The organism is Litoreibacter roseus, assembly GCF_009811795.1.
GTDB lineage: Bacteria > Pseudomonadota > Alphaproteobacteria > Rhodobacterales > Rhodobacteraceae > Litoreibacter > Litoreibacter roseus.
Window position 1 is genome coordinate 682654 of record NZ_BLJE01000001.1, and the last position, 455516, is coordinate 1138169.

448 protein-coding genes, 2 tRNA genes and 3 pseudogenes (2 of these 453 only partly in view) are annotated in these 455516 nt (G+C 57.9%); 244 read left to right on the top strand and 209 right to left on the bottom strand.

The window, feature by feature from the left end; all coding sequences use genetic code 11:
• The 4 genes from KIN_RS03415 to KIN_RS03430 all read right to left on the bottom strand — a co-directional run.
• Positions 1-238, bottom strand: partial view of a beta-ketoacyl-ACP synthase III gene (locus KIN_RS03415; RefSeq protein ID WP_174239097.1) — the 5' portion only. The gene continues 731 nt to the left of window position 1, outside the view; the window shows 238 of its 969 coding nt (coding positions 1-238); its start codon is at positions 236-238; its stop codon lies off the left edge, out of view.
• A complete protein-coding gene (plsX, locus tag KIN_RS03420; protein ID WP_279285219.1) occupies positions 238-1329 on the bottom strand; it encodes a phosphate acyltransferase PlsX in 1092 nt (363 codons plus the stop codon). Before plsX ends, KIN_RS03415 begins: the two co-directional genes overlap by 1 nt.
• A 49-nt stretch (positions 1330-1378) precedes the next feature.
• Entirely contained in the window at positions 1379-1585 is a 207-nt protein-coding gene (gene rpmF, locus KIN_RS03425; protein ID WP_159804543.1) for a 50S ribosomal protein L32, read from the bottom strand.
• A gap of 168 nt (positions 1586-1753) precedes the next feature.
• Positions 1754-2284 carry a YceD family protein gene (locus KIN_RS03430; RefSeq protein ID WP_159804544.1) on the bottom strand — a complete coding sequence of 177 codons (531 nt, stop codon included), beginning with the start codon at positions 2282-2284 and terminating at the stop codon, positions 1754-1756.
• Between the two features lie 90 nt (positions 2285-2374).
• Between KIN_RS03430 and KIN_RS03435 the strand changes: the two genes are divergently transcribed.
• The gene (locus KIN_RS03435; RefSeq protein WP_243144799.1) at positions 2375-2851 is read left to right on the top strand and encodes an outer membrane protein assembly factor BamE; all 477 of its coding nucleotides are present in this window, start codon (positions 2375-2377) and stop codon (positions 2849-2851) included.
• A gap of 18 nt (positions 2852-2869) precedes the next feature.
• Here KIN_RS03435 and msrB read toward each other — a convergent pair whose 3' ends face one another.
• Positions 2870-3262 carry a peptide-methionine (R)-S-oxide reductase MsrB gene (msrB, locus tag KIN_RS03440; protein ID WP_159804545.1) on the bottom strand — a complete coding sequence of 131 codons (393 nt, stop codon included), beginning with the start codon at positions 3260-3262 and terminating at the stop codon, positions 2870-2872.
• Between the two features lie 127 nt (positions 3263-3389).
• Between msrB and KIN_RS03445 the strand changes: the two genes are divergently transcribed.
• The 4 genes from KIN_RS03445 (at position 3390) to KIN_RS03460 (ending at position 7695) form a co-directional block, all read left to right on the top strand.
• Positions 3390-4121, top strand: a complete 732-nt coding sequence (locus KIN_RS03445; RefSeq protein ID WP_159804546.1) for a GNAT family N-acetyltransferase — start codon at positions 3390-3392, stop codon at positions 4119-4121.
• 51 nt (positions 4122-4172) lie between these two features.
• Positions 4173-5978: an ABC-F family ATP-binding cassette domain-containing protein gene (locus KIN_RS03450; protein WP_159804547.1), complete on the top strand. Its 1806-nt coding sequence runs from the start codon at positions 4173-4175 to the stop codon at positions 5976-5978.
• A gap of 2 nt (positions 5979-5980) precedes the next feature.
• A complete protein-coding gene (locus KIN_RS03455) occupies positions 5981-6967 on the top strand; it encodes an Ldh family oxidoreductase (RefSeq protein ID WP_159804548.1) in 987 nt (328 codons plus the stop codon).
• A gap of 77 nt (positions 6968-7044) precedes the next feature.
• Positions 7045-7695 (top strand): DUF3047 domain-containing protein, encoded by a 651-nt coding sequence (locus KIN_RS03460; protein WP_159804549.1) that lies wholly within the window; start codon positions 7045-7047, stop codon positions 7693-7695.
• On the opposite strand, the gene KIN_RS03465 is transcribed toward KIN_RS03460, so the two are convergent.
• The 6 genes from KIN_RS03465 to KIN_RS03490 form a co-directional block, all read right to left on the bottom strand.
• On the bottom strand, positions 7696-8145 hold the full coding sequence (locus KIN_RS03465) for a DMT family transporter (RefSeq protein ID WP_159804550.1): 450 nt from the start codon (positions 8143-8145) through the stop codon (positions 7696-7698).
• Between the two features lie 124 nt (positions 8146-8269).
• Positions 8270-8887 carry a class I SAM-dependent methyltransferase gene (locus KIN_RS03470; protein WP_159804551.1) on the bottom strand — a complete coding sequence of 206 codons (618 nt, stop codon included), beginning with the start codon at positions 8885-8887 and terminating at the stop codon, positions 8270-8272.
• Complete coding sequence (pssA, locus tag KIN_RS03475; protein ID WP_159804552.1) at positions 8887-9678, bottom strand: CDP-diacylglycerol--serine O-phosphatidyltransferase; 792 nt, start codon at positions 9676-9678, stop codon at positions 8887-8889. The genes KIN_RS03470 and pssA overlap by 1 nt, the downstream gene beginning before the upstream one ends.
• A gap of 3 nt (positions 9679-9681) precedes the next feature.
• The gene (locus KIN_RS03480) at positions 9682-10374 is read right to left on the bottom strand and encodes a phosphatidylserine decarboxylase (RefSeq protein ID WP_159804553.1); all 693 of its coding nucleotides are present in this window, start codon (positions 10372-10374) and stop codon (positions 9682-9684) included.
• Between the two features lie 82 nt (positions 10375-10456).
• On the bottom strand, positions 10457-11197 hold the full coding sequence (locus tag KIN_RS03485) for an SDR family NAD(P)-dependent oxidoreductase (protein WP_159804554.1): 741 nt from the start codon (positions 11195-11197) through the stop codon (positions 10457-10459).
• Between the two features lie 93 nt (positions 11198-11290).
• Positions 11291-11689 carry a GFA family protein gene (locus KIN_RS03490; RefSeq protein WP_159804555.1) on the bottom strand — a complete coding sequence of 133 codons (399 nt, stop codon included), beginning with the start codon at positions 11687-11689 and terminating at the stop codon, positions 11291-11293.
• A 244-nt stretch (positions 11690-11933) separates the two neighbouring features.
• Between KIN_RS03490 and KIN_RS03495 the strand changes: the two genes are divergently transcribed.
• Entirely contained in the window at positions 11934-12269 is a 336-nt protein-coding gene (locus KIN_RS03495; protein WP_159804556.1) for a protein tyrosine phosphatase family protein, read from the top strand.
• Between the two features lie 57 nt (positions 12270-12326).
• Here the strand turns inward: KIN_RS03495 and KIN_RS03500 are convergent, their stop codons facing one another.
• Positions 12327-13529, bottom strand: a complete 1203-nt coding sequence (locus KIN_RS03500; RefSeq protein ID WP_159804557.1) for a pyridoxal phosphate-dependent aminotransferase — start codon at positions 13527-13529, stop codon at positions 12327-12329.
• Between the two features lie 113 nt (positions 13530-13642).
• On the opposite strand from KIN_RS03500, the gene KIN_RS03505 reads away from it, so the two are divergent.
• The 3 genes from KIN_RS03505 (at position 13643) to KIN_RS03515 (ending at position 14888) form a co-directional block, all read left to right on the top strand.
• Positions 13643-14038, top strand: a complete 396-nt coding sequence (locus KIN_RS03505; protein ID WP_159804558.1) for a helix-turn-helix domain-containing protein — start codon at positions 13643-13645, stop codon at positions 14036-14038.
• Entirely contained in the window at positions 14038-14298 is a 261-nt protein-coding gene (locus tag KIN_RS03510; RefSeq protein WP_159804559.1) for a succinate dehydrogenase assembly factor 2, read from the top strand. The genes KIN_RS03505 and KIN_RS03510 overlap by 1 nt, the downstream gene beginning before the upstream one ends.
• 92 nt (positions 14299-14390) lie before the next feature.
• Entirely contained in the window at positions 14391-14888 is a 498-nt protein-coding gene (locus tag KIN_RS03515; RefSeq protein ID WP_174239089.1) for a MarR family winged helix-turn-helix transcriptional regulator, read from the top strand.
• 72 nt (positions 14889-14960) lie between these two features.
• Here KIN_RS03515 and ccmD read toward each other — a convergent pair whose 3' ends face one another.
• From ccmD to ccmA, 4 genes are all read right to left on the bottom strand, one after another.
• Positions 14961-15218, bottom strand: coding sequence for a heme exporter protein CcmD (gene ccmD, locus KIN_RS22650; RefSeq protein ID WP_373281634.1), 258 nt, complete (start codon positions 15216-15218; stop codon positions 14961-14963).
• 30 nt (positions 15219-15248) lie between these two features.
• On the bottom strand, positions 15249-15977 hold the full coding sequence (locus KIN_RS03525; RefSeq protein ID WP_159804560.1) for a heme ABC transporter permease: 729 nt from the start codon (positions 15975-15977) through the stop codon (positions 15249-15251).
• An 85-nt stretch (positions 15978-16062) separates the two neighbouring features.
• Positions 16063-16719 (bottom strand): heme exporter protein CcmB, encoded by a 657-nt coding sequence (gene ccmB, locus KIN_RS03530; protein ID WP_159804561.1) that lies wholly within the window; start codon positions 16717-16719, stop codon positions 16063-16065.
• Positions 16716-17342: a heme ABC exporter ATP-binding protein CcmA gene (gene ccmA / locus KIN_RS03535; RefSeq protein ID WP_159804562.1), complete on the bottom strand. Its 627-nt coding sequence runs from the start codon at positions 17340-17342 to the stop codon at positions 16716-16718. Before ccmA ends, ccmB begins: the two co-directional genes overlap by 4 nt.
• A gap of 174 nt (positions 17343-17516) precedes the next feature.
• Here ccmA and acnA point away from each other — a divergent pair, with 174 nt between their 5' ends.
• The 3 genes from acnA (at position 17517) to KIN_RS03550 (ending at position 21728) form a co-directional block, all read left to right on the top strand.
• On the top strand, positions 17517-20288 hold the full coding sequence (acnA, locus tag KIN_RS03540) for an aconitate hydratase AcnA (protein ID WP_159804563.1): 2772 nt from the start codon (positions 17517-17519) through the stop codon (positions 20286-20288).
• A 201-nt stretch (positions 20289-20489) separates the two neighbouring features.
• Entirely contained in the window at positions 20490-20936 is a 447-nt protein-coding gene (locus tag KIN_RS03545; RefSeq protein ID WP_159804564.1) for a methyltransferase family protein, read from the top strand.
• 81 nt (positions 20937-21017) lie between these two features.
• Entirely contained in the window at positions 21018-21728 is a 711-nt protein-coding gene (locus tag KIN_RS03550) for a DUF1223 domain-containing protein (protein WP_243144802.1), read from the top strand.
• 3 nt (positions 21729-21731) lie between these two features.
• Here the strand turns inward: KIN_RS03550 and KIN_RS03555 are convergent, their stop codons facing one another.
• Genes KIN_RS03555 through KIN_RS03580 form a run of 6 tightly spaced genes read right to left on the bottom strand, consistent with a single transcriptional unit; the run spans position 21732 to position 25217 of the window.
• Positions 21732-22628 (bottom strand): lysophospholipid acyltransferase family protein, encoded by an 897-nt coding sequence (locus KIN_RS03555; protein WP_159805338.1) that lies wholly within the window; start codon positions 22626-22628, stop codon positions 21732-21734.
• A gap of 21 nt (positions 22629-22649) precedes the next feature.
• Positions 22650-23510 (bottom strand): DMT family transporter, encoded by an 861-nt coding sequence (locus tag KIN_RS03560; protein WP_159804565.1) that lies wholly within the window; start codon positions 23508-23510, stop codon positions 22650-22652.
• Between the two features lie 22 nt (positions 23511-23532).
• Complete coding sequence (nthA, locus tag KIN_RS03565) at positions 23533-24171, bottom strand: nitrile hydratase subunit alpha (protein WP_159804566.1); 639 nt, start codon at positions 24169-24171, stop codon at positions 23533-23535.
• A 3-nt stretch (positions 24172-24174) separates the two neighbouring features.
• Complete coding sequence (locus tag KIN_RS22655; protein ID WP_159804567.1) at positions 24175-24450, bottom strand: SH3-like domain-containing protein; 276 nt, start codon at positions 24448-24450, stop codon at positions 24175-24177.
• Positions 24447-24779: a ScnB-like protein gene (locus KIN_RS22660; protein WP_373281635.1), complete on the bottom strand. Its 333-nt coding sequence runs from the start codon at positions 24777-24779 to the stop codon at positions 24447-24449. The genes KIN_RS22655 and KIN_RS22660 overlap by 4 nt, the downstream gene beginning before the upstream one ends.
• A 9-nt stretch (positions 24780-24788) precedes the next feature.
• A complete protein-coding gene (locus KIN_RS03580; RefSeq protein ID WP_159804568.1) occupies positions 24789-25217 on the bottom strand; it encodes a protein tyrosine phosphatase family protein in 429 nt (142 codons plus the stop codon).
• Between the two features lie 293 nt (positions 25218-25510).
• Here KIN_RS03580 and KIN_RS03585 point away from each other — a divergent pair, with 293 nt between their 5' ends.
• The gene (locus tag KIN_RS03585; protein ID WP_159804569.1) at positions 25511-25687 is read left to right on the top strand and encodes a hypothetical protein; all 177 of its coding nucleotides are present in this window, start codon (positions 25511-25513) and stop codon (positions 25685-25687) included.
• A gap of 23 nt (positions 25688-25710) precedes the next feature.
• Here KIN_RS03585 and KIN_RS03590 read toward each other — a convergent pair whose 3' ends face one another.
• On the bottom strand, positions 25711-26934 hold the full coding sequence (locus KIN_RS03590) for an acyl-CoA dehydrogenase family protein (RefSeq protein WP_159805342.1): 1224 nt from the start codon (positions 26932-26934) through the stop codon (positions 25711-25713).
• Positions 26935-27024: 90 nt separating this feature from the next.
• Here KIN_RS03590 and KIN_RS03595 point away from each other — a divergent pair, with 90 nt between their 5' ends.
• The 8 genes from KIN_RS03595 to KIN_RS03630 all read left to right on the top strand — a co-directional run bounded on the left by KIN_RS03595 (position 27025) and on the right by KIN_RS03630 (position 36637).
• A complete protein-coding gene (locus tag KIN_RS03595; protein WP_159804570.1) occupies positions 27025-28053 on the top strand; it encodes a phosphotransferase in 1029 nt (342 codons plus the stop codon).
• A complete protein-coding gene (locus KIN_RS03600) occupies positions 28050-29813 on the top strand; it encodes an enoyl-CoA hydratase-related protein (RefSeq protein ID WP_159804571.1) in 1764 nt (587 codons plus the stop codon). Before KIN_RS03595 ends, KIN_RS03600 begins: the two co-directional genes overlap by 4 nt.
• A 136-nt stretch (positions 29814-29949) precedes the next feature.
• The gene (locus KIN_RS03605; RefSeq protein WP_159804572.1) at positions 29950-31206 is read left to right on the top strand and encodes an ABC transporter substrate-binding protein; all 1257 of its coding nucleotides are present in this window, start codon (positions 29950-29952) and stop codon (positions 31204-31206) included.
• 64 nt (positions 31207-31270) lie between these two features.
• Positions 31271-32296, top strand: coding sequence for a carbohydrate ABC transporter permease (locus tag KIN_RS03610; RefSeq protein WP_159804573.1), 1026 nt, complete (start codon positions 31271-31273; stop codon positions 32294-32296).
• 3 nt (positions 32297-32299) lie between these two features.
• Positions 32300-33181, top strand: coding sequence for a carbohydrate ABC transporter permease (locus KIN_RS03615; protein WP_159804574.1), 882 nt, complete (start codon positions 32300-32302; stop codon positions 33179-33181).
• A gap of 4 nt (positions 33182-33185) precedes the next feature.
• Positions 33186-34232 (top strand): ABC transporter ATP-binding protein, encoded by a 1047-nt coding sequence (locus KIN_RS03620; RefSeq protein WP_159804575.1) that lies wholly within the window; start codon positions 33186-33188, stop codon positions 34230-34232.
• Positions 34233-34310: 78 nt separating this feature from the next.
• Entirely contained in the window at positions 34311-35339 is a 1029-nt protein-coding gene (locus tag KIN_RS03625; protein WP_159804576.1) for a calcium-binding protein, read from the top strand.
• Positions 35340-35410: 71 nt separating this feature from the next.
• On the top strand, positions 35411-36637 hold the full coding sequence (locus tag KIN_RS03630; protein WP_159804577.1) for a urate hydroxylase PuuD: 1227 nt from the start codon (positions 35411-35413) through the stop codon (positions 36635-36637).
• Here the strand turns inward: KIN_RS03630 and KIN_RS03635 are convergent.
• The 4 genes from KIN_RS03635 to KIN_RS03650 are packed head-to-tail and all read right to left on the bottom strand — an operon-like array spanning position 36634 to position 40031.
• Entirely contained in the window at positions 36634-37461 is an 828-nt protein-coding gene (locus tag KIN_RS03635) for a metal ABC transporter permease (RefSeq protein ID WP_279285220.1), read from the bottom strand. The genes KIN_RS03630 and KIN_RS03635 overlap by 4 nt on opposite strands.
• Entirely contained in the window at positions 37454-38308 is an 855-nt protein-coding gene (locus KIN_RS03640) for a metal ABC transporter permease (RefSeq protein WP_159804578.1), read from the bottom strand. The genes KIN_RS03635 and KIN_RS03640 overlap by 8 nt, the downstream gene beginning before the upstream one ends.
• Complete coding sequence (locus KIN_RS03645) at positions 38305-39153, bottom strand: manganese/iron ABC transporter ATP-binding protein (protein WP_159804579.1); 849 nt, start codon at positions 39151-39153, stop codon at positions 38305-38307. The genes KIN_RS03640 and KIN_RS03645 overlap by 4 nt, the downstream gene beginning before the upstream one ends.
• Positions 39150-40031: a metal ABC transporter substrate-binding protein gene (locus KIN_RS03650; protein WP_159804580.1), complete on the bottom strand. Its 882-nt coding sequence runs from the start codon at positions 40029-40031 to the stop codon at positions 39150-39152. Before KIN_RS03650 ends, KIN_RS03645 begins: the two co-directional genes overlap by 4 nt.
• Positions 40032-40201: 170 nt before the next feature.
• Between KIN_RS03650 and KIN_RS03655 the strand changes: the two genes are divergently transcribed.
• On the top strand, positions 40202-40900 hold the full coding sequence (locus KIN_RS03655; RefSeq protein WP_159804581.1) for a fumarylacetoacetate hydrolase family protein: 699 nt from the start codon (positions 40202-40204) through the stop codon (positions 40898-40900).
• 57 nt (positions 40901-40957) lie between these two features.
• Here KIN_RS03655 and KIN_RS03660 read toward each other — a convergent pair whose 3' ends face one another.
• From KIN_RS03660 to KIN_RS03670, 3 genes are all read right to left on the bottom strand, one after another.
• On the bottom strand, positions 40958-42730 hold the full coding sequence (locus tag KIN_RS03660) for a peroxidase family protein (protein WP_159804582.1): 1773 nt from the start codon (positions 42728-42730) through the stop codon (positions 40958-40960).
• A 283-nt stretch (positions 42731-43013) separates the two neighbouring features.
• Positions 43014-45149 (bottom strand): S8/S53 family peptidase, encoded by a 2136-nt coding sequence (locus tag KIN_RS03665; protein WP_159804583.1) that lies wholly within the window; start codon positions 45147-45149, stop codon positions 43014-43016.
• Between the two features lie 14 nt (positions 45150-45163).
• Positions 45164-46327 carry a phosphatase PAP2 family protein gene (locus KIN_RS03670; RefSeq protein ID WP_159804584.1) on the bottom strand — a complete coding sequence of 388 codons (1164 nt, stop codon included), beginning with the start codon at positions 46325-46327 and terminating at the stop codon, positions 45164-45166.
• A gap of 237 nt (positions 46328-46564) precedes the next feature.
• Here KIN_RS03670 and KIN_RS03675 point away from each other — a divergent pair, with 237 nt between their 5' ends.
• The 3 genes from KIN_RS03675 (at position 46565) to KIN_RS03685 (ending at position 50625) form a co-directional block, all read left to right on the top strand.
• A complete protein-coding gene (locus KIN_RS03675; protein WP_159804585.1) occupies positions 46565-48250 on the top strand; it encodes a hypothetical protein in 1686 nt (561 codons plus the stop codon).
• A 114-nt stretch (positions 48251-48364) separates the two neighbouring features.
• Complete coding sequence (locus tag KIN_RS03680) at positions 48365-49783, top strand: hypothetical protein (RefSeq protein ID WP_159804586.1); 1419 nt, start codon at positions 48365-48367, stop codon at positions 49781-49783.
• On the top strand, positions 49780-50625 hold the full coding sequence (locus KIN_RS03685; RefSeq protein ID WP_159804587.1) for a hypothetical protein: 846 nt from the start codon (positions 49780-49782) through the stop codon (positions 50623-50625). Before KIN_RS03680 ends, KIN_RS03685 begins: the two co-directional genes overlap by 4 nt.
• Here KIN_RS03685 and KIN_RS03690 read toward each other — a convergent pair.
• Positions 50622-51467, bottom strand: coding sequence for an amidohydrolase family protein (locus KIN_RS03690; RefSeq protein WP_159804588.1), 846 nt, complete (start codon positions 51465-51467; stop codon positions 50622-50624). The two genes, KIN_RS03685 and KIN_RS03690, sit on opposite strands and share 4 nt — an antisense overlap.
• Positions 51464-52492: an aldo/keto reductase gene (locus KIN_RS03695; protein ID WP_159804589.1), complete on the bottom strand. Its 1029-nt coding sequence runs from the start codon at positions 52490-52492 to the stop codon at positions 51464-51466. The genes KIN_RS03690 and KIN_RS03695 overlap by 4 nt, the downstream gene beginning before the upstream one ends.
• Positions 52493-52591: 99 nt before the next feature.
• Between KIN_RS03695 and KIN_RS03700 the strand changes: the two genes are divergently transcribed.
• Genes KIN_RS03700 through KIN_RS03710 form a run of 3 tightly spaced genes read left to right on the top strand, consistent with a single transcriptional unit; the run spans position 52592 to position 55982 of the window.
• The gene (locus tag KIN_RS03700) at positions 52592-53398 is read left to right on the top strand and encodes a BtpA/SgcQ family protein (RefSeq protein WP_159804590.1); all 807 of its coding nucleotides are present in this window, start codon (positions 52592-52594) and stop codon (positions 53396-53398) included.
• On the top strand, positions 53395-54489 hold the full coding sequence (locus KIN_RS03705; RefSeq protein ID WP_159804591.1) for a M20/M25/M40 family metallo-hydrolase: 1095 nt from the start codon (positions 53395-53397) through the stop codon (positions 54487-54489). Before KIN_RS03700 ends, KIN_RS03705 begins: the two co-directional genes overlap by 4 nt.
• A complete protein-coding gene (locus KIN_RS03710) occupies positions 54486-55982 on the top strand; it encodes an FGGY-family carbohydrate kinase (RefSeq protein ID WP_159804592.1) in 1497 nt (498 codons plus the stop codon). The genes KIN_RS03705 and KIN_RS03710 overlap by 4 nt, the downstream gene beginning before the upstream one ends.
• Before the next feature lie 13 nt (positions 55983-55995).
• Here KIN_RS03710 and KIN_RS03715 read toward each other — a convergent pair whose 3' ends face one another.
• Together KIN_RS03715 and dddP are read right to left on the bottom strand one after the other, a co-directional pair.
• Entirely contained in the window at positions 55996-56550 is a 555-nt protein-coding gene (locus KIN_RS03715; protein WP_207710108.1) for a histidine phosphatase family protein, read from the bottom strand.
• Positions 56551-56585: 35 nt separating this feature from the next.
• Positions 56586-57929 (bottom strand): dimethylsulfonioproprionate lyase DddP, encoded by a 1344-nt coding sequence (gene dddP, locus KIN_RS03720; protein WP_159804593.1) that lies wholly within the window; start codon positions 57927-57929, stop codon positions 56586-56588.
• 86 nt (positions 57930-58015) lie between these two features.
• On the opposite strand from dddP, the gene KIN_RS03725 reads away from it, so the two are divergent.
• The 6 genes from KIN_RS03725 (at position 58016) to KIN_RS03750 (ending at position 61403) form a co-directional block, all read left to right on the top strand.
• Entirely contained in the window at positions 58016-58819 is an 804-nt protein-coding gene (locus tag KIN_RS03725) for a heme-dependent oxidative N-demethylase family protein (protein WP_159804594.1), read from the top strand.
• Positions 58816-60015 carry a class I SAM-dependent methyltransferase gene (locus KIN_RS03730; RefSeq protein ID WP_159804595.1) on the top strand — a complete coding sequence of 400 codons (1200 nt, stop codon included), beginning with the start codon at positions 58816-58818 and terminating at the stop codon, positions 60013-60015. The genes KIN_RS03725 and KIN_RS03730 overlap by 4 nt, the downstream gene beginning before the upstream one ends.
• Before the next feature lie 75 nt (positions 60016-60090).
• Positions 60091-60516 carry an HU family DNA-binding protein gene (locus KIN_RS03735; RefSeq protein WP_159804596.1) on the top strand — a complete coding sequence of 142 codons (426 nt, stop codon included), beginning with the start codon at positions 60091-60093 and terminating at the stop codon, positions 60514-60516.
• Positions 60517-60565: 49 nt separating this feature from the next.
• Positions 60566-60640 (top strand) — tRNA-Val (locus KIN_RS03740).
• A 57-nt stretch (positions 60641-60697) separates the two neighbouring features.
• The gene (locus KIN_RS03745) at positions 60698-61273 is read left to right on the top strand and encodes a histidine phosphatase family protein (protein WP_159804597.1); all 576 of its coding nucleotides are present in this window, start codon (positions 60698-60700) and stop codon (positions 61271-61273) included.
• A 54-nt stretch (positions 61274-61327) separates the two neighbouring features.
• Positions 61328-61403 (top strand) — tRNA-Val (locus KIN_RS03750).
• A gap of 55 nt (positions 61404-61458) precedes the next feature.
• Here the strand turns inward: KIN_RS03750 and KIN_RS03755 are convergent.
• From KIN_RS03755 to KIN_RS03775, 5 genes are all read right to left on the bottom strand, one after another.
• The gene (locus KIN_RS03755; protein ID WP_159804598.1) at positions 61459-63108 is read right to left on the bottom strand and encodes a methyl-accepting chemotaxis protein; all 1650 of its coding nucleotides are present in this window, start codon (positions 63106-63108) and stop codon (positions 61459-61461) included.
• 22 nt (positions 63109-63130) lie between these two features.
• Positions 63131-63490: a hypothetical protein gene (locus KIN_RS03760; protein WP_159804599.1), complete on the bottom strand. Its 360-nt coding sequence runs from the start codon at positions 63488-63490 to the stop codon at positions 63131-63133.
• A 167-nt stretch (positions 63491-63657) separates the two neighbouring features.
• On the bottom strand, positions 63658-65238 hold the full coding sequence (locus tag KIN_RS03765; protein ID WP_159804600.1) for an ABC transporter substrate-binding protein: 1581 nt from the start codon (positions 65236-65238) through the stop codon (positions 63658-63660).
• Between the two features lie 176 nt (positions 65239-65414).
• Entirely contained in the window at positions 65415-66692 is a 1278-nt protein-coding gene (eno, locus tag KIN_RS03770) for a phosphopyruvate hydratase (RefSeq protein ID WP_159804601.1), read from the bottom strand.
• A gap of 92 nt (positions 66693-66784) precedes the next feature.
• The gene (locus tag KIN_RS03775; protein ID WP_159804602.1) at positions 66785-67192 is read right to left on the bottom strand and encodes a Fur family transcriptional regulator; all 408 of its coding nucleotides are present in this window, start codon (positions 67190-67192) and stop codon (positions 66785-66787) included.
• A gap of 289 nt (positions 67193-67481) precedes the next feature.
• Between KIN_RS03775 and KIN_RS03780 the strand changes: the two genes are divergently transcribed.
• Positions 67482-68789, top strand: coding sequence for a DEAD/DEAH box helicase (locus KIN_RS03780; RefSeq protein ID WP_159804603.1), 1308 nt, complete (start codon positions 67482-67484; stop codon positions 68787-68789).
• A gap of 55 nt (positions 68790-68844) precedes the next feature.
• Here KIN_RS03780 and KIN_RS03785 read toward each other — a convergent pair whose 3' ends face one another.
• Both KIN_RS03785 and KIN_RS03790 read right to left on the bottom strand, forming a co-directional pair.
• Positions 68845-69543 (bottom strand): tellurite resistance TerB family protein, encoded by a 699-nt coding sequence (locus KIN_RS03785; RefSeq protein WP_159804604.1) that lies wholly within the window; start codon positions 69541-69543, stop codon positions 68845-68847.
• A gap of 43 nt (positions 69544-69586) precedes the next feature.
• Entirely contained in the window at positions 69587-70834 is a 1248-nt protein-coding gene (locus tag KIN_RS03790; protein ID WP_159804605.1) for a cation:proton antiporter, read from the bottom strand.
• Positions 70835-70918: 84 nt separating this feature from the next.
• Here KIN_RS03790 and KIN_RS03795 point away from each other — a divergent pair, with 84 nt between their 5' ends.
• Positions 70919-71821: a DMT family transporter gene (locus KIN_RS03795; RefSeq protein ID WP_159805348.1), complete on the top strand. Its 903-nt coding sequence runs from the start codon at positions 70919-70921 to the stop codon at positions 71819-71821.
• Here the strand turns inward: KIN_RS03795 and KIN_RS03800 are convergent.
• The 3 genes from KIN_RS03800 to KIN_RS03810 are packed head-to-tail and all read right to left on the bottom strand — an operon-like array spanning position 71800 to position 75465.
• A complete protein-coding gene (locus KIN_RS03800) occupies positions 71800-73212 on the bottom strand; it encodes a protein adenylyltransferase SelO (RefSeq protein WP_159804606.1) in 1413 nt (470 codons plus the stop codon). The genes KIN_RS03795 and KIN_RS03800 overlap by 22 nt on opposite strands.
• 10 nt (positions 73213-73222) lie before the next feature.
• Entirely contained in the window at positions 73223-74161 is a 939-nt protein-coding gene (locus KIN_RS03805; RefSeq protein ID WP_159804607.1) for a nucleoside hydrolase, read from the bottom strand.
• Complete coding sequence (locus KIN_RS03810) at positions 74158-75465, bottom strand: HlyC/CorC family transporter (RefSeq protein ID WP_159804608.1); 1308 nt, start codon at positions 75463-75465, stop codon at positions 74158-74160. The genes KIN_RS03805 and KIN_RS03810 overlap by 4 nt, the downstream gene beginning before the upstream one ends.
• A gap of 76 nt (positions 75466-75541) precedes the next feature.
• Here KIN_RS03810 and KIN_RS03815 point away from each other — a divergent pair, with 76 nt between their 5' ends.
• A complete protein-coding gene (locus KIN_RS03815) occupies positions 75542-76342 on the top strand; it encodes a metallophosphoesterase family protein (RefSeq protein ID WP_159804609.1) in 801 nt (266 codons plus the stop codon).
• A gap of 2 nt (positions 76343-76344) precedes the next feature.
• Here the strand turns inward: KIN_RS03815 and KIN_RS03820 are convergent, their stop codons facing one another.
• Positions 76345-77283: a site-specific tyrosine recombinase XerD gene (locus tag KIN_RS03820; protein ID WP_159804610.1), complete on the bottom strand. Its 939-nt coding sequence runs from the start codon at positions 77281-77283 to the stop codon at positions 76345-76347.
• A 3-nt stretch (positions 77284-77286) separates the two neighbouring features.
• The gene (locus tag KIN_RS03825; RefSeq protein ID WP_159804611.1) at positions 77287-78861 is read right to left on the bottom strand and encodes a hypothetical protein; all 1575 of its coding nucleotides are present in this window, start codon (positions 78859-78861) and stop codon (positions 77287-77289) included.
• A 249-nt stretch (positions 78862-79110) separates the two neighbouring features.
• On the opposite strand from KIN_RS03825, the gene KIN_RS03830 reads away from it, so the two are divergent.
• Together KIN_RS03830 and aroB are read left to right on the top strand one after the other, a co-directional pair.
• The gene (locus KIN_RS03830) at positions 79111-79668 is read left to right on the top strand and encodes a shikimate kinase (protein WP_159804612.1); all 558 of its coding nucleotides are present in this window, start codon (positions 79111-79113) and stop codon (positions 79666-79668) included.
• Positions 79665-80783 carry a 3-dehydroquinate synthase gene (gene aroB / locus KIN_RS03835; RefSeq protein ID WP_159804613.1) on the top strand — a complete coding sequence of 373 codons (1119 nt, stop codon included), beginning with the start codon at positions 79665-79667 and terminating at the stop codon, positions 80781-80783. The genes KIN_RS03830 and aroB overlap by 4 nt, the downstream gene beginning before the upstream one ends.
• 16 nt (positions 80784-80799) lie before the next feature.
• On the opposite strand, the gene ssb is transcribed toward aroB, so the two are convergent.
• Positions 80800-81297 carry a single-stranded DNA-binding protein gene (ssb, locus tag KIN_RS03840; RefSeq protein ID WP_159804614.1) on the bottom strand — a complete coding sequence of 166 codons (498 nt, stop codon included), beginning with the start codon at positions 81295-81297 and terminating at the stop codon, positions 80800-80802.
• Between the two features lie 151 nt (positions 81298-81448).
• Between ssb and KIN_RS03845 the strand changes: the two genes are divergently transcribed.
• On the top strand, positions 81449-82048 hold the full coding sequence (locus tag KIN_RS03845; protein WP_159804615.1) for a lytic transglycosylase domain-containing protein: 600 nt from the start codon (positions 81449-81451) through the stop codon (positions 82046-82048).
• Here the strand turns inward: KIN_RS03845 and KIN_RS03850 are convergent.
• Positions 82045-82836, bottom strand: a complete 792-nt coding sequence (locus KIN_RS03850; protein ID WP_159804616.1) for an enoyl-CoA hydratase — start codon at positions 82834-82836, stop codon at positions 82045-82047. The two genes, KIN_RS03845 and KIN_RS03850, sit on opposite strands and share 4 nt — an antisense overlap.
• Positions 82837-82894: 58 nt before the next feature.
• Between KIN_RS03850 and KIN_RS03855 the strand changes: the two genes are divergently transcribed.
• Positions 82895-83326, top strand: coding sequence for a PaaI family thioesterase (locus KIN_RS03855; protein ID WP_159804617.1), 432 nt, complete (start codon positions 82895-82897; stop codon positions 83324-83326).
• A 48-nt stretch (positions 83327-83374) separates the two neighbouring features.
• Here KIN_RS03855 and KIN_RS03860 read toward each other — a convergent pair whose 3' ends face one another.
• A complete protein-coding gene (locus KIN_RS03860; protein ID WP_159804618.1) occupies positions 83375-83608 on the bottom strand; it encodes a DUF1127 domain-containing protein in 234 nt (77 codons plus the stop codon).
• Positions 83609-83704: 96 nt separating this feature from the next.
• On the opposite strand from KIN_RS03860, the gene KIN_RS03865 reads away from it, so the two are divergent.
• The 4 genes from KIN_RS03865 (at position 83705) to KIN_RS03880 (ending at position 87443) form a co-directional block, all read left to right on the top strand.
• On the top strand, positions 83705-85075 hold the full coding sequence (locus KIN_RS03865) for an aminotransferase-like domain-containing protein (protein WP_159804619.1): 1371 nt from the start codon (positions 83705-83707) through the stop codon (positions 85073-85075).
• 144 nt (positions 85076-85219) lie between these two features.
• The gene (gene rplM / locus KIN_RS03870; protein WP_159804620.1) at positions 85220-85681 is read left to right on the top strand and encodes a 50S ribosomal protein L13; all 462 of its coding nucleotides are present in this window, start codon (positions 85220-85222) and stop codon (positions 85679-85681) included.
• A 2-nt stretch (positions 85682-85683) separates the two neighbouring features.
• On the top strand, positions 85684-86193 hold the full coding sequence (gene rpsI / locus KIN_RS03875) for a 30S ribosomal protein S9 (RefSeq protein WP_159804621.1): 510 nt from the start codon (positions 85684-85686) through the stop codon (positions 86191-86193).
• A gap of 245 nt (positions 86194-86438) precedes the next feature.
• The gene (locus KIN_RS03880) at positions 86439-87443 is read left to right on the top strand and encodes a Hint domain-containing protein (RefSeq protein WP_159804622.1); all 1005 of its coding nucleotides are present in this window, start codon (positions 86439-86441) and stop codon (positions 87441-87443) included.
• Here the strand turns inward: KIN_RS03880 and KIN_RS03885 are convergent.
• From KIN_RS03885 to KIN_RS03920, 8 genes are all read right to left on the bottom strand, one after another.
• On the bottom strand, positions 87440-88057 hold the full coding sequence (locus KIN_RS03885; protein WP_159804623.1) for a TetR/AcrR family transcriptional regulator: 618 nt from the start codon (positions 88055-88057) through the stop codon (positions 87440-87442). The genes KIN_RS03880 and KIN_RS03885 overlap by 4 nt on opposite strands.
• Positions 88050-88919, bottom strand: coding sequence for a polyphosphate kinase 2 (ppk2, locus tag KIN_RS03890; protein ID WP_159804624.1), 870 nt, complete (start codon positions 88917-88919; stop codon positions 88050-88052). Before ppk2 ends, KIN_RS03885 begins: the two co-directional genes overlap by 8 nt.
• Before the next feature lie 67 nt (positions 88920-88986).
• Positions 88987-89937, bottom strand: coding sequence for an alpha/beta fold hydrolase (locus KIN_RS03895; protein WP_159804625.1), 951 nt, complete (start codon positions 89935-89937; stop codon positions 88987-88989).
• Between the two features lies 1 nt (position 89938).
• Positions 89939-90853 (bottom strand): homoserine O-succinyltransferase, encoded by a 915-nt coding sequence (locus KIN_RS03900; RefSeq protein WP_159804626.1) that lies wholly within the window; start codon positions 90851-90853, stop codon positions 89939-89941.
• A gap of 42 nt (positions 90854-90895) precedes the next feature.
• A complete protein-coding gene (locus KIN_RS03905; protein ID WP_159805350.1) occupies positions 90896-91756 on the bottom strand; it encodes an ATPase in 861 nt (286 codons plus the stop codon).
• 57 nt (positions 91757-91813) lie between these two features.
• Positions 91814-92731, bottom strand: a complete 918-nt coding sequence (locus KIN_RS03910; RefSeq protein ID WP_159805352.1) for a DMT family transporter — start codon at positions 92729-92731, stop codon at positions 91814-91816.
• A gap of 116 nt (positions 92732-92847) precedes the next feature.
• Positions 92848-94011 carry an OmpP1/FadL family transporter gene (locus KIN_RS03915; RefSeq protein WP_159804627.1) on the bottom strand — a complete coding sequence of 388 codons (1164 nt, stop codon included), beginning with the start codon at positions 94009-94011 and terminating at the stop codon, positions 92848-92850.
• Positions 94012-94163: 152 nt separating this feature from the next.
• Positions 94164-95042 (bottom strand): DMT family transporter, encoded by an 879-nt coding sequence (locus tag KIN_RS03920; protein WP_159804628.1) that lies wholly within the window; start codon positions 95040-95042, stop codon positions 94164-94166.
• A 60-nt stretch (positions 95043-95102) separates the two neighbouring features.
• On the opposite strand from KIN_RS03920, the gene KIN_RS03925 reads away from it, so the two are divergent.
• Positions 95103-95720, top strand: a complete 618-nt coding sequence (locus tag KIN_RS03925) for a neutral zinc metallopeptidase (RefSeq protein ID WP_159804629.1) — start codon at positions 95103-95105, stop codon at positions 95718-95720.
• Positions 95721-96345: 625 nt separating this feature from the next.
• On the opposite strand, the gene KIN_RS03930 is transcribed toward KIN_RS03925, so the two are convergent.
• Positions 96346-96711, bottom strand: a complete 366-nt coding sequence (locus KIN_RS03930; RefSeq protein WP_159804630.1) for a Rid family hydrolase — start codon at positions 96709-96711, stop codon at positions 96346-96348.
• 330 nt (positions 96712-97041) lie between these two features.
• On the opposite strand from KIN_RS03930, the gene KIN_RS03935 reads away from it, so the two are divergent.
• Positions 97042-97671, top strand: a complete 630-nt coding sequence (locus KIN_RS03935; RefSeq protein ID WP_159804631.1) for a LysE family translocator — start codon at positions 97042-97044, stop codon at positions 97669-97671.
• A 131-nt stretch (positions 97672-97802) separates the two neighbouring features.
• Here the strand turns inward: KIN_RS03935 and guaA are convergent, their stop codons facing one another.
• Positions 97803-99377 (bottom strand): glutamine-hydrolyzing GMP synthase, encoded by a 1575-nt coding sequence (gene guaA, locus KIN_RS03940; protein WP_159804632.1) that lies wholly within the window; start codon positions 99375-99377, stop codon positions 97803-97805.
• A 184-nt stretch (positions 99378-99561) separates the two neighbouring features.
• On the opposite strand from guaA, the gene KIN_RS03945 reads away from it, so the two are divergent.
• Positions 99562-101103 (top strand): trimethylamine methyltransferase family protein, encoded by a 1542-nt coding sequence (locus KIN_RS03945; RefSeq protein WP_159804633.1) that lies wholly within the window; start codon positions 99562-99564, stop codon positions 101101-101103.
• Between the two features lie 8 nt (positions 101104-101111).
• Here the strand turns inward: KIN_RS03945 and KIN_RS03950 are convergent, their stop codons facing one another.
• A complete protein-coding gene (locus tag KIN_RS03950; protein WP_159804634.1) occupies positions 101112-101405 on the bottom strand; it encodes a DUF6477 family protein in 294 nt (97 codons plus the stop codon).
• 205 nt (positions 101406-101610) lie between these two features.
• On the opposite strand from KIN_RS03950, the gene KIN_RS03955 reads away from it, so the two are divergent.
• From KIN_RS03955 to lipA, 5 genes are all read left to right on the top strand, one after another.
• Positions 101611-102744, top strand: a complete 1134-nt coding sequence (locus KIN_RS03955; protein ID WP_159804635.1) for a DUF6456 domain-containing protein — start codon at positions 101611-101613, stop codon at positions 102742-102744.
• 3 nt (positions 102745-102747) lie between these two features.
• Positions 102748-104160 carry a PAS domain-containing protein gene (locus KIN_RS03960; protein WP_159804636.1) on the top strand — a complete coding sequence of 471 codons (1413 nt, stop codon included), beginning with the start codon at positions 102748-102750 and terminating at the stop codon, positions 104158-104160.
• Positions 104161-104177: 17 nt separating this feature from the next.
• On the top strand, positions 104178-104675 hold the full coding sequence (locus KIN_RS03965) for a response regulator (RefSeq protein WP_159804637.1): 498 nt from the start codon (positions 104178-104180) through the stop codon (positions 104673-104675).
• Between the two features lie 237 nt (positions 104676-104912).
• Positions 104913-105713 (top strand): CAP domain-containing protein, encoded by an 801-nt coding sequence (locus tag KIN_RS03970; protein WP_159804638.1) that lies wholly within the window; start codon positions 104913-104915, stop codon positions 105711-105713.
• Between the two features lie 97 nt (positions 105714-105810).
• On the top strand, positions 105811-106767 hold the full coding sequence (gene lipA, locus KIN_RS03975; protein WP_159804639.1) for a lipoyl synthase: 957 nt from the start codon (positions 105811-105813) through the stop codon (positions 106765-106767).
• A 3-nt stretch (positions 106768-106770) separates the two neighbouring features.
• Here the strand turns inward: lipA and KIN_RS03980 are convergent, their stop codons facing one another.
• From KIN_RS03980 to KIN_RS03990, 3 genes are all read right to left on the bottom strand, one after another.
• Positions 106771-107694: a carbohydrate ABC transporter permease gene (locus KIN_RS03980; RefSeq protein ID WP_174239090.1), complete on the bottom strand. Its 924-nt coding sequence runs from the start codon at positions 107692-107694 to the stop codon at positions 106771-106773.
• Positions 107691-108797 (bottom strand): carbohydrate ABC transporter permease, encoded by a 1107-nt coding sequence (locus KIN_RS03985; protein ID WP_159804640.1) that lies wholly within the window; start codon positions 108795-108797, stop codon positions 107691-107693. The genes KIN_RS03980 and KIN_RS03985 overlap by 4 nt, the downstream gene beginning before the upstream one ends.
• A gap of 118 nt (positions 108798-108915) precedes the next feature.
• Positions 108916-109869, bottom strand: coding sequence for a DMT family transporter (locus KIN_RS03990; RefSeq protein ID WP_159804641.1), 954 nt, complete (start codon positions 109867-109869; stop codon positions 108916-108918).
• 136 nt (positions 109870-110005) lie between these two features.
• Here KIN_RS03990 and KIN_RS03995 point away from each other — a divergent pair, with 136 nt between their 5' ends.
• Positions 110006-114100 (top strand): ankyrin repeat domain-containing protein, encoded by a 4095-nt coding sequence (locus KIN_RS03995; RefSeq protein WP_159804642.1) that lies wholly within the window; start codon positions 110006-110008, stop codon positions 114098-114100.
• Between the two features lie 36 nt (positions 114101-114136).
• Here KIN_RS03995 and KIN_RS04000 read toward each other — a convergent pair whose 3' ends face one another.
• Together KIN_RS04000 and KIN_RS04005 are read right to left on the bottom strand one after the other, a co-directional pair.
• Positions 114137-114874, bottom strand: a complete 738-nt coding sequence (locus KIN_RS04000; RefSeq protein WP_159804643.1) for a hypothetical protein — start codon at positions 114872-114874, stop codon at positions 114137-114139.
• A gap of 157 nt (positions 114875-115031) precedes the next feature.
• The gene (locus KIN_RS04005; protein ID WP_159804644.1) at positions 115032-116690 is read right to left on the bottom strand and encodes an extracellular solute-binding protein; all 1659 of its coding nucleotides are present in this window, start codon (positions 116688-116690) and stop codon (positions 115032-115034) included.
• A 231-nt stretch (positions 116691-116921) separates the two neighbouring features.
• Here KIN_RS04005 and KIN_RS04010 point away from each other — a divergent pair, with 231 nt between their 5' ends.
• Genes KIN_RS04010 through KIN_RS04020 form a run of 3 tightly spaced genes read left to right on the top strand, consistent with a single transcriptional unit; the run spans position 116922 to position 119362 of the window.
• Entirely contained in the window at positions 116922-118001 is a 1080-nt protein-coding gene (locus tag KIN_RS04010) for an ABC transporter ATP-binding protein (protein WP_159804645.1), read from the top strand.
• Complete coding sequence (locus tag KIN_RS04015; protein ID WP_159804646.1) at positions 117994-118437, top strand: RbsD/FucU family protein; 444 nt, start codon at positions 117994-117996, stop codon at positions 118435-118437. Before KIN_RS04010 ends, KIN_RS04015 begins: the two co-directional genes overlap by 8 nt.
• Before the next feature lie 16 nt (positions 118438-118453).
• The gene (locus KIN_RS04020) at positions 118454-119362 is read left to right on the top strand and encodes a ribokinase (protein WP_159804647.1); all 909 of its coding nucleotides are present in this window, start codon (positions 118454-118456) and stop codon (positions 119360-119362) included.
• Positions 119363-119386: 24 nt separating this feature from the next.
• Here the strand turns inward: KIN_RS04020 and KIN_RS04025 are convergent, their stop codons facing one another.
• Positions 119387-119572: a CYTH domain-containing protein gene (locus tag KIN_RS04025; RefSeq protein WP_159804648.1), complete on the bottom strand. Its 186-nt coding sequence runs from the start codon at positions 119570-119572 to the stop codon at positions 119387-119389.
• A 25-nt stretch (positions 119573-119597) separates the two neighbouring features.
• Positions 119598-120179 (bottom strand): hypothetical protein, encoded by a 582-nt coding sequence (locus tag KIN_RS04030; RefSeq protein ID WP_159804649.1) that lies wholly within the window; start codon positions 120177-120179, stop codon positions 119598-119600.
• Positions 120180-120253: 74 nt separating this feature from the next.
• On the opposite strand from KIN_RS04030, the gene KIN_RS04035 reads away from it, so the two are divergent.
• Entirely contained in the window at positions 120254-120796 is a 543-nt protein-coding gene (locus KIN_RS04035; RefSeq protein ID WP_159804650.1) for a hypothetical protein, read from the top strand.
• 1 nt (position 120797) lies between these two features.
• A complete protein-coding gene (locus tag KIN_RS04040; protein WP_159804651.1) occupies positions 120798-121007 on the top strand; it encodes a helix-turn-helix domain-containing protein in 210 nt (69 codons plus the stop codon).
• A gap of 204 nt (positions 121008-121211) precedes the next feature.
• Here KIN_RS04040 and KIN_RS04045 read toward each other — a convergent pair whose 3' ends face one another.
• Complete coding sequence (locus KIN_RS04045; RefSeq protein ID WP_159804652.1) at positions 121212-121664, bottom strand: VOC family protein; 453 nt, start codon at positions 121662-121664, stop codon at positions 121212-121214.
• 79 nt (positions 121665-121743) lie between these two features.
• Here KIN_RS04045 and KIN_RS04050 point away from each other — a divergent pair, with 79 nt between their 5' ends.
• The 20 genes from KIN_RS04050 to hypE all read left to right on the top strand — a co-directional run bounded on the left by KIN_RS04050 (position 121744) and on the right by hypE (position 141132).
• On the top strand, positions 121744-123078 hold the full coding sequence (locus KIN_RS04050) for a sensor histidine kinase (protein WP_159804653.1): 1335 nt from the start codon (positions 121744-121746) through the stop codon (positions 123076-123078).
• A complete protein-coding gene (locus tag KIN_RS04055) occupies positions 123075-124067 on the top strand; it encodes an NADH-quinone oxidoreductase subunit B family protein (protein ID WP_159804654.1) in 993 nt (330 codons plus the stop codon). The genes KIN_RS04050 and KIN_RS04055 overlap by 4 nt, the downstream gene beginning before the upstream one ends.
• A complete protein-coding gene (locus tag KIN_RS04060) occupies positions 124064-125497 on the top strand; it encodes a nickel-dependent hydrogenase large subunit (RefSeq protein WP_159804655.1) in 1434 nt (477 codons plus the stop codon). Before KIN_RS04055 ends, KIN_RS04060 begins: the two co-directional genes overlap by 4 nt.
• Entirely contained in the window at positions 125482-127743 is a 2262-nt protein-coding gene (gene hypF / locus KIN_RS04065) for a carbamoyltransferase HypF (protein WP_243144803.1), read from the top strand. The genes KIN_RS04060 and hypF overlap by 16 nt, the downstream gene beginning before the upstream one ends.
• A 223-nt stretch (positions 127744-127966) precedes the next feature.
• Positions 127967-129070 carry a hydrogenase small subunit gene (locus KIN_RS04070; protein WP_159804656.1) on the top strand — a complete coding sequence of 368 codons (1104 nt, stop codon included), beginning with the start codon at positions 127967-127969 and terminating at the stop codon, positions 129068-129070.
• A 2-nt stretch (positions 129071-129072) separates the two neighbouring features.
• Entirely contained in the window at positions 129073-130866 is a 1794-nt protein-coding gene (locus tag KIN_RS04075; RefSeq protein WP_159804657.1) for a nickel-dependent hydrogenase large subunit, read from the top strand.
• 13 nt (positions 130867-130879) lie between these two features.
• A complete protein-coding gene (locus KIN_RS04080) occupies positions 130880-131053 on the top strand; it encodes a hypothetical protein (RefSeq protein ID WP_159804658.1) in 174 nt (57 codons plus the stop codon).
• Positions 131054-131082: 29 nt separating this feature from the next.
• The gene (gene cybH / locus KIN_RS04085) at positions 131083-131835 is read left to right on the top strand and encodes a Ni/Fe-hydrogenase, b-type cytochrome subunit (RefSeq protein ID WP_159805358.1); all 753 of its coding nucleotides are present in this window, start codon (positions 131083-131085) and stop codon (positions 131833-131835) included.
• 274 nt (positions 131836-132109) lie between these two features.
• Positions 132110-132718: a HyaD/HybD family hydrogenase maturation endopeptidase gene (locus KIN_RS04090; RefSeq protein WP_159804659.1), complete on the top strand. Its 609-nt coding sequence runs from the start codon at positions 132110-132112 to the stop codon at positions 132716-132718.
• Between the two features lie 5 nt (positions 132719-132723).
• Positions 132724-133044 (top strand): HypC/HybG/HupF family hydrogenase formation chaperone, encoded by a 321-nt coding sequence (locus tag KIN_RS04095; protein WP_159804660.1) that lies wholly within the window; start codon positions 132724-132726, stop codon positions 133042-133044.
• 10 nt (positions 133045-133054) lie between these two features.
• Positions 133055-133438 carry a thioredoxin domain-containing protein gene (locus KIN_RS04100; RefSeq protein WP_159804661.1) on the top strand — a complete coding sequence of 128 codons (384 nt, stop codon included), beginning with the start codon at positions 133055-133057 and terminating at the stop codon, positions 133436-133438.
• Between the two features lie 11 nt (positions 133439-133449).
• Positions 133450-134295: a hydrogenase expression/formation protein gene (locus tag KIN_RS04105; RefSeq protein ID WP_159804662.1), complete on the top strand. Its 846-nt coding sequence runs from the start codon at positions 133450-133452 to the stop codon at positions 134293-134295.
• Positions 134292-135074 (top strand): [NiFe]-hydrogenase assembly chaperone HybE, encoded by a 783-nt coding sequence (gene hybE / locus KIN_RS04110; protein WP_159804663.1) that lies wholly within the window; start codon positions 134292-134294, stop codon positions 135072-135074. The genes KIN_RS04105 and hybE overlap by 4 nt, the downstream gene beginning before the upstream one ends.
• Before the next feature lie 3 nt (positions 135075-135077).
• Positions 135078-135989: a hydrogenase expression/formation protein HupK gene (locus tag KIN_RS04115; RefSeq protein WP_159804664.1), complete on the top strand. Its 912-nt coding sequence runs from the start codon at positions 135078-135080 to the stop codon at positions 135987-135989.
• A complete protein-coding gene (gene hypA, locus KIN_RS04120; RefSeq protein ID WP_159804665.1) occupies positions 135982-136323 on the top strand; it encodes a hydrogenase maturation nickel metallochaperone HypA in 342 nt (113 codons plus the stop codon). Before KIN_RS04115 ends, hypA begins: the two co-directional genes overlap by 8 nt.
• On the top strand, positions 136324-137157 hold the full coding sequence (hypB, locus tag KIN_RS04125; protein ID WP_159804666.1) for a hydrogenase nickel incorporation protein HypB: 834 nt from the start codon (positions 136324-136326) through the stop codon (positions 137155-137157).
• Complete coding sequence (locus KIN_RS04130) at positions 137154-138629, top strand: sigma-54-dependent transcriptional regulator (protein WP_159804667.1); 1476 nt, start codon at positions 137154-137156, stop codon at positions 138627-138629. Before hypB ends, KIN_RS04130 begins: the two co-directional genes overlap by 4 nt.
• Positions 138630-138632: 3 nt before the next feature.
• Positions 138633-138938, top strand: a complete 306-nt coding sequence (locus KIN_RS04135; RefSeq protein ID WP_159804668.1) for a HypC/HybG/HupF family hydrogenase formation chaperone — start codon at positions 138633-138635, stop codon at positions 138936-138938.
• Positions 138935-140080 (top strand): hydrogenase formation protein HypD, encoded by a 1146-nt coding sequence (gene hypD, locus KIN_RS04140; RefSeq protein ID WP_159804669.1) that lies wholly within the window; start codon positions 138935-138937, stop codon positions 140078-140080. The genes KIN_RS04135 and hypD overlap by 4 nt, the downstream gene beginning before the upstream one ends.
• Complete coding sequence (gene hypE / locus KIN_RS04145; protein WP_159804670.1) at positions 140077-141132, top strand: hydrogenase expression/formation protein HypE; 1056 nt, start codon at positions 140077-140079, stop codon at positions 141130-141132. Before hypD ends, hypE begins: the two co-directional genes overlap by 4 nt.
• A 7-nt stretch (positions 141133-141139) precedes the next feature.
• On the opposite strand, the gene KIN_RS04150 is transcribed toward hypE, so the two are convergent.
• Both KIN_RS04150 and KIN_RS04155 read right to left on the bottom strand, forming a co-directional pair.
• Positions 141140-141829: a GntR family transcriptional regulator gene (locus tag KIN_RS04150; RefSeq protein ID WP_159804671.1), complete on the bottom strand. Its 690-nt coding sequence runs from the start codon at positions 141827-141829 to the stop codon at positions 141140-141142.
• Positions 141830-141838: 9 nt separating this feature from the next.
• Positions 141839-144736, bottom strand: a complete 2898-nt coding sequence (locus KIN_RS04155) for an FAD-binding and (Fe-S)-binding domain-containing protein (protein ID WP_159804672.1) — start codon at positions 144734-144736, stop codon at positions 141839-141841.
• A 153-nt stretch (positions 144737-144889) separates the two neighbouring features.
• On the opposite strand from KIN_RS04155, the gene KIN_RS04160 reads away from it, so the two are divergent.
• From KIN_RS04160 to KIN_RS04190, 7 genes are all read left to right on the top strand, one after another.
• Entirely contained in the window at positions 144890-146047 is a 1158-nt protein-coding gene (locus KIN_RS04160) for a pyridoxal-phosphate-dependent aminotransferase family protein (protein ID WP_159804673.1), read from the top strand.
• A gap of 73 nt (positions 146048-146120) precedes the next feature.
• On the top strand, positions 146121-147101 hold the full coding sequence (locus KIN_RS04165; protein ID WP_159804674.1) for a TRAP transporter substrate-binding protein: 981 nt from the start codon (positions 146121-146123) through the stop codon (positions 147099-147101).
• A gap of 121 nt (positions 147102-147222) precedes the next feature.
• Positions 147223-147789 carry a TRAP transporter small permease gene (locus KIN_RS04170; RefSeq protein WP_159804675.1) on the top strand — a complete coding sequence of 189 codons (567 nt, stop codon included), beginning with the start codon at positions 147223-147225 and terminating at the stop codon, positions 147787-147789.
• Entirely contained in the window at positions 147789-149069 is a 1281-nt protein-coding gene (locus tag KIN_RS04175) for a TRAP transporter large permease (RefSeq protein ID WP_159804676.1), read from the top strand. The genes KIN_RS04170 and KIN_RS04175 overlap by 1 nt, the downstream gene beginning before the upstream one ends.
• Positions 149066-149851 (top strand): enoyl-CoA hydratase/isomerase family protein, encoded by a 786-nt coding sequence (locus KIN_RS04180; RefSeq protein WP_159804677.1) that lies wholly within the window; start codon positions 149066-149068, stop codon positions 149849-149851. The genes KIN_RS04175 and KIN_RS04180 overlap by 4 nt, the downstream gene beginning before the upstream one ends.
• Positions 149848-151053 carry a CaiB/BaiF CoA transferase family protein gene (locus tag KIN_RS04185; protein WP_243144804.1) on the top strand — a complete coding sequence of 402 codons (1206 nt, stop codon included), beginning with the start codon at positions 149848-149850 and terminating at the stop codon, positions 151051-151053. The genes KIN_RS04180 and KIN_RS04185 overlap by 4 nt, the downstream gene beginning before the upstream one ends.
• Before the next feature lie 84 nt (positions 151054-151137).
• On the top strand, positions 151138-151563 hold the full coding sequence (locus KIN_RS04190) for a GlcG/HbpS family heme-binding protein (RefSeq protein ID WP_159804678.1): 426 nt from the start codon (positions 151138-151140) through the stop codon (positions 151561-151563).
• Between the two features lie 179 nt (positions 151564-151742).
• On the opposite strand, the gene KIN_RS04195 is transcribed toward KIN_RS04190, so the two are convergent.
• The 3 genes from KIN_RS04195 to KIN_RS04205 all read right to left on the bottom strand — a co-directional run bounded on the left by KIN_RS04195 (position 151743) and on the right by KIN_RS04205 (position 156870).
• Positions 151743-152354, bottom strand: coding sequence for an ankyrin repeat domain-containing protein (locus tag KIN_RS04195; RefSeq protein WP_159804679.1), 612 nt, complete (start codon positions 152352-152354; stop codon positions 151743-151745).
• Positions 152355-152654: 300 nt separating this feature from the next.
• On the bottom strand, positions 152655-155777 hold the full coding sequence (locus KIN_RS04200) for an efflux RND transporter permease subunit (protein ID WP_159804680.1): 3123 nt from the start codon (positions 155775-155777) through the stop codon (positions 152655-152657).
• A gap of 4 nt (positions 155778-155781) precedes the next feature.
• Complete coding sequence (locus KIN_RS04205; protein WP_159804681.1) at positions 155782-156870, bottom strand: efflux RND transporter periplasmic adaptor subunit; 1089 nt, start codon at positions 156868-156870, stop codon at positions 155782-155784.
• 87 nt (positions 156871-156957) lie between these two features.
• Here KIN_RS04205 and KIN_RS04210 point away from each other — a divergent pair, with 87 nt between their 5' ends.
• Positions 156958-157581, top strand: a complete 624-nt coding sequence (locus KIN_RS04210) for a TetR/AcrR family transcriptional regulator (protein WP_159804682.1) — start codon at positions 156958-156960, stop codon at positions 157579-157581.
• A gap of 56 nt (positions 157582-157637) precedes the next feature.
• Here the strand turns inward: KIN_RS04210 and KIN_RS04215 are convergent, their stop codons facing one another.
• The gene (locus tag KIN_RS04215) at positions 157638-159857 is read right to left on the bottom strand and encodes a cadherin domain-containing protein (protein ID WP_159804683.1); all 2220 of its coding nucleotides are present in this window, start codon (positions 159855-159857) and stop codon (positions 157638-157640) included.
• 215 nt (positions 159858-160072) lie between these two features.
• On the opposite strand from KIN_RS04215, the gene KIN_RS04220 reads away from it, so the two are divergent.
• From KIN_RS04220 to KIN_RS04230, 3 genes are read left to right on the top strand one after another with little or no spacing between them, the layout of a single operon-like run.
• Positions 160073-161743, top strand: coding sequence for an ABC transporter transmembrane domain-containing protein (locus KIN_RS04220; RefSeq protein WP_159804684.1), 1671 nt, complete (start codon positions 160073-160075; stop codon positions 161741-161743).
• Positions 161740-163893, top strand: coding sequence for a peptidase domain-containing ABC transporter (locus tag KIN_RS04225; RefSeq protein ID WP_159804685.1), 2154 nt, complete (start codon positions 161740-161742; stop codon positions 163891-163893). Before KIN_RS04220 ends, KIN_RS04225 begins: the two co-directional genes overlap by 4 nt.
• The gene (locus KIN_RS04230) at positions 163893-165212 is read left to right on the top strand and encodes an HlyD family type I secretion periplasmic adaptor subunit (RefSeq protein WP_159804686.1); all 1320 of its coding nucleotides are present in this window, start codon (positions 163893-163895) and stop codon (positions 165210-165212) included. The genes KIN_RS04225 and KIN_RS04230 overlap by 1 nt, the downstream gene beginning before the upstream one ends.
• Before the next feature lie 9 nt (positions 165213-165221).
• On the opposite strand, the gene KIN_RS04235 is transcribed toward KIN_RS04230, so the two are convergent.
• The 6 genes from KIN_RS04235 to KIN_RS04260 all read right to left on the bottom strand — a co-directional run bounded on the left by KIN_RS04235 (position 165222) and on the right by KIN_RS04260 (position 171257).
• A complete protein-coding gene (locus KIN_RS04235; protein WP_159804687.1) occupies positions 165222-166292 on the bottom strand; it encodes a type 2 periplasmic-binding domain-containing protein in 1071 nt (356 codons plus the stop codon).
• A gap of 211 nt (positions 166293-166503) precedes the next feature.
• On the bottom strand, positions 166504-167145 hold the full coding sequence (locus KIN_RS04240) for an aspartate/glutamate racemase family protein (protein ID WP_159804688.1): 642 nt from the start codon (positions 167143-167145) through the stop codon (positions 166504-166506).
• Positions 167146-167149: 4 nt separating this feature from the next.
• Positions 167150-167989 (bottom strand): ABC transporter permease, encoded by an 840-nt coding sequence (locus KIN_RS04245; protein WP_159804689.1) that lies wholly within the window; start codon positions 167987-167989, stop codon positions 167150-167152.
• Positions 167989-168903, bottom strand: a complete 915-nt coding sequence (locus KIN_RS04250) for an ABC transporter permease (protein WP_159804690.1) — start codon at positions 168901-168903, stop codon at positions 167989-167991. Before KIN_RS04250 ends, KIN_RS04245 begins: the two co-directional genes overlap by 1 nt.
• A 64-nt stretch (positions 168904-168967) precedes the next feature.
• A complete protein-coding gene (locus KIN_RS04255) occupies positions 168968-170233 on the bottom strand; it encodes an ABC transporter substrate-binding protein (protein WP_159805362.1) in 1266 nt (421 codons plus the stop codon).
• A 40-nt stretch (positions 170234-170273) separates the two neighbouring features.
• Positions 170274-171257, bottom strand: a complete 984-nt coding sequence (locus tag KIN_RS04260; RefSeq protein WP_159804691.1) for an ABC transporter ATP-binding protein — start codon at positions 171255-171257, stop codon at positions 170274-170276.
• A 285-nt stretch (positions 171258-171542) separates the two neighbouring features.
• On the opposite strand from KIN_RS04260, the gene KIN_RS04265 reads away from it, so the two are divergent.
• From KIN_RS04265 to KIN_RS04275, 3 genes are all read left to right on the top strand, one after another.
• Positions 171543-172190 (top strand): GntR family transcriptional regulator, encoded by a 648-nt coding sequence (locus KIN_RS04265; protein WP_373281646.1) that lies wholly within the window; start codon positions 171543-171545, stop codon positions 172188-172190.
• The gene (locus KIN_RS04270; RefSeq protein ID WP_243144806.1) at positions 172187-173014 is read left to right on the top strand and encodes a GNAT family N-acetyltransferase; all 828 of its coding nucleotides are present in this window, start codon (positions 172187-172189) and stop codon (positions 173012-173014) included. Before KIN_RS04265 ends, KIN_RS04270 begins: the two co-directional genes overlap by 4 nt.
• 445 nt (positions 173015-173459) lie before the next feature.
• Entirely contained in the window at positions 173460-174356 is an 897-nt protein-coding gene (locus KIN_RS04275) for a hypothetical protein (RefSeq protein ID WP_159804692.1), read from the top strand.
• Between the two features lie 121 nt (positions 174357-174477).
• On the opposite strand, the gene KIN_RS04280 is transcribed toward KIN_RS04275, so the two are convergent.
• Positions 174478-175257, bottom strand: coding sequence for an anti-sigma factor family protein (locus KIN_RS04280; protein ID WP_159804693.1), 780 nt, complete (start codon positions 175255-175257; stop codon positions 174478-174480).
• Positions 175254-175874: an RNA polymerase sigma factor gene (locus tag KIN_RS04285; RefSeq protein WP_243144807.1), complete on the bottom strand. Its 621-nt coding sequence runs from the start codon at positions 175872-175874 to the stop codon at positions 175254-175256. The genes KIN_RS04280 and KIN_RS04285 overlap by 4 nt, the downstream gene beginning before the upstream one ends.
• A 166-nt stretch (positions 175875-176040) precedes the next feature.
• Between KIN_RS04285 and KIN_RS04290 the strand changes: the two genes are divergently transcribed.
• Positions 176041-176418 carry a COG4315 family predicted lipoprotein gene (locus KIN_RS04290; RefSeq protein WP_159804694.1) on the top strand — a complete coding sequence of 126 codons (378 nt, stop codon included), beginning with the start codon at positions 176041-176043 and terminating at the stop codon, positions 176416-176418.
• Positions 176419-176661: 243 nt separating this feature from the next.
• Here KIN_RS04290 and KIN_RS04295 read toward each other — a convergent pair whose 3' ends face one another.
• On the bottom strand, positions 176662-177624 hold the full coding sequence (locus KIN_RS04295; protein WP_159804695.1) for a GlxA family transcriptional regulator: 963 nt from the start codon (positions 177622-177624) through the stop codon (positions 176662-176664).
• Positions 177625-177707: 83 nt separating this feature from the next.
• Here KIN_RS04295 and KIN_RS04300 point away from each other — a divergent pair, with 83 nt between their 5' ends.
• From KIN_RS04300 to KIN_RS04330, 7 genes are all read left to right on the top strand, one after another.
• Positions 177708-178892, top strand: coding sequence for an MFS transporter (locus KIN_RS04300; RefSeq protein ID WP_159804696.1), 1185 nt, complete (start codon positions 177708-177710; stop codon positions 178890-178892).
• A 49-nt stretch (positions 178893-178941) separates the two neighbouring features.
• Entirely contained in the window at positions 178942-179514 is a 573-nt protein-coding gene (locus KIN_RS04305; RefSeq protein WP_159804697.1) for a helix-turn-helix domain-containing protein, read from the top strand.
• A gap of 91 nt (positions 179515-179605) precedes the next feature.
• On the top strand, positions 179606-180766 hold the full coding sequence (locus tag KIN_RS04310; RefSeq protein ID WP_159804698.1) for an MFS transporter: 1161 nt from the start codon (positions 179606-179608) through the stop codon (positions 180764-180766).
• Between the two features lie 84 nt (positions 180767-180850).
• Positions 180851-183286 (top strand): GcvT family protein, encoded by a 2436-nt coding sequence (locus tag KIN_RS04315; protein ID WP_159804699.1) that lies wholly within the window; start codon positions 180851-180853, stop codon positions 183284-183286.
• A gap of 884 nt (positions 183287-184170) precedes the next feature.
• Complete coding sequence (locus tag KIN_RS04320; protein WP_159804700.1) at positions 184171-186021, top strand: sensor domain-containing protein; 1851 nt, start codon at positions 184171-184173, stop codon at positions 186019-186021.
• Positions 186022-187020: 999 nt separating this feature from the next.
• A complete protein-coding gene (locus KIN_RS04325; protein ID WP_243144808.1) occupies positions 187021-187809 on the top strand; it encodes a hypothetical protein in 789 nt (262 codons plus the stop codon).
• Between the two features lie 64 nt (positions 187810-187873).
• On the top strand, positions 187874-189022 hold the full coding sequence (locus KIN_RS04330) for an MFS transporter (protein WP_159804701.1): 1149 nt from the start codon (positions 187874-187876) through the stop codon (positions 189020-189022).
• Positions 189023-189474: 452 nt separating this feature from the next.
• Here the strand turns inward: KIN_RS04330 and KIN_RS04335 are convergent, their stop codons facing one another.
• From KIN_RS04335 to KIN_RS04390, 11 genes and pseudogenes are all read right to left on the bottom strand, one after another.
• Positions 189475-189984 (bottom strand): DUF3299 domain-containing protein, encoded by a 510-nt coding sequence (locus KIN_RS04335; RefSeq protein ID WP_373281636.1) that lies wholly within the window; start codon positions 189982-189984, stop codon positions 189475-189477.
• Positions 189978-190478 (bottom strand): DUF3299 domain-containing protein, encoded by a 501-nt coding sequence (locus tag KIN_RS04340; protein WP_159804702.1) that lies wholly within the window; start codon positions 190476-190478, stop codon positions 189978-189980. The genes KIN_RS04335 and KIN_RS04340 overlap by 7 nt, the downstream gene beginning before the upstream one ends.
• Positions 190479-190500: 22 nt before the next feature.
• Positions 190501-191751 carry an ABC transporter permease gene (locus KIN_RS04345; RefSeq protein ID WP_159804703.1) on the bottom strand — a complete coding sequence of 417 codons (1251 nt, stop codon included), beginning with the start codon at positions 191749-191751 and terminating at the stop codon, positions 190501-190503.
• Positions 191748-192443: an ABC transporter ATP-binding protein gene (locus tag KIN_RS04350; RefSeq protein WP_159804704.1), complete on the bottom strand. Its 696-nt coding sequence runs from the start codon at positions 192441-192443 to the stop codon at positions 191748-191750. The genes KIN_RS04345 and KIN_RS04350 overlap by 4 nt, the downstream gene beginning before the upstream one ends.
• A complete protein-coding gene (gene zrgA / locus KIN_RS04355) occupies positions 192443-193078 on the bottom strand; it encodes a zinc uptake protein ZrgA (protein WP_159804705.1) in 636 nt (211 codons plus the stop codon). Before zrgA ends, KIN_RS04350 begins: the two co-directional genes overlap by 1 nt.
• Before the next feature lie 31 nt (positions 193079-193109).
• Complete coding sequence (locus KIN_RS04360; protein ID WP_159804706.1) at positions 193110-193496, bottom strand: Fur family transcriptional regulator; 387 nt, start codon at positions 193494-193496, stop codon at positions 193110-193112.
• Between the two features lie 455 nt (positions 193497-193951).
• Complete coding sequence (locus tag KIN_RS04365; RefSeq protein WP_159804707.1) at positions 193952-194170, bottom strand: hypothetical protein; 219 nt, start codon at positions 194168-194170, stop codon at positions 193952-193954.
• Positions 194171-194536: 366 nt separating this feature from the next.
• Positions 194537-195057, bottom strand: a pseudogene (locus tag KIN_RS22380) (transposase); the annotation flags it as partial.
• A gap of 137 nt (positions 195058-195194) precedes the next feature.
• Positions 195195-196604 carry a type IV pili methyl-accepting chemotaxis transducer N-terminal domain-containing protein gene (locus KIN_RS04380; RefSeq protein WP_159804710.1) on the bottom strand — a complete coding sequence of 470 codons (1410 nt, stop codon included), beginning with the start codon at positions 196602-196604 and terminating at the stop codon, positions 195195-195197.
• A gap of 215 nt (positions 196605-196819) precedes the next feature.
• Positions 196820-198400, bottom strand: coding sequence for a phosphate ABC transporter substrate-binding/OmpA family protein (locus KIN_RS04385; protein ID WP_159804711.1), 1581 nt, complete (start codon positions 198398-198400; stop codon positions 196820-196822).
• A gap of 491 nt (positions 198401-198891) precedes the next feature.
• Positions 198892-199725, bottom strand: coding sequence for an AraC family transcriptional regulator (locus tag KIN_RS04390; RefSeq protein ID WP_159804712.1), 834 nt, complete (start codon positions 199723-199725; stop codon positions 198892-198894).
• 307 nt (positions 199726-200032) lie between these two features.
• On the opposite strand from KIN_RS04390, the gene KIN_RS04395 reads away from it, so the two are divergent.
• Positions 200033-201169, top strand: a complete 1137-nt coding sequence (locus tag KIN_RS04395; RefSeq protein ID WP_159804713.1) for an aldo/keto reductase — start codon at positions 200033-200035, stop codon at positions 201167-201169.
• A 327-nt stretch (positions 201170-201496) separates the two neighbouring features.
• Here KIN_RS04395 and KIN_RS04400 read toward each other — a convergent pair whose 3' ends face one another.
• The gene (locus tag KIN_RS04400; RefSeq protein WP_159804714.1) at positions 201497-202081 is read right to left on the bottom strand and encodes an MFS transporter; all 585 of its coding nucleotides are present in this window, start codon (positions 202079-202081) and stop codon (positions 201497-201499) included.
• A gap of 66 nt (positions 202082-202147) precedes the next feature.
• Between KIN_RS04400 and KIN_RS22665 the strand changes: the two genes are divergently transcribed.
• Positions 202148-202342: a LysR family transcriptional regulator gene (locus KIN_RS22665; protein WP_159804715.1), complete on the top strand. Its 195-nt coding sequence runs from the start codon at positions 202148-202150 to the stop codon at positions 202340-202342.
• Complete coding sequence (locus KIN_RS04410; protein ID WP_174239085.1) at positions 202293-202754, top strand: hypothetical protein; 462 nt, start codon at positions 202293-202295, stop codon at positions 202752-202754. The genes KIN_RS22665 and KIN_RS04410 overlap by 50 nt, the downstream gene beginning before the upstream one ends.
• Positions 202755-202929: 175 nt before the next feature.
• Here the strand turns inward: KIN_RS04410 and KIN_RS04415 are convergent, their stop codons facing one another.
• Entirely contained in the window at positions 202930-203166 is a 237-nt protein-coding gene (locus KIN_RS04415) for a hypothetical protein (protein ID WP_159804717.1), read from the bottom strand.
• A gap of 126 nt (positions 203167-203292) precedes the next feature.
• On the opposite strand from KIN_RS04415, the gene KIN_RS04420 reads away from it, so the two are divergent.
• On the top strand, positions 203293-203484 hold the full coding sequence (locus tag KIN_RS04420; RefSeq protein WP_159804718.1) for a hypothetical protein: 192 nt from the start codon (positions 203293-203295) through the stop codon (positions 203482-203484).
• 53 nt (positions 203485-203537) lie between these two features.
• Here KIN_RS04420 and KIN_RS04425 read toward each other — a convergent pair whose 3' ends face one another.
• The gene (locus KIN_RS04425; protein ID WP_159804719.1) at positions 203538-204431 is read right to left on the bottom strand and encodes a LysR family transcriptional regulator; all 894 of its coding nucleotides are present in this window, start codon (positions 204429-204431) and stop codon (positions 203538-203540) included.
• Between the two features lie 126 nt (positions 204432-204557).
• Between KIN_RS04425 and KIN_RS04430 the strand changes: the two genes are divergently transcribed.
• From KIN_RS04430 to KIN_RS04445, 4 genes are all read left to right on the top strand, one after another.
• Positions 204558-205172 (top strand): FMN-dependent NADH-azoreductase, encoded by a 615-nt coding sequence (locus tag KIN_RS04430; RefSeq protein WP_159804720.1) that lies wholly within the window; start codon positions 204558-204560, stop codon positions 205170-205172.
• A 1152-nt stretch (positions 205173-206324) separates the two neighbouring features.
• The gene (locus KIN_RS04435) at positions 206325-206828 is read left to right on the top strand and encodes a 2Fe-2S iron-sulfur cluster-binding protein (RefSeq protein WP_159804721.1); all 504 of its coding nucleotides are present in this window, start codon (positions 206325-206327) and stop codon (positions 206826-206828) included.
• On the top strand, positions 206825-207811 hold the full coding sequence (locus KIN_RS04440; RefSeq protein WP_159804722.1) for an FAD binding domain-containing protein: 987 nt from the start codon (positions 206825-206827) through the stop codon (positions 207809-207811). The genes KIN_RS04435 and KIN_RS04440 overlap by 4 nt, the downstream gene beginning before the upstream one ends.
• Complete coding sequence (locus KIN_RS04445) at positions 207808-210162, top strand: xanthine dehydrogenase family protein molybdopterin-binding subunit (protein WP_159804723.1); 2355 nt, start codon at positions 207808-207810, stop codon at positions 210160-210162. The genes KIN_RS04440 and KIN_RS04445 overlap by 4 nt, the downstream gene beginning before the upstream one ends.
• On the opposite strand, the gene KIN_RS04450 is transcribed toward KIN_RS04445, so the two are convergent.
• The gene (locus KIN_RS04450; RefSeq protein ID WP_159805370.1) at positions 210154-211080 is read right to left on the bottom strand and encodes an AraC family transcriptional regulator; all 927 of its coding nucleotides are present in this window, start codon (positions 211078-211080) and stop codon (positions 210154-210156) included. The genes KIN_RS04445 and KIN_RS04450 overlap by 9 nt on opposite strands.
• A gap of 223 nt (positions 211081-211303) precedes the next feature.
• Between KIN_RS04450 and KIN_RS04455 the strand changes: the two genes are divergently transcribed.
• The 13 genes from KIN_RS04455 (at position 211304) to gabT (ending at position 222718) form a co-directional block, all read left to right on the top strand.
• Entirely contained in the window at positions 211304-212125 is an 822-nt protein-coding gene (locus KIN_RS04455) for an NAD(P)H-binding protein (RefSeq protein WP_159804724.1), read from the top strand.
• A 31-nt stretch (positions 212126-212156) separates the two neighbouring features.
• Entirely contained in the window at positions 212157-212291 is a 135-nt protein-coding gene (locus tag KIN_RS22540) for a hypothetical protein (protein ID WP_279285221.1), read from the top strand.
• Between the two features lie 249 nt (positions 212292-212540).
• A complete protein-coding gene (locus KIN_RS04460; RefSeq protein WP_159804725.1) occupies positions 212541-212762 on the top strand; it encodes a hypothetical protein in 222 nt (73 codons plus the stop codon).
• Between the two features lie 126 nt (positions 212763-212888).
• Entirely contained in the window at positions 212889-213293 is a 405-nt protein-coding gene (locus KIN_RS04465) for a type 1 glutamine amidotransferase family protein (RefSeq protein WP_159804726.1), read from the top strand.
• Positions 213294-213550: 257 nt separating this feature from the next.
• Positions 213551-214369, top strand: a complete 819-nt coding sequence (locus KIN_RS04470) for a PAS domain-containing protein (RefSeq protein ID WP_159804727.1) — start codon at positions 213551-213553, stop codon at positions 214367-214369.
• Complete coding sequence (locus KIN_RS04475; RefSeq protein WP_159804728.1) at positions 214362-215636, top strand: sigma 54-interacting transcriptional regulator; 1275 nt, start codon at positions 214362-214364, stop codon at positions 215634-215636. Before KIN_RS04470 ends, KIN_RS04475 begins: the two co-directional genes overlap by 8 nt.
• 32 nt (positions 215637-215668) lie before the next feature.
• Positions 215669-216721, top strand: a complete 1053-nt coding sequence (locus tag KIN_RS04480) for an ABC transporter substrate-binding protein (protein WP_159804729.1) — start codon at positions 215669-215671, stop codon at positions 216719-216721.
• Positions 216722-216779: 58 nt separating this feature from the next.
• The gene (locus tag KIN_RS04485; RefSeq protein ID WP_159804730.1) at positions 216780-217853 is read left to right on the top strand and encodes an ABC transporter ATP-binding protein; all 1074 of its coding nucleotides are present in this window, start codon (positions 216780-216782) and stop codon (positions 217851-217853) included.
• Positions 217850-218725: an ABC transporter permease gene (locus tag KIN_RS04490; RefSeq protein ID WP_243144810.1), complete on the top strand. Its 876-nt coding sequence runs from the start codon at positions 217850-217852 to the stop codon at positions 218723-218725. The genes KIN_RS04485 and KIN_RS04490 overlap by 4 nt, the downstream gene beginning before the upstream one ends.
• Positions 218726-218814: 89 nt before the next feature.
• Complete coding sequence (locus KIN_RS04495) at positions 218815-219570, top strand: ABC transporter permease (RefSeq protein ID WP_243144811.1); 756 nt, start codon at positions 218815-218817, stop codon at positions 219568-219570.
• Between the two features lie 24 nt (positions 219571-219594).
• Positions 219595-221085, top strand: a complete 1491-nt coding sequence (locus KIN_RS04500; protein ID WP_159804732.1) for an aldehyde dehydrogenase family protein — start codon at positions 219595-219597, stop codon at positions 221083-221085.
• Position 221086: 1 nt separating this feature from the next.
• Positions 221087-221413 carry a DMT family transporter gene (locus KIN_RS04505; RefSeq protein WP_159804733.1) on the top strand — a complete coding sequence of 109 codons (327 nt, stop codon included), beginning with the start codon at positions 221087-221089 and terminating at the stop codon, positions 221411-221413.
• Between the two features lie 15 nt (positions 221414-221428).
• Complete coding sequence (gene gabT / locus KIN_RS04510) at positions 221429-222718, top strand: 4-aminobutyrate--2-oxoglutarate transaminase (RefSeq protein WP_159804734.1); 1290 nt, start codon at positions 221429-221431, stop codon at positions 222716-222718.
• A gap of 57 nt (positions 222719-222775) precedes the next feature.
• Here gabT and KIN_RS04515 read toward each other — a convergent pair whose 3' ends face one another.
• Positions 222776-223675 carry a LysR substrate-binding domain-containing protein gene (locus KIN_RS04515; RefSeq protein WP_159804735.1) on the bottom strand — a complete coding sequence of 300 codons (900 nt, stop codon included), beginning with the start codon at positions 223673-223675 and terminating at the stop codon, positions 222776-222778.
• Positions 223676-223767: 92 nt separating this feature from the next.
• Between KIN_RS04515 and KIN_RS04520 the strand changes: the two genes are divergently transcribed.
• The gene (locus tag KIN_RS04520; protein ID WP_159804736.1) at positions 223768-224976 is read left to right on the top strand and encodes an acyl-CoA dehydrogenase; all 1209 of its coding nucleotides are present in this window, start codon (positions 223768-223770) and stop codon (positions 224974-224976) included.
• Positions 224977-225106: 130 nt separating this feature from the next.
• On the opposite strand, the gene KIN_RS04525 is transcribed toward KIN_RS04520, so the two are convergent.
• Complete coding sequence (locus KIN_RS04525) at positions 225107-225424, bottom strand: hypothetical protein (protein WP_159804737.1); 318 nt, start codon at positions 225422-225424, stop codon at positions 225107-225109.
• Positions 225425-225544: 120 nt separating this feature from the next.
• Positions 225545-226375 carry a class A beta-lactamase gene (gene bla, locus KIN_RS04530; protein ID WP_159804738.1) on the bottom strand — a complete coding sequence of 277 codons (831 nt, stop codon included), beginning with the start codon at positions 226373-226375 and terminating at the stop codon, positions 225545-225547.
• A 147-nt stretch (positions 226376-226522) separates the two neighbouring features.
• Between bla and KIN_RS04535 the strand changes: the two are divergent.
• Positions 226523-226882, top strand: a pseudogene (locus KIN_RS04535) (helix-turn-helix domain-containing protein); the annotation flags it as partial.
• Positions 226883-226986: 104 nt separating this feature from the next.
• Here KIN_RS04535 and KIN_RS04540 read toward each other — a convergent pair.
• Together KIN_RS04540 and KIN_RS04545 are read right to left on the bottom strand one after the other, a co-directional pair.
• Complete coding sequence (locus KIN_RS04540) at positions 226987-227439, bottom strand: hypothetical protein (RefSeq protein ID WP_159804739.1); 453 nt, start codon at positions 227437-227439, stop codon at positions 226987-226989.
• Positions 227440-227533: 94 nt separating this feature from the next.
• Positions 227534-228361, bottom strand: coding sequence for a helix-turn-helix domain-containing protein (locus tag KIN_RS04545; protein ID WP_159804740.1), 828 nt, complete (start codon positions 228359-228361; stop codon positions 227534-227536).
• Between the two features lie 133 nt (positions 228362-228494).
• Between KIN_RS04545 and KIN_RS04550 the strand changes: the two genes are divergently transcribed.
• The gene (locus KIN_RS04550; RefSeq protein WP_159804741.1) at positions 228495-229178 is read left to right on the top strand and encodes an alpha/beta fold hydrolase; all 684 of its coding nucleotides are present in this window, start codon (positions 228495-228497) and stop codon (positions 229176-229178) included.
• 931 nt (positions 229179-230109) lie between these two features.
• On the opposite strand, the gene KIN_RS04560 is transcribed toward KIN_RS04550, so the two are convergent.
• Positions 230110-230874 (bottom strand): copper chaperone PCu(A)C domain-containing protein, encoded by a 765-nt coding sequence (locus tag KIN_RS04560; RefSeq protein WP_159804743.1) that lies wholly within the window; start codon positions 230872-230874, stop codon positions 230110-230112.
• 29 nt (positions 230875-230903) lie between these two features.
• On the opposite strand from KIN_RS04560, the gene KIN_RS04565 reads away from it, so the two are divergent.
• The 6 genes from KIN_RS04565 to KIN_RS04590 all read left to right on the top strand — a co-directional run bounded on the left by KIN_RS04565 (position 230904) and on the right by KIN_RS04590 (position 237040).
• Positions 230904-232328 (top strand): hypothetical protein, encoded by a 1425-nt coding sequence (locus KIN_RS04565; protein WP_159804744.1) that lies wholly within the window; start codon positions 230904-230906, stop codon positions 232326-232328.
• 93 nt (positions 232329-232421) lie between these two features.
• Positions 232422-233723: an ABC transporter substrate-binding protein gene (locus KIN_RS04570; protein ID WP_159804745.1), complete on the top strand. Its 1302-nt coding sequence runs from the start codon at positions 232422-232424 to the stop codon at positions 233721-233723.
• A 42-nt stretch (positions 233724-233765) separates the two neighbouring features.
• Positions 233766-234692 (top strand): branched-chain amino acid ABC transporter permease, encoded by a 927-nt coding sequence (locus KIN_RS04575; protein WP_159804746.1) that lies wholly within the window; start codon positions 233766-233768, stop codon positions 234690-234692.
• The gene (locus tag KIN_RS04580) at positions 234689-235633 is read left to right on the top strand and encodes a branched-chain amino acid ABC transporter permease (RefSeq protein WP_159804747.1); all 945 of its coding nucleotides are present in this window, start codon (positions 234689-234691) and stop codon (positions 235631-235633) included. Before KIN_RS04575 ends, KIN_RS04580 begins: the two co-directional genes overlap by 4 nt.
• The gene (locus KIN_RS04585) at positions 235621-236352 is read left to right on the top strand and encodes an ABC transporter ATP-binding protein (protein ID WP_159804748.1); all 732 of its coding nucleotides are present in this window, start codon (positions 235621-235623) and stop codon (positions 236350-236352) included. Before KIN_RS04580 ends, KIN_RS04585 begins: the two co-directional genes overlap by 13 nt.
• Positions 236345-237040 carry an ABC transporter ATP-binding protein gene (locus tag KIN_RS04590; RefSeq protein WP_159804749.1) on the top strand — a complete coding sequence of 232 codons (696 nt, stop codon included), beginning with the start codon at positions 236345-236347 and terminating at the stop codon, positions 237038-237040. Before KIN_RS04585 ends, KIN_RS04590 begins: the two co-directional genes overlap by 8 nt.
• A gap of 217 nt (positions 237041-237257) precedes the next feature.
• On the opposite strand, the pseudogene KIN_RS22385 reads toward KIN_RS04590, so the two are convergent.
• The 3 genes and pseudogenes from KIN_RS22385 to KIN_RS04605 all read right to left on the bottom strand — a co-directional run.
• A pseudogene (locus KIN_RS22385) lies at positions 237258-237638 on the bottom strand (acyl-CoA dehydrogenase family protein); the annotation flags it as partial.
• A gap of 23 nt (positions 237639-237661) precedes the next feature.
• Positions 237662-238471, bottom strand: coding sequence for a ferredoxin--NADP reductase (locus tag KIN_RS04600; RefSeq protein ID WP_159804750.1), 810 nt, complete (start codon positions 238469-238471; stop codon positions 237662-237664).
• A gap of 15 nt (positions 238472-238486) precedes the next feature.
• Positions 238487-238813, bottom strand: coding sequence for a ferredoxin family protein (locus KIN_RS04605; protein ID WP_174239101.1), 327 nt, complete (start codon positions 238811-238813; stop codon positions 238487-238489).
• Positions 238814-238961: 148 nt separating this feature from the next.
• Between KIN_RS04605 and KIN_RS04610 the strand changes: the two genes are divergently transcribed.
• Positions 238962-240125: an amidohydrolase family protein gene (locus KIN_RS04610; RefSeq protein WP_159804752.1), complete on the top strand. Its 1164-nt coding sequence runs from the start codon at positions 238962-238964 to the stop codon at positions 240123-240125.
• A 211-nt stretch (positions 240126-240336) separates the two neighbouring features.
• Here KIN_RS04610 and KIN_RS04615 read toward each other — a convergent pair whose 3' ends face one another.
• The 14 genes from KIN_RS04615 to KIN_RS04680 all read right to left on the bottom strand — a co-directional run bounded on the left by KIN_RS04615 (position 240337) and on the right by KIN_RS04680 (position 256035).
• On the bottom strand, positions 240337-240783 hold the full coding sequence (locus tag KIN_RS04615; protein ID WP_159804753.1) for a MarR family winged helix-turn-helix transcriptional regulator: 447 nt from the start codon (positions 240781-240783) through the stop codon (positions 240337-240339).
• A gap of 54 nt (positions 240784-240837) precedes the next feature.
• On the bottom strand, positions 240838-241422 hold the full coding sequence (locus KIN_RS04620) for an amino acid synthesis family protein (RefSeq protein ID WP_159804754.1): 585 nt from the start codon (positions 241420-241422) through the stop codon (positions 240838-240840).
• Positions 241419-242000 carry an amino acid synthesis family protein gene (locus tag KIN_RS04625; RefSeq protein WP_159804755.1) on the bottom strand — a complete coding sequence of 194 codons (582 nt, stop codon included), beginning with the start codon at positions 241998-242000 and terminating at the stop codon, positions 241419-241421. The genes KIN_RS04620 and KIN_RS04625 overlap by 4 nt, the downstream gene beginning before the upstream one ends.
• Positions 241993-242856: a UPF0280 family protein gene (locus tag KIN_RS04630; RefSeq protein WP_159804756.1), complete on the bottom strand. Its 864-nt coding sequence runs from the start codon at positions 242854-242856 to the stop codon at positions 241993-241995. Before KIN_RS04630 ends, KIN_RS04625 begins: the two co-directional genes overlap by 8 nt.
• Before the next feature lie 5 nt (positions 242857-242861).
• Positions 242862-244346, bottom strand: a complete 1485-nt coding sequence (locus KIN_RS04635; protein WP_159804757.1) for a 6-hydroxynicotinate reductase — start codon at positions 244344-244346, stop codon at positions 242862-242864.
• On the bottom strand, positions 244343-247078 hold the full coding sequence (locus KIN_RS04640; RefSeq protein WP_159804758.1) for a molybdopterin-dependent oxidoreductase: 2736 nt from the start codon (positions 247076-247078) through the stop codon (positions 244343-244345). The genes KIN_RS04635 and KIN_RS04640 overlap by 4 nt, the downstream gene beginning before the upstream one ends.
• Positions 247075-247905: an FAD binding domain-containing protein gene (locus KIN_RS04645; RefSeq protein ID WP_159804759.1), complete on the bottom strand. Its 831-nt coding sequence runs from the start codon at positions 247903-247905 to the stop codon at positions 247075-247077. Before KIN_RS04645 ends, KIN_RS04640 begins: the two co-directional genes overlap by 4 nt.
• 372 nt (positions 247906-248277) lie before the next feature.
• Positions 248278-249765: a M81 family metallopeptidase gene (locus tag KIN_RS04650; protein ID WP_159804760.1), complete on the bottom strand. Its 1488-nt coding sequence runs from the start codon at positions 249763-249765 to the stop codon at positions 248278-248280.
• 17 nt (positions 249766-249782) lie between these two features.
• Positions 249783-250736, bottom strand: coding sequence for an ABC transporter ATP-binding protein (locus KIN_RS04655; protein WP_159804761.1), 954 nt, complete (start codon positions 250734-250736; stop codon positions 249783-249785).
• Positions 250720-251682, bottom strand: coding sequence for an ABC transporter ATP-binding protein (locus KIN_RS04660; RefSeq protein ID WP_159804762.1), 963 nt, complete (start codon positions 251680-251682; stop codon positions 250720-250722). Before KIN_RS04660 ends, KIN_RS04655 begins: the two co-directional genes overlap by 17 nt.
• Before the next feature lie 2 nt (positions 251683-251684).
• Positions 251685-252566 carry an ABC transporter permease gene (locus tag KIN_RS04665; protein ID WP_243144812.1) on the bottom strand — a complete coding sequence of 294 codons (882 nt, stop codon included), beginning with the start codon at positions 252564-252566 and terminating at the stop codon, positions 251685-251687.
• Positions 252563-253492, bottom strand: coding sequence for an ABC transporter permease (locus KIN_RS04670; protein WP_159804763.1), 930 nt, complete (start codon positions 253490-253492; stop codon positions 252563-252565). Before KIN_RS04670 ends, KIN_RS04665 begins: the two co-directional genes overlap by 4 nt.
• A gap of 33 nt (positions 253493-253525) precedes the next feature.
• Positions 253526-255106 (bottom strand): ABC transporter substrate-binding protein, encoded by a 1581-nt coding sequence (locus tag KIN_RS04675; RefSeq protein ID WP_159804764.1) that lies wholly within the window; start codon positions 255104-255106, stop codon positions 253526-253528.
• A 35-nt stretch (positions 255107-255141) separates the two neighbouring features.
• Positions 255142-256035, bottom strand: a complete 894-nt coding sequence (locus KIN_RS04680; protein WP_159804765.1) for a MurR/RpiR family transcriptional regulator — start codon at positions 256033-256035, stop codon at positions 255142-255144.
• A gap of 147 nt (positions 256036-256182) precedes the next feature.
• Between KIN_RS04680 and KIN_RS04685 the strand changes: the two genes are divergently transcribed.
• Positions 256183-257304 carry an NAD(P)/FAD-dependent oxidoreductase gene (locus KIN_RS04685; RefSeq protein WP_159804766.1) on the top strand — a complete coding sequence of 374 codons (1122 nt, stop codon included), beginning with the start codon at positions 256183-256185 and terminating at the stop codon, positions 257302-257304.
• 461 nt (positions 257305-257765) lie between these two features.
• On the opposite strand, the gene KIN_RS04690 is transcribed toward KIN_RS04685, so the two are convergent.
• Positions 257766-258455, bottom strand: a complete 690-nt coding sequence (locus KIN_RS04690) for a deiodinase-like protein (protein WP_159804767.1) — start codon at positions 258453-258455, stop codon at positions 257766-257768.
• A 31-nt stretch (positions 258456-258486) separates the two neighbouring features.
• Positions 258487-258963, bottom strand: a complete 477-nt coding sequence (locus KIN_RS04695; protein ID WP_159804768.1) for a hypothetical protein — start codon at positions 258961-258963, stop codon at positions 258487-258489.
• Positions 258964-259082: 119 nt separating this feature from the next.
• Between KIN_RS04695 and KIN_RS04700 the strand changes: the two genes are divergently transcribed.
• Complete coding sequence (locus KIN_RS04700) at positions 259083-259664, top strand: TetR/AcrR family transcriptional regulator (RefSeq protein WP_159804769.1); 582 nt, start codon at positions 259083-259085, stop codon at positions 259662-259664.
• Positions 259665-260219: 555 nt separating this feature from the next.
• Here KIN_RS04700 and KIN_RS04705 read toward each other — a convergent pair.
• The 9 genes from KIN_RS04705 to KIN_RS04745 form a co-directional block, all read right to left on the bottom strand.
• Entirely contained in the window at positions 260220-260549 is a 330-nt protein-coding gene (locus KIN_RS04705; RefSeq protein WP_159804770.1) for a cupin domain-containing protein, read from the bottom strand.
• Complete coding sequence (locus tag KIN_RS04710) at positions 260542-261210, bottom strand: cysteine hydrolase family protein (protein WP_159804771.1); 669 nt, start codon at positions 261208-261210, stop codon at positions 260542-260544. The genes KIN_RS04705 and KIN_RS04710 overlap by 8 nt, the downstream gene beginning before the upstream one ends.
• Positions 261210-262727 (bottom strand): ABC transporter ATP-binding protein, encoded by a 1518-nt coding sequence (locus KIN_RS04715; protein WP_159804772.1) that lies wholly within the window; start codon positions 262725-262727, stop codon positions 261210-261212. The genes KIN_RS04710 and KIN_RS04715 overlap by 1 nt, the downstream gene beginning before the upstream one ends.
• Positions 262724-263398 (bottom strand): biuret amidohydrolase, encoded by a 675-nt coding sequence (gene biuH / locus KIN_RS04720; protein ID WP_159804773.1) that lies wholly within the window; start codon positions 263396-263398, stop codon positions 262724-262726. Before biuH ends, KIN_RS04715 begins: the two co-directional genes overlap by 4 nt.
• Complete coding sequence (locus KIN_RS04725; RefSeq protein ID WP_159804774.1) at positions 263395-264408, bottom strand: formamidase; 1014 nt, start codon at positions 264406-264408, stop codon at positions 263395-263397. The genes biuH and KIN_RS04725 overlap by 4 nt, the downstream gene beginning before the upstream one ends.
• Positions 264409-264419: 11 nt before the next feature.
• Entirely contained in the window at positions 264420-265343 is a 924-nt protein-coding gene (locus tag KIN_RS04730) for an ABC transporter permease (RefSeq protein ID WP_207710110.1), read from the bottom strand.
• Complete coding sequence (locus KIN_RS04735; protein WP_159804775.1) at positions 265343-266446, bottom strand: ABC transporter permease; 1104 nt, start codon at positions 266444-266446, stop codon at positions 265343-265345. The genes KIN_RS04730 and KIN_RS04735 overlap by 1 nt, the downstream gene beginning before the upstream one ends.
• A gap of 15 nt (positions 266447-266461) precedes the next feature.
• Positions 266462-267577: a BMP family ABC transporter substrate-binding protein gene (locus tag KIN_RS04740; RefSeq protein WP_159804776.1), complete on the bottom strand. Its 1116-nt coding sequence runs from the start codon at positions 267575-267577 to the stop codon at positions 266462-266464.
• Between the two features lie 154 nt (positions 267578-267731).
• A complete protein-coding gene (locus tag KIN_RS04745) occupies positions 267732-268634 on the bottom strand; it encodes a LysR family transcriptional regulator (protein WP_159804777.1) in 903 nt (300 codons plus the stop codon).
• A gap of 125 nt (positions 268635-268759) precedes the next feature.
• On the opposite strand from KIN_RS04745, the gene KIN_RS04750 reads away from it, so the two are divergent.
• Genes KIN_RS04750 through KIN_RS04775 form a run of 6 tightly spaced genes read left to right on the top strand, consistent with a single transcriptional unit; the run spans position 268760 to position 276207 of the window.
• The gene (locus KIN_RS04750) at positions 268760-270367 is read left to right on the top strand and encodes an ABC transporter substrate-binding protein (protein WP_159804778.1); all 1608 of its coding nucleotides are present in this window, start codon (positions 268760-268762) and stop codon (positions 270365-270367) included.
• Positions 270368-270369: 2 nt separating this feature from the next.
• Entirely contained in the window at positions 270370-271404 is a 1035-nt protein-coding gene (locus KIN_RS04755) for an ABC transporter permease (protein WP_159804779.1), read from the top strand.
• Positions 271401-272279: an ABC transporter permease gene (locus KIN_RS04760; protein ID WP_159804780.1), complete on the top strand. Its 879-nt coding sequence runs from the start codon at positions 271401-271403 to the stop codon at positions 272277-272279. Before KIN_RS04755 ends, KIN_RS04760 begins: the two co-directional genes overlap by 4 nt.
• A gap of 52 nt (positions 272280-272331) precedes the next feature.
• Positions 272332-273972, top strand: coding sequence for a dipeptide ABC transporter ATP-binding protein (locus KIN_RS04765; protein WP_243144813.1), 1641 nt, complete (start codon positions 272332-272334; stop codon positions 273970-273972).
• Entirely contained in the window at positions 273932-275737 is a 1806-nt protein-coding gene (gene atzF, locus KIN_RS04770) for an allophanate hydrolase (RefSeq protein ID WP_159804782.1), read from the top strand. The genes KIN_RS04765 and atzF overlap by 41 nt, the downstream gene beginning before the upstream one ends.
• Positions 275734-276207 (top strand): RidA family protein, encoded by a 474-nt coding sequence (locus tag KIN_RS04775; protein WP_159804783.1) that lies wholly within the window; start codon positions 275734-275736, stop codon positions 276205-276207. The genes atzF and KIN_RS04775 overlap by 4 nt, the downstream gene beginning before the upstream one ends.
• Here the strand turns inward: KIN_RS04775 and KIN_RS04780 are convergent.
• The 4 genes from KIN_RS04780 to KIN_RS22550 are packed head-to-tail and all read right to left on the bottom strand — an operon-like array spanning position 276204 to position 278635.
• Positions 276204-277385: an amidase gene (locus tag KIN_RS04780; RefSeq protein ID WP_159804784.1), complete on the bottom strand. Its 1182-nt coding sequence runs from the start codon at positions 277383-277385 to the stop codon at positions 276204-276206. The two genes, KIN_RS04775 and KIN_RS04780, sit on opposite strands and share 4 nt — an antisense overlap.
• Positions 277382-278005: a nitrile hydratase subunit alpha gene (locus tag KIN_RS04785; protein WP_159804785.1), complete on the bottom strand. Its 624-nt coding sequence runs from the start codon at positions 278003-278005 to the stop codon at positions 277382-277384. The genes KIN_RS04780 and KIN_RS04785 overlap by 4 nt, the downstream gene beginning before the upstream one ends.
• Entirely contained in the window at positions 277995-278297 is a 303-nt protein-coding gene (locus KIN_RS22545; protein WP_159804786.1) for an SH3-like domain-containing protein, read from the bottom strand. The genes KIN_RS04785 and KIN_RS22545 overlap by 11 nt, the downstream gene beginning before the upstream one ends.
• Positions 278294-278635, bottom strand: a complete 342-nt coding sequence (locus KIN_RS22550; protein WP_159804787.1) for an SH3-like domain-containing protein — start codon at positions 278633-278635, stop codon at positions 278294-278296. The genes KIN_RS22545 and KIN_RS22550 overlap by 4 nt, the downstream gene beginning before the upstream one ends.
• A 660-nt stretch (positions 278636-279295) precedes the next feature.
• On the opposite strand from KIN_RS22550, the gene dusA reads away from it, so the two are divergent.
• On the top strand, positions 279296-280309 hold the full coding sequence (dusA, locus tag KIN_RS04800; RefSeq protein WP_159804788.1) for a tRNA dihydrouridine(20/20a) synthase DusA: 1014 nt from the start codon (positions 279296-279298) through the stop codon (positions 280307-280309).
• Positions 280306-281085 (top strand): hypothetical protein, encoded by a 780-nt coding sequence (locus tag KIN_RS04805; RefSeq protein WP_243144814.1) that lies wholly within the window; start codon positions 280306-280308, stop codon positions 281083-281085. Before dusA ends, KIN_RS04805 begins: the two co-directional genes overlap by 4 nt.
• A 6-nt stretch (positions 281086-281091) precedes the next feature.
• Here KIN_RS04805 and KIN_RS04810 read toward each other — a convergent pair whose 3' ends face one another.
• Together KIN_RS04810 and ruvX are read right to left on the bottom strand one after the other, a co-directional pair.
• Positions 281092-281328, bottom strand: a complete 237-nt coding sequence (locus tag KIN_RS04810; protein ID WP_159804789.1) for a DUF1289 domain-containing protein — start codon at positions 281326-281328, stop codon at positions 281092-281094.
• Positions 281318-281785 carry a Holliday junction resolvase RuvX gene (gene ruvX, locus KIN_RS04815; RefSeq protein ID WP_159804790.1) on the bottom strand — a complete coding sequence of 156 codons (468 nt, stop codon included), beginning with the start codon at positions 281783-281785 and terminating at the stop codon, positions 281318-281320. The genes KIN_RS04810 and ruvX overlap by 11 nt, the downstream gene beginning before the upstream one ends.
• 217 nt (positions 281786-282002) lie before the next feature.
• Here ruvX and KIN_RS04820 point away from each other — a divergent pair, with 217 nt between their 5' ends.
• Entirely contained in the window at positions 282003-283247 is a 1245-nt protein-coding gene (locus KIN_RS04820; RefSeq protein WP_159804791.1) for a sarcosine oxidase subunit beta family protein, read from the top strand.
• 109 nt (positions 283248-283356) lie between these two features.
• On the top strand, positions 283357-283506 hold the full coding sequence (locus KIN_RS04825) for a hypothetical protein (protein WP_159804792.1): 150 nt from the start codon (positions 283357-283359) through the stop codon (positions 283504-283506).
• 5 nt (positions 283507-283511) lie between these two features.
• Here KIN_RS04825 and KIN_RS04830 read toward each other — a convergent pair whose 3' ends face one another.
• Positions 283512-283709: a hypothetical protein gene (locus tag KIN_RS04830; protein ID WP_159804793.1), complete on the bottom strand. Its 198-nt coding sequence runs from the start codon at positions 283707-283709 to the stop codon at positions 283512-283514.
• A gap of 34 nt (positions 283710-283743) precedes the next feature.
• Here KIN_RS04830 and KIN_RS04835 point away from each other — a divergent pair, with 34 nt between their 5' ends.
• The 15 genes from KIN_RS04835 (at position 283744) to mdoH (ending at position 300019) form a co-directional block, all read left to right on the top strand.
• Positions 283744-283959: a hypothetical protein gene (locus tag KIN_RS04835; protein WP_159804794.1), complete on the top strand. Its 216-nt coding sequence runs from the start codon at positions 283744-283746 to the stop codon at positions 283957-283959.
• 84 nt (positions 283960-284043) lie between these two features.
• Complete coding sequence (locus tag KIN_RS04840; protein WP_159804795.1) at positions 284044-284388, top strand: sarcosine oxidase subunit delta; 345 nt, start codon at positions 284044-284046, stop codon at positions 284386-284388.
• Positions 284385-287396: a sarcosine oxidase subunit alpha family protein gene (locus KIN_RS04845; RefSeq protein WP_159804796.1), complete on the top strand. Its 3012-nt coding sequence runs from the start codon at positions 284385-284387 to the stop codon at positions 287394-287396. Before KIN_RS04840 ends, KIN_RS04845 begins: the two co-directional genes overlap by 4 nt.
• Positions 287389-287946, top strand: coding sequence for a sarcosine oxidase subunit gamma (locus tag KIN_RS04850; RefSeq protein ID WP_243144815.1), 558 nt, complete (start codon positions 287389-287391; stop codon positions 287944-287946). The genes KIN_RS04845 and KIN_RS04850 overlap by 8 nt, the downstream gene beginning before the upstream one ends.
• A 143-nt stretch (positions 287947-288089) precedes the next feature.
• A complete protein-coding gene (locus tag KIN_RS04855; protein ID WP_159804798.1) occupies positions 288090-288689 on the top strand; it encodes a superoxide dismutase in 600 nt (199 codons plus the stop codon).
• 139 nt (positions 288690-288828) lie between these two features.
• Entirely contained in the window at positions 288829-289032 is a 204-nt protein-coding gene (locus KIN_RS04860; RefSeq protein WP_159804799.1) for a hypothetical protein, read from the top strand.
• Entirely contained in the window at positions 289029-289481 is a 453-nt protein-coding gene (locus KIN_RS04865) for a host attachment family protein (RefSeq protein WP_159804800.1), read from the top strand. Before KIN_RS04860 ends, KIN_RS04865 begins: the two co-directional genes overlap by 4 nt.
• A gap of 50 nt (positions 289482-289531) precedes the next feature.
• Entirely contained in the window at positions 289532-290377 is an 846-nt protein-coding gene (locus tag KIN_RS04870) for a metallophosphoesterase (protein WP_159804801.1), read from the top strand.
• 83 nt (positions 290378-290460) lie between these two features.
• Positions 290461-290943, top strand: a complete 483-nt coding sequence (locus KIN_RS04875) for a DUF302 domain-containing protein (protein WP_159804802.1) — start codon at positions 290461-290463, stop codon at positions 290941-290943.
• Positions 290944-290988: 45 nt separating this feature from the next.
• Positions 290989-292590, top strand: a complete 1602-nt coding sequence (locus tag KIN_RS04880) for a thiamine pyrophosphate-binding protein (protein WP_159804803.1) — start codon at positions 290989-290991, stop codon at positions 292588-292590.
• Positions 292591-293790 carry a CaiB/BaiF CoA transferase family protein gene (locus tag KIN_RS04885; RefSeq protein ID WP_159804804.1) on the top strand — a complete coding sequence of 400 codons (1200 nt, stop codon included), beginning with the start codon at positions 292591-292593 and terminating at the stop codon, positions 293788-293790.
• A 180-nt stretch (positions 293791-293970) separates the two neighbouring features.
• Entirely contained in the window at positions 293971-295344 is a 1374-nt protein-coding gene (locus KIN_RS04890) for a tetratricopeptide repeat protein (protein WP_159804805.1), read from the top strand.
• 27 nt (positions 295345-295371) lie between these two features.
• Positions 295372-296613, top strand: coding sequence for an OpgC family protein (locus tag KIN_RS04895; protein ID WP_159804806.1), 1242 nt, complete (start codon positions 295372-295374; stop codon positions 296611-296613).
• On the top strand, positions 296610-298130 hold the full coding sequence (locus tag KIN_RS04900; RefSeq protein WP_159804807.1) for an OpgD/OpgG family glucan biosynthesis protein: 1521 nt from the start codon (positions 296610-296612) through the stop codon (positions 298128-298130). Before KIN_RS04895 ends, KIN_RS04900 begins: the two co-directional genes overlap by 4 nt.
• Positions 298127-300019, top strand: a complete 1893-nt coding sequence (mdoH, locus tag KIN_RS04905) for a glucans biosynthesis glucosyltransferase MdoH (RefSeq protein WP_243144816.1) — start codon at positions 298127-298129, stop codon at positions 300017-300019. The genes KIN_RS04900 and mdoH overlap by 4 nt, the downstream gene beginning before the upstream one ends.
• A gap of 1 nt (position 300020) precedes the next feature.
• Here the strand turns inward: mdoH and KIN_RS04910 are convergent, their stop codons facing one another.
• The 6 genes from KIN_RS04910 to KIN_RS04935 form a co-directional block, all read right to left on the bottom strand.
• Positions 300021-300833, bottom strand: a complete 813-nt coding sequence (locus KIN_RS04910) for a CE1 family esterase (RefSeq protein WP_159804808.1) — start codon at positions 300831-300833, stop codon at positions 300021-300023.
• The gene (locus KIN_RS04915; RefSeq protein WP_159804809.1) at positions 300830-301300 is read right to left on the bottom strand and encodes a rhodanese-like domain-containing protein; all 471 of its coding nucleotides are present in this window, start codon (positions 301298-301300) and stop codon (positions 300830-300832) included. The genes KIN_RS04910 and KIN_RS04915 overlap by 4 nt, the downstream gene beginning before the upstream one ends.
• A gap of 2 nt (positions 301301-301302) precedes the next feature.
• Positions 301303-301866, bottom strand: a complete 564-nt coding sequence (locus KIN_RS04920) for an SCO family protein (RefSeq protein ID WP_159804810.1) — start codon at positions 301864-301866, stop codon at positions 301303-301305.
• Positions 301863-302423 carry a hypothetical protein gene (locus tag KIN_RS04925; protein ID WP_159804811.1) on the bottom strand — a complete coding sequence of 187 codons (561 nt, stop codon included), beginning with the start codon at positions 302421-302423 and terminating at the stop codon, positions 301863-301865. The genes KIN_RS04920 and KIN_RS04925 overlap by 4 nt, the downstream gene beginning before the upstream one ends.
• 10 nt (positions 302424-302433) lie before the next feature.
• Complete coding sequence (locus tag KIN_RS04930; protein ID WP_159804812.1) at positions 302434-302895, bottom strand: hypothetical protein; 462 nt, start codon at positions 302893-302895, stop codon at positions 302434-302436.
• A gap of 88 nt (positions 302896-302983) precedes the next feature.
• Entirely contained in the window at positions 302984-303541 is a 558-nt protein-coding gene (locus tag KIN_RS04935) for an LOG family protein (RefSeq protein ID WP_159804813.1), read from the bottom strand.
• A gap of 78 nt (positions 303542-303619) precedes the next feature.
• Between KIN_RS04935 and KIN_RS04940 the strand changes: the two genes are divergently transcribed.
• Positions 303620-304936 carry a LysM peptidoglycan-binding domain-containing protein gene (locus tag KIN_RS04940; RefSeq protein ID WP_159804814.1) on the top strand — a complete coding sequence of 439 codons (1317 nt, stop codon included), beginning with the start codon at positions 303620-303622 and terminating at the stop codon, positions 304934-304936.
• A gap of 87 nt (positions 304937-305023) precedes the next feature.
• Positions 305024-306856: an ABCB family ABC transporter ATP-binding protein/permease gene (locus tag KIN_RS04945; RefSeq protein ID WP_159804815.1), complete on the top strand. Its 1833-nt coding sequence runs from the start codon at positions 305024-305026 to the stop codon at positions 306854-306856.
• Between the two features lie 193 nt (positions 306857-307049).
• On the opposite strand, the gene KIN_RS04950 is transcribed toward KIN_RS04945, so the two are convergent.
• Positions 307050-307709, bottom strand: coding sequence for an SDR family NAD(P)-dependent oxidoreductase (locus KIN_RS04950; RefSeq protein ID WP_159804816.1), 660 nt, complete (start codon positions 307707-307709; stop codon positions 307050-307052).
• A gap of 125 nt (positions 307710-307834) precedes the next feature.
• On the opposite strand from KIN_RS04950, the gene KIN_RS04955 reads away from it, so the two are divergent.
• A complete protein-coding gene (locus KIN_RS04955; protein WP_159804817.1) occupies positions 307835-308413 on the top strand; it encodes a biotin transporter BioY in 579 nt (192 codons plus the stop codon).
• A gap of 3 nt (positions 308414-308416) precedes the next feature.
• On the opposite strand, the gene KIN_RS04960 is transcribed toward KIN_RS04955, so the two are convergent.
• Together KIN_RS04960 and KIN_RS04965 are read right to left on the bottom strand one after the other, a co-directional pair.
• Complete coding sequence (locus tag KIN_RS04960) at positions 308417-309427, bottom strand: serine hydrolase domain-containing protein (RefSeq protein WP_159804818.1); 1011 nt, start codon at positions 309425-309427, stop codon at positions 308417-308419.
• Between the two features lie 103 nt (positions 309428-309530).
• Positions 309531-310139, bottom strand: a complete 609-nt coding sequence (locus KIN_RS04965; RefSeq protein WP_159804819.1) for a TetR/AcrR family transcriptional regulator — start codon at positions 310137-310139, stop codon at positions 309531-309533.
• 88 nt (positions 310140-310227) lie between these two features.
• On the opposite strand from KIN_RS04965, the gene KIN_RS04970 reads away from it, so the two are divergent.
• Positions 310228-311370, top strand: coding sequence for an efflux RND transporter periplasmic adaptor subunit (locus KIN_RS04970; RefSeq protein ID WP_243144817.1), 1143 nt, complete (start codon positions 310228-310230; stop codon positions 311368-311370).
• Between the two features lies 1 nt (position 311371).
• A complete protein-coding gene (locus KIN_RS04975) occupies positions 311372-314527 on the top strand; it encodes an efflux RND transporter permease subunit (RefSeq protein WP_159804820.1) in 3156 nt (1051 codons plus the stop codon).
• A gap of 234 nt (positions 314528-314761) precedes the next feature.
• On the opposite strand, the gene KIN_RS04980 is transcribed toward KIN_RS04975, so the two are convergent.
• The 4 genes from KIN_RS04980 to KIN_RS04995 all read right to left on the bottom strand — a co-directional run bounded on the left by KIN_RS04980 (position 314762) and on the right by KIN_RS04995 (position 320301).
• Complete coding sequence (locus KIN_RS04980) at positions 314762-317380, bottom strand: methyl-accepting chemotaxis protein (RefSeq protein ID WP_159804821.1); 2619 nt, start codon at positions 317378-317380, stop codon at positions 314762-314764.
• Positions 317381-317471: 91 nt separating this feature from the next.
• Positions 317472-318626 carry an ABC transporter substrate-binding protein gene (locus tag KIN_RS04985; RefSeq protein WP_159804822.1) on the bottom strand — a complete coding sequence of 385 codons (1155 nt, stop codon included), beginning with the start codon at positions 318624-318626 and terminating at the stop codon, positions 317472-317474.
• A gap of 77 nt (positions 318627-318703) precedes the next feature.
• Positions 318704-319516: a hypothetical protein gene (locus KIN_RS04990; RefSeq protein ID WP_159804823.1), complete on the bottom strand. Its 813-nt coding sequence runs from the start codon at positions 319514-319516 to the stop codon at positions 318704-318706.
• Entirely contained in the window at positions 319513-320301 is a 789-nt protein-coding gene (locus tag KIN_RS04995; RefSeq protein WP_159804824.1) for a sulfotransferase family 2 domain-containing protein, read from the bottom strand. Before KIN_RS04995 ends, KIN_RS04990 begins: the two co-directional genes overlap by 4 nt.
• A 397-nt stretch (positions 320302-320698) precedes the next feature.
• Between KIN_RS04995 and KIN_RS05000 the strand changes: the two genes are divergently transcribed.
• The 9 genes from KIN_RS05000 (at position 320699) to KIN_RS05040 (ending at position 331422) form a co-directional block, all read left to right on the top strand.
• Entirely contained in the window at positions 320699-322558 is a 1860-nt protein-coding gene (locus tag KIN_RS05000; RefSeq protein ID WP_159804825.1) for a hypothetical protein, read from the top strand.
• 145 nt (positions 322559-322703) lie between these two features.
• The gene (locus tag KIN_RS05005) at positions 322704-323543 is read left to right on the top strand and encodes a formate/nitrite transporter family protein (RefSeq protein WP_373281647.1); all 840 of its coding nucleotides are present in this window, start codon (positions 322704-322706) and stop codon (positions 323541-323543) included.
• Positions 323540-324439, top strand: coding sequence for a YihY/virulence factor BrkB family protein (locus KIN_RS05010; RefSeq protein WP_159804827.1), 900 nt, complete (start codon positions 323540-323542; stop codon positions 324437-324439). Before KIN_RS05005 ends, KIN_RS05010 begins: the two co-directional genes overlap by 4 nt.
• 72 nt (positions 324440-324511) lie before the next feature.
• Positions 324512-325192 carry a D-lyxose/D-mannose family sugar isomerase gene (locus KIN_RS05015; RefSeq protein WP_159804828.1) on the top strand — a complete coding sequence of 227 codons (681 nt, stop codon included), beginning with the start codon at positions 324512-324514 and terminating at the stop codon, positions 325190-325192.
• Positions 325193-325322: 130 nt separating this feature from the next.
• Complete coding sequence (locus KIN_RS05020; protein ID WP_159804829.1) at positions 325323-326675, top strand: ABC transporter substrate-binding protein; 1353 nt, start codon at positions 325323-325325, stop codon at positions 326673-326675.
• Between the two features lie 58 nt (positions 326676-326733).
• Positions 326734-327966 (top strand): carbohydrate ABC transporter permease, encoded by a 1233-nt coding sequence (locus KIN_RS05025; RefSeq protein WP_159804830.1) that lies wholly within the window; start codon positions 326734-326736, stop codon positions 327964-327966.
• Positions 327963-329171 carry a carbohydrate ABC transporter permease gene (locus KIN_RS05030; RefSeq protein WP_159804831.1) on the top strand — a complete coding sequence of 403 codons (1209 nt, stop codon included), beginning with the start codon at positions 327963-327965 and terminating at the stop codon, positions 329169-329171. Before KIN_RS05025 ends, KIN_RS05030 begins: the two co-directional genes overlap by 4 nt.
• Positions 329168-330400 (top strand): MGH1-like glycoside hydrolase domain-containing protein, encoded by a 1233-nt coding sequence (locus tag KIN_RS05035; RefSeq protein ID WP_159804832.1) that lies wholly within the window; start codon positions 329168-329170, stop codon positions 330398-330400. Before KIN_RS05030 ends, KIN_RS05035 begins: the two co-directional genes overlap by 4 nt.
• The gene (locus tag KIN_RS05040; protein ID WP_159804833.1) at positions 330400-331422 is read left to right on the top strand and encodes an ABC transporter ATP-binding protein; all 1023 of its coding nucleotides are present in this window, start codon (positions 330400-330402) and stop codon (positions 331420-331422) included. Before KIN_RS05035 ends, KIN_RS05040 begins: the two co-directional genes overlap by 1 nt.
• A 1-nt stretch (position 331423) precedes the next feature.
• Here the strand turns inward: KIN_RS05040 and KIN_RS05045 are convergent, their stop codons facing one another.
• Positions 331424-332437 (bottom strand): Gfo/Idh/MocA family protein, encoded by a 1014-nt coding sequence (locus KIN_RS05045; protein WP_243144818.1) that lies wholly within the window; start codon positions 332435-332437, stop codon positions 331424-331426.
• Positions 332434-333501, bottom strand: a complete 1068-nt coding sequence (locus KIN_RS05050) for an isocitrate/isopropylmalate dehydrogenase family protein (RefSeq protein ID WP_159804835.1) — start codon at positions 333499-333501, stop codon at positions 332434-332436. The genes KIN_RS05045 and KIN_RS05050 overlap by 4 nt, the downstream gene beginning before the upstream one ends.
• A 75-nt stretch (positions 333502-333576) precedes the next feature.
• On the opposite strand from KIN_RS05050, the gene KIN_RS05055 reads away from it, so the two are divergent.
• The 8 genes from KIN_RS05055 (at position 333577) to KIN_RS05085 (ending at position 339765) form a co-directional block, all read left to right on the top strand.
• Positions 333577-333867 carry a putative quinol monooxygenase gene (locus tag KIN_RS05055; protein WP_159804836.1) on the top strand — a complete coding sequence of 97 codons (291 nt, stop codon included), beginning with the start codon at positions 333577-333579 and terminating at the stop codon, positions 333865-333867.
• Positions 333864-334664 (top strand): N-acyl homoserine lactonase family protein, encoded by an 801-nt coding sequence (locus KIN_RS05060; RefSeq protein WP_159804837.1) that lies wholly within the window; start codon positions 333864-333866, stop codon positions 334662-334664. Before KIN_RS05055 ends, KIN_RS05060 begins: the two co-directional genes overlap by 4 nt.
• A 75-nt stretch (positions 334665-334739) precedes the next feature.
• Positions 334740-336077, top strand: a complete 1338-nt coding sequence (locus tag KIN_RS05065) for an NAD(P)-dependent oxidoreductase (RefSeq protein WP_159804838.1) — start codon at positions 334740-334742, stop codon at positions 336075-336077.
• A 1-nt stretch (position 336078) separates the two neighbouring features.
• Positions 336079-336183, top strand: coding sequence for a DNA-formamidopyrimidine glycosylase family protein (locus KIN_RS22670; protein WP_373281638.1), 105 nt, complete (start codon positions 336079-336081; stop codon positions 336181-336183).
• A complete protein-coding gene (locus KIN_RS05070) occupies positions 336171-336866 on the top strand; it encodes a DNA-formamidopyrimidine glycosylase family protein (RefSeq protein WP_207710111.1) in 696 nt (231 codons plus the stop codon). The genes KIN_RS22670 and KIN_RS05070 overlap by 13 nt, the downstream gene beginning before the upstream one ends.
• Before the next feature lie 57 nt (positions 336867-336923).
• Positions 336924-338228 carry an NAD-dependent dihydropyrimidine dehydrogenase subunit PreA gene (preA, locus tag KIN_RS05075; RefSeq protein WP_159804839.1) on the top strand — a complete coding sequence of 435 codons (1305 nt, stop codon included), beginning with the start codon at positions 336924-336926 and terminating at the stop codon, positions 338226-338228.
• Positions 338229-338350: 122 nt separating this feature from the next.
• The gene (locus KIN_RS05080; protein WP_159804840.1) at positions 338351-339394 is read left to right on the top strand and encodes a sensor histidine kinase; all 1044 of its coding nucleotides are present in this window, start codon (positions 338351-338353) and stop codon (positions 339392-339394) included.
• Positions 339391-339765 (top strand): response regulator, encoded by a 375-nt coding sequence (locus KIN_RS05085; RefSeq protein WP_159804841.1) that lies wholly within the window; start codon positions 339391-339393, stop codon positions 339763-339765. The genes KIN_RS05080 and KIN_RS05085 overlap by 4 nt, the downstream gene beginning before the upstream one ends.
• A gap of 10 nt (positions 339766-339775) precedes the next feature.
• Here the strand turns inward: KIN_RS05085 and KIN_RS05090 are convergent, their stop codons facing one another.
• Positions 339776-340387 (bottom strand): TetR family transcriptional regulator C-terminal domain-containing protein, encoded by a 612-nt coding sequence (locus tag KIN_RS05090; protein ID WP_159804842.1) that lies wholly within the window; start codon positions 340385-340387, stop codon positions 339776-339778.
• Between the two features lie 161 nt (positions 340388-340548).
• Between KIN_RS05090 and KIN_RS05095 the strand changes: the two genes are divergently transcribed.
• From KIN_RS05095 to KIN_RS05140, 10 genes are all read left to right on the top strand, one after another.
• Complete coding sequence (locus KIN_RS05095; RefSeq protein ID WP_159804843.1) at positions 340549-341826, top strand: Zn-dependent hydrolase; 1278 nt, start codon at positions 340549-340551, stop codon at positions 341824-341826.
• Positions 341823-342515, top strand: coding sequence for a putative periplasmic lipoprotein (locus tag KIN_RS05100; protein ID WP_159804844.1), 693 nt, complete (start codon positions 341823-341825; stop codon positions 342513-342515). The genes KIN_RS05095 and KIN_RS05100 overlap by 4 nt, the downstream gene beginning before the upstream one ends.
• 12 nt (positions 342516-342527) lie before the next feature.
• Complete coding sequence (gene hydA, locus KIN_RS05105; protein WP_159804845.1) at positions 342528-343991, top strand: dihydropyrimidinase; 1464 nt, start codon at positions 342528-342530, stop codon at positions 343989-343991.
• Between the two features lie 7 nt (positions 343992-343998).
• Entirely contained in the window at positions 343999-344148 is a 150-nt protein-coding gene (locus KIN_RS05110; protein ID WP_159804846.1) for a hypothetical protein, read from the top strand.
• Complete coding sequence (locus tag KIN_RS05115) at positions 344145-344933, top strand: ABC transporter ATP-binding protein (protein WP_159804847.1); 789 nt, start codon at positions 344145-344147, stop codon at positions 344931-344933. The genes KIN_RS05110 and KIN_RS05115 overlap by 4 nt, the downstream gene beginning before the upstream one ends.
• Positions 344926-345351 (top strand): GNAT family N-acetyltransferase, encoded by a 426-nt coding sequence (locus tag KIN_RS05120; protein WP_159804848.1) that lies wholly within the window; start codon positions 344926-344928, stop codon positions 345349-345351. Before KIN_RS05115 ends, KIN_RS05120 begins: the two co-directional genes overlap by 8 nt.
• Complete coding sequence (locus KIN_RS05125; protein ID WP_159805386.1) at positions 345348-346265, top strand: ABC transporter permease; 918 nt, start codon at positions 345348-345350, stop codon at positions 346263-346265. Before KIN_RS05120 ends, KIN_RS05125 begins: the two co-directional genes overlap by 4 nt.
• Entirely contained in the window at positions 346262-347107 is an 846-nt protein-coding gene (locus KIN_RS05130) for an ABC transporter permease (RefSeq protein ID WP_159804849.1), read from the top strand. The genes KIN_RS05125 and KIN_RS05130 overlap by 4 nt, the downstream gene beginning before the upstream one ends.
• 24 nt (positions 347108-347131) lie before the next feature.
• Positions 347132-348112, top strand: coding sequence for an ABC transporter substrate-binding protein (locus KIN_RS05135; protein WP_159804850.1), 981 nt, complete (start codon positions 347132-347134; stop codon positions 348110-348112).
• 872 nt (positions 348113-348984) lie between these two features.
• Positions 348985-349665, top strand: a complete 681-nt coding sequence (locus KIN_RS05140; RefSeq protein ID WP_159804851.1) for a VPLPA-CTERM sorting domain-containing protein — start codon at positions 348985-348987, stop codon at positions 349663-349665.
• Between the two features lie 85 nt (positions 349666-349750).
• Here the strand turns inward: KIN_RS05140 and KIN_RS05145 are convergent, their stop codons facing one another.
• The 5 genes from KIN_RS05145 to hisD are packed head-to-tail and all read right to left on the bottom strand — an operon-like array spanning position 349751 to position 354614.
• Complete coding sequence (locus tag KIN_RS05145; RefSeq protein ID WP_159804852.1) at positions 349751-350719, bottom strand: cupin domain-containing protein; 969 nt, start codon at positions 350717-350719, stop codon at positions 349751-349753.
• A complete protein-coding gene (locus KIN_RS05150; protein ID WP_207710112.1) occupies positions 350709-351251 on the bottom strand; it encodes a DUF6653 family protein in 543 nt (180 codons plus the stop codon). The genes KIN_RS05145 and KIN_RS05150 overlap by 11 nt, the downstream gene beginning before the upstream one ends.
• Before the next feature lie 25 nt (positions 351252-351276).
• Positions 351277-352242, bottom strand: a complete 966-nt coding sequence (locus KIN_RS05155; RefSeq protein ID WP_159804853.1) for a nuclear transport factor 2 family protein — start codon at positions 352240-352242, stop codon at positions 351277-351279.
• Positions 352242-353261: a LacI family DNA-binding transcriptional regulator gene (locus tag KIN_RS05160; protein ID WP_159804854.1), complete on the bottom strand. Its 1020-nt coding sequence runs from the start codon at positions 353259-353261 to the stop codon at positions 352242-352244. The genes KIN_RS05155 and KIN_RS05160 overlap by 1 nt, the downstream gene beginning before the upstream one ends.
• A 24-nt stretch (positions 353262-353285) precedes the next feature.
• Entirely contained in the window at positions 353286-354614 is a 1329-nt protein-coding gene (hisD, locus tag KIN_RS05165) for a histidinol dehydrogenase (RefSeq protein WP_159804855.1), read from the bottom strand.
• 174 nt (positions 354615-354788) lie between these two features.
• Here hisD and KIN_RS05170 point away from each other — a divergent pair, with 174 nt between their 5' ends.
• The 4 genes from KIN_RS05170 to ccmI are packed head-to-tail and all read left to right on the top strand — an operon-like array spanning position 354789 to position 358927.
• Positions 354789-356786: a heme lyase CcmF/NrfE family subunit gene (locus tag KIN_RS05170; protein WP_159804856.1), complete on the top strand. Its 1998-nt coding sequence runs from the start codon at positions 354789-354791 to the stop codon at positions 356784-356786.
• A gap of 1 nt (position 356787) precedes the next feature.
• Positions 356788-357336 carry a DsbE family thiol:disulfide interchange protein gene (locus KIN_RS05175; protein WP_159804857.1) on the top strand — a complete coding sequence of 183 codons (549 nt, stop codon included), beginning with the start codon at positions 356788-356790 and terminating at the stop codon, positions 357334-357336.
• Entirely contained in the window at positions 357333-357785 is a 453-nt protein-coding gene (locus KIN_RS05180; protein ID WP_159804858.1) for a cytochrome c-type biogenesis protein, read from the top strand. The genes KIN_RS05175 and KIN_RS05180 overlap by 4 nt, the downstream gene beginning before the upstream one ends.
• Positions 357785-358927 carry a c-type cytochrome biogenesis protein CcmI gene (gene ccmI, locus KIN_RS05185; RefSeq protein WP_159804859.1) on the top strand — a complete coding sequence of 381 codons (1143 nt, stop codon included), beginning with the start codon at positions 357785-357787 and terminating at the stop codon, positions 358925-358927. The genes KIN_RS05180 and ccmI overlap by 1 nt, the downstream gene beginning before the upstream one ends.
• 7 nt (positions 358928-358934) lie before the next feature.
• Here the strand turns inward: ccmI and KIN_RS05190 are convergent, their stop codons facing one another.
• Positions 358935-360971 carry a protein-disulfide reductase DsbD family protein gene (locus tag KIN_RS05190; RefSeq protein ID WP_159804860.1) on the bottom strand — a complete coding sequence of 679 codons (2037 nt, stop codon included), beginning with the start codon at positions 360969-360971 and terminating at the stop codon, positions 358935-358937.
• 148 nt (positions 360972-361119) lie between these two features.
• Between KIN_RS05190 and KIN_RS05195 the strand changes: the two genes are divergently transcribed.
• Together KIN_RS05195 and KIN_RS05200 are read left to right on the top strand one after the other, a co-directional pair.
• A complete protein-coding gene (locus tag KIN_RS05195) occupies positions 361120-361842 on the top strand; it encodes a DsbA family protein (protein ID WP_159804861.1) in 723 nt (240 codons plus the stop codon).
• Positions 361842-362822: a type I glyceraldehyde-3-phosphate dehydrogenase gene (locus tag KIN_RS05200; protein WP_159804862.1), complete on the top strand. Its 981-nt coding sequence runs from the start codon at positions 361842-361844 to the stop codon at positions 362820-362822. The genes KIN_RS05195 and KIN_RS05200 overlap by 1 nt, the downstream gene beginning before the upstream one ends.
• A gap of 100 nt (positions 362823-362922) precedes the next feature.
• Here KIN_RS05200 and KIN_RS05205 read toward each other — a convergent pair whose 3' ends face one another.
• Positions 362923-363513 (bottom strand): exopolysaccharide biosynthesis protein, encoded by a 591-nt coding sequence (locus KIN_RS05205; protein ID WP_159804863.1) that lies wholly within the window; start codon positions 363511-363513, stop codon positions 362923-362925.
• Between the two features lie 15 nt (positions 363514-363528).
• A complete protein-coding gene (locus tag KIN_RS05210) occupies positions 363529-363858 on the bottom strand; it encodes a hypothetical protein (RefSeq protein WP_159804864.1) in 330 nt (109 codons plus the stop codon).
• Here KIN_RS05210 and KIN_RS05215 point away from each other — a divergent pair.
• Positions 363857-364021, top strand: coding sequence for a hypothetical protein (locus KIN_RS05215; RefSeq protein WP_159804865.1), 165 nt, complete (start codon positions 363857-363859; stop codon positions 364019-364021). The two genes, KIN_RS05210 and KIN_RS05215, sit on opposite strands and share 2 nt — an antisense overlap.
• A gap of 35 nt (positions 364022-364056) precedes the next feature.
• On the opposite strand, the gene KIN_RS05220 is transcribed toward KIN_RS05215, so the two are convergent.
• The 5 genes from KIN_RS05220 to puuE all read right to left on the bottom strand — a co-directional run bounded on the left by KIN_RS05220 (position 364057) and on the right by puuE (position 369705).
• On the bottom strand, positions 364057-365427 hold the full coding sequence (locus KIN_RS05220; RefSeq protein ID WP_159804866.1) for a phosphohexomutase domain-containing protein: 1371 nt from the start codon (positions 365425-365427) through the stop codon (positions 364057-364059).
• A gap of 116 nt (positions 365428-365543) precedes the next feature.
• A complete protein-coding gene (locus KIN_RS05225; RefSeq protein WP_159804867.1) occupies positions 365544-366971 on the bottom strand; it encodes a uracil-xanthine permease family protein in 1428 nt (475 codons plus the stop codon).
• Between the two features lie 27 nt (positions 366972-366998).
• Positions 366999-367487, bottom strand: a complete 489-nt coding sequence (locus KIN_RS05230) for an ureidoglycolate lyase (RefSeq protein ID WP_159804868.1) — start codon at positions 367485-367487, stop codon at positions 366999-367001.
• Entirely contained in the window at positions 367484-368299 is an 816-nt protein-coding gene (locus KIN_RS05235) for a bifunctional allantoicase/(S)-ureidoglycine aminohydrolase (RefSeq protein WP_159804869.1), read from the bottom strand. Before KIN_RS05235 ends, KIN_RS05230 begins: the two co-directional genes overlap by 4 nt.
• Positions 368296-369705, bottom strand: coding sequence for an allantoinase PuuE (puuE, locus tag KIN_RS05240; protein ID WP_243144819.1), 1410 nt, complete (start codon positions 369703-369705; stop codon positions 368296-368298). Before puuE ends, KIN_RS05235 begins: the two co-directional genes overlap by 4 nt.
• A 116-nt stretch (positions 369706-369821) precedes the next feature.
• Between puuE and uraH the strand changes: the two genes are divergently transcribed.
• A complete protein-coding gene (gene uraH / locus KIN_RS05245; RefSeq protein WP_159804870.1) occupies positions 369822-370172 on the top strand; it encodes a hydroxyisourate hydrolase in 351 nt (116 codons plus the stop codon).
• Positions 370173-370181: 9 nt separating this feature from the next.
• Here uraH and KIN_RS05250 read toward each other — a convergent pair whose 3' ends face one another.
• The 5 genes from KIN_RS05250 to KIN_RS05270 all read right to left on the bottom strand — a co-directional run bounded on the left by KIN_RS05250 (position 370182) and on the right by KIN_RS05270 (position 373841).
• Positions 370182-370766, bottom strand: coding sequence for a CvpA family protein (locus KIN_RS05250; protein ID WP_159804871.1), 585 nt, complete (start codon positions 370764-370766; stop codon positions 370182-370184).
• Between the two features lie 21 nt (positions 370767-370787).
• Positions 370788-372152, bottom strand: a complete 1365-nt coding sequence (radA, locus tag KIN_RS05255) for a DNA repair protein RadA (protein WP_159804872.1) — start codon at positions 372150-372152, stop codon at positions 370788-370790.
• A gap of 16 nt (positions 372153-372168) precedes the next feature.
• The gene (locus tag KIN_RS05260) at positions 372169-372483 is read right to left on the bottom strand and encodes a hypothetical protein (RefSeq protein ID WP_159804873.1); all 315 of its coding nucleotides are present in this window, start codon (positions 372481-372483) and stop codon (positions 372169-372171) included.
• The gene (locus tag KIN_RS05265) at positions 372480-372908 is read right to left on the bottom strand and encodes a paraquat-inducible protein A (RefSeq protein ID WP_159804874.1); all 429 of its coding nucleotides are present in this window, start codon (positions 372906-372908) and stop codon (positions 372480-372482) included. The genes KIN_RS05260 and KIN_RS05265 overlap by 4 nt, the downstream gene beginning before the upstream one ends.
• Before the next feature lie 279 nt (positions 372909-373187).
• The gene (locus KIN_RS05270) at positions 373188-373841 is read right to left on the bottom strand and encodes an imm11 family protein (RefSeq protein WP_159804875.1); all 654 of its coding nucleotides are present in this window, start codon (positions 373839-373841) and stop codon (positions 373188-373190) included.
• 341 nt (positions 373842-374182) lie between these two features.
• On the opposite strand from KIN_RS05270, the gene KIN_RS05275 reads away from it, so the two are divergent.
• Complete coding sequence (locus KIN_RS05275) at positions 374183-374962, top strand: transglutaminase-like domain-containing protein (protein ID WP_159804876.1); 780 nt, start codon at positions 374183-374185, stop codon at positions 374960-374962.
• Here KIN_RS05275 and KIN_RS05280 read toward each other — a convergent pair.
• From KIN_RS05280 to KIN_RS05300, 5 genes are read right to left on the bottom strand one after another with little or no spacing between them, the layout of a single operon-like run.
• Complete coding sequence (locus tag KIN_RS05280) at positions 374959-375705, bottom strand: ABC transporter ATP-binding protein (RefSeq protein ID WP_159804877.1); 747 nt, start codon at positions 375703-375705, stop codon at positions 374959-374961. The genes KIN_RS05275 and KIN_RS05280 overlap by 4 nt on opposite strands.
• Positions 375702-376487 carry an MlaE family ABC transporter permease gene (locus tag KIN_RS05285; protein WP_159804878.1) on the bottom strand — a complete coding sequence of 262 codons (786 nt, stop codon included), beginning with the start codon at positions 376485-376487 and terminating at the stop codon, positions 375702-375704. Before KIN_RS05285 ends, KIN_RS05280 begins: the two co-directional genes overlap by 4 nt.
• Positions 376484-377503, bottom strand: a complete 1020-nt coding sequence (alr, locus tag KIN_RS05290) for an alanine racemase (RefSeq protein WP_159804879.1) — start codon at positions 377501-377503, stop codon at positions 376484-376486. The genes KIN_RS05285 and alr overlap by 4 nt, the downstream gene beginning before the upstream one ends.
• Before the next feature lie 47 nt (positions 377504-377550).
• Complete coding sequence (locus KIN_RS05295) at positions 377551-381099, bottom strand: efflux RND transporter permease subunit (RefSeq protein ID WP_159804880.1); 3549 nt, start codon at positions 381097-381099, stop codon at positions 377551-377553.
• Positions 381099-382343 (bottom strand): efflux RND transporter periplasmic adaptor subunit, encoded by a 1245-nt coding sequence (locus KIN_RS05300; protein WP_159804881.1) that lies wholly within the window; start codon positions 382341-382343, stop codon positions 381099-381101. The genes KIN_RS05295 and KIN_RS05300 overlap by 1 nt, the downstream gene beginning before the upstream one ends.
• Positions 382344-382601: 258 nt before the next feature.
• On the opposite strand from KIN_RS05300, the gene KIN_RS05305 reads away from it, so the two are divergent.
• Genes KIN_RS05305 through der form a run of 3 tightly spaced genes read left to right on the top strand, consistent with a single transcriptional unit; the run spans position 382602 to position 386137 of the window.
• Complete coding sequence (locus KIN_RS05305) at positions 382602-383246, top strand: tetratricopeptide repeat protein (RefSeq protein WP_159804882.1); 645 nt, start codon at positions 382602-382604, stop codon at positions 383244-383246.
• Positions 383247-383300: 54 nt separating this feature from the next.
• Entirely contained in the window at positions 383301-384629 is a 1329-nt protein-coding gene (locus KIN_RS05310) for an outer membrane protein assembly factor BamB family protein (protein WP_159804883.1), read from the top strand.
• A 50-nt stretch (positions 384630-384679) separates the two neighbouring features.
• Positions 384680-386137 carry a ribosome biogenesis GTPase Der gene (gene der, locus KIN_RS05315; protein ID WP_159804884.1) on the top strand — a complete coding sequence of 486 codons (1458 nt, stop codon included), beginning with the start codon at positions 384680-384682 and terminating at the stop codon, positions 386135-386137.
• Between the two features lie 58 nt (positions 386138-386195).
• Here the strand turns inward: der and KIN_RS05320 are convergent, their stop codons facing one another.
• The 3 genes from KIN_RS05320 to pyrC all read right to left on the bottom strand — a co-directional run bounded on the left by KIN_RS05320 (position 386196) and on the right by pyrC (position 389690).
• Entirely contained in the window at positions 386196-387683 is a 1488-nt protein-coding gene (locus KIN_RS05320) for a replicative DNA helicase (protein ID WP_159805390.1), read from the bottom strand.
• Between the two features lie 268 nt (positions 387684-387951).
• Positions 387952-388629 carry an orotate phosphoribosyltransferase gene (locus tag KIN_RS05325; protein WP_159804885.1) on the bottom strand — a complete coding sequence of 226 codons (678 nt, stop codon included), beginning with the start codon at positions 388627-388629 and terminating at the stop codon, positions 387952-387954.
• A 23-nt stretch (positions 388630-388652) separates the two neighbouring features.
• Entirely contained in the window at positions 388653-389690 is a 1038-nt protein-coding gene (pyrC, locus tag KIN_RS05330) for a dihydroorotase (protein ID WP_159804886.1), read from the bottom strand.
• A gap of 187 nt (positions 389691-389877) precedes the next feature.
• Between pyrC and KIN_RS05335 the strand changes: the two genes are divergently transcribed.
• From KIN_RS05335 to ureG, 11 genes are all read left to right on the top strand, one after another.
• On the top strand, positions 389878-390687 hold the full coding sequence (locus KIN_RS05335; RefSeq protein WP_159804887.1) for an urease accessory protein UreD: 810 nt from the start codon (positions 389878-389880) through the stop codon (positions 390685-390687).
• 7 nt (positions 390688-390694) lie between these two features.
• Positions 390695-390997 carry an urease subunit gamma gene (locus KIN_RS05340; protein WP_159804888.1) on the top strand — a complete coding sequence of 101 codons (303 nt, stop codon included), beginning with the start codon at positions 390695-390697 and terminating at the stop codon, positions 390995-390997.
• Between the two features lie 22 nt (positions 390998-391019).
• On the top strand, positions 391020-391832 hold the full coding sequence (locus KIN_RS05345; protein ID WP_159804889.1) for a cyclase family protein: 813 nt from the start codon (positions 391020-391022) through the stop codon (positions 391830-391832).
• A gap of 3 nt (positions 391833-391835) precedes the next feature.
• Entirely contained in the window at positions 391836-392141 is a 306-nt protein-coding gene (locus tag KIN_RS05350; protein ID WP_159804890.1) for an urease subunit beta, read from the top strand.
• Positions 392141-392455: an antifreeze protein gene (locus tag KIN_RS05355; RefSeq protein WP_174239092.1), complete on the top strand. Its 315-nt coding sequence runs from the start codon at positions 392141-392143 to the stop codon at positions 392453-392455. Before KIN_RS05350 ends, KIN_RS05355 begins: the two co-directional genes overlap by 1 nt.
• Before the next feature lie 3 nt (positions 392456-392458).
• Positions 392459-394150: an urease subunit alpha gene (gene ureC, locus KIN_RS05360; RefSeq protein ID WP_159804891.1), complete on the top strand. Its 1692-nt coding sequence runs from the start codon at positions 392459-392461 to the stop codon at positions 394148-394150.
• A gap of 22 nt (positions 394151-394172) precedes the next feature.
• A complete protein-coding gene (locus KIN_RS05365) occupies positions 394173-394460 on the top strand; it encodes a DUF4156 domain-containing protein (RefSeq protein WP_159804892.1) in 288 nt (95 codons plus the stop codon).
• A 143-nt stretch (positions 394461-394603) separates the two neighbouring features.
• A complete protein-coding gene (locus KIN_RS05370) occupies positions 394604-394822 on the top strand; it encodes a DUF1127 domain-containing protein (RefSeq protein ID WP_159804893.1) in 219 nt (72 codons plus the stop codon).
• Positions 394823-394838: 16 nt separating this feature from the next.
• Complete coding sequence (locus KIN_RS05375) at positions 394839-395291, top strand: urease accessory protein UreE (protein WP_159804894.1); 453 nt, start codon at positions 394839-394841, stop codon at positions 395289-395291.
• Positions 395278-395904: an urease accessory protein UreF gene (locus KIN_RS05380; RefSeq protein ID WP_159804895.1), complete on the top strand. Its 627-nt coding sequence runs from the start codon at positions 395278-395280 to the stop codon at positions 395902-395904. Before KIN_RS05375 ends, KIN_RS05380 begins: the two co-directional genes overlap by 14 nt.
• Complete coding sequence (ureG, locus tag KIN_RS05385) at positions 395901-396521, top strand: urease accessory protein UreG (protein WP_159804896.1); 621 nt, start codon at positions 395901-395903, stop codon at positions 396519-396521. The genes KIN_RS05380 and ureG overlap by 4 nt, the downstream gene beginning before the upstream one ends.
• On the opposite strand, the gene KIN_RS22280 is transcribed toward ureG, so the two are convergent.
• Complete coding sequence (locus tag KIN_RS22280; protein WP_207710113.1) at positions 396513-398315, bottom strand: alpha/beta fold hydrolase; 1803 nt, start codon at positions 398313-398315, stop codon at positions 396513-396515. The two genes, ureG and KIN_RS22280, sit on opposite strands and share 9 nt — an antisense overlap.
• A 147-nt stretch (positions 398316-398462) precedes the next feature.
• On the opposite strand from KIN_RS22280, the gene KIN_RS05395 reads away from it, so the two are divergent.
• On the top strand, positions 398463-399491 hold the full coding sequence (locus KIN_RS05395) for a glycosyltransferase family 2 protein (protein ID WP_159804897.1): 1029 nt from the start codon (positions 398463-398465) through the stop codon (positions 399489-399491).
• Positions 399481-401733, top strand: a complete 2253-nt coding sequence (locus KIN_RS05400; protein ID WP_159804898.1) for a glycosyltransferase family 2 protein — start codon at positions 399481-399483, stop codon at positions 401731-401733. The genes KIN_RS05395 and KIN_RS05400 overlap by 11 nt, the downstream gene beginning before the upstream one ends.
• A gap of 38 nt (positions 401734-401771) precedes the next feature.
• Here the strand turns inward: KIN_RS05400 and KIN_RS05405 are convergent, their stop codons facing one another.
• Complete coding sequence (locus KIN_RS05405) at positions 401772-402992, bottom strand: acyl-CoA dehydrogenase (RefSeq protein WP_159804899.1); 1221 nt, start codon at positions 402990-402992, stop codon at positions 401772-401774.
• Between the two features lie 118 nt (positions 402993-403110).
• On the opposite strand from KIN_RS05405, the gene KIN_RS05410 reads away from it, so the two are divergent.
• From KIN_RS05410 to KIN_RS05430, 5 genes are all read left to right on the top strand, one after another.
• Positions 403111-404022 (top strand): AAA family ATPase, encoded by a 912-nt coding sequence (locus tag KIN_RS05410; protein WP_159804900.1) that lies wholly within the window; start codon positions 403111-403113, stop codon positions 404020-404022.
• A 3-nt stretch (positions 404023-404025) separates the two neighbouring features.
• Positions 404026-405279 carry a vWA domain-containing protein gene (locus tag KIN_RS05415; RefSeq protein WP_159804901.1) on the top strand — a complete coding sequence of 418 codons (1254 nt, stop codon included), beginning with the start codon at positions 404026-404028 and terminating at the stop codon, positions 405277-405279.
• Positions 405280-405362: 83 nt separating this feature from the next.
• On the top strand, positions 405363-405827 hold the full coding sequence (locus KIN_RS05420) for a DUF1203 domain-containing protein (protein ID WP_159804902.1): 465 nt from the start codon (positions 405363-405365) through the stop codon (positions 405825-405827).
• The gene (locus tag KIN_RS05425; RefSeq protein ID WP_159804903.1) at positions 405817-406782 is read left to right on the top strand and encodes an XdhC family protein; all 966 of its coding nucleotides are present in this window, start codon (positions 405817-405819) and stop codon (positions 406780-406782) included. The genes KIN_RS05420 and KIN_RS05425 overlap by 11 nt, the downstream gene beginning before the upstream one ends.
• Complete coding sequence (locus tag KIN_RS05430; RefSeq protein ID WP_159804904.1) at positions 406782-407789, top strand: molybdopterin-binding protein; 1008 nt, start codon at positions 406782-406784, stop codon at positions 407787-407789. The genes KIN_RS05425 and KIN_RS05430 overlap by 1 nt, the downstream gene beginning before the upstream one ends.
• Positions 407790-407835: 46 nt before the next feature.
• Here KIN_RS05430 and infC read toward each other — a convergent pair whose 3' ends face one another.
• Complete coding sequence (gene infC, locus KIN_RS05435; RefSeq protein WP_159804905.1) at positions 407836-408447, bottom strand: translation initiation factor IF-3; 612 nt, start codon at positions 408445-408447, stop codon at positions 407836-407838.
• 130 nt (positions 408448-408577) lie between these two features.
• On the opposite strand from infC, the gene KIN_RS05440 reads away from it, so the two are divergent.
• Positions 408578-409636, top strand: a complete 1059-nt coding sequence (locus KIN_RS05440) for a hypothetical protein (protein ID WP_159804906.1) — start codon at positions 408578-408580, stop codon at positions 409634-409636.
• Between the two features lie 43 nt (positions 409637-409679).
• On the opposite strand, the gene KIN_RS05445 is transcribed toward KIN_RS05440, so the two are convergent.
• Genes KIN_RS05445 through cysG form a run of 6 tightly spaced genes read right to left on the bottom strand, consistent with a single transcriptional unit; the run spans position 409680 to position 415092 of the window.
• Positions 409680-410516, bottom strand: a complete 837-nt coding sequence (locus KIN_RS05445) for a ferredoxin--NADP reductase (RefSeq protein WP_159804907.1) — start codon at positions 410514-410516, stop codon at positions 409680-409682.
• Positions 410517-410576: 60 nt separating this feature from the next.
• Positions 410577-410996 carry a DUF934 domain-containing protein gene (locus KIN_RS05450; RefSeq protein WP_159804908.1) on the bottom strand — a complete coding sequence of 140 codons (420 nt, stop codon included), beginning with the start codon at positions 410994-410996 and terminating at the stop codon, positions 410577-410579.
• Between the two features lie 3 nt (positions 410997-410999).
• Positions 411000-411746 (bottom strand): phosphoadenylyl-sulfate reductase, encoded by a 747-nt coding sequence (locus KIN_RS05455; RefSeq protein ID WP_159804909.1) that lies wholly within the window; start codon positions 411744-411746, stop codon positions 411000-411002.
• Complete coding sequence (locus KIN_RS05460; protein WP_159804910.1) at positions 411736-413400, bottom strand: nitrite/sulfite reductase; 1665 nt, start codon at positions 413398-413400, stop codon at positions 411736-411738. Before KIN_RS05460 ends, KIN_RS05455 begins: the two co-directional genes overlap by 11 nt.
• A 1-nt stretch (position 413401) precedes the next feature.
• On the bottom strand, positions 413402-413704 hold the full coding sequence (locus KIN_RS05465; RefSeq protein ID WP_159804911.1) for a DUF2849 domain-containing protein: 303 nt from the start codon (positions 413702-413704) through the stop codon (positions 413402-413404).
• Positions 413701-415092 (bottom strand): siroheme synthase CysG, encoded by a 1392-nt coding sequence (gene cysG, locus KIN_RS05470; RefSeq protein WP_159804912.1) that lies wholly within the window; start codon positions 415090-415092, stop codon positions 413701-413703. The genes KIN_RS05465 and cysG overlap by 4 nt, the downstream gene beginning before the upstream one ends.
• Before the next feature lie 135 nt (positions 415093-415227).
• On the opposite strand from cysG, the gene KIN_RS05475 reads away from it, so the two are divergent.
• Positions 415228-415689: an Lrp/AsnC family transcriptional regulator gene (locus KIN_RS05475; RefSeq protein ID WP_159804913.1), complete on the top strand. Its 462-nt coding sequence runs from the start codon at positions 415228-415230 to the stop codon at positions 415687-415689.
• Here the strand turns inward: KIN_RS05475 and KIN_RS05480 are convergent.
• The gene (locus KIN_RS05480) at positions 415686-416435 is read right to left on the bottom strand and encodes a DsbA family protein (protein ID WP_159804914.1); all 750 of its coding nucleotides are present in this window, start codon (positions 416433-416435) and stop codon (positions 415686-415688) included. The genes KIN_RS05475 and KIN_RS05480 overlap by 4 nt on opposite strands.
• Complete coding sequence (locus KIN_RS05485) at positions 416435-417814, bottom strand: M20/M25/M40 family metallo-hydrolase (protein ID WP_159804915.1); 1380 nt, start codon at positions 417812-417814, stop codon at positions 416435-416437. Before KIN_RS05485 ends, KIN_RS05480 begins: the two co-directional genes overlap by 1 nt.
• Positions 417815-418011: 197 nt before the next feature.
• Here KIN_RS05485 and KIN_RS05490 point away from each other — a divergent pair, with 197 nt between their 5' ends.
• From KIN_RS05490 to KIN_RS05525, 8 genes are all read left to right on the top strand, one after another.
• On the top strand, positions 418012-418515 hold the full coding sequence (locus KIN_RS05490; protein WP_159804916.1) for a 5-aminolevulic acid synthase: 504 nt from the start codon (positions 418012-418014) through the stop codon (positions 418513-418515).
• Between the two features lie 135 nt (positions 418516-418650).
• Positions 418651-419874 carry a 5-aminolevulinate synthase gene (gene hemA / locus KIN_RS05495; protein ID WP_159804917.1) on the top strand — a complete coding sequence of 408 codons (1224 nt, stop codon included), beginning with the start codon at positions 418651-418653 and terminating at the stop codon, positions 419872-419874.
• A gap of 119 nt (positions 419875-419993) precedes the next feature.
• On the top strand, positions 419994-421262 hold the full coding sequence (locus KIN_RS05500) for a helix-turn-helix domain-containing protein (RefSeq protein WP_159805394.1): 1269 nt from the start codon (positions 419994-419996) through the stop codon (positions 421260-421262).
• Positions 421263-421339: 77 nt separating this feature from the next.
• Positions 421340-422464, top strand: a complete 1125-nt coding sequence (gene ispG, locus KIN_RS05505; protein ID WP_159804918.1) for a flavodoxin-dependent (E)-4-hydroxy-3-methylbut-2-enyl-diphosphate synthase — start codon at positions 421340-421342, stop codon at positions 422462-422464.
• A 20-nt stretch (positions 422465-422484) separates the two neighbouring features.
• On the top strand, positions 422485-422937 hold the full coding sequence (locus KIN_RS05510; protein ID WP_159804919.1) for a DUF1499 domain-containing protein: 453 nt from the start codon (positions 422485-422487) through the stop codon (positions 422935-422937).
• 289 nt (positions 422938-423226) lie between these two features.
• The gene (gene prfA, locus KIN_RS05515) at positions 423227-424279 is read left to right on the top strand and encodes a peptide chain release factor 1 (protein WP_159805396.1); all 1053 of its coding nucleotides are present in this window, start codon (positions 423227-423229) and stop codon (positions 424277-424279) included.
• Positions 424280-424281: 2 nt separating this feature from the next.
• A complete protein-coding gene (gene prmC / locus KIN_RS05520) occupies positions 424282-425115 on the top strand; it encodes a peptide chain release factor N(5)-glutamine methyltransferase (protein ID WP_159804920.1) in 834 nt (277 codons plus the stop codon).
• A 179-nt stretch (positions 425116-425294) separates the two neighbouring features.
• Positions 425295-425960 carry a DUF4167 domain-containing protein gene (locus tag KIN_RS05525; RefSeq protein ID WP_159804921.1) on the top strand — a complete coding sequence of 222 codons (666 nt, stop codon included), beginning with the start codon at positions 425295-425297 and terminating at the stop codon, positions 425958-425960.
• A gap of 7 nt (positions 425961-425967) precedes the next feature.
• Here the strand turns inward: KIN_RS05525 and rsmA are convergent, their stop codons facing one another.
• The 6 genes from rsmA to lptF are packed head-to-tail and all read right to left on the bottom strand — an operon-like array spanning position 425968 to position 433425.
• Positions 425968-426810 (bottom strand): 16S rRNA (adenine(1518)-N(6)/adenine(1519)-N(6))-dimethyltransferase RsmA, encoded by an 843-nt coding sequence (gene rsmA / locus KIN_RS05530; protein ID WP_159804922.1) that lies wholly within the window; start codon positions 426808-426810, stop codon positions 425968-425970.
• Positions 426811-426814: 4 nt separating this feature from the next.
• Positions 426815-427768, bottom strand: a complete 954-nt coding sequence (gene pdxA / locus KIN_RS05535; RefSeq protein ID WP_159804923.1) for a 4-hydroxythreonine-4-phosphate dehydrogenase PdxA — start codon at positions 427766-427768, stop codon at positions 426815-426817.
• Positions 427765-429060 (bottom strand): peptidylprolyl isomerase, encoded by a 1296-nt coding sequence (locus KIN_RS05540; RefSeq protein WP_159804924.1) that lies wholly within the window; start codon positions 429058-429060, stop codon positions 427765-427767. The genes pdxA and KIN_RS05540 overlap by 4 nt, the downstream gene beginning before the upstream one ends.
• 8 nt (positions 429061-429068) lie before the next feature.
• A complete protein-coding gene (locus tag KIN_RS05545; protein WP_159804925.1) occupies positions 429069-431213 on the bottom strand; it encodes an LPS-assembly protein LptD in 2145 nt (714 codons plus the stop codon).
• A complete protein-coding gene (lptG, locus tag KIN_RS05550; protein ID WP_159804926.1) occupies positions 431213-432307 on the bottom strand; it encodes an LPS export ABC transporter permease LptG in 1095 nt (364 codons plus the stop codon). The genes KIN_RS05545 and lptG overlap by 1 nt, the downstream gene beginning before the upstream one ends.
• Complete coding sequence (gene lptF / locus KIN_RS05555; protein ID WP_159804927.1) at positions 432304-433425, bottom strand: LPS export ABC transporter permease LptF; 1122 nt, start codon at positions 433423-433425, stop codon at positions 432304-432306. The genes lptG and lptF overlap by 4 nt, the downstream gene beginning before the upstream one ends.
• Before the next feature lie 127 nt (positions 433426-433552).
• Between lptF and KIN_RS05560 the strand changes: the two genes are divergently transcribed.
• On the top strand, positions 433553-435028 hold the full coding sequence (locus tag KIN_RS05560) for a leucyl aminopeptidase (RefSeq protein WP_159804928.1): 1476 nt from the start codon (positions 433553-433555) through the stop codon (positions 435026-435028).
• Entirely contained in the window at positions 435021-435482 is a 462-nt protein-coding gene (locus KIN_RS05565; protein WP_159804929.1) for a DNA polymerase III subunit chi, read from the top strand. The genes KIN_RS05560 and KIN_RS05565 overlap by 8 nt, the downstream gene beginning before the upstream one ends.
• On the opposite strand, the gene KIN_RS05570 is transcribed toward KIN_RS05565, so the two are convergent.
• The 3 genes from KIN_RS05570 to KIN_RS05580 are packed head-to-tail and all read right to left on the bottom strand — an operon-like array spanning position 435483 to position 438551.
• Complete coding sequence (locus KIN_RS05570) at positions 435483-436064, bottom strand: retropepsin-like aspartic protease family protein (RefSeq protein ID WP_159804930.1); 582 nt, start codon at positions 436062-436064, stop codon at positions 435483-435485.
• On the bottom strand, positions 436061-436681 hold the full coding sequence (locus KIN_RS05575) for a MarC family protein (RefSeq protein WP_159804931.1): 621 nt from the start codon (positions 436679-436681) through the stop codon (positions 436061-436063). The genes KIN_RS05570 and KIN_RS05575 overlap by 4 nt, the downstream gene beginning before the upstream one ends.
• Before the next feature lie 28 nt (positions 436682-436709).
• Complete coding sequence (locus tag KIN_RS05580; RefSeq protein WP_159804932.1) at positions 436710-438551, bottom strand: ABC-F family ATP-binding cassette domain-containing protein; 1842 nt, start codon at positions 438549-438551, stop codon at positions 436710-436712.
• A gap of 254 nt (positions 438552-438805) precedes the next feature.
• Here KIN_RS05580 and ndk point away from each other — a divergent pair, with 254 nt between their 5' ends.
• The gene (ndk, locus tag KIN_RS05585; RefSeq protein ID WP_159804933.1) at positions 438806-439228 is read left to right on the top strand and encodes a nucleoside-diphosphate kinase; all 423 of its coding nucleotides are present in this window, start codon (positions 438806-438808) and stop codon (positions 439226-439228) included.
• On the opposite strand, the gene KIN_RS05590 is transcribed toward ndk, so the two are convergent.
• The 4 genes from KIN_RS05590 to KIN_RS05605 form a co-directional block, all read right to left on the bottom strand.
• Positions 439225-439629 carry a DUF4112 domain-containing protein gene (locus KIN_RS05590; protein ID WP_159804934.1) on the bottom strand — a complete coding sequence of 135 codons (405 nt, stop codon included), beginning with the start codon at positions 439627-439629 and terminating at the stop codon, positions 439225-439227. The genes ndk and KIN_RS05590 overlap by 4 nt on opposite strands.
• A gap of 93 nt (positions 439630-439722) precedes the next feature.
• Entirely contained in the window at positions 439723-440475 is a 753-nt protein-coding gene (locus tag KIN_RS05595; protein WP_159804935.1) for a helix-turn-helix transcriptional regulator, read from the bottom strand.
• 4 nt (positions 440476-440479) lie between these two features.
• The gene (locus tag KIN_RS05600) at positions 440480-440782 is read right to left on the bottom strand and encodes a putative quinol monooxygenase (protein WP_159804936.1); all 303 of its coding nucleotides are present in this window, start codon (positions 440780-440782) and stop codon (positions 440480-440482) included.
• Between the two features lie 8 nt (positions 440783-440790).
• Positions 440791-441387: a class I SAM-dependent methyltransferase gene (locus tag KIN_RS05605; RefSeq protein WP_159804937.1), complete on the bottom strand. Its 597-nt coding sequence runs from the start codon at positions 441385-441387 to the stop codon at positions 440791-440793.
• A 215-nt stretch (positions 441388-441602) separates the two neighbouring features.
• Between KIN_RS05605 and KIN_RS05610 the strand changes: the two genes are divergently transcribed.
• From KIN_RS05610 to KIN_RS05645, 8 genes are read left to right on the top strand one after another with little or no spacing between them, the layout of a single operon-like run.
• On the top strand, positions 441603-442595 hold the full coding sequence (locus KIN_RS05610) for an ABC transporter ATP-binding protein (RefSeq protein WP_159804938.1): 993 nt from the start codon (positions 441603-441605) through the stop codon (positions 442593-442595).
• Complete coding sequence (locus KIN_RS05615; protein WP_159804939.1) at positions 442592-443701, top strand: ABC transporter ATP-binding protein; 1110 nt, start codon at positions 442592-442594, stop codon at positions 443699-443701. Before KIN_RS05610 ends, KIN_RS05615 begins: the two co-directional genes overlap by 4 nt.
• Entirely contained in the window at positions 443698-445203 is a 1506-nt protein-coding gene (locus KIN_RS05620) for an ABC transporter substrate-binding protein (RefSeq protein ID WP_159804940.1), read from the top strand. The genes KIN_RS05615 and KIN_RS05620 overlap by 4 nt, the downstream gene beginning before the upstream one ends.
• A 53-nt stretch (positions 445204-445256) precedes the next feature.
• Positions 445257-446201, top strand: coding sequence for an ABC transporter permease (locus KIN_RS05625; RefSeq protein WP_159804941.1), 945 nt, complete (start codon positions 445257-445259; stop codon positions 446199-446201).
• Entirely contained in the window at positions 446201-447070 is an 870-nt protein-coding gene (locus tag KIN_RS05630; protein ID WP_159804942.1) for an ABC transporter permease, read from the top strand. The genes KIN_RS05625 and KIN_RS05630 overlap by 1 nt, the downstream gene beginning before the upstream one ends.
• Before the next feature lie 10 nt (positions 447071-447080).
• Complete coding sequence (locus tag KIN_RS05635; protein ID WP_243144821.1) at positions 447081-448868, top strand: gamma-glutamyltransferase family protein; 1788 nt, start codon at positions 447081-447083, stop codon at positions 448866-448868.
• The gene (locus KIN_RS05640) at positions 448865-449611 is read left to right on the top strand and encodes a DUF1028 domain-containing protein (protein ID WP_159804944.1); all 747 of its coding nucleotides are present in this window, start codon (positions 448865-448867) and stop codon (positions 449609-449611) included. Before KIN_RS05635 ends, KIN_RS05640 begins: the two co-directional genes overlap by 4 nt.
• Positions 449595-450278, top strand: coding sequence for a FadR/GntR family transcriptional regulator (locus KIN_RS05645; protein WP_159804945.1), 684 nt, complete (start codon positions 449595-449597; stop codon positions 450276-450278). Before KIN_RS05640 ends, KIN_RS05645 begins: the two co-directional genes overlap by 17 nt.
• 144 nt (positions 450279-450422) lie before the next feature.
• On the opposite strand, the gene KIN_RS05650 is transcribed toward KIN_RS05645, so the two are convergent.
• From KIN_RS05650 to KIN_RS05665, 4 genes are all read right to left on the bottom strand, one after another.
• On the bottom strand, positions 450423-450752 hold the full coding sequence (locus tag KIN_RS05650; RefSeq protein WP_159804946.1) for a TfoX/Sxy family protein: 330 nt from the start codon (positions 450750-450752) through the stop codon (positions 450423-450425).
• 63 nt (positions 450753-450815) lie between these two features.
• Complete coding sequence (locus KIN_RS05655; RefSeq protein WP_159804947.1) at positions 450816-450956, bottom strand: hypothetical protein; 141 nt, start codon at positions 450954-450956, stop codon at positions 450816-450818.
• Between the two features lie 124 nt (positions 450957-451080).
• A complete protein-coding gene (locus KIN_RS05660; protein ID WP_159804948.1) occupies positions 451081-452322 on the bottom strand; it encodes a sigma-54-dependent transcriptional regulator in 1242 nt (413 codons plus the stop codon).
• On the bottom strand, positions 452322-454055 hold the full coding sequence (locus KIN_RS05665; protein WP_159804949.1) for a sensor histidine kinase: 1734 nt from the start codon (positions 454053-454055) through the stop codon (positions 452322-452324). The genes KIN_RS05660 and KIN_RS05665 overlap by 1 nt, the downstream gene beginning before the upstream one ends.
• Positions 454056-454337: 282 nt before the next feature.
• Here KIN_RS05665 and KIN_RS05670 point away from each other — a divergent pair, with 282 nt between their 5' ends.
• Positions 454338-455324, top strand: a complete 987-nt coding sequence (locus KIN_RS05670; RefSeq protein WP_279285223.1) for a DctP family TRAP transporter solute-binding subunit — start codon at positions 454338-454340, stop codon at positions 455322-455324.
• A gap of 82 nt (positions 455325-455406) precedes the next feature.
• A protein-coding gene (locus KIN_RS05675) for a TRAP transporter small permease (protein WP_159804951.1) crosses the window boundary here: on the top strand, positions 455407-455516 show its 5' portion. Its footprint extends 553 nt past the window's final position; 110 of the gene's 663 nt are visible here — the first part of the coding sequence; it begins with the start codon at positions 455407-455409; its stop codon lies beyond the right edge, outside the window.

The window sequence follows — 455516 nt, forward strand, 5'->3', positions numbered from 1 at the left end:
CAACGATAATCGCGTCGACATCTCCGGCCGAGATACCCGCGTTTTCCAGCGCCGCACGTCCGGCATGGACGGCCAAGTCAGAGGTTTTTTCGCCTTCGGCCGCAAAATGGCGACGTTCAATGCCTGAGCGCGCCCGGATCCATTCGTCCGATGTGTCGACCCATTTTTCGAATTCCGAGTTTTCGACGACGCGCGCGGGCAGATAGTGCCCCGTGCCTTTTAAGGCGGCTCTGCGTATCATGTGGTTTTTAGGTCCCCGATCTCGCCGTCGTCCCCTGCGACGATTTCGTCAGTCTGACTTGCGTTTGTGGCTGATGCAACCCGAGCGGCGAGTTTCGCGCCAAAGCCCGTTTCGGCCAGTTTGAACGCCAATTTGATGGCAGCAGAAACACCTGTCGCATCGGCCGAACCGTGGGACTTCACGACCGTGCCATTTAGGCCAAGAAACACGCCTCCATTGACCCGGCGGGGGTCAATCCGCTTCTTGAGACGTCTCAGCGATGTATAGGCCAAGAGCGACGCAATTCGGGAAAGGGGTGAATACTTGAAAGCTTCCCGGAGCGCTTCGGAGATGAGGTTGGCAGTGCCTTCGGCGGTTTTCAGCGCGACGTTGCCGGTAAACCCGTCGGTCACGATCACATCCACGCGGTCGGATGGGATGTCGCCGCCTTCAACAAACCCGACAAATTCGAATTCGTTGTCCTCCGCTGCGTCGGCAATGATGTCATAGGCCACCTTAAGCTCCGCACGTCCCTTATGTTCTTCGGTTCCTACGTTCAAAAGTCCGATCCGAGGGCGTGCGAGGCCGAAGCCGTTGCGGGCGTAGGACATGCCCATAAGCGCGTATTGCAGAAGGTCATCTTGATCGGCACGAATGTCGGCGCCGACGTCAAGCATCAGGTTGAAGCCACCGGGATTGCGCGAAGGCCAAAGGCAGGCGATCGCCGGACGGTTCACGCCTTCGATCTTGCGCAGGCGGATCATCGAAACGGCCATGAGCGCCCCGGTGTTTCCGCAGCTGACACAGACTTCCGCCTCACCGTTTCGGACGCTTTCAATGGCCGACCACATCGAGGTGCCCTTGCCATGGCGCATGACGTGACTTGGCTTGGCTTCCATCGACACGACGTCTTCCGCGTCGCGAATTTCGACCAGATCCTGAAGCTTACGCTTGTTCACAAGCGGCTTCAGTTCGTTTTTCGGCCCGTGGAGGATGAACCGGATATCAGGATTTTTTTCCGCAGATTTTGCCATACCCGCAACAACAACGGCGGGTCCGCTGTCGCCGCCCATCGCGTCTATGGATAAAACTGTTCGGGATGTGCCCACATTGCCGCCTGTTTTTGTCGCTGCTTATGTTTTGCAGCGCAGCCTAGGCTTATGCGTCCACGTCGTCCAGATCGAGCTCGTCGGCTTGGGCCACGACCTCACGGTCTGCATAGTGACCGCAGGCGCCGCACACATGGTGGGGGCGCTTCAGCTCACCGCAATTGGAACATTCATTGGGGTTCGCCGCCACAAGGGCGTCGTGGGACCGGCGATTGTTCCGGCGCGAACGGGTCACTTTATTCTGCTGGACAGCCATGTCTCAACCTCAGGTCTCTGATGGGGGCAGGGCCCCGGTTTTGTTCAATATCGTATGACGTTCAGCGGGCTCTACTGCCAATGCGGCGCGGCGTCCAGACTGATCTGTCGAAGAAGCGCGGAAAATACGCGGATTCGTCGGATTGGCAAGGGAAATCTGGTGCGCGGTCTAGTTCTTGTTTTCCAGCTGCTTTTTAAGGTCCGCCAGGCCAGCAAAGGGTTTGGTATCTTCGTCTGTCAGGGCGTCGGTTCCGGGTTCTGTGAATACCGCTTCGCCAAGATCTGCGCCCTCTGCGCGTGGATAAAGCGGCAGGGCCAGCGCCAATGCCTCTTGCGCGACCTGCGCCACGTCGATTTCGGTGCCCAATGGTTCGGTTCGGTCATCTTCCGGCATCTCGACCTCGGTGTCTTCAGGCTCAATCCAGTCCTGAACGAAAAACCGCTCTACCTCATCTTCGATACGGGTCGTCACCGGTTCCAGCGTAACCACACAGGATTGCACGACCGTGGCGCCCAAACGTCCTTTCAGGTGCCAGTCCGCCTTGCCTGTCGCAGATATCGAGCCCTGAAAGCTCAGCTTACGAACACCGGATATCTTCAATGCAAGGGCCAGATTTGTCAGTGCGGTTTTATCGGGGCGGTATTCAAAGGATGTGGGTGTGGACTGGCTGAGTTTCGAGACACGAAAACGGGCGTTCATGGTTTGCTGTCCTTCACGGCTATCTTTCTTGAACCTGGGAACGTCCTTCTGTAAGCCTTCGCAGACGTTAAGAGCAAGTGAGAGCGGAGTATGGTCTCAGTGACAAGTCGGAAGAGCAAACGCCTGTTTGCAGGTATGTGCTTTTCGATGGCGCTCTTTGCGAGTGGGTGTTCGGAGGTCATTCGCAACCACGGCTATGCCCCCAGTGAAGTGGAATTGCAGGACATCGTCGTGGGTGCCGACACGCGCGGCACCGTCGAAGATGTGGTTGGCAGACCCTCCACATCGGGCGTCTTGCAGGCTGGGGCGTGGTATTATGTTGGATCGACGATCCGGCATTACGGCTACAGGGCACCGAGAGAGATCGACCGTCAGGTCGTCGCGATCACCTTTTCCGAGGACGATACGGTGCAGAACATCGAACGGTTCGGCCTGGAACGTGGACAGGTCGTCACCTTGTCGCGCCGGGTCACCGAGACATCCGTGCGTGATTTCAACATTATCCAACAGCTCTTGCGGAACTTCGGCCGGATCGATCTGGGCGAGATCGTGGACGGCGATCAGTAGCGGGACGTAGCGTGCGCGTCAGTCTTCTGGCTCGAACTCAAGTGCGACACCGTTGATGCAATAACGCAGCCCGGTCGGTTGTGGCCCGTCTGGGAACACGTGGCCCAGATGCCCGTCACACCGGTTGCAATGCACCTCCGTGCGGCGCATGAGCCAGCTGTTGTCTTGTTTCTCGCCCACCATTTCGCCATCAACGGGGGCGTAAAACGACGGCCAGCCCGTGCCGCTGTCAAACTTGGTTTTGGCATCAAAGAGCGGCGCGCCGCAGCCCTTGCAGCGATACATCCCGTCGGCTTTGGGGAAATCATCATGGGTGAAGGCGCGCTCGGTTCCGTGTTTGCGCAGAACCTTGTATTCCATGTCTGACAGCTGCTCTTTCCATTCAGTCTCGCTTTTGATGACTTTTTCCATCGTGCCTGCCTTTCCAATTTCTTTACGGTGTCATGCGGCTGTGACACTCTCTGCGCAACGGGCGCAAAAGCCTATCTAGGGTGAGGGCGCGTTTCGTCCAAGGGCGGTTTATGGGGAGGATGCTGGAATGAAACTGCTCAACAAGGGACGCTATGACGCCCGGTTCGCCGAGACGGATGACGATTTATCTGCCGCACAAACGCTCCGCACATTGGCTTTTCGGGCGGCGGGCGTTCCCGATGCGGATGCCTATGATGCCGATTGCAAGCATGTTCTGATTACGGATCATAAATCTGGCACGCTTGTGTGTTGCTTCCGCCTTATGCCGATCCAGAATGGACAAGCCATTCACCGCAGCTATTCCGCGCAGTATTACGAGTTGTCCGGATTGTCCGATTTTGATGGACCCATGGTAGAGATGGGCCGCTTCTGCATTCACCCTGACTGGGCTGATCCCGACATCCTACGCGTGGCGTGGGGCGCAATGACTCGGTTCGTTGATGAGAACGGGGTTGAGATGCTGTTCGGATGCTCGTCCTTCAAAGGCACGTCAGAGCAGGACTATCTGGATGCGTTTTCCCTCCTTCGTGACCGCCATCTTGCGCCCAAGCGCTGGTTGCCCCGCGTGAAGGCACCACGAATATTTTCGTTTGGGGGCAAATCAGGACGCAAGCCGGACCTGAAGGCCGCGATGAAAGTCATGCCACCTCTGTTGCGCAGCTATCTGGCGATGGGGGGCTGGGTCAGCGACCATGCGGTGGTCGACGATGATCTGGGCACGCTCCATGTCTTTACGGGTCTTGAGATCAGAGCGATCCCGCCCGCACGCGCCCGCTTGCTTCGGACTGTCGCGGGCTAGTGCCCATGTCAGTCGGTTGACGCCGCCGGGGCTTGCCCTTAGCTGGCAGGCATGGCGCGTGCTCCCCTTTTACAGCTTTCCGATATCTCGCTGACCTTTGGCGGCGATCCGGTGTTTTCCGACCTTTCTTTGGTGGTTCAGCCGGGTGACCGCGTCGCTCTGGTCGGCCGCAATGGATCCGGTAAATCGACGCTGATGAAAGTCATGGGCGGCTTGGTCGAGGTGGACACCGGCGCGCGCGTTCTGGCACCGGGCACCGTGACCGGATACATGCAACAGGATCCTGATCTGACCGGGTTTGCGACGCTTGGTGACTATGCACTGTCCGAGATGGACCCGTCGGAGCAGTACAGACTTGAGAGCGCCGCCGAAGGGTTGAAGTTGAACCTTGAAGCGCCGGTGACGACTGCATCGGGTGGAGAGCGCAGACGCGCCGCCTTGGCGAAGCTGCTGGCGGAAGCGCCGGAGCTTATGCTTTTAGACGAGCCGACCAACCATCTTGATATCGAAGCGATTGCATGGCTGGAGGCAGAACTGTCCCACACCCGCGCTGCCTACATCCTGATCAGCCACGACCGTGCGTTTCTGCGGGCGTTGACTCGCGCGACCCTTTGGATCGACCGTGGTGCCGTGCGCCGTCAGGAGAAAGGGTTTGAGGCCTTCGAGGCGTGGCGCGACAAGATCTGGGAGGAAGAAGATCAGGCCCGCCACAAGCTGAACCGCAAGATCAAGGCAGAGGCCCGTTGGGCGGTTGAAGGCATCAGTGCCCGGCGCAAGCGCAATATGGGCAGGGTGCGCGCCTTGGGCGAACTGCGTGCCGAGCGTGCCAGCCAGATCACGCGCACCGGCACGGCAGCCATGGCGTTCGAAGGCGGCCCGAAAAGCGGCAAGCAGGTCATTGTGGCGGACGATATCTCCAAGACTTTTGATGACACTACGATCGTCCAGAATTTTTCGCTGAAGGTCGCGCGCGGGGACAGGGTTGCGTTCGTCGGGCCGAACGGGGCTGGGAAGACGACGCTGCTGAACATGCTCATTGGTCAGACGCCGCCAGATACGGGGCAGGTCACGCTCGGCACGAACCTGATCCCGGCGATCTTTGACCAGAACCGGGCTGCATTGAACCCGGACGATACGTTGTGGGCTTCGCTGACGGAAGATCCGGCCACGCGGGTGAAAGGTCAGTCCGACTACATCATGGTGCGCGGCACCCCGAAACATGTCGTTGGGTATTTGAAGGATTTCCTGTTCGATGAACGGCAGGCCCGCGCGCCTGTCCGGTCGCTGTCAGGCGGGGAAAAGGCGCGTCTGCTGCTGGCGCGCATCATGGCCCGTGAAAGCAACCTTTTGATCCTTGATGAGCCCACCAACGATCTGGACATTGAAACGCTGGATCTCTTGCAGGAATTGATCGGCGACTATGACGGGACCGTTCTTCTGGTCAGCCACGATCGTGATTTTCTGGACCGTGTCGCAACAACAACCGTCGCGCTGAAGGATGGGCGCGCCACAGTTTACGCTGGCGGTTGGTCCGATTATCAGGCGCAGCAAGGGCAAAGCGACGCCATCGCTGAGCCTGCTCAAATAAAGGCAAAGCTCGAAACGAGCGCCCCAAGGGGAAAGCCCAAGGCTGGTCTGAGCTTCACAGAAGAACATCGCCTGAAGGCGCTGCCCGGCGAGATTGAGCGCCTTGAGGCTGAGATTGCAAAACTGACAGAATTTCTGTCTGATCCGGATCTCTTCAGCCAGTCACCTGCCAAATTTGAAAAGGCGAGTGCCGCTTTGGTGGAACGTCAGTCGGCCCTGAGTGCCGCGGAAGAGGAATGGTTGACCCTCGAGGAAAAAGCGGAGGCATAGGCATGGCATCGATTGGTTTGGACGAGATCGAGAGTACGACGAGAAAGGCCTTGGTCGGACACAGCGCTGCGGACTGGATCGCCTCAGAAGTTGCCCGTGCGGTGCGCCGGGCCGAGGAAACGGGCAATGTCATCTGCGGGCTTTACTACGTGGAAAGCTACTGCCTCCAGCTTGCTTCGGGCCGGGTGAACGGGACCGTGGAGCCAGAGATCACACGTCCGCGACCCGCGTCTGTCAAATCGGATGCGAAATACGGATTTGCACAGGCCGCCTTCGCCAAAGCGTTGCCCGAAGCGGTCGCGGCGGCCAGGGAGAACGGTACAGCCACTCTCGCTGTCGCTCACGCGCACACATGCACCTCGCTGGGATACTTCACAGAGCAGATCGCGGCTGAAGGGCTGATCGGCATCGGTTTTACAAACGCTTCGCCGGTGGTTGCGCCTCCGGGCGGCAACACTGCGGTGATCGGCACGAACCCGATTGCGATGACGGTGCCGGGCCCGGATGGTCCCCGCATGCATTTCGACTTTTCGACGTCCGCTGTCGCTTTGGGTAAGATCACAATGGCGAAGGCTGCGGGCGAGGCGATCCCGGAAGGTTGGGCTGTTGATGCCGAAGGACGACCGACGACCGATCCTGAAGCGGCGCTTGCCGGTGCGCTGGTCTCGGCAGGTGGTTACAAGGGGTGGGGCTTTGGTCTGATGGCAGAGCTTTTGGCCGCTGGGATGACTGGCTCGGTGAACTCGCTTGATGTTTCGGGTTTGAAACTGGCAGACGGGCCGCCCCACGGGCTTGGTCAGTTCTACTTTTTGCTGGATCCGGGCACCTATACGGACGCGTTCGATGATCGGTTTGATCGGGTTGCGTCTGCGGTAGCCACCCAGCCCGGCGCCCGCCTTCCCGGTGCCGCGCGCCCTGAAGCCAACGTGGTGCAGGTGCCTGACGCATTATGGGAAAAGATCACAAAGCTAGCGCGGACACACGCCTAGCGCCCACGCGCTTGTGTCTCGACATGGACGGTCGCGGCGCTACTTCTATTTCATTCTGAAGGCGGAGAGTTAACAGTATGTTTTTGAGGATATTTGCGACGTGCATTGCGACAGCTTCCTTAACCATTGGGGCAGCGTCCGCTTCCACAGTCAGCTTCGCGGGCTGGAAGGAGCAGCGGTTTTCTTTGTTCTCAAGCAACGACTACCGCTTCGGTCAGCGCAGTCTGGGCGTAGTTTCTGATGGGTCCGTTTCGTTGGCCTATACCCGTCTTCCCATGTCTGTTTGGCAGGCACAAACAGCCCAATGGAAATGGATGGTCGACCGAAGCGTGCCGCCGACGGACCTCGCCCGGGAAGGAGGCGACGACCGGAACCTTGCGCTTTACTTTGTCTTTTTGCCCGAGGATGTTGTGGACGATTTCGGACCGCAGGCACCCGTCCGCAAGCTTCTCCAAAGCGATGATGTGCGTGTGTTGATCTACGTGTGGGGCGGAAATGCCTCGCGCGGTGCGTTTCTCGAAAGTCCCTACTTAGGCAATCGGGGCCGCACAATTGTGCGCCGCGCGGCATCCCCTGGTTCGTTCGATGAAGCCGTTGATCTCAAAACTGATTTCCGACGCGCGTTTGGGACCGATCCGGGCGCCTTGGTCGGTTTGGCAGTCTCCGCTGACAGCGATGATACCGACACAAAGATCGTCGGTGAGATATCTGAACTTCGCCTGCAGTAACTAGCTGCGACCGGCCACCTGCGTGAGGAACACGCCTGCGGCCATCGTTGCGATGCCCATCGCCCTTATCCATGTCAGCGCCGATTGCTGGGCGCCGAACAGACCGAAATGGTCGATCGCGGCGGCAGAGATCAGCTGGCCCAGAAGTACGAAAAACACGGCATTTCCCACACCGAAATGCGGCGCAATCCATGTGATGGATAGAACGTAGAACGCGATTAGCACACCTGCAAACAGTAGATGGCACGGCGCAGCTGTAACGAGGACTACGGGTTTGATGCCTGTGATCAGTGAGACCGCGAGCGCGCTGAAGAAAGCGACGCCAAAGAGAACGACCGAGGCAGCGGCCGGTGCCCCGATGGTTCGCCCTAGCTGTGCATTGAGCGCTGCAAGCATGGGAATGCCGATCCCGGCGATCAGCATGGTCAGGGCATAGCTCGAGTTGGACATGATGGCTCCGAAACGTAGTTCTGCGCCGACTGAACCATCTGTCCGTCCGCGGCGCAACGGTGCGGATATCGTAGCGCTCGAGACGGAGTTTGAGGAGCTCGGGCTAATTTCTAACCGCGATGGCCTAAGCTTCTTTCTCGAAGATCAGCAGTGTCATCATGCCGACCGGAGGCAGGGTGCGTTTGTCGGTCAGCTTCAAACTGGGTTCCTGCAAAACCGTCTCGATCCTGAAATCCGAATGCCAGCCGATGAGGTTGGCGAATGGCGCTGTGATCCGCTCGGCCAGTGAAAGAACACCTGTATCCCGCGCGAAGTGATTGGTGATCACTACTTTTCCGCCTGGTTTGCAGACACGGGCCATCTCTGCCACGACACGCTCGGGTTCCGGTACGACGGAAACGATATGCATGGCTGCGACCGTGTCAAAATGATTGTCGGGGAATTTAAGCGCGCGGGCATCCATCTCCTCCAATGCCTTAACGTGGGTCAGACCTTTCTCGTCTACTTTGACGCGCGCCTTTCCCAACATTTCCGCACTTGCGTCAATGCCAACGACTTCTTTGTCCGAAGTGTAATCCTCCAAAGAGAGACCAGTTCCGACGCCGACTTCCAATATACTTGGACCCTGAGTGTTGATGTACTTTACCGCGCGCCGACGCCCGATACCCGTGATCGCCCCGAAGGTTTTGTCGTAGACCGGCGCCCATCGCGCATATGATTTCTGAACGGCTTGAATATCCATCACATATCTCCGTGTTGCTGGGAGTGCTGTTTTTTGCTGCGCCAGGCCAGAAAGAGGCCAACGATATAAATCAGGTCGAACAGAACGAGCGTTGCCCAGATATACGTCAGAAGCGCCCAGGAACCGAAGACCATGCCGAGCAGGAAGAACTTTATGTTACTGCGAGAGATGGTCACGTTCTTGATCGAGTATGTGGGCAGGCGACTGATCATCAGAAGCGCCACGCAGATCGTATGCAGAATGATCACTTCTGGCATCAGGATCGGGTTGTCCGACAGGGCGAATGACAAGAACATCGGGAACATCACCAAAAGCGCTCCGGCGGGGGCGGGGACACCAACGAAAAAAGTGTTCTGTCCATCCTCGGAATCCGATTTATGGCCTACATTAAATCGGGCCAATCGGATCGCGCAGCTGACGGAGAAACTCAAAACGGCGATCCATCCGGGGCCGCTCATATCCTGTAGCGCCCAGATGTAGATCATGAGCACAGGGGCCACGCCGAAGTTCACAAAATCGGCCAAGGAATCAAGCTCCGCGCCGAGTGTACTTTCGCTTTTGAGTAGACGCGCCAGTTTGCCGTCCAATGCATCCAGCACGCAGGCCACAAGGATCAATTTGACTGCTGTTTCGAAATTGCCCTGAACTGCGAACCGAATGGCCGTGAGGCCTGCGCAGATAGCCAAGATTGTCAGAAGGTTGGGTAACAGCTGAATAAGGGGCAGGTCAGCCCGCGCGCCTGAACCGCCCCGAGCCTTGGGATCGTCCGGATCGGGGGTGTCACCGCGCATCGGTCATTCCGTCTGACCGGTCCGGCGCGCCTCGTCCGAGGCAAGATCGGCCAAAACCGTTTCACCCGCGACCATCGTCTGTCCCACGCTAACATGCGGGGCGACGCCGTCGGGCAGATAGACGTCAAGACGGGAGCCGAAGCGGATCAGGCCAAACCGCTCGCCGGCGCGCAGCTGATTGCCTTTTTTGACGAAGCAGACAATGCGGCGCGCCACCAGGCCAGCGATTTGAACAACGACAATCTGTTGACCAGCTGCGGTCTCGATGCACAGGCTGTTGCGTTCGTTGTCAGCGCTCGCCTTATCGAGCGATGCATTAACGAAGGTGCCCGGATGGTATGCGATCGCCGCGATCTTGCCCGCAATGGGCGCGCGGTTCACGTGGCAATTGAACACATTCATGAAAACGCTGACGCGTGTCAGCGGTGCGTCGGCCATACCCAGTTCCTTCGGTGGAACGGCGGGCTCTATCAGGGAGACGATTCCATCCGCAGGACTGACGATTAGACCGTCGCGCTGCGGTGTCGTTCGCTTGGGGTCGCGAAAGAAGTAGTAACACCAGACGGTCAAACCAACACCGATCCAGCCGAGGATGGATGAGATCCAGAACAGACCTGCCGTGACCACTGCAAAGATGGCGACAAACTTGATCCCTTCCGGGTGCATCGGCTTCAGGAATGTCCCGAGCATTGTCATGGTCAAAGCCGCTTTCTGTATAGGAGTGCGTCTTCGTATCGCGGAATGTTAAGGCGGTTCAAGCAGGTAGCTTAATCAATGCCTAGTAGGTCGCGCGACCGCCGGACAGATCGAAGACTGCACCCGTGGTGAAGGCATTTTCGGCGCATACGGCCCATGCGATCATGTTCGCAGCCTCCGCGACCTCCAAGAATCGTCCCCGTGGAATTTTCGAGAGCATGTACTCGATATGCGCCGCACTCATCTGATCGAAGATCGGGGTGCGTGCGGCAGCCGGTGTCACGCAGTTGATCGCGATGTCCTTGTCGGCGTTCTCTTTTCCGGCAGATTTGGTGAACCCGATGACGCCCGCCTTCGACGCAGAGTATGCGCAGGCGTTGGGATTGCCTTCCTTGCCCGCGATCGATGCGATGTTCAGGATACGTCCGTAGTTTCGGTCCCGCATACCGGGGATAACTGCTTTGTTGGTATTGTAAGTGCCTGTGAGGTTGACCGCGATGATCTGGTGCCAAGCTGCATCATCGTAGTCCTGTATTGGCATGTTCGGCCCTGCGATCCCCGCTGAATTCACCAGAATATCGACAGGCCCCAGGGCGCTTTCGGTCACAGCAAGGGCTTCTCTGACCGATGCCGCATCGCTGACATCACAAATCGTTGCAAAGCCGCCCAGCCTGTTCATTGCGTCTGTGTTTTGCTCGGCGTTCATATCCCACGACGCCACTTGCGCCCGCGCGCGCGCCAGCCGGTCTGCAACGGCCAATCCAATCCCCTGCGCGCCGCCGGTGATGACAGCTGTTTTTCCGGTAAAGTCCTGCTTGGTCATGCCAATCCTCCCCTTTGCTGACCGTGCAGTGATTGAGGCGAGGGGGCAAGCATCCGGTGCTGGTCCGGAACAGGCCAGCTCAGCCTCATGCACTCATGACCGGGTCGGATGACCTTGGAACTGTTGTGCTGCGTCGCAAATTTCGTACCAGGAGGGTTTCTCAGCGACAAACTCATGAAACTGGTTTCGAACCTCGAACGCGTCATCAAGCGCGTTTGCCGAAATTGGAAAGGTGTCGTCATCCGATAGAATTTCGCCCAGCGAGGTGCCGCAGATCTGGCAGAAGCACCGGCTGTATAGGTAAGGGGCCGCGGGTTGGAAGGTTGTAAGCTTTTCCTTGCCTTGGACCCATTCCAGATCGCTCTTCTTGATGAACACGATTGCGCTTGCGCCGACTTTCCGGCAGCGAGAGCAATGACAGGTGCCCATCATCGACGGTTCAGCCAACACTCTAAATTTCACCGCTCCACAGCAACAACTCCCTTGAATCATGTGTCAAACCCTCCTCTGATAATGCTTCGAAGCACTAGAACAATAAGTGAACATTTGGGGCGACACAACACGTTCGATCTCCCATCCAGCCAATGGCGATCTCTTCGTTGAGGGAGATCAATGTCTATTTCTGCGGTCGGACTAGGCTTGGTGGCAGCCGCAGTCTGATCAGAACGGACGGTGGCATCTGGGTCCTGAGGGCTCCGCTTGGACCCGTGAACCCCCTTAACGGCGGAGACCGCGCATGAAACTGAACAAACTGTCGGATATTTTCAGCACGACGGGACAGATCTCCAGCAGCGATTTTCCCGTGATCCGCGCTTTGGGATTTCGGTCGGTCATCTGCAACCGCCCGGATGGGGAAGATATCGCCCAGCAACTATTTAAAGAGATTGAGCCGTTCGCCGCCAACGCCGGATTGGAGATCGCGTATGTTCCGATCTCTCGAACCGGTGCCGATGATGACACACTGCGTCGCTTTCAGGCTGCGTTTGACCGGCTGCCAAAACCCGTGCTCGCGTTTTCCGGGACGGGATCGCGATGTCAGGACATTTACAAAAAAATCGCAGCTGGGACGTAGCGCACCCAGGACCTGGCTGACCTTCCGGCCATCAAGCCCCGGATTTATTCACGGTGTTCAGTTTAAACCCGCGCAGAATTTCTGGATGCGCGTGCAAGCTTCCTTAAGCGCCTCATCCGACGTCGCATAGCTGACGCGGAAGTTGGGGCTAAGACCGAAAGCAGCGCCAAAAACCACTGCCACGCCTTCCTCTTCCAAGAGGGCCGTTGCGAAGGTCTCGTCATCTTCAATCTTCGCGCCCCCCGCTGAGGTCTTTCCGATGCAGCCCGCGATGGAAGGGTAGACGTAAAACGCCCCTTCGGGTTTCGGACAACTGATCCCGTCGGCTGCATTCAGCATCTCGACCACCAGATCACGACGACGCACAAACATCTCATTGTTCGGTGCGATGAAGTCCTGCGTCCCGTTCAAAGCCTCGACCGCGGCCCATTGGCTAATGGAGCAGGGGTTCGACGTGGATTGAGACTGAACCTTTCGCATCGCCGCGATCAGCTTTTCTGGTCCTGCCGCGTAGCCGATCCGCCAGCCGGTCATGGAATAGGCTTTGGACACGCCATTTACGGTCAGTGTCCGGTCATAAAGCGCCGGTTCGATCTGGGCAGGCGTTGTGAATTCGAAACCGTCATAGGCCAGGTGCTCGTACATATCGTCGGTCATCACCCAGACATGAGGATGACGCATCAGAACGTCGGTCAGCTCTTTCAATTCTTCCTTCGAATACCCTGCGCCGGTCGGGTTCGATGGCGAGTTGAAGATCAGCCACTTTGTTTTGTCCGTGATTGCGTCTTCCAACTGGTCCGCGGTCAGTTTGAAATTCGTCTGGAGCGAGGCTTCCGCAATCACCGGTGTGCCGCCCGCAAGAAGAACCATGTCCGGATAGCTCACCCAGTAGGGCGCCGGGATCACAACCTCGTCGCCCTCGTTCAGAGTCGCCATCAGTGCGTTATAAAGTATCTGCTTGCCGCCAGAGGCCACGCTGACCTGCGATGTTGTGTAGTCCAGCCCGTTGTCGCGCTTGAACTTGGCGCAGATCGCCTCCTTCAACTCGGGAATGCCGTCGGGCGCCGTGTACTTGGTTTTACCGGCATCAATCGCGGCTTTTGCGGCCGCCTTGATGTTATCGGGCGTATCGAAGTCCGGCTCGCCCGCACCCAGGCCTATGACGTCCTTGCCCGCGCGCTTCAACTCTGCAGCTTTTTGCGTTACCGCGATGGTCGGCGACGGTTTTACGCGATCGAGTGTCTTTGACAGAAACGACATGGGCCATACCTTTGTGTGCTGTTAAGCCGTGCAAAGATGTCTTATTTGTTGGACGTCAGGCGCACAAGGCCGGTTGGGCCGCAAACACTTGGAAACGATCAGAAGGTTTCAGCATGGAAGATTTTCAAGACGGATCGTATTTTGGCAATGAAGCGGCAACGTTCGGTGACAGGGTGGTCGCTGCGCGCGAGGCCGTGGGATTGGGCCAGCAGGATCTCGCTAAGAAGCTGGGTGTGAAACTCAAGACGGTCCGGGGCTGGGAAGATGATCTGTCAGAGCCGCGCGCCAACAAGCTGCAGATGATGGCGGGGCTGATGAATGTCTCGATTGTCTGGCTTTTGACGGGGGAGGGGGACGGCCTGCCCGATCCTGAAGCCGAAGCGAATATGCCCGCCGATGTGAAAGAGCTTCTTTTGGAATTACGCCGCACGCGGGCCGAATTTGCACGGATGACAGATCATTTAGGTGGTTTGGAAAAACGCCTGAGCAAACTTCTGGCGACCGCATAATGGGCGAGACGCGCGAAATTCGCCTTAAGCGCCTGCGCCTACGATCTTGGCGACGCGGGATCAAGGAGATGGATCTGATCCTTGGTGGGTTCGCGAATGCAGGGCTGTCGGGATTGACCGACGCGGAACTCGAACTTTACGATCAGATGCTCGAAGAAAATGACCACGATTTATATCAATGGGCCTCAGGTCAGTCCGCGACACCCGCCGCCTACGATGATTTGATGCGTCGGATCGTGCGCGAAACAACGGCAATTTGAAAAAAACAACAGAAGCACACCCAACTTAACTCAATATTTGGGAATCTGGTGCCAATGTCCCGCCAAGAGCAGTGAATGGCGGAGAACACTTCATGAGTAAATACGAACGGATGGCCAACCCGTCAGCACGGGATTTTATGTCTGGTTATCTGGAGAGTTTGGCGTTGGTCGAACGGCTCCACCGCCTTTTGTTGGATGTAATCAAGGATGAGTTCGAAAGACTTGGTGTCCTTGATATCAACGCCGTTCAAGCGCTGCTCCTGTTCAATATCGGTGACAACGAAGTCACCGCGGGTGAGTTGAAGTCGCGTGGCTATTATCAGGGTTCCAACGTTTCTTATAATCTCAAGAAGCTGGTTGAGATGGGATATATGCATCATCAGCGGTGTGAGATTGACCGGCGATCGGTGCGGGTTCGCCTGACCGAAAAGGGCCGTGAAATCCGCGATCAGGTGTCCGATCTGTTCTCGCGTCATGCGGGCGGCCTTGAGGAAAAGGGTGTCATCGGGATGAACGGCATTGACGAGATCAACGCAGCACTCCGCCGGATGGAACGCTATTGGGCCGACCAGATCCGCTATATCTACTGATCTAATTCCCATCGGATATCGCTGGTGATCTGAGATTGACGAGTTTTCGAGCAGACTGTCTGTAAAGGCAGGTTACTGGGGGGCGACCGCATCGTTGGCAGAACCTGCCGCAGCGGTCGTCTTCTTTTTTGCAGCGGTTTCGTGTTCGGCGGTCTTGTTGCCGGCCTGTGTTCTGGCATAGGCGGTCTCGGCATCTGCCAATTGCCGTTGGACCAAACGCGCGCGCCAGAGGGACAGCGCGACAAGGATCACGACCAAAGCAATCGAGGCTGCATAGGAACTGAGAACAGTCCCGGCATACTTCCCCAGATCCGGCATGAGGCTAGACATCTCTGGGCGGCCTTAAATCTGAGATAAATGTCATGCGGTTTGCTCCCGACGTAACAGTGCCTTCAGACGCCGGGCCCTTATCTCTGTCCGCGTGCGCAACAGCACAAGTGCGAGAAACAACAGGACAAAGCCCGCGATGCTGACAAGCAGGGGGTGATAGAAAACGTCCGCCACATTCTTTTCCTTGTCCAAAGACAGGGACGCGCCCTGATGCAGACCTTGGTTCCAGAAGTTCACAGCATAGCGGCTGAGCAACGCAAAAACCGACCCAACAAGACAGAGGACAGAGGTCAGATCGGCTGCTGTATCCGGATCTTCGATCGCCTCCCATAAGGCCATGTAGCCGAGATAAAACAGAAAAAGGATCAGAAACGATGTCAGACGCGGATCCCATGCCCAATAGGTGCCCCAGAGCGGCTCCCCCCAAATAGCCCCTGTTGCCAGAGCTATTAGTGTCATCGTCACGCCAACGGGCGCTGCCGCCTTGGCCGCAAGGGCCGAGACATGGTGACGTCGAACAAGCCAGACCAGCGAGGCAACCAGCATCATCAGCCACGCGTTGATGGCCATCAGCGCTGACGGGACGTGCAGATAGATGATTTTAACGGTTGAGCCCTGACGGAAATCATCCGGCGTGAAGAAAAAGCCCCAGACCAATCCGACACACAGGCAGACCACTGCAGACACAGTGACATACGGAAGAAGCCAGCCCGACGTCTCCATGAATTTCTTGGGATTTGCGTATTTCCAAATCGACATGGCGAAAACCTAAGGGACCGCTACGCCGGGGGCAATGGGCTCAGACGTAAGACCACGGTCTTTTGTTCGCGACACCTTCTTCCGCCTAGCGCAGGTTGATGCGGACAGCCGCCGCCGTTGCAAAAGGCAGGATCGCCAGAGCGCCTGCGGTGATGCCGCCCAGAAACAAAAGCGGCGTTGCCGTTGCCAAACCGTCCGCCCCCCTGCGCACCACTTCTGCCCCGAAGATTAGGGTTGGGATATACAACGGCAGGACGAGAATGGACAACAGCAACCCGCCGCGTTTCAGGCCGACGGTCAACGCAGCGCCGAAGGCCCCGATCAGCGACAACGCAGGTGTCCCGATTGCCAGTGTCAGAACCAGCCAGAAAACTGCGCTGGTGGGCAGGCTCAGGAGCAATCCCAAAATCGGCGCCGCGAGTGTCAGCGGCAGCCCGGTCGTCAGCCAATGGGCGGCGGCTTTTGCCAAAGCCAGCGTTTCGAGCGGCAAGGGTGAAGTTGCCAAAAGATCCAGAGATCCGTCTTCGAAATCGAGCTGAAAAATCCGATCCAAAGACAAAAGACACGACAACAGGGCGCCCACCCAGAGGATGCCGGGCGCGATGCGGCTGAGCAGCTCTGACTGCGGGCCAACGCCAAATGGCACAAGAACCACGATGATCAGGAAAAATGCCAGCCCCAGACCGAAACCGCCGCCACCTTTAACAGCAAGGGCCAGATCACGCTGGAGAACTGGAATCACGACAGTGCCTCATCAAGAAACGGATCATGCTCCGTGCCATCCGCAGAGGCGGTGAACTGGCTGATGTCCAAGACGCGGGCCGTGTCGAGACCAAGATCGATATGGGTTGCGATCAGCGCCACACCACCGCCCGCCATATGCGCGCGCACCGCATCCGCAAACCGGCCGACGTTCTGCGCATCTAGGGACACCGTCGGTTCATCAAGACACCAGATCGGGCGGTTCGTCAAAGTAAGCCGGGCCAATGCCAGACGGCGTTTCTGACCAGCAGACAGGTACTGGGCAGGGCGGTCCACAAGATCGTGCAAACGAAACGCGTCCGCTGCCGGTGCGATGTCACCACTGCCGTAAACTCGCGCCCAGAACCGGAGATTTTCGCCCGCGGTCAATTGCGCCTTCAGCCCATCCGCGTGCGCGGCATAGGCTACATCATCTGTATCATGTGTCAGGGTGCCACCCGCGGGTGGTGTTAGACCTGCAAGGCAACGCAGCAGGGTGGTCTTTCCGGCCCCGTTTGGACCTCGGAGAATCAGGGCTTGGCCGTCTGGAACATCGAAATCCACGCCCTCCAGGATGCGCGTGCTCCCACGCTCACAGGCAAGATTTGAAACAGAAATCCCCATTTGACCCGCTTACCGCAAAGCACCTGAGCCGAAAAGGCGCAGTTATGACAAAATCAGTATGCAATTGCATACAATTATTGTCGCAGAAGGCGTTTCGGCCCTTGATCGGCCATGAACTATGGGGCATGACGCCTGCAATAGCCGAGATTCATATCCTGTATTTGGAGGGCCCTCATGCCAATCGTCGTCGGACAAGACACCTCAAAAACCCGCAAATCTCTGAAAGTTGGCGACAAAAGTTACGCCTACTATTCGATCAAGGCCGCCGAAGAGGCTGGCTTGGGCGACTTCTCCAAACTGCCTGCAGCGCTCAAGGTCGTGCTGGAAAACATGCTGCGCTTCGAAGACGGCAAGACGGTCTCAACCGATGACATTAAAGCTTTTTCCGAGTGGCAGGAGAACGGCGGTAAGAACCCACGCGAGATCGCATATCGCCCCGCTCGCGTGCTGATGCAGGACTTTACCGGCGTGCCCGCAGTGGTCGATCTGGCTGCGATGCGTGACGGTCTGGTGGCGCTTGGGGGCGACGCCGAAAAGATCAACCCACTGAACCCGGTCGACCTCGTCATCGACCACTCAGTCATGATTGACGAGTTTGGTAACCCCCGCGCATTCCAGATGAACGTGGACCGCGAGTATGAGCGCAATATGGAGCGCTATACCTTTCTGAAATGGGGTCAGTCTGCCTTCAACAATTTCCGCGTGGTCCCACCCGGAACTGGCATCTGTCACCAGGTAAACCTTGAGTACTTGGCGAAAACTGTTTGGTCGGACGAAGATCAGAATGGCGAGGTCGTTGCCTATCCTGATACGCTCGTGGGCACAGACAGCCATACGACGATGGTCAATGGTGCCGCTGTCCTTGGCTGGGGTGTCGGCGGGATCGAGGCTGAGGCGGCCATGCTGGGTCAGCCAATCTCGATGCTGATCCCTGAAGTTATCGGCTTCAAACTGACCGGCGCGATGATGGAAGGGACGACCGGGACCGATTTGGTTCTGAAGGTCGTCGAAATGCTGCGCGAGAAGGGTGTTGTCGGCAAATTCGTAGAGTTCTACGGCGAAGGTCTCGACACGTTGCCGCTCGCGGATCGTGCGACAATCGGCAACATGGCCCCGGAATACGGTGCGACGTGTGGGTTCTTCCCCATTGACGACGAAACGCTGCGCTATCTGACGACCACCGGTCGCGATCACGAGACGATTGCGCTGGTCGAAGCCTATGCAAAGGAAAATGGTTTCTGGCGTGACGCGGATTATGCGCCGACCTACACGGATACTCTTGAGTTGGATATGGGCACCATCGTGCCTGCGATTTCCGGCCCAAAACGGCCGCAAGACTATATCGCGCTCGATAAGGCGGCAGAGACGTTCCACGCCTATATCAAAGGCCAGCGACCAGAGCCTTCGGCAAATGCGAACGCCAAGCAGGACTGGACGGGCGAGGGCGGTCAGCCCGCACCACACAGTATTCCGGGTGATATCGGTCATCACAACGCTGCTGAAGTTGAAGGTGAAGATTACAAGCTGCATGACGGGTCCATCGTGATTGCGTCAATCACGTCCTGCACGAATACGTCGAATCCCTACGTTATGATCGGTGCGGGTCTGGTTGCACGGAAAGCCCGCGAAAAAGGGCTCAACCGCAAGCCATGGGTGAAGACATCGCTCGCACCCGGCTCGCAAGTGGTGTCCGCCTATCTGGAGGCGGCGGAATTGCAGGAAGACTTGGATGCTATTGGGTTCAACCTCGTGGGGTATGGCTGCACGACCTGCATTGGGAACTCTGGCCCGATTCAGAAGGAACTTTCGGACGCCATCAACAAAGGCGATCTGATTGCGACGTCAGTTTTGTCAGGCAACCGGAACTTCGAGGGTCGGATCAGCCCCGACGTGCGCGCGAACTACTTGGCGTCGCCTCCGCTGGTTGTGGCTTATGCGTTGGCAGGTGACATGAATGTCGACATTACGAAGGAGCCGCTGGGACAGGATCAGGATGGGAATGACGTCTTCCTGAAAGACATTTGGCCTTCCCAGAAAGAGATCGCGGAACTGGTCGAGCAGACCGTGACGCGCGAAGCCTTCCAGTCGAAATATGCCGATGTCTTCAAGGGCGATGACAAATGGCAAGGCGTGGAGACCACAGACAGTCTGACCTATGACTGGCCATCAACCTCGACCTACGTTCAAAACCCGCCCTACTTCCAAGACATGGGAAAAGAGGCCGGAACGATCTCGGACGTGAAAGACGCTAAAGTTCTGGCTGTTCTCGGCGATATGATCACGACGGACCACATCTCTCCAGCTGGGTCGTTCAAGGAGTCCACACCTGCGGGCAAGTATCTGACAGAGCGTCAGGTCGCGCCGCGCGAGTTCAACTCCTACGGGGCGCGGCGTGGCAATCACGAGGTGATGATGCGCGGCACATTCGCCAATATCCGCATCCGCAACGAGATGCTGGACGGTGTCGAAGGTGGCTACACGAAAGGCCCCGACGGTTCGCAAATGTCGATCTTCGACGCAGCGATGGCTTATCAAAAGGACAGCACACCGCTGGTCATCTTCGGGGGCGAGCAATACGGCGCCGGATCGTCACGAGACTGGGCGGCGAAAGGCACAGCGCTTCTGGGTGTGAAGGCCGTAATTGCCGAGAATTTTGAGCGTATCCATCGCTCCAACCTCGTGGGCATGGGCGTGATCCCGTTCGAATTTACGGGCGGAGATACCCGCAAGTCGTTGGGTTTGACCGGTGAAGAAACCGTTTCGATCTCCGGGCTGGAGGGTGATCTCAAGCCGTTGAGCGAAGTGCCTTGCACAATCACCATGGCGGATGGCAGCGTGAAAGAGATCACGCTGAAATGCCGGATCGATACGGCGATCGAGAAAGAGTATGTCGAGAATGGCGGTGTGCTGCACTATGTTTTGCGCAACCTCGCCAAGGCGGCTTGATCCTGTCACATTGAGCGGCTGACGCCGCCCTAGCTTTGAGCCCGCCCCTAGTCGGGGCGGGCAATTGCCGTCTCTTGTTGCGATTGGGAAATCTTGCAAACGCGCTTTGCGTTGAGGTTGTTGTGTACCTTCGGCGAGAGTATTTGAGCCAGAAAGAAGGGCCGTTTTGACAAGTCGGGCGCAGCGCTGTTTGATGGTGATATGAAGGGTTTTCCTGACCTCCCGCCGCTTTGGCTTTTGCTGTTTTTGGCACTCAACTGGGCGATTGCCAAAGCCATCCCCGGTAACCCCGGCAGCCGTTTTCTGGATACATTGAGTTGGGGTTTGATCGGGATAGGTCTTCTGCTTATCGGATGGTCGGCCTTGTGGTTCTGGCGGCGCAAAACGACGATTGAGCCACACCACACACCGGATGCGCTGATCGTCGAGGGACCCTACAAGGTTTCCCGCAACCCGATTTATCTTGCCTTTGTCATTATTCTAATCGGCGCGGTAATTGGTCGTGGGCAACCTTTGAACCTTGTCCTTGTTCCGTTCTTTTTTGGCGTTCTCAGCCGAAGGTTCGTGCTGCCGGAGGAAGCCGCGCTGCGTGCGGCTTTTGGGGATGAGGCCACGCTTTATTTTGAGCGCACACGGCGCTGGTTATGACAATTCATCGCAAAGGGTTGATTGGAAGCGGTTGCGCTGATGGCTTAGCTGTCGTCCAATGAGATGCCGGGGATATGAGTTATGCGTGCGATGAAGCGGGTTTTGGCAGCTGCCGTACTGGGCACTTCAATTGGATCTGGGATGGTTGGTGCAGCCATAGCTGATCCCGTATTGGTCGAATTGTTCACGTCACAAGGATGCTCTTCCTGTCCCCCTGCTGATGAGATTTTGGGTCAGTTGACGGACCGGGATGATGTCGTCGCCTTGTCGCTGCATGTGGACTATTGGGACTATCTTGGATGGAAAGACCCCTTTGCCTCGCCGGCTTTTTCGGAGCGCCAGCGCGCTTATGCGCGCGCGGCAGAGAAAACTATGATCTATACACCACAGATGGTCGTGGGAGGTCGAGATCACGTCGTTGGCACAAAGGCGATGAAGCTGGCCGCAGATATCCAGCGTCATGCGGAACTACCCGATCGGGTTCAGCTTGAGGTCGGGCGCACCGGAGACACACTCAAGATCAAGGCCGACATGCTGGTCGATATCAACAGCGACGTGATGGTTTATCTCGTCCGCTATGATCCGAAGAAGACGACAAAGATTATCAAGGGCGAGAACTCGGGCAAAACGCTTGACTACCACAATGTCGTCACTGACTGGACGGCGCTTGGGCGGTGGACGCCGAGCGCACCTTTGACTGAAGAGGTCAAGATCAGCGGCGACAACCCCGCGGTCGTGATCCTTCAGGAAGGCATGTCCGGTCCGATCCTGTCCGTGGCCCGGATTGACTGAGCCTTAGCCAGTGCGCTTTCGGATTTTGCGATCCGGTTTCCAGCGGCGGTGGATCCAGAACCATTGATCCATGTGCCGGCGCACCTGTTTTTCAAGTGAGGTGGTGAGTGCTTGAGTGATATCCTCTGCGCTTCCCTCCGGGATTGGGGCTTCGCAAACCACCTCGAAGTCCAATCCGTTGGGCTGTCTTATTCCGTAAATCGGGACCACCAAAGCGTTGTATTTTAGCGCAAGTTCGGCGGCCGAAAGCGCAGTGGGCGCGGGTTGCCCGAAGAAGTCCATCGGAACACCGTCGCGCATGTACTGGTCGATCAGGATGCCGACCATACCCCCATCCCTTAGAAACCGGATCAAGCCTGACAGCCCTTTCCGCCCGCGGGGGAACACCGGCGTTCCGATCTGCTCCATCGCGGCGACGTAATGCGGATTGAAATAGAGATTGTTCATTTCGCGGTAGAGACCGCCAACGCGAAAGCCGCGTGCGATCAGGGCGGCCCGCGGCACGTCGTAGTTTCCGAAATGTGCTGTCACCAGGAGGACCGGGCGGCCCTCGTCCCGTGCAGTCTCCAGAGTTGCGACGCCCGGACCGGTCAGCGGCGCATCAGAGAAGCGTGCCGTGAAGTCCGTGCCCGAATAGATCTCGATCAGGGTTCTACCCGCGTTGTTGGGGACTTGGCGCACAAGTCGGTCGACCTCCGCTTTGGGAAGATCGGGCATCACATGGGCCAGATTTTCACGAATGCGTTTGTCATAGCCCGCCAAGGGCGACACGATGCGCGAGACGATCCAGCCTGCGAGTGGGATGCGCCACCGATATGGTAGGGCCAAAGCCGCCGCAATGAGCGCGCGGATCACCAGATTGGAGGCGAACTCCGCAGGGCCTTTTCGGACGGAGGTGATGTTGCCAAGAGCCATGTGGTGTCATGCACTTTTTCGGGTTTCGCGACGCCACACATAAAGTCCGGCGGCCACGATCACAAGCGCGCCGATGAGCGTGGCGGTATCCGGCAAATCGCCGAATATCGTGATCTGGAAGATGACGGCCCAAAGAAACGAGCAGTAGAAAAATGGGGCGAGGATCCCGGCTTCGGTCAAGCTGAGCGCCCGGATCAGGAACAGCTGACCTGCCGCACCAAAGGCGCCGATGCCAATGAGGAACGGGATGTCGGATCGCTCAAGCGGCACCCATGTGAACGGCATCGCAACGGTCAGCACGACGGTCGCAAAAAGCGCTGAGTAGAAAAGCGACGTCCAGACATCCTCATCCGCGCCTACGAAACGAGTGGTGAGGGCGTAGCCTGCATAGCAAAGTGTTCCGATCAGCGGCAGGAAAGACCACGGCGTAAAGGCTTCGGTTCCGGGTCTTATGATGATGAGTGCGCCACACAGACCGATGAGCACGGCAATCAATCGAGCCGGGCCAAACCGTTCTCCAAGAAAAATAGCGCCGCCTAAGGTAAGCCAGAGCGGGGACAATTGTGAGATTGCGATGCTTTCCGCCAGATCCAATCGCAGGTAGGCCGCGAAAAAGAAAACAGAAGCAGCAAAGAGGAAAACCGACCGGACGGCTTGCAGTCGCGGATACTTCGTTTTCAGGACCTGCCGCGCGCGGGGGGTGATCAGGGCGGTGACGATCACCATTTGAACTGCGTAGCGCGCCCAGAGCGTTTGGGTGATGTGAACGCGGCTGGCCAAAAGCTTCGCCATCAGATCCATACCCGTGAACATCAGCCCGGCAAGAAGGAAGATGGCGATCCCGCGGGCCGTGGGGCTTTGGATCATGCGTTGCTCGCTCGCAAGAGGCTCATGCGGGGGATTTGGGAAGACCCACGCCAATCATGCTGTCACGGGTCACAAGTGCGGCGAGTGCGTCGCTGTCCATGCTGTCCGTCCCTTTAGGGCGCGCGGGCAGGACGATGTAGCGCATGTCGGCCGTACTGTCGTGAACCCGAAGCGTTGTGTTTTCCGGCAGATCAAGGCCGAACTCCGACAGAACTTTGCGGGGTTCTTTTACCGCCCGTGATCTATATTCCCGCGTTTTGTACCAATCCGGCGGAAGGCCAAGAAGGTTGCGCGGATAGCACGAGCAAAGCGTACAGACGATCAAGTTATGAGTGTCCTCGGTGTTTTCCACCGCGACAAGATGCATCGGACCGATGTCGAATCCCATCTCACGGGCAGCGTCAGAGCCGTTGGCCAGAAGCCGTGCCTTGAATTCCGGGTCGCTCCACGCACGCGCAACGACCCTAGCGCCATTGGCCGGGGTCCGGGCGTCCATTGCGTCGATCTGTGCGGACACTTCAGCGGCGCTGACCTCTCCTTTTTCGATCATAAGCTCGCGGACGGCGATTTCCATCGTCTGCCAATAGCTGAGCGGACCGTCATTGTCTTGGCGATAGGGGTGACCTGAGGGGGAAAGGTGGTCGTGGTGATCATGGGGCATGGCTCAGGCCTCCTCAAGCCAATGGGCATAAACCTCGGCGTCGAGCGTATCTTCGGGCCGTTCAGCGTCGCTGCCCCAGATTTCTGCCATTGAGAAACGCACGCGGTAGAGCTCACGCTTGGGGGCGGGCAGGGCGTATGCCCGTTGCTCCGGATTTTCGAACGGACCAAGTGCGCGTTCAATTATGCCGGTACGCCCGCGCAGGTAATTTGGTGTTCTGATATGTCCCGGCGGGGACCACGCGCGGATGCGTACACGGGTGCCAGGTGTAAGGTTCATTGCGCGGCTCCGTAGGTTTCGCCCCGCGCTTCGACCTCGGCCATTTTCGAGCCAAGTTCTTCCAGTGAATACACACCTGCTTCGATCAGGTTCTGGTTGATCGCAGCGATCCAGCGCTCGTAATAGGTCATCTTCTCGAACGCGTCTTCGCCCATATCTTCAAGGGCCCGGCGGAGGCCATCGACAGTAAAATGTCCCCGGGCGGCCCCGAGGATCATCAGCGCGTCCACACGCTTTTCCCAGAGGGCGAAATCATGGCTGTCCATCGGAATGGACCCTGCCGGATCACCTCCCATATCGTGCCAACGATGATCTGGTGTTTTGCTCATGGCGCCACGCTAGGGCGCGGGCTGACGCTGCGCAAGAGTGTCAATCTGGCTGCGCAGTTGCTCCAGCGGATAGCCCGCGTCCGTCAACGCCTTGATGATGTCGTCCGTCGGTTGCTTGCCTGCCTGCGCCAAGGCCCATAACACCGCGGACCGCGTACCGGACGCACAATAGGCGAGCACTTTGCCTGTCATCGCCTGCCCCTGCACTTCGATATGATCAAGCGTCATCTGGTTCATGGACACCGGGTTGTCGGTAAACCCCATGCCTGCGCCCACGACCGCATCGCGGATCACATCGGGTCGTTCGTCGGGCGCGCTCTCTCGTGGCGGTCTGTTGCAGATCACATGGGTGAAGCCAGCGTCCGCCAGCAGGGCAACGTCTGCGACGGTGATTTGCGGGGCAACGGCGAAATCGGGGCTGAGCGGGCGGATATCCATGGAAATCTGATACGACGGCTGGCGGGCAGGGTCCAGAGAGCTGCTGGGCGTCGCAAATGTTTCACAAAATTACATGTTGACGGCGGGGTTTCTCCGACGCGAGGCCGTTAACCTTTGTTTGTTTGCGTTTTCACCAACTGTCTATACTTTGGTCGTTGTGCGGATTTTCGCTCAATTTAGGGGTAACCCACACCAAGACCCATATTTCAGAAGTTAAATTGATTTAAATTAAAGTTCCGAGTTCCCATCTTTGTAACACTGATTTTGACCTTAGAGCCTGGGAGGACAGTAGAGTGACACAATCGCTTTTGGCACATGAACTGACAGAGATTCTTGAGAAGATGATGATGGACCCGGCCAACTTGGCAGGCAAAAGCCTGTATGGGACACCCGAGAAAGAGGGCGAGAAAGAACAGGCGACAAAGTACGCGTCGGATGACGAAGACTTTTTCGACAACATGCCCGTCTAGAAGCGATCCAAGACTGTTTTAATCTAGACTTTTTCCTGCGTGTATTTCCTCAACTCCGCCCGGGCGACCTGACGTCGGTGCACGGCGTCCGGTCCATCTGCAAGCCGTAGCGTCCGTAAATGGGCCCACTGTCGCGCAAGCGGCGTGTCCTGTGAAATACCCATCGCGCCAAACATCTGAACCGCCTGATCGGTGATCGCGAGAGCGATACGCGGCGCTTCCACCTTGATCTGGGAAATCCAGGGCGCAGCAGCGCGGGGATCACCCTGATCCATCATCCAAGCAGCCTTCAGGCAGAGCAGCCGCGCCTGTTCGATCTGCATCCGCGCGTCAGCGACATAATCATAGTTTGCCCCAAGTTGGGCCAGCGGTTTGCCGAAGGCCGTCCGCTGCAAGGACCGCTTACACATCAGTTCCAGCGCACGTTCTGCCATGCCGATGGCTCGCATGCAGTGGTGGATCCGGCCGGGGCCAAGTCTGCCCTGAGCAATTTCAAAACCACGACCTTCCCCCAGCAACATATTTTCTACGGGCACGCGCACATCTGCGAACTGGATATGCATATGGCCGTGGGGGGCTTCGTCGTCGCCGTAAACCTCCATCGCGCGCAGCTTTTCAATCCCGGGCGTCTCTGCATCAACGACGATCATCGAATGCTGGCTGTGGCGTGGCCCGTCTTCGGCAGTTCGCACCATGATGATATAGACCGCGCATCGAGGATCGCCCGCGCCGGTGGCCCACCACTTCTCGCCATTGAGTACATAGCTGTCCCCGTCGCGAATACACGAGAGCGAAATGTTTGTCGCATCGGACGACGCCACATCGGGTTCAGTCATGAGGTAGGCCGAGCGGATCTGACCTTCCATCAATGGGGTGAGCCATCTGGATTTCATTTTGTCGGTGCCGTAGCGTGTGAACACCTCCATGTTGCCGGTGTCGGGTGCGTTGCAGTTGAAAACCTCTGGCGCGAGATGAGCTTTGCCCATTTCCTCGGCCAGATAGGCGTACTCGACTGTTGTCAGTCCCGGACCACATTCTTCGGTCAACCAGAGGTTCCAAAGGCCTTGTGATCTCGCCTTGGACTTCAGCATTTCCAAAATCTCTGTCTGGCGCGGACTGAATTGCCATCGATCGCCGTTCGATACCTCGGAAAAGTATTCGTGTTCCACAGGTGCGATGTCGTCGCGCACCATCTGTGAAACCTGATCGCGCAAGGCCGCCGCTCTGTCGCTCAATCCCAGATCCATCATCGCAGCGTTCCTCTTTCATGGTTGCAACGAACTTCCGGTGCCGGTGGGTTCTTGTCAATCGGCGTGACTTGCCTAAACTCCGGCACCATGGGGGATTTTTCAGATATCACGGTCGAGACCATCGGGCCTTATCTTGCGCAGCACCTGCCCGAGATCGGTGCGCTTCAGGCTATTGAAAAGTTTTCCGACGGGCAGTCGAACCCGACCTACAAACTGACCTGCGGCAACGGTGTTTACGTGCTGCGGTCCAAGCCGCCCGGTATCCTGCTGAAATCCGCCCATCAGGTCGAGAGGGAATACCGCGTGATGGCGGCTTTGGCCGATACGCCCGTTCCTGTTCCGCACATGCTCCACCTAGTTACCGATAAAACCTCGCCCATCGGGCGGGCCTTCTTCGTGATGGGTTATCTTGAAGGGCGGATCTTTTTTGATCCGGCGCTTCCGGATTGCAGGACGGCTGAGCGGAGCGCGATTTATCTTGCGATGGCGAGGACCTTGGCAAAGCTTCATGAGGTCGACCCGGCGGCAGTTGGCCTGGCGGATTACGGTCGACCGGGAAATTATTTCCAGCGCCAGACCGAGCGCTGGACGGGCCAGTATGCGGCGTCCAGAGTTACCCAAAACGCTGCAATGGACGCGCTGTCAACGTGGCTGCTGGACAATATCCCGGCGGATGATGGGCAAGCGACACTCGTCCATGGCGACTACCGACTGGATAACATGATCTTCGCATCCGACAGGGCAGAGGTTCTGGCGGTGCTTGATTGGGAACTGTCGACGCTCGGTCATCCGTTCGCCGATCTGGCCTATCAATGCATGCAGTGGCAGTTGCCGAACCAAGGCGGAATGCGGGGGCTGGCGGGCGTCGATCGCGTTGCGCTCGGCATCCCAACCGAGGACACGTATATCGACCTCTACTGCGCCGAGCGGGGGATCGCCCGTCCGGATGGCTGGCCGTTCTACTTGGCCTTCAGCTATTTCCGGTTGGCCGCGATCCTTGAAGGTGTGGTGCGCCGCGCCCATGACGGCAATGCCTCAAATCCGCAGACAGCAAAAGCCTATGCCGCCGCCATTCCTATTCTAGCGGGACAAGCCATGGCCCTGATCAACGCATGACAGACAAAGTCACGCAAACCCGCATTGGGGCGCAGGCCGTCTTGCGCATCGACAACCCGCCAGTCAACACGTTGACCGCAGAGGTGCGGCGCGAACTGCTGGATGCGTTCGACGAAGCCGTCGCGGCGGCGGATGTTACGGCGATTGTTATTGCGGCGAGCGGGCAGACCTTTCCCGTCGGGCGCGATATCTACGATCTTGACCGCCCGGCCTCGCCCCCTGACTTGCGTCTTCTGTGCGAGCGCATCGAAGCGTCACCCAAGCCCGTGGTTGTCGCCCTTCACGGCACTGTTCTGGGCGGTGGATTGGAACTTGCAGTTGCAGCACACCACCGGATCGCGCGGGTCGGAACACAGCTTGGTTGCCCTGAAATTAGCCTCGGCCTTCCACCCTGCGCCGGTGGAACGCAGCGGATCCCTCGCCTGATCGGCGCGGACGGCGCGCTTGATCTGATGCTCTCCGGGCGGATGATTGATGCCGCGCAAGCACTCAAGCTGGGCCTTGTTGATGAAGTTACTGATCTGGACCTTGAGCAGGCAGCGATCGACTACGCCTCGGTCTGTGGGGTGCGGCGCACGTCCGACCAGCGCATCCGGATGGAGGATGGCGCGCATTTCCTTCAGTCGGTGGAAGCACACCGTGCCAAGAGTGGTAGTTTCGTCGCCGTCAAGATTGTCGATTGCGTCGAGGCCGCGCTGCTTTTGCCGATGGAAGCGGGCCTGACCCTTGAGGCGGAGGCCTTTGCCGAATGCGCGGCGTCCGACGTCGCGGTTGCCTTGCGTCATATTTTCTTTGCAGAGGAAGCTGCAGCACAGGTTGTCGCAAAAGACGTGCAGCCCGTGCGACATCTCGGGCTTGTAGGCGGTGCTGATGTTGCAATCCTTGCGCTGAACTCCGGTTTAACGGTCACGCTGGTGTCGCCCGACCGTGCCGAGGTGGAGGACGCACTGGATCATGTCGGCGCGCATTTTGAAGTGGCCGTCGCCAGCGGAATGCCGGAGGTTCAGGCCGTTAACGCCCTCTCGCGCCTTAGCTGCATGACCGAATTTGCCGCGTTGGCGGAATGTGATCTGGTCTTGGATCAGAGCGGCGACACCCCTGATCCTTGGTGGGAGCTGGACGGCGACCTGCCAGATGTACTTGCGCGAGAGAACATCTTTTCAATGCGCCTGCAATTTCCCGCGCGGGGCGCAAAGCTGGCAGAGATCACCACCCATTCGGATACTCAGCCGGAAACTGTCGCGAAGGTGATGCAAACTGGGCGGCAGATGGGGCGCGTTCCGCTCTGTGTAGACATGACAGAAGGAGGCTTGATCGAAACACTCGTCTCCCGGATGGAGGTGTTGATGGGACATCTGGCCCCCGTCGCGAGCAGTGACATTCTGAGTGCTGCGCTTAGCGATGTAGGGCTTCCCGCGGCGGCTTTCACAGTTCCAACCGCGCCGCTTGAGGATGAGCGCTTGCCCGTCGCCGCGGTGCGCGAACGACTGGAATGCTGGCTGATCAACGAAGCCGCCTACCTGATCAGTGCCGGTGCCGTCACGCAGCCCACCGATGTTGATGTCGCACTTGTTCATGGTCTGGGGTATGCCCGCACCCGCGGTGGGCCGATCCTGCAAGCCGATCGCATTACCCCGTTCGAGGTCGTCCAGCGTATAAAGCGGTTTGCCTTGGAAGATGGCAGCCATTGGCATGCCGCAGACCTGCTTCAAAGGCTGGCAAATGAACGTCAAAAATTCCGCGATCTGAAAAAGACATAGACCTTGCAAAGCCGGTTCAGCCTTGCGAGAGTTTCATTTATCGGTTGCGAATACGTATTCACACCCCAAAAACGCCCTTGAAATGAGGCGCATAGTTTTCCGGTCAGCTTGGCCGAGTACTCAGGGAGACGATCAAATGAAACATCTCAGGACCGCTTTCTTGTCGGCCACGGCTGTGGCGACATTGAGCACAACCGCTTTCGCCGAGGCCCATGCCACATGCGATATCGCCGAGGGCCGTGTGTCCATCGTGGGCAACGAATTCCCTGCGATCCAGACGATCGGCAAAGGCGCACAGGCTTGTGCGAACGACGCCGTCGAGATCAAAACAAATCTCACCGCAGACCATCAGAAGATCAACGTTGCGGGCATGACGGGGAACCCAGCGGAATATACTTCGGCGATCGTGGCGAACTCTTCCATCGTGGCGCTGATGAACGAAGATGTGATCCGGCCACTGGATGATCTGGTGGCAGAGTATGGGCAGGACTTACGGCCAAACCAGCTTGTCACAGTCGGCGGCAAGGTCATGGCGGTCGCGTTCATGGCGAATGCACAGCATCTTGTCTATCGCTCCGATATTTTGGAACAGATCGGTGTCGACGCACCAACGTCCTACGAAGAGATGCTGGAAGCGGCCAAGATGATCCGCGATCAGGGTATCCTCGAAAATCCAATTGGCGGGCCGTACAAAGCCGGTTGGAATCTCGCGCAGGAATTCAACAACATGTATATCGGCTATGGTGGCCAGTTCTTCAAAGACGGCTCTGCCGAAGTTTCTGTCAATAACGAGCAAGGTGTCGCCGCGCTTGAGATGATGAAGGCGCTCTCTGAATACATGAACCCGGATTTTCTGACCCATGACAGCAACCTGACATCGGCTGAATGGAAGGCCGGGAACGTTGCGATGATGCATATGTGGGGCAGCCGCGTGGAACCGCTGCGCGAGACGGAAGGGTCTAATGCGGACGTTTCCGAGAACACAGCGATTGCGGGTCCTCTGACCGTTGGTGGCGGCTCTGTACCGGCCACAACGCTCTGGTGGGACGGCTGGACCGTCGCCAAGAACATTTCTGACACGGACGCGGAAGCCACATTCAAAGCGCTGAAGGCAGCGATCGATCCGTCGATCCTTAGTGACGAAGAGGTGTCACGCCAAGCGGTCTGGTTGCTTGAAGGCTACGAGCCAACACCAGCGGCTGAAGGCGTATTCGCTGCAGCCTCCGCCGATGCCGTGCCATATCCGATGCTCCCCTATCAGGGTCTTCTTCACACGGCGCTGGGTGCCGAGTTGTCGGACTTCATGCAAGGCAAGGAAACCGCTGAGCAGGCACTGGCGGATGTCGAAGCGGCCTACACCGCTGCGGCAAAGGAAGCGGGCTACCTGCAGTAAGCAGACACGGGGAAGGGGGCGGGTGCCCCCTTTCTTCTTTTCTCCATAGTCTGGATGCATCGCGATGAAGCACCGCACGTTCTTCTGGTTTTTCCTGCCCAGCGGGCTGGCGATGTTTCTCTTTATCTTTTTACCGATCATCTCGGTTGTCAGCCAATCCGTTCACACGCCCCATGATGCTGTTCTGATCACGGTCGAAAATTGTGGGCCCTTTGGCTGCAAGGAAGAAACCACCGTCGACAACGAGGCCACGGAAGCCCTGCGCGCAGCACAGCCCTTGGGCAAGTTCGTGGGCCTTCAGATCTATCTTGATCGAGGTCATCTGGCCGTCAACGAGGTTGCCGCTGCGTGGCGCAATGCCGACAGCATGGGCGCGTTTTTCGACCGGGTCGGTAATCTTCCTTTCTACCGCGCGATGGCTTTCACGCTGACCTACACGCTCACGGTCACGCCCCTTCTGATCATTCTGGGTTTCATGATCGCGTTAGGGGTGAACGTCTTGAATAAGAAGATCAAAGGTCTCGTAATCTTCTTTTCGCTTCTACCGATGATCGTGACGCCATTGATCGGCTCTTTGATCCTGTTCTGGATGATCGACAGTCGCGGGGTGGTGGGCTCTGCAATCCAGTGGATGATGAATGATCCGACCTTGTCCCTCAAAGCCTCCACCGGGCTGACATGGATTACGTTGATTGTTTATGGCGTCTGGCACTCTGCGCCATTCGCCTTTGTCGTGTTCTATGCGGGGTTACAGACCTTGCCGCAGGATACGCTTGAGTCCGCCGTGATCGACGGCGCGAGCCGCTGGCAACAAACCCGCTACGTGGTGATCCCCCACCTGATGCCGCTAGTGACATTCGTGGCGCTGATCCAATTGATGGACAATTTCAGGGTGTTTGAGCCCATCGTGGGCTTCAATGCTGAGGCGCACGCCACCTCGCTCAGTTGGATCATTTTCAATGATCTGAGCGGTGAGACCCGGCTTTTGTCGTCTGCGGCTACCACCTCGGTGCTGACCATTTTGGGCGTGGCAATCCTGCTGTCGCCGGTGCTTGTGCGCACGTGGCGCGACTTCAACGGAAAGGCCTGAGCGATGTCCTCAACCGCCCGTCGTATGCCCACAAGCCTACGTATTCTGACCACTGGTTTCATTGCGATCTGGCTTGTCCTTGCGGCGTTTCCATTCCTCTGGACCCTGTGGGGGTCGTTCAAGGTTGAGCTTGATTTCTTCTCGATCTCGGACTGGACCGACGCGCTGACCGGGCCGCGCACCGAAGCGATCTATGACAGACCGTTTACTGGTGCCGGCTATGAAGGCGCGTGGGTCCAAGAAGAGTTCTGGCGTGCGGTTCTCAACACATCGATTGTGTGCTTTTTCGTTGTGTGTACATCGCTGACCTTCGGCACGCTTGGGGGCTACGCGCTCTCTCGGTCGGGTTACCGCTACACCTTCTGGCTTTTGATCGCCGCACTGATCTTCCGCGCGATGCCGCCGATCACTCTGGTTTCAGGCTACCTGCAACCGTTCTTCGCCTGGAACCTTTGGGGGATACTACCGACCACAATTATCGTGCTGGTGGCCATCAACCAGCCATTCACCCTGTGGATGCTGCATTCGTTCTTCATGAAGATCCCGAAGGATCTGGACGAGAGCGCCAAGGTTGATGGCTGTACGCAGTTTCAGGCGTTTCGGTACGTAATCATTCCGGTGATGTGGCCGGGGGTGATCACAACTGGTTTGTTTTCGTTTCTTTTAGCCTATAACGACTTCGCCGTCACCGCGATGCTGCTGTCGAAAGAAAACCAGACGATGGTCCCAAAGATCGCCAGCTTCCTTGGCACCACGCAGGTCGAAGGGAATGTGATGTTCGCCGTGGCGGCCGTTGTGTCTGCCACCGCACCGCTTTTCGTGTTGGTGCTGTTCTTCCAACGTCAAATCGTCAGCGGCCTGACCGCCGGCGCTGTGAAAGGCTGATCCAATGGCCGAGATCGTACTCAAAAACGTCAACAAGCGCTGGGGTAATTTTGTCGGTGTGAAGGACTTCGATCTGACCATTCCAGATCGGGAGTTTCTGGTGCTGCTCGGCCCTTCGGGTTGCGGCAAGACGACCACGATGCGAATGATCGCAGGGCTGGAGGACCCCACCGAAGGCGAGATCTGGATCGGGGACCGGATGGTCAACAACGTTGATCCAAAAGACCGCGATATCTCCATGGTGTTCCAGTCCTACGGGCTCTACCCGAACATGAATGTCTATGAGAATATCCGCTTTCCATTGAAGGTTCGCAAAGTGCCTGAGGCCGAGCACAAGGAACGTGTGATGCGCGCCTCCGCCATGGTGGAACTGGACGATTTCCTGCACCGCAAACCGGCGGCCTTGTCGGGTGGACAACGTCAGCGCGTCGCCTTGGCGCGCGCCATTGTTCGTGAGCCGAATGTCTTTCTCATGGACGAGCCGTTGTCCAATCTGGACGCGAAATTGCGGGTGTCGACCCGCGCGCAGATCAAGAACCTGAGCCATGAGTTGAAGGTCACGACGATCTACGTCACCCATGACCAGATCGAAGCTATGACACTGGCTGACCGTGTTGTGGTGATGGAAAAAGGTATCGTGCAACAGGTCGGCACGCCCACAGATATCTACGACAACCCGGCCAACACCTTTGTGGCCAGCTTTATCGGAAATCCCGCCATGAACCTGATGGAAGGGGAACTGAAAGACGGTGTGTTCACCGGTAAGAACGTCACCATCCCGGGCCTGACCGGTTCGAACGGCCCTGTGACGCTCGGCTTTCGGGCAGAAGACGCATCGATTGCCACCAGCACGGGCCAAATCGACGCCCCGGTCTATTCCATGGAGCTTCTGGGCGATGCGACGATGGTCACCGTCAAGGCAGGTGGCGCGCTGGTCGCGGTGAAGGCCGATAAAGAGTATCGCTCCGAAATTGGTGCGCCCGTTTCAATTGCCGTGCCCGCCGAAATATGCCACCTTTTTGATGTCGCAACCGGTCAACGCCTGACCTGATCTATTTGACGCGACTGTTTTTTAACCAGTGATTGTCGGGGCGGCTTAGGTCTGTCTCGAGACAAAGGAGTTGTGAGTATGCTTTTGATTGGCGGCGAATTTAAGGACATTTTGACAGGCGATTTTGGCGATGACGTTCTAATCGGTCTAGCAGGTGATGACCGGCTTTTGGGTCGTGGCGGGCGCGACACATTGATGGGCGGAAAAGGCAACGACGCGCTATTTGGTGAAGACGGCGATGACGCACTTTGGGGCGAGGCCGGCGATGATCGTATGTGGGGTGGTTCTGGAAACGATGAGCTCAACGGCGGCAGCGGTAACGACTACCTTGATGGCGGTAAAGGGGACGACAAGATCACGGCTGGCGTCGGTGACGATGAAGTTGTCGGCGGGGAAGGTATGGATACGCTGCAGCTTTCCGTGTTGAATGGCTACGGCTACACCGTCGATTTGGAGGCCGGGACCGGATCTCACATCAAGAATGTAACCTATGGTCCATCAGGCAGCATTGTGGTCGGGCCAGGATGGCATTTTGAGGATACCATTCCCAACTACACGTATGACACCCTGACAGTCAGTGAGATCGAGAATATCGAGGGCACGGACTACAATGATATTCTGCTCGGTGACAGTGGCTCGAATTTCATTTACAGCGGCGACGGGGATGATGTGATCGACGGAAGGGACGGCGACGATTATCTGCAGTCTTTTAGCGGGACGAACACGATGATCGGGGGTGCTGGTGATGACACGCTCTATATCGCCAATGGCGCGCGGGCCGAAATGACGGGCGGTGAAGGTGCGGATGAATTTGAATTTATTCTAATTGAGTCCGGTGACGGGGGGCAAGTTGGGATTATAACTGATTTCTCTTCCGCAGAGGGCGATAGGATTACAATCCTCGGAAACGACCGGCTCTACTTTCAGGAGGATGATATGGTGACGCCCGGTGGCGGACACGAGGTTCGACTGATCCAGCAAGAGGGGTCAGGCAGAGCACGCGTCGAGATTGAGGGCAACGGTTTCAGTTCTGGCGATTGGTGGATCGACGTCATTCTTGCCAATCCCGGTGAAATCTTGACCACCGACGATTTCTTCATCTTCTGATCAGCGCTTTTCATGTTTTCCCGGTGATGCGCGCGCGCTAGTCTCCCCCGGCTGAGTGTCGGGAGAGGCCCATGTACGATCTTGCCATCCTTTGGGATTGGTTCGCCTTCGCGGTGCGCTGGCTGCACGTCATCACGGCCATCGCGTGGATCGGCTCGTCCTTCTATTTCATCGCGCTGGATCTCGGCCTGAACCGCAACATCTCCGGCCCTGCCGACGGGGAAGAATGGCAAGTCCACGGAGGCGGGTTCTACCATATCCAGAAATATCTGGTGGCCCCCGCCGAGATGCCAGAGCACCTGACGTGGTTCAAATGGGAGAGCTATTCGACCTGGCTTTCGGGCTTTGCGATGCTGGCAGTAGTTTATTGGGCCGGGGCGGAATTCTATCTGATAGACCCTAACGTGGCAGACCTGTCCCTGTGGCAGGCCATTGCGATTTCGGCGGGGTCTCTGGCCGTTGGCTGGCTGATCTATGATGCACTCTGCAAGTCATCATTGGGCAATCAGCCGACAGTTTTGATGCTGTTGCTTTTTGCACTTTTGATCGCAATGTCATGGGGCTACACGCAGATCTTCACGGGCCGTGCAGCTCTTCTGCATTTAGGCGCGTTTACCGCGACGATCATGACGGCCAACGTCTTCTTCATCATCATGCCAAACCAGCGGATCGTGGTCGCCGACTTGAAAGCAGGGCGCAAGCCTGATCCGAAATACGGCAAAATCGCCAAGCTACGCTCGACGCATAACAACTATCTGACGCTTCCGGTGATCTTCCTCATGCTGTCAAACCACTACCCTTTGGCGTTCGCGACGGAATATAACTGGATCATCGCGTCGCTCGTTTTTCTGATGGGCGTTACGATCCGCCATTACTTCAATTCCATGCATGCGCGCCAAGGCCGTCCGGACTGGACATGGGCGCTCACGGTGATCCTGTTCATCGGCATCGCATGGCTCAGCACCGCCGGGTTTTCGGAAGATGAAGAGGCAATGGGACCCGCCGCGCAAGCCTTCGCAGAGGCTGAGCAGTTCGCGGAGGTCCAGGATATCGTGCTTGGCCGGTGTTCTATGTGCCACGCGAAGGAACCGGTGTGGGCGGGTATCCGGTGGGCACCAAAGGGGGTTCATCTGGAAACCCCGCCGCAGATCGCGGGCGCTGCGCGGCAGATTTATCTACAGTCGGGGGTAAGCCACGCGATGCCCCCTGCAAACCTCAGCTATATGGAGCCGGAGGAACGCGCCCTGATCCGCGCTTGGTACCAAGCTGCCGCGCCTTTGCGGCTGGCGCTGGACTAGACGCTCTGGCCACGCGGCGCGCGCAAAACACTCCGCAGGAAGGCCGCAATAAAGAGCAGGGTCATCACCATTACGATGGTTGGGGCGGGGGCGCTATCGATGAAGAAGCTGGCGTAAACTCCTGCAAAGGAAGAAAAAATCGTGACGCCAACTGCTGTCACCAGCATGATCCCAAAGCGTCGTGTGATCAGGAATGCGATGGCGCCCGGTCCGACCAGAAAAGCGATAGCAAGGATGATGCCGACCGCTTTCAGTGCGGCCACCACCGTCAATGACACCGCAGCCAGAAGCCCGAAATGAAGCCACCGGACATTCAAACCCGTGGCGCGCGCTTGCTGTTCATCAAACGCGTGAAGCAACAGGTCACGCCAGAAGAAGACCAGGCCAAGTGCCGTCAATACGGCGATGATCCCCGTGGTCCAGAGATCGACAGGACCAACGCCCAGCATGTTGCCGAAAAGGATATGATCGAGATGCACATCGCTTTCGATCTTGGTGTAAAGCACGATGCCCAAGCCGAACATGCCGGAGAACACGACACCCATTACCGTGTCGCGTTTTACTCGCGTGTTCTCGTCGATCCACCCGGTGAGCAGCGCGCAGATCATGCCCGCGAAGAACGCCCCGAAAATCAACGGCAGCCCGGCGATGTAGGCAAGAACCACGCCCGGCAGCACCGCGTGGGAGATCGCGTCGCCCATCAGCGACCACCCTTTGAGCACCAGAAAGCACGACAAAAGCGCCGAGGGGACCGCGAGCAGGCAGGTGATCAGAAACGCGTTTTGCATGAATGGGAACTGAAATGGCAGAAACATCTCATCCATGGTGAAGCGCCTTCGCGGCACGTGCGCGGGCTGCCCGCATGCCGTGTTTCGGGGCAAAAAAGAACGCCGTGAGGAAGACACTTGTCTGGAGACATACGATGACACCACCCGTCGCACCGTCGAGGAAATAGCTGATATAGGCGCCCAGAAAAGAGGTCATGGCACCGATGAAAACGGCAATGACCAGCAGGCGCTGGAAGCGGTCGGTCAGCAGATATGCCGTGGCGCCAGGGGTCACGACCATCGCGATCACAAGAAACGCGCCCACAGTCTGTAAGGCCGCGACGGTTGATGCGCTCAGCAATGTGAAAAACAGGATTTTCAGCAGATCAGGTCTGAGACCGATGGACCGGGCGTGGCTTTCATCGAAGAACGTCACCATCAGATCTTTCCACTTTAGCAGCAGGATCGTGAGAGACACCAGCCCGATCAGCGCCAATTGCAGAATGTCAGACGGAGAGATCGCCAAAATATTGCCAAGGATGATCGTCTGAATGTTCACCGATGTGGGTGACAGCGAGACCATAAAGAGGCCCAGCCCGAAGAAGCTGGTGAAGATCAAACCGATGATGGCGTCCTCTTTCAGCCCGGTCCTTTGGTTCAGAAACAGCATCGCGCCCCCGGCCAACCCGCCTGCAAAAAAAGCGCCAAGCGCAAAAGGCAGGCCCAGCATGTAGGCCCCTGCGACGCCCGGAACGATGGAATGAGACAAGGCATCCCCGATCAGGGACCAGCCCTTCAGCATCAGGTAGCAGGATAGAAACGCGCAGACCGACCCGACTAGCGCCGATACCCACATGGCGTTGAGCATGTAGGTGTAGGTGAAGGGCTCCCATAGGGCGCTCATTTTTCTTTATCCTCATAAATGACGAAGGGGCGTTCATCGTCCGAGATGACTGTCAGTTCACGTCCATCATCATCGTCATGCAACTCGTCCCCGCCCATTACGAAGTGCCGCAGAACGCCACCGAAGGCCAGTTCGAGGTTCTTGCGGGTGAAGATTTCTTCGGTTGGCCCGTAGGCCAGAACTGTGCCTTTAATCAGGATGGTGCGGTCGCAAAACTCAGGCACGGACCCGAGGTTGTGTGTGGAGACCAGCATCACCCTGCCTTCGTCTCGCATATCGCGAAGCAGGGCGATAATCTCATCCTCCGTCTGTACGTCGACACCGGTGAATGGCTCATCCAGAAGGATCACTCGGCTGTCCTGCGCCAAGGCGCGCGCAAGAAAGACGCGCTTTTTCTGTCCGCCGGACAGTTCCCCAATTTGCCGGTGTCGGTAAGGATCCATCCCAACCCGTTTAAGCGCGAATTCGACCGCCTTGTGGTCGGCTGCGCGGGGAATGCGCAGGAAGCCCATATGCCCGTAGCGGCCCATCATTACGACGTCTTCGACCAGAACCGGGAATGACCAATCCACCTCCTCGGCCTGGGGCACATAGGCGACCGTGTTGGCGCGCAGGGCGTCCCTGACAGTGCCACCAAGGATGCTGATATCGCCGGAAGCTGCTGGAATAAAGCCCATCAAGGCTTTGAAAAGTGTGGATTTTCCGGATCCGTTCACCCCCACCAACGCGGCAATCGTCCCGGTGGGGAGTTCGAAGCTTGCATCGCGTAAGGCGGTGTGACCGTTTCGATAGGTAACCGTGATGTTTCGGGCCGAAATCCCTGTGGGGGCCTGATCGAAACTCACTCGCTCAACCCGTTCACGATCGTCTCACTCGTCACCCGAAGCAGGTCGAGATAAGTCGGCACCGGGCCATCAGGGCCGCTGAGGCTGTCCACGTAGAGCACGCCGCCGTAGCGCGCACCGGTCTCTCGTGCGATCTGCTCTGCCGGTGCCGCAGACACAGTGCTTTCGGAAAAGATCACGGGGATATCGTTGGCCCGTACGGTGTCAATTACAGTGCGCACCTGCTTTGGTGTGCCTTGTGCGTCGGCGTTAATGGGCCAGAGGTAGAGCTCTTTCAGATTGAAATCTCGGGCCAGGTAGGAAAAGGCCCCTTCAGACGTCACCAGCCAGCGGCGATCTTCCGGAATTGTGTTCAACGCTTCGCGAAGCGGCGCGATAGTCTCAATGATCTCCTGTTTGTAGTTCTCGCCATTCGACTGATAAATCGCTGCGTTTTCGGGGTCATGCTCGGCAAATGCTGCAACGATATTATCCACGTAAATCAGCGCACTATCGAGCGACATCCATGCATGCGGATTGGGTTTGCCTTCATAGGGTCCCTGCGAGATGCCCATAGGCTCTACCCCGTCGGTCACGACCGCAGAGGGGACGTCGCGGAGATTGCGAAAAAACTGTTCGAACCACAGTTCCAAATTGAGACCGTTCCATAGCACCAAATCGGCATCTTGCGCGCGCAGGATATCGCGGGGCGTGGGTTCGTAATTGTGGATCTCGGCGCCCGGCTTGGTGATGCTCTCAACCACCGCCACATCGCCTGCCACGTTGCGTGCCATATCTGCGATCACTGTGAACGTCGTGACTGCCTTAAAGCGGTCCTGTGCAGCGGCTGGCATCGCAAGTGTGAGGACTAACAGACAAAAGACAAATGTGCTGCGCATGGAGAGTGGTCCTTTAGCGAATGCTATAGAATAGTTCTAAGTTGCAATATGCGAATGGCTTGCAACAAGTCAAGCTAGTTGCGAATTATTCTCAATAATGTGTTGGTGGAACGTAATGTACTTCCGCCAGTTGAAGCGCTAGTTTTTTGAGCGAGGACTTGGGGGTGTATATGCAGTATGTTTTTGAGCCGCCGGTGCAGCCGAGCGTTGCAGTGCGCGGACAGGTGGCCCGGTTTCCCGTACGCCGCATTTTTTGTGTCGGGCGAAACTATGCCGCACATATCCGGGAGATGGGCAATGATGAGCGTGATCCGCCGTTCTATTTCACCAAGCCCAATGACGCGATTGCCGAGAGCGAATCGACACTGCCCTACCCACCTGAGACCCAAGATCTGCATCACGAGGTGGAGCTTGTTTTGGCCCTCGGAGGAGGCGGTGAAAATCTGAACGTGGCGCAAGCCCGGGAGCGGATATGGGGCGCGTGTGTCGGGATCGACCTGACGCGCCGCGATTTGCAGACCGAAGCGAAGTCCGCCGGGCACCCTTGGGATATGGCCAAGGGGTTCGACAACTCTGCACCGTTGGGCGCGATTGTTCCTTTATCGGAAATCGACACATTGGATCGCGGGCCGATCTGGCTCGAGGTCAATGGCGAGCCGCGGCAGGATGGGGATCTGTCCGAGATGATCTGGAGTGTGGAGGAATGCGTGGCTCACCTGTCAAAGTTCGTGACCCTACAGCCGGGCGATCTGATCATGACGGGAACACCATCGGGCGTCGGACCTGTCGGAATGGGGGACAAGCTGGTCGCGGGTATCGGCGATTTGCCAGAAGTCGATATTACGCTCGCCGCGCAAGCTTCTGCATAAAAAGGAAAATCCGGGGGTCTTCACCCCCGGATCCTGCTGGAAACCGCCAACCAAATGTCAAAGCAGTCGGGTGGCTTCCATCATTTTGGCCACACTATCGATCACGACGCCATCGGGTTTGACGCCGTCATTCGGGTGCCAGTCGCCGGGGCGGGCGGTGGCGTTCCAATAGCTCTGGGGATCATTGGCTATCAGACCCATCAATGTGTCAGCCACGATCCGACTGCCGAGCGGGCCAAGCTGACCATTCTTGCCCAACTCCTCGGCTTCTTTGAGGATGTAGAACCACAAGGGTGTGTGCTCTACGAAGTTGCCGGTTCGGATCGCATCTCCGGTTGTGCCGGAGGTTAACTGCGCTTCACTCAACTCTGGGAGGGAGATGCTGTATGTGTCACGCAATTTCTGAAGGCAGGCCTGCGCAGAGGGCAGGTTCAGCCTGAGACCGCGCCGCAAATTGCGGCTGGCGAGATGTGCCATGCGGCCATTGATGCCTGGATTTTCGTTAACCATCGCGCCGAGGGGGATGGCGATGTTCGTATCGATGCGCCGCGCCGACCTGTCAGGCGCGTCAGCCGTGGGCGGATGGACAAACCGGTCCCACTCGATAGGCCAGTGATCTGGCAGGCTGGGGGCGCCGCGCATGCCACCGTTGCCCGTGAACTGAAAGAGCAAGGGAAAGTCGGCCTGATCAAGGACGGGATCACCGTGGGGGCGACCGAAGAACCTGTTCCAGTCGTAAGCATCGCGCACCATGGTGTGACCAAATCGGAAACCCGCTACGGAAAACTCCAGCGGCAGCGGCAGCAGCGATGGGTCACTGGGCCGGTTCTTGTCGAGGAAGTCATTATAGACGCGGGGCCCAGCCTCCATCACATCGACCAATGTATCGGCGTCACAGATCGCCGGAAGATACGCATTCGCGACAAGCCATTGGTAGTGCCAGCTTGTCATTTTCCGCCCCCAGTTGAACAGGGCGTCGGCGTCGCCATTGGGCGCGTCGGGATGCTCATGAGCGTGATCAATGATCCGGTTGTGCAGGCGGATGACGGCAAGGTGGAACTGAGCCACCGCAAGGTTCTCATCGTTTCGCATGTCGCCGATGATCGCCCGCTGCAAATTGAGACTGTCATCTTCCTTGATGAACATTTTACGCAGATCATCGGGCAGGGCGCGCAAATCGGCCTCGGACAGCGGTGAGCCGTTGCCCTCGATCAGTCGACTGACACGCAGAAGGTCGCGCGCTTCATCGTCGGGATCCGCCGGAAAAGGAACTGTGCCGATGGGGCCAGGGCTGACCTTGCCTGCCCACAACTTGGAACGATCCGCAGGAAATCGCAGCGCTTCATCCAGCTTCTTGGCAAGCGGGCCTTGAACAGGACCACCCCCATGAACGCTGTCGAGGTTAAGCGTGCCAGCCCGCAGATTCTGAAGCTTCTTGCTGACCTCACCGCGTGCAACGGGTGTCACAACCTGCGTGTCGATGATTGAGAAGCCGGTCTCGCGATCCGTGTTCGCCGTGATGTCATGGTCGATGAACTGACCGAAATACGTAAAAACGGGAGGAATCGAAGAGTTTTCGATCTCGTCCTGAGGTGCTTGAACCATCGCATCTGCCAAGTCGTCCAGATGCCGGGTGGTGTCTGCGCTGACAGGGATGCCGTCGCCGTCCGGAAAGAAGTACGCAAACCGGCCAAATTCCGGTTCGGTAGGATAGTCTTCGGGGCAGGAGTACCCGCAGGCATAGGAGACTGACATTCCCTTGCCTGCGGGGTAGGTATGTGCGTCCCCGTCGGGGACGGCTGTGGTGCCATGACCAGGTAAAAGTAACATCTGAAATCTTTCTCGTTAAAACAATCACGTGCTACAAAAGTGGACTTCAAAAGGTGATCTTTACAAAAACGCTGCCAGAAAACTAAAACAAGGCAACTCGTTACTACAGTTACTAAGATACCGGATTTGTTGAAAAAATCGATATCGTTAACGTGAAATTACCGTCAAAAAGACACCAATTTGACAGGAAAAATTGACGTCAGGGCAAGAAATGAAAAACCCGGCGCGATGGCCGGGTTTTTCAGAGGGTCTTTTGCGAATCCGAGGGTCTTCGTGACGTGTCTCAAGAGCCGTAATCGACCCGCTTCAATCTGTCATCAGTCAGCGCCTCAAAGCGTCCGTCGCCTGACTTCCAAGGGGCAACGCCACCTTCATACGGCCTGTTTGGCGTTGCCTCCGCCGCAGCCGCAGCGGCCAGCATGTTGGCCTGACTTCCCAAGGTCGACATCGGGTTGCGTTGGACATGCCATGTTGCAAGATCCCGCGCGACCCATCTGGTTCCGAAAGCAGTCGCAAAGCTGGTGCCTTGCATGATGACCGCCGATGACGACCTCGCACCTGCCGCCATCTGGCCCGTATGAGCTGGACTGTCATCCGCAGGGAATGATGCGGTGGGCGAAGTTCTGTTGGTCGCGTTGGCTCCGGGTTTGCCAGTCGAGGAATAGGGGGCTGGCCGTCCGTCAGTTTTGCGATGACCCGCAACGACGATGGCCTGTTCGAACGTCGCAATCGCGTTCAGGGTACCTTTCCGTTGGACTGGTCCAAACGCGCCCGCAGGCTCCAGATCGGTGGGCCCGCCGGGGCCCACTGGAAACGCATAGGTGTCGCGTAGCGATCCGTCGTGCTCCATCCGTTCGTAATGCGGATGATCGAAGTTCGACAATAACCCGGTCGTGGAACTGGGCCGGGGCGATTGATCCGATTGAACGTAACAGAAAGCCGATTGATCACCGGGCCAATGAGCCGCCTTGCGCACCCGGATGGTCCAAAGTCCCGCAGGAGCCGCTATCGCAGGACCGGTGTAGCGGAGTGATGGTGCCCCGCAGATGACGTATCTGACTCGCCAAACCGGAACGGGTCCGCCGGGTCGCTGCTGCGTGTTGCCTTCCAGCCGACAATAGATGCGGCAATAGTCCGAGAAGGGCAGAAAGCTGTCGGGAAAACCCGGTCCGATGGGAAGTTCGCGCCCGTCGGGCGCCGTCAGGCCAATCTCGAGCGGGAGACCGGGGGTTAGTACCGATGGATCTTCGATGATATCAGACCAGACCTCAACATAGTTGGAAGATTGATCCTCCGGCAATGTCCGCCAGGGCAGCTCCAAAACAGGACTATCATCTGTTAGCGTTTCTTCGGCATGCCCTTCTTTCAGGTTGTCGTTACCCGCAGGCAAAACAATACGAACAGGGGCTTTCGCGTCTTCAGCCCGCTGCTTGGTGATCCGTGTGATGTATTCCTCTATGATCATGGTGCCGTCTTTGGGGCCAGCTTGCAGGCCATAGGAAAGATTGATCACCACGGGATAGCCGCGCACAGTTTCGGTGGAGCCATAGGCTTTTTCCCAGATCGCGTCCGCCATATCCACGATCCGCTGAATGGCGAAGACAACAAAGTATTCGAGAAAGCTGCCGGAAGATCCGATTGTTGCCCGCGCAGGCAGGTTCACCGCGATAATCGGCTGTTTTGCCAAGTCATCCGCATTGATATCGGTGCGGTGGATGTCCTCGCCCGCGGCGAGGTCCAGCACATGTGTGCCGTGACTGACCCGAAGATCGATGTCCCGTTGACCAAGCGCGTCGTCATAGTTGCTGACGTGAGCCTCGCGATAAAACGCGGTTTCATCCAGCCAGCCATCCGGAGTGCGATGCTGTGCCAAAAGGCTGTTCAAAGCCGTCTGCTGCAACTCTTCCCCAAACGGTAGATGCACCTGACCGTTGAAGGGGGCAGTTTGCTGCCAAGATGACAGGATGCGCGTTTTTTTCCCGTCTTTTTGCATGAAGCGTTCATGTCCTAGAGCAATCGCTTCGTCGATGATGCCCACGATCACGCTGTCCTTGGGGGGCGCGTCGTCGATGCCATCAGCGTCTGCCCACCCGGTCGTTGAGTCGAAATCGGGGTTGTCCGCGAAATCAGGAACAGGAATTGCTTCCCGATCCTGCTCATCTGTGCCGAAATTACCCATGATGGCCAACGTCGCCCGTCCGCTTCTTACCGGTGCACTGGCACCCTTCTGCGGCGCACGTTTGACTGTGTCAGGCACGGTCGCGCGCTGTTCGATTTGAACGTCGCGTGCGTCGTCCGGCAAAACCTTGCGCTGAACGGCGAGCCCGTCCACACGGTCACGGTTCTTGCCTTCATTCAACAACCACCACGACAGATAGGGTGTGAACCGCTCAGCATTAGGATCTTCTTCCCATTCCATATCCAAATCCCGTCCTAGCTTGGCCACTCGGCGGCGGCTTCTTTCCATAGGCGGCTGAGCACTGCTTTTGATGACGTATCGAATGCTTTCAGGGCATCTGCATATTGCGCGTCCGCCATCCAATCGAGACTGAAGTCATCCGTCGGATACATCCCAGTGTCACCCGCTTGTGCGGGGTCCAGAACATCGACCTGTTGGCCGTTTACAGGCGCCACGTGGGTCTGCAGGTTCTCATTTACCTCGAAGGTATAGCTGCTGAAATCATTGCCAAGCGATGCATTGCAGAGCGCCAGCACCACGTTCCCGATGAAGCAGCCCATCTGCGCGCCAGCGGCGCTGTCGACGGGGAAATGAACACCTGCAACCGTGCGATTGGCGGCGATCCGCTGCGCAAGCCGGAAGGGCATGGCTTTATCGGCAATGCCCTTCGCCGTGCTCGTGCCGAAGATCAGACGGTTCATCACGGTCGCCAGAATAAACGCCTCTGTTGCGTGGCCCGATGGAAACGTGGAATGATCCGGCGTTTGGATCATTGGCTGAACCTGAGGCGAGAAATCGATGGGGCGGGGCGCACGGCAGTAGTGCTTGATCTGCATCTCCAGCCGGATCGCCAGCCGCTGGACCGCGTTCAGCAATTCCAACGTCTTCCGTCTGCGCGATGCGTTGAGGAACCCGATAGATCCATAGAACGACAAGAGATCCCCGGTCTGGACATTGATTTCTGCGATCCGGTCGCTGCGCAAGTCGGCATACGCCCGTAAAAACGGAAGTTGGAATTTCAGGAAATCATTGCTTGGGCGAACGATCTTGAAGCTTTTCGTGCCCACGCGCAGGGTCGCTGATCCGTTCGAGCCGGTAATTCGAAACGGCGCTGACAACTCGGCGTCAAAGATGATCGCGCGGGTTCCAGCCTGCAAATAGCGCAGGTCGGTGTCAGTGGTTCCGATCTGTGGCGGCGTTAGTGCCGGTGGGGAGTAGGGCGGATTCCATGGTCCGACAATTGCGTCGTGGGTCATCACCAAAGCGCTGTTCATCAGTGGCGAGTCTCCACCTCCGGCGTGGGCCGTTCCCTGACCTTGCCCCTGTCCTTGTCCCTGACCTTGCCCTTGTCCCTGTCCTTGGCCCTGACCTTGCCCTTGGCCCTGACCCTGGCCTTGTCCCTGACCTTGTGCTGGCATGTGTGTGTCCCCTCTAAAGACTGGTTAACGTGACGCCTTACGAGGCCGTTGAAATTAACCTTGCGTCAACGGAGTTTGCGCCGTCAAACGGGGTTTTTGCGCAATTTTTATGATGATCAGCCGGTTTTTTTGACATTAACCGCTGTTGCGTGAGGACCTGATTTATGTTCGGGTAAGCAGAACAGCGCCGATTGATTAACGATTTTAACAGCGTTCAACGCTTGCAAAGAGATGTACATGCAGGCCGACACCGACATATTACGCATCATTCTTGGGGGTCGGTTCCGTCTGGAACTTTCATCCGGGGCTGACGTGACCCCAACAAGCGCCAAGGCCCAGGGTCTGCTGGCTCTTTTGGCGAGCGCACCGGGTCATGAACGCACCCGCCTCTGGCTGCAGGAAAAACTGTGGAGCGACCGGGCGCGTGAGCAGGCAGCAGCAAGTCTCCGGCAAGAATTAAGAAACCTGCGTATCGGTCTGGGGGATAACAAGAAAATCCTGATCCAGAACCGTATGGTTATCTCCCTTGATACGGAATTTTGCGGGATCGAGGATGATCTTTCTCCGGGACAGGAATTTCTCGAAGGTATCGACATTCGTGATGCGGCGTTCAACGACTGGCTGACGGCAGAACGACACCACCGCCATCTGGTAGAAGCAACGGGCGGCGCAGCACGCCTTGCCAACGTTCCCGGAACGGCGGCTGCATCGGGTTTGATCCGCCCTGATCCGGCCTATCCCGGACGCGTTCCAGCCGGACTTCTGCGCCGCGCGATTGTGTTCGAAACTTTCGCGAAGCCAGGCGATCCGTTGCACGTTTTGGAAACGGCATTCGTCAGTTTCACCGCGTTGGGACTGTCAGAAACCATGTCCGTCGACGTGTTTCAGGGGCGCACGCCGAGCACGCCACCCGACGCTATTCAGATCAATGTGCAAAGCTTCCTGACGGGGCCGGACAAGACGGGTATGAAAGTCAGTGCTGAGGACGGCGCGCGTCACCAACTGATCTGGTCAGGGATAGAGACAGTGCCAAATTTTGGCGCAGTGCCGGTGGACCATCCAGACATTTTGCGGCTGTCCAATCAGTTGATCGAAGCGCTGGCAGATGCGCTCTTGCTCAAGACGGAGGGCATTCCGGACTATATGGATGCCAGCCTCATGGGGCGAATGGCGCTGCGGAAGATCTTTTCGATGCAGGCCGAGCAACTTGACGAAGCCGACAAACTGCTCGAGACGGCATTCGAGCTCGACCCGCGGGGTATTTTCGCAGCATGGCGCGCCCAGCTACGCGTCATTCAACATGTCGAACGCTTTGACGACGATGCGGATCGTCTCATCGCTGAGGCGGAAGACCATTGCTACACAGCACTTGAGGTTGAGCCGTCAAACTCGATGGTGTTGGCTGCGGTCGCCAAATCCCGGTTGGTTCTGAACGATAACGTGATGGCCTGCCATGAGTTGGCCACGAAGAGCGTTGCACTAAACCCATCAAACCCGTTCGCGTGGGATATTCTGTCGACCGCCAAGCTTTATGCCGGGGACCACGAGAAAGCGCACGCGCTCGCGTTCAAGGCGCAACAGCTTGGCGTGCGTTCGCCACACAGCTTCTGGTGGGACATGGGTCGTTGCGTCACTGCCGCTTTGACGGGCAGGGCCGAGGAGGCGTTGCGTCTTGCAGAGGTGTCCCATGCGCTGTCGCCTCATTTCAGGCCGCCACTGCGATATCTTACGGCGCTCTACGCGGCCCAAGGTCAGATGGAAAAGGCGATTTATGTCGCGCGCAAGTTGAAGCAGCTTGAGCCTGACTTTTCGCTGGAACGTATGGCACAGGACGCGAAGTATCCCGTTTCGCCTCTTCGCAAGAGTGGCCTTCTGGACAAGGAACGCCTGTCTGACATCAGCGGCGACGAGAACGTAACCTAGGCGTCGCGGCGCGGTCCATTTCCCAACGTTCGCACCACTTATGCCGTATTTCGGTCATGTTCGAACGCCAGAATCATTCAAGTTTCCAATGAATTTACATTGTGGACCGGGGTGATGGGCAACAGGCAAGACGATTTTCAAGCGAGACTTGAGCGTATTCAGGCGGCGTCACGCGCGCGCTTTGATGAAGAATATGGCGTGGCACAGAATCCGGTCGTATCCGGGCGCAGGCCCGAGCCGTTGCCAAGCCGTGCGCCGCGTCGTCGCGGCTTTGGGGTGTTTGGCGTCTTATCTTTTATGTTTGTCATTCTGCTTCTGATTGGCGGTGCCGGCACCTATGTCATTGCCGATCGGGCGATCAGCCGTGCCAGCGAGGGGGAAAATCTGGCTGGCATGAGCCTGACAGAACTTGTGTTGGAAGAAGCGCGCGGACTTCTCGATGGTGGTTTTTCGGGCGTCTTAAACGGCGAGGCTGCTTTTTTTTCACAATCACAGCGCGAAACCGGACCACCTCAGCGGCCTTGGCCGGACGCTGCCAGTTTGCGGGTCCAGACCGACCAGGGCACAATCTTAAAATCGCCCGCTGTCGCCACGCGGGATAATCGCGATATCCGTGCGATTGAGCTGGCACGCGGATTTGTCAGAACCACCCCAGCCCATGAGCCCGGCAACGTGATTCCTTTCGAGTTCAATACGGAGTGTACCCTGCGCAGCCCGCGGGCCGGTGAAAATGTTGTCAATGTGCGCTTGGCCTCTGCGGGGATGGAGACTCAACTGCAGGCCTTCAGCAAAGCGGCGCTGGCAGATGTTCTGGGCGACCGACTGAAATCCGTCACCCGGAAACAGCGAGAGTACAACGCAGACACCGAGATCAAAGGGGAGGTGCGGGCCGTAGATGTATTCATCACAGACACGTCTGCACCCCAATACGTGATCTTTCAAACCATTGGCCCCGGCGTGATCTGGAATGTGCATCTGGCCGATGGCGTCACTCTGGCCCATGTCGCCATGATCGGCGCTGAGGCATCTGGGTTTGCAGGTGCTCAGGAGAAAACGACCTTCGAAGCCCTGCGCGTCGGCGACTTTGTTGGGGGCCATAGTTTTGGCGCGGATGATCGTGATCGGGAGTGTATGATCCGGCCGTGGCGCGAACCGCAGGCCCATTGGGGCAATGTGAAGAAAGCGGTCAAAAATAACCTGCTCTACGAAAATCAGGTCCACAGCTACACCACAGGCCACGCAGCCTATGATCGCTGGATGACGTCCGCTATCGGATATAGCGCTGATCACAACCTGATCACCGCGAAGGAAGCGAGCCATATCCTGATTGGCCCGATGCCCGAAACGCGCCTGACATATGAAAGTCTGCAGAGCCGTGACATCGTGATGTCGGCTTACGACTATTTGTTCTTCGGACCAGCGGATGCACGTGCCGCCGCGACCACGCGCATCCATGACGAGGTCATAAACGCTGCGATAGGCGGCGATCCTGATCAGATCCTAGGCCCGGTGATGGAGGTTCTGTCTCAGTGATCAAGTGGAAGCTCGCCGTTTTTGCTGTGGGGCTTTTGCTGGCCTCACCCCTATTGTTGCTCAACGTCTGGGGTATCAAGACCTCCATGTGGGCCATAGATGCCACCCGTGCAAACGAAGCGGCGTTGGCAGGGGAAGCCCCGAAACCTGTCGGAAAAATGCCGGTATCGCCCTTTCAGTGGATCCGCGACAATGCGCGGGTGCGTGCAGAATTCGATCAGACCGCTGTGAACTGGCGGCGTTCGGTTTATGTCAGCGACAGCGTTGCGGTGGAAGACTTGCTGACACCCGGTGAGGCTAGTCCAGACCCGGCGTTTGCGCCACTCTACGCGGAGGCGCGCGCCGCGCGGCATTTGATCGGACATTGCGAGGACGTGCTCGCCAAGCTAGGCACTAAATGCGCGGTTAGCGAGGCGTCTGCCAATGCTGCGCGTGACGGCTCATACACAATCTCGGCTCGCCTGTCATATGCGCCGTCCTATGACTTGGGGACGCCGGAAAAGATGCCCGGCGGTGGTCTGGTGACTGCCAGCACAAGACTGGGTGAGAACGTGAGCGACGATGAACTTCCATTAAATTCGGCCGAAGCGCGCCGGGGCTTCATGGATCAGGCCTTGGCAATCTGCGAAAGTATCAGAACCCGTCACGGCACCTGCATTATAAACTCGATTTCCATAACTCGCGTGGTGAAACGGCAACGCCGTGCGGATGTGGAGGCAGGCCTTCCACCGCCGCCGGTTCGATTGCGCGCAACGGCACAGTTCACCATCTACGCCAAGGAAAACCGTGAAACCCAAAAAGCCTTCCGCGAAGAACTGACCGCGCTGGCCGCTGCGACTTAGGTCAGCCCGTAAAACCGCGCCGCAGTGCCACCAAAGATTTGAGCCTGATCCTCGGCGGAAAGATGGCTCACGAAATCTTCGGCCATCCCGCGCCAGTCATCGTATTCGGCCTGCAATCGACACACCGGCCAGTCCGAGCCCCACATGATCCGATCCGCACCAAAAGCGTCGATCACATGGGCGGCGAACGGCTGGATGTCTTCAGAGCTCCACCCGTCATCCGCCTCGGTAACAAGCGCTGAAAACTTACAAACACCGGAGGTTTCGTTCGCAAGGCGGGTAATGCCTGCGGCCCAGTCCGTCATCGCGTCCAGCCCAGCCATTTGATCCCTGATTTGCGGTTTCATGCAGTGGTCGTAGACGATGCGCAGTTTTGGATACCGGATGGCAATTGTCAGAAAATTCGCGAGGTGCCGGGGAAAACCAAGAGCGTCGAAGGTGAGGTCCAGATCAATCAGGGCATCATACGCCCATTGGACATCATCTCGCAGCATCCAGTCCACATCTGGAATGTCTTGGATCATCGGTCGAACGCCCAGGAACTTCGGATGCTGGGACAGGCGTTCCAGATGGCGGCGATGATCTCTGTTCTCGAAATCGATCCAGCCCACAACGCCCAGAATACTGGGGGTCGCGTCCGCAAGGCCCAGCATGTACTCGGTTTCCTCCACGGTGGCGGCCGCTTGAACGACAACCGTTCCATCAATACCGTGCTTGCCAAGCGCAGGGGCGAGGTCGTCAGGTCCGTAGGGTCGGTTGAGCGTCGAATTTTCCTTCGGCATCCAGTCATAGTCGCCGCGTGCCGGGTTCCAGTAGTGCTGATGGGCGTCGATCCGGATCATGTCGGTGCGTCCTCCCGCATGAAACCTTGGGTCTTGAGATCATCCCAGAGTGCGGCAGGAATTTCTGCGTTGGCGGCTTTGAGATTGCTTTCCATCTCCTGAACGCCCTGACCGCCCGGAATGACCGAGACGGTTGTCGGATGCAGCAGCGGGAACTGAAATGCAGCGTCGATCATATCGACATCGTGATCTGCACAAATCGCCTCAATCCGGGCCACCCGGTTCATAATCTCGGGCGGCGCCGGGTCGTAGTTGTAATAGGCGCCCTCGACAGCGCCGGTCGCGAGAATACCCGAATTGTAAGGGCCGCCCGTGACAATCCCGATCCCGCGCGCGTGGCAGAGTGGTAAAAAACTGTCCAGCGCGCCTTGTTCCAGAAGGGTATAACGCCCGGCCAGAAGGAAGAGGTCGAAATCACCGCGCTCGGCCAAGGTCTGGCAAACCTCCCATTCATTGATGCCACCGCCTATGCCCGCGACTGTGCCTTCGTCGCGCAGTTTGATCATCGCGTCATAGCCACCCTTATCGAAGAACTCGGCGACTCTTGCATCTGACGCCCCCTGCGACCCGTGTGTGAAAACGCAGAGATCGTGAACGTAGAGGATGTCGATCCGGTGCACGCCAAGCCTCGCCAGTGAAAACTCGACCGATCGCATAACGCCGTCATAGCTATAGTCGAACACTTCCTGGCGGGGCGGCACCTCAAACCATTTGCCGAATCCGCTTCGCTCGTCAGGGGGGCAAGGTTGCATCAGTCGACCGACCTTCGAGGACAGAACGTAGTCATCGCGCGGCTTATCTCGGAGAAATGAATTCAGCCGTGTTTCCGCCAATCCCAAACCGTAGAGGGGCGCGGTGTCATAATATCGAACGCCCCCCGCCCATGCGGCGTCCAGCGTCGCGCGAGCCTCTTCATCACTGATCGCTTTATAGAGGTTACCCAATGGCGCTGTACCGAACCCAAGTTCCGTGAACGTCAGCCCGCCGGTGCCCCGTCGGTCCCATGTCCGTGTCTTCAACCCCATGGATTTCCCCCCCCCCCATTTATCTGCCCAAACACGATAACGGAGTTTCCCTTTGCGTAAACAGGGTTTGGCGTCTTAGGGTTCAGATCGGGGGGATTGATGCGCAACCAGTTCAAAGAAATACTCAGCACATCTAAACCTGTGATCGGCATGGTTCATCTTGGTGCATTGCCCGGTGCGCCGCTCTATGATCAAGCCGGTGGTTTGGAGCGGCTTGTTGCAGATGCCCGGGCTGATCTCACCGCACTGCAGGGCGCAGGTTTCGACGCGGTTATGTTCGGTAACGAAAATGACCGCCCGTACCAGTTCAAGGTGGATACCGCCTCGACCGCCGCGATGGCTTACGTGATCGGGCAACTCAAATCAGTGATTGACGTGCCATTCGGAGTGAATGTTCTGTGGGATCCGATGGCCACTGTCGCTCTGGGGGCCACCACAGGCGCGCAGTTTGTGCGTGAGATATTCACCGGGCAGTACGCATCTGACATGGGTGCATGGACGCCCGATGCGGGTGCAGCGATGCGCTATCGCAATCGTTTGGGGCGGGCTGATATGGCGATGCTTTACAACGTATCGGCTGAGTTTGCGCATTCGTTGGACGCCCGTTCTTTACCGGATCGGGCACGCAGTACAGTCTTTTCATCTATTCCCGACGCCGTTCTGGTCTCGGGTCAAATCACCGGCGAGGCAGCCACGCTGTCCGATTTGGAAGCTGTCAAAGCCGTCTTGCCGCACACGCCGGTTCTGGCAAATACAGGCGTTACCCATGATAGCGTTGCGGATGTTTTGGCCGTCGCAGATGGCTGTATCATTGGCTCAGCCCTCAAGGTCGACGGGGATACGTGGAACGCAGTCGACCCCGACCGTGCGCAGGCGTTCATGGACCGCGTGAGGACGCTGCGATGATGCGCGATCTGCTTATGTTGCTGATGCAGATCCCGGGGCTGTCCGGAAATGAAGATCGCGTGCGACAGGCAATTTCCAAGACGCTCGCTGATCTATGTGTTGAGAGCCGAAGCGATCGGCTTGGCAACCTGGTCGCCACCTTTGAGGGTGATCCGGGTGCTCCATCGGTGATGCTGTTCACGCACATGGATCAACTGGGGTTTGTCGTTCGAAAGGTAGAGCCGGACGGTTTTCTGCGGTTGGAGCGTTTGGGCGGCGTTCCGGAACGGGCGCTTGCATCGCAGGCTGTGCTGATTTGCGTCGGGCAAGGACGCGATGTGCCGGGGGTCATCGCGAACAAGAGCCATCACGCGACCCCGCCGGGCGAGAAGTATCATGTTGTCCCATACCGAGAACTCTATGTCGACGCGGGCTTTGCGTCCGCAGAGGAGGTCGCGGAAGCCGGAATCCAGATCGGGACCCCGGTTGTCTATCGCCCTCAGAGCTTTGCATTGGGGCCGCACCGTGTTGCAGGCACCAGCGTGGATGATCGTGCAGGATGCGCCGTTTTGCTTGGTCTTGCCGCTGATCTTGCTGCACGAAAAAGTGGTCCGACGGTGCATCTGGCGTTCACGGTTCAGGAAGAATTCAACCTGCGAGGCGCGTTGCCCTTGGCCCAGGATCTGAAACCTGACATCGCTATTCAAATCGACCTGATGTTGGCGAGCGATACGCCAGACAGCAAAGAGTTGGGTGACATGTACCTTGGGGCAGGGCCGGGGATGAGCCTCTATTCCTTTCATGGGCGCGGCACTTTGAACGGTGTCCTGCCGCATCCTGCCTTGGTCCGACTTTTCGAGGCTAGTGCTGAAGCGCAGGGATTGACGCTTCAACGCAGCGCGCAAACGGGTGTGTTGACGGATCTGTCCTATGTTCAGCATGTTGGCGCCGGTGTTGCGAGCATTGATCTGGGGTTTCCGATGCGGTTTTCCCACTCCAGTCTTGAGGTGTGCGATCTGCGCGATCTGGACGCGCTTGTGATGCTGCTTGGTGAAGGCGTGTCTCGGATTGGCCCGGATTTTTCGCTAAACAGGGATGAGGGGCAGGCGTGAGCTATACACTCGGGATTGATATCGGCACATATGAGACCAAGGGCGTTCTTGTCGATCACGAGGGTCGCGTTGTCGCTCAGGCGGCGCGCGGTCATAAGATGCTGGTCCCGCAACCGGGCTGGGCCGAACACAGACCAGAGGAAGATTGGTGGGAAGATTTTGTCCACGTTTGCAAGGCGTTGCTATCCGAAAGTGATGTCGATCCGCAGAACATAAAAGCCGTCGGATGTAGCGCGATCGGACCATGTATGCTGCCCGTCGACGATGAAGGCGCGCCGCTGATGAACGCCGTGCTCTATGGCGTCGACGGTCGTGCCGAGGTCGAGGTTCGGGATCTGACTGATCGGATCGGCGAGGACGTCTTGGTGAAGCGCTGCGGCAACGCCCTGACATCGCAATCAGTCGGTCCGAAGATCCTATGGCTCAAGCGGCAGCGGCCAGATATTTACAGGAAGACGGCACAAATCTTTACCTCAACCAGCTTTCTGGTTCGACGTCTGACCGACCAGAACGTCATCGATCACTACACGGCCGCAAACTTCACGCCGCTTTACGATATTGCGGCGCAGAACTGGACCGATGATCTTGCTGACGACATTATCGACCTGGAAAAGCTGCCCCACTTGATGTGGTCTGATGAAATTGCCGGGCACATCACCGCGCAAGCGGCGCAGGCAACCGGTCTCGCCGAAGGAACGCCTGTTACCGCCGGAACTATAGATGCGGCGGCAGAGGCGCTGTCGGTCGGCGTCGATCAACCGGGCGATATGATGATGATGTATGGCTCGACCATTTTCATGATCCTCAGAACCGCGCAGCACGTGAGTGACGCGCGACTCTGGTCCGCGCCATGGCTCTTTCGGGGAGAATTCGCGGCCATGGCAGGCCTTGCGACAAGTGGGACGCTGACCCACTGGTTCCGGGACCAGATAGCGCGCGACCTTGATGCGGCAGAGGCGTTCCCGCTGCTTGCCGCTGAAGCAGGCGCCTCGAAACCGGGCGCAAACGGTCTACTATTCCTCCCCTATTTCTCAGGAGAACGGACGCCAATCCACGACACGCATGCCAAAGGCGCAGTCTTTGGACTAAATCTGACCCATACGCGCGGGGATATGTACCGGGCGGTGATCGAAGGTATCGCTTACGGCACGCGGCACGTAACCGAAACGTTTGCTGATCTAGGGCAGCAGGCGACGCGACTGCTGGCTGTGGGTGGCGGGACGAAGAACACGCTTTGGCTCCAATCAACCTCAGATGTCACCGGGATTGACCAGACAGTGTGCCAAGTGACAACCGGTGCAAGCTACGGGGACGCATTTCTTGCGGCTTTGGCCATCGGCGCAGTTCAGCGGTCGGATCTGAGCCAATGGAACCCCGCTGTCCAAGACGTGCACGCAGCGCACTATCCAATTTACGACAAGCAATACGCCCTATTTCGCAAGCTCTACGAGCAAACCAAGGATATCGCAGCCGAGCTTAGCGCACCCGCCTGATCCCGAACCGCACTCATAGCGTGCTGATCGCTGTCATCTCTTCCGCCATGCGCCATCCATGTCTGACTTTCATATCGGGCAGGGTCATCTGCCAGATGCAACCGCCGCGCTTCTGGTCGTAGACGCGACTGATCGGAAGCTCGGCATAATGGCAATAAAGCAGCGTTCCGACCGCGCCATGGCCGATGCAAAGAATGTCGCCCTTGGGCGCTTTTGCGATGACGTCTACGGCAGCTTTAACGATGCGGTCTTGCGCATCCACTGCCCGTTCCCATCCTCTGACGGACATATCCGGCTCTGCGAAAAACGCATCGGCCATTGCCTCGAACTCAGCGCCGGGTAGAAATCCGGTGGCGCTGCGATCATTTTCGCCCATGTCTGCGCGGGCCGTTGACTCGATGCCCAACCGTTCGCACAGAATGTCGCCGGCCATTTGCGCCTTCCGTTCGGTGCTGGTGTAGATATGCCCAACGTAATTCAGCCAGGGGGCCCGGGACAGCGATACCATGCGGTGCTGGCCCATGTCTGATAGCGGCCAATCCGGGGCCGGAACATCGTCATCAATCACGACTTCCGGATGGCTCAGGTAGATGAAATGTCTGATCAGAAATCTTTCGTAAGCTGAAAATCATGGGGATACCGGGTCAGGTTCTCGTAACCGTCTTCAGTAATCAACACCTGATCTTCCAGCTTGATCGAAAAGTCACCCCCAACTTCGCCAACCAACGCTTCGACGCAGAGTACCATGCCGGGCTCTGCAACCGTGTCAAATGCACCGGGCACCATGTGATCCGGATAGGCGATTATGGGCCATTCATCACACAGACCGACGCCGTGCATAAGACAACCATACTTCTGAGCTTGATATTTATCCGGCAAGACATGCGTGTTTCGACTGAGATCTTCAAACCGCACACCGGGTCGCAGCATCTGCATGTTGGTCTCAATATGCTCTACCGCAGTCTTATAGGCCTCAATCATATCAGGCCGCGGCGGTCGGTCGCCGATCCACCACGTGCGGGAGATATCGACGCAGATCCCATATGCGCCGACGAGATCTGTATCGAAGGCCAGAATTTCATTCGCTTGCGTAATACGTGGACCACATTCCTGAAACCATGGATTGGTGCGGGGACCGGAGGTCAGCAACCGGGTTTCGATCCATTCTCCGCCGCGCTTGATATTGTCGGCATGGAGCACCGCCCAGATATCATCTTCGGTCGTGACGCCGTCGCCCATATGAGTTCGCGCGAAGTCTTCCATTGCAGAGATAGACGCTTCGCACGCGTGGGAGGCGCAGCGCATTGCGCGGATCTCATCTGGTCCCTTCACAGACCGTGCGCGTTCCGTCACGGCCTCACCGTCCATCACCTCAAGGCCGAGGTTTTCGAGTGCTCGCAAGCCATGGACCATGATCTTGTCGACGGCGAGACGCCTGTTATGTCCGGCATGCGCGCTTAGAACATCGGCAACCTCGGCCGCGAAGGTGCTGGCGGCCGCCTCTGACTTGTCACCGGTCGCGAAGTAATACATCGAGGCGCCGGATCTCTGTTCGCGGACCAAAGGATTGAATTCGCTCAGAAACGGCGAGTTCTTGTAGTCCCAGATCACCATGTAGCCATCCGCACACAACAGCACTGCGCGAAATGGGTTGTGTGTGTTCCAAAGCTGCATATTTGTGCTGTCGGTCGCGTAGCGGATGTTCAGTGGATCGAACATCAAAAGGCCACCATAGTCCCGCGCCGTGATCTGATCTATCAGTCGGGTCCAGCGAAAGGTCCGCATCCGCAAAAGATCGGGCAGTTCCAGCCCTGCGTCCGCCCATTCCTCGTAGGCCAGCATTGTGGGCCCGATTTCCATGCGGTCATTGCGGTTGAGGTTTCCGTCGCCGAGATGATCGCCCGCATTTGGGTCGATCTTTCGGTCATCGCGATGATGCAGGTTCATGCTGTCATCCTCCCTGAGGTAAAGATGGAAGCCGGTTTCTGCCCATGCTAGGCAAAATACGTCACTCCGCATGTCGATTTAAGAGCATGAATACCGCCATCTGTCAGAAATCCTTACCTTTCGCGCCGTGGATGCAGGCTGTGTCGCGCCGGTTGCCCGGGGTTCAGCCCGTGTCGCTGGAAGAATGGCTTCAGGTTGATGATGCGTATTCCGCGCAAATGACATACCGGGCGCGGCTTGTTTCCGGCAAAGGACAACAGGTGTTGCGCTGCGATCCAGCGTGTCGCGACGCCGCCTGCGAACTGTTGGGAATGGTTCTGACGCACATCCCACGCCTGGGTTTTGAGTTTGTTGGGGATGGGTCAGTCCTCCGCCCCGACGGTGTGAGTGTCCAACTCGATAACGCGCGCCCGCTTTGGACCCTGTCGCAATTGGTTCAGGAAGACTTTCTCATCCTGCAAAAAGAAGGGGACCGTCACGTGCTGCGGGGCGCGTTGCTGTGTTTCCCTGCCAGTTGGGCGCTGGACCAAAAATTCGGACATGGACTAACGGAGATCCACACGCCGGTTGAGGAATACGACGACAACATCGCGCGACGGGTTGAGCGACTGTTTCACGCGGCGCGGGCGGGGCAACCCTTGATGCGGGCCAATGCGCTGCGGTATCGCGACCCTGACCTCTACCATCCTCGGCGTGGCTCCGACACAGACCGAAGCGCGGGGACCTATATTCGGTCTGAGCGCCAGACAATCCTCCGGTTGCCGGAAACCGGTGCTGTCGTGTTCTCGATACATACATATCTGGTGCGGGAGGCGGACCTTAGCCCTGACCAGACCGCCGGTCTTTTGCGCCATCCGATTGAGATGCCCGCGGGCGAGATGACCCCTTGACTGACCAAGATGCCCATGAGCCGCTACCATTCCCGGACCGTGATCCGGCAGATGAACCCGCGCGTTTGCAGGTTACGTCGCCGTCCCATCCGCTTGAGGTTGACCACTTCCTCTTTAAAGGGCGCCGGGACTGGTCACAGGGTGTCCGCATTTTGGTCGCCGGTGGCGGCACCGGGGACGCACTGATCCAGATGGCGCAAGTGCTTACAACGGCGGGAAAACCCTATGAGATCATCTATCTTGATACCGCGATCAACGCCCGCGCGATCGCGGAGGCGCGTGCCGCAGCGCGCGGGCTGACGGGGGTCCGGTTTGAAACAGGGTCCCTTCTTGACGCCGCGCGGTTCGATCTTTTCGACTACATCGATTGCGCCGGCGTTTTGCACCACCTTGCCGATCCGCAGGCTGGCATAGACGCCCTCGCAGGGGCTTTGGCATCCGGTGGGGGAATTGGACTTTCGGTCGCTGCGCCGTTCGGGCGCGAGGGGGTTTTAGCCCTTCAGAAGGCCTTCGCCGAGACTATCCCGCAAGGCGACCCCGTGAAGCGTCTTGCCGCCGCGCGGGCGGTTTTCGCCCGTATTCCTCAACGCCATGCCGTCCTGAGTAATCCGCATCTTCGGGCTCAGATTGCCACGGATGCGGGCTTCTATGATCTGTTGCTCAAAGGTCCAGACCAGCCTTTTGCAATGGATCAGCTGATGGAAGCATTGACGGCAGCGGGACTGGCCGCGACGGGATTGCCGCAAGCACATCTGTACGATCTCGCCCGGTTTTTCCCTGAAGACCTTGAGGACATATCCCCGGTCGCTGCGATGGCGCTGGCGGAGAAATTGGATGGTACAATCAGATCGCATGCGCTTTATGCCACCCATGCAGGCTTGGCAGAGGGCCGGGTTGCGCAGGGGCTTGATGCAGCCGATGTACCACATCTGCGCGGTGCGTCCGGCCTCAACCTCGCAAAAATGGTGGCAGCGAAGGGCGCACTTTCCATAGCGTTGAGCGGTGCGCGAACGGTTCTTCCCGTGCCTGCATCCGCAGCGCCGATCCTTGCAGGCATCACCGGCCACAAGACACTGGGGCAGTTGCGGGAAGCGGTTGGGTTGGACACCGTCAGCTGGGGCCCGCTCTGGTCTACGCTGCACCGCGATCTCACACGCTTTGGTCTTCTGCGCTATTCGCGCCTGTTGGTATCTTGATCGCTGGCTGATAAACAACTGGCTCGACTGCACGGCCTTTGCTAGCGTGCTCCAATTTGAGGAGGAGAGCACCCGATGGCCCAAACACCAAAAAAGACCGCTGCGAAAGCAGCTCCACGTCGATCTACGACGCGGGCGACGGCAAAGAAACCTGAAGCGGCGGCTAAGCCCCGCGAGGTCAAGAAAACTGTCGTGAGTACGAAAAACGTTGCGGTCCACTCAGCGGAAGGGGCCTCGGTTCAAAATGCGCCAGATCGCGCCTCCAGTGGAATTGAGGTGCGCAAGGGCGATCTGGTCGATCGAATGATGGCGGCGAGCGGGATGAAAAAAGGCGAAGCCCGCCGCGCATTGGAGGCAAGCCTTGCGGTCTTGGGCGCTGCTCTGCGCGAGGGCCATGACATCAACGCGGCCCCCCTTGGGAAAATAAAGATTACCCGTCAAAAAGAGACCCAAAACGGGCGGTTGGCAATCTGTCGTGTCAAACTCAAGAAAGCAGACTGACCGTCTGCAGCTTGCGTTGCAGGTGTGGGCGCAGTACACGCGATCTCTCGGGTGATTAGCTCAGTGGTAGAGCGCTTCGTTCACATCGAAGATGTCAGGAGTTCAAATCTCTTATCACCCACCAGTTTTTTCCAAGGGCGCCCTGATCGCGGGCGCCTTTACATGTTGAAGGTGCGCGCAGATGTCCAATTATCCTGAGATCTACGTGCTTCGTCACGGCGAGACGGAGTGGAACGCGGAAAGCCGGATGCAGGGTCGGTTGGATTCACCGCTCACAGAAAAGGGAATTGCTCAAGCGCGACGGCAGGGCAGGCTTCTGGCCGGCTTTGACTGGTCGGGGTTCGATGTCTGGTGCAGCCCTCAGGGTCGGGCCTTTCAAACTGCCGCCATTGCGCTTGTGGGGCATGTCGAGATGCTACGCACAGACGATAGATTGTGCGAGATAGACGTGGGCGACTGGCAGGGGTGCTTGCGAAAAGACCTACCGCTGGTTGAGCCACAACCGATGACACAGTCCTTGCCGGTTGAGCTTTACAAAAACGCGCCCAACGGTGAGGGGTTCGCCAGATTGCGCGCGCGCTGCACTGCATTTTTGGACGATTTGGCGCGCCCAGCTGTGATCGTGACCCATGGTATAACGTCCAGGATGCTGCGCACGGTGCATCTTGGATTACAGGATAACGCCGTTGCTGATCTACCGGGCGGGCAGGGGGTGGTTCACCATGTCAAAGATGGCGCGCAAAAAATACTGAAATAGCGTACTTGGCCCCTTGCGAACCGGTCTAGTCTTCCGGTATGAACGCCGCCGGAAGGGCGATTAGCTCAGTTGGTAGAGCGCTTCGTTTACACCGAAGATGTCGGGAGTTCGAGCCTCTCATCGCCCACCATTCCCTTAAATTTCAGCGAAACATCTGCTGAGGCTGCAATCGCTGCTTTTGCTGGCTAGGATGCTCGACGTAGCTTGCCACTGGCTGATGCATCGTTGGTATCAGTTGCCTGCTGTGGTTGAGACCTGAAAATCTGCAAAACGTCCTGCAGCTTGTTTGCGCATGTTTGTAGCCGCCGCGATTTTTGGGAATACTCTTCTGCAGACGTCGCCGTTTGTTGCGTGATCTGGTCGATGCTCGATACCGTGGATGACGCGCCCTGTACACTTCCAGATTGTTCCTCGCTGGTTTTAGCGATTTGCCCGGTCATGTCCGCGACCTCGGCGATTGACGATACGATATCCGTCAATGCGACCCCAACCTTGTTTACGAGCTTAACCCCGTCGGCGACCTCGTTGGAGCTGCGGTCAATGAGCTCGCGAATGTCCTTGGCCGACTCTGTGGATCGTTGCGCCAACGCCCGGACCTCTTGGGCCACGACAGCGAAGCCAAGACCGGCTTCGCCCGCGCGGGCGGCCTCAACGGAGGCATTCAGCGCAAGCAGATTGGTCTGCGATGAAATCTGATCGATCACCGCGACGATCTGAGAGATTTGTCCGGCACTTTCTGTCAGTCGCGACATCGCACCGGTCGCATTTTCTACGATTTCTTGGCTTGCCTGGGCCTTTTGAGAGGTGGCAGAGGCCAGACGGGCCATGCGACCTGCGGAGGTGACATTCACTTTTACGGACGCAGCCATGTCAACCATCATCGCCGCGGTTTCTTCTACCGATGCAGCTTGTTGGGCCGTCTGGCTGGAAAGTCGTTCCGAGCCTGCGGAAATCTCAGCGGACTCGTTTGAAATCTCGGTGCTTGCGGCGTCAATCTCGGAAACGATGTGGCGGAGTTCGGTTATTGTGGCATTCACGTCGGTCTGCAGGCTCGCAAATGCACCTTTGTAGTCCCCGGCCACGGCTGTGGTCAGGTCGCCGTGGGATATGTTCGACATGACACGACTGGTTTCCGAGATGCCGGTATCTACGGTTTGGATGAGTTCGTTGATCCCGTCGGCAATACGCTGGAGTCGCTTTTCAGCAAAACTTTCTTCAACCCGGCACGAGAAGTCACCTGCAACGCCTGCCCGCACAACGTGACCAAGCGACGAATTGAGCATGTCGACCATGTCTTCGCGCGCGGCCGCGTTCGCCTCGGCCTCAAGGGTGATCGAGCTTAGAACGAGGCTCGCAAAACCAAGGGCCGCGGTACTTATGAAGAGGATGACCGCATGCATGATAGCCCGGCTAATGTCCGCGCCGCCCGGATAAACCAGTTCTGGTAGGACAAAATTCAGGACGACATGGTGAAGTGCGACGGTGGCCGCCCCCGCAATAATTGCGCGGGGATCGACGAGTAGGATCAGGATACCCATTGTCGCGAAGAAATGCATATGTGCGTCGACCTGCCAGGGGTGCCCCGCCAACGCGCTGACGAAAACTGCGACCTGTGCTTGAGCAATAATGCCGAAGATAGCCCTGTTCGTTGAGGATCTCTCAATTCCGCGCAAGATATAGAGACCTACCGCCGCAAAGATTGTCGCAACGATGCCAATCCTGAGCGTCTCGCCATCGGTCGTAATGCTCGCACACAGGGCTGCGAGTGTGTTCAGTATCATGAGGCCAGCGAGCCAAGGGCGACCGTTCAGTCGGAATTGCGTCAGTTTTTGCATAAGATGTCCGCGCTTTCCGTGGTCATGTTTCTGTTCGACACAACACGGCGCTCAGGGAGCCGTCGAGAACAAGGATCGCGCCCTCCCGCCTGAGCCGCGAGATGAACCCGTCATCTTCGCCAATCGCAATGAACATTCCACGGATGCCGCCAAACGCGACGACAGCACCGCCAGCCTGAGACACGCGATCATACATCTCGGACGTCTCAAACCATGGCGGAAACAGGACACCAACACTTTCCCCTTGCTTCGGTGAAAATGCCATCGCGCAGGATACAAACAAAGACAGCATCAGAACGGCGATGCACGGCCACAGCGAGAACCGGTCGGAGGTATCTCGCGCAGGATTTTTGGCGTGTGGGTCCGTGAAGAGGCGTATCATGCCGATGGCCTAGCACGGGAAAGTAAACCAACTTTTTACGCATTCGAGAATAGTGGGAAGCGCCCAGGCACTGATTTCAAACATTTTAGAAACTAGCTTCTGAGCAAATCTCCCACAAAAAAAACCGGGCGCGGGGCCCGGTTTTCTAGTCCGTTTGTCAAACGATATCAGTTCATTTCGAAGTACTTGAACTTCGGATCATCCTCTGGGCTGACCTCGATGCCAACTGCGTCGGTCATACCCCAGTTCAGCACCTGGTGGTGGATCGGCAGATAAAGCGTTTCCGACTGCACAGTGTCCCAGATCTCTGCGATCGTCGCATCCCGCGCCTCGAGGTCCGTCTCGGAGGCAAGGCTCACAATCTTCGCATCGATATCGGCATCGGAAAATCCGGTGCCGTTCCAGGACCCGCGCTCTTCACCCCGGGTGTGGACCAAGAAATTGAAGACGTATTCGCTGTCATAGGTCGGGACGCCCCAGCCCAGCATATAGAAATCCGTTTGACCGTTGGTGATCAGCGGGAAGTGCTGCGCCTTTGGCTTTGCATCGAGGTTCACGGTGATGCCGATCTGACCAAACATGCCGACTGCTGCCTGGCAGATGCCTTCATCGTTGACATAGCGATCATTCGGGCAGTCCAGTTGGATCGAGAAGCCATCGCCGTAGCCGGCTTCTTCCATCAGCGCTTTCGCTGCTGCGATGTCGCCTTCCGGAACTGTATCGAGGGCTTCGGTCCAGCCGTTGACGAAGGGTGGTGCGATCATGCCAGCGGGCAGGGACTGCTCACGCATCACGACTTTTTTGATGGCGTCCCGGTTGATTGCCATGTTCATCGCCTGACGGACTTTCGCGTCAGCCAAAGGGTTCTTGCCCGAGACATTGTCACGTTCCAGATCATCGGCACCGGAGTTCATGCCGAAGAAGATCACCCGGTTTTGAGGGGCGGTTTTCACGGTCAAACCGTCTGTACCATCAACGCGCACCAAATCCTGAACCGGAACGTCCTGAATGAAGTCCACCTCGCCTGACAGAAGCGCAGCGACGCGGGTCGAGGCGTTCTGGATCGGGGTGTATTCGATACGGGTCACATCCAGGGGGAAGTCACCTGCGCCCCAGTAGTCGGCGTTTTGCTCAAGGACTGTCTTCACATCCGGCTCACGGCTGACCACCTTGTAGGGACCTGTGCCCATGGCATTTGTCGCCGCAAATGTGGTTTCGCCGTTGTTGATGTCCTGAACGTTCACCACGTTGTTTGCTTCGGCCCAGCCTTTGTCCATCATGAACAGGTTTGTGAAGTTGTTGGGCAGGATCGGGTTCGGCCCGTCTGTGACGAATTCGACCGTTGTGTCATCAACCGCCCGCACTTCAACGATGGAGGTCAAAAGTTCTTTCATCGCAGAGGTCTCGGACTTTGCCCGCTCAAACGAGAACACAACGTCCTCGGCGGTAAAATCAGCGCCATCATGGAATTTGACACCTTCGCGCAGATTGAACACCCAGACGTTCGGGTCGCCTTCCTTCACGGCCCAATCGGTCGCAAGCGCTGCTTCGAACTTTCCGGTCATATCGCGGATCAGAAGTGGTTCGTAGATCTGGTGGGCCAACGTGTGGGTTGGACCTTCGTTTTGCGCATGGGGGTCGAGTGTCAGGCTGTCGCCCGCACGCGCCCATCGCAGAGTTTCAGCTGACGCCGACAGAGCCGTTGTTGCCAACAGCACTGTGCCCAGCACGGCAAGTTTTTTTGTCATGGTAAAATATCCCCGTTGGAGTGGATCATGGCGCATATGCAATCATGAGCGACGGGGGGGTGCAAGGCGATTTGCAGGAACTTCAACAGTACCCTCCGCCAGCCTGAAATCATTGAGGGATCAGGTGGCAGAGGCGTATTTTTTTCGCGTCTTGCGGCGTGTTTTTGTGCGGTGTGTCAGACCTTCAAAATGCTGCGGCCGGCATATTCAGCCGTCTCGCCAAGGCCTTCTTCGATGCGGATCAGTTGATTGTACTTCGCCAGCCGGTCAGACCGCGCCAGTGAGCCTGTTTTGATCTGGCCGCAATTGGTCGCGACAGCGAGATCGGCGATCGTGGCATCTTCTGTTTCGCCCGAGCGGTGGGACATCACACAAGTCATCCGCGCGCGGTGCGCCATGTCTACGGCCTTCAGGGTCTCTGTCAGCGTTCCGATTTGATTGACCTTCACAAGCAGAGAGTTCGCCGCCTTCTTTTCGATACCTTCTGCCAACCGCACAGGGTTCGTCACAAAGAGGTCGTCGCCCACCAATTGAATTTTCTCACCAAGCGCGGCGGTCAAGGCCACCCAGCCATCCCAATCGTCCTCGGAACATCCATCCTCGATGGAAATGATCGGATAATCGCTGACCAGCGCCTCAAGATAAGCGACGTTTTCTTCCGGGCTGAGTGTCTTGTCTTCCCCGGCGAAGACGTAGTTCCCGTCTTTGAAGTACTCAGTCGCGGCGCAATCTAGCGCGAGATGAATATCATCCCCCGGCTTGTAGCCCGCCTTCTCGATGGATTTCAGAATGAAATCAAGCGCATCCCGGGTGGAGCTCAGGTTGGGTGCGAAGCCACCTTCGTCGCCGATGCCCGTGCTCAGACCAGCCGCCGAAAGCTCTTTCTTCAAAGTGTGGAAGACTTCCGAGCCCATGCGCACGGCGTCGCGGATCGTCTCAGCCGCAACCGGCATGATCATGAATTCCTGAATGTCGATGGGGTTATCCGCGTGCTCACCACCATTGATGATGTTCATCATCGGAACCGGCAGAACGCGTGCTGATGTGCCGCCGACATAGCGATAAAGCGGTTGCGTGGTGAACTCAGCCGCAGCTTTTGCCACGGCCATCGACACGCCGAGGATGGCGTTCGCACCAAGGCGGCTTTTGTTATCAGTACCGTCCATTTCGATCATCAGTGCGTCTACGCCGGTCTGATCTATAGCGTCCTCGCCCAGCAGGCCCTCGGCGATGTCGCCGTTCACAGCGGCGACCGCCTCCAGCACGCCTTTCCCCATATAGCGGGTCTTGTCTCCGTCGCGCTTTTCGACGGCTTCATATGCTCCGGTTGACGCGCCCGAGGGTACGGCCGCGCGGCCCATGGTGCCGTCTTCGAGGATCACATCGACCTCGACTGTTGGATTGCCGCGGCTGTCAAGAATTTCGCGGGCGTGGACGTCGATGATCGTGGACATGGGGCAGGTGCCTTTCGCTGGGTCAAGCAGAGGATTGGCGGATGTATAGCAGCCTGCCACGACGTGACAAGCAAGGTGGCGCTAACGGCGTTTCAGTCGGCCTTTACGCCATAAAGTTCAAGACGATGGCCTTTGAGGCGATATCCCAAACGCTGGGCGATCTTTTCCTGCAGTGCTTCAATTTCGGGGTCGACGAACTCGATCACCTCACCTGTCTGCATGTCGATCAGATGATCGTGGTGATCGCGCTCTGCATCTTCATAGCGCGCGCGGCCGTCGCCAAACTCGTGGCGTTCCAGCAGGCCTGCTTCCTCGAACAGTTTCACGGTTCGGTAGACCGTCGCGATGGAGATGCCAGGATCGATCTCGCTGGCGCGCGCGTGCAATTCTTCCACATCAGGGTGGTCCGAGGCCGCCTCCAGCACCGAAGCGATGACCCGTCGTTGGCCTGTCATACGCAGACCCTTTGCGGCGGAACGTGAGATGATCGTTTCTGGCATGACAAGACCCTCCGGCGGTTGGTTTAAGCAATTGACGACTTTGTCTCCACCCGAAAATTCGTCGCTACATCTACGCTAACCCCTTGACTTGTGAGGGGCAGAGGCGCATCTGCCAGCCATAGTGATGGCACGGCGTGCCGCGTGGGCCTGCGCTTGGGGCTTTGCACCGCCATCACGAACGTTCCCGATTTTCACGCGAAAGGGTCCGGCAGGGGATACGCCTCTGCGCCCGTTAACGCGACCGACCCCCAAATGAGGGGCCGCTCCCCATGTCTTGAAAGGACATGAATTGAATAAGTTTGAAGCACTTGGCCTGTCCAAGAAACTGGCCGACAAGCTGGCCGAGAATGGCCTTGTTGACCCGACGCCCATTCAAGATGAGGCGATTCCGATCGTCTTGAGTGGCCGCGATGTGATGGGGCTGGCCCAGACTGGCACCGGCAAAACGGCGGCCTTCGGCCTACCCATCATTCACCGACTGATAAAGATCGGTGAAAAACCTGCCCCCAAGACGGTTCGGGCGCTGATCCTTGCGCCGACCCGAGAGTTGGCAAAACAGATCTGCGAAGCGCTCGTGATGTTTCAGGGCGGTGGCCATCTGAAGATCAACATGGTCGTCGGTGGGCTTTCGATGCACGCTCAGAAGAAGCGGTTGGAGCGGGGGACAGACATTCTTGTCGCAACACCCGGTCGGTTGATTGACCTGTTGGAGCAGAAGGCGCTGACGTTGAGCGACGCCGAGTATCTGGTGCTGGATGAGGCCGATCAGATGCTGGATATGGGCTTCATTCATGCCCTGCGTCAGATCGCGAAACTGCTGCCGGAAAAACGCCAGACGCTGCTATTTTCGGCCACGATGCCGAAGCTGATGGAAGAATTGGCCGCGACCTATCTGGATCATCCGCGTAAGGTACAGGTCTCGCCTCCCGGCAAAGCCGCCGACAAGATCACCCAATCGGTGCATTTCATCGCCAAAGCAGAGAAGCCCGGGTTGCTGATCGAATATCTCGACAAACATCGTGACGAGTTGGCCCTGGTGTTCGCCCGCACAAAACACGGGGCTGAGCGGTTGATGAAACAGCTGTCGAATGCTGGTTTCGCTGCGGGCTCGATCCACGGCAACAAATCGCAGAACCAAAGGGATCGCGCGCTGGCGGCCTTCAAGGAAGGCAAACTGCGGATCTTGGTCGCCACCGATGTGGCCGCCCGGGGCATCGATATCCCCGACGTGGCGTATGTTTACAACTTCGACCTACCGAACGTGGCTGAGAACTATGTGCACCGCATCGGCCGCACGGCGCGTGCAGGCAAGGATGGCGAAGCTGTCGCCTTCTGCGCGCCGGATGAGATGGGCGAGTTGCGCGCCATCGAGAAGGTGATGAAGATCTCCATCCAAGTAGCGGGTGGCCGCCCATGGTCCGTTGAGGAAGAAGAGCCGAAACCGAAGCGCGGGGGTGGTGGAAACCGGGGCGGGGGTGGGCGCCGTAGGTTCGGTGGCGCACCGAAAGCAGAGGGCGAGAAATCCGGCGGTCAGGGGCAGCGTAGACGCCGCAAGCCGAATAACCGAGGTCGCGGGAAAGGTCCAAAAGCTGCATAATGAAAAAGCCCCGGTCATTGTGAGTGACCGGGGTTTTTCACGTGTCGCGTGAAATTCAGCTATAGAGCCGCTGAACCCCGAAGCTGTCATGTATTTCGTTGACCGTTGCTTGGCCGATGCCAAGGGCCGTGGCCAACTCGTGGAGATATTTTGCCTCCGCCGGATGGTCTGGCTCAATCGCCATGACGGACATGGAATACACTTGGGTTTCCATGCCATTCGGTGTCTCCGACGCGATTTTGTTGGCGTCCACATCCTCTTGCATCGCCGCGCGCACGAACTCCATATCCTCTGCGGTCGCGTCATCGCCAATCGTGGCCATGAGCGTTTCCTTCTCGTTGGCGTCGATCTTTCCATCAGACCGAGCTGCCATGATCATGGCGCGGATCATTAGGCCGGCAGTTTCCTCCTGCGGCGGCTCTTCGGGCGGATTGTCTTGGCTCAAAAGTTCTTCAAGGGAAGAGCCCGCCGGCTGGCCGTTCTTTGCTGCGGCAAGGCCACCGAGCAGACCGCCAATGCCACCCAGTCCACCGGCAGCTGCGCCACCGCCCGAGCCGCTGCTGAGCTGGCCCAAAAGACCGCCCAAACCGCCAGACTGGGCGCTGCCGACCTGAGCGGTGCCTTGACCCTGCGCCGCCCCACCTTTCAGGCCGTCCATCATTTTGCCGATGCCGCCCGATTGCTGGACCTTCTGCAATCCTTTAGCGACGGCAAAACCGACAGCAACTTTCGTGACCATTTTCATAAGTGACATTTAGGTTCTCCAAGGCTCGGTTCAGATACGGTTCATTAACTCTCTACATCAGTTCAGGTTCACGCCCGAGCCGCTTGGCCAGCGGCGCAACGGTCAGTCCCTGTACAATGATCGAGAAGATCACCACGACATATGTGGCGGTGAGGATGCCCGCTTTCCAGTCGCTTTCGGGCAAAGACAGGGCCAAAGCGACAGAAATTCCGCCTTTGAGGCCGCCCCAAGTCATGATCGGAATCACGCCCGCCGAAAATTCGCGGAATGGTTTGAGCAGCAGCACGGGTACGGCAACGGCGGCCAGCCGGGCCAACAGCGCCAGACCGATGGACAGAACGCCCGCGATAACGGCATCGATCGAGAACGCGACGGCAAACACCTCGAACCCGATCATCAGGAAAAGGACCGCGTTCAGGATTTCATCGATCAAGGTCCAAAACGCGTGGACATAGTCCTGCGTTTTGTCTGACATCGCATGCTGGGTGCCGATGTCGCCAATCAAGAGACCCGCACAAACTGCCATGATCGGGGCGGAGACATGCAGGTAGACTGCCAACTCATATCCACCAAAGGCCAAGGCCAGCGTAATCAGCACCTCGAGCGAATAATCGTTGATACGCTTGAGCACCTTGAAGGTCAGATAGCCAAGCCCCAATCCAAGGGCCGCGCCGCCGACGGCTTCCTGAAAGAACAAGGTGACAGCGCCGCTAAGGCCCGACCCGTGATCGTCGCCGCTGGGAAACGCGATGCCGACCAGCACGAGAAAGACCACATATCCGACGCCATCGTTAAACAGGCTTTCGCCCGCGATTTTGGTTTCCATGGATTTCTTAAGGTTCGCCTCACGCAAAACCCCCAGAACGGCGACGGGGTCGGTGGGCGAGATGAGTGCGCCGAACACCAAGGCCACCAACAACGGCGTGCCGGTGATCCAACTGAACCCGACGCCTGCAATGGCGGTCGACAGACCGACACCCATGGTGGCCATCAGAACGACCAGCCGCCATTGGTCTTTCAGATCCGACAGCTTCACATGCAGCGCGCCCGCGAACAGCAGAAGCCCGAGCATGCCTTCCAACAGTGCTTCAGAAAAATCGATGCCAGTGACCACCGTTCGAACCTGATCGGCCATGCCAAGCCCCGGCATAAGCAGGTCGAGCCCCATGACACCCACGGATGCCAGAAGCGCCACGATCAGGATGCCAATGGCGGATGGCAGTTTGAGAAAGAAGTAATTCAGTGCCCCGAAGGCCGCTGCCATAACGATGAGCAGCGATGTGATCTGTAGAAATGTCATGCCTGTCCCTTGGCTTTTTCGCGACATTACCCGATGCATGGACGCTTAACAGCGGAAAAACTACGGACGGGCGAGGGCGGTGTGATGGGGCGAAAAGAGCAGATCGACAGCTTCGGCGTGATCTCCCTTGTCGGGTTTTCGCTGTTACTGGCGTTCAATCAGGTGGTCATCAAAGTCACCAATGGGGGTTTTCAGCCCGTTTTCTTTGCTGGAATGCGCTCTGTGGGTGCGGTGATCTGTCTTTTGATCTGGATGCGGTGGCGAAAGATACCGCTGTCCGTGCCGCGCCGGACCCTACCTGCGGCGCTCCTGATCGGGGTTATCTTTGCGATCGAGTTCATCTTCATGTTCACGGCGCTGGATTTAACGACGGTCAGCAGATCGTCGGTCCTCTTCTATTCCATGCCTGTGTGGCTGGCTTTGGCCGGGCATGTCTTGCTGCCCGGTGAACGTTTGACACCAATTAAATCCCTTGGGCTCCTGCTTGCCATGCTCGGTGTTGCGATCGCCCTTATGAACCGCGACGACGGGCAGGCAAACCTCGTCGGTGATCTCTGCGCCCTTGCGGCAGCGATGTCGTGGGCGGGGATTGCGCTGTGCGCTCGCGCGACCTCCCTCAAGGAGATGCGGGCGGAGGTGCAATTGTTCTGGCAGGTGCTTGTCTCGGCCCCGATCCTGTTGGCTGTCTCGGTTTTCTTTGGCCCTTTTCTACGAGATCCGACGCTGATCCACTATGCGGGCGCCGCGTTTCAGATCGTAATCGTGGTCAGCATCGGATTTATTTTCTGGCTATGGCTGCTGTCAATCTATCCCGCCTCGTCTGTGGCCAGCTTCTCATTTCTGTCCCCGGTGTTTGGCGTTTTTCTGGGGTGGGCGCTTTTGGACGAGCCCTTCAGCGAGGGTCTGGTTCTGGCACTGTTTTTTGTCGTCGCTGGCCTTGTCCTGATCAACAGGCCGTCCCGCGGTCAGGTGCCGCAGAAGGTCTGACGCACCTCCTCTTCTGGCGCAGGCGGGCGCATTAAATCGGAATGTTCTGGCTGATCGTCGAAAGGCCGCGAAAGCACATCCATCAGCCTTTTGAATGGGCCAAGATCACTGGCAACAGCGGCCGCGATCATTGCGTCAATCTGGTGATTGCGCGGGATGAACGCAGGATTCGCCGCCTTCATCAAGGCCGAGGCATTCGGTGCTTTTCGCGCAGTCCATGCCGCGCGCCAAGCGGCGAAGCCTTCGCCGGCGGGCACGACATCTTCTGCCAGCGCGCGGAACGTGTTGGTGAAATCCGCGCCGGTCTCTGCCATCAAGCGCAGGAAGGTTTGGACCAGTTCAATATCGCCTTCCGCCTCGCCTGCGATGCCAAGTTTGGGCAGAAATATTGACAGCCATGATTGCGTGTACGCCGGGCCAAAGCCGTGCAGCACCTCCTGCGCCGCTTCGATGGATTTGTTTGTATCGTCCCCCATCAATGGCAGCAGCGAAGAGGCCAGTTGCGCGAGGTTCCAGACCAGAATTTCCGGCTGCGCCTGATAGGCGTAGCGGCCAAACTGGTCGATGGAAGAGAACACCTTGGCCGGATCGTAGGTGTCCATGAACGCACATGGGCCGTAATCAATTGTAATCCCGCCGACATGTGTGTTGTCGGTGTTCATGACGCCGTGGATGAAGCCCAAGCCCATCCACCGTGCCACCAGATACGCCTGGGCCTTGACGACATGAGCCAAAAACCCGAGGGCGTCGTCGGGTGCCAAGTCGGGATTGTGTCGCTGACTGGCAAATGCCAGAAGCGTCGCTAGACCATCGACGTCCTTCTGCGATGCGAAGTATTGGAAGGTGCCGACGCGAATATGGGACGGTGCCACGCGTGTCAGGATAGCGCCCGGGAAAGCCCGCTCGCGCAGAACTGTCTCGCCGGTTTCAACGGCGGCAAGCGCGCGGGTTGTCCGAACGCCAAGCGCATGCATCGCTTCGCTAATCACGTATTCCCGCAACACCGGTCCGAGCCAGGCCCGCCCGTCGCCCATACGCGAATAGGGCGTCGGTCCGGATCCCTTGAGTTGGATGTCCCACAGCGTTCCGTCTGGGCCGCGCACTTCCCCAAGGAGGTTGGCGCGTCCATCGCCTAGACGTGAGGACCAGCCGCCAAACTGATGACCGGCGTAGACCTGAGCCAAAGGCGCGCTGCCAGCCGGCATCTGGTTTCCCGCTAACATCGCAAGACCGTCCTCGGATTTCAGCCAATTGGGATCGAGGCCCATCTCGACGGCAAGCGGCTCGTTCACAGCTAAGAGAGATGGGTCTGCGACAGGGACCGGGTCGAGGCGCGTATAAAAACGCTCTGGCAGGGTAACATAGTGGTTGTCGAAAACCGGAGTTATCATCTGCAGCGTCTCACAGCGTTTGCAACCTCTCGGTCAGCAGAGTGAAGAAACCATCCGCATCGACATCGCCAATGAATAATGCGTTGGCGGGTTTGTCTGTGACGCCCCACCAGTCGGCGACCGTCATTCCCAGGGTCAGTTCCGAGGTTGTTTCGATCTCCACGTTCACCCTACGGCCTGAAAAGAGCTCCGGCTTCAGCAGATACGCAATCACACACGGATCATGAAGCGGCGCACCTTCAGAGCCGTATTTTTCCTTGTCGAACCGCTCAAAGAAATCAGTCCACTCCGCGACCATACGGCCGACCTCGGTTCCCATGCTCCGAAATGCGTCGACCCGCGTGCGGGTCGTGAGCGCCTTGTGGGTCACGTCGAGGGGCAAAACGACAAGCGGCACGCCCGCTTCAAACACGATCTTCGCGGCATCTGGGTCCACGTAGATGTTAAACTCTGCCGCGGGTGTGATGTTGCCGACCTCAAAGTAAGCGCCGCCCATCAAGACGATCTCCTTCACACGGTCTACGATGTCGGGCGCCTGTTGAAAGGCCGTCGCGATGTTTGTGAGCGGGCCAAGCGGACAGAGCGTGACCGTGCCCGTGTCTTCTGATCTGAACGTGTCGATTATGAAATCGACAGCATGGCGATCCTGCAGCTGCATAATCGGATCTGGCAGCTGCGGCCCATCCAGACCTGTCTTTCCATGAACGTGCTCCGCCGTGACCAATTTCCGCGTCAAAGGGGCGGAACAGCCCGCGAAAACAGGGATATCCGTGCGCTTTGCCAGTTCACACACAATCAAGGCATTCTTCGATGTTAAAGGCAGGGGCACGTTGCCGGCAACTGCCGTCAGGCCCAAAACCTCAAGCTCGGGCGATCCCAACGCAAGCAGGATCGCGACCGCATCATCTTGGCCGGGATCCGTGTCTATAATGATTTTGCGTGCACTCATAAAGGACGTACCTTCAACTCTGTCAGACGGTTTTGGGACTTTGAGACCACCTCGAACCGGAATCCGTGGAATGAGAAAACCTGACCCACATCGGGAATGCTTTGTGCTTCATGGATGACGAGCCCCGCGACCGTGTTGGCTTCTTCATCTGGCAGAGACCACTCCGCCTGTCTGTTGAGATCGCGGATCGTCATTGCGCCATCGACGAGGAAGCTTCCGTCCTCTGAGGCGTTCAGAGTTGGCTCTTCCCCATCGTCGAACTCGTCCGTGATCTCACCGACGATTTCCTCAAGAATATCTTCAAGCGTGATCAGTCCCTGCAGCGCGCCGTATTCGTCCACCACAAGCGCGAAGTGGGTGTGCCGTTTCAGGAATTGTTTCATCTGATCGTCGAGGGTTGTCGTTTCGGGCACGAAGTAAGGTTCCCGCACCACGTCCATGACATTGAATTTCGACAAATCACCGGTGATCCCGTCCGGACCACGCACCATCTCGTCCACAGCGCGCAGCAGGTCTTTTGCATGGGCAATACCAACGATGTTTTCCTGCTCGCCGCGATAGACCGGAAGGCGGGTGTAGGCGGATTCTAGGCATTGCGTGAGGATATCTTCCGGAGCGTCATCCACATTGATCATTTCGATCTCCGAGCGGTGGAGCATGATTTCTTCCACGTCGCGGTCTGCTAGATCGAGCGCACCCAGTAGCCTGTCGCGCTGATCCTTTTCAACGACCCCTTCCTGATGGCCTAGCGCCAGCGCCCCGGCGATTTCTTCGTGAACGGACAGGATGTGAATGTCCGGATCGGTCTCAACCCCGAAAAGCTTCAGGATGCCGCGCACCAGAACGCGTACGGCATTCACCACCGGGGCAAAAACCAGAACAACAACCGAGATCACGCCGGACACTTTCGCGGCGGCGGTTTCGGAATTGGTGATCGCATAGGTCTTGGGCAGAACCTCGGCGAAGATCAGAACCAGAAGTGTCATCACCAGCGTGGCGAGCGCGACGCCGCTTTCTCCGAAGGCCCGCGTGAAGATGGCTGTGGCCAGCGATGCGGCGAGAATGTTGACCAGATTGTTCCCCAACAGCACCGAGCCGATTAGCCGCTCGTTGTCTTCGGTGATCTTCAAGGCGCGTTCCGCGCCCGGCGACCCCTTGTCGGCCTGCGACCGGAGTTTTCCGCGGGACGCCGCAGTCAATGCCGTCTCAGAGCCAGAGAAAAAAGCCGAAAGCACCAGCAATCCGATGATGGCGGCTGAGGTCATCCAAAACGCATAGTCGAGCACGGGGGCTGCGGTCTCCATCTTTTCGTCCGTCTTTTTATTGGTTACCCAGTGGTTATGGGGGGCGGCACCTCTGGCTTCAAGCGAAAGCGATGGGATGAGCAAGCGCATTAAGGATATCGGAACGTTGGACGGCGACGTGTTGCTCTTTGGTGGGGCCTATTCGAACCTTCAGGCAACCGAGGCGCTGGTGGGGGAAGCAGAGCGGCGCGGGATTAGTTCAACGAACATAATCTGCACCGGTGATCTGGTGGCCTATTGCGCGGACCCGACGTCAGTTTGTGATCTACTGGTGGACCGCGTTCATTGTGTCGCCGGAAACTGTGAGCGCCAGATTGCGGAGGGCGCGTCCGATTGCGGCTGCGGGTTTTCTGAGGGCACAGCCTGTGATCTGGCATCCCGGGGATGGTATCCTTATGCGTCACAGCGTCTGGACGGGTATCTGGACAGCTTTCGCGATCTGCCAGATGCGGTCACTTTCATGTACCAGGACGCACGCTATGTCGTAATCCACGGCGGTTTTAACGACATTTCCAGATTCATTTGGCCGTCAGATGCGGAAGGCGTCTTCGAGCGGGAAATCTCCGCCATCGAGCGGGAGACGGGCCCAATTAACGCTGTCGTCGCTGGCCATTCCGGCCTCGCTTTTCAGCGTCAAATCGGATCGCGGCTGTGGATCAATGCAGGTGTCATCGGTATGCCGCCCCATGACGGACGCCCACAGACCCGCTATGCAGTATTGTCGCCCGACGGGGTCCGGTTTCACGCTCTGACATACGATTACGAGGCAGCGGCGCAAGCGTTGATCAACGCGGGCCTCACGCAGGGCTACGAAAAGGCGCTTGTCTCGGGATACTGGCCCGCAGAAGACATCTTGCCGCGGGAACTGCGGCGGTAGGTTTACGGCGCGTTCAGCGGATGATGATTGTGGACCAGATCCTTCAAGCGCTCGTCCAGAACATGAGTATAGATTTCGGTTGTTGAAATATCCGCGTGGCCCAGCAGGGTTTGTATCGCGCGCAGGTCTGCACCGTTGGCAAGCAAATGCGTTGCAAAGGCATGCCGCAATGTATGAGGCGTGACATTATTCGGCGTGATCCCACCGGCGATGGCAAGTTCCTTGATAAGCGCATAGAAGCGGTGCCGTGTTAGATGCCCGGCCTGTCCCCGAGAGGGAAACAAGAACTTGGAAGGATTAGCCCCCTTGGAGATACGTATCCTGTCCTCTTCGTCGCGAATTATGATCCATGCGGCCAGCGCGTCCCGCGCCGCAGGGGCCAACGGCACCAACCGCTCTTTATTGCCCTTACCTCGAACCAGAAGCATCTGCGGATCACCTCGCGCGGCAGCAACGGGCAGTGTCACCAACTCACTCACCCGCATGCCCGTCGCATAGAGCAACTCCATCAAACAGGTGTTTCGGACACGGTCACTCTGGCTGCGTCCGGTTGTCTGGGCTGCACCAAGCAGTTTGTCCACGTCCTCGACGCTTAGCGTCTTCGGGAGGGATTTCGCCCGACCCGGCCCTTTGATCTGAAGCGCAGGATTGTCTGTGCGCCACCCTTCTTCGTAGGCAAACCTGTAGAGTTGCTTGACCGACGACAGGCGCCGCGCGCGGGTGGCCCGCGACAGTCCGTCCGTCTCGCATTGAATGAGGTATCGCTCGATGCAGGGCTGATCGACGGCCGTGAAATCCAATTTACGTTTAGACAGCCAGCCCGAGAAGTCGATCAGGTCGCGGCCATAGGCAAGGCATGTGTTTTCAGAGGCGCCAAGTTCGGCTGACTGCGCGTCCAGAAAGACAGAAACCCACCGGTCCATATGGGCGGGGGCCGACATGCCTTAGCTGACGTCCCGGGTCAGAAGCACATGAAGCGCCATTTTGCGGGCAGTGTCTTCAAACCCAAGAGAGCGTAGCAGCCCGATCCCGTATTCCAAAGATTTCGGGTCAGTGCCGGTTCCGTCCTGCATCATGGCGATGGCCCGTAAGACTGCTTCACCAAGTTTGCCCTCTTCCACCAGATCTGCGAACTCAAGCGGGACCCCGTCTGTGTTGAACGCGGCCGCGATACTGGCCTCTAGCGGATCAGCGATGGGGGCGTTCGTTTGAACATCGCCCAATGCGACCCCGTACCAAATCGGGTTTGATTGCCGAAGCGGCGTCGCGATGGCTGTTTTCTCGTAGGCATTGCTGAGCAGGAGCATTGGCAAGGCCGCATCCGCCGCGCGGTTTTTGAGTCGCGCTTGGATCAGCGCTGGCGCAAACATTCGCGCAAGCGCGGGCTCAAGATCAGCGGTGCGCATGATGTCACGAGCTGTCGCAACGCTTTGGACGATTTCATCGTCGGTTCCCGATGACAAGGCACGGTCCAGTGCCTGTACCGCAGCGACGCGGTCCCAGACACCGCCCGACGCTGCTGCGCGACGCTCGGAATAGATGGCCAGCAACTGAGACGGTGCGATCGCGCCCAGGCGGCTCAGACGTTCGGCGGCCCGAAGCCTTGCTTTCCAGCCTTGGGTTTCGCTCAGCGAGGCAAAGTCAAAGGCGCGGGGCAGGGTGCCCTGCGCCAAAGGTTCCCCGATTGCGCTGTGCAGAAAGAACGAGAGCGGCGTGACGCGGTCCGGTGCGGGCAGGAATGCCTGGCCGTCTGCCAATTCGGGGTCGAGAAAGCGGGCCAGAAGATCGGCTTCGGAGGTCGAGATAACTTTCAGCGTTTCGGCAGCCATCAGTGTCGCAACCGCCGTAGACCAATCGCCGCCACGGGCAAGGCAAAACACCCGGGCCGGGATAGTTGGTGCGATCTCGGGGATTCCCAGCATCTGACGACACGCCTGATCTTCTTGGCCGGACAGCAGACTGACATCAAACCAACGCCGGAACAGACGCGGGTCGGTTGGGCCTGCCCGTTCGAGCAATGCGCGCGCTTCGTTTAGCGCACCCGTTGCAAGCAGACGGTCGACGCGCGCAAGAAACAACTTGGCGTCCCGGGTGCTGTCGACGGGCGGCGCAAGCTCTGCGAGCAGGATCTGGCGTAAGAGATCTGCAAGCGGCGGCGGCAGGTCAGCCCGAAGATCCGCGATCAGCCGTGCGAGTTCCGCTGAACTGCTATTGCCCCAGAAATCATCCGGCAGACCCGTAACGGAACGTGGAAGCAGGCCGACAGCATCTGCATTGGTTTGTCCAAGAGGAACCGTGTTTATCCGGGCGGGTGTCGCCGAGGTTGCCGTCACTGCCCGCGTTTGATCCGGCAACTCGCGCGGTCCAAGACGTGCCGGAATTGCAATTGTGTCCGACAGCCAGCCGATAGCCGACAGCGGCGGTCCCTCGGCCGTTGCTTGAGCAAAAGCTGGTCCAGACAGCAAGAACGCTGCCAGTCCAAAGGTTCGGCCCAGCAGTCGGGAAGTGTTAGTCAACATCAAACTCTACCGGTTGGTTTATCTCAACCTGATTGGGGGCGAGATCACCAAAGTAGGCATAGCCCACGATTGCTGAAAATCCTGTTACGAGGAGAAAGACCATAATTTTAAAGAACCGCACCATACTGCCTGCCCGTTTTTTTGATCGTGTTTTTCCCCGCCACCGTAACGGGTTTAATCTATTTTATATATGGTATTCTCGGCGACTTCACGCCATTGCTTTCAGGAATTTTCTGACTGAGCGAGACGATGCCCACCACGCCCGACACATTGCAGAAGCCTGTTGTTCTTGTCGGCATGATGGGGGCAGGGAAAACCGCGATCGGCACGGCGCTGGCCAAGCTGCTTGATGTCGAGCTGATTGACAGCGATGAGGCACTTGTTTCGGCTGCGAACATGTCGATTGCCGAGATTTTCGCCCGCGACGGGGAGGCGTTCTTTCGTAAACGCGAAAGCGAGGTGCTGGACCGCCTTTTGTCTGGCGCGCCTTGTATTCTGTCGACGGGGGGCGGTGCGTGGCTCAGCCCGGTCAATCGCCAGATGATCCAAGACCGTGGGACGGCGGTTTGGCTGAAGGCTGACCTGGCGCTGCTCTGGTCACGGGTGCGCCACAAAACCACGCGCCCTTTGCTGCAAACTGACGACCCTTACGGCACGTTGAAAGAGATTTTCGAGGCGCGGCAGGATATCTATGCGCTGGCAGATCTGGTGGTGGAAGCGCAGGCCTCCTACTCAATCCAGCAAATGGCGGATGCCGTCCTGAACTGCCTGAAAGAGGCGCGTGTGGTCACGGAGAAGGCGATATGACAGAGCAGGTTCACGTAAAACTCGCCGAGCGGTCCTACACCATAGAAATCGGTACCGGGCTTGTGGCCGCCGCTGGGTCTTATATCGCGCCGCTTCTGTCGCGGCCTCGGGTGGCCGTTGTCAGCGACGAGACGGTCGCAGCGCTACATCTCAAGGCTTTGGAAAACGGTCTGTCTGTTGCCGGGATCGAGATGGTGTCGCTTGTGCTGCCCGCCGGGGAAAGTACGAAAAGCTGGGATAACCTCACCAAGGTGACTGAATGGCTGCTCGATCAACGGATAGAGCGCGGGGACATCGCAATTGCGTTCGGTGGTGGCGTGATCGGTGATCTGGTCGGGTTCGCGTCCGCGATCATGCGGCGAGGCATCCGGTTTGTGCAAATGCCCACATCGCTTCTGGCGCAGGTGGACAGTTCGGTCGGTGGCAAAACCGGGATCAACACGCGGCATGGGAAAAATCTTGTGGGCGCGTTTCACCAGCCCAGCCTTGTTCTGGCGGATGTTGATTTGCTGTCCACGCTCACGCCGCGCGATTTTCTGGCGGGCTACGGCGAAGTGGTGAAATACGGCCTTCTGGGCGACAGCGCATTTTTCGAATGGCTGGAGGAAAACGGACTAGCGCTTGCGGCGGGCGATGTACAACTTCGGACCGAGGCCATTCGCAAGTCCTGTCAGATGAAAGCTGATATTGTCGCTCGCGATGAGACCGAGCAGGGGGATCGCGCGCTTCTGAATTTAGGTCATACGTTCTGTCACGCATTGGAGGCCGCGACAGGTTATTCCGATAGGCTTCTTCACGGGGAGGGCGTGGCGATCGGGTGCGCGCTTGCTTTCGAGACGTCTGCGCGGTCGGGTCTATGTGCCCAGGAAGATCCAAGTCGGGTGCGTCAGCACCTCAAGGACATGGGTATGAAAACCGATCTTAGCGACATTGACGGGCCGCTGCCCCCGGCGCCGGATCTGCTGGATCTGATGGGGCAGGACAAAAAAGTGGTTGATGGTACGTTGCGCTTTATCATGGCGCGGGGCATCGGCGAGGCCTTTGTCACCGATGCTGTTGATTTAAATGTGGTAAAAGCGGTTCTGAGCGACGCATTGTCGGACCGTTCATCATAACGGGTCTGGTTGCGTCCTAGAACGGGATTTCGTCGTCGATATCGCTGGAAGATCCGCCGCCCGACGGCCCACTGTCATAGCCGCCACCTGACGGACCGCTGTCGTAGCCGCCGGCGTCGCCGCCGTAGCCACCACCTCCGCCCATGCCGCCACCGCCTTCACCTCGGCCGTCAAGCATCGTAAGTGTGGATGTGTAAGGACGCAGAACGACCTCGGTCGAGTAGCGATCCTGACCGGACTGATCCTGCCATTTGCGGGTTTCAAGCTGGCCTTCGATATACACCTTGGACCCCTTCTTCAGGTATTGCTCTGCCACACGCGCCAAAGGTTCGGAGAAGATTGCGACCGAGTGCCATTCTGTCCGCTCGCGCCGCTCGCCGGTGTTGCGGTCTTTCCAGTTTTCAGATGTCGCTATGCGCAGATTGCAGACCTTACCACCGTTCTGAAACGTGCGGACTTCTGGATCGCGCCCCAGATTGCCGATAATGATGACTTTGTTTACCGAACCGGCCATGGCTGAACTCTCCCGAATCTTTTCTTGTCTGCTTTGCTGTTATGCGTCCGTGGTTAATAGAAGGCAAACACGTCTGGGGGAACGCAGAACTCTGGTCATAGGTCTCAAATTCAGTATAGTCCTGTCCAAACGCGCAGGGGTGATTTTGGGTATGCGGTCTTTGGCATTGGGTGTGGCGCTGAGCGCACTTGGTTTAATGATGCCGACATCAGGTATCACGGAAGGTCTGAAAGGGGCTGGGTCCACCAGTTCCCGGGCGAATATCTTCGCAAGTCAGGCTCGGCTCTTGGATGGCCGTCTTTCCTCGCAATACAAGGCGTCAGGCAAGCTGCGCCCGAAGCTTGACAGCAGTGCGCCTGCGTCTGTCCCAAGATACACGGGCAGCTACCGCGGGGCCTACCTTGCGACGGCCAAAGCGAAGGCGCGGAAATACGGCATCCCTGAGGATTTGTTCCTTCGATTGGTTCAGCAGGAAAGCGGGTGGAAGCCGAATGCACGGTCTCACAAAGGGGCACTCGGTCTGGCCCAGCTGATGCCTGCAACGGCACGCAATCTTGGCGTAGATCCTACAGATCCCGAGCAAAACCTCGAAGGTGGTGCGCGTTATCTCAAGCAGATGTACCGCGAGTTCGGCAGCTGGCGTCTGGCGCTGGCAGCCTATAATGCAGGCCCCGGCGCGGTGAAGCGCCATGGGGGCATTCCACCTTACCGCGAAACAAAGAATTACGTGCGAGTGATCCTCGGCAGCTAGTCTTTCCAATCGGGCGGGCGCTTTTCAAGAAAAGCCGCGATGCCCTCTTCCGTGTCACGAAACCCCATGTTTTCCGTCATGACTGCGCTCGCGTAGCTGTAGGCCTCTTCAACCGACATCTCAGCTTGCTCATAAAACGCGCGTTTGCCGATCCGAACTGCAGCACCCAACTTTGTCGCCAAGTGTTCGGCCAAAGCGCGGGTTTCCTCCGCCAGGGCGTCTGGCTTGGCGATGCGGTTGATCAGCCCCATCTCGCGGGCGCGGGTTGCTTCGATGAACTCGCCGGTTGTCAGCATCTCGAACGCCTGCTTGCGGGGAATGTTGCGGCTGAGCGCGACCATCGGGGTCGAGCAGAAAAGACCGATATTGACACCATTGACCCCGAAGCGCGTGCCCTCTGCTGCGACTGCCAAATCGCAAGAAGCGACAAGCTGGCACCCTGCCGCCGTTGCGATGCCATGCACCTGCGCTATGACGGGTTGCGGCATCTTCTGGATCGTCAGCATCATTCTCGCGCATGTGTCAAAGAGCGATGTGAACGCAGCCTTGCCACCATCCTCGGATTGCCGCGCGGCAGTCATTTCCTTCAGATCGTGGCCGGCACAAAACGCCTTCCCCGCGCCGCTTAGGATCACGGCTTTGACGGATGTGTCCTGTGAGATTGCGTCGAAGCTGTTTTGAAGCGCGCCAAGCATGGCATTAGACAGCGCGTTCAGCTTGGCGGGCGCATTCATCGTCAGATGAGCGACCCCATCGGCATCCTCGCGTATCAGAAGTTCGTCGGTCATCTTGTCATTTCCTCCCACTTTGACAAAGAGTACCGGGGGGAACCGGCAGGGGGAAGACATGGAACTGAAAATGAATATCGCGGAGCTTCAGGCCTTTCTGGACGACGCTTTCCCGCAGGTTGCTGGCGATTTCGAATTTGTTTCCATCGCGCCAAAAGAAGTGGTCATGGCCTTGTCAGCGAGCGAAAAACATCTGCGTCCGGGCGGGACGGTTTCTGGCCCGTCAATGTTCGCACTTGCCGATGTTTCCGCCTATTTCGCCATCCTGTCGATGATCGGACCGGTTGGACTGGCCGTTACGACAAATTGCGCCATTGATTTCATGCGCAAACCCGGGCCCGGGCGATTGCTCTGCCGGATGCAGCTGTTGAAACTGGGTCGTGTTTTGGCGGTTTGTGAAGGGCGGTTGTTCTCGGAAGGGACGGAGGACGTCCCCGTCGCACGGGCCTCCCTGACATACTCGATCCCGCCATCCGACAAATCTACATAAAAAAGGCCGGGCAGAGTGCCCGGCCAGTGAAGAGGTTTCGGATTGCGCTCAAAGGCGCCAAAACGGTTTGTCGGCCTCGGACATCGCCTGATCTCGCGTAAGGCCGATATCCTTTAGCTCATGATCTGTCAGACCTTTTAGCGTATGTCGGGTTCGGCAGGCCTCATCCCATTTCATCAGCACATACGCGACGGCCACCGCCGCGCGGGGCAGCAGGGCAAGTGTATTGCGCGCTGACAAGGCAGAGAGTTGGGCGTGATGCGACAGTGATAACAGTGCCATGGGACTGGTCTCCAGAATTGTATTGATACAATGTAGCGAATTGACTACATTTGTGTGATACAAATTTACATTGTACCGGTCCAACGAAAGATTGTTATGAATACAATTTGGTTTCCTGACCTGACGAACACGTCTGTGCCGAAGTACCAGATCATTGTGGATGCGATCCGTTCGGGCATCTCGAATGGTCAGTTGGAGGAGGGCGAAAAACTGCCCCCGGTGCGCGAGGTCGCCTGGCATCTGGGTATCACGCCGGGCACAGTCGCGCGGGCCTTCTCGCAACTGGTCGATGCGGGGGTGCTTGAGGCAACCGTGGGTCGCGGTACGTTCGTCGCCAAACAGCGGGCCGTTGCGCAGGTGCAGGACTGGCCCGAGGTTGTAAGCCTGAAGTCCCCGAAACTGCCGGATGTGGGTCAGATCGAGGCGGTTCGGTCCGCGCTGCGCAAGATATCTCACATGCAGGACGGGCTCTTGATGGGGTATCCGAATGCCAAGACCGACTTGCCTGCGCGTGAAGCCGTGTTGGAGTGGAGCGCCGGAAAGCTATTGGGCCGCACTACGCCCGATGATGTAGTGCTGACCTATGGTGGCCAGAATGCGATCACGCTCATCCTGCAAACCGTGCTCAAGGGGGCGGCGCCAGTGGTTTTGGCGGAAGATTTGACCTATGCAGGGTTTCGACATGCAGCCCGCCTGCAGCGGGCCAAAATAGTCGGGCTGGCCTCGGACGAGTACGGCGTGCGGCCGGGTGCACTGGATGCGGCCTGTCGTGCCCATGATGCCCAGATTTTCTGTACCAGTCCCGAGGTGCACAACCCGACGGCGCACCGGACGGGCCTTGAGCGGCGCAAAGCACTTGCGGATGTTGCGCAGCATCATGGGGTCCAGATACTGGAGGATGATTGCTATGCGCTGCGCGACAGCGATCTTCCCAGCTACCGGGCCTTGTTGCCGCGCCAGACGTGGTATGTGTCCTCCATCTCGAAGTTGCTGACCCCGTCCTTACGGCTGGGATATGCGATCGCGCCATCCCCACGGGCTGCCGAGTTGCGGCGGACGGCGCAATATTCTTTTTTTGGCATCGCAACGCCCTTGACCGAACTGACGGCCGAATTGCTGTCCAGCCCGAACATCGCCGATCTGAACCGCGCAATGCAGGATCAGATCGCGGCTTTGGTGCAGGTCGCGGTGAATGGGCTTGGATCCTACGATCTGCGGTGGCGGCCAGACGTTCCATTTCTCTGGTTGTCTCTTCCAAACGGATGGCGTGCCGGGTCCTTTTGCAGCGCTGCTGAGCGGGCCGGTGTCTTGATCCGCAGCGCTGATGATTTCACCCTGATGGAAGACCGCGCGCCCCACGCTGTACGTATTGCCGTGAATGGGCAGGTCGATATCAAGTGTTTCGAAGCTGCCATCGGTCGGTTAAGAGGCCTTTTGGACAAGCCACCCTCGGAAATTGAAGTTTAAAATGGGGTATTATTATACCTTATTTTCAACCCTCTGATTTTAAATAATTTTTTGAAGTTCAGTGGTGTTGACCCGCGCTTGAAAATCCTTAGAACACGTCCATCCCACGGAGCAGGGGCTCCACGGAAGTTTTGAGGACCTGAAATGAAAACCTATACCGCTACACCCGGCGATATTGACAAGAAATGGATCCTGATCGACGCCGAGGGCGTGGTTCTGGGCCGTCTTGCCTCTATCGTTGCGATGCGCCTGCGCGGCAAGCACAAGCCATCCTTCACGCCCCACATGGATATGGGCGACAACGTTATTATTGTGAACGCTGAAAAGATCCAGCTGACCGGTAACAAGCGCAACAAGCCGAACTACTGGCACACCGGCCATCCGGGCGGGATCAAGTCGCGCACAAATCAGGAAATTCTGGAAAGCGCGCATCCAGAGCGTGTAGTCATGCAGGCGGTCAAGCGCATGCTGCCCGGTGGTCCATTGAGCCGTCAGCAAATGACAAACCTTCGCGTATATGCCGGTGGCGAACACCCGCATGAGGCGCAATCCCCCGAAGTTCTGGATGTCGCATCCAAGAACAAGAAAAACACGCGGAGCGCATAAGAATGGCTGACGAAATCAAATCCCTCGACGAGTTGAATACCGTCGCTGAAGGCGTTGTCGCCGCTGACACGTCTGCCGCGCAATCCGTCTCCGACGCGATCACCCGCGAACCACAGCGTGACGATCTCGGCCGCTCTTACGCGACCGGGAAACGGAAAGATGCAGTGGCACGGGTCTGGATCAAGCCCGGCTCTGGTAAGGTCGTGGTAAACGGCAAAGAGCAGAACGTTTACTTTGCCCGTCCCGTTTTGCAGATGATCCTGCGCCAGCCGTTCACGGTGTCTGGCACAGAAGACCAGTTCGATGTGTTTGCGACCGTCAAAGGCGGTGGTCTCTCCGGTCAGGCTGGTGCAGTGAAGCACGGCATTTCAAAAGCGCTGCAGCTTTATGACCCCAGCCTGCGCGGTGCGCTGAAAGCGGCCGGGTTCCTGACACGCGACAGCCGCGTTGTGGAGCGGAAGAAATACGGTAAGGCCAAAGCACGTAAGAGCTTCCAGTTCTCCAAGCGTTGATTTCTACCACAACGTAGATATTCAGTGGGTCGCCCCGTGGGGCGGCCTTTTTTTGTGAGCTATTCATCTAGATCAGCAGGTTTTAGCAGGAAAAGATCCGGCGTTCGGCTCGTTTTCGCGACTTCGCTGATCGTCTCGTCTTTTCTGACCCTCCGGCGGCCGTCCTTAACCTTATCTTAAGATCTTCGCAGGCTTTTGTTTACCAAGCCCACAGGGCTGAAACAGTTCGAGTGTGGGGGCGCGCGATGCCGAATTTCTTCATATGGTCAAACTCTGATTTGGGCATAGGCAGCCTGAGTAATGCCGTTAACGGCGGAAATTTTCTCGTCGGGGCCGGAGAGCCATCTGTCGCGCGGGTCAGCGATGACGAGGGAAACTTTGACGACGATCGCAGCAACAACGGTCAGGTGCAGGATCCTAACCTGAACCAGTTTCTTACAGAAAATCTGGTGGTGGACGGCGCGACGCTCGGTACGACGGGGGAGACGATCTACAACGCCGCGGAGTCGCGTATCATCAACAACACCACCGGAGAGATCGGTCGTCTTCTTTATGTGACTGTCGGCGGGACAAGTGGGAATGACTTTGTCGGCTATGCCCTGACGATACCGGTCAGCGAAGGCGACGTAATCTCAATCTCCAACTTCAGTGTTGTCGCGACACAGCCTTACTCGACCATGGTTGCCTGTTTTGCACGCGGCACGCTCATTGAAACGACAGACGGGCATGTCGCTGTTGAGGCTTTGTTCGCAGGTCAAGAGGTAATGACCCAAGATCGCGGCCCGCAACCGATCAGGTGGGTCGGATCAACACGTGTGGCAGCTGAAGGGGACCATGCGCCAATTGTGATCGGCAAGGGGATGTTCCAGAATACAAGGGATCTGGTTGTCTCCCCTCAGCATCGCATTCTTCTGCGCGGCTGGCAGGCAGAACTTCTCTTCGGTGAGACAGAAATCCTTGTCGCAGCAAAACATCTGACGACATCGGACAGGGTCTACGTACGGTCTGGCGGTGAGATCGAGTATTTCCACATTCTGTTTGATCAGCATGAGATCATCTATGCCGAATGCGCCGCGTGTGAGAGCTTCCATCCGGGTGCTGTGACGTTGGGCGGTCTCGACACCGACCAGCGTGAAGAGCTCTACGGCTTGTTCCCTGATCTGCGGTTCTGGCCCGATAGCTTCGGCCAGTCCGCCCGGCTGTCGGTCAAAGGGCAGGAAGCCGCCACACTTGGCGATCTGGCACACTAGCTGTCGGGACGGATCAAGCCCAACCCCCTAAGATAGATACCAATACCTGTTTCCAACAAGTCCTCTGGTGGAAATGGGGCCTGCGCGCCTGGATTACCCCGCGCAAACAGCTCCACGACACCGTGGCTCATGGCCCAGATATGGCTGGAGAACATCGTGGCAGGCGGGCGTTTGTCTTCTGGAATGTGCATGCTGAGCTCTGTCGCAGCCTTTTCGAGCACGCCCCGAGATCGCGCCGCGGCAGCCGCAAGATCTGGATTGACCTGCATGCTGAGCCCGCTTTCAAACATCGCCATGTAATGCCCCGGAAACTTCCGTGCGAAGGCCAGATAGGCCCGACCCGTCGCCTCGAAAGCAGCCAATGCAGTGGGCTTGCCATCTGCGTAGGCGTGTTCCATCAGATCGCCGAAAATGCGATGCCCTTGAAGTGCCGCCTCTGCGATCAGGGCTTCGCGGCCGTCAAAATGCCTGTAAACGGCGGCAGGTGTCACATCTGCGCGCTTGGCCGCCTCGGCGACAGTGAATCCCGTCGGTCCTTTTTCTTCAATCAGTTTCAGCGCGGACTCAACAAGCGCCTGTTTGAGATTGCCATGATGATAGCCGCGTTTAGGCATCCCAGATCGCAGGGCTCCCGCATATTGTCGGATCGGGTTCGATGGCGACATCGTCGTTGCGCTTGTCATAATCGAACATTTGCAACACATGCCGGATTGCGGCGATGCGCGCGCGCCGCTTGTCGTCTGATCTGACGATGGTCCATGGGGCATGATCCGAATGGGTCATGTGAAGTGTTTCGCCGATCGCGTCTGTGTAGGCGTCCCAGCGGTTCAGACCTTCCACGTCGATCCAGCTGAGTTTCCATTGTTTGAGGGGGTCACGCTCCCGCGACATGATGCGGCGCAACTGCTCCGCGCGCCCGACATTGAGCCAGAACTTGACTAGCACGATGTCGTCCTGCGTGAGCATCCGTTCATACTCAGGAGCCTGCCGGAAGAAGAGCGTTCGCTCCTCATCCGTGCAGAAATCGAACACCTTCTCAACAACGCCGCGGTTGTACCAACTGCGGTCAAAAATCGTGATCTGCCCGGAGCTTGGCATATGGGCGGTATAGCGCTGGAAGTACCACTGACCTTTTTCGTGATCGGTCGGCTTTGAAAGAGCAACCGTACGGGCCACCCGCGGGGCGAGGTTTTCGCGCAACCTGCGGATTGTGCCACCTTTGCCCGCGGCGTCGCGGCCTTCGAACACGAGGCATAGACGTTTGCCATTTTCTGTCAGGTAGCGCTGAAGTTTGACCAGTTCAATTTGCAGCAGCGCTATCGTGTTGTCATACGCGTCACGCTTCATCCGAACGTCGTAAGGATAGGTGTCGGATAAGACCTCTTTCTTGGAGGCCTTTGCAATGCTTTCCCGAATGTGATCCGGCGCCTTCGTTTTGTAGAAATCAGTTATTGCGCCGTCAAAGGGCAGAGACATATGGCGATCCTTCGGCGTGGTCGAACGAGACTGTCGTCGGGTGTGTTCGCCACTATGGCCCGTTTGCCTAGAGCAGACCAGCGCGTTTTGCCGCCCGCCGGATTGCTTCGACCACCTGCGCTTCTTCAGCGTGATGCGGCATATGCCCTGTCCCCTCCAGCACGGTCAGTCGCGCGCCTTTGACCTGCGTCGATAAGGGATCAGCGTGAACATCAAAAGGAACGGTGCTGTCAGCGGTGCCATGAATGATTTCCAGCGGGACATCAATCTGATCATACTGACCAACTTGCGCTTTCACATCACCCAACAACCTGTTGATTTGCTGGACATTCGCGCGAAGCTGCGTGGGGCGGGTCGCGAGATCCACGCCGATATGGTCGATGTATCCGGGCGGTACCGGGTCGGGTTCAAAAACACCTTCCAAGGTGCCTTCCACCCGGTTGCGGGTTGCGAAAACAGATATGATTGGAATGAGAACGTTTTGTCCGAGCCATGTCCCATTCACACGGTACCATGCGTCCAACTCCCCTGGCCAAGGATTTGATACGGCCGAGATCGCTACGACACCCGCCACGTCGTCCGGATGGCGCAGGGTGTAGTTCAAGGCCAAGGCGCCGCCAAAGCTTTGTCCGGCCACAATTGCATTCGATACATTCAGCATCTCTGCTGCGCTGTGCAGAAGGTCCGCCTGTTCCGCAAGGCTTTCCCCGTCGCCGGCACGCGCATCAATGCGCTCGGTAAGGCCGTGTCCCGGCCTGTCGAACACAACCACCCGGAAATCGTCTTTAAGTTTATCGACCATCGAAAAGGTGAAATCGCGATGGCTGCCGCCGGCCCCGTGAAAGAGGATCAGGTCCGGGCCGCTGCCCTCGACCACCGCATGAACCTGAGTACCATTTACGTCCAAAATCTGACCTCTCTCACCTTCGGAAAATGCGGTATCCTGAGACCCGACAGCCGCACTGCATGCCGCAAGCGCTGTGATCAAAAAACCTGGCAAGAGGTAAGAACGTACCATTCTACTGACCAATCTTATCCATATCGAAATTCGTCGTTTGATAGATCTGGTTGACCCAGTTGCCATATAGAAGATGTGCATGCGATCGCCAGCGGTTGAGCGGTGTTTTCGAGGGATCATCATCGGGATAGTAATTTAAGGGCACGTTAATCGGCTCACCAGCCCCATGGTCACGGTCGAACTCTTCTTTCAACGTGCCGCTTTCGTATTCGAAATGATTGAAGATATAGAGCGCGCGCCGCTTGGCATCTTCAACCAGGCATGGCCCGACCTCTTGGCTGCCCAGAAGGGTTGTCAGACCTGCTCCGTCAATTTCGTCTTGCCGCATCTCTGTCCAGCGGCTGACCGGGATCACGCAGTCATCGGAAAACCCGTTGAGATAAGGCGAGGCTGGCGTAAGGTTGGCGTGGCGGAAACAGCCGAATGCCTTCGCATCCAGCATATGTTTGTCGACGCCGTGGAAGTGGTTGATCATAGCCATTCCGCCCCAACACACGCCGAAGGTTGAATGCACATTCGTCTGGGTCCAGTCCATTACCTCGACAAGCTCGTCCCAATAGGTGACGTCGGTAAAGGGCAGATGCTCAATGGGGGCGCCCGTGATGATCAGTCCGTCGAACTTCTCGGTCTTCACCTCCTGAAACGGGCGATAAAATTCCGCCATATGGGCGGCAGCGGTGTTCTTGGTCTGATGTTCGGACATACGGATGAGGTGCAAATCAATCTGCAACGGCGTGGCCCCGATCAATCGGGCAAACTGATTTTCCGTCTGGATCTTCTTGGGCATCAGATTGAGAAGCCCGATTTTCAAGGGGCGAATATCCTGACGAGCAGCCTGACCTTCATCCATGACCATAACGCCTTCATCCTTGAGCACTTGATAGGCTGGAAGGGAGGCTGGAAGGGTGATGGGCATGGTCTTTCGTCCTTGTTGCGAAAGGCCTAGGTAGCCAGCCGGTCAGCCGTTGCCAAGGGCCTGCACGATCAACTGGTCGAGATCGGCGGCGCTTCGGGTTTCAGCAAGAGCTGCGGCGGGCACCGAAATCCCCCAGTTTTTTGCCATGGCGGCGTAGCGGGGCTGCCTGTGAGCCAAGGCGCGCGCGTAGGTCCAGCGGATGAAACTGTCGGGATCGACCTCCCGCTCTGACAGGTTGTTTTCTGTCAGATAAGTCGTCCAAGAGGTCTCCAAAAACTCAGGCGCGTAGCACATCGGCTTTGGTGCCTTATCGAAGCGCCGGACCAGTTCGGCCGTATGGTCTGAGCTGCCTTCGATCCACACCATCAGATGCGTCGCCGCAAGTTGCTTCAAAACGGGGTCGTCTGGATTCTCAGGATCGACGACCTCGCAAATAGATCCGCCGCTGTCGCACACGAAATGATCGTACCCGTAAAGCCTGTTGGCGCGGTCCATGAAATGCGCTGTATCTATCAGGGCGGCCACCTCTGCCCCGTGATGAAGGGCCTGACGCCGCTGGTACTCCGCAAAGCTGAGGCCACCTTTATCGGGATCTCCCGGCTTGCCCAGATACGTTGAAAGGGGGGCTAAGTTGTCGAATGTAATGTTTGAGGCGATGTAAATGCTGTCGGTGCGCAAAAGTTCTGCGAGAAACGGATCCTGCATCGCATGGGCTTTGAAGTTGTCCACGATATGCTCGCCCATGTACCGCGTGCCGATCCGGTAATCGACCGAGTAGTGAAACCACTCACCACTGTCGCGCAGCATGTTGGCTATATGGGTTTTTCCCAAACCTGACATGCCGAAAAACAGCACGCGCTTGGCCGTAGCAGCGCGCCAGGCGTCAGCGGATGGATAGAGCAGTGAAGTGTGGCGCATAAGAACGGTCCTTTGGCCCGATCTTTAGCCGCGAGCTGGAGGTCAGGCCAGTGGGCGTCGACGCATCAGGTGGAAGATGCGACCATCCAGCACCATCAGCCCTGCCACGAGCAATGCGAAACCGAAATAGGCCTGCGGCTGAAGTTCTTCGCCCAATACGATCGCACCCAGAAGGATGGCAATAGGGGCGACCAAAAGTGTACAGATCATCAGATTTCCGCTGCCTGCAACTGAGAGTATGCGGTAGTAGAGGAGGTAGGCGACGGCCGTTGCGATGATGGAGTAATACCCGATTGCACCCCAAGCCTTGACGCTGAGTGAGAAGTCCGGCGGGCCGTCAATGAAAACGGAAAGCGGGATCAAAACAAGCGTTGATCCTGTCAACATCCCAGCAGCCGCCACCTGCGGTGCCAGGTCGCTGAGGGTCTTGCGTGCCCATGCGCCGGCGAAAGCATAGGACAGCGTCCCGGCCAGAACGGCCAGTTGTGCGGTAGAACGGATGTCAAACTGCGCGAGGTTTTCCAGGCCGATTGCCGTCGCCACCCCCAGAAAGCCCAAGACAACCCCGAGTATTCGGCGCGGGGTGATCCGTTCGTCGGCAAACACCGCAGCTGCAACGATCACCCCAAAAATCGCAGTGGCTGCATTCAGGATAGAAGTGAGACCGGTCTCGATATGAAGCTGTCCCCACGCCATCAGTGAAAACGGAATCGCATTGTTTAAGAGACCCATCACCAGAAACGCGGTCCAGATGCGTGCGGTTCTTGGAACGGTCATCTTGCGGATCAGGACATACGCCCAAAGAACCAGCATTGCCCAGAAGACCCTGTGCGCAACGGCCGTCAGGACCGGAACTTCGTCCAACGCAAACCGGATTGACAGGAAGGAGCCGCCCCATATGACCGACAGAAGAAGAAGCTCCGCCCAAGCCCGCGTGCTGAGTGTTTTCTGATCTACCATTCGTGTGGGCATATCGCAGGTCAATGGACCTCACGACCCGAAATGTGCGCAATGCCAATAAAAAAACGCCCCGCCCCAAGGGGCAGGACGCTTCGCTGCATGTTCAGTTGAGTGACTTAGAACCGGAAGCCGACGCGAACGCCGACCGATACGGCGCTGTTGTCTTCGAAGACAGCGCGTTCAACATCAGGTGTACCAGTTTCTGGCCGTGCGTCACCCAGAGCGGTATAGCGAATGCCGCCGCTGATCACCATTGCGTCCTGTTCGTAACGGGCACCAAGCGTGATCGACTGAGAGCCATTGCGCGGTGCCAGCGGCGAGACGAGGTCATCGTCACCCTTGCTGGACCAACCCACAGCAATCGAACCGGACCAGTTTTCATTAAACCGGCGCGCGACACCGAGGGACACGTCCGTGCTGTCCTCAATTGTTGTCAGGCTTGTGTTTTCGATTGTTGGCTCAACCGCGGCGTCGAAGAAAATCGGCGAGACGACCGTGTCTTCGTAGCTGGCATAGCGCACGTTACCGAAGAGCAGGGTGTCTGGTGCGATACCGGACTGGAAGTCCAGGTTGATGCTTTCTGGCGCTTCCACTTCGGTTTCACTGCGTGCGGCGAGCGTCGGGTTGATCAGGTTCACACCGATACCGTTGATGGTCTCCGTCGTGCGCAGGTCATGGGTGATCTTGGAGTTATACGTCAGTGCAACGCGCAGTGCGATGTCAGGACGCTCGTAAGCACCACCGATCAGATAACCAAAGGCGCCGTCGCTTTCGAATGCACCATTGTAGCCGTTGAGACCACCATAGGCGGCGCCAGACAGCGTCACGTTCGCCGAAATCTCTTGGTAGCGCAGACCACCATGGACCGACCAATTGTCGTCGAATTTGTAGCGCGCGATACCAGTTACGGCATAGCTGTCAACGATGGCTTCCGTGCCACCGAGTGCTGTGGTGTTGTCACCCGGGTAGGTCACGTCGGAGCCATAGGGCTCGTCAATGATCAGAGCGAAAGACGTTTTGTCCGTGAACTGGTACTTCAATCCGAAACCAGCTGTTGTGAAGTTGCTACCGGTGTTGCCGATGGACTCACCGAATGCAGAGCTGAACGGCGATGTGTCTGTGCCATCAACCGACGGATCTGTGAAGCCGAAGCTAAGCTCGACGTAATTGCCGCGTTCAAACAGAATATTGATATTTTGCGAGGAGCGATCCAACCCACCAGCCGATGCGAGCGACGTTGTGGCGGCCAGGATAGCAGCTGTGCCTGTCAAAAATTTCATGGTTTCCCTCCCGAAACGCTTTTTTTCTTAGTGCGAACTGCTTTATCCGAACAGCATAGACCTGCGTCAATTTGTGACCCAGCGTCATGTTATCCACAGACCTTGATTTTCTGCCTGCAGGTCCCATGCGTGGCGAAAATCGCACAATTCTGTTAACGAACGGGGGATTTCCGTCGAGTCTCGGCGGCGATGTTGAGGTAATTCGCGCTGAAAATGATGACTGCGCCAAGGATGACCCAAGGGTCCAGTGCCTCTGAGTAAGCCAATGCGCCGATGACAGCGATCACCGGCAACCGGGCGAAATCCATTGGCATGACGACGGCAGCAGGTGCTAGGGTCAATGCAGTGGTCAGGCAAAAATGAGCACACAGGCCGGCGAATGCCACAAGCACAACCCAAGGCCAGATCACGACTGAAGGCCAGAAGATGTCCCCGTCCCACCCGGCCATGACCAGACCGAAGACCGATTGCATCACGGTGAGCCAGAAGAGGATATTGGTTATCGAATGGCTACGGGTCAGCAGTTTTGTGAACAGGGCGGACCCCGCAAAACCGACGGCTGCCAATGCCGCCAGCGCAATGCCAGGTTCGATATTGCTGATGTCAGGCCGCGCTGCGATCAGAATGCCAATGAAGCCCAGTACCGCCACGAGAATTCTCAGACGTGTCAGCTTCTCGTTCAGAACGAACGGAGCCAGCAACGCCACCCAAATAGGCGACGTGAACTCCAAAGCGACGACTTGTGCGAGCGGGATCATGGTGATTGCCGCGAACCAACAGTTCTGACCTGTGAAATGTGCGACGTTGCGCAGCGCATGAGTTTTCAGGTCACGCATCTGGATGCTGCCCAACGTTCCAAAAAGCCGTGCTGCGATCAAAACGATGCAGATCCCGATAAGCGAACGATACAGCATCAACTCAAACGTATCGAGTTCAGACGAAATTGCCCGCCCGGCAATTGCCATCGCAGTGAACGAAACAATTGCGCCAAGCATCCAAAGAGCGGCTTGCAGAGGCGTGCTGGCGGGCATGGTGGGACTTTCCGGTGCGTGTCCTCTGTCCTTGAGCCGAAACCCGGGTAAGATCAAGCGATGCGGATGAAATGGTGTCCTGTGCTGATCGCCTTGGCCGTCGCACCTGCGGTGGCGGAGGATGGTTTAACGTCTCTCGAAGATGCGGCACACGCGGCCTTTTCAGAGATGCCATCTGTCGTTCTGGTTGATCAAATTGCGGGGCAGTGTGGTGCAGATGAACGTGTAAATCCGCATGCAGCCTATTGCACGACCAGGAACATCATCTTCGCGCGGGACATCACAGGTGCTGCGCAGACCTATCGTGTGGCACATCTGTTTGGCCATGCCGTTCAGGTTCAACACGGTATTGCCGACGTTGCGTTGCGTGAAATTAGGACACGCCCGGAAAAGGAGCTGGAACTGCGCGGCCTTGTGGCACGGCAGGTGGATTGCATCGCGGGTCTTCTCTCGGCGAAAGCAGACCTGCCCTGGACGCCGTTGACGGATCTGTTCGAGGAAGAACCGTTCACCGGCAGTCACTGGGGGCGCGATCCTCTGCGCATCGGACCTACGGTCTCAATCGGTCTCGCCGAAAGAGCTGATTGGTATGCACGCGGATATGCCGCCGATGAAATCAGCGTTTGCGCAGTTGGCGGGTTCGGGGCGGCGCTTCTGTTCAAGGCATACCGAGGGTGATTAGGCGCTCTTTGCCCCTTTTTTGTCGGTGTTTCTTGATTTCGGTAGCTCTCTCAAAAGTCGGAGTGGACCCGATCCGAGAACAAGTACGTTGCTTGAAGCGTCACATCGTTATGTGCCTTTTGCCACGTATGTCGGCGAAGTTACGGAAGTCGACCGCCAGTGCTTGACCAACGGCCGCTGCAGCATTGCCGCCCATCTCTTGGCCTTCACTAAATAAATCCGCGCAACGACCGGTGTGTCATCAGCGCCCTTATCCTAAGGCCCAGATAACGAAGAAATCCTTGACCTAAAGCGTTACCGTGCTGCGCTTAGAGTCAGGATGCATAGGCAAACATGCAATTTTCCCTGATCGTATGGACCCGCTGTCTTAGCCCTTTAAACTGTGCCACTATTTATCTGCCGCAGGACGGGTGATTGATGGCTCGGAAGCGGTACTCGGATTAAGATGTGCTGAAGTTATTGCGCAAGATTGATATGCATTTGCATGATGGTTTGGATGTCGTGATCGTGCGCGGCAAGGCAAGGATTTCGGACAAGACATATACTATTGGAGTAAGAAGTTTGGCGGCATGGGGCGGCCTCAGTCGTCAGAGATGAGAGCGCTTCAAAAAGAGAACAACCATTATTCGCCAAGAGACCGCAGTACTTTTGCAGTGACGACGATTTCGATAAGACAACCCTTATCCAGATCTACACCGACACAGGCGCGTTGGGGCCAGTTCTTTTCTGGGCCGATCCAGTCGATCCAGATCGCATCCATTTCCGACTTCTGTGTGATGTTGTTAAGATAGACTGTTGCCTGAAGCAGTCCGGGCTTGCCGCTGCCTGCCTTTTCGAGGATCCGTCTGAGTTCGTCGAGCGCATTCTTTGTTTGTGCAAGTATACCGTCGGCATTTTGCGGGTCAGTTGCGACAGCGTAAACAAGCCCGTTCGACACGACAGCTTCACACCGTCCCAAACCTTCATACGGAAACCTCGTTATAGTCACGATCGCATCTCCCCTTTCACCAACCGCAGAACATCATAGCGCGTTTTTGACTAGGACATGAATTTGCAAAACATGATGTCGGACAGCTGGGCAAACAGCAATACAAACGACGTATCCAAGTCGATGCGGCACTTCTCATGAACATATTTTTTAGCTAGCTATGTTTTGCCACTCACTGACACGATACGGGGCGGGTTATTGGTCGAACACGTGGTTCAGCACCCTATCCTTCAACGGCTTCTGTGCGGCCGCGGAGGTCGACCTCAAAGCCTGTATTGACAACATTCTGCAGGTGCGAAAGCTTGATGAGGAAATCACATGGAGCTCTCAATGCTTCTAGACGTCAACCTTCCGCTTATTCTTCTTGCCGCGCTTGTCGCGTCGGCAAGTCCCGGACCAGCAACTCTGGCCCTCGCAGGAACCTCAATGGCATCAGGACGAACGTCTGGACTGGCGCTTGCTTCGGGTATCACGACCGGATCTCTGATATGGTCCATCGCGGCGGCACTTGGTCTTGGAGCGTTGATGCTTGCGAACGCCTGGGTCTTTGAGGTGATCCGCTACTTCGGGGCTGCTTACTTAATGTTTCTGGCCTACAAGGCCGCACGTTCAGCGATGTCGGACAAGGAATTGGCAGCTAGGCCGCTGCTCGGCGGCAGGCGCACACTCTATGCGAAAGGCTTGACTCTCCATTTGACGAACCCAAAGGCGATCTTGTTTTTTGGATCATTGTACTCACTCGGTTTACCGCCTGGGACCAGCGTTCAGGATCTAGGCCTCGTCATTCTTGCAGTTGGGTTTCAGAGCTTTGCAATCTTCCACGGCTATGCTTTGCTGTTCTCGTCAACAGGTATGACCCGTCTCTATTTCAAATTGCGACGCTGGTTCGAGGGTGCTTTTGCGATCGGTTTTGGAGCCGCAAGTTTCAAAATTCTAACTGCGAAGGTTCAGGCCCCGTAGGCGAACCTTTTTCTGGCTAAGCTAAATTCCAGCAGTCACATTTATAAGGCTTGCCGAACATCGTTACTGAAGGCCGGGTACACTGTGGCACTCGTCCTTTCTGTTGAAGAGATACGTCGATGCGTTGAATATCATTCCCATTCGATCGTGCCGGGCGGCTTTGAGGTGATGTCGTAGGTCACGCGATTGATGCCCGGCACTTCGTTGATGATACGGGTGGCTGTCTCCCCCAAAAACTCATGGCTGAACGGGAAATAGTCAGCAGTCATGCCATCAACGGACGTTACCGCCCTTAGCGCGCAGGCATAGTCATATGTCCGTCCATCACCCATGACGCCCACTGTGCGGACGGGCAGGATTGCAACAAATGCCTGCCAGATCTCGTCATACAATCCATGCTTGCGGATCTGATCGATATAGACCGCATCGGCCTCACGCAGAATATCGAGTTTAGCGCGCGTAATCTCGCCAGGACAGCGGATCGCGAGACCGGGACCGGGGAAGGGATGACGTCCGATGAAGCTGTCAGGCAGGCCAAGTTCGCGCCCCAGAGCACGCACCTCGTCTTTGAAAAGCTCGCGCAGGGGTTCTACGAGCTGCATGTTCATCCGGTCTGGCAAGCCGCCTACATTGTGATGGGACTTGATCGTGACCGACGGCCCGCCGGAGAAGCTGACGGATTCGATGACATCGGGGTAGAGCGTTCCCTGCGCCAGAAAATCTGCACCTCCAATTTCCTTCGCGTGCTTTTCGAAGACCTCGATGAACAGCCCCCCGATGATTTTCCGCTTGGTTTCGGGATCACTGACCCCGTCAAGTTTTCCAAGAAAGAGATCTGACTCGTCTGCGTGAATAAGCGGCAAATTGTAATGTTCGCGGAACATGCCCACCACTTCGGCGGATTCGTTTTTGCGCATCAGGCCGTGATCGACGTAAACGCAAGTCAACTGATTGCCGATGGCCTCATGAATGAGGACCGCCGCAACGGAACTGTCCACACCGCCTGAAAGCGCGCAGATGACCTTGCCGTCACCGACCTGATCACGGATCGCTTGAATGGCTTGCTCCCGGTAAGCGCCCATTGTCCAGTCGCCCGTAAAGCCCGCGAGTTTGACGAAATTCTCGTAGAGAGTCTTGCCGTTCGGGGTGTGATGTACTTCCGGATGGAACTGAACGGCGAAAAACCGGCGCGGTAGGTCGGCGGTGATGGCAAAGGGCGCGTTGGGTGAGGTGCCATAGACCTCAAAACCCGGCGCAATCTCGGCCACATGGTCTCCGTGGGACATCCAGACCTGTTCGCGCCCGTCCAGAAACCATCCAGCCAGAAGATCTGTGGTGGTGTCCTGAGGCTCTACGTAGGCGCGGCCGAACTCGGCTGTTCCATGTCCGCGCGTTACCTTTCCGCCCAGCATTTGCATCATGACTTGCTGACCATAGCAGATGCCCAGGATCGGAACGCCGAGGGCAAACACGCTTTCTGGCGGCCGGGGGGAGTTCTCGTCAATAACTGACGCCGGACCCCCGGAAAAAATCACGGCCTTGGGATCAAAATCCTTCAGAAAGCTGTCAGTGACGTTCTGGAACGGATGGATTTCGCAATAGACATTTAACTCTCGCAAACGACGTGCGATCAACTGGGTGACTTGGCTGCCAAAATCAATAATCAGAAGGCGTTCGTGAGAGGCGGGCGCGATATGATCTGTCATGGCCACGCATTAGGGCTAAGCTGCGATGCGTGCAAGAGCCCTCAGCGTATCGGTCTCACAGCTTTCCTATTTTTCCACTCTTCACAGAGTAAATGTCGCTTTCCCGACCGAGATGACGGATTTTGTTGGGGGTGGCGGGCGCTCGGGCCGTAAATGTAGTGAAACCTAGCGGAGAGGGCGGGACATGGCCGACACGATTGCACCAAAACGACGCGCGCGAGGCGGTGGCGGTGCTGCGCGGCGCGCAGAACGCACCGCGGTCCGGATCGAGTGTGCGAAATACATTGAGCGCAATATTCCGAATTTCGAGGTTCTAAATGAAGAGGCCCTACAAATAATCGAAGCCAACGCCGAGACTGTGCTCGAAGAAATCGGCGTGGCGTTTGTCGATAATCCAGTTGCGTTAGACCGCTGGCGCGATGCGGGCGCTGAGGTCACAGGCGAACGGGTTCGGATCCCCAAAGGTTTGGCGCGGAAACTTTGCGCAACCGCGCCTAAATCGTTCACGCAACAAGCCCGTAACCCAGACCGGTCCGTCGAGATTGGTGGCCCAAATTTGGTGATTGCACCAGTCTACGGCCCGCCTTTTGTACGGGATGTGCAAGGTGGCCGCCGCTATGCGACCATGGACGACTTCAACAAGTTCGTGAAATTGGGCTACATGTCGAAATGGCTGCACCATTCCGGTGGGACGGTCTGCGAGCCGACGGACGTTCCAGTGAACAAACGCCATCTCGATATGCTCTACGCGCATATGAGTCTGAGCGATAAGCCTTACATGGGATCGGTAACCGAGCCATCTCGCGCGCAAGACTCGGTTGATATGTCAGACATCCTCTTTGGCGGTCTTGAAGACCGTACGGTGATGACGTCTCTCATTAACATTAACTCCCCGTTGACATTCGACGCCACGATGATGGGCGCGCTGGAGGTGTATGCCGCCGCGAATCAAGCCTGCATTGTTTCGCCGTTTATTGTCGGGGGTGCGATGGCGCCGGTTTCTGTCGCCGGTACACTGACTCAGGTTCTGGCTGAGGTTCTTGCAGGATGCGCGTACTCTCAATTGATCCGTCCCGGCGCCCCGGTCATCTTCGGCGCTTTTGTGACATCAATTGACATGAATTCTGGCGCGCCGACTTTTGGAACGCCGGAGGCCGCACATATCACCTACGGCGCGGGGCAGCTGGCGCGCCGTCTTGGGCTGCCCTACCGCTCTGCCGGATCATTTTGCGGATCGAAACTGCCGGATGCACAGGCAGGCTACGAAACCGCCAACTCACTGAACACGGGGCTCATGGCGGGCGTGAACTTTATGCTTCATGGGTGCGGCTGGCTTGAGGGCGGGCTTGTCGCGTCATTCGAGAAATTTGTAATGGACGCAGATCAATTGGGCGTCCTTCACAAGCTTGCCCGAGGCGTCGACGTGGACGAGGAAGCACAAGCTCTTGATGCCATTCGGGAAGTTGGACCGGGCGGTCACTATCTGGGATGCGCGCACACTCAGGCGAATTTTAAGGATGCGTTCTGGCGGTCAGATGTTTTGGACTACAAACCGTTTGAGACCTGGTCTGACGAGGGCGGGCGCGACACGCAGATTATCGCCGCGGCCCGAGTCGAGAAGTTGCTGCAGGACTATATGCAACCTGCCCTTGATCCTGCGATCAACGAAGCTTTGCAGGCGTTCGTCCGGCAGCGGAAAGAAGCGGCGCCGGACGCGTTTGCTTGAGGCGCCTCTCAGGCGCTGCGGCGAGCTTCCGACATAAGGCGAAGCTCTGCCATCAGGGCAACCAGCACCTCAATATGGCGGGCGATTGAATAGGTCGCGCAGCCGTCTTTTCTGGTGATCTCGAAGCTTTCTTCCTTTTCAACAAGGGACTTGATCAACGCGCGGGATCCGGGGGCCGCATTACGGCCTGCGATGCGACGTAGATCACGGGTTCTGTTGTAGTCGGACAGTCCGTGACGGGCCGCGCGGACAAGCAAGCGAGGGCGTTTCAAAGTGTTCAGCGCGGCGTTCAGGTCAGTCATGTTTCAGGTCTCCAGCATCAGTTTCGACCATCAACATATCGGTGGATTCTTGCTGTTGCCGCGGACCTTGGGTCACCGAACGGCAGCTAAGAGACTGTTTATACTTTAGAAACAATTTTTCTAAAAATACTTCGTTATTAACCATCTCGAAAGCAATGCAACCCCAAGTTGTGCAGGCTGCTTCAGACGATGGGGATCGTGTGACATGAATTTTTGCCAAAGTGATTTTTGCCAGTTTGATTTACCTGATTGGGTTCCGGAGGTGGTGCGTCGGTATTTGCGACACACCAAGGCGGGGCTCTCACTGCGTGACGTGGCCCGCCAAGAGGGTTGCCACCCCTCGACGGTTTTGCGTCAGATCCGCCGGCTCGAAGGCCAGCGGGATGATCCCTTGTTTGACGACGCACTTGAGCGCCTTGGACAGCTGTTCTGGCCCTCTTCTCAAATTGATTGCCACAAAGGATCCGACTCAATGAATGCGCATACATTTCCTCCTATCCTATCTGACGAAGAAGCTCTGGCACGCGAGGCGCGCCGCATCCTCCGTCGTCTCAGTGAAACAGGGGCAGTGCTGGCGCTGGCAGCGGATATGGACAAAGCAGTTGTGCTGCGGTCGCACTCAGACGCAGCGCCCACACGCACGGCGGTCGTTGAGCGCGACGTCGCGCAGGCTTTCGTTGTAAAAGACTGGATCAGCTGCACCCGGTCGGGTCGGGTGGCAAGCTACCAGATTACAGCGGCTGGACGCGCGGCCCTGAAACGTTTCCTGGCTGAGGAAGAAAAGAAGCGTCGTGATCGGGCTGGCTTTGCTGAAGCCCCGGGCGTTTTCACGGCCCAGCATATGGAATTCGGCGAGCGTGACATTCTCGATGAGAAGGGCAAGCGCCAACGCATTAGATGCAACATCGCAGAGAGCCCGCTCGCCATGCTGGCGCGCCGCAAGGGATCAGACGGAAAGCCGTTTCTGGATGTCGATCTCGTTCAAGCGGGCGAGCGGTTCCGCGAGGATTTCGAACTGGCGCAAATGGGTCCGCGGGTTGCGCAAAACTGGGATCGTTTTCTCACAAGCGGTGATCGGGGTGGTTTTGCGTCTGATGGTGGTTTGGGGCAGGGCCCGCGCGCCGCACGTGAACGTATTCTGTCTGCGCTCGACGATCTGGGACCGGGTCTTGGCGATATCATCATGCGCTGCTGCTGTTTTCTTGAAGGGCTCGAGGCCGCAGAAAAGCGCATGGGATGGTCTGCTCGATCGGGCAAGATTGTTCTACGTATTGCGCTGCAGCGTCTCCACCGGCATTATCGCGAGAAGCACGGTATGCAAAACGCAATGATCGGATGAATTTTGGCCGACGCCCCAGATGCCGCTGACACAAAACGACATTACCTGGAGGTCGAGTTTGAAACGTTGCTGAGTGATCCTCAGACGTTTCAGTTTCTCGATCAAGGCGCCGTGGATGGGTTCTGGTACTGGGACCTTGAAAATCCCGAGCACGAATGGATGAGCCCGGGGTTTTGGCGGGCACTTGGATTTGATCCTGAGAAACGGAAACATCTGGCTTCCGAATGGCAGGATTTGATTTACCCGGAAGACGGCGCAGCGGCGCTCAAGAATTTTGAGCGTCACTGCGCTGATCCCTCGTACCCCTACGATCAGTTGGTGCGCTACAAAACCAGTGACGGCGGTACCGTGACGATCCGATGTCGCGGGAAGGCGATGCGGGAAAACGGTGTCCCGAAACGTATGCTGGGCGCGCATACAATCGTCCATGACACCCGGTCCCACGCGTTGGACCGGCAACTCAGTCAGTTGGTTGATATGTCGGGGGATGCAATTCTAGCCTGGAGCTTGCAAAAGGGTGTTGTGCGCTGGAACCGCGGCGCCACTCAACTCTACAAGACCGAAGAGGCCGAGGCGCTTGGGCGCAATCCGAATGAGCTGACCCAAGCAGAATTCGGCGAAGACTGGGCCACTGTCCAAGCGCAAGTCATGGCGGGGCAGGAGTGGGTCGGCGATGTCCAGCGGATCTCAAAAGACGGGGGGCTCGTTATCACTTCAACGCGGATCCATCGGGTCCATGTCGGAACTGATGAAACGCTGTTCTTCCAGATTGATCGCGACATCACCGCACGTCACATGGCGGACATGAAAGAGCGGCAGCTTACGCGCGAATTGCATCATCGTGTAAAAAACCTCTTTTCGGTCATCCAAAGCCTCGTCCGGATGAGCGCGCAGTACGAAAATGACGCCCCAGCGCTGGCTGCGAAAATACGCAACAGGATCAAAGCGCTTGCCATTTCCCATGTGACCGGCATGGAAAAGGATGCGGAAACCAACCTTGATTTGCGCCGTATGGTCGACGCCATCACAAGACCTCACAGACCTCATGAAACCGCTCTGTCGCTGTCCGGCCCGACCGTGACCGTTCCCAAACGCGCAGCCACGCCACTAGGGATGATCCTGCACGAACTGGCCATCAACGCTTTAGAGCATGGCGCTTGGTCAGAGGAGGACGGGCGCACAGATGTGTCTTGGCAATTGTTGGAAAACGGGACTGAGCCTCAACACCTCGAATTCGTTTGGAAAGAGCAAAGAGGCGACGGCAGTGCCCGCGCAGAACAAGGAAATGTTGACCGATTTGGAACGAAATTGATGACAATCTCGGTTGCACAGCTTAACGGAAGACTGGAGCGGGAGTGGCGCGACGGCGCACTTTCACTTCGGCTCGACTTTTCAATTGAGGAGGTCGCTGCGTAAAAGCGATCATTTGTATTATGACAGACCACTCTTCGAGAGACTACGTTTCAGAAAATTGCAATGGAACGATTCCGGTTTGTTTTTCTGACGCACACAATATTGATGGTCACCGATACAATCCCGAACGGTTTGACGAGGATCTGAGTGATCGCCTGTCAGGTCGGTCGGTTTTGGTTGTCGAAGATGAGGCACTGGTTGCCTATGAGCTGGAACTCGAACTTGTGGATTGCCGTGCAATTCCAGTGGGGCCGGCCACGACCGTTTCCGTCGCCATGGAACTGGCTGAGACGAAAGAGATAGACGCCGCAATTTTGGACATCGATCTGAATGGCCGGGACGTCTATCCACTCGCCGACAAGCTTCGGGCGCGTGGGGTTCCATTTGTGTTTCACACAGGCCACGGCACGCTGATTGATCTTGAAGATACTTATCCGGGCATCCCTGTGTGTATCAAACCATGCGGTGCGGACGACGTTCTGGGAAGTCTCGCCAGCGTCATGCGACGCTCTCAGTAGCGCTAGACACCAGAACCTCCTAGGTTCGGCCATTCCTCAGTCACTCATCCATTAACCATAGTAGACGCTGGAGAACGCTTTCTGCGGCTTGGGTCCGCGCGATGCTGCCGGTCCGAAGCCGGCTATTGCGCATCCTTTTGCTGGCATGTGCTTCGCCGAGATACCGGGGTTCGCAGGTCATCCCCTGTCCTCTAGGCAGCGCCTCACGTTTCATACCACAAACCTCTGAGAGGCAATATGTCGACAGCAGACGAATACGAACGCCAAATGCTCGAGTTGATCAACGAAGAGCGGGCCGAAGCGGGTGTCGATCCGCTTCAGCTTGAGCGGGATTTGAACACCTCGAGCGAGGATCACAGTCAGTGGATGCTCGACGAGGACGTGTTTTCCCACACCGGCCAGGGAGGATCGAGCGCAGGTGACCGGATCCAAGAAGCCGACTTCGAATTGTCAGGCAGCTGGTCCTGGGGCGAGAATATCGCATGGCAAAGCGAGCGCGGCGCGGAAGGTATCTCTGATGATGTGGAAGATCTGCACGAGGCCCTCATGGACAGCCCCGACCACCGTGAAAACATCCTGAACCCCGATTTCGACTATATCGGACTTGGCATCGAAACCGGCGAATTTGACGGCTACGACGCGGTGATGGTGACCCAAAACTTCGGATCGACGGATGCGGATGTTGATTTGGACACGGCGACCGATCCGGTATCGGAGGACGCGTCGCCCGTGCTTGTGGCCGACACACCACCGGCGGCGGACCCAGCCTCGCCACCTTTGGTAGAAACCCCGCCGGAGCAGGAAGATCCGCCCGCCGACCAACCCATGACCTTTGCCGACTTGCTTGAACTGCTTGGATTTACCGTCACGACCACCGAAACCGATTTTGTATTTGAGCCTATTGAACCTGATGACTTAGTTGCGGACGTCGATGTGCAGCCGAATTCTTCGTCCGACCTGGACCGCGACTTACCGGACACGGTCGATGTGCCGTTTGAGGATTTCTTCTTTCAGGATTTCTTCGACTTCGCCGCATAATTCATCCCAACGGCGCGGATGTAACGCCGTGCCGTTGGACTTTTGCGCGAAGGCTGCCTAGGTAAAGACAACGCGAACTGAACAGCGATGTTGTCCCATGCCACGCGATCTCAAAATTCCAAGCCAGCGCCATCCTGAAAAGGCGGCAAAACCGGATAAGGCGCAGCCGAAAAAGCCGAATTGGATCCGGGTAAAAGCTCCTGTCGGTGAGGGCTACAAAGCGACCCGCGATATCATGCGCGAGCATAAGCTGGTGACCGTCTGCGAAGAGGCGGGATGTCCGAATGTGGGAGAGTGCTGGAATCAGGGCCACGCGACCATGATGATCATGGGCGAGGTTTGTACCCGCGCCTGCACCTTCTGCAATATCGCGACGGGCAAGCCACCCGAAGCGCTGGATGTGTTCGAGCCCGGGCGCGTCGCGGATGCAGTTTCAAAGCTTGGCCTGAACCACGTGGTCATCACCAGCGTTGACCGCGATGACATCGAAGACGGCGGGGCGGAGCATTTCGCACAGACCATCCGCGCGATCCGCCGGAAATCCCCCAATACGACCATCGAAATTCTCACGCCTGATTTTATCAGAGCGGACCCTTCGGTGCTGGAGGCGGTCGTTGCTGCAAAACCGGATGTGTTCAATCACAACCTCGAAACGGTGCCGGGGCTTTATCCCGAGGTGCGGCCAGGTGCGCGATACTTCCATTCCCTGCGTCTGCTTCAACGGGTCAAGGAACTTGACCCAACGATGTTCACCAAGTCCGGCATCATGGTTGGGCTGGGCGAAGACCGTCAATCGGTCATTCAGGTCATGGAAGACATGCGCGCCGCTGATATCGATTTCCTGACAATCGGACAGTACCTGCAGCCTACGCCAAAACACCATGCAGTGGATCGCTTCGTTACCCCGGAGGAGTTCGCGAGCTATGAGAAAGCAGCTTACGGCAAAGGTTTTCTGATGGTGTCCGCAACGCCGCTCACGCGGTCGAGCTATCATGCAGGCGACGATTTCGCGAAACTGCAAGCGGCACGGATTGCAAAGCTGGCGAAGGCCTGAGGCTTACTTCACTGCACCTGCAGCCATGCCCTTGATGATATACTTCTCAAGAAAAACGGCCACCACGATAAGCGGCAGAATCGCCGCTGTAGACAGGGCGGCCATGGACCACCAGTTGATCCCTTGCGAACCGGTTTGGGAGGCGACCATCACAGGCAAGGTCTTGGCGTCCGTCGAGGTCAGGAGCGCCGCGAAGAAGTATTCATTCCAGCATAACACCAGCGAGAGGATGAAGGCCGCGACCATGCCGGGCAGAGCAATGGGCAGAACGATCTGCATGAACGCACCCCAGATGCCCAAACCGTCGACCAGTGCGGCTTCCTCCAACTCGACCGGGATGCCTTGGAACTGGTCCCGCATGATCCAAATGACGATCGGCAGGACCATCAAGGTATAGAGCAAAATCAAACCGATCCGCGTGTCCAGCAGTGCCATCGATTTGTAGAGTACCAAAAAGGGCAGGGCGAGGACAACGGGTGGCAAAATCATCTGGCTGAGGAAAAAGAACGAGATGTCCGAATTCCGCATGAAGCCGAACCGATAGCTGAACCGGGACAGGCCATAGGCGGCAAGGCTGCCCAGAACAACCGCAAGCGCGGATGCGCTGATGGCGACTATGGCGCTGTTCCAGAAGCGTTTCAGAAACTCTTCCCGGACTGTCGAAGTTTCGCCGATCAGATCGGGGGACAGTCCCAAGCTTTCCCAGCCCCGCCACTTTGGCGTGTAGTCCACCCACGGCACCATGTTGCCCTGCATAACGTCGGGCGCCAGTTTGAACGATGTGGTGAGTGTCCAGTAAATCGGGAAGATACAGATGACGGACCATAGGATCAGCGCGCCATAAATTGCGATGCGACTGCTCCACCACTTAAACTGGGGGGCTGTGGTGGCGTCTGTGTCTTTGAAAATTTCAGTCGTGGCGGTCATGCGGGCCGCTCCATGAAACGGGACACGGCTTTCAACAGCACCGTGATGAATAGGATGATGAGCACAAGATAGACCATGGCAAGAAGGGTCCCATAGCCCACATTGGATCGGTCGCGGTACTCTCGGAAGATGAAGCTGGTAACGCTGTCCGTTGCACCGCCGGGACCGCCGGAGGTGACGTTGATGATGATATCAGCGAGTTTCAGTTTGAAGATGATGCGGATCACAATCGCGGTGACCGAGACCGGAAGCATCAGGGGGAATATCACTTCCTTGAAGCTTTGCCACCCGGTTGCGCCATCGACCTTTGACGCCTCGATCACTTCTTTGGGTAGGGCCTGCAAACCGGCCAGCAGCATGATCATCATAAAGGGGATAAAGGTCCATGCATCCATCGCCATTATCATGAAACGCGCCATCTCTGGCGTGCCGAAAAAGCTGGGGCTGTCCCAGCCAAGCTCCCGCGCAAGCCGGGCGAGCGGACCGAACCGGACCTCCATCATCGACTTGCCGATCATCCACGACACGGCCACGGGCGACAACATCAGCGGCAGCAGAAACACCACGCGGAAGAACTTGCGTGCGCGGATCTGAGCGTTGAGCAAAAGGGCCAGCCCAAAGGCGATGACGTACTCCACGCTGACAGCCAGTACGTAATACACCATATTTTTCAAGGCGTTCCAGTAGAAGCTGTCGTTCCACATTTGCCGCATATTGTCCCAACCGTTGGGCTGTGCGCCGTCTTGGGAGGCAAGGTTCCAGTCGGTGAATGAGATGTAAAGACCGAAGAGCAGCGGGAATACGACGAGGCTGACGACGAACAGCACGGCCGGTAGAACGAAGAGCGTCCGCTTGCCCGCCTCGCCCCGTGTGATCACCTGCGCGGCACAAAGTGCGGTCGCCCAGACGAGGTAGGCGTAAAGGACAGGGCGCCATGTTTCGAACCCAAGCGCGATCCGCCCCCCTTCGTGTGCCGCTTGCAACAAGGCAAGCACGGCGAAAAGGCCCGCCGAGATCCAGACCATCAGTCGGCCCACCTGCTTGCGGCTGGCAGAAATGTGGTCGGATGTGACGGTATGGAGAAGATCGCCCTCGGTGCTCATTCCGCGACGTTAACCACGGTTCGCGAACCTGTTAAGCCCCGAATTTCGCCAATCGGATTATCGTCGGACTTCTATCGGACCTGCGTCGGACTTTTTGGATCTTTGCGCCCGCGCTGTTTCAGCGTGCTGTTTGGGCGGTCCTAGCAGACTGCTTCGGGGAGGGCGCTGCCACCAGCAGTCCTGCGCAAGTGATGAGAATCATTCCCAGAATGGTCAACGGTCCCGGCGTCTCGGAAAAAAACAGATAGCCCCATAGGGCGGCTGAGATGAGGTATGCATAGTCGAAGGTGCCGATGATGGCGGGTGGGGCGATTTGATAGGCCCGCGCGACGCCCATGAAATAGAGCGCAGACAGAATCCCCAAGCCAGCCATAAGGCCCCATGTCGTCGGCGTCATTCCGGACCATCCGCCCAGAACGAACGGGAAGATGTCTTGAACTGCGGTTGGCAGGCCCAGGACGATCAGACCGAGCGTCGCGATAAGGCCGGTGATCAGAAATGCGCTATGCAGAGACAGGGCCAGAACCATCGGTGTCTCGTCCTGACATTTACTTCGGGTCAGGACCATCGAGAGGGAATAGAGCGCGGCTGCCAGAAGAGGCAGGAGCGTGATCCATGAAAACGCCTCGGTGCCCGGTCTCAGGATCGCAACAACGCCGACGAACCCCAAGGCGACCCCGGCCCATCTGAGCGCGCCGACGGGTTCTTTGATCAGCTCTGCAGACATGAGGGCTGTGAGGATCGGGTTGGTGTAGATCGCAACCGCAGCTACCGACAAATCGAGAACCGAGAGCGATGTATAGAAGGCGATCCAGGACAGCACCAAAAGCCCGCTGCGCAAAACGACCCATATCGGTGCATGCATCGCGAACCGGCGCCCGGTGACGCGCAGTGCTCCGATGAGAACGGGAATTGCAATCAGCGAACGGCAGACGAAAATTTGCCAGACACTTAGATCAGTGCTCACGTGTTTGATGACCGCATCCGCGAAGGCCATTGTCAGAACCGACGCCAAGATGATCACGATGCCTTGCCCCGTTCGATCCGACCGGCCTTGCGCGCGCTGCGTCATCTTTCCCGTCTCCGCGTTCTTGATGGCATACCTGCCCAGTTCAGTAGTCCACGGGTTTTGTTAAGTGCAACCCGGCTTGAGCAGGGCCGGGTCATGCTGTCTAAAGGTTAACGTGCCATCTTAAAGAGAGAGCCCCATGTTCCGTTTAAGCATACTAGCCGCTGCCTGCATTGTGTCCGCAGGCGTTGCCAATGCGCAGGACTGTGCGGATCTGGCGGGGTTCCGATCCATTCTGCGGATGGATGTGGGGCAGGTCGACCAGTGCCTTGCGCTGGGCGCTGATCCAAATGCGCTGACCGGCAGGGATGACGAGGCACTGATCCACAGGGCCGCAGGTCACCCGGATCCAGCTGTAATGGCGGCGGTCGTTGCTGCGGGCGGCGATCCAAACCGGGTGGACGGGGCAGGTAATACGCCGATCCACTGGGCCGCATCGCGCAACCAGAACCCCGAGATGATCGCGCGCCTTGTTGCAGTGGGGGCCGATCCCAACCGGCGGCGGAAAGACAAGAGCGATATGACGACGCTGAACATGGCGCTCTTCAATCCCAATCCGGCGGTGATCACGGCACTTTTGAATGCAGGTGCCGACCCTCTGCAGAAAGGTCAATATGACCGGCTCGCGCTTCATTGGGCGGCCATGATGGATGCGCCATCGTCGGTGCTTGAGACATTGGTTGCTGCGACGGGTGATGTGGATGCGCGCGATGGAATGCTCGAGTCTACTGCGCTGCATTTCGCAGCCCAGCGGGCGAAGAAGGCGCAGACCGTCCAGACCTTGCTGGCGCTGGGCGCGGACATTCAGGCACAGGACTGGCGCGGCAACTCGCCCCTGCATCGGGTCGTGCAGAAAAATGAGATCACGGACATCTTGCTGGCGTTGCTGTCGAGCGGGGCCGATCCGAATGCGAAAGGCTATGGCGGTGCAACGCCTCTGCACCACGCGGCGCGGTACTCGGACGTGCCGCAGTTCGCAGCACTTCTGGTCGAGGCGGGGGCCGACCTTCGGGCGCTTATGGGCACCGGTCACACGCCCCTGCACAGGGCGGCTGAATACGGTGACAGCGTGGCGATGGTGCAAATGCTGTTGGATCTTGGCGCGGATCCGGACGCGGTGAATACGGCCGGCTCGAAACCCTTGTGGAAAGCCGCACGCAACAACGACACCGTGGGCATCGTGCGGCTGCTGCGCGAGGTCACAACGGATCCCGACGGCACGGATGGGTCGGGGGTAACGGCGCTTGAGGTCGCGGCCAGCGGAAAGAACTCGGCCGAGGTGATCGCGCTTTTGTCTCAGACGGTGGAAGGCTTGCCCCCCTTCGCGCTGCACCGGGCGTTGGGTGTCGAAAACCACAAGCCGCAAGTCATCCAGCTGCTGTTGGCAAAGGGGGCCGACCCGAATGAGCGGGATAAGAACGGGGATACGGCGATGCATAAGGCGCTGGCCTTCGATATGCATCCGGATGTGTTCGATATGCTGATCGCTGCCGGTGCAAACCTGTCACGCCATGGGCGCTACGGGCGGACCGTTCTGCATCAGGCGACGCTGCGGCGCGCCAATCTTCAATATATCCGCCCGATGATCGAGGCAGGGTCGGCCTTGGAGGCGCGCAATGACCGTCGTGCGACCCCGCTTCATGAGGCCGCGTATTACGATGGGACAGGCAAGGGGGTGGCGACGTTTTTATCCCTCGGGGCGGATCCGAACGCGGTTGATCAGACCGGTCGGACACCGCTGCAGCGGGCGTTCAAATCCGACTATGGGCGGGACGCGGTGAGTGCTGCACTGATCCCGGAAACGGATCTGAGTGTTCAGGACGAGGACGGCAACACGGCATTGCATCTGGCACTGCTTTCGGAGGTGCACCGGGAGATGGTGCCTGCCGTCTTGGCGGCGGGCGCGGATGTGAACCGTCCCAATAACGCCGGATTGACGCCGTTTGGGGTGGCGCTGATCCGCGCCCCGCAGTTTGTGCCAGCGTTTCTTGCGGCGGGCGCGGATGTGACCGCTGTGGCAGGCTACGGCGAGCTGCCTTTGCATCTGGCTGTCGGGCGGCGGTCGGCAGAGGCCGTCAAGGCGCTGCTGGATGCGGGGGCTGCGCCGGATCACGTCAACGGGCTGGGGCAGACCGTGTTGCATCTTCTGTCCGGCGGTGACCGGGACTTGGCTGCGGTCATCCTGGCCGCAGGAGCCGATCCGAACCGGACAGATGACGCAGGCCAGACACCGCTGCACAGTGCGGTTGCCAATGTCGCGCCCGACGTGGTGGATCTGCTGCTTGAGGCGGGCGCGGATGTGAATGCTGTGAACGGGCAAGGCCAGACGCCGCTGTTGATGGCCATGTACTACGGTCTGGGTGACCCTATCGTGCAAACGCTCCTGGATGCGGGTGGTGGACCGGTTGAAGCGGTGCGGTCCGACATGTCCGAGCTTGATCTCTACGACTTTGACGAAATTCTGAGTGTTCCGGTGGAGAACCGGCGTCACGAGTTCGGCGGTGCCGCCGCGTTCCGTCGGGGTGAGTTTCTGGTCACGCGGATCGCGCGCCGAGGCAACGCGCGCGACCCACATATCGAGGGGGGCGGGTACCTCTATGACGCGGCCTCGTCAGACCTGTTGCAGGTTTTCGAGAACCCGGCCCCGGCCATGCACCGCCGTTTCGGTGCCGGTGCAGCGCTGGCGGGACCGTTCGCCCTGATCGCATCGCCAGAACAATGGCGGGCGGATGGCGGGCCGGTGTTTGGCCCCGGGGCGGTTCATGTCTTTTCGACAGAGACGGGCGCCGCGCTGCACCGTCTTGAGAACCCGATGCCCGCGCAGGACAGTCTCTTTGCGGTGTCCGTTGCAGCATCGGATAACCTGGCCGCGGTCGGGGCACCTGGAAATCAGGCGCGGGGGGTGAACACGCCCACATCCGGGTTCGTTCATCTGTTCGATGTCGAGACCGGGGCGCTGATCCGGTCAATTGCGCCGCCTCTCGATACGCTGCCCCGCCGGTTCGGAACGTCGCTGGCATTGGATGGCGGGCGTCTGCTCGTCGGTTCGCCCGAGGCCTTCGGCGAAGAGGCGATGGAAGGGCAGGTGTACCTTTTTGATGCCCAAACCGGCGCGCTGTTGTTGCAGATCGAAAACCCGGATCGGGACGCTTTCCAGTGGTTCGGGCAGAACGTCGCCTTGGATCAGGGGCGGATTTTGGTATCAGCTTCAGCGCAATACGGAGTGAACTGGGCTGTGGATGCGGTCTTTGCCTTCGACGCCGAAACGGGTCAAATGCTGCACAGGGTTCCGAACCCCCGGCCGGATATCTTTGATTTTGGATATGGCGCTAGCCTTGAGCTGGAGGGTGACATCGCGGTGATTGGGGCGCCCCATTCGTTGCAGGAGGGGACCGGTCCGCAATTGGGTGCCGTGTTTGTTTATGACCTGCGGCGGGGTGAGTTGGTGCAGACGGTTGAGGACCCCCAAGGGGACCCAAGCATCGTCTTTGGCAGCGGATTGGCACTGAGCGAGGAGTGGTTGCTGGTGACCAGTGAATTTCGTGCCAAAGATGATCCTCAAGCGCCTGATGGCGACCACGCGATTGCGACAATCTTCAAGCGCAGTGATATCGGACTAGATGTGTTCTATCCGCAGGGACTGAAGCTGCACGAAACGCCGCTTGCGATGAACGACACGCATCTGTTCGTGCTCCGGGCCGCGATCGTTACGACGGAAAAATCGCATCAGATAGATGTTTCGTTGGTGTCGATCCCCAGTGATGAGAGCGCCGCTGAGATGCGGTGGCCAATCGCGCGGCACGAGATTGAGATCGGCGCTGAGCCGTTCCGTGCGTTTCTGCGGCAAGGCTTTGATCTTCCGTTCTTTGTCCTGGAAGAGGCCACCGCTTTGCTTGTTGGCGATGCGCCCGAGGCGAACCCGTTTGAGGTGGTCGAAACTGCGGGCGGTGAGTTCGTGTTGGCTGGACCTTTTGCGCTGCCGCAGACTTTGGGGCTGCGGGTGACCGGATCTGACACGGGCAGGATTGTTCTGGAACATGACGCCGATAGCGCGGTCTATGTGGCTGAGATCGATCGGCTGCCCACGGAGATGGGACAGATCGAACGGGATACCTGCCGCATAGAACGGATAATGCCGGAGGTCTGGAATGACGGATACGTTCTGACGCTGACTTGCGATGCGGGCGGGGTGCGCCGAGCGGCGTCGTTGGTGTTGGTTGCCTTGCGACAATAGAATAGCGATCCGTGGATCCCTAGACCCGTGGTCCACTCAGATCTTCGGCGACAGGCGGCCCCCCCCTGTCGCCGAGGGCAACGGGGACGGGGTCAGGCTGGCATCTCGCATCGCCAAGCCGCGTAGTCCTGCAAAGCACATCACACACAGACCGGATCCAAGCTCGAACACCTCTTCCACGTAGAGCGCCTTAAGCTCTTTGAGGGGCAGGATGCGCAGATTGATGTCGATGGCCTGCGCGTAGGCAAGCAGCGCCGCGCCCAGGATCAGAAACAGCGCCTCGGGACCGAACCGCAGTGTCCAGCCCCGGCGCACAAGAATGCGGCAAACCCAAAGGCCGATGAGGATCAGAACCAACAGGATGAAGCCGCCCAACAGGTAGTGGTGGTCTGTTGTTGCCTTGAGTTGGCGTTTTGCGATGGAGGCGAGATCGTGGACCGCGTCCAGTTTGGTCTGGCCCACCCGCGGGGCCTCAAAACCGATAATCCGTTCGCCAAAACTCAATTCATCCAGAGTGGCGATCAGGGCAAAGATCGTGGCGCTTATTAACAGCAGATCGCCCCGTGCGCGGGTCAGATAATACCAAAGGCCGATACCGAAAGCGGCCAGATAGATGACGACCGTCGCCCACTCGACGGCGCGGTCCTCTTCAAAAAGATCGAGGCGTGCCTCAACAGACAGACCGGTGGAAATCACGATCAAAGCTGTGATCACGCCGAGCGTGAAAATCAGGCAGAGCAACGCTCCGACGGTGTTTTTGAGATAGTCGGTCATGTCCGGGCAGGGTGGTGTTGTTACATATTTAATAAGTATATGTCACATCGCCGTTACGGGCAAACCGAACCGGCGGTGTGCTCTCGGCACTCTGCGGGGCCCACAAAAAAGACGCCCCGGTTGGGGCGCCTCTCTTTTTTCGCATTGAAGTTGTCGCTTACAGACCGAGGGACGCCCTGTAGAGCGCGATCTGGCTGTCGCGGCCGATTTGGTCCGTGATCCGGTCCCATGCCGCGGCGATAGCGTCGGCGGTTTCCTGAGCCGAGCCATATTGACCGGCATAGCCTTTCGCCAGCTCATCTTCGGCCACCGAATAGTACTGGAAGATGCCGGGGATGCGCGGCTCGATGGCGGCGTTGGGGTGATTGTAGCTGTCCGCGTTGGAGCCCAGATAATCCTCGACAAAGGCGCGGTCGTATCCGGCCTCTTCCCATTCTTCGTACTGGAAGTGGGACTGGCGATATGGCTGGAAGCCGGACGGGTAAGCCGACGCCCAAAGCGACAGGTCCTTGCCGCCCAGATGGGCTGCCGCGGACCATGCGGCCTTTTTCTTGGCCTCGTCGCCCTCGACCGTGGCCATGACATACACGCCCCAGCCGATATAGGCCATGTTGGGGGCCTCGTTCGGGGTGTCTTCCCATGCGCCGGTCTGAGAGTTGTAGACCCGGTTGGAGCCAGGCAGCGTCGAGAAGCCGACGACATCGCCCACGACAGATGTGTCCGAGGTGCGCGCGGATGATCCCACGTCGCCCCACCATGTGAGCATTCCCCCGGTGCCTGCGAGGAACTGCTGGAACGCGGTGGTGCCGGGATCGGCGTTGATCTGGTCGGCGGGGTAGGCCTTGTCGACGGCGATCAGGTCCATGACGTCTTGGATGGCCTGCACGAAGGCTGGATTGTTGACGCGCGGTTTCATGGTGTCCGGATCGAAGAGCCAAGCGGGATCGTCGGGGTGCTTGGCATAGGCGGTCGCGCGGTCTTCGAGGAAGTAGAAACCGAAGCCACCCCATCCTTTGAGCGGATCGAGGAAGCCATGCGCATCCAGGCCCGTGAGCGGATCGGACTTGCCAGCAAGGAACTTGGAGTGCGCTTGCACCTGCTCCCATGTGGTCGGAACCTCCCACGCGCCGTCGCCGCCTTCGGCCTCCCACGCGGCTTTGAGGTCGTCGTTCTCGTAGTAATCCTTGCGGTAGGCGAAGGTGTGGCAGTCCCCGTCGATGGACACGCGGTAGGTCTTGCCGTCCCATGTGCCCACGGGCGCCTTGAGGTAGTCCACGTAGTCGTCCATGTCGATCTGGTCTTTGACCCAGTCGGGCATCTCGGAGGCGAGGCCCTTGCCCAGCACGTCGCCCTCGAAGGGTGCGCCCATCTCGATGATGTCGAAATCAACGGTGCCGGTGGCGATGGATTGCTGGAGCCGGGCGTTGTAATCCGCCTGCGCCAGATCGATCCAGTTGATCGTGGCGCCTGTGTAGGCCTCCCACGGTTTGAGGAAGCCGCGGAAGAGGAAGTTGTGCAGGTTCTGGTTGTTCAGCCCCATGAAGGTCAGCTCGACGCCCGCAAATTCGCCCTCGGCCACGTTTTCCTTGGTGGCGCCCAGGCACATCTCGCCCACCTGCTGCCAGTGGCGATCCGTGGGTGACCCTGCGCCGACCCCCGGTATCTTCAGAATTTCCGCGCGTATGTTGGCGTGTGCATCCGCCTTGGCGCCCTTGGGCAAAGCCGTCGCGGCGGCGACCGCTGCGGTGCCCTTCAGCATCTGGCGGCGGTTCATTTTCTGCGCCGCACGGATATAGTTATAGAGTTCAACCTTCATGTGCATCCTCCCGAAACACGTCTGTTTGTCTGCGAGAGGCGCACTGGTTTTTATTGCACATTATCAAGACGGTTGTCCGCCTCATCCCCTGCAGTGGGGCGAGTATGATCTAGATTAACGCTAAGTCAACAACAGCCCGTGGACAGGGGGCAGACGTTTGTCTAGCATCGCTCGAAGGACGGCGGGACGGGGCCCGCGCACAAGCGTCCGCCGAGGGGGAGACAAGCCGGAATGGCAAATGTGACAATCCGCGACATCCGAAAGTCCTACGGGGCGGTCGAGGTGATCCACGGTCTGAATGTGGACATCGCTGACGGGGAGTTCGTGGCGCTGGTCGGTCCGTCCGGTTGCGGCAAATCCACCCTGTTGCGGATGATCGCAGGGCTTGAGCCGATCAATGGTGGGCAGATCCGGATCAACGATAAAGTGGTCAACAATCTGCCCCCCGCCGAGCGCGATATCGCGATGGTGTTCCAGACCTATGCGCTTTACCCGCACAAGACCGTGGCGGCCAACATGGGCTTTGCGCTGAAGGTCGCCGGCACCCCTAAGACCGAGATCGACCAGCGGGTACAACAGGCCGCCGATATCCTTAGCCTTACGCCCTATCTGGACCGCTACCCCCGCCATCTGTCCGGCGGTCAGCGCCAGCGGGTGGCTATGGGGCGGGCTATTGTGCGCGATCCGCAGGTGTTCTTGTTCGATGAGCCCTTGTCCAATCTGGACGCCAAGCTGCGCATTCAGATGCGGGTGGAGATCAAGGAACTGCACCAGCGTCTCAAGACAACCACGGTGTTCGTGACCCATGATCAGATCGAGGCGATGACGCTGGCGGACCGGATTGTCGTGATGCAGGCGGGTCGGATCGAACAGATGGGCACGCCGCTGGAGCTTTATGATTTCCCGGCAAATGAGTTTGTGGCGACCTTTATTGGGGCGCCGTCCATGAACCTTTTGACCGGCACCGCCCGGGACGGGGTGATTGATCTGGGCACCCATCAGGTTCCCGTCACCTCTGCCGCGATGACCGATGGTCAGGCTGTGCGTCTGGGCGTGCGACCCGAACACCTTGATCTGGTCAGCGAGGGCGCGGGCGTGCCGATGACTGTTGCGGTGGTCGAGCCGACGGGCTCTGAGACGCTGGTGTTCCTGCGCTACGAGGGCGCGGATGTGACGGCGGTTTTCCGCGAGCGTCATGCCTTTGCGCCCGGCGAAGTGATCCATCTGCGGCCGAATCCGGCCCATCTGCACGTGTTCGATGCGGAAAGCGGCGCGCGGCTTGAGACAAAGAAGGAGGTTATGGATGCTTAAGGGACTGGATCCGATTTTAAATGCGGATGTGCTTTATGCGCTGCGGGCGATGGGACACGGGGACGATCTGATCATCGCAGACACCAACTTTCCGTCGGACAGTGTGGCGCGGGACACGGTGCTGGGCGAGGTGTTGCGAATTGATCGCCCTGCCGCGGAGGTCGTGCGCGCGGTTCTGTCTGTCTATCCCATGGACACCTTTGTGGATGACGCCGTGGCGCGCATGGAAGTGGTCGACGAGCCGGATACGATCCTGCCTGTAATGGAAGAGTTTCAGGCCGAGGTCACGGCTGCCGGCGGCCCGACCGCCATGTCGATCGAGCGCTTTGCGTTTTACGATCGCGCCAAACAGGCCTATGCGGTGATCCAGACGGGCGAGCGGCGGTTTTATGGCTGCTTTGCATTGCGCAAGGGCGTTGTCGGCCCAGATGAATAACGGATAAGGTCACAGCATGGGCAAGGTCGTCATCCTCGGGGTTTTTGTGGCCGACACGGCCTACCGCGCCAAGCGGATGCCCAAGATGGGCGAGACTATTCTGGGCGAAAGTTTTGCGCTTGGGCCGGGGGGCAAGGGCTCCAACCAGGCGGTGGCGTCCGGCAAGATGGGGGCCGAGACGCATATCATCACTAAGCTGGGTGACGACGATTTTGCCAAGATGGCGCTGGCCACGTGGGACGGCGCGGATGTGACCGGTCACGTGGATCACGTCGCCGACAGCTATACGGGTGCGGCGTATATTTTCATCGAAGACGGCACGGGCGACAATGCAATCATCATTTCGCCGGGCGCCGCTGCGTTGATCTCGGCCTCTGATATGGACAAGGCCGCCGAGCTGATCCGCAGTGCCGATGTGTTCGTGACCCAGTTGGAACAACCGATGGAGGCCGCCGTTCGTGCGCTTGAGATCGCGAAAGCGGCGGGCGTGACGACGATCCTGAACCCCGCCCCGGCGGCGGATTTGCCGGACGGGATACTGGCGCTGTGCGATTATGTAACGCCCAATGAGACCGAGACCGAAGAGCTGACGGGGCTCAGCGTCACGACGGTGGACGAGGCGGAAGCCGCCTGTATCCGTTTTCGGGACATGGGCGTCGGCTGCCCGATCATCACATTGGGGGAGCGGGGCGTTTATCTGGACGGCCACGGTCTGGTGCCTGCGTTCAACGCGGGCCCGGTGGTGGAAACGACGGGCGCTGGCGATGCGTTCAATGGCGGCTTCGCGGCCGCTCTGGCCGGTGGTGCGACGCCGTTGGATGCAGTGAAGATCGGCTGCGCCACGGCGGGGCTCTCGGTGACAAAGGCAGGCACGGCCCCGTCGATGCCGACCCGCGCCGAGGTCGATGCGCTGATGGCGCGGTAGCTGCGCTGGAACAGGCCTGAAGGCTTACAGCTTGACGTCGCGCTTTGGACTAGGTGTCCGCTTGCTCGCGATACGATGCGTGAACTTTTCAGCCTTGGACAATCCAAGCCCTCCGATGTCATCCAGTGTGATGTGTGAGTGCTGCGGGAAGTAAATATCCCACTTCTTTCGGATCTGCATGCGCTCGCTGAATCCGAGTGCTTGCAGCATCGGTGCGACGCCCCAGTCCGGTCAGTCAACATGGCACCAGCTTTGCCTCCAACTGCGCCCTTTCCTCGCGCGGAAGGGCATCGAACAGATCGACACGTCTGGTGAGCGGGACGAAACCTGCCTCTGGGTCGGTTCGCAGCCATGTGGACACCGGCAGGCGGCCATCAAGGCTCCGTTTCAGACATCCGCCTTCAACGGTGATGCTCAACTGGCCGTTGCCCGCAATCTGTTGGTCTTTCAAGGCTTTGATCCGGTCTTGGGCGGCAGCGATCAGGTCCGCGTTCTGTGCGGAGAAGCCGAGGACATAGATCGCTTCGTCTGCGGCGGCCGTGCGCGGGCCGGTTGTTCCCTCACGTATGTTGAGCGGCACGGTCACATTGACCGGATCGGCAGCGTTGGGATCATCGGGCACAAACGCAAGCCGGAATTCCGCATCTCCGTCCCGCAGGCCAAGGGCGTCCGGCACACTGACGGCAACGGTAAGATCGCCGGGCGGCGTTCCCACTGGATCAAGCCGTATGGCCGCGCCAAGGCCAGCGGGTGTTATGCTACTGCATCCTGCCAGCACGCTGATGCACAAACAGGTCCGGATTGCGGCTTTCAACATTTCCTTTGCCCTTCTGAAATTTTCAACTTAAAGATCAGATATTAATGTTAAACATGAATGTATAGGTCTAAAACATGATCTCTCTCGAAGCCAAGCCCCTTCTGCGTTCCGCTTGTCTGATGCGTCGGGCATTGCTGTTGATCCTTGGAATATTGATCGCCACGGCCTTGGGGACGCTGGGGTGGATCGCAGTTGATCTGGACCGTGCGGGTCTGTCGTTGGCAGAGTTGACCGGCTACGGCAGCGCCGCGCTGCGAGTTTGGCAAAGCGTCGCCCTGGGGGCGATCCTGCTCGGTCACATTGTCATTTGGATCGCCGTGGTGTGGCGAGGACAACAAATCTTTGCTGCGCTGTTGAGAGAAGACGTTGAGGCGGCCAGCATGGCGGCGGCTCAGGCGGCACGGTTGCTGTGGATCATGCTGATCTGGGGTGTTCTTGCGAACACGCTTGCCGCGCTGGTGGCCACGTGGCACTTCCCGGACGGCCAGCGCGCCTTGGTGATCTCATTCGGGTCGGCGCAGATTTCGACCGTTCTGGCGGCCGTGCTCGCGACGTTCACATCGCGCGCATTCGTGTTCGGCGCGGCCCTTTGGCAAGACCATAAGGCGGTGATCTGAGATGCCGATTGTCGTCCGCTTGGACGTGGCTTTGGCCCAGCGAAAAATGACCTCAAAAGAGCTGGCCGCGATGATTGGTCTATCGGAGCAGAACCTGTCCGTTCTGCGCTCGGGCAAGGCGCGGGGGGTGCGGTTCAGCACATTGGAGGCGATTTGCGACGCGCTTGATTGCCAGCCGGGGGATCTGCTGGAATTTACGCAGGGGCCTTGATCATACGGGCACTGTCAGCCGGACCGGCCTGTGCCGAATTCAGCTTTTGGCAGACATCTCCCTCACCTCGCCGCGCAAGAGTATCCGAGCATGAGGTGAGGATTTCCGCAAGGCTCTGAGGGCCTACATAGGTCAAGGCTGCCCTTCGATGATGGGGTTCCGGCATGGCGGCCAACTCAGTGCTTTACGGTGTGATCTTGCAACTCAAGGCGTGATCAAGCGGTGTCTGCCCGTGGGCGAGGCAGCCGTCTCACGCGGATGAATGTCAGCAAAGATCTCAATGACATTCTTTTCCGGGTCCTTGAAAAACAGTGTTCTGTGAGGCCAGTCTTGATTGGTCGGCCTTTCGATGATCTCGACGCCTTTGCCTTGCAGGTCCTGATAAGCCAGATCTACATCGGCGGGTGGAACGCGAAAGCTCAATTGCACGCCTGCTGAATTGGTTGGCGGAGGTGGCCCGTCATAATCACGACCGCGTGGGCGCAGGCCCAAAAACAATGTGCCAACCCTGAAACCCACCCATAGCCCGGGCTCTTCGTCTTCGATGTCAAATCCGAAGATGTTCCGGTAAAACCGTTTCATCAGATCGAGGTCGTCGCAGAGCAAGATGACGTAGTCCATGCTGCGAATTGCACCGAGACCTGTCCTGCTTTCCATGTGTGCCCTCCTTCAGGTCCGTTGCACGGCACTATGGCCGCGTTGCCAAGTCAATTCCCGTGGGGCTAGACTGCCAGCCATGCAACGTGCCGACATCCTTTCCCAGACAGACGAACCCGCCAACGGGTTTACGGACGTCGCGTGGAATGGTGTGATTGAAGCGGTTGATCGCACCTATACCGAACTTGTTGCCTACCAGGAACTGCTTGAGGCCAAGAACGAGGAGCTTGAGGACCTGCGCCGGTTCATGGTGTCTGTTTTGTCCTCGGTCTCGGACTTGCTGCTTGTCGTCGACAAGGATCGGATGATCGAACGGACGGGCGGCGCTCTTGTTCGGGTCTTGGGGGACCGTCACAAGGCCCAGATCGGGGTGTGCGTGGATGCCTTGCTGACGGACGACGCCCGGGATGATTTGCGGCGGGTGGTCGATCAGGTCGTGCGCACGCGCGAAGATACGGTGATCGAGATCGAGGTGCTGACAGACGACGGCACCGCGCCGCTGGAACTGAGCGTGGCCCCGCGGTTGGATGAGCGCGGTCGCAGTCAGGGCGCTGTTCTGGTCGGGCGTCCCGTGGGGGAGTTGCGCAGCGCGTATTCCGAGCTTGAGACTTCGCACCTTGCGCTGCAGGCGGCGCAAAGCATGCTGGTGCATAACGAAAAATTGGCGTCGCTGGGCCGGTTGGTCGCAGGCGTGGCGCATGAGTTGAACAACCCGATCAGCTTTGTCTACGCCAACACCCATGCGCTGGAAAAATACGCGTCGCGGTTCGAGCGTTATTTCGACGCGGTGTCTGCCGGGGCGAGCCATGACGAGCAGATGGCGCTGCGTGATGAATTGCGCCTGGACCGGACGATCAAGAACCTGCGGGGCGCCATCGACGGGGCCAAGGACGGGGCCGAACGGGTCCGCGATATCGTCGAGGATTTGCGCCGTTTGAGTGCCGAAGGCACGGGCGAGGTTGTCCGGTTCGATCTGATGACCACGACGCGCACGGCGGCCGATTGGGTGGTGCGCGGCACCAAGACACCGGTCAAGCTGGCGTTTGTTGACGATGGATCACGGCAGGCGATGGGCAATCCCGGCCATGTCCAGCAGATCGTGATGAATTTGGTGCAGAATGCGATTGATGCCCTTGGTCAGACGGATGCGCCCCAAATCGTGTTGCGTGTGTTTGATCGTGACGAATTTGTCGTTTTGTCGGTGGAAGACAACGGTCCCGGTGTTCCCGAAGAAGCAGCGGCGCTTGTGTTCGATCCATTCTTCACGACTAAGGCGGTCGGTCAGGGCACAGGGCTGGGTCTGTCGATTTCCTACAAGATCGCGCAGGAGCATGGGGGCGGCCTTGCGCTGACCTCTACGAGCGTGGACGGCAGCTGCTTTGAGTTGTCCCTACCGGCGGAGGGACAGGTATGAATATCTTGTGGCTGCAATCTGCGGGCTGCGGCGGGTGCACAATGTCGCTGCTTTGTGCCGAGACACCCAATGTCTTTGATCTGCTTGGATCGGCGGGGCTGTCCTTCCTTTGGCATCCTGCCTTGTCGGAACAAAGCGGCGGCGACGTGCGCGCGTTGCTGGGTGGTGTCGAGAGCGGTGACATCCCGCTGGACATTTTATGTGTGGAAGGGTCGATCCTGACGGGGCCAAAGGGCACGGGGCGCTTCCAGATGTTGTCGGGCACCGGGCGGTCGATGATGGACTGGGTGCAAAGCCTTGCGCCGCGCGCCGCGCACGTGGTGGCCGTTGGAACCTGCGCCACCTATGGTGGGGTTACCTCTGCCGGTTCGAACCCCGCGGGCGCCATCGGGGTGCAATACGACGGCAACAGCCCGGGCGGCGCTTTACCTGCCGCGTTCCGTGCGCGCAGCGGGTTGCCCGTGATTAACGTTGCGGGCTGTCCGACCCATCCTGATTGGGTCACCGAAACGCTGATGCTGCTGGCCGCAGGCCGCTTGGCTGAAAGTGATCTGGACCAGTTGGCTCGCCCGCTTTTCTACGCCGAGAACCTTGTCCACCATGCCTGTCCGAAGAACGAGTTCTACGAGTACAAGGCAAGCGCCGAAAAGCTGAGCCAGATGGGCTGCATGATGGAGCATTTGGGGTGCGTCGGCACGCAAGCTTCTGGCGACTGCAACATACGGGGCTGGAATGGCGGGGGCTCGTGCACCAAGGCGGGCTACCCTTGCATCAATTGCACCGCGCCCGAGTTCGAAGAGCCGCAGCACCCGTTCACGCAGACCCCGAAATTCGCGGGCATTCCGGTGGGGCTGCCGTCGGATATGCCGAAGGCCTGGTTCATGGCGCTGGCCTCTCTGTCCAAGGCCGCGACCCCGAAACGTGTGGCCGAGAACGCTGTCGCCGACCGGGTGGAGGTCGCGCCAAGCTTGAAATCCGGCAAATCATGAACGCGCGCAAGCTGATTGTCGGCCCATTCAATCGGGTCGAGGGCGATCTTGAGATCAAGCTGGATGTCGAGGACGGCCGCGTGGCTGCAGCCTATGCCAATGCGCCGCTTTTTCGCGGGTTCGAGCAGATGATGGTGGGCAAGGCACCGGAAGACGCGCTCACGATCACGCCGCGCATCTGTGGTATCTGCTCGATCAGCCAGTCCGCGGCGGCCTCGGCTGCCTTGGGGGCGGCAGCGGGGGTCGCTCCCGCGCCTGAGGGCATGCGGGTGGCCGCCATCCTTCACGCGATCGAAAACGTGTGTGATCACCTCACGCATTTCAACCTCTTCTTCTGCGCGGACTTCGCCCGGCCCGCCTATGCCGGACGCGCATGGCATGCGCGCGCGGTCGATCGGTTCACGGCGATGGAGGGGTCGGGGGCCCGCGCCTGTGTCGAGGCGCGTGCGCAAATCCTGCACATCGTAGGCCTGCTGGGCGGGAAATGGCCCCACACGCTCGCCATCCAGCCCGGTGGCGTGACCCGTGCGCCCACCGCCCGCGACTGTGTGCGCATGGCATCCACGCTTGCCAGCTTCCGCCGGTATCTGGAAACAGTCGTGTTTGGCGCACCCGTTGAATCCTTTGCCGAGATTGCCACTGCCGATGCGCTGGTCGGCTGGGACAAAGGCGACGCAGGTCTCTTCATGGACATCGCCGCCGATCTGGCGCTGGGACAAATGGGAGCGGGTCCCGGTCGATACATGTCGTTCGGGGCATATCCGCTGCCAGACGGCCGCGCCTTTGCGTCCGGCTTGTGGGAGGCAGGCCATCTGCAGCCGGTGGACACCCGCGACATTCGCGAAGATCTCAGCCATGCCTGGATGCACGGCGCCACGGCGCACCCATCGGACGGCCGTACCGACCCTGACGAGGATATGAGCGATCCGGCCTATAGCTGGTGCAAGGCGCCGCGGCTTGGGGGGCGCACAGTCGAAACCGGGGCCTTCGCCCGGCAGGTCGTGGACGGACATCCCGCAGCGGTTGAACTGGCGGGGCGCGGCAGCAACGCGCTGAACCGCGTGGCGGGACGCCTGCTGGAGGTCGCGCGCACGCAGCTGCTTTTGGAACAGTGGGTTGCGGATATTGCACCGGAGGCCCGGTTCATGGACAGCGTCACGTTGCCTCAAACAGGGGATGGCGAAGGGCTGGTGGAGGCGGCGCGCGGCGCGCTTGGGCACTGGATCCGGATCGAAGACGGCAGGATCGCAGGGTATCAGATCATTGCACCGACGACCTGGAACTTCAGCCCCCGCGACGCTGCCGGAACACCCGGTCCGGTTGAAGCCGCGCTGGAAGGGGCTGTGGTCGGCGACGATGAAGACACACCCCTGACGGTGCAGCATATCGTGCGCAGTTTTGATCCTTGCATGGTGTGCACGGTCCATTGACGGCGGGCCTGCGTATCCGCGTGCGCGGGCAGGTCCAAGGGGTCGGATTTCGCCCCTTTGTCTGGCAGTTGGCGCACCGGTTCGATATCCGGGGCGAGGTGCTCAACGATCCCGAAGGCGTTCTGATCCTTGCCCACGGTGCCTCTGTCGATCCCTTTGTAGATGCACTTTCCTGCGAGGCACCACCGCTGGCGCACGTCGACGCGGTCGAGATCGCGGATTATCGCTTTGACACCATACCGGCAGACTTTGTCATCGCCGCAAGCGTGGGGCAGGGTGCACAAACGCGGGTCACCCCTGACGCTGCAACCTGCGACGCGTGCTGTGATGACATTCGTGGCGATGATCCCCGTCGGCGCGGATATGCATTTACGAACTGTACACATTGCGGTCCACGCTTCACCATACTGAACGGACTGCCCTATGACCGGGCACGCACGACCATGGCCGCCTTCGCCATGTGTGCTGACTGCGCGGCAGAGTATGGCGACCCGGCCGACCGACGGTTTCACGCGCAGCCTGTCGCATGCTCGGTGTGCGGCCCGACGCTTTGGTTCGAGGATGGGTCAGGGCGGCTCGACGGCGATGCCCTTTCGTTGGCCGTGGCAAAACTTAAAGAGGGCGCTGTTCTGGCCATCAAAGGGTTGGGCGGGTTCCACCTGTGCTGTGACGGGACCAACCCGGACGCCGTTGCCGCGTTGCGCGCACGCAAGAGGCGGCCCACCAAACCGCTGGCGCTGATGGGAACCGAGGCGCATATCGCCCGATATGCCCGTCCGTCGAAACAGGATTGGCTGCACCTGCGCGCGCCGTCAGCGCCTATCGTTCTGATGTCCAAGGGGGCCGCGCTCCCTGACGTCATTGCCCCGTCGCAGAACCGCTTGGGATGGATGTTGCCCTATACCGCCTTGCATCACTTGCTGCTCGACAAGATTGCCGTGCCGCTGGTGATGACATCCGGCAATCTGTCTGGCGAGCCACAGGTGATCGACAATGACGAGGCGCGCACAATGTTGGCCGACATCGTCGATGGGTTTGTGATGCATGACCGGGACATCGCCCGGCGGTTGGATGACAGCGTTTTGCAGACCACGCGCCATGGGACGATGATCCTGCGGCGGGCGCGGGGGCTGGTGCCTGAAACGCTGCCTCTGCCAGCGGGGTTCGAGGATGCGCCGCAGACCGTGGCCTATGGCGCGCATCTCAAATCCGCGATCTGCCTTATCAAGGACGGACAGGCGCTGCTGTCCCATCATTTGGGGGATCTGGACGACGCGTTGACATGGGATGAGTTCGTGAAGGCAGATGCCGATTATGCGCAGCTCTTTGACCATCAGCCCGAGATCTTTGCCTGTGATCTGCACCCCGGATACCGGTCGTCCCAGCACGCCGCAGAACGGGGCGGTGATGCGGTGGTTGAAGTGCAGCATCACCATGCGCATCTGGCGGCATGTCTGGCCGAGACTGGCTGGCCGCGTAAGGGCGGTCGGGTCGCTGGGATCGTTCTCGATGGGCTGGGTCTTGGCAGTGACGGCACGATTTGGGGCGGCGAGGTGCTGCTGGGCGATTACGTCGGGGTCGAGCGGCGTGCATGGCTGCGCCCTGCGCCGCTGCCGGGTGGCGATGCGGCCAATCGCGCGCCGTGGCGCAACCTTCTGGCCCGTCTCGACCAAGCGGGCATGGTGGAGGTTGCCGATGATATTCTCAATGATGCGCCCCGTGCCCTGCTGCGCCAAGCGGTCGAACGGGGGGTGAATGCGCCGCTTTCCTCGTCTGCGGGACGGCTTTTCGATGCGTTTGCGGCCGCCTTGGGGGTCGAGGGCGATCAAAGTTTCGAGGGTGAGGCCGCGATGAAGTTGGAGGCGATGGCTCAACGCGCGCCGCTGAATGCCGAGTATGCCTATCCGTTTGCCGATGGCGATGACGGTCTCGACCCTGCGCCCATGTGGGACGCATGGCTGGGCGATCAGATGACCGGCACCCACCCGGAGGCGATGGCGATGCGCTTTCACGCCGGTTTGGCGCAGGCTTTCGCGGCCAAGGCGCGGGCGCTTGTTATAAGTGGTGAGGCGCAGGCGGTGGCCCTGTCTGGCGGGTGTTTCCAGAATGCGCTGCTGCTTGAGCTGACGGTCCTGGCCTTGGGTGATGTGCCTCTTCTGTTGCATGAAAAAGTGCCCGCGAATGACGGCGGGCTGGCGCTGGGTCAGGCGGTCATCGCGGCGGCTCAGGCGCTCGCGCGCCGGTAAGCGGCTGGCCATCTGGCTTTTGCACTGGTTAGAGAGCGCTCAGTCCGGCACGCAATTGTACTTGAATTTTGTCTCGTAAGATATTCCAAAATATAGATTATATACCGCTTCCCATAATTTTCCGAATTCATGGAAACGCCAATGCATCCCTTTGCATACTGAAATCGAGGAGGTCCGCCCGGTGTCTGCGCGGCGGATTGGAAGATCATAAGGGAGTGTGGCATTGGCCGATATCGAAACATTCTATGACGTGATGCGCAGTCAGGGGATCACCCGCCGCAGCTTCATGAAGTACTGCTCGCTTACGGCGAGTGCGTTGGGCCTTGGGCCGGCCTTTGTCCCCCAGATTGCCCACGCAATGGAGACGAAGCCGCGCACGCCTGTGATCTGGGTCCATGGTCTCGAATGTACCTGCTGCTCTGAGAGTTTCATCCGCTCGGCTCACCCGCTGGCAAAGGATGTGGTGCTGTCGATGATCAGCCTTGATTACGACGACACGCTGATGGCGGCCGCGGGCCATGCTGCCGAGGCAGCGTTCGAAGAGACGATCCAGAAATACGACGGACAGTACATTCTGGCGGTTGAAGGCAACCCGCCGCTGAACGAGGACGGTATGTTCTGCATCTCGGGCGGCAAGCCGTTTGTGGAGAAGCTGAAGCACGCCGCCAAAGGGGCGAAATGTATCATCAGTTGGGGGGCGTGCGCGTCCTATGGCTGCGTGCAGGCTGCCAAGCCGAACCCGACGCAGGCCACGCCGGTGCACAAGGTCATCACCGACAAACCGATTATCAAGGTGCCGGGTTGTCCGCCCATTGCTGAGGTCATGACCGGCGTCATCACATATATGCTGACGTTCGACCGGATGCCCGAACTGGATCGGCAAGGACGTCCCGCGATGTTCTACGGTCAGCGCATCCACGACAAATGCTACCGCCGTCCGCATTTTGATGCGGGTCAGTTCGTTGAGGAATGGGACGATGACGGCGCGCGGAAGGGCTATTGCCTTTACAAAATGGGGTGCAAGGGACCGACGACCTACAACGCCTGTTCGACCGTGCGCTGGAACGAGGGCGTCAGTTTCCCCATCCAGTCGGGTCACGGCTGCATCGGCTGCTCGGAAGACGGGTTCTGGGATCAGGGCACGTTCTATGACCGTGTCACCGATCTGACCCAGTTCGGCGTCGAGGCCAATGCCGACCAGATCGGTCTGGCAGCCGCTGGTGCTGTCGGAACCGGTGTGGCGGCCCATGCCGCGATCACTGCGCTCAAGGCGGCACAAAGCAAGGCGCAGAAGACCCCAACCGAACCCACGAATGAGGAGGCCTGAGCATGGTTGTTCAAACGCCAAACGGCTTCAATCTTGACGACAGCGGCAAGCGGATCGTCGTAGATCCAGTGACCCGGATCGAAGGCCATATGCGCTGCGAGGTGAACGTGGATGATGAAGGCATCATTCGCAACGCGGTTAGCACCGGAACGATGTGGCGGGGGCTTGAGGTGATCCTGAAGGGCCGGGATCCGCGCGATGCCTGGGCCTTCACCGAGCGGATCTGCGGCGTCTGTACAGGCACTCACGCGCTGACATCCGTGCGCGCGGTCGAGGATGCGCTGGGGATCACCATTCCCGACAACGCTAACTCGATCCGTAACATGATGCAGCTGAATCTGCAGATCCATGACCATGTCGTGCATTTCTATCATTTGCACGCGCTGGATTGGGTGAACCCGGTCAATGCGCTACGCGCGGATCCCAAAGCCACGTCGGAGTTGCAACAAACCGTCTCCCCCAGCCATCCGCTGTCCTCGCCCGGTTATTTCCGGGACGTCCAGAACCGGCTGAAGCAGTTTGTCGAAAGCGGCCAGTTGGGGCTGTTCAAGAACGGTTACTGGGACAACCCTGCCTACAAATTGCCGCCCGAGGCGGACCTGATGGCAACAACCCACTATCTTGAGGCGCTGGATCTGCAGAAAGAGATCGTGAAGGTTCACACGATCTTTGGCGGCAAGAACCCGCATCCGAACTGGCTTGTGGGCGGTGTTCCATGCCCGATCAACGTGCATTCGACCGGGGCCGTGGGCGCCATTAACATGGAGCGCCTGAACCTTGTCTCGTCCATCATCGACAAGTGTATCGAGTTCAACAAGAACGTTTATCTGCCCGATGTGATCGCCATTGGCGGCTTTTACAAGAACTGGCTCTACGGTGGTGGTTTGTCTTCGCAGGCCTGCCTCGCCTACGGTGATATCCCCGAAAACCCCAATGATTTCTCGCCCGAACAGCTGTATCTGCCCCGCGGGGCAATCGTGAATGGCGATCTGAGCACCGTGCATGACGTCGATGTGCGTGACCCGGAACAGATCCAGGAATTCGTGGATCATTCTTGGTACGAGTACGCGGAGAAGGGCAAGGGTCTGCATCCCTGGGACGGTGAGACCGAGGCCAAGTTTGAGCTTGGTCCGAACCTCAAGGGCACACGCACCAACATCAAGGAGATCGACGAGGGCGCGAAGTATTCCTGGATCAAGGCGCCTCGCTGGAAGGGCCACGCGATGGAGGTGGGCCCGCTTGCACGCTACATCGTGGGCTACGCCAACGGGCACGAGGATATCAGCGATCAGGTCAACGGTCTCTTGCGCACCATGGACCTGCCGGTCGATGCGTTGTTCTCGACCTTGGGTCGGACTGCGGCGCGGGCGCTGGAGTCCGAATATTGCGGACGCTTGCAGAAATACTTCTTCGACAAACTGGTCACCAACATCAAGAACGGTGACGAAAGCACGGCAAATGTCGCCAAGTGGGATCCAAGCACATGGCCAAAAGAGGCTAAGGGCGTCGGCATGACCGAAGCGCCGCGCGGTGCTTTGGGCCATTGGGTCAAAATCGACAGCGGACGCATCGAGAATTACCAATGCGTTGTTCCAACCACGTGGAACGGGTCGCCCCGTGACAGTCAGGGCAATATCGGCGCGTTCGAGGCAAGCCTCATGAACACCAAGATGGAGCGTCCGGAGGAGCCGGTCGAAATTCTGCGCACGCTGCACAGTTTCGATCCGTGTCTGGCCTGTTCGACCCATGTGATGTCGCCCGACGGCGATGAGCTGACCACTGTCAAAATTCGCTAAGGGAGGACATACCATGAAAAGACTTACAGCACTTGCAGCCCTGCTTCCCGGTTCAGCCTTAGCCCACGGGGGTCATGCGCCTGTGCCTGAGATAGCGCACGGTTTGTCCCATGTCGGGCCATTCGTGGGGTTGGTCATCATTGCGATTGCCGGGGGTGTCATTCTCTATCAGCGGTGGCTCTCATGAAGGTCGAGGTCACCGAAGCCACGGCCAAAATGGATACGGAGATCGACTTCTATTCCGTCAATCCACTGACCGGTGATGCGACGGAGGCTGACCGGGCGACCATCACGCGCAACTCGTCGGTCTACGTCTACGAGGTGCCCGTCCGGCTTTGGCATTGGATCAACGCCGCCGCGATCCTTGTCCTGTGTGTCACGGGCTATCTCATCGGATCGCCCTTGCCCTCCGTCGATATCAGCGAGGCGACCAATCAGTTCCTGTTTGGCTATATCCGCTTTGCCCATTTCGCGGCTGGCATGATCATGACGGTCGGCTTCTTTGGCCGCATCTATTGGGCCTTTGTGGGCAATCACCACGCGCGACAGATGTTCAAACTTCCGGTGTTCAACGCCAAATGGTGGTCCGAGGTGTGGGGCGAGGCCAAGTGGTACATGTTTCTGGAAAAACAGCCGAAGAAATATGTGGGCCATAATCCGTTGGCGCAAATTGCCATGTTCTTTTTCATGACCGTCGGCATGTCTTTCATGATCCTAACGGGCTTCGCGCTGTATTCCGAGGGTGTGGGGCGTGATGGCTGGCTGGACACGCTGTTTGGGCCGTTGCTCGACATAGTTGGGGGCAGTCACATGATGCACCAGATCCATCACCTGGGTATGTGGGCCATCGTCATCTTCATGATCATTCACATCTATGCGGCGATCCGCGAAGACGTCATGTCCCGCCAGTCCATGGTGTCAACGATGATCTCGGGTACGCGGACGTTCAAGGACGACGATCCAACCTAGAACACGCGCGCATTGAAATGTGGGAAGCGGGCGCGAGTCGCCCGCTTTTTCTTTGTGATCACTAAATATCCAATTTTATGGTAAGATGGATGATATAATGCCACTCACCCATGATCGGTATGCGATGATATTCTTATAAGTATATTATTTTCAGATACTTAGAGAATATAATTATATTTTGGAAAAAGTTTGGTCCATCGGCGTGGCGATAAGTTAACGTCCTCTCATAGCCAGATTGGAAGGCAAGTTGCCAATCCAGCTAAGGGAGGACGACATGTCAGATACTGTGCTGATCCTTGGGATCGGGAACGTTCTGTGGGCGGATGAGGGCTTCGGTGTCCGATGCGTCGAGCACTTGGCTCGGAACTGGGAACTGCCCGACAACGTGACGCTTCTGGATGGGGGCACGCAAGGGCTCTACCTGCTGCCGTTTCTCGAAGAGGCCGACGTTCTGATCGTTTTCGATGCCGTCGACTATGGTCTGACCCCCGGCACGATGAAGATTGTCGAAGGCGATGAGGTGCCCCAGTTCATGGGCGCCAAGAAGATGTCGCTGCACCAGACCGGCTTTCAGGATGTGATCGCAACCGCGACGTTGATGGGTTATTGCCCAGAGACCCTGATCCTGATCGGCTGCCAACCCGAAGAGCTTGAAGATTACGGTGGGGGTTTGCGCGATGTCGTGGCCGCCCAGATTGAACCCGCACTCCACGTGGCGCTGACCAAATTGGCCCAGATGGGCGTCGTTGCAAAACCCGGTCGGACCCACAGTGACCTTTTGGCGGACGCATCGATCATGCACGAGACCTACGAGGCGGGACGCCCGTCCGAGGAAGACGCATGTCGCATCGGTGATGATCGCTTTTTCCCGGCGGCGGAGTAACGGCCGTGTGCGTTGGCATCCCCATGCAGATCACCGCCATCGACGGCATCGCGGCAACCACGACGAACGGGCAGCACGTCAAAGTGGTTGACCTGTCGCTGACGCCCGATGCGCAGGTGGGCGACTGGTTGCTGACCTTCCTGGGGGCGGCTCGCGAGATCATCACCGCGGACGAGGCGCACAAGATCGGCGCCGCCTTGGCCGGGCTGCAATCACTGATGAACGGCGGCGACCTTGGCGATGCATTTGCTGACCTTGAAGATACCGGGCCGCGTTTGCCCGCCCATTTGCAAGCCGCGCTGGATGCCGGCGCCACCACCGGCTGAGGAGGGCCGCATGACACACCCATTGATCACCCGCCTGACCGGCGAATTCGACTACCCCAACCTGACCAATATGGGTGAGGTTGCCGCCTTTACCGAAGGTCCCGGCCTGCACGTGATTTTCGTGCCCGGGGACATCAAACGCAACCTTGAGACACCTGACGTGGCTGTTATCCTCCCTGAACTGCGGCAGGCGTTTCAAGGTCGCTTTGATTGTGCCGTGGCCGACGACGCGGTTGAGTCCGAGTTGCGCGAGAGCACGGAAGTCTACAAGACCCCCAGCCTGATCTTTTTCCGCGATGGCCAGATGATCGGCGGCATTCCCAAGGTGCGCGACTGGTCCGAATACATCGAGCGGATCACCCAGATCATCGCCCTTCCCGTGGCCGCAGAGTAAGGAACGCCCCCATGACCAACCCTTTTATGATGCCTCCGACAGGATTTGGCCCCGGCTCCCAACCGCTTGAGCAGGGCGACGAGCAACTGGAATACATGCCGCTGCCACAGGACATGCGCACCTATTCGCCCTCTTTGCCCGAGGTTGATGATCTGGATGCAAACAAGATCGCCCCGACCCTGAAAGTGTTGTCAGACGTGGCCAAGGCGGCCAGCCGAATTGCTAAACAGGGCGGCACCGCCACGTTTGATCTGCGTGGGCTCGACGCGGTCAACCGCGAGCTCATTGCCGAGACACTGGGCAGCGGCGAAGTCGCAGCCAAGGTGCGCGACATCCCTGCGATCGCTTTGCAGGAAAGCGTGTTTGCAGGCGTTTGGATGCTGAAGAGCGCAACGGCAGATTACATCGAGGTGGCCGAGATTCCGTCGGCGGTTCTGTCCGATCCCTTCACGGCCCATCGCGCAGGCCTCGGCGACACTGCGCCTTTGGTTGCAGGTGTGGTCAACGCGCCGCCGATGCTGGTTGAGTTGGTCGACAAATCCACCACCTTCGATCCTGCAGCGCCGCTGCATGTGATCAACCTGTCGCTCTTGCCGCACACGGAAGAAGACCTCGTCTGGCTGGATCAGGCGGTGGGCGAGGGGGCCGTGACCATCCTGTCGCGCGGGTATGGCAATTGCCGGGTGACCGCAACGACGCTGCCCCATGTCTGGCGCGTACAGTTCTTCAACTCGATGGATACGCTGATCCTCGACACGTTTGAGGTGACCACCGTGCCCGAGGTCGCTTTGGCCGCGCGCGAAGATCTGGCGGACAGCGGCGATCGCATTGTGCAGGTGCTGGAGGCGATCCGATGAATGCCCGGTTCGAAGGCAGCTTTCTTGGCGCGACCGACAAGATCAGCCCGCTGGCAATCATGGAGTGCAAGATTTGCTGGTCCCCCTATGATCCGGCAGAGGGCGACGATTACCGGCAGGTTGAACCCGGCACCGCTTTTGTCGATTTGCCGGATGACTGGTCCTGCCCGAATTGCAGCGCCCCGAAAGAACAGTTCATGGTGCTGGAGGACCCCGGTTCGACCATCGCCGCCGATGCTGCTTTGCTAACCGAGGCGACCGATCGTCTGGTCGCCGATTTCCGAGAGATCTGGCACGCCAAGATGCGGGATGTGCCGATGGTTAACAAGCTGCTGCAGATCGAGGCCGTCGGCTTCCAGATCTTTGATGGTCGTCCGTTGGGGGTTCTGATCTCGCCTTGGTTCATGAACCTGATCCAACTGCCCGGCGCAGATGATGATTGGTCGGATTTGACGCCGGGCGCGAAGGAATTGATCGCGTTCGCCTCGGGCGACTATGAGTTCATCCACAACACCCGTAACATGACGGGCGGCTACAAGGCGTGTTCCCTGTTTTCTCCGATGGGCGATTTCAAGTCGCAGATGCAGGCTCAGGAGGTCGCGCGCGCGGTGATGGTCGCTTTGTTTGATGGTGAAAACCGGGCCGAGACCGACCGGGCCGCCGATATTCGCGTTGCACGTGAGGCCGAACTGGCACCCCCCGCAAGGGAACCGGTCGCCTTGACCGATGAGCCGTCCCGCCGCGCGGTCCTCACCGGCGGTCTGGCGACCGAGGGCTAAGCGATGCTGGTCCAGCCCATATCCCAGCACGTGCGCGCCCGGCCCATGCCGACGTTGCCCGTGGCAGATATGGTTCTGGGCCAGACGCCGGAGACCGCGGCCGCGTTTCTTCCGCGACTGTTCAACCTGTGCCGGGTGGCGCAAGGCATCGCCGCGCGTGCCGCCTTTGGTCTACCACTGTCAGATGGATGGCAGGACGATCTGCGGCGCGAGATCGTGAAGGAGCACGTGGTCAAGCTGTGTCTGAAATGGCCCGGCTTGCTGTGCCTGCCTCCGCGCGCGCTGCCAAGGGATTGGGCGACAGACGATGATGCGCTGCGCCGCGCACTGTTCGGCGAGGCTTGGCCTTTGCCGCAAACCTATTCCGCGTTCTGTGCCTTCTTGGGATCTGACGTGCCGATTGCGCCGGTGTTGCGGGCGATCAAGATGCTGTTTCCCGCACGCACGGGGAGCCGATCCGCCTTGCCGCTGACCACGTCCGACACGATTTTCAGCGAGATGCTGCAAGAAAACTCGGTGGCCGCGCGCCATGCAAATCATCCGGTCCTGCGTCAGATCGAGACAGTCAATGGTCGCGGTCCGCTCTGGAACGCCATTGCCGTGATCTATGACATCGCCGCTTGTCTCGATCATTCGGCCCTTTCAGTGACGTTCAAGCATGGATACGCCGTCGTGCCCGCCGCCCGTGGATTTTACGCCATTCGGGCGGGGGTGACAGGCAACCGTGTGACGTCCTTCGCACGCCTCACGCCGACCGACCATCTGCTGGCAGATGGCGGTCCGTTGGATCAGAGCTTGGCCACTTTGCCTGCAGATCGCGCCGGTGCGCTGGCGCCGCTGCTCTTGTCAATTCTCGATCCGTGTTTTCCAGTGGCCCTGGAGCACACGGGTAAGGGAGTGGCTGCTCATGCATGAGATGTCGCTTTGCGAAGGGATGCGGACGGTGATCGAAGATCAGGCGCGCGCGCATGACGTCGCGAAAATCACCCGCGTGCGCGTCGAGATTGGCCGCTTTGCAGGGGTCGAGATCAAGGCGCTGCATTTCGCCTTTGACGTGGTGATGCGCGGATCGGTGGCGGAGGGGGCCGAGCTGGTCACTGTGGATTTGCCGGGGCGTGCGCTTTGCTATGATTGCATGAAAGAGGTCGAGATCGCAGATCGCCTGGACCCCTGTCCGACGTGTGGCGGTGGCAAATTGATGCCGCAGGGCGGGGATGAGATGAGGATAAAGGACTTGGAGGTCGCTTAGATGTGTACAGTATGCGGATGCAGTGAAGGTGAAACCAAGGTTCATGCCCCGGCGCATGACCACCCCTCGCACGGCCACAGCCACGACCACAGCCACGGCCACGGGCACCATCATCACTACGGTCATGGTCTCGCCGGGGTAGACGTGCCCGGCATGTCGCAAGACCGGTTGATCGAGATCGAAACGGATATCCTGTCCAAGAACGACGCTTACGCGCGTGCCAATCGCGCTGCGCTTGCCGCCCGCGAGATCTTCGCGCTTAATCTTGTGTCATCGCCGGGCTCCGGCAAGACGACCCTTCTGTGCAAGACGATTGAGGCCTTGGGTGATCAGCCCCTTGGCGTCATCGAGGGCGATCAGCAAACCCAGAACGATGCCGACCGCATCAGGGCGACCGGGGCGCCTGCGGTGCAGGTCAACACGGGCAAGGGCTGTCATCTGGATGGGCATATGGTCGGACACGCGATGGAGCATCTGGACCTGCCGCGCGGTGCGATGCTGTTCATCGAAAACGTTGGTAATCTGGTCTGTCCAGCCGCCTTCGATCTGGGTGAGGACGGAAAGGTCGCCATACTGTCCGTCACCGAGGGTGAGGATAAGCCCTTGAAGTACCCCGACATGTTCACGGCGGCGCGTTTGGCGATCCTGAACAAGATTGATCTGGCCCCCCATTGCGACGTGGATCTGGACCTCTACGAGGCGAACTTGCGGCGCGTGAATCCCGGAATTGAGATCCTGCGCGTGTCAGCCCGGACCGGCGCGGGAATGGAAACCTGGGTCGCGTGGCTGCGCAGGCATTTGGCGGATAAGGCCGCCCCGCAGGCTGCCCAATGAACCCGCTTCCGACCCTCCTGCTGGTCGATGACGAGGAGCATTCGCTAGCCGCAATGCGCATGGCACTGGAGGATGATTTCGAATGCCTGACCGCGCTGGATGCAGACGAAGCCACGCGTCTGATGGAAGAGAACTTCGTACAAGCGATCTTTTGCGATCACCGGATGCCGGGCCGCACGGGGGTCGAGTTTCTGGCCGATGTGCGCGAACGCTGGCCCGAAACGGTGCGGATCATCATCACTGGCTACACCGAAACAACCGATATGATCGCTGCAATCAATGATGCGGGCATCTATCAATTCCTGACAAAGCCATGGCATCCCGATCAGCTGATGATGGCGGCCAAGAATGCAGCCCAGTTGTTCCAGCTCAGCCGCGATCACGACCGGCTGTCGCTTGAAATGCGGTTCATGGGCAAGACCGCTGAAAACAAAGTCGAGGCACGGCGCCGCACTTTGCGTCAGGGGTTCGGGTTCGAAAAAATTCTCCGCGCCGCCAATTCGCCGATGAACGCCACCGTGGAATTGGCACGGCAATATGCCAGTTTCGATGTCCCGGTGTTGATCTCGGGCGAGGCCGGGACGGGCAAGGATGGAATGGCCCGCGCGATGCACTATGCCTCGCTGCGGTCTGAACATGCGTTTTACGAACTGAACTGTGCCGGCATGTCAGACGAGCTGTTGATGATTGAGTTGTTGGGGGCGAAAAAGGGTGTCCTGCCGGGGGCGCCCAACAACAAGATCGGTCTGCTGCAGAAGGCGTCGCGCGGCACGATGTTCCTGAACGGGGTCGATACCCTCAGCCCGCAAATGCAACTTGTCCTCCTGAGGCTCGCGACGGAGGGAAGTTTCGAACCCGTCGGTGGATCAGAGACGCTGACAACCAATGCACGCCTGCTGACGGGGGGCCATATCGATCTGGGCCGTGCGGTGGAGGCCGGAACGTTTCGCAAGGACTTGTATTACGCCCTTGCTGCGACTGAGCTGACTTTACTGCCCTTGCGCGACCGGATCGAGGATCTTCCGATCCTGGCGCAAACCGCGCTGGCTGATCTGGCCGCTGAACACTCAAAGCCGGTCGAGGGGCTGACCGATCTGGCGCTCGAATTTCTGGGAAATTACGACTGGCCCGGAAATTTGCCTGAACTGACAAACGAACTGACCCGCATGTTGATCTGCGCGCAGGATGTGCGGCTGGGACCTGAGTTGATCTCGCGCCATATCCTACAGGCCGACCCATCGGTCAGCGCGTTGCCGGAACGGGGCGTCACGGATGTTTTGGCGTCTGACGGAACGCTGAAGGACCGCATTGAGCTTATCGAGGCGCGTATTCTGCGCGAAACGCTGACCCGCCTGAAATGGAACAAGAGCCGCGCCGCCGAAGAGCTTGGGCTCAGCCGCGTCGGCCTGCGCTCGAAACTGGACCGCTACGGCGTCACCCAGCCAGCCAAACATCAAACCGAGGAGGATTGAGCCATGTGTCTGGGTATTCCAGGACAAATCGTCGAGATCACGGACGAGAGCCGTCTGATGGCGATGGCGGATGTGTCCGGCGTGCGTCGCGAAGTGTCGGTGGCCTGTGTGGCGACGCCCGATCTGAAGGATCTGATCGGTGAATGGGCCTTGATCCACGTGGGCTTCGCCATGAGCGTGATTGACGCCGATGAGGCCGCCAAGACGCTTGATGCGTTGCGCGGTCTGGGCGAGGCGCAGGAAACGCTCGAGGCGATGGCGCAAGGCGATGCCGCGCTGACAGGTGCCGTGCAGGAGGTCACATCATGAGATATGTTGAGGAATTCCGCGATCCCGAGGCCGCCAAGGGTGTCTTGCGCGCAATTGAAGACGTGGTGGCTCAAATCGGCGCGACGCATGACAAGCCCATCCATATCATGGAGATCTGTGGCGGCCACACTCACGCGATCTTTCGCTACGGACTGGATCGTCTGACGCCGCCCGGCATCGAGTTCATCCACGGTCCCGGCTGCCCGGTCTGTGTCTTGCCCATGAGCCGGATTGATGAATGCGTGGAATTGGCTGAGCGTCCTGAGGTGATCTTTTGCACCTTCGGCGATGCGATGCGCGTTCCGGGTACCCGCAAATCGCTTTTGCAGGCCAAAGCGGACGGCGCCGATATCCGAATGGTCTACTCACCGCTTGATGCGTTAGAGCTTGCGCGGCGCAATCCTGACCGCGAGGTCGTGTTCTTCGGGTTGGGGTTCGAGACCACAACGCCGTCGACCGCCCTGTCTATCCAGCAAGCGGCGCGCGAGGGATTGGGCAATTTCAGTGTCTTTTGCAACCACATCACTGTGCCGCCGCCGATCAAGGCCTTGCTGGACGATCCGCATATGATCCTCGACGGGTTTGTGGGGCCCGGTCATGTGTCCATGGTGATCGGCACGCATCCTTATGATTTCATCGCCCGGGACTACGGTAAGCCTATCGTCGTGGCGGGGTTTGAGCCGCTCGATCTGCTGCAATCAGTTCTGATGGTTCTCTGCCAGATCCGCGACGGTCGGGCTGAGGTTGAAAACCAGTACGCCCGTGTCGTGCCGGAGCATGGCAATCCCGTCTCGATTGCTGCGATTGACGACGTGTATGAGGCGCGGCCCACCTTTGAATGGCGCGGTCTGGGGGAGATCGATGCCAGTGGCCTGCGTATCCGCCATGGGTACCGCGCGTTTGATGCCGAAGAGAAGTTCGGGGTAGGTTACGGCGCCGGCCCGCGCCTTGTGTCCGAACCAGAGGGATGCGCGTGCGGTCAGGTTATGACGGGGCGGATTAGGCCGACCCAATGCGCGCAATACGGGACCGGTTGTACGCCGGAGATGCCGCTTGGGGCGCTCATGGTCAGTTCCGAAGGAGCCTGTGCGGCCTACTATCAATATGGCGCAACCGAAGATTTTATGGAGCCTGCGGAATGAACATGGTCACATCTGTTCCTCCCAAACCGTCGCGCCTGCGGGGTGACCGCGTGACCATGGCCCATGGCGGTGGTGGCAAGGCCATGCGGGATCTGATCGAAGAGGTTTTCACGGACGTGTTCCTGCCACCCGGATCCGAGGATCAGGCGCGTCTGACGTCTGATGCTTTGCGTGAACCGGGTGCGCAACTTGCGTTCACCACCGACAGTTTTGTTGTTGCCCCAATCGAGTTTCCGGGCGGCGACATCGGCAAAATTGCCGTGTGCGGAACGGTGAATGACTTGGCCGTGGGCGGGGCGAAACCGCTCTGGCTTTCAGCGGCGTTCATCATCGAGGAGGGCTGCGAAATCGCGCTGCTGCACAGGGTGGTGGCATCAATGAAGGCCGAGGCGGACAAGGCGGGTGTGCGCATCGTGACAGGTGACACTAAGGTTGTGGAACGCGGGTCTGCCGATCAAGTGTTTGTCACGACATCGGGCGTCGGGGTGATCCCGCCCCATCGCGATCTTGCGGCGGAGACTATTCAAGCCGGAGACGTGGCCATCGTGAACGGAGTTCTGGGTGATCACGGCGCCACCATTCTGGCTGCCCGCGGGGATATGGCACTGACCACGGACATCACATCCGATTGCCAAAGCTTGAACGGGTTGATGGAGACGGTTCTGGAGGCTGCCCCCAATGCGCGCGCGGCGCGCGATGCGACCCGGGGCGGGCTGGCGTCTTGCCTGAACGAAATGGCTGAGGCTTCAGCGCTGAGCATCGAGATCGACGAGACAGCCCTTCCGTTGCGGGACGAGGTGAAGGGCGTGTGCGAGGTGCTGGGGCTTGATCCCCTTTATCTGGCCAATGAAGGCACGCTTGTGCTCTTCGTTCCCGAGGCAGAAGCGGATGCGGCCTTGGCTGCCATGCGCGCCCGACCTGAAGGGCAGGGGGCCGCGATTATCGGCCGGGCAAAAGCAGGCCATGCGGGCCGCGTCACCATGAAAACCCTGTTCGGCGGGCAGCGTCTGGTTGATACTCTGGTCGGGGAACAACTGCCTCGGATCTGCTGACACAGTATTATGATGAACCGGGTGCGTTCTCTTTATCCTGAAGCCATCGTATGACGGACACGCGTTTGGCTTCCATGTGTTTGAGCAGGGTTGTCGCCAGGTTCTGACCGTCCCGTGCGACCAGATATTTCAATATCTTTTCGTGTTCTTGCACGGCCTGGTACCACCGTCCTTCGGTCATGTTCGCCAGATATCGGGCGCGTTGCATGCGCAGGGAAAGCGCCTGACAGGATGTGGTCAATGTTGCGTTTCTGGCGGCAAGCAGAATTGCGCGGTGGATTTTCTGGTTGATGCTGAAATAGGCATCCAGATCGCGGCGCTCGTAGCTTTCCAGCATTTGATTGTGGAGCACACGCACCTCTTCGATTTCAGCGTCCGTCATATGTCGGCAGGCCAACTCACCTGACAGCGCCTCTAGTGCGCCAAGAACAGGGAAAACCTCTTCAACTTCCTCTTCCGTGACCTGCGTGACCCATGCGCCGCGGTTTGGCTCCAGCCTGATCAGACCGTCGGATGCCAGCACTTTCAGTGCCTCCCTGAGGGGAGTCCGTGACACGCCGAACTGGTCACACAGGCTTTTTTCGGGAACCTTGGTTCCGGGCGCCAGTTCAGAGCTGATGATCAAGGTCTGAAGGCGATCCACCAGTTCATGATGGAGGGACTTACGCGTGATCGCCTGGGACGCTTGCATGGTCATCGCTTCACCTCAACGCTTAAGGGCAAGTTCAAGAAGACGCGCGACATGCATGGGTTGGCGCGCGGTGATATCCGCCACTTGATGGCGACAAGAGGTCCCATCCGCAACAATTAATGTGTCTTCGCTGGCGGCTCTGACGGCGGGCGCAAGATCAAGTTCCGCCATTTTTCGCGAAACATCATGTGTTTCAACACCATATCCAAATGCACCGGCCATACCGCAACAGCTTGTCTCAACCACGTCGACCTGCGTATCGGGCAGGCGCGACAGTGTCTTTTCGATCGAAGACATAACGCCCATTGCCTTTTGGTGACAATGACCGTGTAGCAGAATTCTGGGCGCGGGGGACGTCAGAGGAAGATGGAAGTCGGGATTGTCCTCTTGGTCTGCGATGTATTCCTCCAGCATGCGCGCGTGCTGCGACAGTATTTCGGTATCCTTGCCGGGCAAGAGCGCAGGTATCTCGTCACGCAGGGTCAGCAGGCAACTCGGCTCCAGACCGATAATCGGAATGCCTTGTTCTGCATATGGGACCAGAGCTGACACAAGCCGCTGTGCCTCTTGCCTTGCTTGTTCAACCAGACCTGCCGACAGGAATGTGCGGCCGCAACACAACGGTCGTTCGCCCTTGGGCGCCGCCGCCACGTGGAAGGGAACATCGGCGGCCTCAAGCACCTTGACCGTGGCGCGCAGATTTTCAGGCTCAAAGTAACGGTTGAAGCAGTCGGAAAACAGGACGGCCTTGGGATCGGTCTGCTGTGTGGCTTCGCCGTCTGCAAAGGGGCGGGCGCTCCATCTGGGCAAGTTGCGTGTCGCCGTGAAGCCGGTCAGCCTTTCCGTTAGTTTGGCAAGTCCCGGTACGATGTCGCGTAGGTTTGCCAGAAACGGCGCCCGCGCGGCCCACGGGGCATAGCGCGGCAGATAGGCGACCAGCCGGTCATGAACGCTAAGTCCGTTCTTTTTGATGCGCGCCGATTGAACCTCGATCTTCATCCGCGCCATATCAACGCCCGTAGGGCATTCCCGCTTGCAGCCTTTGCATGACACACACAGCTTCATCGTGTCGGCCATTTCGTCCGAGGTCAGTGCATCGGGTCCCAACTGTCCCGAGATCGCAAGCCGCAGCGCATTCGCACGCCCGCGCGTCAGATCCTTTTCCTTGCGGGTCACGCGGAAGGATGGGCACATCACGCCGCCCTTCAGTTTGCGGCAGGCCCCGTTGTTGTTGCACATTTCAACCGCGCCTTGAAATCCGCCCCCGCTGCCCGTCCAGTCGGACCAGTCGAGGTTCGTCTTGAAGTCCGGCACGCGGTACTCGGGACTGTAGCGAAACAGCTTGCGATCATCCATTTTCGGGGGGTCGACGATCTTGCCGGGGTTGAATATCACTTGGGGGTCAAAGCGTCTTTTGACTTCGGCGAAGCTGGCCACCATGCGCCGGCCAAACATCTTTTCATGAAATTCTGACCGGACCAGCCCGTCGCCGTGCTCGCCTGAATGCGAGCCCTTGTATCGTGCGACAAGATCGAAGCATTCCTCTGCGATCGCGCGCATCTTTTTGACGTCCTGATCCAGCTTGAGATTCAGGACGGGTCGCACGTGCAGACATCCGACCGACGCGTGCGCGTACCACGTGCCCCGCGTGCCATATTTGTCGAAGATCTCCGTGAGGCCTGCGGTATAGTCTGCAAGGTCGGGCAATTCGACGGCACAGTCTTCCACGAATGACACGGGTTTGCCGTCGGCCTTCATCGACATCATGATGTTCAGACCCGAACTTCGCAGATCAGCGATCCGGGCCTGCACCTTTGGATCGGTCACGGGGGTCACGCCGCCCCAATTCTTACCGCTGGCCGACCAGGAAAACCCAAGGTCCCCCACGAGATCTTCAAGTTGTCTGAGCTTTTTGGGATGCAAGCTCGTGTCTTCTTCTGCGAATTCGACCAGAAGAAGGGCGTCGGGTTTGCCGGTTACGAACTCTTCAATGGTTTCGCGGAACAGTGGAATGTCCCGCGCAAGGGCAATCATGGTGGAATCGACCAGCTCGACGCCTTGCGGATTGAGTTTGACGAGATGCTGTGCCGCATCCATGGCTTGGTGGAACGTAGGAAAATGACAAACCCCCAGCACTTTCTCGGACAGAAGCGGCCACAGCTTCAACTCGATTGCGGTGGAGTAGGCCAGGGTTCCTTCCGAGCCCACCAGAAGATGGGCAAGGTTATTAGGGGTATTCCGAGGCACGAGCGCATCAATGTTATAGCCACCGACGCGCCGCATGACATTTGGAAACCGCGCCTTGATTTCCGTGGCTTCACGTTGCCCCAATTGGAGCAGGTCTTCCGTCAGTGACACGTAATGCGGATCTGTGTTCGCGCCGACGGGTCCGAAGTGATGCTTGCTGCCATCCGCAAGAAACGCCTCGACGGACAGAACGTTGTCCCGCATCATGCCGTAGCGCAGAGATTTGCCGCCGCAGGAATTGTTGCCTGCCATGCCTCCGATGGTCGCGCGTGATGCCGTCGAGACATCGACAGGGAACCAAAGCCCGTGCGGTTTGAGCGCGCGGTTCAGTTCGTCCAGAACAATCCCAGGGCGCACAACGCAGCGCTGACCCTCTACGTCCAGTTCGAGGATATCATTGAAGTACTGGGTGTTATCGAGAACAAGCGCGGTGTTGACTGTTTGACCGCACTGCGATGTCCCGCCGCCGCGCGCCAGCAGCGGGATCCCTTGTTCGCCCGCAATGTCGATAGCTGCGCGAATGTCGTCTTCAGATTTCGGGGACAGGACACCTACGGGCATCATCTGATAAAGCGAGGCGTCGGTGGCATAGCGACCGCGTGAAAACGTGTCGAACATGATGTCGCCCTGAACGCGTTTTGTGAGGGCGTCGGAAAGCTGATTCATGTTCTATCCAGTTTTGTCGGGAGAGGTCGCCACAATTTTGATTGACTTAATTATGAATTCAAAATTACGTTGCTTCAACGAAAAAGCTGAATCATGGTGTGAGGGTATCAGCCTTCGCTCCTCTCAAAAACTCTGATTGTGAGACTGATCGATATGAGAAAAGCCGGCCGCCATTTCTTGCAGATCCCCGGACCAAGTGCGGTGCCGGATCGTATTTTGAGCGCGATAGGGCAGCAGACCATCGATCACCGTGGTCCGGACTTTGCCAAAGTAGGCTTGCGCGCTTTGGAAGGCATGAAGTCAATCTTCAAAACCGAAGAGCATGTCTTTATCTATCCAGCCTCCGGCACAGGTGCGTGGGAGGCCGCGTTGGTCAACACGCTGTCGCCCGGTGATCGGGTTCTGATGTTTGAAACCGGTCACTTTGCGACCCTGTGGAAGAAACTGGCCGAAAAGCTGGGTTTGAAGGCCGAGTTTATCGAAGGAGACTGGAGGGGCGGCGCTGATCCGGAACGGATCGAGGCCTATCTCGCCGAGGACAAGGGTCACGAGATCAAGGCCGTCTGCGTTGTGCATAACGAAACGTCGACAGGTTCTGTGTCCCCCATCGCAGAAGTGCGCAAGGCCATCGACAGGGCCGGACATCCCGCTTTGTTCATGGTGGACACAATTTCGGGTCTGGCGTCTCTGGACTACCAGCACGATGAATGGGGCGTAGATGTCACCGTATCCGGCTCACAAAAGGGTTTGATGCTGCCGCCCGGTCTTTCGTTCAATGCGGCTAGTTCCAAGGCTATGGCTGCCAACAAGACGGCAAAGCTACAACGCTCTTACTGGGATTGGGAGGATATGGTTGGGCCCAACAAGACCGGCTATTTCCCGTACACCCCCGGCACCAATCTGCTGTACGGCCTGAACGAGGCCGTTGATATGCTACACGAGGAAGGTCTGGACAATGTGTTTGCCCGCCATGCTCGCCATGGCGCGGCGACACGGGCCGCGGTGCGCAAATGGGGCCTCGAAGTGCTGTGCGCCACCCAAGGTCAGGAGAGCGGTGTTTTGACGGCCGTCAAGGTGCCGGAGGGCCATAGCGCGGATGCCTTCCGGGCGACGACGCTGGAGCATTTCGATATGTCTTTGGGCAATGGCCTATCCAAAGTGGCCGACAAGGTGTTCCGCATAGGCCATCTGGGCGATTTCAACGATCTGATGCTGGTTGCGACCTTGGCAGGCGTCGAAATGGGACTGAAGCAGGCCGATGTTCCGCACCAAGCAGGTGGCGTGCAGGAGGCGATGAGCCTGCTCAGCTAGAGAAAAAGCGCCGAAAGAAACGGCGCTACGAATAATAAGAAAACAACAGTATTATCTCAGGGAGGATAACCTCATGAAAGTAATCTCAAAACTTCTTGCTGCGACCACCGCTCTCGGCATGGCGACCGGTGCCTTTGCAGCGGATATGACCTTGAAATTCGGCCATGTCGGTGCGCCGGGTTCGCTTTTCGAGGCGACCGTCGACAACTTCGCTGCGTGCGTGAACGGCGCGATGGGCGACAAGGTCGAGGTTCAAACGTTCGGCTCATCTCAGTTGGGCAAGGACAAGGAATTGTTGCAAAAACTGAAGCTGGGACAGGTCGATTTTTCTCTCCCGTCCTCGGTGATGTCATCTGTAGATGATGCCTTTGGCATCTTCGAGATGCCCTACATCATCAGCGACCGCGATCATATGCGCCGGGTGCAGGGTGCGATGATGGACACATTCCAGAACGCGGCCAACGAAAACGGCTATCATATCGTTGGATTGGCTGAGAACGGGTTCCGCAATATCACCAACAATGTGCGTCCCATAAATCTGCCCGCAGACCTTGAGGGCGTCAAACTGCGCACACCAAACGGGGTCTGGCGCCTGAAAATGTTCCAGGAATACGGCGCGAACCCGACTCCTATGGCATTCTCTGACGTATTCACCGCGCTGCAGACCGGCGTGATCGACGGACAGGAAAACCCTTACGCGCAGATCGCGTCGGCCAAGTTTCAGGAAGTGCAGAAGTATCTGTCTGTCACCGGGCATGTTTACACGCCTGCCTATATCCTGATGTCGAAGCGGAAATTCGATGGCTTGGATGCGGAAGTCCAGGCAGGCCTGACGGATTGCGCGAGCCAGACGCAGGACTTTACCTATGAAAAGGCGGCAGAACTTGAAGCCAGCCTTCTGAAGGTCATCGAGGATGCGGGCGTCGAGGTGAACACTGCCGACAAGCAAGCCTTCATCGACGCGTCGGCGCCGATCTATAAGCAGTTCGCGGATGAGGTCGATGGCGGTCAAGAGATGATTGATACCGTTCTTGGCCTTGGTGCCTCCGGCTAATCACCCCGTGTGCGGCGGCGAGGTGCTGCCGCACGTTTTCCAAAACGCTGAAGTACTCCTTCCTGCGGACGTGTGACGCGTCTGCGCAGGGGTTGTCGACACCCGAAGAGTTAGCCCCGGCATGGAACATGAAGCCTATCCAACATTGTCACGGATCAACCGGGCGCTCAGTAGGGTCCTAGAGTGGATCACAATCAGTCTGATGATCCTCTTGACGCTGGTTGTCACAGCGGCAGTTCTTGCCCGCCTCCTGGGGCAAAGTTTTTCCTGGTACGATGAAGTCGCCGCAATCATGCTTGCGTGGATTACGTATTATGGCTCGGCCCTCGCAGCACTGCATCGGCGCCATATCGGGTTTGATACCGTCTTGCTTGCCATCCCGAGAAACTTCCGTATCGCGGCCGTGATACTGGGCGAGATCATCGTCCTCGTCTTCTTCTTCCTGATGGCGCGGGCAGGGTTTCATGTACTTGAGGTTCTCGCGGGCGATACGCTCATCTCACTCACCTGGGTGCCCATTCAATTTACGCAATCGGTCATACCCATCGGCGCGATCCTTTTCATGATCTGTCAGGTTCTCAGCCTGCCGGGATACCTGAAGCTGACCGCAGCCGGTATCTCGCTTGAGCATGCCGAGATCGAGGAAGAGGTCGAAACGGAACTCGAAAAGAATAAGGATCGCGTCTGATGCTGATGGCCGGTATTTTCATAGCGATGCTGATTATGATCTGCATCAACATCCCCATTGCCGTCGCTTTGGCTATGTGCGGTGTCTTTGGGCTGCTGATCACCGAAGGCCCGGGCAGTCTGGTGACAATCGCCCTGGATATGTATGACGGATCCACCAAATTTTCGCTGATCGCGATCCCCATGTTTGTACTGGCGGGGGCGATCATGAACGCGGGCGGGATCACCGACCGTCTGATCAATTTCGTGGGTGCCATCATCGGGTTTATCCGTGGCGGTCTTGCGATGGTGAATATTGGGGTTTCCCTGTTCTTTGCTGAAATCTCGGGCTCTGCCGTCGCGGACGTCGCCGCCATGGGCTCAATCCTGATCCCACAGATGAAAAAGCGTGGCTACACCAAAGAATTCTCGGCCGCGGTCACGTCGTCCTCTGCATCATTGGCCATTATCATCCCGCCCTCGATCCCAATGATCCTCTATGCGGCATCAGCCAACACATCTGTCGAGCAGTTATTCGTGGCCGGCATTGTGCCGGGTCTTCTGGGGGCAGGTGGCTTGATGACCGTCGCCTACCTGTTTGCAAAGCGCTACAATTTCCCAACCGAAGATGCGTTTCAACTTGCACGTCTGCGCGAGACGTTCATCGACGCGATGCCAGCCTTTACCTTGCCCGTAATCATTCTTGGCGGCATTTTTGGCGGCTATGTCACAGCCACAGAAGCAGCAGGGCTTGCCGTTCTGGCCGCACTTGTCGTGTCCGCATGGTACGGCAACCTTGACTTCAGCCATCTGCGCCGCGCGATGTTGGACGGTGGCATTCAGACCGCGGTTGTCATGTTGCTGGTCGCAGCATCCGTACTGATGGGCGGCTTCCTGACCCGCGCACAGATCCCTCAGCAACTGGCGGAAGGCATTTTGTCGATTACCAGTCAGCAGTGGGCGATCCTGCTGATCCTCAATTTCTTCTTCCTCGTCGTTGGCTTCTTTTTGCATTCGGCAGCCGCGATCATTCTGGTCATCCCAATCGTGATCCCGCTTATCACGGCGGCTGGCATTGATCCGGTACATTTCGGGCTGGTTGTGACGCTCAACCTCGCGATCGGACAGCAGACGCCGCCTGTGGCATCAGTCCTTATAACGGCCTGTTCAGTGGCGCGTGCCAACATCTGGGAGGTGTCCAAGGTCAATGTCTGGTTTGTGGGCGTTCTGCTGGCTGTTCTGATGCTCTGCACGTATGTGCCAGCCGTGCCTATGTTCCTGGTGGAGTATTTCTACCGATGACCGAACAATCCGGCGAGATTACCGACGAGCTGCGCGGTGGTGTCTTGTGGATTACGTTCAATCGACCTCAGGCGCGAAACGCACTGACCTTCCGGATGTATGACCGGCTTTCCCAGCTGTGCACCGAGATGCCAACTGATGGATCCGCACGGGCCGTCGTGATCTCGGGCGCCGGAGGCAAGGCATTTGCGGCGGGCACGGACATGACCCAGTTTCGTGCCTTTGACACACCGGAGGATGCGTTGGATTATGAACGCAGGATCGATGCCGTTCTGGAGGCCGTCGAGCGCTGCCCGGTTCCAACGATCGCCGCGATCAATGGCGCGTGTACAGGGGGCGGAGGCTCTATCGCTGCGGCCTGTGATATTCGAATTGCCGCGTCGAGCCTGAAATTCGGTTTTCCGATTGCGCGCACCCTGGGCAATTGTCTGGCCGCCGGAAATCTTGCGCGATTGTCCGAGCTTATCGGGGCCGGGCGGGTTCGGGAGATCATTTTTACCGCCCGTTTGATGGACGCGGACGAGGCGCTTGCAACGGGCTTGGTCAGCAACGTCTTACCCGACGAAGATGCCCTTATGGTGCATGCAGCTGAGCTCGCTGACAAGGTCGGAGCGATGGCTCCGTTAACGCTGCGCGCCACAAAGGAAGCGCTGCGGCGGAACCGGGCCGCTGTGCAGGTGGACGACGCGGATCTGATCGTGTCGTGCTACATGAGCGAGGACTTCCGCATCGGGATGGAGGCGTTCCTCGCCAAAAAAAAGCCGGACTGGACAGGCAAGTGAGCGCGAAATCCGGCCCTTTGAGCGGGATGCGCGTCATTGAGCTTGCGCATATCATGGCCGGACCAGTCTGCGGATTGATGCTGGCGGATATGGGTGCCGATGTCATCAAGGTTGAAAAGCCAACCGGCGATGACAGCCGACGGTTCGTGCCGCCAGAGATTGGCGGTGAAGCTGCGGCCTACATGATGATGAACCGCAACAAGCGCGGGATTTCATTGAACCTGAAGGACGCCCGTGCCGTCGAGGTTTTACGTAAGCTTCTGGCGGAGGCTGACGTTGTCATAGAGAACTACCGCAAGGGGACGATGGAAAGGCTCGGCCTGTCTTATGCGGTCCTCGCGGAAGCAAACCCACGGCTGATCTATTGCGAAATCTCGGGCTTCGGTCGCACCGGCCCTTATGCAGAGCGGGGCGGCTTCGACCTGATCGCCCAAGGCATGTCGGGGTTGATGTCGATAACGGGCGAGGGGCCAGGCCGTGCACCCGTCAAAGTTGCGGCGCCAATTTCCGATATCAACGCGGGGATCCTCGGCGCGATGGGTGTGTCCGCCGCCTATGCAAACATGTTGCAGACCGGGCGTGGACAGAAGGTCGACACATCTCTGTTCGAAGCCGCCATTGTTCAGACCTACTGGCAGTCCGCGATCGCTTTTGCGACCGGCGAAAAACCCGAGCCGTTGGGGTCTGCCCACCCGCTCAATGCGCCGTATCAGGCATTCCAGACCAGCGACGGATGGATCAACGTCGGGGCCGCGAACCAAAGCAACTGGCTTCGTTTTCTGGATGTGATTTCGGCGCCCGAACTGAACCGTGATCCACGCTTTTCCTCCAATGCGGCGCGCATCCGTAACCTGCCGGCGTTGATCGACATCCTCAACGAATATCTTGTGCAGGACACAACCGAGAATTGGCTGGACCGCATGGACGAGGCGCAGCTGCCCGCTGGACCGGTCAACGACATCTTGCAGATGCACGAGGATCCACAGGCGAACGCCCGGGGTATGATTGCCGAAGTCGACCACGCGACGGCGCACACCGTCAAAACGATTGGGCATCCAGTAAAGTTCAGCCGCACCCCCGCACAGGTTGATCAGGCGGCCCCGTTGCTGGGGCAGCACACCCGAGAGGTCTTGGCCGAGATTGGGTACGCTCCTGCGGAGATTGCGGCGCTCATCCAAGCCAAAGCTGCGATTGCGTCGTGAGCAGAGAAGCCAACTGCATGCCCACGCGCGGACCTTTCAAATCAACGATGTTTTGAGTTCGAACGCCTACAAAAGGAACCTATAATGACCCTCACTCTTCATCAGGCGCGAAGCCTCATCACTGACTGTCTGGACTGGCGCAAGGACAACGGCCTGAAGCCGCTGACCGTGGCTGTGATTGACAGCGCAGGTTCGCTTGTGGCGCTGGCGCGTGAGGACGGTACCAGTAATCTGCGACCGGAGATTGCCCAAGGTAAGGCGCGCGGAGCCGTGGCCATGGGACTCGGATCCCGGGCGCTTTACGAAAGAGCGAAGGTCGAGCCTTTCTTCATTCAGGCGATGAATGCGTTGTCGGACGGCTCTCTCGTGCCGGTGGCGGGCGGCGTGTTGATAAAGCAGGACGGCGCTATTCTTGGCGCGGTTGGTATCACTGGCGATAACTCCGACAACGACGAGGCCTGCGCGATCTCAGCCATCGAAAAGGCCGGATTTGTAGCCGACGGTGGATGAGTGTTGTTGGCCGTTTGCACCAAGGCTGACTTCTGAGGGAGGTTCTCAGGGGATACTTCCGGTATTTTGGAACGGATCACAGACGGAGGCGGCGGCGCTGAACGTCGCTATGCTGAACTGACTCTGCCAAAAACGATAGATGACAGCGGTGCGGGACGAAGCGGACATTCCCGCGATGCCTAACCGTCGCTGATAGTTCCACCCGCCAGTTTCGCAACACAGGTTTCGTCATATAGTCCCAATGCTGACAGCGTTCTGAGGTGATCTAATGCCAACCTGTCATCGCTGTTCAATGAAACTCTGTGCGGACGCAATTGTACTAAGAGCCCGTAGTTGGCTCTCAAAGAACCCATGCTGGGAAGCTCACACATGCCAGCGACGAACTCAATCAAGAGATGGTTTCCAGTAGCGCCCCTAATGTCGAAGTTCGCCCCCGAGCCTGCAAATTCGTCTATCAGTGCAATTAACTGAATGTCGGTTGCTGATTCTCGGAGGGTTGAGAGTGATCCGATCAAGGCAGAAATTGGTGCCTCTTCCCCTGCGTTTACATCTGCTCCCAATTGGATAAGCTTGCTAGCGACCTCTAGACGTCCACCTACTATGGCCGTCCAAAGCGCGGTGTAACCACTCCTGTCCTGAACATTGAGGTCGCCGCCGTTTTCTGCATACTCCTCCAGTCCGAACCCATCTTCGCAATTCACTATTTCGAAGACTCTTCCGTTTGATCCGTTTTGGTAGTGTTGCGGACATGCATTAACGCCATTGCTAGCAAGAGCAACAAAGGCGCCCAAAGATACACCCCATCTTAAGCGACGGGGCAAGGCAAAGGGCGGTCTAATTGTGTGAAACATGATTAAAGCCCTGAAGTAGATCAGTATGCGTGGTGACAATCACGCAAGGCAATCAAACTCGACTTGCCAACCAATGTCGACTCTGGGCTCAGTTCGGACCTTCGTGTCACCTGAACTGGTTGTACGCCGTATACTTGCGGGGCTCATCTCAGTCGATCAGCTTATCCCACCGGCCATGATTTCAGCAGGAAAGCCGGGCGAGTTCTCGAATTCAGTTGAGTTCGATTGCTTGCGCCAAGGTTACTCGGCCGCCAGTTTCATTTTGCCGGGTTTGGTGGCGGCCTTTTTGCCTGGTTTTTCCGGTTCTTTCCCGTCTGCCTTCTCTGCCAGACGCTCTTTGCGCAGGTAGGTGTGGTAGAGTACGGGCACGCCGAGCAGGGTCAGGATCGATGCGAAGCCCAAGCCCGCCATGATCGTCACGGCCATAGAGGCAAAGAACGCATCGGTCAGCAGCGGCACCATACCCAGAATGGTCGTCGCAGCAGCCAGGATCACAGGACGCAGACGGCTGATCGAGGCGCTGACGATGGCCTTCGACTGGGGCAGGCCGTCTTCCTCTTTCTGGCTGTCGATTTCCTCGACCAGAACGATGGCGTTTTTGATGAGCATGCCTGACAGGCTGAGCAGGCCCAGAAGCGCCGTAAAGCTGAAGGGTAGCCCGGTGAACAGCAGGCCCAGCGACACGCCGTTTATGGCCATGGGTACAATCGTCCAGATCACGGCGGTCTGGCGTAATTTCCCGAAGAGCAGGATTGTGATCAACAGCATCGTTCCAAAGCTGAGCGGCATCTGTTTGCCGAGGCTTTCCTGCGCCTCACCGGCACTTTCAAACTCGCCACCCCATTCCATGCTGTAGCCAGGTGGCATCTCGATAGCCTCGATCAGAGTGCGAACCTCTGCAAAGGCCGTGGGCGGCATGATGCCCGGGATCGTGAAGGCCTGCACGGATACGGTGGGGACGCGGTTGCGCCGTTCGATCAGCGTGTCGCGCACCTTGACCTCAAACCCGTCGGTCACCTGATCCATGGGCACGAAGGTTTGTGTCGGGGGGGAATAGATCACCTGATCCAGAAGCTGTCCGTCTGCTGTCAGCTCTTCGCGCGGGGTGCGCAGGATGATGGGGATCAGGCGGTCGCGTTCGCGGTATTGGCCCGCTTGAATGCCGTCGGTGGCCAAGGCAATACCCTGCGCAACCTCGTTCCGGCCGATGCCTACGGCTTGCGCGCGTTTCGTGGCCAGGATCGGGCGGGTCACAAATTCCCGCTCTCGCCAATTGGTGCGTTCCGTGGCAAGCAGGTCTGTCTCGTTTTCAAAGATCATCTGCGCCTCATCGCCCAACCTGCGCAGAACGTCTGGATCAGGCCCAGAAAAGCGGATTTCCACGTCCGCGCCCGTGGCTGGGCCGTAGATGATTTGTTCGGTCTGGATCTCGGCCCATGGAACCGCGCCAAGCGCAAAGGTGTCGAGGCGGGTGCGAAGGGTTGGAATATCCTCGTAATTGGCAACGCGGATAATCAACTCGCCATAGGACGGCTCGGGCTCTTCCGGGGTATAGGTCAGCAGGAATCGGGTGACGCTTTGGCCGATTGTCGTGGTTACGTCGGTGACCTCGTCCTGCGCCAGAAGCCATTGTTCAAGCGTCGCCAAATCCTCTGAGGTTTGCGCGATGGATCCGCCCTGTGCGGCCTTGTAGTTCAGATAGAAAATAGGCGTGTTCGCGGGTGGGAAGAATTGCTGCGTGACCAGTCCGAAGGCGGCAATACAAGCAACTGTCGCGCCGACCAATCCGATGATGACCAGCCATCTGACTTTGAGGGCGCCCCGCAACAGCGCGCCGTAGGCCCGGAAAAACCGGGTGTCGTACGGGTCTTCGCCGTCTTTGAGATCGCCTACCTTGAAGAAATAGCTGGCCAGCAAGGGCGTCACGGTGATCGCGAGCAACCAAGACAGCATCAGCGAAATGCCTATGACTGCGAAGAGCGAGAACAAGAATTCGCCTGAACTGTCGGGGCTGAGGCCAATGCCTGCAAAGGCCATGATCCCGATAACAGTCGCGCCCAAAAGCGGGATCTGGGTCTTGCGTGTGGCGCGTTCGGCCGCTTCCAACGGCTTCTTGCCCCGCCGCATTTCGACCTGCATGCCTTCCGCCACCACGATCGCATTATCGACCAGCATCCCCATTGCGATGATCAAAGCGCCGAGGCTGATCCGCTCGACCTTGATGTCGAAAATACTCATGAAAAAGAAGGTGAAGGAGACTGTAAGGAGCAGTGATACGCCCACGACCAAGGCGGCACGCCACCCCATGAACAGCGCAAGCACACCGATCACTGTGCCAACAGACAAGGCCAAGCTCGTCAGAAAGTCCGCATTGGCCTGATCGACGACGCGGTGTTGTTCGTAAATCGGGTTCAACTCGACACCTGCGGGCAGCACTTTTTCCAACTCGCCCAGCTTTTCCTCGACCGCTTGGCCCACAGTTACGATATTGCGAGAGGTCAGACCTGCAATGCCGATCGTGAAGGCTTCGACGCCATTGTGGCGGATCAGGTGACCCGGTTCGTCGACGCGGGACCGGAAGACGGCGGCGACATCCGCGAGGTTTAGAACCTCTCCACTGACGCCGAAACTCAGCGCACTGATGTCGCTGACGCTGTCATCCGCCTCGGGCGCATCGACGCGCAGATCGCGGCTACCATTGTCCGCCGTCCCGGTGGGGGCCACCACATCGGCATTCGCCACCGCGTCGACCAACACGTTGGGATCGACGCCGAGGTTCACCAGCGTTTCGGTGGATGGCTCTACGTAGATGGCCTCTTCAGGCAGGCCCAGAAGCTCAGCGTTCGCAACGCCATCGACGGTCAGCATTTCGCGACGCAGGAAGGTGGCGATTTCCCAGATCTCGGCATCATTGAAACCGGCCGAGGTCACTGCGTAGTAAATGCCGAAGACATCGCCAAAGTCGTCGTTCACCGTGGGGGTCAGCGCACCGGGCGGTAGGCTGGCTTGGGCGTCGGACACGCGGTCACGCAGGTCGTCCCACACTTGCGGCAGCTCATCGCCGCCAAATGTATCACGAATTTCGACCTCGATCACCGAGACACCGGGGGTGTTGCGCGACGTGATCGTGTCGATCTCGTCCATCTGCTGGATTTCGGCCTCGATGACTTCCGAAATTTCGCTGGCCACCTCTGAGGCGGTCGCGCCGGGATACGGTGTGATTACCAGCGCGGATTTCAGCGTGAAAACCGGATCCTCAAGCTTGCCAACCGAAATGTAGCCCGCCGCGCCCCCAAAAAAGCAGAATAGCATCAAAAGCCATGTGAAGAGTGGCTTCTGGATCGCGAAGGAGGCGATTTTCATCGGATCATTCCTCTACCGTAAGACCGGTGTAGCGGCGCACTTCCTGTCCGTCGCGCAGCAGATGAGCGCCCGCAGCAATCACTTCAGCATCTTTTGGTAAGCCCTTGATCAGAAATCCAGTTCCAGTTTCTGACATGACTTCTACATCGTGTCGGCGCACCACACCGCGATCATCAGAATGTGCTTCGAACAGCATGACCTGCGGCGTGCGGGTTTCGCTCGCCAAGAGAGCGCTTGCCTCCAGCATTAACGCGTCACTGGCTGATCCGACTTCTGCCACCACGGTGGCAGACGCGCCGGGGATCAGAAGCGGCAGATCGATGTCCGGCATGCGTAGGGACACAAGGAAGGATTGGCCGACCGCCTGTGTTTGGGCCTGGTACTCCGCCAGTTCCAGTGGAACGGGGTCGGGCAGCGCAGGCAGATCGGCGGTGAATGTGATACGCGATGGGTCACCCACCTGCTGGAGCAGTTGTTCGGGCACATCAATCTCGATACGCCGTTCCGACATGTCATGGACCCGTAAAACCGGCGTGCCGGCGGCGATGTTCGTGAAGGTCGCGGTCAGCCGCTCCGCGATAAGGCCGTCGAACGGCGCGCGGATGGTGGCGTCCTGCAACGCTTCCCTTGCGTCCCGAAGCTCCACATCCGCCAGATCACGGGCGGTCTGGGCGTCCTCTGCGCGCACTTGAGAGGCGACATTGCTTTGGGCCAGCTTGGTGGATCGGTCCAATTCACGTTCCGACTGGGCAAGGGCCAGTTCTGCCCGCTCGACACTGCGCTCGAATGGCGCCAGATCAAGCTGCGCCAGCACCTCGCCCTTCTTTACGAACTGTCCTTCTGGCGCATCAAAGACGACAAGCTCACCACTTACATCGAAAGACAGATCCACGGTTTCCAGCGCCACCACCTGGCCGAAGAACGACCGCGTCAGCGAGGCTTCGGCAGCTTCCGGAGACACAATTTTGACCGCGCGCAGGACTTCTTCAGATACGTCATCTTGAGATCGGCCTTCCGATATGAAGGCCAGCGTCAGGGCTGCGGCGAGAGCGAAAACAGCCAGAGCTCCGACTTTAGTTGCTTGTGTCGTCATGGAAATTCCCTATCTATCCAAGCAAGCCGACCGACCGGTCGGTCGTTTGAAAGTGAACTATACGGTTCAGAGATCAAGTCAAGGCAGATGCTTCAAAAAAACGAACAGCGCGACAGGCGTTCTGAAATCATCGCTCATGCGACAGAATTGTTCCTTAAGAAGGGCTATGCGGCGACGTCAATGAAGGATGTTGCGGCCACTGCGGGCATCGTGAAATCCTCGCTTTATCACCATTTTGCAAGCAAAGAGGATCTGTTCCTTTCCACGACAAGTGCAGGATATGCCGAGCATTTGTCGCGCCTGAAGCGCATACGGGGGACGCCCGATCTGGATCCGCGTCAGCGATTGTCGGACTTGCTTGATGTGGTCTACGCGTCGATTGTCGAGTCAAATATAGGCAGGATGGCGCCGATGATTGCGGAGACCTCGCGCTTGTTTCCGCAGGTGGCGGAAGCGTTCCATGCGAATTTTATTGAAGAAATGGATGAACTGCTGCGGGGCTGCGTGGAAGATGGTGTCGCGCGCGGGGATTACAGGCCGCTGAACGATCCCGGCGTTGACCATCTGTTTTGCAGTCCGCCGGTCAGCTTGGCGTTGTCCCGCGCCATGTTTGCAAGCTTCGCTGATCTTGACGCACAGTTTCCTATTGCAAAGACGAAGGCCGTTCACCTTGAGATCGTCACGCGCGTTTTGATCCCTCCGGCGATATAGGGCGCGGGCGCGTCAGATTTGTTTGGCGGCAGGCTCGCCCATTATTTGGCTAGTGCTCAAAGACCTAGGCCGAACCCCGGCGGATCAGTGTCACCGGCGCCGGGTATTGGATCGTCAAGCAGCGGATCGCTTGGGTCACCGTCCGGCTCAGGATCAAGGGTGGCGCCCAACGGGTCCGCGTCAGGAAGACCAAGCGCGTCGGACAGCACGCCCTCGATATCAAGATCAAGGATTGTCAGCCCATCTTCGGGTAGGACGTCAATGGTGATCGGGACACTCGTGACGCCGGGCTCGCCAGTGGCGGAAACGGCCGTGACATCCAGCGTCAGGGTTGTGACACCGGTATCGCCCCATGGGGGCACCACAGACAATTGGGACAAATTCCATCCGGTCAGATCCAGTGCGTCACCTGAAGAAGCACTTGTATTATCGCCGTCGCTTACAATCCAGTTGGTGGGTACATCCTGTAATTCTAAGCCACCCAGGCCCAGCCCACCTGTGTCGAAGGTGACGGGCAATCCCAAGACATCGCCTTCTTCGACGGTGTGCTGGGTCGTGGCGGGTGTTAGCGTGTACTCCGTCGCGTTCGGCGGTTTCCACTCCAGCGTCAATTCCGCGTCGCCCAGAACGTCCAGATGCTGGATTACGATCTCGTGGGCGCCAGCATCCAAGGTAATGCTGGCAGTTCCTAGGCCCAGATCGCTGGGGAGCGCATCTACGGCGACAGGTGCGCCGTCAATCCACAAAACTGTCGTGTCTGTGGTGGAGATCTTGAAGTCGTATGTGCCCGCTTCAGCGGCATCGATATAGCCGGTAACCAAAGTAGCAAAAGCGTCAACTGGGCTTCCATCAAGGAAACCGCCATCGGTGCGGCCGTAGTTGACCTCGCTGACGAAGGTCTCGCCCAAGGGCTCTGACCCCCAGTCGATACCTGCAAGATCCGTAACGCCATCGACAACGGCGATTTGTCGAACGTGAAAGGCGCCGCCGACATCGACATCCGGGGGGGCGGTCACTTCATCCGTGACGGTGACGTTGATGGTCTGTGTTGTTGCGGCGCCGCCCGGGTCTGTGGCGGTAAGGGTGAGGGTCAGGGTGTCGGCGGTCTCGTGGTCGAGGCTTTGGCCGTCCTTGAGTTTGAGGGTTGTGCCGTCGATCTCGAAGCGGGGATCGTCGACGGTCCAGGCGAGGGCATCGCCGTCGGGATCTGTTGCGGAGACGGTGCCGAGCGTGGCGCCGTCTGCGTTCTCGGCGACGGTTGCGGTGGTCCCGCCATTGAGCGCCAGATCCACGGGCGCCTCGTTCAGATCGCTGACGGTGACGTTGATGGTCTGTGTTGTTGCGGCGCCGCCCGGGTCTGTGGCGGTAAGGGTGAGGGTCAGGGTGTCGGCGGTCTCGTGGTCGAGGCTTTGGCCGTCCTTGAGTTTGAGGGTTGTGCCGTCGATCTCGAAGCGGGGATCGTCGACGGTCCAGGCGAGGGCATCGCCGTCGGGATCTGTTGCGGAGACGGTGCCGAGCGTGGCGCCGTCTGCGTTCTCGGCGACGGTTGCGGTGGTCCCGCCATTGAGCGCCAGATCCACGGGCGCCTCGTTCAGATCGCTGACGGTGACGTCGTCCGTAGGCGCCGGAGCGATCGCCGGTTCCGCGACATCTGCAGCGTCCTCTTCTCCCTCGTCATTTGAGAAAGCCGGAGTGATCGAACTGGTATCAGCTTCCGTCTCGGTGGCCTCTACGTCCTCGGCGTTTTCCGGTGCATCATCGGTTTGATCCGCGCGCACTCGTGCTGACGTTGCCTGTGATGTTTGTGTTGCAGGATCTATTGGGCCTGCCGACGTCACACCAGACTGGCCCGCCGGCGCTGCCGATCCTGCAGGGGTCGCTGCTGCGCCGCCTTCTGTCTCGGCGTCGTCTGTGTCCAGACGGGCCTCACGGATACTGCGTGCGTTATCGTCTTCGGTTATTGCTTCGCGGGTCTCGGTTTCGCCAGACCGGGCGCCTGTGAAACTACGGCCAATGCCGTCCGCATCGGCGTCATCGACAAGCTCTTCGACCCAACGATCTTTGTCGATATCATAGTATTCGGCCGTGCCCGTATGCAAAAGCGACTGCCGTTCGCCATTTTGCCCAACGCTAGGATCAACATCTGTCAATGTTGACGCATCGGCGCTTGCAGCGGGTTGGGGAATTTCCGCGTTGATCCAGTCATCCTGCGACGTAGGGGATGCGGTAGTTTCGTTGGTGACGCCGTCACCTGTTTCCTGATCTTCATTTGCCATGGCAACCTCACACTCTGAACGGGGAGAGATCATCTCAAAAAGATGAAGCAGGCCTTAAGGAAACTCTTTGAAATGGACCGAATTTTCTACGTTCGGTTCGCGATTATTTAATCAATTAACCAAAGGATTGGCTCAAGACCAGAAAGAGGATTGGGCTGATTTCTCTGTTCACGCGGAAGACGACTGCAGGTCGGACGGGCGGAGTCCGTCTTGATGTGGATGCGGTGCTTGGCACGTTGATGATCAACATGCTCGCGCTTGCCGTTCCTATTGCCATGCTACAGCTGTTTGATCGAGTGATCCCCAACCGGACGCTGGCCACTTTGGACGGATTGTTTCTGATCTTGCTGGTGGCCATTGGCCTGGACACCGTTCTCAAGATTGCGCGCACCCGAATTGCGCTGTCCCGGGCAATGGTCGCCGAGCGCGCCTTGTCCGAAGCGGCAATAAACCGACTGTTTCACAGCGATTACAATGCGTTGAATGGCATGGGGCGGCAGACTGTGCTGGAGCGGATCATGTCCGTTCAAAGCCTGCGCAAGCTTCACATGCGACAAGACGGCATCTCCCGCATTGATCTGCTGTTCAGCGGCGTTTTTATTCTCATTATCTGGGCGCTCGCCAAGTGGCTGGTTCTGGTTCCGATTTCAATGATTTGCGGTGTCGCTGTTTTGGCGCGGTTGTTGCGAACTCGGCACAGGCGCGCAGTTGAACAGCGAGAAGACAATGATCAACGGCGCCTGGCGTTTCTGATTGAGGTGTTGCGCCAAGTCCGGTTGGTCAAACTTCTGGGGGGTGAGCAGCAGATTCTGCGCCGCTACGAAGGGCTTCACAAAAGCTCCGCAAGTGCGAACAAAACACTGATCCGGATTGGTGATGTAAGCCACACGACGTCGGCCATGCTGGGGCAGGCGGCGACCGGCCTGACCAGCCTTTTCGGCGCCTATCTGGTGATGAAAGATCAGATTGGACTGGCGGATCTCGCTGCCTGTATTCTTCTGACAAGCCGCTGCGTGCAACCTATCGTCCAAGCATTTTTCACCGACGGCCAGCTTGCCCATGCGCGCAAAACGTCCGAGCGGATGGAGGATCTTTTGTCTTTGCCAAGCCAGGCGATGGACGAGGATAGGCCTCCGCGCGCCAATCTTGCGGCCCGCATCCGCAACTTGTCGGTCAAAGCGGCACCCCACAAGAGCTCTCACCTCAGGCTGCCCGCTCTTGATATCGAGAAAGGCGCGCTTGTCGTGGTGGATGGGGATGAAATGGCGGACGCCGCGTGGCTTCTCCGGTTACTAAATGGCGAGAGTCACGGGGATCTTGGAACCGTGGAAATCCCACCACGGCATTTAACCTCTGCCAAAATGGCGCCCGGCCGTATTCTGGTGTCGCGCCGCCCATGCCTGTTCGAAGGGACGCTTGAGGCCAATCTGCTGGCCTTCAGTGGTCGCGACAGACTGCCGGCGGCTATGCAGATTGCCCAGCGGTTGAGGCTTGATGAAGAAATTGCCGCACTGAAGGACGGGGTCCATTGCCGGTTTGCAGGCAAAGGTCGAGGTCCGGGCAGCACCGGCCTCTATAAGAAGATCGCGCTGATTGCAGCTTTTGCCGCCGACCCGGTCTTGTTGCTTTTGGAAGATCCGTTTGCCGATCTCGATCCCCAGTCCCAAAGCCAATTGCTGCAGCTTCTGAAATATCGGGGGCGCGATACGGCCATTGTGATCGCGACATCCGATCCAAAAGTTGCAGAGATCAGCGATGTCTATGTGAGTCTGAAACCGGGCGCAGAGGCTGTCGTGGTTCATGATCGCCACGCCAAGGCCATCGCTGAATGGGAGCGGGACAAACTGGAAGACGCCGCGTCCAGTCGTCAGGCGGAGGTGGGATGAGCAAGCATTTCGCACCGTTTGGCGCCAGCAAAAAGCGGCTTGGGGTTCAGCTCCCACCCCGCGTGTCAGCCGGTGATGCCATCGCTGATTTGGTCTACTTTACTCGCGCATGGGGATGGTCGACCAGCGCGCCACAGATGTCCGATGTCTTGTTCCACGGGCGGGCAGACTTCAATGGTTGGGATCTTCTGGATGCGTTTCAAACCTTGCGTTTGCCGATCAAGACGCGTCCGACGACCTATTCCGAGATCATCAACGCGGAGTTCCCCTGCCTGATCATCCGTGCCGATGACAGCTATATCATCGTAGACGGGGAAGATCCTGATCTTGGTCTGCGCGTTCGGACCGGTGATAAAACCAAGCCCGTCTGGATTGGTATTCCACGCGATACTTTGGTTCACGTCGCATTGGCACATTCGGACGATGCTGAACTCAAGCCACCGGTGCGGGATCTGAAATCCGTTCTTCGACTTCTCCTGCCTCAGATCTGGCCGCTGTTTCTCGCCTCGCTGGTGATAAACTTCCTTGGGCTGGCGACCCCGTTTTTCGTCATGGCGACGTACAACGCTGCAATCCCGTCCCGCTCGACCGATGTCTTGATCGCTTTGGCGGCCGGTTTGCTGTTGGCCTATGCGTCCGAACTGGCGACACGACGCATTCGCAGCGCGGCGATGGTGCATCTGGCCGCCGAGCTTGAAAACCGGTTGGGCCTGACGCTTCTGAACAAGCTGATGGCGTTTCCGCTTTCCGCTCTGACGCGCTCTGACGCCTATCAGCAGCGTGCCCGTCTGCGGCAGTTCGAAGGGATCCGGGACGCGATGCTGGGTCCGCTTGTCCAATCCTCTCTCGATTTCCCCTTTCTTCTGGTGTTTGGCGGCATCATCTTTGCGATCGCCCCCAGCGTTGGCTGGATCGCGGTCAGCATGGGGCTGTTTTATCTGGCGGGGTTCGCGCTCATGTCGCCGATCCTGCGCCATCGGGAAACACAGGCCTCGAGCGCGCAGACGGAATATCGTAAGCTGGTCTCCGAGGTCGTGGAAAATCAGCTGACCATTCGCAGACTGGGCACCGCCGCGCTCTGGGAAGACAGAGTGCTGGAAAGTCATGATAAGATGCTGTTGGCGACATTTGCGGCGCAACGTCTTGCACGGATCACCGGGTTTGCTCTGCAATCTATTATCGTTATCGCCGGAATCTCTGGTGGGTTCCAAGCCGCGCGACTGACCATTGAGGGGGATCTCACCCTAGGCGGTTTGATTGCCATTCTGGTTCTCGTTTGGCGGTTGTTGTCCCCCATTCAGGCGCTGTCGATCGCGTTGGAACAGGGGATCTCGATCATTTCAAACCTGAAGATGATCGGCGCGGTTCTGGCCTTGCCTGAAGAGACTTACCGCGACGCTACCCCGGTTATCACCCCTCCGGTTCAACCTCCGATCCAGTTCGAGCAGGTCAGCATGCGGTTTCCCGACAGCGTCAGCCCGGCGTTGGCCGGCGTCAGCGTGAAAATCTGGGAGGGCGAGATCCTGATGGTATCTGGCAAGTCCATGTCCGGCAAAACCGTGCTTGCCGAGATGTTGGCAGGTCTACACCAGCAGGTGGGTGGGCGCATTCTGGTGGATGGCGCGGACATCCGTCAGATCCCCAGCAATGAGCTGCGCGCATCTGTTGCGTTCGCCTTGCAGGAGCCGGAGGTGTTCTATGGCACTATTGCACAAAACCTCCAATTCGCCCGCCCACTCGCCAACTTAGATCAGATGTGGGCCGCGCTTGAGGAGGCAGGGATCAAGGACTACGTTACCGGTCTTGACGACAGACTTGACACTCATCTGTCGCGCGACGCGTTTCTCAGCTTGCCGGACGCCATAAAACAAGGGCTGTCGCTTGCGATGACCTTTATCCGACCCGGGCCGATCTTTATCTTCGACCAGCCGACGACAGTTCTGCCAGAAGATCACGCTGCATCTGTGCGCGAGGCGATCGCCCGGCGGCGTGAAGACGGGGCAGTCATCGTGATCTCGAACGATCCTGCTGACATGCAGCTTGGGGACAGGTTTGTCGTCTTGGACCGCGGCCGGGTCACATTGAATGACAAGGGCCAGCGTGGGCGCGAAAAAGCGCATGTTCTTTTATGGGGTACGGGGCAGGGTTGATGGGACTGGGCTTTCTTTTTCAATGGCGGCGAAATGGCCGTGCGGCAGGTGATCCTCGTCGTGCGCAGTCCGAGCGGCGGGCCCCGTCCACTGCACGGCTGACCATACGCACGCTGTTGGTAACGGCTGGCCTGGGGTTCTTCTGGGCCAGCACGACCAATCTGCCAGAGATTGCCTACGCGCAAGGCAGCATTCAGCCCACCGGGGCGTTGCGGCGGGTGGAACATCTGGATGGTGGCGTGGTCGAGCGTATCTATATCCGTGAAGGCCAAGAGATCCATCAGGGCCAGCGTATGGTTCATTTGACGGAGGAAGATGTCCAAGCAGAATTTGAAAGCCTCCGGGTTCGGGAAAACGTTCTTAACAGCGCGGTGGTTCGCAGCCGGTTGATTTTGAACGCCATCGGGTTTGATCCCGCGCAGAAATCAGGACGGATCAGCGGTGGGGCGAGGGCGACGGCGCAACTGAAGAATTATGACGGCAAACGCGCACGGCTGCAGGAACGGATTGACGCCGCATCGGCACGGATCGAGACCGCGCAGGCAATTCTCGACAATCTCGATATCACTCAGACCATCGCCGCTAGGGAAATGGCCCGTGTGCGCAGTCTGGTCGCCTCCGGATTGCAATCAGAAACGGTGATGGATCAGTTCGCCTTGCGCGCACAGGACATTCGGAACGACTTCCTGCGCGCGCGCGCCAGCCTCGTTGAAGCGGAAACCAATCGAGCCGATGCCGCCAGCGCGTTGACCGAGCATTATCTGGAGACGCGCAACGAGCTTTTGTCAGATCTGGAAGCCAGCGAGGAAGAGCTTGCCCTGATCCAGCGCGCCATTGTCGACAACCGATTGCGGCGCGAACGATTGGTGGTGCCCACGCCCATCAGTGGCATCGTCCAGACGCTCTACATCACCTCTGCCAATGAGGTGCTTGAACCAGGCGGACTGGTTGCCGAGGTTTTACCCACAACGGAGCGTCTGATTGCTGAACTGCGCCTGAAACCGAGCGATATCGGCCATGTGGATATCGGTGACCCCGTTGAGATCCGGCTGACAACCTTCAACACAAAACGGTTCGGCATTCTGAACGGCGAGGTGTCTCAAATCTCGGCCACTTCCAGCGAGAACGATCAATACGAAACATTTTTCACCGTACGTGTCGATCTTCAAGGGCAGGTTATCGGTGAGGGCGCAAAGACGCGTCCACTTAAGGCCGGGATGGAGGTTGATGCTTCAATCGTGACGGGATCGCGCACTGTCTTGGAATACGTTGTAGAGCCCGTTTTGGGGCCATTCCGCCGGGCGTTCCGGGAACGGTAGAGGCCGCCGTTACGGTCTGACGGGCATATCCTGCGCCCGGGACTTCAGCAAATACTCCGACGCGAACTCGATCCGTACATTGTTTGGATCGCCGATGGTGGTGCCGTCGGGGAACCGAATGCCAAACCCGCCAAGCGGGCTGTCGAACGTACCCCGCTCGTTCACCTGATCCACAAAAGCTTTGGCGCGCAGCATGGCCGCCTTCGTATGGCCGCTTTCAAATACGCGAATACCGTCTTCCGGACTGCTGATCGTGGACAGACCAGAAACCGAGTACTGCGCGTTTGGGCCGTAATCACCCATCAGATCATCCGCGGCGGGTGCCAGAAATTCGGTGCGTCTGGCCAGCAAATGGTACCAGCCTTCGATTACGAGTTGGGCCAACTTCGGGCGGTCCTGATAGACGTCCTTTCGGATAACCACCAGATCGACAATCTCGCCCGGAAAGTCGGCGCTGTCTGAAACGGCGCTCATGTTAAGGGCGTTCCTTAGAAGGGTGCTGAGCGGTTCGGTGGTAACCACGGCGTCAATCCGGCCCGTCTCGAGTGCGTCAACCATGGATCGACCTTCCAGATCGAACAGGATCGGCCAACGCATCCCCGGTTCATAAAGGCTGTCGAGCGTCCGGAGCAGCAGGTAATGCGAGGTAGAATTCAGCCGCAACCCGATGCGCGCGCCCGGAAGATCGTCGATCGACATGCTATCGCGCAAAAGCAGCGCATCGGCACCGTCCGAGACATCCGTGGGAAACAAAACGATCGAGAGTGGCATGTCATCATGGATCGCCGCCATAGTCAAAAGATCGACATTGGATGTGGTCATGAGATCGACTGCACCGGTTCGATAGAGATAGCTTATCTCGGCCTTGTCTTTTGCCTTCAGGATGTCGAGCCGCAGATCGTAGCGGCTTTCCAGAAGTCCCAGCAATTCGGAGTTTTTCAGATCTCTGAAAGGCCGCGCGCTTGGGAAATCCGTCCATGCCAGACGAAACCGGGTGTCTTCCTCAGCGATACTTATCTGGGGCAAGAAGCACGTTGCGAGAAGCAGCAATAGGGTGCGTTTGATGAGAGCAAGGTGCATAAGGATCAATCCACGTTGATGTATCCCGCAGATATCAGCCTTCCCCTTAAAATCGGTTAACCATTCCGCTGCTTCCGGGGATGGAAAGGGTATTCAAGTGGTGTACTGTCGGCGTGGCTGATAATTCATATTTAAATTAATATTTAAGGCGTTAAGTGGCATCTCTCATCTTTCTCCACGCCTTGCTTCCCCTTCACGCTAAGCCGCAATCCTACGCCAGCCACCTCATACTTGTCGCGGCTGCTTCAACGGGGTCGATAACCGGAAGCGAGACTGCGGTACGAACGCTCTTGGTGACATGCACCATGCCTGCGCAGCCCAGAACAAGTGCATCAACACCATCCTCCTGCGCTGCGGCTTGGCTTTCGGCTATGATCAGATCAGTCGCGGCGTGGATGTCATGCTCTAGGTCGAGAACCGGCACATTGGAGGCCCTGACCCGACCGACTTGCCCTGACAGGCCGTAGGCGGTGAGGTTGTCCTCTATGACGGGCACGGAGACTGGAAGCGTGGTCACAACGCTGAAGCGGCGTTGGCGCAGGGCGCAGTGGTGAAATGCGGCTTGACCTATGCCGATGACCGGACAGGAGGCGATATGCGCTGCACGTTCCAATGCGGTGTCGTCAAAGCATCCAATGATGATTCCGGACGCGCCTTGGTCGCTGGCCTTGCGCACGAGTTGCAGAAGTGGTGTGCTGGCGGCCTTCCCATCATCGGTTCCTTCGATCGCGGGCGGGCCTCGGTCGGAGGTCCAGCCCTCAAACGTGATTTCGGGCGCGGCGTTGCGGGCCGCCGCTAGCATTGCGCCCGTCATGTCCGCTGTGCTGTTGGGATTGATGATGACAATGGCCATCGCGTCAGACGAGGCCCTTGCCCGCGTCCGAACCTTGCTTTGCGCGGCGCCTGCCGGTGAGCCAAACGATCAGCAGGAATACCGCGATCACGATGAAGGAAAACAGGGTTGTCAGGGTTCCGAGGGCGAAGATCACCGGGGTGGTGACGTTGGTTGTCATGCCAAAGATCTCTAGCGGCAACGTGTTGTAGCTGCCAGCGGTCAGAAGCGTTCGTGCAAATTCATCGTAGCTGAGCGTAAAACCAAAGAGCGCCACGCCGATCAGGGACGGCGCGATGATCGGCAGGACCACATGTCGGATGGTTTGCCACGGTGACGCGCCCAGATCGCGCGCGGCTTCCTCGTAGCTTTTATCGAAGCGATTGAAGACGGCGAACATGATCAAGAGGCCGAAGGGCAGGGTCCAGGACAACTGCGCGCCGAACCCGCTGGTCGACCAATGCACACTCAGTCCCGCTTGGGAAAAGATCAGACCGACGCCAAGCGAGATCAAAATGGACGGAATAACCAGTGATGTGATGATGAGGTAAAACAGGAGTGTTGATCCTGCGAAGCGCTTGCGGAACGCGAGCCCGCCCATGATCGACACGATCACTGTTGTCACCATCACCATGAGCCCGAGAATGAATGACCTGCGGAACGAGCCCCAGATATCGCCCACCGCCTGTTCTTCAAAGAGATCTCGGAACCAATGCAACGAGGTGCCGCGCATCGGGAATGTCAGACCGCCCTGCGGGTCTTGGAACGAGAGGATCGCGATCGTGATGGTGGGACCGTACAGGAAGATCAAAAAGAGCGTGAAAAACGCCGCGAGAATGTAGAAGGATCGGGGGCGCGTCTCCATCACAGCTCCTTCCGAATGTCGACAAACCGCAACAGGATCCCGATGACCATCAGAACTGTGATCAGCAAGATGACCGCGGTGGCAGACGCAGATGGGTATTGCAGAAGGGCAATATCGTTGGAGATCAAGCGCCCGACATTAGCTGATTGCGACCCGCTCATGAACCTGACCGTGATGAAGTCTCCCATCACCAAAGTGACCACGAAGATGGTGCCGATCATGATGCCCGGTTTGGTCAGCGGAATGATCACATGCCACAACGTCTGCCAGCCTGACGCCCCGGCATCAACTGCGGCTTCGATCAGCGATTTGTCGATCCGCATCATCGTGTTGAAGATCGGGACGACCATGAACAATGTATAAAGATGAACAAATGCAAGGATCACGCTGAAGTCGCTGAATAAAAGCCATTCGAGCGGCTGGTCAATGACGCCCCAGGACAGCAAGGTTGAATTTGCCAGACCATTGCGTCCCAGAAACGGGATCCAAGAGATCATTCGGATGATGTTCGATGTCCAAAACGGGATAGTGCACAGCAGGAACAATGCGATCTGCCAGTTCAGCGTCCGAACATGGAAGGCGAGAAAGTAAGCGACCGTAAACCCAATCAGAAGGGTGAAGATCCATGTGATCAGCGCGTATTTGATTGTATTGAGAAAGACGCGGTACGTCACCTCGGAGCCGAACAGAAAGGTGTAGTTGTCGAACTGAAATGCCGGGAAGATCGAGAACTCAGTCGCACCCCAGAAACTGACGATCACGATCATGACAATCGGCAGGACCAAAAACACCAGCAGCACAGCCGCAAGCGGGGCCGCTAGAAGCCAGCCGGAGACCTGGTTTGACCAGCCGCCGCGCCCGCGGGACGGGCTGCGCGGGCGGCTGATGATCTTTGAAAGCGGTTGATCCGTCATTTCGGCCCTGTCTGGGGGATATGGCGCGCCCTGAACAAAGGAGTTGCCGGAGCGCGCCGAGGAGTCATGCCGCGATGAACTCGTTCCATTTGCGGACCATGTATTGGTTTTCATCCATCACCGCATTCCAGCAGGCAACCGCCCCCATCCGGTCATTGAAGGACCCGCCATCGCGGGTTTCGCCCGCTGCGGCCATTACGTCGCCAAATGGGTTGGTGATGTCTTCCACAGCTTCTTTGCCCTCGAACCAGTAGCCCCACTCGTTCTCAGACATGTGATCCTTGGACGTTTCGGGGACGGCGGAGTAGTAACCCTGCCGCATCAGGAAGCCGCCGACCCAGCCTTCCAGATACCAGTTTATGTATTCGTAGGCCGCATCCAGTTCGAGCCCGGAAAGCGAGTTCGACAGCCCGATGCCACCCCCCCAGGACCGGTATCCTTCCTCCAGAGGCTGGTAGACGCATGGAATGCCGCGGGTCTTTACAGCCGTGATCGCGGGTGACCACATGGACTGGATCACAACCTCGCCCGATGCCATCAGGTTCACGCTTTCGTCGAAGGTTTTCCAGAAGGCCCGGAACTGGCCGTTCTGTTTCGCTTCGGTGAAGATCGCGAAGGTCTTGTCAATCTCCTCGCGGGTCATGTTGCCCTTGTCGGCATACTGGATCTCACCCATGGACTCGCACACCATCGCCATATCCATGATCCCGATGGACGAGATGTCGAGGATAGAGGCCTTGCCTCTGAACTCGGGATTTAGAAGCTCGGACCAGTTGTTGATGGGCCGGCCGATCAGGTCAGGTCGAATACCCAGCGTGTCAGCGTTGTAGATTGTGGGGATCAGCGTCATCCAGTTCGTCTCTTCGTCCGCGAAACTGGTCGCGCCCGGTTCCGGGACAAAGCCCACGCTGTGGGGCGCGGTGCCTTGGGCAATTTCGCTTTCTGGCGTCAGTTTTCCCGATTTGAAGATGCCCACGATCTGGTCGTAGCGCTTGATCTTCGACACATCCATCGCCTGCAGGTTGCCGGTCGGCCAGACTTTCTTACAGATCCAGTATTCGATATCCGCGATGTCGAAACTGTCGGGTTGGGTCGCTGCCCGCTGGGTAACGCTGTCGGAGTCGAGCGCAGTCATTTCCAGCGTGAAGCCTAGATCTTCTTTTACTTTCTGCGCCACTTCGTTGAGGTTGGACACGCCGGTGCCGAATTGGCGCAGGGTGATATCCTTGGTGGCCTGTCCCCAGACCATGGGCGCGGACAGGGTGGAGGCCGCGACGGCTGCCCCACCTGTTTTCAGAACGGCGCGTCTTGAGTAGCGGATTTTCGGTATGGTGGTCATGTCAGTCTCCCAGTCTTGAACAGTTGTTGTCTCAGGTTCGCAGCGCATGCGCGGCGTGAGTGTCCCAGTCGAGGCCCACGGCCTCGCCCAAATCCTTCGGGTTGCCGAAGAAATCCTTGTCTGTCAGAAGCGCCGTCACCTCTTGATCCCCCGCGATGCGCGCTGTCAGGGCGACATGGCTGCCTTGATATTCGACGGCGGTGATCCGACCGCTCATCCGGGCGTCTTCCGGTGATTTCAGCTGCATCTCATCCGAGCGCACGGCAATCTTGCCCTCGGGCAGTGCGATCACGTTATGGGCGCCCAGAAACCGCGCGACAAATGCCGTGGCTGGCGCATTGAATACATCGCGGGTGGGCCCCGCCTGTTCGATCCGTGCGTCGTTCATGACAACGATTTCGTCGGCCAACGCCAAGGCTTCGTCCTGCCCATGGGTGACATGAACAAAGGTGATCCCAAGCTCTTTCTGAAGTCGTCGAAGTTCGGCGCGCATCCGGACGCGCAAAAACGGATCGAGTGCCGACAGCGGTTCGTCCAGAAGCAGAACCTGCGGCTCGGTGATCAGTGCACGGGCGAGGGCGACACGCTGTTGTTGACCCCCGGACAACTGGGCGGGCAGTCGGTCCGATAGGCTTGTCATGTCAACAAGCTCCAGCATCTCGTGCGCGCGGCGTTTGCGCGTATCTGAGTCCGTGCCTTTCATGCGCAGGCTGAAGGCGACGTTGTCGCGCACGTTCAGGTGCGGAAACAGGGCGTAGTTCTGAAACATCATCGCGGTGCCGCGGCGGGCGGGTGGCAACGCGGAGATGTCGCGTCCCCCCAGCACGATAGCTCCTTCGGTTACAGTCTCATGGCCAGCGATCATGCGAAGGGTCGACGATTTTCCGCAACCTGACGGACCCAGTAGGCAGGCATATGTCCCGGCGTGAAAAAGGTGTTGGATGGCGTCGACGGCGATCGTATCGCCATAGCGCTTCGTCACGCTCACCAGTTCAAGATCGAGATCAGATCGCATAGAACCCCCAACATTCTGGTTTGAGCCTCAGACACAGAACGGCCCAAGGCGAAGGGCTATCGCTGCGATACACCCGCATTGACGGCGCAATGGTGAGTTTCTGTGCAAGTCAAATGCGAGATGTCGAAAATATAGACACAGATCGTATACAATCTAAAGGCAGATTTGTTGCGACTGTCAGTTCAGCTTGCCGTCGATCCGCTGCTCTGACAAGAAATTCATGAGGAGATCGGCATTTTGAAAGACCTTGATCTACAGTCGTCCACAACGCCGTCAGCGGATGAAATCTCTGCCCAGCTGACGGAAGCAGTGCACGAACATCGCGTACTTCCCGGCATGAAAGTGTCGGAAGATGAAGTGAGCGAGATCTTCGGCGTTGGACGAACCGTGGTCAGGCAAGCCTTGCAGACGTTGGCGCATGAGGGGCTCTTGCGGATCGAACGCAACCGAGGCGCGTTTGTTGCGAAGCCATCGGTAAAAGACGCGCGGGAGGTGTTTGAGGCACGCGCCTTGTTGGAACCGCGAACGGCCCGCGCTGCAGCAGAACGGACCACCGAAACCGATATGGCTCTTCTTGAAGGGCACATTGAACAAGAACACGCGGCCCTTGCAGCCGGCGAGACCGGGCGCGCCTTGAAGTTGTCGGGGCTATTTCATGCGGAGATCGCGCGGATCGCAAATCAAGCCACCATAGAAGCCTTTATCAAGCAACTCGTGTCCCGCTCGTCGCTTGTGATTGCGCTTTATTGGCAGCGCCGTAGTGCGATTTGCGAAAGCCATGCGCATCATGCGTTGCTGGACGCCCTGCGCCGTCAGGATGGGGACGCGGCAGAGGATTTAATGAAGGGGCATCTGCTGGACTTGCTGTCGCAGCTTGATCTGCGGCAATTGCCGGATCAGGCCCCGTCTTTGCGCGAGGCGTTGAAGCGGTGATCCGGCACCGCGTTATGACGCTCGACGATCTGGAAGTAGTGTTGAGCTGGGCGGCGGCGGAAGGCTGGAACCCCGGGCTAGATGATGCAAGCGCGTTTCTTGCGGCGGACCCGAATGGCTTTTTCGTGGCTGAAGAGGGGGCGACGCCCGTTGCCGCGATTTCGGTCGTCAATCATTCCGACACGTTCTCTTTTCTTGGCCTTTACCTGTGCCAGCCTGCTTATCGTGGCAAAGGCATCGGACTCGCGCTCTGGCGTCATGCGATCGCGCATGCAGGCAATCGGACAATTGGCCTGGATGGTGTGCCCGAACAGCAGAGCAATTATGCCAAGTTCGGCTTTGATATGGTCGGAAAGACAATCCGATATTCGGGGGTGATCGACCCCGCGGCCTCACCCGAAATCAGAGATGCCACCGCCGAAGATATTGCTGGTCTGGTCAAGCGGGAGGCGATTGCGTCCGGCTGGTCGAAGCCCCGATATCTGTCCGAGTGGTTTCAGACCGCGCCATCCCGGAAAACACTGGTTTTTGGGCAGGGCAGTCAGGTTTCGGGTTTCGCTACGGTGCGCAAATGCCGGAGCGGTGCGAAGATCGGTCCGCTTGTTGCCCCGGATAAGAACATCGCTGAGGCTCTGATCCGGGACGCGGCGCGCATCTTTGAAGGTCCGATCAGTATTGACGTTCCGTGGACCTCCGAAGGTCTTTCCGACCAATGCCGATTCCTGGGTCTTGAACCGGTTTTTGAGACGGGCCGCATGTATCGTGGCAAGTCAGCCACGCCAAGCGGAAGCTATGTTGCGGTCACCACCTTGGAACTGGGTTAAAGCGATCCCTGTTTCGCGGGTAACGGGGCATCCGCAGGTAAAAACCGAAGCGCGCGGGCGTTTTTTTTTAGATCTAGATGTATCGCTTAATGAAAACACAAATCCATATATTTACAATATCTTACAGGCTATTCACTCGCTGGCTGCCTTCCCAAATTCATAAAATATTAGAAAATTTTAGGTTCGCGAGAATAAATCGCCGCGGTCGGGCGTAACGCTTCTGTGAGTTAAGCGGACAGTCGTTTGAAGTCGGAGGTGGGATCCCAACTAAGCCCCCAATACCCGCCCATTTCGCGATAGATCGCTATGGAACACGGCAGCAAAACCCGTGGCTTGGTTTCGACTGGGCAGCGATCGTTTCAAGCCTGTCCGCTTTCTCATTCCAGTGCTCGTACGGGCGGTTACGCCCGGCGATATCGTCTTAATTAGGCAATCAGGAGTTAACATGTTCTTTACTCGTTTTTCCGCAATGGTCGGCACGCTTGTTCTTGTGCCGTGTCTCGCAACCGCCGCGCCCGTGGTGTTTTCTGCTTCGGGCCCGGACGCCGCCAGCATTCAGGCTGAAGTGGATGAATTCCGCGACGCGCTTGGTGCCCTCAATCCCAATGAGCCCGAAAATTTTGAAGGGGGGCGTCGCCAGATCAATTGGGATGCGGCACCGGATGCTATTTCCGATCCGAACGCCTTTCCCGGCGATTTTTTCAACTTCAATTCAGCGCCGCGTGCCCGCGGCATCGAGTTCCGCCCGACAGAGAGAGAAGACCTAGGCCCTGATCGCGAAAGTGCGGAAGGGTTTCAGTTGAGCAGCACCGAAGCCTCCGGAGAACCCATCCGGTTCGGTCTCGAAGAATCGCTGGGGATTTTCAGTCCTGAACGTTTGTTCGCCCCCATCGGCGGAACTGTGTTTGATGTCTTCTTCTTCGATCCATCCGATCAAACCACGCCTGCCGGTAGCCTTGGCCTTGGGATCGTGTTTACCAACGTGAAGAAAACGGAATCCGGCACCGATGCAAAGGTGGACTTTTTCAAGGTGGGTCAAGACGTTGCAACTGATACGCCTGAGTTTACCGCCTTTGCGCCCGAAAGTGGACCGGGCGGCTTGTCCTTCCTTGGTGTTTTGTTTGAAGAGCCTGTCCTTGGTGCCGCGACGGTCTCTGCGGGCTTTCATTCCATCGATGACAGCTATTTCGGATCTCAGGCGGTCGCGATGGATGACTTCATCTTTGGTGAACCGATCCCTCAGGTCGCACCGGTACCCGTGCCTGCGAGCGCGGTTCTTCTCGGGTCAGCACTTCTAGGCGGGGGCGCAGTCGCACGCAGCCGTCGCCGTAAGAAAGCCTGATACGAGACGCGCCGGACCGATCAAACGGGCCGGCGCACCTTATCCATTGTTTTAATCAGTTGACCGAGTGAGAGCGGCAGGTACCTGCCGCTCTATTTCTGTTTCCGGGAAAGCTAGTGGATCAGGCCTCAACCTGATCAGCCGCGGATCGTGCGATCGCGCCGAGATTGTCCCGGCCTTCGTCCCCGACGATCACGAACTTCGCGTCTCGGGCCCCCCAACTGATCATGTCGAAGGCGTCGACAGTCCGTTCTGAAAACCCGTCGCCAGGGGCGTCGGATTGGATTTGGCAGAGCGCTACAACATTTTCATTCGCGTCCGTATACATCAACTGAGACACGGGCTTGCCGGCCGCGACAAGCAACCGGGCGCCTTGGAAGGTTAATCCAAATTCCGTCAGGTCTGGGATGCGGACCTTTGTCCCCACTGTTCCCGTCAGCCATGTTTGGATGTGTTCCGCCTCGCTGGCGGGCACTTCCACAAGATGGCGCTTCTGGCCTGCGTAGACCCGGTGGTAGTCCGCAATATCGGCGAGCCAGCCGGGGATCTCTGCCACCTGCGTGGTCTGGGATGTTCCAGCGACGTAGCCACCGACCCCGCCGACAGCCAATGCCACAGCGGCGGCGGCTGCAGTCAGCCAGCCCATCGCTGATTTTGGGCGCGGCGTATTCGCGGGCGTCGCGTCAGGCGCGTTGCGGATGGCAGCCGCCAGTTCCAGGGGCACCGGCTCATGGAGCATGGCGTCGAATTGCTCGCTGGCCGCCACATCGGCTGCCATCAACGCCTCAAGCTCGCCTTGAAGCGCCGGGTCTCGCTCCAGCGCGCGCTCAACCTCTTGCGTCTCCGCTGCCGAGAGTTCACCGTCCAGGAACGCGCTCAGTTTTTCTTCATACTGCGTCACGTGAGGGCCCCTGTGTCTTGGGCGATCTGCTGCGCCAATGTTTTCCTCGCACGGTGAATTCGGCTCATGATCGTTCCGATCGGAATATCAAACAACTCCGCCGCCTCGGCATAACTATAGCCTTCGACCGAGACCGTCAGGAGAATTGCAGATAATTCCTTAGGTAGTGCCGCGATATGTCCGTGCAACTCGGTTGCCGCGACGGCGTCTTCGCCTGTGTCAGTGCTGACAAGCTCATGGGTTTCTTCGGCGGGGACATGACCCTGTCCCAAACGCACCGAACGTTTTCGAATTTCGCTGATCCAGAGGTTTCGTGTGATCCGGAACATCCACCGATCCAACGGTTGAGCCGGATCCCATTGGTCGGAACGGCTGAGCGCGCGCAAGCACGCTTCCTGCACAAGATCATCCGCTTCGGGCACAGACCGCGTCAAGGACCGCGCAAACCGGCGCAAGCGTGGCAAAAGGGCGATCAGGTCGCTCTTCAATTCACTAGACACCTTGCCCCCTCTTACCTTTGAGCCCTCGAGTTGCGTGTCGTGCACATGTAACCTGTAGCCCCTCAGCGGCGTCCATTCCATGTCCCATGGCATTCTTTCAGCAAGCGCTGCAGACATCACGCATTCCCAAGCAATTGTTTCAAGGGGGTTACGCGCGGGTCAGCGGAAAAATTCTAATTTTTTTTCGATCCGCGTGAATAACCCGTGGGGTCGATGCGTAGAGGTCAGCAGTGGGAGACAACACTCCACACCAAAAACTGAAAACTTAAAGAGGACTAAGACCATGACACGTACATTTATCGCCGCAATCGCTGCTACCACAGTTCTTGGTGCTGCTGTTTCTGCGCAAACATTGGGTGCCGTGAATTCCGAGATTGGAAAAGTGATCGTCTCCGCAAAGACAGGCATGACGCTTTACACGTTCCGCAAGGACGCAAAGAACACCTCAAATTGCTACAACGACTGTGCGCAGGCATGGCCTCCGTTCACCGCTGCAGCATCTGCAGAAGCCAAGGGCGCCCTTGGGATCATCGGGCGGAAAGATGGCACGCGCCAATGGACGCTGAATGGTCAGCCTCTCTATTTTTGGGCAGGCGATGCCAAGCGCGGGGACGTCACTGGTGATGGCGTCGGCGGCGTTTGGGATGCCGTTCGCAACTAATTTTTCAACTTATCAAGGACTTTACCAATGATGCGTATGTTAACGATTTTGCTTGGTGTGCTGGCGTTGTCTGCCTGCGAACCGGGCGACCTCTACGGTAGCAGCTCCGACAGTTCTTACGGTTCCGGCTACTGACGTTTTTCACCACCACGGACCTAGTATGGTAACAAGTGCATCGCGGCCGCAGTATTTTCTGCGGCCGCTTTGTTTGTGAAGTAAAGTTTTTAAAGTCAGGATTTTACGCTAACCGAAGGCGCTGACGTAATCGCTGACATGTATGCCGAACCGCCGCTGGAACGCGCGTCGCATGCGCTGAAGATCACCAAATCCGCTGTCGATGGCGACCTGCTTTAGGGGACGATCTTCAGACAAGAGGCCCCGCGCATGTTCAACACGCACCCGCTCCACAAACTGCGCGGGCGTTTCCTGCAAATCCCGTTTGAAATGCCGCGAGAGGGTTCGCGGGTTCATACCCGCTGCGTTTGCAAGGTTCTCCAGCGACCAATTCCCTTTGGGCTCGGTCACAACCTGCTCAATCAGGCGTGTCAGCGTACTGCCAACGGCAAATTGCGCATCCAGATGGGTCGCGAACTGGCTTTGACCGCCGGTCCGGTGAAGTTGTACGACCAGTTCACGCGCAACAGCAAGGGCAGTTGCAGGGCCGCAATCCTCACGGATGATAGAAAGGGCAAGGTCGATGCCAGTCGTCACACCCGCCGATGTATAAATTCGCCCAGTTGAGATGCTGATCCGGTCAAGATCCCACAGAACATTTTTGTAGGTCCGGGCGTCACTCGCGCGCGACCAGTGGGTTGTTGCAGGGCGCCCGTCCAGAAGGCCTGCAGCCGCAAGGACCAACGCGCCTGAGCAGACGGAAATCAGTCGGCCTTTCGGCGCCTGCGTTGCGAACGCTTTTACCGCTTTCAGAGTTGCCTCGTCTTCGGTCAGCGCATCCACGCCGGTGCCGCCGGGGATCAAAAGATCATCGCTCGGTGTTGCGGCAGAGAGCGCGCCGTCCGCCGCAAGCTTCAAACCGCAGGAGGCCCGTACTGGCGCCCCATCCGTTGATATGAACCGCACGCTGTATGTCTCGCGTCCGTTCACATGCGCCGCCTCGAACGCCTGAACCGGACCGGCGACATCCAGCAGGTTCACCCCATCAAAGAGGAGGACGTCAATCGTTCGGATTTTGAGTGGAATGTCCATTTTTGATGCTAGATTGACATTTTAGACATATCTAAACCCCGTTAGACGTCGTCATGTCAACCTTCTGCATTGGAGCCGCCTTCATGTCTGCGTCATCGATTGTCCGCAATTCCAACTTCTTGGGCCTCCTTGCGGCGAACACGATCCTCAGTTCGGCCATGCCGATGCTGATCATTCTGGGCGGACTCGCAGGGTTGATGCTGGCCCCGTCCACCGCTTTGGCGACTTTGCCCGCGTCAATTCAAACGATGGCCGGACTTTTTGCTGCCGGACCGTTTTCCTTGCTGATGGGGCGGTTGGGGCGGCGAACAGGATTTCTTCTGGGTGGGGTTCTTGCGGCTCTGGGCGGTTTGGCAGCGACGGTAGCATTGGTGTCGGGCAATTTCCTTCTGCTCTGCGCCGCACATTTTGCACTTGGCGCAGCGCTGTCGTGTTACCAGTATTTCCGGTTTGCGGCGGCCGAGGTGGTCACGTCAGAGTGGCAGCCCGTCGCAATTTCTCTCATGCTGACCTCCGGGCTGATTGCCGCCTTTGCCGGGCCGCAGGTCTTCATCGCTACTAAGGATGCACTTGGTGCGGTTCCATTGGCCGGTGCTTATGCGGCCGTCGCTGGCGTGTCGATTGTCGGCGTGGTGCCCTTGGCATTCGTCCGCATGCCCACCGCAGACATCGCCCCGCGCCCCACGAATACGAACCGATTTGCGTCATTGGCCGTCTTGCGGCGCAAGTCCGTGCGCTCCGCGGTTCTCTTGGCGGCCGTATCCCAAGGCGTGATGGTGTTTTTGATGGTGCCGACCCCGCTTGCCATGATCGGCTGCGGATTTTCCGAAGCGATGGCCGGTGATGTCATCCGCTGGCATGTTGTCGCGATGTTCGCGCCAAGCTTTTTCACGGGTTTTCTAATCAAGCGCTTCGGAACACGGCGGATCGCCTTGACCGGTCTGGCTCTTCTGACCGTCTCCGCCATGGCTGCCGCGACTGGCTTGTCATCTGTGCATTTCTACGGATCTCTGATTTTGCTTGGGGTGGGGTGGAACTTCGGGTTCATCGCGGCAACGCAGCTGCTTGCAAGCGCTGTTACATCGGATAAGAAATCCATGGTTCAGGGCGTGAACGATACGGTGATTGCGCTCGCTTCTACCGTCTTTGCCTTCGCGGCGGGGGCAATTGTGGCCGGGTTCGGTTGGATCGTTCTCGCCTGCATCGCGCTGGTCATCTTGGTGATGACCTTTGGAACCTTCGCGCTTGAGCGCCCGCATCCAACCTGATCGGAGTGCGGGGCATTGAATTGACCGTGGATGGCTTTACTCTGATCCAATGCACAGTGCTTCGAAAGCGACACAGCCCCCTGCAAAGCCGTTTCCGTCCTTCGGTCAACGGTTGCGCCGCCAGCGGCGGGCCCTCGGGCTGAAGCAGTTGGCCCTTGCTGATCAATTGGGCGTTGATCAGACTTCGGTGTCGCGATGGGAAGCCGGACATCACACGCCGGATGCGGAGCTTCAGCATCGGGCATTTGATGTTCTTGCGCGGTCCAGAAAGGACGACGCGGCACTGCGCAGACTGGTCGAGAATTCAATCGACTGCGTGCACTTGGTCGAAGAGGTCAGCCATATTTGTCTGGCCTATTCTAAAAGCCGGGCAGCGGATTGGAAGACATCCCAACGCACCATGCTGGGGATTTCGCTTTGGCAATTCGCGACGGATGAAATCCGAAACGAAGAGGCCAAGCTTGCAGATGCCGGGTGGTGGTCAACACAAGTGCCGGAGCCACGACTGTTTTGCACATCCGGCGCTGAGCACGACCTGATCCGGATCAGCGCGGGCGGCATTTTGTGGGAGCGCTTGTATTTGGCGGATGGCACGCCGGTTCGGCTTGTCACCGGCGCCTAGCCCCCCGCATTTTTTATGCGTGGTCCCGTGATCTGATCAGGTTTACCGATTGGATATGGTGCGCGCTCCCTTCGGTTCAGGAATTCTGATTTTGCTGTTATGGCTCGCAGGGCTTGGCGCTGCGGCTCAATTCGCAAAATTCGCCGTGCCATTTGCCGCTCTGCGTGAAGCCTACTCTGCCGCCGGTGCCGAGGTAGGCTGGCTGCTCACAACCATCAGTGCAATAGGAGCAGTTTTTGGCATGACCGCCGGCGTACTGGTCGCAAGGGTGGGTCTGGCGCGGGCAGTGATCGGGGCGTTGATCTTGGGCGGTGTGCTGTCCTTGTGGCAGGCGACGGTGCCAAGCTTGAGCATGATGCTCGCAAGTCGCCTCATAGAGGGCGTGTCGCATCTGATGCTCGTCGTCGCTACGCCGACACTGATCGCGCAGATCGCATCTGACCGCTACCGGGGTGTGAGCATGACTCTTTGGAGCACATTTTTCGGTGTATCTTTTGCGCTGATGGCGTGGCTTGGCCTGCCCTTGGTTGCGTCGTCGGGATTAGGCGCATTGCTGATCGCGCATGGAGTGTTCATGCTGGCCATCGCGGGTGTTCTGGCGACGGTTATGGGATGGCCAGCGCCGTCCACACCGACAGTCTCCGCCAGCATTGCGTCGGTCCTTCGACAACATGTTGAGGCCTACAGGTCCCCGAATTTGGCCGCGCCTGCTGTGGGTTGGCTCTTTTACACCATGACTTTTGTCGCTCTTTTGGCGGTATTGCCTGACCTGCTCCCGCCGGATGATCGCGCGGCGGTTGCAACCCTTATGCCGCTTGTCAGCATCGCCGTCGCGCTGGTTGCGGTCTCGGCGCTATTGTCCGTGTTTTCTGCGGTGGCGATCACGGTCTTTGGATTCTTGGCATCGGCCCTGGTGGTTTTGTTGTTTTTCGCCAGTGTTCCTTTGGCGGCCGTCAGCATCGGAGTATTCGCAGTTTTGGGGTTGGTGCAAGGCGCAAGCTTCGCTGCCGTTCCCGAACTCAACACAACCAATGAAACCCGCGCTTTGGCGAACGGGGCGCTGGCCCAGGCAGGCAACATTGGCAATCTCGTGGGTACACCGCTTCTGCTTGCGACACTTGGAGTTGGCGGCCACGGGGGTATGCTGCTTGCGGTCGCTACATTGTACCTTGCCGGAGGTGCTGCGCACATTCTGATGGCCCGTGCACGCGCGCGTGCCGAAACCGCAGATCATAGTGTCGAAGATCTGTGACCTTCGGGTTTTCCGTTGACCTATGCCATCTCTGAGGTCTGATGGTTTTGATCGAATGAAAAGACCAATCAAGGGCGGAAATGCATGCGGGATCAGGCGAGGGTGGTTGTCATCGGAGGTGGGATCGCAGGATGCTCTGCTCTCTATCATCTGACCCGCGAAGGATGGACAGATGTGATGCTGATCGAGCGGGATGAGCTCACCTCTGGCACGACATGGCATTCCGCGGCACAGGTCACCAATTTCGGCATGACCCAAACCATGGTGGGTCTAAAGAGCCATTCGATCAGACTTTATCAAGAGTTGCGCGATGATCCCGACTATCCGGTTGGCTACAACTACGGCGATGGCGGCATCCGATTGGCCAATAGCAACGTTCAGATGGACGGCTATCGTCATTTTGCGTCAATGGCCGCCGGTATGGGTATAGAGTTCGAGGTGATTGACGCCGCCGAATGCGCCCATCGCCACCCGTTAATCTCCACCGACAACCTGCTGGGGGGTCTCTGGGATCCAACCGACGGCCATATCGACCCAGCCCAGCTGTGTCAGGCATTGGCGAGGCGTGCCCGGCTTGCGGGCGCAGAGGTGAACCGCCACACCCCCGTGACGGGACTGACGCAACATCCGGACGATAGCTGGAGCGTCCACACTGACAAAGGCGATGTGCGGTGCGAGATCGTCGTCAACGCGGGCGGCTACCGATGCAATGAGATTGGCGCGATGATGGGTGTGAGCCACCCGGTGGCCTCCATGGAACACCAGTACTTTCTGACGGAAGACATCCCTGCCATTGCCGATGTGGGCCACCGAATCCCGCTGCTGCGGTGTCCGATCAGTGACTACTACGCGCGTCAGGAAAAGGGCGGACTGTTGCTGGGGTTCTACGAGCAGGACTGTCGCACGTGGGGGCTGGACGGTATCGACCCGCAGTTTTCCAACGACCTATGCCCCGACGACCTCGACCGCGTCACTGATGTCTTGGAAGGGGCATTTGAGCGCATGCCCGTGTTGATGGAGACTGGCATCCGGGAGGTCGTCAACGGACCGATTACCTACACAATTGACGGCGCGCCTCTGGTTGGTCCTATCCCAGGCAAACGCAATGCATTTTGTATTATTGGACTGCGTGCGGGGCTGGGCGAGGGTGGTGGCCACGGCTGGCTGCTTGCGCAGCAGATCGTCCACGGCGAGGCCGAATACGACACATGGGTGATAGATCCGCGGCGCTTCGCCGGCCATGCGACTGTAGAACTGACCGCTTTGAAAGCCGTTGAAGACTACCAGAATGAGTTTCGCTTTCATCTTCCACACGAGCACCGGCCTGCCGGACGGCCCATGAAAACCACGCCTCTGACGGCTGTTCTGGCGGCCGAAGGCGCGGCGTTTGCGACGGTCAATGGATGGGAGCGGGCCGACTATTTCAAACGTGCGCCAGAGTTTCAGGAAACGCTTGGCTATACATTCAACGAGGTGCACGAGGTTATTGGTACCGAGATCGCAGCGGTCGCAACCGGCGTTGGTTTGACGGAGGTTTCAGGCTTCAACCGGTTTGAACTGACGGGCGCTGATGTTGCCGACTTTCTTGATCGTATGATCTGCGGGACTGTTCCCTCAAAACCCGGTCGGGTGGGTCTGGGATACTTGCTAAACCACCAAGGCATGCTGAAGGGCGAGGCCACCATCGCCAATATTCCCCCCTCGGACAGCGCCCCGGCCAAGGTATGGTATGGATCTGCCGCGGCATCGGAATATCACGACATGGATTGGTTGCTGCATCACATTCGTCCGGACGAAGATGTTCAAGTCCGGTCGCTCACGAATGCACAGACGATCCTTGTGCTCGCCGGCCCTAAAGCGCGCGATGTGTTGAAAGCTGCAGCGCGCGGGGACTGGTCCCGCGATGCGTTCCCGTGGCTGTCGGTAAGAGAGGCGCATATCGGTATCGCGCCCGCCACTGTTCTGGGGGTCAGCTTCTCCGGGGAGCTCGCGTATGAACTTCATATACCAAACGAAAGCCTGCATGCGGCCTACGCTGCACTGCGTCGGGCGGGCGAGGCATACGGACTAAGTCTGTTCGGATCCCGTGCTGTCGAGTCCATGCGGCTGGAGAAAGGGTTTTTACATTGGAAAGCGGACATTCTGACGGAATTTGATCCTTTTGAGACCGGCTTGGACCGCTTTGTCAAAATGCAAAAGGGCGACTTTGTCGGCAAAGATGCACTGCGGAAACGGATCGAAGCGGGGCCGCGTAAAACCATGGTTACATTGGCGCTCGACTGCGATCATGCGCCAGCTCATGGTGGGGCGTCGGTCAGGGGGGATGGGGTAATTGTCGGCGCCGTGACGTCCGGCGATTGGGGCCATCGAACGGGACTCAATCTGGCCTATGCCTTTGTCGATCCCTCCTTTGCCGAACCGCATACCCGGCTCAGCGTCGACGTTATCGGCAAACCGATCGCGGCCCGCGTGATCCGGCCAAGTCCCTACGACCCAAGTTTTGATCGCATGCGGGCATGAGCGAAAACTCATGCTTACGTCAGCGTTGGTGATCCTTGGACAGCCGCAGCATACAATCCGGCAAACCTGTTCGGGGGACAGGCACGGTTGCCTGATGCGCAGTTTTCCCGAAAGGACCGGAAGGCATTCCTAGAAAACTGCCCGGTCTCGCATCCCGAGACCATGCTTTTTTGATGAGGTTGACGGGCTGCCTTCCGGATGGACCGATGCCTGGCCGTTTAGGCGGGACATTTGGTCAAGCCTATAGAGACAAATGAGAAAGTTTGGCATTTCCGGTAGAAAACATATCATCATTCGGTTCGGCAGAGCCGACACGCGACAACGGCTGGTAATGCAATGGCGCACGCCGTTGCAGATCAAGTCATGCAACTGCACGGAGGAACGCTCACAATCAGCGATCAGTCGAGCCATCTTCAAGTTAGGCTTTCTCAGTATTACGCCATTGGTAAAGCTGCCAATATCGGCTTCCGCTTGATCACAATGATGACTGTGTCGACGACTGCGAGCACTTACCGATGATGTTGGCCACCAACAGACCAAGAGTGGATCGCCATGCGCTCGCTTAATCGCAATCGTCACGGGCAGGGATATCGGAATACTGTTATTTTGTTTCTGGGACTTGCAGCCCATTGTGAGAGAAATATTCATCGCTGCTCGTCGTGCGCCGGCCGACAAACATGGCTGTTATTTCGCGAGTATTCCGTTGGAGAGTGGCCTCCCGGAGAGGTTATCAATCTTTAGCAAGGTCGGTGAACATTTCGCCTTGGACGACTGACGGTTCGAATACATCAATTTTTCAATAAAGAAAGATACCGCATGGTGCCGCTTTAACGGTTTCTAGTCGTACAAGACATATGACTTCTGCACTGGAAAGCAGGAAAAATATGATACCGCCAGAGATCTTCAACCAAATCCATGACAAGTGTACTGAAGGTCTCGCTCTTGCATCCGCCAGTGCCGATGATGGGGCGGTCATGGAACTGCGTTGGTGCAACAAGGCGTTTTCTAGAATAACAGGATATGACGCCGCTGAAGCATTGGGGCAGCGCGGGACGATCTTGATCGGCGCAGACCTTGAGCAAGGCGTGCACCTGTACATTATTGAAAAGTTGATGAAATGGGAAAATTTTTCAACCGAGGCAACAAATAATCGCAAGAATGGCGAGACATACTGGCAGCGAATGAGTTGGACCCACCTGTCCGACCCCGCGACAGGGGATCATTGGTGGCTATGCTCCATAATAGACTTGGGAAACCGCGGATCTGGGCGCGCTAAGGAAAGCCGCCCTCTGGTGGATCCCGTTGACATAGACAGCTACGCCAAGACGCTCGATAAGGTGCAGCGCCTGGAAAAAGAGAATGCACGTCTCCACGATCTCGCCAAATCTGTAGCCAAGGATGCCAACGAAGACGCGCTGACCGGGCTTTCAAACCGTCGGCACTTTGAGGTTGAGGTGAAAACCTGGATTCAGGGTTTAAAACAGCATCAGAAAGAATTTGCTGTCCTGTACATTGATCTGGACCGCTTCAAATTCGTCAATGACACGCTTGGCCATGACGTCGGAGACCGGTTACTCGTTTCTGTCGCTCACATGCTGCGCGAACTCACGGATGAGGGCGACCTCGTCGCGCGTCTGGGGGGCGATGAATTCGCAATCCTGCGCCCTCTGGGTAACAGCGCTTTGGAAATCAGCAGTCTTGCCGACGAGATCGTATCGCGGATGCAAGCCCCCTTCATGTGCGAGGGAAAATCGACGGGCTGTGGCACCAGTATTGGTGTCGCGATTGCGAAATCGAACATGCAGGATCCCGAGAGGGTCGTCGCTGACGCCGATGAGGCGCTGTATCATGCAAAGGAACATGGCAAAGGAAGATGGTCTTTTTTTACTGAAGAGATGCACGCCAAATCTATCGCGACCAAGCAATTGGCGTCGGATTTGTTGCTGGCCTGCGAACGACAGGAGTTTATCCCATACTTTCAGCCCCTCGTGGACGCGCGAACTGGAAAGATTGCTTCGGCAGAAACGCTGGTGCGGTGGGCGCATCCAACCAGAGGTATTCTCGCACCTGGGGCTTTCCTGGATACCGCGCAGAACATGGGGATCCTCAAGAGAGTCGATGAGATTATGTTTGCCTGCCTGAAAGACGCGTTGTCATGTTTCGACAAAGCTGGTGTGGATCTTCCCCGGCTGGCTGTGAATGTGTCGGCGGCCCGGTTGGCGGATCCCACATTTGTCCACGACATTCGAAGCTCCGGGATCGCCCCCGAGCGCCTCACAATTGAAATCCTCGAGTCGGTCTATCTGGATCGCATAGGTGAAGTCGTCCGGTGGACGATAGACGAGTTGGACGAATTGGGCGTGACCATCGCCCTCGACGATTTTGGCACCGGGCACGCCTCCGTTCGGGGGTTGCTGGAAATCCGCCCGTCAATCTTGAAAATCGATCGCCAATTTATCCAGCCTGTCGTAGAGGATGCGAGTACGCGGCCGCTGGTCGCTTCGATCATTGGCATTGGCAAAAGCCTCGGGATGCACATCGTTGCGGAGGGTGTCGAAACCAAAGAGCACGCACGTATCGTCAGCGAGATGGGTTGCGACTATCTACAGGGGTTTCATTTCGGCAAGCCCATGAGCTTGGAAGACCTCTGCAGCCGGCTTTTTGATAACGGGGGTGTGTTCTGGCCAGAGGCGGTTTCAGTCGATCCGGATCGGTTGCTGTACGTCACTGGCTAAGCGGCCGGACAGTCAGATGGCGAAGCCAGCAATCCGGGGCGCTACCTCGACTTACATCGCCCTATCGATCGCGCGCCCAAGTCTGCAGATGGCATCAGTTATTTTGACGTCACTAGACCAAATATGAATAACATTCAGGCCGAGGCAGTCGCGGCAAGCTCTATAGCACGGGACAGCGCTTCGTCTTCTGAGGGACTGGGTACATTGGTCCCGCAGACCTGCCTTCGCCCGGGTCCGATTTCGTAGAGGCAAGGAAGGTAAACCCCATCAGAAACGATTGACGCGCACGGGACCCACCGCCCGCCAGGGCCTTCTACGGGTGCGCCGATACGAACGTTGACCGCGCCAAGCGGAGGGACAGAAACGTTCGCAAGCGTATTTAAAATCGGGTCGATGCCCATGACATACCTCATTCTTTAGAGGTAGTATTCTGGTTCGACCTGGTCAAAGTAGGGCGCTTTTTGATCGCGCGCCTTGACGCCGCCGCAATTCATCAACTCCGCTGGAGTTTGATGCAGATAGCGAGAAATCATCGCGGATATTCTCAATGTAATCACCTTAAAGCGTATTTTTAGCAATGACTTGGAGGTATTTCTGCGGAATAAAATTGTATTCAAATTCGATGTGTTCTCCCAATTTTTGTCTAGTTTGGTAGACTTTCAATCCGCGCTTTTCGGAATCTAGTAATTCCTGAAAAAATACGGGTGACTTGTCTCGACTTTTTCATGCGAAACGCAAACCTCTTATAGTGTCCAGTAGGTCGTGGCGGGTCCTTCCGCGTATTCGACACATTAATTGATATAGGACCCGCCGATCGATACCTTTGTTCTTCCGCCGGAGCTAATCTTCGGTGGCCTATACGAGGGTGCCGGAGGAACAAGCGCCAAGAGTCCTTTGCGCCAGCGGCAGGCGACGCGGCCGAGGTAACACTACGTTAACTATTCAATGATTTAGCCCGTACTGCGTAACTGTTCGAAGCTGCCACAGAAAGCCACCAACATGGGTCTCCGACCAAACCGTCTATTTGAAGTTATCACACGTTTTTCGGGCGTCCTGCGCGATCTTGAAGAAATGGGAATTCAAATCAAAATCGGCGATGATTTTCTAGAGTACCGCACCTACCGCAGCCAACAGACTGATCGCGCGCCGATCTATCCAATGTTTGATGTTGCAAGCTCCTATGTTGACTACAACAACGGCCTTTGGGTGTGTGGGTTCGATCCCGAGGGCGAGTTGATCCACACCCAGGCTGTTCGTCTTCTCGATCTGTCCGGAATTTCTCTCGCCGGCCATTTGAATCTTCACCGCCACAAATATATCACCCCCGATTCAACACCTGACCCAGATCAGACCTTTTTTTCGGGGCCAGAAGCGCTCAACGCGATTACTGGAAAGGTGGGCTATCAGGGGGACTTCTGGCTGCGGGCGAAGGGGCTTGCTGGTCCGCGGAGCCAGGGCGCAACAGCGCTGTTGTCGCGGCTCCTGCTTGAGATGACAGTAATCGCTTGGGATCCTTCATTTGTGTTCGCGTTTGTGCCAAAGCGGTTGGCAGCCAAGGGGGCCCATCTTCGCTACGGCTACACACATTGTGAAGCGGGGCGTTGGATCGGTCCGGACCAACAGGTAACGGACGAAGACTATCTGATCTGGATGAGCGCCAAGGATTTGGCTGCGTCTTTCGCTCAAGCGACCCAAAGCCTGCGACGCCACGAAAGCCCTTTGAGAGAGAGGGCAAGACCCGCATCCCACATTCAGATCGCCGAGCTGAATTCGAAGGCGAATGCATGACACGGGTCATTCATGCATGAGAGCTGACGGGTCAAATCCAAGCGTCCCGCATCCCGTGGGCGTCATGGCTCATGCAGCAATATATGCACCGGTTGTGGCGCACATCGCTTTTGTGATGGAACTGACATTGGTGCCGCTATTGCTGCCATCCATGCGCTCGCAATTCGGTCTGTCATTCAGCGAATTGGCTTGGGTATTCAATTCCTACAGCGTTGCAATCGCGGTCGGTGTTCTCGTCGGCGGATTATTCGGTGACACCTTCAAAACAACGAAGGTTTTCGGGTGTGGCGTCTTGGTGTTTCTCACCGGCTCTCTTGTGCTGGCCGCTTCTGTTAACGCCGAGATGCTGATCGTCGGACGCATATTACAGGGGTTTGGAGCCGGAGTTTTCTCGCCTCTGGTCCCGGTTCTCCTTACACAAAACGCGCCTGAAAAGCCCGGTCGGATGCTCATACTATGGGGAAGTCTTGCTGGCTATGTCGCGGCACTCGCGCCGCTGGCCTATAGCGGCATCCTTGGCGTTGGAAACTGGAACGTCGCGTTTGGCTTGATCGCAGCCCTTGCGGCCATCGCGTTGAGTATCCTCCTCTGGTTGCCGACCTCAAAGGAACCGGACGAGCCGCGACGCGAAAAACTGGATTACCTTACGATTTTCCGAGCCAGAGATCTCTGGTTGACGCTCGCCTATGTATTCCTCACCTACGGTGCGATTACGTATTTTCTGTTCCGGCTTCCGCTTTGGCTTTCTGAAACGAGTATCGGGACCACCAGCACTGGGTTCATAATCTCGACTTTGTGGCTCACATTTTCAGTATTAAGTGCGCTATTGCGGAACAAGGTCGATCAGGCTCACGTCCAGACCATCATGCTTGCAGCGCCACTGCTGATCGCGATCGGTGTGCTCATTTCATACAATGACAACCCCATCTTGCTTATCGGCTCTGCGATCCTTGTCGGTTCTGGGTTGGCTTGCAGCAACGCCCCCTCAACGCAATTGATTTTACGACACGCGCCCAGAGGGATGAGCGCGGTATCCGTGAGTTTGGACATAACCCTCGCAAGGTTCGGCGGGATTGTGGCAGTCGCTGCTCTTGCGGACGCGGGGCTTTCGGTCGCTGGCCCTGTGATTTGCGTGGGTTGTTTCGCGGCAGCGCTTTGTACGTTGGTGATCTTCAGACTGCCAACCAACATTGAGACTGAAATCCGAACTTAGGTTTTTAAAAGCATCGCTCGCTCCGCTTTCAGACAAGTTTTTCGTCCTTGGTGGGCAATCGCAGTTCAACATAACTTGTATCTGTGTCCATTGCTCAGCAATGTGTCGCTAAATTCGTCTTCCATCGTGCAAGTGACAAGAACTCTGCGACGACGATGACCGGCGATGCGCAACAGAGACAAAGCGTCCGGCATATCCATGAATATAAGTTGCCTTAGGTTCAGCAGTCTTTGCGAGCCATGCAAGTGAGCGAGCCCAGTATAATGGGTCGTTTGTGCGGTGCTGGGATCTAGCCTCTATCACCTATGTAATTGAGGAGGCGCCTAAAAGAACTGCCTTTTCAAGAGCAAAACTCTAACTAAGCGACTGATCTTCGGCGCACTGTGAGCCAGCAGAATAGATCGGCCTATGCTCTTAGCTTGTCGTTCTTCCACGCTCAACTCGCATGGGCATTACGTTCGATACGGTTCAATTTTGTCGGCGGACAAGGCATATCCTATATCTGCCAGATGTGTGGAGATTGACGAGACGCCAAACATTCCAATCACGTTGACTGGTTCAAACAGCCCCGCGCTCTCGTAGGGCTTTTCTGTCGTAACAAAGACCAATTGGTTGGCAGGGGGCGGGGGCACGTGCACGCAGGCTCCGACATAGGGCACGAGAATGAAGGCGGTGACACCGGTGCCTCTGTAGTCGATCGGCACAATGAAGCCGGGGAGACGGACAATCTGCCCGTTCCAATCTGTTCTGACACCGCTGGAGGCCGGTTGCTGACTTGAGAGCGGGGCGTCGTCGTGTTCGATCAAGCCGCGCAGGACATTGGGGATGATCGTTTCGCTTTCAGGAAGCAAATCCTGCCAGTCCAGATCGATGAAGGCTTCGGCATGCGCTATTCGGGGCATAAGTGTCGCGGCCACGATGCTGGCCAGAACAGTGCGGCGCTGAATTCGGGTGCTCACCACTCGTAGATCTCCATATCGTCGGCTGCGATGAAATAGCCTGTCTGGCCAAGATCAGTGGATTGCAGTTGGGTGCGCATCACACCAGTGACCCACACTGCGTCCCAAAGCTGGTCGCCGGGCCATGGCCGGGCTGCATTCACCAGGACGAGCTGGTTGGCAGGTGGCGGCGGGACGTGAATGCAGGCGCCGACGTAGGGCACGAGCATGAAGTCTTTCACACCTTCTGCACTGACCTCCAGCGGAATGATGAAGCCGGGCATTTTGATATACGCGCCGTTGAGCTCCTCATTCAGTTTGACCCCGTTCGCGTCATAGATTGGATTCCAAAGGTCGTTCACTTCGTCTAATTCGCCTTCTCCGATTATCTCTGAATAAGGCACGCCGGGTGGAATGAGGTCATCCCACATGACTTCTTTGGGTTTTGCCGCAAGGGTCATCTTCGGTGCGACAACCGAACCGGACAAAAGCATCAGGGCTGCTCTGCGATTGATCATTTAAAGCACCTCGTTCCCAGCATCAGGTTTTTACCATCATACCGTCAGCCACAGACATTCTGTAAGCCCGCAACGCAGGTATAAGGCTCACAATTGCGCCAGCACAGATCACGGCGAGAACAACCTTAGCCTCCTGCAGGGTGGGCGCGCCTATGGGCAGCCACAGGCCGAATGCATTATCCACGATAGGTTGCGCGATGATCAGCGCAATATACAACAGCGCCAGTCCAAGTACGGCCCCGATCGCTGCCATCACCATAGCCTCAAAAACAAGCATGCCAAGAATGGTGGTTGGTCGCGCGCCCATGGCCCGAAAAATCGCCATTTCACGGCGGCGCTCGTTGAGGCTGGAGAAGATCGTAGCCATCATGCCGATAAGTGCTGTGACGACCACCATGGCTGAGACAGCCAGAAGCGCGGTTTCCGCGATGCCGACGATACCCCAAAGTTCTTGCAAAGCGACCCCGGGCAGGATCGCGAGGAGCGGTTCTTCGGGGTATTGATTGATCGCGCGTTGCAGGGCGAAGGTCTGGAGCGGGCTTTCGACCCCGACAAGTGCGGCTGTCACCGCTTTTGGTGTCAGATCCATGCTGCGTATCACGTCTAAGGGCGTGGACCGTCCCGGTATCTGTGCGCCGCTTTGCCAATCAACATGGATGGCCTCGATAGCTTCCATGCTGACAATGACGGTGCGGTCGACCGGCGTTCCGGTCTTTTCTAGAACACCCGATATTCGAAAGGGCTGATCTTTGTGTTCGGTGAAAGACGCCAGGCCGTGAGCAACGATGATCGGATCATCGACTTTGTAGTTCAGCGTCGTCGCGACATCGGCTCCGATAACCGTATCGAAAAGATCGTCCATAAGGACGCCTTCTGCGACTTCGAGCGATCTGCCCTGACGGTACTTGTAGTGCTCAAAAAAGGCTTGGGTCGTGCCCATGACCCTAAACTGGCGATGGCTGTCACCAAGGGAAATCGGAACAATCCAGTCAACGTCGGGTCGTGCTGCGATGTCCTGATAGCTTGCCCACGTGACGTTATTGGTCGCGTTGCCGATGCGGAAGACGGAGTAGAGCAAAAGCTGTACTGACCCGGAGCGCGCTCCGACGATCAAATCAGTGCCCGAAATGGTATCGGCAAAACTAGCCTTGGCTCCGGTCCGGACCTTTTCGACACCCAGAAAGAGCGCGACCGACAGGGCAATCGCAAGAATTGTCATGCCCACAGTCAGGGCCCGCGCAGAAAGCGAGGCGATGGCGAGGCGCAACGTCACGCAGCAGCCCTTTCAACCTGGGTGATTTCTTCGATCCTCAGGACCCTGTCAAAGCGTTCGCCAAGTCGCGGATCGTGGCTGACCATCAGAAGTGATGTCTTACATTCGGCTGTTTGCGCAAACAACAGGTCGAGAAAGGCGGCTTGGCTGTTCGCATCAAGGGCCGAGGTGGGCTCGTCTGCGATAATCAGAGGCGGCTGTCCGATCAGAGCCCGTGCAACTGCAACCCGCTGTTGTTGACCAACACTTAACGCATCGGCCTTGGTGCGGCCAACACCCTCAGGCAGGCCAAGCGCCGAACACAATCTTGCGGCTTCTTTCGTAACATCACCCACGCGTCTGCGTCGCTCTGGCGCAAAGCGGAGCGGAAGCAGGATATTGTCGGTTACGGTCCCAAATGGCAGGAGATTAAACTGTTGAAAGATCACACCGATCTGCTCGGCCCGAAACCGGTCGCGAGCACTGCCCGACAAGGTCGTGACCTCGGTGTCCGCGATCTGTACAGAGCCGCGATCTGGCTGAATCGTACCGCAGATGAGTGAAAGCAGCGTCGATTTACCCGATCCGCTTTCCCCCAGCAACAATACAGTTTCACCTCTAGCTACGGTCAAAGCAGGTATGGTCAGCGAGAACGCTGACCGCCCCGGCCATCGGTAGCTGACGTCGGAAAGCGTGAGAACCGCCTCTGTCATCAACGTCCCAGATTGAGTACCGGTGCGTCGCGCTCAACTTCAAAAGCCTGCGCGCCTGATGCGGTGACAAGCTGCACCTCAACTTCTTTCGCATTCGGGAACGTCTCAAAATAGGCGAAGACTATCTCGGTCAAGGCATTGGGGTTGTCGCAGATCAGAGTGTATTCAGCGTGGAATTCCGTGTGTCCCGCCTCTTCAGAATGCTCTGCGTGATCTTCATGCCCGTGGTCATCATGCTCGTGGTTGCTGTCTTCCGCATGATCATCGTGACCCTCTTCTGCGTGCTCATGATGATGTTCTTCATCGTGGTCCTCATGACCGTGCTCGCCTTCCAGTTCCGCTTGCGCCTCGGTCACAGTGCAGGCCGCCGCGTCTGGCATGACAAACAGATCCAGCGGCGTGTTCAATGTGGTGATGGCCGCATCAATCGCTGCAAGATCGGTGTCGCTTTCGGCAGCATATTCAAAGCCTACGATATCGGCACCCGGCGCATGGAATTCCATCGCGACGGTTGTTCCTTCAATCGCAATGTTGAGCGCGCCAACCCCATGTTCATGGGCGTCAAGCTGGCGTGTGTCTTCGGCAAGTGCTGGCACGGCCGCGACGAGAGCAATGAGAGAGAGTGCTTGTTTCATGGTGCATCCGGTATGATTTGAGTGGGGGAGGTCAGGCCGCGCAGGTCACGCATTGGCCATGGATTTCAACGATGTGCCGGTCCGCTCGAAAGGCGCTTTGGTCGGTAAGCGCCGTGAGTTTCGGCAAAAGCTTACTTCCGTCATGTTCTTCGACCGATCCGCAGTCTTCACAGATGGCTAGAACCGGAACACTTTCGACGTGATTGCAGCGGCAGGGCACAAAGGCTTTGATGGACTCTAGGCGATGCGCACGCCCCTGATCGGTCAAAGCCGAGAGCGTGCGATACACGGTGGGCGGCGCGATGTCGGGCTCACCTGCCTGCAATTGCTTGAGGATCTGATAGGCCGTCATCGGCCTGTCGCATGCGTTTAATACGCTCAGGACATCATCTTGCCGGGTCGCCGCACGTTTTCTCATCGAATGACCTCCATCGTCGAAGTTTAGTTATTTTATAAAATAACAAACGGCAAGGTGGGAAAGCGCTTGGCTCTCATGAACGACGAAACTCTGTATCGTATCGATAAGTAGGAGAAGTTGGGTATCAGTCGGGTAACGCACTGGAAGCGGGCGCGCGGATCCCGCAAACGCTTGTTATGAATAAGAGACACTTTGGGGTGGTTTGGACCCGGCATCAACGGCTTGGAAACGCGATGAAGGTCCCGCCGTTCAAAAGCTCCTGCTGCTCAGAGACAAAGGTGACACATCTGCCTCGGGCGATGCGTAACGAAGCTAACCAGATGAATAATCTCGTCTCTCAGCCCAGACCATAACTGGCACCAAAAAATTCTGACGAAGAACGGATCTCAGATTTATTGAAGCCGAAAAAAGGCCGTCCACCATCATTCGGTAGACGGCCGAGTAGATTATCAGAGTCAGCGCGAACGAGAACAAACGCGCGCATCATCGCAGAAGACTCCTGCGAGGCCACCGACCAGTGCCCCACGATCGCCATTTCCGTTTACGGCCTTGGCTGCACCATAACCGAGTGCTGCACCAACAAGTCCACGTTCCAAGTCGCTGTCGATGACGCCGCCTGGACCGCAAGCCGAAAGAAGCGCGGTCAGCGCGACAAATGGGAGGATAAGCTTCATGTTTGATCTCCAGAAGGAGCCGACCTTGTGTCAGCTGTGTTACGGGATGCGCCTTTCAGCGCGCCATTTCTTTCGGCAGGCGGATCTCGTAAGAATCGTTTTCTTCGAACCGTATGCCTGAGGTATCCCTGCACGTTTGCTGCTGTGCTATGCGATAACAAGAAAATGGCGGAGGCGGAAAATGACCGCTTCCAGCGTTGTTATCCGATAACAATTCCCTCTCGGGGCGCATATTTGGGCGGTAGATCTGGTCCAGGCCAGCGATCATTGCGAGCCTTTCATGGAGAGCGAGGCTGTAGCTGCGATAGGCTGAAAATCAGCAGAGCCATTGCACTGAATGACCTCAATTAAAAATTTTATAAATCAAAACAGTCGGTAAATACTCTCGGCGTTCACTTTCCAGCCCTCCCGTCGCAACAGGACGTGGATGCACCTGTGTCCATAGTGAACACGCGTCTCTGCGATCTCCTTGATGCGTTTCTTGAGCTCGGCCTGCTCGTCGCCGTGGCCACGGTAGTTATAAGTTGAACGATGAGCATGCAGAACACGACATGCACGCCGGATGCTGACACCCCAAACCGTGCGCAATTCATTCACCAGTTCCCAGCGGCGGGCAGGCCTTAGAGCTTTCGTTTGATAAGATCCTGCAACATGGCCTTGTCCAGAGACAGATCCGCCACCAGCCGCTTCAGCCTGGTGTTCTCTTCATCCAGCATCTTTAGCCGCTTCATCTCGGATGGCATCAAACCCGCATACTTCTTGCGCCAGTTGTAAGATGTCGCTTCGGCAATTCCGGCCTTTCGGCAGACCTCGGCAACTGATGTACCGTCTTTTACCTGCTTCAACACAAACGCGATCTGCGCTTCTTTGAACTTGCTCTTCTTTATCGAGTTCTCCTTCTCCCGCGCTCGGGATCATAAATGGAAAATTCCAGCTCAAAACGGTCCAGTTCTCGGGAAGCAGGTCACTTCGTGCCATTAAGAGCTGAGTGTCCAAAAGTCTGTTTAAAGCATCAGCTCAGAAGTCAAAGCAGTGATTGCACGTTTACACTGAAGATCATTACACCGATCCACTCTCCGCTCTCGGGATCTTTGACTGGCGCGGAGATTTGCGCCTGATAGACGCCGTTTTCGACGTCCAGCTCCATATCTGAAAAGTGCGTAGTGCCCTGGTTGTCTTTAATCGTGTGGATATATTTGGCTTCGTCGCCCTGCCAATAGTCTCCAGTTTCGCCGCTCTGACCTACGTTCAAACCAAGGTTATCTGTCGCGAAGATTTCGACAACCAGACCGGCTGTCGCGTCAACACGCTCTCGGAACCAATCCGACAAGGGTCTTTCCAGAAGGCCGTCGATCATTTCGCCGCCACCTTCCTTCATCTGAGCGCGCCATTTAAGGTCAAGCGTGTCAATATCGGATTGTTCGAGCGATGCGTGCTTTGCGTTTTGTGCGCGCAGCGCCTCAATCAGAATTGGCTCATCAAGCCATTTGACAACTTCGTTTTCCGCATAGCTCTCGAGCGCGACCTTATAGACATCGCCACCATCACCACCAGCGAGCATGTAAAGGGTGACAGTATTCCCCATCAAAAGTTTTGTATCCCTGACGAAGCTGTTCATGGCATCCACAGCATCTTCGCTGGGCGCACCGGTTTCTACGGCAGCCTCGACGATAGGTTTGACCTTGACCCATTCCGATTGGGCCTGAGCGAGCATGCCATCCACAAGTTCTGACGGTGGGGGCTGAATGCCTACCGCGGGCAATCCGTTCTGTAGCGCAGACAGGGAGCGGTCATACAAAGTTGAGTATTCCTTGAGCGTCTCCTGCGTACCAGCTTCTGTCAGCCCGCTGGCGATACCACACAGTGAACTGGACATTTGATAGCCCAACATCCGCTGCCGTCCGGCAAAGCTGAGCGACAATGCATCGCTCTGAGACATTTCAAAGGGGTTGCTGTAGGCGGTCAGAATGTCGGACGCGAGGATACTTGTCGCGTCATAGAGCGCCTTCTGGCTGATCGTAATGACTTCACTTGTTGCGGAGGTGTCCCCTTCTGTCAGGACGGCGCCCAAGGATCCATCAACGTCGGACCAAGCCTTTTTTACGGCATTGATGGCCCGCAGGACACGGGGGTCCTTTTCTGCAAACGGAATGCTGAGCGCGGGTGAGCCATTTTCCAATCCATCCAGAATAAGCTGGAAGTCATATCGTGCAGCTTCGAGATCTTCTCGGGCCGCTTCGACATTTGTGGCAGCCTTGATACTGCACCCTGCCGCACTGATCTGCTGGGTCAGCATAACCAGCGTATTGGACATATTGACCCGGATCTTGCTGCCGTCAAACGCAGTCTTTGCGGCAGCCGGCGTTGCGGCGCATGCGATGGCCGCAGAGGTCGCCAAGTAAGTTGCCAATTTGGGCAGATGTGAAAACAGCATCAGAGCCTCTCCATTTATATACATGTCAGTCCGAGCGCAGATGCTATTATCCATCCATGCGTGTTTTTTCAGATCCGAGGGAGAAGAGCGTCTCCTCCGCCTCGGAGCCTATTGAGTTTTTACGTCCACTTTGCGCAAATCTCCGGTTCAAATCGGGGCTTTTCTCTTCCGATCCAATGGTTGCACGACGTGAAGCGGGTGTCTGAAACGCAGTCTTACGACTGGATCCAAACCTCGACTCTGCGGTTGATGCGCCGACCGTTTTCAGTCGTGTTACAGGCCGCCGGAGCAACTTCGCCATATCCGGTGGCGTCCATCGTAACGCCGTCAAGTCGATCACCAGCATAGCTTTGCAGTTCTGCCATGACTTGCTGGGCGCGTCCGACTGACAGCTTTCTGTTGCTGTCAAACGCACCCACATCGTCTGTAAATCCTACAAACATGAGCTTCGCACCCTCAGGTTGACTTTCCACATACCGGGCCAGCTGCTCCAGGTTGATCCGCCCACGCGGATTGAGCTGAGATGAGCCGGTCCGGAACCGGAACGTCGTGGACAGACGGTCATATTCCTGCATCTGTGTCAGCATATCGTCGATGAACTTGCCTTCGAAGTTATCGACAACTGCGGCAGACAGCGTCTTCGCCCGATCACTGTCTACTGACTGGTTTTGTCGCTCGATACCAAGATCGATAAATCCGGCCTTCGTAATCACATTGCTCGCATCATCCGAGACGGCAAAACGGATCAGATCTGAAGCCGACGGATTGTCGACGTCTGCGCGATTGTAGAGATACAAAAACCGCTGCAACGCATACTCTTCCGTTCGCGCCGAAAAGGCATCGGGGGTCATCGTGATCCCGCAATCATTCACCAGTGGGACTGATTTGGCACCGCGCTGAAATGCAAAGCCGACGTAGCCGATTGCATTGGGGTTGTTTGTCACAATCGAGGCGACATCGTTGTTATCTGTCGCAACAGTAACAGTGCTCGGCTGCCGAGGTGCCTTTTGGTCGAAGAGACTGTTGAGAAACACGTCCCGGGTGTCATTTCCTTCAGCCCGATCTACAATCTGTATCGGTGCGTCTGGCCCTCCAACCTCGGCCCAATTTCTGATGATACCGGCGTAGATAGCCCGTAATTGCTTCGTTGTCAGCGATGAGACTGGGTTGTCGGGATGTGTGATTACCACAAGGTTGTCGATGGCGATGATATGCTCTTGCGTGGGGCTTATCATATTTCCAGCACCCGCAGTCCGCAGCGCCTGCGCTTCCTCGCGTTGTATTCTCCGGGCAGACATACCGATATGGGCGGTGTTGCTGAGCAGTTCTTCAAAAGCATCAGCAGAGTCAGTAGAACTGACGCGATAGGAACCTATCGTATCGCCGAAGCCTTCATCAGCAATCATTTCTGCAAAAATCTGACCACTACCACCAGTGACGGTTTGAGTAACTTCAGCGCCAAGGGCACCTGCATATCCCGAAAGCAGCAGCTGCATGATACCATTACCGACGGTATCGGACCCGACAATATTGACGTTCGCTTCAGTCACTTCAAGAACCGGACAGGCGTCGCCTTCGCAACTCACGCGGCTCGCAGACACCCGCAAATTTCCTAGACTGGTACGGATTATGTAGCTGTTGTCGTCGAAATCGACGAATTCGCCGGTCAAATCCACCGTACCGTCAGCCGACTTGAGTGTCACTTCGGCGGCGTTTGTGTGCAAGGGAAACGCGGTCGCGGCCACCAATGCAAGCGTTGATAAAGCGCCTCTATTTATCTGTCTGTTCTTTGTCATCGTGTTGCCTCTCAAGACTCAGTTTTAATCGCTCGCCCGATTGAAGGCTTTGGATTCTCAAGACTATGGACGTCTTTGCATCTAATATTATGCATTATGAATTCACTTTTGGGCGTATTTAAGAGAACAATGTGGCAAATGCGGTATATTTGTCCCAGCGTCTCTCATGATCAAAGCCGGTCACGTCGCGCAGACTTATATTAAGAGGAAAACTAATCTCTTCGTCTGGCGGCCAACGCGGGTTTTCTTAAATGAGAGGTTTTGTTGGCCGATCAGAACGCTGGGCAATGCGATGACCCACGTTCTGATTTTGTCCGTCAATTCATACGGCGGTTACCCAGCCTAGGTTTGGTAATGGGCTTACCGATAATTTCGGGACAAACGATTGGATGATCTGAAATTATAGGCGGCTGCCAGGATACCGACAGACAGGAAGTCGCGGCTCATGCTGATCCGGACGTTCACAATTGGGTTTGGCAGACGGCGCTGGATTAGGGCCGGACCATCTGGGCGTAGCGGCTGGGCGAGCGAGCGAACTGAGCGGTGAAGGTCGCGCGGAAGGTATGGCTAGAGGCATACCCTACAAGCGTGGCCGCCTGCTCGATGCTGGTGCCAGCACGGAGCGCTTCGGCCGCCCGTTCCATGCGCCGCGCGGTCACGAAGGCATGGGGCGTCAGGCCAACGGCAAGTGTGAACATCCGCGCGAAATGATGGCGGCTGACAGCAGCTACATCGGCAAGCGCGGCGAGACGTAAATCGCGGTCAAGATGAGCGTCTACGAACTCTGTCACCCGGTCCAGTCGCCGGGCGTCGATGCCGCGCAGCGCTTTGGGTCGTGGTTGCGCACCCAATGCTTCGAGGCTGCGCGCCAGCGCGTTACGCGTCAAATACTCAAGTTCGAGGTTATCTAGAGGGTGTCCGCCAAGCGCATCGGCGCGCACCCGCAGGGCAAGCGCGAACAGAGCAGGATCGGCGCGGTTCCAGACGCGCCCATGCTCGGCCAGGGCGTCAGCGCACAGATCCTCGATAACCTCTGCACGCAAATCAGGCGCGGGGCGCACTTCCACGAACTCAGACGACCCGTCGGTTTCGAGGAACTGCACCGGCTCCGTCCCGACTGCGCCGCCCGTCAGGGCCTCGATCGGCCTTTCCTCGATCTGGCCATTGCGCTCGACAACGGTGCGCTCATGTGGCCGGAACGCAAAATCCAAGGCGAACGGCACCGATGTCAAACCTTCGACAGAACGGCGCCCGATGCGATCCGTTCGGCCATACGTCGCGCTCGCCAGAGACCAAGTTTTTCTGAAAATCAAAGACTTGGTCACTTGAACCTCCGTAATGAGCGAATCTTACCCAACCCCATGGCACCTGCGTTTCTGGAGCATAGGTTCAACATCAACGAGGTTCCATACAGCTGAGGGTTCAATGACTGTGCTGAAAGTTAACGTCCGAACGCATTTCGTATCAAAGGTCGTAGTGCTGCAAACTGCACGGGCGAGACTTGGGGGCGATCAGCGATAAGGTGGGCTACCCCGTGCGAGTTTTGTCCGACAGGAACGTACCTCGCCGTGATCCTTCACCTTCAGTTCAGACAAGCGACCGATCCATAAACCAACCTAGAGAGGAAACCACATGTCCGACGACCACAGAGATATCGATCCCATTCGCCGTACTGTCCTGACTGGTGCCGCTGTGACGGCCTCGGCGGCAGCGCTTGGCATCACGGGCGTCTCTGCGCAAACGGCACAGAGTGGCGCCGCCGCACCAGGACGCCGGATGCTCGGGGGGGTGGAGGTCTCAGCATTGGGTCTGGGCGTGCAAAACATGCACCGCACCTTCCACACGATTGTCCCTGAACGCGACGACATGATCACGCTGATCCGGACGGCCTTCGATGAGGGCATTACCTTCTTTGACTGCGCCGAAGTCTATGGTCCCTTCGAATGCGAACGTATCCTTGGCGAGGCGTTGTCAGACGTTCGCGACGAAATCCAGATCACGACTAAGTTCGGCTTCGACATCGATCCGACAACTGGCGCGATCAGCGGTGTAATCAGCGATCCTGCCCGCATACGCCAAGCCGTCGACGGCTCGCTGCAACGTTTGGGCACTGACCGGGTCGATCTACTCTATCAGCACCGCGTCGACCCGAATGTCCCGATCGAAGACGTGGCTGGTACGGTCTCGGACCTGATGGATGAAGGCAAAGTGCTACATTGGGGCCTGTCCGAGATGGGGCCGAACACGCTGCGCCGGGCACATGAGTTGCTACCCGTAACGGCAGTTCAGAACGAATACTCGATGCTCTATCGCGGGGTTGAAGCGGACATCCTGCCGCTTTGCCAAGAGCTGGGCATAGGTTTCGTGCCATTCGCGCCCTTGGGCTATGGCTTTATGACCGGTGCAATCGACATGGCCACCGGTTTTGCCGCGACCGACTTCCGCGCAAACACCACCCGCATGGATCCCGAGAACCGCGAGGGAAATCTCGCGCTGGTGGATCTTGCGCGCGATTGGGCAGGGCGAAAAGGGGCCACGCCGGGGCAGGTCGCGCTGGCCTGGCTGCTGGCCCAAGGGCCGTCCGTCGTGCCCATTCCCGGCACGACGCAGCTTTCGCACCTGCGTGATAATATGGGGGCCACGGACGTTAGCTTCTCCGAGGAAGAGTTGACGGAACTGACAGGGGCCCTCGATGCCATAGAGGTGCGTGGCGAGCGTGCCCCGCCGATTGTCGTCGAGTGGAACGGCACCGAAGCGCCGGACGTGTAAAACGTCGCAATCGCCGCCGCTGACGAAAATGCAGCGGCGGCTGAGTTAACGATGTCCCGCTGCCACTCGTCTCGAAGGCGACGCCTGATGTTCCTTACATCCAGAGCCTGAACATACGCACCGACAGCCTCCGCCCCATCATCAGCATTTATGCGTCTGAGTGTCATCTGTTCCCTCTCTTCCCTAAATCGCGGCGCTGATACATATCCCAGCCAAGAATGACAGCGGATGAGATCGCGAAAACGGACCCTACGAATATGACCGTTTGAAAATCCGATATTTGCGCAATGAGGCCCGCTGTAGGGCCGGCAATGACAAGTGTAACCATCATGGTGTTCCAATACATCGCGGTCGCATAGGCGGGGCGGTCCACCACCACAAGACAAGCCAGACAGGGCTTATCGCAAAGCCAGCCTGAAAGACCGCCTGAGCCCCGAACTGATCAGCCACACCGAAGCTGAGCGCGGGTCCGATCATCCACGATGTCGACGTCGTTGCGCGCATGTAAGCGTTGAATGTGCTGTGTGTGATATCCGTGCGTTCGGCTATGACACCGCCAATCGAAAATATTCTCGACATTGCGCTGGAACCGATGCCAAAGCCGATCACGCCAACGGTCGCAACTGTGAGAAAAACTGGCAACACGGAAAGCGCAAATGCCGCAACAGAATAGCCGAACGCGGCCAAACCGACCATGGGGAACGGGTTCGCGCCTCGGTCCATCTTCTTCGCCAAAGCCCGGTTCGATAGGATGACAACCAAGGCAAAGAAACCGGTGTAAACGCTGATGCTCCACGGTTCTCTTTGAAGGCCTTCGACACTGAAGAAGCCCATGAACGAGACCGCCATTGAATTGCAGACGGTTCCGACAAAAAGGAGGAACAGAAACGGCAGAAGGATTGATCTGGCCATGCACCGTCAGGCTAGTCAGGGACCTTTAGTTGCAAAACAATCCGATTTGATTGCATCGTTTCAATTATGAACGACCGTGCGCCAGTGGCCGATCCTATCCGGTGGGACGACTTGGCCGCCTTCTTGGCGGTTGCACGGGCGGGCGGTCTTGCTGCTGCCGCCAAAGATGTTGTCTCCAGCGCGCCGACCCTTGGCAGGCGTATGCGAGAGCTTGAACGTCGTATGGGCCGAGAACTTTTTTCGTCTTTGTCATGGCTATGACCTAGCCGATGCCAGCATCGCACAGGCGACACGAAACCCAGACAAAGACAGCCAGCCTTTGATCAAATTGTCAGCAGGCACATGGACATCGCTTGCGCTCGCAAGGCGCTGGCGTGAAATCACCGGTGATCCTGCGGATGTCAGACTGCGGTTCGTGTCTTCAGAGGCCGTTCTCAGCATTGTTCGACGCGAAGCATCAATCGCGATACGAAACAGTCGGTTTGTCCTGTCCCCTCAAGACTGTGCGAAAATTAACTTAGTTTTGGAGATGGGATTTATGGCGCGGAAACAGCATTCGGATGAGGATATTCAGCGGCTTTTGCGTGAGATTGAGCTGAGCTTGGCATCCGGTACGGATGTTGCAGCAGCGTACAGCGCGCCTAGTGTCAGTGACGCGACCTATTACATATAGCGTAGACTGTTTGGTAGTATGCATTGCCCGGCAGGGGATATGCAAAGCAAATCTGCCGAGGGGGAGGGCGATCGGAGATGGCCGATCTGACGGCGGTGGAGAAAGGGAATGACTGGCTCAAGAAGATCGGGGCGAAGCTTGAGTTGGACAAGCTAATCTTGAAAGAGAGCCTGAATTATTTGAAACCGACGGCTTGGCGACAGGCCAGCTCCGTCAGGCCGTGGTGCATATCCGGCAAAAGCTGGCTATATCGGAACGGCGCACATTCTGGATTCTGAGCGTGGCTAGAAGCACATTGCCATACAAAGCGGTTTCCACTGACGAAGCCCTCAATTGCTATGCCGCCGGCGGCCATGCCCGGCTTTCCAAACTTGCCGATGAATTTGGCCTCTTTGGCGCGTTGAAGGCGCATGTTTTGAGCTTTGCGGATCAGAAGACATGCGGTCCCGCGAGCAGTTGTATGTTGGTAAAGACTCTGCTGGAACTATAAGGTCGGCAGGATGCGCTGGCGACCCTTGCCTGTGCCCTATTGGACAGGATGGAGGAGCAATTTGAAGATCTGTTTAGGATGGCGCAGGACGCTGGCGATATCGGGAAACAACACAACCCAAAATCTCTTGCTCGGCGCTACCAATCAGATCTGATCGGCCTGCGCGCCTCGTCCGAGCGCCCGAGTGTCGATGCGCGCGCGCTTGTCCAGCAAATTGCCGATGAGCTCGATCGCCTTTAGGTCGACAAGAGCGGCTTGCTTGACGCATGAGATGATGCCGACCTAAAGACATATCACGCGGTATGGGTTTGCAGCCGGTCAAGCAGTAGACGCGTAGCTGGTCCGCAGGGGTGCTGCCGCAAATGGGTCGCATAGATTGGAAGACCGTCTTCGGTGGCGGTGTCCTCTTCGGCCTCAATCCGAACAAGCCGGCCATCGGAAAGATAGGCGTGGATGATGTGCTCGGGCATACGGCACCAGCCAAACCCCGCTGCCAAGAAATCAAGACGACGGTGCAGGTCGGAAAACCGCCAGACCCGCGGGCTGGCCAAGCCGAAATTTGGACCGCTCGGATCGACCGGATCGGACAGAACGAGCTGGACATAATCTGCAAGATCCATCGTCTTTGCAGGTCGGCCAAGGGTGGCCAGGGGATGCGATTGTGCAACGACCGGTAGCATTCGCGTTCGCATCAGCGCATAGGCCCGCACATCTTCCGGGACGGCCGGCAGGAGAGTGCAAACGCCAAGAACAGCGGTGCCGTCGCGAACGCGCCGCAATGGTCCGCCCAACGCTTCTGTCGAAAAGGATATTGGAAGATCAGGATAATGGTCGCGCACATCCTGCAAGGCGTGCACAAGTGGCGCACTTGGCACAAGAGGGTCAACCGTCAGCCGCAATTCGGGCTCCAACCCTTCGGCTGCGCCGCGCGCGATCCGTTCAAAACGGGCAGCGGACGCCAGAACATGTCGAGCCTGATCTACCAGCGCGCGACCAGTATTCGTCAGCGTTGGTCGATAGGTTGATCGATCGAAGATCGTTACGCGCTGCACGTCCTCGATGTTCGCCACAGTTTGGCTGATTGCGGACTGAACGCGACCGAGGGCGCGACCGGCTGCGGAAAAGCTGCCTTCATCTGCGACGGCGACCAAAACCCGCAATTGTTCGAGTGAAAGCGCTGAGATCATAAATATCTCCAAAAAAGATAGAGAATATCATATTTGCATCACTTTTATTGAAAGGAGAACCAGCAATATTGATGTGCATAGATATTTTCCCGTGCGACATGCGCCGCAAATTCAAAGGATAGAATCATGCCTAAACTTCTTGTCATTGACAGCAGCCCGCGCGGCCCGGCCTCAGTTTCCCGGGCAATGACTGACCGCTTCGTCGCGAACTGGAAATCAGCTTATCCTGACGGCGAAATTCAACGCCGAGATCTTACCGAAACCGGTCTTGAGTTTGTGACGGGACCTTGGCTGAAAGCATACTTTACACCACCGCCGGAGCAGACGGATGTCGACAAAGCGGCATTGGCCCTGTCGGATACTCTGGCTCGTGAAGTGCTGAACACTGATGAGATTGTCATCGGCACACCTGTCTATAATTACAACGTCCCGGCCCTTTTAAAGTCGTGGATCGACCACATCGTGCGCAAAGGCATGACACTTGGGATAGACGGAAAGGGCCTTGTGACCAACACGAAGGCAACAGTACTTCTGGCCTCTGGTGGTGTCTATACAGAAGCTTCTCCCATTGCCCATCGGGATATTGCGCCACAATACCTGCGTGTGCTTCTCGAAGCGATTGGTATCACCGACGTGACGATCGTTGCTGGTGGCGGAGCGAAGGCCGTCGACATGGGCGAAGTCTCGATGAAAGGCTTCGTCGATACGCTGGCCCAAGATATCCAGGCTGCGGTTGCGTGACCTATCAGGCGCCAGTATAGCGGGAGAAGGTCGGGAGGGTCGTGCATTTGGCTTGCTGACCAATATCCTCCTTATGCCGATCTGCGGCGTTATCACGACCATCTCCGGGGCGTGATGCTGCGATTTGGTCTGCCATTCTGGTCCCATCCATACGAGAAATCGCATGGCTGAATGCCGTTACCGTATCCGCCTATTGGGCAGTGTCGCTCTTGATCCTTGGGCTTTTGGCGCCTTATATCGGCCGCGTATTGAAACACCAAGTTCCCGACCAGGATCCGCCGCTGCGTGTGTATGGTCAAGAAAGGCAGCTGGGAGAGCCGATAACACGCTTTCTTGCCAGCCTGTTTTTATTGTTCCTGTAAGGTGCCGCATGTTGCCTTACCGCCGATCCCTTTTAACGGCGACCTCTGTCGCCGGTTCTCTCGTGGACGTGGAAACCCAAGCTAACAGAGGTGGAGCGGCTTTACGCACTAGTAGCGGCGCAAGTCGGTGAGGAAATAGTGGCGATGGCTCCGCGTCGGCTGTGGGGTGAGCGAATTCCAAATATTAAATTAGTGTCGAAAACCTTAATGGCTTTGCTAACCGACATTGTCATTTTCAGCGGGTATATGATTGGATCAGATACGAGGGTCAGTGAGACGGTGAATCAAGGCGGGTTCTGGCGGGCGTACGATATCTTGATCTTCGATTGTGATCACTGCTGATCCGGACCTTCCGACATGCACACAAAGTCCATTCGGGTAGCTCACGTCATTTATGGACAGGGTTTCAGAAAAGTTGCAGGCGCCGTCCTAGACTCGACAAGTAGGCTCTGCCGCAAGCGTGCGCTGTTTTCCTCGTAATCCTATTGCGATTACGGATCGTTCCGTGAAATTCCGCTGCTGAGCCGCGCGAAGCCCCTTCTTCGCATCTTGTGCCAAGATCACCATAGATACGAACTCCTGCGACAATAAGCTGTACGCTCGGAACGGTCGCAGTCGAGGCTTTGAAATATACTTTCACCAGCCACTTGCGTGCGGCGCGACCAATCTCTCAAAGATTTATCTCGTTTGAAAGCTGGGTCAGTGGGAAATCTGATCTGGTTGGGTGTTCTGGTCACCGACCGCTACGGCGATTTTGCGCGTTAGAGCGCCTAGCTTAGGGAGCGAACCGATGACCATAGAGATAAACAACCGGCCCTACGATTTGCCGGATGATGCCCGCATTTCGCTTCTTGATTTCATGCGAGAACGTCTTGAATTTTTTGGCAGTAAGAAAGGCTGCAACCAAGGCGCATGCGGAGCGTGCACAGTGTTGGTTGATGGAGAACGTATTCTTTCGTGTCTCGCGCTTGCCGCCCAATATGATGGCCGCTCGGTCACTACGATTGAAGGTGTAGCGAACGGTGATGAGCTGCATCCACTGCAGGCTCTGTTTGTAGAGCATGAGGGCATGCAATGCGGCTACTGCACCCCAGGCCAGATTATGAGCGGGATCGCTCTTAAGTCCGAGCTTGAGCGCGGCGCTCCAAGCAATGTTTCCTCGGACCTGACTGTCGCTCCGCGTCTGAGCCGCGATGAAATCAAAGAGCGATTGAGTGGTAATTTGTGCCGATGTGGGGCTCACAACGGAATTATCGACGCTGTGGCGGCCTATGTCGGGGGTGAAGAGCAATGAACCCTTTGACCTACGAAAAAGCAACGTCCTCCACTGACGCTCTCGAAAGACATGATGGTGACGCCGCCAAGTTTCTGGGAGCTGGAACCAACTTAGTGGATTTGATGCGTGAAGGAATTGCGACCCCGACACGTTTGATTGACGTTACGGGATTGGCGCAGAGCATCGAAGAGCAATCTGACGGTGGTCTTCGGATTGGTGCAGGCGTCAGCAACACGGCCGTCGCCGAAGACGCAACGGTCCGCGCCCAATATCCAGCATTGTCGCGCGCTATCCTTGCAGGAGCATCAGCACAAATCCGAAATATGGCGACCGTTGGCGGGAACATTCTGCAGCGGACACGCTGCTCGTACTTTTACGATGTGGCTGGATCACGGTGTAACAAGCGTTCTCCCGGCGAGGGCTGTGATGCTATCGGCGGTTTCAACCGTGCCCACGGCATACTCGGCGTGTCAGACAGCTGCATTGCAACACATCCATCGGATATGGCAGTCGCTCTTTCGCTCTATGACGCAGTGATCAATGTCGAGAGTGACGAGGGGACCCGAAGCATTCCGATAAACGACTTCTACGTTCTTCCCGAAGATACGCCTGACATCGAAAATCAGCTTAATCCGGGTGAGCTGATCGTATCAGTCGATCTGCCTGCACCGTCTGCAAACAGACGTGCAACCTATCGCAAAGTGCGAGATCGCGCGAGCTACGCTTTCGCACTTGTCTCTGTCGCAGGCAGCCTGATCATCAAAGATGGCTTGGTTGTAGACGCGGGTATTTCACTCGGCGGCGTCGCACCTAAGCCTTGGCGCGCAATAGAAGCGGAAGCGGCGATTGTTGGGTCCCCACCAACAGAGGAGACCTTCCGAAATGCGGCTCAAATCGCATTGGCAGACGCGACAACTCAACCCGGAAATGTCTTCAAAACTGAATTGGCGCAACGTGTGATTGTCGCCGTGCTGCAAGACCTCGCAGGAGACGCACAATGACAAATATCAAACCCAACTCATCGTCACATAAGTCGGATCCCAATAGACGTCAGGTCCTGGCTGGTTCAGCGGCGGTCGCTGCTATTGGCGCGTTTGGCCTGCCTGTTGGTGCACAAACAACCGCTGCACCTGCTGCTTCGGGCGCTTTTGCCAGCTTGGGCGTTCCTCATGTTCGGCGAGACGGAGCGGAGAAAGCGCGCGGCGGCGCCAAATTTGCTGCTGAATATAGCTATCCTGGAATGGTCTACGGCGCGCTCGTCTACTCGACCATTGCGCGGGGTACGATTACGTCTCTGGAAACAGCTGAGGCAGAGGCAGCCCCTGGTGTTGTTCTTGTGATGACCCATGAAAACGCGCCACGGCTTGAACGACCTGAACCCTTCTATTCGTCTCCAACTGGAATGGCGGGCAGCTCGACACCTGTGATGCAGGACGCTGAGGTGCTTTGGAACGGGCAACCTGTCGCAGTCGTTTTGGCGTCGACCCAGGAAGAAGCCGACCACGCAGCCACCTTGATCAATGTTGCTTATGAAGAGGCTGATGCTGTCACGAGTTTTGATGTCGCAGCAGAAAGCGCGCAGACAAGTTTCTACGCGGGCCGCGATCTGCTCATTGAGGAAGGTGATGCAGAAGCCGCGCTAGCCGATGCGGAAGTGTCTGTCGATTTGTCGTTCAACACACCGGCCCACAACCACAACCAGATTGAACCGCACGCCGTCACTGTTTTGTGGAAAGACGGCATCCTTCGCATGCATGATTGCTCGCAAGGGGTTGATCTATCCGCAATTACGATTGCGAAAGTGTTCGGCATTTCCTCTGCAGAAGTGCATTTGTCCGCTGAATACGTTGGCGGAGGCTTCGGAGGCAAGACGGTATGGCAATACCACATCCTCGCTGCTGCTGCATCACAATTGGCCGACAGACCTGTTCGCATGTCACTGACCCGAGAGGGCGTGTTTCGCATATGTGGTGCGCGCGCGCCAACACGGCAGCGTGTGGCGTTGGGCTCTGACCGCAAAGGCCGTTTGACGTCGCTGATCCACACCGGAACGACGATGAAAATTGAAAACAACTCGATGACTGAGCCGTTTTTCGAGCAGAGCGAACACATGTATCGCGCTGACAACATGCACCTTGAGATCCGGGCAGGCACGATGGATATGCTTGCGAATACGTTTATGCGAGCACCGGGGGCAGCAACTGGGACATTTACGCTCGAAGTTGCCTTGGACGAACTTGCCGAACGCCTTGCGATCGATCCCATTGAACTGCGGGTCCGAAATGAGCCTGATGTCAATCCAACGACGGGCCGGGAGCACTCGCAGCGTGCATCGGTCGATGCATATCGTGAAGGTGCGCGTCGGTTTGGCTGGGTTCCACGTTCGGGACAGCGCCAGGGCTACCGTGAAGGTGAATGGCAGGTCGGGACCGGTATGGCAGCAGCATATTATCCCTATAAGCGGTTTCCTGGCGGTGCCGCACGCATCACGTTGGACCGCGAAGGTGGTGCATTGATCGAAACCGCTGCGGCTGACATGGGCATGGGGACGACAACTGCAACAGCAGCTGTTGCCTCAGAGCGGCTTGGCATTCCCTACGATGCAATCGAAGTCAGGCACGGCGACAACACGCTACCTGGTGCATTGATTGCAGCGGCCTCCCAGCAAACCGCGGCAATCGGAGCCTCACTGACAGCGGCGCATGAGGTTTTGCTTGCCGAGCTTGCGAGCCTAGTTCCAGCGACATCACCGTTGCATGGCCTTCCGGCTGCTGAACTTGGAACCGCTGAGGGCGCACTTTATTCGCTAGCTGATCCTCACCAACGGATCCCACTGATTGACCTTGTGGCATGGTCGGAAAGCGGCACTGTATCTGCGGAAGGGCAGGGCGGGCCGATCTCGGAATGGACGCAGGACTGGTCGATGCATTCGACCGGGGCTGTATTCACTGAAGTGCGCGTGAACTCAGTCACCGGCGAAATACGCGTACCTCATATCACAGCCATCTATGATTGCGGAAAAATCCTGAACTCGAAATTGGCTGAAAGTCAGTTTCGAGGCGGAATAATCATGGCGCTCGGGATGACATTGATGGAAGGCGCCAGTTTTGACGAGCGGAACGGACGCGTGATGAACCCAAGCTTCGGGTCCTATTACATGCCGACTCACCTTGACGTCCCACATATTGACGTGGGCTGGACTGACATTCCTGATCCGCAAGCACCTACGGGTGCGCGCGGAATTGGCGAGATTGGAATGAGTGGCCCAGCAGCAGCGATCTCAAATGCCATTTACGACGCAACCGGCAAGCGCGCGCGCGACCTCCCAATCCGTTTGGATGCGCTAATGTGAGACGATCAAAGCGCGCCGCGAGTTTTTTGCAAATTGTCGCGGCGCGTGTCCCATGGTCCTCTTGAAGGCAACACCAAATGCGCTTTCAGAGGTGTAGCCAACATCGGAAGCAATCGTCGCCACGGGCATCTGTGAGTTCATCAACCTATCTGCAGCAATCAACATGCGCCATTCAGTGAGATATTCGATTGGCGTTTGGTCGGTCACCTCACGAAATCGAACCGCAAACGACGTTCGTGAGCTTGCAGTCAGCTTCGCAAGTGCCTCTACGCTCCAAGCTTTAGCTGGATCATCGTGCATCGCTGCGATCGCGGGTGCGATACGTTTGTCTGCCAAGGCGGCGAGCCAGCCTTTGCCAACAGGCGAATTTGTGGCGAGATGATCGCGCAGGACTTGAAGCAACAAGACGTGGGAAAGATGTGTGACCGTTAATGGACTTCCCGGTCGAGGCAAACGCAGCTCATCCGCAATTCGACTAAGTGTCCAACGAATGGTCTCTTGCTCGGGACCAGGACTAATCACGATTAAAGGCGGCAAATTGCGCATGAGTGTTCGCGCAGGCAATCCGTCAAGGAGGAACCTTGCGCCGGTCATGAAAAAATCGCCACCACATCCGTAGGTCGCCGTCCCGCCATGACGTACCGGTTCGTAGAGAATTTGCGCATCGATCCCTGTTTGTGAGGGTTTCGATGACAGGACAAAGGGCCGACCCCGTGGCAGAATTGCGCAATGGCCAGCCGGAAGATGAACGGGGTCAGAATCCTGAACGGTTATCCAGCATTCTCCTTTGAGGATGGCATTACATTTCAGACCCTCATGCGCCTCAAATCGAATTGACCAGTCACCGCCCGCGTTAAAACCGGCAGCGACACAATCATGTGGATGCAATAAAGAGACAATATTGGATAAAGGATCTATAGATCACCTATTTTGAACGATGGCGAGATATTTGCGAACTTCCGAGTACATTAAGTTCAAATTATCGCTCACATCTCATCGGATATCAACACGGAGGATCGCGCTGCGATCCATAAACCAGCACCTATCGATAGCTGCAAATTGCCAGCCTGGAGGGGCTATCTGCATTGGGGTGCTGGGTTTTCGGCAGTTGGCCTCGCGCAACTCAAAAGAGTGAACCAGAATGAACAGTTCTAAATCTACACCCAAAGTGATGATCACAGGCGCAACGGGACAGCTTGGTGGTCTGGCGATTTCGGCCTTGCTGAAAAGGATGGCTCCAATTCAGATTGCCGCGCTTGTGCGACAAAAAAAAGAGGCCGATGCCCGTGTGTCGAAACTCGATCAACTAGGGATCGAAACGAGAGAAGCAGATTACGAAGATCCCGCGTCACTGAGGCAGGCGATGTCGGGCATCGAACGTCTGCTATTTGTCTCTTCCAATTCGTTTGAACCGCGCCGGACAAAACACCAGAAGGTGATTGATGTCGCACAGGCGTCCGGTGTGAAGTTCATTGCATATACCAGCATCCTAATTGCTCAGGAAACTCCGCTGGTTTTGGCGACCGATCACCGGGAGACAGAGGACATGTTGACGGCTTCCAGCATAGATCATGTGGTGCTTCGCAGTGGGTGGTATCTGGAAAATCATCTCAACGGAGCCCAACAAGCCGTGAAGGATGGTTTCATTGCAGGTGCTGCAGCCGATGGTCGTTTCTCTTCGGCTGGTTGCGCGGATTATGCAGCGGCAGCCGCTGTTGTAGTCCATCCAGATTTCGTCTCGACACGACAGTTTCTTGAGTTGGCTGGCGATGTTCCATATTCGCTTTATGATTTTGCTGCGGCTTTAAGCGAGCAGTTTGATACGGATATTCGATACCGATTTGTGTGCTGCCGATGGGGCGCTGGAGGACGCGAGCGGCACACTGCAGGCTCCTATTGGCCGTCCGACACTTTCCCTGGCCGATGCACTATCAGCCAGCTCTTGACCCTTAGAGCTCTGTAAATACCCTAAATCTAACTCAGGAGAATGCAAAATGACAAAAATCACACCAAACCGCCGCACCATCTTGTCAGGCGCGGCAGCAACCTTTCTCACAGGAATTTCTGGGCTGGTCAAACCAGCACGAGCACACGGTCTCGCGCTGACCCGGACAATGCGTGGTGTGTAATCTAGACTATTCATGCAAGCATGGTTAACATCAGTTAAGCTAATTAAATCTCACTGAATTTCGGAAGCCTTTCGTCGCGGCTGTATGTCGGATTTGCGACGAAGGAGAGCGCTATGCTTAAGCAATACCTTTTCGTAACAGCTTCGGCGGTGATGCTTTTGTTCGCGACGACTTTTTTCTCGCAAAGCACACCGCGTCATTGTTCAGACATACTGGACGCGCCCCCATTTCTTAAAATTCTTGATCGCAATGAAGGACCGGGCTTCGGCGAAATCTCGTCGGATCGCCTTGGAAAGCTACTTCTGGGTGCCGAATGCGACGAAGGAAGTCTTGTCGCGTTTTTCACTAGATTTGGATGGGAATTTTCTGGGCAAAGTGAGATTTCAGGTGAGAGCTGACCGCCTGATGCCCGATTTCAACATGACAGATATTTCGGCTTTTGTCGGCCAAGATTTTGGCCGTGGCGATTGATCTTCCGCCGCTGCGGAGCTGCAGCAGAGACGTATATGTACGAAAATCGGATTACGCACGTGCATGCAGGGCTACGCTTGTAAGGGGGGCAAATGCCGATCTACATCGAGTCAAAGGGGGTCGGTTTTGATTCGAACCCATTTGCGGGCCATGCCAGGTTGCCGGAAAACGAAAAACCTGGCCAGACTTCTTCATTGGGCGTATGCGCGCGACCGGTCCACGCTTGGGATCTGTCATTTTCCTGCCGCGTTGATCGCCTCGGACAATGCAAAGCCGTTCATCTATGACAGCTACGAAATTGCGGCCTTCCCTGATCCGGTCGACAAGCAAACGCCAATCATCGGGTATATGCCTGGTCACATGCCATGGAAGTTTGGCGAGAAGCTTGGTGCCTTTGGTGTGACAATCGTGAATACGAAGGCCGACGCCTCCTGTCATGTTGACCGCCGTCTTATCTCGCGCGCGAGCCGAAAGGCGGCGAATGATTTCGGAGGGCTGGCGGCGGAAGCCTTGCTGCACGCCGTGCGCTAGATCGGAGCGCTGCGGACGACTGGTTTTGAGGTCGTCAGAACCTGGCATCGCCCGTCGTTCTCCTTACCGGAGGCGACACAAACATCACCGCGATGATGCGCATGATAGACACCACTCGCGTCGCGTGGTGGGCAGGTTGTACTTAACCAATATGCAGGGACATTTACCGTTGTGCAGTAATGCGAACACGGCAAGCCATTGAGAAAATTGAATTAAAAAAAGTTGCACTCTGCGATGCAAAAACGCAGCATTGATGCATGAATGAATCATCTCTGACTTCTCAGACAACAATCGTTAGCGAGCGAGATGTCCTCGCTGGCATTCTCGCAGCCTCGACCGATGCATGCTGGTGCATGGAATTTGATGAACCTGTCGATCTCACTGTGAATGACGGTGAGGTCGTTCGACAGATTTTTGAGAACGGTCCTCGCTGGCGTTTTTGCAATGATGCAATGGCCCAGCTCTACCTGCTTGGCCCAGATGAAGATCTGAACGCGCGTCCCGTTTCCGAGATTTTTCCGCGCAATGCGCAGAACGAAAAATTTATCCAGAACTTGCTGTCGAACGGGTTCGAGGTCAACGGAGCTCCCGCTCTGGATCGGCGCTACGATGGTGTCGAAATACACGTGGAGAACGACGTTCGTGCACATATCAATGGTGGGCAGCTTATCCGCATGTTTGGCATCGTCCGTGATGTCGGCAAGCACTATCGCCGCGAGGCCGATCTATCTGCACAGTTGAGCACGGCGACACATCTGATCGAAATTTTGCCCGACCCGGTCATCGGGATCGACGCAAGCGGGGCGATCCTGGTCTCCAGCGCCGCCGCCGACCGCCTGCTTGACCGACCTGCCGGTGCATTGGTTGGCGAGATTGTGGGTCAGGTAATTGATGCCGCATGGGGCATGTCCGCGAAGTCTCTTGTGCTGGCCTTGCAGGACGGCATCGTTGGATCGTCAGGACAGGTCGTCGTGGACTCGATGCGCATCGAATGGACGATCGAACGGCGTATCCCTACAGCTGATCGCGATCTGGCAGGCGTTCTCGTGCTCAGAACCGGAGTGGCATATGACTGAGCCTGCGATTGAGACAGTTTCGCAACTGGAGGACGGCGTGTTGCTGCTCGACAGCGAGGGTACCGTTTTGGTCGCTAACCAGGCTGCTGAGCGGATGCTGAACATCGGTGTCGGATCAAATATTAAAAATCATACCGGTTTTGACGGAAGGTTGCCCGACATCGTTGCACACGGCCAGCGTGCCGATTTTTCTCTGAAGCAGCCACGTGGTCGGGACCTGATGGCGTCCCTGCGTCGAGGCAGTGCTGGTCAGCTTCACCTTCATATCCGGGATTTGGATATGTTGGACCACCTCCGCGACAGGGCTCTGGGGTCCGTCAGGACAGTGGCCCCTGGTCATTTATCGACAAACCGGACGCGTCCCGACTTTGCATTGCAACGGCGGCTGTCGCCCGCCCTTCACAGGGTCCTGTCGCGTGGGGAACGCGCGGTCCAGCAGGGTGCCCGCGTTCTCGTCACTGGGGAGTCCGGCGTCGGCAAGTCAGAGATCGCATTCTTCCTGCATAACACTGTCGCCGATGGTCGCGATCCTTTCGTGACTTGCAATTGCGCCATGTCATCTGGTGAGGATCTGACGGCGGCGCTTTTTGGCAAAGATGGAAATCCAGGATTGGCTGCAGCGGCTGCCGGAGGCACGCTCTTCCTTGATGAGATTGCTGAGCTGCCTCGATCTGTTCAGGTGCAGCTGCTTGGCTACCTCGAAGACGGCCGACAGCCATGGCCAACAGAAGGGACCGCCACTTTGGCGCCCGTCCGGGTCATCGGGGCAACGGGCGCGAACTTGCTGCAACTGGTGCAAGAGGGCAAGTTCCGCGCTGATCTGTATTACCGCCTCTCCGTGGTGGAGCTTTCGGTTCCCGCGTTACGGCGGATGCCAGAATTGATCGGCCACCTGACAGATCGTTTCCTGCAAACCGCCAACATGCGGCGGTCCACACCTGCCGTGTTACCCCAACGCTTTCGGGATCTGTTGCTGGACTATTCATTCCCCGGCAACATCCGGGAATTGGTCAACATCATCCAAAAGGCCACCATTTTCATCGAAGACGCCGAGGACATGGAGGAGCTGATTGCCGATCTGATACGCCCGCACCCGTCCCTCGGCGACCAGGATCTGCCAGATGCTGCGACCCTTGATCTGAAGACAGAAGTGCGGCGGTTCGAAAGGGCCATGATCGACAAGGCCATCCGCATTCACGGATCAAAACGCCAAGCTGCCAAAGCCCTTGGCGTCGATATCGGAACAATCGTTCGCAAGACGGCCTGAAGGTCGCAACCAACACTAACGGGAGAGAAAATATGAAACTTTTTGACAAACTTGCTGGCACGACCGCCTGCGCGGCGCTTATGTTCTCCGCGCTTCCATCTTTCGCGGAAGGGGAGCTGAACATTCTGACTTGGGAAGGCTATGCCGACCCGTCGTTTATTGAACCGTTCGAGGCAGCGACAGGCTGTTCGGTTTCTGCAACCTATGTTGGGTCCAACGACGATTTCGCGCCAAAGCTAGCGGCAGGTGGCGGTGTTTTTGACCTTGTCTCACCTTCGATCGATTCAACCGCACCGCTGATCGCGGCGGGCTTCGTACAACCGATCGACACGGCCCGGATCGACGAATGGAACAGCATCTATGAGAAGTTTCGGACGTCTGACGGGATCAACCAGGACGGCGAAGTCTACGGTGTGCCCTACGCCTGGGGTGCGATTGCCTTCATGTACCGCGCGGACAAGTTCGATACGCCGCCCACAACACTTGATGCCTTGTGGGATCCGGCACTGGAAGGACGGATCAGCCTGTGGGACGACAAGTCTGCCCTCTACGTGGCCGCGCGGGCCAATGGCGACATGGACATCTACAATCTGACGGATGAGCAGATCGCCTCGGCTCAGGAGAAGCTGATCGCGCAGCGCCCTCTGGTGCGCAAATACTGGTCTTCTGCCGGCGAACTGGTTGATCTCTACAAATCCGGTGAGGTCTGGATTTCCAACACATGGGCTGGCTACCAATCCGCCCTGCTGGCCGAAGAAGGTATCGAGGTTGTCGAGTTCATCCCCGAGGAAAATGCCGAAGGCTGGATGGACAGTTTCATGATCGTGTCCGGCACACCGAACGAGGAATGCGCCTATCAGTTCCTGAACATGGCCGTCTCCGAAGTTGGACAGTGCGGTGTTGCGAACGTGAACGGCTATTCGGTTGCCAATCCCGAAGCCGCACGTCGGTGCATGAGCGAAGAGCAATTTGCCGCCCTGCATCAGGATGATCCCGAATATCTGGACAGTCTGTTGCTGTGGGAGAACCTCGGTGATCGTCTCGGCGATTACACCAACGCGTGGAATGCGGTGAAAGCACAGTAAGTCAACGGGCGGGAGCGGCATTCGCACTTGCCAACCCCACTGCCGACAGGAAACGACCATGACTGAGATCGTTGCTCTCAAGAATATCTCCAAGCATTTCGGCACTGTGATCGGTGTCGATAACGTGTCACTCACCGTGGAACAGGGGGAATTCGTGACGCTGCTTGGGCCTTCTGGGTGTGGCAAGTCAACACTGTTGCGGATGATCGGCGGTTTCGAGGAACCCACTCAGGGCGGCGTTGTCATCAGCGGTAAGGATGTGACTCATTTGCCGCCAAACAAGCGACCGGTAAATATCGTCTTTCAGGACTACGCGCTGTTTCCTCATATGAGCGTTGGCAAAAACGTCGGCTACGGTCTACGTGTCGGCGGCATGCGCCGCACGGAGGTCGCTGAACGCGCCAGCGACGCATTGGAACTGGTGGGCCTTGCCGACCGTTTCGATGCCAAACCGCACGAGCTGTCCGGTGGTCAGCGACAACGCGTTGCCTTGGCTCGCGCAGTTGTGCGGCAGCCCAAGGTCCTGTTGCTGGATGAGCCGTTGAGCGCTCTTGATGCCAATCTGCGCGAAGCGATGCAGGTCGAGCTGAAACGGCTGCAGCGCAAGGTCGGCCTGACATTCATCATGGTCACACATGATCAGACCGAAGCCTTGGCGCTGTCGGATCGTGTGATTGTCATGCGCGAGGGCCGGGTAATGCAGGACGGCACGCCCGATGTGCTTTATGACCGTCCATCCAGCTCTTATGTTGCCGGGTTTATCGGGACGACCAACCTGTTTCAGGGTCAGGTCCGTGGCGAAACGCTGCACGCGCTTGGTCATCAATTGCTGGTACCAAAAGGTCTCGCACCCGACGGCTCGATGCTAACTTTCGGCTTCCGGCCTGAAAAGGCCGAGATATTGCCGCTTGACGCTGCCGCAAAAGGCACTCTGCCTGCGACAGTCACCGACATTCTATATCACGGGAATTCAGCGCGTATCGTTGTAGATGTCTCGGGCGTGTCGTTGTCGATAGATCAGACTATCGCGGGGGCACGGCACGGATCAGGGCTGCCCGAGATTGGCGACCGGGTTCAGATCGCCATTTCGCCAGACCGGATCATGGTACTTGCCGATGAGGTGGCGGCGTGACAGCCGGAGTAGTCAAACGCGCCCGTCTGCGACAGTTTCTGGTTCTGTCTCCACCATTGCTGTGGACCGTGCTGTTCATGTTCGTCCCCTATGCGATCCTTGTGGTCTATTCGTTCTGGCGCGCGCAATTTCCACTGGCCGTTCCTGATTTTCAATTCGGCAACTACATTGAGATATTTACCGACCCGCAATACTTGAACGTTCTGTTGCGCACCGCAAAAATTGCGGGTCTCGTCTCGCTCTTGTCTCTGCTCCTGGCGTTCCCGTATGCCTATTTTCTGGTGTTCAAGGTGCGTAAGCCGGGTCTGCGGCTGACACTTTATATGGCCGTCGTTGCACCCCTTTGGGTCAGCTACCTGCTGCGCGCCTATACTTGGAAAACCATCCTCGGCACCGAAGGACTTTTGAATTCGTTCCTGATGTCCACCGGCATCCTGTCTGAGCCGTCATCCGTCTTTCTCTACAATCAAACCGCGATGATCATCACCCTGACATACGTCTTCATACCGTTCATGGTGATGCCGATCTATGCGGCCCTCGAAAAAATCCCACCAAGCCTGATCGAGGCCTCGGGCGATCTGGGTGAGGGCGCGCTGGCGACCTTGGCCAAGATCACTATTCCTCTTGCAATGCCCGGCATCGTTGCTGGGTTCACCATGACGTTCTGCCTATCCTTTGGCGACTTTATCTCGCCCATTCTGGTAGGTGGCCCGGATGGCCTGATGATTGCGAATGTCATCGCTGCACAGTTCGGCGCGGCGCTCAACTGGCCGCTGGGATCGGCGCTCGCGCTTGTGATGTTGGTCATCGTTTTGGGGATTATCACGGCGTCGGACCGATTTGAGCGACTGGGACAGGCGCGGCTATCATGACCTTGCTGGAAACAACATCTGCCGCCGTGATATCCACGCAAAGCGTATCCCGCAAACCCCGCCGCTGGGGCACGCGCTTGGGCTGGAGTGTGACCATCGGTGCCATACTTGCCTTTCTTTACGTGCCGATCGCCGTGCTGGTTCTGTTCAGCTTTAACACGTCCAGATCGCTGAGCTGGCCGATGGAGGGTCTGACCCTCGACTGGTATCGCAAACTGGCCGGGAACGAGCAGCTGATCGAGGCGGTGGGTAATTCATTCTACGTCGCGACCTGTTCCACCATCCTGACCCTAGTGATCGGCGTACCTGCTGCGCTGGCGCTGGATCGACTGTCGTTTTCCGGCAAGGGCGCGTTCCGCAAGCTGGTTTTGCTGCCGATAGCACTTCCCGGGATCATCACCGGCATCTCCATGTTGATCCTTTTCCGGATGGTCGGTTTCACACTGTCACTTGAAACAGTAATTATCGGGCATGCGACAGCGCTGTTAGCGGTGGTCGTCACGCAGGTCTATGCGCGGCTGCAACGTCTGCCCCGCAGTTACGAGGAAGCTTCGGCGGATCTCGGTGCCAGCGGCTTGCAGACCTTCTTTTTCGTGACGTTGCCAAACATCCGCAGTGCGGTGATCGGTGCAGGGCTTTTGTCTTTCACCCTAAGCTTTGATGAAATCCCGGTGACATTTTTCCTCACGGGCCGCGATAACACGCTGCCGATGTACATCTGGTCCACCATGCGACGCGGCCTGACCCCTGAAATCAACGCGGTCGGCGCGCTGATCGTCGCCTTTTCGGCGGTGCTGATCGTGCTGTCCGTCATTTTGATGAGAGACAAACCCGGCGCCCGATGACGCGCCGCAACAAGGAGAGATGATATGAACATGCAAGCGAAACTGGATGCCGGAATAACCCGCGCTGCTTTGATTGATGGCGCATGGGTTGACGGCCAAGGCGGCACTTTCGATGTACGCAACCCGCACAACGGCGAAGTTCTTCATCAGGTGGGCGCATGCACTGCATCGGATGTGGATGCCGCCGTTGCGTCTGCGCATGCGGCCCAGCCTGGATGGGCCGCCCTATCCGTGATCGAACGTGCGCAGATCATGCGCCGTATCCATACGCTTTTTCTGGAACGCGCGGAACCGATTGCACAGATGATCACCGCCGAGATTGGCAAGACCATCACCGACAGCCGCGAGGAAGTCTTTGAGTATTCCGCCCCAAGCTGGGGCAAGGCGGCAGAGGAGATCCTGCGTCATCGCGGCCTTTCCTTCCCATCGACGCAGGAGCGGACGACGAACAAGCGACTGGTGATGAACCACCGCCCTCTCGGTGTTGTGGCCTGCATCACACCCTACAACTTTCCGACGGATATCTCGTCGATCGCGCTCGCGCATATCGCGGCGGCGGGCAACTGCGTGATCTGGAAACCATCCGAATATGCCGCTGTCAGCTGTGCGATGCTGGCAGACATCTTTAAGGAGGCGGGCCTTCCCGACGGGGTCATTAATGTTGTTCAAGGCAAGGGAGACGCAGGAGCCGCATTGGTCGATCACAAGGATGTCGATGGTGTCTTCTTCACCGGCTCGACCGCGACCGGTCGGAAGATCGCCGAGAAATGTGCCTTGCGCCCGCATCTGCTTGAACTCGGTGGTGACGGGCCGTTCATCATCCTCGAAGACGCCGACATCGACGCCGCTGTCGACGGCGCGATGAACGGATGTTTCTACTACACAGGGCAGGTCTGCACCTCTGCCGAGCGGCTGCTGGTGCATGAGTCTGTTTATGACGAGTTCGTCCAGAAATTCACCGCCAAGGCCCACGCGCTGAAGATCGGAAACCCGGCCGAGGAAGATGTCGAAATGGGACCGTTGTGCAATGCGGACACCCTCAAGCGCGTGAAGGCGCATGTGGAGGACGCCCGCGCCAAAGGGGCGAATATCGAACAGATCGGTAAGGAGGAAGGGCTTTATTTCCCGGCCACGATCCTGACGGATGTCACGACCGACATGGATATCATGCGCGAGGAAACGTTCGGCCCGGTCGCACCGATCTACAAGATCAAGGACGCGCAGGAGGCCATCGACATCGCCCATATCTCAGGGCTGGGGCTGATCGCATCGCTGTGGACCCGCGATCTTGCGACCGCTTGGCGTGTTGGTGAAGCGCTGCCGCACGGATCCGTAAACGTCAACGAGACATCGAATTACTGGGACCAATTGGCACCCTTTGGCGGCACCGGGCAATCGGGTGTGGGACGCGAACTCAGCCAGTGGTTCCTTGAAACCTTCACCGAACGCAAGCTTCTCGTTTTCGATCTGGGGGGCGACGTGAAATACAACCGCCGCGCCGAGGGCGGCTGGTAAATTGAACTGGGTCTGGCTCGCCTTCGCCATCGCCGCCGAGGTCATCGCGACCTCGGCGCTCAAGGCGTCGGACGGACTTATCCGTATGCCTTATGTGCTGGCCGCAATCTGCTGTGTCGCATTGTCCTTCGGGCTTTTGGGTCTGGCGCTGCGAACGGTCCCCATGGGGGTTGCCTACGCGATATGGGCGGGTGCGGGTATCGCTTCCATCACTGCGATCGGCGCGTTTGGATTTGGGCAATGGCCCGGACCCTGGACCTATCTTGGGATTGGTTTTGTGCTGGCCGGGGTCGTCGTCCTCTACACGCTCGCTGATACGCAGAACTGAAAACGGAGCATCGATATGTCAAATAAATCTTTGAAAATGCGCCGCGAGGAGGCAGTCTCGCGCGGTGTCGGGACGCGGGATATCTACGCTGTCCGTGCGCAGAATGCAGAATTGTGGGATGCGGACGGGCAACGCTTCATCGACTTTGCGGGTGGCATTGCCGTCACAAATGCGGGGCACAGACATCCGCGTTTGGTCAAAGCCGTCAAAGACCAGCTCGATGCCTTTACCCATACCTGTTTCCATGTAGCTCCCTACGAGAGCTATATCCGCCTGGCCGAACGCCTGAACGCATCAACACCCGGTGATTTTGCAAAGAAGACCATGCTCGCCACCACGGGGGCCGAAGCGGTGGAGAACGCCATCAAAATGGCGCGTGCCTTCACGGGGCGTTCAGGTGTTATCGCGTTTTCGGGCGCTTTTCACGGGCGCACCCTGTTGGGCATGGCGCTCACTGGAAAAACCGCCGGGTATAAGCACGGATTTGGCGCGATGCCACCCGAGGTCTTCCACGCGCCGTTTCCAAACGCCTTTCACGGCGTCTCAGTCGCGCAATCGCTCGACGCGCTTGAGATGCTGTTCCGTGCGTCCATCGATCCCGCGCGGGTGGCCGCGATCATCGTGGAGCCGGTGCAGGGGGAGGGGGGATTCAACATTGCGCCGCCCGAATTCCTCAAGGCGCTGCGGGCACTCTGTGATACACACGGCATCGTCCTGATCGCGGACGAGGTGCAGGCCGGTATGGCACGCACGGGCCGCCTTTTTGCATTTGAGCATGCGGGTGTCGCTGCCGATCTGGTCACGATGGCTAAGGGGCTTGCTGGCGGCTTCCCGCTATCCGCTGTCACTGGCCGCGCAGAGATCGTCGATGCGCCCAATCCTGGTGGCATTGGCGGGACATATGCCGGCAACCCGCTAGCCGTCGCCGCTGCGAATGCGATGCTGGACATCATCGCTGACGAAGACCTCTGCACACGCGCAACAGAGATCGGGGCGCGTCTGACAGGCGGGCTTCATGATATCGCGTCGCGCGTGGCGGAAATCGGGGACGTGCGCGGACTTGGCGCAATGGTTGCGTTCGAGCTGGGCGACAAGGATCAGCCCGACACCACGCTCACCATGCGGATTGTCGCCGACGCCGAAGCGCTTGGTTTGATCATTCTACCCTGCGGAACCCGCGGCAACGTGGTACGGCTCTTGCCGCCATTGACGACGCCGATGGCGCAGGTGGACGAGGCGATAGAGATATTGCGCAGTGCCATTGACACGGCGACTGGCAACGGTCTGGCGGATCGTGTCGCATAAGTGAAACAAGACGTGTGCTTTCAGGATTGAACGCCCCAGCTGCCGTTGCATGCGATCTTATCGTGCCTGCGCAGCGGCTTGCAGCCAGGCTTCAAAAGCATCCATGGTGGGATTTTTTGCGTGCGACGCTGGGCGGATCAAGGCATATGGTGTTGGCCCATCCAGTGTCTGAGAATTCACTCTGTGCAAGGCACCTGTGGCAATGGCCCGTTGGGTGAATATGTCCGGCAAGAGCGCCAGTCCAAGCCCGGCTTCGGCCGCCGAGATGACCATGTCAAAATGCTGCACCCTTGGACCTTGCAACCGTTCGATTGGCGCGCCACCTGCCTGTGCAAGCCAATCGTTCCAAAGCTCGGGACGTGTCGCAAGTTGGATCAGAGGAAATCGCGCCAGATCCGCAACCGACAGCGATTGACCAACCGCAACGAGGCTGGGGGCCGCGACCATGATCAACCTTTCATCAAGGAGCGGCGCAATTTGCGTGCCATTTCGCGCCATAACGGCCCGCTGGATCGCTGCGTCAAAGGGGCTGTCGTCAAAGTCCACCGGGTGAAGCGTTGAGGCCAGATCGATGGACACGTCGGGATAAGACTGGAGAAACTCCGGCAATCGTGGAATGAGCCATGTCGCGGCAAAGGTCGGCAGAACGGCAAGACGCAGCACATCCCCACCTTCGCTAAACGCCATGGCCATCCTCGCCGTCCGGTCAAGCGATGCGAGGATTTCTCGCGACTCGTGGATCATCGCGCGGCCCGCATCGGATAGATGCAAGCGTTTCCGTACCCGGTGGAACAGCTTCACGCCAAGCCTGTCCTCCAAGGTGCGGATTGCGCGGCTAACTGCACTTTGTGTCAAGTTCAGAGCTTCGGCCGCGCGAGACACAGTGCCGAGATCGCCGCAAAATACCAGTGCGCGCAGCTCTTGAACGCTAGGAGTATATCTGGAGCGATGATCCATAATATTCTTTTAACTCATCAACTCTGTATTTTCTATCGTTATCAACGCCCCGGGCTCTTTGCTAGCAGTGCATACAGAATGAGGATCCTGACATGACGCTGAAAGCTAAAGACGCCCCCGATCTCAACCGCTTCAATTATGAAGATCCGTTCCTGCTGGACGCGCAGCTGTCGGAAGAGGAACGCATGCTGCGAGACGCGGCCAAAGCCTATGCGCAGGACAAGTTGCAGACGCGCGTCATCGAGGCCTTTCGCAATGAAATGACGGACGTGGCGATTTTTCGTGAAATGGGCGAGATGGGATTGCTGGGCGTGACGATCCCCGAAGACTATGGCGGCCTTGGCGGATCTTACGTGTCCTACGGTCTTGTCGCGCGTGAAATCGAGCGGGTGGACAGTGGCTACCGCTCTATGATGTCGGTGCAAAGCTCGCTCGTAATGTATCCGATCTATGCTTATGGATCAGAAGAGCAGCGCAAAAAGTACCTTCCCAAACTCGCCAGCGGGGAATGGATCGGTTGCTTTGGCCTGACCGAGCCCGATGCCGGGAGTGACCCGGCAGGTATGAAAACCACGGCCAAAAAGACCGCCGCCGGCTACACACTTTCCGGCACCAAGATGTGGATTTCTAACAGTCCGATTGCGGATGTGTTCGTCGTCTGGGCGAAGTCAGAGGCGCATAACGGACAGATCCGCGGCTTTATTTTGGACAAGGACATGAAAGGACTCTCGGCGCCCAAAATCGACGGCAAACTTTCGTTGCGCGCCAGCATTACTGGTGAAATTGTCATGGATGGCGTCGAGGTTGGCGAAGATGCGATCTTGCCCGATGTTGAAGGCCTGAAGGGTCCGTTTGGTTGTCTGAACCGGGCGCGCTACGGGATCAGTTGGGGCGTCCTTGGCGCGGCTGAATTCTGTATGGAGGCGGCGCGTCAATACGGTCTTGATCGCAAGCAGTTCGGCAAACCCTTGGCGCAAACCCAGTTGCACCAGTTCAAACTGGCCAACATGCTGACGGAGATCAGTCTTGGATTGCAGTCAAGCCTGCGCGTCGGGCGCCTCATGGACAAGGCGCAGGCAGCACCGGAGATGATTTCCATCATCAAACGTAACAACTGTGGCAAGGCGCTGGATATCGCACGAGTGTCGCGCGACATGCACGGCGGGAACGGTATTTCAGAAGAATTCCAGATCATGCGCCACATGGTGAATCTAGAAACAGTGAACACCTATGAAGGCACGTATGATGTTCATGCGCTCATCATCGGGCGATCCATTACCGGCTTGCAGTCGTTTTTCTAAAGGCCGCCGTTTCGCCGCAACCGGGACCTACAAACGAGGCGCGGGACAAAACCGACCTTCAGTGTCATGCAGCTAATGACCGCTTTGACCGTGAGTCAAAGTCAGATCCTTGTGCCCACTTTTTCTGATATTATGGGCATCTGAATGGCACGAAGGTGCTGGCCATGCCTTCATTCATGGTCATTATGGTAAGCAGGTTTGCTAGCTCAAACTCGGCATCTCTTCGGGGGCAGACGTTTCCCGGCGTTTGACAGCCGTTTTCGATGAATGCGCGGTTGTCGGTCAGAAACTCTTCCGTCAGACCACCGCTGCCAAGATGGGCAATAGCTGCGTCAACTGCACGATCATAAAGAACGCATTTTTGTTCCGGCCATGTCAGCCCTTCGAGGTCTTGGGCTTGAACATGAATTGGTGCCGAAAGAAGCAAGATCGCCAGAATTGGCCGCATACTGGACCACCTAGTCATTGGGATACGGATCATAGCGGGGCAGCAGCAGGTTTGTGGTAGCAATGCGTGCCAGTTCGGCATGATGCTCGCTTTGGCCTTCAGCATCGCGTCGCGAGCTGTTCATGTAGACGGCCATGAACAACGGTTCTCGATCAAGGGATAGATGGCGGCAATCGTCGAGGTCCGACCGTCGCTTCCGGTACCAGTTCGGTCTGCAACCTGCCATCCTTGCGGAACACCCGCGCGCAGGCGATGCGCACCGGTGGCATTCTCCGTCATCCAGTTTTTCAGAAGCAGGCGGCTGCCCTCCAATTGAGCTGAACCTGTCAGAAAGGTCCGCATATTGCGTACCATCTGAGCAGGCGTGGTACTATCGCTGTCTGGGCTTTCCGGCGGTGTCGTCAGGTCTGGAAGATAGCGATCCACGCGCGTCACCTGGTCGCCCATCTGCCGAAGCCACAAAGTAAGGCTCTGCGGACCGCCCAGACTTTCGAGCAATAGGTTTGCGGCCGCATTGTCGCTTCGCGTCATCATGGCCGCGCAAATGGCTGAGACCGGCATCGTGTCCCCGTGCGCGTTTTCGAGAACCGGGGAGTGTGAGAGCGGCATCATATCATCAACATGGATACCACGATCCAGACGTTCTTGCCCTGCATCGACCCGATACAGAACAGCCGTTGCAATGAGGAATTTGACGGTGCTGTTCGAGGGCTGGCGATAGTCTTCACTCCAGCCACTTGCACGGTCGTTCTCGCTGTCGAGCGCATAGACGCCGATATCGCCAAGCAGTGATAACTCGATTACCTCGAAGGAGAAGTTGGGGATAAGACCGTCATCATATGTCCTGGGTTGCCATTCTCGGTAGTCGAGCCCCCGCTCTTGTCCCAATCCAGGAATTGCTACGCAGGATGCGAGACTGGCTATCAGTGTTCGACGTGAAATCAGGCTCATTGTTCAAACCCATCGGCAAGTGCATCCAAGCCGTCGATAATAGCAAGAGTCGCACGTCTGCCGGGCAGTGGATGCGGGCGACTACGAATGAGATATCTATCAACCGGCAGGCGAATTGGCTAAGCCAAATCTGCCGAAAGGGCGACATCAGAGAAGCTGGAGATCATCCGGCTGGTCGAGGAAAGCCATCTGTCGGCTCGCTTAACGCCGGCCAAGCTGGGCATCCCTCGGACGACGTTCTATCGCTGGTACAACCGATACCTGCAGCGTGGCGAGGCTGGCCTAAAGGATCGATCTCCCAAGCCAAAGCACGTCTGGAACCGCGTTCCTGACAAAGTGAAGCGCAAGGTCGTCAAACTGGTACTGCTGGAGACGGAACTGTCTCCGCGTGAACTGGCCGTCACATTTATGGACCAAGAGTGCCACTTTGTCTCGGAATCCACCGTCTATCGGACACTTAAGGCCCACGATTTGATTGCCAGCCCTGCCTACAGCATGATGAAGGCTGGACTGATGAACGGTGCGGCGCCAAATGCGACGCTCTGGTTCGTTGCCTCGGAAAAGCCCCTCCAAAGGCAACTAAGGCGGTCCCTTCGCCACAGATAGGACCGTTAACCTTGTACAGGCTTTGATGTTGCTGACCACCAGAGCGGCCCCAAGCAGAGAAAGAGGAAGAAGGCGTTGAAGCCAGCGTTCGACGGATGGCCCGAGGCGATGGACCCGAGGCTGTCGGTGACAAACCAGCAAAGGAAACTGACGACGACAGCCTTGCGAACCACTTCGGGTGCCAAGTCGTGGAGATGTGTTGCAAGCTGCCAGATCAGGACGCCCCACCCAATGAGAAAACCGCCAGCCAGCGCGGATAAAAACCGCGTAGTAGGTGCATCGAAGCTCTGGCCGCCCCAGAATGTCCATCCCAGAATATCCATCATAAGGCGCGTTGGCTCGGCAGTGGGCAGGAAGGATCCCAACAAGAATGCTGGCCCAAACCCGATCACGACAATCGCGCCGAACTTCATCCACTTTTTATGGAAGGAATGAGACCTGTAATGTGCAATATCCATTGTCTTCCTCATCTTTGATTTCGAATGAAGATGCACAACTCAGAGTTTCCGAACAATTCCCAGAGAGGGAAGAAAATCCGGTCAGCCTGCGGGACTAGCCGGTAGGTCTTTCGCTGAAAAACTCATGGTCCCGCACGAGTCTCTCAGTTTCGGGATTGGCCGGAAACATGGTCTCCACCTTGATATCTTGCGCAAGCACGCTCGTCGGAAGCGCGATTCCCGCGACGACGGTGAAAAATGCCATGCGTGCGCCCCCAATACTCATCTCGACAGGAAGCATCGGAGCGTCGACATGCTCAACGTCGAATTTCCACCAATCGTTGGGGAGATCGGATTGATCGTGAAGGCGTGACAGGACGCACGCGAGCTCTTCGTCGGATGCGCTTTCGCGATGCAGGCGTTGAATGAAATGACGCGCGAACCGTTCCCAATTCGATATGTAGGACCGAAAGCCACCCGAACTGAAGACGGCATCGAGCATGTTCGCAGTCATACCCGGTGGCTCGAACGGGATGCTCCCGGACACCAGCGACATCATCCGCTTGCCGTTCTCGTTGGCGTCGAGGATATTCCACCGCCTATCAATTACGAAGGACGGGTAGGGATTGTGCGCCCGGATCATGTAAGCCACCGCCTGCCGTAGCTGCCGCATCTCGACATCGGACAGGCTGTGGTCGCGGTAGACATCTGCGAACCCCGCGGCTCTCAACAACGCATTACGGTCGCGAAGAGGAACATCGAGGGCAGCCGCGACGCGCGCCACCATATCCCGCGACGGGTTTGAGCGGCCAGTTTCGAGAAAGCTGATATGGCGCGGCGGTGTCTCGATAGCATTCGCAAGGTCGGCCTGCGAAAGCCGTCGCTCCGTTCGCCATATGCGCAGCATCCGCCCGAAGCTGGTGGCAAGCTCAATCGTTTCCATGTAATGATTTAACATCACGAGCGGCAAAGAACCATTCCTTGCGAGGGAATTGATTGCGGCACTTCTACGGATCAGATCTTGGATGGAGGACCTTAGTTGCAGGCTCCGAGATCCGGCCATGACGAATTGAAGAATGAAGTTCGTTCGCACAACCGATTCTGCCCTTGAGGGCACCGATTTTCCATTTGAGCCTCGCTATCTCGATGTCAGTGCATCCGACGGGACGGCGCCGCGGATGCACTATATTGATGAGGGTCCGCGGTCAGGCGAGGTGATCTTGTGCCTGCACGGCCAACCATCCTGGAGCTATCTTTACCGAAAACCGGTGGCCCCTCTGACGGCGGAGGGCTTTCGCGTCGTGGTCCCAGACCTCATCGGTTTCGGGAAATCAGATAAGCCGGTGAGCGTCGATGACTATTCCGATCCCGGGCATGTTGAATGGCTACAGCGGTTCATCGAAGCGATGGATCTTAACCCGATGAACGGTCTCTTTCAGGACTGGGGCGGGATGATCGGGATGCGGGTCGTTGAGCGCATGCCGGAACGGTTCACCCGCGTCATCGTCGCGAATACGATGCTTCTCGATACCAACGACATCTCCTTGGAGGCTTCTCAAGCCATCGGCGCCGCGTTCGAGCAGATCCGGTTCCCTCTGCGCTCGACGTTAGGGAGGCTTTGCATTGCGTCTGGCAATACCGGCGGATCTTTTCCTGTAGTTCATAATTTGAAACGGAGACGACCCCCTCCTTGTTGCCTTTGCAGTGCACCAGAAACCGGTCTTCGCCGGCAGAGATTTCCCCAACCCTTAATTTGTTAATTCGCTGATCCGCAGATCGGTCACAATGAGCAGTTCGATGATCATGTTAGGCCGGCGCTCTCGTGGCCGATGTGATGTCGTCTCTACTCGATTTTGCACATACTGCGCTTGGTGCTTAATCCGCCTGCAGCACCGCTTTGAGGGCATCGCGATCAATGGGGCTCGGCAGGCGGCGTGAGATCTTTACCGTAATACTGACGCCCGCAAATGGGGAGCTGGGGAGCTGTTCTGATCTGCGCGGCAAGCGAAGAATGACTTGAGAGTCCCAAAACGACGCTCGATGGTTGCGGGCTTAGCCTCCAATTCATCTCGCAAATGGAGATGGCGGGCGAGAATGGCGTCTTTCGACAGAGGATCGATGAGCTGGTGCGCTTTGGTGAAGCGCGGAAGGGTCCGCAGATCCTGAGCGTAGGCCCCTCGTGTATAATGACCGAGGCTGCGCTCATCGCGGCGGGAATTGACGAAGGCAGGGTGATCAAGATGGGTTCGCTGAACTCCTGTAGAAATGTTCAAGCAATCCATCACGGTCTTTGGCGTCGTCGAATTCGGCCGCCAAACCAGTAACGATATGGGGCAAAATAAATGAAACGTTCAGGCTCTTGGCGGTGAAATGTTCGGTGGGTGAATTTACCAAGGTTAAAGCCAAAGCTCCCGAACCGAAACAACGGTCAGAGGTCAGAGCTTTTGAGCGGGGCCAATCGTAGTGTATGCTGCTTTACGGGGCAGGGTTGGACAGCACTCTCGGTTTGGTCTGGAAAATCCGCTTGACCTGAAGGGCGCAAATCGCTCTCCGGCCGTCCTTAGAGGAGCCATCTCAAAGATGAAACGGCTGACTTTGATCGGATCGACGGCAACCGCTTTTGGCATCTGAATCAGTTGCACCGAGGGGGCGAGATCGAATCCATACACCGTTGGAACGGCACGTCTGGCACTATGGAATCTCGAATGACAGCGCCGCGGCCGCCGGACCATCGTCATTTAAGTAAGGTCTGTGATCATTGGTATGTAGAGAGATTCTGACGGTGTATTTTCCCGGCTGCAATGACCCGATCTGAGTGGTGGACCCGTAAAGCCTCCCGAGCTTCAGACCATTCAGATACACATGCGCATGGCCCTCGTTGTCAATATGCGGCACAGTGTCTTCCGCTTTGCGAAATACGAAATTTTCGGTTTCGATGAGCAATTCCCCACCATCTGCCGTGATGCCTTCTGGCGCTGAAATTGCAATGGTTGGAGTGTCGGAAACCAAGACGCCATTGGCTGGCCCATGGTCCATCACCATCGTGTCGGCGCTGGCATTCAAAACTTTAGTCGATACATCGCCGTAATCTGCGAATGTAACAGTCATCGGTAATAGCGATCCTTCCGAAAACCCCTGTCCGTCAATCATCAGCATGACATGCGCGCCGTCCATCGCAATTTCGCTGGTTGCGCTGCCCGGAACGATAAGCGGACTACCGCCACCAAAAGGGTTCATGACCGAAACCGACACAGCCTGTGGCGAACTGACTGATGACAGTGCGACCGGCCCACCATCATTTTGTATCGTCATTGTCACCATAAACATGTTGGGGCGTCCTTCGACTTGAACCGCGCGTGCATTGGTCAAAACGATGTCGGATTTCGGCAATCCTGTCATAAGAAGGGTCACAAGACCCGCGCCGACCAGTAAAGCGACTGCAACGATGCGTTTCATAAATCTCTTGCCTCGGGTTCGAACGTCATGTGTATACTAACAATATGATGCGGCGCAGCAACTCGTTACTTGTCGTCACAGCGGCGGCTTTGACGACGTGGGCGAGTCCCGCCTTGGCGCATCCGGCGGAGCAGGGTTTTGTGCTTTTGCTGCCGACGACCGCCTATACGATCGCGGGAACGCTGAGTGTTTGCGCATCCATGCTGGTAATGCTGTCGTTACGACACGGCGGTCTAGCGAAATTTTTTAAAAGCAGGCCGGTCAAGATCCGCATCCCGACATTTGGGGTGGACCTAACTTATCTGTCATCTCTCTTTGCGATGATCTTCTTGTTTGGCCTGATTTCAATTGGGTTCGCTGGACCGACTGATCCTCAAAGCAACCTGATGCCACTCGTGTTCTGGACCGTCTTCTGGATTGTCGTCTTCGTTATTCAGGGAACGCTTTTTGATATCTGGCGATGGATCAACCCATGGCGCGGGCTGGCACATTATCTTTTTGGTGATAGTGATAGTTTGGCCCGTCTGCCAAAATGGTGCGCGGCGTGGCCAGCGGTCATTCTGTTTGCACTCTTTCAAAACTTCTTGCTCGCAGATGTCGCGCCCAACGACCCGCCAAGACTAGCCTACGTCATTTCGATTTACTGGGCTGTCAACTTTGCTGGCATAATTGTGTTCGGCCCCAAGCCATGGCTCGATCAGGTCGAATGCATCACGGTCATGTTCAACCTCCTTTCGCGTCTGCGTCCGGTCACGTGCGGGCGCGTCGGCATGCCGGGATGGCAGGCTGTGACAGAGGCACCGCTTGATACAAGTCGAGCCGTCTTTTGTCTTTTGCTTCTTGCCGCAGGCAGCTTCGACGGTCTGAACGAAACGTTCTGGTGGTTGGATCAGCTTGGGATAAACCCCTTGGAATTCCCTGGCCGATCGGCCGTCTACTGGCCAAACCTGATCGGCCTGTATCTGGTCCTGCTTATCTTAGTGATCATCTACACCTTTGCGATCTGGGTGGGGACTGCGACAGTACGGTTTGTTCATCCGGAATACCGGTTGAGCGTGTCTGACATGTTCCGAAGCTTTGCGATTACTTTGCTACCGATCGGGCTGGGTTATCATTTCGCGCATTACTACGTCACTTTTCTAGTGCAAATTCGGGTCACTTTGGCAACCTTGGCAGACCCCTTTGCACTGGGGTGGAACCTGTTCGGGTTGAACGCCGTCAAGGTAACAATGGGGTTTCTTGCCCAGCCTGATACCGTGAAAGTGATTTGGCTGACACAGGCCAGTGCCGTGGTTTTGTCACATGTATGGGCCGTCCTTTTGGGGCACCGGATTGCAGAGCAGAACTGCAAAACAGCAAGAGATGTCATCATGTTGCAGGTCGGTATCTCGATACTGATGATATTTTATACAATTTTCGGGTTATGGCTGCTTGCGAGCCCAAAGGGTGGATAGTTGGAAAAAAAATCTAGACAACTCGTTAGTGTACACACAATACTGAAGCGAAGTACGCGGCGTAAGATCGCGTCAACGACAGGGGAACCAAAGATGACAATCAAAACCTCAAACCACGCCGTATCACGCCGTAAGGCCCTGTTGGGCTTGGGCGCTGGTGCCAGCGCTTTGGCAACAACCGGCCTTATGCCGGGCACGATGGGATTTGCCCAAGCGCAAAGTTCTTCACCCATCAAAATTGGATTTCAAAAGCATGCCACCGGCATTGGTGCCGCCTACGGCCGCTGGTACGATGCAACCACAACCGCCGCTGTTCAGCGTATAAACGATAGTGGCGGCATTAACGGACGCCCGGTCGAGATCGTGACTGAAGATGATGGTACTGATCCAAGCCGGGGTGCCGAAGCGTTGGAAAAGTTCGAAAAGCAGCATAGCTGCGATGTCGCCTTTGGCACATTGTTTAGTCATGTTGTGATTGGTTCGGCGCCGCGGGCGGCAGAACTGAAATTGCCGTACTTTGTTGTTTCCGAAGGGCATCATGTGGCAAGCGGCATGCTCAATCGGTATACGCTGCAACCTGGGATCACCGATGTGAAAAGTCAGGTCGTTTCGATGGCACCGTTCATCGCCGGCAATCTTGGTAAGAAAGTTACGATGATCTTTCCTGACTTCGCGTTCGGTCACGACCATCGGGATTTCTTTACACAGGCCATCGAGGCACAAGGCGGCGAAGTTGTTGCGAAAATCGCGATCCCGCCAACCGAGACATCATTCACCCGTTACTTCCCCAGCATTCCGCGTGAAACAGAGGTTATCTACCATGTCATGGTCGGCCCCGCTGTTCTGACCTTTGTGAAGGAAATGGGCGAGTTCTTCGGCCCGAGCCGGCCCGAGATTTTCGGTTTCATCGATAGCCTTGAAGCTGTTGGCATCGATAGCCCAGGGTTGGAGTTCCTCGAAGGCACTTACTTCTGGGAAGGCATGCCGCGTCACGTTCAAGGCAATCAAAGTGACGTTGAGAAAACGTATCGCGCTGCGGTTGGTTGTGATGACAGAGGCGCGTCAATCGATGATCCGGCTGATGTGTCGACCTATGCCCATATGTTTGGCTGCTGGGAAACGTTGAATGTGATCAAGGCTGGTATGGAAGCTGCCGATTATCAGGGTCCACAAGATCGAACCAAGCTGATCGAGGCAGTAGAGGCGATGACCGACATGCCGGAATCCTTGGACCATCCCCAAGGTGCGAAGCTGTTCAACGGCAAGACGCATCAGGTGTTCGGCCAGCAGTTCATTTCCAAAGTTGTGGACGGCAAGCTGGCGGTCGAACATGTCACGACGATCGAAGAAGGATTGTACGAGGACGAAGTCGACTACACTACGCAACCGTTCTGATCGGTCCGGCTCCGAAACAACCAAAAAAGAGGAGGTGTCCAAATGGAATTTGGCCCGCACCTGATGCTCGCCTCCCTAGAGGGTGCGGTCATCGCCTCTATTCTTGTGCTGACGGCAATGGGTTTGAGTATTGTTTTTGGCGTAATGCGCGTCGTGAACGTAGCGCATGGAGAATTCTTTATGCTTGGCGCCGTGCTGGCGTGGTATGTCAGCACGGCGTTGGGCGGGCATCCCGCGATTGGGTTTGCCGTTGCACTCATCGTTGCACCTCTAGCGGTCGGGCTGGTCGCGGCAGTGTCAGACCAGCTGATCCTGAAACGGATCAACTATGATCCCGATCGCACTATCGTCGGTACAATCGGGATGCTGTTCATCATTCAGCAAACGACACTGATGACATTTGGCCCCGAAGCACGCCCGGTTGAGGCCCCCTTTAATCAGCGTTTGGCGCTGCCTTGGTTTGAGTTCAGCGAGGGTGGGCTTCAAATGATCTGGCCGTGGGGGCTGAGCATCACCAGCTACAAGCTGTTCGTGATCTTTGCTGCGCTGACGGTCCTTGTTGCGCTCTGGCTTTTTCTGACGCGTACGAAAATCGGCCTGATCATGCGGGCCACCCAGCAGGACAGCGAAACAGCCAAGGCCTTTGGCGTACCGGTCGGCACCGTCTATTCCTGTGTCTTTGGTCTGGGTGCTGCACTTGCTGCGCTGGGCGCTGTGTTGGTCGTTCCGATCCAGCAGGCTCATTATTTGATGGGTGCAGATCCTTTGCTGATGGCATTCACCGTCGTGATCATCGGCGGATTGGGAAGCCTGCCCGGTACCGTCATCGCCGCATTTCTGATCGGGATGAGCGATGGGATCATTTCTGTCTTTTTCTCGCCAACGCTGGCACAGATCATCGCCACCTTCCTTGTCGCGATGATTCTCGTTTTCAGACCGCAGGGATTGATGGGAAAGGCTGAAACATGACGGTTGCGCGTAAGATCAACGCCCTTCATTTCGGCATTCTGCTTTTCCTTCTGATCTGTTTTTTCACGTTGCCAGCATATCATGTCGGCGCGCTGTCGCGCATTATGGTGCTGGCAATCTACGCCATCGGACTGAATATCTTGTTCGGCTACACGGGCCTGCTGAGCCTGGGCCATGCGATGTTTTTTGCAGCGGGCATGTATGGGCTCGGCTTGTCGATCAAGTTTCTCGGTGTTTCGGTCGTACTGGCATTCGGCATCGGCATCCTCAGCGCCGCAGTGCTGAGCGCTCTGGTCGGCCTGCTCGCGCTGCGCACGGCGGGCGTCTCGTTCATGATCGTGACACTTATGTTTGCGCAGACCGTCTATCTTGTCGTTCTGTATTTCGGTGAATTCACACGTGGTGACGAAGGTTTCGTGCTGCAACAGGCCGAACGGATGCTGGCAGGCTTCGACGTCACAACCGAAGCCGGGCGATACTTCGTTGCGTTTGGGGCATTTTCCATCTGCCTGATCGGCTTTTCGGCGCTGGTTCAGTCTTCTTTCGGCAAGCGTCTTGTGGCGATCCGCGAAAACGAGGAACGCGCCCGCATGCTGGGCTATGACGTCTGGCGTTACAAGCTACTGGCTGTGATTATCTCCGGCACCGTGTCGGGCGCGGCTGGCGCACTTTATGCGCTGCTGTTTGGCTATGTCGGCGCCACTTTTGCATCGGTACAGTACTCGATCCTCCCGCTTTTGTGGGTCTTGCTGGGAGGTGCAGGCACGACAATCGGGCCCCTAATCGGCGTGGCGTTTATGTTCTACCTGATCGACGCTTCAAGCGCTTACACTAGCGCCTATATGCTTATCGCGGGCCTCGCACTTGTCGTTCTGACAATGTTCGCGCCACGCGGGATTGCCGGCATTCTGCGGACAAAGGTGTCGCCATGGCTGCCGTAACACTTCTCGAAACCAAGGGTCTGACAAAGACCTATGGCGGCCTGCAGGCAAATACCGATATCGACTTTATATTGAAAAAGGGGCTTGTGACCGCACTGATTGGGCCGAATGGCGCTGGCAAATCGACATTCGTCGGCATGCTCAGCGGGCGGACAGCGGCGACAAGCGGCCGTGTCATCTTTGAGGGTCGCGATATCAGCCAACTGCCGGCACACAAGCGGATACAGCTTGGGCTCGCCTATACGTTTCAGATCACATCGATCTTCACGGGATTGACGGTACATGAAAACGTGGCCCTCGCCGCGGCGCGGACGGTATCAGCGGACGGCAACACCCTGAATGCGAAAGTGCATCAAACCCTCAATCAGGTGGGCATCGCCGACCGTGCCGATCAGACCGCAGGCGATCTGAGCTATGGGCATCAGCGCCTTCTGGAAATTGCAATGGGGCTGGCGCAAGAGCCGCGACTTTTTATTCTCGATGAGCCGACACAAGGGCTGGCTGAAACGGAAATCAACGACTTCATCGCGCTGATCAGATCACTTGCCGGGCGAACGACCATCCTTCTGATCGAGCATAACATGAAAGTGGTGATGGCGACGGCCGACCATATTGCGGTGCTAGACCAGGGAATGATGCTGGCCGAGGGCACGCCCGCGGAAATAAGCGCAAATGCATCGGTGCAAGCGGCCTATCTTGGAAAGACGGTAGATGCTTGAAGTCAACGATATCCATACCGGATATGGCCCCGTCAAAGTGCTTTATGGTGCGTCGCTCAACGCGCAGTCTTCCGAAATTCTGTGCCTTCTGGGCAGGAACGGTGCCGGTAAAACAACCATGCTGAAGGCAATTATGGGCTTGCTGCCTGTCATGTCGGGGAGCGTCACGCTTCAGGGGCAAGAACTGCACCGGCTTCCAGCCCATCACGTGCCGCGACACGGTATCGGATATATCCCTCAAGGGCGCAGGCTTTTTCGGGAACTGACCGTTGATGAGAATATTGAAATCGGCCTGATGGCCCGCAAGCAAAGCCGGGATACTCGTGACTGGGTATTAGATTTATTCCCCCGTCTCAGGGAACGACTTGATCAGCAGGCTGGCACTCTGTCTGGCGGGGAACAGCAGATGCTGGCCACAGCGCGTGCGCTATGTCTCAGGCCGAAAGTTTTGCTGTTGGACGAACCGACCGAAGGCCTGCAACCATCCATGATCGAACAGATCCGCCAGGTGATCGTGAAGATGCGGGACGAAGGGTTCGCTATCATACTGGTCGAACAACGTGTTGATGCCGTCCTGTCGATTGCCGACCGCGTAACATTTATTGAAAATGGCCGTGATGTCAGAACGACGGATGCCGCCACGCTAAAGCAGGATACATCAATCATCGCGCGGCATTTGGGCGTCTGAAAGCGAAAAAGGCCCGCGCGATGGAACCGGCTGTCTATGTTTTCCTGTCAGCTGTTCACAGCTTTTCGGTCAGCGCGGGAACTACTTTGGGCAGGTCAGAGACAGACCATGATCGGCTACCTTGAAGATCGGCGCTTCTTTTTCTTTGTTCGTGCTGATGGTCTGCTTGCCGCAGACGACGAGATCTGGTTTTTTGCGCGTCGCAGATCGCTTTGAGGATCTTTCCGCCGTCGGCATCGGAATTGGCCCAGACCACGAAGACATCTGCGATCGGCGCGTTTGAGATCCACATCTTGGATCCGCTTAGGACATAACCGCCATCCGTCTTCCGTGCGGTGGTTTTCATACCGCGTTGCACCCAGTCCTCCGTATTCTTCGGGTACGGTCGTGCCCGACGACCCATCTCACCCATTTCGGCGAAGATAGCGGGATTGGTGGTTTCATTTTCAAAAGCACCCATGATCTGCGGCAGCATCTTGTCCTGAGCATAGGCCCCGGCGCTGCTTTAAATCATACGCGCGTCTTCGCTGAGTTGCTCATCCAGCAGGAATGGGTCGGCCCAGTGAACGGTCCAAGATTGGGTTTGCTGTGGGGTAATAGATCTTTAGGCATATATGTCTCCTAGTCGACGAAAGCGCGTTCGACGACGAATGTGTCGGGGCGATTGTTCGCGCCTTCGATAAGGCCGAACTGTTCCAGCATTGCCTTGGTGTCGCGAAGCATATCCATTGATCCGCAAATCATGCCCCGGTCCGTGTCGGGCGTGATTAGCGGCAGGCCGAGGTCATCGAAGACCTTACCCGATGACATCAGATCGGTGATCCGACCTTGAAACCGATAGTCCTCCCGCGTCACCGTGCAGTAATGGCGCAGGCCATGGGCAAACTCACCGACGAGGGGGTCGTCTTTTAGCTCGGCGACAAGATCCTGACCGTAGCGCAGTTCGGCGACTTCGCGGCATGTCTGTGTCAGCACGACCTCGTCGAATTTCTCGTATGTTTCGGGATCCCGGAACAGGCTCGCAAACGGGGCGATGCCGGTCCCGGTTGAAAACATCCACAAACGTTTGCCCGGCAACAAGGCATCATTCACCAAAGTACCTGTCGGCTTTTTGCGCATCAGTACCGTGTCGCCCACTTTGATCTTCTGCAGGTGTTCCGTCAGTGGCCCGTCGGGTACTTTGATGGAGTAAAACTCCAGTTCCTCGTCCCAGCTTGGCGACGCAATCGAGTAAGCGCGAAAAACCGGCTTTTCGGCATTGGGCAGCCCGATCATGACAAACTCGCCGGATCGAAACCGAAAAGACGCAGGGCGCGTGATCCGGAACTTGAACAGCCGGTCAGTATAGTGATCGACCGATGTGACCGTTTCGGCAAACACACCAGCAGGAATGGGGTAGTCGTGGTCACCCTTTGAAGTGTCCAAAGGCATGGGCCTCTCCTCTTGTCAGGCTGGCGCTTCTGCCAAAAGCGCCAGCTTGTCGGTTTTCTGGCCCAACTCATCGACATCGGCGGGTGGGTCACCCTTTTGACAGATGTCGAGCCATTGTTCTGCAAACTTCTGGTTCAGTGCGATCCACATACCGGCGACGTCGATCATATCCGGCTTGATGACATCGACGGGGCATTCAGGTTCACAGACACCACAGTCGATGCACTCCTCGGTGTTGATGACGATCATGTTCGCGGCTTCATAGAAGCAGTCGACGGGGCAAACCTCGAAGCAATTCTCGTACTTACAATCGATGCAGGCCGTGGTGACAACATAGCTTATGATCATTTCATATTTGTTAGTATGCTAACAAATATCGCGGTTGTTGTTAGCCTGTCAAGCCGCTCGATCCACCAAGGATGGGCGGCGAAAGCACTTGACGCCAATGTGTCAATTATATTCGTATACAAACAAGTTAGCGGAGCCGCCCATGCAGAAACTTGTGATTAAAAACATCGGTCAAATCCTGTCGGGCGATCTGGAAAGCCCGATTTTCGATGGGAATTGTCTGATTGCCATGGACGGCAAAATCGACGCATGGGGCGATGAAAAAGACCTCGATTGTAGCCAGGCCACGACAGAGGTCGACGCCCATGGCGTCACGCTGGCACCTGGCCTGATCGACAGCCATGTGCACCCGGTCGTCGGCGACTACACGCCGCGTCAGCAGCAACTGCACTGGATCGACTCGACACTACATGGCGGTGTGACGACCCTGATCTCGGCTGGCGAGGTACACATGCCCGGTCGGCCAAAGGATATTGTCGGGCTTAAGGCGATGGCGATTGCATCGCAGCGTTGGTACGAAAATTTCCGACCTTCTGGCGTCAAGGTTCACGCTGGCGCGCCCGTCATTGAAAAAGGTATGGTGGAGGAAGACTTCGCCGAAATGGCGAAGGCCGGCGTGACGCTTCTGGGCGAAGTCGGTCTTGGCACGGTCAAGGACGGCAGAACCGCGCAACAGATGGTTGGGTGGGCACGCAAATACGGCATGCAAAGTACCATTCATACAGGCGGTCCATCCATTCCCGGGTCTGGTCTGATTGATGCAGACATGGTCATAGAAACGGGTGCAGATGTGATCGGGCACATCAATGGTGGGCATTCCGCGCTGCCTGATGATCAGATCATCTGCTTGTGCGAAAGCTGCAAAGCTGCCTTTGAGATCGTACACAACGGCAATGAGCGCGCGGCTGTCCTGACTCTAAACACCGCGAGAGAGTTGGGAAAACTCGATCAGGTCATTCTGGGGACAGATGGTCCTGCTGGGTCGGGTGTCCAACCACTTGGTATCCTGCGGATGATCGCGATGCTATCTGCGTTTGGAAATGTACCTGCGGAAAAGGCGTTCTGCTTTGGCAACGGAAACACTGCGCGACAACGAAACTTGAATGTCGGTCTGATCGAAAAAGGCTACAGCGCTGATTTTGTTCTGCTGGATCAGGCGCAACATGCACCTGGTAAGACGATGCTGGAGTCTGTTCAGCTCGGTAATTTGCCCGGTGTCGGCATGACGATCATCGACGGCATCGTTCGGACTGAACGATCCCGCAATACGCCGCCGGCAAACCGCCTTCCCGAGCATATCAAATGACCGCCCCTCTGGCCGGTTTGCAGGTCGGCGGTCTGAAAAAATACCAGTTCGCCTACGATAGCCTGCACGCGATGTTTCCCGGCTGATCTATTGCTCGGTCACGGGTTCTTCGCAGGACGGACCACTTGCTGACGTCGCTTTTGGTGGGACGCCTATCCGGCGGGCAAAAGCAGAGATTTTATGAACTTTTGAGGCGGGTCAAATGCCGGAGCTAGGTAATTTTCTCCAGAAGCCGCATCAGCGTTTTTTTTTCGGCCTGTGTCAGCGGTTTGAGCGTCTCTTCCGAGATCCGCAGCCCATCGTCCATTAGGGTTTGAACAGTAGACTGACCCTTGGGAGTCAGTGAAATGTCCGAGCGGCGCTTGTCGGTAGGATTGGCGCTGGAAATCACCAGCCCCTTGGCTTTGAGGCGATCGACAACACCTTTGACTGTTGCGACATCCATCGCGGCCAGGCGGCCCAGATGATTTTGCGACACGCGCCCAGTTTCAAAGACGCGGATCAGGGTTGTGAATTGCGTCGGTGTCAAATCCTCCGAGATGTTCTTCTGAAAGATGACGGCATGGCGCTGGCTGGCGAGCCGCAGCAGATAACCTATCTGCTTGCTCAGCTTGTATTGCTGTTTTTGCTCAAGGAGCTCTTCTGAAGGGCTGATCATGCCAGATCATACCGCTGTCATTCTGGATTGAACAGGGCGCTCATCGCAAACCAATCAGCGAAGTCCGTCTTTGCCTTCCGCCTCCTTATGGGTCAGGCCACCAACACGCGGCAAAGGCCGTCCGCTGTCTGCAACAGCAACGGCAACCATGATTTCATCACGTCGTGGCGCGTCATTTAAGCTGACTTCGATGCCGTCAAAGTGACTGCGCACATAGGCCGCGTCCTTGTGACCTAATGGCACATCTAGCACCTGACCGGGACTACCCATCTTTTTTGAGGACGGCACAAGGGCGGCGCCTTTTTCAACGGCTTTGCGAAGCGGTGCGCCGAGTTTCGGATGAAGGATAGCAGCGGCATGTTCCAGTTCGCCGTCTTCGCCAACCATTGCCGATTTACCATAGCTTTCTACCGCATCGCCCGCGATACCAAGCGCCTGAACGCATCTTTCACCCAAGAGCGCTCCCAGCTCTGCGCCAATGTCCATCAACGCGCCTAGATCCTCTTGGTAGATCCCAGAAAACGGGTTTTCAATTACAGCCACCGCAACGGCCTTGCGGGTTGGTGGCGAGATTGATTTGCCCATCTCAAGATGAGTTTCTTCGATACTCACTGCGATTTTTCTGATCTTCGCATTCATCTCAAACCATCCTTTCCGACAATGTCGCCGGCTTTCAGGCCGCCGGCCCGATCATGAATGCGGGCCCCGGTACTCATCACCAGAACCAACGCCATTTCATCTGCGCGTGGCGCATCGCTCAGCCCTACCTCCATCGCGTCAAAATGGCTTCGGACGTAAGAGGCGTTAATATGCGTTATCGGCACATCAAGCCGTCCGCCAACGCCCGCGACTTTCTTGGTCGATGGTACGATCGCGTTTGAGTTGTCCAAAAGCTGTCGCATGGCATAGCCCCCGGGGGCATGCCACAGGGCGCCATGTTCCAGCTCTCCGCCTTCGCCGATGATCGCCCCCTTGCCGTAGCCTTCGACATGTTCGGCACCCCCCAGCATCTCGACCAAACGTCTGGCAATCGACAATCCCAACGGCTTGAGGTCGTCCATGAACCATTGAATGTCCGGTTCATAGCGACCGGCGAAGGGGTTTTTGATCACAGCCATTGCAGATGCCCGCCGGAGGCTCTTGTCCGGCACCGGGCCTCGTTCATGAAAAATCTCTTCGAATGAGAATATCGTTTTTCGTATGGCCAGATCAGGCATAATGCCGCTCCTTGTGTTGGAGCGAAAACATCGGCCCCTTGGTGACAGTCGCGTGACCCTGCAAAAATATCGCGGTGCCGCTTATCAGATTTCTGTGCTGCCATCTTTCTGCAAGCATCATCCCATTGGACAAAGCGCGCCCGCAGTCTGCAGGGGTCAACCGTGCGCACCCAGTCACGATCCTTTCAGCGCCTAGGTCAGATTGATCATCGATCTCATGTGCGGCACAGCGCGTCACGGCGGGATGACCGGGGAGATCAACGGCGTTCGCAATAAGCGTCGCGGATACATCCGCCAATGCTGCCGAACGTGCGAGTGTGGTCACACTGTCAGCGATCCCCATGCTCATGCTGCGGCCATGTCGGCCACTTGTTGCGATACCGCCAATACCATCCGTGGCGTTGATTGTAATCTGTCCCAGCGGCTGTCCGTCATGATGATGTATCTGGGTTCTGAACGTCTCGCCTTCGCGAAGGTGTAAGGCGATATCGCCGCCGTTGTTCACGTAAGCGCGGCGCAGTTCAGCGGTCATGCGCATTGCACCCAAAATTTCATCGGCAACTGCACCCGCAACGGCTGCCATCGGTGTCACATATCCTGCAAACCGCAGACACGACGCTGCGCCATGCATGCGCCTTGCCACATCGCCAATAGGTCGCGCTGCCCCCTTTGCCAATGGGCAGCGCAGCACGTCCAACTCGTCCACCAGCTCGGTCAGGATGGTCGCAAACCTTTCGATCGCGGCATCAAAAGCCTCTTTACGGTCCCCGTCGGCATGGACAACCAGATCAATGGGCCCGTGCTGCAAAAGCAGGCGTTGGCCGTCGCGCAAAAAAGAGGCGTGCGGTCCGGGCATAACCGTTATCTTTTTGCCCAGCGGAAGTTTTTATGTGCCATCGGGTCATGCGCGCTTTCGTCGTGACTGATGCGCCGCATCTCACCGCCTGCAATGTCTTCGACGGTCCGAATGTGATCCATATGTCCGCCCAAGGTCTGATAGTCGCTGACACGCAAAGTGAATTCGATAGGTGCGACAAGTGCGGGCGTCGGAACATAGCCGAAGGACTGTGTCGGCATATCCAGCACGTCAACCATGACGGTGATGCCGCCACCGGGCCAGACGTAGGCATCGGCGCCGCCACAGGACACATGGGTCAGTGAATCCTTGACCGACCGGGTAAGCCGCACCGGGTTTTCCGTCACACCCGCACGCAAGCTGCCCCCGGCACCGCCCATGAACAATACAGAACAGACCGATGGCTCACAGTTTTCGGCAATCAGATCCGCGGACGCCCGCAATGGGTCAGTTATCGGTTTTGGCTGTGGAATAAGGTCCGCGTCCAGTTCGTAATATGCATGTTGCTCACCCGTGGTCGACACCATGAACAGGCGAAGACCTTCCCATGCTACCTTCGGATTGAACGGGCCAAGGATGGTCAGCGGATCGTCGATATCAGTTCCGCCCCATCCCGTACCCGGGTTCGCGACCTGAAAATACCGTCCGGGGGTTGAGCGCCGGCCTCGCATTTTGATCCCACTCGGAGGAACATCCAATTGCTTGCCTGCCTCGTGTTCAGACAAGACCCCGGTGATGTGGTCGTCAACCACGACAACCTCATCGGCATGACCAATCCACTGCATGGCAAACATGCCAATCGTGGCAGACCCGCAACCGACCCGCATCAGATTTTCTTCGACACCGTTCAGCAGGGGCGCTTTACCAGCCTGAACCACCACCTCGGTTCGACTCTCATCATCGCCGACATGCAAGGTCACGGCTTCACGATTGCAGAGCCGCAACAGAGCATCGCACGTTACGCGGCCCTCTTTCTTGCTGCCGCCCGTCAGATGCTCCACACCGCCGAGCGACAACATTTTCGACCCGTATTCGGATGTCATCACATGGCCGATCGGTTCATCATCTGCATAGACGATATCACGCTCTTGGCCGATATGCCGGTCAGTATCGATTTTGACCTTCACGCCGCAATAGCTGAAGATCCCCTCGGTCACGACTGTCACCATATCAACGCCGTCAATGTCCTGACTGACGATAAAAGGGGCGGGCTTGTAGTCTGGATACGTTGTGCCAGCGCCGACCGCTGTGACGAACGGGCGCTGACCCTTGATAATATCGCCGTCCCAACCTTCATCATCGGCCGCGTTTGGCATGAACGGCACCAGCTCTTGATCGCCGCTTTGGATAATTGTCAGCGGATCCAACCGGACCAGTTCGCCGTCGTGGTTGGCATATCGATCACAAGCGCCTGATTTTCCTTCCGAAATGTAGCACATCACCGGACAGGCATCACAACGGATCTTCTCAGCCTTGCCCTGATCTTTCATCGCTGGGCCTTTCGAATTTCGGTTCTGACAAGCGACGGTGTTGCGGGGACCCGGGTGATCCGAACGCCGGTTGCCGCGTTGATGGCGTTCAGAATGGCCGGAGCTGTCGGAATTAATACATGTTCACCCAAGCCCTTTGCACCATAGGGTCCATGGGCGTCAGGTTCTTCAATGATGATCGTCTCGATGGGCGGGATATCACCAATCGTGGGGATCAGATAATCGTGCAGGTTTTCCGTGCGCCCCGGAACGTACTCCTCCATCAATGCCATCCCCAGCCCCTGTGCAATACCGCCATGAACCTGTCCTTCAACCATCATGGGATTGATTGCCCGCCCGACATCGTGTGCTGCTACGAACTTCGTCGGTTTGACTGTCCCCATGGCGGTGTCCACGTCGACTACAACCAGATGAGCCGCGTAACCGAATTGCGCGTAGGGCGCGCCCTGGCCGTTCTCATCCAGAGGCCTGGTTGGGGGATCGTATGTTTCTTCGGCTCGAAGGACCAACCGCTCATCATCGCAAGCCAGTTTGGAGAGGTCGAAGCGATGTTCGCCCTCGGCGTCCGTTGCCACGATCTCGCCATCTCCGAAGGTCAATTCAGCGTCCCGCGCGACATTCATTCTTTCGAGGATCAGTCGGCGTAAGGCCTCGCCCGACAATCGCGCGGCATTGCCTGAGACGTAGGTTTGCCGCGACGCTGACGTCTTGCCGGCATCAGGCGTCACGTCAGTATCAGCGCCAATACGTGAGATGCTGTCAGCCGGCACACCCAGGGCGGTTGCAAAAATCTGGGTAATGACCGTATTTGCACCTTGACCGATATCCATTGCCCCCTGGTATAAAACGACACGTCCGTCGGGTCGGACCCCCGACTTGATCGTTGACGGGTTCGGCAGAGACGTGTTCCCGCAGCCATACCACCCCGCAGCAATGCCAACACCTCGTTTGATCGTTGTGCTGGTCTCGTTGAATGCCTTTGCCGCAGCAGTTTCAGACTGCCATGCCGGACGCAGCGCCTTCAGGCAAGCTGTGATCCCGACGCCTTGATCGAAAACCTGCCCGCATACTGTTGGAACGCCGTCTTCGAGTGCATTGATGATCCGGAATTCCAGTGGATCAATGCCCAGCTTTCGGGCGAGATCGTCGAAGAGGCTTTCTTGTGCGATAGCCGATTGCGGCACGCCGAAACCGCGAAATGCACCAGCAGGCGGATTATGCGTATGAATGCCCTTAGACTCCGCCCGGTAGTTCGAAATCGCGTAAGGCCCTGATGCGTGAACCGGCACACGATTGGCGACTGTCGGACCCCAGCTAGCATAGGCGCCGGTGTCAAATTCGCCGTAAAAATCAAAGCCGGTGATCCGACCTTCGGCATCTGCACCGATTTTCAATCTGATGTCGGATGGATGTCGTTTGGTCGAACTTTGCATCGATTCAGTGCGCGAATAGCAAATGCGCACAGGCTTGCCGGTCTTCAACGCGGCGAGAGCCAGATAAGGCTGGACCGAGATATCGAGCTTGGAACCAAAACCACCGCCGACCGCCGTGGGGACGATCCGGATCTGCGATCTGTCAAGACCGAGAATGATCTGAAGACTGTCAAGATCCATGACGGGCGCCTGTGTGCATGCATGCACTTCGACGCGGCCATTCACGATCTGCGCAAAACCCGCTTCAGGCTCGATGTAACCATGTTCGACAAAGCCGCTTTTGAAATGTCCCTCGACCGTCTTGGATGCAGCCGACAGCCCGGCCTGCGCATCACCGCATGTCACGAAACCACCACACATGACGTTGCCGTCTCGCCCGTGGTGCAACTGCACGGCACCGTCTTTTTGGGCATCATGAATGTTCTGCGTTGCCGGCATTTCCGTCCACGTCACCGGGAAAGACCTGGGGTCGAATGTCGACATGAACTCCGAGGTTGCGACAACGGCGGCGACGGCCTCACCGCGGAAGCGTGTTTCAGCTTCTGCAAAAACAGGCTGATCCATGAATTGCGGAATGACACCAAAGATATTGCGGCCAGCGATATCATCCGCCGTCAAGACAGCCTCAACACCGGTCGCATCCGCGAACGAAGCAAGGTTCTCGAATGTGAAAGAAGCCCTCGCAAACGGCGAACGGATAACGAATATTTCAAGACACCCGACCGGAGCGACGTCATCACCAAACGCCTCGGTCCCGTCGACCTTGCATTGCCCATCCAGTCGCCGGATTGATGTACCAACACTGCCGTCGCCGTCATGTGCAATGGCCGGCGCGCCGACCACCGCATCAATAATTTTCCGGTAACCGGTGCAACGGCACAGGACGCCGCCCAAGGCATCTTTGACTTCGTCCTCGGTGGGGGCATCGTTATTCCGCAACAATGCAATGGCAGATACCATCATTCCGGGCGTGCAAATGCCACATTGCGCGGCGCCATGGTTTTGGAAACTGTCGGCGAGCCGCTTCGCCTTTTCTTCTGCCCGGTATAGCCCTGCCAGCGTTTCCACGCTGCGCCCTTCGACCTGGTGGGCGGCCGTTAGACAGGCGCAGACTGGCTGGCCATCAAGCAGGACAGTGCAGGCGCCGCAATCGCCAGCATCACAGCCGATCTTGACGTCGCGCGCCCCAAGGTTTTCGCGCAGTAGCTCGGACAGACGCTGTCCGGGCGTCGCATCAGCACGTGCGGGCTGCGTATTCAGTTCAAACGCAATCTGTTGTGAGAAAAAGGGCTTGTTCATCTCGACGCTGCCTGCATGATTGCGCGCCTACACTGCTCTTGCACCACGTCGTAGCGGTACGCAGCTGCCCCCCGCACGTCATTGATTGGTGTGAGTGGCGCAAGAAACTCAGGTTTGATTTCCACATCTGCAGGCCGCTGGCCAATCACACTAGCCTCTAAAGCGGGCAGGCGCTGCGCAACCGCCGAACACGCACCCACGGCAATGCGGGCGTCCGTGATCCGGTTGTCTTGATCAAGGACCAAGTTCACAGCCGTCATGCATATCGAGATGACAAGGTATCGTCGGCTGCCAAGCTTTTCAAAGGCAGACGTCATGGTCGAGGGTGGCACCGGGACTTGAAGACCGACAACCATTTCATCTCTTCGCAACACCGTGGAACGGACCCCGGTGATGAACTCAGCGAGTGGCAGCAGTCGAGAGCCTTGGGCACGGCTGGCAAGTTCAACGGATGCATCCAGTGCCAGCAGGGGCGGAACGCCATCTGCGGCGGGTGACGCGTTGCAGACATTGCCAGCTAATGTGGCGGCATTTTGGATCTGCACGCTCCCGACCTCGCGAGCGGTGGCTTTCAAAGCGTCAAAAGCGGACCCAAGGTCGGCATTGATAATGTCGGTCCATGTCACCGCACTGCCGAAATGTACTATATCCTTGCTTACGCTGATCCGTTTCAGGCCATCGATGCGGGTGACATCCATGTAGAAATCCGGGTGTTGACCCAGCTGCGCTGACGGGTAGACGTCGGTGCCACCTGCAATAATCTTGCCCGAGCCCCGCGACAGCACTTCCAAAGCTTCGTCGATTTTTGTGGGGCTAATGTAGCTCACAAGACATTCCGCGGATTTTCATTTGCATACAAATGATATTGCCGTAACAGAGAGGCTGTCAACAAAGATTCTTCCGCACTGCGAAGTCGGTCAAACGAAAGAAAGTGGCTGTGAGTGAAGCGCTGATCGTAATCGACGTACGGAATGACTTTTTTCCCGACAGTGCACAGCTCGTTTCACGTATCGCATGCCGGAAAGGCGGCGTTTAGCACGATACAGATGTCCAATGGACCGCAGACGTTTTGGCGCCCCACTGTGTTCAATGCACCAAAGGCGCTGATTTTCATCCAGAGCTGAACAGCAACGCCGCTGATGCTGCAACTCGAAAAGACATGAACCCGCAGATCGCCAAGTGAACTCGCATTTCCGCGCTTAGACTGCCACGCCCTGATCCAGCGGAAAGATCGGCCGTGGCACGTTCTTGTAAGGCAACAGGTCGTATCGCGTCGTGCAAAGCGCGCCGGTGTCACAGACGATGATCCGCCCTGCGATAGGGGCAAAGGCCGCGCGAAAATGCTGCATAGATTTAAGTACAACAACAGATTTCGCTGTAGGTTCGATGCCAAATGCGCGGAATTGCTGGAGATCGAGCATCTGGTGCGCGATGGAGACGATCAACACGTCGATGCCCGCAACCCGCAACACCGCGGTCGGTCCGAAACTGCGCTCTTGGCCGCCGAGGATTGGGCCGTCGCCCACAACGCGCCCCTCGCCACACCACATCAGTGTGCCCGTCACATCAAGCGGACCGCCGCCGAAAGCGGGCATGGTCTTACCACCGATTTGAAGCGTCACTTGTCCGCCAATGGGCGCATCTTGCAACTCAGCCGCCGCCTGTGCATCGATCAGCGGCCCGAAGCAGGCATTGCCGACATCCGCTTCGAGCAGTGCTGCCAACAGCGCAGGGGCGTCTCCATAGGCGCCGGAGCCGGGGTTGTCGGCATAGTCCGCAATGACCAGCGGGCCGCTGTCGGGACGCCACGCGCGTGCGATTGCTGCGGCCTGAGACGGTGCCAGGTAGGTGTTGAAAGCCTCGTGACGACGGGCCCAGATGTCGTCGGCCAATTCATTGGCCATCGCGGTCAACCGCGCAGTTTCACCTTCGCCGGTCACCAGAACTGTCGGCCCGATTTCGGCGATGTCCGCACATGGGAAAGCGCCGTTGATGCTTATTGCATAAACACCCCTACGGGCCTCAAAAGCGCGCGCCATGGCGTGCCGATCAATCATCGGACCGATATCGGTGCGCCCGCCATTGGCCTCTTCCAGCATGGGGCGGTGGGCGCGATAGGTGCGCGGCTGAATTTCACCCGTCATGTTCCTGTGCAGAAGTTCCGCCGCGCGCCGACCCGTTGCCCGAATATCGACGTGCGGATATGTCGTGAACGAGACGAGGATCTGGGACAGGGCACACATTGCGCTGGTGACATTGGCGTGCGGATCAAGCGTAACGGCGATGGGCAGTTCAGGACCGATCACGGCGCGTAGCCGGCGCAAGATTTCGCCCTCCCCGTCGTCGTGATCTTCTGTCACCATCGCACCATGCAGGATCAGGAATACGCCGTCCCACCCGTCCTGCGCTGCAGCTTCCAGCACCGGTGCAAGTAGCGCGTCAAACGCCATGCGTGTCACCCGTCCGCCTGGACCGGCGGCAGCGCTGATCGCATGGGTCATGGTCCAATCATAAGCGCGACCCACGTCCAGCAACCCGGCCAGCTCTGTGTTTTTGTCACCTTTCGCGCCAATTGCCGCAGGACCGTCCAGTAGGTAGCGGTCACGAAAGGCCTGCAAGTCAGTGGGGCGGATGTTGAATGTATTGGTTTCGTGAGAGATTTCGGCTGAGAGAACGTTAAACCCCAAGTCGTGGTCCTTCTTGATCAGATCGGGTGGTGACAAGCGACGGCATGGCCGGTTTCTGTCGAGAGGGCGGGCGTTTCAGATCGGCACAGCGCGCTGGCGTTAGGACAACGATCCACGAAGGCACAGCCGGGGGGTAGATCGAAGGGGCTCGGGACTTCGCCTTCCAGCGGCGCAATCAAACGGCGTTTTTTCGGGTCTGGCTCGAACGTGCTTTCCATCAAGGTTCTTGTATAGGGATGTCGGGCGGGTGCGGCGGTGTCGGGCAAGGCCTCGACCACGCGACCCAGATACATGACGAGGATTTCGTCGCAGAAATATTTCACGAGACTGAGATCGTGGGAGATGAAGAGGTATGTCAGGCCAAGGTCGGACCGCAAATCTTCCAGAAGGCCGATGATCTGGGCCTGCACCGAGACATCAAGCGATGCTGTAGGCTCGTCCAGCACCAAGAGCGATGGCCGCAATGCAAGCGCTCGCGCGATACCGACCCGCTGCTTCTGCCCGCCTGATATCTGATGGGGATAGCTGGTAGCGAGGCCGGGGTTTAGCCCAACCATCTCCAGTAACCCAGCCACCTCGTCGGTCATGGGTTTTTCCGGAGTGACACCTTGCACCTCGAAGGGTTCGGCGACGGCACGGGCTAGTGTATACCGCGGGTCAATGGCGGAATACGGATCCTGAAAGACCATCTGCATACGGGCGCGCAGCCTGCGCATCTGGGCGGGCGACTTTGCCAGTAGGTCGTCCCCGTCGAAATGTACCGCGCCGCCCGACGGTTCGATCAGGCGCAGGATCAGGCGCGCAAGTGTTGATTTGCCACAACCGCTTTCACCGACAACGCCGATAACGCGGCCCTTCGCCAAATCGAAGGATACACCGTTGACCGCGTGCATGGACCGCGCCTTGCGAAACGCGCTGCCCGCCGATGTGAAGCGTTTGGACAGGTCGCGGACTTCAAGCAGGTTGGGCATTGGCGACCTCCGCGAAATGACAGGCGGCGGCACTGTCGCCCGCCACGGAAAACTCCGGTGGATCGGTCGCGCAGATTGCTTCGGCGCGTGGGCATCGCGGGTGAAACGGGCAGCCTTTGGGGTAATTCAGGACGGTGGGGACCGTGCCTTCGATGCCGGTCAACCGGGTGGCGTCATCGAGCCCACGCGGAATGCATGCAATCAAGGCCTGTGTATAGGGATGGCGTGGACGGTCAAAAATCTCCTCAACCGGCCCGTGTTCCACCGCGCGACCGGCATACATGACGACGATCTTGTCGCAGGTTTGGGCCACGACGCTCATGTCGTGGGTTATCAGAACCAGTGCGAGATCACGCTCCTTCACCAGATCGTCAAGCAGGCGAATGATCTGGGCCTGTACAGTGACGTCCAGCGCCGTCGTGGGTTCATCTGCGATCAGCACATCAGGGTCGGCGGCCAGCGCCATCGCGATAACGATCCGCTGCTTCATACCACCCGACATCTGATGCGGATACCGTTCGCAGATCAGCGATGGTTCCGGAATGCGCAAGGTGCCGAGGATGTCTTCGGTCCGCGCGCGGGCCTCCGCGCCGTCAAGGCCCAGATGCAGTTTGGCGACATCATCAACCTGCGGCCCGATCTTCTGCAGAGGGTCCAGCGAGGTCATCGGATTTTGTGTGATCAAGCCGATCCGGCCGCCGCGCAGCTTTCGATAGGCGCGTTCGGGCAGTTTTGTCAGATCCTGACCATCGAATTCCACGCTACCGCCGGTGATGCGGCCACCGCTGAGTGGTAAAAGACCCATGACGCTCATCGCGGTCAGGGATTTGCCCGACCCGCTTTCGCCAACGATGCCAAGTGTCTCTCCTTTGTTGACGGAAAAACTGACGCCAGAGAGCGGCTGCACCATTCCGAAGGCTACACCGAGATCGCGAACGCTGAGCATGCTCATGCTCCCCGCAACCGGTCGCGGATGTCCAGCGACCGGATCAGTTCGTCGCCAAAGAGGTTCACCGCAATGACAGTGATCGCGACAGCCACGCCGGGAAAAATGATAACCCATGGGCTGAGGAACAGTTGCGCCGTGCCGGACGACATCATAGCGCCCCAGCTGGGTGTGGGTGGCTGCGCGCCAAGGCCGAAAAATCCGAGCGTTGCCTCCAGCACGATACCATCGCCTATCGCCAGCATGCCGACCACGATCACCGGGGCCATGGCATTTGGCATGAGGTGCTTCAGGAGAATATGCGAAGGTTTGGCGCCGAGGTTGATTGTCGCCTCGATAAAGGTTTCGCGTTTTAGGCGGACGATTTGCGCACGGGTCAGGCGCGTGAATTGTGCAAGATAGGCGATGGCGATGGCAAAAGTGGTCGATGTTAGGCCCGGGCCGATGATGGCGACGAAGATCAGTGCGATTAAAATGTCGGGGAAGGACCATGTCAGATCCACCACGGTCATCACCGCGCGTTCGAAAAAGCCCCCGAAATAACCTGCCGCAGCGCCAAGCGTCATGCCAGCGGCCATGGAAATGGCGATGGCCGTGGCACTGACAGAGAGAGAGGTTCGCGCGCCGTAGATCACACGGCTGAGCACGTCGCGCCCGAACTCGTCCGTACCCAAAACATGCGGCCAGCCGGGGGCCGCGTTCGCGTTCATCAGGTTTTGATCCGCGTAGTCGAACGGGGCAATCAATGGCGCGAAGACGGCAACCAGAACCAGCAGGATCAAGAAACCACCGGCCACCATGCCGATCCCAGATGAAAGGGCGCGCCCGATACTCATTCTTGCGAACGCATCTAGCGAGCGGATGGCCATTGAAGAAACTTTCATGATTTTTTCTCTCGGATTCGGGGGTCCATGGACGCCTGGGCCACATCGCCGATCAGGGTGCCGAGCATGACGGCGAGCGCCAGCATCAACAGGCAGGCCTGCACGACCGGATAGTCGCGCTGCCCGAGCGCCCGGATCAGAAGTGATCCGAGGCCGGGACGACCGAATACGAATTCCACCGTGACAGCGCCGCCGAGAATCCAGCCGATGCGTAAGGCCAAGATTGTCACGACTGGCAGCAGCGCATGTGGCATCAGATGGCGGAACAGGATCGTGCCCGAGGACAGGCCTTTGGCATGCAGGAGTGTCACAAAGTCCTCCCGCTGTGCATCCAGGAGCGCAACCCGCGTAACCCGCGCGACCAACGCCACGCCGCCGAACCCTATGGTGAGAACTGGTAACACCAGCGATTGCCATCCGCCCGCGCCGGAGACCGGAAACCAGCCGAGGTTGACGGAAAACAGCAGGATCAACAGAAGCGCCAGCCAGAAACCCGGCACGGTGGAGCCCAGAAGGATGAAGCCACGCATGAACCGGTCCAGTACCGGGTGGCGGACGATGGCGGAGACCGTACCAAGCGCCATGCCCACTGTTGAGGAAAAGAGAAAGGCCAGCCCGCCGAGCGTCAGGCTGTAGGGCAGGTTTTGCGCAATCAGATCGGCCACCGGTCGGCGCAGAACGATGGCTTGACCAAACTCGCCCTGAAACATGTTGCCGATCCAGACGAAGTACTGAACCACAAGGCTGCGATCCAGGCCGTAACGCGCAACCAACTCGGCACGATCTTCCGCGGAAGACCCAACCCTCAGCAGGTTATCAATCGGATCCCCCGGTAGCAGGTAGACGATCATAAAGATCACCACCGAAATCGAGAAAGACACCGGGATCAGCATCAGCAAACGCTGGAATGTGTATCTGAGGATCATCCCGTTGCCTCCTTTCTTACAAGGTTCGGCGGCTCATTCTGTGACCTGAATGTCCATGAAGGACTGCCCCCGGAACCGCGAGCCGCGCACCGGATCGGGGACGCTGATCGCCTCACCGTTGAAGGCTATATTCTGGGTTGGCTGATAGATCGGCACGAACAGGTGCTGGCTGAGCACGTATTCATGGTAAGCGGTGAAATTCGCGACCCTCTCCGCCGCCGTGGCACTCTCGGTCATTGCGATGTCATTGAGGCGCTGGCCTTCTTCGTCCTCCCACATCGACACGTTCGGATAGCCCACGCGGTTGCCGCTGAAGAACCAGTCGAGAATGTCGGAGTTGTTCCAATCATAGGCTCGCACGGCGAGTTGGTGGGCGTTGCGGCGGTATTCGTCGCGGATGGTGGAACTGTCGAAGACAGTGATCGTGGCCTCCATACCGATCTCCGCCAGTTGCGCCTGTACCACCTGTGTAAGACGGGTGAACTCGGTGCTGTTGGCTGTGAAGAGATCGACAGAAAGCTGCTTTCCATCTTTGACACGTACGCCGTCGTCACCCATCGCCCAGCCGGCTTCGTCAAGAAGTTCGCCCGCCTTTGCGGGATCATATCTTACATTCAGGTCTGGATTGACATTTGCCTCAGGCAGGGAGGATATCAGAAAGTTCCGGGCCGGGGCGCCGACACCGCCGTATACGGCAGCCACGATTGAATCCTGATCAATCGCCATGCCAGTTGCCTGCCGCACGAGAATGTCGTCGAAGGGCGGGGCGGTCACATTGATCGGCATGTAGCTGATACCGGTGCCGGGCATCTGGATGATCTGGATGTTCGCTTCGGCCTCAAGGATCGCGAGGAAATCGGTCGGTACGCCTAGAAGCAGATCGATACCACCAGTCCGCAGTTCGAGAAACGCGGTGGATTGATCTGGGATTTCGCGGAAGGTGAAGGTTTCGATATGGCCGGGGCCGGTGTTTTCCGACAGGTCGGACCCCCAAGTGTAGTCCTCGTTTCTCACAAGAACCGTCTCTAACCCGATCTCAAAGCTTTGCAATTCGTAGGGACCTGTGCCGACAGCCGCCGTGACGCCGAAATCTTCGCCCAGTTCTGCGTACGCCGTGGGGGAGGGCACACCCATGAAGGCGCTCGCAAGGTTATAGAGCAGGTTTGGTTCGGGCCGCTCCATGTTGAACCGCACAGTCAGATCGTCGACGACGTCGACTGATGCGATGGCTTCGACCAGATATTCGTTCTCGGTTCCTGCATAGCTCGCGATCCAAGTCTGGACAGCAGCAGCATTGAATGGCGTGTCGTCATGAAAGGTGACGCCGTCAAGCAGCGTAAAAGTCCACGCCATTCCATCGGGCGTTTCTTCCCAAGCGGTGGCGAGGTGTGGATGGTATGATTGGTCGGCATCCTGTTCCACCAGCCGGTCATAGATGAGAGACGTTGCGGTGTTCAGGTTGCTGGCGGCGACCGGATTGTAAGCGGTGGCGCCCAGTTCACTTGCGGAAAACGCGACGGTCACATCTTGTGCGATCGCGTGGGGTGAGAACAAAAATCCGGCCGCTACGATAGCCGATCCTGTCAGAAGCTGGGTCTTGGTCGAATATCGCATGGCAGATTTTCCTGTTATGTTGGCTGTTGGCAGACTTAGGTGGGGCGGCCCTCCGTGCGGGGGGTGGCTGCATCGCCGACATGACCGGTGAAGCGCCCGTAGAGTTCAGCGAATTTGTTCATACGTTTCTCGACCTCTGGGCCAAGTTCCATGAAGACGGCGTTGACCATAAGATTGGCGAGGCTCGCCATCTGGGCGGTCGATTCCCAGAACAGATTGACCGCTGTGGGCACGACGAACATCTCGTCCGATGCGGCATGACCCCAGTCGCAATAGGGGTCCGTGATGAGTGTGACGGGGATGCCCGCTGCCTTGGCGTCTTCTGCCAGCATCTGGGCATGGCGCGAATAGCGGCGCGCCTCGAAGATGACCAGCGCCGCGTCGGCGTCGTGCAATGTCAAAAGCTCAGCAAAGTTGCCGCTGGCGATGTCCATTAAATGCACCCCGTCACGAATGTACTGAAGTTGATGGACGAATATCTGCGCCATACCGCGTTCGGTCTGAAACCCGGCTGCGAAAATCTGTTTTGCCGTAGCCAACCGTGTCACGGTGCGTTGCCATTCAGGGCTGTGAGCGGCCTCATAGACTGCCACCAGAGCGGCCATTTCCAATTCCAGCCCGCGCGTCAACTGATCTTCCCCGGCCTTGGTGCGCTCCTGCAAGTCGCGCAGCCGGTCACCGATCAACCACGGCTGATCGCCCATATCATTTCTGAGGTGCTTCTTGAGATCCTTGAACCCGTCGTAGCCGATTGATCGGCAAAACCGCCCCACGGTCGGCTCGCTCACTTCAACCTTGGAAGCCAAACTCGCCGCCGTCTCGAAGGGCAATGCACCCATATCCGACAACATGTAGCTCGCCAACGCACGATCCGCTTTCGAGGCGGTTTGCAGCGCCTCGGTCAGGCGATCGCGCAATGGTTTCGACATAAAAGCATCCCGGTCAACTCAACTCAGTAGGAAAGAAAACTTGCAAGGAGTCAATAACATTAGTTTTTCTTGCATTTTGATCTGGAACTGCGCTTTGTAAAACATTGACCTAATGAGAGGTCGGCGCGCCAAAGAGGCTTACCCAATATGATCCATGATTTCCTTGTGATCGGGGGCGGCATTTCCGGCGCATCGGTTGCCTACGAACTGGCCGCCGCGGGCACGGTTTTGGTGCTCGAGGCGGAAAGTTCGCCCGGGTATCACAGCACAGGCCGCTCAGCTGCGCTTTTTACCCGAAACTATGGCGGCCCCGTCGTGCGCCAAATCAACGCGTCGAGTGCGTCGTTCTTCGCATCGCCACCTGAAGGTTTCTGCGACAGCCCCCTTTTAACGCCGCGCGGGGCGCTCACCGTAGCTGACGAAGAAAATCTGGATAAGCTACCGGCTTTGCTCGCGCTTTCAGAACCGGGTGAAGACGTGATTGAGATCACGTCGGAAGAAGCGCTCGCGCTCGCACCTTATCTGAGGCCCGAGCGCGTCGCGAGCGCCGTCTACGAAGCGAATGTTGCCGATATCGATGTCGCAAACCTGCACCAAGGGTATTTAAAGGGCATCCGACAACGCGGCGGCACAATTGCAACCGGCGAAGCCGTTACCGTCATGACGCATCAAAATGACCTTTGGAACGTTCAAGCAAAGCGGGAGACTTACCGTGCCAAGGTTGTCGTAAACGCATCTGGTGCATGGGCAGACGAGATTGGTGCAATAGTCAGTGCACAGCACATTGGCTTGGTGCCAATGCGGCGGACCGGCATCATTCTCGACGCGCCCGATGGTCTCGATCTTGCCGCTAGCCCCGCTGTCGATTTCGCAGGGTCAAACGCCTATATAAAGCCAGAGGCGGGGACATTGATGGCCTCTCCTGGTGACGCGACCCCAACCCAGCCGCAGGATGTGCGACCGGATGAACTCGATATCGCCCACCTTGCCCATTGGATCGAAACCGAAACACTGATTCCCGTGCGCAGGATTTCGCATTCCTGGGCAGGACTGCGGAGCTTCGTATCAGACGAGGCTCCGGTTGTGGGCTTCGACAACAACGTTCCGGATTTTCTCTGGCTTGCCGCTCAAGGAGGCTACGGGATTATGATGGCACCTGCGCTCGCAAAACTTGCTGCCGACCTCGTGCTCAAGCGGACGATTGAAGAAGTCGGATTCGATGTCGATGCGATTTCTCCCGCCCGAGCTGGTATTTTGAAGCACCGATGACCCATACTGACTGCTTAGCGGGTTCGGCGCTCAACTCATTCGAAGAATTGCTCTCCGAAGTCAAAAAGTGAATTCGATCCTAACGTGGTGTATCTATAACTTCGCCATTATGGCGACGCCAATTTCTAGATGCATGTGTTTCTTCTGAGATGGGACATGGCAAAGAACCCGGCCGAGTGAAACTACGAGAAAGCTGAGTTGCTGCAGCGACAACAATGTCCTCCGCTTTGCCTACGGTCCGCACCAGTGCGGCTTCCCGCATTTCACCGATCTGGAATCGTCAGCCTTCAGGACAACCCATCGAAACACTGGAGATATACATGATCGGCACCGCCCAAATCGGGACTTTTCGTCCTGACTTGTTAGTGATCGGCGTGAGGAGATTACGAGCGCTGTTGAAACAGCGCCGCCCCCGGATAAAGCATCAATGTGGATGCGGGAGCGGCTAAGTGTGCGGCCACCTACATGTCGCCGACCTTCTTGTGGTTCGCGACAAGACGTCGCAGTCCGTAAACAAAGTCCCAAATTGCGACAATCCCGCCCATGAAAAGAGTTCTGACTGCTCGGAAGGAGAAAGGCGGAACGGCCTTGAGTTCGCGTGACTGAACGGGTTGGCCATCCGCCAAGGTACCGAGAATCGCGTCCATCTCATCGGCGTTGTTCCAGATACTGCGGAACACGATGGTCCCGTCTGGCGCGATCACAAAGATTGAGTTCGGCATCGTGCCATAAAACCGATGCGCCGATCCGTTCACGTCATCGACAAGGATTGTGCGCTCGTCGCCGTAGCGTCGTTTGGTTTTTTTCGCAGCGTCGATCTTTTCTGCTTCTGTCCGATGTTGCGGCTGAAGCTCGCCAGGATGGGCTTCGCGCACATACATCAGCACGTGGTCGAGCTGAGGATATTTCTCCATTAGCTTCATCATTGGCGGGACGCTTTGTGCGTACATCGGACAGGTCATGCTGCCGGTCTCGAGAACGAGCGGCCTGTCGTTCAGGTAGTCGGAAAGATGGACCGTTTGCCCGCCGAGTGCGCGCAGTTCTGCATCCTTGAACGTGTCGCCAGCCTGAAGGCCTTCGTCGACGGTAAAGTCGTACTCTTCGGGGGTGAATCGACGGTAACCATAGGTCTTCGACTGTGTATTGGTCATCGGGCTTCTCCTGTTTTTGGGGTGGTAGGGCTTAGGCTAGGGCTTGCAAGACCAGCACGGCCACAAGCGTGCTCAGTGTCATAAAAAGTCCGCGGTGATGAAGCAGCGTGAGCGCGCCGAGGCCGTTGCGCACGGCGACCAGGTCTCCGTCGGAGGGTACGGTGTCAACGTTGCGGATATCCTTGAACAGTCGTGCAACAATCAGTCCGAGCTGGACAAAAAACAGCGTCGCCACTGCGATCGCGGTGGCCGAAAACCCAGCTTTGACCAGCAGGACGATTACAAGAAGCGTCGCGGTCCCCATTGTCGTCATCATGGTCGGGGGTAACAGATGGATCACCCGCTTTAAAATGGCGTGCACTTTGCGCGCCTCGTCGTCGCCAACCTGCGTCGAGTCTGGTGCCCACATCAGGCGCCAGACTGGTTTCTCGATCAGTGACAGCACCACAAAGATACCAGTGCCAAGGCCAAGGAGGCCGGTGAGAAGTGAGATCAAGACGTCGGGCATCGTGTTTCCTTTCTTGGATCTTCGGACACCTCGTTGACAAAGATGTTCGAGTTTAGGATGTTGTCAATGTCTACATAGGTCAGAATGTAGGCATCGTCAACATTGAAAGCGAAAAGAAGATGAACACCGCATATCACCACGGAAATCTGCGTCAGGCGCTACTTGACCGCGCGACAGAAACAGTCAGTGAAAAAGGGGTGGAAGGCCTTAGCTTGCGGGGTCTGGCGCGTGATCTCGGTGTTAGCCACGCAGCCCCCCTTCGTCATTTTGCAACAAAGGCCGAGTTGTTAAATGCAATTGCTGTGGAAGGTGTAGGCTCCCTTATTGAGGCGACAGGAGGTGTCGATGCCCACCCATCCGGTGTTGCACGTTTGCGCGCCATGGTTCTGGCCTACGTCGATTGGGCCATCGCAAACAGCGAACTCCACCACATACTGAGAAATCCTGACGTAATGCGGCACGCTTCTGACGATCTGACAGCCTTGCTTGCGACCTTTGCGGACCGACAGAGGCAGGAAATCAAGGCAGCGCAGGAATCTGATTGGCGAACTGACACCGATCCGGAGGTCCTGTTTCTGCACCTTGTGTCGCTGACGGCCGGTACGGCTATCGTAACGACCGAGGAGATCTACAAACGTCGCGTGGCTGCCCCCGAAACGCGATCGAAGGTTGAAGCGTCAATAGATCTGTTTTTGGGCTAACTTCCGAGTGCTCAAGAACAAGTGTCTTTTCGACCCGGGTTGGGGCGCGCCGTGAAACCATTGCTTTCGCAGCCGGTGTCCGGGGAAATCTCCGGCTTTATATAGCAAACGCACCATCTTCCACTAGAACGCGGGCATTCTCACAGTGGAAGATGGTGCGGCACGTTTTAAGTTATTTCAGCCCTCGAGACTATCTGTGGTGGAGACTACCGAGGCCGCCCACGTAGCCTAACAGTATATTGGCCAATTTGAGCTCGTCGAATCCCGACGTTCTTCACTTGTTCCGGCTGTGTCGCCTATGATAGTAGCCATTCCAGTTGCGCGATACAGGCGCTTCCGTCGCTTTGCTCACTGCGATCGTAACCGTCCGGTCTGGCTGCCCTGCAGGAGGTGCGCTAATGTCGGATAGTGTGCAATTAACTAATTGGACACTTAATAGGCCTGAACGATCAATGCGCCGGCCGCATCTAAGGTCGCCGCTCTGGCAAGACAGGCGGCAGGAATGGGTGATCGGGCTGGCGTCGACCCACAACACGCTTGGGTATCCAAGGCTTATCAGAGAATTTCCACGGGTCGTTCCCATTGGATAAGGACGACACAGCCCGTTTCCGACCAGACGGAATGCGAACTTCCTTCTGAGTTGAGAATGAACGTCCCTGCGCGGTAGGTGCCTCGCTCGTCTGTTTGCTCGCCTTCCAGCACCAGGATACTCTCAAGTCCTGTATGGCGATGCGTTGGCACCCGCGCGCCGGGGGCGTAGCGCAGGAGCGCGACTTCGGGTGAGCCCTGTTTCATGTAGTGAATGTCAACGCCGTCTCTGAACGGCTCGAAGGGCAGATCTGCCAACCGATTTGGCAAATCTGTGATCGTCAGAGGTTCAGTCATGCCAGGCGTCCTTCAATTGTGAAAACAGGGCTGTCCAGCCGACGATGGCACCTTGTGCGCGGATCATTTCCAGCGTCGCGGCCTTGAAGGCGGGAAAGTAGCTCTCGGTGGCGTCCTCAATCAGCAGGCACTCAAAGCCGCGATCATTGGCTTCGCGCATGGTGGTCTGCACGCAGACCTCGGTGGTGACGCCGGCAATGATGAGCGACGTGATACCTTTCCCTGCGAGGTGATCGCCCAAACGCGTTGCATAAAACGCCCCCTTGCCGGGTTTGTCGATTACCCGTTCCTGCGCCGTGGGCGCGAGTTGCGGGATTATGTTGGCCCCTTCTTCTCCTGCTACGAGAACGCGCCCCATCGGTCCGGCATCGCCGATACGTAGACTGGGTACGCCCCGGTCGCGTTTTGCGGCAGGAAGATCGGACAGATCAGGCAGGTGGCATTCGCGGGTGTGGATTACGTCGATCCCCTTGGTGCGGCACAGTGCAATGAGGTCCGCAACCGTGGGCACGATCACCTGCAGGCGTGAAACATTATTGCCAAGCGTTTCGCCAAAGCCACCCGCTTCTATGAAATCGCGTTGCATGTCGATGACGACAAGGGCTGTCTTTGCCGGATCGAAGGCGAAAGGGTAGGGCAGGGCCGTTTCAAGGTCCACCATCACGCGTGGCCCCCCATGTGATAGCCGATGGTGGCGATATCGGCCTCCGCAGTTGCGGCATTATAGGTGAGGGCACCGCCGGACATGACCAGCACGCGATCAGTCAGCTCCATGATTTCATCCAGATCCTCGGACAGGATCAGGACTGCAGCGCCGGCGTTCCGGGCCTGCATAATGCGGCTGCGGATTTCGGACACGGCCGAGAAATCAAGGCCGAAGCAGGGGTTCGAGATGATCAGCAGATCGACCTCTCCGGACAATTCACGCGCCAGCACGGTGCGCTGCACGTTGCCGCCGGACAAGGCGCTGATGGGAACGTCGATGGAGGTCGTTTTGACCTTGAATTGCTGAACCAGATCGCTCGCACGAGCCCTCATGTCTCGGCTCGACAGCCAGAAACCGCCGTGCCGGTCAAAGCTGCGAAAGGCAATGTTATCGCTGACCGACATGCGCGGCGCACAGGCGTTGTGCAGCGGTTCCTCGGGCAGGAAGCGGATGTTGTGGCGTTGCGCGTCGTCGCGGCGTGCGGTGTAGGGCGCGCCTTTGACGCGGATTTCGCCGCTTCGATAAGGGCGCTGCCCAGTCAGGATCTCCATCAACTCCATCTGGCCGTTGCCGGAAATGCCTGCCACGCCGACGATCTCGCCTGCATGCACGCACAATCTGTCGATCCTGATGTCTTTCAACCCTGTGCGATCCCGGGCCGTGATGCCGTCCAGTTCCAACACTGGCGCGCCGCGCATGCCGGAGCGCGGGGCTGGTCGGGCCAGCGTCGCGTCGCTCATCATCAACGCAGCCATATCCGTGTGGTCAAGTTCCGCAACCCTACCGCCCCCCACCAATTTGCCACGTCGCAGGACCGACACCTGGTCGGCGTAGGCGGTCACCTCGCGAAATTTGTGAGTGATCATCAGCACCGAAATCACCCCGTCCTGGCAGAGTCCGCGCACATGGCTGAGCACCTCATCCGCCTCATCTGGGGTAAGCACGGACGTGGGCTCATCGAGGATCAAAAAGCGCCGGCCCAGATAAAGCTGCTTGAGGATCTCCAGCTTCTGCTTTTCGCCTGCTGCAAGCGCGCGTACGGATTGGTCGAGCGGCACCTGAAACGGCATGCGGTCCATGAAGGCCTGCAAGTCCGCCCGCTCTGCCCGCCAGTCGATGATACGCGGGGCATCTTCACGGCTGATGACGAGGTTTTCGGCCACGGTCAGCGACGGGACCAGCGTGAAATGCTGATAGACCATCCCCAACCCAAGCGCATGGGCCGCCCGTGGATCGGTGATGCGGGCCTCGCGCCTGTCCACCAGTATCTCGCCCGAGGTCGCGTGATAGAACCCCATCATGCATTTCACCAGCGTCGACTTGCCCGCGCCGTTTTCGCCCAGAAGAGCGTGAAAGCTGCCCGGGGTGATCTTAATCGAACAGTCATCAAGCGCCGTGAACCCCCCGAACCGCATCGTCATGTGCAAGGTCTCGACGCCGATGGCCCCCCTTTTCGTAGCGACAGTGCTCATGGCAGCTGTGCCAGCAAAGTTGCGCTGTCGCTGACCGCGCCAAAGACGCCGCCTTGCATCGTGACCATCTTCAGCGCGGCGTCGTGATTACCCCGATCCGTTGCCCCGCAACAATCAGCCAGGACGAGGCATTCGAACCCTCGATCATTGCCCTCGCGCATGGTGGTCGACACGCAGACATCGGTGGTGATACCGGTCAGGATGATGTTCTCGATCCCTCGCGTGCGCAGGATCATCTCCAGATCCGTGGCGTAGAAGCTGCCCTTGCCGGGCTTGTCGATGATCGGCTCGCCGTCGTGCGGGTAAAGTTCGGGGATGATGTCCCACCCAGTCTCACCACGCACAAGTATTTTGCCACAAGGCCCCGGATCACCGATGCCCGCCCCGATCTGGCGTGAACGCCAGCGTTTGTTGGCGGGCAGGTCGGCCAGATCTGGGCGGTGGCCCTCGCGGGTGTGGATGATGTGATAGCCCTTGGCCCGCATGGCCCCGAGTACTGTCTTTATTGGTTTGATCGGGGCTTGCGTCATGGAAAGATCATAGCCCATCTTGTCGACATATCCCCCTTCCCCGCAGAAATCGGTCTGCATGTCGATGATCATCAGCGCGGTATTTTTGGGCCTGAGATCGCCGTTATAGGGCCACGCATAGGGGTCGGCAGCGATGGTCATTCGGCGGCTTCTTTCGCAGGGGTGAACAAACGTGTGGGCGCAGGGAAACCGAAATCGGTGCCGTCGGTGGTTTTGACGTCGTCCTCCCAGGGCAAGCGGTACTGTCCGGCTGCCAGATCTGTCATGTAGGTATAGGGGCAGTCCTGCGCGCCGCCTTGCACGGCCACATAGCCGCGATGGCCGAACTGATAGATGTTGTTTTCCACACCCCAGTTGATCCGGGCCTCGCGCACCAGATCGGGACGGACCTCGGCGGTAATGATCTCGTCCGCCCGGCCCGATGTACCATGCGCGATGATCGAGCCGTCGAAGTTGCAGACCATCCCTTCCCCCATACTGTCGAACGTGCCGTCGCTGCCGCACATGCAGACGTTGGCCGTGACCATGAGGTTGCAAAAGGCGTTGGACTGGTTGGTGAAGCGCCACGATTCGCGGATGGGCGCGGTGTAGCCCGCAGTACGTAGCATGATCTCAGCACCCTTGTAGGCCGCTTCCCGCGCCATTTCGGGAAACATCCCGTCGTGGCAGATGATCAGCGCCAGCTTGCACCCGTTCGGCCCGTCAATCACCGGGATGCCGCCGTCGCCCGGCTCCCAAGGCTCGACTGGCACCCAAGGGTGCATCTTGCGATAGTAAAGCTGCAACTCGCCCGTGTTGTCGATGATGAGGCCGACATTGTAGGGCATGCCGCCGGGGTTGGCCTCCATGATCGAAAAGCAGCCCCAGATGTCATTGTCGATGCAGGCCTGCCGGAACGCCGCGACCTCGGGGCCGTCCATCGTGCACATGATCGCAGGCTCGATGTCCATAGACAGCCCGTGCAGCGCATACTCGGGAAAGACGACCAGATCCATCGTGCCGATGTTGCGCCGCGCCTTGGCGGTCATTTCAACAATACGGGCGGTTTGTGCGGCCAGATCGGCGGGGGTCTTGACCACCGGCAGTTTCAATTGCACCAGGCCGATCACTACGCCGTTTGGCGATTTGTTCAAACCTCCAAGTCCGTTCATATGCTGTCTCCCTACTTGGTTATGCTCAACTCGCCCGGCGCGCCGGTCATGGCTTGGGTGGGCGAGGAGGTTGCTATCAGAACACCCAGCGTGAGCACGTAGGGTGCGGCGAAAAACAGGTAGTATCCCTCGGAGACCCCGACCGATTGAAGCACCGGACCAAGTGCGCCGGCCCCACCGAAGAGCAATGCCGCGCCTAAACAGGCCAGTGGGTTCCAGCGGGCGAAGATGACCAATGCGACGGCCATCAGACCCTGCCCGGACGAGATGCCCTCGTTCCAGCTTCCGGGGTAATACAGCGACAAATACGCGCCCCCGACCCCGGCAAAGGCGCCGCCGACCGCCGTCGCGCAGGTGCGGATCACGGCCGGCTGCAGACCCATGGCGCGCGCCGCATCGGTACTGTCGCCCACCACGCGCAGCGTCAAACCCACCCTCGTCGCGCGCAGCATCCACCACAGCAGAACCGCCAAGGCAGCCCCGATCAGGAACAGCACGTTGACCTCCAACGCCGCGCGAACCTGCGGGATTTCCGACCACCAGCCGAAGCTGATCGCGGGCAGATCGGGGGCCACAGGCTGCACGAACGGCTTGCCGAAATAGAACGCCAACCCCATGCCGAGGATCATCATGGCGATGCCCACGGCGATGTCGTTCACCTTTGGCAAGGAGCATATGACACCGTGGACCAGCCCAAACAACGTGCCAGAAAGTGCTGCCGCCAACACACCAAGCCAGGGCGAGCCGGTAAGATGGGCCAGCGCGTAGCCCGACATTGCTCCAAAGACCAGCGTGCCTTCCAGCCCGAGATTGATCCGCCCGGACCGTTCGGTGAGTGCCTCGCCAAGGCTGACGAACAGGAATGGTGTCGACACCCGGATCGCGCCACCGATGATCGCGAGCGGGATGATCCAGTAGCCCAGATCGGTCTCCATCAGACGGTCCTCCAGCGCTCGGGCGCGAAAACCTTGAACCGGCCGTAAAGCGTCTCGGACATCAGGATCGCCATGAAGACGAAGCCTTGCAGCACCAGCACGGTCGCATCCGGCAGGTCCATGCGGCGTTGCACGAGGCCCGACGACGCTTCGAACCCCGCCAGCAGGATGGCCACCGGAACGATCGCAAGCGGGTTATGCCGAGCAAGAAAGGCGATCAGGATGCCGGTATAGCCGTAGCCGCCCGCAAGGCTGGCATTGGCGGAGCCATGTACCGCCGCGACCTCGAAGAAGCCTGCCATCCCGGCAAAGGCCCCGCCGAGCGCTGTAAAGCTCAGGATCAGCTTGCCCACCGGCAGGGCCTGCACTTGTGCCGCACGGACGTTCCCGCCCGCGATGCGCGCGGCGAACCCCCATGTGGTCTTGTCGATCAGAACCCAGGCCAGCACGCAGGCGACGACACCAAAGGCCAGCCCCCAATGCACGTTCCAGCCGGGTATGGTGCCCACCCGCAAAGCCTCGTTCAGCGGTGCAGTGGACGGTTTGTTCAGGCTCGCCGGATCGCGCAACGGCCCCTCAACCAGATGGTTCATGAGCGCAATGGCGATATAGGCCATCAGCAGGCTGGCGATGGTCTCATTGACCCCGCGATAGTGGCGCAGCGCCCCAATCGCCCCGATCCAGAGCGCGCCGAGCAGCATGGCAGCAAGCAACATGACAGGCAGCGCGACGCCGGCAGGCTCACCGGACAGAAGCACCCCCGCAAAGCCTGCGCCGACACCCCCCAGCACAATCGCGCCCTCGCCCCCGATTACAACCAGCCCCAACCGAGCAGGCAAGGCCACGCAGAGGGCAGCGAGCAACAATGGCGCGGCGCGCGACAAGGTGTTTTCCCACGAAAAGGCCGTGCCGAACCCGGCGCGGTAGACCAGAGCGAAGAATTCGGCCGGGGATTTGCCTTGCAGCAGCAAAAACAGGCTAAAGACGGCACACCCGGCCAGCAGCGCGCCGATGGGCAGCACAACGGCCTCGGACCGGCGCGCCAGTGCCGCCAGACCGACGGATGGCCTGGCTGGAACGATTGTCTCGGATGGGAGGGACACCAAAACCCGCGCTGATCAGGACGTCGAGCCGATCACGCCTTCGACCAGATAATCCATGCTCTCCAGCGCGATGTCGTCCTCGGCAAAGCCCTCGCCCTCAGCCGCGATCGCGTTGCCAGTGTTGTCCTTCAGCGGGCCCTTGATGGCCGAGAACTCGCCTGCCATGATCTGGGCTTTCGTGGCTTCGAATTGTGCGCGCGCGGCGTCCGAGACGGCAGGCCCCAGCGGCGACATCTTGATGAACCCGTCCGCCAGCCCGCCGCGTACGAAGTTATCAATGGTGCCGCCGTCCAGCACGGTCTGGACCATATTCGTATAGACACCCGCCCAGTTCCATTCGGCCCCCGTCAGATATTTCTCCGGGGCGAGCGGCGACTGGTTGGCGTGGTAGCCGCAGACGAAGCAATCGCGTCCGGCGGCGGTTTCCATAACGACCTTGGGCCCATCCACATGGCAGGTGATCACATCGCAGCCCGCGTCAGCCAGTGCGTTCGTGGCCTCGGCCTCCTTGACCGCCAAGGACCATTCCCCGGTAAAAATGACCTGACATGTGATCTCCGGATCGACTTGACGCGCGCCCAGCAGGAAGGAGTTGATGTTGAGTAACACCTGCGGAATGGGTTTTGCCGCGACAAAGCCGATCCTTTTGGTCGTTGTAGCGTGTCCGGCGGTGATGCCGTTGAGGTATTGCCCCATGCCGATGTAGCCGAAGTAAGAGCCGACATTCGTAGGCATGCCCTCCGACCAGAGGCCGGCTGCATGCTGGAAGCGGACTTCGGGGTGCTTTGGCGCAGTTTCAAGCACATGCGGGTCGAAATAGCCAAAAGAGGTCGGGAAAAGCAGTTTGGCATCGTCGAAATTGATCATCGATTCCATAGATTTCTGCACGTCGATCGTCTCGGCCACGTTTTCTTCCTCGATGACCGTGACGCCCTCCATGGCCTTCACTGCGGCTGCCCCTTCGGCATGGGCCTGGTTGTAGCCGAAGTCGTCTTTCGGCCCGACGTAGATGAATCCGATGGTCAACGGGCTGTGAGAACCGGCAAAGCCAAGTTGGGGAACGGCTGAGGCGCTCGCGGCAGCCACCGTTCCCGTGAGAAAGCCACGACGCGAAAGGGAGGTGAATGGCATGGTCAGGTGCTCCTTAATGCATTTGGGTCCAAGCCGCACGCGGCGCGCACGGGATCCGACTTGGTTGATCCGACGATGTCGGAAAAACCGTGATGCTGTCTTCTGCTAATATTTCACCGTTGCGATGCAAAAAATGCATCACCGTAGTACAACCTCACTGCGCGTTGATGGCTTCGAGGGCAACGACGAGTTGGCGTCCAAATTTGGCAGAGGCCACGGGCAGGGCGCGGCCTTTAAGTTGTCCCAGCAAGAGCTGACCGGGCGGTACATCCCGTTCGGCGAGTGGCCTGTGCCCGAAACCGGCATTGTGCGGTGGCTTGAGGCCGATGGGGATCTGAAACCCGACCACATCTTCCTGCGTGACGTAATGTCGGATCAGGTCAAAGGATTCCGTTTCGACCGCCGGCGAGAGCGTGCGTCCGATAGACGTGGCGGCCACCTCGAGCAGATTGCGCACCCCATAGGCCTGCGTCGGCAGCACTAGGCGGTGGTCCAGACAATCGCGCAGCCGCAAGACCGGTTTGTCATCCAGCGGGCTGCCTGTGCGATAGAGCGCATGCACCCGCTGTGGCAGTGCATAGAGCAAGTCGAAGTCAACTAGATGCACGGGCTCGAAGACCAACGCCAGGTCGCTGCTGTAGGACGCCAGATCCCGTTCTGCCTGTGCGCGGTCGCGGACATTAATGGAAAATGTCACGCCGGGATGTTCGGCCCTGTAGATCGCGATTTGCTCCGGCAGGAAATAGGGCAGCAGGGCTTGCGAGCAGGCAATCGAGATATGGCCGCGCCGCTCGCCGGACAAATCGGCAACCTGCGACTGGACTCGGGCCAGATCGGTGCGTTGCAAACGAATATGATGCATCAGCAACTCGCCCGCCGGATTGAGCCGCATGCCTCGCGGCAAACGCTCAAAAATCGGCCAGCCGAATTCCTGCTCGAACCCCTGAATACGCCGGTTGAGGGCAGAGGCGGTCAGGTTGGTGTCTTCTGCTGCCTTGCGAATTGATCCAGCGCGCACAACTGCTTCGATCAATTCAAAGGTCCGGAGGTACCTCATCTGTCACTCTTTATACTGACCGATGCATTTTTTGCACTGATTGTGTGTTTTTATAGCATTAGAGGTGAACGTTGTTCCAGCGCAACATGCCCCAAAACGCGATTCACCAACCGTGAGGGGTTCACATGACTGATCTGACTTCCCGACGTCGTTTCTTGAAGATGGGGGGCGCCGGTGCCTCCATACTGCCGTTCCTGAGGGCGATGCCCGCCTCGGCGCAGGGCAGTGACACTCTTGTTGTCGTAACGGGAGCCACTATCAACAGCCTTGATCTGCATCGCACTGGCACCAGCCGCGCGTCCTATCAAGTGGGGATCAATTGCTATGACCGTCTGCTGACCTTCGGCGCGAAGGAGGTGCCCGGCAACGGTTTGTCCTATGATTACACGGTGGTGGAGCCGGAACTGGCCGAAAGCTGGACCGAATCTGACGATGGCATGACCCTGACCTTCAGGCTCAAGCCGAATGCCACCTTCTGGGATGGCCGGAAGGTGACGGCGGCGGATGTGAAATGGTCGTTCGATCGCGCCGTTTCCGTCGGCGGCTTTCCCACGGTGCAGATGAAAGCTGGCGGTCTGGAACGGCCCGAGCAGTTCATCGTGGAGGATGACGAGACATTCGTGATCCAGTTGGATCGCCCGTCTAAGCTGACCATTCCCGATCTGGCCGTGCCGGTGCCCTACATCATCAATTCGGTCGAGGCGCTCGCCAATGCCACCGAGGACGACCCTTGGGCGCTGGAGTATCTGCACACCACGCCCGCAGGATCAGGGGCCTACAAGGTCGCACGATGGAACCCCGGCGAGCAGTTGGTCTACGAGCGCAATGACGAGTGGGTCGGTGGCTCATTGCCCGCTGTCCAGCGCGTGGTCATCCGCGAAGTGCCCAGCCCCGCAACCCGGCGTGCCCTGATCGAGCGCGGCGATGTACAGGTCGCCTTTGACATCCCCGACAAGGACGCATCCGAATTGGCGGGCACTCTGGATGTATTCTCGACCCCTGTGGAGAACTGCATTCACTGCCTGTGCCCGAACTTCGCGTTCGAGCCGTTTCAGGATCCCGATGTGCGCAAGGCCATCGCTTATGCCATCCCCTATGAGGCCATTTTCAAGGCCGCAGCCTTCGAGAGGGGCCTGCCACTCTGGGGTGGCGCGGAAGAGATCACCGACATCGCATGGCCGCGCAAGACGCAGTATTACACTGATCTGGACAAGGCCAAGGAGCATATCGCCAAGTCGGGCCACGCGGACGGGTTCGACGTTCCCTTGTCGATCAGTCTCGATCTGGCCTCATGGATGGAGCCAACCGCGTTGTTGGTGCAGGAAGCGCTCGGCAAGATCGGCATCAACGTCACCATCGAAAAGATCCCGGGCGCCAACTGGCGCACTGCCGTGCTGGTTGAAAAACGCCTGCCGCTGCACCTTGAGAATTTTGGCGGCTGGCTGAACACGCCCGATTACTACTTCTTCTGGGCCTACAAGGACGGGCACCTGTTCAATTCCTCCAACTATCGCAACGAAGAGATTGAGGCGCTGGTGGATGCGACACTGCACATGCCGATGGATGACCCGGAATATGCGCCACAAATCAAGCGCATGTTCGAGATCGCGCTCGATGAATTGCCGCGCATCCCGCTGTATCAGCCGGCCTTAAACGTGGCGACGAACGGGGCCGAAGGCTATGAGTTCTGGTTCCACCGTCAGCTTGATGTCCGTGTGCTGAAAGCCGTCTGATCATGCTTGCCGCCGCCCCCCGGTTGCGCGCCGTCCTCATGCGTCTGGCGCAGGCCGTTCCGGTGGTCGCGGGCGTTGTGGTCATCAGTTTTCTGCTGACCCGCGCGCTACCAGGGGACCCTGCGGTTTACTTCGCCGGAGTTGCGGCGGATGAGGCCTCCATTGAGCAAACGCGCGTGGCAATGGGGCTGGACAAACCCTTGCCCGTGCAATTCGTCCACTACGTGGGCGACCTTTTGCAGGGGGATCTGGGCCAATCGCTTTCCAGCGGGCGGCCCGTCGCGACCGATCTTGCGAACCGTCTGCCTGCCTCGCTGGAGTTGACGCTGACCGCCCTGTTTCTCGCCGTCGTCATTGCCGTGCCCTTGGGGGTTCTGGCGGCAACACGGCCGGGCACGTGGGTCGATCACCTGTGCCGCGTCCTCGTGACCGCCGGCGTCTCGCTGCCGACCTTCTTCACCGGCATCCTGCTTATCTACATCTTCTATTACCTCGCGGGCATCGCGCCGTCGCCACTGGGGCGGCTTGATTTCATTTACCTCTCGCCGGATCACGTCACCGGATTCTACCTGATCGACGCTGCGCTGATGGGCGATTGGGAAACATGGCGCGGCGCGGCCGAACAGCTGGTCCTGCCGGCTGCGACATTGGCCTTGTTCACACTCGCGCCCATTGCGCGCATGACCCGCGCCGCAATGCTGACGGCGTTGTCGTCCGACTTCATCCGAACGGCGCGGGCTGCGGGCCTGTCCGGCGGTACGGTGCTATATCGCTATGCCTTCCGCAATGCGCTGCTGCCGGTGGTCACAACGCTGGGCATGGTGTTTTCCTTCGCGCTCGGCGCCAATGTTCTGGTTGAAAAGGTCTTTGCCTGGCCCGGCATCGGATCCTACGCCGTCGAGGCACTGGTGGTCTCGGATTACGCGGCCGTGCAAGGCTTCGTGCTGGTCATGGCGCTACTTTTCGTGACACTGAACCTGTTGATCGACCTGCTCTACACGGTGATCGACCCGCGCATCGGATTTGACGCGCAATGAGCGATCTGAGCGCCACGGACCTGACGCGCCGCCAAGGCACTCTGGATCATGTGATCTATGTGCTTCGAGCCAATCCGGTCACGTTGATCGCCTTTTGCATGTTCGCCTTCCTGATCCTCTCGGCGCTCTTCGGCCCCGCACTGGTGCCTTATGACCCGCTGGCGACCAATGCGGGCAATTCCCTGCAACCGCCATCCTGGAGTCATTGGTTCGGCACCGACCAAATCGGGCGCGACGTGTTCAGCCGGGTGATCGTCGCCACGCGGCTCGATCTCACGATCTCGGTAGCGGCGGTCGCGATCTCCTTTGTGGTGGGCTCGATCCTTGGCTGCATTGCGGGCTATTGGGGGGGATGGCCCGATGTCATCCTGAACCGGTTTCTCGACACGATCATGGCCTTCCCACTGTTCGTCCTGGCCATGGGAATCGTGGCAGCTCTGGGTAACTCGATCGAGAACATCATCTACGCCACAGCGATCATCAACATGCCGTTCTACGCACGCCTCGTCCGTGCCGAGGTCAATATCCGCCGCGACGCGGGCTTCGTGCGCGCGGCCAAGCTGGCAGGCAGCTCCGACCTCCGGGTGCTGGCCACGCAGATCTTTCCCAACGCGCTGCCGCCGATGATGGTGCAGGTCTCGCTCAATCTCGGCTGGGCCATACTGAACGCAGCGGGGCTGTCGTTCATCGGGCTTGGTGTCAGCCCGCCCACGGCGGAATGGGGCATCATGGTGGCGGAAGGGGCCAATTTCATCGTCTCGGGCGAATGGTGGCTTGCGGTGTTCCCGGGGCTCTGGCTGATGTTCGCGGTTTTCACCTTCAATCTGCTGGGCGACGGGCTGCGCGATATCGTCGACCCGCGCAAGAGGACATGACCGCGTGCTGAGTGTCAGGGATCTGAGCGTCATATTTCAGACAAGACGCGGCGTGGTGGACGCGGTGCGCGGCATCAGCTTTGACGTGGCCAAGGGGGAAATCCTCGGCATCGTGGGCGAAAGCGGCTCAGGGAAATCCGTCACCTCCTACGCGCTGATGCGTATTTTGGACGCGGGCGGCACGATCAAGGCAGGCGAGGCCACCTATTCTGGCATCGACCTGCGCCGCGCCGCCGAACGCGACATGCGCGACATCAGGGGCCGGGAGATCTCGATGATCTTTCAGAATCCCCGCGCCGCCCTGAACCCGATCCGCAAGGTCGGCCACCAGATCGAAGACGTGTTGCGCCAGCACGCCCGCGCCACCCGGCAAGACGCCCGCGCCAAGGCGATCGCCGCCATGGAGGCGGTCAAGATCAAGGACGCCGCGGCTCGCTACGACGCCTATCCGTTCGAGTTGTCGGGCGGCATGTGCCAGCGCATCGTCTGCGCCATTGCTCTTGCCTGCGACCCGCGGCTGCTGATCGCGGATGAGCCGACCACCGGGCTCGACATCACCACGCAAAAGGCGGTCATGGATCTGGTGCGCGATCTCATCCGCGAGCGCGAGATGAGCAGCATCCTCATCACCCATGATCTTGGCCTAGCGGCGCAATACTGCGACCGGTTGATCGTGATGAAAGACGGGCTGATCGTGGAACAGGGCGACCCGTTGCAAATCTTCAGCCAGCCGCGACACCCCTACAGCCGCAAGCTGGTGGACGCGACCCCGCGTGCGGGCGCATCGGTGCGCGATCTGCTGCCGGTCGAGATCCGCGCGCCCGAGCCGAAGATCGTGGAAACGGACAAGCCGCTGGTCGAGGTGCGCGATCTGGTCAAGACCTACGCCGGCAAGTCCGGCCCAGTGCAGGCGGTCAAGGCCATCTCGTTTACTGTCCATCGGGGCCAATGTGTGGGGCTTGTAGGCGAAAGCGGCTGCGGCAAGTCCACCACCTCCGAAATGCTGGTGCGGCTGATGGATGCGACCGCCGGCGAGATCCTCTTCGACGGGGACGATATCGCCGCGATACCTGCGCGCCGCTTTGCCCGCGATCCCCGGCGCGCCGATATTCAGATGGTCTTTCAGGACGCGACCGACAGCCTAAACCCGCGCCACACCGCCCGTCAGGCCATCGCAGAGCCGCTGCGGCGCCTGCGCCGGATGCGCGGCGCAGCGCTCGGCATCCGCATCGAGGAACTCGCAGGTCTCGTTGGCCTGCCCCTGCCTCTGCTTGACCGTTTTCCGCACCAGCTTTCGGGCGGTCAAAAGGCGCGGGTGGGTATTGCCCGTGCGGTGGCGCTTGATCCGAAGTTTCTGATCCTCGATGAGCCGACGGCGGCGCTCGATGTGTCGATCCAGGCGGTGGTTCTGAACCTGCTAGTGGACCTGCGCGCAAAGCTCGGCCTCAGCTATCTCTTTGTCAGTCACGATCTGCATGTGGTGCGGCTGCTCTGCGACTACGTGATCGTTATGAAAGACGGTCTGATCGTCGAGGAGGGCAGGGCCCATCAGGTCATGTCTCACCCGCAAGAACCCTACACCAAATCCCTGCTGGCCGCTGCCCCGAAACCACCGGAGCGCGCCACCCCCGCCGACCAACTGGAGATTAAGAATGCTCAGTACACTGCCCTTCACGATAAACGCGCTTCGTGAAGCCTATGCCGCCGGCACTCGTCCGGCGGACGTGATTGACGAGATCTTTGCTCGGCTGGAGGCCGTGGGCGATCCTGGTATCTTCATCCACTTGCGCGACCGCGACGATCTTTTGGCCGAGGCACAGGGTCTCGGAGCCTATGACCCAGAACTGCCGCTTTGGGGCATTCCCTATGCGGCCAAGGACAACATCGATGTTGCGGGCATCAAGACGACTGCGGGTTGCCCCGCTTATGCCTACACCCCGGAAAGGGATGCATTCGTCGTGTCACGACTGCGCGCGGCGGGCGCACTGATGATCGGCAAAACCAATCTCGACCAATTCGCGACCGGCCTTGTCGGGGTCCGCACACCGTACGGTGCGCCTTTGAATGCGGTTGACCCCGCGATTGTACCCGGGGGCTCGTCGGGCGGTTCGGGGGTCATCGTGGGGCACGGCATCGTATCTTTTTCGCTTGGGACCGATACTGCGGGGTCGGGCCGAGTGCCTGCGGCGCTGAACAACATCGTAGGGCTCAAACCCACACTGGGCGCGCTGTCGGCCAGCGGCGTCGTGCCCGCCTGTCGCACCCTCGATACGGTGTCGATCTTTGCGCTCACTGTGGATGACGCCTATGCTGCCTTCGCCGTGGCACGCGGCTATGATGCAACGGATGCCTATTCCAAACCGTTGACGCCTGAGGAGCTGACTGAACCAGCCACGCCGTTGCGACTGGGCATTCCGAATGCAGGCTCCATCGCGTTTTTCGGCGATACGGTGCAACAGGCCGCGTTCGAGCGGGACGTGGCAGCGCTTGAGGCGCGTGGTGCTGTGATCGAGCCCCTGGATTTCGAACCGCTCTATGCCATTGCCCGCATGCTTTACGAGGGCGCATGGGTGGCAGAGCGTTTCACCGTGATTGCCGATCTCTTGGCGACCAACCCCGACGCCGTACATCCCGTCACTCGAAGGATCATCGCCCACGCCGAGAGCATGTCGGCTGCCGACGCCTTCACCGGCATCTACCGCTTGGCCGAGCTGAAGCGCGCGGCAGACCCGATACTGAGGGGGCTCGATCTGCTCTGCGTGCCGACCGTACCGACCTTTTACACCGTAGCCGATCTTGAGGCTGATCCCGTCACGCCGAATTCCAATCTTGGGACCTATACGAATTTTGTCAATCTGCTGGACATGTGCGGTATCGCAGTGCCCACCGCGCCGCGCAGCGACGGGCGGCCCGGTAGCGTAACGCTGCTGGCAGGCGCAGGTCAGGACGCGCTTGTCGCGGCGGTGGCGCGCGGGTTCGAGATGAATTGCCCGCGTATCATGGGGGCCACCGACCATGCGGTTCCCGCTCCGGCACCCTTACCGGTGGCGACACCCGACACGATCGAAATCGCGGTTTGCGGCGCGCATATGAGCGGCTTGCCCTTGAATAGCCAACTAACCAATTTGGGGGCGCGCTTTGTGCGCAAGGCCCAGACCACGGCAGAGTATAAGTTTTACGCCTTGGCAGGTGGACCACCGGCGCGCCCCGGGCTGATAAAGTCGAATGATGCGGACGCAGGCACCATCGCGCTGGAAATCTGGTCTATGCCGAAAACGGAATTCGGGGCCTTCATGGCAGGCGTACCCGCGCCCTTAGGTATCGGGACAATTGATGTGTCGGACGGTTCAACGGTCAAAGGTTTTCTCTGTGAGCCAGCTGGACTGGCAGGGGCTAGGGATATCACCGAATTGGGGGATTGGCGGAGCTATCTGGCGCAGCAAAGCGTGCCCGCATGACGTCTTCTGTCGAGCAGCGCCTGACGGCGATGGGTCTTGAGCTGCCCGCTGACTGGGCCCCGCGAGGGCAATTCCTGCCATTTCGCCGGGATGGGGCGGTTGTCTACCTCTCCGGCCAGATCTGCGAATGGGATGGCGAGGTGACACACACCGGCCCGGTGTCCGACACGCCCGAGGGAATAGAGGCCGCCCATAAGGCGGCACAGACTTGTGCGCTGAACCTGCTCTATCGTTTGCGCGACGCCTGCGGGGGGGATTTGGACCGCGTCGATATGATTCTGCGCCTTGGCGGCTTTGTAAACTGCGCCTCGGGCTTTGGGCAAAGCCCTGCCGTGATCAACGGTGCAACCGAACTGTTTATCGCTTTGTTCGGCGAGGGTGGCTGGCATGCACGGACGGCTGTGGGGGTGTGTGGTCTGCCGGGCAATGCATCGGTTGAGGTGGATGCCATTGTCAGGCTCAAGAGTTAACTGGGCAATCGTGGAGCGGGTATAGGCGGTGCGTGGCGTTCCAAGTGGGCCACGACGGACAGCAGGAACAGGTCTTGGCCCGGATGTGCGGCAAGCATGATTGACTGGGGTCTCGCCAGGTCATCGTGCCCCCATGGCAGGCAAATCAAGGGTCCGCCAAAGACTGTCCACGGTGTCAGCCAATCCTGAAACCCGGTCGTATCGCCGAGCAGCGGCGCACCGTCGGGCACCGGCAGCGTCAGGATCAGTTCGGTTCCACTCATGGTGTTCCAAAACGCTTGGCGCGCTTCGGCCAGGACCTGCCGCGCCCCGGACAGGTCAGCCTCAGATACCGCGCGGCCAGCCTCCAAACCGGCCAGGAACTTTGGCCCGAGCAGGCTCGCCTTGTCGTCCCGCAGTAACGCGCGATGGCTGGCATAGGCCTCCGCACACATGACCGTTCGGTGTGCGGCGACAAGGGTTTCCACATCGGCTGGCAATTCACGCCATGTAAGCTGCGACGTCAGCCCAGCGAGCGCCTCCTTCGCCCCGGCGAGGGCTTCCTGCCAATCTGGGTGCACCTCAGCATCCGTATCCCACAGCCCGCAAATGGCCACCAAGTCCCTAGGTTCGGCCTTCAAACCGGAGGGCGACATTACTTCAAACGCTCTGAGCGCCAGGTTGACATCCCCCGCGATGATCCCGACCGTGTCGAAGCTGCGCGCCAAGGGCGTCACCCCGTCCAATGGCAACAGGCCCGCGGTCGGTTTGAATCCCACCGCGCCGCAATAGGCCGCGGGACGGATCAGCGAACCGGCGGTCTGCGTCCCGAGTGCTATGTCAGCAATGCCCGCGCCGACCGCCGCGCCCGATCCACTGCTCGACCCGCCGGGGGAGCGGGTCAAATCATGCGGATTGCGGCAGGGTGTCGGGTCGGTGAAGGCGTATTCCGTCGTCGTCGTCTTGCCTAGAATGCGCGCCCCGGCCGCACGTAGGCGCTGCACCACCAACGCGTCACGTGTCGCTGGCGGAGTGCCTGCACAGGTCTCGCTGCCGTTGCGTGTCGGCAAGCCCGCGACGTCGATGATGTCTTTCACAGCGACCGTGAGGCCGCTCAGCGGGCCTGTTCCGGCCGGGACCTCTGACAGCGCGACGAAAGCATGTATGTGCCTGTCCCATGCCTGCAAAGCGCCGGTCACGCCACGTCGCGCGCCACGCCGATGAGATGGTCGCGTGTGATCATAGCCTCGAGGTCTTCCGGCGTGCGGAGATGCAAAGCGGCGGGAGGCTCCGGCAGAACCAGATAGCGCATGTCCGCATTGCTGTCGTGAACGTCGAGCTGGACGTCCCTCGGCAAATCCAGCCCGAATTCGGCCAGAATCCGGCGCGGCTCGCGCACGGAGCGCGCGCGGTAGGCCTTGGATATGTACCAAGAAGGCGGTTGCCCCAGAATGGAGCGCGGATAGCACGAACACAGTGTACAGGTGATCAGGTTATGCCGGGTCGCCGTGTTCTCGACCACGATGATCCGGGCCTCGGTTACGGGTATTTCCAGTTCCTGCACAGCAGCGCGTCCGTCTTGCAGTAAGCGCTGTTTGTAAGCCGGGTCGGTCCATGCTTTGGCGACAATCTTGGCGCCCAGATGAATGCCGGGGCTTTCCAGTTTGGCGATTGCCGCAGTGACCTCATGGGCGGTCAACAAGCCTTTGCGGATGAGCACCTCTTGCAACGCATCCACGATGATCTGCGCCTCGATGTTTCCGGCCTCATCCTCGATCACGAGCGCCTCGTGCTCTTCGTGGTGATGATCATGGGGCATGTCGAGTGTCCTCAATAGGGGCGAGCCAGTGGTCGTAGATTTCGATGATAAGCCGGTCATGCAGGGCATGATCCGCATCCGGCCAAAGGGTAGTCTGGGCAAAGGCCACACGGTAAAGATCCACGGCCTTTCCGCCGGTCTTACCGATCGCGAGGTCTTCGGGGTTAAGATAGGTGCCGCAATAGTTCACCACGCGGCCTGTCTGGTGGCGGATGTAATGCGGGATGCGGACGTGACCCTTCTTGCCAAGCGCCAACACACGCACGTGATCCCCAACTGCAAATCGCATCATTCGGCGTTCGAAGGATCGCGCCAGCGCGCACGCCCGGCGGCGATGGCGGCATCCAGCTCTTCCCGGGACAAGACGCCTTTCTCGATGAGGATATCTGTCATCGCCTCTAGCCTGCGGCGGTAGAATGATAGTGTATTGTACTTTTCGATGCCGAAGCTTTCGAACCCGCGCCGCACTTCGTCCAGCGATACGATCCGTCGCGTCCCATCACCCAACAGGCCACGAATAGCCTCGACCTGTTTTTCCCAATGCTGCCACGGCAACTCTATCTTCGGGATATCTCCCGCTGGATCTCCACCGACGTCATGATAGCCTCGCGGCCCGCGGTCTTGCGCCATAAGTCCCCCGTTTCGGCCAAGGATGGTCGCCGGCGTCGGTGATCGCAAATGCTATTTTTTCATCCCAGCGGTGCAAAAACCGAAGCGCCCTTGTTGTCTTGCTGGTATCACGGGGTTCCGTCACGCCTGACCTGAGCGCGTCGTTTAGGTACGACCCGCCTAAAATGATAGCGCTGGATTGCAGCGCACCGAACAGGAAATCGCCCTTGCGATCGATACCGCGCGAGCCGAGCCACTTGGCCAGGCCAACGCTCAGACCGGCTTACTCCATGATTTGGACCAGTTCTGCAGGGCGGATGAACGGGTCCGTGTCATGGGTGCGCTTGGGCAGCAGCCTTAGGACACCGGCAGGCCCGCATGAACGCGATCGAGAGCGTTAAGTAAGTCGGCAAGCCGAACTGCAGCACTTGATTTTCAATCCGAAGTCCGTGATGGGCCGGTTCTGTGAGTTCGGTTACATCAGGGAAGACGACAGCGACGTGTGCCAATGCTTCGGATTATGAGAACTACTTCGAGATATGGAAAGCCGGGTCTGAGCTACAAGGAGTCGACTGAGCGGTTAGCTGTGCTGTAACTCAATCGAAAATGGGCTCGGATCAGCGGGAAACGAACTGAGATGGTGCGCTGGCACGACTGCCTTTCTTGCTATAAGTTATGTGCATGGAAGCACTATCGCAGAATATCGTACCTTGGCGCATGTCTATTGCCCCGATGATGGACTGGACGGACCGTCACTGTCGGTATTTCCACCGGCTGATGTCGCGCCATGCGCTTCTGTATACGGAAATGGTTACGGCGCCTGCGCTTGTGCGGGGCGGGGCTATGCATCTTCTTGACTATGATCCGACGGAGCATCCGGTCGCGGTTCAGCTTGGCGGGTCGGACCCGGACGAGTTGGCCGAGGCGGCGCGACTTTGTGCGGAACGTGGGTATGACGAGATCAATCTCAACGTGGGCTGTCCCTCTGATCGCGTTCAATCCGGCTGTTTCGGGGCCGTTTTAATGGAGCGCCCGGCGCTGGTCGCCGACTGCGTTGCTGCGATGAAAAAGGCGCAACCGATTGAAGTGACGGTAAAATGTCGCATTGGCGTGGATCAGCAGGATCCTGAGACTGTGCTGCCGGATTTCTTGCGACGTATTGCGGATGCGGGCGTGTGCAGAGTAACAATCCACGCGCGCAAAGCGTGGCTCAAGGGACTGAGTCCTAAGGAAAATCGGGATATCCCGCCGCTCGACTACGATCTGGTCCACAGAATGAAGGCTGAATTTCCAGAGCTTCATATGTCGATCAATGGCGGGATCGAGACACTGGATCAAGCGTCTTGGCACCTCCAGCGGGGGCTCGATGGGGTCATGATCGGGCGAACCGCCTACCATGATCCCTGGGCCGTTTTGGGGCGGGCGGACAGCATTGTTTTCGGTGCCGAGGATCCGTGCCAGACGCCCCATGACGTCATCGGAAAGATGAAACCCTACGTTGATGCGCATTTGGAAAAGGGTGGGCGGTTGCATCAGATCACGCGCCATATGCTGGGTCTCTTTACCGGCAGGCCGGGTGCACGTCTGTGGCGCCGCATGCTGTCAGAGGGCGCTACACGGTCTGATGCAGGTTTCGACCTTGTCGAGGCCGCTGCGGCTCAGGTTGCAGTTAAACCTCTGCCGCGAGCCTCTTGAGGGCACTCGAAGAATTCGACGCCCAGGGATGGATCAAGTTCAGCCATGATCCGATGGTCGCCAACTGGGTGCGGCACGCAGCGCCGATCGCGGAAGAGCTGGTCCGTGATCAAGTCAAGAAACAGGCGTTGAGATGCGGGGGGACGTGGTGTGTCGGGGTCAATCTTCTGCCAAACGACCCGGATGGACAACTGGGCGGCGGACCGGCGCTCAAAGGCCGTGCCATGGATTTCATAAAGCACAAGTATGGCCACGTAGCTCCGCTGGACCGTGCCCAGATATCGGTCATCTACCCCGGCTACCCAAGGTCGTCTGACACGGAAAGCGCGGCGGCCTTTGTGTTTCGCCAGAAGCGGGATGCTGCGCATGTGGACGGGCTTCTACCGGTCGGGCCCAACCGCCGCAGGCAATTGATGGAACCCCACGCCTTTGTCCTGGGTATTCCGCTTAATTTTTCTCGCGAAAGCCCCATGGTCGTATGGGAAGGCAGCCATCACATAATTGCGTCAGCATTTCGCGCTGCCTTCGACGGCATTCCGCCGTCCGCGTGGGCGGACCACGACATCACCGAGATCTATCATGCCGCGAGGAGATCCTGCTTTGAGCAGTGCACACGCCGTTCAGTGATTGCGCGGCCCGGTGAGGCCTATGTCGTCCACAGATGCACGTTGCATGGCGTCGCGCCATGGGGCGATACGGCAAGTGAAGCCGGTGCGTGTCGCAGCATTGCGTATTTCAGACCTGAATTGGCGGACATCGCCGTTTGGCCAAACTGACGGAGACTACGAAAGATCCGGTACACGCGCCTTGCGACCGCCACGTCTGACCGCAAGGCGGCCTGCGCGATCCGGTAGCTCCGCCAGAACGCGCGTTCTTTCGTCGTTGGACATCCGCGACCACATGCCGATCTCGTCCAGACTGCGCAGGCAGCCTGTGCAAATCCGTTCGACAGGATGGACGACGCAAATTTTCACACACGGGCTTTGCACCTCGTCCCGCGCCCAGATGTCATCCTTCATCGCTCTGCCTTATATGTCTCAGTCGATCCAACGCGCCTTGTAGAATATACCCGGCTGCGACGTGATCTATGACCTCTGCGCGACGTTTGCGAGTCGTATCCGCCTCCAGTAATGCGCGTTCCGCGGCCACGGTGGACAATCGTTCGTCCCAAAATGTGATCGGAAGGTCTGTTAGCCGCGACAGGTTGCGGGCAAAAGCGCGGGAGGATTGTGCGCGGGGTCCTTCGCTGCCGTCCATATTGCGGGGCAGGCCAAGGACAATACCGCCAATGGCCCGCTTTTCAATGATTGCCATCAAAGCCGCCGCATCAACGCCGAATTTCTTGCGCTTGATGGTTTCCAGAGGGGTCGCAACCGATAGAAAACTGTCTGAAACCGCGACACCGAGGGTCACGGTTCCCAAATCAAGCCCAACCAGCGCCTGCATAGGGGCCAGCGCGACTGAAAATTCAGTCATGTCCTCGAAAATTTCGCCCAAGACGCGTCCCTTGTTTTTTGTCGCAGATAGTCATGGAGACCGGCAAAAGTCCACGGCGCACAAAGCCGTTTCGCGGGGCAGTTTATCGCAGGTCGCACACTGGCATGTCGCAACATCGCCGTTTAACGTCGCGCCATGTCGGACAGGTGCCGTGCGCCTGCAGCACAAAAGAGACGTATCAAACCGGACCTGTCCCATGAAACGCTACTCTGCCTTTGCCATCGCCCGAGAAGCCGCCCGATATCATACCGGGTGGGAGCGGGCGTGGCGCGCGCCTGAGCCGCAGAAGAAATACGACGTGATCATAATTGGTGCCGGGGGGCATGGTTTGGCCACCGCTTACCATCTGGGCAAAAATCATGGCATCAAGAACGTCGCTATCATCGAGAAGGGTTGGCTGGGCGGTGGCAATACCGGTCGCAACACGACGATTATCCGCTCAAATTACCTGCAAGATCCCTCTGCTGCGATCTACGAAAAGTCCCGAAGTCTGTATGAGACGATGAGCCAGGATCTGAACTACAACGTTATGTTCAGTCCTCGTGGCGTAATGATGCTTGCCCAGACCCAACACGAAATCCGAGGCTATCAGCGCACGGCCCATGCCAATGCGCTGCAAGGTGTTCAGACCGAGTTTATCGGGCCGCAAAAGGTGAAAGAGCTTTGCCCGATCATCAGCATAGACGGTCCGCGCTACCCGGTACTGGGCGCGCTTTGGCAGGCACGGGGCGGCACCGCGCGCCATGACGCTGTCGCTTGGGGCTATGCGCGGGCCTGCTCCGACATGGGCATGGATATTCTGCAGCGAACCGAGGTAACGGCAATTCGCCGGGATGGCGGCAAAGTGGTCGGCGTGACGACCACGAAAGGCGATATCGACTGCGACAAGCTTGGCATTGTGGTGGCGGGGCATTCCGGACATCTGGCCGACATGGCCGGGTTCCGTCTGCCAATTGAAAGCGTGCCGCTTCAGGCGCTGGTGTCCGAACCAATCAAACCGTGCATGGACGTTGTGATCATGGCCAATACGGTTCATGGCTACATGAGCCAATCCGACAAGGGCGAGATGGTGATCGGCGGCGGGACTGACGGGCACAACAACTACACGCAGCGGGGGTCCTTCCACCACGTGGAAGAAACCGTACGGGCCTTGATCGAGACCTTTCCGATGTTGTCACGCCTGAAGATGCTGCGCCAATGGGGTGGGATCGTGGACGTCACCGGCGACAGATCCCCCATTCTTTCGAAAACGCCAGTCGACGGTATTTTTATAAATTGCGGCTGGGGCACCGGGGGGTTCAAGGCGATCCCCGGCTCTGGCTGGGCCATGGCGGACCTGATGGCCAACGGTCGCTCGCCTTTGACCGACGCCTTCGGGTTGGAGCGATTCCGCGAGGGGCGCTTTATCGACGAAAGTGTGGCCGCGGGTGTGGCGCATTGACGGCGGTCTGTAAGTCTCTGACGTCGCGTCGGGCCGTTCCTATGTCATGGAACATAGCGCTAGGTTTAAGTGTTTCTTCTTCAGTCAAAAAAACTGGAGACAAAGAGACATGGCAGACAACAACAGTTCCGGTAGCTTCATGCCGTTTATCGTCGGTGCCCTCGTGGTGGTCGTCGGAATCATGGGTTACTTCATGTTCATCGAAGGTGGTGGAGATGAACCAGAGATCCAGATCGATCTGCCCGGCAGCAGCGACTAAGCAATTCAAGGGCGCGCGTTGCGTAAACCTGAACTTGCGCGTTCACCGCAATATCTTGCCAAAATGCGCCGGGTCCGCTGGCGCATTTTTTCTGAGAAGCCCGCATTTGGCAGCACGTTGCCGCCGTGATTCAAGCGTTTCGGCTGTGCTTTGCCGACCTTCATTATCCCGTCACTGTGGTCTTGAGGACCGAGCCGCGCCATGGCTGACTCTCCTTATTCATAAGGAGGAAATACCATGGCTGACTATACCACACATGATGATGGCATCGGCGCCAAGGGCCTTATCGTGGCCCTCGTCCTCATCGCATTGTTTATCTTCGCGCTTGTCTTCTTGGGAAGCGGATCCCCTGATCTCAATCAGACCGGGACCATCCCGCCACAAGAAACAGCGCCTGCAGCCACAACGGAAGCGCCTGCGCCCGCTGACGTCCCGGCTGCGCCCGCAGACTAACCCTCGACCCCACTCCAACTTGAGCGGCAGCGGCCTTGGTGCGGCTGCCGTTTTTTGTGCGGGTCTGACATCTGGACCCCGCCCATGTTGATCCTTCATTGCCCCTATTGCGGCGTCGACGCCGAAGAAACAGAATTGCACGCAGGCGGTCAGGCCCATCTGACTCGCGAAACCGTGGGTTCTGATGACGAGGCGTTTGAAGACTACCTGTTCATGCGTGAAAATCCGAAAGGCGTTCACTTTGAACGCTGGCGGCATGCCTCTGGCTGCGGGAAATGGTTTCACGCGGCCCGATGCACGACCACACTGGAAGTGTTCGGAACCTATTCCGCGCAAACCACAGCACCACCGCGTGAGATCTGCGACGCGATATCCGGAAAACGGCCCGGATGGAGTTGGAAAACCTTCAGCGCGAGGATGTTCTCATGAGCACGCGTCTGGCGGCCGGTGGGCGGCTCTTGAACCGAGGCAAATCCGTGCGGTTTGAGTTCAACGGCAAGCATCTGCGCGGCTTTGACGGGGACACATTGGCCTCGGCACTTCTGGCCAATGACCAGATGCTCATGGGCCGATCCTTTAAGTACCACCGACCGCGCGGGCTCGTTGCAAGCGGCGCGGAAGAGCCAAACGGGCTCGTCAACCTGGGCAAGGGCGGTCGGTTTGAGCCCAACGCGCGGGTCACCACGACCGAGTTGTTCGATGGGCTGACCGCGACGTCTCAGAACCATTGGCCCAGCCTCGATTTCGACGTAGGTGTCGTGAACAACTATGCGGCTCGTTTCTTGCCCGCAGGGTTCTACTACAAGACGTTCATTCAGCCGCGGGCTGCCTGGAAGCACGTGTTTGAGCCATTTATCCGGCAATCTGCAGGGCTGGGCAAGGCGCCCAAAGACCGCGATGTAGACACGTATGAGCATTTCTACGCCTTTGTGGATGTGCTGATCGTCGGTGGTGGCATTGCGGGCCTGCAAGCTGCCAAGACCGCCGGAGCGTCTGGTGCTAAAGTTCTGCTGATCGAACAGACCGGGCATTGGGGCGGCCGTGCACCTGTGGACGGTGCCGTGATTGACGGTAAGTCTGCGGATGATTGGATAAACAATACACTCGATCTCCTTGATAAAATGGAAAATGTTCAGGTTCGATCCCGTCTTATGGGGGCAGGCATCTATGACCATGGATACGCGCTGGCCCATGAGCGTTTGACGGACCACGCCCCGTCAGATGATATGCCGCGCCACAGGCTTTGGCGGATCCGGGCCAAGCAAATCATCACTGCGACCGGCGCGATAGAGCGTCCGCTCAGTTTTGCGGGCAACGACATACCTGGCGTCATGCTTGCCTCTGCTGTGCGGGACTACGTCGTGAACTACGGTGTCAGTGCCGGGGATCGCACCGTGGTTGTGACAAACAACGACGACGCCTACAGGACCGCGATTGCGCTGAAGGGGGCGGGTCTTGATGTGCCGCTGATCCTTGATGCACGCGCTTCGGGCGGCGGGGCTTTGGCTGAAGAGGCCGCTGCCCTGGGCATTCGGATTGCCAACGGCAAAGCCATCGCGTCCGTGAAGGGCGGCAAACGGGTCACTGGGGTTCAGGTCTGCGCGCAGGCCGGGGAAGGGGCGGTGCTGGAAGAGATCGCCTGCGACGCGATTGCCATGTCCGGCGGTTGGTCGCCTGTCGTGCATCTCTGGTCCCATTGCGGTGGCAAGTTGATCTGGGACGACGCGCATGCCCATTTTCGTCCCGATGCAGACCGCGCCCCGACGGGGGCAGACGGTGAGCCGTTTGTTTCGGTCACAGGCGGCGCAGACGGGGCGATGAGCTTTTCCGGCGCTCTCGCCAATGCGGACGAGACCGCAAGACATGTCTCGAAGCGCATAGGGCGCAAAGCCAAGAAAGCCACGCCACCGAACGCCGACGATGTTGAGATGGCGCCTCTGGCGCCTGTCTGGAAAATGCCGCAGGGGGCTGGGATCAAGCTGCGTTCCAAGATGTGGCTCGACTATCAGAACGACGTCAAAGTCAGCGACGTTCAATTGGCCGCACAGGAAGGGTTCGAAAGCGTCGAGCACACTAAGCGTTACACAACGCTGGGCATGGCCACTGATCAAGGAAAGTTGAGCAATATAAATGGTTTGGCTGTTCTTGCGGACAGTTTAAATGAAGAGATTCCACAGGTCGGGACCACGACGTTTCGTCCGCCTTACACGCCTATTTCAATGGGATCGATTGCAGGTGAGGCCACGGGCGAGCGGTTTCAGCCTTTGCGTCGCACGCCTCTGCACGACTGGCATGCCGGCAACGGCGCCTATTGGGAACCGGTCGGCCATTGGCGCAGGCCCTATTGTTTCCAACGCAGCGGTGAAAGCGTTGAGGACGCCGTCCAGCGCGAAGTCAAAGCGACCCGTGACAGCCTCGGCCTGTTGGATGCATCGACGCTTGGAAAGATCATCGTCAAAGGTCCCGATGCGGGTAAGTTTCTGGATATGCTTTACACCAACATGATGAGCACGCTGAAGCCCGGACGTTGCCGCTACGGTCTCATGTGTTCGGAAAACGGGTTCCTTATGGATGACGGCGTGGTCGCGCGGATCGACGAAGACACGTGGCTTTGCCATACGACCACAGGCGGCGCGGACCATATTCATGCCCATATGGAAGAGTGGCTTCAGACGGAGTGGTGGGATTGGCAGGTTTTTACCGCGAATGTGACGGAGCAGTACGCCCAGATCGCCGTGGTCGGCCCGAATGCACGCAACCTGCTGGAAAAGCTGGGCGGCATGGATGTCTCTGCGGACGCGCTGCCCTTCATGGCGTGGGCTGATGGACAAATCGGCGGCTTCGATGTGCGCGCCTACCGTATCTCTTTCTCGGGCGAGTTGAGCTACGAGATAGCAGTACCTGCCAGTCAGGGGCGTGCATTCTGGGATGCGCTTCTAGAAGCTGGGGCAGAATGGCAGGTCACGCCCTATGGAACTGAGGCCCTGCATATCATGCGCGCCGAGAAGGGCTTCATCATGATCGGCGACGAGACCGATGGTACGGTGATCCCGCAAGACCTCGGCCTCGATTGGGCGCTCTCAAAGAAAAAAAACGACTACTTGGGCAAACGTGCACAGCAGCGCAGCCATATGGCCGATCCCGACCGCTGGAAATTGGTTGGACTTGAAACACTCGATGGCTCTGTCCTTCCTGACGGCGCTTACGCAACCGCGGATGGCACGAACGCGAATGGCCAGCGAAACACGCAAGGTCGGGTCACATCGACCTACCACTCCCCAACGCTGGGGCGTGGCATCGCGATGGGGTTGGTTTTGAACGGGCCTGATCGGATCGGGGAGGTTATCGATTTCCCAAAGACGGATGGCAGCATCGTCAAAGCCAAGATTGTAAACCCGGTCTTCTATGATCCAGAGGGGGAGAAGCAGAATGTCTGAGGTTCAGGGTCTTCTTCGCTCGGATGGGTTTGTAGCGGTTCGCCAGTTGCCTTTGCGGGGGATGATTACCGTTAAAGGGGATCTCTCTGCGACGGCCTTGAAAAACGTGGCAACGGGGCTTTCGGGGGTCGACTTTCCCGGGCCACGCGAATGCAACTGTGTGGGCGACAACGGTATCGCTTGGATGGCACCCGATGAGATTTTGCTGATGGTGACGCACGCGACCATCCCCGATGCAATGGCGAAAGTCGCAGCGACTTTGCAAGGTCAGCATTACTTGGCCGCAGATGTTTCCGACGCGCGAACCATATTCGAATTGGAAGGGGCCGGCGTCCGGGAGGTTATCGCAAAGCTTGCCCCGGTTGATCTTGCCCCGGACGTCTTTCCACCGAGTGCCTTTCGGCGGACACGGCTCGGGCAAGTGCCCGCGGCCTTCTGGCTGAAAGACAATCAGACCGCAGAGCTGATCTGTTTCCGCTCGGTCACGCAATACGTTTTCGATATCCTGACCCACGCCGCGCGCGCTAATACACAGGTCTCTTACTTCTAGAAGGCTAGGCCAGTATCCCGGGTTTTGGTGCCCACAGTGGAACTCTGCGGGTCATGCGTCGTTTGACATAGAGGCTTGACGCTGCGGCTTGCGGCGCTCAGTTAACCACTATGTGAAATGACGCACCAGAAGGGGGCCCAGAAATGGCTTTTGAACTTCCCGATCTTCCCTACGCCCATGATGCTTTGGCCGACAAAGGCATGTCGAAGGAAACGTTGGAATACCACCACGACCTGCACCACAACGCCTATGTGACCAACGGCAACAAGGCGATTGAAGGCACGGAATGGGCCGGAAAATCGCTCGAAGAAATCATAAAGGGCACCTACGACGCCAACGCCGTTGCGCAGTCCGGCATCTTCAACAACATCAGCCAGCTTTGGAACCACAACCAATTTTGGGAAATGATGGGGCCGGGCGACAGCAAGATGCCCGGTGAACTGGAAAGTGCGATCACCGAAAGCTTCGGTTCTGTCGACAAGTTCAAAGATGATTTCAAGGCGGCCGGTGGTGGTCAGTTCGGCTCGGGCTGGGCGTGGCTGGTCAAAGACACGGATGGCGGCCTGAAAGTCACCAAGACAGAAAATGGCGTAAACCCTGTCTGTTTTGGCCAGACGGCGCTGCTGGGCTGCGATGTGTGGGAGCATTCCTACTACATCGACTTCCGCAATAAGCGTCCGGATTATCTGTCGAATTTCCTAGACAATCTGGTGAACTGGGAAAACGTCGCGTCGCGTATGTAGTCGGACGCAAAACCATATGTATCGATAGGCCTCGTCCGGTATGGACGGGGCCTTTTTCTTTTAAGGTGGGCAGGAACCCGAAGCCGCTCATTCCCGTTGATTTCCTAACGAAACCGAAAAAATGAGGAGCGATAACGCCATGGCAGACAGACAGCGATCTCAGGACGGCAGCAAAGACACCGACAAAGTGATGGAGGAGGCCGCCGGTATCGCGGGGCAGGGACGCGACGGGGGTAGACTTGCCCGCGAAATTGGCTCGACAGATGAGTTAAAACGCGCAACCGAACGGCCTGCTGGCGCGACACGCGTGACCAAGGCACTGAAAAAGGAGGATGATCAATGACCCGGCTGACCAATGGTGCGTGGGTTCTCATCGCCGACGGAGAAAAGGCGCTGTTTCTCGAAAATCAAACCGACGGAGAAGATCCGTTTCTGGAGGTCGTGCGCGAAAAGTCTCAGGATAATCCCAGTGACGGAGAGCAATCCGCCAACCGTCCGGGGAGAATGGCCGATAACGGTCCGGGACAGAGATCTGCGCTGGACGATACGGACTGGCATGAATTGGCCAAGGAACGGTTTGCCGATGACCTGGCCGAAATGCTGTATAAATATGCCCATGACGGCAAATTCGAAAAACTGGTCTTGGTGGCGTCCCCAAACATCTTGGGAGAATTGCGCGCGAAGATGCATCAGGTGGTCACCGATAAGGTCATTGGCGAGATACCAAAAACCCTCACCAATCACCCAGTCCCAGAGATTGAGGACATTGTGAAAAACGATCTGGCCGCGTAAGCAAAAAGCCCTGACCCCGGTCAGGGCTTTTTCCTATGTAAGGGGCTGCGATGTCTCGCATATCGGACTATTGGATCGCGCCTTACATCAAGGAAACCGTCACGCTGTATGATCTGTCATTCGATCATCCCTCTCTTCGGCGCGAGATAACCATCGCAATCGTGAGCGATCTGCATGCGGGTCTGCCATTCATGCCCCTTTCGCGGATCCGGCGGATTGTCGAGACGACCAATGCCCTCGCTCGTGATGTGACGTTATTTTTGGGTGATCTGAATGCTGAGGCAAACCGCTTCCAGCGTCCGTTGCCGCTTGATGATGTCACAGATGTTCTTGGATCGCTGTCTGCGCCTTTGGGTGTCTACGGCGTGCTTGGAAATCATGATTGGTGGGATGATCCAGCGACGCAGAATCGAACGCAGGAGCTTCCGAGTGTCGCCGACAGTCTCTCAGCGGCCGGTCTTCAAATGCTTGAAAACGAGGTTATTGTGTTACCTGAGCCCTGCCGCGGAATTGTCCTTGCCGGTCTCGGCGATCAGGAAGCGTATCGAGGGGACAGCAGGCAGACCCACGTCGGACGAGATGACCTGACCAAAACGCTGGCGCAGATCCCGGACGGTGCATTCACCATCCTGATGGCCCATGAGCCGGACGTGTTCGCCAAGTTGCCGTCCCGCGTCCAACTTACTTTGTCTGGTCATACCCATGGCGGACAGGTGCGGCTCTTCGGTCGCACGCCGGTCGTGCCCTCAGATTTTGGAAATCGGTACGTTTACGGCCACGTTGTGGAGGGAAATAAACATCTGATCGTGTCCGGCGGTTTGGGCTGTTCCAAGGCTCCCCTGCGTTTTGGTGTGATCCCAGAGATCGTGCATCTGACCCTTACACCAACCAACTGACACAAAGTCTGTCAGAAACGTGACTGTCCCGCTCGGCATTGATTGCGCTATGCCAATATGAGCGAAAGAAGAGGGTCCTTGTTATGCGTCTGGTTGTTATCCGTTGGTTGAGTTTTCTGTGTTTTGCCAGCTTTGCATTCATCGCGACTGCGTCGGATATGGAACCACGTGAAGGCTGGATGGTGCTGCCGACCGATAAACCCTACGAGCGTTTGATCGATGACCTTAAGATAGCGGTAAAGGCCAATAAGATGGGCGTCGTTACACAGGCGGGCCCAACGCAGGCCGCAGCCTCGCGCGGCATCACGATCCCTGGCAATCGGATTATCGGCGTATTCAACAACCAGTTCGCCGTCGAAGTTCTGGGGATGTCGACCGCTGCGATGATCGAGGCCCCGATCCGGTTCTATGTCACCGAAAATATAGACGGTACCGCGACGCTGTCTTACAAGACCCCAAGCTATATCTTCACGCCCTACGTGGCCGAGGCGGGCGTAGGGTTGTCCAATACTGCCCGCAAGCTGGACGATATCTTCCAGACGATTGCGGAGGCGGCTGTGCGCTGATAGCGACGCGGTATCTGAACAGCAGAAGATCACGGAGCGACGATCATGACCCAGACAAAGCGGGCTGCCGATCTGGTGGCGGAGCGGCTCTATGAGGCTGGGTGTCGCCATGCGTTTGGCATGCCAGGTGGCGAAGTTCTGACGCTCGTCGATGCACTCGAAAAGGCGGGAATAGAGTTCGTTCTGTGCAAGCATGAAAATGCTGCAGGCTTTATGGCTGAAGGCGTTCATCACGTGACAGGCGCGCCGGGAATTATGGTCGCGACAGTCGGACCGGGGGCTATGAACGGCGTCAATGTCGTTGCCAACGCAGAGCAGGATCGCGTGCCGCTCATCGTGTTGACGGGCTGTGTCGATGCGGACGAGGCGCTGACCTACACCCATCAGGTTCTGGACCATCGCGCGGTATTCGAACCGATTACCAAAGCCACCTTTACGCTTACCGCGGATGGCGCGGACATTATCGCGGACAAGGCTGTGGGTATTGCAACCGAGGGGCGTGCAGGGCCGGTCCACGTTGATGTTCCGATTTCGGTTGCCGATGCCCCTGCGGCGCCGATGCTCAGACGCCGAGCTGCGGCTAGCCCCGTTGCGCCAGTTGGCGAGGATCTAGCGACCGCAAAGCTCTGGATTTCCGAAGCACGTGCGCCGGTCATCGTCGCAGGTCTCGATATCCTGGCCGACGGCAGCGTAGAGACGCTGCAGCAGTTTGCCGAGACGTTCTCCATCCCTGTGGTGACGACTTACAAGGCGAAGGGTGTGCTTCCCGAAAATCATCCGCTTGCGTTGGGGGGCGCTGGCCTGTCGCCGCTGGCTGACAGCCACCTGTTGCCATATCTAGAAGCATCCGACCTCATCATTTGTGTGGGTTACGATCCCATAGAAATGCGACCGGGCTGGCGGGAGATATGGGACCCGGACACGACCCGCGTGATCGACATAACTGCGGTACCGAACACGCACTATATGCACCAGGCCAGCCTGAATTTTGTTGCAGATACCGGTGCGACTTTGGCGGCACTGTCCAAGGCTGCACCGGGCGCTGGGCGGGACGCTTCCAAAGTGAAGGCCGCGCTTGCTGATGCGTTTCCTCAGGATGATGATTGGGGACCAGCTGCTGTCGTCGCGGAATGCCGGGCTGTTCTGCCTGACGATGCTATCGCAACCGTGGACTCCGGGGCGCACCGCATCTTGCTGTCCCAGATGTGGACCTGCGCGCAGCCGAAAACCCTTTTGCAATCGTCCGGCCTTTGCACGATGGGGTGCGCCGTTCCTCTGGCCATGGGGGCGAAATACGCCGCACCGGATCGGACTGTCGTCAGCTTTTCCGGGGACGCGGGGATGCTGATGGTGGCAGGCGAGTTGAGCACGGCCGCAGAGATGGGGCTGAACACAATCTTCGTTGTCTTCGTTGACGCATCCTTGGCATTGATCGAGTTGAAGCAGCGCCAACGTCAGTTGAAGAACGCCGGCGTCGATTTCGGAAAGCATGACTTTGCAGCGATCGGCAAAGCCTTTGGGGGATATGGGCATACTGTGCAAGACCGGGACGGTTTGCGCGCGGCCTTGACCTCAGCAATGCAAGCGGACACGTTCACCGTGATTGCGGCCGTGATTGATCGCAACGGCTACGACGGGCGGATTTGAATGACGGGCGCACTCGACGGTTTGGTGGTTCTGGATCTCAGCAGGATTTTGGCTGGGCCAACATGTACGCAGCTTTTGGGTGATCTTGGCGCAACGGTGATCAAGATCGAAAACCCCAAAACCGGCGGTGATGACACGCGCAGTTGGGGACCGCCTTTCGTAAGGACTCCGGATGGGAAAGATACGGACTTGTCGGCCTATTTCATGTCGGCCAATCGCAACAAGAAATCCGTGGCGGTCGACATTGCCGATCCATCGGGACAGGAGATCATCAAGGCATTGGCCGCAACCGCCGATATTGTGATCGAAAACTTCAAGCCGGGCGGCTTGGCAAAATATGGTCTGGACCACGATACACTTTTGGCCGCACATCCGGGTCTTATTTATTGTTCAATATCGGGGTTTGGACAGACCGGCCCCAATCGCGACAAGCCCGGCTATGATCTGATGGCGCAAGGGTTTGGTGGAATCATGTCGTTGAACGGCGAGCCTGAGGGTGAGCCTATGAAAGTCGGCGTCGGAATTGCTGATGTGATGTGCGGTATGTACGCCACTGTTGGCATTCTTGCCGCCTTGCGTCACCGGGATCAGACAGGCGAGGGGCAGCATATCGACTTGGCACTCGTTGACAGCCAGATGGCATGGCTGATCAATGAAGGGGTCAGCCATCTGACGACGGGCAAAATCCCGGTGCGCCGCGGCAATCAGCATCCCTCCATCGTGCCCTATCAAACGTTTGAGGCGGCGGACGGTCACGTTCTGGTTGCCGTGGGCAACGACACGCAGTTTATCCGCTTTTGCGATTTCATCGGGCGGCCCGATTTGGCGGACAATCCTGACTACGCAACGAACCCTGCGCGATTGATCAATCGCGAGGCACTGATCCCGATGCTGCAAGACGCACTGCACTCGCGGACGATTGATGAGATCATTACCGGGCTTGAGGCGCGCAAGGTTCCCGTGGGGCCCGTCAACACGCTCGACAAGGCGTTCGGCAGTGATCAGGCACTCGCCCGAGAGATGGCCATAGAGGTGCAGAAGGACGGCGTCGCGGATGGTGGCGTGCGTTTGATCGGAAATCCGCTGAAGCTTTCAAAAACACCGGTTGTCTACCGCCACGCCCCGCCCACATTCGGGGAACATACGGATGATATCCTATCCGCGCTTGACGTGGCGAAAACTCTCAAAACGCGCGATTAAACAGCGATATTTTGTAATATCTTCGCAGGATTTCGCCTAAATTCCCCGTCTGTGCGTCATTCGCTTCACGGTTTGGGACGATGCTCTCACATGTCCGTTATGTAACGCGCGCAAGCGTTTACGGGATGGTCTTATCGGGTATCCCATATTGAACAAGTGTAGTTAGAATCGGAAAAAGCCATGCAGTCAGACATTTTCGGCCAGGACACCACATTGCAAACGCCGGAAGCCCTGCAAAGCTGGAACGACTGTCAGCTTGCCTTTCTCGCCCATGGTGCAGCGACCCCCCAACATTTGGGCGCGACACTGGAGGCCGAACCTGATTTCGCGCTGGGCCAGGCCGTAAAGGGAATGTTCTATCTGCTTCTCGGTCGCTCGGAATTGATCGCGACAGCGCGCGAAGCTTTGGGGCTTGCCGAGGCCTCGGCGATGCACACGCCCGTGACGCCACGCGAGCATCATTTCATCAACGCGCTGAAGATCTGGATGGACGGTAAGCCGTCCGGCGCGATTGATCACTTTGAACAGGTTCTTGCGAACAGTCCCTCCGACACGCTGGCCATGAAGCTGTGCCATGCGATCCGGTTCGTGCTGGGCGACAGCATCGGAATGCGGGCATCGATCGAGCGTGTCATGGGTGCATACGGGCCTGATCATGTGGGACGTGGCTACCTGATGGGCTGTCATGCATTCGCATTGGAAGAAACAGGCGAATATGCGCGGGCCAAAACCGTCGGCCGCATGGGACTGGCGATCAGTCCTGACGATGCTTGGGGACTGCACGCGGTGGCGCACGTCCATGATATGACTGCAGATGCTGTAGGCGGTATCGACTGGCTGACGGGACGCGAGGCCGCTTGGGCGCACTGCAACAATTTCCGCTATCACGTTTGGTGGCACAAAGCCCTGATGCACTTGGATCTTGGGCAAACAGATGTCGTGCTGTCCCTTTACGACACGGAAATCCGCAGTGACAAAACGGACGATTACCGCGATATTTCCAACGCGACATCGCTTCTGTCCCGCCTTGAGCTGGACGGCGTGGACGTAGGAGACCGCTGGGAAGAGCTGGCAGAGATTTCCGCGACGCGCACAGAAGACGGCTGTCTCATTTTTGCAGATCTCCATTACTTGCTGGCGTTGATCGGCGGCGGCAAAGAGGATGCGATCTCGAAGCTTATGGGACGCATGCACGAGGACACCCGTCGCAATCAGTGCGAGATGGATCGCCTTATGGCGTCGCCTGGGCTGAGTGCGGCCGCCGGGCTTGAAGCATTTGGCGAGGCGGATTATCGCACCGCGTTTCTCAACCTCGCAAAAGCGCGCCAGACCATGCAGATGGCAGGCGGGTCTCATGCGCAACGCGATGTCTTTGAGCGGTTGACCATCGATGCGGGCATTCGGGCGGGCTTCTTGGACGAGGCCGAAAGCTTCTTGCGGGCCCGTACATCAAAGCGCGACGGTCACGAGGACGGTTATGCCGCCGCCCGGATGGCGCTGATTTCCGCTGGACGCGACGCCAGCGGTTGTATTGAGCGAGTACCTGCGGAATAACGCGCAAGGTTTTGAGACGAGACTAAAATGACATTCGCGGCCACTTCTCTCGACGCAGATCCGGGCGCACGCGCTCAGGTGCAGGGTACCGCGACGGTCACGGCCCGCGATCCGCGTCTGGACTTCTTTCGTGGCATTGCGATGTTCATCATCCTGTTCGCGCACACACCGGGCAATTTCTTCACCTCATGGATCCCCGCACGGTGGGGGTTTTCAGATGCGACGGAAATTTTTGTTTTCTGTTCCGGGATGGCCTCCGCGATTGCGTTTGGGCGGACATTTGACCGGGCGGGGTGGCTTTTGGGCACGGGCCGGGTGGCCTACCGTGTATGGCAGGTCTACTGGGCCCATATCGGTATGTTCTTCACCATCGCGATGATGATGGCGTTCTGGGACTCGACCGGCCTGTTTGACAAAAACTATATCGGCTCGCTCAACCTGACCCGGTTCTTCTCCGACACAGGCCAGCAGCTGGTGGGGCTCTTCACCCTGACATACGTGCCCAATTATTTCGACATTCTACCGATGTATATGGTCATTCTGGTGATGATGCCGTTTGTTATGGCGCTGAGCCGGATCAATGTCTGGCTGATGTTCGCGGTGATCGCGACGGTCTGGATCTTCGCTCAAGGCCGTTTGTTGACGGCACTGGGCGCCGATGATCTGGCGATAAATTTCCCGGCAGAGCCTTGGTCAGAGCGGGAGTGGTTCTTCAACCCGTTCGGCTGGCAGCTGATCTTCTTCACCGGCTTTGCGTTCATGCGGGGATGGCTGCCGAAACCGCCCGTAACCCCACTGCTGATCGGTATTTGTGCCGCAATCGTTGTGGCCAACATTCCGCTGTCGAACATCGGCATTCGTGAATTTGGCTTCAGGTGGGCCTTGGAATGGCGCTTGGACAACCGCGGTTGGATCAATAAATCCGACTTCGGGATCTTGCGCTATGTCCATTTTCTGGCCTTGGCCTATCTGTGTTGGGTGGCTGCGGGTGAGGGCGGTCGTCGGTTGATTGCGACAGGTGCGGGCGTGCTGTCGCGGACCTGGGACGGTGTTGTCGGTGTCATCATGAAGGTGGGCCAACAGTCCTTGGCCGTATTTGTGTTCTCCATGGTTTTTGCGCGCATCTCAGGGTTCGTTTTGGATCAGATCGAACGCTCTATTCTGAAGACAACACTCGTGAATTTCGTGGGCATCGCGGCGTTGATAGCCGTGGCCTATTTTGTGGCGTGGATCAAATCGCAGCCTTGGAAAGTGAAAAACCCCGTATGAGTTTATCGCGCCGCTCTTTTTTGATGATGCTTGGTGCGGCCTCCCTTGCGGGGCGGGCAGATGCCTTGCCGATGTTCAAGGGAACGCCGCAGCCGTTTTCGCGTGACTGGCTGGAGGGGGAAGCGGAGCGTCTGTCAAAACAGGCCTACACGCCTATGCCAGAGGTGCCGCAGGAATGGCGCGATCTGAGCTACGACGAATACCGCAACATCTGGTTCAACTCCCACAAGGGGCTCTGGACCGATACGGCGCGGCCGTTTCATGTCGATTTCTTTCATCCCGGGCTTTATTTTCCCCGGCCTGTGGAAGTGAACATCGTTGACGGCGATGTCGCGCAGACGCTGGCGTTCGACATCTCGCTTTTCGATAAGACCGATCAATTTCCCGATCTGCCCATTGACGAAACGATGGGCTATTCAGGTTTGCGTTTGCGCGCCGAGCTGCAGGAACCTGAGATTTTTGAAGAGTTTCTTGTATTTCAGGGCGCCAGCTACTTCCGCGGGATCGGAACAGGACAGAACTATGGGCTCTCTGCACGGGGCCTCGCGCTGAACACCGGCGACGCGGAGGGGGAAGAATTTCCGGACTTCACCCGGTTCTGGCTGGAGGCGCCGGAAGCCGGCGCGAGAACCATGATCGTCCACGCGCTTCTGGACGGTCCTTCTGTTACTGGGGCCTACACGTTCACGATCACTCCGGGATTGCCCGCAGTCGTCGATTTCGAGGCCGTTTTGTTCCCGCGTCGTGATCTGGATCATGTGGGTCTTGCGCCGCTGACGTCGATGTTTCTGTTCGATGAGACCAACCGCAATCGGTTCGACGACTTTCGGCCTGCCGTGCACGACAGCGAGGGTCTGATGATCTGGAATGGGGCGGGCGAGGTTTTGTGGCGCCCGCTGGCAAACCCTGCAACGCTTCAGGTGTCGAGCTTCGTGGATGATGGTCCACGTGGGTTTGGTCTGATGCAACGCAATCGCAATCCAAATGACTTCGCCGATCTGGAGGCGCATTACGAGAACCGTCCATCGCTCTGGATTACACCGGGTGAGGATTGGGGGCGCGGCAATGTTCGGCTCGTCGAAATTCCCGCCGATCGCGAGATCTATGATAACATAGTTGCCTATTGGCGGCCCCGAGAGCCACTTCCCGCAGGCCGCGCGCACCGGATGACTTACAGCATGGCTTGGGGGACGGAGCCGCCGCGCCCGCGCCCGGTGGCACGGGTGCTGAACACGCGAATGGGCAAGGGTTTCGATCAGATCAAGAATGTTGTGACGATTGATTTCGAAGACCATCCAGCCTTCGCGGGCGAAGATCTGGACAGCATCACGAAGTTTATCGGCGCAAGCAGAGGTCAGCTGACCGAAGGTGTCCTGCAGCGCAATCCTGGGACGGGGGGCGTCAGGCTGGCGTTCAGTATTGATCCGGGGGATGCCCAAGCGGTGGAATTGCGCGCGCAACTGGTCAAGGACGAGCAATCTCTGACGGAGGTTTGGCTTTACAGGTGGACCGCATGACCGCGCATATGGCTGGCTTTTCCGACGAGCCGTTCATGCCGCCGCTCTGCCCGATGGAGCGGCCCATTCAAGATCTGCACGCAGATTATCATGATGACGATGCGCCAGCGCTCGCAAAAGGGACGGCGACGGGCTGGCGGCTGGCGACGTTCGGACCGGCTTGCGTCACGACGCTGGCACTCTTGGCGGCATTTACCGATTGGTTTGCGATGGACGGTCTGACCGGCTTTGAGGGCGCTCTTATCGGCCTGATTGCAATTACGTTCTTCTGGATTTCTCTCTCGGTCAGTACCGTCACCGTCGGTCTTGTCCGTCTGTTCTGGCGACGTCCTGCCATTGTGGCCGTCGGGCCCATTGATCCGCTTGAGATCGCCCTTTTGGTGCCGGTTTATAACGAGGTGCCGGCAGAGGTGTTTGGCAACGCCTGCGCTATGCTGGAAGAGCTGAGCCGCGCCGATCACCCGCATCACTTCACGCTCTTCGTGCTCTCGGACACGCAAGACGATGAGATCGCTGCGCAAGAGCTTCGCGCTTTTGCGGCCGTCCAGTCCAAGCTGCCAGACAGGACGGCCATCCACTATCGCCGTCGCCCGATAAATACCGACAAGAAGGTCGGAAATCTGGCCGACTGGGTGGAACGCTGGGGCGGTGGCTACGAAGCCATGCTGGTTCTCGATGCGGACAGCCTGATGAGCGGTCGGGCGATCCTTGATCTTGCGAACGCGCTTTCCGCTGACCCGTCTGCCGGGCTCATCCAATCCTGCCCGCAACTTTTCGGGGCAACGACGCTTTTCGGCCGGGTCCAGCAGTTCTCGAACACGATTTACGGCGCCGCGCTTGCCGAGGGTTTGGCAACGTGGTCCGATCAAGAGGGCAACTACTGGGGCCACAACGCGATCATCCGCACAAAGGCTTTCGCATCTTCCGCGGGACTGCCACGGCTGAACACCTTGCGCTCCAAGGGTGCACTTATCCTGAGCCATGACTTCGTGGAAGCGGGTCTTCTACGGCGGGCCGGGTGGGGTGTCCGTTTCATGCCCCGCATTCGCGGCAGCTACGAGGAAGTGCCCGCAACGCTGATCGACTACGTGCGCCGCGACAGGCGGTGGTGTCAGGGAAATCTTCAGCATCTTAACATCCTAAATTCCAAGGGCTTTCACTCGGTCACCCGCTTTCACTTATTTCACGGTGCGATGGGATACCTGCTGTCACCCGCGTGGTTCGTCCTGCTGACCGTCTGGGCCCTGATCGGGAAAGGGGAAGAGACCAACGTCATCCGCTACTTCTATGGCACGAACCCACAGGTGGCGTGGCCCGAAATGACCCATGCCAACAACATCGCGATATTGCTCTTTATGTACGGCATGTTGCTGGCGCCGAAGGGCCTGGGCGCGATAGCCTTGAGCCGCGCGGGCATGAAGCTGCGGGATCTGGGCGGGCTTGGCCAGTTTCTCTTGTCTTTTTTGACCGAGATCGTGGTCTCGATTGCCTATGCACCGATCCTGATGATCCAGCAGACCATCGCCGTGTTGCGCAGCATCATCGGGTTCAAGGAGCGCTGGACGCCTCAACAGCGCGGCGGCGGTCAATACGGCGTTTGGACACTCGTAAAGTTCCATGCAGTTGAGACGGTGATCGGTGCCGTTCTTGTGTTGGGTATGGTTTACGGGCTTGTCACGCTTTGGCTTTTGCCTATTGCGATCAGCTTGGCAGGTGCTGTGCCCTTGTCGGCGCTGAGTGGGTTGAAGTTGACCCGCAACAGTTGGCTGTCCCGCCAGCTTGGCACGCCCGAGGTCTTCAACGCACCCCGCATCATCCGGCGGGCCATGCGGGAACGCCGCGCGCTTCATGATGTGCTTGATACACCCGCCACGCTTCCGGCCGAATAATTCAATCCAGCGTTTCGAACCAGTCCAAGGCCATGTCTGACCAACCGGGCGGTATCCCGTGCCCGCCCTGATGCAGCGCAAACTCCAGCGCGCCGTTTTGGCACGTGTCCCACCTGCGGCGCCAAAAGGAACCGTCGGTGTCAAATGTATCAGCGCGCATGCCATCGCAGCCATTTTCGCCGCGCCAGATCTGAAGCGTAACGAAGATATCGCCCTGATAGATCTGTCCGCCACGCAAGGGGCGACCCTCCAGCGGAACTGTCTGATCGCGCCATCCGTGGGTGTGCAGCAGCTTGACCGGACCGTTGCACTCTTCGGGATGGGGGCGCCAGAATCCGCCCGCCACTGGGGCGTAGGCCTTGGCAAGGCTGGGATCGGCGCAGGCCAGATAGCTGGTGGTCGATCCGCCAATGGAAAATCCGGACAGCAGGACTTCGGAGGGGTCGATGTTGAAACGCGCAGCGGCGTCGGCAATCACGCTGCGTACGAAGGCAAGTTCGTCGCGGTTCTTGGGACGATCCGGGTGGAAATACCAACCTGTCCCGAAGCGGCTTCCTTCTCGCTCCAACCCGTTCGGCCCGATCACAGCATAGCCGCGTTCAAGAGCTGTCCGCATGCGAAGTGCGCCGCGCCCGGAGCCGCCAGCGCCATGCAGAAATACCAAAGCCGGACGCGGGGTCGCACTGTCGTTTTCGGGCAGTGCGATGTGATATGTCCCGCTGTCGACCTCACACGGTTCGCCATCGTCATTGCATCCCGCCTGCGCGGCGCTGCTCAAACAAAACGCGGCGAGGATTGCCAAGCCCCGTATCATGATCGGTCCAATGGCAGGTCGCGGGCGATCCAACCCGGTCCGGCTGCCGAGCCCAGCATGCCTTCGGGCACATCTATAATTCTGGTGAACCCCGCTTCGACAAGAAGGTTGTTCAGCCGTGCTGATCGAACGCCGCGAGCGCAGATCAACGCGACTGGCCTATCTCGGCGTCCTTCGGTCAAGATATCCAGCGCGTCGATAAAATCCGTGCGACGCATGTCGAGGCGCGCGGCGCCTACGCCAGAGCCAGTTTTGGCCCATTCATCCGGTCTGCGAATATCAATCAAAAGGATATCGCCAGACTTCGCCAGCTCGTACGCTGTGGGTGCATCAATCCTGTCGCCTTGAATGTCTTCTGTGATGAGGGAATAGAATGCGTTCTGGCCGCCCGCTGCAACAAAAGCAGCCCCGCCAATCAAAAACACGCCGCCCCCCAAAAGCGCGCGCCGGGTAAATCTCGATGCCATAGTTATCCTATGGATTTCACGTATTTCGTGACGATCTCGGCTGCGGCTTCGGGTGCGAGGATTGGTGGGAACAGCGTCAATACCTCGCCCTTCGCGTCGAGCAGGTAGATGAAACTACCGTGGGAAAAGACCGGCCCGAACTCCGGGTCGAAGAAGATCTCCTCCTTCTCGACCGAGTAGGCATCATACGCCACTTGTAGCGCGTCCTCTGAGCCGGTGAGCCCTATGAAATCCGGGTGGTGCTGCTTGAGGGGTGCACCGATCTTGCTCACCGTGTCCCGTTTGGGATCCACTGTGATCATGATCGGGCTGATCTCAAGACCGTCGGCCTCAAGCGTTTCGGCAACCTCTGCCATCATAGGAAGCGCTGCGGAACAGACCTGCTGACAGTTCGCATATCCAAAGAAGACCAGTTGAGCATTTCCGTCGGGATCAACTTCAGAGCGCTCCTGTCCCCGGTGGTCCGTCAGCGTAAAGGGACCGCCGACGTCAAACGGCAATCCCTCTGCGCCTGCAATACCTGCGGCGGCGAAGACGCTGAAAGCACATGCAGCCAAACGGCTCATTGCACGGCCTCGTAAGCCTCTTCATGGGACAAGCCGATACCCAGATAGCCGGTCGTATCGATCCGGGCGTTTACGCGTGGGTCGCGCCGGAACCACGGGCCTTTGCCCTTCGCGTCGGGATGGTTCTCGGCCCAGACTTTTGTCCATTGGTTTGCCTTCGTCCATTCCTCAGTGCCTTTGGTGCGGACCTTCTGAACCAGATAAATGTTTGTCGCGGACAGGTCGGGGTCTTCGATCAGAAGCCCATCTACTTCGACGGTCTGACCGCAGAACGGCAGCAACTCAACCGCGGCACCTGTGAAGGCCGGTTGGGAATTCTTGTTGGGATAGACCAGCACATTGTCGGCGCTGCGCAGCAGGCCAAGCTGCCGCTTGCCGTCGCCACAGTTCGCAGGGCAATCGCCGGTGATCTCGCAGGTCGCGTCCACAACTGTTGCTTCGAAGAGCGCCGGCACTTCGGCGTACAGGTTCCAGGTCTTTGCTTCAGAGCCTTCGGAAAAATCCTGTGCTGCAGCCGGGGCCGCCAAAAGGGCGAGCAGGGTGATAAACCGTTTCATCGGATCAACCTCACTTGCTGGGATCAGGGATCGCAAAGCCGGGGATGGCTCCGAAATCTTCATGATTGACGTTGGTGATGCCGTGATCGGTCACGACCTCTTCAACGACGAGGTAGTTCAGGCCATCGCGCTCGTAATGGATGCCATCAGCGGTGATTTCGTGGCTGGCCAGGCTCAGTTGTGTGTCGCCGCCCGCATTGCCGTCGTCCCCCTCGATCTTGAGAACCATGTAGACCGTGCCATCTTCGGCAAGCAAACCCACCGGTATACCACCGGCAGAACACCATAGCGCGCAGGTGTGGTGCGCGGTGCCGACAACAGACTCAGGGCCGCCCATGACGCCTGAATAATAGCACCATGTGTCAATAATCTCGCCTCGGACCTGCACACGGGTTCCTTCAGCGGCAAAGGCCGCAGGACTGGCTGCGAGCGCCGCTGCTAAGACCGCCAGGGGGCGGAAAAAATAGGTCATGGACCAACCTCCATCTTGATTCACTTTGCGACGCTAGCAGAGATATTTACCGCTATGTCATCACAAGTTGAATAGGAGACAGGATTTTTTAGGACAGATGCTCGCGCAATTTGGCCTCAAGACCGGCAACATCATCGGCGATTTCGTAAAGTTCGCCCAGCGATGGGTCGGCAAATTCATGCGCGATCACGTGGTCAACCAACGCTTTCAGAGGTGCCCAATAGCCGTTCGTATTCAGTAGGATGATCGGCTTTGAGTGCAGCCCCAGCTGCGCCCATGTCAGCACCTCGAAGAACTCATCCAGTGACCCCGCGCCGCCGGGCAACACGACAATCGCATCGGAGTTCATATACATGACTTTCTTACGCTCATGCATGTTTTCGGTGATCACGAAGCCCGATGCGGGTCGTCGTCCCAACTCGCGCTCGAACAGATGTGTGGGGATCACGCCCAGCGTTTCGCCGCCCGCCGCCTCGGTGGTCTGGGACACTTCGCCCATCATGCCGACATCGCCCGCGCCGTAGACGAGGCGCCAGTTCTCCCGGGCCAATAGGGCGCCGACATCCGCTGCGGCGCGCTTGTAATCCGGGTCTGATCCGAAACGTGAGCCACAAAAGACACACACTGATTTGGCAATGCCAGCCATCACTCATCCTCACGAAGCCTTGGTTTTGCCATGGTGGCGGGACACTGTTAGAGTATCCCGCACGTTGGCGCTTGGGACATGCGTAAGCGCAAACCGGCGTGTGGGACAAGGGACAGCGACGCAATGGCACAGCAGGGCATGCATTCAGAACCAGCCAAACCCAGAGAGGGGATGTCTGCTGCGCGGATCGGCGCGGGCATTTTTCTGGCACTTGTACTGCTGGGATTTGGCGTCGTGTATCTGTTGCCCGCGCCCGAACGCGAAGTGACCGGCTTCCAGCCGCCGGAAGGATCGGGAACCGCTCTTGTCGAGGCACCGGCAAGTGAGACCGCATCCGTCAACCCACCTGCAGCCCCGGACCAGAGCGAATTGGCAGAGGCGTCACAACCTGCGCCAGAATCCGCGCCAGAGATCCCCGAACAGACTTTGCGCGCGCCCACCCTCGATCTGGTTCGCGTGGATCAGGCAGGCGCTGCGGTTATTGCTGGGACGGCTGAAAAAAACCGCCCCGTCGTGATCTTTCTAGACGGCGAGACATTTGCGGAGGTTCAGTCAGACGCGACTGGTAAGTTTGTGGCGCTCTTCGATATTCCCGCATCCGAAGCGGCCCGCACCGTTTCTATCGCAACGGTTGACGCGGACGGCGCACAAATCCTGTCGGACGCGACCGTTCTTCTGGCGCCGGTCATGGCTCAAATCACGCCGCCCATGCCGACTGAACCGGAACAAGTCGACATTGCAGAAGCTGAGGGGGCGCCGGAACTGCCGGACGTATCCCAGCTTGCAGATGCGGTGCAGGAAGATGCGCGAGCTGATGAAGCCGAGCCAGTGTCCCCGTCGGCGCCCGAACCCTTAAGTGCCCCGGCTGTGGTTGTGGCCGATAGCGACGGGGTAGATGTCATTCGCCCCGCGCCGCAGCCCAAGGTCGTTGAAGATGGCGTCGTCAGTGATGTCGCCAATGTGGTTATTGATACGATCAGCTATGACAATGAAGGCGAAGTTGCGTTGTCTGGCCGTGGCGGTGATGCTGATTTTGTCCGGGTCTATCTAAACGACCGCCCCGTTAAAACGGCTGAAATTCAGGCGGACGGCACATGGGACGCCCCGCTCGTTGACGTGGATGCAGGTGTCTATCGTCTGAGGGTGGATGAGATCGGGCTTGACGGGAAGGTGACCTCGCGCGTCGAAACACCGTTCCAGCGCGAAGAAATCGAGATTGCGCAAGGCGCTGTCAGCGCAGTGACGGTGCAAACAGGCTTTACCCTGTGGGGCATCGCGCAGGAGCAATTTGGCGACGGGGTTCAGTATGTCCGTGTCTATGAGGCCAATCGAGAGCTGATCCGCGATCCGAACCTGATTTATCCCGGACAGATTTTCACGCTACCCACGGAATGACCGGACCATCAGAACCTGGTCTTCGGCTGGCAATCCGGACGGGCGCGCACTAGGTATAGGCGTCTCGCCAACCGGAAGTCTCACTACATGGTCACAGAAGTCACCGATGCCCGCATGAACCAAGACCTGCGCGAAAGTGGCGTACGGGTGATCAAGCGGGTGGCACCCTATCTCTGGCCCGAGGATCAACCATGGGTCAAACGCCGCGTCGTTCTGGCTTTGGCGTTTCTCTTTATCTCCAAGCTTGTCGCCGTTGGTACGCCGTTTCTCTACAAGGCAGCAGTTGATGGTCTTTCGGGCGAAGCCACAGATGCGGCTTGGATGCTGGGGTTGGGCGCAATTGGTATGACCGTGGCCTACGGCGTGGCGCGGGCAATGAATGTTGGTTTCCAGCAGTTGCGCGACGTTGTCTTTGCGCGGGTTGGTCAAAGGGCGTTGCGGGCTTTGGCGCTTCAGACCTTCACCCATATACACCGCCTGTCGATGCGGTATCACATCACGCGAAAAACCGGCGGTCTGTCCCGGATCATCGAGCGGGGCGTTAAGGGTGTCGAGTTTCTGCTACGCTTTCTGTTGTTTTCCATAGGTCCGCTGATCCTCGAACTTTTGATGATCGCGGTCATTTTGGCCTTCGTGTTCAACATCTGGTATCTGGTCGTCGTCGTCGGCACGATCGCTCTCTACACTTGGTTCACGTTTGCCGTCACCGAGTGGCGCGTTAAGATCCGCAAAGAGATGAACGATCAGGACACGGATGCCAACCAGAAGGCAATCGACAGTCTGCTCAACTTTGAAACGGTCAAGTACTTCGGGGCAGAACAGCGCGAGGCGGACCGCTACGACGTTGCAATGGAGGGCTACGAGAAAGCAGCGCTCAAGACATCGTACAGTTTGGCATTTTTGAACTTCGGCCAGTCCATCTTGATCACGGCGGGGCTGGTTATCGTGATGGTGATGGCGGCCATGGGCGTTCAGCGCGGCGTTCTGACGGTCGGCGATTTCGTCATGGTCAACGCCTACATGATCCAGATCACCATGCCGTTGAACTTTCTGGGCACGGTATATCGCGAGATCCGCCAAGCGCTTGTGGACATGGGGGAGATGTTCGACCTTTTGGGTCAGCCCGCCGAAGTGAATGACAAGGAAGATGCAAAGGAACTGCAGATTGATGGCGGCGCGGTGACGCTGGACGACATCACCTTCGGCTACGATACGGCGCGCCCGATTTTGAAAGGTGTCTCTCTGAGTGTTTCTGCTGGCGAGACGGTTGCAATTGTAGGGCCGTCCGGTTCCGGAAAATCGACCATCGGGCGACTTTTATTCCGATTCTATGATGTGAATGGCGGCGCGCTGAAGCTTGATGGTCAGGACGTACGCGATGTTACACAAGACAGCCTTCATGCCCAGATCGGTGTTGTCCCTCAGGACACGGTGCTTTTCAACGACACGATCCTCTATAATATCGCGTATGGTCGCCCCGAGGCCAGCCGAAGCGAGATTGAAGCTGCCGCAAAGGCTGCGAAGATCTACGACTTCATCATGGATCTTCCCGATGGGTTCGAGACGGCGGTGGGCGAACGTGGCCTGAAGCTTTCGGGCGGGGAAAAACAGCGTGTCGGCATCGCGCGGACACTTCTGAAAAATCCGCCAATCCTGCTTTTGGACGAGGCGACATCAGCGCTCGACACCGAGACCGAACGAGACATACAGGACAGTCTGCGCGAGATGTCCGAAGGGCGGACTGTGCTGGTGATCGCACACAGGCTTTCGACAATTGCAGATGCAGATCAGATTGTGGTTCTGGAGAATGGACTGATCGCCGAGCGGGGCACCCATGAGGAGTTGCTGTCGCGGGACGGTCGCTATGCCTCAATGTGGCACCGCCAAGCTGCGGAAGAAGAAGAGGAACAAGCGGCTTGACCGGGCAACAGTTGTCGCCGCGTCAGTCATGTTTTATCTGATCGCACTCGGTCTGATGGGCTCCGGCCTCTTTCTATCCCTCAAGACCAGCAGAAAGCGGAGCGCTTGGCTTTGCCTCATGCTTGGTGCCGGATTGATACTGTACGGTTTCTCACGGGGTCTGTGGCAGTACCAGATCTAGGGCTCGTTCAGCCTACAAGATCTCAGACAAAAGCCGCTCTGCTTCAGCTTTAGGATCCGCAAGTGCACTGCGATCCTCACCCGGATAGAACCTTGCCCGGAGAGCGGTCGGCATCGGGGCAGGGGTCAGCACATGAACAACGGGACCGATCTTGGCGGTTTCATCTTGCCAACTGCGGGCCATGCGCATCTGTGCGGCCTTGGACAGTCCGTAGGGCCCATGAAACCGTTCCGACTTGGATTTGTCGTTGAAAAAGAGCGCGGCACCGACCGGGGACGCTTGCAGCAAAGGCGCGACATTCGCGATCAGCCTCGCTGTGGCGCGGACGTTTACCGCCAGCGTTTTGTCCAGATCCTTCTCGCTCATATGGGGCAGCGGTGCCAATGGCGGAGCGTGGATTGCTGCATGGACCAGCAGGTCGATGCGACCCCACCTGTCATAGATGCCGCGGCAAATCTGGCGCAGCGCATCTTCGTTGGTGATATCCACCGGCGCAAGTGTCGCGGAGCCTCCGGCGGTTTGAATGCGGTCATCTAGTTCTTCCAACCCGCCGACAGTGCGGGCAACGGCTATGACATGATACCCGCGACGCGCCAGCGTTTCGGCGCAGGCACTGCCCAAACCACGGGATGCCCCTGTTACAAGCGCAATTTTTTCTGGCGTGTCGGTCATCGGGCTCTCCTTCAAGACAGCGGAGCGTTTCCCATTCATAGGCCGCAGTTTCAAGCAGCGATCTTGACTTCCGGCGCTGCACTGCGGAAAACGAGCGGGAATTCTGATATGAATGAGGGACAGCCATGACACTGACGCAAGCAGCCTTGGGCCACGACACTTTCCTGAAAAAAGCGCTTCTGGTGCTGGGGGGCTCTGCGTTTATCGCGATTGCGGCCCAGATGAGCGTGCCGTTCTGGCCCGTTCCACTGACCATGCAGGGGCTGGCGATCCTCATCGTCGGGCTTTCCTTTGGCGCACGGCTTGGTGCCGCGACGGTCATTGCGTATCTTGTTGAAGGCGCCGCAGGCCTTCCTGTCTTTGCCAATGGTGGTGCTGGCCTTGCGTATATGGCCGGTCCGACCGCCGGTTTCCTTCTGGGCTTTGTCGCGATGGCTTACATCTCAGGACTTGCTGCGGGCCGCAGTGTCTGGGCGATGCTGGGCTTTGGTTTGATCGCCGCTGCAGCGCTTTACATCCCGGGCGTCGCTTGGCCGATGGCCGTCGCTGAGGCGTTTGGCGCCGAGGGCAAATGGGTCGGATCAACCGCATCCAGCATCTGGACATACTGGGTCAGCCCCTTCCTGCTGGGTGACGCGTTGAAGGTTGTTATCGCGGCGCTTTTGGTTTCGGGTGCTGCACGCATCATCACGCGCAAAAGCTGAACGCTAGACTTCGGTCGCGGGCACGATGATGCCCGCGATCAACCGCATGAGATCCCCGAAATACCCGCCGCTGCGGGCGGGGCGTGTGGGATCAGATGTGATTGCAATCGTTAGTTCTCGGTCCGGCACCACCGCAATAATCTGGCCGCCATAGCCCCGAGCAATCGCGATCCGCGGGTCCCCTGTCTGGGTCAGAAACCACCCATAACCATAGGCCAGACCGGAAAACGGCGATTGCGTGCGCGCGACCAGCGATTGGTTCACCCAACCCTGGCTCAGTACCTGCTGATCACGCCATTGTCCGTTCAGCCGGTACATTTCACCGAAGCGGATCATGCTGTAAGGCGACAGGGCCATCTCGTTGCCACCAAGATAGCGTCCTTGCGGATCGCGTGTCCAAGCTGGAATATCAATACCAAGCGGTATGCCGATGCGTGTGCGGGCCTGTTGAAGCAGCGACTGCCCCGTGACCTCGGATAGCACTGCGCCGAGGACATGAAAGCTGCCCGTCGAATACAGCATCCGACCACCGGGATCGGCGATCATCGGGCGTCTCAATGCATTCGCGACCCAGTTTGAGCTTGAAACCCATCCACCGTAATTCGCCCCCGATGTCCGTTCGAGCCCTGATCTGAGCGTCACAAGATCCTCCAGCGTGATGGATGCCACACGCGGGTCCGCGCCCGCTGGGATCAGATTGGGAGCCAGATCGCTGATCCGCGCTGTAACGCTGTCGACATCTCCGTTGTCCACTGCCGCGCCTAACAAAGCGGCAACAATCGTCTTCGAAACGGATTTGATCGGGGCAGGGCGTTCTAGCGATGGTCCGCGAAAGGCCTCTGCAAGAACCGTTTGACCTTTGTGGGATATGACGATGCCGTGAAGCTGATCCAGGGCGCGGGCCGCGTCTGCAACTCTGTCCCAACGGGACTGCGCGGAAAGAGGTCCAACCGACAGCGCCGCTGTGGCGCCTGCCAGAAATACGCGTCGGGATGTCGGGGAATAGTGGTGCATGAGCGCCCTGCGTTAAAATCCGAATTCGGAAATTGCTATACGATCCGGTGACGAAAGCGAAGTATGGTTTGCGCTATCCGCGTCTGCCGACCCTATCCGATACTTAGGCCATCACCCGTTCTGCGATCTCGCGCAGAATGTGCTCCATATCGACGCTTACATCGACCGTCGACACCTTGCCGTCTATCTGAAGAAAAGACAGCCCGTGCACAAAGCTCCAAAGCATGAAAGCCCGGTCGATATCTTGATCCTCAACGACCTCACTGCCGCGGTACCGCGCGACCTCTGCCTGCACTGCACCGAAGGTTCGTTTACCTTCTGCAACCAACTGATCCTCGTTTTCGTGATCTTCGGTCAGACCGAACATGAGCCGAAATACGCCGGGCTCCTGCTCTGCAAACCGAACGTACACGCGACCAAGCGCTATGATACGGTCGATCCCGCCGTCAGGATATTTGGCAAGCTCGTCCTGCATCTGCTGCTGTTTTCGATGCATGCCTTCCAGTATCACCTGGTTCAGCATTTCCTCCTTATCTTTGAAATGCTTATAGGGCGCGGCGGTCGAGACGCCCGCACGGCGGCACGCCTCTGAGACCGAGAAATGGTCCGCGCCTTTTTCTTCTACAAGCTGGCGTGTTGCCTCCACCAATTGCGCGCGCAGGTCGCCGTGGTGGTAGCTCGTTTTTTTCGAAGTTTCCGGTGATTTTGTCATGCCATCCTATGTGTCAGAGAAATTTTTACTTGTCAAAGTTAGAGGTACTTACATATGTAAGAGGTGCTAACTTTTACAGAGGTGCATCGTGGACCCGATAGCTAAACCCAGATCAATCCTACGCCGGATGGCGCGGAAGACCGTATCGCTCACCCTCACTCTGGGGGCTATTGGCGCTGCCGGCGTGGTCGTCATGGTTGCGAGCAATATGATCGCCCAAAGGGCCCAAGCGATTGAGCCGCCCACGGCAGCGCCGTCCATTATGGTTCCGGTGTCCCCGATTCAGATGGAGGACAGCTATGCGGTAGACCGCCATTTCGTAGGCCAAATCGAGCCGCGCCTGACCGCGGTCCTGTCCTTTGAATTGTCCGGGCGTCTGACCGAATTGTTGGTTGAAGAAGGCGACACTGTTGAGCAAGGCGACGTACTTGCCAGACTGGATACGGATTTGCTTGAGTCTGATCTGAAGCGCCTCACGGCATCTCGCGCGGCCCTTGCGGCGCAACTGGTCTTTGCAGAGCGCTCTGTTGAGCGCAGCAGTTCGCTGACGGATCGCGGGTTCACGAGCGAAGAGCGCTTGGATCAGGCCCGTGCCAACCGCGATGAGCTGATCGCGCGCATTGCAGAGACCGAAGCGGCACGGGATGCTGTTGCGATCCAAATCGCGAAATCAGAACTCTTTGCGCCTTTCAGCGGGCAGATCGGGCAGCGGTCGGTTGATGGCGGGGAAACTCTCACGGTGGGGCAGGCCGTTGTGACGCTGATGGAAACCGGTCGCCCGCAACTGCGGGCCGGGTTGCCATTGAGTGTCGACACCGACCAACTCACTGATGCGATGATCCGATTGGATGGAGCTGAAGTGAATGCAAGCCTTGTACATGTTCGCCCGGACATCGATCCCGTAACCCGGACCCGCACAGCGATTTTTGACGTTGATACCGGCGCACGGGCCGCGTTCGGTCAGACCGCGACGTTGACGGTTCAAAGCGAGATTCCTCAATCAGGTCTCTGGGTTCAACTTGATGCCCTGCAAGAGGGAACAGGCGGCGTTTGGACTGTGCTGGTCGTTGATGCCGAAGGCATCGTGCGCAATGCAGCCGTTGAGGTTCTTCACATCGCGGATGGGCGTGCCTTCGTTCAGGGCACCTTTGCCGAAGATCACCGCCTTGTCGCTGAAGGGGCGCACCGTGTAACCCCGGGCCAGTCCGTGCGCATCAGAGAAGGCGGCTAAAATGGAGACCCTCACCTTCAGACAGCCTCGCCTTGTCGCCCTGATCCTTTTGGTGCTGATCTCGGCGGGCTTGTCGTCCTTCCTGTCGCTCGGGCGGCAAGAGGATCCAACGATCACCAACCTCTTTGCGACGGTCACGACGAGCTTTCCAGGCGCCGATCCAGCCCGCGTCGAAGCCCTTGTGACAGCCGAGATTGAAGACGAACTGCGCGAGATCGCTGAGGTTGATGTGATCAGTTCGGTGTCTCGCAGCGGTGTATCCGTTGTTGCCGTAGAGCTGATCGAGACGCTGGATGAGGCCACGATTGAACAGGTTTGGTCTGAGGCCCGCGACGCGGTCGAGGATGCGCGCGCCGAATTTCCGGCGGGCGTTCAAGCCCCGGAATTCGACGCCGAAGGGATCTCGGCCTATTCAGCTGTGATCGCGGTGACCGCTGATCGCGACGATATCCCCCTGACACTGCCCTCGCGCCATGCTGAGGCCCTGGCAGATCGTTTGCGTTCAATCCCCGCGACCCGTGCTGTCGATTTGTTCGGCGTTCCAGAGGAAGAGGTTCTGGTCGTGATCGACCCAGAGCGTGCGGCAAGCCTTGGGTTGACGGCACAGGATGTATCGGCGCGGATCACCGCGGCAGATGGCAAAGTTCAGGCCGGTCGTGTGCAGGGTGCTGACACTGACCTGACGATCAACATCTCCGGCGAGATCGAAAGCCTTGATCGGTTGCGCCGCGTCGTTCTGCGCGAAAGCGATACGAATGCCAGCGTCGTTTTGGGCGATATCGCGTCGATAACCCGTGGCGCGCGACTGCCCGCCGAAGAACGGGCACTGGCGAATGGAAAGTCCGCGATCTTGATCGGTGTGCTTGCCCAAGACGGCGTTCAGATTGATCGCTGGATGAGTTTTGTGCGGGACGAGCTTGCGGCGGGACAGGCAGCCGTGCCGGTTGGTCTGTCCGAAACTCTGATGTTTGACCAAAGCGTTTACACGGCAGACCGGCTAGCGGAGGTCGGCACGAATATGGCGATTGGTGTTAGCCTCGTTGTGGGCGTGCTGTTCCTGACACTGGGTCTGCGGGCGGCTGCAATCGTGGCGCTGGTCCTGCCTGTGGTGTCTTTGGCTACGCTGGCCACCATGAACTTCATCGGGTTGCCCATCCATCAGATGTCTGTCACAGGGCTGATCGTGGCTTTGGGACTGCTGGTAGACGCAGCCATCGTGATGTCTGACGAAGTCGGCCAGCGTCTGCAGAAAGGCATGGACCGGTTGTCGGCCGTCGGGGATGCTGTGCGCCGGTTGGCGGCACCGCTTCTGGCCTCGACCGTCACAACGGCCTTATCTTTTACGCCGATGATCCTTTTGCCGGGACCAGCCGGTGACTTTGTCGGGTCCATCGCGATCGCAGTGGTTTTGATGCTGGTCTGGTCGCTCTTCATCGCGCTGACCGTGACGCCCGCTTTGGCAGGTTGGATTTTGCCTGTTCAGGGCAAAGGGACCTTTCTCAGCCGCGGAATCAATCTACCAACACTGGCCCGGCTTTTTGAGCGGTCCATTGCTGTGTCCGCTCGCAACCCGATCAAGTCCATTGCGTTCGCTCTGATTTTGCCAGTTGTCGGCTTCGCGAGCTTTCCGACGTTGACCGCGCAGTTTTTCCCCGGCGTGGATCGGGATCAGTTTTACCTCGAGGTTGAAATGCCACCCGGCAGCGCCATTGCAGATACGGAGGCCGTGGCACGCGAGATTGACGCCATCCTTCAATCGGAAGAAGAAATTGCCACGACCTATTGGTCAATCGGCAAGTCCGGCCCGGCGTTCTACTATAATATCACGGGGGGCCGGAGTCGCGAACCGGGATACGCCCAAGCCATGATCAATGCGGCATCTGCGGAGGCGGCTGGTCGCTTGGTGCCGGATCTTCGCGCCCGATTGGACGAGGCTTTTCCGCAGGCGCGCATCATTATACGCGGGTTGGTTCAAGGCCCGCCCGTAGACGCGCCGGTCGAGCTACGTCTCGTGGGGCCTGATCTGGACGAGCTGCGCCGTCTGGGTGGTGAATTGCGAACCATTGTGGCGGACGCGGATCTTACCACTCAAGTCCGTGCCGGCGTGACCGGCGGCGCCCCGCAAATTAGGTTTGAGATTGATGAGGTCAGGGCGCGACTACTCGGACTTAACGTAACCGACATCGCTCAACAGTTGGATGCAGGTTTGGTGGGCGTCGTCGGCGGGTCCCTCGTCGAAGGCACCGAACAACTTCCGGTTCGCGTGCGGTTTGGGGAAGGGCTGCGTGGGGATCTGTCTGCGATTGCGTCTCTGCCAATCCTTCTGCCGGGATCCGCCACGGTTTCGGCCCAAGGTGCGTTTCCCGCGGTGCCGCTTTCCGAGTTGGCTGACCCCATCGTGGAACCCGCCGAGAGCGTGATCACGCGTCGGAACGGTGAGCGGGTCAATACGGTTCAGGCTTTTCTTGTGGCAGGTGTCCTGCCCGAGGAAGCCCTGCAATCCGTGCTTGGTACCTTGGATGACCGCGGGTTCGCGTTGCCCGCGGGTTACCGGATGGAACTTGGGGGCGACTCAGATGCAAGATCAAATACGGTCGGCAACCTATTGGCGTCAATCGGTTTAATTGTGACTCTGACCATTGCAACGATCGCGTTGACCTTCAATTCGTTCCGTCTGACTGCTGTGGCATTGGTCGTCTGCGGGTTGTCGGCAGGGCTTTCGATCCTGTCTCTTGCAGTGCTTCAATACCCCTTTGGGATCAATGCGATCATTGGGGTGATTGGCTCAATCGGCGTGTCCATCAATGCTGCGATTATCATTCTGACTGGCCTAAAGGCAGATCCGGATGCAAAGAATGGCAACACGGACGCAATCGCACGGGTGGTGACCAACTCAAGCAGACACATCACGTCGACGACGATCACGACGTTTGGCGGATTCCTTCCATTGATCCTTGCGGGGGGCGGGTTCTGGCCACCTTTCGCGGTCGCAATTGCCGGAGGTGTTTTGTTGTCTTCAGTTGTCTCGTTCTATTTTACGCCACCAATGTTTGCGCTGCTGTATCGCGCGTCAAAAGGCTCAAAAACCCAAACGCGGGACGAAGACAGGTCTGAAGAGCCAAGCGGTGTCTTGATCTTGCGGCACGCCGCTGAATGAACCACCGTGACAGTTCGCGTTGACTTCAAAATGTGATGTTGATTTTTTTGGCGAGAAACATCTTTCATAAACACGCAAGCTGCGTTCTTGAAAGTGCTGGTCGGGAAGAGTTTCAATCAGTCCCCTACAGCCGATCGCAGCACTGGCGATGCTATCTTTATCATTCTATTTTGGTTTGAATATGCATCTGTGCGGTTTGGTTGAAGGTGCTAGAGATCTACCGAATACGCGAGGTCACGCAATACCTCTCAGCACCTTTTGAGGTTTGATATCAGTTAGGCTGTTGTAATCTTGATCCCGGGCATCCAGCGTGAATCCTTCGACAATCTGTCCCAGCCTTTCAGCTTCTTCCTTCAGGCTGAGATGTGCGGCGGAGGTTTGCTCCAGCATCGCAGCGTTCTGCTGGGTCACCTTGTCCAATTCCCCAATGGCTCCGTTGATCTCGGTGATACCGAGTGCCTGATCCTCAGATGCCTTCGCAATCTCGGTTGTCTGAGCCGAGGCTTGCATGATCGCAGTTGCGATATCGTCGAATGCGTTCTCAGCCAGGGCGACCAGATCGACACCACGGTCGACATCGACGGCGCTGAGATCGATCAGTTTCTTGATGTCCTTGGCTGCTTCAGAGGATCGCTGGGCGAGGGCTTGCACCTCTGAGGCGACCACTGCGAACCCGCGACCCGCCTCGTTGGCACGGGCTGCTTCTACACCCGCGTTCAAAGCAAGCAAATTTGTTTGGAAGGCGATGCTATCGATCGTGTCTACAATTTCCGAGATCTTCAGGGATGACCCTTTTATGTCCTGTATTGCCGTCACCGTGGCGTCGATCACGCCCTTGCCTTGTTCTGCGCTTTTGCTAGCGCGCTTGACCACATCAAGGGTGGCGTTGGCCTGTTGAGATGATGAGGCAACCGAGCTTGTGATCTGCTCTAACGCGGCTGCGGTTTGTTGTAGGGATCCGGCCGCATTTTCGCTTCTGTTGGACAGGTCTGTAGACGCATTTGAGATTGCGCTTGTCGATTTTCGAACTGAGCGTCCACTCGTAACAATCTGATCTATAATATCTTTTAACGTCATGACTGCCGCGTTGAAATCATGGCGCAACCGGTCGTAACTGCCCGGAAATTTTTCCCGCAAAGCAACGTTTAGATCTTTGTTCGCGAGACCGTTCAGCCCTTTTGCCAAGGATGCAACAACCGCCTGTTGCTCTTGTTCGTGCGCCTCACGCTCTTGTTCCACTTGGGCCTGAATAGCATTTTTCTCGACAAGTCCGTCTCGGAAAACGCGAAGCGCATTTGCCATTCGTCCGATTTCTCCGCCGCTTGATCGGAAACCGATTGGTTGGGTCAGGTCACCAGAAGCCAGGTTCTCTGTTGTTTTGGTAAGTCGGACCAATGGTTTGATGATCCAAGTGAAATTGACGAAGAAAGCTGCGAGAAAAAGCGCAGCTGAAAGCATGGCAATTTGTCGAAGGCGCTCTTCGGCTACGCCGGCATGGTCCAGTACAACGCCGCTGGCCGCGAAAATTTTCTCTTGTGACGCCCTTCCGAATTCTTGAGCTAGCGATCCGATTGCGATCACGCTTTTTGCGGCAGCCTCTGTGGCTTCTACAGCATCTTCTTGGGTGGCCAGAACGGCACCGCGTAGCATCGATAGCCCGCTTTCCGGAGCAACGATCGCCAGCAAAGTTTCAATCTCTTTTCGGAGAGACGGATTACTATTTTGAGATAGACCGTCTAATCTTAGAGAGATAACGCGAAGTTTTTCCCCTGCAATCTCAAGCTCAACCGGATTGGACGCATTTGCGGTTTCCAATGCTGTTGCTAGAAAGGTCCAAAGGGTCGTCTGCAGGATACTGGCCTCGCGCTGCACCGCTGTCGGGCCTGCCAATAATGCATTGATCGCGTCCGCGTTTTCGGTCGATGCGTGCTCACTGCTGATCGCGACTTCAAACGCCAAATCATCGATGATTGGTATCAAAAACGCGTCGAGCGCGCGTCTTGCAGCTAAGATCTCCTTTGTTCGCTGACGTCTGGTCAGGACATTGGAATCACTCTGGTCACGAATTATCGCGAGATGTTTTTTCAGCGCGTCAAATTCCCCCTCGATAGGGTCGGTGTTGCGATGGTCAGCAACCAACCGATCGACTTCTTTGAGACCCGTTTCGCGCAAATCTCTTAGGATAGCTTCGAGCGCCGGGTCAGTCGTCTGGGTCAGTGCAAGTGCGACACCAGAGATCAAATTGACGTTCGACTGGATTGCCAGAACCGAATGAAGGTGTGCCAGGACATCATTCACCAAAACGTCGAGTTGTTGCGTGACGGCTTCGATGGTGTGTTCACCCCCGATAGCGAGATCGAAATATGCATCATCGACCTTTTTTTCGATTTCGGCGGTCGCGGTTTCCGCCGCATCCCATAATGCTGAGACGCTTTGGGAAATCCTTTCAAGGCTCTCGAATTCGCGGAGACGGGCATCGCTGAGATCGGTCATTTGTCGTTCAACATCAACAATCCAAGGGCCGATTTGCGCTTTTGTTCTTCTGTCCAGTAGACCGTACGCGGTTTGCAGGCCGTTAATGATCTTTTCCTTCTTGTCCCTCTCGTCCAATAGCTCCTCAGAGTTTTGGGCAAGCAGCAAACCGATCATACCGTTTTTGAGGCGGCTGGCTGCAATATCCAGATCTATGCTGGCCTTCAGCTCAGGCAGCCGTACCAAAGTCAGCGTTTCGAGATTTTCGGCAGTTTCCCGAAAAACCGTTGTTGCGACGAAGAACATGAACGCTGATGTGGTCGCCAACGCGGCGAAGATCAGCAACATTTTGACACCGATACTCTGGAACAGATAGATCACCGGCGTCATCCCCAGCTGAGCGTATCACCAGACAGCATTGCTGATGCCTGTAAGACGCATATCTTTGTTGGTATGGGACACGGACGTTCAATCATTGGGTCGCCGACACCTGATCAAAAGAACCAGATGCGGTGATTTGCGTCAGGAACACTTGATCCATACCTTGGTTGTCGCCCTCGCCAAATCGCATTGCCGCCCCTCCCAGTTCTACGGTTCTCAGGTTGGACATCGCGGCCATAAGAGCTTGCCGGGTCAGATTTTTGCCTGCGGATTGGAGTGCTTCAATCGCGAGCCGACCCGCAAAATACCCCTCGAGCGAAACAAATCCGGGTTTCAGATCGCCGCCCAATTCGGTCAAGGCGGCCTGGTAAGACGCGACGACTGGCAAAGATGTGTCCCACGGTAGAGGCACAACTTGCGACACGATCACGCCTTCACGAAGCCCACCAAGTTCCGCGGCTAGTGCTTGAGCGCCGACAAATGAGATGCCAACATAGTCTGGTTTGAACGACAACTTTGCGCCGAGCTTTATGAACTCCGCGATTGGCCGATACGGTCCGACCGTCACCACTGCGTCCGGTTCTGCCTTTCTTATGGACAGCAGAGCCGTTTTAACGGCGGTCGTGTTGCGCGTGTAGCTGCCCTCTGCGACAAGCTCGAGGTCTCGCGCGTTCAAGGCATCGCGGACACCCTGAAGACCGATGCGCCCGAAATCGTCATTTTGATAGAGAATTGCGATCTTCTTGTAGCCTTTGACATCCACCAGATGTCTGATCCATTCCTCCGTCTCCGCGCTATATGACGCGCGGACGTTCAGCACGTTGCCGTTGGTCTCGTCGCGCAGGAATGCGGCGCCTGTCAGGGGCCCTATGGATGGCAGCCCGGCCGCCCGGGCAATCGGTTGAGTGGCTTTCGTCGTGGGTGTACCGACAAGACCGATCAGACCGATGTAATCGTTGCTGTCGATGACCTCTCGAAGGTGGGCAACGGATCGACCGGGTTCGTACCCGTCATCCATTGAAACAAGCTGCAGCCGTCTGCCGTGAACCCCACCGGTCCCGTTCGCTTCCGCGAAGGCCGCGAGAATGCCTTGGCGCATACCTTGACCAAGGGCGGACGCAGGACCGTCAAGCGACGCAATCTGAGCAAAGGTGACGCTCGTGTCGGTAACGCCTTGATCCGCCAGAGCCCCAATTGGGCAGGTTGAGATGATCACGGCTGCGATCAGGCGGAAAAAAGATCTCATAGCATTGTCTCCGGTCAAAGATGTTCAAGCCGTACCGGAGGGAAGTTACGAAGTGGTTAGTCGCCGGAGGATGTCACTCAGACGACCACGGACACATGGGGGAGGCCGCATAACCGCTCCAGATCATCCAGATAAACATCGGACAAACGCGAGACGTGTTCCTGATACCAGCCGATCGGCTCCAGATCAGTCGCCTCAACATCAGCCGGCTTCCCCAGAATAGGATGTGTGACGACGCTGACAGCGCTTCCTAACCGATTGATCAAAAAATTCGGACGCCGGGGTTCGAAGAACAGAGATTTGATCGCCCGGAGACGCCCAGCCACGATCTCACCTGGTACAATAACGAAGGCAGCACCAGGGCTGGCAAGGCTTAGCCCGGCCACAAGGTCGTACCAGCTGTGATGGCCGATCGGACTTTCCTGAATATATGCCAACTGTTCTGGATCAAAATACTGAACCATCCGCGGGATGAGCGTGGCGAAGTTTTCGGTTTCGATCACATATGTGATCGCGTGGTCCGCATAGAGCTCGGAAAAGCGGCTGATGCGTTTTTCGCTCCAATTCAGAAACTCACCATCGGCAAACAGATATTCTTTGGCCGCAAGTGCCTGGTCGTTCGACAGGACCATCACGTCATATACGCTGTCGCCCGAAATTGTCGCGCGTGTCTCGCGCTGCGCGTCCGGCGTGAAATGCTCGTCCCACACAAGATCGCGCAGCAGAGGTCGGTACACCCGCCTGCTTGGCGCATGAATTCCACGGCCTGCCAGAATTGAAAGATTGCGCGTGAACGCCGTGTTGAGCTTGTTTCCAAGGCGTCCTGCAACGCCGATGTGGTAGACAATGCGGGGCGCGGACCCACCGTCCGGATCGGGCAGGTTCGTCATAGAATGGTGCGAAACCGCGGAATGCGCGCAGGGTCCGGAGTGTCGCCCATAGCATCCCACGCATCGCGCGTTCGGTTGAAGATCCGCCTGTCCCGGGCGTAGACCACGTTGATCTTTTTACGCAGCGGTGCGTCCAGAACATCGCGTTTGCGCGCGTCACCCCCGGACTTGTTGCGCTCCAGCGCGCTGAGGCGTTCTGCGATATCGGGAAGAATATCTTGCAAAAGCACAGTCAGATGGCGGTTTAGATCGTTTAACAACAACAGCTTGAGGTTAAACGTCTTCATCAGATTCCCGCGATAATGTTGAGGGGTCCAATGTGCGTCATTCTCAAGCTTGCCGGGGACATTCAAGTTGTCCTCTAACCATTTGATAAGAATATGACAGTTCCGCCGGTGAGCATCAGGGCTGTCGGCAGTCAGATCCAGATCGTGATCGTCTGCCAAAACGCCGCGCAGGTTCACGAAATTCTGGTGTCCGGGTCCGATCACCTTGTCGAAATACAATGACAGAAAGCGGTCCACCGGATTGCGGATAACTGTGAAAGCGTGCGGGCGCATCTCGATCTGTGCAGGGGTTAGATCCAGTGCGCTTGCACGCAGAAACCCAGCGTCTTCGTCGTGAATTCGTTTCGGATCGGGGTAGGGCTTCTCATGTTCCAAGCTCCACAACAGATTTTTAACGAACGTACAGCCGCATTTCGGGATCACGAGGTAGTGGATGGGGTAGGCCCGGCTTGTGAACAGCCGCTGGGTCTTGGGCAACGCGGGTGTCGGCTTGTCCATCGCGGCGAATTCCTTCCGATGCGCAGACCATAAGGTGCAAACTTCATCGCTGTGTTCAAGTCCACACTTGACCTGCGTGGACATGGTGCGGGCAGGCGGCATCGGTCTCTTTTCTGCCCGGAGTGTGAAAGCCCCGTTAATCGGACGCGGATGCGCAGCGCGACGGATCTTTTGCTTACCCATATCCGGGTAGCCTCAAAGCGTTGATCCATCAGCGCTTTTTGGCGAGTCGGCGCTTTCCGGCGCCCGTAGTCCGACCAAATTTGCGTAACATTTTCAGCGATTTGCGATGAAGAACCACCGCTTGTGCACAATTGCGAACCACTCCGGCCCGGTGCGCATGGGATCCCCGTTTGACAAAGACGCGGGCTGCCGCACCACGAAGGAGATGGGTTTAATGAGTGCAAGTGCGAACATTACACTGAGTGATTTCGCGACCGAGGGTGAGACAATCACGTCGGAGCATATGGGATCGAACTATGCGTTTCAGTGGGAACGTATCGGTGACAAACCTTGGGAGAAGTTTGATGAGGTCATGGAATCGACCGGCGTTGAATATGTGCGCTATCCGGGCGGAACGGCGGCGGAGACATGGTTTGACATCAACAACCCCAATGCGGACTCCTACACGAAATCCAACGGCAGCACGCAAGAGATCATGCCGCTTGACGGCTTTCTCGACTATATGGCCGAGACTGGCCTAAAGCCGATCATCATCATTCCGACCAACGTTATGCTGGGCGACAGCTATTCGGATGGTCACCGGACGGTCGATGAAAATTGGGAAGATGATCTGCGGACATTCATTCGCAACACGCTGGCCTACGCGGGCGAGAATGGGATCCACGCCTTTGAACTCGGTAACGAATACGAAAGCTATATGACGTCGCGGGAATACGGGCGCGTCGCAAGCTGGATGGCAGAGATCGTCCAACAGGAACTCGACGCCTACATGGACAGGGAAGAGCCTGGACCAAGCTGGGAAGAACCGCAGATTACCGTTCAGGCATGGGGCCTGAGCGTCGGGGGCGGGACGTCCATCGATGAGTTGGTGTTCCGCAATGAAGTTGTCATGTCAGAGTTCAACGAGACAGAAGCGGCTGCGGTCGATGCAATCACGAGCCATTTCTATTATCTGGAAGGGCGCCATGAAGGGAAGTTAAACGAACAGAACTTCGAAAACATCGAAAATGCAACGGCTTACACGACGGATTTGATGCAGGCGTGGGTTGACGCAGGCTACACGGATATCGAGTTCGTGATGTCGGAATGGAATGTTCTCCATTCCTCGACAACAGATACCGGATTGACCCAGATCCCCGTCCTGCTTGAGATGTTTACGAGTTTCATAAGCCAAGGCGTAGATCAGATGCAGTTCTGGTCGTCACAGTATCACGGCACCAGTCTCGCGCTCTCGAACGGACAATTGATGTCGGCGGGCGTACTCTTCGAGATAATGACCGGAGAACTGATTGGTTCGCGCGTTCTTGATCTCGACTATGCGTCCTCAACCGCGGCACTTCACGGGTTTCAGGTCGATACGGGTTTCAAGCTCTTTCTGTCGTCCATGACTGACGAAGAACAGGACATCACGCTCGATCTTGGCAATGACTTTGGCCTTTTCACGGTGACTGGCGTTCTTCAGATCGGCGTCGACGAGAGCACCGCTGACGGATCCTTCAAAGGGCAGACCAATATCCCCGCCTACATGGAACCGGACGCTGCGATCGAGACCACCGAGATAGATCCGGAGACTACGTCGCTGGGGGACAGCAGCTTCACATTTGAATTCGGTGCGCACGAGGTCGTCGTTGTTGATCTTGAGCTGCGCGACGATGCGTTCGGGTTCGGCTTTGGGTTCGGTGGGATTGGATACAACAAGATCGACACTGAGGACGGCTCCGGCGCCATGGTTGGAACGGAGGGGCGCGATAATTTCATCTTTGGTGAGGAAGACAGCGAAACAACCGTCATTAACTATGACGGCGCCCAGGACACGATTGATTTGACCGACCTGCTTGCTCAATCAGCGGCGAGCACGATCAAAATCAACGGGACCGAATATAGCCACACTGGCAGCGCACAAGCTGTTGCGTACCAATCCCTGAGCATCGTCGTCGAGCAAGTGGACGGTGGCACGCGGATCACTGCGACCGGCGAACACATCGATACCGGCGAGGCGTTTGAAGGCACCGTCGCTGTCTTGGAAGATGTGGATGCAAGCTCCTTAAACGTCAGCAATTTTGAGTTTGGCTGACGTCTGAGACAACCGGGTCGGAACCAACGCCGCCTTACTGCGTTTTTTGACGTATGCATGACTCTATGTCGAATGACACAGGTCAGAAAAGGGGACGATGATGACGAAATCCGCAGCGCAGATCGAGCAAGACGACCGTGAGGAGATGGAAGAGGCAGAGCAGGAAGAAGCTGAACGTCAAAGCGTCAAGAATGCCGCCTCCCTTACGCCAAAGCTGATTTATCAAGTCATCGCCAAGGACGGTGAAGAAGAACTGGCCCGCCCCACCCGCTCGCTGATCTGGTCGGGTATCGCCGCAGGCATAATGATCAGTTTCTCCGTCTTGGGGGAGGCCATTTTTCGCACCTACCTACCCGACGCCCCGTCCAGCTTTCTCATCGAAAACATGGGCTACTCGCTTGGCTTCCTGTTGGTGATCATCGGGCGGATGCAGCTTTTCACGGAAAATACCATCACCACTGTCCTGCCCTTGATGGCGAAGCCAACGCTGGACATGCTGGGCTGCGTCGCGCGCCTTTGGGGCATCGTCTTGGCGGCCAACGTGGTCGGGGCCTTCGCTGTAGCTGCTCTCTATGCATTTACGCCCGCAATACCGGCCAACCTTTTGCCAGCGATCACAGAGCTTTCCGTACATGCGACCTCGTTTCCGCCGGTTGAAGCGTTTTTCCGGGCGGTGCCGGCCGGCATTCTGGTCGCGGCAATCGTCTGGATGCTGCCGCAGGCGGAAGAAGCATCCTTCTTCGTCATCTTCTTTTTCACGTGGCTTATCGCAGCGGGCGATTTCACCCATATCGTGGCCGGCTCCGTCGAAATGGCGTTCCTAATGCTACAAGGCGACCTAGGACTTTCCAAAGCTGTGTTCGGGTTCTTCATCCCGGTCTTTCTTGGCAACGTCGTTGGCGGTACAGTGATCTTTGCACTGATGGCGTGGGGGCAGGTTCGTGATGAAATGCAGTTGGAGGAGCGACGCAGCAGGTTCAGATGATGGCTGACTGGCGCAGGGTCTGGAAAGTTGCTGTCGCCGTCGGAGATACGATCAACGAAAAGAACCTGAGCCTCATTGCATCAGGCATCGCGTTTTTCGGTCTCCTGTCTGTTTTCCCGGCCATTGCCGCAATGGTGTCCCTGTGGGGGCTGGTGTCCGATCCGTCCGAACTTCAGGCCCAGTTGGTCGAGATAAGAAGCCTTGTGCCCGAGCAAGCTTTTGAGCTGATCGACGGGCAAATCTCCGCCCTGATCTTGGCGCGGGACGAAACTCTCGGATGGACGAGCGCCGTCTCGTTGCTCTTTGCCCTGTGGTCGGCGCGCGCCGGGGTCAGTGCATTGATGCGGGCCATGAATGCGATCTATCAAGTTCCAGCCCGCGGAAACATGCGCCACTATGCCGATGCACTTCTATTGACCGTGCTGTTGATCGCCGTGGCGTTCGTCGCGTTGGCAAGTGTGGTGATTATGCCGGTCATCCTCGCAATTTTCCCAATCGGAACGTGGACCGAGCTGGCCATCGACGGCGTACGTTGGGCAGCCGCGATCTTTGTGATCATGGCGGCCTTGGGTGTGCTCTACCGGTATGGGCCGAACCGGCAAGGTGTGCGGACAAACTGGCTGACACCGGGCGCGGTGCTGACCCTCTTCCTATGGGTGCTATCGTCCGCTGCGTTTTCCATCTATTTGTCCCGCTTCGGCAATTATAACGAGGTTTATGGCTCTATAGGTGCGGTCATCGCGCTTTTGATGTGGTTCTACATCAGCGCGTTTTTGGTGCTGGTTGGCGCTGCCACTAACGCCTATCTCGAAGGGCAATACGATCCTGAAAAGCCTGAGCCTGCACCTGGACAACCGCCACAACAATCCTCCGACACAGTGTTCGAACAGCTCTGACCGCACTTGCATTCAAGGAAGCGCTGACGCAGCAAAGGAACATCCGGCGACAACGCAAGAACGGACGGTCCCATGAAACGATCCCATATCAATGAAATCCTGAAAGAGAGCGATGCGTTCATCCGCTCGTTTGGCTACATCCTGCCCCCATTTGCCTACTGGTCGCCAACTGAGATGCAGGCGGCGGACCATGGAAGCATCAAGGCGCGCGGCATGGGGTGGGACATCACCGATTATGGGCGCGAGACGTTCGACGAGATGGGTCTTTTTCTGTTCACCGTTCGCAATGGGGATGCGGCCGACCTCTTGCGCGGCACCGGGATGCTTTATGCGGAAAAGATCATGATCTCCCGCAAGGATCAGCTAAGCCCGATGCACCGGCATGTTATCAAGGCGGAAGACATCATCAACCGGGGCGGCGGAACGCTGGTGATCGAGTTGTTTGCCCCCGATGCCGACGGGGGCATTGACCGCCAGGCGGATGTGACCGTGCCTGTGGACGGCGTGCTGCGCACATTGCCCGCGGGGGGGCATTTAAAGCTCGCGCCGGGAGAAAGCGTCACGTTGCTACCAGGCGTTTGGCATGCGTTCTGGGGCGAAGGGGGGGACGTGCTGATCGGTGAGGTGTCCACCGTAAACGACGATAAAACGGACAATATCTTTGAAGCCCCAATTGGTCGCTTTGCGACGGTCGAAGAGGACGCAGCCCCGCGTCATCTGCTGGTTTCGGACTACGACACCTATCTCGATTGAGGGCCCTTGCCGAGAAAACTCTTGCGTGGCTGGGGGTGTCTGATTGATCCTGACCGCCTGTAGGGGCGTCGGTGGGCTGTCTTGCCCGGCCAGATACGTCCGTGGATGTCTATTCTGGGAGGAGCAATCTATGAAATATCACTTCAAGTCGGTTCTTTTAGCTGGATCTGCGTTGGCGTTGAGCCTGACCAGTGGTCTTGCAGCAGCAGATACGCTGCGGTTCTGGACCACCGAAGAACAGCCCGAGCGTCTGGCCAAGCAACAAGAGATGGCCGCACAGTTCACGTCAGAGACAGGAACCGAGGTTGAGGTGATCCCAGTGACCGAAAGCGATCTGGGCACGCGCGCCACCGCGGCGTTTGCGGCAGGGGATTTGCCAGATGTGATTTATCACACCCTTCAGTACGCGCTGCCATGGGTCGAGGCGGGCATTCTTGATGCGGAAGCCGCCACTGAGGTGGTCAATGATCTGGGGGACAACACTTTCGCGCCGGGTGCGCTGGCGATGGCCACAACGGATGACGGATACGCGGCCGTTCCCGTGGATGGATGGACGCAGATGATTGTCTATCGCAAGGACAAGTTTGAGGAAGCCGGACTGGCCGCGCCGACCTCTTTTGATACGGTGCGTGCTGCAATTGACGCTTTGCACAACCCGCCCGAGATGTACGGGTTTGTGGCCGCCACGAAAGTCGATGAAAACTTTATGAGCCAAGTTCTGGAACATGTGTTCCTGGCAAATGGCGTGTCGCCGGTGGGCGCTGATGGCTTTGCGCCATTGGACGAAGCGAAGACGACCGAGGTGCTTGAGTTCTACAAAGCGATAGCAGAGGCGTCTCCTCCGGGTGAGTTGTACTGGAAGCAGTCGCGGGAACTTTATTTCGACGGCAAGGCCGCGATGATCATCTGGTCGCCATTCATTCTGGACGAGCTGGCCGGATTGCGCGACAGCGCCCCACCCACAATCAATGATGACCCGACAACCCGCGATCTTGCCGCCGCGACCGGCATTGTGACGACTTTCGCCGGGCCGTCCAATCCCGAGGGTGCGGCATGGGGGGACGTCCGCTATTTCGGGATAACCATGGATGCGGACACCGACGTCGCGATGGATTTCGTGAAGTTCTCTATGGATGAGGGCTACACGCAGACCTTGTCGATTGCACCTGAAGGCAAGTTTCCAGTGCGCCGTGGTACGGCGGACGACGCCACCAAGTTTTCGGTCGCATGGTCGGAACTGCCCGTTGGTGTTGACCGCAAGGCACCGCTCAGTGAGCTGTATGCTCAGGACATGATTGATGAAATCGTCGGTGGACTGGACGTCGCCAAGCGGTGGGGCGTCGATGACGGTCAATTGAGCCTCGCCTCGAAGATCGTCAACAGCCAGGTTATCAACCGCGTCGTCCGGCAGTTCGTCGATGGTGAGATTGATGCGGCGGGCGCCGTTGCCGAGATGAACGAAGAACTGGCGAAGGTACAGTGATCCAAATGTGGCGTCAGGCCGTTGGCCTGTCGCCGCGTCTTTTGATCATTGGCACATCATGACACCCGCTGATCCGCCAAAACACACAGGCGCGCTGGCCCGGCGCGAGTCCCGGCTGGCGTGGGGGCTGTTGCTGCCCACACTTTTGATCGTCACGCTGGTCGTGGCGCTTCCTTTGCTCGCAATCTTCTGGATCAGCTTCAAACCCGTGGGGCTGGCCGATCTGCGGCCGACCGCCCCTGTGATCAGTGAGCGGTTTCGGATGCGGGATGGGGACGCACAGGTTGAATACCGGGTGCGCAACTCCTCTCAGGACAAGCCGATCAACGGATTGAGCTTTTCCGACACATTGCCCGAAGGCGCACGCATCGTCGACCTGCCAGCGCCATGCAGCGTTGATGGGCAGCGACTGACGTGTGTCTTTGGCGATGTAGAGGGTGGGTTCCGGGACCGCGTGCGCATTCCTGTTGTCATCGATCTGCCGGAAAACGCGGCAGAAGCGTTGTTTGAAGGGTCTGAGCCGGTCGGCGAAGGACGCGCGGACAACATCCTGACCAACTCAGAGTTCACGCTCGACAACTTCCGTCGTGTCTTTGATGGCGACGAGTTCGTGCAGGTCCTTTGGGTTACGATGTTTTACACCGTATTCGGCACGATCGGGGCACTGCTGGTGGGTCTCTTCGCGGCGTTGCTTCTGAACAAAAGCTTTCGGGGGCAGGGAATATTGCGCGGATTGTATCTCTTTCCCTATGTCGCGCCGGTTATTGCGGTGGCGTTCAGTTGGGTGACGCTTTTTGATCCGTTTTCGGGCTCTGCCAATGCGCTTCTGATCCAGATGGGAGTTACAGAGAGCGCGATCAATTTCTTCGGCCAACGCCCACTGGCCCTTATTATGGTCACTGTCTTCGAGATCTGGCGATATTTTCCGCTCTCTTTTCTGTTCATCCTTGCCCGGATGCAATCCATCGACAGCGACATGTACGAGGCCGCAGACATGGATGGCGCGTCGCCGTTTCAGAAATTCTGGTATTTGAGCCTACCGCAATTGCTGGGTATCCTGTCTGTCTTGTTCCTGCTGCGCTTCATTTGGACCTTCAATAAATTCGACGACATCTTCCTTCTGACGGGGGGCAACGCCGGCACACGCACATTGACCGTGAATGTCTATGAGCAGGCCTTTGCAATCTCCAACATCGGGGCGGGGGCGGCCGTCGCCGTGGTGATCTTCGCCTGTCTCATCTGTTTTGCCATCTTCTTTTTTCGCTTCATCAGTCGGGAGGAGGGGCTTTGAGGCTCCTGAGGTTTGGATATGTCACCGGTCCCGGTATCGGGATGCTCTGGGCGCTTGTCATTGCGACGACGCTGGCCGTCGCGCTGTCCTTTGCAACCGGTGCAGGGCTGCGCCCGACGCTTTGGGGCGCTTTGATCCTGGGCGCCTCCTGTGGGCTTCTGGTTTTGCGTCTTGGGGCCGTCGGCTATGCGTTTGCCTGTGGTTTGGCAGTGGTGCTGACATTCAGCCCCATCGCGCCGATCATGATGGAGGAGAGCTTTGGGTCGCTGTGGAAAGGAGCCGTTGGCCTTTTGCTGGGCTTATGTGTGTTCGGTCCGCTGCGGATCATTCTAGACGCGACGCCCGTGGGGGTGCTGACCCGGCACGAGTTCGAGGACGCCGTGATCCGGTTTTTGACGGGTTTCGGCTATATCTTCTTTACGGCCATCGTTCTGATCCCGTTCTATGTGATGGTCATGACCAGCCTGAAATCCCAGCAGGCGCTGCTGCAAAACCCGTTGGATTTCTCCATTGACCTCAGACGGGGCTGGTCGTTGTTTCGCAGCTATTTTGAGCTCTTTGCGGATTTCAATTTCGGCACATACCTTTGGACCTCGTTCTTCATCTCTGTGGTGACAGTCCTGATCACCTTGGCTTTTTCGATCCCGGGGGCCTACGCGGTGGCGCGATTGCGGTTCTCGGGACGGGCGGCGTTCTCCCGATCCATATTGCTGATCTACATGGTGCCGATGATCGTTTTGGCGCTGCCGATCTACATCGTGTTTTCGATGACCGGGTTGCGCAACTCGATCCTGGGCATTGTGCTGATCTACCCGGTCACGACCATTCCGGTCGCCCTTTACATGCTGCAGGGCTATTTTCGCGGACTGCCCGCCGAGGTGGAGGAAGCGGGGCTCATGGACGGCTTGTCACGCCTTGCCGTGATCTGGAAGATCACGCTGCCCCTGTCGCTGCCTGCACTGGCGTCGGTGTCGCTCTATGTCTTCATGATCGCGTGGAACGAATTTTTGCTCGCTTTCATGCTGTTGGATGATCCCTCGAAGTTCACCCTGACCCGCGGCGTGGCGATGCTGAACTCCTCTGAAATTCCACGACAGCATCTAATGGCCGGGGCGGTGATCGCCACTGTGCCGATCATGGCGATTTTCCTTGGGTTGGAACGGTTCATGACCAAAGGTCTCACAGCGGGGAGTGTGAAGGGATGAACGATCTGAATGCCGAGGCTGAAGCTATCCTGCGCCGCAATGATCGGGGTGGATATACCGTGCCAACCGAAGGTCTTTATCCGTACCAGTGGAATTGGGACAGTGCATTCGCCGCGATGGGATTTGCCCAATTCGATGTGCCGCGCGCTTGGGAGGAATTGCACACGCTCTTTTCCGGGCAATGGGATGATGGCATGGTCCCGCATATCCTCTTTCACAGGCCAGATCCTGGATACTTTCCCGGCCCGGATGTCTGGGGTGGCCGGGGTCCGGTCGCATCGTCCGGTATCACCCAGCCCCCAATTGCGGCCACGATGGCGCGCCTGGTCTGGGAAAAGGATCTTGCGGCGGGAAAGGTTGCGATGGCAAACCTGTTTCCCAAGCTGAAGCGGTGGCACGCGTGGTTCATGGATTGGCGGCTGGATCGGGATGCGGTGTGCATCACCCATCCTTGGGAGGCCGGGCGCGACAATGCGCCGGACTGGGATGGTGCTATGGCCGGGATCGATCCTGCGGGTGTTGGCGAATACCAGCGCCGCGACACGTCCCACGTAGACAGCGCGATGCGACCCACAAAGTATGATTATGACAGATATGTCTGGCTGGTGCAGCAGGGGCGCCGTCTGGAATGGGATCAGGCCAAGCTGCTTGAGGAAAACCCGTTCCGGGTGGCCGATCCGACTATGACATTCACGCTGCTCAGGGCCAATCGCGATCTGGCGGCGATGGGTCGCGAACTTGGGGAAGATCTGGGCGAAATCGAAGAATGGATTGCACGGCTGGAGGCCGGTGCGGAAACGCTCTGGAATCCGACGCTGGAAAGCTATGACGCGCGTGATGCCAGATCGGGCGCGTGGGCAGGCTGTGTCTCGAACGCGTCGTTTCTGTGCTGGTACGCGGGGCTCGACGGCATGTCCGCGCAATTGGACCGCATCCTAAACCTGACGCCTTACGGCATACCCAGCCACGACCCCAGCAGTCCAAAATTTGACGGAAAGCGGTATTGGCGCGGACCGATCTGGGGCGTCATGAATATGCTGATCGGCTTAGGGCTTGAAGATGTAAACCATCCCCAAGCGGGACGCGTGCGACAGACGACCCATGATCTGATCACGGAACACGGGTTTGCCGAGTATTTCGATCCGCGAGACGGCAGTCCGGCGGGGGGGATGTCCTTCACCTGGACAGCCGCGGTTTGGCTTGGATGGGCCAACAGGGGGGCTGGCTGATGGGCGCGATAGAGCTTCGGAATGTCGAAAAATGGTTCAGCGAGGTTCAGGTCATCAAGGGGGTCGATCTGACCATCGCAGACGGGGAATTCATCATATTCGTTGGCCCGTCGGGATGTGGAAAATCAACGCTTTTGCGCATGATCGGCGGGCTTGAGGATGTCTCGCGAGGGCAGATCATCATCGATGGTATGGACGCGACCGATCAGCCCCCGTCAAAGCGTGGACTGGCGATGGTGTTCCAAAGCTACGCGTTGTACCCGCATATGACTGTGCGCGAGAATATGGGGTTTTCTCTCAAAACTGCCGGTGCGCCTAAAGATGAGCTTGATGCCAAGGTGATGGACGCAGCCCGCGGTCTGAAGCTGGAACCTCTTTTGGAGCGGCGCCCCAAGGAGTTGTCCGGCGGTCAACGTCAACGGGTTGCCATCGGGCGTTCAATCGTGCGCGACCCCACGGCCTTTCTTTTCGATGAGCCTCTGTCGAACCTCGACGCGTCCCTTCGCGTCGATATGCGCTACGAGATCGCCAAGCTGCACCAGCGCCTGAAATCCACGATGATCTACGTGACACATGATCAGGTCGAAGCCATGACGCTGGCGGATCGCATCGTTGTGCTCGATGCTGGTTTCATCGCGCAGGTTGGCACGCCGCGCGAGTTGTATGAACGTCCTGCCAATCTGTTTGTAGCGACATTCATCGGTTCGCCCAAGATGAACATCCTGCCCTGTACGGATGGGACAGGGGACTTCGTATTAGGATCAGGGGACCACAGCCTTGGCATTCGACCAGAGCATATCGAAGTGACCGAAGCCGGGCAGGGCACCTGTGACGGAACCGTCGATATCATCGAGTATCTGGGCGCGGACACGTTCGTGATCGCCGATTGTGGTGCGTTGGGGAAACTGACGGTCCGGTTGCGCGGCGAGGACGTCGCGCTTGGCCAGACGGTGGGGTTGAGCTTTCCTGATGCGGCGCTTCATTTCTTTGATCCGTCTGGCAAGGCCATGCGGGCAGGTTGACCTAGTCCAGCGCTATCTTCCTGCCTTCAGAAGCAGATCGGTAGAGCGTTTCCTCGAGCTCAAGAATTGACAGATAGGTGCGCGCCAAGTTCTCGAAGGGTGCGCCGTCATGTAGCCCGTCCAAAACATGGTCGCAAAGCGCGTGGACGCAGTCCCCGCCGAACCCGGGCCAGTCCTGAGCGGGAAAGCTCACAACCCCAGCGGCCTCGCCGAACTTACGGATCTGCACGGAGCCGTCGCCCCGCAGTTCCAGTGTGCCGTCGGTTCCTTCAACTAAAGCCTCGCCCAATGTAATCCGGCAGTTTTCAGCCCCGTGATCCAGAAGTCTGTTCCCGTCAAAGAGTGCGCGCGCGCCAGATGCGAAGTCGAGCGTGAAGAGTCCGGCATCCTCCCCCTTGAGAACGGGGTTTACCTGCCGAAGATCGGCATAGGCCGCGACCGGCTCGCCCAGCAGGTAGCGGAATACGTCGATGAAATGCACGCCGGTCTCATGGATCAGCAAGCGCGGCATGGTCTGGAAATACGGCTGGCGCTCAAGATAGGCGTCCGGCCCTTGTCCGTCGCCCGGTCTCAGTCGGAATGTGACTTGAAGAACGTCCCCTAACGCACCACTTTCGATTGTCTTTTTGATGTGCCGATACCACGGCTGGAAACGGAAGTTCTCGTGAATGATGAGCGGGACATCCGCCTCTTCTGCCATCGCGCACATTTCCCGCGCCTCGGTGAGCGTGGTGCAAAATGGTTTTTGACAGATAATCGCCTTTAGCGGGTGGGACAGAGCGGTTTCTATCGCTGTCCGGTGGCCTTGAGGCGGTACGACGATGTCGAGGATGTCGGGCTTGGTGTCCGACAGCATTTTGCTTAGATCCTCAAAGGCTGTCCATCCTGTCTCTTGCGCGCGCGAGATGTCTTGATCACAGGCCCCGACGCCCTGCGCGCGCTCAAGCCGATCCCACGCGTCGTAGTGGAACTTGGCGAAGTAGCCCGCGCCGAGGCAGGCAACGCGTAAAGTCACAGGGATGCTGCGACTGCGGCGGCTGCTTCCGCAGTGCCTGCCGTTCCGCCTAAGTCGGCCGTCACGCATGTGCGCTGCTCAATTGCGTTCTCTACCGCCTGACGCAGCCGGTCGCCATCCGCCCGCATATCCGGGAGGTCATGTTTCAGCCCTAGCCAGTCAAGCATCATCGCGGCGGACAGGATCATTGCAAACGGGTTGGCCTTGCCTTGACCCGCGATATCCGGCGCCGAGCCATGGCAGGGCTGAAAGACCGCGTGCGCTTCGCCGATATCTGCAGACGGTGCGAGGCCCAGGCCACCCATCAGACCGGCACCCAAATCACTGAGAATGTCGCCGAACATGTTTTCAGTGACCAGCACGTCGAACACCCAGGGTTTTTCAACCATCCAAAGTGCGGTTGCATCCACATACGCATGATCCGCGACCAGATCAGGGTGACGCGCGGCCTCCGCGTCGAATATCTCGCGGAAGAACGCAAAGGCAGCGAACACATTGGCTTTGTCGACACATGTCACGCGCCCGGGACCGCGACCTGCGGCCTTGCGCTGATTGGCGAGATCAAAGGTGAAGCGGAAGAGTTTCTCGCTGGTTTCGCGCGTGATCCGCAGAGTTTCGCGGGCCTCATTCTCTCTGCGGTCGCCTTTGCCTTGAGAATAGAACAACCCCTCAGTGCTTTCACGGATCAAAACGAAATCGACCGATTGACCGCCCGCCAGTGCCAGGGGGGTCGGTTGACCTGTCGCAATGCGCACAGGCCTGACACCGGCAAAAAGATCCAACTCTTTCCGCAACTCGATCTGGGGAGAAATCTCGGTGCCGTCCGGGTACCGCACATCTGGCAGTCCCATCGCAGACAGCAAAATGGCGTCAGCGGCGCGTGCCGTGGTCAGGGACGCCACAGGCAGACTTTCCCCGCTTTGGGCATAGTGGCCGGCCCCCGCGGGAACAATTTCAAACGCCAGATCGCTGCGCAGGTTAGCAAGCAGGTCGACCGTTGGCTTCATGATCTCTGGCCCGATCCCGTCCCCTTCAAAGACAGCGACTGCGAATGACTTGGACATCGTGACTTCCCCATGATGCATTGCGCCAGAGCGCATTTCGATTAACCATGCATGACGGTCAAAGGAGGGACAACCATGTATGCGGTGACTGTGGAGTTTTCACTTAAGTCCGGAAATATGAACGTGTTTTTGCCGTTGATGGAACACAACGCCCGGACGTCAGTACGGGCCGAACCAGACTGTCTTCAGTTTGATGTGTGCTCCGATCCCGCGCGCCCGGATCACGTGTTCCTTTATGAACTTTACAGCAATGCCAAGGCATTCGAACTGCATCTCGCAACTGCGCATTTCAGGGATTTCGACGCCAAGACGCGAGACATGATCGCGGAAAAACATGTGCGGACCTATTCGGAGGTTCAGCGATGAGCGACTGGCAGGTTCATGCTGTTAAATACGCAGATCGCAACGCACGGACGCGGGCAGATAGCTTCATCTTTGATGACAATCATGACGCCCCTCACGCGATGGATTACTTTATCTGGGTGCTGCAAAGGGGCGATGAGATCATTCTGGTCGACACCGGATATGACACGACCGAAGCCACTGTGCGGGACAGGCCAATCCGCATTGACCCTGCCGAGGCTTTGGCGCCGCTGGGGATCGCGCCGGGTGACATCACTACGCTGATCGTCACCCATCTTCACTACGATCACGCTGGGGGTCTGCACTTGTTCCCCAACGCGACGATACATCTACAGGCGGCTGAGATGGCCTACGCCACTGGACCCTGCATGTGCCGTGATACGCTGCGGATGCCATTCACGGCAGACCATGTCTGCGAGGCAATCAAGCGGGTCTATTCAGGTCGCTGTGTGTTTCACGACGGCGACGGCCAGATTGCAGATGGCGTAACGGTCCACTGTTTGGGGGGGCACTCTCGTGGTTTGCAAGCCGTGCGCGTCCGGACAAGTGCAGGCTGGCTTTGTCTCGCATCGGATGCGGCGCATTTCTATGAAAATGTGTTCTCACGAAAGCCGTTTCCGATCGTTGTGGATCTGGAGGACATGCTCGAAGGCTTTGACCGGCTGCAAGGGTTGGCGTCCGCGCCCCAGATGATCATCCCGGGTCATGATCCGCTGGTCATGTCACACTTCCCGCAGGACAAAACCGACTACATTGTGCGGCTGGATAGGGGGCCAGAGACATGGAACTTCAGTTCATAGATCGCCTAAAATTTACCATTTGATAAAAAAACAAATTGTGCAAAGCTTTGGCACCTGACCACAGCGGAGCATTTAATGGCCAACACGCAACTGACCCCGGGCATTGCCGCCGGGCGGATTGGCGCGGACGAGATCGCGCAGAATTTCGACGATCTCCATGCACCGTTCGAACCGCACGAGGCCGCCGTGGCGTCGGACCGGTGCTATTTCTGCTATGATGCGCCGTGTATCACGGCCTGTCCGACCGATATCGATATCCCGCTGTTCATCCGTCAGATCCAGACCGGAACGCCCGAAGCGGCGGCCAAGACCATTCTTGAGCAGAACATTCTAGGCGGCATGTGCGCACGGGTCTGCCCGACGGAGACCTTGTGCGAGGAAGCCTGCGTTCGGGAAATGGCCGAAGGCAAGCCGGTCGAGATTGGTCGACTGCAGCGATACGCGACAGATACATTGATGGCGCAGGGCGTTCATCCGTTTACGCGTGCGGCTTCCACGGGCAAGACCGTTGCCGTTGTCGGTGCGGGTCCGGCGGGATTGGCTTGTGCGCATCGTTTGGCAATGAAAGGGCATGATGTCGTGCTTTACGATGCGCGCCCAAAGGCGGGCGGGCTGAATGAATTTGGCATCGCTGCCTACAAATCGACCGATGAATTTGCCGCGCGCGAAGTCGACTGGCTGCTGCAGATAGGCGGGATCGAGATGAAGCTGGGGCAGAGATTGGGGTCTGACCTTGATCTGGCCACCTTGCGCAGCACCCATGATGCAGTGTTTCTGGGCGTTGGTCTTGGGGGCGTGAATGCGTTGCGGGCAAAGGGGGAAGACAAGGCTGGCGTCGAGGACGCCGTATCCTTCATCGCCGATCTGCGGCAGGCCGAAGACCTGACCAATTTGCCGGTTGGTCGGAACGTCGTTGTCATCGGCGGTGGGATGACAGCTGTTGATGCGGCCGTTCAATCCAAGTTGTTGGGTGCGGAGACGGTCACAATAGCGTATCGACGTGGTCAGGATCGTATGAGCGCGAGCCGATATGAACAGGATCTTGCAACCTCCAAAGGCGTTCGGATCCTAACCAATGCGCAACCGGTTGCGATCCACGGAAACGGGACTGCGACGGAAGTGGAATTCGAATACACCGCCGACAGCGGTCAGGGACTGACAGGCACAGGCGAGACCTTTCGCTTGCCCGCCGATCAGGTGTTCAAGGCGATCGGTCAGACGCTTGACGGCATGCCGGACGGTTTGACCCTGTCCGGCAGTAAGATTGCCGTCACCGCTGCGGGTCGTACTTCACTTGATGATGTATGGGCCGGTGGTGATTGTGCAGAGGGCGGCGATGATTTGACGGTAACTGCCGTGGCGGAGGGGCGCGACGCGGCAGAGGATATTCACCGCAAACTGAGTGCGGGCTGAGATGCCTGAACTTCCCGAGGTTGAGGCCTTGCGCAGACGTATCGAGACCGGTGCGCTCAATCGGACCATCGAACAGGTGCGCGTGGGCATGACGTGTCTCACATAGAGGTGCCGGATGCAGAGGCCAGAACCCGTCTTGAAGGGCGTCAGTTCAGCGAAGCTCGCCGCCACGGGAAATATCTTTTTGCCGGATCGAGCAGTGGTCCGTGGCTCGCGCTGCACATGGGTATGGCCGGGTCGGTCAGGATATATGACGAAGAGGACGGCCAACCGGATTACGCCCGGCTTGTGGTGGCCTTCGAAGGCACGCGGCGCCTGGCTTTTCGCGATCCGCGCAAGTTTGGTTGGGCAAAGGTCGTCGAAACACCGGACGCTGAAATTGAAGCGCATGATCTAGGGCCGGACGCGCTGGAAATCGAACGAGATACATTCAAGGACCGGGTCGGGGGCGGGCGTGGCACGATCAAGGGCGCTCTGCTGGATCAGTCAAAGCTGGCTGGGATCGGCAATCTCTGGGCCGATGAGACGCTATACCAGACCGGCACCGCGCCGGATGCAAAGGTAAACACCCTCGGCGACGACGATCTTAATGATATCCACACAGCATTTACCCGGATTTTGAACGGGGTGTGCGATGTGGACGCGCATTACAAAGAATTGCCTGATGCGTGGCTGATTCATCGGCGCGAAACCGGCCGGGCGTGCACCCGCTGCGACGGTGAGATCGAGAGCATGAAGGTCGCTGGTCGCACGACTTATTATTGTCCAAACCATCAGGGGACGTCGTGATGATGGCCCAAAGAGCGGTGCAGGCCGCGTGTTTTTCCCCAATCACAGGAGGCAGTCATGGCTGACCTGACAACCGATTTTCTTGGGATCAAAAGCCCCAATCCGTTCTGGCTGGCCTCCGCGCCACCAACGGACAAGGAATACAACGTCCGCCGGGCGTTTGAGGCCGGGTGGGGCGGCGTCGTGTGGAAGACGCTGGGCTCAGAGGGGCCGCCTGTGGTCAACGTCAACGGCCCGCGATACGGCGCTATTTATGGTGCTGACCGGCGCTTGCTTGGGCTCAACAATATTGAGCTGATCACCGACCGCCCGCTTGAGACGAACCTCGAAGAGATCGCGCGTGTCAAAGCGGATTATCCCGACCGCGCGATGATCGTATCGCTGATGGTGCCCTGCGAGGAGGAGGCGTGGAAGGCAATCCTACCTCGGGTTGAAGAAACCGGTGCCGACGGGATCGAACTCAACTTTGGTTGCCCTCATGGCATGAGCGAACGCGGTATGGGGGCTGCCGTCGGGCAAGTTCCTGAATACATTGAAATGGTAACCCGGTGGTGCAAGGAAAACTATTCCAAGCCGGTGATCGTAAAGCTGACGCCAAACATCACCGACATCCGCAAACCTGCGATGGCCGCGAAGAATGGCGGGGCTGATGCGGTCTCGCTAATCAACACGATTAACTCCATCACCTCGGTCGATCTGGACACTATGTCCCCTGAACCTTCGATCGACGGCAAAGGCTCTCATGGCGGCTATTGTGGTCCGGCGGTCAAACCCATCGCGTTGTCGATGGTCAGTGAGATATCTCGACATGTCGAAACCCGTGGTATGCCGATTTCTGGCATCGGGGGCATCACCACGTGGCGCGACGCCGCAGAATACATCAGCCTTGGGTGCGGCAATGTTCAGGTTTGTACCGCGGCGATGACCTATGGCTTCAAAGTGGTGCAAGAAATGATCTCGGGCCTCAGCGACTGGATGGACGAGAAGGGCCATACCAACGTCTCGGACTTTGTCGGTCAGGCAGTGCCAAACGTGACGGACTGGCAGTATCTCAACCTCAACTACGTCACCAAGGCCCGCATCGATCAGGACGCCTGCATCAAATGCGGTCGCTGCTATGCCGCTTGCGAGGACACTTCGCACCAGGCCATCTCGATGTCGTCAGACCGTGTGTTCGAAGTGATCGACGCGGAATGCGTGGCTTGCAACCTGTGTGTGGATGTTTGTCCCGTCGAGAATTGCATCACGATGGAAGAGATGGCACCGGGCACCGTTGATCCTCGAACGGGCAAGGTTGTCGAAGAAGAATATGCGAACTGGACGACCCACCCAAACAACCCGGGAGCAGTTGCGGCGGAATGATTGCAAAGTTCGGATTATAAATATGTTGGTCAAAGGCGGGGTCTCAAGCTAAGAAAGCAAGAATGATATTTCATTGACCTTTGCTTTTCTCTCGACGCCTTTGACATCGAACGCGAAAGATTATGGACGAAACATTTGAGCTTGAGCGCGGACGTGTTGAAACGACCGAGCCATTGCAGCCAACCGGCATCGCGGCTTCAGCTTTGGATGCGGGTCACATCGGGCTGATGACCATAGCCGCGGATACATACGAGATTGAGGTGTCAACCCAAGCGGCTCGGATCCTGAACTTGGGGTCAGAGACAAAGCTGAGCCTTGAGAATTTTCTGCGGCGCTGCGTCTATACCAATGACCGCCCTGAAACCGACAGGGCGCTGCGCAGCTTATCGGACCCTGAAGGGGTAGGGCAGTGTCAGATCGAGTTTCGCCTCGAAGATGAAGAGGGTGAATTCCTGTGGATTGAAGTGGTTCTCAAGACGTTCTTTGACGTCGGCACCTCGCCGCGCGCCGCGCTGCGCGCCGATGGAATCGTGCGCGATATCACCGAAGACGTCACCCGCCGGGATGGCTTGGAGCGCAGAATCGAAAACCAGAACCACTGGATCAAGAACATGTTCGCGGTCGTTCAGGGCATCGCTTACCAGAGTTTTCGCCCGCTCGATGCGGCCACCAACGCCCTTTCGGACTTTCAAGGACGTCTGAAAACGCTGTCGTCCACTCACGATCTGTTGGCGGGCGGCGTCTTTCGCGGGGTGTTTCTCAATGACTTGATCCGTGGCGTCGTAACATCGTGTGGTGGGTCGAACGATCAGGTGGCGATCTCCGGATATCCAATGCGGATGAACAGCAAGCAGGCGATTGCGATGTCCATGATCCTGCGTGAACTGGTCAGCAATTCCATCCGACATGGCGCGATGTCGGTGCCGGAGGGAACGGTTCATGCCTTTTGGCAGCGCAATGCAAGCTCGGAGTTGATCACCTTCGTTTGGCGGGAAGCAGACGGTCCAGAAGTGACAGAACCAAAGGAAGAGGGCACAGGCGTTCGCCTGATGTCGCGGATTTGCGCGATTGAGTTCGGTGGTATTGTGAACTTCGATTTCGATCCCGACGGCGTTGCGGTTTCGATGAAGTTTTCGAACAGAAGCCTCAAGGAGATCGACATTTGAGCGCACTCAGCGAAAAGCGTATTCTACTGGTCGAGGATCAGTTCCTACTGGCGCTCTCGTTTCAGGACATTCTTGAAGACTGTGGTGCGACCGTCGTCGGGCCGTTCCAATCGGTCTCGACCGCGCTGGAGGGTATTTCATCGGTTTCCGAACAATTGGATCTCGCGCTGTTGGATGTGGATCTAAGCGGAAAAAGCAGCTTTCCGGTCGCGCAGCGCCTGACAGAGCTCGATATACCGTTCCTGTTTGCCACTGGTTTTGGGCGCCGTGCGCTTGCGGAATATCCGAGTATTCCGATTCTTGAAAAACCTTTCACGGACGATGAGCTTTTTGATGCGCTTGTCGCCATCTTGCCGGAACCTGTGGGGTAGCTCGCAAACCCTAGGCCGGCGTGAGCATCTTGCGGTAAAGATGATCCAGAAAGTCACCCGCATGAGTCATAGGGGGTTCGCCCGTCAGCACGGACCTGACCTGGACGTCGAAATCGGCGTAATGCTGTGTCAGGGACCAGATTGAAAAGACCAGATGATAGGGATGAACGCGCGCAATCCTGCCCTCTGCCATCCAGTTCTCGATAATCTGGACGGTTCGGTCGACAAGAAGCTTCAGATCCCCTTCCAAAGCCGCCCTTATCCGCGGGGCGCCCTGCAGGATTTCATTGGCAAACAGTCGGCTTTCCCGGGGATAGTCCCGGCTCATCTCCAGCTTGCGGTGCACATACGCTAAAATTTCTTCCATCGGTTGACCGTTCGGGTCGATCTGTTTCAGTGGTGCCAGCCATGTCGTCATAAGATCCGACAAGAGCGAGACGTGAATGGCTTCTTTCGACGGGTAATAGTATAAAAGATTGGGTTTCGAGAGGCCCGCTGCTTTGGCAATCTGATCCAGAGTTGCCCCCCGGAACCCATGGGTGGAGAACACGTCAAGCGCTGCCTCACGGATCGCATCGGTGTTCTTTTTCTGGATGCGGGTCTGTGGGCGTCCGTCAGGCATGCAGTCTCCGTTCGGTTTGACTTAAATTTGGGCAGCGCGCGGCGCCACAGGTTTGCCCATCCGTTGTCCTTGACTGCACATAGTGCTCTGTTAGCGTTGAATTGACCAGTCGGTTAAAACTGATCTGCCAAACTGGTCCAAAGAAAACAACAGGGGTTCCCATGACATCCAAGACCGACGCCGCCCAAAAGGGCTTTCCCGGCGAAAATCTGAAGATTGACGGGCAGCGTTTGTGGGACAGCCTGATGGACATGGCCAAGATTGGTCCCGGTGTGGCCGGTGGCAACAATCGCCAGACATTGACCGACGAGGATGCCGAGGGGCGTGCCTTGTTTCAGTCTTGGTGTGAAGCTGCGGGTTGCACAATGGGACTTGATCAGATGGGCAACATGTTTGCCCGTCGTGAGGGATCAGACCCTGACGCGCTGCCGGTCTATGTTGGCAGCCATCTGGACACCCAGCCCACTGGCGGGAAGTACGATGGGGTGCTCGGCGTTCTGGGTGGGTTGGAGATCATTCGATCGCTTAACGATTTGGGGATCAAGACGAAACATCCGATTGTGGTGACCAACTTCACCAACGAGGAAGGCACACGCTATGCGCCCGCGATGCTGTCATCGGGGGTATTTGCGGGCATTCACACGCAGGATTGGGCCTACGCGCGCGAAGACGCGGACGGCAAGACATTCGGCGATGAGCTGAAGCGCATTGGATGGCGTGGTGACGAAGAGGTCGGCGCCCGCAAGATGCATGCGTTTTTCGAGCTTCACATCGAACAGGGCCCTATTCTGGAAGCGGAACGCAAGGACATTGGTGTCGTGACCCACGGACAAGGGCTCAGCTGGACGCAGGTGACGATCACCGGCAAGGACGCACATACCGGCTCGACCCCCATGCCCATGCGTAAAAATGCGGGCCTCGGCATGGCCCGTGTGCTGGATCTTGTGGACGAGATCGCCTTGTCCCATGCGCCCCATGCGGTCGGTGCCGCTGGTCATATTGATGTGTACCCCAATTCGCGAAACGTGATCCCCGGCAAGGTCGTCTTTACGGTTGATTTCCGGTCGCCGGAGTTGTCGGTGATTGAGGACATGGAAGAACGTCTCAAAGACGGCGCGCGCAAGATTTGCGACGATATGGGGCTGAGCATAGAGTTTGAGAAAGTCGGCGGTTTCGATCCGGTGGCGTTTGACGAAGGGTGTATAGCAGCTGTGCGTGCGGCGGCGGAACGGCTGGGATACAGTCACAGGGATCTGATCTCAGGTGCTGGTCATGACGCATGCTGGATCAACCGGGTCGCGCCCTCTGCTATGGTCATGTGTCCCTGCGTTGATGGCCTCAGCCATAACGAAGCGGAAGAAATTTCTCCTGAATGGGCGGCCGCCGGGGCGAACGTTCTCTTTCACGCAGTTGTTGAGACTGCGGAGATTGTTTCGTGAGGCGCATCTTCGCGCTTCTGCTTCCAGTGCTTTTCATATCTGCTTGTGCAGAGCCGCAAAAGCCGATCTCGATCCGGCCCGGTCTGACGCAAACGGCCGATTTGGATGCGCTGCGCCCGCCGTCTGGCAAGACCTACCGGTTCGCGATGGAGAAGTCCGACGACGTCTTGTCGTCTGAGCTCGTTTTGAAGTCCCGTCGGAAATCGGCAAAGGATTACGAGTACAAAGGCTCGGTGATCCTCAGTATTCCAGAGGTGGGCGATCTGGAAGAAGTGACACAGCAGCTTTCGACACTTTTCAAAACCGAAGGCGTCAGGGCACAGGGCAGCAACATCTTCCTACCGATTACCGTCAGAACGGATAACCGTTTCCGCACGCGGTCTTCCAACCTTTTGGCGGGACCAAGCCGGTTTGTGCCCCATGACTGCTTTGCCGTGATCGGTGTGTGCGACCATGTCACGATCATCCCCAACGGCCGCCAGGTGCGCTTTTCAACGGAAACGACAGAGGCGGATGGCGTCTGGCGCTCTGTGACGCGGGTGACCAGCCGGGACGCGCCGGCGTTTGCCAAGCGAATGCGTGAGATCTGGACCTATTCCATTGACCGAAACGGCGTCGTTCTGGATCTGGTGATCCGCAGGCGCGTCGACGGCAAAACCGATACCATCATCTTCCGCCGCAAGACATGAGGGAGGCATAACATGAGCAAAGTTATCAAAGGCGGGACAATTGTCACCGCAGATCGCCAATATCCGGCAGATGTCCTGATCGAAGGCGAACAGATCGCCCAGATTGGTGAAAACCTCAAAGGCGACGAGGTGATCGATGCCGAGGGCGCCTATGTCATTCCCGGCGGCATCGATCCTCATACGCATCTGGAAATGCCGTTCATGGGCACCACTGCCGCCGAGACGTTCGAGTCCGGTACATTTGCTGCGGCTGCGGGTGGCACGACGATGCTGGTGGACTTCTGCCTTCCGGGCGAGGACGGCTCCTTGCTCAGTGCCATTGATGACTGGGACCGCAAGTCAAAAGATCAGATCTGCTGCGATATCTCTTATCACATGGCGATTACCGGCTGGGACGAAAAGATCTTCAGCGAGATGGAAGCCGTCGTCAAAGAACGCGGCATCAACACCTTCAAGCATTTTATGGCCTACAAAGGCGCGCTAATGGTCGAGGATGACGAGATGTTCGCCTCGTTCAAGCGCTGTGCTGAACTGGGCGCGCTGCCACTGGTGCATGCCGAAAACGGCGACATCGTACAGGAACTGCAGAACAAGTATCTTTCAGAGGGCATCACCGGGCCCGAAGGCCATGCCTATTCCCGTCCACCGGAAGTTGAAGGCGAGGCCGCCAATCGCGCAATCATGATCGCCGATGCAGCCGGTACGCCGCTTTATATCGTTCATGTGTCCTGCGAGCAGGCCCACGAGGCAATCCGGCGCGCAAGGCAAAAGGGGATGCGGGTCTATGGGGAGCCGCTGATCCAGCACCTCACGCTGGACGAGGGGGAGTATTTCAACAAGGACTGGCAGTATGCGGCGCGCCGGGTCATGTCGCCACCCTTCCGATCCAAAGATCATCAAGCCTCTCTTTGGGCCGGGTTGTCTTCTGGCTCGCTTCAGGTTGTCGCGACCGATCACGCGGCCTTCACCGATGAGCAAAAGCGGATGGGGCTCGATAACTTCACGACCATTCCCAACGGCACAGGCGGACTTGAAGAGCGCCTTGCGATGCTGTGGACGACGGGCGTCGAAACCGGTCGCCTGACGCCCGAGGAATTCGTGGCTGTTACCTCGACCAACATTGCTAAGATCCTGAACATCTACCCGCGGAAAGGCGCGTTGGTGCCCGGTGCCGACGCGGATATCGTGGTATGGGATCCGTCCATCTCCAAGGAAGTCGCCGTAAGTACGCAGAAGTCCATCATCGATTACAATGTGTTCGAAGGCATGACGGTCACGGCTCAGGCACGGTACACCCTGTCGCGCGGGGATGTGATCTGGGCCCATGGTCAGAACAGTCAACCGCAACCGGGGCGGGGCAAATTCGTCCGGCGTCCGGCCTTTGCAAGCGCGTCGCAAGCGCTGAGCAAATGGAAGGCGCTGAACACCCCCCGCAAGATTGAGCGTGACCCGATGAACATCCCGGCAGGCGTTTGAGGGCCATATGATTAAGGCGCTGTTGATCTTTGGTGTGGTTCTACTTGCCGTCGCGGTGTGGCTCAACAACGTACCCGCCGCTGACGCTATGCTGGTCTTCGCAGCTTTCGCACTGGGCGGTATCTGGTCGAAGAACATGGGGCACGACAAAGAGTGAGTGAGGCGAATTCCCCGGTTATCCGTGCGCACGCGCTCGATCTGACCTTTCAAACAGCGGACGGCCCGGTCCATGCATTGAAAGATGTGAATCTCGAGATTGCCAAGGGCGAATTTGTCAGTTTCATTGGCCCGTCCGGCTGCGGCAAAACCACGTTTCTGCGCTGCGTCGCCGGACTGGAGCAACCGACAGGCGGCACGATTAGTGTCAATGGCATGACCCCGGACGAGGCGCGGCAGGCCCGTGCCTACGGATATGTCTTTCAGGCCGCGGGGCTGTACCCGTGGCGCACCATAGGGCGCAATATCAGCCTGCCGCTGGAGATCATGGGGTATTCGAAGGCGGACCAGAAGGACCGCGTTTCGCGGGTTCTTGATCTGGTGGAACTGTCCGGGTTTGAGAGAAAGTATCCGTGGCAGTTGTCCGGTGGGATGCAGCAGCGCGCTTCCATCGCGCGGGCGCTGGCCTTTGATGCCGATATCCTGCTTATGGACGAACCGTTCGGGGCATTGGATGAGATTGTAAGGGACCATCTAAATGAACAGCTTCTGGCGCTTTGGGCGCGGACTGAGAAAACCATTGGCTTTGTGACACACTCGATCCCGGAGGCTGTTTATCTGAGCACCAAGATTGTCGTGATGAGCCCGCGTCCGGGTCGGATCACGGATGTGATCGACAGCCCGCTTCCGAAAGAGCGCCCGCTTGATATCCGTGACAGCCCAGAGTTTATCGAGATTGCGCACCGGGTTCGTGACGGTCTGCGGGCAGGTCATGCCGATGACTGAGCCGATCCGCCGCGCAACAGCCGACGATGCGCCCGCCTGCGCCGCGATCCTGAACGCGTGGATCGACGGCACGGACTGGATGCCCAGAACGATGTCGCCAGACGCGATCGAGACGGGCCTGCGTCAGGGCTTGCCGAAGCGCGAAGCATATGTGGTTGGCGATCCGGTCGCAGGCTACCTGTCGCTCGATCCGGCGGAAAATCATATTTGGGGGCTCTATGTGGGTCGATCCGGGCAGGGGCTTGGCAAGGCGCTCTTGGACCGCGCCAAAACCGGGCGCAGCTACCTAAAGCTCAACAGCCACGCCGCCAACGAAGCCGCGCACCGGTTCTACGCGCGGGAAGCGTTTCAGCCGATTGGCGCGCCGTGGCAAGGCAGCGACGGCATCCCTGAGGTCACATTCGAGTGGCGCACGTGAGAACTGCGGGTCCAGTTTTGGTCGTGGTCGCGGCGATCTTTGCGATCTGGTATGTCGCGGTCATCCCGATGAACATCAAAGATGCCATCACGCAAGCCGAACGCGCGGGTGCAACGGTGAGCCCAGAGGGCGCGCAGGCACGACGGGATATGTCCGCTATAGGACTTGCAGTCCGCAACACAGCCGTGATCCCAGCGACCTATGCGCTTGATCGGCCAAGATTGCCGGCACCTCATCAGATCGCGGCAGAGCTTTGGGACACGACGATCGACAAGAAGATCACCTCTAAACGTTCGCTGGTATTTCACGGGTGGGTCACCCTCAGCGCAACATTGCTGGGGTTTGCCATTGGCACCGCGGCTGGCATCCTTCTGGCGGTTGGGATCGTCCACAGCCGCGCCATGGATATGAGCGTGATGCCATGGGCCATCGCCTCGCAAACCATTCCCATCCTTGCAATCGCGCCCATGGTTATCGTCGTACTGAACTCTATCGGGGTGCAGGGGCTGATCCCAAAGGCCATCATCAGCGCCTATCTCAGTTTCTTTCCCGTCGTCGTGGGCATGGTGAAGGGGCTTCGAACGCCTGACGCGATGCAGATGGACCTGCTGCGGACCTATAACGCAAATCGCAATCAGACGTTCTGGCGACTTCGGTTGCCCGCGTCGCTTCCATTTCTCTTTGCGTCCCTGAAAATCGCGGTCGCCGCAGCCCTTGTGGGCACGATCGTGGCCGAGCTTCCGGCAGGCGGGGGCAGGGGGCTTGGCGGTCGCATGCTGACGGGCAGCTACTATGGCCAGATGATCCAGATCTGGTCTGCGCTCGTGATGGCCGCACTTTTGGCAGCGGGGCTTGTATTCCTGATCTCACTGATCGAGCGGATATCCTTACGTCGCCTGGGACTTGCCTCATGATTTACGTGACGCTCGCTTTTCTTTTATGGGCCGCGGCATGGGCGCTGAATGTTCGGCTGGCCAATGGGCCACACGCGGAAACCCGCACCATCCGCTTGGCCGTGCCCGTTCTGTTCGGTCTGACGCTGTTGATCATGTGGGAATTGATCGTGCGTGGTCTCAATGTCCCGTTAGTGATTTTACCTGCACCGACTCAGATCGCCGCCACATTCGCAGAACAGACAGACATCCTGTGGCGCGACTTCGTCCAAACCTTCATCAAAGGGGCGCTTAGCGGTTATTTCATCGGTTGTGGCGCCGCGTTTCTGACCGCGCTTCTGGTGGACCGGTTCGATTTCCTGCGACAGGGACTTTTGCCGGTGGGGAACTTTGTGGCGGCCCTGCCCATTGTCGGCACCGCGCCTATTCTTGTGATGTGGTTCGGGTTCGACTGGCAGTCAAAAGCGGCGGTCGTTGTGGTGATGGTTTTCTTCCCGATGCTGATCAACACGGTAACGGGCCTGCGCGAAACATCCGCCATGCAGCGCGATTTGATGCACACATATGGGGCCAGCCCCTGGCAATCGCTGCTTAAGCTGAGGTTGCCAGCTGCGATGCCTTTCATCTTCAACGGGCTCAAAATTTCCACAACTCTGGCCCTGATTGGTGCCATTGTTGCGGAATTCTTCGGCTCCCCTATCGTGGGTATGGGATTTCGCATTTCCACATCGGTGGGCCAACTCGCACTTGATATGGTGTGGGCCGAGATCACTGTGGCTGCCTTGGCAGGATCACTCTTCTACGGGGCTGTGGCGCTGATCGAAAAAGCTGTAACCTTCTGGCATCCATCCCAGAGGGCCTAGAAAGAAACCAACTTGGAGGGAAACATGAATAAAATTCTAACGACGGTCGCTGCACTGACGCTCGCAGGCGCGGCCCATGCAGCGGATGAAGTGACGCTGCAACTGCAATGGGTCACGCAGGCTCAGTTTGCAGGATATTATGTGGCCTTGGACAAGGGGTTCTATGAAGAAGAGAACCTTGACGTCACCATTCAGGCTGGCGGGCCTGATATTGCGCCACCGCAAGTGCTTGCTGGGGGCGGCGCTGATGTGATGCTTAACTGGATGCCGTCGGCTTTGGCCGCGCGGGAAAAAGGTCTGCCGGTCGTCAATATCGCGCAGCCATTCAAGACGTCAGGCCTAATGCTGACCTGCTGGAAAGACACTGGCATTACCTCACCCGAAGACTTCAAGGGGCGCACAATCGGCGTCTGGTTCTTCGGAAATGAGTATCCGTTCCTCAGCTGGATGGCGCAGGAAGGAATTTCGACCGATGGGGGCGAGGACGGGATCACGGTCCTCAAGCAAGGTTTCAACGTTGATCCGCTGCTGCAACGACAAGCCGATTGTATTTCGACCATGACCTATAACGAGTACTGGCAGGTCATTGATGCGGGTGTCAGCGAGGACGAACTGGTCACATTTAAATACGAGGATCAGGGCGTCGCGACCCTGGAGGATGGTATGTATGTGCTGGAGGAAAATCTGGAGGACCCTGAGTTCAAGGACAAGATGGTCCGCTTTGTGCGTGCATCGATGAAGGGTTGGAAATATGCCGAAGAGAACCCGGACGAAGCTGCGGAAATTGTCCTTGAGAATGACGAGAGCGGTGCGCAGACAGAACAGCATCAAAAGCGGATGATGGGCGAGATCGCCAAGCTTACCGCCGGGTCGAACGGTGCGCTGGACGAGGCCGATTTCAAGCGAACGGTTGAGACGCTTTTGGCGGGCGGATCAGACCCTGTCATCACGAAAGAGCCTGAGGGTGCATGGACGTCCGAAATCACGGACGCCGCGCTGAACTAAAAGTGCTGCATGCGCCTGCTTTTCGTGAGCAGGCGCATGTGAAGGCCTCGAGGTTTTGAGCTGCGAAACGCGTCAAACTTGTACGTCTAACAGGGCTTTTGAGACCCCGGTGGTGCGCCAGCCTTCAGAGCCTTATCGCGCACAGAGTTTCAGTTGAAAATTGTATCATCTGCACAAACAGGGCGCACCGCGTGCGGCCTTAGCGCATCTGACCGATAAGGTTTACCAATTGGAGCGGAGATCCGAACCGGTATGGCGGCGAAATTGCGACTTGATTCGGGCCTCGTTGCGAAAAAAACTTTCCGGTGACTTCGAAATTGGGCAACTCGTCAAAAAAAATCGAAAACTAAGAAAAATATTGCTAAGTTGCCAATACGCGAACAATTGCCTTTTCGACCGAAATTTGTTGACTGTCTTGCGTGACCAAAGCTCAAAATTAACTATGTTTTTCAGTGGGCTTAAGAGATGCGAGGGTCTTGGTGGACACTGCTTTTTCTGTACCACCAATCTTCAGGGTGACTGCGTTTCAGACCTTATCTGTAGCTCGAAAAATTGCTTGAATGCCAATATTTGTTGGTCTTTCGGTGACCGCGCATGGCGCGGATAGGCCGGGGTGGTTGTCGCGGCTGGTGTCAACGACGCGCTGGCAAACCTCGGTTTACAGTGTTTGGATAACCGTCCAACGGGCGTGAATTCAAGCGGTGACTAATTTTTATGCACGCGACTAATTTTGCATCGATTGATGAATGTAGGCGGCACATTTTTGCCATTCAGTTTAGGTTCCACGCTTAACGAAAAATAAACTCCTGTCTCATTCCCGCCGTTAATGATAATTCTCTCTCAAACGGAAATCTCATCCCTTGGGGGTAACAATGTTCAAATCGTTTTTTGCGAATTTCGCGAAATACACATCCATCGCTGTCGGCGTAGCCGTCGTAGGTGCAGGTGCGTCCGCTGTGACGTACAAGTTCGATGCAACGGTAATGTCGCCAGGCCAAATCAGTGAGTTCTTCACAATTCCAGGTTTTGGCACTGAAGGCACTGTAGTCCTTGAAGTGCTTGGCGATGATGCCGATCCACTTCCTGGCAACAATGAAGCGTCCAGCGTATTCAACCTGAGCGTTGATATTCCAGGCGTCAGCTATTCCAACGCAGAGGTGCCAACCCCTGTTCTTGATGAAACTGCTTACCTTACCGAGGGCTTCGCGTTTTCGAACCAAGGTGGCACGCTGGACATCGGGCAGGGTGATGAGGCGCTGACATTCACGTCAGGTCTTGGCCTCACATTCGGCAGCGAAGTAGGATCTGCTCCAACAACAGTCGGTGAGCTGATCGCAGCGTTGTCTGCACCCGGCGCGGGCGGTGCATTTTTCGCAAGCGGAACTGCCGGCGGCGGGACCGAGTTCTTCAGCCTGACGGCGACGCTTACTGCGATTGAAGACAGCGGCACTGGTGGTGACGGTGGTGTATCCGCCGTGCCAGTACCAGCATCCGGCCTGCTTTTGATTGCAGGTCTTGGCGGCCTGGCTCTTGTTCGGCACCGCAAGGACTAAATCTACTCTCTATATTTTCATTGGCAGGCGGTCCTTCGGGGCCGCCTGTTTTCGTTCTGGAAGTTAAAATTGCCTCCGGGGCGCCCTAGAACCTGACGGTTGGGCCAGCCGGATCCTCAGTCGGAACAATACGATAGAGTGATGCTTCACCCGTCATCGAAGGTGCCAAGGCGTGTGACACTCCTGTGGGGATCAGGCACGTGTCACCGGGGTTCAGCGTAGCGGATGACCCGCCCTCGTAGTCCAGCTTCCAATGACCCCGCATCGGCATCAGAACCGTGGGGTGCGAATGGGGGTGCATGTCGGTGGGGGCAGACCCCCGCGTGATAAGATCAACCTCAAAACCGGGCCTGTCCCGCAACTTCGCATCAGCGCCAATCACTTTCGCAGGTGCGGTGTCACTCAACGCCACCAGATCCCAATAGCGCGCAACGTAGCCCGGGACGACCTCTGCTGTGGAGGGTTCAGGGTAGGTTGCCAAGGCGGCGTCATCCAGCAATGGCATCGGCGCTATGCCATCCGGCAGATGGTCGCCCGCTTTGGTGTCATAGAGCTTGCCGTTGTCCCCCAGAACCAGCCCGTGGTCCGCCGCGTCCTCGATCACCTGTGGCGCCCAGATAACCCCGCCGCCTGCGTCGTCGCCTCCGAGGATTGCCATGATCATTCCGTAGTCCTGACCGATATTTTCGAAACCGCGGAAAATGCCTGTCGGGATATTGAAGATATCTCCCTCCTCCAGCACGACTTCGCCTGCGTTACCCCAGCGGCCCCAGAAGAACCGCCAGCGCCCTTTGAGAACGAAAAAGACCTCTGCCGTGCGATGGGAATGCAGCGAATTGCGGCATTTGGGCGGCTGCCCGGCTGCACCTATATTGAAGCCGATCTTCTCTGAGATGTGGACATGCTGGTCAGCACTTTCGCTCACCCCGCCACCGATGATCGTGAAGTTTTCCTTCTGATCGCTGCCGGGCGTATGTGCGTCGATGAACGCAGTTTTACAGGGGATCAGGTCACCATATCGTACGATGTTGGCGTTCATGTCGTCAGGTGTCATGGGTGGTTCCTTTGGCAGGCGGAAGTGTCGGGTCGGAAAGAGGCGTGCCGGGCTCGGTTGCTGTCAGGTCCGCATGGATCCACACCATACGGTCGCAAAACCAGACCTTGGGACCGACCGTGGCAAAAAGGCCGAAGAGCGTGGCCAGAGCGTCGAGGTAGATGATGCCGTAGAGCAAAGGCAGCATTCCGACAGCGGACGCGATGGTCAGCCAGTTTGCGGCCTTCAGATGATGAGGTGCAATTGTGTAGCGGTCCTTTGCCAGAAAAATGCGCTCGCCCAACACTGCGCGGGAACCCCAAGATCCATAATCAGACGGCGGTGGGAAGGCACGTGGATTGGCCCAAGTCCAGATCAGGCTGAGTGCGAGCAGGACAAGCGACCACCACCCGAATACGGCGCGTGACCACAGGGCCAGAACAATCAAGGGAAGGCAGGTGAAGCGTGTCCAGACACTCCACGGATTGGCGTGCCGCCGCCACGTTACATCATCCATCGCCATCAGACGCTCCGCCGCGTTGAAGATATTCATGCCGTGCGCTCTGCTACGGGACGGATCATGTCTGCATCAGGATCTGCTTCCAGATCGCAACCTCATCATAAAGCGTAAATTCGTGTCGCAGACCCCACGGGCCGAATTCCGCGTGGGTCATGCCCATCACATAGACGTCTGCGCCGGTGGGCGTTCCGAATGCGCCATGTCCTGAGTGGCGCCCCCGTAAGGACCAGCGCACGGCCGCGCGCGGCGGCAGCATCGGATCTTCTCGACCGATCACATGATCTACGGTGAACGCCGCATCTGGAAAGGCAGAGCGAAATGGCAACCACAGCATATCGGCGCCCGCCCAACTGATTGCATCGCGAGATCCGGGATGATGGATATGGCAGGCTCGGTCGTAGCGTTCCGGAATGACAGCGAAGTCCTTGTTCATGATCCGTGTGAGGATGTCCGCCAGATGACTGCCCCATACATTGTCATTGCCCCGTCCGTTATAGCCGCCATCGACATCCTGCTCTGGCGTGAAGGGCTTGACGCACGTGTCCGGCCCACCCTCGGCGTCGATCATCACACGCGCCATGTCCTTTGGATCGATACCCAGCTGAATGGCAATCCCGCTCACATCACGGATCAGCCATTCGTCATAAATTACGTTTTCCTTGACCGCGCAGTCCGCGATGGCGCGGATCTGAAAACGCTTTCCGGTTGCTGGTCCGAAGCTGCCGTCTCCAAGATGGGTGCCGGAGGTCAGCAACCTGTGGGAAGACAGGAAACCGGCGTCCTCATCGCCCGACCAGATCACATCTTCCCCCAGCAACTCCCGATCCGGGAATTCGGCCAAGGTGGCCATTGTGCCGTTGATCACGGCTTGGTTGCCGCGGACAAGGCCGGACGGAAACCGCATCGGCAAATCGGGCGCGTAGTAGTGGTTCAGGGTGGCAAGGCCACGATCCTCCCAGATCTCTTTCGTGATCTTGAGAATGTAGTCGGGCAGGTCTTTAAACTCGTTGCTGAAACCACGCATTAGATATCTCCCGCCGGACGGCGCGCACTACCGCGTATGATGAGCGGGCCGTCAATTTCAATGGTGCGGGGCGGGTGGTCCTCGCCGTTGATCTGGGCCATCAGTTCTGCCAGCGCGGCCTGCACCATGCGGTTCGCGGGCTGGCGTACGGTGGTCAGATCGTAAGCCGCCCAGCCTGCCATCGCCACGTCGTCATAGCCCACCACGGAAATGTCGTCCGGCACGCGCACGCCCAATTCGACCCTGAGCGTGTCGAGCACCGCAAAAGCCATGTGGTCATTGCCGACGAAAATTGCGTCGGGTGGCGTGCGTGAGGTCATCAGCTTCCGGGTCGCCTCTGCCGCGACGGCACGTGAGAACATGCCGTCGATTACGCTGTGAGGGGATAGGCCTGCGGCTTCCAGCGTATCGACGAAGCCGGCCAACCTGTCCTGTCCCGTCGAGGCCCCTTGCCATCCGCTGATATGGGCGATGCGGGTGTGGTCGCCAGCCAGCAGAAATTCTGCCACCTTGCGGCCACCGAGGGCGTTGGCCGAGGTGACCGAGGTAACCGCCGCGGTCGCATGGCCGCGGTTGAACAGCACCACTGGTACGCCCTCGTCAGCCAAGCGGTCGGTCAGCTCAGATGACATGCTGATAGAGGCCATGAGAATACCGTCCACCTGATGATCCAGCAGGCTTTGTACCACCTCATCCACATCCCGCGCTTCGTTGGCGGCCATGAAGATCATGATGTTATAGCCCATCTCTTTCAGACTGCGGCTCAGACGCTCCAGCGCTTCGGTGTAGAATGGGTTGTCGAGATAGGCGACGATCAGACCGATGGTTTTGGACTGCCCTGTTGTGAGCGACCGCGCCAGGGTGTTTGGCCGGTATCCCAGTTTAACGGCCGCCTCCCGAACCTTGGTTGCGAGGGCAGGCGACACTGATCCACCGGCGCTGAAAACCCGACTGACTGTGGGCTGGGAGACACCTGCCGCGCGGGCCACATCCATCGCGGTGATTTTGTTCGCGCCCATGAGACCTCCCCTTCTTTGCCGCGCCTATTCTGCCGCGTCTTTATACGGGGCTGGTTCACCATAAGGAATATTTAGCCCCCCATACCGGCGCACCCGCAAGTTCGCTTGTTCCGCGTGGCCCACAAACCCTTCCAGCAGGCAGAGGCGCGAGCAGTAAGCACCGATATCTGCTGCGGCCTCGTCGGTCGTGATTTTCTGGTAAGAATGCGTCTTGAGAAACTTGCCAACCCAGAGCCCGCCGGTATACCGCCCGGCCTTCTTGGTCGGCAGGGTATGGTTCGTGCCGATCACCTTGTCCCCATTGGCAACGTTCGTGCGGGGTCCGAGAAAGAGCGCGCCATAACAGGTCATATTTTCCAGAAACCAGTCGTCGCGATCCGTCATGATCTGCACATGTTCCGAGGCGATTTCGTCCGCGACCGCCAGCATATCGTCATAGGTCTCGCACAAGATGACCTCACCGTAGTCTTCCCAGCTTTTGCGGGCGGTATCCGCTGTGGGAAGAATATCCAGAATGCGGTCGATCTCGGCCAGCGTGTCGTCTGCGAGTTTGCGGGAATTGGTCACCAGAACAGCGGGGGAGTTGTAGCCGTGTTCCGCCTGTCCCAAAAGGTCGGTGGCGCAGATCTCGCCATCGACGGTATCGTCGGCGATCACCATCGTCTCGGTTGGTCCCGCAAACAGATCGATGCCCACGCGCCCGAACAGTTGCCGCTTGGCCTCCGCCACAAAGGCGTTGCCGGGCCCGACCAGCATGTGAACCGGATCAATCGTCTCGGTTCCGATGGCCATCGCGCCGATCCCTTGAATACCGCCCAGAACGTAAATCTCATGGGCACCGCCCAGATGCATCGCCGCGATAACGGCTGGGTTCGGCTCGCCCTTGAAAGGCGGTGTGCAGGCGATAATGCGCGGGACACCGGCCACGCTTGCCGTTGCCACGGACATGTGAGCCGATGCGACCATGGGAAATTTACCGCCGGGCACGTAGCAGCCAACACTCTGGACCGGGATGTTCTTGTGACCGAGGATGACGCCGGGCATCGGCTCGACTTCGATGTCTAGCATGGAATCCCGTTGGGCTTGGGCGAACTTACGCACCTGTTCCTGGGCGAACCTTATGTCGGCCATGTCCCGGTCAGAGACCTTGCTCATCAGCGCATCAATTTCGCCTTGAGACAAACGGAAGCTGTCGGGGCTGTATTTGTCGAACTTTTCCGACAGAGCACGTAGCGCCGCATCACCGTTCAACTCGATATCCTTTAGGGTCGCCTCGACAACCTCTCGAACCTGCGCGTCATCCTCGCGGCGTTCCGCGTCTGGCTTGCCCTTCTTTAGATGAGTGACGGCCATCTCGTGTCCTCCCTGAGCTTGTCACGTTAGTTCTACCAGTCATGAATACGTATTCAAGGCAAAGCCGCTCTGACGGCAATGTGAGCGGGCAGAGACGGTCGGTCGCGGGGGGAATGCCTTGACCTTCTGGTGTCAGGCATTTCATTTAGGGCAAGCATTCCATGCGAGGACATCATGATCCCTGAACTCGGACAATTTGCGCTGGCTCTGGCCTTGCTGACGGCTGTGGCGCAGGGCGTTGTTCCTATACTGGGGGCCGCGCGCGGCAACGTGGTCTGGATGCGCTCCGCACAGACGACTTCCGTTTTGCAGGCAGTCCTTCTGATCTTTGCATTCGGGGCGCTGATGCGCTCTTACATGATCAGCGATTTCACTGTGTTGAACGTGGTCCAGAATTCGCACTCGCTGAAGCCGATGATCTACAAAATCGCTGGCACATGGGGCAATCACGAGGGGTCGCTGCTGCTTTGGGTTCTGATCCTCGCTTTGTTCGGTGCGGGTGTTGCGCTGTTTGGGGCAAATATTCCGCTGGCGCTCAGGGCGCGGACACTCAGCGTGCAGGCTTGGATCTCCATCGGCTTCCTCAGCTTCATGATCTTCACGTCCAACCCGTTTGAACGGATTTTCCCCGCACCCCCGGATGGTCGGGATCTGAACCCGCTTTTGCAGGACATCGGTCTCGCCATCCATCCGCCGCTTCTCTATGTGGGCTATGTTGGCTTCTCCATCGTGTTCAGCTTTGCGGTCGCCGCCCTTATCGAGGGTCGCGTAGATCCCGCGTGGGCGCGGTGGGTCCGGCCTTGGACATTGGCCGCATGGGTCAGCCTGACAGGTGGCATCGCCCTTGGATCGTGGTGGGCGTATTACGAGCTTGGCTGGGGCGGCTGGTGGTTCTGGGATCCCGTCGAGAACGTGTCCTTCATGCCGTGGCTTTTGGGGACAGCGCTTCTGCATTCCGCAATCGTGACCGAAAAACGGGATACGTTCAAAAGCTGGACCATCCTGCTGGCGATCCTGACGTTTTCCTTGTCGCTGCTTGGCACGTTTATTGTGCGGTCGGGCCTGTTAACCTCGGTCCACGCATTCGCCGTTGATCCGGAACGCGGGCTCTACATTCTTGGGCTTCTGGGTATTTCTATTGGCGGGTCGCTGGCGTTGTACGCATGGCGCGCGCCCGCGCTGGAAGGCGGGGGGCTGTTCGCGCCGGTCAGCCGGGAAGCAGGGCTTCTGATAAACAACCTGCTGTTGGCCACGGCGACCGCGACGGTGCTTTTTGGCACGCTATATCCGCTGTTTTTGGAAGCCGTGACCGGCGAGAAGATATCGGTCGGCCCGCCTTTCTTTAACGCGAGCTTTATCCCCATCACCTTGCCACTGATCATCGCGATGGCCGTGGGGCCGTTCCTGAGTTGGAAGCGTGCGGATCTGCCCGGCGTCTTGTCTCGCCTGAAATGGGTCTTCGCGCTGGTTGTTCTGGCCAGTCTTGTGATCTGGTATGTTCAGACAGGCGGACCGGTTCTGGCCGTGCTGTCCATGGGCATCGCGCTTTGGCTTCTGCTGGCGACCGTTCAGGAGTGGGGACGACGCATCAAGCCGTTTGCGCCGGGCGCCATGCGGCGCTTGCGGACGCAGCCACGCTCATCCCACGGAATGACGGTTGCCCATATCGGGCTTGCGATCCTTATGATGGGCGCAATCGGCTCCAGCGCTTGGAAGCAAGAGGCGGTTGTGTTCGCCGAACCCGGTACAGAAGTGCGCCTTGCTGGCTTCCACCTGACCTTCGAGGGTGTAGAGCGGGTGCGTGGTCCGAACTATCTGGCGCAGGTTGGGACCCTGACTGTGCGAGAGGACAACGATGGTCAGATAGGCGAGTTCGTCACGACGTTGCAGCCCGAGCGGCGCGTTTATCCCATCGCCGGATCTTCCACGACCGAAAGTGCGATCCGCCAGACGTTGGCCGGTGATCTCTACGTGTCTATGACAGAACCCGCCGCCGCAGGTGCTTCTGGGAAATGGACCGTGCGGGTGCTCTACGAGCCATTGGTGAATTTCCTTTGGATCGGCTCGGTGATGCTTGTCATCGGGGGGCTTTTGTCTCTGAGCGATCGTCGGTTGCGTGTCGGTGCGCCGAAGCGTGCCCGCGTGCCTCTTGCAGCGACCCCGGCGGAATAGCATGAAACGTCTTGTCTTCTTTCTTCCTCTGGCCATCGCTGCGATCATTGGCGGGTTCGCTATTTGGGGCCTGTCCGGCGACCGCGACCCATCGCGGATCCCGTCTGTTCTGATATCTCAGCCTGTGCCCGCGTTTGATCTGCCGCCGGTCGCGGGCATTGATACACCGGGCCTGTCTCAAGCGGATCTGAAAGGTGCCGGTGAGATCGTTCTTGTGAACGCTTTCGCGTCCTGGTGTGGTCCGTGCCGGGCGGAACATCCCATTTTAACCCGGATGGCCGAAGGGCAGGGGATCAAGGTGGTTGGTCTGAACTATAAGGACAAACCCGCGGATGCTGCCGCTTGGCTGGACGAGTTGGGAAATCCCTACGTACGGATCGGAAGTGATGAAACCGGTCGTGCAGGTATCGAGTGGGGACTCTCCGGTGTTCCGGAGACGTTCATCGTGGGTGCAGATGGGACAATTCTTTACCGCGAGGCTGGGCCTGTCGTCGGCGACGGTTTGAAGCGTTTGCAGCGTGCGCTTGACGCTGCGAAGTCAGCCGAATGAAACGTCTGCTCCTGCTTTTCTGTATTCTGTGCGCGCCAGCCTTCGCGGTTGAACCGGATGAAATCCTGCGCGATCCCGCATTGGAAGAACGCGCCCGTCAGATCAGCGCTCAGGTGCGTTGTGTCGTGTGTCAGAACGAACCGATCGACAGCTCCAACGCGGGCGTGGCCCGGGATCTGCGGCTTTTGATCCGGGAACGGTTGGTCGCGGGGGATACGGATCAGCAGGTCTACGAGTACCTCGTCGCGCGTTACGGCGACTTTGTCCTGTTCAAACCGCCTTTCAAGCCCTCGACTTACGCCCTTTGGATTGCGCCATTTCTCATTCTTTTCGTGGGTGCCGGCGGTGTCGTCTACGCCCTGTCACGCCGAACAAGGAGGGCAACAACGACCCTGTCCGCCGAGGAAGAGGCGCGGATCGCTCAATTGTTGAAGGATGAACCGCGGTGATGTTCTGGACGCTTGCTCTTCTGATGGCGGCTGTCAGCGCTGCTTTCGTGTTGTGGCCCATGCGTCGGGCAGATCAGGTCGCTGTTACACGTAGTGAAAGCGCGATGGCCATCTTCAAGGATCAACTTGCCGAGGTGGACCGTGATGCGGCGCGGGGTCTGATCTCGGACATCGAAGCAAAGGCCGCGCGGACTGAAATCAAACGGCGAATGCTGGCAACCGACGAAGACAGCGCCAAAGCTCAACGAACGGGCGGGTTATGGGTCATCATTGCGACGGCCGCTTTGGTGCCCCTTGGCGGTGCGGCGCTTTATTCCGTGACGGGTGCCCCAGGAACGCCGAGTTTGGCCTTTGCGGATCGAGGGAACGAACAGCAGAACAGGCAGGAACTGGTCGAGTTGACCGCCCGGCTCTCGAACCGCCTGAGCGAAGATCCTGAGGGCGGCGAGACTCGCGGTTGGACTCTTTTGGCGTCGACCTATACGAATATGGGCCGCTACGCCGAGGCGGCAGAGGCGTGGTCGCGCATCGTTGAGCGGGATGATGCAACCTCCGGTACATGGTCTCAATACGCCGAAGCCCTGATCGCATCCGAGGGCGGTGTCGTGACCCAAGCCGCCGAACGGGCGATTGAGCAGGCGATTGCGCTTGATCCATCCAATCCTGCGGGAACATACTATCGTGCTGTTGCACTGGATCAAGCGGGGCAGACGGTGGATGCGCGTCAGCTGCTGCTGGACCGGGTCAATTCAGAGACACAGCCCCAGCCCTGGATGGAGGTTTTCCTGCGGGAGGCCAATCGGATGGGCGAGATGTTCGGTCTTGAGCCCGTCGGTTTACCGGACTTCCCGGATGCGCCGCGCGGACCATCGCAGGCAGATATTGCCGCGGCGCAGGATATGACGTCCGAGGAACAGCGGGCTTTTATCCGGTCGATGGTGGATGGGCTCGCCGCACGCCTTGAAGATGAGCCAAACGACCTTCAGGGCTGGCTACAACTCGCGCGGGCCTACATGGTTTTGGGTGAGCGGGACAATGCGCGGGAGGCGCTGCAGTCGGCCTCGCTTCTCACGACCAACCTTCCCGAAGACGATCCGAGGCGCCAGACTGTAGAGCAAGGGCTTTCGGAACTTTCGCCCTAACACTTTCTCAGCCTGCGGCTTTTGCCAAGGCATCCAGAACCAGACTGGGTGTCAGGATCTCGGGCAGCATCACGCCCTCCGGCGCGCCGGGGCCATAGACAGCGTTGAATGGAATGCCGAACCGATCATTTTCCTGAAGATACGCGAGGATTTTTGGGTCGGGTCGGGTCCAATCCGCCCGCAGCGCCAACACACCATCGCGGTACAGCGCAGCGGACACATCGTCCCTGTCCAAAACGAAGCGCTTGTTGGTTTTGCAACTGAGGCACCAATCAGCTGTCACATCGACAAACACGATCTGACCATCTGCGATAGCGGGGTCAATCGCGGCGCGTTCAAAGGCCGCCCAGTTGTCTGATGTTTCCGGAACCTGCGCAGAACTGCTGACCATCAAAGGAGCCAGAAGGATCGCGGCCATCGCAAGCGCTGCCGCTGCAAAGCGTGCTGCTAATTTCCGGGCAATCACCTGCGCCAGAACCGCAATGCCGATCATAATCGCCACGATTACTGGCAATGCGATGCCTGATACCGAGTTGAGCACGAAAAGCAGCCAAAGACCTGTCAATGCCAGCAGTCCGCCCATGACCCATTTTATTGTGACCATCCACTGGCCTGGTCGCGGCAGCGCCTGCACCAGCGAAGGGCGCGCGGCGACCAGCAGGTATGGTAACGCGAGGCCAAGTCCCAATGCAGTGAAGACGACCAGCGTCACATCAGCCGAGCCCGCTAGCGCGAAAGCCACCGCTGTCCCCAAAAACGGGGCAGAGCAGGGGGTGGCCAAAACTGCGGCAAGCGCCCCGGTGCCAAAGTCGCCCCAAAGGCTGGGACCTTTTCCGATACCTGACAGCCCAGTGGCCCATTTCTGTGGCAGTGTGATCTCGAACGCGCCGAGCATGTTCGCAGCGAACAGAAGGACAATCCCGGCCATTGCAGACAGGAAGAGCGGGCTTTGAAACTGGATCCCCCAGCCGATCTGGCCGCCACTGAACCGGATCGCCAGAAGGATAAGCGCAAGCGACCACATAAACGCAAGCACACCAAGCGCTGACATCAGAAAACCCTGCCTGATCCGCGCTTGCGGTTGATCATGGGCCTTTAGGGCGGATGTAAGCTTGATCGTCAGAACAGGCAAAACGCACGGCATTGCGTTCAGGATAAGGCCGCCCAGAAACGCGATCCCGACGACCCACAACAGCGTCGGCGCGGCGGCAGAGGTCTCAGGCGGGGCCGCGGACAAATCAGGGGAAAATGCTGCCGCACCGGCAGTGCTTGCGAGAACCACATTCAACGGCGGCAGATCTTCGGGCATGTTCAGCACAGGTAGCGTGACGCGGTGGTCTGTACTGCCGGTTTCAAACCGAGGTGGGCCGAACGCCGCATCGCCCATGTCGGGGAACGCGCCTTTTATCTTCAGCGCATTCTTTGATTTTGCGACCAGGGTGAGGGTCTCATTGTTCTGGTCGATATATACGCTCTCAAGCGTCAGCCCGATGTCTGTGCCATCCCCGGGCACAGTCTGTACTGCGTGTGCGATAATATCCGCCGTTGCACGGTCCACGCCGCCGCCTTCAAACAAAGATAACGTTAGTGTAAAGGTCTCCGGCACACAAAGATCCGCGCAGACCAGCATGTTGACGTTGGCCGTCAGATCCGTTGGCGCGCCCGGTTCCTCAAGCATCAGTTTCATTGGAAAGGTGACGGCGTTGGCATAGCCGTAATTTTCGATACCGAACGCCTCAAACCGTGTCGGGGTCGGCCACATCGTCTCGACATCTGCAAGGTTGTGGCTACCGGTCCAGTCGATCTCGTGGGCATATCCGACCTCGCCGGGCGAGATCCAATAGGTTTTCCAGCCGTCTGCCAACGTGATTTCGAGGCCGGCAGATAAAACCTGCGTATCGGGTGCAATTCCATCTTCGGCAGTTACAAGCCGGGCCGTCAAACGTTCGCTCTCAAACGGCAGCGAAGCGTCCGCCTGAGCGGCACCTGTCAGACACAGAGCCAACACCAATGGCATCAGCGCATGTTTGAAAAACTGGATCATGAGGCTGCCTCTGTCATGACACCTACTTGGCTGCCGCAACAGCCATCGTCAAATAAGTATGCCGTGAGCGCCTGTAACACCGCGTGTTTGAGTTTGACTTCCCCCCGTCCGACCCCCATCAATTTGCCCAACAGGATGGGGTCGCGAAATGAAAACGATTGCTTCAGCAGTTCTGGCACTGGGTCTGGCGGCGGGCTCCGCCACAGCGCAAACCGCAGACGATGCGGCACTGCGTGAGATGATCCTTGAAACCATTCGCGAGAATCCGGAAATCGTCGCCGAGGCCCTTCAAATATTGAGAGATCGGGAAGAGGCGGAAAGCGCTGAAGAGGCCAAGGTGGCCGTCGCCGCCAATCGCGAGCTTCTGGAGAATGATGCGAACGCGCCTGTCATCGGTAATCCGGATGGCGACGTTACTGTGGTCGAGTTCTTTGATTACAATTGCGGATACTGCCGCCGGGTATTCAGCAATGTCAAAGATCTTGTTGAGAGCGACCCGAATGTGCGTGTGGTTCTGCGGGAATGGCCGATCTTGGGCGAAGAGAGCGTGTTCGCAGCGCGGGCCAGCCTCGCCTCGCGTGCGCAAGGCAAGTACGAAGAGTTTCACGTGGCGCTGATGGAAAACCGGGGCAGAGCCACGGAAGAGTCCGTTCTGCAGATCGCCGCTGACATCGGGCTTGATGTTGAAAAGTTGCGGGTCGATATGGATGCGCCCGAGGTTGTCGCGCATATTGCGACCAGTCAGCGCCTAAGTCAGGCCCTCGGCGTGAACGGTACGCCAGCCTTCGTCTTCGGTGAAACCCTTATGCCCGGCGCCATCGAATTGGACCAGATGAAAGAACTGGTCGACGGCATTCGCCAACAGGGCTAATGGCACGTATCGCGATCAACGGGCTGGGCCGCATCGGCCGGGTCATTCTGCGGCTTCTGACAACGTCCCGTCAGGCGGAGCCATTGGAGGTCGTTGCCCTGAACGACATCGCCTCGCCTGAGATGTGTGCCTATCTGTTGCGCCATGACAGCACGTTCGGGCCCTATCCCGGGGAAATCACCTATGATGCAAGCGGCCTAAGGCTGAACGGCCTGCGTATTCCGCTGACCGCGACACCTGATCTGGACACGCTCGATCTGTCGGGTGTCGATCTGGTGCTTGAATGCACTGGGAAAGCCAAGTCCCGGGCCTTTGCGACGGCGGGTCTGCGCGCCGGTGCAATGCGCGTACTTGTCTCAGGGCCCTGTCCTGTGGCGGATGAGACAATTGTCATGGGTGCAAACGACGATGCGCTTGCCGATCAACAGGTAGTCTCCAACGCGTCCTGTACGACCAATGCACTTGCCCCTTTGGCGCGCTATCTGGACGACGCATTTGGCATCGTGACCGGGCATATGACCACCATCCACTGCTACACCGCGTCTCAGCCGACGGTGGACACGCCGCGCGGCGATTTGATCAGGTCGCGGGCTGCCGCCCTTTCCATGGTGCCAACGACCACATCCGCAGGTTCCCAAGTCGGGCTGGTTCTGCCGAGCCTCGCTGATCGCATTACCGCGACTTCGGTCAGAGTGCCAACGGCAAGTGTCTCGGCCATTGATTTGACCGTCCAGACCCGCGAGGTGGTGAATGCGGATCAGGTCAACACGGCGCTGCGCGCCGCACCGCCGAACATCTTCGGCTGGACGGACGAGCCGCTGGTGTCGTCCGATCTACGCGCACGTCATGAATCGATCATCATGGCCCTGCCAGAAACTCACGTCACGTCCGGCGGACTGCTCCGGGTTTTCGGCTGGTATGACAATGAGTGGGGCTTTTCCAACCGAATGATCGACATGGCGCTCAGGATGACTGCATGAACCTTTAAGTGTTAGGCAGTTTCTGAATTCGTGTTGGAACCTGGTCCGACTTTCTAGCCTGGTTACAATCGACTTTTAGTTTTACCTCTAAGCCGTGTTCTTAAACAAAAAACACTGTCCCCGCAGCAATCATCGCGCAAACCGCGAGCGCGGCGAAGATGGCGGCGAGCCCGTCGCGGGCGATGAGTGCCAACGCGATGATCAGAATGACGAAGGCGAACGTCGATCCGGCGAACGGGATGACCTCTAAGAACGGCATCGACAGGCCAAGAATAAGACATGTGCCAAGCAGGCCGGACCGTACGACGCCGCTGGTCAGCCAAACCCATCGACGGCGCAGAGGGCGTTCGATGAAGCCTGCCAAACGATCAGCCCGGATCAAACCTTTCTGAAGATGCGACATTTTGATTTCGCGGCGGCGCAAAGGGCCGGGCAGCCATGCGGTTCTGCGCCCGATCAACAGTTGACCTGCGAGAAGCGCAATGGTGAGCCCGCAGGCCGTCGTCACGAATGGTATGCCCGACAAGGGGCTCACGGCGACGCAAGCCACCGCCATCAGCAGATAAAGCGGTCCAAGCTGACGCAGAAGCGCAACCACATCGCCAAGGGAAACCGCATGTGCGGTGCCCTGCCTGTCCAGTCGGACAAGGGCGCGCCCGAGGGCACGGCTGCGATATGGATGCGCTGACATTCTGACGTATTTTCGTTACTCGTAGCGTCGTTCGACCGTGATCGTCTCACCATTTTCCGCAACGATTTCGCGGGCGTAGAGCTCATTTCTTATGAGGTCATTGTCCATAAATCCGGACACCTCGATCCGCTGGCCAAGGTCTAATGCGACGGGCTGTGGTCCAAGGTATACGCGAACCGTGCCGGTCTCGTCACGCAGCCTGATTTCATCCTCATCGTGAAACCGTTCCACCACGCCTGCGACGGTGGCAGGTTGCCCGCGTTGCAGTTCGCTAATCGGTATGACATCTGCAAAGGCAGGCATAGCCGGAACAAGCAGAGCGATGGAAAGAAGGATCGGTTTCATGGAAAAGGGTCCTTTCAAGCTGATTGTTTTCTGTTCACTTGAAATGGTGTCCCGCGTGTGCGCGTTAAAGATAAGGCAGCGCCGAATCCGCGCGCTTTTTGCTCCGGTCGGGCAATTAAGCGATGAACCGCTTATTCAGGCGCTTGGTTCGGGTTCGCGCTAGAAACAGGGTGTCAGCGTGAACCCGGCAGTTTCAAACTATTCCGCCTCGCGGATGAGTTTTGATATTTCGGCCACCTTCTGGTCCAGAAGGGCGCGGTCGCCTTTTGCCTCTACGTTCAGACGCAGGACGGGCTCAGTGTTTGACTGTCGAAGGTTCACACGCCAGTCGCCCATGTCGAGGGACACGCCGTCCAGCCGGTCCACATCCTGAGCTTGCGCCACGTAGGTGGCCTCAAATGCATCAATGGCCGGTTGCTTGTCATCCAGCTTGAAATTGATCTCGCCGGACGATGGGAAGCGGCTTTGCATGTCGGAAACGAGCTCCGACAGCTTCTTGCCAGTCGCGCTCATGTGTTCAGCCACCAAAAGCCATGGGATCATGCCGCTGTCGCAATACATGAAATCACGAAAGTAGTGATGCGCAGACATCTCGCCGCCATAGACGGCATCCTCGCTGCGCATCTTCGCCTTGATGTGGGAATGTCCCGATTTTGACGCGACAGCCTCGCCATCGCTGCCAGCGACCAAATCTTGGAGCGCCCAGATCACTCGAGGGTCGTGGATGATCTTCGCACCGGGATTTTTTGGCAGGAAGGCGCCCGCCAGCAGAGCCACGACATATTCACCGTCAATGAAGCGGCCCGTCTCATCGAAAAAGAAACACCTATCAAAATCTCCGTCCCACGCGACGCCGAGATCGGCCCCCTCGGCGGTCACGACATTTGCGGTTTGCGCGCGGTTCTCTTCCAGCAGGGGATTGGGGATGCCGTTTGGAAAGCGGCCATCGGGTGTGTGATGCTGGCGAACAAATGTAAGCGGCGCACCCTTGGCTGCCAGCTTTTCGGCAATGGCGTCAAAGCTTGGACCTGCGACCCCGTTTCCAGCATTCACAACGATTTTCATCGGTTTCAATACGTTTGTATCGGTGAAGGACACGATCCGATCCGCGTAAGCATCGCGTGGATCGCGGGCTTCCTTCGCACCGCGTGTCTTGGCCGGGCCGAACTTGTCGGCTTCGGCGAGTTCGGCGATGTCCCCCAGACCGTCAGCGCTCGAAATAGGGCGCGATCCGCTGCGCACCATTTTTATCCCGTTGTAGTCAATCGGGTTGTGGGACGCCGTCACCATCAGACCGCCATCGGCATCGAAATGGGATGTGGCGAAGTAGACCTCTTCAGTGCCGCAGAGACCAATATCGATCACGTCGATCCCTTCATCGCGCAGTCCTTCGCTGAGCGCATTCGCCAGCTCAGGTGAGGTCGGCCGGATGTCGTACCCAATTACGACGGTTTTCGGTGACATGGCCACGGCGAACCCGCGTCCGATCCGGTAGGCTATGTCGGCATTTAACTCATCGCCGAGTTTTCCGCGAACGTCATAGCTTTTGAAACAGGTGAGCTTCGTCATGGCAGTGCCCTCAAACAGTCATTTCCCTGCGTGGCTACAGGGTTGCGGTGACAGTGCCAAGACGCCGTGATGTAAGAAAATACCCGGCACGGACTGTAGCCCGCGCCGGTCTGCCATTATTCGGCGGCGGCAGGGCTTGTCTTATGGCCTGCAAGACCGCCCGAAATAGGATCGCTGGAGCCCTCTGACAGATCGTCCGGCAGAAGAAGGTTCAGTCCGATGGCCAAGGCGGCAGCGGGCAGCAAGCCGCTGGTCATCAAAATGCGCAATGTGTCGGGCAGATACTGAACGGCCTTTGGATCAAGCTGCAAACCCAGACCAATTGACAGCGAAATAGCGAAGATCACCATGTTACGCCGGTTCCAGTTCACGTCTGACAGCATTGACACACCGGCGGCCACAACCATGCCGAACATGACGATGACCCCGCCGCCCAGAACCTCAATCGGAACTGTGCGGATGACGGCGCCCACTTTCGGGACAAAGCCGCACAAGATCAAGAACAGCGCCCCGATGGTCACCACATGGCGGCTCATCACGCCAGTCATCGCGATCAGCCCGACATTCTGGCTGAAAGACGTGTTGGGAAACCCGCCAAACACACCGGCAACGGCTGATCCAAGGCCATCGGCATAAGTGGCGCCTTCAATCTCCTTGTCCGTCGCCTCGCGGCCTGCGCCACCTTTGGTTATTCCTGATACGTCACCGACCGTTTCCACGGCAGAAACAAACGCCATCAGACAGAAGCCAACGATTGCCGCAAAGCTGAACTCTAATCCGTATTTGAACGGTACAGGCGCTTGGAACACAGCGGCGCGATCCCAGCTTGTCAGAATGCCGTCGATGCTGACCATGCCGACCACCAGCGCGTAGAGATAGCCCGCGATGATCCCAAGGAAGACGGCTGAGACGGACAGCATTCCACGGGTGAAGAACTTCAGGCCAAGCGTAACGAAGATCACAACCAAGGCGGCGGACCAATTCAAGAGGCTGCCATATTCGGGTTGATCGATCGCGGGCACGCCGCCTGCTGCATACTGAATACCGACCTTAACCAGCGCCAGGCCGATCATGGTTACAACAAGCCCGGTGACCAACGGGGGCAGGGCAAACCGGATGCGTCCGATGAACATCGCCAACACCGTATGGAAAAGACCGCCGACCAGCACACCGCCAAAGAGCGCTGGCAGCGCCTCGACGCCCTGTCCGGCGACAAGCGGGATCATAATCGGGATGAACGCAAAAGAGGTGCCCTGCACGATGGGAAGACGGGCGCCCACAGGCCCCAGACCAATGGTTTGAAACAGAGTGGCGATCCCGGCAAAGAGCATCGACATCTGGATCAGGTAAGTCATGTCCGGAAAGCCCTGCGCACCTGCGTCAGAGCCGAAGCCGAAGCCTGCCGCACCCGCAATGATGATGGCCGGGGTCACGTTTGAGACGAACATGGCGAGCACGTGTTGAATGCCCAGCGGCACGGCCTTGTGCAAACCGGGCATGTAGTTCGGATCTCGCAATTGTTGCGGTGTGGCGATGTCAGTCATTCTGTCCCCCATGCTGACCGTCTTCTTTTATACGTCCCGCGCGACACGATAGGGCGTGTCGAACCAGTGCTCCTCCAGATTGGCACCGGGGCCTATGCGGTCGACCACCGCAAACAGGCCCGGCGCATGAAGGGGCGTTAAAACCCCATGCCATGTCCCGCGGTGAAAGTTGATGGCCTGTCCTGATCGTGTTTCAAACGCATGGACTTGACCGGGGGTGTCGCCCAAATTTTCGGCAGTGATGACCAGAAATGGGTCGAAACTCATCGGTACGAAGGTTTGAGAGCCGTCCGGGTGCCGCTCCACCATCTCCAGCGTGAGGGGCAGATCGCGCGGTTTGGCCTCAAATAAGCTGATACCGGCGCGCCCATCTGAGAAGTCCAGCGTGGCCCGGTCATGATACCGACCGCATAGGCCCTGATTGATGAGCTTGTCCGGTGCGCCGGTGATATCGAGCACGTCACCAAACGGGGCAAACGCTTCGACGGTCAAGGGTTGGATCAGGATAGTCTTCAAGGCAGTACAAGCGATGGATGCCGGTTCACATCCTTGTAGAGCAGATAGCGAAACGGTTCTGTTCCCGTCGCCTCACAGGCCTGAGGACAGAAGGCGCGCAGCCACATGAAATCACCGGGCGCAACCTCAACCCAATCTGTGTTGAGCAGGTAGCGCGCGGTGCCCTGAAGGACGTAAAGCCCGTGTTCCATTACATGGGTTTCCGCAAAGGGGATCCGTCCGCCGGGTTGGAACGTCACGATGTTGACATGCATGTCATGTCGCAGATCTGCCGGATCAACAAACCGGGTCGTTGCCCAGAGGTCCGTGTTGGGCATCGTGACCCTTGTCCCCTCATCGTCGGTCGTCACGAAAGCGTCGGGTTCCGGAATACCGTCGACAGGCTCGTACCGCTTCCGGATCCAATGAAACTGCAATACGCTGTCCCCCGCGTTCTTCACGGTCCACCCGCTGTCCGGGGGCAGGTAGGCGTAACCGCCCGTGGTGAGCGTGTGGGGCCTGTCCCTGATACACAGGGTCATAGCGCCCTTCGCCACGAAGATAACGCCCTCGGCCTCGTCGTCAGGTTCGGGCATTTCACTGCCACCGCCAGGCGCGACCTCAACGGCATATTGCGCGAAGGTCTCTGCAAATCCGGTCAAAGGCCGCGCAATGATCCACGCTCGCGTATGGGTCCAATGGGGCAGGGCGCTGGTGACGATGTCGCGCATCGTCTCGGCGGGCAGAAAGGCATAAGCATCTGTAAAAATGGCCCGCCCCTCTGGCGAGACTAATTGATCGGGCAATCCGCCCGGCGGGAAAGCGTAACTCACGGGAGGATCTCCTTCAGACGAAGGTAGGCGATCCGCTCCACTTGTTTGCAGGCCTCCCGAAATTCAGTTTGACTGTCGTGTTCTATGCGGCGTTTGAACGCCTCAAGTATTGATGCCTTGGTGTGGTCCTTTACCGCGATGATGAACGGAAACCCGTGCTTGAGCGTGTAATCGCGGTTCAGGCTCTGGAACGTTCCACGCTCTTCGTCGCTTAAAACATCAAGGCCCGCGCTTGCTTGTTCAGCCGTGCTCTCGTCGGTCAGCCGTTTGGCTTCGGCCAGCCGACCGGCCAGATCGGGATGCGCATCGAGCACTTCCAGACGTTCCGTGTCGTCTGCTGCCCGGAAAACCCGCGCGAGCGCATTGTGCAATCCATGGGCGCAATCATGGGCGGGGCCTAGCTCAAGATCCCAGGCCCGGTCGGCGACCCAGGGAGAATGCTCAAATATTCCGCCATAGGTCTGGATGAATGTGTGTCGATCCATAGCCGACGGGCGCTTGGCCGCATGCGGTGGATGGCTCTTGAGCCAATGCTCGGCGATGTCGATCCGCCGCGCGAACCAGACGTCATCGTGACTTTGCGCATAGTCAAGAAAGCGTTTTAGGGCTTGCACCCGCCCCGGACGGCCGACAAGCCTGCAATGCAACCCGATCGACAGCATCTTCGGATGTCCCGCCTTCCCTTCATCATAGAGCGCATCGAAGCTGTCTTTCAGATAGGCTTCGAATTGATCACCGGAGTTGAACCCCTGAGGGGTGGCAAACCGCATGTCATTGCAATCAAGCGTGTAGGGCACGATCAGCTGATCCTTGCCATCGAAGCTCATGTAATAGGGCAGATCATCAGCATAGCTGTCTGCCACATAAGCAAAACCGCCCTCTTCTGTGGCGAGCCTGACGGTGTTGTCGGAGCATCTGCCCGTGTACCACCCACGCGGCGGCTCGCCCGTCACTTCCGTATGAAGCTTGATGGCGGCGCGCATGTCCTCGCGTTCGTCTTCGTCGTCGTAGTCGCGGTATTCGATCCACTTCAGCCCGTGGCTCGCGATCTCCCAGTTGGCGTCCTGCATGGCAGCCACCTGTTCAGGAGAGCGCGCGAGCGCGGTGGCCACGCCGTAAACCGTGATGGGGACATCCTTGAGCAACCGGTGCAAACGCCAGAACCCCGCCCGTGCGCCGTATTCGTAGATCGACTCCATATTCCAGTGGCGCTGACCCGCCCAGGGGGCCGCTCCGACGATCTCGGACAGGAATGCCTCCGACGCGTCATCCCCGTGCAAGATGTTGTTTTCGCCACCTTCTTCGTAGTTCAGGACGATCTGAACCGCGATCTTCGCGCCGCCCGGCCAATCGGCTTCTGGCGGCGTCGGTCCATGCCCGCGCATGTCTCTGGGATATCTGTTCACGTGGCCCCCAATTCCTTGCGCCTATTGGCCATGAAATCCGCGAAGATGCCAAGAATTTTATCGCATCTTTCTCGCAGCGCATCCATATTGCCAATTCACGGTTCAGGGGAAACGAAATGGGCTATCTGACGACGCACGTTCTGGACACAGCTTTGGGCCGACCGGCCGCAGGTCTTGAGATCCGTCTTTATCGGGTGACCAGCCAATCACGTCAGAAGATCGTGACGATGACCACCAACGAAGATGGGCGCACAGACAGCGCCATTTTACCGGAAGGTGACTTCGCGCAAGGCACTTACGAGCTTGTGTTCAACGCGGGCGCCTATCTCGACCGTGTCGGTGTGCCGCCCGAGGACCCACGGTTTCTGGATGAAATTCCGATCCGGTTCGGGATGAGCACGGATGATCACTACCACGTGCCACTTCTGCTCAGCCCGTTTGGATACTCTACCTATCGCGGCAGCTAGGCCCGAAAATCAGGTATCGGATGCCCCGGTGCCAGCTGGCTCAGCAGCCGTGCAATCGCTGATAAGATCCTCGTAGGTCCCAACGATCCAGCCCGGTGCATCTGTCGGGATCAGATCATCAATCGGCTCCGACATTTGCGCCACGACCTGTGCTGTACGACTGTCATCGATCATCGCAATGGCCTGATCCGCAACGACGCGCTCGTAGATCACGATTGCCACGATGACCAAAAGCAGGCCACGTGCGACGCCAAACAGGAACCCCAAGCCCTGATCAATGCCCCCAAGGGCAGAGCGCTGGACGGCGCCCGCAAAAATCGGAGTAAAGATCGAAACGACTACCAAGGCCACGGCAAAGACCAAGGCAAATGAGGTGATCGTTGCAGGCTCGCACCCTTCGATCAGCGTGTTGAGATAGGGAATTTCTTTTGCAAGTGGAACAGCTTGCGGGGCAAACATGAAGGCCACGACGGCGGCGATGATCCAGCCGAGGATTGACAGACACTCCCGCACAAAACCACGGGAATAGGCGAGGATCGCCGAAATGACGATCACGCCAGCGGCGACCCCGTCGATTATGGTGAAACCTTCCATCTTCTCTCTCTCCTTCGGGCGTTAGTCGGTCCCGAACATTTCCTGCACGAATGACACCAGATCGGTCATTGTGCGCAGTGTCATTCCGGGCACACGCGCCTGTTTTTTCTGCTCCGGACCGATGGCGGACGCAAAGCCGAGCTTTGAGGCCTCTTTCAGCCGGTTTTCTGCCTGTGTTACAGGCCTTAGCGCACCTGAAAGGCTGATTTCACCAAAAACCACCGTATCCGAGGGTAAAGCAGTGTCTTCGCGGGCGGAAAGTAGCGCAGCGGCAACAGCCAGATCGGCTGCGGGCTCACTTACGCGCATTCCACCGGCGACGTTCAGGTAGACATCAAGGCCTGCAAAAGGGATCCCGCAGCGGGACTCGAGCACCGCTAGAATGGTGGCAAGACGCTGGCTGTCGAGCCCAACAACCGTGCGTCGCGCCTGTGAATGGGGCGATGGCGCCACCAGCGCTTGTATCTCTGTCAGCATCGGGCGGGTGCCTTCGATGCCCGCAAAAACGACCGAACCGGGCGCTGGACGGTCGCGATCCGCCAGAAACAGCGCGGATGGATTGGTGACTTCGGCCAGGCCGCGCCCGGTCATTTCAAACACCCCAATCTCGTCTGACGGTCCGTAGCGATTCTTGACCGCACGCAGAATTCGGAACTGGTGTCCGCGTTCGCCCTCGAAATAGAGCACCGTATCAACCATGTGCTCGACCACGCGTGGACCGGCCAACTGACCTTCCTTTGTGACATGCCCCACGAGAATGACCGAGGTCCCGCGGCGTTTGGCAAAGCTGATCAACTCATGGGATGCGGCGCGGACCTGACTGACCGATCCCGGCGCGCTGTCGACGTTGTCCGCCCACATGGTCTGGATCGAGTCGATTACCACCAGTTTCGGTTGTTCCGCATCAAGCGTCGTCAGGATGTCGCGCAGGTTGGTCTCGGCCGCCAATCGAACCGGGCTGTTTTCAAGTCCAAGCCGTGCGGCGCGCAGTCTGATCTGCTCTGCTGCCTCCTCGCCGGTGACATAGATCACATCCATCCCGCCCCGCGCAAAGCGCGCAGCAGCCTGCAGCAACAAGGTGGACTTGCCGATGCCGGGATCGCCGCCCACAAGTATCGCAGAGGCCTCCACCAGCCCGCCGCCCAGCACGCGGTCCAGTTCGGCCACGCCCGATACGGTTCGAGCAGGGGGATCATCCTTCGTGGACAGGTCGGACAGAGGAACCTGTTTGCCGCGCACATTGCCAAGTGATTTCTTGCTTGGACCCGCAGACAGCGGAGCCTCTTCCACGATGGAATTCCATGTTCCGCAGGCGTCGCATTGTCCCGACCATTTGGTGTGGGAGGCGCCGCAAGAGGTGCAGGTGAAGGAGGGTTGTTTTGCCATCGGGTCCGGGTTTGGCCTAACCGCCCATCCACGGCAAGCCGATAGTCAGCGCGCCACCGAAAATCGCCTGCATCAATGGCAGCAATCGTGACCAGCCCGCCTCGTAGCGCACTGCTATAAGACCCAGAAGGGCACAACCGAGGCCAACAATCAGCGCTGGACCGGGCCAGTTGTTTGTGACGGCAACCATGCCGAGAAGCGTGGAAACACTGAGTGCCGCATTCACATACCTTACGGCTCCTTCGGTCAACGCGGCACGGTATCCCGACCACATCAAGGCGCCGAACACGGCCAAGCCGAGGATAATCCCTGCCAGTGCCTGAATGATCATTGTCGCTTTTCCATCTGTGACAGGAAGAGGGACAGCAGAACGCAGAAGGTAAAGAGGTAGAGCCCCCAACCCGTTTCCAGCCGGCCGATCCCGACACCTTTCGCCAAGACAATATAGAGCGCGATCAAGAATATATCTGCCATGGCCAGCTTGCCCATGACCGAGATGGTCGGCAGCAGCTTGGGCGAAGCAAGGCCGAATTGAACCAGCGCCAGGCCAACCGTTTTCAGATACGGCGCGACTAAGGCGAAAAGCGTAACGACCACGGCCAGAAAAATATCTTTGGCCCATAAAGCCTGCAATCCGGTCAAAACGGATATTTCAGAGAGTGCAAAGAACGGCAGAAGGCCAGCCTTTAGCAGCGGGGCGGTCCACGAGATAGGAAACAGGACCAACAAGGACAGATTAAGCGACTTCAACCACATAGGCGCGAGGTGCCGCGCGAGATCGGAATTGTCAAACTGTTCCTGCGAACCGCATGTTGATCAAGTCGACGAGTGCGCTGCAAAAATATTGGCTATGTTTGATTTTTCTCTATGCGGAAGCTTTTGAACTTTACGGAGAGAAACTCCGTCTCATGCGATGGTGCGTGTCCGAACAGCGCCCAAGCGACCGATGTACTGTGTCGTGACTGATGTAGGCTTGCTGACAGAACGCACCCAATGGCAGTTTTTGTTGCTAGCAAAGGCAACTAATAAAAAAGCTTAGCCAAAAACACTGCAACGCATGAATTGAAGCGGTTCAGCGAGTTTCGTCGCGATGAGCGCAGAGTGTAGTTTGTCACTCACAAAGAACTCTCCGCCGTTCACAATTGGATCGACCCAGATATCGGGAGATCCAAGCACGCCAGACTTGACAGAAATCTGATCGTCTTCAAAGGCCCGCAAACGATAATAGGGTTTTGCCTTGGGCCCGCGCTCTTGAGCCGCCGGTGACTGATCCGGAACGATCGTATCTTTTGCCACTTCGACATTGATGATGAAGAACTCCTGCTCATATGGCTTATCTTCGTCAGCCCGGCGCATTTCAACGGGATAGAAATTGCTTTCTCCGATATCAAACTGTCGAATAACATCGGCAATGTCTTTTGAAACCACGGGACATATCCATTTGACATAATGCGGAAGTTTCTTCGGGAGTTTCCACTTGTGTGGGTCTCCCTTTGTGGGGGTACGTTTCGTCTCCAATACACTTGGAAAGCGATCAGAAGGAAGGGGAACTCCTTTCTCACTGTCGAGCATCAGCGCATCAGAGGCTTCGATGCTTTGGGGCAGATCGTATTGTGCAGTCGGCCAGTGAAAACCAAACTCAGCAGCGACGCTACCGGGCGCTGTACTGACCCAAACATGTTCACTCATTTCGCGTCTCCCACCTTACTCGCCCCCATCTTTTCCAGCGTTTCTGCGTCGACCAAGCGTGCTGTGATGAGATTCGGCCTGATTGGTCCATACATTTGTCGAAGGTGCGCTTCAGCTAAAGTTGGTCCTTTGTGTAATCGCAGCAGATGGGCGCGGACTCAGTATCAAAGATCAACAGGTGAGCTGAGCCCGAGCCTATCTTGTAACAAGATCGCTTGGCTTTTCCGGTAATGTTTGTTTCAACCATCACCAACAGGGCGTTCGCAACAGCACTTGATGCCAGTCGAACTTGCGCCGCGGGTCACCGCCAAGCTTTACCATAGGAAAACCAGGAAGACGTCATGAAGCTACAGATCGACGTGCATCTCAAATATCGGCTGGATCATCCGACGGACATGCTGATGCAGATTGAACCGGCGGCGATCCCGGGGCAGGTGGTAACATCCGCTCACCTCGGCACATCGGATACCGCGCACTTCGCGCGTGTGCCAGGTGAAGACGCTGTAGGCGAGCGCATATGGATCAGAGCGGAAGAGATGTTTTCTTGCATGCTGAATACGGCGGTGGAGATAAACCGAACGATCCCAGATTTCTCAGGTCTTGCCGCCACGCCATGTCACCTACTGCCCGGTGACGCGGTGAAATACTTGTTGTCTTCTCGGTATTGCCCGTCAGACGAATTCCAGTCGCTGGTTAAAGCGGAGTTTGCGGGCCTAGAAGGCGGCGCACTCGTACATGCCGTAAAAGACTGGGTTAGATCTAAGATCACGTATTCGCCCGGGGCCAGCACGGCACAGACCACCGCCCTAGATACATTCGTGCAGCGCCACGGGGTTTGCCGGGATTTTGCGCATCTGATGGTGACGTTGACCCGAGCCGCTGCAATCCCCGCACGGTTTGTCAGCGCGTTTGGCCCGGGCGTAAAGCCGCAGGACTTTCATGCTGTTGCAGAAGTATTTCTTGATGGCGCATGGCAACTCATTGATGCGACGGACATGACCGATGCGTCGTCCTTGGCGGTTATCGGCGTTGGACGGGATGCGGCAGATGTGGCCTTCCTAACCAGCTTCGAGATGATTCAGATGGTGCAGCAATCTGTCGAAGTCCAAGAATTGGACTAGCGTACAGCCTCGATCGGGCCATCAGGCGAGCCGCTGATAAATTGCGCCACGTAAGGATCGCCCGAGGCATCCAGATCGCCCACCGGACCGGTCCACTGGATCACACCGTCGTGCAGCATCGCGACCTTGTCGGCGATGGCCCGGACTGAGCTCATGTCGTGGGTTATGGTCATGGCTGTGGCCCCCATCTCGACCACGATTTCGCGAATGAGATCGTTGATAACCCCCGCCATGATCGGATCTAGGCCGGTGGTTGGTTCGTCAAAGAAGATGATCTCGGGGTCAGCAGCGATCGCCCGGGCGAGACCAACGCGCTTTTGCATGCCGCCTGACAGCTCTGCCGGATAACGGTCGGCCACATCCGCTTTCAGACCAACACGGCGCAGCTTTTCGATGGCAATCTCGCGGGCCTCGTCCTTCGGGCGCTTGAGCGAGCCGCGCAGGAGGCGGAACGCGACGTTCTGCCAGACGCTGAGGCTGTCAAAAAGGGCAGCACCTTGAAACAGCATCCCGAACCGCGCCAGAAAGGCGTCCCGTTCCGCGGTTTTTGCGTCCTGCCCATCCACCATGATCCGCCCGCTGTCGGGGCGCACCAGGCCAAGAATGCATTTCAGCGCGACGGACTTGCCGGTGCCGGACCCACCAATAATGACCATGCTCTCCGCTTTGGGAATATGCAGGTCAACGCCTTGCAGTACATGGTTGCTTCCAAAGGATTTTTTAACCTGCTCCATCCGTATCATGACGCGAAGAATATCCCTGTAAGCACGAAGTTAGCCGCCAATATAAGCACAGCTGCCGCCTCGACGGACCCCTTGGTGGCCCGCCCAACACCTTGCGCCCCTCTGCCAGAGTTCATGCCGAAATAACAACCCATGAGTGCGGCGATGCCGCCAAAGACCGATCCTTTGACGAGACTGGAGACGATGTCAGACGCCTCAAGGAAATCAGCGGTGTTGCGCAGGTAGGTGGCAGAGTTGAAGTCAAGTGTTTGGGTCGCCAGAAGCCAACCGCCCATGATGCCGATGATATCGCCGACAGCGACCAGAAAGGGCACCACGATCAGCGCTGCCAGAACGCGCGGGGCCGTCAGATATTTCATTGGGTTGGTCGAGAGTGTAACGAGTGCGTCGATCTGCTCTGTCACCTTCATGGTGGCGATTTCGGCGGCAATCGAAGAGGTCACGCGCGCGGCGATCATCAAGCCGACCAGAACCGGTCCCAGTTCCCGCACGATCCCGATAGCCACGATCTGAGGTACCACAGCTTCCGCATTGAACCGCGCGCCGCCTGCGTAAATCTGCAGCGCCAGGGCACCGCCGGTAAAAATTGTCGTAAGGCCCACAACCGGAAGGGAGAAATATCCAATGTTCAGAACAGCGTGCCCGAACTCCTTGAAGTAGAAGGGCGGTCTGAAAAAATGGCTGATCGTTTCGAGCGTGAATAAGGTGATACGTCCGAGCGCTGCTAGCAGCGACAAGGTCAAGGCCCCAAGGCCTGCAAGAAAACTGAGCGCGTATGTCATGAATATGTCCGGGCGTAGCGGGCCCCAAGCCCGGTCAGAATTTCGTATCCAATGGTCCCGCAGGCGTCTGCCAACTGGTCCACGGTTTGATGCGGTCCCAGAATGGTCAGGTGATCCGGGATGGCGTCCAGATCGGTGACGTCAACGCTGATCAGATCCATCGAGACGCGGCCTGCGATGGGGCAGGGCGTGTCCCCCGCGTAGAGAGTCCCGCGGCCAGACATCGCGCGGATCAGACCATCGGCATAGCCGCCGGATACCGTGGCAATGACCGTGTCTTTCTCTGCGGTAAAGGTGCAACCATAGCCCACGCTTTCGCCCGCTCTGAGGCGCCGCGTCTGGATGATCGGCAGGTCAAGCGTAGCGACAGGCTGCGCGTCCGCAAAGGGCGCCCCGCCGTAGAGGCCCACACCGGGGCGGGTCAGGTCGAAATGATAATCCGGCCCCAGCAACGTCCCACCGGTGGCCGCAAGAGATCTCGGGATGGGAATCCCAGCGGTCATGTCCAAAAATGCGGCAAGTTGCGCGGCGTTGGCCGGATGATCCGGATCATCTGCGCAGGCAAGATGGCTGAGGATCAGAGTGGCACCCGCTGCGAGGTCCGTTGACCAATCATAGGTCTCCAACCCCAAGCGGTTCATGCCTGTATCAAGCTGCAGCCCGAAGGGATGATCCGGCAACTCGGCTGTGTGGCGGGCAATCTGCTCAGGACTGTTCAACATAGGGATCAGGCCCAGATCGCTCAGGCGCCTTGTGTCGCCTGCCATGTGCCCCGAAAACACGTTTATCTCGACATCGGGACCAAGGGTTGCGCGCAGGCTTGCACCTTCTTCGGCGACGGCGACGAAAAACCGGCGGACACCTGCTGCTGCCAAAGCGCGTGCGACCCGTGCGCTGCCCATGCCGTAGCCATCTGCCTTCACCACCGCTGCTGTCTCGCCCGCAGACAGTCGGTCAAGTGCGCGCCAGTTCTCGACAATTGCGCCCAGATTAATGTGGAGGTGTCCCGTTCCCATGCGTTCGCTTGTCGGCAGACGGGCCGCCAACGTCAACCCGTTTCCATCTATTCCGCAGCTTTGAGCGGCTGTGACCCATGCTCGATCTTCGGGGTTGTCTGTGGAACGACGGCATCGTCCTCCGTCCAGATTAATAGCGGGTCACGCACTTTGGATGCCTGTTTGCGCAGCAAAAGATCCCGCGCCGACTGCGAGCGCCGTCCACCAAGCGCGCGCAATTGTTTGACGGATGCGTAGGCCCCCAGTGACAGCCAGACGCGCAAGGCCAGAAGGGCGGGTGTGAAGATCAAGGTCAGAACCGTTGCAATTCCAAGGCCGAACACGACCGCCGTAGCGAGCTGCTTCCACCAGAGCGCAGTGGGACTGTCCACGGAGTATCCGCCGCCGATAAAGTCCAGAGACAGTCCGAACATCATCGGGGCCAGGCCCGCCATCGTTGTGATGGTGGTCAGCAGAACCGGGCGAATGCGCGCCTCTGCAGTGCGGGTGATCGCCTCCAGCCGGGGCATGTATTGGGAATATTCCTGATAGGTGTCGATCAGGACAATGTTGTTATTCACCACGATACCGGCCAGCGCCACGATGCCTGTCCCGGTCATGATGATCGAAAAGGGTTGATCCATGACCAGCATGCCGATCAAGACCCCTGTGGTGGATAGAACGACGGCCACAAGAACGAGAACCGCGTTGTAGAAGCTGTTGAATTGGGCCAGCAGGATGATGAACATCAGGCCAAGCGCCGCTGCGAAGGCCGAACTGAGGAACGCTTGGCTTTCGGCTTGTTCTTCCGTGTCGCCCGCCCATTCGTAGCTGACGGAGTTGGGCAAAGGGTTCTCGGTTTCGATCCAGTCGGTCAGATACGCGATACGCTCGTTGGCATTCATAACGGCGCCGTCGTCATTGGTCAGCCCGGGTGTGACGTCTGCCTTCACATCGAAATAGCGGCTCTGATCGATACGGTCGATCTGGCCCAGTTTCTTGACAGGCTTGCGGCTGATGAAGTTCGCGAGCGGGACCAGACCATCTGGCGTACGCACCTTCAGTGTGTCGAGCGTCGACAGAACACGGGAGTCTTCGGGCAGGCGGACCCTGATCTCGATCTCTTCGTCAGAGGTGTCGACCCGCATTTCATCCAACAGCAGCCCGCGTGTCACAAGCTGAACCATCGCGCCAACCGTGGCCACATCGGCCCCGTAGCGGCCTGCGGCTTTCACATCGACATCTATCTGCCAGTCGATGCCGGGCAGGGGGCGCGTGTCCTCAATCGTGATCAGGCCGTCTGTCTCGTCAAACTTGGCGCGGGCGATCCGTGTGGCTTCCTGCAGTTCAATCCAATTGTCGCCCTTGAGGCGCAGGTTGACTGGCTTACCGTCCGCAGGACCCCGGTCCTGAGACAGGATTTCGGTTCGGATGCCGGGGATCCGGTCCATCTTTTCCTGCATCTCGTCAAGGATTTCGATGTCATCGCGGCGTGTGCCCCATTCGGCCAGTTCGATCTGTATCTGGCCGATTGTATCAAGTGGCCCTGATGCCCCACCTGTGTTGGTGTCGAGACCTCCTTCGCCAGCGAAGGCGAAGATGCTGTCGATGCCGTCCACAGTTGCAATGACGTCTTCAACCTGTTGCACGACCTGATCTTTTTCGCTGAGCGACATGTTTCCGCGGGCGCGGACGTAGACAATGGCCTGTTCGGTCTCGCTCTCCACAAAGAATTCGACGCCATTGTTGTTTGCGCTGAAGGTCGTGAAGGTGACGATCACAAAGGTGATCACGGCGCCGATTGCGACCAATGGCATGACCGGATTGCCGGCAAGGAAGTTGATGAACTTGCCAAAAGCCGACCGGCGGTAACCTGCGTTGATGCGGGTTTCGCGTTTTGGACGTGACACGGCACCCATGGCCGTTGAAGCAAACATTGCGGCGAGCGTGAAGAAGACGACAGCGAAGATGCTGGCAAGCGCACCGCCTTCACTGCGCTCGATGGGCAAGATGTAGCTGGGATTCAAAAGCTGCATGGCTGCGATGAACAAAAGCCCGACCCCAATGGCGCAGATCGCGAGGCGGACGACGAAAGGCAAAGGGCGCAGCGCGTCGGAGCCATATCCGATCAGCCGTGACACCCGACCGGAAACACCGCCCAGAACGGGCAGATAGATCAGCGCCACGATCAACGACGCCGAGAGGACGAAGATCAGGGTGACCGGCAGCATTCCCATGAACTCCCCCGGGACGCCGGGCCAGAAGAGCATCGGAAGGAAAGCGCAAAGCGTCGTCGCGGTGGAGGACACGATTGGCCAGAACATCCGCTTGGCCGCCTCGACAAATGCCTGCATCGGGCCGACGCCTTCGCTGATGCGCTTGTCGGCGTACTCAACGACGACGATGGCGCCATCTACAAGCATGCCGACGGCAAGGATCAGGCCGAACATCACGATGTTCGAGATCGAGATACCCATGATCCCTAGCAGAATGAAGCATAGAAGGAAGGAGGTCGGTATTGCGAAGCCCACCAGCAATGCCGACCGCGTGCCAAGCGTGGCCAGTACAACGATCATCACCAGCGCGATGGCGGTCAGGACCGATCCCTCCAACTGCTGCACCATGTTGGCGACGGTTTTGGACTGGTCCAGCGTTACATCGACCCGGATCGCGTCTTGCAGATCCCCGGACCATGTCTCGCGTTCCGCCGCAACGGTGTCGCGGACCAGTTGGGAGGTGTCGATGATGTTGTAGCCCTTACGTTTCACGACCTGCAACGCAACCGTCTCGGAGCCGTTAAACCGGGCGGTCCCGGTGCGGTCTTCGAAGGTCAGACGAATTTCGGCCAGGTCGCCGAGTGTGACCACCCTGTCCCCGTTCACCTTGACGGGCAGGTCGTAGATATCGCGGGGCTCATCGAAGGAAGACGGGATCTTGACCGCAAACGCGCCTTGTTCTGTCTCGACCTCGCCCGCAGCGATCAGCAGGTTGTTGTTTGTGACCGTGTTGATCAACTCTCCGGCGGTGACGTTGTAGGCCTCCAGCGCAAGCGGATCGATGATCACTTCCAGCATTTCGTCCCGGTGGCCCGCAAGCCCGGCCTCAAGAATTGGCGGCAGTGCTTCCAACGTGTCCTGCAGGTCTTTCGCCACCCGCAGCAATGTCCGCTCCGGCAGGTCGCCGGACAAGGCTACAATGACAATGGGAAATTCCGAGAAGTTGATTTCATTGATCGTGTATTGATCTGCGCCTTCCGGGAACTCCGCTTCGGCTTGGGTCATTTTGTCCCGCACGTCTGCGAGAATTTTGGTCTTGTCCCACCCGAATTCAAATTCCAGCGCCACGCCTGCGTAGTTCTCCGACGCGGTGCCCGTCATCGTTTTCAGACCGTCAAGGTCCTGAAGCTTCGACTCCATCGGTTTGACCAAAAGCTTTTCGCTGTCTTCCGCAGAGATACCGGGGAAGGGAACGGAGACAAAGAGCGCCGGGATTTCAATATCCGGCTCGCCTTCTTTTGGCAGACCCTGATAGGCGGTCCATCCGATCACGAGCGACATGATCACAAAGGCAATGATCATCCGGGCACGTGACCCGGCCCAATCGACGATACCTGTCATCAGGTGCCCTCCTCGCGGTAGGTCACATCGACCTGAACGCCATCGGTCACATATTCTTGTCCCACGACAATCACTTCAGCGGTCTGATCAAGACCTGAAACCCAGACGCCTTCGGTGGTATCCTGCAATATAGTGATCGGGGCGAAAGCGGCTTTGTTGTCGACTGCGACACGCACGCCCAGCGTGCCCGAGTCGTCCAGTGTCAAAGCGGACGCGGGCAAGAGATGCGCGGCCTTGCCGTCCGCGCCGATCATGATTTCAGCGGTTTGACCGTCTCGGAGGCCCAGATCCTCATTCGATACGGTGATCTCGACCCGAAAGGTGCGTGTCTCTGGGTCTGATGACCGTGACAGGAACGTCACTTGGCCCTGCAGTTCCTGGCCTGCAGTGGTCCGCCCAACGGCCGAGGCGCCAACAGCGACATTTGCCACCTCTGTTTCCGGCACGAAGGCCACCAGCTTGATCGGGTTCAACTGAATGATGTTCGCGCAAAGCGATCCCGGTTGCAGCAAAGCGCCAAGCTCAGCCGTATCCGTCTCCAGCAGCCCTGAAAAAGGAGCCTTAATCGTCAGTCGGTCGATCTCTTTTTCGGCGGAGGAAATGGCGGCCTCGGCAGACTGAACACCCGCCATCGCTGATTGAACGGCTGCCTTAGCCGTTTCAACGCCTGCCAAGGCGGACTGAACCGAAGCACGTGTCGACGCAACACGCGTGTCAGACGCAAATCCGTCCCGGCTGAGCTTCTGAGCGGCGTTGTCATTGATGCGCGCTTCTTCCAATAGCGCCTGCGCTTCGGCAAGACGTCCCTCGGCTTCGGGCAATTTTGCCTTCGCCTCGGGCAAGCGGGCATTGGCCAGCGCCAGATCCGTTTCGCGTGTACCGGGATCAATTTTGCACATGACTTGCCCACGCTCGACATAACTGCCCTTGCGCAAAGGTTCGCTTTCGACAAGGCCGGATGTTTCAGCGCGGATATCTACCTGACGCGCAGCCTCGGTCTGCCCACGCAACATCACGGCGTTGTCAATCTCTTGCGCTTCAGATCTGATGGCGACCACCGAAACGCGGCGGACGCCGTCTTCCGTCGCAGGCTGGACGTCTTCTGCTGCGGGTGCCGCAGCCGCCGGTTCAACCGCCACATCATCTGCTGCACCGGCAAATTCAGACACCCGATCCCGCTCAAAAACCAGAAGATAGAGCGCTCCGGCAACCAAAATCGCCGTAATAATTGAAAAAAACCGCATGTGTTCGTCCTGCCGCGACGCGGCGTTTTGAAGTGCGCACCGGGCGCGTATAAAGATCAGACCAGCCAACTTGGCAAGATAGGTGATACCTTACTTACGCTGAACCGACCAGTTTAGATTAATCCCGTGGGCGGATTGATGCAAGTGCATGACAAAGGTCTGGAATGTTCGTGATCGTGTCTGCTCTTGGCAAGGTTTGCCCGTTCAGGATAGAAGGCCGCAACGCGCATTAGAAACAAGCGGGCGGAGGCGCGAGGCATGAGCGATACCGACAGTTTTATCGAGGAAGTCACCGAAGAGGTGCGCCGGGACCGGTTGTTCATTCTGCTCAAGCGGTGGGGTTGGATCGGCGGCTTGGCTGTTGTGCTTCTCATCGGCGGGGCTGCGTTCAACGAATACCGTAAAGCGACCGCACAACGAAGCGCCGAGGCTTTCGGTGATGCGCTGCTGGACGGTATTGCTGCAGAGGATCAGGGTGTGTCCCTGTCGGAAATTCCAACCTCTAATCCAGAGCAACAGGCGCTGGCCAATCTGATGGCTGGTGCGGACGCGCTTGCGTCGGGCGATACGGAAACGGGACGCTCTCTTTTGGACGGCGTGGCAAACAATTCCGACGCGCCCGATGTCTATCGGGATCTGGCCGAGTTCAAAGCGGCCCTCGCACAGTCACCCGAAAATCCGACCGAAGAGCGGCTGGCGACGTTCCGGGAAATTGCCGACAGTAACAGCCCGTTCCGCCTTCTGGCCCGCGAACAGGTCGCCCTTGTGCTCATTGATGCAGGTCGTCGCGAAGAGGCGATGGATTTGCTGCGCGAGATGTTGGACGAAGCGGGCGTGACAGCGGGCTTGCAACAGCGCGCGACAGAGTTGATTGTGGCGCTTGGGGGCGACCTTGGCGGCTAGGTTAGACAAAGTCTGTGTGGTGATTATTCGGGTATCAAGCGGGGCGGAGCAGTCATGAGCGGCACATTGCGATTTTTGACATTCGGAATTGTTCTGGTCGCGCTTGTGGCCTGCGGGGAAGAGCAATTGGTGCTCGACGGCCCAAGGTTTGATATCCGCGATGACCTGCCGCAAGCCGGTGAGGCACGGCCGGTCCAAGGTAACGCAGACGCACCACGTGCCTTCGCAGCACCTCCTCAGGTCAATCACACCGCATGGACCCATCGAAATGGTAAGGATCGCCATCAGATTGATCATCCGGCGCTGGGATCGGATCTGCGTCTGATCTGGACTGCCAATATCGGGGATGGTGACCGGAAGCGTGGCCGCATCACGGCTGACCCGGTTGTTGCCGGAAACAGAATTTTCACGCTCGACAGTTCCAGCCGCGTGAGTGCAACGAGCACGTCGGGCGCGTCGTTGTGGTCCCGCGGACTTGTCCCGGCCGTGGACGACGCGCGAGAGGCGACCGGCGGCGGTCTGGCGGTCGGTGAAGGCTTATTGTTTGCCACCACCGGCTTCGGAGAGTTGTTCGCGATCAACCCAGAGACCGGAGCCACCGTTTGGCGTCAGCGCCTTGACGCGCCTGTTACGGCGTCGCCCACCGTCAGCGACGGTTTGGTCTACGTCATCAGCCGCGACAATCAGGCGTGGGCGCTGGACGTCACGAACGGACGGATCCGCTGGCAGTTGGCCGGAACGCCCTCTGACACGGCTATGATCGGCGGGGCGGGTCCTGTGATCAACGGACGGCTCGTGGTGTTTCCCTTCAGCTCTGGTGAGATGTCGGCGACGCTCAAGCGGTCGGGCATCCGCGTCTGGTCTTCTTCCGTCGCGGGCGAGCGGCGTGGGCGGGCCTATGCCAGCTTCTCCGACATCACAGGTGATCCGGTGGTGGCCAATGGCCGCCTTTATGCGGGCAATCAAAGCGGACGAACTGTAGCGCTGAATGCGGGGTCCGGCGAACGGATCTGGACCGCCAGCGAAGGGGCCTATTCGCCTGTTTGGCCTGCGGGCGACAGTCTCTTCCTGATTTCTGATCAAGCAGAGTTGGTACGCCTCGATGCCGAAACCGGCGAACGCATCTGGGGAACGGAACTGCCATATTTTACGCGGTCCCGCCTGAAGCGGCGCAAGGCCGTGTTTGCTCATTACGGGCCTGTTCTTGCTGGCGGACGCCTAATCGTAGCGTCCAATGATGGGCAGATCCGCAGCTTCGATCCTGAGACCGGCGCCTTGGTGGGGCGCGTGTCCGTCAATGGCGGCGCATCGGCCAATCCTGCGGTTGTTGACCGAACTCTTTATGTCGTAACGGGACGGGGGCAACTCGCCGCTTTCCGTTGACGCCATTTGCCTGTAAGACGCGCCCCTGATCTTCCGTCGGAGCGCGTCTCATGTCTTTCACACTGGCCATTGTCGGTCGCCCGAATGTGGGCAAGTCCACGCTGTTCAACCGTTTGGTGGGCAAGCGGTTGGCGCTGGTCGATGACCAGCCCGGTGTGACCCGTGACCTGCGGGAGGGCGACGCGCGTCTGGGAGATCTGCGTTTTACGGTGATCGACACCGCGGGGCTGGAAGAGGCGACTGATGAAAGCCTTCAGGGGCGTATGCGCCGCTTGACCGAGCGCGCCGTCGAGATGGCGGATGCCTGCCTTTTCGTCGTCGATGCGCGGTCCGGGGTCTTACCCGCCGACGAGGTATTCGCTGATATTCTGCGCAAAAAGTCCGCACGCGTCATTCTTGCTGCGAACAAGGCCGAAGGGCGGGCCGGGGAAAGCGGTTTGCTCGAGGCCTACGCCCTCGGTCTGGGAGAACCTCTGAGGCTCAGTGCAGAGCACGGCGAAGGTATGGGCGAGCTTGCAGCTGAATTGAGGCCTCTCATCGAGGCTGCAACGGAAAGCGCGCCAGAAGTTGAGCCGCAAGTCGATATCGACGTGGATGAAGGCGACGAGGTGCCAGACTACGTCGCGCCCCATTCCGGCAAGCCCTTGCAGATTGCCGTCGTCGGGCGCCCGAATGCCGGGAAATCGACGCTTATTAACAAGATCATTGGCGAAGATAGGTTGCTTACCGGTCCGGAGGCAGGAATTACACGGGATGCTATTTCTGTTACAACAGACTGGCAGGGCACCCCGACCCGGATTTTCGACACCGCGGGAATGCGGAAGAAGGCGAAAGTTCAGGACAAGCTGGAAAAACTCAGCGTGTCTGACGGTTTGCGGGCCGTGAAATTTGCCGAAGTGGTCGTGGTCCTTTTGGACGTGAATATTCCGTTCGAACAGCAGGATCTGAGGATCGCCGATCTGGCTGAGCGGGAAGGGCGCGCCGTCGTTTTGGCTGTCAACAAATGGGACACCGAGGGCGAAAAGCAGGACAAGCTGCGCGCCCTGAAAGAGCAGTTCAATCGCTTGTTGCCACAATTGCGTGGGGCGCCGCTGATCACCGTCTCTGCGCTGACAGGTCGTGGGCTGGAGCGGTTGCGCGAAGCGATCCTTGAGGCGCACGAGGTTTGGAACAGACGTATACCAACCGCTGCCCTGAACCGCTGGTTGACTGGTATGTTGGAACAACATCCGCCGCCTGCACCCCAAGGCAAGCGCATCAAGCTGCGCTACATGACGCAGGCCAAGTCCCGCCCGCCGGGATTTGTTGTAATGTGCTCTCACCCACAATTACTTCCCGCGAGCTATTCCCGCTATCTTGTCAACGGGTTGCGGGACGATTTTGATATGCCTGGTACACCCATTCGGCTGTTCATGCGCTCTCAGAATGACGCGAACCCGTTCAAGGGCCGCAAGAAGCCTGGACCCAGTAAATTGCGGAAACATCTCGGTCCAAGACGCGCGGAATGAGATGGGAAGATAGTGCCTGGCACTGCGGCCGGGGCACCCCTGAACGAGAATCGCTTCGCTAGAATTCCTGCGCGCCGCCGTCTTGCCAAGGCTTCACTAGGTTGCCGAAGCGGGTATAGCGGCCCTCAAAGCTCAACTCGACCGTGCCGATGGGACCATGCCGCTGCTTGCCGATGATAACCTCGGCGCGGCCATGTAGACTTTCCATCGCGTTTTGCCATTCCGCCATCTTGTCCAATTCATGATCGCCGGGTTTCTCACGCTCTTTGTAGTATTCCTCCCGGAACACGAACATAACAACGTCCGCGTCCTGCTCGATCGAGCCAGATTCCCGTAGGTCGGAGAGTTGTGGGCGTTTGTCCTCGCGGCTTTCCACCTGCCTGGACAGCTGGGACAGGGCGATCACCGGGATGTCCAGTTCTTTGGCGATGGCCTTCAGGCCTTGGGTAATTTCAGACACCTCATTCACACGGCTGTCTTTGGCGGTGGCCGGACGAACCAGTTGAAGGTAGTCGATGATCAGAACGTCCAGCCCGTGGGTCCGCTTCAGCCGACGCGCGCGGGCGGCCAGCTGGCTGATCGGCAGGGCGGGCGTGTCGTCGATGTAAAGCGGGCAGCTTTCAAGCGATTTCGCGGCCTCGACAAAGCGGCGAAATTCACCCTCTGTCATGTCGCCGCGACGGATTTGTTCGGACGGCACTTCGGAGGCCTCGGACAGCACCCGGGCGGCCAACTGTTCTGCGCTCATCTCCAGGGAGAAGAATCCGACAGCACCGCCTTCGATGGCCCCTTCGACGCCTTCGTGGGTCATGCCCTTTTTATGAGCCTTTGCGATGTTGAACGCGATATTCGTCGCCAGCGACGTCTTCCCCATGGACGGACGACCTGCAAGGATCAGAAGGTCTGATTTGTGCAATCCACCCAACTTCTTATCCATATCGATCAGACCTGTTGAGATCCCGGCGAGGCCGCCCTCGCGCTGATACGCAGCGTTCGCGACATTAACAGCGTCGGTTACAGCCTTGAGAAAGCTTTGAAACCCGGTCTCCGATCTTCCATCTTCGCCCAGCTTGTAGAGCCGCTGTTCGGCGTCAACAATTTGACTTTTTGGATCGCTCTCCGTCTCGACGGTAGCGGCCTTGGTCACGATTTCCTGGCCCAGCTCGATCAGTTCGCGGCGGATCGCAAGATCGTAGATCATCTGTGCATAGTCGCGGGCTGCAAAGGCGGAAATCGACGCGCCCTGCAAGCGCACCAGATAGCTTGCGCCCCCCAATTCCTTAAGCCCTTCATCCTCTTCAAAGAAAGGTTTGAGTGTAACCGGCGAAACAAGCAGATTCTTGTGAATGCGGGAGGCTGCGGTCTCGAAAATTCGGCGGTGGACCGGGTCGAAAAAGTGCTCTGGCGTGATGATTTGTTCGATGCGGCTGAAGACATCGTTGTTCGTCAGGATTGCACCCAGCAGTTGTTGTTCTGCCTCGATGTTGTGGGGAAGTGCACCTGTGCCTGCTTGCGTCTGATCCACATGCGCTGCCGTATTCGGCATCGTGCTCAGGTCATTCATACCCGCCTCTTTCTGTTTATTGTCCCCAGTGACCAGGGTGATGACGGATGGCGGTCCGCTAATCAATCTGGATATCCTGTGGATAAATGCTTTCTTATTATGCCTTTATATTGCGATGAACGGCGCGGTTCGGTCAACATCTAGAGAATGTCAATTTCGAATGTCAGCCGGTTTCAATGCGATGCACGCTCCGGTTGACATGTTTTGACGGCCGGAGTGTCCCAAGACACTCCAATGAGGTCGAATCGCCTCAGGATTTGTGGGCCTCCTGCCATCCGCGTGGATCCTTCAAGAACGCCTCGACCTCTTGCAATGTCTCGGGGTCGAAGCTTTGCTGGATCTTTGCTTCCGCTAGGACATCCCACCACGTGCAAAGATGATGCAGCGTCACGCCGTGATCGCCCAGTTTGGAAATGGTTTCGGGAAAGATGTCGTAATAGAAGATAACCGCCGTATGACCGCAGATTGCACCCGTTTCCCGGATGGCATCCACGAAGCTGAGTTTTGAGCCGCCATCGGTGGTCATGTCTTCGACGAGCAAAACACGCTGCCCTTCCGTCATTACACCCTCGATCCGCGCATTGCGACCATACCCCTTGGGCTTCTTGCGCACATAGGTCATAGGCAGGGCCATCCGCTCGGCCACCAAGGCGCCAAAGGGAATGCCTGCGGTTTCGCCGCCTGCAACGTTGTCGAACGCTTCCAGTCCCGCATTGCGCATTACCGTGCAGGTCAAAAAATCCATCAGCGTTGACCTGATCCGTGGAAAAGAGATCAGCTTGCGACAATCGATGTATGTGGGCGAGGGTAGTCCCGAGGCCAGCGTGAAAGGCTCCCGCGCGTTGAAGTGAACAGCGCGGATTTCCAGCAGCATCTGCGCCGTCAGTCGGGCGATCTCTTCTTTCTGGGGGTAGCTGGTGGGGATCATGAGGCCTCTCTCATTCAATGCGGTCAGATTTGAACGTGCCAATGCAGCGGCATGCCGGGATCGAAGACCGTGACAGGGCCATCGCCTGTCTCGATCTTGTCTGGATAGGTGACGGGATCGCCTTTGGTCAGCGTGACGGTGTCGTCATTTGGCTGCAGTTTGTAAAAGGCCGGACCGTGAAGCGAGGCAAAGCCTTCCAGCTTGTCCAGAGCACCCTCCTGCTCGAACACTTCGGCGAGGATCGAAAGCGTGTTGGTCGCCGTAAAGCAGCCAGCGCACCCGCAGGCATGTTCCTTCAAATTGTCCGTGTGCGGGGCGCTGTCGGTGCCCAGAAAGAAGGACTGGTCGCCGGACGTCGCGGCCTTGCGCAGCGCCAAACGATGCTCTTCGCGCTTGGCGACCGGCAAGCAATAATAGTGAGGCTTGATGCCGCCTACCAAGATGTCGTTGCGATTGATGACGAGATGGTGCGTCGTGATCGTTGCGGCCAGATCGTCCCCCCCGGCCTGCGCATATTCAACGCCCTGTTGGGTCGTGATATGCTCCATCACAACGCGCAAGCCAGGGATATCCCGACGCAGGGGATCAAGAACGGTGTCGATGAAGACCGCTTCGCGATCAAAGATGTCGACATCGGCGTCGGTGACCTCTCCGTGGACACAAAGTGGCAAGCCAATTTGCGCCATGTTTTCAAGCACACGCTTTACTTTGCTAAAGTCTCGGACGCCGGCTGCGGAATTGGTTGTGGCGCCCGCGGGATAGAGCTTGACAGCCGTGATCAATCCGATTTCGGCAGCCGCGCGAAGGTCCTTAACCTCGGTTTCTTCCGTCAGATAAAGCGTCATCAAAGGTCGGAAATCGCTGTTCAAAGGTTTGGCGGCCAAAATGCGATCACGATATGCAGCGGCATTGGCCGCGGTAACGACCGGTGGCACCAGATTGGGCATGATCAGGGCCCGGGCAAAGTGCCTGGCGGTTTCCGGCAACACGCCCTTTAGCATCTCGCCGTCTCGCAAATGAAGGTGCCAGTCATCGGGTCTGCGGAGCGTTAGTGTGGTCATTGGTGCCTCGGTCCAGTGTTGCCATGGCTTAGCGCCTGGCAGTGACCTTGGCCAGATGAAGGAGGCGCGGAACTGCTTAAAAATGAGGCAGGTAAGGCGGTAAATCGCAAAATCCCGTGCTGGGGTGGTGGTGCCGTTTGCAAGAGGCGTCAGCGACCGCCAACTATGAGGTCGAGGGGTAATGTGAATGTTTGACAATCCGGTGCGGTCTGACCTTCAGCGCGTGCGTGGGCGCGCGACCGTTGGGCTGTCGTCTAAGGGATTGAAAACCCTTCACCAGTCGGGATCTGCCAAAGCGCTCTTGCCGCGCGTGCAGGGCACGCCGGAGGTGGTGTTTCTGAACACAGCAGGTGGCGTGACTGGCGGGGATGACCTGTCCTACGCGCTTGCGCTTGCGCCTGATACAGAAGCGCTCGCCACGACGCAGACGGCTGAGCGCATCTACCGGAGTACGGGCGACACGGGCTCTGTTACGGTGAAGCTGGAGGTCGGTGCGCGCAGTGTTCTGTCTTGGGTCCCGCAGGAAACGATCGTGTTCGACGGCGCAGCCCTTACCCGCCGAACCGAGGTCGATCTCGCCCCGTTTGCGGCCTTTCTGATGTCAGAAATGATCGTGCTTGGAAGGCAAGCGATGGGCGAAACGGTGCGCTTCAGCAATGTGCGGGATGCGCGCGTGATCCGCAGGGACGGCCAGGTGATCTACCGGGACACGCAGCGTATCCACGACGATGTTCTGGCAGACGGCGACAATCCGGCCTTGCTCGACGGCGCACGCGCGTTGGGACTGATCGGGTTTTTTGCTGAAGCGGCCCCGCTGCACACTGATGCGTTGCGGGCGATATTGGCGCATCACCCGGTGCGGTCCGGCGTGTCGGGTTGGGATGGACGGGTGATGATCCGACTTCTGGCCGAAGACGCGTTCCAGTTGCGGCGGGCGGTGGTTGCGTGTGTTGAGATGTTGCGTGGCGCGCCGATGCCGCGCGTGTGGCAGATGTGAGAAAAAGATGAACCTGACACCAAGAGAAAAAGACAAGCTGCTGATCAGTCTGGCCGCCATGGTGGCCCGCGGCCGGCTGGAGCGGGGCGTGAAGTTGAACCACCCGGAGGCCATCGCCCTCATCACAGATTTTGTCGTCGAAGGGGCACGCGACGGGCGCAGTGTGGCCGACCTGATGGACGCAGGCGCCCATGTCGTACGCGCCGATCAGTGTATGGTCGGCATTCCCGAAATGATCCACGATGTACAGGTCGAAGCGACGTTTCCAGATGGGACGAAGCTTGTGACCGTTCACCATCCTATTCGATAACCGACCAAGAAGGAGAGCTGCGATGTGCAATGCCTGTGTGATGGAAGCGGTCAAATCGCGAATGCTGTCGCGGCGCGATTTGTTCAAAGCGGGCGCAGCGGGAGCGGCTGTCGCGACTGTTGGTGCGGTTCCCGCGGCCTTGGCCGACGGGCATGGGTCAGTGCGGGACATGACACACGCCTACGATGAGACATTTCCCACGTTCTTCAATGAACCGGGCATCGGCTATGAGCAGAAGTTCAATTTTGCCGAAAACGGCTTCAACTTGTACCAGCTGTCAATCAACGAACACACCGGAACCCATATCGACGCGCCGCTGCATTTCTCGGAAGACGGAAGCTCCGTCGATGAGATCGAGGTCGGTGATCTGGTTGTCCCACTTTGCGTGATCGACATTCAGGAAAAGGCCGATGCCGACGCGGACGCGCAAGTGACGCCTGATGACTTGGAGGCGTGGATTTCTGCCAATGGTGATATTCCGGACAGGGCTTGTGTCGCGATGATGTCCGGGTGGGCCGGCAAAGTAGACGGCCCGGAATACAGAAATGCAGATGACGCGGGCACGATGCATTTTCCGGGTTTTCATATTGAGGCCACACAGATGCTGTTGGAGCAGACGTCCGCCAGCGCCTTGGCTGTCGACACTCTATCGCTGGATCACGGGATCTCGGGGGACTTCGCGACACATTATGCTTGGCTTCCAGCAGGGCGGTACGGCATCGAAAATATCGCAGGTCTGGAGCAGGTGCCCGCGGCGGGCGCGACCCTGATTGTCGGTGCGCCGAAGCACAAACGCGGCACCGGTGGTCCTGCGCGCATCTTTGCGATGGTGTGACCAGTGATCCCCGGTGAAATCATGGCCGCCACAGGAACGATCGTTCTGAATGAGGACAGCGAAGCTGTTGTTCTTGAGGTGTCCAACACAGGGGACCGGCCGGTGCAGGTTGGGTCGCACTACCATTTCGCCGAGGCCAATACAGGTTTGGCGTTCGACCGGGAGGTGGCGCATGGAATGCGCCTTGATATCGCTGCGGGCACGGCCGTCAGGTTCGAGCCCGGGCAAAAACGGGAGGTGACGCTCGTCCCAATCGGCGGCGCGCGCAAGATTTACGGGTTTAACCAGAAAGTGATGGGATCGTTGTGATGGGAAAATATGCCTCCCCTTTGGATTTATGGCGCACGGGCATGGAAGTTTCCATGCTGGTGGCCGAAACGCAGGCCGTGATGACCTTGCGGATGATGGGTATGGCGGGCGTCTGGTCCGTGACGCCATCGGAAAACAGCCGGATGGTCAGTGAAAAGCTGCCTGCCTTTGCCAAATCCGCCACGGCGGCGGGGACCGCGATCATGACCGGCAAGCGACCCGATCAGGTCATGTCGGCTGCCGTCAAGCCCCTGAGATCGAAGACGCGCGCCAACTCCCGCAGGTTGGCGAAACGTGGCCTGAAGGTGAAATAGCGTATGCCTGCTAAGATCGACCGCGCCGACTATGCCGCGATGTACGGCCCCACCACCGGGGACAAGGTGCGTCTTGCTGACACGGACCTTGTGATTGAAGTTGAAAAAGACCTGACAACCTACGGGGAAGAGGTCAAATTTGGCGGCGGTAAGGTCATCCGCGATGGGATGGGACAGTCCCAAATGACCCGGGCAGGCGGCGCGGTTGACACGGTAATCACCAACGCGCTGATCGTCGATTACACTGGCATCTACAAAGCGGATGTCGGCCTGAAGGATGGACGCATCCACAAGATCGGCAAGGCGGGCAATCCGGACACTCAATCCGGGGTAGATATCATCATCGGTCCCGGGACCGAAGCGATTGCAGGGGAAGGCCGCATTCTGACCGCGGGTGCGATGGACGCGCATATCCACTTCATTTGCCCGCAGCAGATCGAGGACGCCCTGCACTCCGGCGTGACAACCATGCTGGGCGGCGGCACTGGGCCAGCCCACGGCACTTTGGCGACAACCTGCACGCCGGGTCCATGGCACATTGCGCGTATGCTGGGCGCGGTAGACAGCGTTCCGGTTAATATCGGCCTGTCGGGGAAGGGCAATGCTTCACAGCCAGAACCCATTGAGGAAATGGTGCGTGCGGGGGCCTGCGCATTGAAACTTCATGAGGATTGGGGGACGACCCCCGGCGCGATTGATTGCTGCCTTACAGTCGCAGATCAGATGGACGTGCAGGTCATGATCCACACGGACACGCTGAACGAGAGCGGATTCGTCGAGAATACGCTTGGGGCCATCGGCGACCGGACGATCCACGCGTTTCACACCGAAGGGGCAGGCGGCGGGCATGCGCCCGACATCATGAAGGTCGTCAGTAGCCAGAACGTGATCCCGTCCTCGACCAACCCCACGATGCCTTACACTGTCAACACGCTGGAAGAGCATCTGGACATGTTGATGGTTTGCCACCATCTCGACAAATCGATCCCCGAGGATGTGGCCTTCGCGGAAAGCCGAATTCGAAAAGAGACCATAGCCGCCGAAGATATCCTGCACGACATGGGCGCGTTTTCGATCATTGCGTCCGACAGCCAGGCCATGGGACGGGTGGGCGAGGTTTTGATCCGCACATGGCAAACTGCCGACAAGATGAAAAAGCAGCGCGGACGGCTGGCGGACGAAAGCGGGGACAACGACAATTTCCGAGTTCGCCGCTACATTGCGAAATACACAATCAACCCGGCGGTGGCCCATGGGATAAGTAGCCATATCGGGTCCATTGAAGAGGGCAAGCGTGCCGATCTGTGCCTCTGGAACCCCGCGTTTTTTGGAGTGAAACCCGAGATGACGCTGATCGGGGGCATGATTGCCTGCGCGCAGATGGGCGATCCAAATGCCTCTATTCCAACGCCGCAGCCTGTCTACAGCAGGCCCATGTTTGGCGCGATGGAACGCTCGGTCGAACACTGCTCCGTCACGTTTGTCAGTGACGCATTCGAAGGGTTGGATCTCGACAAGGACACGGTCGCCGTCTCGGACACGCGCGGCATCGGCAAGTCGGATATGCGGCTGAACGATGCGACGCCAAAAGTTGAGGTCGACCCTGAAACCTACGAGGTGCGTGCGGACGGCGAAATTCTGACCTGTGAGCCTGCCACCGAACTGCCCATGGCGCAGCGGTACTTTCTGTTCTAGTCTCGCTCGGCGGAGGAAACTTATGAAAAAATTCGGTTTTTTGCTCGCGCTCGCTGCATGCAGCCCGGTGCTTTACAACGTCCCTGGAGTCCGTGAGGCGCAAGCCTCCGAAGTGGTGAATTGCAGACTGGTCGGCACCGTCGTTGGCAAGCCGGGAGTCTTCGGACCGCTGAAGGATATCGGCCTGCGAGACGCGCGGCGCGCTGCCCTTGAAGCTGCGACCAACCTCGGAGCCAACACAGTGGTTTTCGATCCCATCCCGGAGGGACAGGACGTCTACGAACTGCCGGGTCAGGCTTATGTTTGCTGATAAGTCCCTGTCGTAAATCGTTAAAATGAGTTCCATGCAGAATACGCAAGGCGGGAATGCGAAGATGTCCGTCGATATGACAGCCAGCCTGACTTATCTACCAGATCAAAGGGGGGGCAACCCTAGAGAACTGGAGAGTAGCGATGGCATTCATCATAGAAAAGTACAGCACAGGCATTTTCGACGGCATCGGCGCCTTTTTCCGTGGCCTTGGCCGTGGACTGACAATGGCGTCAGCTGCCAACGCGCGGATCGCGCAAATGGATCGTCTGAACGCAAAGACAGACGACGAATTGGCCAAACTTGGCCTGCGCCGCGAAGATATCGTGCGTCACGTGTTCAAGGACATCCTGTACATCTGACTTTCGGGGGCGCCGCATGACGGATTTGCCCCGAGCCCATAAGATTGAACGCGAAGCGCGAGATGCCACAGACGCGATAAATCTGACCTATGACGCGCGATTGCTGCGCCGAAAACGCCTGACCAGTGACGCTGGCCGGGCGTTTATCGTTGATCTGCCCGAAGTCATCAGTCTGAACCATGGGGACGCTTTTGTGCTGGAAGACGGCACGAAAATCCTTGTGCAAGCTGCCGATGAAGCGTTGCTGAAGGTGCGCGGCCATCTCCCGCGGCTGGCGTGGCATATTGGAAACCGCCACGCACCTTGCGAAATTGCCGATGATCACCTTCTCATTCAGGCCGATCACGTCATGCGCCAGATGCTCGAAGGGCTTGGGGCGGATGTCGCCGAAGTGATGATGCCCTTCTCCCCCGAGGGCGGTGCCTACGGCGAGGGCCGCACCTTCGCGCACAGTCATGTCCACGATTGATCGGCTCAGTCTTGTTCAGTGGCTGTCGCCGGCGTTTCCCGTGGGCGGCTATGCATATTCTCACGGGCTTGAGCAGTCCATCGCGCGAGGGGATGTATCCGATGCAGACAGCTTCGCGTGTTGGCTGAGGTCAATCCTAACCCATGGGGCCGGGCGCAGTGATGCGATCTTGCTGTGTTGCGCGCTGCGCGGAGACAACGTGGCAGACGAGGCGCGCGCGTTTTGTCCCAGCTCGGAACGCTGGGTGGAAACCATTGATCAGGGACGCGCCTTTCTGGCGGTGACAAACAGCCTCTATGGCGAAGCCCGGGCGCCCGCGGCGCTCCCGGTCGCGGTGGGGTTGGTCGCGCAATGCTTGTCCCTTTCTGGCGCCGAGGTCGCCGCGATCTATCTGCATAGCTTTGCGTCCAACCTGGTCTCGGCAGCGGTGCGGTTCGTGCCCTTGGGCCAGACTGCCGGACAGGCTGTTCTGAATACGTTGCACCCAATGCTTGTGACTCTCGCGGAGGAGGCAGAGCATGCGACTGTCGATCAGATCGGCACTTCTGTCTTCGGCGCAGATCTGGCGGCAATGGAACATGAGGTGATGGATGTACGGGTGTTTCGGACATGAGTGATACCGGACCTCTGCGCGTAGGCATTGGCGGACCAGTGGGGGCTGGCAAGACCAGCCTGACGGCGGCGCTGTGTAAGGCGATGACGCCTGATTACTCGGTTGCCGTGATCACCAACGATATCTTTACCCGCGAAGACGCGGAGTTTCTGATGCGCGCGCAAGTGCTGCCACAGGATCGCATTCGCGGTGTCGAAACAGGTGGTTGCCCCCATACGGCTATCCGCGAGGATGCATCTATCAATCTGGCGGCGGTCTCGGATCTGCGGGCTTCAATTCCCGATCTTGATGTCATTCTGATCGAAAGCGGTGGGGATAACCTTGCAGCGACTTTCAGTCCCGAGCTTGCGGACCTTTCGATCTATGTCATCGACACGGCGGCAGGGCAGGACATTCCCCGGAAACGAGGACCGGGCGTGACGCGGTCTGATCTTCTCATCGTGAACAAGACCGATCTCGCACCCTATGTCGGGGTCGATCTGGATATGCTGGAGCAGGACACCAAGACCGCGCGGGGAGATTTGCCTTACGTTCTGGCGGAGGTCAAAAACGGTCGCGGCATATCGGACGTCGTGGCGTTTCTTGAGCGCGAAGGGGGCCTATCCAGGTCAAAGTGACTTTTCACGCGCTTTCGCTGCTTGAGCGAGCCGTTTGTTGGCAGCGTTGAGTGCCCGTCGAAATACCGGGCCGGGACCGTTGGCCATCACATGTCCTGCAAGCAGGTAGACCCGGTAAGGATGTTTCTCAGGGTCGATCATCCGTAACAACTGTCTGAGGTAACGTCGGAATGTCCGGCGTGCCCGGAGCATTTGATAAAATTTTGTCTGCGTGAGTGTTCCATCCACGCAGGCCCCCACGACGGGCTTCAAGAGCCCCATCTGGATCAGCCCACTGGCAATCCTATGCCCCTGAAAACGGCATTTGAGCTTGGTGATGTTCTGGCCGCGAAAGAGCGCCGCATGCATCGCGTCGGCATCTTCCCGAGGGTCGTAAAGAATAAAGACCTCTTTTGCGCCTTGCACCATGTCCGGTGCATACCCGTAGGAAGTATTGAAATCGCGGATCCATGCCTTCTGGTAACGCTTTTCCCAAGGGGCAACGTCCCGGTCCAATGTTGCTTGGGGGCTGATTGCAACAACTGTCGCGTCGGGGCAGGCCGCGGAAAACGCGCAGGCTGCATATCCGCCCATAGAGGCGCCATAGAAAACGACTGTGTCGAACTGATCGAAGAACTTCTCTGATTTCAAACGATCGAAAAATTTGGTGACATCCGTATCCCGGTACCATGTCCAGCCATGGGCCATAAGGCCGAGGATGGACCATCCCTGCGACTGCACAAAATCAAAGCCCCACGGCAGGCGACCTTCGTTGTTGGAATAGACATGGTCGAGGTTTTCGAACGTGACAATAAGGGTCTTGCCGCTTTTGACAAACAAAGCGCTGTGTTCGGGGCCGACCCGCTCAAAAAAGCCCTTCTCATCGCCAAGCGCTTTCAACTCGTCTGTCCATGCGGCCCGTGGCGCAGGGGCGATATCGACCGCAGCTGCGGATTTTGCTGGTGGCGCCTCATCTGACTTGTGAGGGTTCTTCTGCGGCAAGGGCGCTTCAGACGGTACGATGTCATGCAGCGTTAGAAGCCGTCCGATCAGGCTTTCGGGATGTGGTTCGCCGCCTTCACGCTCGACGATCCGCATGCGCATCCGGCGGCCCCAGAAGTGGATCGAGAGAGTGTTGTCCGTCACATATTGGCTGAGATCCAGATTGGGCTTCAACATCAAACGGCGTTTCTTGAAGCTGATCGGGAAAAGAGCCTCAATCGGCATCGCATATTTGTGCTCACCCGATTTATGGAGAAAATGGGTCAGGGCCTGCGGTCCCCAAACCCCCCAGCTTTGTTCCCCTACATGAACCGGCGTGCCGGCCTCTTTCTGGGCGATCATGTCCGCTTTGGTTGCGTCATCGAACCAGTCAGGGATTGCATATTCATCTGAGGTAAAATCGATCAGCCCCGCCAGCGCGTCGCTGTCCTGCGGCAGGCCGACGACACCGTTGTTGATGTGCCGGTTGCTTTCCCAACCGTGGAAATGACCATTGGAAGTCGTGAATTCCTTGACGCAATAAGCATCCGTGTCAGCCCAGATTGTCCGGTCGCATTTGGCGAGCATATTGTAGCGCCACTTGTCCGCCTGTGGCGCGGGGGATCCAGTTCGTTTGTGGGCGATCACGTTGCCAAGCGGCATGATCTCGTTGGCATCGGCAATTTCGATGCCGTCGGGAATATTGCCGACATCGCCGTAGGTGTACATTTTCACATGATGACCTGCGTCGCGGAAAGATGTGGCACACAGTTGTTCCATGTAAGAGAGGTTGCCGCCGATCCAGAGCTGCGCAATCTGGTATTCTTTTGCCAAAGCTCCGCCTTTTCGACCTTTGCCCGATCCGACAGATTAACCCTGCCTTATCCTCATGCTGTTTCGATTCTCGCAAAGGACAGGTTAAAACGCAATGAAAAGGTGATTCGCACGCGACAGACGGATCACGGAGCAGGCAGACCACCCATGAAGATCACAGTGGTAACCACCATGCGCAACGAGGCGCCCCACGCGCTGGAATGGATTGCGCATCATCGGGCGCTCGGCGTGACGGATTTCGTGATCTACACAAATGACTGCGAAGACGGCACCGGCGCCTTGCTGGATTTGCTTCCTGACGTCCATCATTTGGACCAGAGCGAGGCAGATGGTGCCCCCCAATGGGCTGCCTTGCGCGCGGCATGGGACCATCCTGCTGTGGCAAACGCAGACTGGCTTTCTTGTTTGGATTGCGATGAATTTGTAAATTTAGACAATGCCTTATCAGGCGTTCCTGATCTGATTGATGCTGTCTCTGCGGATGCGATTGTCTTGCGATGGCGGCTCTTTGGAAATGATGGGCATCTGGATTTCTCTGACCAGCCAACGACAGAGCGCTACACCCGCGCGGCGCCCGCCAACATGCCGTTTCCGCCCATTGGCAGCTATTTCAAAACGCTTTTCCGGAAAGACGGGCCGTTTCGCCAGTTTGGCGTTCACCGGCCCAAACAGAAAAATCCGGATCGTCACGGTGTTCCGACGTGGGTCGATGGTAGCGGGCAACCGATCGTGGGGGCTTTGGCTGCGAATGACGGCCAGATCATGCACTGGCGCCAGCCCATCGCCCGTAATCTCGTGCAGCTTAACCATTACTCGGTGCGGTCCGCTGCGGATTTCATGATAAAGCGGGATCGGGGATTGCCGAACCATAGGGAGAAACCGCTGGATCTCACCTATTGGGTGGAACGAAATTTCAATGCGGTGGAAGAAACCTCAATCGCACATCATCGGCCGAGGACAGAAACAGAGCTTGAGGCTTTTATGGCCATAAGTGGTGTGACCGAGGCAGTAGAGGCGGGGCAGGCGTGGCATCGGGCGCGGTTTGCTGCGCTGATGAAAGATCCGGAAGAGTTGAAGCTTTACGGGCGGCTTGTTCTGGCAAATGGCAGTACGCCCCCCAACGCCGCTAAGGCGATGGAACTGGTCGAGGCATACGGGGCGGCTCATGGGGGATGACGTTTATCATCACTGCGCATTGCCTGTCGTGGAAGCACATGGGGTGACCTGTCTGGATTGTGTCGGCTGGCAACAGCCCACCGGTGATCTCGGACTGCGCGTCTTCCTGGCCGCAGGATCGGCGTTCAAAGGTATGGCCAAGACCGCGCCTGCCGGTTGCGCGAGCTTTTCTGACGCGCGGTCTATCAATGGGGGTCTAGTGTTTGCGGGCCAAGCGCCTTTGGCCGATACGACAACGTTCGCCATGGTCAATGGGTCTGTTGAACTGCCGATCTCCACCCCCGAGCCTGAACTGTTCGATGGGCTCAATGTCTGCATCGCTGAAGTCAACGGGACACCCATCGCGCAGATCGAGGCGTGGATACGTTATCATCTGCCGTTCGGTTTGCAGGCCCTCATTCTTGTTGACCGTGGAAAGCAGAAAGAAAACAAGCAACTGGCAGGTGACCTTAAGGCTTTAGTGGCCAAGTCTGGGCTGTCCAGATTGTTACATGTTACGTCACCTGTTCCCCTTGGCAGGCCCAACCTTCCCCAAGCGTCCCATCCCTACAATGCGCCGGACGCGCCCGGGAAAGACCGGATGACCGATCTCGACGCCAATTCTTGGACCGCGCCGCTGGGACAATTGCACATTTACGAGTGGGCCAGATGGCGGTTTCTGGGACGGGCCAAAGCGGTGATGAACCTTGAACTTTCGGATCTTCTACAGCCCGGTGCGGACCCGTTTACAAAAGTTCACGACAGCACTCAGGGAGTTATCCAACTGCTCGGGGACCGCATTTATCCCTGGCGCGTCAGGTCTGATGATGCGCCGTCTTTTGGGGATCACATCTGTAAGCCATTCGATGCAAGCGGGGGCAATCGCAGATGGTGTCTGGCCCCCGCGCGATTGCGGCCCGACAACACATGGCGGCTGGTCCGGGTCGTCGATGCGGTCCCTGCCGAGGGGGAAAGCGCTCTGTTCTGGCGCGCCATGTCTTTGGTCCACCCCTACAGCAATATCGCCGAAATCGTGCCCAAGACGTCGCTGGTGGAAGATGCCGCGGTGTTGAAATTCATGTCGGATAACTTCGATCACAAACCGGTCCGCGCACCAGACAGTAAGGTTGATGCGGCGCCGGCTCCGGACAATAACCGCTGTTGTGTGATCACCTGCATGAAAAACGAAGGCCCGTTCATTCTGGAATGGCTGGCCTATCATCGCGCGATCGGCGTAACGGATTTTTTGATCTATACGAATGACTGCACGGACGGGACTGTCGAATTGCTGGACGCCTTGCAGAAGCGCGGCCTTGTTCAACGACGTGATAACCCGTTCAGGCAGACAGGTCTCAAACCTCAGCACGCCGCGCTGCAAGCGGCCGAGAGTGAGACACTTCTGCAAACTGCCGGATGGGCGATCTCAATGGACGTCGATGAGTTCATCAATATTCATGTCGGCGATGGCCAGCTAGGCGATCTCTTCGATCACATTGGCGACGCCAACATGGTTTCTTTGACATGGCGGCTGTTTGGCAACAGCGACGTGGACCTCTTCGAAGATGCCTTTCTGATCGATCAATTCACCCAGTGCGCCCCGGAACTGGCCCGAAAGCCCCATCAGGCGTGGGGTTTCAAGACTCTGTTTCGCAACATCGGCATCTACAAGAAGCTCGGCGTGCATCGCCCCAAGGGGTTGAAGCCGGACTTGTGGGATCAAATCAAGTGGGTCAACGGGTCTGGCAGAGCCATGCCGAAGAAGCTGTTACGGAACGGATGGCGGTCCACGCTTGACAGCTATGGCTATGACGTCGTGACGCTAAACCATTATGCCGTGCGATCAGCGGAAAGTTTTTTGGTCAAGCGAGACCGGGGACGGGTCAATCACGTGGCCCGGGATCAGGGGCTGAACTATTGGTTCCGGATGAACAACAACTGGCAGGAAGATCGCTCAATCCAGACCAAACGCAGCGCGCTGGTCGAAGAGTATGAACGACTACTTTCCGACCCTGAGATCAGCGCCGCCCACGCGGCGTGCGTTGTAGCCCATAGATCCAAGATAGATGATCTTCGAGCGGCGGAGACCTACGGTACGTTCTACCAAGAACTCACCAGCGAGCGCATGAAACGGCTGTCCCGGATGCATCCGTATTTTGGGGCCAACGTTTTCATTTCCGGGCCGAGCAGCGTCCCGGACGATGTTGTTTTCAAATCAGATTTTCCGGAACGCTTCTTCTTTACCGTTGAGCGCGATCCGGCCTGACCGCACCAGCGCTGACATTCTCCCAACTGGCTCGCGACCTAGAAAAAAGCCTGTAATCCGGTTTGCGCGCGGCCAAGGATCAGGGCGTGAACGTCATGGGTGCCCTCGTAGGTGTTCACGGTCTCTAGGTTCACCATGTGGCGCATCACCTGGAACTCTTCCGAAATGCCGTTGCCGCCGTGCATGTCGCGAGCTGTCCGGGCGATCTCCAGCGCTTTGCCGCAGTTGTTGCGCTTCATCAGGCTGATCATCTCGGGCGCGGCATTGCCTTCTTCCATCAGGCGCCCGACACGCAACGAACCCTGAAGACCTAACGAGATCTCTGTCTGCATGTCTGCCAGCTTTTTCTGAAACAGCTGCGTGCCCGCAAGGGGTTTATTGAATTGCTTGCGATCAAGCCCGTATTGACGGGCGGCGTGCCAACAAAACTCAGCCGCCCCCATGACGCCCCAACTGATCCCGTAGCGCGCTCGGTTGAGACATCCGAAGGGACCTTTGAGACCCTCTACATTCGGTAGGAGAGCGTCTTTTCCGACCTCCACGCCGTCCATCACGATTTCGCCGGTGGTGGAGGCCCGCAAGCTCAGCTTTCCGCCAATCTTAGGAGCGGACAGGCCTTTCATTCCCTTTTCAAGGACGAACCCCCGGATCTTGCCACCATGTGCCTCGGATTTGGCCCAGACCACAAAAACATCCGCGAAGGGCGCGTTCGAGATCCACATCTTTGAGCCGGACAGGACATAGCCCGTGGCGGTTTCTTTTGCGGTGGTTTTCATACCCGCAGGATCGGATCCCGCGTCCGGTTCGGTCAGACCGAAACACCCGATAAGTTCGCCCGACGCAAGCCCCGGCAGGTACTTCTGGCGCTGCTCTTCCGAGCCGTAGGCATAGATCGGGTACATCACCAGAGACGACTGCACCGACATCATGGACCGATAGCCGCTGTCGATCCGCTCGATCTCACGCGCGACGAGGCCGTAGGTGACATATCCGGCACCAAGCCCACCATATTCTTCCGGCACGGTGACCCCCAGAAGGCCCGCGGCACCCATGTCCTTGAATATTCCGGGATCACTGGTTTCTTCGCGGTAGGCATCGATGACCTTCGGCGCCAGTTTTTCGTTGGCAAAGGTGCGCGCGGCGTCGCGCAGCATGCGCTCGTCTTCCGTCAATTGATCCTCAAGTCGGAACGCATCTTCCCAGTCGAACCGGGCCATGTCCGGCGCATCTTTGGCTTTGATCGGCGTGGTTACGTTCATGGGGAAGCTCCTTCAATGGTTGCGCTAAGACTATCGTCTTGGTTTCGCTTCGGCAATGCGGCGGGTCACCTTGACGCGGACGGGTCAAGATGCAGCATTGGCCGTCTGAGGAGACGCCATGACAAGTTTGCCCGCATCTATCGATGAGACGATTTCTCTTTTGGAGGGGCAGAACTATGTCTGTTCCCGCGCTTTGGCGACGGTGGTGTTCCTGTCACTTAAGCTTGGGCGACCCGTGTTTCTGGAAGGCGAGGCCGGCGTTGGGAAAACCGAGATCGCAAAGGCCATGGCCGCCGCACTGGGTCGCAAGCTGATCCGGCTTCAATGCTACGAGGGGTTGGATGCCGCAAGCGCAGTCTACGAATGGAATTTCGCCGCACAAATGGTTGCGATCCGCGCGGCTGAGGCCGAGGGAAACGCCGATAAGGATACGCTTCAGCGGGAACTCTTCTCGGGCGATTACCTGATTTCCCGCCCTCTGCTTCAGGCGATGGAGCCGCAGGAGGGCGGTGCACCGATCCTTTTGATCGATGAGTTGGACCGCACCGACGAGCCGTTCGAGGCGTTCCTTTTGGAAGCGCTCAGCGATTTTCAGGTGACGATCCCGGAACTTGGCACGATCACAGCGCCAGAGCCGCCCATCGTTATTCTCACATCGAACAGAACGCGCGAAGTGCACGACGCCCTCAAGCGCCGCTGTCTCTACCATTGGGTAGACTATCCCAATTTCGAGCGCGAGATGGAGATCCTGCGCGCTCGTGCGCCCGAAGCGCAGGAAACGCTGAGCCGCGAAATCGTCGCGTTCGTTCAAAAGTTGCGGACGGAGGACCTGTTCAAGAAACCGGGCGTGGCCGAGACGATCGACTGGGCGAAGTGCCTGCTGGCCCTTGATGTGATGACTATGAGCCCCGAGGTGATTGCCGATACTTTGGGCGCTATTTTGAAGTATCAGGACGATATCCAGAAAATTCAGGGCTCCGAGGCCAAGCGTTTGTTGGACGAGGTTCGGGCGGAACTGGCCACGGCCTGATCCATGGCTGAATATCTGCCTCTCGACATTCCCGAAGACGGGAAGCTTGCGACGAACATTACATGGTTCGCGCGTGCTCTGCGCGCAGCGGGATTGCCCGTTGGTCCGGGGCGTGTGATTGATGCCGTCCGCGCGGTCGAAGCGGCGGGGTTTTCCCGTAAACAGGATTTCTATTTCACGCTACAGGCCTGTTTCGTCTCCCGTCCTGAACATCGGGCTGTGTTTGCGCAAATCTTCCGGCTCTATTGGCGCGACCCCCGGTATCTGGAGCATATGATTGCGGCGTTGACGCCCGCGATCCGGGGCGTGCAGGAAGAAAAGAAGGCCAAATCCGCCGAAAAACGCGCGGCAGAGGCGCTTTTGGACGGGGTGAACCGCGACCTTCCCGACATTCCAGATGACGAGGAAGACGGCACGCAGATCGAGATTGATGCGTCCCGCACCATGTCATCTGAAGAACGTCTGCGATCGCTGGACTTCGAGCAGATGAGCACCGCCGAGATGGCCGAGGCAAGGCGTATGCTGGCCAAGCTGAAGCTGCCTGTCCGGCCGCTGATGTCCCGCCGGACGAAGCTGGCACTGAGAGGCAACCGGATCGATTGGCGGGCCACATTGCGCCACTCTATGAGGACAGGGGGCGATCTGCAGGAGCTTCGGCTCAAGCAACCGCGCATCCGCTGGCCCAATCTTGTGGCCCTTTGTGATATCTCAGGCTCGATGAGCCACTATTCCCGTGTGGTGCTTCATTTTCTGCATGCGGTCAGCAACGAAAAAGGCGCCGGATGGGCGCAGGTCCATGCGCTCACCTTCGGGACCCGCCTGACCAATATCACCCGCCATCTGCGTCAACGTGATGTCGATGCAGCGCTTGCCGCCGCCGGGGCGGAGGCTCAGGATTGGGAAGGGGGCACGCGGATCGGATCTTGCTTGCATGACTTCAACCGGGATTGGTCGCGGCGGGTAATGGGGCAGGGGGCGATCGTCCTGCTCATTACTGATGGGCTTGACCGGGATGACCCGGATGTCCTGGCGCGGGAAATGCAGCGGCTTAACCTAAGTGCACGGCGTGTCATTTGGCTCAATCCGCTTCTCAGGTGGGAAGAATTCGCCCCAAAGGCCAAGGGTATTGCGGCAATGCTGCCTCATGTGGACAGTTTTAGAGCGGGTCACAGCATCGCGTCGTTAGAGGCGCTGGCAGACGCGCTTAGCCGTCCGGATGACACGGGCGAGAAGGCGCGGTTGATGGCGCAGCTGTGACGGTGTTTGCGCAAGCTTCGGGTCGGCTGCCCCCGCGTCGTATCGTAGGATCTGTTCATCTTAAAACGATGGAGACCCAGGTCATGAAATTCACACCCTATGCTCAGACCTTTGTAGATGACATCCGCGCAGGCGGCCCGGATGCCTATGGGCGGGTGGCGGAGGAGGCGATCTCGTCCGGCACTGGCACACCCTGCCGGTCCTGCCTCAAAAACGTGCCAAAAGGGGATACCATGCTCATCCTTGCCGCGCGCCCCTTTCGGACTCTGCATCCCTATGCCGAAACAGGTCCTATTTTTTTCTGCAAGGCGCCGTGCATGCCTTACGCGGACGACGGCACGCCCGACATTCTTAGCCGGTCTCCTGAATTTCTGGTTAAGGCGTACAGTGCGGATGACCGTATTCTCTACGGCACGGGCCGGATCACACCAAAGGATGAGATCACGGATTATGCGCGGACGCTTTTCGACCGGGAGGATGTCACCTACATTGATGTGAGATCGGCCCGAAACAACTGCTTTCTGACAAGGATCATCCGTGACACCTGACCTCAACGATATCCCGGCGATCGCCTTGGACTGGCACCAGAAGGGCACGGGTGCTGCAATCGCCACAGTTGTTGAAACCTGGGGATCAGCGCCGCGGCCCGTGGGCAGCCAACTGGCGATCAGCGGCGAGGGCGACATTATGGGGTCTGTCTCGGGCGGATGCGTTGAGGCCGCTGTCGTGGTCGAGGCAATAGACGCGCTTGATGACGGCAAGCCCCGCATTCTTGAGTACGGCGTCAGCGACGATGAGGCCTTTGCGGTTGGGCTCGCATGTGGCGGGACAATCCGCGTGATGGTGGAACCCGTGGGCAAGGCAATTCCAGAAGACTTGCTTGCGGACTTGGTCGCACGCCGAGGTAGTGCCGCGCCTGTGGCCTATGTGGTGAACACATTGGATTGGTCTCGCCATCTAGGGTCGCTTGAAGATCATCCAGAGCGATTTCGCAGCGACAAATCCGGGTTTGACGAGGAGGTTTTTGTTGGCATTCATAATCCGCCCCTGCGGATGGCCGTGATCGGCGGCGCACATATAGCGCAGCCTTTGGTCGATATGGCGCGGGCCTGTGGCTTCGCGCCCGTCGTCATAGACCCGCGCGAGACGTTCGCCAGCCCGGCGCGGTTTCCCGGCACGCCCCTTGTCCACGATTGGCCCGATGAGGCGCTGGAGGCGTTCGGGCTCGACACGCGCAGTGCTGTGGTGACCCTCACCCATGATCCCAAGATTGACGATCCCGCAATCACTCAGGCACTGAAATCCGACTGTTTTTATCTGGGCTGCCTCGGATCTACGCGGACCCATGCGAAGCGGGTCGCGCGGCTGGAAGAACAGGGGTTTTCGCCCAAAGATATCGCGCGGATCCACGCGCCTGTCGGGCTGGATATCGGCTCGAAGTCGCCGGCAGAAATCGCGGTTTCGATCATGGCGCAGATCATTCAAAGTCTGCGGCAGGGCTGATGGACTTCGGATCAGTTCCGACGGAAAACGCAGGCGGTGCGATCCTTGCCCACTCCGTTCAGGTTGGCGAAAGACGGCTGCGCAAGGGCGCATGGCTGACCGAGGCGCATATCGCGGATCTGACAGAAGCGGGCGTCACTGAAGTGACCATTGCAAGGCTGGGCGACGCAGATGTTCACGAAGACGCGGCGGCCCTGCAACTGGCACAGGCGCTGGTTCCTGATCCGGCGGCCGTCCATCTTGAGCTGGGGCGACCGGGCACAGGCCGCGTCAACATTCTAGCAACGCGACCCGGAATTGCTGCGGTTGATGCCGCAAAGATCAACGCGCTGAACAACATTGATCCGATGATTACGGTGGCGACGGTTCCGGAATGGCAGCGCATGGCCTCGCGCGGGATGGTCGCGACGGTCAAAATCATCTCCTACGGGGTAGCTGAGGATGCATTGAGGCGGGCGTGCGACGCGGGGCGGGGGGGCTTGACGCTTAGGCCCGCGGAGCTGACACGAGCTACTCTGATCCAGACGCGCGTCGGTACGGATGACGGCGAAAAGGGCCACGCGGCGATTGCGCAGAGGATGGAAGCGTTGTCCGTCGACCTTGATCCCAAACACGTGGTGCCGCACGCCATAGCGCCGTTGTCGGAGGCCTTGCTTGCAGCGGAAGGCGAGGTGCTGTGCATCCTGACGGGGTCCGCGACCTCGGATCTTCTGGATGTCGCGCCCGAAGCCGTGCGGCGCGCAGGGGGGACGGTTCATCATTTCGGCATGCCCGTTGACCCCGGCAATTTGCTGTTTCTGGGCGCGCTAGGAGACAAGCCAGTGATTGGTCTTCCGGGCTGTGCGAAATCGCCCGCGCTCAATGGGGCCGACTGGGTGCTGGAGCGGATCATTTGCGCGGTACCAGTGACACCAACGGACATCATGGGCATGGGGGTCGGCGGTCTCCTGAAGGAAATACCGACGCGCCCTCAGCCCCGACGTGCGCAATCTTCGTCTGAAACATAAAAAGCCCCGGCACTGCCGAGGCTTCATTCGTTCCATGGAAGGAAAATCAGGTCTTAACCGGGCCAATCATCATGATCATCTGGCGACCTTCCATCTTAGGCATGTTTTCCACCTTGCCCGATCCTTCGACGTCGTCCGCCACGCGTTCCAGAAGTTCGCGCCCCAGATTGAGGTGCGCCATTTCCCGACCACGGAACCTCAAGGTGACCTTCACCTTGTCGCCGTTCTCGAGGAACTTGAAAACATTGCGCATCTTCACGTCATAATCATGCGTGTCGGTGTTGGGTCGAAACTTGACCTCTTTCACCTCGATGGTCTTCTGCTTCTTGCGCGCCTCGGATTCGCGCTTTTGCTGTTCGTATTTGTACTTGCCGAAATCCATGATCTTACAGACCGGCGGATTGGCATTGGGTGAGATCTCTACAAGATCAAGTCCGGCCTCGGCGGCCATTTCCATGGCGCGGGCTGGTGTGACAACACCGACGTTTTCGCCGTCGGCACCGATCAATCGGATTTCATCTGACCGGATGCGGTCGTTGACGCGGGGTCCGGTTTCACGCACCGGGGGTGCGTTGTGGGGTCTGCGGGCTATGGCCTCAAGTCCTTCTGTCGTTAAAAATAAAGGTCTGCGCAAAACTAAGCGCCGTCGTCGGGTCATTCAAGTCGGTTTTCCGCCGACACATCGGATTGCGGAACATTCGGCTTGGTCTTCGGTTGAGACTACGTGATGCAGTGCCACCGGGGGCGTCAATGCACGCATTCTCCCGAAAAGACGAGAGGGAAGATTCATGAAATATCATTTTGTCATTGGTTTGGCAGCGACTCTGGCCGTTGGCGTTGGGGCGTCACATTCAGCTTACGCAATGGGCTGGTTTTCTTCGGAAGAGGAAGAGGTCGCACCGCCAGCCCAAGAACCTGCGGACAGCGCCGTCACGGCACCCGATGCAGTTGAGGATCTTGAAGAGCAGGCTGAAGACGCTGCAGATACGGCGACCGAGACCGCGAATGACGCCGCCGCTGAGACAGAAGACGCCGTTGAAGGTGGGGCTGAAGTCGCTGATGATGCTGCAGCCGAGGCGGAAGAGGCAGTTGAGGGCGGGGCAGAGGCAGTTGAAGAGACCGCCGAGGATGCGGTGAATGCAACCGAAGGTGCTGCGGATGACGCTGCTGCCGCAACCGAAGAGGCTACAGAAAACGCTGCCGAAACCGCTGAAGAGGCCGCCGATGCAGTTGGCGATACGCTGAACGACGCGGCGGATAGTGCAGCCGATACGGCTCAGGAAGGTCTGAACGCCGTTGAAGGTGCGGCAGAAGACGCTGGAGACGCCGCCGCAGACGCCGTGGAAAGCGGAACTGAAGCTGCATCAGAGGTCGGCAATGCTGTTGAAGGTGCTGCTGAGAGTGTCACGGACACTGCCGATGATGCGGCATCTGAAGGTGCACAAGCCGTTGAAGAGGCAGCGGAAGGTGCGGTCGATGGCGCCGATGCCGTAGAGGATGCAGCGACAGATGCAACGGACACCGTCGAAGAAAGCGCTGCTGAGGCCGCCGAGTCAGCAGAGGATACTGCAACGGAAGCTACGGAGAGTGACGCATCTGATACCAGTTCCGATGCGGGATCTTCAGATGACGCCGCAGATCAGAACGAAGCAGCGGCCGCTGAAACAGACGCCGGACCGCTGACTGTTGAAGGGTTTGACTACGACGCCGCTGTTGAGCAAATCGATGCGTCTGACATGAACGTTGTTGCTAAGACTGCCCTGAAAAACAGCCTTCAGGCCGTCCGCGACAACCCGGATGCGCTGCGTGAAGTGTTGGAGCAAGTGCGGGCTGCAACCGGACAATAGGCCCGGTCGCATAGTTTTCTAATCGGTTAGGCGGCACGTCCGCCTAGCCAACGAACGCCTTTTCGACCACATATTCCGCCGGTTCCGAGTTCGCGCCTTCGCGCAGGCCGAACCCTTCCAGGATTTCCTTCAGGTCGTTGTTCAATCCAATGGACCCGCACACCATAGCGCGGTCAGTTTCCGGTGAAATCGGCGGCACGCCCAGATCAGTGAACAACTCCCCAGACTTCAGTTTTTCGGTAATACGGCCCATCTTGGTGCTCTCTTCCCGGGTCGTCGTCGGGTAATATTTCAGTTTTCCGGCAACCATTTCACCGATCAGCGGGTCGTTCTCCAGTCCTTCGACCAACTGACGGCCGTATTCCAGTTCCGCCACATCGCGGCAGGTGTGGGTTACGATGACCTCGTCATAGTCTTCGTAGGTCTGCGGCTCCCGCAACAGCGACGCGAACGGGGCGAAGCCTGTGCCGGTCGAAAAGAAGTAAATCCGTTTGCCGGGCAGAAGTGCGTCGTGAACAAGGGTGCCCACGGGTTTGGGGCGCAGGATAATTTCGTCACCGACCTGAATGTGCTGCAGCTTCGACGTCAGCGGGCCATCCTGAACCTTGATCGAATAGAACTCCAGCTCATCATCCCAGGAAGGTGACGCGATCGAGTATGCGCGGAGCAAGGGTTTCGTGCGCCCAGTCGCGGGGTCCGGATCACCCATAAGCCCGATCATGACAAACTCGCCGGAACGGAAGCGCAGGGATTGCGGGCGTGTTACCCGAAAGGAAAACAGGCGGTCGGTCCAATGCGTGACAGAGGTCACCGTCTGGGCGTCAGGCAGGGTCGGGACGGGTTTGGCTGTGGCGGTGGTCACTGTGGTCTGCTCGGTCATGTCTTTTTTACGAAGCCTGATTTGGCCCCGTCCTCTGATGGGTCAAAATGGGAAATATGTCTAGCCGCGCAGGCGCGACTGATAGTCATGGGTTTGCCAGCCAGCCCGGTCGCGCCATTGATTTTCTGGCTGGCGGCGTGCGAGATCTTCATCGATCTCCACATCGTCAAAACCCGACCGCCGCGCCATCGCGTACTGATCTGCAATGACATGGCCCTTAGCGCGAAGACGCCCCTCGAAGCCCATCAGACGCAGGCGCCGCGCAATGGTAAACCCGCGTCCGTCCGCAAACGACGGAAAGTCGATGCGGATCATGTCAATTTCAGCCAGCCGATTGGACAGGGTGTTTGGATCCGCGTCACTCGGCAGGTCGATGGACAGAACTGGCCCGGCGTGATTTGCGGGCAGATCTTCCAGAGCGATGAAGTCGTAGTCCCAGTCATCGGGTTTGAAACCCGCGTCACTGACAATCACACTCATGTTTTATGTCCTTGCTTGGGCAGGTCCGCGCACAGCTTTGCCGTCCACGAAGTGAATGCCGCATTCGTCTTTTGCCTGTCCGCGCCAGCGCCCGGCCCGTGGGTCTTCGTCTGCCCGTGCCTTTGTCGTGCATGGCACGCATCCGACAGACGGATACCCCTGCGAGACAAGCGGATGGCGGGGCAGGCGGTTGTTTATCATGTATTCCCGAATGTCATCGGTATCGAAATGGGCGAGCGGATTGACTTTCATCCGACCATCCGCGCCCGCCTCGAAAAACTCAAGCTGCGCCCGCTGCCCACCTTGGTACCGTTTGCGTCCGGTGATCCATGCATCGAACCCCTCGAGTGCCTTGTCCAGAGGCCGGGTCTTTCGCAGCGCGCAGCAGGCGTCGACATCGTAGAGGTGCAGTAGATTGTCGACGTCCTGCTCCAAAAGCTCGCCCCGATCAGGACGGATCACCTTGACGTTGAGACCTAGCTTGGCGGCCAGATCACTTTGATAGGTAAGCGTTTCGGGAAACAGCATCTCGGTATCGATAAAGAGCACGGGAATGGTCCGGTCCACACGCGACAGCATGTGAAGCAGAACGACCGACTCTGCGCCAAAAGAACTGACCATTGCGATTTGACCAACCAGCGCATCACGGACCGCATGGGCCAACACATCGCTGCCGGAATGATGCGCAAAGCGGCTGTTCAACTCCGCAGCGCGCTCTGAGATCGGGGCGAGGGGAGCCTCAAGCGGCATTGGCCTTCACCTCCGGATAAAGCGCCGCCTTGAATGGGGCCAGGCCCAGACGGCGGTAGGTTTGAAGAAAGGTCTCATCCGGATCCTCACGCAGATCGAGATAGGCATAGATGAGCCGCTCTATCGCGGGAACAATCTCGTCATAGGCAAAGCCTGGTCCCGCCCGCTCGCCAATGGCAGCAGTTTCCGTTCCGTCGCCACCCAGTGTGATCTGGTAGTTTTCGACACCGGCGCGGTCGAGTCCGAGGATACCGATATGGCCCACATGGTGATGTCCGCAGGCATTGATGCAGCCAGAGATCTTGATCTTCAACGCACCGATATCATGCTCCAGCTTCAATTCGTCGAAGCGGGTCGCAATCTGTTGCGCAACCGGGATCGAACGCGCCGTCGCCAGGGCGCAGTAATCCATACCCGGGCAGGCGATAATGTCCGAGATCAGCCCAATATTGGCCGTTGCCAACCCATGCTCTTTTAGCCGCGCGTGGATCGCGGGCAGGTGCGATTTGTGCACATGGGGCAGGATCACGTTCTGCTCGTGGCTGATGCGCAACTCGTCATGACCGTACTCTTGCGCGATCTTCGCCATCTCACGCATTTGGTCGGAGGTCGCATCGCCGGGCGTCTGCCCCTGTGCCTTCAAGCTGATTGACACGATCGCGTAGTCGGGATTGCGATGCGCCGTCAGGTTGGTGTCCGCCCATGACCGAAACACTGGGTCTTCATGGTAAGTTGCCTTGAACTGCGCGACAGAGCTTTCGATGAATTCCGGCGCTTTGAACTGTGCCTCGATCTTGGCAAGCCAGTCCTGATCCACGCCAGAGAACTCCGGTTGGATCAAGACAAAGCGGTCTTCAACCAGATCTCGGATCGTCTCCAGCCCGTTTTCATGAACGGTTATCTTAATCCGGGCCTTGTATTTGTTGTCGCGACGGCCGAGCAGGTTGTAGACGCTGACGATGGCTTCGACGTAGGGCAGCAAGTCCGCCTTCGGCAGAAATTCCCGCAGAGTTTTGCCGACCATCGGCGTCCGGCCCAAACCACCACCAACAATCACCTCAAAGCCAGCGTCACCGTCTTTCGTAACCATACGCAGGCCGATGTCGTGGGCTTTGGTAACAGCACGGTCGTTAGGGGCGCCGGTGACCGCGATCTTGAACTTCCGCGGCAGGAACTGGAATTCTGGATGATCGGTTGACCACTGGCGCAAAAGTTCAGCCACCGGGCGGGGGTCCTCGATCTCATCCGCCGCAGCGCCTGCGAAATGGTCCGCCGTCACGTTTCGGATCGTGTTGCCGGAGGTTTGAATGGCATGCATCCCGACCTCACCCAATGCATCCAGCATGTCTGGTACGTCGCGCAACTTGGGCCAGTTGTACTGGATATTCTGACGTGTGGTGAAATGTCCGTAGCCCTTGTCCCACTTGTCAGCGATATCAGCCAGCGTCGTCATTTGCATGCTGTTGAGCGTGCCATAGGGGATCGCCACGCGAAGCATGTAGGCGTGCAGTTGCAAATAGAGCCCGTTCATCAGGCGGAGCGGTTTGAACTCGTCCTCTGTCAGCGAACCGTCAATGCGCCGCTCGACCTGCGCGCGGAATTGCGCGTTGCGCTCGCGCAGGAAATCGCGGTCGAAATCTGAATAATGGTACATCTCAGGACAACTCCACTTGCTTGCCGTGGGCATAATTGGACGGGCCGCGCGTACGGAACTCTTCCCGGAAATGGGTCGGTTGTGGTCCATCATCCGTGATCTGGACGTCTGCCAAATAGGCGCCGACCACTTGGTCAGGCTGAGACTGTGCCAGCAAAAGGCGCAAATCGCCGTGGGCGGCGTCTTCAATCACTTCCGCCTCGCCAATCTTGCGGGACCAGGTGTCGGCTTCCGTCAGGTAGATCACATCGCCTTCAAGCAGCGCATTTGCTGTTACGACTTTAGGGGTGAACGGCTTGCTCATGAGGCAGCCTCCTTCTGTTCAAAGTCTTCCGCCGCCGCGAGGGCGGCTCTGGGCGCGAGGCCAAGGAATGTCAGGGCGGGGCCGTCAAACCCGGCGTTTTGCAGGGCAGGCTCCAGCTCTGCCAGCGTTGTCGACAGAATCTGCTGCGTCGGACGGGACGCGTTTTCGATCACTGTCACCGGCGTCGCGGGATCTGCGCCATGCATCAAAAGGCGGCCTTGAAGGAAACGGGCGGACTTCTTGCCCATGTAGATCGCAGCAACTTCGCCGGGTTGGGCCAAAGCGCGCCAATCGTGATCCGCAAACCCCTTCGTGTCGTGACCTGTTATGAAGCGAACGCCAGAGTTGCGACCGCGCTTGGTGAGGCTCTGACCCAAGATTGCCACAGCGGCAGACGCGGATGTGATGCCGGGAATAATGCGCCACGCAACACCACTGGCCTCGCAAGCTTCGATCTCTTCGTCCAGCCGCCCGAACACTGTCGGGTCCCCGGATTTGAGCCGAACAACATAGGCACCGCCGCGGGCGTGGCTGACAATCATTTCGTTGATCGCATCTTGCGTCACGGACGGGCCGAAGCCTTCCTTTCCGGCGGACAGAAGCGTGGCCTCCCGGCGGGCCAACTCCAGAATCTCCGGCGCAACCAGGCGGTCGTAGATGATAACATCCGCTGTATCGAGCGCTTTGCGGGCCTTCAGTGTCAGGAGTTCCGGATCGCCAGGACCAGCGCCAACAAGGTCAACGCGCCCTTCTTTTTCCGGCGCTGCCAGATGTTGACCGAGAAGATCCTCAAGCGCCGTTTGTGCTTCGGCTTCACCCGTCACGGCGGGCCCTGCCTTGAAGTAATAATCCGACCAGAAATCGCGACGCTTTACACCAAAGGGCAGGGCCTCAACCCGTGTGCGAAACGCTTTGCCGACCCGGGCCAGCAGTCCCAATGTGGGCGGCAGCTTTTCTTCCAGATCCTTCTTGATGGCACGGGCCAGCACGGGGGCCGCGCCTTCCGTGCCGATAGCGACTGTTACGGGATCACGGTCGACAATTGCAGGCGTGATGAATTGGCTATCGCCCAGGTTGTCCACGATATTGACGAGTGCGCCGTCTGCATGGGCCAGACTTGCAACGCGAGCGTCCTCCGCCTCGTCTTCGTTTGCCGCGTAAAACAGACGTGCGCACATCGCGTCGCCCGGTTCCATCGCTCGGGGGATCAGTGTAAGAACGCCCTCAGCGGCCCATGCGTGTATTTCTGGCGCCGCGTTTTGCGCTACAACCGTCAGTCTTGCTTCGGTTTTCAGAAGAAGACGCAATTTCGCCAGCGCTGCGTCACCGCCGCCAGACAAAACAATACGCCGTCCCTCGACTGCCATAAAGATTGGAAAGTGTTTCATTGAAATCTCTCGCTTCGTTGATCTCAATATAGAACAATTTCCTAATTTTATGCTATACGACGCACGAGATAAGGAATATTGTTTCCGGGATTGATGCCTTTTACGTATTTGTTCCACGATGAAGGGAGATTTGGAATGACAGTCCGCCTTGATGCCACGGATCGGAATATTCTCTCAGAACTTCAGGCCGATGCCTCGCAGTCTTTGGAGGAAATCGCCCGCAAAGTGGGGTCATCGAAGACCCCGGTCTGGAACAGGATCAAAAAACTGCGCGGCGCCGGGGTGATCAAGCAGGACACCGTTATTTTGGATCCCGAAGCCTTGGGGCTGGAGGCGTGTTTTTTCGTACTCGTTCGCACGTCAGAGCATGAGGCCGATTGGCAGCAAAGGTTCCTCAGCACGCTGAAGGCGCGTCCCGAAGTGATGGAGGCGCACAGGCTTGCCGGTGATATCGACTACATCCTGAAAGTGCGCGTCACGAATGCACGCGCCTACGATGAGTTCTATCAGGCCTTGATCTCGGAGGTGCGGATTTTCAACGTAACCGCGCTGCTTTCGATGGAAGAGATCAAGTCCACAACGGTTTTGCCGCTCTAGCGACAAACAGACGGCTCAGCGCGTTCCAACTCAATTAAGCGGGCCATTCGGCTCGGTCCGATTTCGCCCATCACGACTGTGCGCCCGACCACGAGGGCGGGTGTCCCTATGATGCCCAATATCTCCGCAAGGGCCATGCTTTGCGAGAGCTGCGCGGTGACCGCTTCGCTGTTCATATCAGCAATCAATTCGTCTGAGGACAGGCCGATGTCGTTGGCCAAATCGCGAATGTAGGTGTCGGTCAACGCAAACCGGCTTCCCATGAGCTTTGCGTGCACTTCGGTGTATTTGTCCTGCGCCCGGGCGGCGAGCGCCAGTTTCGCCCCGAACACAGATCGATCGCCCAAAAGCGGAAGCTCGTGCCATATAACCTGAATGCCGGGGTTGTGGTCCAGACTGTCTAACCGGTCGGACAGGACCCGGCAGTAGGGGCAGTTGTAGTCGGAAAAAGAGGCGATTGGAACGACGCCGGGCGCGGCCTGTCCAAACAAGTTTGCACATAGATTAGGTCTGACATCTTCGATCGGCAGAGCGGCGGCAGACCCGCTGTCCAAACCTATGAAGGGATCGCGTAAGATGCCACTGACCGACCCACCTTCTAGAAAGCGAAATCCGGGGGCACCGGGGATATCCTCAAAGTCGAAACCGCTGGGCCAGAGGTCGATCAACCGGGACCCCGCAGTCTGCCAGCCAACCAACGCAGCACCAATAGCCGTCAGCCCCAAAACAGTCCTGCGTAATGACATCAGGTTTTGCTGATCGCATCCAGTATGCGAACCCAGCTTCGTATCCCTTTGTGAAAACTGGATAAATCATATTTCTCATTTGGGGAGTGGATCTGGTCGTCATCCTTCCCGAAGCCAATCAACATGGCGTCCATGCCAAGGATATCCTTGAAATAGCCCGCAATCGGGATCGAGCCGCCGCATCCAACGTAAGCTGCTGGATTGGGCCATTCGTCGGATAAGGCGCCGCGCGCTGCTTCGAATGCCGGATGCGTCGTTGTCATCTCTGACGCGGGCGACGCGCCATGCCCCTTGAAGCTGACCGAGCAGTCCGACGGCAGCTGAGCTTCCACATGCGCCCGAAAGCTTTTGCGAAGCGCATGGGGATCTTGCCCCGGCACAAGGCGGAAGGAGATCTTGGCCGAAGCCTTCGAGGGTAGAACCGTCTTGAACCCTTCGCCCTCGTAGCCCCCTGAAATACCGTTCACCTCACAGGTGGGACGAGACCAGATCATCTCGAGCCCCGTTCGTCCCTGCTCGCCTGCGGCCACGCCCAAACCGACCTCGCCCAGAAACTCCGCATTTGAAAACCCAAGGTCGTGCCACTGTTTGGCGATGTCCTCCGGCAATTCGGCGACGTCGTCGTAGAAACCCGGTACCGTAATCCGGCCGGTCTCGTCATGAAGGCCGGCGATGATCTTCGACAGCACTCGGATCGGGTTCATGGCAATCCCGCCATACATCCCCGAATGCAAATCCTTGTTGGGCCCTGTAATCGTGATCTCTTCGCCCAGAAGGCCGCGCAAACGCGTCACAATTGCAGGTGTCGCATCACCGAACAATCCTGTGTCGCAAATCAAGGCGACATCAGCGGTCAATTCATCCGCGTTGTCCGTCATGAACGGGACGAGTGAGGGGGATCCGCTTTCCTCTTCCCCTTCGAAAAAGATCGAAACCTTAGTGGGCAGGCTGCCATGTACCGCGACCCATGCGCGACAGGCCTCAACGAAAGTCATCAATTGGCCCTTATCGTCGGATGACCCACGGCCTCGGATTACCTTTCCTTTTGGCGTATCTTCCACCTGCGGCTCAAAAGGCGGTCGATCCCAAAGGTCAAGTGGATCAACGGGTTGCACGTCGTAGTGGCCGTAGAACATGACATGGGGACCGCCTGTGTCCGATCCGTGCGCCATGACCATTGGATGACCGGGCGTTTGCCGCTTGGAAGCGTCAAATCCGATAGACTGCAAATCAGCGACCAACCAGTCTGCCGCGTGGACACAGGCATCCGCGTGGGCGGGATCGGTGGAGATTGACGGAATGCGCAGCAACTCTTCCAGACGCGCAGTTGCCTGCGGCAAGGCCTCGTCTACTTGTGCAAGAACCTGTTCCAAACTCATGTCGTCCCCCAAACGTGATTTATCCACAGACCGTAGCAAGGCAAAATTGACTGTCCAGCCCAAATGATCGGCTGGAAAGACGGTGCACAATCGAGTACGTGAACGGCGGTGAAAAAGGAAATCTCGAAATGTTCATGCGCTTTGCAATAAATCTTTGCCTTTGTGTCGGTTTGCCTGCGGTAGCAGCGGCGGAACCGATGACTTTCAAAGAGGCCCGGAAAGCGTTTGGTCGGGTGGAGAAGCCGGTGGCGATTGTTACGAATGTCGACTGGCTCGACCAGAAGCAAGAGGAAATTCTGGCCGCGTTGGTCTCCAACATTCCCTATTTTGGCGCGATCGCCCTGAACAAGGATGAAGGACTGTTCGTGGACTGGCTGCAGGCCGCCGCGCAACACCATGACGCGGCCGCTGCGAGATCGGCAGCCTTGGCCCATTGCGAGGCCAGCAAGAAACCTGGATCTTCCGCCTGCATTGTTGTTCTTGAGGTCCGCGCCGCAGGGCAGGGCGAGCAGACCCTGAGCGCACCAGCAGCTGAGGCGTTGCGCACCGAGTATCGCAAATTGCGCGCGCCGAAGGCATTCGCGATATCGCGAAGTACCGGAAATTTTGGCTTTGCGAGGGGCGATGCGGAAGCCGCTTTAACGGCATGCGAGACGGCTGGGACATCCGCAGATGACTGCACGGTTCTGGTTGCTGACTGATGTGGTGGCAGATGAATGTATCGTAAAAGCGACGGTAAAAATTCATTAATTTGTACCAGTCGCGGCAAATTGTAGCCTGTCACATCATCATAACGGTTTATATACGGTGCCAACCGCATAACGAAGGTTAGTTTTATGTCCTACGACGCCGCGCTCGACACAGCCTTGAAACGCCTGCGTGACGAGGGTCGCTATCGGACGTTTATCGACGTCGAACGGGCACGCGGCAATTTCCCGAATGCAGTATGGACGAAGGAAGATGGCAGCACGCAAGACGTGACCATCTGGTGCGGCAACGATTATCTTGGGATGGGGCAACATCCGGTGGTGTTGGCCGCGATGCATGAAGCGATTGATGCAACTGGTGCTGGATCCGGTGGCACACGCAACATCTCTGGCACGACGGTCTATCACAAACGGCTCGAGGCAGAACTTGCGGACCTCCACCAGAAAGAAGCAGCACTGCTTTTCACCTCGGCTTACATCGCCAACGACGCAACTTTGTCGACCCTGCCGAAACTTTTTCCCGGACTGGTGATCCTGAGTGACAGTCTTAACCATGCCTCAATGATTGAAGGTATTCGGCGCAATGGTGGTGCGAAGCGGGTCTTCAAACACAATGACCTGGATGACCTGCGTGTCCAATTGCAGTCACTGCCCGCGAACACCCCGAAACTGATTGCTTTTGAGTCAGTTTACTCGATGGATGGTGACTTTGGTCCCATTGAAGCGATCTGTGATCTGGCGGATGAATACGGCGCCCTGACGTATATTGACGAAGTTCACGCGGTCGGCATGTACGGCCCGCGCGGTGCCGGTGTAGCCGAGCGGGACGGCCTGATGGATCGCATTGATATCATCAACGGAACGCTTGCGAAGTCCTATGGCGTTATGGGGGGATACATCGCCGCTAGTGCAAAAATGTGTGACGCCATAAGATCTTATGCGCCGGGGTTCATCTTTACGACATCGCTGCCGCCTGCTGTTGCTGCAGGTGCTGCGGCGTCTGTAGCGCACTTGAAGACGGATCAAGCGCTGCGTGATTTGCACCAACAATGTGCAGCGACGTTGAAGTTGCGCCTCAAAGGTCTGGGCCTTCCGTTGATCGACCACGGCAGCCATATTGTACCTGTTCATGTGGGCGATCCCGTAAAATGCAAAATGATTTCCGATAGACTGCTGGAGGATCATGGGATCTATGTTCAGCCTATCAATTTCCCGACTGTCCCTCGGGGAACAGAGCGGTTGCGGTTCACGCCGTCGCCCGTCCATGGCCCCGACATGGTCGACGCTTTGATCGATGCAATGGATGACTTATGGTCACGCTGCGCCCTTAATCGTGCGGAGAAAGCAGGTTAGCACCGAACAACGGGTGCACGCATTCATCTTTATGTGATACCTTTGTAGCTAAGGTGCGGCATTCATGGGGCGAATCGACCGTGCTTACGATAAAACGGGACATAGAACGGGCAGAACGGATGTTGGGGCGTACACCACCCTCGAAATCTGAGTTTACGGAAGACCTGCACAGCGAACCGCTGCGTGGGTTCGATGATTTCGAACTTCAACTGGGCGATATGATGCGCGGCGAGCGGGCGACGCTCGGCAAATCGCTTCTTGACGTGCAGCGCGACCTCAAGATCAAAGCGACATACATCGCAGCTGTTGAGAATGCAGATCCGTCTGTGTTTGAAACACCCGGATTTATTGCTGGCTATGTCAGATCCTACGCACGATATCTTGGGATGGACCCGGACTGGGCGTATCAGAGATTCTGCGCTGAAAGCGGTTTTCAAGGTGTTGACGGGATGGCGAAAGGCACAATCGGTGCCAAGCCACAGCCAAAATCCGAAAGCCGGATTGGTAAGGACGACCCCGTACTTGGATCAATGACATCATTCACTCCCGTCAGCGAAAGCATCTTCTCGCGGATCGAGCCAGGGGCAATCGGATCCGTCGCGGTTTTGATCGGGCTGATCAGCGCGCTTGGGTATGGCGGTTTCTCGGTTCTTCAGGAAATTCAGCGCGTGCAATTCGCGCCCGTAGATCAGACGCCCGGGATAACCTCTCAAGTTACCGACTTTGCGGGTGCGTCCGGGATGAGCGATCCGACTCTTCTGGCAACCAACGCCACCGAGAATGTGACACAACCATCTGCCGATGCGTTGGACAGGCTTTATCGCCCTCAAGCCTTGAAGGCACCAATTCTGACAGCGCGTGATGGACCCATCGCGACCCTTGACCCAAGATCAACGGGTGCGCTGGTCGACGCGGTGCCAGAAGTTGTGATCAACACGGTTTCTGCTGATCCCCGTGTATCCCGAACTGTTGTCGCGACCGCGAGCCCATCCCGTGTGCAGGTTGTCGAGCCTCAGGGACCGGAACTTGCAATCTTCGCCGTGCGCCCCGCATGGGTGCGCGTCGCTTCAAGCGATGGGACAATTCTGTTCGAAAAAATTCTGGATGCGGGCGAGCAATACATTCTGCCTCAAACAGACACCGCGCCAATTTTACGGGCCGGCAATTCTGGCTCGTTGTATTTCAATGTGCAGGGCAAAGCCTATGGACCTGCAGGATCCGGAACGACGGTCACCAAGAACGTCAGTCTTGCGGCAGACGCCATTACGGAAAACTACGCTCAAGCTGATTTGACAGCTGATCCCGAGTTGTCGGACGTGCTGACCGCCATGGCCGAAGCATCAGTGCTTGGCGCGGAAACGGAAACCGAGACAGAGACGCAGCAATAGACTGACAGTTTGATTGCGGCGCAGCGGCACTCCACCTATATCTGAGCCAGGTTCAGCAGCAGACGGGTCAGCGCTTCATGTCACTTCATGCAATCCGCCCATGGCGTCAGATCGACCGTCGTAAATCCCGCCAGATCATGGTCGGTACGGTTCCTGTCGGGGGCGATGCACCGATCACTGTTCAAACGATGACCAATACCGACAGTTCCGATGTGAGGGCCACGGTCGAGCAAGTGCAGGCCTGCGCGGAGGCGGGCGCTGATATTGTGCGCGTTTCCACACCGGACGAGGCAGCGACGAAAGCGCTGAAGGACGTTGTCGCCGAAAGCCCGGTTCCAATTGTGGCTGACATTCATTTCCACTATAAACGCGCGATTGAAGCCGCCGAAGCCGGGGCGGCGTGCCTTCGGATCAACCCCGGTAACATCGGCGATGCCAGCCGTGTGCGAGAGGTCATCAAGGCGGCCAAGGATCACAACTGTTCAATCCGCATTGGTGTGAACGCTGGCAGTCTCGAAAAACATCTTCTCGAAAAATACGCCGAGCCGTGTCCCGAGGCGATGATCGAAAGCGGTCTGGATCATATCCGCATCCTCGAGGACAACGATTTCCAGAACTACAAGATCAGTTGCAAAGCGTCCGACGTTTTCCTTGCCGCCGCTGCCTACCAAGGGTTGGCGGAAGCGACGGATGCACCTATCCACCTTGGCATTACAGAAGCGGGTGGACTGACCTCTGGCACCATCAAATCCGCCATCGGGCTGGGCAATCTGCTTTGGATGGGCATTGGCGACACCATTCGCGTTTCCCTCTCCGCAGATCCCGTGGAAGAGGTGAAGGTCGGCTACGAAATTCTGAAGTCTCTGGGTTTGCGCCATCGGGGCGTGAACATCATCAGTTGTCCGTCCTGCGCGCGGCAGGGTTTTGATGTGATCAAGACGGTATCAACGCTTGAGGATAGGCTGGCCCATATCAAGACGCCCATGAGCCTGTCCATCATCGGATGTGTGGTCAATGGTCCCGGCGAGGCGCTGATGACGGATGTCGGGTTCACCGGCGGTGGGGCGGGATCCGGCATGGTCTACATGGCGGGAAAGCAGAGCCATAAGATGAGCAATGATCAGATGGTAGATCACATCGTCGAGCTTGTTGAAAAACGCGCTTCCGAGATTGAAGATCAGCCCGACGTGGCGGCTGAGTAAACAGGAATTTCAAAGGCCTGATGTTAAAATACGTCCTCATTCTCGTCGTTCTGCTGCTCGTCGCTGCAATGCTTTATGTGCGCTTTGCGCCGATAGAGACTGCATCATACCATGTCGATCCGGGCAGCATTGCCCAAAGCGGGGCGGACGGTCAGTTCTCTGTTGCACCTGGTGGGGATCTGGAGCCGCAGATTTACGAAAGATCGCCAGCCGAGATTGCCAGCGCACTTGAAACAATCATTGTCGATACGCCGCGCACCAGACTTGTTGAAGGGGCGCTCGCCGATGGGCAGGCAACGTATATGACACGATCGGCCCTTTGGGGTTTTCCGGATATAACGACAATCCGGCTCGAAGAGCAGGATGGCAAAACGCAGCTCACCGCAATCGGACGGCTGGTCTATGGCCAAAAGGATTTCGGGGTTAACGAGGCGCGTGTCAGATCTTGGATTGATGCTCTAGGTGATCCCTAAGATCAGGAAGAAACGCACCCACCCGACACTTCACGCCATATCGGGTTGTTTAATGACATTTCACAGCGTGCCATAAAAACCCGTCCTCCAACGGCCAGACACCGCAACTCCCCAAGTTCAACCCGGGTGCCTTGTTTGTCGGTGCAATAACACTCGACTGTCCGACCCGACGGTGAGGTTACGTCAGCAACAAGCGGAGTTGCGGAAAAAATCGCTATCAAGACCAATTTACGCATTGAATTAGTCTAGCACACTTGACCCCGGCGCGCCAAGTTCGCATCACGCCGTGATGGTTCCTTTAGAAAAACTACGACAGATCACCGAGCGGTTTGAATTTCTCGAAGCGCAACTTGCCTCAGGCGCGGTCGAGAACATCGCGACAGTCAGTCGGGAATACGCGGAGTTGAAGCCCGTGGCCGAAGAGGTCGCGGCCTATCGTCAATTGTTGGCAGATATCGAAGACGCGCAGACGATGTTGGCAGATCCCGAGATGAAAGTATTAGCCGAAGAAGAACTTCCGGCTCTTAAAGCCCGGTTGCCAGAGGCTGAGGCGTCGATCAAACTGGCGCTTCTGCCGAAGGATGCAGCAGATGCCAGGCCTGCAATGATAGAAATCCGGCCGGGAACGGGCGGGGACGAAGCCGCACTGTTCGCCGGCGACCTGCTGAACATGTACCGCCGATATGCGGAAAATCACGGCTGGACCTTTGATATTATCGAGGAACAAGCCTCGGATCTGGGCGGGATCAAGGAAGTGACGGCCCATGTGAAAGGCCTGAACGTTTTTGCCCGGCTGAAATACGAGAGCGGCGTCCATCGGGTTCAACGGGTCCCGGTTACTGAAAGTGGTGGGCGTATCCATACCTCCGCGGCGACCGTTGCGGTTCTGCCCGAGGCCGAGGAGGTCGATATCGACATCCCGGCGACGGATATACGTATCGATACGATGCGCGCCAGCGGGGCAGGCGGCCAGCACGTGAATACGACCGACTCCGCGGTCCGCATCACCCATATTCCCAGCGGGATTGTCGTGACCAGTTCCGAGAAATCCCAGCACCGAAACCGTGAGATCGCCATGCAAGTTCTTCGAGCGAGGCTCTATGATCTGGAGCGCCAAAAGATTGATGACGCACGCTCTGCGGATCGGAAATCTCAGGTCGGGTCCGGCGACAGGTCCGAGCGCATCAGAACCTATAATTTTCCGCAAGGCAGGATGTCGGATCACCGGATCAACCTCACGCTCTACAAGTTGGATCAGGTGATGCAAGGCGACTTGGATGAGGTGATCGACGCGCTCGCTGCCGACGCGCAAGCGCAACTGTCGGCGGAACAAGGTCTCTGAGGATGCCGGTTCCCGTAGAGCCCTTATTGCGGGATGCGGCTCGACGTCTGGAGATCGCAGGTGTGCCAACGCCCGAAATTGACGCCAGCGCGCTTTTGACAGCGGCCGCGAGATCTAGAACAGCCGCGACCGATACCGTCTCTGATGAAGCCGCCCGGCTCTACGAACAAATGATCCAGCGCCGTCAACGGAGGGAGCCGGTGTCCCACATCAAGGGCACCCGCGCGTTCTGGAACCATGATTTCATCGTGACGCGCGATGTGCTCGACCCCCGCCCGGATACTGAGACTTTGGTTGAACTCGCACTGCATCACCCGTTTGAACGTGTTCTGGATCTGGGAACAGGATCTGGATGCATTCTGCTCAGCCTAATGGCTGAAACAGGGGCTTGCGGGGTCGGCGTCGATATCTCCGATGCGGCGCTGGAGGTCGCACGTCACAACGCTGCGGCGATCGGTGTCACGCCCACTCTTCTAAAAAGCGATTGGTTTTCGGGTGTCGATGGAACGTTTGATCTGATCGTCGCCAATCCGCCCTATGTGACAGCAGACGGCTACCTTACGCTGGAGCCGGAGGTTCAGACATGGGAACCACGCATCGCCGTAACGCCGGGCGGTGATGGGCTGGATCCGTATCGTATCATCGCAGATCAACTGGGATCCTATCTGTCGCCCCTGGGGCGGGTTCTGGTGGAGATTGGATATGACCAAGGCGACGCCGTGAGCGGGATCTTTGAAGCGGCTGGACTGCGCAATATCAGCGTTCATCGGGACCTTGGGGGTAAAGATCGCGTCGTTCAGACCAGAAGTCATGCGCAAAGCGCCGCCGATGGGTAGAATAAGCTTGCAAATCCCCTGCGCTGCTGATTTTGTAAGTCGCGTAAGACAGTGACGCGTTAGCGTCCCTTACACTTAAGCCAAAAATAAGGTCTCGATCCTAGTCATTGGGACGCCGCAGAATGAAGCGGAAAGGATCGAAGAGAAGACCTCAAGTCAAAGGCTGGAACCAGTTACACATGAGATCATCGAAGTCACGGTCGCGGGGTAAGAACCGCAGCAATAACAACAACCGTTCCATGGGCAACGTCATGAACCGCGTGTTCGACAGCTCTGGCCCGGAAGGCAAAGTGCGCGGGACACCGCAACAGATCATTGATAAATATCAAGGTCTTCATCGGGATGCGCAATTGTCCGGTGACCGTGTGGCGGCTGAGAACTTCGCCCAGCACGCAGAACACTACACGCGACTTCTCAGCGAAGCGCAGCGCGAGCAGGAGGCCCGGCGCGAAGCGCAGGAGGCCCAGCAACGCGAACGCCAGAAAGAGCGCGACGCGGCGCAAACCGACCAGTCGCCACAGCAAGGCGATGCACCCTCCACCGAGGTCCAGCAGCCCGGTGAGGCGTCTGACGCATCGTCCGAACAGTCTCAACCACGTCGGCCCCAACGCGGCCGCCGCCGTGAGACCCAGCAGGAACCTGCGCAACCCGCGCCGGCGGGTGAAGGTGATCAGCCGGATGTGATCGATCTTGGCGCTGATGCCGATAGTGGCGACAGCGGTTTGGTCGAAACTGTTGAGGCCGCCGCACCAGAAAAGAAGCCCCGCCGCGCCCGCAAACCGAAAGCGAAGCCGCAAGAAGCCGAAGCTTCAACAGATACACCAGAACAGCCTGCCGCCGAATAATCGGCGGCTAGGCCTTGGCAAATGCGCGAGCCAGCGCACAAAATTGCTCAAGTCCGATCTGCTCTGCGCGCTCCGTCGGTGAGATACCGGCGGACACTAATAGTGTTTCGATATCCGGATGCAGGCCTTTAAGTGAAGACCTCAGCATTTTTCGACGCTGATTGAATGCCGCTGCGACCACGCGGGACAGGACAGCGGCGTCAGCTTCGAACCGCGGAGCCGGTAGGCGGGTCAGATGAACGACTGCTGATTTAACCTTGGGGGCAGGAACGAACGCCTCCGGCGGCAGGTCCATGACAATCCGGGCGTCGCAACGCCACTGGGCCAAGATGGCCAGGCGGCCGTAGGATTTCGATCCGGGGGGCGCCACGATCCGCTGCGCAACTTCACGCTGAAACATGAGGGTTAGGCTTTCCCACACCGGAGGCCAGATGTCAGGCGTCAGCCAGCGAACCAGAAGCTCCGTTCCGATGTTGTAAGGCAGGTTCGCCGCGATGCGGATGGGCGGCGTCAGATATGCCAGCGGATTGATCGCTAACGCGTCGTCGTTGATAACGTCAAGTCTGCCTGGATATGCGTCCGCTATCTCGGCCAAGGCGGGCAGACATCTCGCGTCCTTCTCCACCGCCAGCACTTTTCGGGCGCCTTCGGCCAGCAACCCGCGCGTCAAACCGCCGGGGCCTGGACCGATCTCAAGCACATCGCAACCGCTCAGATCGCCGGCCTGTCGCGCGATTTTGGCCGTCAGGTTCAGATCCAGCAGAAAGTTCTGACCAAGCGCCTTCTTTGCACTCAACCCGTGGGTCGCAATGACCTCACGCAGCGGGGGAAGGGCATCTATCTGTGCCACTGGATCACCCTCGCTTGCAGGCCATATCCCAAGCCATTCGCAGTGCCGCGATCAGGCTGGTGGGATCGGCAATGCCGCGACCGGCGATGTCGAACGCTGTGCCATGATCCGGGGATGTCCGAATAAAGGGAAGTCCAAGGGTCACGTTCACGCCGCTCGCAAAATCAATGGTTTTGATCGGGACGAGCGCCTGATCGTGGTACATGCAAATCGCGGCATCGTAGCCCGCCCGTGCGGGGCCGTGAAACATCGTATCCGCAGGCAAGGGCCCACGGATGTCCATGTTTCGCGACAGCTCTTCGATGACGGGTGTGATAGTTTCAATCTCTTCACGCCCCATCACACCACCTTCGCCAGCATGGGGGTTGAGACCAGACACGGCCAGTCGAGGCGCTGGAATACTGAAATCCCGTTGAAGCGCCACGTGGGTGATCTGGATTGTTCGGCGCAGCAAATCTTGTGTGAGCGCCCGCGGAACGTCCGCCAGCGCAATGTGGATCGTGGTCGGAACCACCCTCAGTTCGGGGCATGCCAGCATCATCACCACCTGATCCACGTCGGCCAGCGCCGCGAGATATTCCGTGTGGCCGGGATAACCGAAGTCGGCACCGTCTTTCAGTGCCTTTTTGTGGATCGGTAATGTGCAAAGGGCGGAGGCTTCCCCGTTAAGTGTCAGTTCAACGCCACGCGCGATCACGTCGATCACACCTTGCGCGTTTGTCGGATCTGGCGCGCCGGGTTTTGCTGTGCCGGCAAACGGATGAGGCAAAACCGGCAGCGCATCTGATTGCGCGACCTCCGAGAGGGCATTTATCTGTGCAATCGGGCCGTCCATATGCGCAGGGTCGGCGATCAGCGCGAATGGAACCTCGCCCTTCAACGCTTCAAACGCCTTTTGCGCAAGTTCCGGCCCGACGCCCGCCGGTTCACCACAACTGACGATAACGGGGGCTGTCATCCCTCGACGATGATCGCGTCTGCGCGCAGTTCTTCGAGATAGCTGTCCGCGAAAGAGGTCAAACGACGTTGGAAAATCTGTTCGCGGGTTTGCGCACGCAGATCAATGGCCTCGCCATCCTCGTTTACAGGGACATCCACCGTCCGGGCGCAAAGCTTCAGATAGAGACGAAATGCACCGTTTTGCCGGGTCAGCGCGGCGGAGCTTTCATCAGGATCAAGACGCGCGAGTTCCAGTGCGATGTCCGCAGGCACCTCTGACGCGGGCAAGACATCCCGGGTAAACTGGCCGTCTGCCATCGATTGAGCAGGTTCGTAGAGGTCGTCGCATGTGTCGTAGAGTGCATCGTACCGCCCGGCCTGGGACAGATCGGTGCCACCAGCGGTTGGGATCAGGATACTGACATACTCCAACGCGAGGGTTTCAGATGGTGTGCCGTCCGTTTCCTCAAGGTCGCGGAGTTGGAAAATCGCAATGCCGGGACCAAGATTGACCGGTTCTGTCACTTCACCGGGGGCAAGTGTCAGAACCTGACCTCTGAGGGCAGGGGGCAGGCGTCCGATGGGCAACCAATCCAGTCGGCCCCCACGCGCGCGGGTCGGGGTGGCAGAGTATTCGCGCGCGGCGGCCGAAAATGCCGCTTCGCTTTCGATGGTCTCAGACAGGCGTTGAACAAGTGCGCGCGCCTCGTCCTCTCGCCCTTCGCGGATGGGAACAATGATTTCCGACAGCAGAACACGCACACCGCCACGGCTTTGGGTGGAGAGTGACAGCGCACGATCAAGTTCCGCATCGCTTACAGCGACCCGCGGACCGAACCGCCCGCGGACAAGCTGACGCCATGCGATGCCGGACGACACAAAATCGCGAAACGTTTCTTCCGGGACGCCGCGATTGGCAAGCTCGCTGATGAATTGGTTCGCTGACAGATTTGCGCGGCCCGCAAACTCTTCCATACCGGCGCGGATCTGCTCTGGGGTTGCCGTGATCCCGGCGGCGCGCGTCGCGCTTTCCCGCAGGCGATCTTCGATAAGTTGCTCTCGGGCCAACTCGGTCAGATCGCCCGGTGCGCGCAACAGGGTCAACAACGCGCGCCGCTGATCCACCTCATAGTTTGTGATCGACAGACCATTCACAGATACGGCCGTGGCGAAGGGGCTTTCCTGTCCAGCGGCACCCTGGCCAATGCAGGCAGCAGCAAAGGCAAGGCTCAGCATCAGTGCGAGGCTTGAAAGGCGATTGAAGACGGGGCGAGACGCGTGGCTGTATGTCATGGAGGGCCTGAAGCTCATTTTGTTTGTTATCCGCGGCATTGACGCGTGAAGCTCTTCTTGCTTGCTGAATTCGGTCCGAAGCCCGCGAGTTGAACGGACAGGCTGAAATCAGTCGTTGCCGTTACAATATCCGAAGAGGTGAAGCGGCGCGAGACCGAAAGATTAAGTGCGGTGCATTCGTTTTCAAATCGCAGTCCAAGGCCTGCCCGGGTGGCCTGACCCTGAACGAAATCATGCCGCACGCTGCTCAGGAACGTCCAGTAGGGCGTGATGTTGTATCCGCCGCTCAAGGCAATTTCTGAGGTATCACTTGGACGACCTTCCTGCTCGTCCGCTTCAAGATATGCATAGGTGGAAGACAGGTTGAAGTCTTCGGTATTCCAGCTGAACCGCATTTCATTTCGGGAAAACGTCATGCCGTCGTCAAACACGGCGCGGTTTATAAGGTTCAATTGCGTGCCAATCTTAAGCTGGGCTGCGACCAACCAGTCGCTACCACGCCCGTCCAGACCAGTAGAGGACCGGAACTGTTCCCGTCCTTCATCCCGTAGAATACGACCCACCGTTAGTCCAAGGGACCAACCGTCAGGATCATCACGTGTGTAGGTTACCCCCAAGTTCAAACGCGCCCCTTGCTCCTGCGCATCGGCACCCGGAAAACGGTTGAAGCGAAATAAGTTCGCTTCGTCAAATTCCACCAAAAGGCTGTCATCATTGGCGACATCCCGGTCGCCGTCGTCTGACCATGCAAGCTGAACGATGGGTTCCAGAAGATGGGTGGCGAAGCGGCCTTGTTTCAGCATGGGCCAGCGCACCTCAAGCGCGGTGTAGGGTGTGACCTCTACGGTATCGCCAAAACCGACACGGTTTTCCTGCCGGATCTCATAGACGTCTGTCCGCAGTTCTGTCTGGCCAGCGACGATCATGCCATTGCTGAGTTGCCAGTTGCGCCGCCAGTCCGCGATGGCGGAAACGCGCATCACGTCCCGCGCAAACCCGCTGAATGTCAGGTCTTCGTCGGACCTGCGGTAAGAGCCACTTGCTTCCAATTCGACAGATGCAATGCCGCCGATGCCCATCGGCTTGAAGCGGCGTGTGATGCTGGTGTCGCCCAGAACCGTCGGGATTTCGGAGCTGTCCTCGTCTTCCCGCAAGGACTTGTAGTAAACCAGTTCGGCGGTGATCAGCTCTTTACGCGTGGCGCGCTCGACGCTGACGGCGCTGTCGAGCCGGTCTTTGTCAGAGAAACCGTAGACCAAAAGATAAGCAGGGTCCGATGTCAGCTCTAAATCGAACTTCCCGCGAAATCCGCGTGGTGCGGCGAACGTGCCATCCGCAAAGAGATAGCTGCGCACACCGTCTTCCAAGTCATCGCGGGTCACGGCTCCCCGGGCTTCGACCTCCGCGTACCGGAATTTACGCCGGTACCGGCCATCCAGCGTGTAGGAGCCTTTTGTGGTGACCCAAGGTGCAATCGTCAGGTCTGCGTGATCGCCCAACGTGAAGAAGTAGGGAGTACGGACGCCGACACCGATATCGCCATTTGACCGAATCTGTGGTGTTAGAAATCCATTCGCGCGCCGGATGGATGGATCAGGCAGACGCAGATAGGGCGTGTACAGCACTGGCACACCCAATACCCGCAGGCTGGCATCGTTGAAATAGATCTGCCGCGTCTCACTGTCGTATATAATCCGGCGGGATCTGATTTCCCAAAGAGGCACAGGGTCCTCATCGCAGATGTGGCAACTTGATGCGACGGTCTTGTAGAACTGTGTGAACCGGCCGTCGGTTAGGGCAATTTCATTTGCTGCGACCTGCAGCTGTTCCGAGAACACGAGACGCGCGCTCTTCAAGACACCGGCCTGCAGATCGCCCGACAAGCCCGCCTCATCCGCGACAATGACAGTGCCGTCAGTGTCGACAAGATAGAGCGGTCCCTCAATCGTCAGCTGATCAGTGACCCCGTTATAGCTTATGGCCTGCGCCCGCAAACGCACGCCATCGTTGAGCACTTCGACATTTCCAGCGGCCCGCAAAACCTGCGTTTCGCTCGAAAATGTCACTTCGTCGGCCACAAGGGTGGCTGTCTTCACCTCGACCGTTTGTCTTTGGGCGACCGCCGCGCCTGACCAAAGCACACACGCCAAAATGCAGAGAATTCGCCGCATCAGCCATCCTCCGTATGGAGGAGGAGACCCACAGACATGAAGATCCCCGCGAGAGGCGGTGCCCAGGCTGCGACAATCACGGGGATCTGACCGTTTTCACCTAGAACCTGCGCAAAATTCCGCAAAAAGTAGATCGAGAACCCCATCAAAACCGCAAACAACACCATCAATCCCGTCTTTCCGAACCGGGTATGACGCATTGTGAACACCGCGCCAATCAAAACCATTGCGGCAAAGAGCACCGGATTTGCCAATTCCATTTGTAACCACACGCGGTGCTGCAGGGCCGAGAAGCCGGCTCGGTCAAGCTGACGGATAAACCGCGGCAGTTCCCACACCGGTATCGCGCTTGGAGTGCCAAAACTGTCGCGAATTTGGTCTTGGGTCAGATCAGATGGAATGCGCAGTCTCTCGTGTTGGACTGAGCCGCTTTCAGGATTGATCGGCGCATTGAAGGTCCAGCGCTTTGCCTGTGACAACTGCCACGCCCCGGGGTTCAGAACGGCCTCTTGCGCCTCTATTCGGTACTGTGCGGCGCCTTCATTGTCGAAGCCGTAAAATGTGACATCAAAGAATTTGGTTCCATCCAGATTGGCGCCACCCGCGCGGATCACGATCTGTCCCGCAAAACTGGCCTGGCGTAGCCATAGCCCCTGATCCGAGACGGAACTGACACTGCCCTCGCCGGAATAACGCGTGGCGACAACTTCGAACTGTTTGCCGGTTGCAGCAACGATTGGGTTCAAGACGGCAATTCCGAAAACGCCGAAAAGCGCCGCGGTCAGGATTGGACCGAAGAGCGACCTAAACGCCGACCGACCCGATGCCCGTGTCACGACCATCTCGGACGTGCGCGCAAGGCCCAAAAACAGGGAGATCGTAGCGAGCACGATCAGAAGCGGCAGCATTCGATAGAGTGTGCCGGGAGAATTTAAAAGCGCGAGTTGCGCCGCCTCCAACAGTCCAACGGCGTCACTGTCAAAGCGGCGCAACTGCTCGACCATATCGATCAGCACGACGATGCCAAAAAACACGCTGAACACGATGAGAAAGGACGATGTGAACCGGCGGGCGAAATAGAGATCAAGCTTCATGCCATCTGCGCCTCGGCTTTTCGGTGCCGCACCCGGCCCGAAAACCACATCAACGTTACAGCAACGAGGAACCCGAAAAGTGGCGCCATGTATGCCAGCCAGAACAAACCGATGTCGTCTCGTGCGATATCTTCGGATGTGTTCGCAATGATCTGGGTGAAAATAACCAATACGACAGCTGCAATCACTTGTCGCCAAACACCAAATCGCGAAAAACCACCCACCAGAAGCGTGGAAAACCCGATCAGGGGAACCGCAATGGATAGTAGAGATTTTGCGAACCTATCGTGGGCCTCATAGCGGAAGGTTGCGCGGTCTCCGCGTGTACCTGACAGGTCTGCTTCGGTTGGGTTCAGAAGCACGGCTGTCGGCAATTCCCGCACATCGCGGCGCTTGCTGCCGCCGCCCGACACCAGCCCCGCAATGTCATAGGTGAAATCCGTAAAGGCAACGGTGGAAAGTCGCCCGACCTCGGGTTGGAATGTCTGCGCAAGACCGTCAAACATCACTAGGCGGGGGCCGCCATCGCTGCGCACGATAAGTGCCCGTTTTGCGGTATAGGTCGTGACCGCCTCCGGCACGCGGCTGTCTTCCAGAAACAGCTCTTCGAGTTCGCCCCGTTCCGTGATGTTTTGAATGTAGAGAGCCACGTCATCGCTCGGATGCATGAAGCGGCCTTCTTTCAAAAAGCGTGCAGTGACGTCGCGGCTGACTTCCTCGCTGCGGCCTGCAAGCTCGGTTCGGGCAGCTGGCACGAGGATATGCCCCAAGACGGCGACAAGAACCGCGACAACCAGACCGAAGTAAAGCACCGGCCGGGCGATGCGGAACGCACTGGCGCCAGATGTCTGGAGCACAACCAGCTCGCTTTCTGACGCCAATCGGTTGGTCACGTAAAGCGCCGCGACGAATCCTGAGATCGGTAAAACCACAAGAATTACATAGGGCAACGTGAGCAGCGTGAATTCCAAGAAAACGAAGGCGGATTGCCCATCGCTGATTAGGTCGTCGAACAGGCTGAGAGCCCGGTTGACCCAGTAAACCGACACCAGGATGAGGGAGAAAAATCCGAACAGGACCAAAAGCTGCGACAGCATATATCTGTCGAATCGTGCCACATGTCCCCCTTCGTTCTCTTTTTCGCGCCGAAGCTAGCGCAAGCGGTCCGCTGGGAACAGGGGGTTCTGGTCATCGGCGCAGCCCCGCGCTAGCAAGGGGCAACGCGCATCATGGAAAGGCTCTTGGATGACTACCCCCACCGCACTTCGTTTCATCGAAACCGATATTGAACAGATCAAGGATGCCCCCGGTGTCGTTGCGATTTTTGTGCCAGAAGGTGGCAGTCTCGATGTCACCGGGCGCAGGGTGAACCGCCTTCTGCGGGGGGCCGTTGCCCGCCTGTGCGAGGACGAGGCCTTTGAAAAGCTGGAGGTTGGTCAAAGTGTTTCGTTGGCGTGGCCCGTGAACATGGCCGCCGAGAAGGTGGTGGTGGTCAAACTGGCACGCCGTCCCACGGTAGAACAGGCCCGGAAAGCGGGCGCGACATTGGCCAAGACCAAGGGCGGCAAACCCATGATGGTGCTGTGTGGCAACCTGCGTCGCGCGTCCGATGTGGCCTTGGGGTTGGCGTTGCGCGAATATGATTTCAAGGATCACAAGACCGGAACCAACACAGACCGGGAAGAGGCTGTGTTCATGGTCAATGAGCCTGCCGCGGAAGAGGACGCGGTCGACGCCGTTCGCGCTGTTACCGAAGGGGTCTTCTTCACACGGGATCTGACAAATGAGCCTGCGAACATTCTGACCACGACCGAGTTTGCCAATCGCTTGAAAGAAATGGAAAGCCTCGGGCTGATCGTCGAAGTTCTCGAAGAGAAGGAACTTGAAAAACTTGGGATGCGCACCCTGCTGAGTGTGGGCCAAGGGTCAGACAGCCCAACCAAGGTTGTCGTCATGCGGTGGGAAGGTGGCAAAAAAGATGCCCAGCCCTTCGCGCTTGTCGGCAAAGGCGTTGTGTTCGACACCGGTGGTATTAGCCTGAAGCCCGCTGCTGGCATGGAGGATATGACCATGGATATGGGCGGGGCTGGCGTGGTCTCTGGCGTCATGAAAACCCTCGCCATGCGCAAATCGAAGGCCAATGTCGTCGGGCTTGTTGGCTTGGTGGAGAACATGCCGTCGGGCAATGCGACCCGGCCCGGCGATGTCGTTACCTCAATGAAGGGCGATACGGTCGAGATCATCAACACGGATGCGGAAGGTCGGCTCGTTCTGGCTGACGTCCTCTGGTACACGCAGGAGCGGTTTGATCCGATTGGCTGCATAAACCTCGCGACACTCACGGGCGCTATTATCATTGGTTTGGGTCACGAGAACGCGGGTGTTTTCTCGAACAATGACGCGCTTGCGAATTCTTTCCTGAAAGCTGCTGATGCCGAGGAAGAGGGCGCTTGGCGGATGCCCATGGGCAAGGCTTACGATGATCAGCTCAAGTCCCGCATCGCGGATATGAAGAATGTCGGGGGCAGGCCTGCGGGGTCGATCACCGCGGCGCAATTCCTGCAGCGCTTTATCAAGCCTGAGACGCCTTGGTGCCACCTTGATATTGCCGGTGTTGCTTCAGTGAAGTCAGAAACCGCCTTTGCCCCCAAGGGTGCGACCGGGTGGGGCGTTCGGGCGCTCAACCGGTTGATTGCGGATAATTTCGAAACGGATGAGTGAGGTCTTCTTTTATCACCTGACGCGTCAGCCCCTTGATGCCATTCTGCCCACGCTCTTGAACAAAGCGCGCGGGGCGGGATGGCGTGTCGCCGTGCGGGGCGTGTCCGCAGATCGGATGGCTTGGCTGGACGAAAAGCTCTGGGCGGTCGAGGGGTTTCTTCCCCACGCCCAGGCGGGCGGACCTTTTGATGGGGAGCAACCGATCCTTCTGACGACAGAGGCCTCCGCCGCCAATTCCCCGGAATGCATAGTATCTGTGGACGGTGCCGACCTGGCGCCCGAAGATATTAGAGCCGTGACGCGGGCTATGATCCTTTTTGACGGCAACGATCCCGATGCGGTCGCGCATGCCCGGACCCAGTGGAAAGCGGTGACCGAGGCCAAGATCGCGGCGAAATACTGGTCTCAGGACAGTGGGGACTGGCAGATGAAGTCGGAATACAAGCCAGACTAATTATCGCTCGAGGACCAGACGGTCACCTGCAATTTCGATCCGCCCAAACCGTCGCAGATATGTCATGCCCAAGAGGGAGGTATCCATCGCCCCCTCATTGACCGACACCCGCACACGTCCGTCTTCGAACGGTCCGAGGCGCACATCGTCCAGAGTTGCGCTGGCCGTTCTGACCGATCCGTTCGCCGTTTGCGCCTGACCCGAGAAAATCAATGAGTCTGGGTCAATGCCGACACGGCGCGCGTCTTGAAGGCTGAGAACCACTTCCGTCGCGCCTGTATCCACGACGAACTCGATTGGCACCTCGCCCACATCCAGTGTGAGGTAGAAATGCCCATCGGGCGCGCGGGGCACCTCTATGCTGCCGGTCTCTACCGAAACCATTTGTCGGCCCAGGACCTTGTCGCGATTGTCTTGCCAAAGGGCGACACCGGCAATTGCGCCCACAAAGATCAGACCCCAGAGTGCGGCATTGCGGGCAAGCTCGCCCATCTTGTTACGGTTGGATACCAGATAGTATCCAACGATCACGCTGCCCAGCAACGCGAGGTAGAGGAAGGAGGCGATATCGTCGCCGCTCATACGCCCAAAACTCCTGCATCTCTCAGTCCGTCGAGTACAAATTGAACCGACAGCGCGGCCAATAACATACCCAGCAGTCGGGTGACCACCTTGATCCCGACATCGCCCATGAGACGTTCCATCACCCCGGCCATAAGAAATAGTAAAAACACAACCATTATGACGGCCAGCATCACCGCGTGTAGCCCGGCGATCTCAAGAGCACCCAATTCCGGCGTCCCCGTCAGCAATATCATCGTGGCCATCGCACCGGGTCCCGCGATCAGGGGCGTCGCCAGTGGAAAAACCGACGGATCGTCTTCATTTGCATCCGCCTGATCCTCACGCCTCTGCGTGCGCCGTTCAAACAACATATCCAGGGCGGTTGCGAACAACAGTATACCACCGGATATGCGGAATGCCGCCATCGAAATTCCTATGAATTCCAACACGGCTTCGCCTGCAAGGCCGAACAGTGTCAGAATGCCGAAGGCGATGACGCAGGATCTAAGCGCGATGCCCAACCGGCGGCGGGTGTCCATGCCTTGGGTCAGCGCCACAAACATCGGTGCCATGCCGATGGGATCGATCACAACAAAAAGCGTCACAAAGGCCGTGATATAAAACGCGGGATCCATGGTTATCCTCTGGGAGCCCGCATCTTGATCAGCCTTCAGCCCGTTCCAGACGGTCTTGCGCTTTAAGCCAAAGGGCCTCTGCCCGGTCGATACCTTCCATCACCTCTGCGTATTTCTTTTGATAGGTCTCGCGCTTGGCTGCGTTCTCTTCTTCGTAGATCTTCGGATCGGCAAGACGCTTGGCAAGCGTATCCTGCATCTCGGCAAGCTTTTCAACGCGTTGCTCGCATTTTCGAACCTCTGACCGAAGCTCAAGGATATCTTCGCGCGACGCGCGCTTAGGCTTCGGTTTTTCCTTGGTGGGCTTGTCGCTCGTGGACAGTAAGAGCTTGCGATAGCTTTCGAGATCGCCCTCATACGGCGCAACGCGCCCGTCTTTCACCAGCCAAAGCCTGTCGGCCACCAGACTGAGCAAATGCATGTCGTGGCTCACTAGGATCACCGCGCCGGAATAGGCTGTCAACGCCTCGACCAGCGCTTCGCGACTTTCGATATCCAAGTGGTTCGTCGGCTCATCGAGAATAAGAAGATGCGGCGCGGGCAGGGTGGCCAGAAGCAGAGAAAGTCGCGCTTTTTGTCCGCCTGACAGTCGACCGACCTTTGTATCCGCTTGGTCCGCGCCCAGCCCGAAGGACGCCAGCCGTGCCCTCAGCTTGGCCTGTCCCTCGTTCGCCCGCTCCTTGATCAGGTGTTCGAGGGGTGTCTGGTCGACATTCAGCTCTTCCACTTGGTGCTGCGCGAAGAACCCAATCCTCAGCTTTGAGGATGACGTCATCCGCCCGCCCATCGGCGCCAACCGATCAGACAGCAGCTTGGACAGGGTCGACTTACCCTCGCCATTGCGGCCCAAAAGCGCGATGCGGTCATCTTGATCAATGCGCAGGTTCAACTTTTCCAGAACCGGCGTACCATCATAGCCCACTGCGACGCTTTCAGTGTTGATGATCGGGGGTGAGAGTTCTTCCGGTTCGGGGAAAGTGAAAACCACACGCGCCGCGTCTTCGGGTGGCGTGATCGTCTCCATCTTTTCAAGCATCTTCACCCGGGATTGCGCTTGCTTGGCTTTCGACGCTTTGGCCTTGAACCGATCCACGAAGCTCTGCAAGTGGGCACGCCGCGTTTCCTGTTTCTTGGCCTGCGCGGCCTGGACGGCGCGTTTGGCCGCGCGTTGGCGGGCAAACTGATCGTAGGGCCCGGAATAATAGGTGAGTGTCTTGTTTTCGAGATGCAGGATCGCATTCACAGCGCGGTTGAGAAGTCCGCGGTCGTGAGAAATCACGATGACTGTGTGGGGATAGCGGCCCAGATAGCTTTCCAGCCACAACGCACCTTCGAGGTCGAGATAGTTTGTCGGCTCGTCAAGCAGCAGCACATCCGGCGCGGAAAACAGCACGGCCGCCAAGGCCACACGCATGCGCCATCCACCCGAAAAGGCCGAGCAGGGCTGTTTCTGCTCAGCGTCGGTAAAGCCAAGACCGGACAAAATGGACGCGGCACGGGCCTCTGCCGACCATGCATCAATGTCGGTCAAGCGCGTCTGGATCTCTGCGATGCGGGTGGGGTCGGTGGCGGTGTCAGCTTCCGACAAAAGATCCGCCCGCTCTGTATCGGCTGCCAGAACAGTATCGCGCAAAGACACTTCGTTAGACGGCACTTCCTGAGCCACGCCGCCAATTCGTGCGCGCTCCGGCAAGTTGATCGTACCGCCTTCAAGAACCAGCTCACCCCGGATCAGACGGAACAGCGTCGTTTTTCCGGTGCCATTGCGCCCAACCAGACCGACCTTGTGCCCGGCCGGTATCGTCGCGGATGCACCTTCCAAGAGCGTGCGTCCGTCCACCGAGTATCTGAGATCTGTAAGGCGTAGCATAAGCGGCGGTGTCGCTTACCGCAGAAGGGGTGTCAATCGGCGATCACATGCGGCCAGGATTATCCCGCGTCGCGTCGGGCTGCCTGCGGGTGTGGTGGGTGTCATTGCGCAACTGGCAGAACCGCAAGCCAGCGTCAGGGGCGACAAGATTGCCGAGGTCGAAGGCGGCTACAATCTCTCATCTATCGTCGCTTTCCAACGCGGAATTGCCATGTTAGAGGCTGCGCGAAATCATCTTGAGGAAAGTTCCCGTCATGGCCATTCAACGCACATTCTCGATCATCAAACCCGACGCAACCAAGCGGAACCTGACGGGCAAGATTGTCGCCAAGTTCGAAGAGGCGGGCCTGCGCGTTATCGCCTCCAAGCGCATCCATCTGACCAAAGCACAGGCCGGTGTGTTCTATGCCGTTCACAAAGAACGGCCATTCTACGACGAACTGTGTGAATTCATGTCATCCGAGCCGATCGTTGTTCAGGTTCTCGAAGGCGAAGATGCCATCGCAAAGAACCGTGAAGTGATGGGTGCGACAAACCCCGCTGAGGCAGCTGACGGAACCATCCGCAAGGAATTTGCGCTGTCCATCGGCGAAAACTCGGTCCACGGATCGGATGCACCGGAAACAGCCGCCGAAGAAATTGCTTACTTCTTCGCAGGTCTCGAACTGGTCGGCTAAGGCAGATCAGGAAGTCTTGTGGGGTCGTTCTGTTCTGACAGAGCGGCCCTTTTTTCTGTCGCATCGATCTTTGCGAGATGAGCTTTCAGCAGCGCCACATTGCGCAGGTTTGCCTTCCATCCGAAGTCGAAGATGTCGCCGATCAGGGGGATCGTACCGATCGCCCAGTCAATGCCAACGTTTCCGGCCATGCGAACAAGCAAGCTGCGCGGCGCGCCGTGTTGGTGCGCTTTGCCGATGATGTAGCCCGCAGGGAGCAGGGCTGCCGTATCGCCGATACCCGGCACGATGCCCAATATAGTATCAAGCCCAAGTCTGAGGTTGGTGCCCGGAATGCGAACCAGCGCATCCATGCGCATCGCCAGCTTTTCCAGCGCTTCAATATCAGCCTGTCTATCCATGCGATCCAACGCGAGATCTCGTTCGATGGTTCCTGAGCAATGATCTGGCTGCATTCCTCTCACGTGGTGTGTGAACGGGCGTATTGCAAATCCCTAGCGTTTGAAACTGGCCCTGTATTCCGTCGGTGACAGCCCCATGTGATCCCGAAATGCCGCGTTGAAGCCGGACAGGGACCCGTAGCCCACCTGGTGCGCGATTTCTGTCACGGATGCTTCGGTCATGGCCAACATCTCCACGGCGCGAACAATTCTGATCCGGCGCAAAACCTCGCGCCATGTCATGCCCATCTCCGAGGAGAACCGCCGCGCCAGCGCTCTGGGCGACTGGTTGGAGGCCTTTGCAATCGCGGTGAATGTCGGTGCGCCATGGGCTTGATCCTCCGTCAATTGAACCGCACGCAGAAGCGCCGGTGACGACGGAGACGGCAACACACATTTGCTGGGGGATTGTGCCAGTTTCAGGACGACCTCTGCCAACGTTGTAAACAGCGTCATGGCGTAGACTGGCAGTGGCCCACCGTCCGGGCCGAAATCACGACATTCGCGGATCAACTCATGTGCCAATGGCGATAGGTCAAAAACGCAAAGCACTTGGGGCGGGGGTGACATAAAACTTGGCGCAAAAAGAACCGAGGCCGACGTGAGTTGCGACAGGATCGTGATGGTGACCTCTTCGTTCGCCTGGATCAACGCGGCCCGCGCGGGTGGCAAGGTCCATCGTTGGCCCTGAGCCTCAAGACGCAACGTGCCTTCAAGCGCGTAGAGGAGGTAGTGCCGTTCCATCTGAAACGCCGATGGACCGGACGGGGCGAACGTCTTGTGAAAGCAGTAGGCGGGTGGCTCCATCGGGTTAGGTTACGCCTTCGATCAGCGTAGCGTCAAAGCGCTTGCTCACGGGGGGCCCGATCATAAGCGGGCGCAATGCATTGCCAAGTGCTGCAAAGGCAGGTGAGGCGATGTAGGCCGAAAAGCTTTCCCGTGTATCCCACTCGTGGATGATCCCAACGCAAGTATGGTCCGTCGGATGCAGGAAGGGGATGAACGTCTGGCATCCTGCCATAGCACAAACGCCCTCGGCTTCAGCGATGAGCGCTTCGAGGGCGGGGCTTCGGTTTTCGGGCGCGAGCTTGAACGTGATATGAGCGATCAGCATGGGTTTCCTCAGGGTTTGGTAAAAATGTAGCCGAGACTTGTGCGACTTGGCGGACCGCATTTGAAGTCATGGGTCATTTGATGGGTGAGCCCGGCATCCAGTGCCATGTGAACAATCTGTTCTGGCGCAAACCAGCGGTGGCGAAACCGGATCCAGATCAGCCAGTTGCACCAGTGGGGCTTAGAGATCACGAGGAAGAGTTTTCCACTTGGGCGCAGACCTCGCGCAAGTATCGAAAGTGCTGTCCACGGATCTGCGAAATGCTCGAAGACATGTGCCGCAAGAATGGCGCAAAACCCATTATCCGGATCGAAACCTTCTAGGCTGCTGTTGACCAAGCGCGGGCAAAGGCCGCTTCGCGCAAATTGATTTCTTGCATGCTCAAGCATGGCCGCAGAAGGATCGAGCAGCGTGAAATCAGTGCTTCCATTCTGGGCAATCCACGACCGTGCAAAGATCCCATCGCCGGTGCCGACATCCAGAACTGGTCCGTCCGGGATAGTATGTCCGGACAGAAAATCTTCGTAAGCTGTCCCGTACCCAAGGCGAGCGACCTGCTTGCCCCATCTCGGCGCGGCGCGGTCGTATGTTCCGGCGATATCCATGGGCTTTTCTTAAGAGCGACGATCACTGTCGCACTACAGTCGGACAGCCGATATCTGCCGCGAAACGGCCCATTCTTCATAGAGCGCCTCAAAACCGCGCATTCAGGCTGAAATAGCGAACGCTGCAGACCTCTCGCGCGTAATCCGCCAGTTTTCATTGACTCCTACCAAAATTCGAGCGCACCAATACATAATTGGTTCATTTTGAGGGCAGAGTGCCAGATCAATCTCCCCTTCTGTCACTGAGCAAGCTCAGCCTGCGCTTCAAGGGGCAGCCAGTTTGCGCGGTGGAAGATGTCAGCCTGTCCGTCGCCGCCGGCGAAATCCTATGCGTTGTTGGCGAGTCGGGGTGCGGCAAGAGCGTCACAGCCATGGCGCTGATGGGGCTTCTGCCGCCGGGCGCCGCGGAGATTCATGGTGGCGTCATGACATTTGACGGCCAAGCATTTGATCTCACGAAGGATCGTGTCCCATCTGACCTTCGTGGTGGACGGATCGCGATGATTTTTCAGGAGCCGATGACATCACTCAATCCCGTCTTTCGCGTGGGAGAGCAAATAGCGGAATCCGTCCAGCGACACAGCGGATGCTCGCGGGGTGATGCGCGTCTTCGGTCGTTGGAAATGTTACGCTGCGTTGGGTTGCCATCGCCTGAACGACTGCTTGATCAGTACCCGCACCAATTTTCAGGTGGTCAGCGCCAGCGCGTGATGATCGCCATGGCGCTTGCCAATGACCCCCGTCTTCTGATCGCAGACGAACCAACCACAGCGCTGGATGTCACCATTCAGGCGCAGATTCTGAACCTGATCCGCGATCTTCAACGAGACACCGGGATGGGCACCATCATGATCACTCATGATCTGGGTGTGGTCGCTGATGTCGCTGATACTGTGGCCGTGATGTATGGCGGTCATATCGTGGAAAGCGGCCCTATGACCGAGATCTTCGAAAACCCGCAGCACCCTTATACGATTGGGTTGATGGCCTCTGTGCCGCGCCTGTCCGGACCACGCCAACGCTTGACCACCATCAACGGTACTGTTCCGTCTATCCGGCAGATGCCAAGCGGTTGTCGTTTTCGCACGCGGTGCGCCTTTGCCGCCGAGACATGCAGCACGCGACCGGCGCAGGCGGAGGTGGGCCCGGACCACAGCGTAGCGTGTCATTTTGCGCCGCTCGAGCAGATGCTTAAGGTCGCTGGATGACTGCGATCTTGGAAGCGCGCGACGTGAAGAAGCACTTCCGGATAGGTGGGGGACTGTTCGGTAAGGCCGCTTTGGTGCGTGCCGTCGATGGCGTTTCGCTCTCGATCACATCTGGCGAGACCTTCGCAATCGTCGGCGAGTCAGGCTGCGGAAAATCGACACTTGCCCGGGTCTTGATGCGCCTGCTTGATCCAACGGAGGGCGAGGTTGTCTTCGACGGGACTGCCGTGACCCATGCCAGTGGCAGGACGCTGGCCGACTTGCGTCGGAACATGCAGTTCATTTTTCAGGATCCGTTCTCGTCGCTGAACCCGCGGATGACCGTTGGAAAGCTGATCGGCGAGCCGTTGGAAATACATGCGCCCCAGCTTTCGGCCAAAGATCGGCACGCCAAAGTCGCGGACCTTTTGGCGCAGGTTGGATTGAGACGGGAACATGCGGGCAGATATCCGCATGAGTTCTCTGGCGGTCAGCGTCAGCGGATCGGCATCGCGCGCGCGCTCGCTTCTGGTCCGCGGCTGATTATTGGTGATGAGCCGGTTTCTGCCTTGGACGTCTCGGTACAGGCGCAGGTGATCAATCTTCTCAGTGATCTGGGCAGGGACCTTGGTCTGACTCTGATCTTGATCGCTCACGATCTGGCCGTGATCCGCCATATGTCTGATCGCGTAGCGGTGATGTATCTGGGGAAAATCGTCGAGCAGGGGACAACGGATGCCCTGTTTGAGGCTCCGCGCCATCCCTACACCCGTGCGCTTCTCGATGCGATCCCGGATCCCGATGATCGGAACAGGGCGGGCCGTCCGCAGATTGATGGGGAGATGCCCAGTCCCGCCGCGCCACCCCCAGGCTGTGCATTCCATACGCGATGTGCGCACGCGACAGACCGCTGCAGAAAGGTCGTACCAGTGCCGGACGAGACCTCAGATGGTCATATGACGGCGTGTCATCACTGGCGGGACATCGTCGATGCACCGCGCCAGCCTTTCCCGCTCAACCGGAGCGCGGCCACGAAAGCGCGGCTTGATCTTTACAGAAAAGCGACCGAGGGGGCGAAGATCACCCAGATCGCTCAGCCCAAACCTGACAGAGAGGAAATGAGATGAAATATCTAGCCCTGACCACGGCAGCCATCGCGATGATCGCGACGGGCGCAACGGGTCAAGACCTGCGAATTGCATTGCAGTCTGACGCCGACATCCTGGACCCCGATCAGTCACGTACGTTTGTGGGACGGATTGTCTATGCCTCCCTCTGTGACAAGCTCGTGGACATCACGCCGGACCTTGAAATCATCCCGCAGTTGGCGACCGAATGGACAGTGGCGGAGGACGGTCTGTCCATTGAGATGACGGTGCGGGAGGGCGTGGTGTTCCATGACGGTACCGCCTTCAACGCACAAGCGGTGGCGGATAACATCGAGCGATCCCAGACACTTGAGGAAAGCCGTCGGAAGTCAGAGCTGTCTTCTATCGCATCCGTGGACGTCACGGGGGACTACACCCTGACGCTCAATCTGACAGGGCCCGATGCCACCGTGATGGCGCAATTGGCAGACCGGGCGGGCATGATGGTGTCACCTGCTGCGGCAGCCGAGGCGGGGGCAGATTTTGGACTAGCCCCGGTCTGTTCTGGCCCCTTCACCTTCGGCGAACGCGTGGCGCAAGACCGTATCGTTCTCAACAAGTTCCAGGACTATTGGAACGTCGACGCAATCAATTTTGATAGCGTCACCTTCCTGCCTATTCCGGACACCACAGTTCGGTTGGCCAACCTGCAATCAGGCGATATTCATATCCTTGAACGGCTCGCCCCCACGGATCTGGGACAAGCTGAAGCGGATCCGGATATCAATGTCGTCTCGGCTGTGTCCCTTGGCTATCAGGGTATCACGTTCAATGTCGGCAATGGCGACAAGGCGGACAATCCATTTGGGACCGACAAGCGTCTGCGTCAGGCGTTCAGCTATGCGATGGATCGGGACGCCATAAATCAGGTGGTGTTCGAGGGGGCATATGCGTCCGGCAATCAATCCTTCCCGCCCACATCCCCTTGGTACAACAGCGAATTCCCGATCGAAGCGCGCGACGTCGAGAAAGCAAAGGGCCTCTTGGACGAAGCTGGGTATCCCAACGGCGTTGATCTGACGGTACAGGTGCCCAACACCACCATTCCGCTTCAATTGATGCAGGTTGTCCAAGCTATGGCCGCCGAAGCTGGCATCCGGGTCGAGATCGTCTCGAAGGAGTTCGCGACCCTTCTGGCGGATCAATCTGCAGGTGATTATCAAGCCAGCCAGATTGGCTGGTCGGGTCGGGTTGATCCGGACGGCAACATTCATCAGTTCGTGACCACGGATGGCGGCATCAACGACAGCGGTTTCTCGAATCCTGCCGTCGATGAGGCGCTGAATGCGGCCCGGTCACAGGCCGACACAGCAGCCCGGAAGGCCCAGTACGATGCGGCGCGCGCCATTCTGATCGACGAAGCGCCGCTGGTGTACCTCTATCACCAAAGCTGGATTACGGCGCTTGATGCAGGGATCGAAGGGTTCACACCATATCCTGACGGGATGATCCGCCTCGAAGGTGTAACCCTCTCTGAATGACTGGACCGTCTGGCTGCAGATAACGCAGCCGGACATCCGACAAGGGGCATTTCATGCTGTCGTTCTTTCTCCGCCGTTTGGCTATCGCGATACCGACGATCCTCTTGATCTCGGTCTTCGTGTTTGCGTTGCAAAAGCTTTTGCCGGGCGATCCCTTATTGGTGTTGGCAGGGGAGGAGCGCGACCCGGAGGTCCTCGAATTTCTGCGCGAGAAATACCGGCTGAATGACCCGATCCCGATCCAGTATCTCGCGTGGGTCGGGAATGCACTACAGGGGGATCTGGGAACATCTTTCCGCACCAACCAGCCGGTGACTGAACTGATCGCAGAAAAACTTCCCGTCACGATCCAACTGGCTGTGATGTCGCTGATCTTTGCAGTCCTGATCGGCATCCCGGCGGGCATCCTGTCTGCCTACCGCAAAGGGACGCTCACTGATTACGTGGCCAATGTCGTGGCGCTTTCGGGGCTGTCGATCCCGAACTTCTGGCTGGGGATCATGCTAATCCTGCTGGTGTCGGTGAAGTGGCAGCTGCTTCCCGCTTCGGGCTATGTCCCGCCGGGGGAGGATCTCTGGCAGTCTATCCGCACCATGATCATGCCCGCGTTCGTCTTGGGAACCGCGCTTGCGGCAACGCTGATGCGGCACACCCGGTCCGCGATGCTGGGTGTGCTGACCTCGGACTATATCCGCACCGCCCGCGCCAAGGGCTTGTCCGAACGAAGGGTCGTTTTCAAGCATGCCTTCCGCAACGCGTTGACCCCGATTGTAACCCTCACCGCGCTTCTGTTTGGGGAGTTGATCGCGGGCGCGGTTCTGACGGAGCAAATATTTACGATCCCCGGCTTCGGCAAACTGGTGGTCGATGCGGTATTCAACCGCGACTATGCGGTGGTTCAGGGTATCGTTCTGGTTACGGCCGTGGGCTTCATCTTAATGAACCTGCTCGCGGACATGGCTTATTTCCTGCTCAATCCGCGGCTGAGAGGGGCGTAATGGCGCTGGTTGATCAAGACACCGCCGATCTTCCAGCGCCGGAGAACCGGGTCTGGAAGAAGTTTCGCGGCCACAGTTCGGCGATGCTGGGCGGTGTTTTGGTGACCTTCTTTCTTGCCGTCGCACTGCTTGCGCCGATCCTGCCGATCCCTGATCCGGCTGCAACCGATTGGGGCGCTGTCCGGCAGGCACCGTCGGCGGCGCATTGGATGGGAACCGACGAGATCGGTCGCGATGTTCTGTCCCGCATGATCTGGGGCGCGCAGGCCTCGCTGTTGGCGGGTGTTATTTCGGTTGGGATCGCCGTGATCATCGGCGTGCCGCTTGGTATCATAGCAGGCTATTTCGGCGGGTGGATCGACGCTGTTATTTCCCGCTGCACCGAGGCGCTTTTGGCGGCGCCCTTTCTGATCCTCGCGATTGCACTCGCGGCCTTTCTGGGACCAAGCCTGACAAATGCGATGATCGCAATCGGGATCTCGGCCACACCGCTGTTTATCCGTCTGACACGGGGCCAGGTCATCAATGTGAAAGTCGAAGACTACGTCGAGTCCGCCCGGGCCATCGGGTTGCCGACCCGCTTGATCCTGTCGCGCTACATCTTTCCAAACGTTCTGCCGCCGATCCTTGTGCAGGCCACGCTGACGATCGCGACGGCTATCATTGCAGAGGCGTCCTTGTCGTTTCTGGGCCTCGGCCAACAACCGCCCGCGCCCAGTTGGGGCTCCATGCTGAACACGGCCAAGAACTTCCTCAACCAAGCGCCTTGGATGGCGCTGTACCCCGGTATCGCGATTTTCCTTGTGGTGCTGGGGTTCAACCTTCTAGGCGATGGTCTGCGCGACGCGCTCGACCCCCGCGAACACTGAGAGGCACCTTATGGCATTCACAACCCGACCGGAAATACGCGGCACGTTTGGCGTTGTCACATCGACGCACTGGATCGCGTCGGCCGTGGGCATGTCGATCCTTGAGCGCGGTGGGAATGCGTTTGATGCAGCCGTTGCGACCGGCCTCACCTTGCAGGTTGTGGAACCCCACCTCAACGGCCCGGCCGGCGATATGCCCGCGATTTTCCAGAAGGCCGGGGAAGCGGTGCAGGTCCTTTGCGCCCAAGCCCCGGCACCTGCCGGGGCTACTTTGGAACACTACCGTGCGCAAGGTCTGACCCTGATACCGGGATCCGGCCATTTGGCGACTGTCATTCCCGGCGCGTTCGACGGCTGGATGCTGATGCTGCGTGACCACGGCACCATGGACCTGCGGGACGTGCTTGATCCAGCGATTTCCTATGCGCGGGAAGGCCATCCGATCCTGCCACGTGTGGCCAACACCATCGCTGGACTTGCTGAATATTTCGCTGAGCACTGGCCCAGCAGCGCGGCCGTCTGGATGCCTGATGGTGTCGCGCCCGATGCCCATACATTGTTCAAGAACCCGGATCTTGCCCACACGTATACGCGCTTGGTCGAGGCGGGTGAGGCCGCGGGGGCAGACCGCATCCAGCAGATCGACACTGCTCGCAAGGAGTGGGCGTCGGGCTTCGTGGCGGAGGCGATCGATGCCTATGTGGACGACGCAGAGGTGATGGATGTCTCCGGCACGAAGCACAAGGGGGTCTTGACCAAGGCCGATATGGCGAACTGGTCTGCGGCCTATGAACCTTCCTTGTCCTACACCTACGAAGGGTGGACGGTTCACAAAACGCAGGCCTGGTCTCAAGGGCCGGTTCTTTTGCAGGCCTTGGCGATCCTAAAGCACCATGACATCGCAGGGATGGATCCGTTGGGGGCGGATTTTGTCCATACGGTGATCGAGGCCATCAAGCTGGCCTATGCGGACCGGGAGGCTTACTACGGCGACCCGCGTCACAACGACATTCCCATCGAGCAACTTTTGTCAGACAGCTATAACGCCGAGCGGGCCGCGCTGATTGGTTCAGAGGCCAGCACAGAACACCGCCCCGGTCGCATCGCCGGATTTGAGCATCTGGCCGATGCCTACATAGACCGCGCGACCCGTGATTTTGGCGCCGTCGATGCCGCACCGCAAGAACCCACGATGGCCCATTTGACGGAGAAGCGCGGCGACACGGTTCACCTCGATATCATTGACCGTTGGGGAAACATGGTCGCGGCCACGCCGTCGGGCGGGTGGCTGCAATCAAACCCGGTTGTGCCGGGGCTGGGATTTCCATTGAATTCACGCGCGCAGATGTTCTGGCTGGAAGAGGGACTTCCAAATTCACTTGCCCCGGGACGCCGACCCCGGACGACGTTGACCCCGTCGCTCGCGGTGCACGAAGATGGTCGGCGGATGGTGTTCGGCACACCGGGTGGTGACCAACAGGATCAGTGGCAATTGATCTGGTTCCTGCGTTTCGTCCATTGGAACATGGAGCTTCAGGCGTGTATCGACGCTCCGCTGTTTCACTCTATGCATTTTCAGGGCTCCTTTTACCCGAGGGCAACCAAGCCCGGTGAAATGATGGCGGAGCCAGGGTTTGGCGATGCGGTTATCGATGATTTGCGCGCGCGTGGTCACGTTGTGCAGGTTGCAGAACCGTGGTCCGTAGGTCGTCTGACCGCCGCGCTTCGGGATCCGGACGGTGTCCTGCGCGCCGCCGCGACACCGCGTCTTATGCAAGCCTATGCGGTTGGCCGATGACCTGGAGCCTGATCGCACGTGATGGCGATGAGATCGGCCTTACCGTCGCCTCGAAGTTCTTCGCTTGCGGCGCGGTCGTGCCCTATGTCGGTCCACGCACCGCCGTCGCAAGTCAGGCGTTCTGTAATCCTGTCTGGGGCACAGAGGGGCAGACGCGGCTTGAGACGGAGGATGCTCATGACGTGCTGGCTGATTTCGTCGCGCGCGATAAGGGGCAGACGATCCGTCAGGCGCACATAATGGACGCAAGCGGCGTATTCGCGGCCCACACCGGCGCGGATTGCGTCGATTGGGCGGGCCATCTTATCGGCAAGGATCACTCCGTTGCCGGGAACATGCTGGCAGGTCCGGAGGTGGTCGAGGTGACATCCGAGGTGTTTCTGTCCACGACCGGTCCGCTCGCGACACGGATGATCACAGCAATGCAGGCGGGTGAGGCCGCGGGCGGTGACAAACGGGGTCGGCAGGCCGCGGGCCTTACAATTCACCGTGGCGAGCAGCATCCATGGCTGTCGCTGCGTGCTGACGACCATGCCGATCCCTTGGGCGAACTCGACAGACTTTGGCAGGTGGCGCAGGAGCGATACGTCCACTTTGCGCTCGGCATGCCAACTGAGGCGAACTTTTCTGGCAGCCCGACGCGGGATCATATTGATGCCGCTATTGCCGAAGCGGAAGCGCGTCGGGTATCGCAAGGGCGAAGCAGTTCGTCACACGCGGTCGACCATGACACAGCCACTTAAACTCCGCCTCATGGCGCTGATCGAGGCGGAATTGCCCGCTGACGGTCGGTTGCCCACGGAACGCGCGCTGGCGGAACGGTTCAACACCTCACGCAGGTTGGTGCGGCAGGCGCTTGACCAGCTGGAGGTCGAGGGGTTGGTGTGGCGCAAGCAGGGCTCCGGCACGTATGCAGGCCAGCCACAGGATCCGACCGGTGATCTGGCCGCGCGGATCGCGGGTGAAACGGACCCCATTCAGGTGATGGAGGCCCGCTTGTGCATCGAACCTGAACTGGCGGCCCTCTGCGCCGTTCGAATGACCGACGATGAGATTACGCGCCTGCGCACGCTTGCAACACGACAGGTCGCGGCAGATGCGCAGACGATAGAGCTGTGGGACGGCGCCTTACACCGGCTGATTGCGCAATGTGCTCGCAACCGCCCGCTTCTGACGGCCTTCGCATTGCTGGATCGCATCCGATCCAATCCGGATTGGGTGGCGGTGCGCGCCCGTGCGCGGAGCAGATCGTCTATGGCGGTGCCGCACAGTGAACATGAGGTTCTTATCAACGCCATTGCGGCGCGGAACCCTCATGCGGCGCGCCAAGCGATGCACGACCATCTATCGGCCCGTTTCATGGCGCTTCAGGCGGAATTTGACGGGACCACGCGCGAAGCCGGCGAGTGAGAGGTGCGCAAGACTGTGTGGACCTGGGCACTGGTTTCACGATGCAGCGTGATGATGGTTTTTGATATCCGCAGTTGCGATAAATCTCTTGAATCGCATCGAACTAACACTTGAAGGCTCTTATCGGACTTCAGTAAATTCAGTCTATGCGCGCTTGATCACGCCGATCGCGTCAAGTTCGGCCTCAAATGCGCTGAGGTCGCTGTCAAAGGATGTGGCCTTTATTGCGTCGAAACGCTTACGGAGTTTTGCTTTCTCGGCACCTTTGCAGTCGTTCCATGGGCGGCCCTGCAATGCCATCACCAGTACATAGTAGCCGATGAAATGAGGCTTACTGCCGGTTTCCAGTAGCCTGGCATAGGCCTTGTCTGCGCCAAGTTCGCGAAGCGCCTCGGCGGATGTAATGCCCGCGCGCGTCAGTGCTGCCTCGTAGGCAGGACCAAGATTTTTGATCGATGACACCGGTTCGGACATGGGCGTCATGATACAGCAGACATTCGACCTTTGACCAGCCTGTCGTCCTGAGGGCGCGACGTCTTAAATTGCCGCCCAATCCCGGAAGATCACTTCGGGCAGATCTTTGTCGTCGTCTTTTCCTGTAAAGTCGGTACGAACATCTTTGGTGTCCTGCGCGTCGACTTTATGCTCCGTCTCATCTCGTTGTGTCTCGTTTTCCATTGGACATACCTTTCACTACACAGCCGATGGTTGCATCGGTGACATCAGTATGTCCCAATTCATTGAAGAAACCGCTTCACAATTGAGGTGTTTGTCGCAGATTTGACGCGTTTTTTATAAACAATCAGCCAGCTGAGCCCCGAAAGTCCTTCGGTTTGAGACTATGTCGGGCCAATTTGTCATAAAACGTCTTTCGCGGAAGGCCCAATGCCTCGGCTGTTTCGGAGGCTTTTCCGTTCCGGCGGCGCAGTGCTTCGGACAATACCAGCTTTTCGAAAGCGTCCATTTGTTCTGCCAGCGTATGATCGCTTTGAACATCTGTAGGTGTTGCTGTCCCCATTGCAAAATTGTTCGCATGGTTGCGAAGTTCCGGCAGGTTTTCGGGCCAGTTTCGCGCCAAAACGTCTGAAAACACGTCGTCCGGGATGTTGGGCATATGCTTGTTCATGTTCCGGGCTGCCTGACGGACCAAAGACTCGAAAAGATCGTGCAGGTCCTCCTTGCGCCGCGACAGGGTCGGTATTTCGATCCGGATCGTGTCCAAAGCAAAGAACAGATCGCTGGCCAGTCCCTGGTTGCGCAGAATGTCCAAAGGCGGGCAGGCGGAGGCCAGAACGCGCAGGTGTTTGTGTGTGTCCATCAGCGAAATCAACGCGTCGTGTTGATCTGCGGTCGCCAGGTCCAGATGTTTGATCGACAGATCAAACGGGCCGTCCGGCACGTCCAGATGGGCCAGCTGCGTCGCGCTCAGCTCGCGCATGGAATACGGGCGGAAGGCGCGGGGCCTTGGCATCAGGCTGTGAAGCGTGAAGGCCGCGAGCCGCTTGCCCACGCCGGGCTGCCCCCAAAAATACACATGGGACGACATCTCTGCGGCTTGGCGCAAGTCCGCGCGCAGTTTTTCGGTCACGGCAGACGGGCCCGGAAAATTCTGTGCGGCAGCGTCCCCGTTTTTTAACTTCGTCTCCAGATGGCGAGAGCGCAGCACAAGCTGCCGGTGGTCAATCGCACGGTTCAGGACCTCCAGCAATTTTTCGGGCGGGCACGGTTTTTGCAGGAAATCATAAGCGCCTTCGGCCATCGCGCGCACAGCCATTGGCACATCGCCTTCGCCAGTGAGCAAGATCACAGGAAGCTCCGGATCAATCTCTTTGACCCATGCAAGCACATCGAACCCGTCCCGACCGGGCATCCGAATGTCGCTCACCACGACGCCCGGATAAGTGTCTGCGATCTGTGGTTTCGCCGCGACCAAACTGCCACTTTGAGTGACGTTGATGTTTTCAAGTTCCAAGGATTGGGTCAGGGAACGCCGCAAGACGGCGTCGTCCTCAATCAGGAAGACATATTTGTTAAAGGTCGGCATCAGGCCTCCCGCACTCGTTTCAAACGTATGGTGAATATCGCGCCGCCATCCTTGGCGTTGGCGGCGATCAATGTGCCGCCAAAACTTCCTACGATCCCGTAGGAGATCGAAAGCCCCAGACCCAACCCTTTGCTCGCTCCGACCTCTTTGCTGGTGTAGAACGGCTCGAACACTTTCTCGGGATGGTCTAGCCCAGGACCATTGTCGCGGATGGTGAAGACCGCATCATCGCTGTCTTCTGTCACGGTAATCCAGATGCGACGATCTTCTTGCGCTTCCAGTGCGTCGATGGCGTTGCCCATGAGATTGAGAAACACCTGCTGCAGACGGACCGCGCCCGCGCGAACAACAATAGGGGTGTTTGGAAGCTCTAACTTTAGTTCAACGGCTTCGCTTCGCAGTCGGGGTTCCACCAGAACACGTGCGTCCCGGATCACCTGTGCAATATCGATGCGGTCCAGTGTTAGCGTTTCCTTCCGGGCGAAGGCTCTGAGATTTGTAATGATCCGGTCAATGCGGCCGATCTGATCGGTGATCAACGTCAGGTTTTCGCGCGCTTCGCCCACGCGGTCCCGATCAATCAGCTTGGTCCCATTGGCGGCGAAGTTCTGAATGGCGGCAAGCGGCTGGTTCAATTCGTGGCTGATGCCAGCGGACAATTCCCCCAAAGCAGTTAGCTTGGACGCCTGCACAAGATCTTCTTGCGTTTGGCGCAGTTGTAATGTGCGCTCGGCCACGCGGGCCTCAAGCCGGGCGTTGGCAGCCTCTTCCAATTCCAACTGATCCGACAGGGCCTGACGTCGCTGGGCCAGTGTCAGCAGCACCAAGCCGATCAAGGCCATGCTTGCTGCGGCGAGAAGCGCCTCTAGCTTGGCGCGGGCTTGGGCCGGGGCGAGATCCATGAAAACCCGCGCGGACATGTCCAGCGTCGGAATGAAGCGGCTGAACACAAGCGCGTTCTGTGGCAACGGCGTGCCGGACCCGAAGTGCCATATGTCGTAAGGCCCTTGCCGCGTCGTTGTATACGGGAAGAAATCGCGCACGGCAGTCGGGGGATACCGGGTCAAGATGCCGGTTTGTGTCTCGCTCGCGTCGGCAGTCAGGCGGCGCAGGATAAGACCGGGGCGATTTGCGCTGAAAATCATGCCGTGCTCGTCGACAAAAGCGACCACGTCCTCGTCGATGCGCCATTCGAACTCCAGCTGGGCCACGTCTACTTTGACGGTCACGAACCCCAAGGAGCTTGTCCGATCGCCGATAGCACTTCGCGTGAAATAGAAGTTACGCGTCAGATCGTCGGCGCTGACCGCATGATAAACCCCAAGACTGCCATTCGCCGCGCGTTGCACGTCCTTTCGCGCACCAAAATTGCGACTGATCAGATTTTCCGCCTCTTCGAAGTTGGAGGAGGCGACAACATCCCCGTCACGATCCATAAAATAGATCGTCTGTGCCCCGGCAATTAGGACCTGTCGCAACAGAAATTCGCTGGTTTCAAGCTGTCTATCCAGTGCGGCTGCCGTCAGGGTCGGGTGCCGTGCTAGAAAATTTGCCAGTTCCCGGTAGCTTTCCAACTGTCCCATCAGGCGGTCGGCGGCTTGGGAGATGCGGACGTTTGCCGTTCTCTCCATCAAGGCCAGATTGTTGCGCAATGAAAGCGTGTAGACAGCCGCAACCAGAGCGATAACCAAGCCGGCATAGGCAAGCAAAAAAGGTGCGCGGACAATGTTCATAATGGACCGATTCGCACCGGAGTGATTCGACTGCAAAACTACCCTCGACTTAGGTCTCAATCAGAAAAAACGACAGATTTTTGTGCGGATCGCCGCACAAATTCCTGGGGATATCTCATGTGAAATGTGGCAATTGTTTGAATTTACTTGGAAATTTTTTTTAACAATTTGCTTTTGCCTCCCGGTTTTTTCGCGTCATGGTTGTGACATGACAGAGTACAAGGGGTGCTCTGTACTGCTTCGATTTTCCGATGGGAGGGAATCATGAAAACTTTGTTTAAAATGGCCTGCGTAGCAGCCGTTGCTTTTGTACCAAGTGTTGCCGCCGCCGCGTGTGACGACGGCGAGATGGTTATTAAATTCAGCCACGTAACAAATACCGACAAGCACCCGAAAGGGATTGCCGCCTCGCTGCTTGAAGAGCGCGTGAATGCCGAGATGAACGGCAAGGCTTGCATGGAAGTATTCCCGAACTCGACTTTGTATAATGACAACAAAGTGTTGGAGGCGATGCTTCAAGGTGATGTTCAGCTTGCAGCGCCATCGCTGTCCAAGTTCGAAACCTTCACCAAACAGTTCCGTATCTTTGACCTGCCGTTCATGTTCGCAAACGTTGAGGCGGTTGATACCTTCCAGAACTCCGACGCGGGTCAAGCGATGCTCGACTCGATGCAAAAGCGCGGCCTTCAAGGGCTTGAGTTCTGGCACAATGGCATGAAGCAGATGTCTGCAAGCAAACCGCTTATCACACCAGCGGACGCAAGCGGTCTGAAATTCCGCGTTCAGCCATCAGATGTTCTGGTTGCGCAAATGGAAGCCATCGGCGGCAGCCCGCAGAAAATGGCGTTCTCCGAAGTATACGGCGCGCTTCAGCAGGGTGTTGTGGACGGTCAGGAAAACACATGGTCCAACATCTTCGGCAAGAAGTTCTTCGAAGTGCAGGACGGTATCACCGAAACCAACCACGGCATCATCGACTACCTCGTCGTTACATCCGTTGACTGGTTGGACAGCCTTGACGCAGACGTACGCGATCAATTCCTGACGATCCTCGATGAGGTCACACAGGTCCGCAACGCAGAGTCGACCCAGACCAACGAAGCAGCGAAGGCTGACATCATCGCGGCAGGCGGCGAAATTCGCCAGCTGACCGACGAACAGCGTCAGGCATGGATCGACGCGATGAAGCCGGTCTGGACCAAGTTTGAAGGTGACGTTGGAAAAGAAAACATCGAAGCGGCTCAAAAAGCCAACGCGATGGTCAACTAAGCCACTCACGGCCTAGCATGGGCGCGGCAGGAGTGATCTTGTCGCGTCTTTTTTTTCGCTGAACCTCATCGGGGGATGGGACATGACCGAGGACAGGTCTTTTTTTGATACGATAGAGGAAACAATCATCTCAGTTCTACTGGGACTGATGACGATCCTCACATTTGCAAACGTTGTGGCCCGCTACGTTTT

What these genes read in the sequence shown, in the direction of transcription:
- KIN_RS04630 (WP_159804756.1), bottom strand. Translation starts at nt 242,856, where the DNA reads ATGCCCGGACCGCACGCCTCTTTTTTGCGCGACGGCCAACGCCTGCTT.
- KIN_RS05340 (WP_159804888.1), top strand. Translation starts at nt 390,695, where the DNA reads ATGAACCTGACACCAAGAGAAAAAGACAAGCTGCTGATCAGTCTGGCC.
- KIN_RS22550 (WP_159804787.1), bottom strand. Translation starts at nt 278,635, where the DNA reads ATGGCGCAAGACCGCGGGCCGCGAGGCTATCATGACGTCGGTGGAGAT.
- zrgA (WP_159804705.1), bottom strand. Translation starts at nt 193,078, where the DNA reads ATGAAACAAGCACTCTCTCTCATTGCTCTCGTCGCGGCCGTGCCAGCA.
- hisD (WP_159804855.1), bottom strand. Translation starts at nt 354,614, where the DNA reads ATGGCCGTCACTCATCTAAAGAAGGGCAAGCCAGACGCGGAACGCCGC.
- KIN_RS05215 (WP_159804865.1), top strand. Translation starts at nt 363,857, where the DNA reads ATGGAAAAGGGTCCTTTCAAGCTGATTGTTTTCTGTTCACTTGAAATG.
- prfA (WP_159805396.1), top strand. Translation starts at nt 423,227, where the DNA reads ATGGTTCCTTTAGAAAAACTACGACAGATCACCGAGCGGTTTGAATTT.
- KIN_RS04300 (WP_159804696.1), top strand. Translation starts at nt 177,708, where the DNA reads ATGTCTGCGTCATCGATTGTCCGCAATTCCAACTTCTTGGGCCTCCTT.
- KIN_RS03680 (WP_159804586.1), top strand. Translation starts at nt 48,365, where the DNA reads ATGGGCAACAGGCAAGACGATTTTCAAGCGAGACTTGAGCGTATTCAG.
- KIN_RS03845 (WP_159804615.1), top strand. Translation starts at nt 81,449, where the DNA reads ATGCGGTCTTTGGCATTGGGTGTGGCGCTGAGCGCACTTGGTTTAATG.
- KIN_RS03970 (WP_159804638.1), top strand. Translation starts at nt 104,913, where the DNA reads ATGTCGACAGCAGACGAATACGAACGCCAAATGCTCGAGTTGATCAAC.
- acnA (WP_159804563.1), top strand. Translation starts at nt 17,517, where the DNA reads ATGCCAATCGTCGTCGGACAAGACACCTCAAAAACCCGCAAATCTCTG.
- KIN_RS04135 (WP_159804668.1), top strand. Translation starts at nt 138,633, where the DNA reads ATGTGTCTGGGTATTCCAGGACAAATCGTCGAGATCACGGACGAGAGC.
- KIN_RS04680 (WP_159804765.1), bottom strand. Translation starts at nt 256,035, where the DNA reads ATGTCGAAACCATTGCGCGATCGCCTGACCGAGGCGCTGCAAACCGCC.
- msrB (WP_159804545.1), bottom strand. Translation starts at nt 3,262, where the DNA reads ATGGAAAAAGTCATCAAAAGCGAGACTGAATGGAAAGAGCAGCTGTCA.
- KIN_RS04005 (WP_159804644.1), bottom strand. Translation starts at nt 116,690, where the DNA reads ATGAAGGTTGAACTCTATAACTATATCCGTGCGGCGCAGAAAATGAAC.
- KIN_RS05365 (WP_159804892.1), top strand. Translation starts at nt 394,173, where the DNA reads ATGAAAAAATTCGGTTTTTTGCTCGCGCTCGCTGCATGCAGCCCGGTG.
- KIN_RS04055 (WP_159804654.1), top strand. Translation starts at nt 123,075, where the DNA reads ATGAATATCTTGTGGCTGCAATCTGCGGGCTGCGGCGGGTGCACAATG.
- KIN_RS04200 (WP_159804680.1), bottom strand. Translation starts at nt 155,777, where the DNA reads ATGAAAATCGCCTCCTTCGCGATCCAGAAGCCACTCTTCACATGGCTT.
- KIN_RS05455 (WP_159804909.1), bottom strand. Translation starts at nt 411,746, where the DNA reads ATGCCGCTTGAGGCTCCCCTCGCCCCGATCTCAGAGCGCGCTGCGGAG.
- KIN_RS05645 (WP_159804945.1), top strand. Translation starts at nt 449,595, where the DNA reads ATGACACAGCCACTTAAACTCCGCCTCATGGCGCTGATCGAGGCGGAA.
- KIN_RS05660 (WP_159804948.1), bottom strand. Translation starts at nt 452,322, where the DNA reads ATGCCGACCTTTAACAAATATGTCTTCCTGATTGAGGACGACGCCGTC.
- KIN_RS05605 (WP_159804937.1), bottom strand. Translation starts at nt 441,387, where the DNA reads ATGGATATCGCCGGAACATACGACCGCGCCGCGCCGAGATGGGGCAAG.
- ccmD (WP_373281634.1), bottom strand. Translation starts at nt 15,218, where the DNA reads ATGTCTAGCCTCATGCCGGATCTGGGGAAGTATGCCGGGACTGTTCTC.
- KIN_RS05370 (WP_159804893.1), top strand. Translation starts at nt 394,604, where the DNA reads ATGGCATTCATCATAGAAAAGTACAGCACAGGCATTTTCGACGGCATC.
- KIN_RS05205 (WP_159804863.1), bottom strand. Translation starts at nt 363,513, where the DNA reads ATGTCAGCGCATCCATATCGCAGCCGTGCCCTCGGGCGCGCCCTTGTC.
- KIN_RS05210 (WP_159804864.1), bottom strand. Translation starts at nt 363,858, where the DNA reads ATGAAACCGATCCTTCTTTCCATCGCTCTGCTTGTTCCGGCTATGCCT.
- KIN_RS04305 (WP_159804697.1), top strand. Translation starts at nt 178,942, where the DNA reads ATGCACAGTGCTTCGAAAGCGACACAGCCCCCTGCAAAGCCGTTTCCG.
- KIN_RS04315 (WP_159804699.1), top strand. Translation starts at nt 180,851, where the DNA reads ATGCGGGATCAGGCGAGGGTGGTTGTCATCGGAGGTGGGATCGCAGGA.
- KIN_RS05010 (WP_159804827.1), top strand. Translation starts at nt 323,540, where the DNA reads ATGATGGCTGACTGGCGCAGGGTCTGGAAAGTTGCTGTCGCCGTCGGA.
- KIN_RS05135 (WP_159804850.1), top strand. Translation starts at nt 347,132, where the DNA reads ATGAATAAAATTCTAACGACGGTCGCTGCACTGACGCTCGCAGGCGCG.
- KIN_RS04560 (WP_159804743.1), bottom strand. Translation starts at nt 230,874, where the DNA reads ATGAAACGCATCGTTGCAGTCGCTTTACTGGTCGGCGCGGGTCTTGTG.
- KIN_RS04330 (WP_159804701.1), top strand. Translation starts at nt 187,874, where the DNA reads ATGGCTCATGCAGCAATATATGCACCGGTTGTGGCGCACATCGCTTTT.
- KIN_RS03625 (WP_159804576.1), top strand. Translation starts at nt 34,311, where the DNA reads ATGCTTTTGATTGGCGGCGAATTTAAGGACATTTTGACAGGCGATTTT.
- rpsI (WP_159804621.1), top strand. Translation starts at nt 85,684, where the DNA reads ATGGCTGACGAAATCAAATCCCTCGACGAGTTGAATACCGTCGCTGAA.
- KIN_RS04460 (WP_159804725.1), top strand. Translation starts at nt 212,541, where the DNA reads ATGAAGGACCGGGCTTCGGCGAAATCTCGTCGGATCGCCTTGGAAAGC.
- KIN_RS03660 (WP_159804582.1), bottom strand. Translation starts at nt 42,730, where the DNA reads ATGTTACTTTTACCTGGTCATGGCACCACAGCCGTCCCCGACGGGGAC.
- KIN_RS03620 (WP_159804575.1), top strand. Translation starts at nt 33,186, where the DNA reads ATGGCCGAGATCGTACTCAAAAACGTCAACAAGCGCTGGGGTAATTTT.
- KIN_RS05320 (WP_159805390.1), bottom strand. Translation starts at nt 387,683, where the DNA reads ATGCCGAATACGGCAGCGCATGTGGATCAGACGCAAGCAGGCACAGGT.
- KIN_RS05345 (WP_159804889.1), top strand. Translation starts at nt 391,020, where the DNA reads ATGTGCAATGCCTGTGTGATGGAAGCGGTCAAATCGCGAATGCTGTCG.
- KIN_RS05300 (WP_159804881.1), bottom strand. Translation starts at nt 382,343, where the DNA reads ATGCGGTTTTTTTCAATTATTACGGCGATTTTGGTTGCCGGAGCGCTC.
- KIN_RS05275 (WP_159804876.1), top strand. Translation starts at nt 374,183, where the DNA reads ATGAAGCTACAGATCGACGTGCATCTCAAATATCGGCTGGATCATCCG.
- KIN_RS03830 (WP_159804612.1), top strand. Translation starts at nt 79,111, where the DNA reads ATGCCCACCACGCCCGACACATTGCAGAAGCCTGTTGTTCTTGTCGGC.
- KIN_RS03435 (WP_243144799.1), top strand. Translation starts at nt 2,375, where the DNA reads ATGGTCTCAGTGACAAGTCGGAAGAGCAAACGCCTGTTTGCAGGTATG.
- pssA (WP_159804552.1), bottom strand. Translation starts at nt 9,678, where the DNA reads ATGCGCGGTGACACCCCCGATCCGGACGATCCCAAGGCTCGGGGCGGT.
- KIN_RS05280 (WP_159804877.1), bottom strand. Translation starts at nt 375,705, where the DNA reads ATGATACGGATGGAGCAGGTTAAAAAATCCTTTGGAAGCAACCATGTA.
- KIN_RS05355 (WP_174239092.1), top strand. Translation starts at nt 392,141, where the DNA reads ATGGGAAAATATGCCTCCCCTTTGGATTTATGGCGCACGGGCATGGAA.
- KIN_RS03605 (WP_159804572.1), top strand. Translation starts at nt 29,950, where the DNA reads ATGAAACATCTCAGGACCGCTTTCTTGTCGGCCACGGCTGTGGCGACA.
- radA (WP_159804872.1), bottom strand. Translation starts at nt 372,152, where the DNA reads ATGGCAAAACAACCCTCCTTCACCTGCACCTCTTGCGGCGCCTCCCAC.
- KIN_RS04610 (WP_159804752.1), top strand. Translation starts at nt 238,962, where the DNA reads ATGCAGAAACTTGTGATTAAAAACATCGGTCAAATCCTGTCGGGCGAT.
- KIN_RS04290 (WP_159804694.1), top strand. Translation starts at nt 176,041, where the DNA reads ATGACACGTACATTTATCGCCGCAATCGCTGCTACCACAGTTCTTGGT.
- KIN_RS04840 (WP_159804795.1), top strand. Translation starts at nt 284,044, where the DNA reads ATGTTGATCCTTCATTGCCCCTATTGCGGCGTCGACGCCGAAGAAACA.
- KIN_RS03725 (WP_159804594.1), top strand. Translation starts at nt 58,016, where the DNA reads ATGAATACCGCCATCTGTCAGAAATCCTTACCTTTCGCGCCGTGGATG.
- KIN_RS03795 (WP_159805348.1), top strand. Translation starts at nt 70,919, where the DNA reads ATGGGGCGAAAAGAGCAGATCGACAGCTTCGGCGTGATCTCCCTTGTC.
- KIN_RS05005 (WP_373281647.1), top strand. Translation starts at nt 322,704, where the DNA reads ATGGAAGAGGCAGAGCAGGAAGAAGCTGAACGTCAAAGCGTCAAGAAT.
- KIN_RS04000 (WP_159804643.1), bottom strand. Translation starts at nt 114,874, where the DNA reads ATGACCGACTATCTCAAAAACACCGTCGGAGCGTTGCTCTGCCTGATT.
- bla (WP_159804738.1), bottom strand. Translation starts at nt 226,375, where the DNA reads ATGAGCCTGATTTCACGTCGAACACTGATAGCCAGTCTCGCATCCTGC.
- KIN_RS04635 (WP_159804757.1), bottom strand. Translation starts at nt 244,346, where the DNA reads ATGAAAGATCAGGGCAAGGCTGAGAAGATCCGTTGTGATGCCTGTCCG.
- KIN_RS04100 (WP_159804661.1), top strand. Translation starts at nt 133,055, where the DNA reads ATGACACACCCATTGATCACCCGCCTGACCGGCGAATTCGACTACCCC.
- KIN_RS05650 (WP_159804946.1), bottom strand. Translation starts at nt 450,752, where the DNA reads ATGTCCGAACCGGTGTCATCGATCAAAAATCTTGGTCCTGCCTACGAG.
- KIN_RS05190 (WP_159804860.1), bottom strand. Translation starts at nt 360,971, where the DNA reads ATGATCCAGTTTTTCAAACATGCGCTGATGCCATTGGTGTTGGCTCTG.
- KIN_RS04665 (WP_243144812.1), bottom strand. Translation starts at nt 252,566, where the DNA reads ATGAAAGTTTCTTCAATGGCCATCCGCTCGCTAGATGCGTTCGCAAGA.
- KIN_RS04115 (WP_159804664.1), top strand. Translation starts at nt 135,078, where the DNA reads ATGCTGGTCCAGCCCATATCCCAGCACGTGCGCGCCCGGCCCATGCCG.
- KIN_RS04955 (WP_159804817.1), top strand. Translation starts at nt 307,835, where the DNA reads ATGACACTGACGCAAGCAGCCTTGGGCCACGACACTTTCCTGAAAAAA.
- KIN_RS04730 (WP_207710110.1), bottom strand. Translation starts at nt 265,343, where the DNA reads ATGGAGACCGATCTGGGCTACTGGATCATCCCGCTCGCGATCATCGGT.
- KIN_RS04525 (WP_159804737.1), bottom strand. Translation starts at nt 225,424, where the DNA reads ATGCGGCCAATTCTGGCGATCTTGCTTCTTTCGGCACCAATTCATGTT.
- KIN_RS05040 (WP_159804833.1), top strand. Translation starts at nt 330,400, where the DNA reads ATGGGCGCGATAGAGCTTCGGAATGTCGAAAAATGGTTCAGCGAGGTT.
- rplM (WP_159804620.1), top strand. Translation starts at nt 85,220, where the DNA reads ATGAAAACCTATACCGCTACACCCGGCGATATTGACAAGAAATGGATC.
- KIN_RS05620 (WP_159804940.1), top strand. Translation starts at nt 443,698, where the DNA reads ATGAAATATCTAGCCCTGACCACGGCAGCCATCGCGATGATCGCGACG.
- KIN_RS05420 (WP_159804902.1), top strand. Translation starts at nt 405,363, where the DNA reads ATGAAATTCACACCCTATGCTCAGACCTTTGTAGATGACATCCGCGCA.
- ispG (WP_159804918.1), top strand. Translation starts at nt 421,340, where the DNA reads ATGTCACTTCATGCAATCCGCCCATGGCGTCAGATCGACCGTCGTAAA.
- KIN_RS05410 (WP_159804900.1), top strand. Translation starts at nt 403,111, where the DNA reads ATGACAAGTTTGCCCGCATCTATCGATGAGACGATTTCTCTTTTGGAG.
- KIN_RS04990 (WP_159804823.1), bottom strand. Translation starts at nt 319,516, where the DNA reads ATGACGAACCTGCCCGATCCGGACGGTGGGTCCGCGCCCCGCATTGTC.
- KIN_RS04385 (WP_159804711.1), bottom strand. Translation starts at nt 198,400, where the DNA reads ATGACAAAGAACAGACAGATAAATAGAGGCGCTTTATCAACGCTTGCA.
- lptG (WP_159804926.1), bottom strand. Translation starts at nt 432,307, where the DNA reads ATGAAGCTTGATCTCTATTTCGCCCGCCGGTTCACATCGTCCTTTCTC.
- KIN_RS03695 (WP_159804589.1), bottom strand. Translation starts at nt 52,492, where the DNA reads ATGGGGTTGAAGACACGGACATGGGACCGACGGGGCACCGGCGGGCTG.
- KIN_RS04965 (WP_159804819.1), bottom strand. Translation starts at nt 310,139, where the DNA reads ATGACAAAATCACCGGAAACTTCGAAAAAAACGAGCTACCACCACGGC.
- ssb (WP_159804614.1), bottom strand. Translation starts at nt 81,297, where the DNA reads ATGGCCGGTTCGGTAAACAAAGTCATCATTATCGGCAATCTGGGGCGC.
- KIN_RS22660 (WP_373281635.1), bottom strand. Translation starts at nt 24,779, where the DNA reads ATGAGCAAAACACCAGATCATCGTTGGCACGATATGGGAGGTGATCCG.
- ccmI (WP_159804859.1), top strand. Translation starts at nt 357,785, where the DNA reads ATGTTCTGGACGCTTGCTCTTCTGATGGCGGCTGTCAGCGCTGCTTTC.
- KIN_RS05625 (WP_159804941.1), top strand. Translation starts at nt 445,257, where the DNA reads ATGCTGTCGTTCTTTCTCCGCCGTTTGGCTATCGCGATACCGACGATC.
- KIN_RS05090 (WP_159804842.1), bottom strand. Translation starts at nt 340,387, where the DNA reads ATGCCTGACGGACGCCCACAGACCCGCATCCAGAAAAAGAACACCGAT.
- KIN_RS04975 (WP_159804820.1), top strand. Translation starts at nt 311,372, where the DNA reads ATGGAGACCCTCACCTTCAGACAGCCTCGCCTTGTCGCCCTGATCCTT.
- KIN_RS04520 (WP_159804736.1), top strand. Translation starts at nt 223,768, where the DNA reads ATGACGCTGAAAGCTAAAGACGCCCCCGATCTCAACCGCTTCAATTAT.
- KIN_RS05630 (WP_159804942.1), top strand. Translation starts at nt 446,201, where the DNA reads ATGGCGCTGGTTGATCAAGACACCGCCGATCTTCCAGCGCCGGAGAAC.
- KIN_RS05405 (WP_159804899.1), bottom strand. Translation starts at nt 402,992, where the DNA reads ATGAACGTAACCACGCCGATCAAAGCCAAAGATGCGCCGGACATGGCC.
- hypB (WP_159804666.1), top strand. Translation starts at nt 136,324, where the DNA reads ATGTGTACAGTATGCGGATGCAGTGAAGGTGAAACCAAGGTTCATGCC.
- KIN_RS03465 (WP_159804550.1), bottom strand. Translation starts at nt 8,145, where the DNA reads ATGTCCAACTCGAGCTATGCCCTGACCATGCTGATCGCCGGGATCGGC.
- KIN_RS04950 (WP_159804816.1), bottom strand. Translation starts at nt 307,709, where the DNA reads ATGACCGACACGCCAGAAAAAATTGCGCTTGTAACAGGGGCATCCCGT.
- KIN_RS04690 (WP_159804767.1), bottom strand. Translation starts at nt 258,455, where the DNA reads ATGACCAATACACAGTCGAAGACCTATGGTTACCGTCGATTCACCCCC.
- KIN_RS03560 (WP_159804565.1), bottom strand. Translation starts at nt 23,510, where the DNA reads ATGATCCAAAGCCCCACGGCCCGCGGGATCGCCATCTTCCTTCTTGCC.
- KIN_RS05400 (WP_159804898.1), top strand. Translation starts at nt 399,481, where the DNA reads ATGGGGGATGACGTTTATCATCACTGCGCATTGCCTGTCGTGGAAGCA.
- KIN_RS04930 (WP_159804812.1), bottom strand. Translation starts at nt 302,895, where the DNA reads ATGACCTATTTTTTCCGCCCCCTGGCGGTCTTAGCAGCGGCGCTCGCA.
- KIN_RS04725 (WP_159804774.1), bottom strand. Translation starts at nt 264,408, where the DNA reads ATGAACGGACTTGGAGGTTTGAACAAATCGCCAAACGGCGTAGTGATC.
- KIN_RS03935 (WP_159804631.1), top strand. Translation starts at nt 97,042, where the DNA reads ATGCTTCTAGACGTCAACCTTCCGCTTATTCTTCTTGCCGCGCTTGTC.
- KIN_RS03965 (WP_159804637.1), top strand. Translation starts at nt 104,178, where the DNA reads ATGACAGACCACTCTTCGAGAGACTACGTTTCAGAAAATTGCAATGGA.
- KIN_RS05060 (WP_159804837.1), top strand. Translation starts at nt 333,864, where the DNA reads ATGAGCGACTGGCAGGTTCATGCTGTTAAATACGCAGATCGCAACGCA.
- KIN_RS03515 (WP_174239089.1), top strand. Translation starts at nt 14,391, where the DNA reads ATGAGTAAATACGAACGGATGGCCAACCCGTCAGCACGGGATTTTATG.
- KIN_RS04365 (WP_159804707.1), bottom strand. Translation starts at nt 194,170, where the DNA reads ATGAAGCTTATCCTCCCATTTGTCGCGCTGACCGCGCTTCTTTCGGCT.
- KIN_RS05285 (WP_159804878.1), bottom strand. Translation starts at nt 376,487, where the DNA reads ATGACATACGCGCTCAGTTTTCTTGCAGGCCTTGGGGCCTTGACCTTG.
- KIN_RS03985 (WP_159804640.1), bottom strand. Translation starts at nt 108,797, where the DNA reads ATGAGCACCGAGGGCGATCTTCTCCATACCGTCACATCCGACCACATT.
- KIN_RS04820 (WP_159804791.1), top strand. Translation starts at nt 282,003, where the DNA reads ATGAAACGCTACTCTGCCTTTGCCATCGCCCGAGAAGCCGCCCGATAT.
- KIN_RS03550 (WP_243144802.1), top strand. Translation starts at nt 21,018, where the DNA reads ATGCGTGCGATGAAGCGGGTTTTGGCAGCTGCCGTACTGGGCACTTCA.
- KIN_RS04620 (WP_159804754.1), bottom strand. Translation starts at nt 241,422, where the DNA reads ATGAATGCGAAGATCAGAAAAATCGCAGTGAGTATCGAAGAAACTCAT.
- KIN_RS22540 (WP_279285221.1), top strand. Translation starts at nt 212,157, where the DNA reads ATGACAAAAATCACACCAAACCGCCGCACCATCTTGTCAGGCGCGGCA.
- aroB (WP_159804613.1), top strand. Translation starts at nt 79,665, where the DNA reads ATGACAGAGCAGGTTCACGTAAAACTCGCCGAGCGGTCCTACACCATA.
- KIN_RS04995 (WP_159804824.1), bottom strand. Translation starts at nt 320,301, where the DNA reads ATGGACAAGCCGACACCCGCGTTGCCCAAGACCCAGCGGCTGTTCACA.
- KIN_RS03990 (WP_159804641.1), bottom strand. Translation starts at nt 109,869, where the DNA reads ATGACGCAGCGCGCGCAAGGCCGGTCGGATCGAACGGGGCAAGGCATC.
- KIN_RS03760 (WP_159804599.1), bottom strand. Translation starts at nt 63,490, where the DNA reads ATGATACGCCTCTTCACGGACCCACACGCCAAAAATCCTGCGCGAGAT.
- KIN_RS04825 (WP_159804792.1), top strand. Translation starts at nt 283,357, where the DNA reads ATGGCAGACAACAACAGTTCCGGTAGCTTCATGCCGTTTATCGTCGGT.
- KIN_RS03790 (WP_159804605.1), bottom strand. Translation starts at nt 70,834, where the DNA reads ATGACATTTCTACAGATCACATCGCTGCTCATCGTTATGGCAGCGGCC.
- KIN_RS03690 (WP_159804588.1), bottom strand. Translation starts at nt 51,467, where the DNA reads ATGATCCGGATCGACGCCCATCAGCACTACTGGAACCCGGCACGCGGC.
- KIN_RS05670 (WP_279285223.1), top strand. Translation starts at nt 454,338, where the DNA reads ATGGCCTGCGTAGCAGCCGTTGCTTTTGTACCAAGTGTTGCCGCCGCC.
- KIN_RS05110 (WP_159804846.1), top strand. Translation starts at nt 343,999, where the DNA reads ATGATTAAGGCGCTGTTGATCTTTGGTGTGGTTCTACTTGCCGTCGCG.
- KIN_RS05540 (WP_159804924.1), bottom strand. Translation starts at nt 429,060, where the DNA reads ATGAGCTTCAGGCCCTCCATGACATACAGCCACGCGTCTCGCCCCGTC.
- KIN_RS04295 (WP_159804695.1), bottom strand. Translation starts at nt 177,624, where the DNA reads ATGGACATTCCACTCAAAATCCGAACGATTGACGTCCTCCTCTTTGAT.
- lipA (WP_159804639.1), top strand. Translation starts at nt 105,811, where the DNA reads ATGCCACGCGATCTCAAAATTCCAAGCCAGCGCCATCCTGAAAAGGCG.
- KIN_RS04760 (WP_159804780.1), top strand. Translation starts at nt 271,401, where the DNA reads ATGAGCGATCTGAGCGCCACGGACCTGACGCGCCGCCAAGGCACTCTG.
- KIN_RS04230 (WP_159804686.1), top strand. Translation starts at nt 163,893, where the DNA reads ATGGGACTGGGCTTTCTTTTTCAATGGCGGCGAAATGGCCGTGCGGCA.
- KIN_RS04020 (WP_159804647.1), top strand. Translation starts at nt 118,454, where the DNA reads ATGGGCAAGGTCGTCATCCTCGGGGTTTTTGTGGCCGACACGGCCTAC.
- KIN_RS03675 (WP_159804585.1), top strand. Translation starts at nt 46,565, where the DNA reads ATGCAGGCCGACACCGACATATTACGCATCATTCTTGGGGGTCGGTTC.
- KIN_RS04240 (WP_159804688.1), bottom strand. Translation starts at nt 167,145, where the DNA reads ATGGCCATTGTCATCATCAATCCCAACAGCACAGCGGACATGACGGGC.
- KIN_RS03785 (WP_159804604.1), bottom strand. Translation starts at nt 69,543, where the DNA reads ATGTCACTTATGAAAATGGTCACGAAAGTTGCTGTCGGTTTTGCCGTC.
- KIN_RS04745 (WP_159804777.1), bottom strand. Translation starts at nt 268,634, where the DNA reads ATGAGGTACCTCCGGACCTTTGAATTGATCGAAGCAGTTGTGCGCGCT.
- KIN_RS04625 (WP_159804755.1), bottom strand. Translation starts at nt 242,000, where the DNA reads ATGCCTGATCTGGCCATACGAAAAACGATATTCTCATTCGAAGAGATT.
- ruvX (WP_159804790.1), bottom strand. Translation starts at nt 281,785, where the DNA reads ATGACTGAATTTTCAGTCGCGCTGGCCCCTATGCAGGCGCTGGTTGGG.
- KIN_RS04075 (WP_159804657.1), top strand. Translation starts at nt 129,073, where the DNA reads ATGGTTGTTCAAACGCCAAACGGCTTCAATCTTGACGACAGCGGCAAG.
- KIN_RS03855 (WP_159804617.1), top strand. Translation starts at nt 82,895, where the DNA reads ATGGAACTGAAAATGAATATCGCGGAGCTTCAGGCCTTTCTGGACGAC.
- KIN_RS04250 (WP_159804690.1), bottom strand. Translation starts at nt 168,903, where the DNA reads ATGACGGATCAACCGCTTTCAAAGATCATCAGCCGCCCGCGCAGCCCG.
- KIN_RS04320 (WP_159804700.1), top strand. Translation starts at nt 184,171, where the DNA reads ATGATACCGCCAGAGATCTTCAACCAAATCCATGACAAGTGTACTGAA.
- KIN_RS05270 (WP_159804875.1), bottom strand. Translation starts at nt 373,841, where the DNA reads ATGAGTGAACATGTTTGGGTCAGTACAGCGCCCGGTAGCGTCGCTGCT.
- KIN_RS03955 (WP_159804635.1), top strand. Translation starts at nt 101,611, where the DNA reads ATGAATTTTTGCCAAAGTGATTTTTGCCAGTTTGATTTACCTGATTGG.
- KIN_RS05035 (WP_159804832.1), top strand. Translation starts at nt 329,168, where the DNA reads ATGAACGATCTGAATGCCGAGGCTGAAGCTATCCTGCGCCGCAATGAT.
- KIN_RS03580 (WP_159804568.1), bottom strand. Translation starts at nt 25,217, where the DNA reads ATGGATATCCGCCCGCTCAGCCCCGATTTCGCCGTTGCCCCGCAAATC.
- KIN_RS05295 (WP_159804880.1), bottom strand. Translation starts at nt 381,099, where the DNA reads ATGACAGGTATCGTCGATTGGGCCGGGTCACGTGCCCGGATGATCATT.
- KIN_RS03490 (WP_159804555.1), bottom strand. Translation starts at nt 11,689, where the DNA reads ATGATTCAAGGGAGTTGTTGCTGTGGAGCGGTGAAATTTAGAGTGTTG.
- KIN_RS03600 (WP_159804571.1), top strand. Translation starts at nt 28,050, where the DNA reads ATGACAGACAAAGTCACGCAAACCCGCATTGGGGCGCAGGCCGTCTTG.
- alr (WP_159804879.1), bottom strand. Translation starts at nt 377,503, where the DNA reads ATGGGAACGGGACACCTCCACATTAATCTGGGCGCAATTGTCGAGAAC.
- cybH (WP_159805358.1), top strand. Translation starts at nt 131,083, where the DNA reads ATGGATACGGAGATCGACTTCTATTCCGTCAATCCACTGACCGGTGAT.
- KIN_RS04180 (WP_159804677.1), top strand. Translation starts at nt 149,066, where the DNA reads ATGACCGAACAATCCGGCGAGATTACCGACGAGCTGCGCGGTGGTGTC.
- KIN_RS04150 (WP_159804671.1), bottom strand. Translation starts at nt 141,829, where the DNA reads ATGACCATGCAAGCGTCCCAGGCGATCACGCGTAAGTCCCTCCATCAT.
- ureG (WP_159804896.1), top strand. Translation starts at nt 395,901, where the DNA reads ATGAGTGATACCGGACCTCTGCGCGTAGGCATTGGCGGACCAGTGGGG.
- hemA (WP_159804917.1), top strand. Translation starts at nt 418,651, where the DNA reads ATGTCCTACGACGCCGCGCTCGACACAGCCTTGAAACGCCTGCGTGAC.
- cysG (WP_159804912.1), bottom strand. Translation starts at nt 415,092, where the DNA reads ATGAAACACTTTCCAATCTTTATGGCAGTCGAGGGACGGCGTATTGTT.
- KIN_RS04190 (WP_159804678.1), top strand. Translation starts at nt 151,138, where the DNA reads ATGACCCTCACTCTTCATCAGGCGCGAAGCCTCATCACTGACTGTCTG.
- hypD (WP_159804669.1), top strand. Translation starts at nt 138,935, where the DNA reads ATGAGATATGTTGAGGAATTCCGCGATCCCGAGGCCGCCAAGGGTGTC.
- KIN_RS04090 (WP_159804659.1), top strand. Translation starts at nt 132,110, where the DNA reads ATGTCAGATACTGTGCTGATCCTTGGGATCGGGAACGTTCTGTGGGCG.
- KIN_RS03865 (WP_159804619.1), top strand. Translation starts at nt 83,705, where the DNA reads ATGAATACAATTTGGTTTCCTGACCTGACGAACACGTCTGTGCCGAAG.
- uraH (WP_159804870.1), top strand. Translation starts at nt 369,822, where the DNA reads ATGGGCTATCTGACGACGCACGTTCTGGACACAGCTTTGGGCCGACCG.
- KIN_RS04875 (WP_159804802.1), top strand. Translation starts at nt 290,461, where the DNA reads ATGCGTCTGGTTGTTATCCGTTGGTTGAGTTTTCTGTGTTTTGCCAGC.
- KIN_RS22545 (WP_159804786.1), bottom strand. Translation starts at nt 278,297, where the DNA reads ATGATGCGATTTGCAGTTGGGGATCACGTGCGTGTGTTGGCGCTTGGC.
- KIN_RS05305 (WP_159804882.1), top strand. Translation starts at nt 382,602, where the DNA reads ATGAGCGATACCGACAGTTTTATCGAGGAAGTCACCGAAGAGGTGCGC.
- KIN_RS04235 (WP_159804687.1), bottom strand. Translation starts at nt 166,292, where the DNA reads ATGCACCTTGCTCTCATCAAACGCACCCTATTGCTGCTTCTCGCAACG.
- KIN_RS04655 (WP_159804761.1), bottom strand. Translation starts at nt 250,736, where the DNA reads ATGCCCAACCTGCTTGAAGTCCGCGACCTGTCCAAACGCTTCACATCG.
- guaA (WP_159804632.1), bottom strand. Translation starts at nt 99,377, where the DNA reads ATGACAGATCATATCGCGCCCGCCTCTCACGAACGCCTTCTGATTATT.
- KIN_RS03910 (WP_159805352.1), bottom strand. Translation starts at nt 92,731, where the DNA reads ATGGTAGATCAGAAAACACTCAGCACGCGGGCTTGGGCGGAGCTTCTT.
- hydA (WP_159804845.1), top strand. Translation starts at nt 342,528, where the DNA reads ATGAGCAAAGTTATCAAAGGCGGGACAATTGTCACCGCAGATCGCCAA.
- KIN_RS03470 (WP_159804551.1), bottom strand. Translation starts at nt 8,887, where the DNA reads ATGGATATTCAAGCCGTTCAGAAATCATATGCGCGATGGGCGCCGGTC.
- KIN_RS04285 (WP_243144807.1), bottom strand. Translation starts at nt 175,874, where the DNA reads ATGTCTGCAGCGCTTGCTGAAAGAATGCCATGGGACATGGAATGGACG.
- KIN_RS03945 (WP_159804633.1), top strand. Translation starts at nt 99,562, where the DNA reads ATGGCCGACACGATTGCACCAAAACGACGCGCGCGAGGCGGTGGCGGT.
- KIN_RS04570 (WP_159804745.1), top strand. Translation starts at nt 232,422, where the DNA reads ATGACAATCAAAACCTCAAACCACGCCGTATCACGCCGTAAGGCCCTG.
- KIN_RS04275 (WP_159804692.1), top strand. Translation starts at nt 173,460, where the DNA reads ATGTTCTTTACTCGTTTTTCCGCAATGGTCGGCACGCTTGTTCTTGTG.
- KIN_RS04695 (WP_159804768.1), bottom strand. Translation starts at nt 258,963, where the DNA reads ATGCCCGACGTCTTGATCTCACTTCTCACCGGCCTCCTTGGCCTTGGC.
- biuH (WP_159804773.1), bottom strand. Translation starts at nt 263,398, where the DNA reads ATGACCATCGCTGCCGACCCCTATGCGTGGCCCTATAACGGCGATCTC.
- KIN_RS04175 (WP_159804676.1), top strand. Translation starts at nt 147,789, where the DNA reads ATGCTGATGGCCGGTATTTTCATAGCGATGCTGATTATGATCTGCATC.
- KIN_RS05130 (WP_159804849.1), top strand. Translation starts at nt 346,262, where the DNA reads ATGATTTACGTGACGCTCGCTTTTCTTTTATGGGCCGCGGCATGGGCG.
- KIN_RS04575 (WP_159804746.1), top strand. Translation starts at nt 233,766, where the DNA reads ATGGAATTTGGCCCGCACCTGATGCTCGCCTCCCTAGAGGGTGCGGTC.
- KIN_RS03950 (WP_159804634.1), bottom strand. Translation starts at nt 101,405, where the DNA reads ATGACTGACCTGAACGCCGCGCTGAACACTTTGAAACGCCCTCGCTTG.
- KIN_RS04835 (WP_159804794.1), top strand. Translation starts at nt 283,744, where the DNA reads ATGGCTGACTATACCACACATGATGATGGCATCGGCGCCAAGGGCCTT.
- KIN_RS03615 (WP_159804574.1), top strand. Translation starts at nt 32,300, where the DNA reads ATGTCCTCAACCGCCCGTCGTATGCCCACAAGCCTACGTATTCTGACC.
- dusA (WP_159804788.1), top strand. Translation starts at nt 279,296, where the DNA reads ATGGAAGCACTATCGCAGAATATCGTACCTTGGCGCATGTCTATTGCC.
- KIN_RS03900 (WP_159804626.1), bottom strand. Translation starts at nt 90,853, where the DNA reads ATGCCCATCACCCTTCCAGCCTCCCTTCCAGCCTATCAAGTGCTCAAG.
- KIN_RS05055 (WP_159804836.1), top strand. Translation starts at nt 333,577, where the DNA reads ATGTATGCGGTGACTGTGGAGTTTTCACTTAAGTCCGGAAATATGAAC.
- KIN_RS05260 (WP_159804873.1), bottom strand. Translation starts at nt 372,483, where the DNA reads ATGATCATTCAGGCACTGGCAGGGATTATCCTCGGCTTGGCCGTGTTC.
- KIN_RS05180 (WP_159804858.1), top strand. Translation starts at nt 357,333, where the DNA reads ATGAAACGTCTGCTCCTGCTTTTCTGTATTCTGTGCGCGCCAGCCTTC.
- KIN_RS03755 (WP_159804598.1), bottom strand. Translation starts at nt 63,108, where the DNA reads ATGCAAAAACTGACGCAATTCCGACTGAACGGTCGCCCTTGGCTCGCT.
- KIN_RS05160 (WP_159804854.1), bottom strand. Translation starts at nt 353,261, where the DNA reads ATGGGCGCGAACAAAATCACCGCGATGGATGTGGCCCGCGCGGCAGGT.
- KIN_RS05265 (WP_159804874.1), bottom strand. Translation starts at nt 372,908, where the DNA reads ATGTGGTTGAAGTCGCTTAATCTGTCCTTGTTGGTCCTGTTTCCTATC.
- pdxA (WP_159804923.1), bottom strand. Translation starts at nt 427,768, where the DNA reads ATGACAGCCCCCGTTATCGTCAGTTGTGGTGAACCGGCGGGCGTCGGG.
- KIN_RS03495 (WP_159804556.1), top strand. Translation starts at nt 11,934, where the DNA reads ATGAAACTGAACAAACTGTCGGATATTTTCAGCACGACGGGACAGATC.
- dddP (WP_159804593.1), bottom strand. Translation starts at nt 57,929, where the DNA reads ATGAACCTGCATCATCGCGATGACCGAAAGATCGACCCAAATGCGGGC.
- KIN_RS04010 (WP_159804645.1), top strand. Translation starts at nt 116,922, where the DNA reads ATGGCAAATGTGACAATCCGCGACATCCGAAAGTCCTACGGGGCGGTC.
- KIN_RS03765 (WP_159804600.1), bottom strand. Translation starts at nt 65,238, where the DNA reads ATGACAAAAAAACTTGCCGTGCTGGGCACAGTGCTGTTGGCAACAACG.
- KIN_RS03735 (WP_159804596.1), top strand. Translation starts at nt 60,091, where the DNA reads ATGGCCCAAACACCAAAAAAGACCGCTGCGAAAGCAGCTCCACGTCGA.
- KIN_RS04660 (WP_159804762.1), bottom strand. Translation starts at nt 251,682, where the DNA reads ATGCTCAGCGTTCGCGATCTCGGTGTAGCCTTCGGAATGGTGCAGCCG.
- KIN_RS05560 (WP_159804928.1), top strand. Translation starts at nt 433,553, where the DNA reads ATGACTACCCCCACCGCACTTCGTTTCATCGAAACCGATATTGAACAG.
- KIN_RS03450 (WP_159804547.1), top strand. Translation starts at nt 4,173, where the DNA reads ATGGCGCGTGCTCCCCTTTTACAGCTTTCCGATATCTCGCTGACCTTT.
- ccmA (WP_159804562.1), bottom strand. Translation starts at nt 17,342, where the DNA reads ATGGGGATTTCTGTTTCAAATCTTGCCTGTGAGCGTGGGAGCACGCGC.
- KIN_RS05655 (WP_159804947.1), bottom strand. Translation starts at nt 450,956, where the DNA reads ATGGAAAACGAGACACAACGAGATGAGACGGAGCATAAAGTCGACGCG.
- KIN_RS05460 (WP_159804910.1), bottom strand. Translation starts at nt 413,400, where the DNA reads ATGTACCATTATTCAGATTTCGACCGCGATTTCCTGCGCGAGCGCAAC.
- KIN_RS05080 (WP_159804840.1), top strand. Translation starts at nt 338,351, where the DNA reads ATGGACGAAACATTTGAGCTTGAGCGCGGACGTGTTGAAACGACCGAG.
- KIN_RS03925 (WP_159804629.1), top strand. Translation starts at nt 95,103, where the DNA reads ATGCGGATGAAATGGTGTCCTGTGCTGATCGCCTTGGCCGTCGCACCT.
- KIN_RS04245 (WP_159804689.1), bottom strand. Translation starts at nt 167,989, where the DNA reads ATGGAGACGCGCCCCCGATCCTTCTACATTCTCGCGGCGTTTTTCACG.
- KIN_RS05665 (WP_159804949.1), bottom strand. Translation starts at nt 454,055, where the DNA reads ATGAACATTGTCCGCGCACCTTTTTTGCTTGCCTATGCCGGCTTGGTT.
- KIN_RS05065 (WP_159804838.1), top strand. Translation starts at nt 334,740, where the DNA reads ATGGCCAACACGCAACTGACCCCGGGCATTGCCGCCGGGCGGATTGGC.
- KIN_RS03775 (WP_159804602.1), bottom strand. Translation starts at nt 67,192, where the DNA reads ATGCCAGAAACGATCATCTCACGTTCCGCCGCAAAGGGTCTGCGTATG.
- KIN_RS03590 (WP_159805342.1), bottom strand. Translation starts at nt 26,934, where the DNA reads ATGGATCTGGGATTGAGCGACAGAGCGGCGGCCTTGCGCGATCAGGTT.
- KIN_RS04440 (WP_159804722.1), top strand. Translation starts at nt 206,825, where the DNA reads ATGAACCCTTTGACCTACGAAAAAGCAACGTCCTCCACTGACGCTCTC.
- gabT (WP_159804734.1), top strand. Translation starts at nt 221,429, where the DNA reads ATGTCAAATAAATCTTTGAAAATGCGCCGCGAGGAGGCAGTCTCGCGC.
- KIN_RS04395 (WP_159804713.1), top strand. Translation starts at nt 200,033, where the DNA reads ATGTCCGACGACCACAGAGATATCGATCCCATTCGCCGTACTGTCCTG.
- KIN_RS03705 (WP_159804591.1), top strand. Translation starts at nt 53,395, where the DNA reads ATGATGCGCGATCTGCTTATGTTGCTGATGCAGATCCCGGGGCTGTCC.
- KIN_RS03460 (WP_159804549.1), top strand. Translation starts at nt 7,045, where the DNA reads ATGTTTTTGAGGATATTTGCGACGTGCATTGCGACAGCTTCCTTAACC.
- KIN_RS05575 (WP_159804931.1), bottom strand. Translation starts at nt 436,681, where the DNA reads ATGGATCCCGCGTTTTATATCACGGCCTTTGTGACGCTTTTTGTTGTG.
- KIN_RS22655 (WP_159804567.1), bottom strand. Translation starts at nt 24,450, where the DNA reads ATGAACCTTACACCTGGCACCCGTGTACGCATCCGCGCGTGGTCCCCG.
- infC (WP_159804905.1), bottom strand. Translation starts at nt 408,447, where the DNA reads ATGACCCGACGACGGCGCTTAGTTTTGCGCAGACCTTTATTTTTAACG.
- KIN_RS05635 (WP_243144821.1), top strand. Translation starts at nt 447,081, where the DNA reads ATGGCATTCACAACCCGACCGGAAATACGCGGCACGTTTGGCGTTGTC.
- KIN_RS04925 (WP_159804811.1), bottom strand. Translation starts at nt 302,423, where the DNA reads ATGAAACGGTTTATCACCCTGCTCGCCCTTTTGGCGGCCCCGGCTGCA.
- KIN_RS03650 (WP_159804580.1), bottom strand. Translation starts at nt 40,031, where the DNA reads ATGCGCAGCACATTTGTCTTTTGTCTGTTAGTCCTCACACTTGCGATG.
- KIN_RS05580 (WP_159804932.1), bottom strand. Translation starts at nt 438,551, where the DNA reads ATGCTACGCCTTACAGATCTCAGATACTCGGTGGACGGACGCACGCTC.
- KIN_RS04225 (WP_159804685.1), top strand. Translation starts at nt 161,740, where the DNA reads ATGAGCAAGCATTTCGCACCGTTTGGCGCCAGCAAAAAGCGGCTTGGG.
- KIN_RS04415 (WP_159804717.1), bottom strand. Translation starts at nt 203,166, where the DNA reads ATGCGCCTTCAACGCGCCAAAGAGGCCAAATTCATCGGCAAGTTTGGA.
- KIN_RS04910 (WP_159804808.1), bottom strand. Translation starts at nt 300,833, where the DNA reads ATGATACGGGGCTTGGCAATCCTCGCCGCGTTTTGTTTGAGCAGCGCC.
- KIN_RS05025 (WP_159804830.1), top strand. Translation starts at nt 326,734, where the DNA reads ATGACACCCGCTGATCCGCCAAAACACACAGGCGCGCTGGCCCGGCGC.
- atzF (WP_159804782.1), top strand. Translation starts at nt 273,932, where the DNA reads ATGCTCAGTACACTGCCCTTCACGATAAACGCGCTTCGTGAAGCCTAT.
- KIN_RS05545 (WP_159804925.1), bottom strand. Translation starts at nt 431,213, where the DNA reads ATGCGGCGAATTCTCTGCATTTTGGCGTGTGTGCTTTGGTCAGGCGCG.
- KIN_RS05485 (WP_159804915.1), bottom strand. Translation starts at nt 417,814, where the DNA reads ATGAGTTTGGAACAGGTTCTTGCACAAGTAGACGAGGCCTTGCCGCAG.
- prmC (WP_159804920.1), top strand. Translation starts at nt 424,282, where the DNA reads ATGCCGGTTCCCGTAGAGCCCTTATTGCGGGATGCGGCTCGACGTCTG.
- KIN_RS03815 (WP_159804609.1), top strand. Translation starts at nt 75,542, where the DNA reads ATGAGCAAGCGCATTAAGGATATCGGAACGTTGGACGGCGACGTGTTG.
- rpmF (WP_159804543.1), bottom strand. Translation starts at nt 1,585, where the DNA reads ATGGCTGTCCAGCAGAATAAAGTGACCCGTTCGCGCCGGAACAATCGC.
- KIN_RS04165 (WP_159804674.1), top strand. Translation starts at nt 146,121, where the DNA reads ATGAAAGTAATCTCAAAACTTCTTGCTGCGACCACCGCTCTCGGCATG.
- KIN_RS03595 (WP_159804570.1), top strand. Translation starts at nt 27,025, where the DNA reads ATGGGGGATTTTTCAGATATCACGGTCGAGACCATCGGGCCTTATCTT.
- KIN_RS03670 (WP_159804584.1), bottom strand. Translation starts at nt 46,327, where the DNA reads ATGCCAGCACAAGGTCAGGGACAAGGCCAGGGTCAGGGCCAAGGGCAA.
- KIN_RS04430 (WP_159804720.1), top strand. Translation starts at nt 204,558, where the DNA reads ATGCCTAAACTTCTTGTCATTGACAGCAGCCCGCGCGGCCCGGCCTCA.
- KIN_RS04915 (WP_159804809.1), bottom strand. Translation starts at nt 301,300, where the DNA reads ATGGCATCGAGATTTACCCGGCGCGCGCTTTTGGGGGGCGGCGTGTTT.
- KIN_RS04205 (WP_159804681.1), bottom strand. Translation starts at nt 156,870, where the DNA reads ATGACGACACAAGCAACTAAAGTCGGAGCTCTGGCTGTTTTCGCTCTC.
- KIN_RS04740 (WP_159804776.1), bottom strand. Translation starts at nt 267,577, where the DNA reads ATGCCATTCACCTCCCTTTCGCGTCGTGGCTTTCTCACGGGAACGGTG.
- KIN_RS04580 (WP_159804747.1), top strand. Translation starts at nt 234,689, where the DNA reads ATGACGGTTGCGCGTAAGATCAACGCCCTTCATTTCGGCATTCTGCTT.
- KIN_RS03800 (WP_159804606.1), bottom strand. Translation starts at nt 73,212, where the DNA reads ATGATAACTCCGGTTTTCGACAACCACTATGTTACCCTGCCAGAGCGT.
- KIN_RS04845 (WP_159804796.1), top strand. Translation starts at nt 284,385, where the DNA reads ATGAGCACGCGTCTGGCGGCCGGTGGGCGGCTCTTGAACCGAGGCAAA.
- KIN_RS04880 (WP_159804803.1), top strand. Translation starts at nt 290,989, where the DNA reads ATGACCCAGACAAAGCGGGCTGCCGATCTGGTGGCGGAGCGGCTCTAT.
- KIN_RS04025 (WP_159804648.1), bottom strand. Translation starts at nt 119,572, where the DNA reads ATGCTGCAAGCACTCGGATTCAGCGAGCGCATGCAGATCCGAAAGAAG.
- KIN_RS05490 (WP_159804916.1), top strand. Translation starts at nt 418,012, where the DNA reads ATGACTTTCAAAGAGGCCCGGAAAGCGTTTGGTCGGGTGGAGAAGCCG.
- KIN_RS03610 (WP_159804573.1), top strand. Translation starts at nt 31,271, where the DNA reads ATGAAGCACCGCACGTTCTTCTGGTTTTTCCTGCCCAGCGGGCTGGCG.
- KIN_RS03920 (WP_159804628.1), bottom strand. Translation starts at nt 95,042, where the DNA reads ATGCCCGCCAGCACGCCTCTGCAAGCCGCTCTTTGGATGCTTGGCGCA.
- KIN_RS03525 (WP_159804560.1), bottom strand. Translation starts at nt 15,977, where the DNA reads ATGTCGATTTGGAAATACGCAAATCCCAAGAAATTCATGGAGACGTCG.
- KIN_RS05430 (WP_159804904.1), top strand. Translation starts at nt 406,782, where the DNA reads ATGGACTTCGGATCAGTTCCGACGGAAAACGCAGGCGGTGCGATCCTT.
- KIN_RS04600 (WP_159804750.1), bottom strand. Translation starts at nt 238,471, where the DNA reads ATGCCTTTGGACACTTCAAAGGGTGACCACGACTACCCCATTCCTGCT.
- KIN_RS03825 (WP_159804611.1), bottom strand. Translation starts at nt 78,861, where the DNA reads ATGTTGACTAACACTTCCCGACTGCTGGGCCGAACCTTTGGACTGGCA.
- KIN_RS04615 (WP_159804753.1), bottom strand. Translation starts at nt 240,783, where the DNA reads ATGATCAGCCCTTCAGAAGAGCTCCTTGAGCAAAAACAGCAATACAAG.
- KIN_RS04775 (WP_159804783.1), top strand. Translation starts at nt 275,734, where the DNA reads ATGACGTCTTCTGTCGAGCAGCGCCTGACGGCGATGGGTCTTGAGCTG.
- KIN_RS05380 (WP_159804895.1), top strand. Translation starts at nt 395,278, where the DNA reads ATGTCCACGATTGATCGGCTCAGTCTTGTTCAGTGGCTGTCGCCGGCG.
- KIN_RS04895 (WP_159804806.1), top strand. Translation starts at nt 295,372, where the DNA reads ATGACATTCGCGGCCACTTCTCTCGACGCAGATCCGGGCGCACGCGCT.
- KIN_RS04475 (WP_159804728.1), top strand. Translation starts at nt 214,362, where the DNA reads ATGACTGAGCCTGCGATTGAGACAGTTTCGCAACTGGAGGACGGCGTG.
- KIN_RS03860 (WP_159804618.1), bottom strand. Translation starts at nt 83,608, where the DNA reads ATGGCACTGTTATCACTGTCGCATCACGCCCAACTCTCTGCCTTGTCA.
- KIN_RS04170 (WP_159804675.1), top strand. Translation starts at nt 147,223, where the DNA reads ATGGAACATGAAGCCTATCCAACATTGTCACGGATCAACCGGGCGCTC.
- KIN_RS04715 (WP_159804772.1), bottom strand. Translation starts at nt 262,727, where the DNA reads ATGAGCACTGTCGCTACGAAAAGGGGGGCCATCGGCGTCGAGACCTTG.
- pyrC (WP_159804886.1), bottom strand. Translation starts at nt 389,690, where the DNA reads ATGACCACACTAACGCTCCGCAGACCCGATGACTGGCACCTTCATTTG.
- hypE (WP_159804670.1), top strand. Translation starts at nt 140,077, where the DNA reads ATGAACATGGTCACATCTGTTCCTCCCAAACCGTCGCGCCTGCGGGGT.
- mdoH (WP_243144816.1), top strand. Translation starts at nt 298,127, where the DNA reads ATGACCGCGCATATGGCTGGCTTTTCCGACGAGCCGTTCATGCCGCCG.
- KIN_RS04515 (WP_159804735.1), bottom strand. Translation starts at nt 223,675, where the DNA reads ATGGATCATCGCTCCAGATATACTCCTAGCGTTCAAGAGCTGCGCGCA.
- KIN_RS22665 (WP_159804715.1), top strand. Translation starts at nt 202,148, where the DNA reads ATGAACGACCGTGCGCCAGTGGCCGATCCTATCCGGTGGGACGACTTG.
- eno (WP_159804601.1), bottom strand. Translation starts at nt 66,692, where the DNA reads ATGTCCACGATCATCGACGTCCACGCCCGCGAAATTCTTGACAGCCGC.
- der (WP_159804884.1), top strand. Translation starts at nt 384,680, where the DNA reads ATGTCTTTCACACTGGCCATTGTCGGTCGCCCGAATGTGGGCAAGTCC.
- KIN_RS05020 (WP_159804829.1), top strand. Translation starts at nt 325,323, where the DNA reads ATGAAATATCACTTCAAGTCGGTTCTTTTAGCTGGATCTGCGTTGGCG.
- KIN_RS04935 (WP_159804813.1), bottom strand. Translation starts at nt 303,541, where the DNA reads ATGGCTGGCATTGCCAAATCAGTGTGTGTCTTTTGTGGCTCACGTTTC.
- KIN_RS04785 (WP_159804785.1), bottom strand. Translation starts at nt 278,005, where the DNA reads ATGCCCCATGATCATCACCACGAAGAGCACGAGGCGCTCGTGATCGAG.
- KIN_RS03485 (WP_159804554.1), bottom strand. Translation starts at nt 11,197, where the DNA reads ATGACCAAGCAGGACTTTACCGGAAAAACAGCTGTCATCACCGGCGGC.
- KIN_RS04425 (WP_159804719.1), bottom strand. Translation starts at nt 204,431, where the DNA reads ATGATCTCAGCGCTTTCACTCGAACAATTGCGGGTTTTGGTCGCCGTC.
- KIN_RS05590 (WP_159804934.1), bottom strand. Translation starts at nt 439,629, where the DNA reads ATGGATAGACAGGCTGATATTGAAGCGCTGGAAAAGCTGGCGATGCGC.
- KIN_RS04900 (WP_159804807.1), top strand. Translation starts at nt 296,610, where the DNA reads ATGAGTTTATCGCGCCGCTCTTTTTTGATGATGCTTGGTGCGGCCTCC.
- hypA (WP_159804665.1), top strand. Translation starts at nt 135,982, where the DNA reads ATGCATGAGATGTCGCTTTGCGAAGGGATGCGGACGGTGATCGAAGAT.
- KIN_RS04360 (WP_159804706.1), bottom strand. Translation starts at nt 193,496, where the DNA reads ATGAGAAAACGTGCGGCGACCCGGCAAGATGATGTCCTGAGCGTATTA.
- KIN_RS04215 (WP_159804683.1), bottom strand. Translation starts at nt 159,857, where the DNA reads ATGGCAAATGAAGATCAGGAAACAGGTGACGGCGTCACCAACGAAACT.
- KIN_RS04865 (WP_159804800.1), top strand. Translation starts at nt 289,029, where the DNA reads ATGACCCGGCTGACCAATGGTGCGTGGGTTCTCATCGCCGACGGAGAA.
- KIN_RS05175 (WP_159804857.1), top strand. Translation starts at nt 356,788, where the DNA reads ATGAAACGTCTTGTCTTCTTTCTTCCTCTGGCCATCGCTGCGATCATT.
- KIN_RS04755 (WP_159804779.1), top strand. Translation starts at nt 270,370, where the DNA reads ATGCTTGCCGCCGCCCCCCGGTTGCGCGCCGTCCTCATGCGTCTGGCG.
- KIN_RS03510 (WP_159804559.1), top strand. Translation starts at nt 14,038, where the DNA reads ATGGGCGAGACGCGCGAAATTCGCCTTAAGCGCCTGCGCCTACGATCT.
- KIN_RS05510 (WP_159804919.1), top strand. Translation starts at nt 422,485, where the DNA reads ATGTTAAAATACGTCCTCATTCTCGTCGTTCTGCTGCTCGTCGCTGCA.
- KIN_RS04750 (WP_159804778.1), top strand. Translation starts at nt 268,760, where the DNA reads ATGACTGATCTGACTTCCCGACGTCGTTTCTTGAAGATGGGGGGCGCC.
- KIN_RS04540 (WP_159804739.1), bottom strand. Translation starts at nt 227,439, where the DNA reads ATGGATATTGCACATTACAGGTCTCATTCCTTCCATAAAAAGTGGATG.
- KIN_RS04035 (WP_159804650.1), top strand. Translation starts at nt 120,254, where the DNA reads ATGATCTCTCTCGAAGCCAAGCCCCTTCTGCGTTCCGCTTGTCTGATG.
- KIN_RS05480 (WP_159804914.1), bottom strand. Translation starts at nt 416,435, where the DNA reads ATGTCATTACGCAGGACTGTTTTGGGGCTGACGGCTATTGGTGCTGCG.
- KIN_RS05570 (WP_159804930.1), bottom strand. Translation starts at nt 436,064, where the DNA reads ATGAGCGGCGACGATATCGCCTCCTTCCTCTACCTCGCGTTGCTGGGC.
- KIN_RS03455 (WP_159804548.1), top strand. Translation starts at nt 5,981, where the DNA reads ATGGCATCGATTGGTTTGGACGAGATCGAGAGTACGACGAGAAAGGCC.
- KIN_RS04850 (WP_243144815.1), top strand. Translation starts at nt 287,389, where the DNA reads ATGTCTGAGGTTCAGGGTCTTCTTCGCTCGGATGGGTTTGTAGCGGTT.
- KIN_RS05095 (WP_159804843.1), top strand. Translation starts at nt 340,549, where the DNA reads ATGACATCCAAGACCGACGCCGCCCAAAAGGGCTTTCCCGGCGAAAAT.
- KIN_RS04155 (WP_159804672.1), bottom strand. Translation starts at nt 144,736, where the DNA reads ATGAATCAGCTTTCCGACGCCCTCACAAAACGCGTTCAGGGCGACATC.
- KIN_RS05445 (WP_159804907.1), bottom strand. Translation starts at nt 410,516, where the DNA reads ATGACCGAGCAGACCACAGTGACCACCGCCACAGCCAAACCCGTCCCG.
- KIN_RS03995 (WP_159804642.1), top strand. Translation starts at nt 110,006, where the DNA reads ATGTTCCGTTTAAGCATACTAGCCGCTGCCTGCATTGTGTCCGCAGGC.
- KIN_RS04105 (WP_159804662.1), top strand. Translation starts at nt 133,450, where the DNA reads ATGACCAACCCTTTTATGATGCCTCCGACAGGATTTGGCCCCGGCTCC.
- KIN_RS04590 (WP_159804749.1), top strand. Translation starts at nt 236,345, where the DNA reads ATGCTTGAAGTCAACGATATCCATACCGGATATGGCCCCGTCAAAGTG.
- KIN_RS04470 (WP_159804727.1), top strand. Translation starts at nt 213,551, where the DNA reads ATGAATGAATCATCTCTGACTTCTCAGACAACAATCGTTAGCGAGCGA.
- KIN_RS04545 (WP_159804740.1), bottom strand. Translation starts at nt 228,361, where the DNA reads ATGGAAACGATTGAGCTTGCCACCAGCTTCGGGCGGATGCTGCGCATA.
- KIN_RS03850 (WP_159804616.1), bottom strand. Translation starts at nt 82,836, where the DNA reads ATGACCGACGAACTTCTGATACGCGAGGATGCCGATGGGGTCGCTCAT.
- KIN_RS04130 (WP_159804667.1), top strand. Translation starts at nt 137,154, where the DNA reads ATGAACCCGCTTCCGACCCTCCTGCTGGTCGATGACGAGGAGCATTCG.
- ppk2 (WP_159804624.1), bottom strand. Translation starts at nt 88,919, where the DNA reads ATGTCTCTGCCCTTTGACGGCGCAATAACTGATTTCTACAAAACGAAG.
- KIN_RS04550 (WP_159804741.1), top strand. Translation starts at nt 228,495, where the DNA reads ATGAAGTTCGTTCGCACAACCGATTCTGCCCTTGAGGGCACCGATTTT.
- KIN_RS05050 (WP_159804835.1), bottom strand. Translation starts at nt 333,501, where the DNA reads ATGTCCAAGTCATTCGCAGTCGCTGTCTTTGAAGGGGACGGGATCGGG.
- KIN_RS04160 (WP_159804673.1), top strand. Translation starts at nt 144,890, where the DNA reads ATGAGAAAAGCCGGCCGCCATTTCTTGCAGATCCCCGGACCAAGTGCG.
- KIN_RS05375 (WP_159804894.1), top strand. Translation starts at nt 394,839, where the DNA reads ATGACGGATTTGCCCCGAGCCCATAAGATTGAACGCGAAGCGCGAGAT.
- KIN_RS05600 (WP_159804936.1), bottom strand. Translation starts at nt 440,782, where the DNA reads ATGCTGATCGCTCATATCACGTTCAAGCTCGCGCCCGAAAACCGAAGC.
- KIN_RS05140 (WP_159804851.1), top strand. Translation starts at nt 348,985, where the DNA reads ATGTTCAAATCGTTTTTTGCGAATTTCGCGAAATACACATCCATCGCT.
- KIN_RS04960 (WP_159804818.1), bottom strand. Translation starts at nt 309,427, where the DNA reads ATGCACCACTATTCCCCGACATCCCGACGCGTATTTCTGGCAGGCGCC.
- KIN_RS04420 (WP_159804718.1), top strand. Translation starts at nt 203,293, where the DNA reads ATGGAGGAGCAATTTGAAGATCTGTTTAGGATGGCGCAGGACGCTGGC.
- KIN_RS03635 (WP_279285220.1), bottom strand. Translation starts at nt 37,461, where the DNA reads ATGGATGAGATGTTTCTGCCATTTCAGTTCCCATTCATGCAAAACGCG.
- KIN_RS04860 (WP_159804799.1), top strand. Translation starts at nt 288,829, where the DNA reads ATGGCAGACAGACAGCGATCTCAGGACGGCAGCAAAGACACCGACAAA.
- KIN_RS05000 (WP_159804825.1), top strand. Translation starts at nt 320,699, where the DNA reads ATGAGTGCAAGTGCGAACATTACACTGAGTGATTTCGCGACCGAGGGT.
- preA (WP_159804839.1), top strand. Translation starts at nt 336,924, where the DNA reads ATGGCTGACCTGACAACCGATTTTCTTGGGATCAAAAGCCCCAATCCG.
- KIN_RS03810 (WP_159804608.1), bottom strand. Translation starts at nt 75,465, where the DNA reads ATGGAGACCGCAGCCCCCGTGCTCGACTATGCGTTTTGGATGACCTCA.
- KIN_RS05150 (WP_207710112.1), bottom strand. Translation starts at nt 351,251, where the DNA reads ATGAATATCTTCAACGCGGCGGAGCGTCTGATGGCGATGGATGATGTA.
- ureC (WP_159804891.1), top strand. Translation starts at nt 392,459, where the DNA reads ATGCCTGCTAAGATCGACCGCGCCGACTATGCCGCGATGTACGGCCCC.
- KIN_RS03545 (WP_159804564.1), top strand. Translation starts at nt 20,490, where the DNA reads ATGAAGGGTTTTCCTGACCTCCCGCCGCTTTGGCTTTTGCTGTTTTTG.
- KIN_RS05395 (WP_159804897.1), top strand. Translation starts at nt 398,463, where the DNA reads ATGAAGATCACAGTGGTAACCACCATGCGCAACGAGGCGCCCCACGCG.
- KIN_RS22670 (WP_373281638.1), top strand. Translation starts at nt 336,079, where the DNA reads ATGCCTGAACTTCCCGAGGTTGAGGCCTTGCGCAGACGTATCGAGACC.
- KIN_RS04700 (WP_159804769.1), top strand. Translation starts at nt 259,083, where the DNA reads ATGAACACCGCATATCACCACGGAAATCTGCGTCAGGCGCTACTTGAC.
- KIN_RS05500 (WP_159805394.1), top strand. Translation starts at nt 419,994, where the DNA reads ATGTTGGGGCGTACACCACCCTCGAAATCTGAGTTTACGGAAGACCTG.
- KIN_RS04685 (WP_159804766.1), top strand. Translation starts at nt 256,183, where the DNA reads ATGATCCATGATTTCCTTGTGATCGGGGGCGGCATTTCCGGCGCATCG.
- KIN_RS05015 (WP_159804828.1), top strand. Translation starts at nt 324,512, where the DNA reads ATGAAACGATCCCATATCAATGAAATCCTGAAAGAGAGCGATGCGTTC.
- KIN_RS04050 (WP_159804653.1), top strand. Translation starts at nt 121,744, where the DNA reads ATGCAACGTGCCGACATCCTTTCCCAGACAGACGAACCCGCCAACGGG.
- KIN_RS04710 (WP_159804771.1), bottom strand. Translation starts at nt 261,210, where the DNA reads ATGGTGGACCTTGAAACGGCCCTGCCCTACCCTTTCGCCTTCGATCCG.
- KIN_RS03445 (WP_159804546.1), top strand. Translation starts at nt 3,390, where the DNA reads ATGAAACTGCTCAACAAGGGACGCTATGACGCCCGGTTCGCCGAGACG.
- KIN_RS05155 (WP_159804853.1), bottom strand. Translation starts at nt 352,242, where the DNA reads ATGCGTGGTTTCAGCAACGAGTTTAAAGACCTGCCCGACTACATTCTC.
- KIN_RS04380 (WP_159804710.1), bottom strand. Translation starts at nt 196,604, where the DNA reads ATGCTGTTTTCACATCTGCCCAAATTGGCAACTTACTTGGCGACCTCT.
- KIN_RS05170 (WP_159804856.1), top strand. Translation starts at nt 354,789, where the DNA reads ATGATCCCTGAACTCGGACAATTTGCGCTGGCTCTGGCCTTGCTGACG.
- KIN_RS05200 (WP_159804862.1), top strand. Translation starts at nt 361,842, where the DNA reads ATGGCACGTATCGCGATCAACGGGCTGGGCCGCATCGGCCGGGTCATT.
- KIN_RS03655 (WP_159804581.1), top strand. Translation starts at nt 40,202, where the DNA reads ATGCAGTATGTTTTTGAGCCGCCGGTGCAGCCGAGCGTTGCAGTGCGC.
- KIN_RS05225 (WP_159804867.1), bottom strand. Translation starts at nt 366,971, where the DNA reads ATGACTGACATCGCCACACCGCAACAATTGCGAGATCCGAACTACATG.
- KIN_RS05440 (WP_159804906.1), top strand. Translation starts at nt 408,578, where the DNA reads ATGAAATATCATTTTGTCATTGGTTTGGCAGCGACTCTGGCCGTTGGC.
- KIN_RS04500 (WP_159804732.1), top strand. Translation starts at nt 219,595, where the DNA reads ATGAACATGCAAGCGAAACTGGATGCCGGAATAACCCGCGCTGCTTTG.
- KIN_RS04015 (WP_159804646.1), top strand. Translation starts at nt 117,994, where the DNA reads ATGCTTAAGGGACTGGATCCGATTTTAAATGCGGATGTGCTTTATGCG.
- KIN_RS04445 (WP_159804723.1), top strand. Translation starts at nt 207,808, where the DNA reads ATGACAAATATCAAACCCAACTCATCGTCACATAAGTCGGATCCCAAT.
- KIN_RS04830 (WP_159804793.1), bottom strand. Translation starts at nt 283,709, where the DNA reads ATGGCGCGGCTCGGTCCTCAAGACCACAGTGACGGGATAATGAAGGTC.
- KIN_RS04675 (WP_159804764.1), bottom strand. Translation starts at nt 255,106, where the DNA reads ATGCGATATTCGACCAAGACCCAGCTTCTGACAGGATCGGCTATCGTA.
- KIN_RS04045 (WP_159804652.1), bottom strand. Translation starts at nt 121,664, where the DNA reads ATGGAAAGCAGGACAGGTCTCGGTGCAATTCGCAGCATGGACTACGTC.
- KIN_RS05450 (WP_159804908.1), bottom strand. Translation starts at nt 410,996, where the DNA reads ATGAGTGTGATTGTCAGTGACGCGGGTTTCAAACCCGATGACTGGGAC.
- KIN_RS05195 (WP_159804861.1), top strand. Translation starts at nt 361,120, where the DNA reads ATGAAAACGATTGCTTCAGCAGTTCTGGCACTGGGTCTGGCGGCGGGC.
- KIN_RS04940 (WP_159804814.1), top strand. Translation starts at nt 303,620, where the DNA reads ATGCGTAAGCGCAAACCGGCGTGTGGGACAAGGGACAGCGACGCAATG.
- KIN_RS04030 (WP_159804649.1), bottom strand. Translation starts at nt 120,179, where the DNA reads ATGTTGAAAGCCGCAATCCGGACCTGTTTGTGCATCAGCGTGCTGGCA.
- KIN_RS04040 (WP_159804651.1), top strand. Translation starts at nt 120,798, where the DNA reads ATGCCGATTGTCGTCCGCTTGGACGTGGCTTTGGCCCAGCGAAAAATG.
- KIN_RS05310 (WP_159804883.1), top strand. Translation starts at nt 383,301, where the DNA reads ATGAGCGGCACATTGCGATTTTTGACATTCGGAATTGTTCTGGTCGCG.
- KIN_RS03820 (WP_159804610.1), bottom strand. Translation starts at nt 77,283, where the DNA reads ATGTCGGCCCCCGCCCATATGGACCGGTGGGTTTCTGTCTTTCTGGAC.
- KIN_RS04810 (WP_159804789.1), bottom strand. Translation starts at nt 281,328, where the DNA reads ATGAAGGATGACATCTGGGCGCGGGACGAGGTGCAAAGCCCGTGTGTG.
- KIN_RS03700 (WP_159804590.1), top strand. Translation starts at nt 52,592, where the DNA reads ATGCGCAACCAGTTCAAAGAAATACTCAGCACATCTAAACCTGTGATC.
- KIN_RS03505 (WP_159804558.1), top strand. Translation starts at nt 13,643, where the DNA reads ATGGAAGATTTTCAAGACGGATCGTATTTTGGCAATGAAGCGGCAACG.
- nthA (WP_159804566.1), bottom strand. Translation starts at nt 24,171, where the DNA reads ATGCCCCATGATCACCACGACCACCTTTCCCCCTCAGGTCACCCCTAT.
- KIN_RS04640 (WP_159804758.1), bottom strand. Translation starts at nt 247,078, where the DNA reads ATGAACAAGCCCTTTTTCTCACAACAGATTGCGTTTGAACTGAATACG.
- KIN_RS05615 (WP_159804939.1), top strand. Translation starts at nt 442,592, where the DNA reads ATGACTGCGATCTTGGAAGCGCGCGACGTGAAGAAGCACTTCCGGATA.
- KIN_RS04350 (WP_159804704.1), bottom strand. Translation starts at nt 192,443, where the DNA reads ATGACAGAGGCGGTTCTCACGCTTTCCGACGTCAGCTACCGATGGCCG.
- KIN_RS03480 (WP_159804553.1), bottom strand. Translation starts at nt 10,374, where the DNA reads ATGACAATGCTCGGGACATTCCTGAAGCCGATGCACCCGGAAGGGATC.
- KIN_RS03665 (WP_159804583.1), bottom strand. Translation starts at nt 45,149, where the DNA reads ATGGAATGGGAAGAAGATCCTAATGCTGAGCGGTTCACACCCTATCTG.
- KIN_RS04480 (WP_159804729.1), top strand. Translation starts at nt 215,669, where the DNA reads ATGAAACTTTTTGACAAACTTGCTGGCACGACCGCCTGCGCGGCGCTT.
- KIN_RS05640 (WP_159804944.1), top strand. Translation starts at nt 448,865, where the DNA reads ATGACCTGGAGCCTGATCGCACGTGATGGCGATGAGATCGGCCTTACC.
- KIN_RS04340 (WP_159804702.1), bottom strand. Translation starts at nt 190,478, where the DNA reads ATGATCAATCGCAGAGCAGCCCTGATGCTTTTGTCCGGTTCGGTTGTC.
- KIN_RS04885 (WP_159804804.1), top strand. Translation starts at nt 292,591, where the DNA reads ATGACGGGCGCACTCGACGGTTTGGTGGTTCTGGATCTCAGCAGGATT.
- KIN_RS03895 (WP_159804625.1), bottom strand. Translation starts at nt 89,937, where the DNA reads ATGGTACGTTCTTACCTCTTGCCAGGTTTTTTGATCACAGCGCTTGCG.
- KIN_RS05325 (WP_159804885.1), bottom strand. Translation starts at nt 388,629, where the DNA reads ATGATCCCCACCAGCTACCCCCAGAAAGAAGAGATCGCCCGACTGACG.
- KIN_RS04210 (WP_159804682.1), top strand. Translation starts at nt 156,958, where the DNA reads ATGCTTCAAAAAAACGAACAGCGCGACAGGCGTTCTGAAATCATCGCT.
- KIN_RS03885 (WP_159804623.1), bottom strand. Translation starts at nt 88,057, where the DNA reads ATGCCTAAACGCGGCTATCATCATGGCAATCTCAAACAGGCGCTTGTT.
- KIN_RS05120 (WP_159804848.1), top strand. Translation starts at nt 344,926, where the DNA reads ATGACTGAGCCGATCCGCCGCGCAACAGCCGACGATGCGCCCGCCTGC.
- KIN_RS04945 (WP_159804815.1), top strand. Translation starts at nt 305,024, where the DNA reads ATGGTCACAGAAGTCACCGATGCCCGCATGAACCAAGACCTGCGCGAA.
- KIN_RS05250 (WP_159804871.1), bottom strand. Translation starts at nt 370,766, where the DNA reads ATGGAAGGTTTCACCATAATCGACGGGGTCGCCGCTGGCGTGATCGTC.
- KIN_RS03640 (WP_159804578.1), bottom strand. Translation starts at nt 38,308, where the DNA reads ATGAGCGCCCTATGGGAGCCCTTCACCTACACCTACATGCTCAACGCC.
- KIN_RS03430 (WP_159804544.1), bottom strand. Translation starts at nt 2,284, where the DNA reads ATGAACGCCCGTTTTCGTGTCTCGAAACTCAGCCAGTCCACACCCACA.
- KIN_RS03805 (WP_159804607.1), bottom strand. Translation starts at nt 74,161, where the DNA reads ATGAGTGCACGCAAAATCATTATAGACACGGATCCCGGCCAAGATGAT.
- KIN_RS05525 (WP_159804921.1), top strand. Translation starts at nt 425,295, where the DNA reads ATGAGATCATCGAAGTCACGGTCGCGGGGTAAGAACCGCAGCAATAAC.
- KIN_RS04435 (WP_159804721.1), top strand. Translation starts at nt 206,325, where the DNA reads ATGACCATAGAGATAAACAACCGGCCCTACGATTTGCCGGATGATGCC.
- KIN_RS05475 (WP_159804913.1), top strand. Translation starts at nt 415,228, where the DNA reads ATGACAGTCCGCCTTGATGCCACGGATCGGAATATTCTCTCAGAACTT.
- KIN_RS04855 (WP_159804798.1), top strand. Translation starts at nt 288,090, where the DNA reads ATGGCTTTTGAACTTCCCGATCTTCCCTACGCCCATGATGCTTTGGCC.
- KIN_RS04705 (WP_159804770.1), bottom strand. Translation starts at nt 260,549, where the DNA reads ATGACTGAACCTCTGACGATCACAGATTTGCCAAATCGGTTGGCAGAT.
- KIN_RS04670 (WP_159804763.1), bottom strand. Translation starts at nt 253,492, where the DNA reads ATGATCCTCAGATACACATTCCAGCGTTTGCTGATGCTGATCCCGGTG.
- KIN_RS04400 (WP_159804714.1), bottom strand. Translation starts at nt 202,081, where the DNA reads ATGGCCAGATCAATCCTTCTGCCGTTTCTGTTCCTCCTTTTTGTCGGA.
- KIN_RS04890 (WP_159804805.1), top strand. Translation starts at nt 293,971, where the DNA reads ATGCAGTCAGACATTTTCGGCCAGGACACCACATTGCAAACGCCGGAA.
- KIN_RS03980 (WP_174239090.1), bottom strand. Translation starts at nt 107,694, where the DNA reads ATGACCGCCACGACTGAAATTTTCAAAGACACAGACGCCACCACAGCC.
- KIN_RS04060 (WP_159804655.1), top strand. Translation starts at nt 124,064, where the DNA reads ATGAACGCGCGCAAGCTGATTGTCGGCCCATTCAATCGGGTCGAGGGC.
- hybE (WP_159804663.1), top strand. Translation starts at nt 134,292, where the DNA reads ATGAATGCCCGGTTCGAAGGCAGCTTTCTTGGCGCGACCGACAAGATC.
- KIN_RS05335 (WP_159804887.1), top strand. Translation starts at nt 389,878, where the DNA reads ATGTTTGACAATCCGGTGCGGTCTGACCTTCAGCGCGTGCGTGGGCGC.
- ndk (WP_159804933.1), top strand. Translation starts at nt 438,806, where the DNA reads ATGGCCATTCAACGCACATTCTCGATCATCAAACCCGACGCAACCAAG.
- KIN_RS04485 (WP_159804730.1), top strand. Translation starts at nt 216,780, where the DNA reads ATGACTGAGATCGTTGCTCTCAAGAATATCTCCAAGCATTTCGGCACT.
- KIN_RS04920 (WP_159804810.1), bottom strand. Translation starts at nt 301,866, where the DNA reads ATGAGCCGTTTGGCTGCATGTGCTTTCAGCGTCTTCGCCGCCGCAGGT.
- KIN_RS04985 (WP_159804822.1), bottom strand. Translation starts at nt 318,626, where the DNA reads ATGAGATCTTTTTTCCGCCTGATCGCAGCCGTGATCATCTCAACCTGC.
- KIN_RS04585 (WP_159804748.1), top strand. Translation starts at nt 235,621, where the DNA reads ATGGCTGCCGTAACACTTCTCGAAACCAAGGGTCTGACAAAGACCTAT.
- KIN_RS04870 (WP_159804801.1), top strand. Translation starts at nt 289,532, where the DNA reads ATGTCTCGCATATCGGACTATTGGATCGCGCCTTACATCAAGGAAACC.
- KIN_RS05465 (WP_159804911.1), bottom strand. Translation starts at nt 413,704, where the DNA reads ATGAGCAAGCCGTTCACCCCTAAAGTCGTAACAGCAAATGCGCTGCTT.
- KIN_RS03500 (WP_159804557.1), bottom strand. Translation starts at nt 13,529, where the DNA reads ATGTCGTTTCTGTCAAAGACACTCGATCGCGTAAAACCGTCGCCGACC.
- KIN_RS04455 (WP_159804724.1), top strand. Translation starts at nt 211,304, where the DNA reads ATGAACAGTTCTAAATCTACACCCAAAGTGATGATCACAGGCGCAACG.
- KIN_RS05220 (WP_159804866.1), bottom strand. Translation starts at nt 365,427, where the DNA reads ATGACGAAGCTCACCTGTTTCAAAAGCTATGACGTTCGCGGAAAACTC.
- KIN_RS05415 (WP_159804901.1), top strand. Translation starts at nt 404,026, where the DNA reads ATGGCTGAATATCTGCCTCTCGACATTCCCGAAGACGGGAAGCTTGCG.
- KIN_RS03630 (WP_159804577.1), top strand. Translation starts at nt 35,411, where the DNA reads ATGTACGATCTTGCCATCCTTTGGGATTGGTTCGCCTTCGCGGTGCGC.
- KIN_RS05145 (WP_159804852.1), bottom strand. Translation starts at nt 350,719, where the DNA reads ATGACACCTGACGACATGAACGCCAACATCGTACGATATGGTGACCTG.
- KIN_RS03880 (WP_159804622.1), top strand. Translation starts at nt 86,439, where the DNA reads ATGCCGAATTTCTTCATATGGTCAAACTCTGATTTGGGCATAGGCAGC.
- KIN_RS04080 (WP_159804658.1), top strand. Translation starts at nt 130,880, where the DNA reads ATGAAAAGACTTACAGCACTTGCAGCCCTGCTTCCCGGTTCAGCCTTA.
- KIN_RS03915 (WP_159804627.1), bottom strand. Translation starts at nt 94,011, where the DNA reads ATGAAATTTTTGACAGGCACAGCTGCTATCCTGGCCGCCACAACGTCG.
- KIN_RS04260 (WP_159804691.1), bottom strand. Translation starts at nt 171,257, where the DNA reads ATGCGATCTGATCTCGATCTTGAACTGGTGAGCGTGACGAAGCGCTAT.
- KIN_RS05565 (WP_159804929.1), top strand. Translation starts at nt 435,021, where the DNA reads ATGAGTGAGGTCTTCTTTTATCACCTGACGCGTCAGCCCCTTGATGCC.
- KIN_RS05595 (WP_159804935.1), bottom strand. Translation starts at nt 440,475, where the DNA reads ATGGAGCCACCCGCCTACTGCTTTCACAAGACGTTCGCCCCGTCCGGT.
- KIN_RS03745 (WP_159804597.1), top strand. Translation starts at nt 60,698, where the DNA reads ATGTCCAATTATCCTGAGATCTACGTGCTTCGTCACGGCGAGACGGAG.
- KIN_RS04325 (WP_243144808.1), top strand. Translation starts at nt 187,021, where the DNA reads ATGGGTCTCCGACCAAACCGTCTATTTGAAGTTATCACACGTTTTTCG.